The sequence below is a fragment of the Massilia litorea genome (assembly GCF_015101885.1).
Taxonomy (GTDB): domain Bacteria; phylum Pseudomonadota; class Gammaproteobacteria; order Burkholderiales; family Burkholderiaceae_D; genus Telluria; species Telluria litorea.
In genome coordinates, this window is the sequence record NZ_CP062941.1 from 1,934,890 (window position 1) to 2,395,106 (window position 460,217).

Annotated in this window: 390 protein-coding genes, 6 tRNA genes, 1 other RNA gene and 4 pseudogenes (2 of these 401 only partly in view); 223 read left to right on the forward strand and 178 right to left on the reverse strand. The window is 64.6% G+C overall.

Annotated elements, in window-relative coordinates; all coding sequences use genetic code 11:
• The 3 genes from LPB04_RS08630 to paaX all read right to left on the reverse strand — a co-directional run.
• Positions 1-92, reverse strand: the start of a protein-coding gene (locus LPB04_RS08630; RefSeq protein WP_193688284.1) for a hypothetical protein. 142 nt of this gene lie to the left of the window's left edge; 92 of the gene's 234 nt are visible here — the first part of the coding sequence; it begins with the start codon at positions 90-92; its stop codon lies off the left edge, out of view.
• A gap of 57 nt (positions 93-149) precedes the next feature.
• Positions 150-1,283, reverse strand: a complete 1,134-nt coding sequence (locus tag LPB04_RS08635) for a M14 family metallopeptidase (protein WP_193688285.1) — start codon at positions 1,281-1,283, stop codon at positions 150-152.
• A gap of 153 nt (positions 1,284-1,436) precedes the next feature.
• Positions 1,437-2,375 (reverse strand): phenylacetic acid degradation operon negative regulatory protein PaaX, encoded by a 939-nt coding sequence (gene paaX, locus LPB04_RS08640; RefSeq protein ID WP_193688286.1) that lies wholly within the window; start codon positions 2,373-2,375, stop codon positions 1,437-1,439.
• Positions 2,376-2,481: 106 nt separating this feature from the next.
• Between paaX and paaA the strand changes: the two genes are divergently transcribed.
• The 13 genes from paaA to LPB04_RS08705 all read left to right on the forward strand — a co-directional run bounded on the left by paaA (position 2,482) and on the right by LPB04_RS08705 (position 14,935).
• Positions 2,482-3,471 carry a 1,2-phenylacetyl-CoA epoxidase subunit PaaA gene (gene paaA, locus LPB04_RS08645; protein ID WP_193688287.1) on the forward strand — a complete coding sequence of 330 codons (990 nt, stop codon included), beginning with the start codon at positions 2,482-2,484 and terminating at the stop codon, positions 3,469-3,471.
• 107 nt (positions 3,472-3,578) lie between these two features.
• Entirely contained in the window at positions 3,579-3,863 is a 285-nt protein-coding gene (gene paaB / locus LPB04_RS08650) for a 1,2-phenylacetyl-CoA epoxidase subunit PaaB (protein WP_020651929.1), read from the forward strand.
• An 8-nt stretch (positions 3,864-3,871) separates the two neighbouring features.
• Positions 3,872-4,624 (forward strand): 1,2-phenylacetyl-CoA epoxidase subunit PaaC, encoded by a 753-nt coding sequence (paaC, locus tag LPB04_RS08655; protein ID WP_193688288.1) that lies wholly within the window; start codon positions 3,872-3,874, stop codon positions 4,622-4,624.
• The gene (gene paaD / locus LPB04_RS08660; RefSeq protein ID WP_193688289.1) at positions 4,624-5,142 is read left to right on the forward strand and encodes a 1,2-phenylacetyl-CoA epoxidase subunit PaaD; all 519 of its coding nucleotides are present in this window, start codon (positions 4,624-4,626) and stop codon (positions 5,140-5,142) included. The genes paaC and paaD overlap by 1 nt, the downstream gene beginning before the upstream one ends.
• Positions 5,143-5,149: 7 nt before the next feature.
• Complete coding sequence (gene paaE / locus LPB04_RS08665; RefSeq protein WP_193688290.1) at positions 5,150-6,226, forward strand: 1,2-phenylacetyl-CoA epoxidase subunit PaaE; 1,077 nt, start codon at positions 5,150-5,152, stop codon at positions 6,224-6,226.
• 22 nt (positions 6,227-6,248) lie between these two features.
• Positions 6,249-7,040, forward strand: coding sequence for a 2-(1,2-epoxy-1,2-dihydrophenyl)acetyl-CoA isomerase PaaG (gene paaG, locus LPB04_RS08670; RefSeq protein ID WP_193688291.1), 792 nt, complete (start codon positions 6,249-6,251; stop codon positions 7,038-7,040).
• A gap of 2 nt (positions 7,041-7,042) precedes the next feature.
• Positions 7,043-8,605, forward strand: a complete 1,563-nt coding sequence (gene paaH, locus LPB04_RS08675; protein ID WP_193688292.1) for a 3-hydroxyacyl-CoA dehydrogenase PaaH — start codon at positions 7,043-7,045, stop codon at positions 8,603-8,605.
• Positions 8,598-9,041, forward strand: a complete 444-nt coding sequence (gene paaI / locus LPB04_RS08680; protein WP_193688293.1) for a hydroxyphenylacetyl-CoA thioesterase PaaI — start codon at positions 8,598-8,600, stop codon at positions 9,039-9,041. The genes paaH and paaI overlap by 8 nt, the downstream gene beginning before the upstream one ends.
• Before the next feature lie 23 nt (positions 9,042-9,064).
• Positions 9,065-10,381, forward strand: a complete 1,317-nt coding sequence (gene paaK, locus LPB04_RS08685) for a phenylacetate--CoA ligase PaaK (RefSeq protein WP_193688294.1) — start codon at positions 9,065-9,067, stop codon at positions 10,379-10,381.
• Between the two features lie 19 nt (positions 10,382-10,400).
• Positions 10,401-11,606: a 3-oxoadipyl-CoA thiolase gene (pcaF, locus tag LPB04_RS08690; RefSeq protein ID WP_193688295.1), complete on the forward strand. Its 1,206-nt coding sequence runs from the start codon at positions 10,401-10,403 to the stop codon at positions 11,604-11,606.
• A gap of 2 nt (positions 11,607-11,608) precedes the next feature.
• Positions 11,609-12,208 carry a phenylacetic acid degradation protein PaaY gene (locus tag LPB04_RS08695; protein ID WP_193688296.1) on the forward strand — a complete coding sequence of 200 codons (600 nt, stop codon included), beginning with the start codon at positions 11,609-11,611 and terminating at the stop codon, positions 12,206-12,208.
• Between the two features lie 72 nt (positions 12,209-12,280).
• Positions 12,281-14,335 (forward strand): phenylacetic acid degradation bifunctional protein PaaZ, encoded by a 2,055-nt coding sequence (gene paaZ / locus LPB04_RS08700; RefSeq protein ID WP_193688297.1) that lies wholly within the window; start codon positions 12,281-12,283, stop codon positions 14,333-14,335.
• Positions 14,336-14,401: 66 nt separating this feature from the next.
• On the forward strand, positions 14,402-14,935 hold the full coding sequence (locus tag LPB04_RS08705) for a cupin domain-containing protein (RefSeq protein WP_193688298.1): 534 nt from the start codon (positions 14,402-14,404) through the stop codon (positions 14,933-14,935).
• Positions 14,936-15,095: 160 nt separating this feature from the next.
• Here LPB04_RS08705 and LPB04_RS08710 read toward each other — a convergent pair whose 3' ends face one another.
• The 6 genes from LPB04_RS08710 to argH form a co-directional block, all read right to left on the reverse strand.
• Positions 15,096-15,770 (reverse strand): HAD-IA family hydrolase, encoded by a 675-nt coding sequence (locus LPB04_RS08710; protein WP_193688299.1) that lies wholly within the window; start codon positions 15,768-15,770, stop codon positions 15,096-15,098.
• 8 nt (positions 15,771-15,778) lie between these two features.
• Positions 15,779-16,006, reverse strand: a complete 228-nt coding sequence (locus LPB04_RS08715) for a hypothetical protein (RefSeq protein WP_193688300.1) — start codon at positions 16,004-16,006, stop codon at positions 15,779-15,781.
• 144 nt (positions 16,007-16,150) lie between these two features.
• Positions 16,151-17,125, reverse strand: a complete 975-nt coding sequence (locus LPB04_RS08720; RefSeq protein ID WP_193688301.1) for a tripartite tricarboxylate transporter substrate-binding protein — start codon at positions 17,123-17,125, stop codon at positions 16,151-16,153.
• Between the two features lie 195 nt (positions 17,126-17,320).
• Positions 17,321-18,052: an ABC transporter substrate-binding protein gene (locus LPB04_RS08725; protein WP_193688302.1), complete on the reverse strand. Its 732-nt coding sequence runs from the start codon at positions 18,050-18,052 to the stop codon at positions 17,321-17,323.
• Positions 18,053-18,101: 49 nt separating this feature from the next.
• A complete protein-coding gene (locus LPB04_RS08730; protein WP_193688303.1) occupies positions 18,102-18,905 on the reverse strand; it encodes a lipid II flippase Amj family protein in 804 nt (267 codons plus the stop codon).
• Positions 18,906-19,012: 107 nt separating this feature from the next.
• Positions 19,013-20,407, reverse strand: a complete 1,395-nt coding sequence (gene argH / locus LPB04_RS08735; protein ID WP_193688304.1) for an argininosuccinate lyase — start codon at positions 20,405-20,407, stop codon at positions 19,013-19,015.
• Between the two features lie 130 nt (positions 20,408-20,537).
• Between argH and LPB04_RS08740 the strand changes: the two genes are divergently transcribed.
• The 11 genes from LPB04_RS08740 (at position 20,538) to LPB04_RS08790 (ending at position 32,763) form a co-directional block, all read left to right on the forward strand.
• The gene (locus LPB04_RS08740; protein WP_227496672.1) at positions 20,538-21,098 is read left to right on the forward strand and encodes a hypothetical protein; all 561 of its coding nucleotides are present in this window, start codon (positions 20,538-20,540) and stop codon (positions 21,096-21,098) included.
• Between the two features lie 85 nt (positions 21,099-21,183).
• Positions 21,184-21,621, forward strand: a complete 438-nt coding sequence (locus LPB04_RS08745) for a GNAT family N-acetyltransferase (protein ID WP_193688305.1) — start codon at positions 21,184-21,186, stop codon at positions 21,619-21,621.
• 69 nt (positions 21,622-21,690) lie between these two features.
• Positions 21,691-22,905 (forward strand): cyanophycinase, encoded by a 1,215-nt coding sequence (locus LPB04_RS08750; RefSeq protein ID WP_193688306.1) that lies wholly within the window; start codon positions 21,691-21,693, stop codon positions 22,903-22,905.
• Between the two features lie 276 nt (positions 22,906-23,181).
• The gene (locus LPB04_RS08755) at positions 23,182-23,847 is read left to right on the forward strand and encodes a hypothetical protein (RefSeq protein ID WP_193688307.1); all 666 of its coding nucleotides are present in this window, start codon (positions 23,182-23,184) and stop codon (positions 23,845-23,847) included.
• Positions 23,848-23,912: 65 nt separating this feature from the next.
• Positions 23,913-25,232 carry a caspase family protein gene (locus tag LPB04_RS08760; protein WP_193688308.1) on the forward strand — a complete coding sequence of 440 codons (1,320 nt, stop codon included), beginning with the start codon at positions 23,913-23,915 and terminating at the stop codon, positions 25,230-25,232.
• A 33-nt stretch (positions 25,233-25,265) separates the two neighbouring features.
• The gene (locus LPB04_RS08765) at positions 25,266-26,114 is read left to right on the forward strand and encodes a DUF4384 domain-containing protein (RefSeq protein WP_193688309.1); all 849 of its coding nucleotides are present in this window, start codon (positions 25,266-25,268) and stop codon (positions 26,112-26,114) included.
• Positions 26,115-26,159: 45 nt separating this feature from the next.
• Positions 26,160-29,165 (forward strand): tubulin-like doman-containing protein, encoded by a 3,006-nt coding sequence (locus LPB04_RS08770; RefSeq protein ID WP_193688310.1) that lies wholly within the window; start codon positions 26,160-26,162, stop codon positions 29,163-29,165.
• 72 nt (positions 29,166-29,237) lie between these two features.
• Entirely contained in the window at positions 29,238-29,945 is a 708-nt protein-coding gene (locus LPB04_RS08775) for a TPR end-of-group domain-containing protein (RefSeq protein ID WP_193688311.1), read from the forward strand.
• 1 nt (position 29,946) lies between these two features.
• Positions 29,947-30,621 carry a TPR end-of-group domain-containing protein gene (locus LPB04_RS08780; protein WP_193688312.1) on the forward strand — a complete coding sequence of 225 codons (675 nt, stop codon included), beginning with the start codon at positions 29,947-29,949 and terminating at the stop codon, positions 30,619-30,621.
• 54 nt (positions 30,622-30,675) lie between these two features.
• On the forward strand, positions 30,676-32,091 hold the full coding sequence (locus LPB04_RS08785) for an IgA Peptidase M64 (protein ID WP_193688313.1): 1,416 nt from the start codon (positions 30,676-30,678) through the stop codon (positions 32,089-32,091).
• Between the two features lie 147 nt (positions 32,092-32,238).
• Complete coding sequence (locus LPB04_RS08790; RefSeq protein ID WP_193688314.1) at positions 32,239-32,763, forward strand: hypothetical protein; 525 nt, start codon at positions 32,239-32,241, stop codon at positions 32,761-32,763.
• 147 nt (positions 32,764-32,910) lie between these two features.
• Here the strand turns inward: LPB04_RS08790 and parC are convergent, their stop codons facing one another.
• Positions 32,911-35,238: a DNA topoisomerase IV subunit A gene (gene parC / locus LPB04_RS08795; protein ID WP_193688315.1), complete on the reverse strand. Its 2,328-nt coding sequence runs from the start codon at positions 35,236-35,238 to the stop codon at positions 32,911-32,913.
• 78 nt (positions 35,239-35,316) lie between these two features.
• On the reverse strand, positions 35,317-37,314 hold the full coding sequence (locus tag LPB04_RS08800) for a DNA topoisomerase IV subunit B (RefSeq protein WP_193688316.1): 1,998 nt from the start codon (positions 37,312-37,314) through the stop codon (positions 35,317-35,319).
• 283 nt (positions 37,315-37,597) lie between these two features.
• Here LPB04_RS08800 and LPB04_RS08805 point away from each other — a divergent pair, with 283 nt between their 5' ends.
• Together LPB04_RS08805 and LPB04_RS08810 are read left to right on the forward strand one after the other, a co-directional pair.
• On the forward strand, positions 37,598-38,431 hold the full coding sequence (locus tag LPB04_RS08805; RefSeq protein ID WP_227496673.1) for a PleD family two-component system response regulator: 834 nt from the start codon (positions 37,598-37,600) through the stop codon (positions 38,429-38,431).
• Positions 38,432-38,483: 52 nt separating this feature from the next.
• A complete protein-coding gene (locus LPB04_RS08810) occupies positions 38,484-39,473 on the forward strand; it encodes a gamma-glutamyl-gamma-aminobutyrate hydrolase family protein (RefSeq protein ID WP_193688317.1) in 990 nt (329 codons plus the stop codon).
• Positions 39,474-39,579: 106 nt separating this feature from the next.
• On the opposite strand, the gene LPB04_RS08815 is transcribed toward LPB04_RS08810, so the two are convergent.
• Both LPB04_RS08815 and LPB04_RS08820 read right to left on the reverse strand, forming a co-directional pair.
• Positions 39,580-40,716, reverse strand: coding sequence for a YbdK family carboxylate-amine ligase (locus tag LPB04_RS08815; protein WP_193688318.1), 1,137 nt, complete (start codon positions 40,714-40,716; stop codon positions 39,580-39,582).
• Complete coding sequence (locus LPB04_RS08820) at positions 40,706-41,908, reverse strand: cation:proton antiporter (RefSeq protein ID WP_193688319.1); 1,203 nt, start codon at positions 41,906-41,908, stop codon at positions 40,706-40,708. The genes LPB04_RS08815 and LPB04_RS08820 overlap by 11 nt, the downstream gene beginning before the upstream one ends.
• Positions 41,909-42,083: 175 nt before the next feature.
• Between LPB04_RS08820 and LPB04_RS08825 the strand changes: the two genes are divergently transcribed.
• Complete coding sequence (locus LPB04_RS08825; RefSeq protein ID WP_193688320.1) at positions 42,084-42,689, forward strand: CPBP family intramembrane glutamic endopeptidase; 606 nt, start codon at positions 42,084-42,086, stop codon at positions 42,687-42,689.
• Positions 42,690-42,815: 126 nt separating this feature from the next.
• Here LPB04_RS08825 and LPB04_RS08830 read toward each other — a convergent pair whose 3' ends face one another.
• From LPB04_RS08830 to LPB04_RS08840, 3 genes are read right to left on the reverse strand one after another with little or no spacing between them, the layout of a single operon-like run.
• Positions 42,816-43,988 (reverse strand): vWA domain-containing protein, encoded by a 1,173-nt coding sequence (locus tag LPB04_RS08830; RefSeq protein WP_193688321.1) that lies wholly within the window; start codon positions 43,986-43,988, stop codon positions 42,816-42,818.
• Between the two features lie 3 nt (positions 43,989-43,991).
• Positions 43,992-44,582, reverse strand: a complete 591-nt coding sequence (locus tag LPB04_RS08835) for a GNAT family N-acetyltransferase (RefSeq protein WP_193688322.1) — start codon at positions 44,580-44,582, stop codon at positions 43,992-43,994.
• On the reverse strand, positions 44,579-45,433 hold the full coding sequence (locus tag LPB04_RS08840; RefSeq protein WP_193688323.1) for an AAA family ATPase: 855 nt from the start codon (positions 45,431-45,433) through the stop codon (positions 44,579-44,581). The genes LPB04_RS08835 and LPB04_RS08840 overlap by 4 nt, the downstream gene beginning before the upstream one ends.
• 179 nt (positions 45,434-45,612) lie before the next feature.
• Here LPB04_RS08840 and LPB04_RS08845 point away from each other — a divergent pair, with 179 nt between their 5' ends.
• Both LPB04_RS08845 and LPB04_RS08850 read left to right on the forward strand, forming a co-directional pair.
• A complete protein-coding gene (locus LPB04_RS08845; protein WP_193688324.1) occupies positions 45,613-45,948 on the forward strand; it encodes a c-type cytochrome in 336 nt (111 codons plus the stop codon).
• Between the two features lie 12 nt (positions 45,949-45,960).
• The gene (locus LPB04_RS08850; RefSeq protein WP_193688325.1) at positions 45,961-46,302 is read left to right on the forward strand and encodes a c-type cytochrome; all 342 of its coding nucleotides are present in this window, start codon (positions 45,961-45,963) and stop codon (positions 46,300-46,302) included.
• A 56-nt stretch (positions 46,303-46,358) separates the two neighbouring features.
• Here LPB04_RS08850 and LPB04_RS08855 read toward each other — a convergent pair whose 3' ends face one another.
• The 3 genes from LPB04_RS08855 to LPB04_RS08865 all read right to left on the reverse strand — a co-directional run bounded on the left by LPB04_RS08855 (position 46,359) and on the right by LPB04_RS08865 (position 49,156).
• A complete protein-coding gene (locus tag LPB04_RS08855; protein WP_193688326.1) occupies positions 46,359-46,787 on the reverse strand; it encodes a DUF1841 family protein in 429 nt (142 codons plus the stop codon).
• A 31-nt stretch (positions 46,788-46,818) separates the two neighbouring features.
• Entirely contained in the window at positions 46,819-48,402 is a 1,584-nt protein-coding gene (locus LPB04_RS08860) for a retroviral-like aspartic protease family protein (protein ID WP_193688327.1), read from the reverse strand.
• Between the two features lie 133 nt (positions 48,403-48,535).
• Entirely contained in the window at positions 48,536-49,156 is a 621-nt protein-coding gene (locus tag LPB04_RS08865) for an RNA pyrophosphohydrolase (RefSeq protein WP_193688328.1), read from the reverse strand.
• A 204-nt stretch (positions 49,157-49,360) separates the two neighbouring features.
• On the opposite strand from LPB04_RS08865, the gene LPB04_RS08870 reads away from it, so the two are divergent.
• The 4 genes from LPB04_RS08870 to LPB04_RS08885 all read left to right on the forward strand — a co-directional run bounded on the left by LPB04_RS08870 (position 49,361) and on the right by LPB04_RS08885 (position 54,647).
• A complete protein-coding gene (locus LPB04_RS08870) occupies positions 49,361-51,091 on the forward strand; it encodes a proline--tRNA ligase (protein ID WP_193688329.1) in 1,731 nt (576 codons plus the stop codon).
• Entirely contained in the window at positions 51,091-51,738 is a 648-nt protein-coding gene (locus tag LPB04_RS08875) for a lytic transglycosylase domain-containing protein (RefSeq protein WP_193688330.1), read from the forward strand. The genes LPB04_RS08870 and LPB04_RS08875 overlap by 1 nt, the downstream gene beginning before the upstream one ends.
• Positions 51,739-51,804: 66 nt before the next feature.
• Positions 51,805-53,235, forward strand: coding sequence for an alkaline phosphatase (locus LPB04_RS08880; protein WP_193688331.1), 1,431 nt, complete (start codon positions 51,805-51,807; stop codon positions 53,233-53,235).
• Between the two features lie 23 nt (positions 53,236-53,258).
• Positions 53,259-54,647: an alkaline phosphatase gene (locus tag LPB04_RS08885; RefSeq protein WP_193688332.1), complete on the forward strand. Its 1,389-nt coding sequence runs from the start codon at positions 53,259-53,261 to the stop codon at positions 54,645-54,647.
• 202 nt (positions 54,648-54,849) lie between these two features.
• Here LPB04_RS08885 and LPB04_RS08890 read toward each other — a convergent pair whose 3' ends face one another.
• Together LPB04_RS08890 and ffh are read right to left on the reverse strand one after the other, a co-directional pair.
• Positions 54,850-55,263: an SWIB/MDM2 domain-containing protein gene (locus LPB04_RS08890; protein ID WP_193688333.1), complete on the reverse strand. Its 414-nt coding sequence runs from the start codon at positions 55,261-55,263 to the stop codon at positions 54,850-54,852.
• A gap of 249 nt (positions 55,264-55,512) precedes the next feature.
• Positions 55,513-56,880 carry a signal recognition particle protein gene (ffh, locus tag LPB04_RS08895; protein WP_193688334.1) on the reverse strand — a complete coding sequence of 456 codons (1,368 nt, stop codon included), beginning with the start codon at positions 56,878-56,880 and terminating at the stop codon, positions 55,513-55,515.
• Positions 56,881-57,259: 379 nt separating this feature from the next.
• On the opposite strand from ffh, the gene LPB04_RS08900 reads away from it, so the two are divergent.
• The 11 genes and pseudogenes from LPB04_RS08900 to LPB04_RS08950 form a co-directional block, all read left to right on the forward strand.
• A complete protein-coding gene (locus LPB04_RS08900; RefSeq protein ID WP_227496674.1) occupies positions 57,260-58,213 on the forward strand; it encodes an ABC transporter substrate-binding protein in 954 nt (317 codons plus the stop codon).
• A gap of 9 nt (positions 58,214-58,222) precedes the next feature.
• Positions 58,223-59,041 carry an ABC transporter permease gene (locus tag LPB04_RS08905; RefSeq protein ID WP_193688336.1) on the forward strand — a complete coding sequence of 273 codons (819 nt, stop codon included), beginning with the start codon at positions 58,223-58,225 and terminating at the stop codon, positions 59,039-59,041.
• Between the two features lies 1 nt (position 59,042).
• Positions 59,043-59,855, forward strand: coding sequence for an ABC transporter ATP-binding protein (locus LPB04_RS08910; protein WP_227496675.1), 813 nt, complete (start codon positions 59,043-59,045; stop codon positions 59,853-59,855).
• Between the two features lie 65 nt (positions 59,856-59,920).
• Positions 59,921-60,730, forward strand: a complete 810-nt coding sequence (locus LPB04_RS08915) for a cytochrome C assembly family protein (RefSeq protein WP_193688337.1) — start codon at positions 59,921-59,923, stop codon at positions 60,728-60,730.
• Positions 60,727-60,981: a PP0621 family protein gene (locus LPB04_RS08920; RefSeq protein WP_193688338.1), complete on the forward strand. Its 255-nt coding sequence runs from the start codon at positions 60,727-60,729 to the stop codon at positions 60,979-60,981. The genes LPB04_RS08915 and LPB04_RS08920 overlap by 4 nt, the downstream gene beginning before the upstream one ends.
• Before the next feature lie 3 nt (positions 60,982-60,984).
• A complete protein-coding gene (locus LPB04_RS08925) occupies positions 60,985-62,709 on the forward strand; it encodes a sensor histidine kinase (RefSeq protein WP_193688339.1) in 1,725 nt (574 codons plus the stop codon).
• A gap of 11 nt (positions 62,710-62,720) precedes the next feature.
• Complete coding sequence (locus tag LPB04_RS08930; RefSeq protein ID WP_193688340.1) at positions 62,721-64,160, forward strand: sigma-54-dependent transcriptional regulator; 1,440 nt, start codon at positions 62,721-62,723, stop codon at positions 64,158-64,160.
• Between the two features lie 529 nt (positions 64,161-64,689).
• On the forward strand, positions 64,690-67,605 hold the full coding sequence (locus tag LPB04_RS08935) for a ribonucleoside-diphosphate reductase subunit alpha (RefSeq protein ID WP_193688341.1): 2,916 nt from the start codon (positions 64,690-64,692) through the stop codon (positions 67,603-67,605).
• Between the two features lie 86 nt (positions 67,606-67,691).
• On the forward strand, positions 67,692-68,798 hold the full coding sequence (locus tag LPB04_RS08940) for a ribonucleotide-diphosphate reductase subunit beta (protein WP_193688342.1): 1,107 nt from the start codon (positions 67,692-67,694) through the stop codon (positions 68,796-68,798).
• A gap of 262 nt (positions 68,799-69,060) precedes the next feature.
• Positions 69,061-69,401: pseudogene (locus tag LPB04_RS08945) on the forward strand (ribonucleotide-diphosphate reductase subunit beta); the annotation flags it as partial.
• 94 nt (positions 69,402-69,495) lie between these two features.
• A pseudogene (locus LPB04_RS08950) lies at positions 69,496-69,836 on the forward strand (ribonucleotide-diphosphate reductase subunit beta); the annotation flags it as partial.
• Positions 69,837-70,514: 678 nt separating this feature from the next.
• Here LPB04_RS08950 and LPB04_RS24030 read toward each other — a convergent pair.
• Entirely contained in the window at positions 70,515-71,582 is a 1,068-nt protein-coding gene (locus tag LPB04_RS24030; RefSeq protein WP_227496784.1) for a hypothetical protein, read from the reverse strand.
• Between the two features lie 313 nt (positions 71,583-71,895).
• Here LPB04_RS24030 and LPB04_RS24360 point away from each other — a divergent pair, with 313 nt between their 5' ends.
• Together LPB04_RS24360 and LPB04_RS08960 are read left to right on the forward strand one after the other, a co-directional pair.
• On the forward strand, positions 71,896-72,192 hold the full coding sequence (locus LPB04_RS24360; RefSeq protein WP_307727400.1) for a histone: 297 nt from the start codon (positions 71,896-71,898) through the stop codon (positions 72,190-72,192).
• An 81-nt stretch (positions 72,193-72,273) separates the two neighbouring features.
• On the forward strand, positions 72,274-72,801 hold the full coding sequence (locus LPB04_RS08960; RefSeq protein WP_227496676.1) for a YggT family protein: 528 nt from the start codon (positions 72,274-72,276) through the stop codon (positions 72,799-72,801).
• A 180-nt stretch (positions 72,802-72,981) separates the two neighbouring features.
• Here LPB04_RS08960 and LPB04_RS08965 read toward each other — a convergent pair whose 3' ends face one another.
• The 8 genes from LPB04_RS08965 to LPB04_RS09000 form a co-directional block, all read right to left on the reverse strand.
• A complete protein-coding gene (locus LPB04_RS08965; RefSeq protein WP_193688343.1) occupies positions 72,982-73,923 on the reverse strand; it encodes a carbohydrate kinase family protein in 942 nt (313 codons plus the stop codon).
• 18 nt (positions 73,924-73,941) lie between these two features.
• Entirely contained in the window at positions 73,942-75,447 is a 1,506-nt protein-coding gene (locus LPB04_RS08970; protein ID WP_193688344.1) for a zinc-ribbon and DUF3426 domain-containing protein, read from the reverse strand.
• A 10-nt stretch (positions 75,448-75,457) separates the two neighbouring features.
• Positions 75,458-76,414 (reverse strand): 50S ribosomal protein L11 methyltransferase, encoded by a 957-nt coding sequence (gene prmA, locus LPB04_RS08975; protein ID WP_193688345.1) that lies wholly within the window; start codon positions 76,412-76,414, stop codon positions 75,458-75,460.
• Positions 76,411-77,799, reverse strand: coding sequence for an acetyl-CoA carboxylase biotin carboxylase subunit (accC, locus tag LPB04_RS08980; protein ID WP_193688346.1), 1,389 nt, complete (start codon positions 77,797-77,799; stop codon positions 76,411-76,413). Before accC ends, prmA begins: the two co-directional genes overlap by 4 nt.
• A gap of 105 nt (positions 77,800-77,904) precedes the next feature.
• Positions 77,905-78,369, reverse strand: a complete 465-nt coding sequence (gene accB, locus LPB04_RS08985) for an acetyl-CoA carboxylase biotin carboxyl carrier protein (RefSeq protein ID WP_193688347.1) — start codon at positions 78,367-78,369, stop codon at positions 77,905-77,907.
• A 99-nt stretch (positions 78,370-78,468) separates the two neighbouring features.
• Positions 78,469-78,900: a type II 3-dehydroquinate dehydratase gene (aroQ, locus tag LPB04_RS08990; protein WP_193688915.1), complete on the reverse strand. Its 432-nt coding sequence runs from the start codon at positions 78,898-78,900 to the stop codon at positions 78,469-78,471.
• A gap of 129 nt (positions 78,901-79,029) precedes the next feature.
• Positions 79,030-79,602: a TlpA family protein disulfide reductase gene (locus LPB04_RS08995; protein WP_193688348.1), complete on the reverse strand. Its 573-nt coding sequence runs from the start codon at positions 79,600-79,602 to the stop codon at positions 79,030-79,032.
• Positions 79,599-80,231, reverse strand: a complete 633-nt coding sequence (locus LPB04_RS09000; protein ID WP_193688349.1) for a hypothetical protein — start codon at positions 80,229-80,231, stop codon at positions 79,599-79,601. The genes LPB04_RS08995 and LPB04_RS09000 overlap by 4 nt, the downstream gene beginning before the upstream one ends.
• A 76-nt stretch (positions 80,232-80,307) precedes the next feature.
• Here LPB04_RS09000 and mpl point away from each other — a divergent pair, with 76 nt between their 5' ends.
• From mpl to corA, 8 genes are all read left to right on the forward strand, one after another.
• Entirely contained in the window at positions 80,308-81,678 is a 1,371-nt protein-coding gene (gene mpl / locus LPB04_RS09005) for a UDP-N-acetylmuramate:L-alanyl-gamma-D-glutamyl-meso-diaminopimelate ligase (protein WP_193688350.1), read from the forward strand.
• Positions 81,675-82,280 carry a YqiA/YcfP family alpha/beta fold hydrolase gene (locus tag LPB04_RS09010; RefSeq protein ID WP_193688351.1) on the forward strand — a complete coding sequence of 202 codons (606 nt, stop codon included), beginning with the start codon at positions 81,675-81,677 and terminating at the stop codon, positions 82,278-82,280. Before mpl ends, LPB04_RS09010 begins: the two co-directional genes overlap by 4 nt.
• On the forward strand, positions 82,277-82,861 hold the full coding sequence (locus LPB04_RS09015) for a chorismate--pyruvate lyase family protein (protein WP_193688916.1): 585 nt from the start codon (positions 82,277-82,279) through the stop codon (positions 82,859-82,861). The genes LPB04_RS09010 and LPB04_RS09015 overlap by 4 nt, the downstream gene beginning before the upstream one ends.
• Position 82,862: 1 nt before the next feature.
• Positions 82,863-84,896 (forward strand): ribonuclease catalytic domain-containing protein, encoded by a 2,034-nt coding sequence (locus tag LPB04_RS09020; RefSeq protein ID WP_193688352.1) that lies wholly within the window; start codon positions 82,863-82,865, stop codon positions 84,894-84,896.
• 271 nt (positions 84,897-85,167) lie between these two features.
• Complete coding sequence (locus tag LPB04_RS09025; protein WP_193688353.1) at positions 85,168-86,019, forward strand: energy transducer TonB; 852 nt, start codon at positions 85,168-85,170, stop codon at positions 86,017-86,019.
• Positions 86,016-86,825, forward strand: a complete 810-nt coding sequence (gene aroE / locus LPB04_RS09030; RefSeq protein WP_193688354.1) for a shikimate dehydrogenase — start codon at positions 86,016-86,018, stop codon at positions 86,823-86,825. The genes LPB04_RS09025 and aroE overlap by 4 nt, the downstream gene beginning before the upstream one ends.
• Before the next feature lie 10 nt (positions 86,826-86,835).
• On the forward strand, positions 86,836-87,561 hold the full coding sequence (gene mtgA / locus LPB04_RS09035; RefSeq protein WP_193688355.1) for a monofunctional biosynthetic peptidoglycan transglycosylase: 726 nt from the start codon (positions 86,836-86,838) through the stop codon (positions 87,559-87,561).
• Positions 87,562-87,683: 122 nt separating this feature from the next.
• Positions 87,684-88,658, forward strand: coding sequence for a magnesium/cobalt transporter CorA (gene corA, locus LPB04_RS09040; protein ID WP_193688356.1), 975 nt, complete (start codon positions 87,684-87,686; stop codon positions 88,656-88,658).
• 10 nt (positions 88,659-88,668) lie between these two features.
• Here the strand turns inward: corA and LPB04_RS09045 are convergent, their stop codons facing one another.
• The 4 genes from LPB04_RS09045 to thiD all read right to left on the reverse strand — a co-directional run bounded on the left by LPB04_RS09045 (position 88,669) and on the right by thiD (position 92,075).
• Complete coding sequence (locus LPB04_RS09045; RefSeq protein ID WP_193688357.1) at positions 88,669-89,043, reverse strand: hypothetical protein; 375 nt, start codon at positions 89,041-89,043, stop codon at positions 88,669-88,671.
• 79 nt (positions 89,044-89,122) lie between these two features.
• Positions 89,123-89,923, reverse strand: coding sequence for a glycoside hydrolase family 19 protein (locus tag LPB04_RS09050; RefSeq protein WP_227496677.1), 801 nt, complete (start codon positions 89,921-89,923; stop codon positions 89,123-89,125).
• An 83-nt stretch (positions 89,924-90,006) separates the two neighbouring features.
• A complete protein-coding gene (gene hemL, locus LPB04_RS09055) occupies positions 90,007-91,305 on the reverse strand; it encodes a glutamate-1-semialdehyde 2,1-aminomutase (protein WP_193688358.1) in 1,299 nt (432 codons plus the stop codon).
• On the reverse strand, positions 91,302-92,075 hold the full coding sequence (thiD, locus tag LPB04_RS09060; RefSeq protein WP_407943887.1) for a bifunctional hydroxymethylpyrimidine kinase/phosphomethylpyrimidine kinase: 774 nt from the start codon (positions 92,073-92,075) through the stop codon (positions 91,302-91,304). Before thiD ends, hemL begins: the two co-directional genes overlap by 4 nt.
• Positions 92,076-92,235: 160 nt before the next feature.
• On the opposite strand from thiD, the gene LPB04_RS09065 reads away from it, so the two are divergent.
• From LPB04_RS09065 to LPB04_RS09090, 6 genes are all read left to right on the forward strand, one after another.
• Positions 92,236-92,388 carry a rubredoxin gene (locus LPB04_RS09065; RefSeq protein WP_091876441.1) on the forward strand — a complete coding sequence of 51 codons (153 nt, stop codon included), beginning with the start codon at positions 92,236-92,238 and terminating at the stop codon, positions 92,386-92,388.
• 241 nt (positions 92,389-92,629) lie between these two features.
• A complete protein-coding gene (locus LPB04_RS09070) occupies positions 92,630-93,034 on the forward strand; it encodes a response regulator (RefSeq protein WP_193688360.1) in 405 nt (134 codons plus the stop codon).
• 14 nt (positions 93,035-93,048) lie between these two features.
• Positions 93,049-93,417 (forward strand): response regulator transcription factor, encoded by a 369-nt coding sequence (locus LPB04_RS09075; RefSeq protein WP_307727401.1) that lies wholly within the window; start codon positions 93,049-93,051, stop codon positions 93,415-93,417.
• The gene (locus tag LPB04_RS09080) at positions 93,417-93,953 is read left to right on the forward strand and encodes a chemotaxis protein CheW (RefSeq protein WP_193688361.1); all 537 of its coding nucleotides are present in this window, start codon (positions 93,417-93,419) and stop codon (positions 93,951-93,953) included. The genes LPB04_RS09075 and LPB04_RS09080 overlap by 1 nt, the downstream gene beginning before the upstream one ends.
• A gap of 25 nt (positions 93,954-93,978) precedes the next feature.
• Positions 93,979-96,282: a methyl-accepting chemotaxis protein gene (locus LPB04_RS09085; protein WP_193688362.1), complete on the forward strand. Its 2,304-nt coding sequence runs from the start codon at positions 93,979-93,981 to the stop codon at positions 96,280-96,282.
• A gap of 22 nt (positions 96,283-96,304) precedes the next feature.
• Entirely contained in the window at positions 96,305-101,575 is a 5,271-nt protein-coding gene (locus LPB04_RS09090; protein WP_193688363.1) for an Hpt domain-containing protein, read from the forward strand.
• Positions 101,576-101,643: 68 nt separating this feature from the next.
• Here the strand turns inward: LPB04_RS09090 and LPB04_RS09095 are convergent, their stop codons facing one another.
• The gene (locus tag LPB04_RS09095; protein ID WP_193688364.1) at positions 101,644-103,101 is read right to left on the reverse strand and encodes a cryptochrome/photolyase family protein; all 1,458 of its coding nucleotides are present in this window, start codon (positions 103,099-103,101) and stop codon (positions 101,644-101,646) included.
• A 179-nt stretch (positions 103,102-103,280) separates the two neighbouring features.
• On the opposite strand from LPB04_RS09095, the gene LPB04_RS09100 reads away from it, so the two are divergent.
• Genes LPB04_RS09100 through LPB04_RS09125 form a run of 6 tightly spaced genes read left to right on the forward strand, consistent with a single transcriptional unit; the run spans position 103,281 to position 107,922 of the window.
• Positions 103,281-103,934: a YqgE/AlgH family protein gene (locus tag LPB04_RS09100; RefSeq protein WP_227496678.1), complete on the forward strand. Its 654-nt coding sequence runs from the start codon at positions 103,281-103,283 to the stop codon at positions 103,932-103,934.
• Between the two features lie 15 nt (positions 103,935-103,949).
• A complete protein-coding gene (ruvX, locus tag LPB04_RS09105; protein WP_193688365.1) occupies positions 103,950-104,342 on the forward strand; it encodes a Holliday junction resolvase RuvX in 393 nt (130 codons plus the stop codon).
• On the forward strand, positions 104,329-104,859 hold the full coding sequence (pyrR, locus tag LPB04_RS09110; RefSeq protein ID WP_193688366.1) for a bifunctional pyr operon transcriptional regulator/uracil phosphoribosyltransferase PyrR: 531 nt from the start codon (positions 104,329-104,331) through the stop codon (positions 104,857-104,859). Before ruvX ends, pyrR begins: the two co-directional genes overlap by 14 nt.
• Positions 104,840-105,817 (forward strand): aspartate carbamoyltransferase catalytic subunit, encoded by a 978-nt coding sequence (locus LPB04_RS09115; protein WP_193688367.1) that lies wholly within the window; start codon positions 104,840-104,842, stop codon positions 105,815-105,817. The genes pyrR and LPB04_RS09115 overlap by 20 nt, the downstream gene beginning before the upstream one ends.
• Positions 105,818-105,828: 11 nt before the next feature.
• Entirely contained in the window at positions 105,829-107,109 is a 1,281-nt protein-coding gene (locus LPB04_RS09120) for a dihydroorotase (RefSeq protein WP_193688368.1), read from the forward strand.
• Positions 107,110-107,151: 42 nt separating this feature from the next.
• A complete protein-coding gene (locus LPB04_RS09125; protein WP_407943899.1) occupies positions 107,152-107,922 on the forward strand; it encodes a lysophospholipid acyltransferase family protein in 771 nt (256 codons plus the stop codon).
• On the opposite strand, the gene LPB04_RS09130 is transcribed toward LPB04_RS09125, so the two are convergent.
• On the reverse strand, positions 107,919-108,770 hold the full coding sequence (locus LPB04_RS09130; RefSeq protein ID WP_193688370.1) for a symmetrical bis(5'-nucleosyl)-tetraphosphatase: 852 nt from the start codon (positions 108,768-108,770) through the stop codon (positions 107,919-107,921). The two genes, LPB04_RS09125 and LPB04_RS09130, sit on opposite strands and share 4 nt — an antisense overlap.
• A gap of 170 nt (positions 108,771-108,940) precedes the next feature.
• On the opposite strand from LPB04_RS09130, the gene rfbA (LPB04_RS09135) reads away from it, so the two are divergent.
• From rfbA (LPB04_RS09135) to LPB04_RS09165, 7 genes are all read left to right on the forward strand, one after another.
• Positions 108,941-109,831, forward strand: a complete 891-nt coding sequence (rfbA, locus tag LPB04_RS09135; RefSeq protein ID WP_407943900.1) for a glucose-1-phosphate thymidylyltransferase RfbA — start codon at positions 108,941-108,943, stop codon at positions 109,829-109,831.
• A gap of 260 nt (positions 109,832-110,091) precedes the next feature.
• Entirely contained in the window at positions 110,092-111,192 is a 1,101-nt protein-coding gene (locus LPB04_RS09140; protein ID WP_193688371.1) for a glycosyltransferase family 4 protein, read from the forward strand.
• A 76-nt stretch (positions 111,193-111,268) separates the two neighbouring features.
• Complete coding sequence (locus LPB04_RS09145; RefSeq protein ID WP_193688921.1) at positions 111,269-111,580, forward strand: H-NS histone family protein; 312 nt, start codon at positions 111,269-111,271, stop codon at positions 111,578-111,580.
• A gap of 198 nt (positions 111,581-111,778) precedes the next feature.
• Positions 111,779-113,164 (forward strand): phosphomannomutase/phosphoglucomutase, encoded by a 1,386-nt coding sequence (locus LPB04_RS09150; protein ID WP_193688372.1) that lies wholly within the window; start codon positions 111,779-111,781, stop codon positions 113,162-113,164.
• Between the two features lie 17 nt (positions 113,165-113,181).
• The gene (gene waaC / locus LPB04_RS09155) at positions 113,182-114,168 is read left to right on the forward strand and encodes a lipopolysaccharide heptosyltransferase I (protein WP_193688373.1); all 987 of its coding nucleotides are present in this window, start codon (positions 113,182-113,184) and stop codon (positions 114,166-114,168) included.
• Positions 114,165-115,445, forward strand: a complete 1,281-nt coding sequence (gene waaA / locus LPB04_RS09160) for a lipid IV(A) 3-deoxy-D-manno-octulosonic acid transferase (protein WP_193688374.1) — start codon at positions 114,165-114,167, stop codon at positions 115,443-115,445. The genes waaC and waaA overlap by 4 nt, the downstream gene beginning before the upstream one ends.
• A 47-nt stretch (positions 115,446-115,492) precedes the next feature.
• Complete coding sequence (locus LPB04_RS09165; RefSeq protein ID WP_193688375.1) at positions 115,493-116,032, forward strand: YcxB family protein; 540 nt, start codon at positions 115,493-115,495, stop codon at positions 116,030-116,032.
• A gap of 144 nt (positions 116,033-116,176) precedes the next feature.
• Here LPB04_RS09165 and LPB04_RS09170 read toward each other — a convergent pair whose 3' ends face one another.
• From LPB04_RS09170 to LPB04_RS09200, 7 genes are all read right to left on the reverse strand, one after another.
• Complete coding sequence (locus LPB04_RS09170; protein WP_193688376.1) at positions 116,177-117,103, reverse strand: M48 family metallopeptidase; 927 nt, start codon at positions 117,101-117,103, stop codon at positions 116,177-116,179.
• 44 nt (positions 117,104-117,147) lie between these two features.
• Entirely contained in the window at positions 117,148-117,840 is a 693-nt protein-coding gene (locus LPB04_RS09175) for a lysophospholipid acyltransferase family protein (protein WP_193688922.1), read from the reverse strand.
• A gap of 69 nt (positions 117,841-117,909) precedes the next feature.
• Positions 117,910-118,467 (reverse strand): D-glycero-beta-D-manno-heptose 1,7-bisphosphate 7-phosphatase, encoded by a 558-nt coding sequence (gmhB, locus tag LPB04_RS09180; RefSeq protein WP_193688377.1) that lies wholly within the window; start codon positions 118,465-118,467, stop codon positions 117,910-117,912.
• A gap of 10 nt (positions 118,468-118,477) precedes the next feature.
• Complete coding sequence (gene glyS, locus LPB04_RS09185) at positions 118,478-120,565, reverse strand: glycine--tRNA ligase subunit beta (protein WP_193688378.1); 2,088 nt, start codon at positions 120,563-120,565, stop codon at positions 118,478-118,480.
• Between the two features lie 30 nt (positions 120,566-120,595).
• Positions 120,596-121,516, reverse strand: coding sequence for a glycine--tRNA ligase subunit alpha (glyQ, locus tag LPB04_RS09190; protein WP_193688379.1), 921 nt, complete (start codon positions 121,514-121,516; stop codon positions 120,596-120,598).
• Positions 121,517-121,616: 100 nt separating this feature from the next.
• Positions 121,617-123,182 carry an apolipoprotein N-acyltransferase gene (gene lnt, locus LPB04_RS09195; RefSeq protein WP_193688380.1) on the reverse strand — a complete coding sequence of 522 codons (1,566 nt, stop codon included), beginning with the start codon at positions 123,180-123,182 and terminating at the stop codon, positions 121,617-121,619.
• Entirely contained in the window at positions 123,182-124,069 is an 888-nt protein-coding gene (locus tag LPB04_RS09200; RefSeq protein WP_193688381.1) for an HlyC/CorC family transporter, read from the reverse strand. The genes lnt and LPB04_RS09200 overlap by 1 nt, the downstream gene beginning before the upstream one ends.
• Before the next feature lie 150 nt (positions 124,070-124,219).
• On the opposite strand from LPB04_RS09200, the gene LPB04_RS09205 reads away from it, so the two are divergent.
• Positions 124,220-124,672, forward strand: coding sequence for a (2Fe-2S)-binding protein (locus LPB04_RS09205; RefSeq protein WP_193688382.1), 453 nt, complete (start codon positions 124,220-124,222; stop codon positions 124,670-124,672).
• A 57-nt stretch (positions 124,673-124,729) separates the two neighbouring features.
• Positions 124,730-126,913 (forward strand): xanthine dehydrogenase family protein molybdopterin-binding subunit, encoded by a 2,184-nt coding sequence (locus LPB04_RS09210; protein WP_193688923.1) that lies wholly within the window; start codon positions 124,730-124,732, stop codon positions 126,911-126,913.
• Positions 126,914-126,975: 62 nt separating this feature from the next.
• On the opposite strand, the gene ybeY is transcribed toward LPB04_RS09210, so the two are convergent.
• The 3 genes from ybeY to miaB are packed head-to-tail and all read right to left on the reverse strand — an operon-like array spanning position 126,976 to position 129,858.
• On the reverse strand, positions 126,976-127,443 hold the full coding sequence (ybeY, locus tag LPB04_RS09215) for an rRNA maturation RNase YbeY (protein ID WP_193688383.1): 468 nt from the start codon (positions 127,441-127,443) through the stop codon (positions 126,976-126,978).
• The gene (locus LPB04_RS09220) at positions 127,418-128,500 is read right to left on the reverse strand and encodes a PhoH family protein (protein ID WP_193688384.1); all 1,083 of its coding nucleotides are present in this window, start codon (positions 128,498-128,500) and stop codon (positions 127,418-127,420) included. The genes ybeY and LPB04_RS09220 overlap by 26 nt, the downstream gene beginning before the upstream one ends.
• Positions 128,497-129,858, reverse strand: a complete 1,362-nt coding sequence (miaB, locus tag LPB04_RS09225; protein ID WP_193688385.1) for a tRNA (N6-isopentenyl adenosine(37)-C2)-methylthiotransferase MiaB — start codon at positions 129,856-129,858, stop codon at positions 128,497-128,499. Before miaB ends, LPB04_RS09220 begins: the two co-directional genes overlap by 4 nt.
• Before the next feature lie 612 nt (positions 129,859-130,470).
• Here miaB and LPB04_RS09230 point away from each other — a divergent pair.
• The 3 genes from LPB04_RS09230 (at position 130,471) to LPB04_RS09240 (ending at position 132,420) form a co-directional block, all read left to right on the forward strand.
• The gene (locus LPB04_RS09230; RefSeq protein WP_193688386.1) at positions 130,471-130,860 is read left to right on the forward strand and encodes a hypothetical protein; all 390 of its coding nucleotides are present in this window, start codon (positions 130,471-130,473) and stop codon (positions 130,858-130,860) included.
• 324 nt (positions 130,861-131,184) lie between these two features.
• Positions 131,185-131,790 (forward strand): glutathione transferase GstA, encoded by a 606-nt coding sequence (gene gstA, locus LPB04_RS09235; RefSeq protein WP_193688387.1) that lies wholly within the window; start codon positions 131,185-131,187, stop codon positions 131,788-131,790.
• Positions 131,791-131,853: 63 nt separating this feature from the next.
• The gene (locus LPB04_RS09240; protein ID WP_193688388.1) at positions 131,854-132,420 is read left to right on the forward strand and encodes a DUF1697 domain-containing protein; all 567 of its coding nucleotides are present in this window, start codon (positions 131,854-131,856) and stop codon (positions 132,418-132,420) included.
• 40 nt (positions 132,421-132,460) lie between these two features.
• On the opposite strand, the gene LPB04_RS09245 is transcribed toward LPB04_RS09240, so the two are convergent.
• Positions 132,461-132,646 (reverse strand): hypothetical protein, encoded by a 186-nt coding sequence (locus tag LPB04_RS09245; RefSeq protein WP_193689169.1) that lies wholly within the window; start codon positions 132,644-132,646, stop codon positions 132,461-132,463.
• A gap of 406 nt (positions 132,647-133,052) precedes the next feature.
• On the opposite strand from LPB04_RS09245, the gene LPB04_RS09250 reads away from it, so the two are divergent.
• Positions 133,053-135,011, forward strand: coding sequence for an AAA family ATPase (locus LPB04_RS09250; RefSeq protein ID WP_193688389.1), 1,959 nt, complete (start codon positions 133,053-133,055; stop codon positions 135,009-135,011).
• A 205-nt stretch (positions 135,012-135,216) separates the two neighbouring features.
• Here LPB04_RS09250 and ybaL read toward each other — a convergent pair whose 3' ends face one another.
• Positions 135,217-136,929: a YbaL family putative K(+) efflux transporter gene (ybaL, locus tag LPB04_RS09255; RefSeq protein WP_193688390.1), complete on the reverse strand. Its 1,713-nt coding sequence runs from the start codon at positions 136,927-136,929 to the stop codon at positions 135,217-135,219.
• A 169-nt stretch (positions 136,930-137,098) separates the two neighbouring features.
• Here ybaL and LPB04_RS09260 point away from each other — a divergent pair, with 169 nt between their 5' ends.
• The 5 genes from LPB04_RS09260 (at position 137,099) to LPB04_RS09280 (ending at position 142,280) form a co-directional block, all read left to right on the forward strand.
• The gene (locus tag LPB04_RS09260) at positions 137,099-138,280 is read left to right on the forward strand and encodes a lipid-transfer protein (RefSeq protein WP_193688391.1); all 1,182 of its coding nucleotides are present in this window, start codon (positions 137,099-137,101) and stop codon (positions 138,278-138,280) included.
• Between the two features lie 10 nt (positions 138,281-138,290).
• Positions 138,291-139,436 (forward strand): acyl-CoA dehydrogenase family protein, encoded by a 1,146-nt coding sequence (locus LPB04_RS09265; protein ID WP_227496681.1) that lies wholly within the window; start codon positions 138,291-138,293, stop codon positions 139,434-139,436.
• A 69-nt stretch (positions 139,437-139,505) separates the two neighbouring features.
• A complete protein-coding gene (locus LPB04_RS09270) occupies positions 139,506-140,657 on the forward strand; it encodes a CaiB/BaiF CoA transferase family protein (protein ID WP_193688392.1) in 1,152 nt (383 codons plus the stop codon).
• Between the two features lie 34 nt (positions 140,658-140,691).
• Entirely contained in the window at positions 140,692-141,960 is a 1,269-nt protein-coding gene (locus LPB04_RS09275) for a DUF445 domain-containing protein (RefSeq protein WP_193688393.1), read from the forward strand.
• An 8-nt stretch (positions 141,961-141,968) separates the two neighbouring features.
• Complete coding sequence (locus tag LPB04_RS09280) at positions 141,969-142,280, forward strand: putative signal transducing protein (RefSeq protein ID WP_193688394.1); 312 nt, start codon at positions 141,969-141,971, stop codon at positions 142,278-142,280.
• 48 nt (positions 142,281-142,328) lie between these two features.
• On the opposite strand, the gene LPB04_RS09285 is transcribed toward LPB04_RS09280, so the two are convergent.
• The 5 genes from LPB04_RS09285 to LPB04_RS09305 all read right to left on the reverse strand — a co-directional run bounded on the left by LPB04_RS09285 (position 142,329) and on the right by LPB04_RS09305 (position 146,431).
• A tRNA-Met gene (locus tag LPB04_RS09285) sits at positions 142,329-142,405 on the reverse strand.
• A 61-nt stretch (positions 142,406-142,466) separates the two neighbouring features.
• Positions 142,467-142,543 (reverse strand) — tRNA-Met (locus LPB04_RS09290).
• An 82-nt stretch (positions 142,544-142,625) separates the two neighbouring features.
• Complete coding sequence (gene miaA / locus LPB04_RS09295) at positions 142,626-143,543, reverse strand: tRNA (adenosine(37)-N6)-dimethylallyltransferase MiaA (RefSeq protein WP_227496742.1); 918 nt, start codon at positions 143,541-143,543, stop codon at positions 142,626-142,628.
• A 46-nt stretch (positions 143,544-143,589) separates the two neighbouring features.
• Positions 143,590-145,473, reverse strand: a complete 1,884-nt coding sequence (gene mutL / locus LPB04_RS09300) for a DNA mismatch repair endonuclease MutL (RefSeq protein ID WP_193688396.1) — start codon at positions 145,471-145,473, stop codon at positions 143,590-143,592.
• A 43-nt stretch (positions 145,474-145,516) separates the two neighbouring features.
• The gene (locus LPB04_RS09305) at positions 145,517-146,431 is read right to left on the reverse strand and encodes a peptidylprolyl isomerase (protein ID WP_193688397.1); all 915 of its coding nucleotides are present in this window, start codon (positions 146,429-146,431) and stop codon (positions 145,517-145,519) included.
• Between the two features lie 170 nt (positions 146,432-146,601).
• Between LPB04_RS09305 and LPB04_RS09310 the strand changes: the two genes are divergently transcribed.
• Positions 146,602-147,246 carry a VTT domain-containing protein gene (locus LPB04_RS09310; RefSeq protein WP_193688398.1) on the forward strand — a complete coding sequence of 215 codons (645 nt, stop codon included), beginning with the start codon at positions 146,602-146,604 and terminating at the stop codon, positions 147,244-147,246.
• A 100-nt stretch (positions 147,247-147,346) separates the two neighbouring features.
• A complete protein-coding gene (locus LPB04_RS09315) occupies positions 147,347-148,534 on the forward strand; it encodes a carbonic anhydrase (RefSeq protein WP_227496682.1) in 1,188 nt (395 codons plus the stop codon).
• A 232-nt stretch (positions 148,535-148,766) separates the two neighbouring features.
• On the opposite strand, the gene LPB04_RS09320 is transcribed toward LPB04_RS09315, so the two are convergent.
• Genes LPB04_RS09320 through tsaE form a run of 3 tightly spaced genes read right to left on the reverse strand, consistent with a single transcriptional unit; the run spans position 148,767 to position 151,505 of the window.
• The gene (locus tag LPB04_RS09320) at positions 148,767-149,570 is read right to left on the reverse strand and encodes a D-hexose-6-phosphate mutarotase (RefSeq protein WP_193688399.1); all 804 of its coding nucleotides are present in this window, start codon (positions 149,568-149,570) and stop codon (positions 148,767-148,769) included.
• 58 nt (positions 149,571-149,628) lie between these two features.
• Complete coding sequence (locus LPB04_RS09325; protein ID WP_193688400.1) at positions 149,629-151,056, reverse strand: N-acetylmuramoyl-L-alanine amidase; 1,428 nt, start codon at positions 151,054-151,056, stop codon at positions 149,629-149,631.
• A complete protein-coding gene (gene tsaE, locus LPB04_RS09330) occupies positions 151,020-151,505 on the reverse strand; it encodes a tRNA (adenosine(37)-N6)-threonylcarbamoyltransferase complex ATPase subunit type 1 TsaE (protein WP_193688401.1) in 486 nt (161 codons plus the stop codon). The genes LPB04_RS09325 and tsaE overlap by 37 nt, the downstream gene beginning before the upstream one ends.
• A 54-nt stretch (positions 151,506-151,559) precedes the next feature.
• On the opposite strand from tsaE, the gene queG reads away from it, so the two are divergent.
• Positions 151,560-152,642: a tRNA epoxyqueuosine(34) reductase QueG gene (queG, locus tag LPB04_RS09335; protein ID WP_193688402.1), complete on the forward strand. Its 1,083-nt coding sequence runs from the start codon at positions 151,560-151,562 to the stop codon at positions 152,640-152,642.
• Here the strand turns inward: queG and LPB04_RS09340 are convergent.
• The 3 genes from LPB04_RS09340 to LPB04_RS09350 all read right to left on the reverse strand — a co-directional run bounded on the left by LPB04_RS09340 (position 152,637) and on the right by LPB04_RS09350 (position 155,781).
• The gene (locus tag LPB04_RS09340; RefSeq protein ID WP_193688403.1) at positions 152,637-153,017 is read right to left on the reverse strand and encodes a DUF3052 family protein; all 381 of its coding nucleotides are present in this window, start codon (positions 153,015-153,017) and stop codon (positions 152,637-152,639) included. The genes queG and LPB04_RS09340 overlap by 6 nt on opposite strands.
• Before the next feature lie 170 nt (positions 153,018-153,187).
• Complete coding sequence (locus LPB04_RS09345; protein WP_193688404.1) at positions 153,188-153,769, reverse strand: response regulator transcription factor; 582 nt, start codon at positions 153,767-153,769, stop codon at positions 153,188-153,190.
• Positions 153,770-153,789: 20 nt separating this feature from the next.
• Positions 153,790-155,781, reverse strand: a complete 1,992-nt coding sequence (locus tag LPB04_RS09350) for a sensor histidine kinase (RefSeq protein WP_193688405.1) — start codon at positions 155,779-155,781, stop codon at positions 153,790-153,792.
• A 109-nt stretch (positions 155,782-155,890) separates the two neighbouring features.
• On the opposite strand from LPB04_RS09350, the gene LPB04_RS09355 reads away from it, so the two are divergent.
• Positions 155,891-156,883 (forward strand): TRAP transporter substrate-binding protein, encoded by a 993-nt coding sequence (locus LPB04_RS09355; protein WP_193688406.1) that lies wholly within the window; start codon positions 155,891-155,893, stop codon positions 156,881-156,883.
• A 376-nt stretch (positions 156,884-157,259) separates the two neighbouring features.
• Here the strand turns inward: LPB04_RS09355 and LPB04_RS09360 are convergent, their stop codons facing one another.
• Entirely contained in the window at positions 157,260-160,148 is a 2,889-nt protein-coding gene (locus LPB04_RS09360; RefSeq protein WP_227496683.1) for an EAL domain-containing protein, read from the reverse strand.
• Between the two features lie 121 nt (positions 160,149-160,269).
• Between LPB04_RS09360 and LPB04_RS09365 the strand changes: the two genes are divergently transcribed.
• The 3 genes from LPB04_RS09365 (at position 160,270) to LPB04_RS09375 (ending at position 161,958) form a co-directional block, all read left to right on the forward strand.
• Positions 160,270-160,794 (forward strand): methylated-DNA--[protein]-cysteine S-methyltransferase, encoded by a 525-nt coding sequence (locus LPB04_RS09365; protein WP_193688407.1) that lies wholly within the window; start codon positions 160,270-160,272, stop codon positions 160,792-160,794.
• Positions 160,767-161,669, forward strand: coding sequence for a site-specific tyrosine recombinase XerD (xerD, locus tag LPB04_RS09370; protein WP_193688408.1), 903 nt, complete (start codon positions 160,767-160,769; stop codon positions 161,667-161,669). The genes LPB04_RS09365 and xerD overlap by 28 nt, the downstream gene beginning before the upstream one ends.
• A 94-nt stretch (positions 161,670-161,763) precedes the next feature.
• Positions 161,764-161,958: a hypothetical protein gene (locus tag LPB04_RS09375; RefSeq protein ID WP_193688409.1), complete on the forward strand. Its 195-nt coding sequence runs from the start codon at positions 161,764-161,766 to the stop codon at positions 161,956-161,958.
• Positions 161,959-162,184: 226 nt separating this feature from the next.
• Here the strand turns inward: LPB04_RS09375 and LPB04_RS09380 are convergent, their stop codons facing one another.
• On the reverse strand, positions 162,185-165,304 hold the full coding sequence (locus tag LPB04_RS09380) for an efflux RND transporter permease subunit (RefSeq protein WP_193688410.1): 3,120 nt from the start codon (positions 165,302-165,304) through the stop codon (positions 162,185-162,187).
• A gap of 4 nt (positions 165,305-165,308) precedes the next feature.
• Entirely contained in the window at positions 165,309-166,535 is a 1,227-nt protein-coding gene (locus tag LPB04_RS09385; RefSeq protein ID WP_193688411.1) for an efflux RND transporter periplasmic adaptor subunit, read from the reverse strand.
• A 337-nt stretch (positions 166,536-166,872) separates the two neighbouring features.
• Between LPB04_RS09385 and LPB04_RS09390 the strand changes: the two genes are divergently transcribed.
• Positions 166,873-168,975, forward strand: coding sequence for a putative bifunctional diguanylate cyclase/phosphodiesterase (locus tag LPB04_RS09390; protein ID WP_227496684.1), 2,103 nt, complete (start codon positions 166,873-166,875; stop codon positions 168,973-168,975).
• On the opposite strand, the gene LPB04_RS09395 is transcribed toward LPB04_RS09390, so the two are convergent.
• Positions 168,956-169,930: an endonuclease/exonuclease/phosphatase family protein gene (locus LPB04_RS09395; RefSeq protein WP_193688413.1), complete on the reverse strand. Its 975-nt coding sequence runs from the start codon at positions 169,928-169,930 to the stop codon at positions 168,956-168,958. The genes LPB04_RS09390 and LPB04_RS09395 overlap by 20 nt on opposite strands.
• A 38-nt stretch (positions 169,931-169,968) precedes the next feature.
• Here LPB04_RS09395 and ybaK point away from each other — a divergent pair, with 38 nt between their 5' ends.
• The 3 genes from ybaK (at position 169,969) to LPB04_RS09410 (ending at position 171,920) form a co-directional block, all read left to right on the forward strand.
• Positions 169,969-170,460 carry a Cys-tRNA(Pro) deacylase gene (gene ybaK, locus LPB04_RS09400; protein ID WP_193688414.1) on the forward strand — a complete coding sequence of 164 codons (492 nt, stop codon included), beginning with the start codon at positions 169,969-169,971 and terminating at the stop codon, positions 170,458-170,460.
• A 72-nt stretch (positions 170,461-170,532) separates the two neighbouring features.
• On the forward strand, positions 170,533-171,153 hold the full coding sequence (gene plsY, locus LPB04_RS09405; RefSeq protein WP_193688415.1) for a glycerol-3-phosphate 1-O-acyltransferase PlsY: 621 nt from the start codon (positions 170,533-170,535) through the stop codon (positions 171,151-171,153).
• Between the two features lie 104 nt (positions 171,154-171,257).
• Positions 171,258-171,920 carry a DsbA family oxidoreductase gene (locus tag LPB04_RS09410; protein WP_193688416.1) on the forward strand — a complete coding sequence of 221 codons (663 nt, stop codon included), beginning with the start codon at positions 171,258-171,260 and terminating at the stop codon, positions 171,918-171,920.
• Between the two features lie 120 nt (positions 171,921-172,040).
• Here LPB04_RS09410 and LPB04_RS09415 read toward each other — a convergent pair whose 3' ends face one another.
• The 3 genes from LPB04_RS09415 to LPB04_RS09425 form a co-directional block, all read right to left on the reverse strand.
• Entirely contained in the window at positions 172,041-172,895 is an 855-nt protein-coding gene (locus tag LPB04_RS09415; RefSeq protein WP_193688417.1) for an endonuclease/exonuclease/phosphatase family protein, read from the reverse strand.
• 98 nt (positions 172,896-172,993) lie between these two features.
• Complete coding sequence (gene tsaD / locus LPB04_RS09420; protein WP_193688418.1) at positions 172,994-174,034, reverse strand: tRNA (adenosine(37)-N6)-threonylcarbamoyltransferase complex transferase subunit TsaD; 1,041 nt, start codon at positions 174,032-174,034, stop codon at positions 172,994-172,996.
• 86 nt (positions 174,035-174,120) lie between these two features.
• A complete protein-coding gene (locus LPB04_RS09425) occupies positions 174,121-175,179 on the reverse strand; it encodes a 3-deoxy-7-phosphoheptulonate synthase (protein WP_330635414.1) in 1,059 nt (352 codons plus the stop codon).
• Between the two features lie 111 nt (positions 175,180-175,290).
• Here LPB04_RS09425 and ybiB point away from each other — a divergent pair, with 111 nt between their 5' ends.
• The 12 genes from ybiB to LPB04_RS09485 all read left to right on the forward strand — a co-directional run bounded on the left by ybiB (position 175,291) and on the right by LPB04_RS09485 (position 189,441).
• Complete coding sequence (gene ybiB, locus LPB04_RS09430; protein ID WP_193688420.1) at positions 175,291-176,262, forward strand: DNA-binding protein YbiB; 972 nt, start codon at positions 175,291-175,293, stop codon at positions 176,260-176,262.
• 249 nt (positions 176,263-176,511) lie between these two features.
• The gene (locus LPB04_RS09435) at positions 176,512-177,030 is read left to right on the forward strand and encodes a DUF4402 domain-containing protein (RefSeq protein ID WP_193688421.1); all 519 of its coding nucleotides are present in this window, start codon (positions 176,512-176,514) and stop codon (positions 177,028-177,030) included.
• 33 nt (positions 177,031-177,063) lie between these two features.
• Positions 177,064-177,600, forward strand: coding sequence for a DUF4402 domain-containing protein (locus LPB04_RS09440; RefSeq protein ID WP_193688422.1), 537 nt, complete (start codon positions 177,064-177,066; stop codon positions 177,598-177,600).
• Positions 177,601-177,638: 38 nt separating this feature from the next.
• Positions 177,639-178,499 (forward strand): fimbrial biogenesis chaperone, encoded by an 861-nt coding sequence (locus LPB04_RS09445; protein WP_193688423.1) that lies wholly within the window; start codon positions 177,639-177,641, stop codon positions 178,497-178,499.
• Positions 178,500-178,551: 52 nt separating this feature from the next.
• On the forward strand, positions 178,552-181,206 hold the full coding sequence (locus LPB04_RS09450; RefSeq protein ID WP_193688424.1) for an MSCRAMM family protein: 2,655 nt from the start codon (positions 178,552-178,554) through the stop codon (positions 181,204-181,206).
• A 96-nt stretch (positions 181,207-181,302) separates the two neighbouring features.
• Positions 181,303-182,523: a BaiN/RdsA family NAD(P)/FAD-dependent oxidoreductase gene (locus tag LPB04_RS09455; RefSeq protein WP_193688425.1), complete on the forward strand. Its 1,221-nt coding sequence runs from the start codon at positions 181,303-181,305 to the stop codon at positions 182,521-182,523.
• 181 nt (positions 182,524-182,704) lie between these two features.
• Entirely contained in the window at positions 182,705-182,917 is a 213-nt protein-coding gene (rpsU, locus tag LPB04_RS09460; RefSeq protein ID WP_005665410.1) for a 30S ribosomal protein S21, read from the forward strand.
• Between the two features lie 136 nt (positions 182,918-183,053).
• Positions 183,054-183,503, forward strand: coding sequence for a GatB/YqeY domain-containing protein (locus LPB04_RS09465; protein WP_193688426.1), 450 nt, complete (start codon positions 183,054-183,056; stop codon positions 183,501-183,503).
• Between the two features lie 114 nt (positions 183,504-183,617).
• Positions 183,618-185,414, forward strand: coding sequence for a DNA primase (gene dnaG / locus LPB04_RS09470; RefSeq protein WP_193688427.1), 1,797 nt, complete (start codon positions 183,618-183,620; stop codon positions 185,412-185,414).
• 256 nt (positions 185,415-185,670) lie between these two features.
• Positions 185,671-187,896: an RNA polymerase sigma factor RpoD gene (gene rpoD, locus LPB04_RS09475; RefSeq protein WP_227496685.1), complete on the forward strand. Its 2,226-nt coding sequence runs from the start codon at positions 185,671-185,673 to the stop codon at positions 187,894-187,896.
• Between the two features lie 122 nt (positions 187,897-188,018).
• Positions 188,019-188,097 (forward strand) — tRNA-Ile (locus LPB04_RS09480).
• A gap of 177 nt (positions 188,098-188,274) precedes the next feature.
• Positions 188,275-189,441: a GGDEF domain-containing protein gene (locus tag LPB04_RS09485; RefSeq protein ID WP_193688429.1), complete on the forward strand. Its 1,167-nt coding sequence runs from the start codon at positions 188,275-188,277 to the stop codon at positions 189,439-189,441.
• On the opposite strand, the gene LPB04_RS09490 is transcribed toward LPB04_RS09485, so the two are convergent.
• Positions 189,424-190,404: an MBL fold metallo-hydrolase gene (locus LPB04_RS09490; protein ID WP_193688430.1), complete on the reverse strand. Its 981-nt coding sequence runs from the start codon at positions 190,402-190,404 to the stop codon at positions 189,424-189,426. The genes LPB04_RS09485 and LPB04_RS09490 overlap by 18 nt on opposite strands.
• 277 nt (positions 190,405-190,681) lie before the next feature.
• Between LPB04_RS09490 and LPB04_RS09495 the strand changes: the two genes are divergently transcribed.
• Positions 190,682-192,595, forward strand: a complete 1,914-nt coding sequence (locus LPB04_RS09495; protein ID WP_227496686.1) for a bifunctional diguanylate cyclase/phosphodiesterase — start codon at positions 190,682-190,684, stop codon at positions 192,593-192,595.
• A gap of 34 nt (positions 192,596-192,629) precedes the next feature.
• Here LPB04_RS09495 and LPB04_RS09500 read toward each other — a convergent pair whose 3' ends face one another.
• Both LPB04_RS09500 and LPB04_RS09505 read right to left on the reverse strand, forming a co-directional pair.
• Positions 192,630-193,910 carry a cytochrome P450 gene (locus LPB04_RS09500; protein ID WP_193688432.1) on the reverse strand — a complete coding sequence of 427 codons (1,281 nt, stop codon included), beginning with the start codon at positions 193,908-193,910 and terminating at the stop codon, positions 192,630-192,632.
• Positions 193,911-194,032: 122 nt separating this feature from the next.
• Positions 194,033-196,366 (reverse strand): CHASE domain-containing protein, encoded by a 2,334-nt coding sequence (locus LPB04_RS09505; protein ID WP_193688433.1) that lies wholly within the window; start codon positions 196,364-196,366, stop codon positions 194,033-194,035.
• 224 nt (positions 196,367-196,590) lie between these two features.
• Between LPB04_RS09505 and LPB04_RS09510 the strand changes: the two genes are divergently transcribed.
• From LPB04_RS09510 to LPB04_RS09525, 4 genes are all read left to right on the forward strand, one after another.
• Entirely contained in the window at positions 196,591-197,049 is a 459-nt protein-coding gene (locus LPB04_RS09510) for a cupredoxin domain-containing protein (protein WP_193688434.1), read from the forward strand.
• Positions 197,050-197,148: 99 nt separating this feature from the next.
• A complete protein-coding gene (locus tag LPB04_RS09515; RefSeq protein ID WP_193688435.1) occupies positions 197,149-197,769 on the forward strand; it encodes an LON peptidase substrate-binding domain-containing protein in 621 nt (206 codons plus the stop codon).
• Between the two features lie 5 nt (positions 197,770-197,774).
• Positions 197,775-198,524: an anti-sigma factor family protein gene (locus tag LPB04_RS09520; protein WP_193688436.1), complete on the forward strand. Its 750-nt coding sequence runs from the start codon at positions 197,775-197,777 to the stop codon at positions 198,522-198,524.
• A 358-nt stretch (positions 198,525-198,882) separates the two neighbouring features.
• Positions 198,883-200,376 (forward strand): DEAD/DEAH box helicase, encoded by a 1,494-nt coding sequence (locus LPB04_RS09525; protein WP_193688437.1) that lies wholly within the window; start codon positions 198,883-198,885, stop codon positions 200,374-200,376.
• A gap of 60 nt (positions 200,377-200,436) precedes the next feature.
• Here LPB04_RS09525 and LPB04_RS09530 read toward each other — a convergent pair whose 3' ends face one another.
• Positions 200,437-202,110 carry a histidine kinase famiy protein gene (locus LPB04_RS09530; protein WP_193688438.1) on the reverse strand — a complete coding sequence of 558 codons (1,674 nt, stop codon included), beginning with the start codon at positions 202,108-202,110 and terminating at the stop codon, positions 200,437-200,439.
• Between the two features lie 489 nt (positions 202,111-202,599).
• Here LPB04_RS09530 and LPB04_RS09535 point away from each other — a divergent pair, with 489 nt between their 5' ends.
• The 4 genes and pseudogenes from LPB04_RS09535 to LPB04_RS09550 form a co-directional block, all read left to right on the forward strand.
• Positions 202,600-202,776: a hypothetical protein gene (locus LPB04_RS09535; RefSeq protein WP_193688439.1), complete on the forward strand. Its 177-nt coding sequence runs from the start codon at positions 202,600-202,602 to the stop codon at positions 202,774-202,776.
• Positions 202,777-202,880: 104 nt separating this feature from the next.
• Complete coding sequence (locus LPB04_RS09540; protein ID WP_193688440.1) at positions 202,881-203,609, forward strand: glycosyltransferase family 2 protein; 729 nt, start codon at positions 202,881-202,883, stop codon at positions 203,607-203,609.
• A gap of 1 nt (position 203,610) precedes the next feature.
• Positions 203,611-205,239 (forward strand): glycosyltransferase family 4 protein, encoded by a 1,629-nt coding sequence (locus tag LPB04_RS09545; protein WP_193688441.1) that lies wholly within the window; start codon positions 203,611-203,613, stop codon positions 205,237-205,239.
• Positions 205,240-205,249: 10 nt separating this feature from the next.
• Positions 205,250-205,876, forward strand: a pseudogene (locus LPB04_RS09550) (UTP--glucose-1-phosphate uridylyltransferase); the annotation flags it as partial.
• 360 nt (positions 205,877-206,236) lie between these two features.
• Here the strand turns inward: LPB04_RS09550 and LPB04_RS09555 are convergent.
• From LPB04_RS09555 to LPB04_RS09585, 7 genes are all read right to left on the reverse strand, one after another.
• Positions 206,237-207,706 carry a hypothetical protein gene (locus tag LPB04_RS09555; RefSeq protein ID WP_193688442.1) on the reverse strand — a complete coding sequence of 490 codons (1,470 nt, stop codon included), beginning with the start codon at positions 207,704-207,706 and terminating at the stop codon, positions 206,237-206,239.
• Positions 207,707-207,946: 240 nt separating this feature from the next.
• The gene (gene rfbA, locus LPB04_RS09560) at positions 207,947-208,840 is read right to left on the reverse strand and encodes a glucose-1-phosphate thymidylyltransferase RfbA (protein ID WP_193688443.1); all 894 of its coding nucleotides are present in this window, start codon (positions 208,838-208,840) and stop codon (positions 207,947-207,949) included.
• The gene (rfbB, locus tag LPB04_RS09565) at positions 208,837-209,919 is read right to left on the reverse strand and encodes a dTDP-glucose 4,6-dehydratase (protein WP_193688444.1); all 1,083 of its coding nucleotides are present in this window, start codon (positions 209,917-209,919) and stop codon (positions 208,837-208,839) included. The genes rfbA (LPB04_RS09560) and rfbB overlap by 4 nt, the downstream gene beginning before the upstream one ends.
• A 121-nt stretch (positions 209,920-210,040) precedes the next feature.
• Positions 210,041-211,168, reverse strand: a complete 1,128-nt coding sequence (gene rffA / locus LPB04_RS09570; RefSeq protein WP_193688445.1) for a dTDP-4-amino-4,6-dideoxygalactose transaminase — start codon at positions 211,166-211,168, stop codon at positions 210,041-210,043.
• Between the two features lie 2 nt (positions 211,169-211,170).
• Entirely contained in the window at positions 211,171-211,533 is a 363-nt protein-coding gene (locus LPB04_RS09575; RefSeq protein WP_193688446.1) for an EamA family transporter, read from the reverse strand.
• On the reverse strand, positions 211,530-212,192 hold the full coding sequence (locus LPB04_RS09580; RefSeq protein ID WP_227496687.1) for a GNAT family N-acetyltransferase: 663 nt from the start codon (positions 212,190-212,192) through the stop codon (positions 211,530-211,532). Before LPB04_RS09580 ends, LPB04_RS09575 begins: the two co-directional genes overlap by 4 nt.
• The gene (locus tag LPB04_RS09585) at positions 212,185-213,177 is read right to left on the reverse strand and encodes a glycosyltransferase family 2 protein (RefSeq protein WP_193688447.1); all 993 of its coding nucleotides are present in this window, start codon (positions 213,175-213,177) and stop codon (positions 212,185-212,187) included. Before LPB04_RS09585 ends, LPB04_RS09580 begins: the two co-directional genes overlap by 8 nt.
• A 1,068-nt stretch (positions 213,178-214,245) precedes the next feature.
• On the opposite strand from LPB04_RS09585, the gene LPB04_RS09590 reads away from it, so the two are divergent.
• The 9 genes and pseudogenes from LPB04_RS09590 to LPB04_RS09630 all read left to right on the forward strand — a co-directional run bounded on the left by LPB04_RS09590 (position 214,246) and on the right by LPB04_RS09630 (position 223,353).
• Entirely contained in the window at positions 214,246-215,271 is a 1,026-nt protein-coding gene (locus tag LPB04_RS09590; protein WP_193688448.1) for a glycosyltransferase, read from the forward strand.
• Positions 215,268-216,407, forward strand: a complete 1,140-nt coding sequence (locus tag LPB04_RS09595) for an NAD(P)/FAD-dependent oxidoreductase (protein WP_193688449.1) — start codon at positions 215,268-215,270, stop codon at positions 216,405-216,407. Before LPB04_RS09590 ends, LPB04_RS09595 begins: the two co-directional genes overlap by 4 nt.
• Complete coding sequence (locus LPB04_RS09600) at positions 216,404-217,195, forward strand: NAD(P)-dependent oxidoreductase (RefSeq protein WP_193688450.1); 792 nt, start codon at positions 216,404-216,406, stop codon at positions 217,193-217,195. The genes LPB04_RS09595 and LPB04_RS09600 overlap by 4 nt, the downstream gene beginning before the upstream one ends.
• Positions 217,192-218,025 carry a sugar phosphate isomerase/epimerase family protein gene (locus LPB04_RS09605; protein ID WP_193688451.1) on the forward strand — a complete coding sequence of 278 codons (834 nt, stop codon included), beginning with the start codon at positions 217,192-217,194 and terminating at the stop codon, positions 218,023-218,025. Before LPB04_RS09600 ends, LPB04_RS09605 begins: the two co-directional genes overlap by 4 nt.
• Positions 218,022-218,378, forward strand: coding sequence for a DMT family transporter (locus tag LPB04_RS09610; RefSeq protein WP_193688452.1), 357 nt, complete (start codon positions 218,022-218,024; stop codon positions 218,376-218,378). The genes LPB04_RS09605 and LPB04_RS09610 overlap by 4 nt, the downstream gene beginning before the upstream one ends.
• Positions 218,379-218,405: 27 nt before the next feature.
• Positions 218,406-219,194: a glycosyltransferase family 2 protein gene (locus LPB04_RS09615; protein ID WP_227496688.1), complete on the forward strand. Its 789-nt coding sequence runs from the start codon at positions 218,406-218,408 to the stop codon at positions 219,192-219,194.
• Between the two features lie 32 nt (positions 219,195-219,226).
• Positions 219,227-219,520, forward strand: a pseudogene (locus tag LPB04_RS24435) (helix-turn-helix domain-containing protein); the annotation flags it as partial.
• A 253-nt stretch (positions 219,521-219,773) separates the two neighbouring features.
• Positions 219,774-221,282, forward strand: a complete 1,509-nt coding sequence (locus tag LPB04_RS09625; RefSeq protein ID WP_193688455.1) for a class I SAM-dependent methyltransferase — start codon at positions 219,774-219,776, stop codon at positions 221,280-221,282.
• The gene (locus LPB04_RS09630) at positions 221,272-223,353 is read left to right on the forward strand and encodes a glycosyltransferase (protein WP_193688456.1); all 2,082 of its coding nucleotides are present in this window, start codon (positions 221,272-221,274) and stop codon (positions 223,351-223,353) included. The genes LPB04_RS09625 and LPB04_RS09630 overlap by 11 nt, the downstream gene beginning before the upstream one ends.
• A gap of 5 nt (positions 223,354-223,358) precedes the next feature.
• On the opposite strand, the gene LPB04_RS09635 is transcribed toward LPB04_RS09630, so the two are convergent.
• The 7 genes from LPB04_RS09635 to LPB04_RS09665 all read right to left on the reverse strand — a co-directional run bounded on the left by LPB04_RS09635 (position 223,359) and on the right by LPB04_RS09665 (position 233,816).
• Positions 223,359-224,744 carry a hypothetical protein gene (locus tag LPB04_RS09635; RefSeq protein ID WP_193688457.1) on the reverse strand — a complete coding sequence of 462 codons (1,386 nt, stop codon included), beginning with the start codon at positions 224,742-224,744 and terminating at the stop codon, positions 223,359-223,361.
• A 265-nt stretch (positions 224,745-225,009) separates the two neighbouring features.
• Positions 225,010-226,527: a glycosyltransferase family 2 protein gene (locus tag LPB04_RS09640; protein ID WP_193688458.1), complete on the reverse strand. Its 1,518-nt coding sequence runs from the start codon at positions 226,525-226,527 to the stop codon at positions 225,010-225,012.
• 8 nt (positions 226,528-226,535) lie between these two features.
• On the reverse strand, positions 226,536-227,393 hold the full coding sequence (locus LPB04_RS09645) for a hypothetical protein (protein WP_193688459.1): 858 nt from the start codon (positions 227,391-227,393) through the stop codon (positions 226,536-226,538).
• A gap of 55 nt (positions 227,394-227,448) precedes the next feature.
• Positions 227,449-230,391: a glycosyltransferase gene (locus LPB04_RS09650; protein ID WP_193688460.1), complete on the reverse strand. Its 2,943-nt coding sequence runs from the start codon at positions 230,389-230,391 to the stop codon at positions 227,449-227,451.
• An 8-nt stretch (positions 230,392-230,399) separates the two neighbouring features.
• Entirely contained in the window at positions 230,400-230,681 is a 282-nt protein-coding gene (locus tag LPB04_RS09655) for a hypothetical protein (protein WP_193688461.1), read from the reverse strand.
• 2 nt (positions 230,682-230,683) lie between these two features.
• A complete protein-coding gene (locus LPB04_RS09660) occupies positions 230,684-231,574 on the reverse strand; it encodes a sulfurtransferase (RefSeq protein WP_193688462.1) in 891 nt (296 codons plus the stop codon).
• 61 nt (positions 231,575-231,635) lie between these two features.
• Positions 231,636-233,816 (reverse strand): glycosyltransferase family 4 protein, encoded by a 2,181-nt coding sequence (locus tag LPB04_RS09665; RefSeq protein WP_193688463.1) that lies wholly within the window; start codon positions 233,814-233,816, stop codon positions 231,636-231,638.
• A 148-nt stretch (positions 233,817-233,964) separates the two neighbouring features.
• Here LPB04_RS09665 and dnaE point away from each other — a divergent pair, with 148 nt between their 5' ends.
• Entirely contained in the window at positions 233,965-237,462 is a 3,498-nt protein-coding gene (gene dnaE / locus LPB04_RS09670) for a DNA polymerase III subunit alpha (protein ID WP_193688464.1), read from the forward strand.
• 152 nt (positions 237,463-237,614) lie between these two features.
• Here the strand turns inward: dnaE and LPB04_RS09675 are convergent, their stop codons facing one another.
• Entirely contained in the window at positions 237,615-238,685 is a 1,071-nt protein-coding gene (locus LPB04_RS09675; protein WP_193688465.1) for a glycosyltransferase family 2 protein, read from the reverse strand.
• A gap of 182 nt (positions 238,686-238,867) precedes the next feature.
• Between LPB04_RS09675 and LPB04_RS09680 the strand changes: the two genes are divergently transcribed.
• Entirely contained in the window at positions 238,868-240,130 is a 1,263-nt protein-coding gene (locus LPB04_RS09680) for an O-antigen ligase family protein (RefSeq protein WP_193688466.1), read from the forward strand.
• Entirely contained in the window at positions 240,120-241,850 is a 1,731-nt protein-coding gene (gene msbA, locus LPB04_RS09685; RefSeq protein ID WP_193688467.1) for a lipid A export permease/ATP-binding protein MsbA, read from the forward strand. The genes LPB04_RS09680 and msbA overlap by 11 nt, the downstream gene beginning before the upstream one ends.
• Here msbA and LPB04_RS09690 read toward each other — a convergent pair.
• Positions 241,847-242,578, reverse strand: a complete 732-nt coding sequence (locus LPB04_RS09690; protein WP_193688468.1) for a glycosyltransferase family 25 protein — start codon at positions 242,576-242,578, stop codon at positions 241,847-241,849. The genes msbA and LPB04_RS09690 overlap by 4 nt on opposite strands.
• A 127-nt stretch (positions 242,579-242,705) precedes the next feature.
• Positions 242,706-244,967 (reverse strand): family 1 glycosylhydrolase, encoded by a 2,262-nt coding sequence (locus LPB04_RS09695; RefSeq protein ID WP_193688469.1) that lies wholly within the window; start codon positions 244,965-244,967, stop codon positions 242,706-242,708.
• A gap of 246 nt (positions 244,968-245,213) precedes the next feature.
• Between LPB04_RS09695 and LPB04_RS09700 the strand changes: the two genes are divergently transcribed.
• Positions 245,214-245,450, forward strand: coding sequence for a hypothetical protein (locus LPB04_RS09700; protein ID WP_193688470.1), 237 nt, complete (start codon positions 245,214-245,216; stop codon positions 245,448-245,450).
• An 88-nt stretch (positions 245,451-245,538) separates the two neighbouring features.
• Here LPB04_RS09700 and LPB04_RS09705 read toward each other — a convergent pair whose 3' ends face one another.
• The 6 genes from LPB04_RS09705 to LPB04_RS09730 form a co-directional block, all read right to left on the reverse strand.
• The gene (locus LPB04_RS09705) at positions 245,539-246,222 is read right to left on the reverse strand and encodes a hypothetical protein (RefSeq protein ID WP_193688471.1); all 684 of its coding nucleotides are present in this window, start codon (positions 246,220-246,222) and stop codon (positions 245,539-245,541) included.
• On the reverse strand, positions 246,219-246,749 hold the full coding sequence (locus LPB04_RS24440; RefSeq protein ID WP_407943888.1) for a DUF2515 family protein: 531 nt from the start codon (positions 246,747-246,749) through the stop codon (positions 246,219-246,221). Before LPB04_RS24440 ends, LPB04_RS09705 begins: the two co-directional genes overlap by 4 nt.
• Positions 246,667-247,371 carry a hypothetical protein gene (locus LPB04_RS09715; RefSeq protein WP_193688473.1) on the reverse strand — a complete coding sequence of 235 codons (705 nt, stop codon included), beginning with the start codon at positions 247,369-247,371 and terminating at the stop codon, positions 246,667-246,669. Before LPB04_RS09715 ends, LPB04_RS24440 begins: the two co-directional genes overlap by 83 nt.
• A complete protein-coding gene (locus LPB04_RS09720) occupies positions 247,368-248,438 on the reverse strand; it encodes a DUF2515 family protein (protein WP_193688474.1) in 1,071 nt (356 codons plus the stop codon). Before LPB04_RS09720 ends, LPB04_RS09715 begins: the two co-directional genes overlap by 4 nt.
• Positions 248,439-248,451: 13 nt before the next feature.
• Positions 248,452-249,003 carry a PAAR domain-containing protein gene (locus LPB04_RS09725; RefSeq protein WP_193688475.1) on the reverse strand — a complete coding sequence of 184 codons (552 nt, stop codon included), beginning with the start codon at positions 249,001-249,003 and terminating at the stop codon, positions 248,452-248,454.
• A 126-nt stretch (positions 249,004-249,129) separates the two neighbouring features.
• A complete protein-coding gene (locus LPB04_RS09730; RefSeq protein WP_193688476.1) occupies positions 249,130-250,206 on the reverse strand; it encodes a substrate-binding domain-containing protein in 1,077 nt (358 codons plus the stop codon).
• A 121-nt stretch (positions 250,207-250,327) separates the two neighbouring features.
• Between LPB04_RS09730 and LPB04_RS09735 the strand changes: the two genes are divergently transcribed.
• The 7 genes from LPB04_RS09735 (at position 250,328) to LPB04_RS09765 (ending at position 259,710) form a co-directional block, all read left to right on the forward strand.
• Positions 250,328-251,971: an OFA family MFS transporter gene (locus LPB04_RS09735; protein WP_193688477.1), complete on the forward strand. Its 1,644-nt coding sequence runs from the start codon at positions 250,328-250,330 to the stop codon at positions 251,969-251,971.
• Between the two features lie 153 nt (positions 251,972-252,124).
• Complete coding sequence (locus tag LPB04_RS09740) at positions 252,125-253,840, forward strand: NAD(P)H-dependent oxidoreductase subunit E (protein ID WP_193688478.1); 1,716 nt, start codon at positions 252,125-252,127, stop codon at positions 253,838-253,840.
• The gene (fdhF, locus tag LPB04_RS09745; RefSeq protein WP_193688479.1) at positions 253,837-256,638 is read left to right on the forward strand and encodes a formate dehydrogenase subunit alpha; all 2,802 of its coding nucleotides are present in this window, start codon (positions 253,837-253,839) and stop codon (positions 256,636-256,638) included. The genes LPB04_RS09740 and fdhF overlap by 4 nt, the downstream gene beginning before the upstream one ends.
• Positions 256,635-257,522 carry a formate dehydrogenase accessory sulfurtransferase FdhD gene (locus tag LPB04_RS09750; RefSeq protein ID WP_193688480.1) on the forward strand — a complete coding sequence of 296 codons (888 nt, stop codon included), beginning with the start codon at positions 256,635-256,637 and terminating at the stop codon, positions 257,520-257,522. The genes fdhF and LPB04_RS09750 overlap by 4 nt, the downstream gene beginning before the upstream one ends.
• A gap of 7 nt (positions 257,523-257,529) precedes the next feature.
• A complete protein-coding gene (locus tag LPB04_RS09755; RefSeq protein ID WP_193688481.1) occupies positions 257,530-258,237 on the forward strand; it encodes an ABC transporter permease in 708 nt (235 codons plus the stop codon).
• Positions 258,234-258,917 carry an ABC transporter ATP-binding protein gene (locus LPB04_RS09760; protein WP_193688482.1) on the forward strand — a complete coding sequence of 228 codons (684 nt, stop codon included), beginning with the start codon at positions 258,234-258,236 and terminating at the stop codon, positions 258,915-258,917. The genes LPB04_RS09755 and LPB04_RS09760 overlap by 4 nt, the downstream gene beginning before the upstream one ends.
• Positions 258,904-259,710, forward strand: coding sequence for an extracellular solute-binding protein (locus tag LPB04_RS09765; RefSeq protein ID WP_193688483.1), 807 nt, complete (start codon positions 258,904-258,906; stop codon positions 259,708-259,710). The genes LPB04_RS09760 and LPB04_RS09765 overlap by 14 nt, the downstream gene beginning before the upstream one ends.
• A 61-nt stretch (positions 259,711-259,771) precedes the next feature.
• Here the strand turns inward: LPB04_RS09765 and pepA are convergent, their stop codons facing one another.
• From pepA to LPB04_RS09830, 13 genes are all read right to left on the reverse strand, one after another.
• Positions 259,772-260,647 (reverse strand): flocculation-associated PEP-CTERM protein PepA, encoded by an 876-nt coding sequence (pepA, locus tag LPB04_RS09770; protein ID WP_193688484.1) that lies wholly within the window; start codon positions 260,645-260,647, stop codon positions 259,772-259,774.
• A gap of 302 nt (positions 260,648-260,949) precedes the next feature.
• Positions 260,950-262,413 carry an ATPase domain-containing protein gene (locus LPB04_RS09775; RefSeq protein WP_193688485.1) on the reverse strand — a complete coding sequence of 488 codons (1,464 nt, stop codon included), beginning with the start codon at positions 262,411-262,413 and terminating at the stop codon, positions 260,950-260,952.
• 11 nt (positions 262,414-262,424) lie between these two features.
• A complete protein-coding gene (locus LPB04_RS09780) occupies positions 262,425-262,754 on the reverse strand; it encodes a hypothetical protein (RefSeq protein WP_193688486.1) in 330 nt (109 codons plus the stop codon).
• A gap of 157 nt (positions 262,755-262,911) precedes the next feature.
• Positions 262,912-263,802, reverse strand: a complete 891-nt coding sequence (locus LPB04_RS09785; RefSeq protein ID WP_193688487.1) for a sensor histidine kinase — start codon at positions 263,800-263,802, stop codon at positions 262,912-262,914.
• A 229-nt stretch (positions 263,803-264,031) separates the two neighbouring features.
• Positions 264,032-265,495 (reverse strand): ribonuclease G, encoded by a 1,464-nt coding sequence (gene rng, locus LPB04_RS09790; RefSeq protein ID WP_193688488.1) that lies wholly within the window; start codon positions 265,493-265,495, stop codon positions 264,032-264,034.
• 203 nt (positions 265,496-265,698) lie between these two features.
• Positions 265,699-266,316, reverse strand: coding sequence for a Maf family protein (locus LPB04_RS09795; RefSeq protein WP_193688489.1), 618 nt, complete (start codon positions 266,314-266,316; stop codon positions 265,699-265,701).
• 13 nt (positions 266,317-266,329) lie between these two features.
• Entirely contained in the window at positions 266,330-266,800 is a 471-nt protein-coding gene (rlmH, locus tag LPB04_RS09800) for a 23S rRNA (pseudouridine(1915)-N(3))-methyltransferase RlmH (RefSeq protein WP_193688490.1), read from the reverse strand.
• A gap of 16 nt (positions 266,801-266,816) precedes the next feature.
• Complete coding sequence (gene rsfS, locus LPB04_RS09805) at positions 266,817-267,524, reverse strand: ribosome silencing factor (protein WP_193688491.1); 708 nt, start codon at positions 267,522-267,524, stop codon at positions 266,817-266,819.
• The gene (locus LPB04_RS09810; RefSeq protein ID WP_193688492.1) at positions 267,524-268,183 is read right to left on the reverse strand and encodes a nicotinate-nucleotide adenylyltransferase; all 660 of its coding nucleotides are present in this window, start codon (positions 268,181-268,183) and stop codon (positions 267,524-267,526) included. The genes rsfS and LPB04_RS09810 overlap by 1 nt, the downstream gene beginning before the upstream one ends.
• A complete protein-coding gene (gene hemF, locus LPB04_RS09815) occupies positions 268,180-269,091 on the reverse strand; it encodes an oxygen-dependent coproporphyrinogen oxidase (RefSeq protein WP_193688493.1) in 912 nt (303 codons plus the stop codon). The genes LPB04_RS09810 and hemF overlap by 4 nt, the downstream gene beginning before the upstream one ends.
• A gap of 187 nt (positions 269,092-269,278) precedes the next feature.
• Positions 269,279-270,544, reverse strand: a complete 1,266-nt coding sequence (gene purD / locus LPB04_RS09820) for a phosphoribosylamine--glycine ligase (RefSeq protein ID WP_193688494.1) — start codon at positions 270,542-270,544, stop codon at positions 269,279-269,281.
• A 35-nt stretch (positions 270,545-270,579) separates the two neighbouring features.
• Complete coding sequence (locus LPB04_RS09825; RefSeq protein ID WP_193688495.1) at positions 270,580-271,308, reverse strand: YebC/PmpR family DNA-binding transcriptional regulator; 729 nt, start codon at positions 271,306-271,308, stop codon at positions 270,580-270,582.
• Positions 271,309-271,511: 203 nt separating this feature from the next.
• Positions 271,512-272,399 (reverse strand): DUF2182 domain-containing protein, encoded by an 888-nt coding sequence (locus LPB04_RS09830; RefSeq protein ID WP_193688496.1) that lies wholly within the window; start codon positions 272,397-272,399, stop codon positions 271,512-271,514.
• Between the two features lie 143 nt (positions 272,400-272,542).
• Here LPB04_RS09830 and LPB04_RS09835 point away from each other — a divergent pair, with 143 nt between their 5' ends.
• Genes LPB04_RS09835 through LPB04_RS09850 form a run of 4 tightly spaced genes read left to right on the forward strand, consistent with a single transcriptional unit; the run spans position 272,543 to position 274,994 of the window.
• The gene (locus tag LPB04_RS09835; RefSeq protein WP_193688497.1) at positions 272,543-273,466 is read left to right on the forward strand and encodes a DMT family transporter; all 924 of its coding nucleotides are present in this window, start codon (positions 272,543-272,545) and stop codon (positions 273,464-273,466) included.
• An 18-nt stretch (positions 273,467-273,484) separates the two neighbouring features.
• Positions 273,485-273,880: a methylglyoxal synthase gene (locus LPB04_RS09840; RefSeq protein ID WP_193688498.1), complete on the forward strand. Its 396-nt coding sequence runs from the start codon at positions 273,485-273,487 to the stop codon at positions 273,878-273,880.
• Positions 273,880-274,854 carry a quinone oxidoreductase family protein gene (locus tag LPB04_RS09845; RefSeq protein ID WP_193688929.1) on the forward strand — a complete coding sequence of 325 codons (975 nt, stop codon included), beginning with the start codon at positions 273,880-273,882 and terminating at the stop codon, positions 274,852-274,854. The genes LPB04_RS09840 and LPB04_RS09845 overlap by 1 nt, the downstream gene beginning before the upstream one ends.
• A complete protein-coding gene (locus LPB04_RS09850) occupies positions 274,851-274,994 on the forward strand; it encodes a hypothetical protein (protein WP_193688499.1) in 144 nt (47 codons plus the stop codon). The genes LPB04_RS09845 and LPB04_RS09850 overlap by 4 nt, the downstream gene beginning before the upstream one ends.
• A 68-nt stretch (positions 274,995-275,062) precedes the next feature.
• On the opposite strand, the gene LPB04_RS09855 is transcribed toward LPB04_RS09850, so the two are convergent.
• The gene (locus LPB04_RS09855; protein WP_193688500.1) at positions 275,063-275,710 is read right to left on the reverse strand and encodes a DUF4136 domain-containing protein; all 648 of its coding nucleotides are present in this window, start codon (positions 275,708-275,710) and stop codon (positions 275,063-275,065) included.
• A 207-nt stretch (positions 275,711-275,917) separates the two neighbouring features.
• On the opposite strand from LPB04_RS09855, the gene pepN reads away from it, so the two are divergent.
• The 5 genes from pepN to LPB04_RS09880 all read left to right on the forward strand — a co-directional run bounded on the left by pepN (position 275,918) and on the right by LPB04_RS09880 (position 282,159).
• Positions 275,918-278,563 carry an aminopeptidase N gene (gene pepN, locus LPB04_RS09860; protein ID WP_193688501.1) on the forward strand — a complete coding sequence of 882 codons (2,646 nt, stop codon included), beginning with the start codon at positions 275,918-275,920 and terminating at the stop codon, positions 278,561-278,563.
• A gap of 28 nt (positions 278,564-278,591) precedes the next feature.
• Entirely contained in the window at positions 278,592-279,593 is a 1,002-nt protein-coding gene (locus tag LPB04_RS09865; protein ID WP_193688502.1) for a class 1 fructose-bisphosphatase, read from the forward strand.
• A 102-nt stretch (positions 279,594-279,695) separates the two neighbouring features.
• Positions 279,696-279,771, forward strand: a tRNA-Thr gene (locus LPB04_RS09870).
• A 500-nt stretch (positions 279,772-280,271) separates the two neighbouring features.
• Positions 280,272-281,144, forward strand: coding sequence for a DUF883 family protein (locus LPB04_RS09875; RefSeq protein WP_193688503.1), 873 nt, complete (start codon positions 280,272-280,274; stop codon positions 281,142-281,144).
• Between the two features lie 85 nt (positions 281,145-281,229).
• Positions 281,230-282,159: a hypothetical protein gene (locus LPB04_RS09880; RefSeq protein ID WP_227496689.1), complete on the forward strand. Its 930-nt coding sequence runs from the start codon at positions 281,230-281,232 to the stop codon at positions 282,157-282,159.
• Positions 282,160-282,449: 290 nt separating this feature from the next.
• Here LPB04_RS09880 and LPB04_RS09885 read toward each other — a convergent pair whose 3' ends face one another.
• Together LPB04_RS09885 and LPB04_RS09890 are read right to left on the reverse strand one after the other, a co-directional pair.
• On the reverse strand, positions 282,450-285,563 hold the full coding sequence (locus tag LPB04_RS09885; RefSeq protein WP_193688504.1) for an efflux RND transporter permease subunit: 3,114 nt from the start codon (positions 285,561-285,563) through the stop codon (positions 282,450-282,452).
• 10 nt (positions 285,564-285,573) lie between these two features.
• Positions 285,574-286,707 (reverse strand): efflux RND transporter periplasmic adaptor subunit, encoded by a 1,134-nt coding sequence (locus tag LPB04_RS09890; RefSeq protein WP_193688505.1) that lies wholly within the window; start codon positions 286,705-286,707, stop codon positions 285,574-285,576.
• 151 nt (positions 286,708-286,858) lie between these two features.
• Between LPB04_RS09890 and LPB04_RS09895 the strand changes: the two genes are divergently transcribed.
• Positions 286,859-287,230, forward strand: coding sequence for a hypothetical protein (locus tag LPB04_RS09895; RefSeq protein WP_193688506.1), 372 nt, complete (start codon positions 286,859-286,861; stop codon positions 287,228-287,230).
• 269 nt (positions 287,231-287,499) lie between these two features.
• On the opposite strand, the gene LPB04_RS09900 is transcribed toward LPB04_RS09895, so the two are convergent.
• From LPB04_RS09900 to LPB04_RS09945, 10 genes are all read right to left on the reverse strand, one after another.
• On the reverse strand, positions 287,500-288,237 hold the full coding sequence (locus LPB04_RS09900) for a 2OG-Fe dioxygenase family protein (protein ID WP_193688507.1): 738 nt from the start codon (positions 288,235-288,237) through the stop codon (positions 287,500-287,502).
• Positions 288,238-288,290: 53 nt separating this feature from the next.
• A complete protein-coding gene (locus LPB04_RS09905) occupies positions 288,291-290,324 on the reverse strand; it encodes a TonB-dependent receptor (RefSeq protein WP_193688508.1) in 2,034 nt (677 codons plus the stop codon).
• A gap of 8 nt (positions 290,325-290,332) precedes the next feature.
• The gene (locus tag LPB04_RS09910; RefSeq protein WP_193688931.1) at positions 290,333-290,821 is read right to left on the reverse strand and encodes a DUF6702 family protein; all 489 of its coding nucleotides are present in this window, start codon (positions 290,819-290,821) and stop codon (positions 290,333-290,335) included.
• Positions 290,821-293,199, reverse strand: coding sequence for a M1 family metallopeptidase (locus tag LPB04_RS09915; protein WP_193688509.1), 2,379 nt, complete (start codon positions 293,197-293,199; stop codon positions 290,821-290,823). The genes LPB04_RS09910 and LPB04_RS09915 overlap by 1 nt, the downstream gene beginning before the upstream one ends.
• A gap of 90 nt (positions 293,200-293,289) precedes the next feature.
• Positions 293,290-295,701, reverse strand: coding sequence for a M1 family metallopeptidase (locus LPB04_RS09920; protein WP_193688510.1), 2,412 nt, complete (start codon positions 295,699-295,701; stop codon positions 293,290-293,292).
• A 110-nt stretch (positions 295,702-295,811) separates the two neighbouring features.
• The gene (locus LPB04_RS09925; RefSeq protein WP_193688511.1) at positions 295,812-297,260 is read right to left on the reverse strand and encodes a serine hydrolase domain-containing protein; all 1,449 of its coding nucleotides are present in this window, start codon (positions 297,258-297,260) and stop codon (positions 295,812-295,814) included.
• 110 nt (positions 297,261-297,370) lie between these two features.
• On the reverse strand, positions 297,371-298,498 hold the full coding sequence (locus LPB04_RS09930; protein WP_193688512.1) for a HupE/UreJ family protein: 1,128 nt from the start codon (positions 298,496-298,498) through the stop codon (positions 297,371-297,373).
• Positions 298,495-299,667, reverse strand: a complete 1,173-nt coding sequence (locus LPB04_RS09935; RefSeq protein ID WP_193688513.1) for a tetratricopeptide repeat protein — start codon at positions 299,665-299,667, stop codon at positions 298,495-298,497. Before LPB04_RS09935 ends, LPB04_RS09930 begins: the two co-directional genes overlap by 4 nt.
• Before the next feature lie 58 nt (positions 299,668-299,725).
• Positions 299,726-300,007, reverse strand: coding sequence for a hypothetical protein (locus tag LPB04_RS09940; RefSeq protein WP_193688514.1), 282 nt, complete (start codon positions 300,005-300,007; stop codon positions 299,726-299,728).
• Positions 300,008-300,022: 15 nt separating this feature from the next.
• A complete protein-coding gene (locus LPB04_RS09945) occupies positions 300,023-301,588 on the reverse strand; it encodes a DUF4331 domain-containing protein (RefSeq protein ID WP_307727402.1) in 1,566 nt (521 codons plus the stop codon).
• A 183-nt stretch (positions 301,589-301,771) separates the two neighbouring features.
• Here LPB04_RS09945 and LPB04_RS09950 point away from each other — a divergent pair, with 183 nt between their 5' ends.
• A complete protein-coding gene (locus LPB04_RS09950) occupies positions 301,772-302,353 on the forward strand; it encodes a sigma-70 family RNA polymerase sigma factor (protein ID WP_227496690.1) in 582 nt (193 codons plus the stop codon).
• Complete coding sequence (locus tag LPB04_RS09955) at positions 302,350-303,078, forward strand: anti-sigma factor (protein ID WP_193688516.1); 729 nt, start codon at positions 302,350-302,352, stop codon at positions 303,076-303,078. The genes LPB04_RS09950 and LPB04_RS09955 overlap by 4 nt, the downstream gene beginning before the upstream one ends.
• A gap of 55 nt (positions 303,079-303,133) precedes the next feature.
• Here LPB04_RS09955 and LPB04_RS09960 read toward each other — a convergent pair whose 3' ends face one another.
• From LPB04_RS09960 to LPB04_RS09970, 3 genes are all read right to left on the reverse strand, one after another.
• Entirely contained in the window at positions 303,134-303,721 is a 588-nt protein-coding gene (locus tag LPB04_RS09960) for a PEP-CTERM sorting domain-containing protein (RefSeq protein ID WP_193688517.1), read from the reverse strand.
• A 22-nt stretch (positions 303,722-303,743) separates the two neighbouring features.
• Positions 303,744-305,306 (reverse strand): DUF4331 domain-containing protein, encoded by a 1,563-nt coding sequence (locus LPB04_RS09965; protein ID WP_193688518.1) that lies wholly within the window; start codon positions 305,304-305,306, stop codon positions 303,744-303,746.
• Positions 305,307-305,613: 307 nt separating this feature from the next.
• On the reverse strand, positions 305,614-306,006 hold the full coding sequence (locus LPB04_RS09970) for a response regulator (RefSeq protein WP_193688519.1): 393 nt from the start codon (positions 306,004-306,006) through the stop codon (positions 305,614-305,616).
• A gap of 168 nt (positions 306,007-306,174) precedes the next feature.
• Between LPB04_RS09970 and LPB04_RS09975 the strand changes: the two genes are divergently transcribed.
• Positions 306,175-306,564, forward strand: a complete 390-nt coding sequence (locus LPB04_RS09975) for a response regulator (protein ID WP_193688520.1) — start codon at positions 306,175-306,177, stop codon at positions 306,562-306,564.
• A gap of 74 nt (positions 306,565-306,638) precedes the next feature.
• On the opposite strand, the gene LPB04_RS09980 is transcribed toward LPB04_RS09975, so the two are convergent.
• Positions 306,639-307,703: a M29 family metallopeptidase gene (locus tag LPB04_RS09980; RefSeq protein ID WP_193688933.1), complete on the reverse strand. Its 1,065-nt coding sequence runs from the start codon at positions 307,701-307,703 to the stop codon at positions 306,639-306,641.
• Positions 307,704-307,931: 228 nt separating this feature from the next.
• On the opposite strand from LPB04_RS09980, the gene LPB04_RS09985 reads away from it, so the two are divergent.
• The 6 genes from LPB04_RS09985 to LPB04_RS10010 all read left to right on the forward strand — a co-directional run bounded on the left by LPB04_RS09985 (position 307,932) and on the right by LPB04_RS10010 (position 316,284).
• On the forward strand, positions 307,932-309,413 hold the full coding sequence (locus tag LPB04_RS09985) for a hypothetical protein (RefSeq protein WP_193688521.1): 1,482 nt from the start codon (positions 307,932-307,934) through the stop codon (positions 309,411-309,413).
• Positions 309,353-310,894 carry a hypothetical protein gene (locus LPB04_RS09990; RefSeq protein ID WP_193688522.1) on the forward strand — a complete coding sequence of 514 codons (1,542 nt, stop codon included), beginning with the start codon at positions 309,353-309,355 and terminating at the stop codon, positions 310,892-310,894. Before LPB04_RS09985 ends, LPB04_RS09990 begins: the two co-directional genes overlap by 61 nt.
• A gap of 26 nt (positions 310,895-310,920) precedes the next feature.
• Positions 310,921-311,346 carry a hypothetical protein gene (locus LPB04_RS09995; RefSeq protein WP_193688523.1) on the forward strand — a complete coding sequence of 142 codons (426 nt, stop codon included), beginning with the start codon at positions 310,921-310,923 and terminating at the stop codon, positions 311,344-311,346.
• 12 nt (positions 311,347-311,358) lie between these two features.
• Positions 311,359-315,009: a tubulin-like doman-containing protein gene (locus LPB04_RS10000; RefSeq protein WP_193688524.1), complete on the forward strand. Its 3,651-nt coding sequence runs from the start codon at positions 311,359-311,361 to the stop codon at positions 315,007-315,009.
• 138 nt (positions 315,010-315,147) lie between these two features.
• Positions 315,148-315,864, forward strand: coding sequence for a hypothetical protein (locus tag LPB04_RS10005; RefSeq protein ID WP_193688525.1), 717 nt, complete (start codon positions 315,148-315,150; stop codon positions 315,862-315,864).
• A 66-nt stretch (positions 315,865-315,930) separates the two neighbouring features.
• Positions 315,931-316,284 (forward strand): hypothetical protein, encoded by a 354-nt coding sequence (locus LPB04_RS10010; RefSeq protein ID WP_227496691.1) that lies wholly within the window; start codon positions 315,931-315,933, stop codon positions 316,282-316,284.
• 24 nt (positions 316,285-316,308) lie between these two features.
• On the opposite strand, the gene LPB04_RS10015 is transcribed toward LPB04_RS10010, so the two are convergent.
• Complete coding sequence (locus tag LPB04_RS10015) at positions 316,309-318,378, reverse strand: tetratricopeptide repeat-containing diguanylate cyclase (RefSeq protein WP_193688526.1); 2,070 nt, start codon at positions 318,376-318,378, stop codon at positions 316,309-316,311.
• A gap of 290 nt (positions 318,379-318,668) precedes the next feature.
• Here LPB04_RS10015 and LPB04_RS10020 point away from each other — a divergent pair, with 290 nt between their 5' ends.
• Positions 318,669-320,228: an ATPase domain-containing protein gene (locus LPB04_RS10020; RefSeq protein ID WP_193688527.1), complete on the forward strand. Its 1,560-nt coding sequence runs from the start codon at positions 318,669-318,671 to the stop codon at positions 320,226-320,228.
• Complete coding sequence (locus LPB04_RS10025; RefSeq protein WP_193688528.1) at positions 320,225-321,454, forward strand: sensor histidine kinase; 1,230 nt, start codon at positions 320,225-320,227, stop codon at positions 321,452-321,454. The genes LPB04_RS10020 and LPB04_RS10025 overlap by 4 nt, the downstream gene beginning before the upstream one ends.
• A 21-nt stretch (positions 321,455-321,475) precedes the next feature.
• Here LPB04_RS10025 and LPB04_RS10030 read toward each other — a convergent pair whose 3' ends face one another.
• The 3 genes from LPB04_RS10030 to LPB04_RS10040 all read right to left on the reverse strand — a co-directional run bounded on the left by LPB04_RS10030 (position 321,476) and on the right by LPB04_RS10040 (position 325,847).
• Positions 321,476-323,167 (reverse strand): ABC transporter ATP-binding protein, encoded by a 1,692-nt coding sequence (locus LPB04_RS10030; protein ID WP_227496743.1) that lies wholly within the window; start codon positions 323,165-323,167, stop codon positions 321,476-321,478.
• A gap of 85 nt (positions 323,168-323,252) precedes the next feature.
• Positions 323,253-325,004, reverse strand: coding sequence for an ABC transporter ATP-binding protein (locus LPB04_RS10035; RefSeq protein WP_193688530.1), 1,752 nt, complete (start codon positions 325,002-325,004; stop codon positions 323,253-323,255).
• Positions 325,005-325,139: 135 nt separating this feature from the next.
• Positions 325,140-325,847, reverse strand: coding sequence for a phasin family protein (locus tag LPB04_RS10040; protein ID WP_193688531.1), 708 nt, complete (start codon positions 325,845-325,847; stop codon positions 325,140-325,142).
• Between the two features lie 234 nt (positions 325,848-326,081).
• On the opposite strand from LPB04_RS10040, the gene LPB04_RS10045 reads away from it, so the two are divergent.
• The 4 genes from LPB04_RS10045 to LPB04_RS10060 all read left to right on the forward strand — a co-directional run bounded on the left by LPB04_RS10045 (position 326,082) and on the right by LPB04_RS10060 (position 329,789).
• Positions 326,082-327,356 (forward strand): amidohydrolase family protein, encoded by a 1,275-nt coding sequence (locus tag LPB04_RS10045; RefSeq protein ID WP_193688532.1) that lies wholly within the window; start codon positions 326,082-326,084, stop codon positions 327,354-327,356.
• Positions 327,357-327,417: 61 nt separating this feature from the next.
• A complete protein-coding gene (locus LPB04_RS10050; protein WP_227496692.1) occupies positions 327,418-327,942 on the forward strand; it encodes a GNAT family N-acetyltransferase in 525 nt (174 codons plus the stop codon).
• Positions 327,943-328,043: 101 nt separating this feature from the next.
• Positions 328,044-329,024, forward strand: a complete 981-nt coding sequence (locus LPB04_RS10055) for a diacylglycerol/lipid kinase family protein (protein ID WP_193688533.1) — start codon at positions 328,044-328,046, stop codon at positions 329,022-329,024.
• Positions 329,025-329,096: 72 nt separating this feature from the next.
• Positions 329,097-329,789, forward strand: coding sequence for an NnrU family protein (locus LPB04_RS10060; RefSeq protein ID WP_193688534.1), 693 nt, complete (start codon positions 329,097-329,099; stop codon positions 329,787-329,789).
• A gap of 1 nt (position 329,790) precedes the next feature.
• Here LPB04_RS10060 and LPB04_RS10065 read toward each other — a convergent pair whose 3' ends face one another.
• The 3 genes from LPB04_RS10065 to LPB04_RS10075 are packed head-to-tail and all read right to left on the reverse strand — an operon-like array spanning position 329,791 to position 336,881.
• The gene (locus tag LPB04_RS10065; RefSeq protein WP_193688535.1) at positions 329,791-332,700 is read right to left on the reverse strand and encodes an MGH1-like glycoside hydrolase domain-containing protein; all 2,910 of its coding nucleotides are present in this window, start codon (positions 332,698-332,700) and stop codon (positions 329,791-329,793) included.
• A gap of 21 nt (positions 332,701-332,721) precedes the next feature.
• Positions 332,722-335,037, reverse strand: a complete 2,316-nt coding sequence (locus LPB04_RS10070; protein WP_193688536.1) for an amylo-alpha-1,6-glucosidase — start codon at positions 335,035-335,037, stop codon at positions 332,722-332,724.
• Entirely contained in the window at positions 335,034-336,881 is a 1,848-nt protein-coding gene (locus tag LPB04_RS10075; protein ID WP_193688537.1) for a glycoside hydrolase family 13 protein, read from the reverse strand. Before LPB04_RS10075 ends, LPB04_RS10070 begins: the two co-directional genes overlap by 4 nt.
• Positions 336,882-337,307: 426 nt before the next feature.
• Between LPB04_RS10075 and LPB04_RS10080 the strand changes: the two genes are divergently transcribed.
• On the forward strand, positions 337,308-340,043 hold the full coding sequence (locus LPB04_RS10080; RefSeq protein ID WP_193688538.1) for a TonB-dependent receptor: 2,736 nt from the start codon (positions 337,308-337,310) through the stop codon (positions 340,041-340,043).
• A 168-nt stretch (positions 340,044-340,211) separates the two neighbouring features.
• On the forward strand, positions 340,212-342,053 hold the full coding sequence (locus LPB04_RS10085) for a DEAD/DEAH box helicase (RefSeq protein ID WP_193688539.1): 1,842 nt from the start codon (positions 340,212-340,214) through the stop codon (positions 342,051-342,053).
• A gap of 238 nt (positions 342,054-342,291) precedes the next feature.
• Here the strand turns inward: LPB04_RS10085 and LPB04_RS10090 are convergent, their stop codons facing one another.
• Positions 342,292-343,152: an alpha/beta hydrolase gene (locus tag LPB04_RS10090; RefSeq protein WP_193688540.1), complete on the reverse strand. Its 861-nt coding sequence runs from the start codon at positions 343,150-343,152 to the stop codon at positions 342,292-342,294.
• Between the two features lie 21 nt (positions 343,153-343,173).
• Positions 343,174-344,448, reverse strand: coding sequence for an MFS transporter (locus LPB04_RS10095; RefSeq protein WP_193688541.1), 1,275 nt, complete (start codon positions 344,446-344,448; stop codon positions 343,174-343,176).
• Between the two features lie 297 nt (positions 344,449-344,745).
• Between LPB04_RS10095 and LPB04_RS10100 the strand changes: the two genes are divergently transcribed.
• The 4 genes from LPB04_RS10100 (at position 344,746) to LPB04_RS10115 (ending at position 351,314) form a co-directional block, all read left to right on the forward strand.
• Positions 344,746-346,068 (forward strand): MFS transporter, encoded by a 1,323-nt coding sequence (locus LPB04_RS10100; RefSeq protein ID WP_193688542.1) that lies wholly within the window; start codon positions 344,746-344,748, stop codon positions 346,066-346,068.
• A 77-nt stretch (positions 346,069-346,145) separates the two neighbouring features.
• A complete protein-coding gene (locus LPB04_RS10105) occupies positions 346,146-347,777 on the forward strand; it encodes an alpha-D-glucose phosphate-specific phosphoglucomutase (protein WP_193688543.1) in 1,632 nt (543 codons plus the stop codon).
• A 23-nt stretch (positions 347,778-347,800) separates the two neighbouring features.
• A complete protein-coding gene (locus LPB04_RS10110; RefSeq protein WP_193688544.1) occupies positions 347,801-349,468 on the forward strand; it encodes an alpha-amylase family glycosyl hydrolase in 1,668 nt (555 codons plus the stop codon).
• A 214-nt stretch (positions 349,469-349,682) separates the two neighbouring features.
• Entirely contained in the window at positions 349,683-351,314 is a 1,632-nt protein-coding gene (locus tag LPB04_RS10115) for a methyl-accepting chemotaxis protein (protein WP_193688545.1), read from the forward strand.
• A gap of 32 nt (positions 351,315-351,346) precedes the next feature.
• Here the strand turns inward: LPB04_RS10115 and LPB04_RS10120 are convergent, their stop codons facing one another.
• Positions 351,347-351,643 (reverse strand): hypothetical protein, encoded by a 297-nt coding sequence (locus tag LPB04_RS10120; RefSeq protein WP_193688546.1) that lies wholly within the window; start codon positions 351,641-351,643, stop codon positions 351,347-351,349.
• A 177-nt stretch (positions 351,644-351,820) separates the two neighbouring features.
• Here LPB04_RS10120 and LPB04_RS10125 point away from each other — a divergent pair, with 177 nt between their 5' ends.
• The 5 genes from LPB04_RS10125 (at position 351,821) to LPB04_RS10145 (ending at position 359,211) form a co-directional block, all read left to right on the forward strand.
• Positions 351,821-353,686: a glucokinase gene (locus tag LPB04_RS10125; RefSeq protein ID WP_193688547.1), complete on the forward strand. Its 1,866-nt coding sequence runs from the start codon at positions 351,821-351,823 to the stop codon at positions 353,684-353,686.
• A 7-nt stretch (positions 353,687-353,693) separates the two neighbouring features.
• Complete coding sequence (locus tag LPB04_RS10130) at positions 353,694-353,990, forward strand: hypothetical protein (RefSeq protein WP_193688548.1); 297 nt, start codon at positions 353,694-353,696, stop codon at positions 353,988-353,990.
• Between the two features lie 186 nt (positions 353,991-354,176).
• Entirely contained in the window at positions 354,177-355,991 is a 1,815-nt protein-coding gene (locus LPB04_RS10135) for a sensor histidine kinase (RefSeq protein WP_193688549.1), read from the forward strand.
• 120 nt (positions 355,992-356,111) lie between these two features.
• On the forward strand, positions 356,112-357,557 hold the full coding sequence (locus tag LPB04_RS10140) for an ATPase domain-containing protein (RefSeq protein ID WP_193688550.1): 1,446 nt from the start codon (positions 356,112-356,114) through the stop codon (positions 357,555-357,557).
• Positions 357,547-359,211, forward strand: coding sequence for a response regulator (locus tag LPB04_RS10145; protein ID WP_193688551.1), 1,665 nt, complete (start codon positions 357,547-357,549; stop codon positions 359,209-359,211). Before LPB04_RS10140 ends, LPB04_RS10145 begins: the two co-directional genes overlap by 11 nt.
• A 12-nt stretch (positions 359,212-359,223) precedes the next feature.
• On the opposite strand, the gene LPB04_RS10150 is transcribed toward LPB04_RS10145, so the two are convergent.
• Both LPB04_RS10150 and LPB04_RS10155 read right to left on the reverse strand, forming a co-directional pair.
• Positions 359,224-361,950, reverse strand: a complete 2,727-nt coding sequence (locus LPB04_RS10150) for an alpha-1,6-glucosidase domain-containing protein (protein ID WP_193688552.1) — start codon at positions 361,948-361,950, stop codon at positions 359,224-359,226.
• A gap of 60 nt (positions 361,951-362,010) precedes the next feature.
• Complete coding sequence (locus LPB04_RS10155) at positions 362,011-363,621, reverse strand: POT-type proton-dependent oligopeptide transporter (RefSeq protein ID WP_407943889.1); 1,611 nt, start codon at positions 363,619-363,621, stop codon at positions 362,011-362,013.
• Positions 363,622-363,862: 241 nt separating this feature from the next.
• Here LPB04_RS10155 and LPB04_RS10160 point away from each other — a divergent pair, with 241 nt between their 5' ends.
• Both LPB04_RS10160 and LPB04_RS10165 read left to right on the forward strand, forming a co-directional pair.
• Positions 363,863-365,491, forward strand: a complete 1,629-nt coding sequence (locus tag LPB04_RS10160) for an alpha-glucosidase family protein (protein ID WP_193688553.1) — start codon at positions 363,863-363,865, stop codon at positions 365,489-365,491.
• Positions 365,491-367,341 (forward strand): glucokinase, encoded by a 1,851-nt coding sequence (locus tag LPB04_RS10165; RefSeq protein ID WP_193688554.1) that lies wholly within the window; start codon positions 365,491-365,493, stop codon positions 367,339-367,341. The genes LPB04_RS10160 and LPB04_RS10165 overlap by 1 nt, the downstream gene beginning before the upstream one ends.
• A 192-nt stretch (positions 367,342-367,533) precedes the next feature.
• Here the strand turns inward: LPB04_RS10165 and LPB04_RS10170 are convergent, their stop codons facing one another.
• The gene (locus LPB04_RS10170; RefSeq protein WP_193688555.1) at positions 367,534-367,995 is read right to left on the reverse strand and encodes a hypothetical protein; all 462 of its coding nucleotides are present in this window, start codon (positions 367,993-367,995) and stop codon (positions 367,534-367,536) included.
• Positions 367,996-368,136: 141 nt separating this feature from the next.
• Between LPB04_RS10170 and LPB04_RS10175 the strand changes: the two genes are divergently transcribed.
• Complete coding sequence (locus LPB04_RS10175; RefSeq protein ID WP_227496693.1) at positions 368,137-368,514, forward strand: YfeK family protein; 378 nt, start codon at positions 368,137-368,139, stop codon at positions 368,512-368,514.
• Positions 368,515-368,591: 77 nt separating this feature from the next.
• Here LPB04_RS10175 and LPB04_RS10180 read toward each other — a convergent pair whose 3' ends face one another.
• The 3 genes from LPB04_RS10180 to groES all read right to left on the reverse strand — a co-directional run bounded on the left by LPB04_RS10180 (position 368,592) and on the right by groES (position 371,076).
• Complete coding sequence (locus LPB04_RS10180) at positions 368,592-369,011, reverse strand: UPF0158 family protein (protein WP_193688556.1); 420 nt, start codon at positions 369,009-369,011, stop codon at positions 368,592-368,594.
• A 92-nt stretch (positions 369,012-369,103) separates the two neighbouring features.
• On the reverse strand, positions 369,104-370,750 hold the full coding sequence (groL, locus tag LPB04_RS10185) for a chaperonin GroEL (RefSeq protein WP_193688557.1): 1,647 nt from the start codon (positions 370,748-370,750) through the stop codon (positions 369,104-369,106).
• 35 nt (positions 370,751-370,785) lie between these two features.
• Positions 370,786-371,076, reverse strand: coding sequence for a co-chaperone GroES (groES, locus tag LPB04_RS10190; RefSeq protein WP_193688558.1), 291 nt, complete (start codon positions 371,074-371,076; stop codon positions 370,786-370,788).
• 497 nt (positions 371,077-371,573) lie between these two features.
• Between groES and LPB04_RS10195 the strand changes: the two genes are divergently transcribed.
• The 6 genes from LPB04_RS10195 (at position 371,574) to LPB04_RS10220 (ending at position 373,715) form a co-directional block, all read left to right on the forward strand.
• Positions 371,574-371,849 (forward strand): hypothetical protein, encoded by a 276-nt coding sequence (locus LPB04_RS10195; RefSeq protein WP_193688559.1) that lies wholly within the window; start codon positions 371,574-371,576, stop codon positions 371,847-371,849.
• Positions 371,846-372,157, forward strand: coding sequence for a cell division protein ZapA (locus tag LPB04_RS10200; RefSeq protein ID WP_193688560.1), 312 nt, complete (start codon positions 371,846-371,848; stop codon positions 372,155-372,157). Before LPB04_RS10195 ends, LPB04_RS10200 begins: the two co-directional genes overlap by 4 nt.
• Before the next feature lie 46 nt (positions 372,158-372,203).
• Positions 372,204-372,385, forward strand: a non-coding RNA gene (gene ssrS, locus LPB04_RS10205) — 6S RNA.
• Positions 372,386-372,472: 87 nt separating this feature from the next.
• Positions 372,473-372,940, forward strand: coding sequence for an EVE domain-containing protein (locus tag LPB04_RS10210; RefSeq protein ID WP_193688561.1), 468 nt, complete (start codon positions 372,473-372,475; stop codon positions 372,938-372,940).
• Between the two features lie 65 nt (positions 372,941-373,005).
• Complete coding sequence (locus LPB04_RS10215) at positions 373,006-373,320, forward strand: metalloregulator ArsR/SmtB family transcription factor (protein WP_193688562.1); 315 nt, start codon at positions 373,006-373,008, stop codon at positions 373,318-373,320.
• The gene (locus LPB04_RS10220) at positions 373,317-373,715 is read left to right on the forward strand and encodes a hypothetical protein (protein ID WP_193688563.1); all 399 of its coding nucleotides are present in this window, start codon (positions 373,317-373,319) and stop codon (positions 373,713-373,715) included. The genes LPB04_RS10215 and LPB04_RS10220 overlap by 4 nt, the downstream gene beginning before the upstream one ends.
• A gap of 22 nt (positions 373,716-373,737) precedes the next feature.
• Here LPB04_RS10220 and LPB04_RS10225 read toward each other — a convergent pair whose 3' ends face one another.
• Positions 373,738-374,559 carry an AraC family transcriptional regulator gene (locus LPB04_RS10225; protein WP_193688564.1) on the reverse strand — a complete coding sequence of 274 codons (822 nt, stop codon included), beginning with the start codon at positions 374,557-374,559 and terminating at the stop codon, positions 373,738-373,740.
• A gap of 131 nt (positions 374,560-374,690) precedes the next feature.
• Here LPB04_RS10225 and LPB04_RS24365 point away from each other — a divergent pair, with 131 nt between their 5' ends.
• The 4 genes from LPB04_RS24365 to LPB04_RS10255 all read left to right on the forward strand — a co-directional run bounded on the left by LPB04_RS24365 (position 374,691) and on the right by LPB04_RS10255 (position 382,571).
• Positions 374,691-376,349: a methyl-accepting chemotaxis protein gene (locus LPB04_RS24365; RefSeq protein WP_193688565.1), complete on the forward strand. Its 1,659-nt coding sequence runs from the start codon at positions 374,691-374,693 to the stop codon at positions 376,347-376,349.
• A 126-nt stretch (positions 376,350-376,475) separates the two neighbouring features.
• Positions 376,476-379,385 (forward strand): response regulator, encoded by a 2,910-nt coding sequence (locus LPB04_RS24040; RefSeq protein WP_227496694.1) that lies wholly within the window; start codon positions 376,476-376,478, stop codon positions 379,383-379,385.
• Positions 379,386-379,411: 26 nt separating this feature from the next.
• A complete protein-coding gene (locus tag LPB04_RS10250) occupies positions 379,412-381,637 on the forward strand; it encodes a hybrid sensor histidine kinase/response regulator (RefSeq protein ID WP_193688566.1) in 2,226 nt (741 codons plus the stop codon).
• A 133-nt stretch (positions 381,638-381,770) separates the two neighbouring features.
• Positions 381,771-382,571 carry a sulfite exporter TauE/SafE family protein gene (locus tag LPB04_RS10255; RefSeq protein ID WP_193688567.1) on the forward strand — a complete coding sequence of 267 codons (801 nt, stop codon included), beginning with the start codon at positions 381,771-381,773 and terminating at the stop codon, positions 382,569-382,571.
• Between the two features lie 91 nt (positions 382,572-382,662).
• On the opposite strand, the gene lgt is transcribed toward LPB04_RS10255, so the two are convergent.
• Positions 382,663-383,472: a prolipoprotein diacylglyceryl transferase gene (gene lgt / locus LPB04_RS10260; protein ID WP_193688568.1), complete on the reverse strand. Its 810-nt coding sequence runs from the start codon at positions 383,470-383,472 to the stop codon at positions 382,663-382,665.
• Between the two features lie 2 nt (positions 383,473-383,474).
• Entirely contained in the window at positions 383,475-384,365 is an 891-nt protein-coding gene (locus LPB04_RS10265) for a LysR family transcriptional regulator (protein ID WP_193688569.1), read from the reverse strand.
• Between the two features lie 126 nt (positions 384,366-384,491).
• Between LPB04_RS10265 and ilvD the strand changes: the two genes are divergently transcribed.
• Positions 384,492-386,177, forward strand: coding sequence for a dihydroxy-acid dehydratase (gene ilvD, locus LPB04_RS10270; RefSeq protein WP_193688570.1), 1,686 nt, complete (start codon positions 384,492-384,494; stop codon positions 386,175-386,177).
• 92 nt (positions 386,178-386,269) lie between these two features.
• On the opposite strand, the gene LPB04_RS10275 is transcribed toward ilvD, so the two are convergent.
• Both LPB04_RS10275 and LPB04_RS10280 read right to left on the reverse strand, forming a co-directional pair.
• A complete protein-coding gene (locus LPB04_RS10275; protein ID WP_193688172.1) occupies positions 386,270-387,406 on the reverse strand; it encodes an IS481 family transposase in 1,137 nt (378 codons plus the stop codon).
• Between the two features lie 251 nt (positions 387,407-387,657).
• Positions 387,658-387,882 carry a TIGR04438 family Trp-rich protein gene (locus LPB04_RS10280; protein ID WP_193688571.1) on the reverse strand — a complete coding sequence of 75 codons (225 nt, stop codon included), beginning with the start codon at positions 387,880-387,882 and terminating at the stop codon, positions 387,658-387,660.
• A gap of 173 nt (positions 387,883-388,055) precedes the next feature.
• Between LPB04_RS10280 and LPB04_RS10285 the strand changes: the two genes are divergently transcribed.
• The gene (locus LPB04_RS10285) at positions 388,056-388,364 is read left to right on the forward strand and encodes a c-type cytochrome (RefSeq protein ID WP_193688572.1); all 309 of its coding nucleotides are present in this window, start codon (positions 388,056-388,058) and stop codon (positions 388,362-388,364) included.
• 116 nt (positions 388,365-388,480) lie between these two features.
• On the opposite strand, the gene LPB04_RS10290 is transcribed toward LPB04_RS10285, so the two are convergent.
• The 5 genes from LPB04_RS10290 to folD all read right to left on the reverse strand — a co-directional run bounded on the left by LPB04_RS10290 (position 388,481) and on the right by folD (position 393,827).
• Complete coding sequence (locus tag LPB04_RS10290; RefSeq protein WP_193688573.1) at positions 388,481-389,614, reverse strand: branched-chain amino acid ABC transporter substrate-binding protein; 1,134 nt, start codon at positions 389,612-389,614, stop codon at positions 388,481-388,483.
• A gap of 290 nt (positions 389,615-389,904) precedes the next feature.
• On the reverse strand, positions 389,905-390,276 hold the full coding sequence (locus LPB04_RS10295; protein WP_193688574.1) for a hypothetical protein: 372 nt from the start codon (positions 390,274-390,276) through the stop codon (positions 389,905-389,907).
• Positions 390,273-390,698 carry a DNA polymerase III subunit chi gene (locus tag LPB04_RS10300; protein WP_193688575.1) on the reverse strand — a complete coding sequence of 142 codons (426 nt, stop codon included), beginning with the start codon at positions 390,696-390,698 and terminating at the stop codon, positions 390,273-390,275. Before LPB04_RS10300 ends, LPB04_RS10295 begins: the two co-directional genes overlap by 4 nt.
• Before the next feature lie 99 nt (positions 390,699-390,797).
• A complete protein-coding gene (locus LPB04_RS10305) occupies positions 390,798-392,888 on the reverse strand; it encodes a M3 family metallopeptidase (RefSeq protein ID WP_193688576.1) in 2,091 nt (696 codons plus the stop codon).
• Between the two features lie 30 nt (positions 392,889-392,918).
• Positions 392,919-393,827, reverse strand: coding sequence for a bifunctional methylenetetrahydrofolate dehydrogenase/methenyltetrahydrofolate cyclohydrolase FolD (gene folD / locus LPB04_RS10310; RefSeq protein WP_227496695.1), 909 nt, complete (start codon positions 393,825-393,827; stop codon positions 392,919-392,921).
• Between the two features lie 326 nt (positions 393,828-394,153).
• On the opposite strand from folD, the gene aceE reads away from it, so the two are divergent.
• The 5 genes from aceE to LPB04_RS10335 all read left to right on the forward strand — a co-directional run bounded on the left by aceE (position 394,154) and on the right by LPB04_RS10335 (position 401,903).
• Complete coding sequence (gene aceE / locus LPB04_RS10315) at positions 394,154-396,850, forward strand: pyruvate dehydrogenase (acetyl-transferring), homodimeric type (protein WP_193688577.1); 2,697 nt, start codon at positions 394,154-394,156, stop codon at positions 396,848-396,850.
• A gap of 94 nt (positions 396,851-396,944) precedes the next feature.
• Complete coding sequence (gene aceF, locus LPB04_RS10320; protein WP_193688578.1) at positions 396,945-398,600, forward strand: dihydrolipoyllysine-residue acetyltransferase; 1,656 nt, start codon at positions 396,945-396,947, stop codon at positions 398,598-398,600.
• Between the two features lie 12 nt (positions 398,601-398,612).
• Entirely contained in the window at positions 398,613-400,430 is a 1,818-nt protein-coding gene (gene lpdA / locus LPB04_RS10325; protein WP_193688579.1) for a dihydrolipoyl dehydrogenase, read from the forward strand.
• Positions 400,431-400,562: 132 nt separating this feature from the next.
• Positions 400,563-401,435 (forward strand): NAD(P)-dependent oxidoreductase, encoded by an 873-nt coding sequence (locus tag LPB04_RS10330; protein WP_229515012.1) that lies wholly within the window; start codon positions 400,563-400,565, stop codon positions 401,433-401,435.
• A gap of 144 nt (positions 401,436-401,579) precedes the next feature.
• Positions 401,580-401,903 carry a hypothetical protein gene (locus tag LPB04_RS10335; protein WP_193688581.1) on the forward strand — a complete coding sequence of 108 codons (324 nt, stop codon included), beginning with the start codon at positions 401,580-401,582 and terminating at the stop codon, positions 401,901-401,903.
• 14 nt (positions 401,904-401,917) lie between these two features.
• On the opposite strand, the gene LPB04_RS10340 is transcribed toward LPB04_RS10335, so the two are convergent.
• Positions 401,918-402,328 (reverse strand): DUF2141 domain-containing protein, encoded by a 411-nt coding sequence (locus tag LPB04_RS10340; protein WP_193688582.1) that lies wholly within the window; start codon positions 402,326-402,328, stop codon positions 401,918-401,920.
• A 114-nt stretch (positions 402,329-402,442) separates the two neighbouring features.
• On the opposite strand from LPB04_RS10340, the gene LPB04_RS10345 reads away from it, so the two are divergent.
• Complete coding sequence (locus LPB04_RS10345; protein ID WP_193688583.1) at positions 402,443-402,955, forward strand: sterol desaturase family protein; 513 nt, start codon at positions 402,443-402,445, stop codon at positions 402,953-402,955.
• Here the strand turns inward: LPB04_RS10345 and crtB are convergent.
• The 7 genes from crtB to LPB04_RS10380 form a co-directional block, all read right to left on the reverse strand.
• Positions 402,873-403,850 (reverse strand): 15-cis-phytoene synthase CrtB, encoded by a 978-nt coding sequence (crtB, locus tag LPB04_RS10350; protein WP_193688584.1) that lies wholly within the window; start codon positions 403,848-403,850, stop codon positions 402,873-402,875. The two genes, LPB04_RS10345 and crtB, sit on opposite strands and share 83 nt — an antisense overlap.
• On the reverse strand, positions 403,847-405,337 hold the full coding sequence (locus LPB04_RS10355; protein WP_193688585.1) for a phytoene desaturase: 1,491 nt from the start codon (positions 405,335-405,337) through the stop codon (positions 403,847-403,849). The genes crtB and LPB04_RS10355 overlap by 4 nt, the downstream gene beginning before the upstream one ends.
• Positions 405,334-406,509, reverse strand: a complete 1,176-nt coding sequence (gene crtY, locus LPB04_RS10360; RefSeq protein WP_193688586.1) for a lycopene beta-cyclase CrtY — start codon at positions 406,507-406,509, stop codon at positions 405,334-405,336. Before crtY ends, LPB04_RS10355 begins: the two co-directional genes overlap by 4 nt.
• On the reverse strand, positions 406,506-407,807 hold the full coding sequence (locus LPB04_RS10365; protein ID WP_193688587.1) for a glycosyltransferase: 1,302 nt from the start codon (positions 407,805-407,807) through the stop codon (positions 406,506-406,508). The genes crtY and LPB04_RS10365 overlap by 4 nt, the downstream gene beginning before the upstream one ends.
• A gap of 41 nt (positions 407,808-407,848) precedes the next feature.
• A complete protein-coding gene (locus LPB04_RS10370) occupies positions 407,849-408,835 on the reverse strand; it encodes a polyprenyl synthetase family protein (RefSeq protein WP_193688588.1) in 987 nt (328 codons plus the stop codon).
• Between the two features lie 290 nt (positions 408,836-409,125).
• On the reverse strand, positions 409,126-409,311 hold the full coding sequence (locus tag LPB04_RS10375) for a hypothetical protein (protein WP_193688589.1): 186 nt from the start codon (positions 409,309-409,311) through the stop codon (positions 409,126-409,128).
• A gap of 133 nt (positions 409,312-409,444) precedes the next feature.
• On the reverse strand, positions 409,445-410,101 hold the full coding sequence (locus LPB04_RS10380) for a TetR/AcrR family transcriptional regulator (RefSeq protein ID WP_193688590.1): 657 nt from the start codon (positions 410,099-410,101) through the stop codon (positions 409,445-409,447).
• Positions 410,102-410,213: 112 nt separating this feature from the next.
• Between LPB04_RS10380 and LPB04_RS10385 the strand changes: the two genes are divergently transcribed.
• Genes LPB04_RS10385 through LPB04_RS10395 form a run of 3 tightly spaced genes read left to right on the forward strand, consistent with a single transcriptional unit; the run spans position 410,214 to position 414,515 of the window.
• Entirely contained in the window at positions 410,214-411,398 is a 1,185-nt protein-coding gene (locus LPB04_RS10385) for an HlyD family secretion protein (protein WP_193688591.1), read from the forward strand.
• A gap of 9 nt (positions 411,399-411,407) precedes the next feature.
• On the forward strand, positions 411,408-413,012 hold the full coding sequence (locus LPB04_RS10390; protein ID WP_193688592.1) for a DHA2 family efflux MFS transporter permease subunit: 1,605 nt from the start codon (positions 411,408-411,410) through the stop codon (positions 413,010-413,012).
• A 30-nt stretch (positions 413,013-413,042) separates the two neighbouring features.
• Positions 413,043-414,515, forward strand: coding sequence for an efflux transporter outer membrane subunit (locus LPB04_RS10395; protein WP_193688593.1), 1,473 nt, complete (start codon positions 413,043-413,045; stop codon positions 414,513-414,515).
• Positions 414,516-414,564: 49 nt separating this feature from the next.
• Here LPB04_RS10395 and LPB04_RS10400 read toward each other — a convergent pair whose 3' ends face one another.
• Complete coding sequence (locus LPB04_RS10400) at positions 414,565-415,104, reverse strand: REP-associated tyrosine transposase (RefSeq protein WP_193688594.1); 540 nt, start codon at positions 415,102-415,104, stop codon at positions 414,565-414,567.
• A gap of 196 nt (positions 415,105-415,300) precedes the next feature.
• On the opposite strand from LPB04_RS10400, the gene LPB04_RS10405 reads away from it, so the two are divergent.
• The 7 genes from LPB04_RS10405 (at position 415,301) to LPB04_RS10435 (ending at position 424,265) form a co-directional block, all read left to right on the forward strand.
• On the forward strand, positions 415,301-417,034 hold the full coding sequence (locus LPB04_RS10405) for a dipeptidyl-peptidase 3 family protein (protein ID WP_193688595.1): 1,734 nt from the start codon (positions 415,301-415,303) through the stop codon (positions 417,032-417,034).
• Between the two features lie 170 nt (positions 417,035-417,204).
• Positions 417,205-418,833 (forward strand): methyl-accepting chemotaxis protein, encoded by a 1,629-nt coding sequence (locus tag LPB04_RS10410; protein ID WP_193688596.1) that lies wholly within the window; start codon positions 417,205-417,207, stop codon positions 418,831-418,833.
• Positions 418,834-418,918: 85 nt separating this feature from the next.
• Positions 418,919-419,599 (forward strand): hypothetical protein, encoded by a 681-nt coding sequence (locus LPB04_RS10415; protein ID WP_193688597.1) that lies wholly within the window; start codon positions 418,919-418,921, stop codon positions 419,597-419,599.
• Positions 419,600-419,720: 121 nt separating this feature from the next.
• The gene (locus tag LPB04_RS24290) at positions 419,721-420,839 is read left to right on the forward strand and encodes a BON domain-containing protein (RefSeq protein WP_193688598.1); all 1,119 of its coding nucleotides are present in this window, start codon (positions 419,721-419,723) and stop codon (positions 420,837-420,839) included.
• 168 nt (positions 420,840-421,007) lie between these two features.
• Positions 421,008-421,844 (forward strand): HDOD domain-containing protein, encoded by an 837-nt coding sequence (locus tag LPB04_RS10425; RefSeq protein WP_227496696.1) that lies wholly within the window; start codon positions 421,008-421,010, stop codon positions 421,842-421,844.
• A 207-nt stretch (positions 421,845-422,051) separates the two neighbouring features.
• A complete protein-coding gene (locus tag LPB04_RS10430; protein WP_193688600.1) occupies positions 422,052-423,494 on the forward strand; it encodes an NfeD family protein in 1,443 nt (480 codons plus the stop codon).
• 9 nt (positions 423,495-423,503) lie between these two features.
• The gene (locus LPB04_RS10435; RefSeq protein ID WP_193688601.1) at positions 423,504-424,265 is read left to right on the forward strand and encodes a slipin family protein; all 762 of its coding nucleotides are present in this window, start codon (positions 423,504-423,506) and stop codon (positions 424,263-424,265) included.
• Here LPB04_RS10435 and LPB04_RS10440 read toward each other — a convergent pair.
• The 6 genes from LPB04_RS10440 to LPB04_RS10465 form a co-directional block, all read right to left on the reverse strand.
• A complete protein-coding gene (locus LPB04_RS10440) occupies positions 424,262-425,470 on the reverse strand; it encodes an MFS transporter (protein WP_193688602.1) in 1,209 nt (402 codons plus the stop codon). The two genes, LPB04_RS10435 and LPB04_RS10440, sit on opposite strands and share 4 nt — an antisense overlap.
• A gap of 108 nt (positions 425,471-425,578) precedes the next feature.
• Entirely contained in the window at positions 425,579-426,181 is a 603-nt protein-coding gene (locus LPB04_RS10445; protein WP_193688603.1) for a rhomboid family intramembrane serine protease, read from the reverse strand.
• Positions 426,174-426,980, reverse strand: coding sequence for a rhombotarget lipoprotein (rhlP, locus tag LPB04_RS10450; protein ID WP_227496697.1), 807 nt, complete (start codon positions 426,978-426,980; stop codon positions 426,174-426,176). Before rhlP ends, LPB04_RS10445 begins: the two co-directional genes overlap by 8 nt.
• Before the next feature lie 135 nt (positions 426,981-427,115).
• On the reverse strand, positions 427,116-427,712 hold the full coding sequence (locus LPB04_RS10455) for an IMPACT family protein (protein WP_193688605.1): 597 nt from the start codon (positions 427,710-427,712) through the stop codon (positions 427,116-427,118).
• A gap of 65 nt (positions 427,713-427,777) precedes the next feature.
• Positions 427,778-427,853: transfer RNA gene (locus tag LPB04_RS10460), tRNA-Lys, on the reverse strand.
• Positions 427,854-427,940: 87 nt separating this feature from the next.
• Positions 427,941-428,456, reverse strand: a complete 516-nt coding sequence (locus LPB04_RS10465; RefSeq protein WP_227496698.1) for a hypothetical protein — start codon at positions 428,454-428,456, stop codon at positions 427,941-427,943.
• A gap of 216 nt (positions 428,457-428,672) precedes the next feature.
• Between LPB04_RS10465 and LPB04_RS10470 the strand changes: the two genes are divergently transcribed.
• The 4 genes from LPB04_RS10470 to LPB04_RS10485 are packed head-to-tail and all read left to right on the forward strand — an operon-like array spanning position 428,673 to position 435,141.
• Positions 428,673-431,501, forward strand: a complete 2,829-nt coding sequence (locus LPB04_RS10470) for a type VI secretion system Vgr family protein (protein WP_193688606.1) — start codon at positions 428,673-428,675, stop codon at positions 431,499-431,501.
• Position 431,502: 1 nt separating this feature from the next.
• A complete protein-coding gene (locus tag LPB04_RS10475) occupies positions 431,503-432,306 on the forward strand; it encodes a DUF4123 domain-containing protein (RefSeq protein ID WP_193688607.1) in 804 nt (267 codons plus the stop codon).
• A gap of 10 nt (positions 432,307-432,316) precedes the next feature.
• Positions 432,317-433,054 carry a DUF3304 domain-containing protein gene (locus tag LPB04_RS10480; protein WP_193688608.1) on the forward strand — a complete coding sequence of 246 codons (738 nt, stop codon included), beginning with the start codon at positions 432,317-432,319 and terminating at the stop codon, positions 433,052-433,054.
• On the forward strand, positions 433,051-435,141 hold the full coding sequence (locus LPB04_RS10485; RefSeq protein ID WP_193688609.1) for a phospholipase effector Tle1 domain-containing protein: 2,091 nt from the start codon (positions 433,051-433,053) through the stop codon (positions 435,139-435,141). Before LPB04_RS10480 ends, LPB04_RS10485 begins: the two co-directional genes overlap by 4 nt.
• 99 nt (positions 435,142-435,240) lie before the next feature.
• Here the strand turns inward: LPB04_RS10485 and LPB04_RS10490 are convergent.
• The 4 genes from LPB04_RS10490 to LPB04_RS10505 all read right to left on the reverse strand — a co-directional run bounded on the left by LPB04_RS10490 (position 435,241) and on the right by LPB04_RS10505 (position 438,629).
• Positions 435,241-435,316: transfer RNA gene (locus LPB04_RS10490), tRNA-Lys, on the reverse strand.
• A gap of 59 nt (positions 435,317-435,375) precedes the next feature.
• Positions 435,376-437,199: a GspE/PulE family protein gene (locus LPB04_RS10495; RefSeq protein ID WP_193688610.1), complete on the reverse strand. Its 1,824-nt coding sequence runs from the start codon at positions 437,197-437,199 to the stop codon at positions 435,376-435,378.
• A gap of 17 nt (positions 437,200-437,216) precedes the next feature.
• A complete protein-coding gene (locus LPB04_RS10500) occupies positions 437,217-437,999 on the reverse strand; it encodes a spermine/spermidine synthase domain-containing protein (RefSeq protein WP_193688611.1) in 783 nt (260 codons plus the stop codon).
• 117 nt (positions 438,000-438,116) lie between these two features.
• Positions 438,117-438,629: a glycine zipper 2TM domain-containing protein gene (locus tag LPB04_RS10505; RefSeq protein WP_193688612.1), complete on the reverse strand. Its 513-nt coding sequence runs from the start codon at positions 438,627-438,629 to the stop codon at positions 438,117-438,119.
• 437 nt (positions 438,630-439,066) lie between these two features.
• On the opposite strand from LPB04_RS10505, the gene LPB04_RS10510 reads away from it, so the two are divergent.
• From LPB04_RS10510 to LPB04_RS10530, 5 genes are all read left to right on the forward strand, one after another.
• Positions 439,067-439,486 (forward strand): barstar family protein, encoded by a 420-nt coding sequence (locus LPB04_RS10510; RefSeq protein ID WP_193688613.1) that lies wholly within the window; start codon positions 439,067-439,069, stop codon positions 439,484-439,486.
• Between the two features lie 58 nt (positions 439,487-439,544).
• The gene (gene purN / locus LPB04_RS10515) at positions 439,545-440,180 is read left to right on the forward strand and encodes a phosphoribosylglycinamide formyltransferase (protein WP_193688614.1); all 636 of its coding nucleotides are present in this window, start codon (positions 439,545-439,547) and stop codon (positions 440,178-440,180) included.
• A 16-nt stretch (positions 440,181-440,196) separates the two neighbouring features.
• Positions 440,197-441,513, forward strand: a complete 1,317-nt coding sequence (locus LPB04_RS10520) for an RsmB/NOP family class I SAM-dependent RNA methyltransferase (protein ID WP_193688615.1) — start codon at positions 440,197-440,199, stop codon at positions 441,511-441,513.
• Between the two features lie 18 nt (positions 441,514-441,531).
• Positions 441,532-442,893 carry a mechanosensitive ion channel family protein gene (locus tag LPB04_RS10525; RefSeq protein ID WP_193688616.1) on the forward strand — a complete coding sequence of 454 codons (1,362 nt, stop codon included), beginning with the start codon at positions 441,532-441,534 and terminating at the stop codon, positions 442,891-442,893.
• A gap of 112 nt (positions 442,894-443,005) precedes the next feature.
• Positions 443,006-444,214 carry a DesA family fatty acid desaturase gene (locus LPB04_RS10530; RefSeq protein ID WP_193688617.1) on the forward strand — a complete coding sequence of 403 codons (1,209 nt, stop codon included), beginning with the start codon at positions 443,006-443,008 and terminating at the stop codon, positions 444,212-444,214.
• A gap of 67 nt (positions 444,215-444,281) precedes the next feature.
• Here the strand turns inward: LPB04_RS10530 and LPB04_RS10535 are convergent, their stop codons facing one another.
• The 8 genes from LPB04_RS10535 to LPB04_RS10570 form a co-directional block, all read right to left on the reverse strand.
• The gene (locus LPB04_RS10535) at positions 444,282-445,322 is read right to left on the reverse strand and encodes a lysozyme inhibitor LprI family protein (protein ID WP_193688618.1); all 1,041 of its coding nucleotides are present in this window, start codon (positions 445,320-445,322) and stop codon (positions 444,282-444,284) included.
• Between the two features lie 153 nt (positions 445,323-445,475).
• Complete coding sequence (gene rpmG, locus LPB04_RS10540; protein WP_182991897.1) at positions 445,476-445,646, reverse strand: 50S ribosomal protein L33; 171 nt, start codon at positions 445,644-445,646, stop codon at positions 445,476-445,478.
• Between the two features lie 10 nt (positions 445,647-445,656).
• A complete protein-coding gene (gene rpmB, locus LPB04_RS10545; protein ID WP_193688619.1) occupies positions 445,657-445,893 on the reverse strand; it encodes a 50S ribosomal protein L28 in 237 nt (78 codons plus the stop codon).
• A 175-nt stretch (positions 445,894-446,068) separates the two neighbouring features.
• Positions 446,069-446,740, reverse strand: coding sequence for a RadC family protein (gene radC, locus LPB04_RS10550; RefSeq protein WP_193688620.1), 672 nt, complete (start codon positions 446,738-446,740; stop codon positions 446,069-446,071).
• 90 nt (positions 446,741-446,830) lie between these two features.
• Complete coding sequence (locus LPB04_RS10555) at positions 446,831-447,313, reverse strand: RDD family protein (protein ID WP_227496699.1); 483 nt, start codon at positions 447,311-447,313, stop codon at positions 446,831-446,833.
• Positions 447,314-447,407: 94 nt separating this feature from the next.
• A complete protein-coding gene (locus LPB04_RS10560) occupies positions 447,408-447,761 on the reverse strand; it encodes a hypothetical protein (RefSeq protein ID WP_193688622.1) in 354 nt (117 codons plus the stop codon).
• A 10-nt stretch (positions 447,762-447,771) separates the two neighbouring features.
• Entirely contained in the window at positions 447,772-448,131 is a 360-nt protein-coding gene (locus LPB04_RS10565) for a TetR/AcrR family transcriptional regulator (protein WP_193688623.1), read from the reverse strand.
• A gap of 214 nt (positions 448,132-448,345) precedes the next feature.
• On the reverse strand, positions 448,346-448,834 hold the full coding sequence (locus LPB04_RS10570; RefSeq protein ID WP_227496700.1) for an RDD family protein: 489 nt from the start codon (positions 448,832-448,834) through the stop codon (positions 448,346-448,348).
• 253 nt (positions 448,835-449,087) lie between these two features.
• Between LPB04_RS10570 and LPB04_RS10575 the strand changes: the two genes are divergently transcribed.
• From LPB04_RS10575 to LPB04_RS10600, 6 genes are all read left to right on the forward strand, one after another.
• Positions 449,088-449,543, forward strand: a complete 456-nt coding sequence (locus tag LPB04_RS10575; RefSeq protein WP_193688624.1) for an FKBP-type peptidyl-prolyl cis-trans isomerase — start codon at positions 449,088-449,090, stop codon at positions 449,541-449,543.
• 10 nt (positions 449,544-449,553) lie between these two features.
• On the forward strand, positions 449,554-450,510 hold the full coding sequence (gene ispH / locus LPB04_RS10580; RefSeq protein ID WP_193688625.1) for a 4-hydroxy-3-methylbut-2-enyl diphosphate reductase: 957 nt from the start codon (positions 449,554-449,556) through the stop codon (positions 450,508-450,510).
• 206 nt (positions 450,511-450,716) lie between these two features.
• Positions 450,717-451,652 (forward strand): branched-chain amino acid ABC transporter permease, encoded by a 936-nt coding sequence (locus LPB04_RS10585; protein ID WP_193688626.1) that lies wholly within the window; start codon positions 450,717-450,719, stop codon positions 451,650-451,652.
• A gap of 10 nt (positions 451,653-451,662) precedes the next feature.
• Positions 451,663-452,877: an ABC transporter permease subunit gene (locus LPB04_RS10590; RefSeq protein WP_193688627.1), complete on the forward strand. Its 1,215-nt coding sequence runs from the start codon at positions 451,663-451,665 to the stop codon at positions 452,875-452,877.
• Positions 452,878-452,891: 14 nt separating this feature from the next.
• On the forward strand, positions 452,892-453,659 hold the full coding sequence (locus LPB04_RS10595) for an ABC transporter ATP-binding protein (RefSeq protein WP_193688628.1): 768 nt from the start codon (positions 452,892-452,894) through the stop codon (positions 453,657-453,659).
• Complete coding sequence (locus tag LPB04_RS10600) at positions 453,659-454,381, forward strand: ABC transporter ATP-binding protein (protein WP_193688629.1); 723 nt, start codon at positions 453,659-453,661, stop codon at positions 454,379-454,381. Before LPB04_RS10595 ends, LPB04_RS10600 begins: the two co-directional genes overlap by 1 nt.
• A gap of 235 nt (positions 454,382-454,616) precedes the next feature.
• Here LPB04_RS10600 and phaP read toward each other — a convergent pair whose 3' ends face one another.
• On the reverse strand, positions 454,617-455,198 hold the full coding sequence (phaP, locus tag LPB04_RS10605) for a TIGR01841 family phasin (RefSeq protein WP_193688630.1): 582 nt from the start codon (positions 455,196-455,198) through the stop codon (positions 454,617-454,619).
• A 307-nt stretch (positions 455,199-455,505) separates the two neighbouring features.
• Between phaP and LPB04_RS10610 the strand changes: the two genes are divergently transcribed.
• The 3 genes from LPB04_RS10610 (at position 455,506) to pbpG (ending at position 458,477) form a co-directional block, all read left to right on the forward strand.
• Positions 455,506-456,417: a DMT family transporter gene (locus LPB04_RS10610; protein WP_193688631.1), complete on the forward strand. Its 912-nt coding sequence runs from the start codon at positions 455,506-455,508 to the stop codon at positions 456,415-456,417.
• On the forward strand, positions 456,414-457,109 hold the full coding sequence (locus LPB04_RS10615; protein ID WP_193688632.1) for a nitroreductase: 696 nt from the start codon (positions 456,414-456,416) through the stop codon (positions 457,107-457,109). Before LPB04_RS10610 ends, LPB04_RS10615 begins: the two co-directional genes overlap by 4 nt.
• Before the next feature lie 174 nt (positions 457,110-457,283).
• Entirely contained in the window at positions 457,284-458,477 is a 1,194-nt protein-coding gene (gene pbpG, locus LPB04_RS10620) for a D-alanyl-D-alanine endopeptidase (protein ID WP_193688633.1), read from the forward strand.
• Positions 458,478-458,538: 61 nt separating this feature from the next.
• On the opposite strand, the gene LPB04_RS10625 is transcribed toward pbpG, so the two are convergent.
• On the reverse strand, positions 458,539-459,324 hold the full coding sequence (locus LPB04_RS10625) for an IclR family transcriptional regulator (protein WP_193688634.1): 786 nt from the start codon (positions 459,322-459,324) through the stop codon (positions 458,539-458,541).
• 154 nt (positions 459,325-459,478) lie between these two features.
• Between LPB04_RS10625 and LPB04_RS10630 the strand changes: the two genes are divergently transcribed.
• Positions 459,479-459,865: a diacylglycerol kinase gene (locus LPB04_RS10630; protein WP_193688635.1), complete on the forward strand. Its 387-nt coding sequence runs from the start codon at positions 459,479-459,481 to the stop codon at positions 459,863-459,865.
• A 107-nt stretch (positions 459,866-459,972) separates the two neighbouring features.
• Positions 459,973-460,217, forward strand: the 5' portion of a protein-coding gene (locus LPB04_RS10635) for a peroxiredoxin (protein WP_193688636.1). 394 nt of this gene lie beyond the right edge of the window; the window shows 245 of its 639 coding nt (coding positions 1-245); the start codon lies at positions 459,973-459,975; its stop codon lies beyond the right edge, outside the window.

Genomic DNA, 460,217 nt, shown 5'->3' on the forward strand with positions numbered 1-460,217 from the left:
GCCCACATGCGGGCCGCGCCCTGGCCTTTAAAAAGCTCCTGGCCGTTGTAGGTGACGGTGGCGTCGAAGACGGAGGCGGCGAAGATGGTCATGGTGCGTGGTTCTCTCTAAAGTGAAAAACGCCCCGGCTGGCGGGGCGTCGAAGCTTGTTACTTGATCGCGCGGACCGACTGCAGCACCGGCTGCAGCACCGCCGCACCCAAACGGGCGCTGCGGGCGCCGTCCCAGCCCACTTGCGGGTCCGGGTCGTTGGCGTTGTCCTTGAACGGCAGTTCGAGGGTCAGGGACAGGCAGCCGAAGGCGTGTGTGACGTGGGGCGAACCCATGGTCAGCGTCTCTTCGGTATACGGCGATTCGCCGTAGCCGTGCACGTCCTGGAAGTCGGGGCTGGCGATTTTGAAGTCGTCGCTGAAGCGTTTTTGCGCCGCGGCCTGCTCGGGCGTGAAATTCGGGAGCGACTCGCTGCCGGCCACGAACACATACGGCAGGCCTTCGTCGCCGTGCACGTCGAGGCAGAGGTCGACGCCGGTTTCGTGCATCTTCTGCTTGACCAGGAAGACTTCCGGGCTGCGTTCCATGCTCGGGTTCAGCCACTCGCGGTTCAGGTTGGCGCCGGCGGCGTTCGTGCGCAGGTTGCCGCGCACCGAGCCGTCCGGGTTCATGTTCGGGACCACATAGAACACCGTCTCGTTCAACAGCTGCCGTCCGAACGGATGCGCCGGATCCAGTAAGGCGTCGAGCATGCCTTCGACGAACCATTCGGCCATCGTTTCGCCCGGGTGCTGGCGTGCGATGACCCAGACTTTCTTTTTGCCTTCCGCGGGTTCGCCGATGACGAGCATGTTCAGGTCGCGGCCGTCGACGGTCGAGCCGAGATCGAGCATGCGCACGTGTTCGCTCATCTGCGCGCGGTCGAGCAGTTCCAGGTGGCGTTCCCACGAATAGGGTTCGAAGTAGGCGTAGTAGACGCTGTCCATGCCCGGCGTGTGCGCGATCGTCATGACCTGGCCGTCGTAGGAAGTCGGCACGCGGAACCAGTTGATGCGGTCGTAGCTGGCCATCGCGTTGTAGTCTTCCCAGCCGGCCGGATACGCGGCCTGGCCGGCGTTGAGCAGGCGGATGGTGCAGGCTTGTCCTCCCGCGCCCTGGAGGCGGAAGTAGAACCACTGGGTGATGTCGGCGTGCGAATCCTTGCGGATGTTCAGATCGATGGCGTTCGCGCTCGTGGCGTTCACGATCTCGATGGCGCCAGCGTCGAACTGGCTGCTGATCTTGATAGACATGGTGTGTCCTGTAGATGGAAAGCGTAAAGCCGAGATCATACTCGGTTTCGGGTTGATGCTCATATGATAAAACCCCGTGGAGTCGGGACTCCACCCTACGTACGGCCGCTGATCGTAGGGTGGGCTCTCGAGCCCACGCGGTCCACCCGTTGGTCAGCCGCGCAATCCGCCAAAGCGCTGAAAAAACGCGTCATCCGCCGCCGGCGCTGCCTCATCCTCGCGCCGCAATACGGCATCGATATGCAGCTCCGCCTGCGCGTACACCAGCAAATACACGGCCCGCGCCACCTGGTAGGCATCCGACCCCGGCCACGGATCGGGCAGCAACTCGATCGGCAGCATCGGATCGTGCAGCTGCAAGCGCCGGTATGCGTGAATCAGCAGCGAGCGGATCGCAAACGCACTCGCGGGCGCCACGGGCGAGTCCTCGCGCAACAGGGCGAGCAGCGGCGTGAACTGCGCAATGAAATCGCGATAGCCCTGCGCCACGGCGGTAAGATCCCAGCCTTCCTTGACGAGTTCCCGCAGCGGCCGCGACCCGGTACCGGGCAGCTCGCCCGCGCTCAGCACGAATACCCGGTCCGCCGCGCCGGTGCGCTGCAGCGCATCGGCTAGCCCTTCGGAGTCGGCGCCCGGATGCGCCAGCACGCCCGGCCCCAGCATGGCGAACCCTTCCCACTCGAGTTCCTTGCGCACCGCCGCGCGCAGGTCGCCGTCGATGCTGCCGGGTTTTCCGGTCTGGGCCAGCACCAGTGTCCAGCGTCCGTCCCAGTGCAGGCCGGGCGGGGCGTAGATGCGGCGGTCGGCGCGCTGGAAACGCGCCAGCGATTTCGCCTCGAAGGTATAACGGCTGCGCCGCCCCTCGCGGCTCGCATTCAGCCAGCCCTCCTGTACCAGCCGGAATACGCTGGTGCGCACCAGGCGGTCGGTCACGCCCAGCGGGGCCAGCAACTCGATCAGGCTGCCCAGCCAGACCGCGCCGCCGTGCGGGGCGATGGCGTCGCCCATCACCGTCATGACGAGCGATTTTGAACGCAAGGTTTCAGCCGAAAGCGCGGCGGCGATCCACTCCATGCTGCTTATTTGTTTCATGCAATTCCGTTGTTGGGTGCTGCTCGATATGATTCAAAATTTTGGTGTACATCTCGTTTTCTGTATCGTATTATTGTTGGACGATGTTTGCAACCGGAGACTGACCATGTACGCACAGATGGTGGAAACGGGCCTCAAAAAGGTCCAGACGAACGAGGACATGAGTGCCGAAGAGCAGGCCTTCCAGGCCCGCATCGACGCAGGCGTGAAGATCGAAGCGAAGGACTGGATGCCCGATGCCTACCGTAAGACGCTGGTGCGCCAGATCTCCCAGCACGCGCACTCGGAAATCGTCGGTCAGCTGCCCGAGGGCAACTGGGTGACGCGCGCACCGACGCTGAAACGCAAATCCGTCCTGCTGGCGAAAATCCAGGACGAAGCCGGCCACGGCCTGTATTTATATAGTGCCGCCGAGACCCTGGGCGTGTCGCGCGACGAACTGCTGGCCGCGCTGCACTCGGGCAAAGCCAAGTATTCCAGCATTTTTAATTATCCGACCCTGAGCTGGGCCGACATGGGGGCGATCGGCTGGCTGGTCGACGGCTCGGCCATCATCAACCAGATCCCGCTCTGCCGCTGCTCGTACGGTCCGTATGCGCGCGCCATGATCCGCGTCTGCAAGGAAGAGTCCTTCCACGCGCGCCAGGGCTACGACATCATGATGAGCCTCGCCAAGGGAACGCCGGAACAGAAGGCGATGGCGCAGGATGCGCTGAACCGCTGGTGGTGGCCGTCGCTGATGATGTTCGGCCCGTCGGACGCCGAGTCGGTCAACAGCGCGCAGTCGAGCAAATGGCGCATCAAGCTGTTTTCGAACGACGAGCTGCGCCAGCGCATGGTCGATCAAACCGTGCCGCAAGCCGAATACCTCGGCCTGACGATCCCCGACCCCGACCTGAAGTTCAACGAAGCGACGGGCCACTACGAATTCGGCGAGATCGACTGGAGCGAATTCCACAACGTCCTCAAGGGCAACGGCCCCTGCAACCGCGACCGCCTGCGCACGCGTGTGAAAGCCTGGGACGACGGCGAATGGTTCCGCGACGCGCTGGTCGCCCACGCCGACAAGCAAGCCGCCAGAAAGGCCGCAGCATAAATGTAGGGTGGGCACTCCGTGCCCACGCGGTACGCACGTATCGGCACTTCGCGGCCGTGAGGGATCGTCCGCGAACGTCCACAAACATCGAAACACCGGAGACAACCATGAGCAAAGAATGGCCCCTGTGGGAAGTATTCATCCGCAGCCAGCACGGCCTCGCCCACAAGCACGTCGGCAGCCTGCACGCCCCTGACGCCGAAATGGCGATCAACAACGCGCGCGACGTCTACACGCGTCGCAACGAAGGCGTCTCGATCTGGGTCGTGCGCGCCGCCGACATCGTCGCTTCCAGCCCCTCCGACAAGGAAGCCCTGTTCGAGCCGGCCAACAGCAAGGTCTACCGCCACCCGACCTTCTTCCCGATGCCGGAAGAAGTCAAGAACCTGTGAGCCTGGTCATGGATGCGAAGATCGAATACCTCCTGCGCCAGGGCGACAACGCCCTGATCCTCTCGCAACAGCTCAGCCAGCTGTGCGGCAAGGGCCCGGCGCTCGAAGAAGACATGGCGCTGACCAACGTCGCGCTCGACCTGCTGGGGCAGACCCGCATGTGGCTGACCTATGCCGGCGAGCTCGAAGGACGGGGACGCGACGAGGACAAGCTCGCCTTCCACCGCGACGCCGGCGAGTACCGCAACTGCCTGCTGGTCGAGCAGCCGAACGGCAGCTATGCCGACACGATGGTGCGCCAGTTCCTGTTCGATACCTGGCACTACTTCCTGATGCGCGGCCTGCTGCAGTCCAGCGATCCGCGCATCGCCGAGATCGCGGAGAAATCGTTCAAGGAAGTCACCTACCACCTGCGCCGCAGCGGCGACCTGGTGGTGCGCTTGGGCGACGGCACCGATGTCAGCCACAGGATGATGCAGGACGCGCTCGACGACCTCTGGATGTACAGCGGCGAATGTTTTATTTACGACGAGATCGACAACGCGATGGTGGAGCAGGGCATCGCCCCGAAAGCGGAAGACCTGCGCGCCGCCTTCCTCGACCACGTGAACGACATCCTGGTCGAAGCGACACTTGTCATGCCGTCGCCGGAGGCGTACATGCAGCGCGGCGGCAAGCAGGGCCGCCACACGGAACGCCTCGGGTTTATTTTGGCCGAGATGCAGTTCCTGCAGCGCGCCTACCCCGGAGCGGAGTGGTAATGAACGCGCAGGAAGTCACCACCAGCCAGGTCTGGTCCTGGCTCGGTGAAGTGCCGGACCCGGAGATCCCGGTGATCTCGGTGGTCGACCTCGGCATCGTGCGCGACGTCGCCTTCGACGGCGACGAGTGCGTGGTGACGATCACGCCGACCTATTCCGGCTGCCCGGCGATGCAGGTCATCAGCGAGCTTGTGAGCGAAGCGCTGCACGCGCACGGCCTGGAAAAGGTGAAACTGGTGAACCGGCTGTCTCCGGCCTGGACCACCGACTGGATGAGCGAGACCGGCAAGGCGGCCCTGAAGGGCTATGGCATCGCGCCGCCGGTGCAGCAGGCGATCGACATCAGCGGCCTGCGCGGCGGCGTGAAGCGCGGCGCGTTCAAGGAGCCCGAGATCACCTGCCCGAACTGCGGTTCGACGCATACGCAACTCACCAGCCAGTTCGGTTCGACCCCGTGCAAGGCGCTCTACAAATGCCTGGACTGCCGCGAACCCTTCGATTACTTCAAGTGTCACTGAGCCGAAAATGAGCAAATTCTATCCACTCACCGTGGCCAAGGTGAAGCACGAGACGCGCGACGCGGTCGCCGTCACCTTCGCCGTGCCGCCGGAACTGAAATCCACCTTCGCCTACCAGCAGGGCCAGCACCTGACCCTGCGCGCACAGATCTCCGGCGAAGACGTGCGCCGTTCCTACTCGATCTGCTCGGCCGTGCAGGACGAACAGCTGCGCGTGGCGATCAAGAAGACGCCCGGCGGCCTGTTCTCGAACTGGGCCAACGACAGCCTGCAGGCCGGCGCCACCCTCGAAGTCATGCCGCCGATGGGCCACTTCAACGTGCCGCTCGACCCGGACAGCGAGCGCCACTACCTCGCCTTTGCCGCCGGCAGCGGCATCACGCCCATCCTGTCGATCATCAAGACGACCTTGCTGGCCGAGCCGAAGAGCCGGTTTACGCTCGTCTACGGCAACCGCGCCTCCTCGTCGGTCATCTTCCGCGACGAACTGACGGACTTGAAGGACATCTACATGGGCCGCCTGAAACTGGTCTATGTGATGAGCCGCGAGCAGCAGGACATCGAACTCTTCAACGGCCGCATCACGGGCGAGAAGTGCAGCGCTTTCCTGCGCCACTGGATCGACGTGCAGGACATCGACGTCGCCTTCATCTGCGGCCCGGAAGACATGATGCACGGCGTCTCGAAATCGCTGCAGGACGCCGGCATGGCCAAGGAAAAGATCCGCATCGAGCTGTTCGCCGCGAGCATCCCGAAGCACGAGCACAAGCCGCGCCCGATCGTCGAAGGCGCACGCCACCAGACCGAAGTCACCGTGATCATGGACGGCAGCGCGGCGAGTTTTACCATGGACAAGGACAAGGAATCGATCCTCGATGCCGGCCTGCGCGCCGGCATCGACATGCGCTACTCCTGCAAGGGCGGCGTCTGCTCGACCTGCCGCTGCAAGGTCGTCGAGGGCAATGTCGAGATGGACGTGAACTACGCACTGGAAGACTACGAAGTCGCACGCGGGTTTGTCCTGTCCTGCCAGGCCTTCCCGATCACGGACACCGTCATCGTCGATTTCGACCAGCACGAATAACTATAAAACTGGAGGAGACACCATGAGCTACAAATCGATTCAATTCACGATTGAAGACGGCGTCGCCGTCCTGACCCTGAACCGCCCGGACCGCCTGAACAGCTTCACCCAGGCCATGCACCTCGAAGTACGCGACGCGCTCGACAAGCTGCAAGCGGATAAATCCGTGCGCGTGCTGGTGCTGACCGGCGCCGGCCGCGGTTTCTGCGCCGGCCAGGACCTCGGCGACCGCGCCGTCGCACCGGGTGCGCCGGGCGTGGACCTGGGCGAATCGGTCGAAAAGTTCTATGCGCCGCTGGTGCTGACGCTGCGCTCGCTCCCGATGCCGGTCATCTGCGCCGTCAACGGCGTGGCAGCCGGCGCCGGCGCCAATCTCGCATTGGCCTGCGACATCGTCCTCGCCGCGAAATCGGCCAGTTTCATCGAAGCCTTCTGCAAACTGGGCCTGATTCCGGACACCGGCGGCACCTGGCACCTGCCGCGCCTGATCGGCCATGCGCGCGCCACGGGTCTCGCCATGCTTGGCGAGAAGCTCAGCGCCGAGAAGGCCGAGCAATGGGGCCTGATCTGGCGCGCCGTCGATGACGATGCGCTGATGAGCGAGGCGATGGCAATGGCGAAGCACTTCGCCACGGCGCCAACCAAAGGGCTCGCCTTTACCAAGAAAGCGCTGCAGGCCAGCTACGCCAATACCCTGCCGGACCAGCTGAAACTGGAAGGCGAGATGATGCGCGAACTCGGCTACAGCCACGACTACCGCGAAGGCGTTGCCGCCTTCATCGCCAAGCGCCCGGCGCAGTTCAAGGGAGAGTAAGGATGACGCCACTGGCAAAGGGCAGCATCGTTGCCGTCATCGGCAGCGGCGCCATGGGTTCCGGCATCGCGCAAGTGGCAGCGGCCAGCGGCCACGAGGTACGCCTGTTCGACACGCGTCCTGAAGCCGCAAGCAAGGCCATCGCCGACATCGGCAAGGTCTACGCCAGGCTGGTCGAGAAGGGCCGTATGGGCGCCGCCGAAGCGGATCTCGCACGCGAACGCCTGCAGACGGTCGATGCGCTGAGCGGCGTAAAAGATGCCGCGTTGGTGGTGGAGGCCATCGTCGAAAACCTCGATGTCAAGCGCGCCCTGTTCGCCGAGCTGGAAGTCATCGTCGACGCGCGCTGCATCCTTGCGACCAATACGTCTTCGATCTCGGTCACCGCGATCGCGGCAGGACTGCGCCATCCCGGGCGCCTGGTCGGCATGCACTTCTTTAATCCCGTGCCGCTGATGGCGCTGGTCGAAGTGATCAGCGGCCTGGCGACTGATAAAGACGTTGCCGACACCGTCTACGCCACCGCGCAAGCCTGGGGCAAGGATCCGGTGCACGCGAAGTCGACGCCGGGCTTCATCGTCAACCGCGTCGCCCGTCCGTATTACGCCGAGGCGCTGCGCCTGCTGCAGGAAGGCACCGCCGATGCGCCGACGCTGGACGCCGTGATGCGCGACTGCGGCGGTTTCCGCATGGGTCCCTTCGAGCTGATGGACCTGATCGGCCACGACGTGAATTTCTCGGTCACGCAGTCGGTGCACGCGGCCTATTTCGGCGATCCGCGCTTTACGCCCTCGGTGCTGCAGCAGGAACTGGTGAACGCCGGTTTCCTCGGTCGGAAGTCAGGCCGCGGCTTCTATCGCTACGGTGACGATGCGATTCAACCCGTGGTGCAAACCGAGCCGCATGCGGTGCGCCCGCACACGGTCGGCATCAGCGTTGCGCGCGAAGTCACGAGCAGCGTCCTCTCTCCGATGGAAGCCCGCCTGACGCATGCCGGTTTTACGGTTGCCCACCGCGAGCCGCTGCAGGGCGCCGAAAAGCACGAAGCGCCGGCGTTTCATACCAACGGCGTCGCGATCTTCCTCACCGACGGCCGCAGCGCCACCGAGCGCGCCGCCGCCAACAACCACCCCAACACCGTGGTCTACGACCTGCTGTTCGACCATGCGAAAGCCACGCGCATCGCGCTGGCGCGCGCCGACCAGTGCAGCGAAGAAGCCTACCAGGCCGCTGTTGGCCTGTTCCAGGCGGCCGGCTTCCAGGTCACGCGCCTGGACGACGTGCCCGGCATGGCCGTGATGCGCACCGTCGCCATGCTCGCCAACGAGGCAGCCGACGCCGTGAACCAGGGCGTATGCAGCGCCATCGCAGTCGACATCGCGATGCAGAAGGGCGTGAACTATCCGCGCGGCCCGCTGGCCTGGGCCGACAGTGTCGGCATCGCCCACATCGTCACCGTGCTCGCGAATCTCGGCGCGAGCTATGGCGAAGACCGGTATCGGGTTTCGCCACTCCTGCGCCGCAAGCTCGCCGCCAACCCATTCGGAGCACGTTTCCATGCATAGCGTTCATGTCGATCCACAGGCACTGGCCGAACTGGCCGGCAAGACCATGTACGAACGCGATCCGGCGAGCCAGGCATTGGGGATGAAGCTCGACGAGATCCGTCCCGGCTATGCGCGCATGTCGATGCCGGTACGTGGCGACATGCTCAACGGTCATGCCACCTGCCACGGCGGTTTTATTTTCATGCTGGCCGACAGCGCTTTCGCCTTCGCCTGCAATTCGCACAATTTCAACACGGTCGGCGCAGGCTGCACGATCGACTACCTGGCTCCAGGGCGCGAAGGCGACCTGTTGATCGCCGAGGCGGTCGAGCAGGCGCTGGCCGGCAAAACCGGCGTCTACGACGTCACGGTGAAAAACGGAGAAGGGCGCACGGTCGCGCTCTTTCGCGGCAAGTCCCACCGCGTGAGCGGGATGGTGGCTGAAGTCGCATAGTCGAAGCTAGAGGAGACACGAACATGGTCCAACGCATTCCCTCGCCCGGCGAGCTGGAACCGATCGAACGCGCCAGCCGCGACGAACTGCAGGCCCTGCAGCTCGAACGCCTAAAGTGGTCATTGCAGCACGCCTACGACAACGTGGCGCATTACCGCAAGGCCTTCGACGAAGCGGGCGTGCATCCCGGCGATCTGAAGACCCTCGCCGACCTGGCGAAATTCCCCTTCACCGAAAAGAAGACCCTGCGCGACAACTACCCGTTCGGCCTGTTCGCAGTGCCGCGCGAGCAGGTGGTGCGGGTGCACGCCTCGTCCGGCACGACCGGGCGCCCGACGGTGGTCGGCTATACGAAGAAGGACATCGACACCTGGGCCGACGTCGTCGCACGCTCGATCCGCGCCGCAGGCGGCCGTCCGGGCGACATGGTGCACGTCGCCTACGGCTACGGCCTGTTCACCGGCGGACTCGGTGCCCACTACGGCGCCGAGCGCCTGGGCTGCACCGTGATTCCGATGTCGGGCGGGCAGACGGAGAAGCAGGTGCAGCTGATCTGCGATTTCCAGCCGTCGATCATCATGGTCACGCCGTCCTACATGCTCAACATCGTCGAGGAATTCAAGCGCCAGGGACTCGATCCGGCGCAGTCCTCTTTAAAGGTCGGGATTTTTGGCGCCGAGCCGTGGACCAACGAGATGCGCCGCACCATCGAAACCGAGGCCGGTATCGACGCGGTCGACATCTACGGCCTCTCGGAAGTGATGGGCCCCGGCGTGGCCAGCGAGTGCATCGAGAGCAAGGATGGGCCGGTGATCTGGGAAGACCATTTTTATCCCGAGATCATCGATCCGGACACGGGTGAGGTGCTGCCCGACGGCGAAGAAGGAGAGTTGGTATTCACCTCGCTCTCGAAGGAAGCGCTGCCCATCATCCGCTACCGCACCCGCGACCTGACGCGCCTGCTGCCGCCGACCTCGCGCTCGATGCGGCGCATGGGCAAGATCACGGGCCGCTCGGACGACATGCTGATCATCCGCGGCGTGAACGTGTTCCCGAGCCAGATCGAGGAACTGGTATTAAAGATGCCGGCGCTGGCGCCGCAATACCAGCTGGTCGTGGCGCGCGACGGCCACCTCGATACGCTGGAAGTGTTCGGCGAGCTGCGCGAAAACACGCACACCCCGGACAGCGTCGCCGCACTGGCGAAGGAACTGCAGCACTGCATCAAGACCTATGTTGGCGTGACGACCAAGGTGACGCTAACGCCTCCGATGGGCATCGAGCGCACGCTGACCGGTAAAGCCCGGCGTGTGGTCGACAAGCGCCCGAAGAATACATAAGAGATCAGAGGAGAGACACATGAACGACGCATTCATCTGCGACGCCATCCGCACCCCCTTCGGCCGCTACGGTGGCGCGCTCGCTTCGGTGCGCGCCGACGACCTGGCCGCATTGCCGATCGCCGCCCTCATGGAGCGCAACAAGGACGTCGACTGGGCCATGGTCGACGACCTGTACTGGGGCTGCGCCAACCAGGCCGGCGAAGACAACCGCAACGTCGGCCACATGGCCGGGTTGCTGGCCGGGCTGCCGCCTGAAGTACCGGGCAATACGATCAACCGCCTGTGCGGCTCGAGCCTGGATGCGGTCGGCCTGGCCGGGCGCGCGATCATCTCGGGTCAGGCGCAACTCATCATCGCCGGCGGCTCCGAGAGCATGACGCGCGCGCCCTTCGTGATGGGCAAGGCAGAGACGGCCTTCTCGCGCGCCGCGAAGATTGAAGACACGACCATCGGCTGGCGTTTCGTGAACCCGCTGATGAAAGCGAAATACGGCATCGACTCGATGCCGGAGACGGCCGAAAACGTGGCGAAGGATTTCAACGTGAACCGCGCCGACCAGGACGCGTTCGCGATCCGCAGCCAGCAGCGCTGGGCGCGTGCGCATGCCGCCGGCCTGTTCAAGGACGAGATCGCGCACGTCACCCTGCACAGCAAGAAGGGCGAGTCGCGCGTGTTCGATACCGACGAGCATCCGCGTCCCGACACCACCATCGAAGCGCTGGCGAAACTGAAGGGCGTGGTGACGCCGGACGGCACCGTCACCGCCGGTAACGCCTCGGGCGTGAACGATGGCGCCTGCGCCTTGCTGATCGCCTCCGGTAGCGCCGCCGAACGCTTCGGCCTGACGCCGCGCGCCCGCATCGTCGGCATGGCGACCGCCGGCCTGCCGCCGCGGATCATGGGTTTCGGGCCGTCGCCGGCGACAAAAAAGGTGCTGGCGCAGACGGGACTGACGATTGGCCAGATGGATGTCGTCGAACTCAATGAGGCCTTTGCGGCACAGGGCCTGGCCGTGATGCGCGACCTCGGTCTGCCCGACGACGCCGAACACGTGAACCCGAATGGCGGCGCGATCGCGCTGGGCCACCCGCTGGGCGCGTCCGGCGCACGCCTGGTCACCACCGCCGTCTACCAGTTGCAGCGCACCGGCGGGCGCTACGCGCTGTGCACGATGTGCATCGGCGTCGGCCAGGGCATCGCCCTCATCATCGAACGGGTATAACAATGGTCAAGGTTTATGAAATCGACGGCGTGCGCCCGGTGGTGCACCCGACCAGCTATGTGCATCCGACGGCGGTGCTGATCGGCGACGTGATCGTCGGCCCGCGCTGCTACATCGGCCCGCTGGCTTCCCTGCGCGGCGACTTCGGCCGCCTGATCCTGGAAGAGGGCGCCAACGTGCAGGACTGCTGCGTGATGCACGGCTTCGAGGATGGCGAGACGGTCATTGAAGTCGACGGCCACATCGGCCACGGCGCCGTCCTGCACGGCTGCCGCGTGGGGCGTAACGCCATGGTCGGCATGAACGCCGTCGTGATGGACGGCGCCGTCGTCGGCGAAGAATCGATCGTCGCCGCGATGAGTTTTGTAAAAGCCGGCATGATCATCCCGCCGCGCAGCATGGTGATGGGCACCCCCGCCAAGGTGATGCGTGCGCTGAAAGACGAAGACATCAAGTGGAAGAGTTTCGGTACGAAGCAGTACCACCAGCTCACCGAACGTTCCCTTGCCACGATGCGCGAAGTCGAAGCCTATACCGAGATCGAACCAAATCGCCCGGCCTTCGACTTCAGTGCCAACGGCGGCCACACCCCTAAAGCGTAGGGTGGGCATTCATGCCCACGCGGTAGGGCATTCGCACACCACCTGCCTACATAAATCCTGAGGAGACAATACATGGCTAACGCAAGCACCCTGCAAAGCTGGATCGCCGGCCGCTGGATCGGCCAGGAGGCCGCGGCGCCCCTGCACAGCGCCCTCGACGGCCAGCTGGTCTACCACACCCACGCCGAAAAAATCGACTTCGACGAAGCCGTCACCTACGCCCGCAAGACGGGCGTCCCCGGCCTGATGAAGCTCGACTTCCAGACCCGCGCCCAGCGCCTCAAAGCCCTGGCCATGTACCTGATGGAGCGGAAAGAAGAACTCTACGAGATCTCGCACCTCACGGGCGCCACGCGCCAGGACAGCTGGGTCGACGTCGAAGGCGGCATCGGCACCCTGTTCGCCTACGCCAGCATGGGTTCGCGCGAGCTGCCGTCCTCGAACGTGCTGCACGAAGGCCCGGCCATCGCCCTGGGCAAGCGCGGCGGCTTCGCCGGCACCCACATCCTGGTGCCGAAAGGCGGCCTGGCCGTCCATATCAACGCGTTTAATTTTCCGATCTGGGGCCTGCTCGAAAAATTCGCGCCGAGTTTTCTCGCCGCCATGCCCTGCATCGGCAAGCCCGCGACGGCGACCAGCTACCTGACGCATGCCGTCGTCAAAATGATGCAGGAATCCGGCCTGCTGCCCGAGGGTTCGCTGCAGCTCGTGATCGGCTCGACCGGTGATTTGCTGGACCGCCTGACCGGCTTCGATGCCGTCACGTTCACGGGGTCGGCCGACACCGCCGCCAAGCTGCGCGCCAACCCCAACCTGATCCGCGAGTCGGTGCCGTTCACGGCCGAAGCGGACTCGCTGAACGCGGCCATCCTGGCGCCGGACGTCACACCCGACGACCCGGAGTTCGACCTGTTCGTCAAGGAAGTCGCGCGCGAGATGACCGGTAAAGCCGGCCAGAAGTGCACGGCGATCCGCCGCATCATCGTCCCCGAGCAGCATGTCGATGCGCTGGGCGAGCGCCTGCGCGATCGGCTCTCGAAGGTCGTCGTCGGCAATCCGAAGATGGAAGGCGTGCGCATGGGCGCGCTGGCCTCGATGGACCAGCACCGCGATGTGTCGGAGCGCGTCGAGATGCTCGCGCGCGGCAACGAGATCATCTTCGGCGCCCACCACGGTTTCAATCCGGTAGGTGAGAATGCGGCCAAGGGTGCCTTCATTTCTCCGACCCTGCTCCTGTGCCGCAACGCGTCCGTCAACACGGCCGTGCACGACATCGAAGCCTTCGGCCCGGTCAGCACCATGATGACCTACCGCGACATCGACGAAGGCCTGCACCTGGCCGCATTGGGCCGCGGAAGCCTGGTCACGACGCTGGCGACCAAGGACCCGCTGATCGCCGCTCATGCGGTGCCGATCGCCGCGGCCTCGCACGGCCGCGTGCACATCCTGGACCGCGAATCCGCCGTCGACTCCACCGGCCACGGCTCGCCGCTGCCGCAGCTGAAACACGGCGGCCCGGGACGCGCCGGCGGCGGAGAGGAGCTGGGCGGGATCCGCGCCGTAAAACACTTCCTGCAGCGCGCGGCGGTGCAGGGTTCGCCGACGATGCTGACCGCCGTCACAGGAGAGTATGTGCGCGGCGGCGCGGTCAAGGAAACGGAGATCCACCCGTTCCGCCGTCACTTCGAGGAGCTGGAAATCGGCCACTCGCTGCTGACGCACCGCCGTACCGTGAGCGAAGCGGACATCGTCAACTTCGGCGGCGTCTCGGGCGACTATTTTTATATGCACTTCGACGAGATCGCGGCCAGGGACACGCAGTTCGGCAAGCGCATCGCCCACGGTTATTTCGTGCTGTCGGCGGCGGCCGGCCTGTTCGTCTCGCCGGCGCCGGGTCCGGTGCTGGCCAACTACGGCCTGGATAACCTGCGCTTCGTGGCGCCGGTGGCGATCGGCGACACCATCCGCGCAAGGCTCACTTGCAAGCGCAAGGTCGACCGCAACCGCACGGATGAACAGGGTCGCGGCCAGGGCGTGGTTGCCTGGGACGTGCAGGTGACTAACCAGAACGACGAACTGGTGGCAAGTTACGATATCCTGACGTTGGTACAAAAACGCGCGAGCTGACTCTTCCCGGTCGATCGAGGGGGAGCCGGCAGCCCTTGCAGCTCCCCCTGACAGGAAGGAAAAAGTATGTCGCGGTTAGACCTGAGCAGTATCCCCGTACTGACCGGAACCGGTTATCCGGATCCCTTTGCCGAGGCCGTCAACGGACGCAGCCGGCAGGCACTGGGCGAGGCCGGCGGCCTGACCCAGTTCGGCGTCAACCTGGTCGAACTCAAACCCGGCGCGGCTTCGTCGCAGCGCCACTGGCACACTCATGAGGACGAGTTCGTCATGGTCGTGTCGGGCGAACTGACCCTGATTACCGACGAGGGCGAGACCCTGATGCGCGCCGGCGACTGCGCGGCGTTTCCGGCGGGGCGGCCGAACGGCCACCATCTGGTCAACCGCAGCTGGGGCAACGCCCTGTTCGTCGCGGTCGGGCCGAACATTCCCGCGGACAAGGCGACGTATCCGGACATCGACCTGATGTATGACGGTACGACCAACAGCTACATGCACAAGGATGGGACGCCGTATCCGAAGCGCGATGCCAACACTGCGGCAGCCCAGCCGCCGGTGGAAGAACACACGCTGGAACCGCGGGTGTACCGGCACGAGTAATCGCATGTCGCAGGCTGCAGCGCGCCGTAGGGTGGGCTCTTGAGCCCACGCGTTGCGGCGTTTGCGGCACCTCGTGCTTCACAGAGGGACGCGCACGTTTGCAATCTCCGAACACGGTGGAGCATGCGAAGGTACGAACGCGTGGGCTCGAGAGCCCACCCTACGGTGCGCTACCGCCACAGGTTATCTGCAACAGCCCATCTGCGGTGCGCATGGCCTTCAAATCCGCATAATCGAGCACTCCAAACACATCGGTCTCCATCGGATGCGTATGCGTCAGCGTCACGACAATACTCTCCATCCCCGCCGCCTTCGCCGACTGCAGCCCCGCCTGCGTATCCTCGAATACCAGGCAATCTTCCGGCGCAACCCCCAGCTTGCGCGCGCCCAGCAGGAAAGGGTCCGGCGCCGGCTTGCCGTGCTTCACATCTTCGGCCGCCACCAGCAAGTTGCTTGAGGGCAGGCCGGCTGCCGCGAGGCGCGCCTTCGCCAGCGCGCGCGGCGCCGAGGTGACGATGCCCCAGCGGTCGGGCGGCAGGCTGGCCAGGAAGTCCGCCGCGCCATGGATGGCTTCGATATCGGCGACGTCTTCGATCTCGGCCGCCGTGATCCACGCCGCTTCCGCAATCGGATCGACGCCGGGCAGGCCGAGCTGGCGGATGGTGTCGTGGGTGCGCTTGCCGTGCAGGGTCGGCAGGAAAGTGTGGACGTCGAGACCATGGCGCGCCGCCCAAGCGGTCCAGACCCGTTCGGCGGAGCGGATCGAAGTCAGGATGGTGCCGTCCATGTCGAACAGGAAGGCGGCAAAGCTGCGGTCAGTAAGGGAAGTAGCCATTGGGTACCTCAATCGAGCTTGCGCGCGTAGCGCTCCTTGACCACCTGGCTGATGAAGGTCGACAGGCCGCTGCCCAGCGTTGCCAGCCGCTGCATCTCCGCGATATTGTCCGCGCCGGCGCTCTGGTCGGTGTACAGGTAGCGGTCGCCGCCTGTAAAACGGATCGTGATCGAGCGGTCGCCGATCTCGTAGGCGAGCACGCCCGATTCGCCGCTCAGGTTTTTGTAGCGTTGCATGCCGTCCCCCCACACTGAAGTCGTGCGGGGATTTTATGCACGAAAAGGGGCGCGTTCTGTGCTGCTTTCAACAGTGCGCGCCTGCCGACAGCCGGCTGCAGTTCAGTCGGCGCAGTTCAGTCGGCGCAGTTCAGTCGGCGCAGTTCAGTCGGCGTAAGTGCCGGATTTTTTGATGATCGGCCCCCACTTGTCGATTTCCGCCTTCAAATGGGCACGCAAGGCGTCGGGCGTCGCGCGGTTCGGGGCCACCGGGTCGGTGCTGAGGTCGGCAAGGCGCTGCTTGACGGCCGGGTCCGCGACGGCGTGCTGCAATGCGCTGCTCAGCCTGTTCACCACCTCCTTCGGTGTCGCCTTCGGGGCATACAGGCCGTGCCAGACCGAGAGTTCGAAGCCGGGCAGGCCGCTGCTCGCCAGCGGAGGCAAACCGGGCAAGCTGGCGACCGCATTTTTATATGTCACGCCATAGGCCTTGACCTTGCCGCTTTTGATGTGGCTCATCGTGTTGGTGGCCTGGTCGCACATCAGGTCGACCTGGCCGCCCAGTAAATCGTTCATCGCGGGGCCGGTGCCCTTGTAGGGGACGGTGGTGAGCTCGACGCCGACGGCGCTCATGAAGAGCATGCCGCACAGGTGCGATGCGGCGCCGATTCCCGCATTGGCAAGCGTCACTTTCTCCTTGTTCGCCTTGAGATAGGCGAGCAGCTCCGGCATGTCCTTGGCCGGGAAGTCCTTGCGGGCGATGAGGGTCGAGGTCGCGTCGGTGGCGAGGCCGATCGGTTCGAAACTGTCGATGCTGTTGTAGGGGAGCTTGCGATACAGGCTCGGCGCCGTGGCATGCCCGACGTGGTGGATGAAGATGGTATAGCCGTCGGGAGTGGCCCGGGCCACGCGCGCGGCTGCCAGGGTACCGCCGGCACCGCCCACATTCTCGACAATGATCTGCTGCTTCAGGTCAGTGCCCATGGCCTGGGCCAGCAGGCGGGCGATGGTATCGGTGGGGCCGCCGGCCGCGAAGGGAACGATCATCGTGATCGTCTTGTCCGGGTAGCCCGCCGCATACGAAACGGGGCTGGCCGCCAGCGCAAGGCAGAGAAGGGAGGTCGAGAGTGCGGTCTTCATGCTGTTGTCTCCATGTTGTTGTCTCCATTACGTGGAACTGGAAGGGGCTTACCTCTACAGCCGCACCGGCCTTGCCGCCGGTTTGCGTGGAACACAAACATAGATTAATGCCGGGGAAGCATCCGATCATTCACCGGGATTCAGTTCTGAGGTGAAGAAAAGTGAAGACCGGCGTTGACCTGCCGGCAGGGCTGCTCACGCCGCCGGCGCCACCGAGGCCCCTTCGATGCCGTGCCGCGCCAATGCCGCGGCAACGAAGCCGCCCGCTTTCATGTCCTCGACAAAACGGGCGAGGAAGGCCGCCGCATCGGCGCCGCGGCTTTTTGGCGTGCCCATCGCCTGCTGGATCACCATGAAGCGTTCATTCAGCAAGCGCATTCCGCCCAGGCGGCGGGCGTCGGCTTCCAGCTGCTGCCTGACCCCGGCCGCGACCTCCGCCCCTTGTTCGAGGAAGGTGTCGACCACCGTCGGCGAGGTCGGTGAACGCACGATCTGCGCGTTCTGCAGCGTGCGGCTCAGGTAGAGGTCGTAGGCGCTGCCCTTGCCGACGACGACGCGGTGGGCGGCCTGGTCGACCTCGTCGTTGGCGCGCAGCGGCGAATCCTCTTTCACCAGGTAACACCCTTCGATCAGCACATAGGCGCCCGTGAAGGCGATGTGCTCGCCGCGCAGCGGGTCGATGGCGAAGAAGCCGATGTCGGCCCCTTCCGCCACCACGACCTCGACCGATTTACCTGCCGCGTCCACCACCACAAGCTCCAGTTCCACGCCCAGCAGCCGGGCGAACTCGCCGGCCAGGTCGACCGATACGCCGGCGGCATTCCCCTCCTCATCGCGGTAGGCCAGGATGGGGTTGCCGAGGTTGATGGAAGCGCGCAGCTTGCCGGTGGGTGCGAAGGCGGATCGGATGGAAGAGGGTGGGGTCATGGATGGCGGATCGGCAGGCGCATGCGGGTCACGTGTGCGATCAAACATATCACACCGCCCGCGCCACGAACGTAATCAACAGCGCGGCCGGCACCAGCAGCGCCTGCGCCAGCAAGGTACCGGCCAAACGGCTGCCGACCAGCCAGACGATCGCCTGGCGGAACTGCGATTCGCTGACGCGTCCCTCGACCACGTCGTCCGTCATGCCCGACATGTGCGGGTCAATAAAAACGGCCATCATGATGGTCGCGCCGCCGTTGATGATGGAAGAAAGGGTCGAAGAGGTCACGCGCACGCCTGGGTCGAGCGCGCCCGCATACAGGGAGGCGAACACGCCGACCGTCCACAGCGCCACCGCGCCGACATTGAGCAGGGTGATCGACAGCGAGACCCCACCCTTGCTGCGCAGGCCGCTGACGTTCGCGCCCGCCGGCAGCGTGGCCGCATCTTTTACGTAGGACAGCCCGCCCTTGAAAAAGCCATGCAGGATCAGTTTCGGCACCGAGCGGTGCACCTGGAAGTGATCCACGGCGCGGCAGAACACCCGTTGAAAAGTCGGAATCAGGAGGGCGCCGGCGACCGTCGCCAGCGAGCTGGCCACCAGCAGCCAGCGGAAGTCCGCCAGCAGGTTCGTCGCCACCGTCCCGGCCAGGTTCGATTCGACGCGCTTGGCGAGGAAAGGGCCGAGGAAGGAATTCGAGGTGCGCGAGACCAGCACCAGGATGGAAAACAGCGCGAACGACACCGCAATGCGGCGCGTGCGCACGCCGGCGATGCGCACCGAATAGGCGAGGGTGCCGATCAGGTGGATGACGAAGGTGAGAAAGCAAATCAGCCAGAGCTGGGTGTCCATGCGGGGGCGCCGTTGTTGTCAGGCATGCATGCTGACATCGAACGGACGCCGGGGCAAGGAAATTGCGGCAGGGTGGGCACGCAGTGCCCGTCCTGCCAGCTCAACTGTTATTTCAGCTGCCCGCGCACGCGTTCGATCGCCTTGCGCACCTGGTTCGGCGCGGTGCCGCCGACGTGGTCGCGCGCCGCAACGGAGCCTTCCAGCGTCAGCACGGCGAACACGTCGTCCTCGATCAGCGGCGAGAAGGTACGCAGGGTCTCGAGCGACATCTCGGAGAGGTCGCACTTGGCGCTGTCGCAGGCACGCACGGCATGGGCCACGGCTTCGTGCGCGTCGCGGAACGGCAAACCCTTTTTCACGAGGTAGTCGGCCAGGTCGGTCGCGGTGGCATAGCCCTGCAGGGCGGCCGCGCGCATGTTGTCCGCCTTGACGGTGATGCCGCCGGCCATGTCCGTAAAAATGCGCAGCGTGTCGAGCACGGTGTCGACGGTGTCGAACAGCGGTTCCTTGTCTTCCTGGTTGTCCTTGTTGTAGGCCAGCGGCTGGCCTTTCATCAGGGTCAACAGGGAAGCGAGGTGGCCATACACGCGGCCGGTCTTGCCTCTAGCCAGTTCCGGCACGTCCGGGTTCTTCTTTTGCGGCATGATCGAGGAGCCGGTGCAGAAGCGGTCGGCGATGTCGATGAAGCCGATGCGCGGGCTGATCCACATCACGAGTTCTTCCGACATGCGCGAGACGTGCATCATGATCAGCGCAGCAGCCGCCGTGAACTCGATCGCGAAATCGCGGTCGGAGACGGCGTCGAGCGAGTTGTGGCAGACGTCCTCGAAGCCGAGGTTTTTTGCCACGCGCAGGCGGTCGATCGGGAAGGTGGTGCCGGCCAGTGCGGCCGCGCCCAGCGGCAGGCGGTTCACGCGGCGGCGGGCATCGAGCATGCGCTCGGCATCGCGCCCGAACATTTCCACATAGGCCAGCACGTGGTGGCCAAAGGTGATCGGCTGCGCCACCTGCAAATGGGTGAAGCCCGGCATGATGGTGTCGAAGTGGCGTTCGGCCAGGTCCGTCAGGGCGCCGCGCAGGCTGTTCAGCAGGACCACCACGTCGTCGATCGCGGCGCGCACATACAGGCGGATGTCGGTGGCGACCTGGTCGTTGCGCGAGCGGCCCGTGTGCAGGCGCTTACCGGCATCGCCGACGAGTTCCGTCAGGCGCTTTTCGATGTTCAGGTGCACGTCCTCGAGGTCGAGCAGCCACTCGAAGCTGCCTGCCTCGATCTCGCTTTTGATTTGCGCCATGCCGCGCTCGATCTCCGCGCGGTCGGTATCGCTGATGATGCCTTGCGCGGCCAGCATCTCGGCATGCGCGAGCGAGCCCTGGATGTCGAACATGGCCAGCCGCTTGTCGAAGAAGACGGAAGCCGTGTAGCGTTTGACGAGGTCCGACACGGGTTCGGAGAAGCGCGCCGACCAGGCTTCGGCTTTTTTGGAGAATTGTTCGGTCATGGTGGGTTCCTTTGATTTATTCGATTATAAACCGGCATCCCGCAGTACCGCCGGAGGGGCCTGCGGATGACAAGCCGGCCGAAATCGCCGATTATTCAACTGTTAACATGGACCGACCGAAGGAATCACGATGAAACGATGGCTCAGCCTTGGCCTCGCCGCCGCAATGAGCACCGCCGCCGCAGGCGCCGCCCAGCCGGTGCATACTGCGCCCGCCCAACCCGCCACGGCGAAAGAGGCCGACGGCGCCTCGGTCGACAGCACGGTCGCCGCCCTGTACGACGTGATTTCCGGGCCGGCCGGCGCGCCGCGCAACTGGAACCGGATGCGCGCGCTGTTCGCGCCCGACGCGAAACTGATGGTTGTCACGCCCAACCGCGAAGGGGGCGGCTTCGCCCTGCGCACGATGACGGTCGAGGACTACATCAGCCGCAACATGAGCGCCTTCAACACGAACGGTTTCTACGAGCGCGAAATTGCCCGCACCACCGACGCCTTCGGCCAGCTGGTGCACGTGTTCAGCACGTATGAATTGCTGCGCTCGCCGAACGATCCGAAGCCTTTCATGCGCGGCATCAACAGCATCCAGCTCGCCTTCGACGGCAAACGCTGGTGGATTGCCAACCTCGTCTGGCGTGCCGAAGACGCCGGCCTCGCGCTGCCGGAACGCTACCTGCAGAGCCACCAGTAGGCGGGCGCGATGCGGATGCCAATCGAATCTTGTCGTTTGCATAAACAGGACTAGAATTGGCTTTTTCGCCAGACCGGCCAGGCAGATGAATACCAACGATTCCAGCTTCGAGGTCAGCACCGACCAGTCGCGGCTCGACATCCCGATGATCTACCGCTTCCTCAGCGAGCAGTCGAGCTGGGCGGTGGGGATCTCGCGGCCGATCGTCGAGCGCGCCATTGAAAATTCCCTGTGCTTCGGCGGCTACCTCGATGGCCGCCAGATCGCCTTCGCGCGCGTGATCACCGACTTCGCCACCTTCGCCAACCTGGTCGACGTCTTTGTGCTCCCCGAGTACCGCGGCCACGGCTACGGCAAGCAACTGGTGGCGGTCGTGCTGCGCCACCCGAGCCTGCAGCGCCTGCGCCGTTTCATGCTGGCGACAAGCGATGCCCAGGGCCTGTACGAACGCTTCGGTTTCACGCCGCCGCGCAATCCGGAGACACTGATGGAGCGTTACTTCCCGAACATTTATCTCTCCTGAGAAGGCTCAACACGGCGACATCTTCCAGGATTCACGCTTAGCATTTGGGCTTGATGAAGGAGTGTCGCCATGTGGCCGATCGCTGGTTCCGTTGCGCTTGCCGTTGCTTTGCTCTCCACCCCGGCCAAGGCCGCCGAGCTGCCTGCAGCGAAAGGTTCGCTTGTCATCATCGGTGGCGCGCTGCGCCCGGATAATGCCGCCGTGTGGGAGCGTATCGTCCAGCTGGCCGGCGGGCAGGGCGCCCGCATCGCCGTCTTCGCCTCCGCTTCCGCCAATCCCGAAAAATCCGGCGCCGCCCTGGTCGAACGCCTCAACAAATACGGCGCGAACGCCTTCTTCGTACCGGTCGCCGTGCGCCTGACCGGCACCGACTACCAGGCCGCGGCCGACAATCCCGAACTCGCCGCCGCCGTGCGCGGCGCCGGCGGAGCCTATTTCGCCGGCGGCGACCAGGCCCGCATCACGCGTGTCCTGCGCCGCCCCGACGGCTCCAACACCGCAGTGCTCGACGCTTTGTGGGACCTGTACCGGCGCGGCGGCGTGATCGCCGGCACCAGCGCCGGCGCCGCCATCATGAGCAGCACCATGTTCGGCCACCCGAAGCCCGTGCTCGCCACCCTGAAACAGGGGCTGACCGACGGCCAGGAAATCACGCCGGGCCTTGGCTTCATCGGCGACGACGTCTTCGTCGACCAGCACCTGCTGGTGCGCGGACGCTTTGCACGCATGCTGCCGGCGATGCTGAAGAAGGGCTACAAGCTGGGCCTGGGCATCGACGAGAACACGGCGATGGTGGTGGGCCCGAACCGCGACGTCGAGGTGGTCGGCTACAAGGGCGCGCTGGTGGTCGACCTCTCCGCCGCCGACGCCCGCCAGGGCGCGATCTTCAACGTCAGCAACGTGCGCCTCAGCTACCTCGACAATGGCGACCGTTTCAACATCGCCCGCCACAGTTTTACCCCGGCGCCGGATAAAGCCGACGGCCGCCTCGACCCGGCCCGGCCGTACTACCGCGAGCCGCTGTTCTCGGCCGACATCCTCGGCAACAGCACCGTGGTCGACCTGATGGGCAAACTCATCGACAGCGACCAGCCCGAAGCCATCGGCCTGACCCTCGACAGCGCCAACGCCGTGCAGCCGGAGCTCGGCTTCGAATTCAAGTTCTCGCGTACGGGGGAGAGCGTCGGCTACGTGTCGGCCACCACCGAGGCGTATTCGGTCTATAACGTGCGGCTCGATATCCGGCCGATCGTGGTGAAGAGGCCTTTGTACCAGTACCGGTAGGCTGGCGCGAAAGTTCATTTTGTACAGCTAACATTTTCTGTAAGCATCTAATTGTGACAATTGGATAGTTTTCGTAAGGAAATATCTGACATACTGCCCAGTCGTGCCACGGGTAGGCGCACAGGGCGGCGTACTGACGGATGTCATGTCACGTTCCCATGAGGTTGTTCGGCCCGGGCCAAAAAACCAAAACAGGGGAAAAACATGCGAGTAAATAAGAATTGGTCGCGTAGCGTACTGCTCGCGGTGATGACGTGCGTCGGATCGTCCGGCGCAATGGCCCAGGAGTCTGCCTATGCCGCACTGGATGCCTGCGCGAAGGACGAGCAGATTCGCCTGACCGCCCAGGGTGCGGCACTGGGCCTGGTGACGGGTCTGGGTGGTGCCATGTTCGCCGGTAAAAAGGACAAGGCATTGAAGGCGGCCGCCATCGGCGCCGCCGCCGGCGGTGTCGCCGGTTTTGCCACCGCCTATTACACCGGCATCGACAACTGCAAGAAAAAAAATCCACAGTGGATGACCGAATCGGCGCTGGTGCGCGACCCGAGCAAAAGCTATCAGCAGGTCAAGAAGGAGCACGGCTACCAGGCGCGTGACGGCATCAAGCTGTATCTGCAGGACATGGCCGCTCCGGCGTCGGTCCAGCCGGGCGAGCGTTTCGCCATCGATACCGTGTACGACGTGATGACGCCGACCGACGCCGAGACCGAAGTGGTCTTCCAGCGCAAACTGTTCGTCACCACCGACGGCAAGGAAACCGAGATGACCTTCCCGCTGGCCAGCAGCACCACCCGCGTGGTGGAAGCGGGCCGGTCGAAGGAAACCATCCATGTGCCGACGCCGCCGAATGCCGCCAAGGGCACGACCTACCGCGTAGAAATCAGCGCCGCCGCCGGCGGCAAGCCAGCGGCGACACAGTCGCGCACGGTCAGCGTCATCTAATCAACATCAGCGTGCCGCGCCGCCGGCGGCCGCTGGCGTCCGGCGTGCGTGTATCGAATCTTGCCATGACCAATTCCTTCCTGCGCGTGCTGGCGCTGTTGACGGTGCTGCTGCTCGGCGGCTGCGCCGCGAGCCAGATGCACGGCTACGAACCTACCTATTATTCCTATAACGTTCCGCAGCCGCTGCTCGACGCGGTCCGGCTGAAGCTGCGCCAGAATGGACTCGTCGACGCAGGCATCGTGCGCGACAGCACGGGCCGCGTCCGCCTTGCAGGCAGTTACGCCAACGAGGACGAGGTCGACCGTGCTTTCGTCATCGTCCAGTCCATCGTCGGCATCAAGTCGACCTCGCCGTTCTACCCGGAGAACGTCAAGCTGACGCGCTGGGAGAGCGAGGCGAGCCGGGCGCTCGCGGCGAACACGACGGCAAGCCGTGCCGACACGCGTCCGGGCCGCCGCATTGCGTTTGTGGTCGGCATCAATACCTTCAAGGACAGCAAGCACTTCAAGCCGGTGCCCGGCGAGGACGATGCGCGCGTCGTGATGCGTTCGGCCGAAAAGGCCGGCTACAGCGTGATTTCCCTGCTGGGGAGCCAGGCCACGAAGGCGGCGATCGAGGCGGCGCTGGCCCGCGTCGAACGCGACTTGCGGCCACAGGACAGCCTGTTCATCTACGTTTCCACGCACGGCACCCAGCCCCTGCCGACGCCGCAAGGCGGCGACAACCGCAGGATGTCGATCGTCGCGTGGGATTCGGGTGACGCCAGCATCAACAACGAGCCGGACTACTACCTCAACCTGCAGCGCACCGCCGTGTCCGATACGCTGGTCCAGCAGCTGGCGAAGAAGCCGACCAGGAACACGCGCATCCTGATCGACACCTGCTACAGCGGCGAAATGCTGCGAGGCTTGCCCGATGCCAGCGGCGGATATATTGCACGCACCAACCATGGCGCGCCGGAACGGGCGGGTATTTCGCTCGCGTCGTGGACCGGTCCCGCCTTTACCGCAAAAGGCATTCGCCAGGCGTTCGAAGGCCCGCCGGCCGACCTGGGCAAGGGCAAGGCCGCGCGCACCACCCTGGCCGACGAACTCGGCAGCGAGCGCGCCTACACCATCATCACGGCCACCAGCGAAGGCGAGCAATCGCTGGCGCCCGGCAATCCGGACAGCACGTTCACGCTCGGCGCACGCCAGCTCAAGGGCTCATTCTTCACCCAGGCTTTCTTCGCCTATCTCGACGAGGCACAAGGGCATGTCGAGCCTGCATTCGAGAAGGCCCGCGAATTTACCCGCAACAAGGCGCAGGAAGTCAGCCGCGGCGAACGGACCCAGGTACCACGCCATTTCGCCACGCAATCGGCGGACCGCAATTCGCTCTGACCGCCGCTCTTTACTCATCTATCAGGACAGCACATGAAAAAAGCAATCACCGTAGCGACTCTTCTGCTCCTGTCGGGCGCAGCCTCGGCGCAGGAGGGCTATAGCGCCAAGTCGCTGTTTTTCGGCGAAGACGGCAGCGTCGTTGCCGCCTCGACCGGCAAGAAGCCGGTACCTGCCGCCAGTGCGCCCGTGCTGGCAAAAAACGAGGCCAAGCCAAAACAAAAGAAGAGCCTGGCACCGCGCCAGATCGGGGCCAGCTACTTCATCCGCCTCAAAGGCGAAGACGGCTCGACGCGCGACGTCCTGGCCAACCGTACCTTCAGGAGCGGTGACCGCTTCCAGCTGGGCGTCAAGGTGAACCGGCCTTCGTACGTCTATGTGCTGAACCAGGACCCGGACGGCAACCTGGCGCAAATCTTCCCGGTCGCCGGGCAGGACAACTATGTCAATGCGATGGGAACGGTCTTCCTGCCGGCGCGCGGCGCGTTCGAATTCGATGCGAAGCCGGGTGCCGAGCAGCTGCTGGTCTTCCTCTCGCCGACGCCGATGAACGGCGGCGTCAACGAACTGGTCGGCAGGACACAGCCCGACCTCGACGCGGGCCTGGTGGCCGGCGCCACCTGCAACGGCGGCGCCGAGCGCATGGCATCCGCACCGGCCACGCTCGATGGCCCGGCATTCGCTTCGAAAGCCATCACCTTCAAGGAGGACAGCGGCGCGACCTGCGGCGCGGCACGGCCGGCCTATGCGTCGAAGGCCGTCGTCTTCAGCGACGACCCCGAGCCTGGCCAGGGTGGACAGGTTGCCTCCTACGTCGTCAAGAAGCCCGGCGCGAAGTCGGACAAGAACCTGTTCCTGAAAATCAAACTGGCCCACGAATAATGCCTTCGGCGCACCGCTGACGAACCCGAGAGAACCAAGTTAACCATGTCAAACAATCACCTCATCATCGGCCTGGGCGGCACCGGCGGCAAAATCATCCGCCAGATTCGCAAGACAATCGAACGCAACAAGGACACGCAGGACGCGGGCCGCTCCCAGGCCCGGTTTGCCTACCTCTACATCGACACCTCCACCGACGAGCTGGACAAGAAGGAAGAGTGGAAGGTGCTGGGCAAGGACGTCGGCCTGAACCGGAGCGAAGTGCTGATCAACACCGCCAGCAACGTGCGTCCGGTGCTCGACGATCCGGATTCGTTCCCCGGCCTGAAGAGCTGGATCGAACCGCGCAGCATCTTCGATTTCGTCAAGCCGGGCATTGCGGGTGCAGCGCAGCGCCGCAAGCTCGGGCGGGTGGTGTTCGCGCAGAACGCGCCGAACTTCGTCAAGGCGCTCGAAGGACGCATCGCCGAACTCGAAGCGAGTCCGGGCAAGGTCGGCGCGACCATCCACGTGGTATGCGGCCTTGCCGGCGGCACCGGCAGCGGTTCGGTGGTCGACGCGGTCGCGCAGATCCGCCATAAATGCCCGGATTACGACCAGTACCGCATCCTGGTATATGCGCTGCTGCCGGAAAAGAATTCGAAGCGCGTCAAGGACGTCGCCGGCTTCTCGAACTATTACGCCAACGGTTACGCCGCGCTGGCCGAGTTGAATGCGATGGCGGTCGGTAAATATCACCCGACCAACCTGCTCGACGGCGAGCCGCTCGCGCACGACACCTATTTCAACGGCTGCTACCTCGTCAACAATATCAACGAGCACAATATCCAGTTCGAAGTCGAATCGGAAGTGCCGAAAATCGTTGCCGAGTTCATCTACCAGAAGACCCTGAACAAGGAGTGGGAAGGGCTGGGCCGCGCCGAGAAGGGCGAAAACGACATCAAGAATTTCGAGAGCGACGACGACATCGGCAAGGCGCGCGCCAAGCTGTTCCTGTCGTTCGGCATCAAGCGCGTCGTGGTGCCGGAGCAGGAAATCAAGGAATACCTGGCCTACGGGTTCGCCGAACAGGCGGCGCGCCAGCTGATGTTCAATAACTTCCGCCAGGGCGAAGGCTATGCCGACGAGGCGGTCGAAAAGGACTGGGGCTTCGAGGCACGCAAGCCCGAGACGGCCCAGGCCCTGTTGCTGACCGATGCGCACCTGCTGCTGGAAACGGGCATCCTCGTCGACGATGCGCGCAACACGACGTGGAAACCGGCCGCCGAATACTGGAAACAGATCGTCAGCCGCCTCGCGCCCGAGATCAAGGCCGACACCACGCTCGAACAGACGACCTGGGTGCCGGCGCTCAATACCCGCCTGGCGAAGGTGTTCGACGACACCTACCGGACCATGGGCGGGGTGCGCAAGTTCTACGAGGTGAAGGGCAATGCCCGGGTCGAGATGGCGCGCCATATCGGCCGCCATATCGAGAAGGAGTTCTTCGGCCGCTGGAAGGCCGGCAGCGCTTCCCTGATCCAGCTGCGCCAGCTGACCGACGCCCTCATCGGCGTGCTCGACGAACGCCTGGTCGGCTACACCGACCGGATCGCCAAGATGCCGGCCGCCGAGCAGGCGGTACAGTTGCGCAGCCGCGAGTTGAACGAACAGTTCAACAAGGTCGGCTTCTTCGGCAAGCACCTCACCGACAAGCGCAGCGCGCTGTTCTCGGATATCGCGACCCAGTACCAGGAAATGTATGTCCTGCGCACGACGCTCGAAGGCCTGAAATTCGGCGCCAGCCTGATCCCGTTCGTCAAGGAGCAGCTCAACAGCTTGCGCGGCCGCATCGACGAACTGCACCAGAACCTGGCCGAGGCGACCAAGCGCTTCGGCAACGAGCGCGCCAACCGCCTGCAGCCGAACGACGCCGCTTACCAGAAGCGCGTGTTCGACCAGGACGCGATCGCCGGCATCATGAAGGCGATCACGGTCGACGAACCGGCCCAGGCCGCGCGTACCCAGCGCGTGCGCCAGGCGATCATCGACCTTGGCGGTACCGATGTCGGCTCCTTCGACCAGCTCCAGCAAAGCCTGAGCCTGGGCAGCATCATCGGCTGCCTGTCGCAGGAAGCGGCCCAGATTGTCGAGCTGGCGCATGCGGAAATCGCAGCCAACCTGCCGCCTGTGCTGCGCGTTAACATCGTCGAGCGCCTGCAGAAGAAGTACGACGCCAATCCCGACGGCCTGCGCGATTTCGTGCGCGAGCTGTACGACGAGGCCGGCAGCATGCTGACCTTTAACAAGACCGAAGTCGACCGTGCCGTGGCGAACAACGCCGGCGGCTCGCGTGGACGTACCCAGACCGTCGGCGTGTTCGTGCCGGAGTGCGCCCACCAGGCGCCGTTCCGCGCGGCGCTGGCCCAGGTATTCGAGGAGCAGAAGGACCCGGTCTCGGACACCAAAGTCGCTGTCGGCAACCTGCCCAACCAGATCGTGATCATGAAGATCGCTTCGATGATGCCGGTACGCTTCGTCGAATCGCTGGCCGAGCTGAAACGTCATTACGACGGCCTGCTGAAGGATCACAACGAATCCTATCTGCTGCACGGCACCGGCGATGGCCTCGAGCTGCCTACCCTGTATGCGCGCTCGTCGGCCGAACTGCAGGCCAAGGCGCAGGCGCGCCGCGCGCCGATGCTGACGGTGGCACGCCTGCTCGGCATGGTCAAGGAACGCCAGAACCACACGACCGGCCTGCCGGAATGGGCATTCATCTACGAGGAAGACGGTTTGCCGAGCGCGCGCGTGCTGGCCGGCCGCAGCTGGGACGATGTGCTCAAGAGCGACCTGTCATCCGACATCGAGCGCGCCATCGAACGCGATGTCGGCGCACGTATCGACGCCGAATTCCGGCACGTGGACCGGAAGAACGAACTGCTGTCGGCCTACCAGAAACTGGCGCGCGACCGCTTCGACGCCGCCGGGGCAAACGACCAGGACCCGGGCTACCAGCTCTTGCGCAGCATGAACGGTTCGGTGCGCACCATCATCGGCATTGCCGCCTGAGGTCCGGAATCGGGGCCGGTTTCATGCCGGCCCCGCAAAAAAATCAACAATATTGTTTAGAAAGTTTCAATCATGGCAAAGTATAAATGCCCGACCCTGGGCGACTGCGAGCGCGCAAATACCGGTGAAGTGTTCGAGCGGGCACCCGGAGAAGACTTGAAGTGCCCGGGCTGCACGACCTTGCTCGAGCCCCAGCTGTCTTCCGAGGCCGCGCCGAAGCGCCCGGTCGCCCTGGTCGCAGGCGTCGCCGCGGCGATCGTTCTGCTGGGGGCAGGTGGCGCCTATGCCTACCTGAAGCGCGGGCCGGCCGAACCGGTTGTCGCACAGGCCGCGGCCGACGCTGCGGTACCGGCACCCCAGCAGCAGGCGCAGGGCGGAATCGCGCCGTCCGACAGCGAGACCGCCGCGCTGCGCCGCGAGGGCGAAGCGCGCCTGGTCGACGGCAAGGCCGCGGAGGCGGAGTCCGCGGGCAGCAAGGCCGCCGCCAACGAGATGCTGAAGGTCGCCATTGCCAAGATGGCCCAGGGCAAACTCGACGATGCCGAGAAAGAGTTCGAAGCGGCACGCGCACGCGCGCCGCAGCAGCCGCTGGTCTATTACAACCTGGCGGTACTGCGCCTGAAGCAGCAACGCACCGACGACGCGCTGAAGCAGTTCGAGGCGGCTTTCATGGCGGGCTTCGAGCATTTCAAGGAAATGGACAGCGACCCGGATCTCGATGCGTTGCGCGCCGACCCCCGCTTCACCGAACTGGTCAAGAAATACCGTCCGAGCGCCTGACATGGCGCGCTGGCAACGAGCGGCGGGCGCCGCACTGGCAATGGCACTGGCCCTGGCGGTGCAGGGCTGCGCACGGGAAGACGGCAGCCGCATTCTCGGCCACTGGCGCGCCGAGCGGTTTGCGGTCATGTCGCTGAAACTGCCGGTCGGACCGGAACTGCACATTACGCGCGACCGGCTGGCCAGCGCTGACAACGCGCTGGCACTGCCGATCTCCGCCATCACGCAGGACGATGACGAGGTGACGCTCGAAACGGCGGGCGCCATCGGATTGAGCTTTCATTTCGTGGAGCCGGACCGGATGTATGTGGAGCTGCCTTTCGTGGGCAAGATCTACTATCGCCGCGTGGCCGATACGCCGCCGGAAGCGGTCGCGCAAGGTTCTGCGCCTGCGGCGCAGGCAAGCGTGCCTGCACCCGCGGCGCCGGCCGCGCCAGTCCGGCCGGTAGCCGAGACCGCACCGGCGGCGCCGGCCGCGGCACCCGGCGAGCAGTACTACCACCAGGCGCTCGCATCCGCCCGCGAGGGCGATGACGACGGCGCGCTGCGGCACCTGCATCGCGCGTTCGGCGCTGGTTTTAGTGGTGCCGGGCGCGTTGCAGCGAGCCCGGAATTCGCACACCTGCGCACCGATGTCCGGTTCCAGGTGCTGCTGTCGCGCTACGACGGGGAGTAATCGGGGGCGTGCCAGGATTACAATGCGGGGATCCGATTTTCCAAGGGACCTCCCATGTTTCGATTCTTTCCGCGCCTGCTTGCCGCCGCTTCCTTGGTGGCGGCCGGACTGGCCCAGGCGGCGCAACCGGCCACCGTGCGCGTCGACTATACCCACAGCGGCAACGCCCTGTCCGACAGCTACGCCCTGGAGCAGGTCCTGGTCGAGCCGCTGCCCTGGCCAGGCGACACTACGAGAAACCTGGACAACACGAACCGCGGCCAGAACCGGGTCGAGGTGGCCGATGCGAAGACGGGAGATTTACTGTATTCGCGCGACTTCTCCACGATTTTCGGCGAGTGGCGCACGACGGACGAGGCCACTAAAATCAGCCGCGGCTTCAGCGAATCGGTGCGCTTTCCGAAGCCCGATCGCCCGGTGCGCGTGCGCATCCTGAAGCGCGACGAGCGCAATGCCTTTTCGGTTGCCTGGAGCGTGGAGATCGATACCGATGCGCCCGACGTGGTGAGAAAACAGCCGGCGGCACCGGCGACGCCGATCCCGATCCGCGTGAGCGGCCCGTCGCCGCAGAAGGTGGACCTGCTGGTGCTGGGCGATGGCTACACGCAGGCGGACATGAAGAAGTTCGAGACCGATGCGCGGCGCCTGGCCGCGCACCTGTTCACAGTCTCGCCTTTCAAGGAGCGCGCGGACGATTTCAATGTCTGGGCGCTGGCCGTGCTGACCCTCGAATCGGGCGTGTCGCGCCCCTCGACGGGCGTGCACCACGCCTCGAAGCTCGGTACGCGCTACGACATTTTTGGAAGCGAGCGCTATGTGCTCACCCTGGACAACCGCGCGCTGCGCGAGATCGCCCAATACGCGCCCTACGAATTCATCGAGATCCTGGTGAACAACGAGACCTATGGCGGCGGCGGCATCTTCGGGCAGTTCAGTACCGCGGCAGCTTCCAACGAGTGGGCCGATTACCTGTTCGTGCACGAATTCGGCCACCACTTCGCCGGCCTGGCCGACGAGTACTACACCTCGCCGGTCGCCTATGCGGCCAGCAGCACGCGCATGGAACCGTGGGAACCGAATGCGACGGCATTGCGCGACCCGGCCAATTTGAAATGGGCGAAACATGTAAAGGCGGGCACGCCGCTGCCGACGCCGTGGCCGAAAGCCGAGTACGAGGAATACTCGCGCGCCTACCAGAAGCGGCGCGCCGCGCTGCGCGCCGCGAACCGGCCGGAGAGCGAGATGAATGCGCTGTTCAGGGAGGACCTGGCGCGTACCAAAGCCTTGTTCGCGAAGCAGCCCTACCGGCAGATGATCGGTGCCTTCGAGGGCGCGAACTACGAGGTCAAGGGATATTATCGGCCGGCGATGCAGTGCATCATGTTCGACCGCAGCGAAGCCTTCTGCCCGGTGTGCCAGGACGGGATCACGGACATCATCGACCTGTATGCGGGGGTGAAACAGCGCTGAAAGTGGATTGATGCTGCTCAGCAGTAGTGTGTGTGGTGGCGAACAGACCCCGTGTGCATGGAGGCATATTCTGGTCTCGAAGTTAATAAAAAGTTAAACGATGCGGGCATGGCCTGCACCCCATCATTGCACCGAAAGGACACCATCATGAACAAACTGCTCGCCACCCTGATCGCCGGTCTCGTCGTTACCAGCGCCTATGCGCAGACCGCCACCACGACCACCACCACGACCGCACCAGTAGCCGTCACCACCACGGCCAACACCAAGGACGTCGTGAAGGCCGAAGCCCGTGCCGAGGAAGACGTGGCCAAGGCCGAAGCGAAGGAAATGAAGGCTGCCGCCAAGGCCGACGAGAAGGCCTCGAAAGCCGTCGCCAAAGCGCAGGAAAAGAAAGCCAAGGCGCACGCCAAGGCCGTGAAGGCGCACGCCAGCGCCTCCGAGAAGATCACCAAGGCCGATCCTGAAGACCGCGCCAAGGCGATCGCCAAGGGCGAAGAGAAAGTGTCGGAAGCGAACCTGAAGGCCGAGAAGACCATGATCAAGGCCGATGAAAAGGCCCTGAAGGAGCAGGTCGACGCCGCCGCCGACAAGGCGCGTGCATCGGCCAAGACCGAGCAGGTGCGTGCCGAGGCGATGGCCGACGTGCACAAGGCAGCGGCCAAGAAGTAATCGGTTCGATGCAATAAAAAATGCCGGCGCGAGCCGGCATTTTTTTTAGGGTTGTTTGCGTGCGTTCGGGTTCGCACGGGCACGTACGCGTGGGCTCGAGAGCCCACGCGTTACGGACCGTTGCACAGCCGCGGAAACAGGGACGAATTACTCGCCCGTCGAACGCATCGCCAGATCCGTCGCCTTCAACTTCTGCGACAAGGGCTTGCCCTTCCTTGCGCGCTTGCCGAAATGCGGCTCCAGCCCCGACGCGAACAGCTCCACGGTACGCGGCTTCGAACCGGCCCAGGTGCCGATCACGTTCACGCCCTTCTGGCTGATCGGTTGCGCCGCCAGCAGCTGTTCCTTCGGATCGAGCTCCATCAGCGTCACGCCGCGCCCGCCGTTGGTCAGCACCTTCATTTCGTCGATGCCGAACACCAGCACGCGGCCATTGCCGGACAGGCAGGCGATCGCGCCGGCGGAATCGGGCACCACGCGCGGCGGCAGCGGTACGGCGCCGTCATCGAGCGTGATGAAGGATTTGCCACCCTTCAGGCGGCTGACCATGTCGCCCGCCTTCGACATGAAGCCGAAGCCGTTGGACGTCGCCAGCAGCAGTCGCGTGTCGGCCGTTCCCGCGAAATAATGCAGGATGCGCACGCCGCCCGACAGGTCGACCAGGGTCGTGATCGGCACGCCGTCGCCGCGCGCGCCCGGCAGGGCGGCCACCGGCACCGAATAGGTCTTGCCGTTGTCGCCGATGCCGACCAGCGAATCGACCGTGCGGCACTCGAAAGCGCCGTACAGCGAGTCGCCCGCTTTGAACGTGAACTGCGCCGGGTCGTGGCCGATGCCGGTGCGTGCGCGCACCCAGCCCTTCTCGGAGATGATCACGGTGACGGGTTCGTCGATGATCTTCTGCTCGGCGACCGCCTTCTGCGCTTCCTCGATCAGGGTACGCCGTGCGTCGCCGAAGGTCTTGGCGTCGGCTTCGATCTCGCGAATGATGGTGCGCTTCATGGTCGACGGATTGGCCAGGATGTCTTCCAGCTTCTCCTTCTCGCCGCGCAGCTGCGCCAGCTCCTGCTCGATCTTGATCGCCTCCAGGCGTGCCAGTTGGCGCAGGCGGATCTCGAGGATGTCCTCGGCCTGGCGGTCAGACAGACGGAACTCGTCCATCAGGGCCGCCTTCGGCTCGTCCGAGTTGCGGATGATGGCGATCACCTTGTCGATGTTGAGCAGGACGATCTCGCGGCCTTCCAGGATGTGGATGCGGTCGTTGACCTTGCCCAGCCGGTGCTCGGTACGGCGCCGGACTGTCGTGAATCGATAATCGATCCATTCCTGGATGATCTCGTTCAGGCCCTTCTGGCGCGGACGGCCGTCGCCGCCGATCATCACCAGGTTGATCGGGCTGGAGGTCTCGAGCGAGGTATGCGCCAGCAGCAGCAGCATGAATTCGTTCTGGTCCTGGTTCTTCGACTTCGGCTCGAACACGAGGCGCACGGCGGCTTCGCGGCCGGACTCGTCGCGCATCGTGTCGAGCGAATTCAGGACCGTCTGCTTCAGGGCGATCTGTTCCGGCGTGAGCGTCTTCTTGCCCAGCTTGACCTTCGGGTTGGTGATCTCTTCGATCTCCTGCTGGACCCGGGCGGCCGAGGTGCCCGGCGGGAGTTCCGTCACCACGGCTTGCCACTGGCCGCGCGCCAGTTCTTCGATCTTCCAGCGCGCGCGCACCTTCAGCGAGCCGCGGCCGCTGGCGTACATGTCGGCGATCTGCGAGGCCGGGGTGATGATCTGGCCGCCGCCCGGGAAGTCCGGGCCGGGCATCATCGTCATCAGTTCCGCATTCGAGATCTTCGGGTTGCGGATCATGGCGACAGTGGCGTCGGCCACTTCGCGCAGGTTGTGCGACGGGATCTCGGTGGCCATGCCGACCGCGATGCCGGAGGCGCCGTTGAGCAAGACCATCGGCAGGCGCGCCGGCAGGGTGCGCGGCTCGTTGGTGGAACCGTCGTAGTTCGGCTGGAAGTCGACCGTGCCCATGTCGATTTCATCGAGCAGCAGGCGCGAGATCGGGGTCAGGCGGGCTTCGGTATAGCGCATCGCTGCCGCGCCGTCGCCGTCGCGCGAGCCGAAGTTGCCCTGGCCGTCGATCAGCGGGTAGCGCAGCGAGAAGTCCTGGGCCATGCGGACCAGGGCATCGTAGACCGACTGGTCGCCGTGCGGGTGCAGTTTACCGAGCACGTCGCCGACCACGGCCGCGGACTTGCGCGGCTTTGCGGTCGGGCCGAGGCCGAGTTCATTCATCGCGTACAGGATGCGGCGCTGGACCGGCTTCTGGCCGTCGGCCACGTCGGGCAGGGCGCGGCCTTTCACGACCGAGACCGCGTAGTCGAGGTAGGCGCGTTCGGCGAAGGTCGACAGGGTCAGCGTTTCGATGTCGTCGGCCGGCTCGGCGGCTTGTTCGAAGAGGTTTGCTTGGGTAGTCATATTCAGTTTGTTTCGTTTTTTGACGGTGCAGGGTGGGCATGCCCACGCGTTGACGTGCGGTTCAACACCGCACACCCATCAAATATCCGCTTCCGTCTCGTTGCCGTGTTCCTCGATCCAGGCGCGGCGGGCGGCGGCTTCGCCTTTGCCCATCAACATGTTGAAACGCGCGCTCGATTCGCCGTGGTCGAAACCGCCCAGGGCCACCGGCAGCAGGCGCCGCGTGTCCGGGTTCATGGTCGTTTCCCAGAGCTGCTCGGCGTTCATCTCGCCCAGGCCTTTAAAACGGGAGATGTTCCAGCTGCCTTCCTTGAGACCGTCCTTTTTCAGCTTGTCCTCGATCGCCAGCAGTTCGCCGTCGTCCAGCGCGTACAGCTTCTGCAGCGGCTTCTTGCCGCGCGGCGGCACGTCGACACGGTACAGCGGCGGACGCGCCACGCAGATGTGCCCATGGCGGAACAGGGCAGGGAAGTGCTTGAAGAACAGGGTCAGCAAGAGCACCTGGATGTGGGAGCCGTCCACGTCCGCATCGGAGAGGATGCAGATCTTGCCGTAGCGCAGACCGCTCAGATCGGGCGAATCGCCCTGCGAGTGCGGGTCGACGCCGATCGCGACCGAGATGTCGTGGATCTCGTTGTTCGCGAACAGGCGGTCGCGGTCGGTTTCCCAGGTATTCAATACCTTGCCGCGCAGCGGCAGGATCGCCTGGTATTCCTTGTCGCGGCCCATCTTCGCGGAACCGCCGGCCGAATCGCCCTCGACCAGGAACAGTTCGTTGCGCGTCAGGTCGGTCGATTCGCAATCGGTCAGCTTGCCCGGCAAGACGGCGACGCCCGAGGACTTCTTCTTTTCGACCTTCTGCAGCGAACGCATGCGCGACTGCGCCTGCTTGATGACGAGGTCGGCCAGCTTCTTGCCGTATTCGACGTGCTGGTTCAGCCACAGCTCGAGCGGCGGTTTCGTGAACGTCGAGACGAGTTTGACGGCGTCGCGCGAGTTCAGGCGTTCCTTGGTCTGGCCCTGGAATTGCGGGTCCAGCACCTTCGCCGACAGCACGAAGGAGACGCGTGCGAACACGTCTTCCGGCAGCAGTTTGACGCCTTTCGGCAGCAGGCCGTGCAGTTCAACAAAACCTTTCACGGCGCCGTACAGGCCGTCGCGCAGGCCGGACTCGTGCGAGCCGCCGCTTGGCGTCGGGATCAGGTTGACGTAGGACTCGCGCACCACGGCGCCTTCCTCGTTCCAGGCCACGACCCAGGCCGCGCCTTCGCCTTCGGCAAAACTCTCGTCGCCCGCCGCCGCATAGCCGGCACCCTCGAACAGCGGGATCACGGTCTGGCCGCTGGTGCTCTGGTTCATTGCCTCGACCAGGTAGCCGCGCAGGCCCTCGTCGTAGCGCCAGGTCTGGACGTCGCCGGTTTTCGCGTTCGTCAGCGTGACGGTCACGCCCGGCAGCAGCACGGCTTTTGACCTCAGCAGACGCACCAGGTCGCCCATCGGGATGTTCGGCGAATCGAAATATTTGGCGTCCGGCCAGGCGGTGACGCGGGTGCCGTTCTTCTTGCCGCCGCGCTCGAAGGGTGCGGAGGAGAGCGGCTCGATCACGTCGCCGTCGGCGAAGACCAGGTTGTGGACGCCGTTGCCGTCCTCGGTCTTGCGCCAGACCGTGATCTCGAGGCGCTTCGACAGCGCATTGGTGACCGAGACGCCGACGCCGTGCAGGCCGCCCGAGAAGGCATAGGCGCCGCCCGAACCCTTGTCGAACTTGCCGCCGGCGTGCAGGCGCGTGAACACGATTTCGACCGTGGACACGCCTTCTTCCGGGTGGATGCCGACCGGGATGCCGCGGCCGTCGTCCTCGACGGTGACGGAACCGTCGACGTTCAGGGTAACGCCGATGTTGCTGCAGTAGCCGCCCAGCGCCTCGTCGGAGGCGTTGTCGATGACTTCCTGGATGATGTGCAGCGGGTTCTCGGTGCGGGTGTACATGCCCGGACGCTGCTTCACGGGTTCGAGTCCCTTGAGGACGCGGATGGATGATTCGCTGTAGTCGGGTGCGGGTTTCTTGGTTGCCATGCTGATCAGTGTTTTTTCGAAAGCCTGCGCATTCTATATCTTGTCGGGAGGAAAAAGCAGGAGGGGCGTAACGGATTGTTCTTGTCAACGCGTGGAAACGTGACTAGATTGGTACGCAAGGTTGCTACGCCAAGCGGCCCCGAGAAACCGTTGAGCGGAAGGCGTTCATTGAGAACAATACTGTACATGCATACAGTAATAATCGCAAGACTCGCCATCTTACCGCAGTTTTCCGTACAACAGGTCCGTGGGCTGTCCACGTCGCACGCACCGGATGATCATCATGCATGCACAAAAAATGCCGACGGCAGTACGACTGCTCGGATTTTCACCAGGCGCTGCCGTGCACCTGGCCACCTTGCTGGCAGGTGCGCCGCGCTCGGGACCGCTGTATTCCTGCCTGCATGAGGACAGCCTGCAGGAACCCGACATCGTGCTGGCCGACGGCGGCAATCCGGCGGCCCTGGCCTGGCTCGACGGCATGCGCTGTGCGCCGCCCGCGCTGGTGATCGGCGGTTCGCCCCACGCCGATTACGCCCACCTGGCGCTCCCGATCGACCCCGAGCAGTTGCATGCCTCCCTCGTCAGACTGCTGGCCGAACGGCGGCGTGCGCTGGCGCTGCTGAGCGCGCGCGGCGAGCCGCTGCTGGCCGAGCGCCGGCGTCGTCCCAGGCTCGGGGCCGACGCCGGCTGCGCCGATGGACGCCAGCCGCCGCGCGACGGCAAGGTGCTGATCGTCGACAAGGGCGGCGCCTTCCGTGACCATCTGGCCGGGCTGGTAGGTGATGGCCGGCTGGCGATCGCCTGGACCGACAGCGCGCCGATGGCAGTGCGCCTGTGCGACGAGACACCGGTCTCGCTGGCGATGATCAACACGGCCACACCCGGCATCGACCCCTATGGACTGAGCCGCAACATCAAGGCGCAGGACGGGGCAGGGCGCACGGCCGTGGTGCTGCTGGTGGGACGGACATTCAATTATGACAGTACGCTGGCGCATGGCGCCGGGGTACGCGGGCTGCTCGACAAGCCGGTGGGGGACCGCAGCCTGGTGTGCATGCTGCAACGCTTGACGAGTCTGCAGGACATGCCTGCCTCGGTCAGCTCAGCCATGTGATTTTGTTACAACTTCGAATCGTGCGCGGCAGTGGCGGGGCTATATTCGTCCCATGGCAGACGAACAACCCAAGCCCGACGCCGAGCCTTCCGGCCCGCCGCTGGAAAACCGTGCCGAGACCCCGCAGCGCATTCCGGACCGCCGCGCAAGCAGTGGCGGCGTGCCGCGTTACCAGCGTCCAGGCGACACGCCCTTCGCGCTGGCCGGGCGGGTGCTGCGTTCACGCTGGCGTGCACTGCGCGACCGCTTCAGCCGCGACTTCATGCGCCGCACCCTGCGCATCGGCGTCTCGGCGCGCATCTTTCATCCCGAACCGGGTTCGACCGGCCTGCGCAGCAAAAATCTCCAGTACCTGGAGGAGTCGATCGCCCAATGGGTGATGTCGCGCGACGTGCTGGTGTTCATGATCCCGACCGTGAACACCAACGGCCTGCTCCATCCCAGCAACATCACCCTGCGCCACTACGCGCGCCACCTGGACGGCCTGGTATTGCAGGGCGGGGCCGACGTCTCGCCGCAGACCTATTCCGAGTCGCCCACCCGCCCCGAGTGGAGCGGTGACCGCGCGCGCGACCTGTACGAACTCGAACTGCTGCACGAATTCGTGGAGGCCGGCAAGCCGGTGCTGGGCGTCTGCCGCGGCTGCCAGCTGATCAACGTGGCCTTCGGCGGTACCCTGTACCAGGACGTGGCGACGAATGTTCCCTCCGCGCTGGCCCACGTGCACACCGACTATGACGCCCACCGCCACGCGATCGAATTCCCGCCGGGCTCCTCGCTCGGGCGCATGTTCCCCAACGCCGGGCGCCCGATCGTCAATTCGATCCACCACCAGGCGGTCAAGGAACCCGGGCGCGATATCCGCATCGAGGCGGTGTCATATCCGGACGGGATCGTCGAGGCGATCCGCTACGACAAGGCGGACTTCGTGATGGGCCTGCAATGGCACCCGGAATTCCACCGGGCCGGTGGGACGGACCTGCTCGATTGCACGCCGGTGCTGGATGAGTTTTTACGGGCGGCCAGGGAGACGCGCTTGTAAGAAATGTCGCCAATATTCATGTTGCGATCCGCGTGGGCTCGAGAGCCCACCCTACGTTACACCGCTGCCGCGTGATCAATCTTGGAACGGTGGTGCAATCGAAACGCTACCTGCGCCGGAACCGCCGCTCGCCGCGAAACCAGTTGATCGCCGCATGCACCATCCCCTCGACGCTGCCCTGCTGCTCGTACTGCTGCCGCAGCAGCGTCGCGTCACTGCCATGCGCCGCCGCCAGCGCCAGGTGTTTTAATCCATCCAGGCTCCCCAGCGCCGCGGCATACGGCTCCATCTTATTCAGCGTCGCCAGGATATCCTCGCGCAGCGACACCGTTTCGTAGGTCTTCGGATGCGTGATCGCTCCCTCCAGCCCGAAGCGGCAAGCCTGGAAGCGGTTGTAGTTATAGACGAGGTAATCGTCCTCGACCGGCGGCTCATCGAAGCGTTCCAGCAGATAGCTGCACAGCGCCTGCAGATAGGCCGCCAGCGCCGCCGCGCGTTCCACCGTCAGTGGCGTGTCGCACACGCGCAGCTCGATCGTGCCGTACTCGGGTTTCGGGCGCAGGTCCCAGTAAAAATCCTTCATGCTCTTGACGATGCCGGTGCGCTCCATCTTGGCGAAATAGGCCGACTCGAATTCCGCCCAGCTGAGCATGAAGGGCGCGCGCCCGCTCATCGGGAAGGCGAACACGGAATTCAGGCGCGCCGAATCGAAATGGCTGTCGTGGCCCTGCACGAAGGGAGAAGAGCTCGACAAGGCGATGAAATGCGGGATGTAGCGGCTCAAGGCGTGCAGCAGGTACATGGCGTTGTCGCCGTCGCCGCAGCCGATGTGCACGTGCTGGCCGAACACGGTAAATTGCTTGGCCAGGTAGCCGTACAGCGAGGACAAATGTTCGAAGCGGGCTTTCGGGAAAATCTTCTGTTCCGACCAGTGCTGGAAAGGGTGGGTGCCGCCGCCGGCGATGCCGATGTTCAGCTGGTCGCCGGCTGCGACCAGGGTGTCGCGGATTTCCTGCAATTCGGCCAGCAGCGCCGGATAGGTCGATTGCACGCTCGAATTAATCTCGATCATGCTCTCGGTGATCTCGGGCGTCACGTTGCCGGGGAAGGGCTTGCGGGCCAGCAGGTGCAGCAAATCCGGGCTGGCGGCAGTGAGGTCGAAGTCGGACAGGCTGACCAGCTGCAACTCGAGTTCGACCCCGAAGGTCAGCGGCGTGGACTGGGTAAACGGTTCAAGGGGCATGCGACGCCTCCGGGCGGGGCTCTGGTATTTCGTGCGCCCACACCAGGGCGCGCTGGATGATGATCGGCCCGAACACTTCCAATAACATCGTCACCGCCGCCACCGAACGCAGTTCCTCGACGACGTGCACGCCGGCCAGCCGCGCGTGTTCCAGCAGCAGGATCACGAACACGGACAATGGCGCCAGCGCCACGCCGGCCAGCGCCCCCTTGCGCCAGGAGATGCCCGCCAGGTGGGAAAAGGCCATGACGCCTGCCGTCTTGGTAACCAGGCGCGCCAACACGAGCACGGCGGCAAGCAGGCTGCCGGCCGCGACCTTCTGCCAGTCGAGGGTCGAAGCGGCGAACACGAACAACAACACCGTCAGCAATTCGCCCAGCGCTCCAAAGCCGCGCTGGGCCTGGCTGAAGGCGACGCGCCGGTGGCGCGCGACCAGGCCAAAGGCGAGCGTCGACACCACCGGCGACAAGCCGCCCGCATACGACAGGGCGACCAGCAAAATCACCGCCAGCGCAAAGGCGGCGGTCGCATCCTGGCGCGGATTCCTGAGTCCACGCAGCAGCGCCGGCACGGCCAGGCCGAACACGGCGCCGGTCAGGATCGACATTGCCAGTAACACCAGGCTGTTCCAGATGGCGTCGCCCAGGTCCTCGAAGGTGCGGAAAATCCAGAACGCCACGATGACATTGAACGCGAACACGGCCAGCACGCAGTTCTGGGCCGTCAGGTGCAGCACGCGTTCCGTCACCTGGCCCGAACTGCGCTGTTCGTTGATGACCCGCACCACGGTGGCGGGCGAGGTCGCCATCGACAGCGAGGCCAGCATCAGCGCCGTCATCTGCGCCGAACCGAAGGCGCCTGCGATGAAGTAGACGGCAATGAAGGTGGCCAGCGATTCGGCCAGCCCGCTGACGCCGATCCAGGGATTGGTGCGCAGCCAGTGCAGGTTGATGCGGTAGCCGAGCTCGAACAGGATCAGGCCGAAGGCGACGTCGGCCAGCATCGATACGGGGCCAATGTCGGGAAGCGGCAGGATGCCGAGCTGCGGGCTGCCCAGCGCGAAGCCGACCAGGCCGTAAAAACTAATGCGCGGCAAGCCGGTCCAGCGCTGCCCGAATTCCCCCGCGATCCAGGCGATGGCGATCGCGAACGGCCACGCGAGACTGGTCAGGATCGGCAACAGGTCGAGCATGCGGGCTCCTTGAGGGGAACGGGTCTTTGTCGATTTTACAAGACTGGTATGGTGCAGGCTGCACACGATTGGACCTGTGAATAACGGAAGAGTTCGTTGTCAGGGGAGCTGGCGCTGGCTAGAATGGCGGGCCCCTATCGATTCCTCATTCGTCGCTTCGCCCCGACGTGCTTTCATGCCCCAACCGAATGCCCCGCAAACGCAGCCCCAGCCGGGCCGCGCGCCGATCCGCCTTCTCGCCCAGGTGCTGACCTGCGTCGCCTTTTCGCTGATCGCATTGTTGATCATCTTTTTTGCACAGGCGCAGCCCTTGTCCGTCTTCCGTGGCCCGATGGCCGTGGGTGAACAATTGCTGTTCGGCCTCGGCCTGTCGGCGCTGGCGGCGGTGGCTTCCTATGTCAGCTTCCGCCTGACGGCGACATCCGAGGCGACCGCGAACACGATCAAGGCCTACGGCCGGCTGGACCTGTCGGGCTTCAATCCCGTCTGGATCAGCCTGGCCGCCGCGATCGGCGAAGAGCTGCTGTTCCGCGCGGCGCTGCAGCCGCTGCTGGGGGTGTGGATCACCTCGGTGATCTTCCTGCTGACGCATACGCCGGTGTACCAGTTCCGGCGTTTGAACCGCGCGACGCTGGTGCAGGCGGCGGGGGTGTTCGGGGCCAGCGTGGCGCTCGGCTTCATTTACCAGTACGTCGGACTGCTGGCCGCGATGATGGTGCACACGGCGCTTGATGTGATCGGGTTGTATGTGGTGCGCAATGCGGTGCGGGGAGCGCGCTGAGGCGGAGTGGCTGATCACATTGTGAACGCGTGGGCATGCCCACCCTACGTCGTGCATCGGCCTGTGACTGCGATGTAGCGTAGGGTGGGCATGCCCACGCGTGACGCGTGAAAGGCCCGCAGCCCTTTATTTACTCAACAAACGCATCGCCCGCTCCAATCCTTCGAGCGTCACCGGGAACATCCGGTTGTTCATGATCTGGCGAATGACGGCAATCGACTGCCGGTATTGCCACAGATGTTCCGGCTCCGGATTGAGCCAGGCGAACTTCGGAAAGGCGCGGCAGAAGCGGGCCAGCCATTCGGCGCCGGCCTCCTCGTTGTTGTATTCGACCGAGCCGCCCGGCGCCAGCACCTCGTAGGGGCTCATGGTCGCGTCGCCGACGAAAATGATGCGGGTGTCGTTCGGGTACTTGCGCAGTACGTCCCAGGTGTCGAAGCGCTCGGCGTGGCGGCGGCGGTTGTTCTTCCACAGGTAGTCATACACGCAGTTGTGGAAGTAATAGAACTCCATGTTCTTGAATTCGCTCTTCGCCGCCGAGAACAGCTCCTCGGTGCGCTCGATGTGGTCGTCCATGGTGCCGCCCACGTCCAGTAACATCACCACCTTGATCCGGTTCTTGCGCTCGGGCTGCATGCGGATGTCGAGGTAGCCGGCATTATTCGCCGTGGCGTGCACCGTCGCGTCGAGCGCGAATTCGTCGAGGGCGCCGGTGCGCGCGAAGCGGCGCAGGCGGCGCAGGGCGACCTTGATGTTGCGGGTGCCGAGTTCACGCTCGTCGTCGTAGTCCTTGTACGAGCGCTGGTCCCACACCTTGACTGCCGTGCGGTTGCGGCCGGCGCCGCCGATGCGTACCCCTTCCGGATTGGTGCCGCCATGCCCGAACGGCGACGTCCCGCCGGTGCCGATCCACTTGCTGCCGCCTTCGTGGCGCTCCTTCTGCTCCTTCAGCAGTTCGTTCAGGCGGTCCATCAGCTTGTCGTAGCCGAATTTTTCCAGCGCCGCCTTCTGCTCGGGCGTCAGCTCGCGCTCCATGCGTTTGATCAGCCAGTCGAGCGGGATCTCGCCTTTACTGGTGTCGAACACGGCCTCGATGCCCTTGAAGTAGCTGCCGAAGGCGCGGTCGAACTTGTCGAAATGGGCTTCGTCCTTGACCAGCACCAGGCGCGCGAGATAGTAGAACTCGTCGAGGGAAGGGGCGATGACGCTCTTTTCCAGGGCCTCGAGCAGGGTCAGGAATTCCTTGATCGAGACCGGGACTTTCGCGTTACGCAGCGCGAAGAAAAAATCGATCAGCATGGTTTATGCGGTGGCGTGCCGCGTCAGTTGATAGTGCAGGTGCGTCTTGATCTCATGCCATTCGCCGCGCACGATGCTGTACATGACGGTATCGCGCACGGTGCCGTCGCGCCGCGCGCCGTGGTGGCGGATGACGCCGTCCTTCTTTGCACCCAGCCGTTCGATGGCCTTCTGCGAGGCATAGTTGAAATTATCGGTGCGAAAACCCACCACCGCGCAGCCGAGGGTGTCGAAGGCATGCGAGAGCAGGAGCAGCTTGCAGCTGGTGTTCACGTGAGTACGCTGGACGCTTTTCGCGTACCAGGTGTAGCCGATCTCGACCCGGTCGACGGCGGGCAGGATGTCGTGGTAGCTGGTGGTGCCGAGCACGGCGCCGCTCGAGGAATCGACCACGGCGAACGGGATGCGGTCCGCCATTTCCAGCGCGGTGTGCACATAGGCCTGGGTGCGGTGCGGCTCCGGCACCGAGGTCACGCGCAGGTTCCACAGCTCGCCGTCGGCGGCGGCCAGGCGCAGGCCGTCGACGTGTTCGAGGCGCAAGGGCTCCAGGCGCACGCCGTTGAATTCGAGCGCCGTCGGCTCGACGTGGATCATCGGTTCATCCTCGACATGGAGAGGAGGCGTTCGAACAGGTGCACGTCCTGCTCGTTTTTCAGCAGGGCGCCATGCAGCGGCGGGACGACGGTTTTGTTGTCCTTGCTGTGCAGGGCTTCCGCCGGGATGTCCTCGGCCATCAGGAGTTTGAGCCAGTCGAGGAATTCCGAAGTCGAAGGCTTCTTCTTGATGCCGGGGATGTCGCGCACGTCATAAAAACTCTGCAAGGCGGCAGCCAGCAGCTCCTGCTTCAGGCGCGGGTAGTGGACCTGCACGATGTCGGCCATCGTTTCCCGGTCCGGGAATTTGATGTAGTGGAAGAAGCAGCGGCGCAGGAAAGCGTCCGGCAGTTCCTTCTCGTTGTTGGAGGTGATGATCACCAGCGGACGGTGTTTGGCGACGACCATTTCGCGCGTCTCGTAGACGTAGAACTCCATGCGGTCGAGTTCGCGCAACAGATCGTTCGGGAACTCGATGTCGGCCTTGTCGATCTCGTCGATCAGCAGCACAACCGGTTCCGGGGCGGTAAACGCCTGCCACAGCACACCCTTGACGATATAGTTGTGGATGTCGCGCACGCGCTCGTCGCCCAGCTGCGAATCGCGCAGGCGCGAGACGGCGTCGTATTCGTACAGGCCCTGCTGGGCCTTGGTGGTCGATTTGACGTGCCACTGCAGCAGCGGCATGTCCAATGCGGCCGCCACTTCCTCGGCCAGCATGGTTTTACCGGTGCCGGGCTCGCCCTTGATGAGCAGAGGACGCTGCAGCGTCAGGGCGGCATTCACGGCCAGCTTCAGGTCGTCGGTGGCGACATAGCTCTCGGTGCCTTCGAAACGGGGATGGGCTTGCATACGCGTCAATGGAAAGAGGATAAATTCCGAGTATATGCCAGAATTTCGAGGCTGGTGCAGCTGCCACGGATGGGCGCACGACGTTGGTAGACTGCAATCTTTTGTTGGGCTAGAATCAACAGCTTGGTACTTGTTTTTGCGGTAGCGGTATTCGATTAAAAAATTTTGCGATTCCCACCATGAAAAAACTTTTGGCAGTACTCGCGCTGGCAGCTTGCGCCGGCTCGGCTTCGGCGGCGGACGTCGTCGGTAACCCGAAGGCAGCCCCGAACAAGATCGAAATGTGTATCGGTTGCCACGGCATCCCCGGCTATAAAGCCAGCTTCCCCGAGGTCTACCAGGTGCCGATGATCGGCGGCCAGTCGGCCAAGTACATCGAATCCGCGCTGCACGCCTACAAGAAGGGCGACCGCAAGCATCCATCGATGCGCGGCATCGCCGCCAGCCTGTCGGACCAGGACATCGCCGACGTCGCCGCCTATTATTCGCAGCAGAACGCCCAGACCCGCAAGTAAGGACCACACGCCATGAAAAAACTGATCATCGCGCTGGCCCTCGGCGCCGTCTCCTTCAGTGCCGCCGCCGCTGACGTCAAGCGCGGCGAAGAGCTGACCAAGAAATACAATTGCGCCTCCTGCCATGGCGCCGACTTCACCAAACCAATCGACCCGAGCTATCCGAAGCTTGCCGGCCAGCATGCCGACTACATCGCCCACGCCCTGATGGCCTATAAACGCGGCGGCGACCAGGCCAACGGCCGCAGCAACCCGATCATGGCCGGCTTTGCGAAACCGCTGTCGAACCAGGACATGGCCGACATCGGCGCTTACCTGCACAGCCTGCCGTCGCAGCTGGTGGTGAGCAAGTAAGCGGCTAGCAGGAAGCGTGATGCGAAAAGGCGGCCATGGCCGCCTTTGTCGTTTTATCAGCGCGTCGCGCGCCTTCTGACGCAATCGATGTACGCCTCGGTATCGGGCGGCACGCCGTTCCGCTGCGAGGTCCAGATCATCTCGCCCAGGCACTCCATGATGTCGTGGTGGGCATCGTGCTCGCCGATGCGGGCGACCAGCAGGTCGTGCGCGGCCTTGATGCCGCGCGGCTGGTCGATCGAGACCTGTTCGGCGATCGACAGGTGCATCGACAGGTGCAAGAACGGGTTCGGCTGGCCGCCTTCGACCGAATAGTCGCGCGCGACGGCCGCGTCGGCGTCCATCAGGGCGTCATGGTATTCGGGGTGCTGGACGATCCAGTCGGCGGCGATGGCGTCCATCGGCGTCAGGATCTCGCCGGCGCGTTGCTTGCGGAAGGCGTCGCAGAAAAAGCGGCGCACGTCGTGCGAGGACGGTGTAAACATGGTGGAAACGGGAAGGCGGTGGGGAAGGGCGTCATTGTAGCGCGCCGCCAGCGCCTGCGCTGACTCGACCCTGTGGCGGTGGCTGCGGTGACTGCGGCCGGGGAAGGCCGGCCGCCGCGTTCAGGCACCCGAGGCTGGTGCGCTGCTCGGCCAGGGCCGGCAAGGCGGCCTGGTCGCCATGCGCGCTGTGCCACTGCCCCATGGCCTGGACCGTCTGGCAGCTGCGGTCCCGCGACAGTTTGGCGTCCTTGGCCGCTGCCGCGAGCACCTGCGCTGCGTTCAGCTTTCCGAGATAGAAATCGGTGATCGGCGCGGGCCATTCGTTGTCGCGGTTGGCCAGGCGCGCGTCGGCCAGTTCGGTTCGTGCCAACTCGGCCTGGCCGCTACGCACGCGTGCCAGATACAGGTCCAGCGCCGCCGCGTGGTGCGTGGGCAGCTTGTCCAGTCCGGCACGCAGCCGGGTGACGGCTTCGCCGTATTTGCTCTCCAGCAGCAACTTGTGTCCGGTCAGGATGTTGGCTTCGGCATTCCCTGCGCGCGCCGCCTTTTCCGCCCATTGCGCGGCCAGCGCGGGGTCACGCGGCACCAGCTTGCCTGCCATGTAATAGGTGGCCAGCGCCATCTGGGCGTCGGCATTGCCGGCCTCGGCCTCGGCCTGGATCCACGGCTCGAGTGTGTGCCGCTGGCCGAAAGGTTCGCCGCCGATATAGGACAGGTAGATCTTTTCCTGGCTCATCGCGAACAACACGCGGTGCGCACGCAGGAAGTCGGCGCCCAGCAATACCTCGGCCGTGCCTTCGTAGTCGAGGACCCCGACCTCGGCATTGTGCACGACTTCGTCGCCGATTTCGAAGCGCTTGAAGGTCGTGCGCCAGCGGGCGACCTTGCGCGTGCCCACGCCGGTGGCCTCGCCCGCCCGCACCAGCTCCGGGGCGTCGAGTGCGAGGCCCGCGCGCCTGGCCGCGTTCAGGGTCACGAAGGAGGTGCTGGCGCCGCTGTCGATGATCGCGTCCAGTTTCACGCCGTTGACGACGACCGTGAAATGGGGATTGGCCGCGGCGTGCATGTGTTTGTCGAAGGGCAGGACCACCGCGTTCTGGTCCCAGTAACCGAGGAAATGGTCGCCGCAGTTCTTTGGCCGGAAGAATTTCAGTTCTTTCGTGGCGAGCGATATTTCCAGGTCCGACTGCAGCAGGAAGGGGGCACCGACCAGCGCCTCGTAGTGCGGGCGGGTGCCGAACTCCGTCAGCACACGCAGCCAGGTACGGCCGCTCTTTGCCGGACCGATCGAAAACTCGTCGACACGGGTCTGGTAGATCCAGGCGTTGCCGCCGATGCCGTACGCGCTCTCTCCCGTGTTGCGCAAGGCGAGCTTGCGGCGTTCGGTGGCGGTCCTGGTCAGGAGCGTCTGGAAGGAGCCGGTGTCGACGATCATCGTCGCTGCCGTACCATTGATGCTGCCCTCGGTCGTGATGTCCAGGCCGATGCCGGCATAGCGCAAGGGCAGGCGCGCCACCTCCACGTATTTGCAGCCGGGTTCGGCCGCCGTGGCGAAGGAAGAGAACAATGGAGATGCAAGGAGGACGCTGCACAGCAGGTGGCGATAAGCATTCATGCAACTAATTCTAAACGGAAACTTTCCTGTTTAGTAACTTTTTGCCATGAACGCCGCGCGAAAAAAAAGCAAGCGACACCGTCTGCACGGTGTGCCTGCTTTTCATGGCCTCGCGGCCGATGTGACGGACGCCTTACTTGTCCGGCGCCAGCATCAGTTGTTGCGTTTCGGCCCCGGCCTCGTGCAGCTTGGCCGGGGGTTTCCCGGCGCTGCTTCCCTGCCCACGCGGCTGGCGCAGGTAGCGCGCGCTGTGGCGCCGCTCGCCGTGCCCGCTGCCCGGCGGACTGGTGAGGAAACGCGACAGCTCCTGCAATGCGCGCTGGTAGACGTCGCGCTTGAACTCGATGACCACGTCCAGCGGCACCCAGTAATCGTGCCAGCGCCAGGCGTCGAACTCCGGATGGTCGGTCAGGCGCAGGTTGACGTCGTTGTCGCGCGCAACCATGCGCAACAGGAACCAGATCTGCTTCTGGCCGCGGTAATGGCCGCGAATTTCCCGCTTGATGAAATGGTCGGGCACCTCATAGCGCAGCCAGTCGCGGGTGCGGCCCACGATCTTGACATGCTCCTGGCGCAAACCGATTTCCTCCTCGAGCTCGCGGTACATCGCCTGTTCCGGCGTCTCGCCGTATTTGATACCCCCTTGCGGAAACTGCCATGAGTGCTCGCGCACCCGCTTGCCCCACCACACCTCGTTGTTGGCGTTAAGCAGGATGATGCCGACGTTGGGGCGGAACCCTTCCCGATCGAGCATAAAACACCTCGAAACTTTCTGCCAGCCTTTGTGTCTCTTACATTTTTACCTACAAATCCACACGTCAGCTTCCCTCGTGCACGACGAAAACGGCGGACGCTGCGTGTTCCGGACCCATTTGTACAAAGATTGGACGCATCAGCCAGCTAATCCTTTAAAATTAGGTCGATTATAACTCTCTCTTTTTAAAAAGAATTCATCGATATGCGCGCCTCACGATTTTTTATTTCTACGCTTAAAGAAGCGCCATCCGACGCCGAGATCGTCAGCCACCAGCTCATGATGCGCGCCGGCATGATCAAGCGCCTGGGTTCGGGCATCTATACGTACATGCCGACCGGCCTGCGCGTGATCCGCAAGGTCGAGGCCATCATCCGTGAAGAAATGAACAAGTCAGGCGCCCTCGAACTCCTGATGCCGCTGGTGCAGCCAGCCGAGCTGTGGCAGGAAACCGGCCGCTGGGACAAGATGGGTCCTGAACTCATGCGCGTCAAGGACCGCCACGGCCGCGAGTACGCCATCCAGCCGACCTCGGAAGAAGTCATCACCGACGTCGTGCGCAGCGAAATCAAATCCTATCGCCAGCTGCCGCTGAATTTTTATCACATCCAGACCAAGTTCCGCGACGAGCGCCGTCCGCGCTTCGGCCTGATGCGCGGCCGCGAATTCACGATGAAGGACGCGTATTCGTTCGACCGCGACGTCGAGGGCATGCAGAAGTCCTACGGGATCATGTTCGATGCCTATGTCCGCATTTTTAACCGTTTTGGTTTGAAATTCCGCGCGGTGGCGGCGGATAACGGGGCGATTGGCGGCACCGGCTCGCACGAATTCCACGTCATCGCCTCGACCGGCGAAGACGCGCTGGTCTACTGCCCGGACTCGGATTTCGCGGCCAACATGGAAGCGGCCGAGGCGCTGGCCATCGGCGAGCGCGGCGCGGCCTCCGAACAAATGACCAAGGTGCCGACGCCAGGTAAAACCAAGTGCGAAAGCGTGGCCGAGCTGCTGAACCTGCCGCTGTCGCGCACCGTCAAGACCATTGCGCTGACGGTCGAAAAGGAAGAAGAGGGCAAGGTTTCCAAACAATACTTCATGCTGCTGCTGCGCGGCGACCATGAACTGAACGAGGTAAAAGTCGGCAAGGTCGCGGGCCTGGCGAACCACCGCTTCTCGACCGAAGCGGAAATCCAGGAAGTCTACGGCACCGCGCCGGGCTACCTGGGTCCAGTCTCGCCAAAAATGCCGGTGACCATCGTTGCCGACCGCACGGTCGCCAACATGAGCGACTTCGTCTGCGGTGCCAACGAGCTTGATTACCACCTGACGGGTGTGAACTGGGGCCGCGACCTGCCGGAACCGATCGTTGCCGACCTGCGCAACGTGGTCGAGGGCGACGCTTCGCCGGACGGTAAAGGTGTGCTCGCCATCGAGCGCGGCATCGAAGTGGGCCACGTGTTCCAGCTCGGCACGGCGTACTCCGAAAAGATGGGCGCAACTTACCTCGACGAAAACGGCAAGCCGGCCCCGCTGCAGATGGGCTGCTACGGCATCGGCGTGACGCGCATCCTGGGCGCGGCGATCGAGCAGAATTTCGATGACAAGGGCATCGTCTGGCCGGACGCGCTGGCGCCGTTCCAGCTCGTGCTGTGCCCGATGGGCATGGACCGCAGCGAGATGGTCAAGGCGCAGGTCGAGCAGCTGTACGCCGACCTGCAAGCTGCCGGCGTGGACGTGATCGTCGACGACCGCGGCCTGCGTCCGGGCGCGATGTTCGCCGACTGGGAACTGATCGGCGTGCCGCACCGCGTCGTCATCGGCGAGCGCGGACTGAAGGAAGGCAACCTGGAATACCAGGGCCGCCGCGACACCGAGGCAACCGCCGTGCCGGTGGCGGAGATGGTCGCCTTCATCAAGGGCAAGCTGGGCCAGTGATGCGGCAGGGTTTCCACGGCCGGGCCACGGCCTGGCTGGGCGGCCTTGCGTTCGCGGCACTTCTGGCCGCGGGCGGGAGTGCGCACGCCGGCAACCAGAAGGAAGAGGAGATGGCCGATTCGGTGCGCCTGGCGCTGTCGAACGCCATCGCCGACACCCGCCCGCCGAAACCCGCCTTTCGCGACGAGGCGGCACGGGTGCGCTACCAGCAGTGGTTCACCGAGATGTCGGCGCGCCTGAAAAAACGCCTGCCCGACGAGCTCTCGCGCACCGAATTCCTGGAGTCGGCCTGGTACGAAGCGACCCGCGCCGGGCTCGATCCGGGCCTGGTGCTGGGCCTGATCCAGGTCGAATCGGCCTACCGCAAATACGCCGTCTCGATCGCCGGCGCGCGCGGCTACATGCAGGTGATGCCGTTCTGGACCAAGGTCATCGGCGACAACGACCGCCGCAAACTCTTCCACATGCAGACGAACCTGCGCTACGGCTGCTCGATCCTGCGCATGTACATCGACATGGAGCGCGGCGACCTGTACCTCGCCCTGGGCCGCTACAACGGCAGCCGCGGCAGGCCGCAGTATCCGAATGCGGTGCTGGCGGCGTGGAAGAAGTGGGAGTTCAATCCGGTGGCGGTGGCGTCGCGCTAAGCCGATTTTGCCGGGGTCTGCCGGTTGCGGTATACACTCATCGTTTTCCCGCTACGACACCTCATCATGCGAATCAACACCCTTGCCGCCGCGGTCACGCTGGCGGCGCTTGCCGGCTGCGCCGCAACCGGCCCGGCCGCGACCACGCCGCGTCCCGCGGTCGCCGGACAAGCGAAAAACGTCATCTTCTTCCTCGGCGACGGCATGGGCATCAACACCCTCACCGCCGCCCGCATCTACGCCGTCGGCGAAGCCGGCGAGCTGACGATCGACACGCTGCCCGAATCGGCTTTCATTAAAACCTTCTCGAACGACGCACAGGTCACCGACAGCGCCGCCTCGATGTCGGCCTACATGACCGGCGTAAAACAGAACAACGGCGTGATCTCGATGTCGACCGAGACCCGGGCGCTCTCGCCGACGCTCGAGGGCAAGCGCACGGTCAGCCGCTGCAACAACGGTAAGGCGGTGCCGACCCTGGCCGAACTGGCCAAGGCGCGCGGCATGGCCGCCGGCGTCGTCACGACCACCAGCGTCACCGATGCGACCCCTGCCGCGACCTATGCCCACGCCTGCCACCGCAAGCTCGAAGAAGACATTGCCGCGGCCCTGGTGCCGGGCGGCGCCGGCTACAACAAGGCTTTGGGCAGCGGCGGCCTCGATCTCGTCTTCGGCGGCGGACTGCAGCAGTTCATGCCCGTGGACGCCGGCGGCAAGCGCGCCGACGGCCGCAACCTGATCGGAGAATTGCAACATCAAGGCTGGCGCGTCGCATCGACTACGGCGCAGTTGCAGGCGCTGGCGGCGAACAGCCAGCCGGCCATCGGCCTGTTCGCCCAGAACCACTTTGCGTATGAAGCGGCGCGCGACCCGGTCAAGCAGCCTCTCTTGAGCGACATGACGGCCAAGGCGATCGACATCCTGTCCACCAACCCGAACGGTTTTTTCCTCGTCGTGGAGGGCGGCCTGATCGACCACGCGCTGCACGCGACCCTCGCCAAGCGCGCCTTGCAGGAAACGGTCGGCTACAACGCCGCCATCAAGACCGCGCTCGATAAAATGAACCGGCTCGATCCGGGTCTGAAGAACACGCTGATCGTCGCCACGGCCGACCATGACCACACCCTCTTGATCAACGGCTACTCGCCGCGCACCGGCAAGACGACGCTGGCGAATCCGGGCATTCTCGGCCTGGTGCGCAGCCTCCCGGACGGCAAGGTCCGCCTCGACAAGGACGGCGCGCCGTTCACGATTCTCGGCTTCGGCACCGGCGAACACCGGGTTGCCGGCAGCCGCAAGGACGTCAAGCTCACCGACGAGATCGCGGCCGGCGACGACTACCACCAGGAAGCCGTGGTGCGCACCAGGGCGGGCAGCGAGACGCATGGCGGCACCGACGTCTACCTCGGCGCGGCCGGCGCCAACGCCGAGCTGTTCCGCGGCACCATCGACAACACCCGTGTGTTCGACCTGATCAAGAACGCGGCGGGCCTGTGAGCCCGGCCGCCAGAAAGCATCCGATGACCAGAACTCTCCTCTCCACGCTGCTGCTGGCAGCATGCTGCACCATGAGCGCGCAGGCCGCAGCACCGGCTGCCAGGCCGCAGGCGAAAAACATCCTCTTCTTCCTCGGCGACGGCATGGGCCCGACCACCATCACGGCCGCGCGCATCTTCAAGGAAGGCGAAGACGGCCTCCTGAACTTCGAACGCCTCGACCGCACCGCGCGCATCAAGACCTACTCGGCGGACGCGCAGGTGACCGACAGCGCGCCCTCGATGGGCGCCTACATGACGGGCGTGAAGATCAACAACGACGTGATCTCGATGAAGGATGCGAAACCGGTCGCTCCCGGCAAGGACGGCAACGGCATCGCCTCCATCGACCGCTGCGGCGCCGGCAACGGCAGTTCTCCGATGACGATCCTGGAACTGGCCAAGGCCGCCGGCAAGTCGGTCGGCGCCGTCACGACGACCGAACTGACGCACGCCACGCCGGCATCGACCTTCTCCCACGTCTGCGACCGCGACATGGCCTACACGATCGCCCAGCAGCTCGTCCCGGGCGGCGCGGGCTACAACACGCGTTTGAAAGACGGCGTCGACGTGCTGATGGGAGGAGGGCGCAACCACTTCACGCCGTTCGACGCGAAGCGCAACCCGAAGGGCCGCGGCGATGGGCGCGACCTGGTGGAGGAGCTGGAAAAACAGGGGTATGCGGTCGCGAACACGCGCGCCGACATGGCCTCGAGCCGGCCCGGTAAAAAATTCCTCGGCCTGTACAGCGCCGAGAGCCATCTCGACTACGCTTCGAAGCGCTCGCCGACCCAGCCGACGCTGGCCGAGATGACGGCCAAGTCGATCGAGCTTTTATCGGGTAATCCGAACGGCTTCTTCCTGATGGTCGAAGGCGGCAAGATCGACCACGCGCTGCATGACACGAACGCGCGCAACGCGCTGATCGAAACGGTCGCTTTCGACGAGGCGATCCAGACCGCGCTGGAGCGCATGCGCGCCATCGACCCGGGCCTCGACAACACCCTGGTCGTCGTCACCGCCGACCATGACCACACGATGGTCCTGAACGGCTACCCGAAGCGCGGCAACCCGGTGCTCGACATCGTGCGCGGTTATACGGACGGCGAACCGACCCGCGACGCCGACGGCAAGACGTTTACGACGCTGGTCTTCGGCAACGGCCCGAACCGGCCCGACGTGCGCGTCGACGTCGACAGCGCCCAGGCGCTGGCGCCGGACTATCACCAGGAGACGGGCGTGAAATGGTCGAGCGAGTCGCACGGCGGCGGCGACGTCAAGCTGTACGCGGCAGGGGCGGGCTCGGCGCCGTTCAGGGGGACGATGGAGAATACCCACGTGTTCGACCTGATGAAGGCCGCGGCAGGCTTGTAATCGTCCGTAACGCTATTAGCAACCCGTAGGGTGGGCGGGTCTCCCGCCCACGCGGTGATAGTCAGCTGTAAGATCACCGAACACGATAACGGAGCCGATAACGATCACCGCGTGGGCGGGGAACCCGCCCACCCTACAAAACAAAAAGCCCCGCTCTCGCGAGCGGGGCTTTTTAATATCCGGCTGGGCAGGCCAGGTATTCTTATTTCAGGTGATTCGAAATGAGTTTGGTCATTTCGAACATCGAGACCTGGGCCTTGCCACCGAAGACGGCTTTCAGCTTGTCGTCGGCGTTGATCATCTGGCGGTTGTCTGCAGCTTGCAGGTCCGCTTTCTTGATGTATTCCCAGACTTTCTTCGTCACTTCGGTACGTGGCAGCGGCTTGTTGCCGACCACTGCAGCCAGTTCCGCCGATGGGGTCAGTTCTTTCATGAACGCGGCGTTTGGCTTGCGCGCTGCGGCCGGTTTCTTGGCTGCTGCCGCTTTCGGTGCTGCTTCCTTTGCAGGAGCTGCTGCCTTCTTCGCTGCAGGCTTGGCCGCGGCGGCCGTGGCGGACGTCTTTGCAGACGTCCCCTTCTTTGCAGGCGCTGCTGGGGATTTCTTGGCTGTTGCCATCTTCGAGCCTCCTAATATGAGAAATTGCGCAATACATCGCACGGCTTATATTGGTGGCGTTTTACTGTTCCTGCAAGTCTTTTTCACCATTTTTTCACTCTGATAAGCCCAAAAAACAGGGTTTATTCGCAACTCGTCCTCATAGAGTGAAAAACTGCAGCAAAACGCATAAAAAACGCCGCGCCGGGAGGGAGCCGGGCGCGGCGTTTGAAGAGGGCAAAAGCGTCCGGAAACGCTAAAGAAAGCCTGTTAACGCATGCCCGGCATCATGCCTTTCATCCCGCGCATCATCTTCATCAGGCCGCCGCCCTTCAGTTTTTTCATCATCGTCTGCATCTGGTCGTACTGATTCAGCATGCGATTGACTTCCTGCACCTGCACGCCGGCGCCGGCCGCGATGCGGCGCTTGCGGTTCGCCTTGATCAGCTCCGGCTTGGCGCGCTCGAGCGGCGTCATGGAATCGATGATGCCGCACATGCGTTTCACCTGCTTCTCGGCCTGGTCCATGTTGGCGCCCGCTGCCGCTTGCTGGAACTGCGCCGGCAGTTTATCGAGCAGGCCCGACATGCCGCCCATCTTCTTCATCTGCGTCAGCTGCGCCTTGAAGTCGTTCATGTCGAAGCGTCCGCCGGCTTTGATCTTGTTGGCCATGTCGGTGGCCGCCTTCTCGTCGACGCCTTTGCGGGCTTCTTCGACCAGCGCCATGATGTCGCCCATGCCCAGCACGCGGCTCGCCATGCGGGTCGGGTCGAAGGCTTCCAGGCCGTCCAGCTTTTCCGAGACGCCGGCGAACTTGATCGGTTTGCCGGTGACGTGGCGCACCGAGAGGGCCGCACCGCCGCGCGAATCGCCATCGAGCTTGGTCAGCACGATACCGGTCAGCGGCAGCGCATCATTGAAGGCTTTTGCCGTGTTGATCGCATCCTGGCCGAGCATGGCGTCGACCACGAACAGGGTCTCGATCGGTTTGACGGCGCCGTGGACGGCGGCGATTTCCTGCATCATCGCTTCGTCGATACCGAGACGGCCGGCGGTGTCGATGATCAGGACGTCGTGGTAGTGCTTCTTCGCCCAGTCCAGCGCATTGAGGGCGATGTCGACCGGCTTGTCGGTGGACGTCGACGGGAAGAAGTCGGCGCCGACCTGCTTCGTCACCGATTCGAGCTGGGCGATTGCGGCGGGACGATACACGTCGGCCGAAACGGTCAGCACCTTTTTCTTCTTCTGTTCCTTCAGGTACTTGGCGAGCTTGCCGACGGTCGTGGTTTTACCCACACCCTGCAGGCCGGCCATCAGGATGATCGCGGGCGGCTGCTGCGCGAACGAGAGCTGGGTCGCGTCGGGGCCGAGGTCGGCGCCCATCAGGGCGGCCAGCTCGCGCTGCACCACGCCGACCAGGGCCTGGCCGGGGCTGAGCGAGCCGATGACTTCTTCGCCCAGCGCTTTTTCCTTGACCTTGGCGATGAATTCGCGCACCGCCGGCAGCGCCACGTCGGCCTCGAGCAGGGCCAGGCGCACTTCGCGCAGCATCTCGGCAGTGTTCGCCTCGGTCAGACGCGCCTCGCCGCGCATCGTCTTGACGACCTTGGCAAGGCGTTGGGTAAGGTTATCTAGCATTTTCTACCTGACTATATATATGAGAGCGAACCCCGATAAACCTACTGCGCGTCGGATCGTCGGCCTGCGATGCTCGCTGTACGTCCGTACAGCTGCGCTTCTCGGCCAACGCTCCTTCCGCTCGCTACGGTTTCTCGTGGTTCTGAGAATCCGTCATTTTACCCTGCGCAACGGCGCGCCGCCCGTCCATGCGCCGTTCATATCGCGAATTTTTGGCCGCAGTTCTGCTGCTTGTCAAAAGCCGGCTCCGCTTTCTCTGACACATTCTGCAATCGCGGATTGTCGTTTCCTGATGGAATCACTTTGTAGGCAGGAAAGTCCGACCGATCGATGTGGAAGCACTGCATAACGGAGAAATGGCATGAGGAGAGTATTACGTATGACAAGCCTGGCCGTGCTCGTCCTGTGGGCGAGCGGCGCCCGGGCCGAGGAAGTGGTCAGGCTGGGGAACCTGAAACTGGCGCATTTCGGCGCCGTCTCCTATATCAAGGAGATCGCGCCCAGCTGCGGTATCCGGGTCGAGGAAAAGGTGTTCGCCAAGGGCCTGGACGTGATGCAGGCCATCATCGCCGGCGAACTCGATGTCGGCGCGACGGCCTCGGAGGCGGCCATTTCCGGCCGGGCCGGCGGCGCCCCGGTCGTGGTTGTCGCCGGTTTCGCGCGCGGCGGGGCGCGCCTGGTGGCACGGCCCGACCTGAAGCTGACCGGCATGGCCCAGCTGAAGGGCCGCAAGGTCGGCGTGACGCGCGGCGCGATCCAGGAGGTGCTGCTGATGGCGGAACTGGCGCGCCACAATCTGACTGCCGATGTCGCGCCCGGCAAGGACGTGCAGCTGGTCTACTTGCCCTTCGCCGACCTGAACGGGGCGCTGCTGAATAAACAGATCGACGCCATGATGCAGTCCGAGCCGCAATCCTCGCAGGCGATCAACCGCGGCTTCGGCGTCGAGGTCATGAAGCCGTATGGCACCCCGATCGGCGAACCGGTGCGCACGCTGGTCATGACCGAACAGTTCTACCGCACCCGCAAGCCGCTGGCCGAAAAATTCATGCGCTGCTTCGTGCAGGCGACCAAGTCCTTCGTCGACGACAAGGCCCTGGCCTCGAAATATGTGCGCGAGGTCGTCTTCAAGGGCCAGATCTCGGCGGACGATTTCGACGACGCCATCGCCAATTCTCCCTTTTCCTACGACATCAGCGTACAGCACATCCAGGCCACGACCGACATGATGGTGAAGACCGGCGTCGGCCGCATGCGTTCGCCGCCGCGTGCGCAGGACTGGGTGCATACCGAGCTGCTTGCCGCGGCCAAGAAAAACCTGCGCATCGACTGAGGAGACGCGATGAAAACATGGAACCTGCGTGAACTGGGCATCGGCATGGTGGTGCCGCTGCTGGCCATCGCGCTCTGGCAATGGGTGGCCTGGGCGGGTCTGGTCAATCCCCAGGTGCTGCCGGCGCCGCTCGACGTCGGGCGCAAATGGGTCGAATACCTGCTGCCGCTGGCGCCCGCGGCGGACGAGGGCGGCTGGTTGAAATGGGCGCTGTCGGGCGAACTGGTGGTCGATACGATCGCCAGCCTGTACCGGGTGGTGGTGGGTTTCGCCATCGGCGCGGGTCTCGCGCTGCCGCTCGGACTGGCGATGGGCGCCAGTCCCGCCGTGTATGCCTGGTTCAATCCGCTGGTGCAGATCCTGCGCCCGATCCCGCCGATCGCCTACATCCCGCTGGCGATCCTGTGGTTCGGCCTGGGCAATCCGCCGGCCGTGTTCCTGATCGCGCTGGGCGCCTTCTTCCCGGTCCTGATGAACACGATCGCCGGCGTGCGCCAGGTCGACGGCATTTATCTGCGCGCCGCGCGCAGCCTGGGCGCCGGCCGCACCACGATGTTCGTGCGCGTGATCCTGCCGGCCGCCGTGCCCTACATCCTGTCGGGCGTAAGGATCGGCATCGGCACCGCCTTCATCGTCGTCATCGTCTCCGAGATGATCGCGGTGAACAACGGGCTCGGCTACCGCATCCTGGAAGCGCGCGAATATTTTTGGTCCGACAAGATCATCGCCGGCATGATCAGCATCGGCTTGCTGGGCCTGGCGATCGACATCGGCGTGAATCGGCTCAACAACTATCTGCTGCGCTGGCACCGCGGCCTGGAGCACTGACATGAAGATGGACACGAGAAGCGCATCCCATATCCGCATCGACGGCGTCAACAAGGAGTTCGTCAGCGGCCGGCGCCAGGTGGTGGCGCTGCAGGACATCCGGCTCGACATCCCGCAAGGCCAGTTCACCTGCCTGCTCGGCCCCTCGGGCTGCGGCAAGTCGACCCTGCTCAACGCGGTGGCCGGTTTTTCGCATCCGACCAGCGGCACGATCACGGTCGACGGCGTGCCGGTGGCGGGACCGGGGCCGCAGCGCGGCATGGTATTCCAGGAATACGCGCTCTTTCCCTGGATGACGGTCGAGAAGAACATCGCCTTCGGTCTCGAGATCAGGCGGATGCCGAAGGAGCGCATCGCCGCCACCGTGGAGCAGTTATTGGGCATGCTGGCGCTGACGGAGTTCCGGGCGCGCTATCCGAAAGACCTGTCCGGCGGCATGCGCCAGCGGGTGGCGATCGCGCGCGTGCTGGCGCTCGATTCGCCGATCATGCTGATGGACGAGCCCTTCGGCGCCCTCGACGCGCTGACCCGCCGTAACCTGCAGGACGAGCTGCTGCGCATCTGGATGGAAACGAAGAAAACCATCCTGTTCGTCACCCACAGCATCGAGGAAGCGATCTACCTGGCCGACCGTATCGTCGTCATGACTTACCGGCCGGGCACGGTCAAGCGTGACCTCATCGTCGACTTGCCGCGCCTGCGCGACCCGGCTTCCGCCGCGTTCAACGACCTGAAACGCGAACTCGGGCAGCTCGTCATGGAAGAGCAGCAGCGCCATCACATCGATGAGCGGCGCATGGCGATCGTGGACTGAGCCGCAGCCTGGCAGGCCGGGCAGGGGCCTGCCACTCGCGTGCCTTGATGGTGTAGACTCGCGCTATGCACAACACCCTCTTTTTCGCCGCGGCCATCCTGTACGCGGCCTGCGCCCTGCTGGCCTCAAACCGGGGCGCCGTCATCTCCGGCGTCACCGCGCTGGCCTGGGCGGTGCACGGCGCCGCCCTGTGGAGCGACGCGTTCGCACCCGGCGGCCTGCGCATCGGTTTTGCCATCATGCTCTCGGCCGCGCTGTGGGTGTCGGTGGGCGCCTACTGGATCGAGAACCGGAATTTCGCCCTCGACGGCCTGCGCCGCCTGGTCATGCCCTGCGCCTGCGCCGCGGCTTTGCTGCCGCTGGTCTTCCCGGGCGCGATCATGCCGCTGCAGAACCAGTCGAGCGCCTTCGGCTGGCATGTGGCGGTCGCGGTGCTGGCCTACAGTACGCTGACGATTGCCGCCTTCCACGCGGTCCTGATGGCCTTGCAGGAAACCCGCCTGCATGCGCGCACGGTGACGGCCGGCGGCGGCTGGCTCGGCGGCGCGCTCGACCAGCTGCCGGCCTTGCTGACCATGGAAAAGCTGCTGTTCCGCCTGATCTGGATCGGTTTCGTGCTGCTCAGTCTCACGGTGCTGTCGGGCGTCGTGTTCTCGGAACAGCTGTTTGGCCGGGCGCTGCGCTGGGACCACAAGAATGTCTTCGCGCTGCTGTCGTGGATGCTGTTCGCAGCCTTGCTCGCCGGACGCTACCTGCGCGGCTGGCGCGGCAAGACGGCGCTGCGCTTCACGCTGGCCGGCTTCGCCACGCTGGCGCTGGCCTATGTCGGCAGCCGCTTCGTGCTCGAAGTCGTGCTGCATCGGGGGATCGCATGAGCCGCCTCGTCTTCTGGATCGCCCTGGCTGTCCTGATCTTCTTCGCCGTGCGCGCGAAGCTGCGCGCAGCCGTGCGCAACCAGCAGATGCACGTGCCGCCGCAGGGGCGTCCCGCCGCGGCGCCGCCGGCGGCGATCGAAGACATGACCAGCTGCGCGCACTGCGGCCTGCATTTCCCGGTCTCGGAAGCGGTACGGGCCGACGGCCGCGACTACTGCAGCCCGGCGCACGTGCCGCCTGTTGCGCACTAATTGATGACCGGCTGGCAGGTGCTGTCCACGCAATCGCGCGCGACCTTCTGGCGCTCGCTCGGGGCGCTGACCGTCACGCGCATCGTGATCGCGCTGGTGCTGATCCTGTACCTCGCCTTCGACGTGCGCGAGGGCAGTGTCCAGGCCTCCCCGGCATACGTGCGCATCTGCCTGTTCTACCTCGGCGCCGCCCTCGTGTTCGGTGCATTGAGCCTGTCCTGGCGGCGCCGCTTCACGATCCAGCTGGCGTCGCAGATCGCGGTCGACCTGGCCGTGATCTCGCTGTTGTATCTTGCCGCCGGCGGCCTGCGCAGCGGCCTCGGTATCCTGTACCTGTTCCCGCTGGCGGGCGCGGCGATCCTGGCGCCGCTGGTGCCGGCCCTGTTTTCGGCTGCGCTGGCGACCCTGTTCGTCCTGTTCGAGGCGGCCTGGCAGATGGTCAGGCGCGAAGGCGAACCGGCGCTGATGCAGGCGGGGATGTACGGCATCGCCTTTTTCGCCGTGGTCTGGCTGGTCAACCGGCTGGCGGCGCGCCTGATCGGGCAGGAAGAACTGGCGGCGCAGCGCGGCGTCGACCTGCAGGTGCAGCAGGCAATCAACGAGATCGTGATCGCGGACGTGGGCGATGGCGTGCTCGTGGTCGGGGCCGATGGACGCATCCACACGGCCAATCCCGCGGCGCGCCGCATGCTCGGCATGGACGCCGCGGCCGGCTTGCTGCTCGACGAATTGCCGGGACTCGAACCGGTGGCGCAGGCCTTCGCCACCTGGATGGGAACGGCAGCGACCCCCGCCCTGGCCGCGGTCGAGCCGGTGTCGGGGGAAGCGGGGCCGGATGCGGCCTGGGTGATCCTGAAACCCTACCAGGAAATGGCGGTTGGGGAGGCGGGCCTGCGGGCGCGGCGCGACCAGCCGGCGCACCTGAAACTGCGCTTTGCCAGCGTCGCGGCCGGCGGCGCGCTGCCGGGGCGCAGCGTGATCTTCCTGCAGGACGTCAGCGCCATCGAAAACCAGGCGCAGCAACTGAAACTGGCCTCGATGGGCCGCCTGACGGCCAGCATCGCGCACGAAGTGCGCAACCCCCTGTCGGCGATCGGCCACGCCACGGCCCTGCTGGCCGAAGACCTGCATGGCAAGGCCGAGCTGCGCTTGTTAAAGATCATCGGCGACAACGTGGCGCGCGTGAACCGCATGGTCGAGGACATCCTGCAGCTCTCGCGCAAGGCCCAGCCGTATGCGGAACCGGTGCAGCTGGCGCCGTTCCTGCTGGAGCTGAAAAACGAGTTCTGCGAAACCCAGGGCCTGCTCGATGAGATGGTCTGGCTGGGCGGCGCCGGTGCGATTGAGGTACGCTTCGACGCCCTGCACCTGAGGGAAGTGCTGGTCAATTTGCTGGGCAATGCGATCCGCTACGCCAGCCGCAAGCCGGCCAGCATCCGCATCTGGCCCGAGCTCGACGCCTTCGGCACGCTGGAGTTGCACGTGCAGGACGACGGTCCGGGCATCACGCCCGAGGTGCGCGCCCACCTGTTCGAACCGTTTTATACGACCTCCAGCAAGGGCACCGGCCTGGGGCTGTACCTGGCGCGCGAGCTGTGCCTGAACAATGGCGCTAAACTCGATTACGAGTCGCGGTTCGACACGGCGGCGCTGGGCCCGCGCAAGGCCAGCGGCCGTTTCGTCATCACCTTCGCCCAGCCGCAAGCGGCCGGCGCGAGCGCTGAGTAAAAGAGGAAAGCATGACATCACCCCGCATCCTGGTCGTCGACGACGAAGCGGACCTGCGCGAACTGCTGGAGATCACGCTCCTGAAAATGGGCCTGGACGTCGATTGCGCGGCCACGCTGCGCGAAGCCCGGCGCCTGGTCGAGGACAACCAGTACCAGCTGGTGCTGACCGACATGCGCCTGCCCGACGGGCTCGGACTGGAACTGGTGCGCGAAGTGTCGGCTAGCTCGAAGACGCCGATCGCCGTGATCACCGCCTTCGGCAGCGCCGAAAACGCGGTGGTGGCCCTGAAAGCCGGCGCTTTTGATTACGTGTCGAAACCGGTAGTGCTCGATGAGCTGCGCGTGATGGTGCGTTCGGCGCTGAAGCTGTCCGACGGTAGCGCCGCGGCTGGGGCGGGCGAGGGCACGGGCTCGCGCCTGATCGGCAATTCGCAGGCGATGCAGGCGCTGCGGGCCCAGATCGGGCGCCTGGCGCGCTCGATGGCGCCGATTGCGATCACCGGCGAGTCCGGCGCCGGCAAGGAACTGGCCGCGCGCGAAATCCACGCCCAGAGTTCGCGCGCTGCGAAACCGTTCGTGGCGGTGAACTGCGGCGCGATTCCCGAAAACCTGATGGAGTCCGAATTCTTCGGACACCGCAAGGGCGCGTTCACCGGGGCCGGGGAGGAGCGCGACGGCTTCTTCCAGGCGGCCAATGGCGGCACCCTGATGCTGGACGAGGTGGCCGATTTGCCGCTGGCGATGCAGGTCAAACTGCTGCGCGCGATCCAGGAGCGGCGCGTGCGCAAGATCGGCGCCACCAATGAGGAGCCGGTCGACGTGCGCATCATCAGCGCCACCCACAAGGACCTCGCCCGATGCGTCGAGACGGGCGTCTTCCGCCAGGATTTGTTCTATCGCCTGAACGTGATCGAGCTGGCGCTGCCGCCGCTGCGCGAGCGGCTCGACGATTTACCGGTGCTGGCCAACGGCATCCTGGCGCGCCTGGCCGGGCCTGGCGGGGCCTCGCTCGGGCCCGGCGTGCTCGATGCCTTGCGCGCCTACTCCTTCCCGGGCAACGTGCGCGAACTGGAGAACGTGCTGGAACGGGCGCTTGCCTTCGCCAATCATGGCGTGATCGAGGTCGGCGATTTATCCCTGAAAGCCGCGCGCCTGGCCGACGTGGCGCGGGTGGAACCATTGCCGGTCGTCGCCACGCCGCCGTCCCCGGCCGCGGCGCCGCCCATGCCGGCGGCCGCGCCGCTTGCGCAGGAAGTGCAGGGCCTCGGTCCGGCTTCGCTGCCGAGCAACCTGCCGGCTTACCTGGAACAGGTGGAACGCGACATCATCCAGCGCGCCCTCCAGCAGACCCAGTTCAACCGCACCAGGACCGCCAGCCTGCTCGGCATCAGCGTGCGCCAGCTGCGGTATCAAATGCAGAAGCTCGATATCCAGGCGCCGGAAAACTGAACTTTGTGTCATCGCACAACTCCGGCTTGTCAAAAAGCGTTGCCTTTTCGCCAGTGCAAAATGGTGCGCGCTGCACTGCGTTTGGGCACTGCCTTCACGCGCTGAACAAGCATTAAGCAGCAGGTTAGTGCTCACTTACCGGCCAGCGCGCATTCGAAGTCCAGCGCTCCGATGTCAAGAGTCCGGGACATAAAAAACACCTGAATTTGAAAATTTATTCACTTGCGGCTTGCGCCGGCCAAGTACTACAATTAGTCCAATGTCAAACCACGGCACTAGATCTAGTAGTAGCAGGCTCAAGTGTCAAAGACCTTTTGTGTAGCAGTGGCAACAATGGCATAGTGTGCGTCTTGTTGTTCGAATTTGCTCCAAGCAAGATAAATCCATCCGCAGCAACGTTGTCCAGCCTGGTTACTCAGGCTGGCCGGGGTTCGTTTTGCTTCGTATTTTTTAGTTAATTTTTGGCTGCCCGTGATGCGGGTGATCGATAAACATAGGCGGCAGCCCGACTGCCCTTCCTGGAGGCCCCATGCAGACTTCTCAAGACATTTCCATCCACCCGCAAGCGGCACCAGGAACGGCAGCCGGCGCCAATAGCGCCGCCGAACTGGCCGCCCGCGCGGACTACCGCATCCTGCGCCGCAACGGCGCCGTCGTCCCGTTCGAGCCAAATAAAATCTCGGTCGCGATGACCAAGGCCTTCCTGGCGGTCGCCGGTGGCCAGGGCGCGGTCTCGGCCCGCATCCGCGAGCTGGTGGAAGAGCTGACCAATAACGTGGTCGCTGCCCTGATGCGCCGCCAGCCGAACGGCGGCACCTTCCACATCGAAGATGTGCAGGACCAGGTCGAACTGTCCTTGATGCGCTCGGGCGAACACGATGTCGCGCGCGCCTATGTCCTGTACCGCGCCAAGCAGATGGAAGAGCGCCGCGCCGCCAAGGAAGCCGCCGGTGCCCAGCACGTGGCCGCGCCGCAGATCCACGTGGTCGATGGCGGCCAGCGCGTGCCGCTCGACGTCAACTATGTGCACGCCCTGGTGAACGCCGCCTGCGCCGGCCTGGAAAAGCACGTCGACGCCGACGCCATCGTCGCCGAGACCCTGCGCAACCTGTACGACGGCGTGCCGGTCGAAGAGCTGCACAAGTCCGCCATCCTGGCTGCGCGCGCGCTGATGGAAACCGATCCGGCCTACAGCCAGGTCACGGCCCGCATCCTGCTGCACACGATCCGCAAGGAAGTCTTCGGCAAGGAAGTCCCGCAAGCCAAGGCTGCGGCTGAATACATCACCTATTTCCCGCAGTACGTGGCGAAAGGCATCGAGAACGAACTGCTCGACGCCGAACTGGGCAACTATGACCTCGAGCGCCTGGCAAAAGCCATCGTCGCCGACCGCGACCTGCAATTCGGCTACATCGGCCTGCAGACCCTGTACGACCGTTACTTCCTGCACGTGCGCGAAACCCGCATCGAGATGCCGCAGGCCTTCTACATGCGCGTCGCCATGGGCCTGGCCCTGCGCGAAGCGGACCGCGAAGAGCGCGCCATCGAGTTCTACAACCTGCTGTCGAGCTTTGACTTCATGAGCTCGACGCCGACCCTGTTCAACTCGGGCACCCGCCGCTCGCAGCTGTCGTCCTGCTACCTGACCACCGTCGGCGACGACCTGGAAGGTATCTACGACGCCATTAAGGAAAACGCGCTGCTGTCGAAGTTTGCCGGTGGCCTCGGTAACGACTGGACCCCGGTGCGTGCGCTCGGCTCGCGCATCAAGGGCACCAACGGCAAGTCGCAAGGCGTGGTCCCGTTCCTGAAAGTGGTCAACGATACGGCCGTGGCCGTGAACCAGGGCGGCAAGCGCAAGGGCGCAGTGTGCGCCTACCTGGAAACCTGGCACATGGACATCGAGGAATTCCTCGACCTGCGCAAGAACACCGGCGACGACCGCCGCCGCACCCACGACATGAACACGGCGAACTGGATTCCCGACCTGTTCATGAAGCGCGTGATGGAAAAGGGCTACTGGACCCTGTTCACCCCGAGCGAAACGCCGGACCTGCACGACCTGGTCGGTAAAGCCTTCGAACAAGCCTACCTGGCCTATGAGGCCAAGGCAGAGCGCGGCGAAATGCTGGTGTTCAAAAAGATCGAAGCGCTCGACCTGTGGCGCAAGATGCTGTCGATGCTGTTCGAAACCGGCCACCCATGGATCACGTTCAAGGATCCGTGCAACATCCGTTCGCCGCAGCAGCACATCGGCGTCGTGCACTCGTCGAACCTGTGCACCGAGATCACCCTGAACACCAGCGCCGACGAAATCGCGGTCTGCAACCTGGGCTCGATCAACATGCCGCAGCACATGAAGGGCGATGGCCTGGATCACGTGAAACTGCAGAAGACGATCCGCACCGCGATGCGCATGCTCGACAACGTCATCGACATCAACTACTACGCGGTCGACAAGGCGCGTAACTCGAACCTGCGCCACCGCCCGGTCGGCATGGGCATCATGGGCCACCAGGACTGCCTGCACATGATGCGCGTGCCGTTCGCCTCGGACAAGGCCGTCGAGTTCGCCGACAAGTCGATGGAAGCCGTCTGCTACTACGCCTACCTGGCCTCGACCGAGCTGGCCGAAGAGCGCGGCCGCTACGAGTCGTACGCCGGTTCGCTGTGGGACCGCGGCATCCTGCCGCAGGACTCGATCAAGCTGCTGGCGGAAGAGCGCGGCGGCTACCTCGAGCAGGACACGAGCGAATCGATGGACTGGACCGTGGTGCGCGAGCGTATCAAGCAGTTCGGCATGCGTAACTCGAACTGCGTGGCGATTGCCCCGACCGCGACGATCTCGAACATCATCGGCGTCTCGGCCTGCATCGAGCCGACCTTCCAGAACCTGTATGTGAAGTCGAACCTGTCCGGCGAATTCACCGAGATCAACGGCTACCTGGTGCGCGACCTGAAGGCACGCGACCTGTGGGACGAAGTCATGATCGCCGACCTGAAGTATTTCGACGGTTCGCTCAGCAAGATCGACCGCGTGCCGCAAGACCTGCGCGACATCTACGCCACGGCCTTCGAAGTCGAGCCGAAGTGGCTGGTCGAGCAGGCATCGCGCCGCCAGAAGTGGATCGACCAGGCCCAGTCGCTGAACATCTACATGGCCGGCGCCTCGGGCAAGAAGCTGGACGAGACCTATAAACTGGCCTGGCTGCGCGGCCTGAAGACGACCTATTACCTGCGCACCATCGCGGCGACGCACATGGAGAAGTCGACGACCCGTACCGGCGCCCTGAACGCGGTGCCGGTCTCGGGCGGCCTGGCGGCCGGCCACGCGGCGCCGGCAGCGGCTCCGGCGGCGGCACCTGCCCCCGTTGAAGCAGACGGCGCGGCTTGCTACCTGCGTCCGGGCGATGCCGGTTTCGACGAGTGCGAAGCGTGCCAATAAGTTGCCAATAAGCGGTCTTTAACTAATTAATCCACGCCCGGCCGAGTGCCGGGCGCAGTTGTCACAGAATTCAAGAGGAACAAATCATGCTGTCATGGGACGATGAACCAACGAGCGCCGCGCGCGCACCGCAAGCTGCTGGCCTGCCGGAAACCGTCGACGCCGCCCTGGTCGCCACCCGCGTGAACGCCGACGACAAGCGCATCATCAACGGCAAGACCGACGTCAACCAGCTGGTGCCCTTCAAATACAAGTGGGCCTGGGACAAGTACCTGGCCGGCTGCGCGAACCACTGGATGCCGCAGGAAGTGAACATGCAGCGCGACATCGAGCTCTGGAAGAGCCCGAACGGCCTGTCGGAGGACGAGCGCCGCCTGGTCAAGCGCAACCTGGGCTTTTTCGTGACGGCCGACTCGCTGGCCGCGAACAACATCGTGCTGGGTACCTACCGCCACATCACGGCCCCGGAATGCCGCCAGTACCTGCTGCGCCAGGCCTTCGAGGAGGCGATCCACACCCACGCCTACCAGTACATCGTCGAGTCGCTGGGACTGGATGAAAAAGAGATCTTCAACGCCTACAACGAGATCGCGTCGATCCACGACAAGGACCAGTTCCTGATTCCGTATATCAACGTGCTGACCGACCCTGATTTCAAAACCGGCACGCTGGAAGCGGACCAGACGCTACTGAAGTCGATCATCGTCTTCGCCTGCATGATGGAAGGCCTGTTCTTCTACGTCGGCTTCACCCAGATCCTGGCGCTGGGCCGCCAGAACAAGATGACCGGCGCCGCCGAGCAGTACCAGTACATCCTGCGCGACGAGTCGATGCACGTGAACTTCGGCATCGACCTGATCAACACGATCAAGATGGAAAACCCGCTGCTGTGGACCCCGGCCTTCCGCGACGAGATCAAGGCCCTGTTCCTGGAAGCGGTAGAACTCGAATACCGCTACGCCGAAGACACCATGCCGCGCGGCGTGCTGGGCCTGAACGCGACCATGTTCAAGGGCTACCTGCGCTTCATCGCCAACCGCCGCGCCGTGCAGATCGGGCTCGATCCGCTGTTCCCGGCCGAAGAGAATCCATTCCCATGGATGAGCGAGATGATCGACCTGAAGAAGGAACGTAACTTCTTCGAGACCCGCGTGACGGAGTACCAGACGGGTGGGGCGCTGAACTGGGATTGATTCCAGCTGCTCTATATAGATGTCGAAAGCCCGATGAGGAATCATCGGGCTTTTTTTATGCGCTAACCTAGACCGAACCTGACTCCACGTAGCGACCTGATCAACACGATCAAGATGAAAAACTCGCTGCCATGAACTCCGGCCTCCCGGGACAAGATCAAGCCCCTGTTCCTGGCTGCTCTATATAGATGTCGAAAGCCCGATGAGGAATCATCGGGCTTTTTTTATGCGCTAACCTAGACCGAACCTGACTCCACGTAGCGACCTGATCAACACGATCAAGATGGAAAACTCGCTGCCATGAACCCCGGCCTCCCGGGACAAGATCAAGACCCTGTTCCTGGAAGCCGTCAACTTCCATACCGCTACGCCGAAGACACCATGCCGCGCGGCGTGCTGGGCCTGAACGCGACCATGTTCAAGGGCTACCTGCGCTTCATCGCCAACCGCCGCGCCGTGCAGATCGGGCTCGATCCGCTGTTCCCGGCCGAAGACAATCCATTCCCATGGATGAGCGAGATGATCGACCTGAAGAAGGAACGTAACTTCTTCGAGACCCGCGTGACGGAGTACCAGACGGGTGGGGCGCTGAACTGGGATTGATTCCAGCTGCTCTATATAGATGTCGAGAAGCCCGGTGAAAAATCATCGGGCTTTTTTTATGCGCTAACCTAGACCGAACCTGACTCCACGTAGCGACTTGATCAACACGATCAAGATGGATAACCCGCTGCTGTGGCCCCCGGCCTTCCGGGACAAGATCAAGACCCTGTTCCTGGAAGCCGTCAACTTCCATACCGCTACGCCGAAGACACCAAGCCGCGCGGCCTGCTGGGCCTGAACGCGACCATGTTCAAGGGCTACCTGCGCTTCATCGCGAATCGCCGCGCCGTGCAGATCGGGCTCGATCCGCTGTTCCCGGCCGAAGAGAATCCATTCCCATGGATGAGCGAGATGATCGACCTGAAGAAGGAACGTAGCTTCTTCGAGACGCGCGTGACGGAGTACCAGACGGGTGGGGCGCTGAACTGGGATTGATTCCAGCTGCTCTATATAGATGTCGAGAAGCCCGGTGAAAAATCACCGGGCTTTTTTTATGCGCGTGCGCCGTCGGGGCGCGTCACGATGCCGAATGTCTGGCGTCCGTGACGGTCAAAGCAGATAAATCGTCTCGACTTGGCGCGCGTCCTTCGTTGGCCGGCCGAAGCAGGTCCATTTCAAGGGAGGCCTGATGGAATCAGGCGCGCTTTGAAATGAAGCGGCGCGGCGCGCGCTGAAGTTCCCGCACGGGGTTTGTTGTAGTCGTAGCGAAGAAGTGAATTTACGCGTGCGCGGGTTGCGGAGTGACAAGGTTTTCGTGTACTTTACGTGATTGAATTTGTCAAAACGTGAACATGGCCTTTTTCGCATGCTCGCAGGCAGACAAAACCGATTGAAAAAGGGAGTCGAAACAGCCTCGGCAAGCGCAGCAAATGCGGCGCGAAATGAGCTTCGAGACTTCCGTAATGGGACGCTGATTCAAGCCAGCATGCACATAAGCGTAACGAAAAGAACAAGCCGCACTGCCTGATCCTTTTCAGGCAAGGCGGCTTTTTCTTTTCGTGCTCGTAAGGGCAGCGATGTGAAAGCGCAGCTAAGTAATGGATGGGTGTCCCGACGTCGTTGGCTGAAGCGCTGCAATTGTGAGGAGTTGCAGCAGTTCAGCTGGTGCCGGATTCATTGGCAGTAACCCAAACGGTTTATGCCGATGAATAACCCGCCCGGCCATCCGGACGGACGGGTTTCAACCTTGTAGCGTATTTTCTCATCGCAGAGAAGGAGAACTAAAATGGCAACAGCAGCGAAGAAACCAGCAGCAAAACCGGCAGCGAAATCGGCCGCCGCAGAGAAACCAGCCGCCAAGTCGGCAGCGAAGACGACGGCCAAAGCGGCCGCCAAGCCTGCTGCCAAACCGGCAGCAAAAGCTGCATCGAAGACTCCGGCAAAAGCTGCCGCAAAACCAGCGGCGAAGGCCGCTGCAAAGCCAGCAGCAAAACCAGCAGCGAAGAAAGCCGCCGCCAAGCCGGCAGCCAAGCCGGCTGCAAAGAAAGCCGCCGCTAAACCGGCAGCCAAGCCAGCTGCCAAGAAAGCCGCTGCCAAGCCGGCAGCCAAGCCGGCTGCAAAGAAAGCCGCCGCTAAACCGGCAGCCAAGCCAGCTGCCAAGAAAGCCGCTGCTAAATCCGCCGCCAAGCCAGTAGCAAAAGCAGCTGCCACCAAGTCGGCAGCCAAGCCAGCGGCCAAGAAGACCGCTACCAAAGCCGTAGCCAAGCCTGCCGCCAAGACCGCAGCCAAGTCGGCAGCCAAGCCGGCAGCGAAGAAGACCGCGACCAAAGCCGCGGCCAAGCCAGCTGCCAAGAAAACCGCGACCAAAGCAGCAGCCAAGCCTGCCGCCAAGACCGCAACCAAGTCGGCAGCCAAGCCAGCAGCGAAGAAGACCGCAACCAAAGCAGCAGCCAAGCCAGCAGCCAAAAAGACTGCAGCCGCCAAGCCGGTAGCAAAAGCAGCAGCGACCAAGTCGGCAGCCAAGGGGGCGTCTGCAAAGACGTCCGCGAAGAGCGCAGCCAAGGCACCGGCGAAGACCGCTGCCAAGGCGCCAGCCAAGTCCGCAGCGAAGACCGCTGCCAAAGCACCAGCCAAGTCGGCATCGAAGGGTCCGGCCAAGGCACCGGCGAAGACCGTCGCCAAGACCGCAGCCAAGGCACCAGCCAAGACTGCAGCCAAAGCATCAGCCAAGAGCGCTGCCAAGGGGACGGCTGCGAAGCCGTCCGCGAAAGCCGCTGCCACGAAGGCGCCGGTCAAGTCAGCCGCTAAGACTGCCACCCCAGCTCCAGCCAAGGCTGCTGCTACCAAGACCGCCGCTACCAAGACCGCAGCGCCAGCTCCGGCCAAAGCAGCAGCGACCAAGCCAGCCGCTACCAAGACCGCAGCATCCGCTCCGGCCAAAGCAGCAGCGACCAAGCCAGCCGCTACCAAGACCGCAGCATCCGCTCCGGCCAAAGCAGCAGCGACCAAGCCAGCCGCCAAGCCAGCTGCCAAAGCTGAAGCCAAGCCCGAAGCCATGAAGGCCGAAGCCAAGCCGGAAGCAGCGAAAGCCGAAGCCAAGCCGGAAGCAGCCAAGGCCGAAGCCAAGCCGGAAGCCGCCGCAGCACCTGCGGTGAAGGCGGAAGCCAAGCCGGAAGCGGCAGCCAAGCCAGCAGCCAAGAAAGCGGCAGCCAAGAAGCCGGCGGCCAAGGAAACGGAAGCCAAGCCAGCCCAGGCAGCAGGCGAAGCCAAGCCGGCCGCACCGGCACCAGCGGCGAAGACCGTGCTGGCACCGGCAGCCGCCTGGCCGTTCCCGACCAGCAGCCGTCCGTAATCCCGGGTCTGGCCCGCTTTAGGGCAAAATACCGCTGTGTGAACCGTTCACACAGCGGTTTTTTTATTTCAAGGAGTTCTCGTGCTGTCCATTCTTCAGTTGATCGTCGATACCATTGCCACTGTGCTGGGCGGGGTGCTCCTGTTGCGCTTCTGGATGCAGGCCATCCGCGTGCGTCCGCCAGCCTCGGTGGCGCAGTTCACCTTCACGCTGAGCGACTGGCTCGTGAAACCCCTGCGCCGCATCGTGCCGGGGGCAGGCGGCTACGACTGGGCAAGCCTGATCGGCGCCTTCCTGGTGGTGCTGCTGGCGACCTCGATCCTGTTCATCGTGGGGGCGTCGGCCGAGCAGGTGCTGCTGCTGGCGCTGGGGCGCTTCGTGAAGTGGATCATCTACGGGTTCATCGCGCTCCTGATCATCGAGGCGATCTTCAGCTGGGTCAATCCGCATGCGCCGCTGGCGCCGTTCGTGCATGCGCTGAACGATCCGCTGCTGCGGCCGATCCGCAAGGTGGTGCCGCCGATCGGCGGGCTGGATTTGTCGGTGCTGGTGGCGGTGCTGCTGCTGCAGATTGCGCTGTATTTGCTGAGGACTGTGGTGCCGATTTGATTGGGTAGTACGGATGTGAAAACGGGCAGCCTGGCTGCCCGTTTTTTTTGTGGCTTCGCTTGAGGTGCGTAACGCGTGGGCTCGGGGAGCCCGGTGAACCCGTCATTGAGGACATTGTCCTCAATGACCCCTACGGTGCGCATCCGCCAACAGTGTATGCCGGCGGTTGTACCCTTTTAATTATTTGAAGCGGTAGCCGAAGGCGGCTTCGAATTTATTGGCGATCTCGGCCGGAGTAAAACTGTGGTTCTGGCCGCCCTGGTGGGCGATCTTGATGGAGCCGAGCAGGCTGGCGATGCGGCCGGTGGTCGGCCAGTCGTAGCCTTGCGCGATGCCGTACAGGAGGCCGGCGCGGTATGCGTCGCCGCAGCCGGTCGGGTCGACCACGGCGGTGGCCGGCACGGCCGGGATGTCGTGGCGCTCGCCGCCGGCGTAGATCTCGGAACCCTTTTCGCCGCGGGTGACGATCAGCGCCTCCAGGCGCGCGGCGATCTGTTCGAGCGAGAGGCCGGTGCGGTCCATCACCATCTCGAATTCGTAGTCGTTCGCGGCCAGGTAGGTGGCCTGCTCGATGAAGGTCAGCAGTTCTTCGCCGCTGAACATCGGCAGCTGCTGGCCCGGGTCGAACATGAAAGGTACGCCCTGGGCGGCGCAGTCGCGCGCGTGCTTGAGCATGCCGTCGCGGCCGTCCGGGGCGATGATCGCCACGCGCAGCGGGCCCTGGTCGGCGACGTTGTTCTCGTGCGAGAACTGCATCGCGCCCGGGTGGAAGGCGTTGATCTGGTTGTTGTCCTGGTCGGCGGTGACGAAGCACTGGGCCGTGTAGGCGTCCTGGATCGTCTTGATGGCGCGCGTCTTGATGCCGAAGTTGCGCAGGCGCTCGAGGTAGTCGGCGCCGTCCTGGCCGAGGGTGGCCATGATCAGGGGCTCGCCGCCGAGCAGCTTGAGGTTATAGGCGATGTTCGCCGAGCAGCCGCCGTATTCGGTGCGCAGGGTCGGTACCAGGAAGGAGACGTTCACGCGGTGCAGCTGGTCGGCCAGCAGGGTCTCGGCGAAACGGCCGTGGTATTGCATGATCTTGTCGAATGCGAGCGATCCGCAGATCAGGGTAGCTTGGGTCATGTGAGGTCCAACGTCAATTCAGGGGTAGAAGACGGCAATGTGGTAGCCGGAAGGTTTCAGGTCCTCCACGCGGAAGTGGAGTTTGATCGCGTGTTCGGCGCGCGGCGCGATGCCGTTCGCGGCCGGGGTGTCGGCGGCAAGATAATCCCTGGGGCCGAATACGCGGCGCACCAGCGGCTTGTCGTTGGCGTCGGTCAGCGCCAGTTCCAGGCTCGGCCAGGCCTGGGCCGTGGTGCCGGCGTTGCGCAGCTCGGTGGTGAAGGAATAGACGCCGCCGCCGAGCGTGGTCAGTTCGCCCGTTTCGATGGCGAGGTTGTCGATCTGGGCCGGCAGTTCGACGCGGCAGCCGAAGACAGCGCAGCCGGAGACGAGGGCCGGTTTCGCGGCCGGGAAGCGGGCGGCGAGGGCGTTGCGGAAGTTCAGTACCCCTTGCGCGAACAGGAGGATCAACAGGGCGATGGCGCCGGCGACCAGCGCGATCTTGCGCGCGCGCCCGTTCTGCTCCTGCTGGCGGCCGCGCTTGACGAACTCCGGCTCGTCGATCTCGGCCGCGCGCAGTTTCGGTTGCGCTTCGATGCGGGTGGGCGTGAGCTTCGAGCGGCGCGCGGCGGCCTTTTCGGCACGCTTGGCGGCCGGCGTGCGCGCAATCGGCGGCACATGGGCGGCGGCGGGCGGCGTGACCACGCTGGCGGTCGATTCGCGCATCAGCAGCGGCGGCGCGTCGTCGGCGGGAACGTTGGCGCGTGGCGCGGGCGCAGCCGGTTCCAGTTCCGGTTCGTGGCCGGGCAGGGGCGCGGCGACCAGTTCTTCGTCGACCGGCAGGCCGAAGGCGGGCTCGATGCGGCCGGCGTGCTGCGGGACGAGCGGCTCAGGCTCCGCTTGCGCTTCGAGGACGGGTTCGGCCGCGTCGTCGGGCTGCGGCGCAAGGGCGGCCGGCTCCGGCGCGGCGGGCGGTGTCGCCTCCGCAACCGGCTCCGGGTTCTTCAACAGCTGCGACCAGGGCGGCATGGCCGGCTGGACGGGCTCCTCGTCGATCACGGGTTCTTCGGCTGCGGACCCGGACGCCTCGACCGCGACCGCTTCGGGCAGGGGCGTTTCCACTTCAGGCGCCGCGGGTGCATCGACTTTCGGCAGGATCCCGAACGGATCGAAGGTATGGTCGAAGTCGAGCGTGTAGACCGGCTGGTCCTCGAAACGCGGCAGCTCGACCGTCATGTCGAGCGGCGCGAGCGCTTCGTCGTCAGCCAGGGACGCCTCCTCAAGGGCAGGCGCAGGCTCGGGTTCGGGTTCGGATATGGGGGCGGGTTCGACGACGGCAGCGGGCGCCGCGTCGGGAGAGGGCAGATCAGGCTTGGCAGCCACCGGCGCCTTGGCCGGCAGCGCATCGAGGTCCACCAGGGTGGCGCTGCCGTCGAAGATCTCCTGGCAGGAGCCGCAACGCACAATGCCCCCACGCAGCTTGAGTTGGTCCGAGGCGACCCGGAACATCGTGCCGCAATGGGGGCATTGGGTGGCAAGCGCCATGCCGGGCTCCTTAACCGTTGGTAGTGGAGCGCGCGGCCGGTACCGTATCCTGGCCGAGCGTCCCGTGAAGGGCAACCCAGCCGTCCTGCTCGGCCCAGACGCCCAGCTTGATGAAAGGTGCGTAGGCGGCGGCCACTTCGTCGGCCTGGCGCGCCAGCACGCCCGAGAGCACCAGCGAACCGCCAGGCGCCACGCGGCCCGACAACATCGGCGCCATCAGCTTCAATGGGCTCGACAGGATGTTGGCCACGACGATGTCGAACTTGCCATTTGCATGGCGCTCGTTCGACGAGGCGGCAAATGCGTCCGGCACGTAGAAATCGATTTCGCAGTTGTTACGCTCGGCATTCGCACGCGCCGATTCGATCGCCTGCGGATCGATGTCGACCCCGGCCACGTCGCCGGCGGCCAGCTTCTTGGCGACCATCGCCAGGATGCCGGAACCGCAGCCGTAGTCCAGGACGCTCTTGCCCGGTGCCGGATGGGCTTCCAGCCACTCCATGCACAGGCGGGTGGTCGGATGGCTGCCGGTGCCAAACGCCAGGCCCGGATCGAGTTCGAGAATGAGCCCGTTCGGGTCCGGCGCTTCGTGCCAGCTCGGCACGACCCAGATGTTGGTGCCGATGTGGATCGGTTCGAATTGCGACTGCGTCAGGCGTACCCAGTCGGCATCGGCCACCGCGCGGGTGGAAAACGCCGGCACGGTAGTGAGCCCGATGGCGGCGGCCGCTTCCGCGACGATGGCCTGTTGGTCAGCGTCGATGTCAGTCAGGGCCACGACACGGCTGTGATCCCAGGCCGCCTCGGTCGGCTCCATGCCAGGTTCGCCGAACAGCGGCTTTTCCTGGTCGGTGCCTTCGTCGGCATCTTCCACCGAAACCGACAGCGCGCCCGCTTCCATCAAGGCGTCGGACAGGCCTTCCGCGTGCTCGCGTGCGATTTCGATGATGACTTCGGTCCAGCTCATGCGTCAGCCTTGTTTTCCGGGGCCACGACCACTTTCGTGTCAGGGCGATTCGCCAGCTTCTGCTCCAGGTAATGGATGTTGGTGCCGCCTTCGATGAAGCGGGCATCGACCATCAGTTCGCGGTGCAGCTGGATGTTGGTCAAAATACCCTCAACCACCATTTCCGACAACGCAATTTGCATGCGGCGGATTGCTTGCTCACGAGTAGCACCGTAGGAAATTACCTTGCCGATCATCGAGTCGTAATGAGGTGGCACATAGTAGCCCGCATACGAGTGCGAATCGACACGGATGCCGGGACCGCCCGGCGGGTGCCAGCCGGTGATGCGGCCAGGGGACGGCGTAAACTTGAATGGGTCTTCCGCATTGATGCGGCATTCGATCGCGTGGCCGGCCAGCATGATGTCGCGCTGGCGGAAGCGCAGCTTCTCGCCGCAGGCGATGCGGATCTGTTCCTGCACGATGTCGATGCCGGTGATCATTTCCGTGACCGGGTGTTCGACCTGGACGCGTGTGTTCATTTCGATGAAATAGAACTCGCCGTTTTCATACAGGAATTCGAAGGTACCGGCGCCGCGGTAGCCGATCTTGCGGCAGGCTTCGGCGCAGCGGTCGCCGATCTTCTCGATCAGCTTGCGCGGGATGCCCGGTGCCGGCGCTTCCTCGATCACCTTCTGGTGGCGGCGCTGCATCGAGCAGTCGCGTTCGCCCAGCCAGACGGCGTTTTTGTGTTCGTCGGCGAGGATCTGGATTTCCACGTGGCGCGGATTCTCCAGGTACTTCTCCATATAGACTTCCGGATTGCCGAAGGCGGTACCGGCTTCGGTCTTGGTCATCGCCACGGCGTTGAGCAGGGCCGCTTCGGTGTGGACCACGCGCATGCCGCGCCCGCCGCCGCCGCCGGCAGCCTTGATGATGACCGGATAGCCAACCTTGCGGGCGGTCTGGATGATTTCCTTCGGATCGTCAGGCAGGGCGCCATCCGAACCCGGCACGCAAGGCACGCCGGCGCGGATCATCGCCTGCTTGGCCGAGACCTTGTCGCCCATCAGGCGGATCGAATCGGAACGCGGGCCGATGAAGACGAAGCCCGATTTTTCCACGCGCTCGGCGAAGTCGGCGTTTTCCGACAGGAAGCCGTAGCCCGGGTGGATCGCTTCGGCGTCCGTCACTTCGGCGGCGCTGATAATCGCCGGCATGTTCAGGTAGCTCAGCGCGGACTGGGCCGGGCCGATGCAGACGGACTCGTCGGCCAGCTTCACATACTTGGCGTCCTTGTCGGCTTCGGAGTGGACGACCACCGTCTTGATGCCCATTTCGCGGCATGCGCGCTGGATACGCAGCGCGATTTCACCACGATTGGCGATAAGAATTTTTTCAAACATGGTTAGCTTCGGAGTGTGAGAGAGCCGGCGTCGTGCGCCGGCCTGGGTTCGGGATCATGCGGCCGGAACGATGTCACGGCCGGGCGGCGCAGCGAAAGCCGAAACTTAGCCGATCACGAACAGTGGCTGGCCGAATTCGACCGGCTGGCCATTTTCCACCAGGATCTTGGTCACCACGCCGGAGACATCGGCGTCGATTTCGTTCAGGAGTTTCATTGCCTCGATGATGCAGAGGGTGTCGCCTTCCTTGATGTTGGTGCCGACTTCGACGAACGCAGCGGCGCCCGGAGCGGACGAACGGTAGAAGGTGCCGACCATCGGCGACTTGACGACGTGACCAGTTTCAACGGCAACGGCCGGTGCTGCAGGCGCGGCCGGGGCAGCAGGAGCGGCGGCTGGGGCGGGCGCCGAATATTGCTGCATGCCGGACGGCATCATGACCATCTGGCCTTGGGGCGCGGCGGACGACTTGACGATGCGAACCTTGCTTTCGCCTTCGGTCACTTCGAGTTCAGCGATGTCCGATTCGGCGACGAGGTCGATCAAAGTCTTGAGTTTACGTAGATCCATGTGAAACCCCTTGGAATTATTGTGGTATTAAGAGAGTAAAACAGCGCGCCAAAAGAGGGCGCAGCCGAAGATGATGCATGAAGTTACTTGAGATTAACGCTATTTGAGCGCGAAGTCGATGGCATACCGGTATCCGTCGATGCCGAGCCCGCAGATGGTGCCGCGGGCCAGCGCCGACAGGTAGGAATGGTGGCGGAATTCTTCGCGCTGATAAATATTTGAGATATGGACCTCAATGAACGGGATCGCCACCGCAGCAAACGCATCGCGCAAGGCCACGCTCGTGTGGGTCAGCCCGCCAGGATTGATGACGATCGCGTCCACGCCTTCGCTACGGGCGGCGTGGATGCGGTCGATCAGCGCACCTTCGTGGTTGCTCTGAAAGCAGGAAAGCGACCCGCCCGCTGCGATGGCCTGGGCCGTCGCAGCGCTTTCGATGTCGGCCAGCGTTGCCGCGCCATACACCGCAGGCTCGCGGGTTCCCAATAAATTCAGGTTGGGACCGTTGAGCAGCAGTAGCTTTTTCGCCATTATTTTGTAGAGTCTATGCTCGAAAGTGACGCATTTTGCCGCCAACGTCAGCTATTGGCAAGCGATAAAATTCTCCGTGGATAACAACCACTTGCGCGGAGATCGGAAAAGAACGACCGTTCGCGAGCTCTACAGTGCCGCGAGGTCGGCCTTCAACTCGTCGAATTTCAGCTTGCCGAGGTAGGTCTTCCTTACCTGGCCGTCCGCGCCGATGAGTACCGTGAAGGGCAGGCCGCCATTCGTATTGCCGAAGGCGCGCGACAGTTCCGTGCCGCCCATGCCGCCTACATACAGCGGGTACTTGATGTTGTGCTTGGCCGCAAATTCGCTCATGGCCGAGGGCGAATCGATGCCGAGGCCGATGACATTGAAGCGCTTGCCGGCCTCTTCGTTGGCGAGGGCCGACAGCTCGGGCATTTCCTGGACGCAGGGTCCGCACCAGGTGGCCCAGAAGTTGACGAGCAGGGGTTTGCCTTTCCACTGCGACAGGGACTGCGGCTTGCCCGACAGGTCGTTCAGGGTTTGCGCATATAAGTGAGTGGAGGCGGTGTGCGCTGGGCCGCCGCCGTCCGGCGTACCGGCCGGGGCGATGCTGGTCGTCAGCGGAGCTGGCACCGGCTTCGTTTTGCTGCCGAACACAACGCCAAGGGCGCAAAAAATCGCTGCCACGGCCGCCACGGCGGCCATCTTTTTATTCTTCATTCGTCCTGTTCCAGGGATTCGTCGGTAGACATCAGGGCGCGCAGGCCGGCCGCGTCGACACGCTGCAGGCGGCCATCGCCCCGGGGTTTCAGTGCGCCGCGCAGATCGTGAAAATCGTAGAGCTCGGCATGCACCGCTTCCTTATGCCACAGGAAGCTCACCGTTTCAACGGGATCGTGTCTGGCGCCCTTGAAGTGGGGCGTTTCCGAGATATCTATATTGACGTTGCGGTTCAACAGATAAATCTCGACCTCTTTCGCGCTGTCGGCGAACAGTTGCAGGTGGATGTCGTCGTGCTCGCCGGCCGTGCCGTTCAGCACGGCCCCCGTCAGGTAAGGGCGGAATTCGGCCAGCGCATCCATCACTTGCAAGGCCGTTTCGCGCAGCGCCTGCAGGCGTTCGGCGTGGGCCGCGCCGCCGAACAGGGTCAAATAGCGCCGTACTTCCTCTTCGATCTCGCCGTTGTCCGGCATCAGGTTCGGCTGGGGCTGGTCCACACCCAGCACTTGCCGGGCGGCCTTTTTGCGTGCCGTGGGGTAGTCGGCGCCGTCTTGCGCGATCATGCGCGCAGCCGTCGCGGCGATCTGCGCACGCAGCTGCTGAAGGTCATTATTCTGGGTTGGCATCATGACCTCGATCATACTCTTGAACGGAAAATGGCATCGCGTCGGGTAGAATCGCGTATTCGCTTTATTCCTTACCATCATGCACATTCACATCCTCGGCATTTGCGGCACCTTCATGGGCGGCCTGGCGGTCCTGGCGAAAGAGGCCGGCCACCGCGTTACCGGTTGCGACGCCAACGTCTATCCCCCGATGAGTACCCAGCTCGAGGCCCAGGGTATCGAACTGATCCAGGGCTATGGCCCGGAACAGGTGTCGCTCAATCCCGACCTGTATGTGGTGGGTAATGTGATGACGCGCGGTAATCCGCTGATCGAGGAAATCCTGAACCGCGGCCTGCCGTATGTGTCGGGTCCGCAGTGGATCGGCGAACATATTCTGCGCGAAAAATGGGTGCTGGCCGTGGCCGGCACCCACGGCAAGACGACGACCTCGTCGATGCTGGCCTGGATCCTGGAAGACGCGGGCTATGCGCCGGGCTTCCTGATCGGCGGCGTGCCGATGAATTTCGGTATTTCGGCGCGCCTGCAGGGCGCCACCGAATCGGACTTCTTCGTCATCGAAGCGGACGAATACGACACCGCCTTTTTCGACAAGCGCAGCAAGTTCGTGCACTACCACGCGAAGACGGCCGTGCTGAACAACCTCGAATTCGACCACGCCGACATCTTCCCGGACATCGGCGCCATCGAGACCCAGTTCCACCACCTGGTGCGTACCGTGCCGGGCGTCGGACGCCTGGTCGTGAACGGCGACGAAGCCTCGCTGGCGCGCGTGATCAAGCGCGGCTGCTGGAGCGAGAAGGAAACGTTTGGTTCGTCCGACGGCGTGAACTGGGCAATGGTCGAGCATCCGGGCGGCGCCAGCTTCGACGTCATGTTCAATGGCGAGAACCAGGGCACTGTGCACTGGGAACTGACCGGCAAGCACAACCGCTCGAACGCGCTGGCCGCGATTGCCGCTGCCCGCCACGTCGGCGTGCCGGTGGCGCAGGCCGTCGATTCGCTGTCTCGCTTCCAGAGCGTCAAGCGCCGCATGGAAGTACGCGGCGTGGTGAACAACGTCACCGTCTACGACGATTTCGCGCACCATCCAACCGCGATCGCGACCACGGTCGGCGGCCTGCGCCAGCGCATCGGCAGCGCGGGGCGCATCCTGGCCGTGCTGGAGCCCCGCTCGAACACGATGAAGCTGGGCGCCATGAAGGATGCGCTGCCGGGCAGTCTCAAGGATGCGGACCTCGTGTTCGGCTTCGGCAGCCAGCAGGCGCTGGGCTGGTCGCTGGCCGATGCCTTGAAGCCGCTGGGCACGATCGCGCACAGCTTCGACCAGATCGACTACATGGTGCAGGCCATCGTGCAGGCGGCCCAGCCGGGCGACCACATCCTCGTGATGAGCAATGGCGGCTTCGGCGGCGTGCACCAGAAGCTGCTCGAGGCGCTGGCGACATGATTTTGTACTTGCACGGCTTCCGCTCGTCGCCGCGTTCCTTTAAAGCGCGGGTGATGCAGGAACGCATGGCGGCGGCCGGCCGCGCGGGCGACCTGATCTGTCCGCAGCTGCCGGCGTCGCCGAAAGCGGCGATGGAACTGGCGCTGCTGCTGGCGGAACGCCATGCGCCGCACAACCTGTCCATCGTCGGTTCCTCGCTGGGCGGCTTTTATGCCACCTGGCTCGCCGAGCGGCTGGACGTACCGGCCGTGGTATTGAATCCCTCGGTCGATCCCCTGAAAAACCTGGAGCACCACGTCGGCGTGACGACGAACTGGCACTCAAGCGAACCTTTCGAATTCCGGCGCGAATACATCGATGAACTGGCCGCGCTGAAAGTGGCGCGCATCACCAGGCCGGAACGCTATTTCCTGATTGCCGCGACCGGCGACGAAGTGCTGGATTACCGCGACATGGTGAATCACTATGCCGGTGCGCGCCAGCACGTGATCGAGGGCAGCGACCACGCGATTTCCGAATTCCCGCAGTATGTGGATGAGGTGCTGGGCTTTTGCCAACCGCACGCGGACTGGTCGCCAGGGCGGGAGGGCGCGCCCCGGTGAGGGGACAATCGCTGCGCCTGGCGAAGTGGCATCGCAGGGCCGCCGCCGTCGGCGCCGAGGGGTCCATGCGCGGCTGGCTTGAAACGAAGGGTTCGCTGACGGCGCGCCTGGTGGCGCACAGCGCGGCGTTTCGCGTGCGGCGCCTGCACCAGGAGGTGGCGCTCTGTTCGCTGGAGGAGGCGGTGCCGATCGGCCTGCCGCGCCGCGAGCGCGTCTGGGAGCGCGAGGTTGTATTGTGCTGCGATGGCGTGCCGGTGGTCTTCGGCCACACCGTCGTACCGATGTCGGCCACGGCGAACGACTGGCCGCTGTTTTCGGCGCTGGGCGAGCAGTCGCTCGGCTCCACCCTGTTTTACGACCCCAAGGTCGTGCGCGGGTCGCTCAAATTTGCCCGGCTGCGCGCTGGCCACCCGCTGCTGGCGCGCGTGCGCGCAGCGCTTGGAGCTGACCTGGGTAGCAAGGATTTCCATGCGCGGCGCTGTGTTTACCGCCGTCATCAAGGCCTGTTGATGGTCACCGAAGTATTCTTGCCGGCTGTATTGGAGCTGACGGCAGCTGCAACAATAAAGATAGCGAAATAACATGAACGTATTTTTTGAAGAATCGGGCGACTTCAAGGTCGGCACGGTGTTGTCGACGGCTGGCGAAGCCTATCAGGTCGAACTGTCGAGCGGCAAACGGTCCAAGGTCAAGACCAAGGACGTCTTGCTCCAGTTCGAGAAACCGGCGCCCGAAGTGCTGCTGGACGAAGCCAGGGGGATCGCCGCCGAGGTCGACCTCGACTTCCTGTGGGAGGTGGCGGGGCAGGAAGAATTCGGCTTTGCCGAGCTGGGCGCCGAGTACTTCGGCCACGCCCCGTTGCCCGCGGAGGCCGCGGGCCTGGTGCTGGCCCTGCACAACGCCCCGATCTATTTCTATAAAAAGGGCCGTGGACGCTACAAGGCTGCGCCCGAGCAGTCGCTGCGCGCGGCCCAGGCCGGCATCGAAAAGAAAAAGCAGCAGGCACTGATCCAGGCCGGCTATGTCGAGGAACTCAAGGCGGGCACGCTGCCGGCCACGATGCAGCCGATCGTCGCCCAGTTGCTGTTCAAGCCGGACAAGAACACGATCGAATACAAGGCGCTGGAAGCCGCGGCCGACGAGCTGCAGACCACCGCGCCACGGCTGATGCTGGCCACCAAAGGCTTCGCCTCGCCCAAAGACCTGCACATGGGACGTTTCCTGTTCGAGAACTTCCCGCGTGGCGCCGGCTTCCCATCGGTCGCCGTGCCGAGCGCGCCGACTGCGCTGCCTGTCGCCAGGGTCGCCGCCTTCTCGATCGACGACGTCACCACCACCGAGATCGATGACGCCTTCTCGGTCGAGCACCTGGACGACGGCACCGTGCGCGTCGGCGTCCACATCGCCGCGCCGGGCCTGGCCATCAAGCCGGACGACGAGATCGACAAGATCGCCCGTGCGCGCATGTCGACCGTCTATATGCCGGGCGACAAGATCACGATGCTGCCGGACGAAGTCGTCAACGCCTTCACCCTGGCCGAGGGCACGACCTGCCCGGCACTGTCGCTGTACGCGGTCCTCGATCCGGCCGACTGGTCGACGATCTCGACCACGACGCGCGCCGAACTGGTGCCGATCCAGAGCAACCTGCGCCACAACGACCTCGACGAGCTGGTCAACGAAGAGACGCTGGAAAACGGGGCGGGCGAGTATCCGCACAAAATGGAATTGGCCCTGCTGTGGAAATGGGCGCTGAAACTCGAAGCGGGCCGTATGCAGAAGCGCGAAGCCTTCGGTTTGAAGCCGGAGCAGGCGAACCGGGTCGACTTCAATTTCTATGTCGAGGACGACGTGGTCTCGATCGTGCGCCGCAAGCGCGGCGCGCCGCTGGATAAAATCGTCGCCGAACTGATGATTTTCGCGAACAGCACCTGGGGCAAGCTGCTGCACGACTCCGGCGTGCCGGGCATCTACCGTTCGCAGGGCGCCGGCAGCGGCGCCGGCTGGGCGGCGAAGATGCAGGTGCGCATGGTCACCCATGCGGCCCCGCACCAGGGCCTGGGCGTCGATCAATACGCCTGGAGCACGTCGCCGCTGCGCCGCTACACGGACCTGGTGAACCAGTGGCAGATCATCGCCTGCGCCGAGCACGGCGTGACCGCGCCGCTGGTCGCCCCCTTCAAGCCACGCGATGCGACGCTGTTCTCGATCGTCTCCGCTTTCGATGCGGCGTATGCGTCCTACAACGACTTCCAGCAGACGATGGAACGCTACTGGTGCCTGCGCTGGCTGGGCCAGGAGGGCGTCAAGCAGGCCGAGGCCGTCGTGCTGAAGGACGACGTGCTGCGCCTGACGGACGTGCCGCTGGTGATCCGCCTGGCCGGCATGCCGCAGGTGGCGCGCGGCGCGCAAGTCAAACTCGATATCGTGCGCTGGGACGAGGTCGACCTGTCGCTCGAGGCGAGATTGCTCGAAGTGGCGGCGGCACCGGGCGAGGAGATCGCGTTCGAGGAAGAAGAGGGCGATAGCGGAGAAGCGGCGGTCGAAGAGGCAGTCGAAGCCGAAGGTGCGGTGGCAGTGGTCAGCACCGATGACCCTGCGCCAGCAGAATCGTAAGCCGTTAGCAGTCGTGTAACGTAGGGTGGGCTCCTGAGCCCACGCGGTGATACCTAGCTCCGAGATCAACGCGCACGAACGCGCAGCCGGTGCATATCACCGCGTGGGCACAAGTGCCCACCCTACGGTAGTGGTAACGATGTTGCCGTGCTGCCACCCAGCCCGCATCGGCAACCCACACGGCCGCTGCGCACGGTAGAATGCCTGCATTCCCAGATTCAACAGCCGTCCGGCTCCCCGCGTGAAGTATTCCCGAGAAAACCGTCCCCTCATGATTGCCCTGGCCGCTTCGGTGGCGGCGCATGCGGTCCTGCTCGCCATCCGTTTCGTGGCGCCCGATGCCTTGCGCTTCGAGCCGGCCGATCCGGGCCTGGAAGTCATCCTCGTCAACGCGAAACATGCCAAGGCCCCGAGTAAAGCCGAGGCGCTGGCCCAGGCCAACCTCGAAGGCGGCGGCACGGCCGATGCCGGGCGTTCGAAATCGCCGCTGCCCGACCTGCGCAAGAACGAAAACGGCGACAGCATCAAGGCCCTGCAGAAGCGCATCGTCGAACTCGAGCAGCTGCAGCAGAACGTGCTCACGCGCGCGCAACAGTCGCCGTTCACCGCCGCGCCCGTCACCGACAAGGACAAGCCCGATCCGACCCGTACCGGCGCCGACGAGGTCGACACGACAAAACAGATCGCGCGCATGACGGCGGAAATCACGCAGACCATCGAGGACCAGAATAAACGTCCGAAGCGCACCCATATTTCGCCGAGCACGCGCCAGGTCGGCTATGCGCTGTATTACAAGGCCATGCAAAAGCAGGTGGAAGAGGTCGGCACGCTGAACTTCCCCCAGCAGAACGGCAAGAAACTCTACGGCGAGCTGGTGGTGTCGATTCCCGTGTTCCAGGACGGCAGCCTGTACCAGAAGGAAGGCGGACCGCGCATCGAGCGTTCGTCCGGCAATCCGGCGCTCGACAAGGCGGCCCTGGAAATCGTGCGCCGCGCGGCTCCCTTCGGCGCCTTCCCGCAGAACATGCGCACCGCCGGCAAGGATGACCTGTGGATCGTGATCACGCGTTTTACTTTTACACGCGAAGAAAAAGTGAAAGCCGAACTCCAGGAGCAGGTATGACCGACCAATACTGCGTGATCGGCAATCCGATCGCCCACAGCAAGTCGCCCGAGATCCACCCCGTGTTCGCCGCCCAGACCGGACAGGACATCGCTTACGGACGCTGCCTGGCGCCGCTCGACGGTTTTACGGAGACGGTGCGCCAGCTGGTCGCCCAGGGCTATCGCGGCGCGAACGTCACCGTGCCCTTCAAGATCGAGGCGGTGGCGGTGGCCACCCGGCTGACCGGGCGCGCGCGCGCCGCCGGCGCCGTGAATACCCTCAGCTTCGAGGACGGAGAGATCGTCGGCGACAACACCGACGGCCCCGGCCTGGTGGCCGACATCGTGCGGAATGCCGGCGTCGCGCTGGCTGGTCAACGCATCCTGCTGCTCGGCGCGGGCGGCGCGGCGCGCGGGGTCATGCTGCCGTTTATCGAGCAACAACCGGCATCGATCCTGGTGGCCAACCGCACCCGCGCCACGGCCGACAGCCTGGTCGCCAACTTTGCCGGGCACGGCGTTCCACTGGCCGCCTGCGGCTTCGACGAGATCGAAGGATCCTTCGACATCGTCGTCAACGCCACCTCGAGCAGCCTGGGCGGAACGATGCCGCCAGTGCCGGCCTCGGCTTTTGCCGAAGGCAGCCTGGCCTTGGATATGATGTACGGCAGCGCGCCGTCGCCGTTCATGGACTTCGCGCGCGCGCAGGGCGCCGTCACGCGCGACGGCCTCGGCATGCTGGTCGAACAGGCCGCCGAAGCGTTTATGGTCTGGCGCGGCGTGCGGCCCGACACGAGCGCTGTCTTCAAACAATTACGCACCTAAAAAAACGATAATGGCAAAACGAGGCAATGCGGCGGGGACAGGCAAGGGCGGACGGCGCTGGATCAAGTGGATTTTTCTCGGGCCGATCCTGGCCGTCTTTTTACTCCAGCTGTATTTCTTCGTGCAGGTCTGCTGGTTCGCCCGGTTCAATCCCGGTTCGACCAGTTTCATGCGTGAGCAACTGTCGGCGCTGCGCGAAACGAATCCGAATGCCCAGCTGAAGTACCAGTGGGTTCCTTACGAGCGCATTTCGGATAATCTGAAACGCGCCGTGGTCGCCTCGGAAGACGCGAATTTCGCCGACCACCCGGGCGTCGACTTCGACGCCCTCGAACGCGCCTACAACCGCAACAACCGCAAGCACAAGGTCGTCGGCGGCGGCTCGACCATCACGCAGCAGCTGGCCAAGAATTTATTCCTGTCGGGCTCGCGCAACTACCTGCGCAAGGGCCAAGAGATGATCATCGCCTTCATGCTGGAAACGGTGATGAGCAAGCGCCGCATCCTGGAGATCTATCTCAACGTCGTCGAGTTCGGGCGCGGCGTGTTCGGCGCCGAAGCGGCCGCGCGCTATTACTTCAAGACGCCGGCAGCCAACCTGGCGCCGTTCCAGGCGGCGCGCCTGGCCGTGATGCTGCCCAATCCGCGCTACTACGATGTTCATCGCAGCACGAATTATCTGGTCAAGCGCACCGGACTGATCCAGCGCCGCATGGCCTCCGCCGAAGTCCCATAACACTCGCTTCTTGATTTCGCTGAAAAACAGCCTAATGCGGGGCAAAAGTGTTGTTTCGGGGTGGCCGGGCTCGGGGCTAACGGGTACACTTGCGTCAGTTTTGATTCCGGCCGAGAAAGCGCATGATCAACGTATTTGTCCTACAAAATGGCCGACTGAACCAGGTGCCCATCGCGTCGCGCGCGGACCTGGAGAATGCCACGCCTGTCTGGGTCGACCTCACCGATCCGGATGACGACGAACGCGCGTGGGTCAAGGCGATTTATGGCGTCACCCTGCCGGGCGAAGACGAAGTCTCGGACATCGAAGCCTCGGCCCGCTATTACGAAGCGGAAAATGGCGACCTGCACCTGCGCACCGACTTCCTGCTCGAGGAAGAAGACGGCCCGTCGCGGGTGGTGACGGTTGCCTTCATCCTGTCGGGCAAGCGCCTGTTCTCGGTCCACTCGGACGATTTGCCCGTGTTTCGCCTGGTGCGCATGCGCGCCCGTTCGCGTCCCGGTTCGATCGCCGACTACATGGACGTGCTGCTCGACTTGTACGCAACCGATGCCGAGTATTCGGCGGACGCGCTCGAGGGCATTTACGAGAGCCTGGAAGAAGTCAGCCAGCGCGTGCTGCAGAAGGAATTCACCGACCAGGATGCGGCCGCGGCGCTGAACGCGATCGCCCACGAGGAAGATTTGAATGGCCGCATCCGCCGCAACATGATGGATACCCGGCGCGCCGTCAGTTTCCTGATGCGCGGGCGATTACTGAACTCGGAACAGTTCGACGAAGCGCGCCAGATTTTGCGCGACATTGAATCGCTGGACGGCCACACCTCTTTCCTTTTCGACAAGGTCAACTTCCTGATGGATGCGACCGTCGGCTTCATTAACATTAACCAGAACAAGATCATCAAGATCTTCTCGGTAGCCTCGGTCGCCTTCATGCCGCCGACGCTGATCGCCAGCATCTACGGCATGAACTTCCAGAAGTGGTTCCCGGAGTTGAGCTGGACCTTCGGCTATCCATTCGCGCTCAGCCTGATGGTGGCGAGCGCGATTGCGCCGTTATGGTATTTCAGAAGGCGTGGCTGGCTGAAGCTGGCATAACGAACGACGTTTATTTCGCGGCCACTGCGCTCACAGGCTCGCGAAACCCTTCGCCGCCATCCTCGCAGCGCATCCTGCTGAGCACCTTCCCACGCCGCGCGACGATCACCCCGTCCTCGAACTCCGGACTCGATCCGTCCGCGCCGCGCGCCACCTTGCTGTAGACGGTATACGTATAGGCGCCGCGCTGGAACGCGACCGTCGTCTCGCCGCCGCCGACCAGCGGCGTGGATTTGACGGTGAAGGCGGCACTCGCCTGGCGGCCGGGATCGGGGTAGGACAACTCGACACCGTCCGGCCGCCCGAAGCGGTAGCTCAGCATGCCGCGGTCGCCGCTCGGGCGGCACAGCGAGACCAGCTTGGTGCCCACGTGGCAGGCGAACACGACTGGCTCGTCGGCAGCGCACAGCGACGCGGCCGATGCGCACGGCGCAACGCAGCAGCAGGCCGCTGCGACGATGAGCTCAGATACCGAGTACTTTCTTGATGCTCGCAAGGCGTGCTCCGCGATCTTCCAGTCCGTTCAGGCCGCCATTAACGGCGCGGGTGACTTGCTCGAGGTCGTCCAGGTCGGCAAGCGGATTCACTGTACGCGCATCCCAGTAATAGAAAGCCGATTCGATGGCGTATTTGAGCTCGCTCATGATGAGGTCGGGTTGCGCCACGAAATCGCGCGGATCGGCCGCATTGCGGGCGTTATGCGCCGTCGTAAAAGCGGCGTAATTGTCCTTGCCTGTCAGCTGGATCAGGCCGCGTCCGCGGTAGCGGTAGCCGTCGCCGGAGGCTTCGTCGCCGTTGCCGAGGCGGTTCGCGTATACATAGGACAGCAGGCGCTGCGGGTTGCCGGCATAGCTGTCCGCTTCCAGCCACAGCTTCGGGCGCAGGCGGTCGGGCTGGCCCTCGGCATTCAGGCGGCAGTCGTCGAGTGCGCGGTCGTAGCGGGCCGGGCCGCCACGGCATCCAAAAATCTCGTGCATGCGCGGCACCGAATAACGGCCGCTTTCCTCCGTCGCCCGAAACCCGCTTTCATGCCCGATCTGGGCCAGGAAGTGGGACAGGCGCAGCGGCGTATTCACTTCGTAGCGGCGCGCGTAGTCGTTCAGGATGTCGACCAGGCCGGCGGAATAACTGTCGGGATTGGTCGCATCGGCCGCGCGCAGCAGGGCGAGCGTGACCGTGGCCTGCGCGGCCTGGGGCAGGGCCTGCTGCGAGCGCGGCACCCGTGAACGGGGCGCGCCGGGAGGAGAACGTCGGAGTCGTGCCATGATCAACCCAACCGGAATTGGATCCATGATGGCACAAGCGTTGGCGGGCGCCGCGCGCGCGACAGCGCCCCGTTTGCTCTGCCTTAAGCGATGCGGGCGAAGACTTTCCGGGCGGCTGAAATCGTTTCCGCGATGACCGCATCGTCGTGCGCAGCGGACACGAAGCCCGCTTCGAACATGGCCGGGGCGAAATACACGCCTTCCTCCAGCATGCCGTGGAAGAAGGCATTGAAGCGCGCCTTGTCGCCCGCCATCATCTGGCCGTAGGTCGACGGTACCGACTCGCTGAAATAGAAGCCGAACATGCCGCCCACCGAGTCGCCGCAGAAGGCGATGCCCGCTTCCCTGGCCGCCGCGGTGAGGCCTTGCACCAGCTTCTCGCCGGCGGCAGTCAGTTTCTCGTAGAAGCCCGGCTCCTGCACGATTTTCAGGGTCGTCATGCCGGCGGCGACCGCGACCGGATTGCCCGACAGCGTGCCGGCCTGGTACACGGGGCCGATCGGCGCCATCTTCTGCATCAGTTCGCGCTTGCCGCCAAAGGCCGCCACCGGCAGGCCGCCGCCGATGACTTTACCCAGGGCGGTGAGGTCCGGGGTGATGCCGTACATTTCCTGGGCGCCGCCGAGGCCGACGCGGAAGCCGCACATGACTTCGTCGAAAATCAGCACGGCGCCGTGCTCGGTGCACAGTTCGCGCATGCGTCCCAGGAATTCGGGCGTGGCGCGGATCAGGTTCATGTTGCCGGCAACCGGCTCGACGATCACGCAGGCAATCGTGTCGCCCATCGTTTTAAACGCGTCTTCCAGCTGGGCGACGTTGTTGTAGTCGAGGACCAGGGTGTGCTTGACGAAGTCTTCCGGCACGCCGGCCGAGGTCGGGTTGCCGAAGGTCAGCAGGCCGGAGCCGGCTTTCACCAGCAGCGAATCGGCGTGGCCGTGGTAGCAGCCTTCGAACTTCACGATCTTGTCGCGGCCGGTGGCGCCGCGCGCCAGGCGCAGGGCGCTCATGGTCGCCTCGGTGCCCGAGGAGACCAGGCGCACCTGCTCGATCGACGGCACCAGCTTGCAAATCTCTTCCGCGATCTCGATCTCGCCTTCGGTCGGCGCGCCGAACGACAGCCCATTCGCCGCCGCATCCTGCACCGCCTTGATCACTTTCGGGTGGGCGTGGCCGACGATGGCCGGGCCCCAGGAGCCGATGTAGTCGATATAGCGCTTGCCGTCGGCGTCCCAGAAATACGGTCCCTCGGCGCGGGTGATGAAGCGCGGGGTGCCGCCGACCGAGCGGAAGGCGCGCACCGGCGAATTCACGCCGCCGGGGGTGGTTTCCTGGGCGCGGGCGAACAGGGTGTCGTTGCGGGATGCGGATTGGTCAGTCGTCATGTCTTGGATGCTTTCGTGCTGCCGGCCTGCGGCAGGATGCGGTAGAAACGGTTGGGAACGAGCTTGCCCATGCCGAAGCGCTGGGCGTGCAGGAGGGCGCCATAGGTGTAGTCCTGGGCGGCGCGCAGGGCCTCGATGGCGTCCATCCCGCGCGCCATCAATGCGGCGATCGCGCCCGAGAGAGTGGTGCCGGCGCCCACGAAATGGCCGGGCAGGTGCTGCCAGTCGATGATGGTGACGCCGTCGTCGCGGTCGAACAGGGTGTTGGCGCGTTTATGCCCCTCGCTCGAGGTGCCGGTGACGAGCACGTACTGGCAGCCGCGCGCGGTCAGCTCGGCGACGTCCGTCTCCAGGGACCCCTCTACTCCGGCTTCGCGCCAGAGTTCGGCCATGCGTCCGAGTTCCGATTGCGACAGTTGTAATACCGTCGCCTGCGGTGCCAGGATCTGGCGGATCGAGGCGACGATGTCCTCGTCCGACATGCCGGAGTCGGGCAGGGCGGAGAGAAACGGGTCGACGATCAGCGGCACCTCGGCGTAATCGGAAACGATTTCGGCGATCGCCGCGGCCTGCTCGATGCTGGCAATCGCCCCGATTTTCACTGCGGCGATCGGCATGTCCTCGAGCACCTGGCGCGCCTGGTCGGCCATGACGCCGGTGTCGACTTCATGCCATTCTTCGACGCGCGCGCTGTCGGACACCAGCAGCGCGGTGGTGATGGAGAGGGCGTGGCAGCCATGGGCGGCGAAGGTGGCGACATCTGCCTGCACGCCAAGTGCCCCGACCGGGTCGGACACCCCAAATGTGAGAATCAGCGGAGACGGTTGGTTTTGCACGACGGGTAGATTAAGATACCTGATTCCCCATTTTACTAGATCGAAGGAACTACACGTGAGTAACGAGACGACCGCAACCGCCTACCAGACCTGGATGTGCCTGATCTGCGGATGGGTCTACGACGAAGAAGCGGGCGCCCCGGAAGACGGGATTGCTCCCGGTACCCGCTGGGCCGATGTGCCGATGAACTGGACCTGCCCGGAATGCGGCGCCCGGAAAGACGATTTTGAGATGACCGCGATCTAAGTTTTTGCAGTTGTAGGGGCATTGACAGGCCACTGGCCTCGATTACCCCTACAACATCGGCGTTTCCGATGCCAATTTTGCAATCAAGTTATCAATCCCACCCCACCCGATAACGTAATTTCTAGCCCTTCCAACAAGCTTTTCCCCCTTCCGTTTGCTCCTAGTTGACGCTGTGCAACACTTCACGCACAAGCCCATCGCCCTATGCTATCTTGGCGGTCCATGCTGAAGTGAAACGAAAATGACGACATCGCAGCAAGCAAGCAGCCTCACCGTGATGGTGGTCGACGACAGCAACACGATCCGCCGTTCGGCCGAGATTTTCCTCACCCAGGCCGGCTACCGCGTGGTGCTGGCCGAGGACGGTTTCGATGCGCTCGCCAAGATCAACGACCACCATCCGGCGCTCGTCTTCTGCGACATCCTGATGCCGCGCCTGGACGGTTACCAGACCTGTGCGCTGATCAAGAAGAGCGCGCGTTTTCACGCGACGCCGGTGGTCATGCTCTCGTCGAAGGATGGCCTGTTCGACCGCGCGCGCGGCGCGATGGTCGGCTCGAGCGCCTATCTCACCAAGCCGTTTTCCAAAGATACCCTGCTCGCGGCCGTCCGCGAGCACACGGCCCCACAGGCCGGAACCCCTTGATTTGCGGAGCCCCCGTGGCCATACACAAGATCCTGATCGTCGACGACTCACCGACGGAACGCTACTACCTGACCGACATCCTGGTCAAAAACGGCTTTGCCGTCTCCACTGCCGACAACGGCGAGGAAGCGCTGGTCAAAATGCGTGCCGACCGGCCCGAGCTGATCCTGATGGACGTCGTCATGCCTGGCGCGAACGGCTTCCAGGTGACGCGTTCGATCGCGCGCGACCCCGAGCTGGCCGCCGTGCCGGTCATCATCTGCAGCAGCAAGAACCAGGAAACCGACCGCATCTGGGGCATGCGCCAGGGCGCCAGGGATTATTTCGTCAAGCCGGTCGATCCGACCCAGCTGCTGGCGCGCATCGCCGCCCTGGGCGCCTGATGAACGCCGGCGTGAACGGCAGCGCGCTCGCCCCGGCGGCGGCCCGCCGCACCCGCCTGCGCGACTACCAGGCGCAGTTGCTGGCCCGGATGCAGGCCGCGCAAAGCGGCGCCGCAGAGGCGCAGCACCAGCTGGGCGTGGACATCGGCGGCGCGCGTTATTTATTGGAGCTGACCGAAGCCGGAGAAATCGTGGCGCCGCCGCCCCTGGCCGGCGTGCCGCTGACCCAGCCCTGGTACCTGGGGCTGGCCAACGTGCGCGGCAGCCTGCTGGGCGTGATCGACCTGGCGCGCTATCTCGACCCCAAGGCCGCGGCCAGCGGGCCGGAGGCGCGCCTGGTCTCGCTGGCGCCGCGCCTCGGCTTCAATTGCGCGCTGCTCGTCACGCGCGTGTACGGCCTGCGTCGCCGCAGTGCGATGCAGGCCGAGGGCGCCGTGCTGCGCGACGCCGACGGCCATGCATGGACGCCCTTGTCGCTGGCGGCACTGGTGCGGGAAGAACGCTTCCTGCACGTCGCCCTCCAGCCCCGCCAATAAAAACACCGCAGCACCAGGAGCCGCAATGGGAATCGCTTCAAAGATGGGCCTGAATTTCCTCCCGAAGGGGAAGGGCGAGAACGACACCGTGCTGGCGTCGCCGGACACGCGCTTCGGCGCCGAGCTGATGCCGGAGACGCCGCCCGCCGCTGTGGCGGCAGGCGGCTCGGCCGAGGAAGCCATGCTGCGGCTCGGGAACGTGATGCGCCGCCGCGCACCGGGTGCCGCCGAAGAGAGCGAGGAAGAGGATAACCTCAGCCTGCCGCTGATCGGCCACCTGTCGCTGCCGCGCCAGCTGCGCCTGCTGCTGGTCGCCTTCGCCGCCGGCATTTTGCTGACCATCCTCGGGATGTGGCAGAACGCCGCCGTCAACGCCAAAGTCGCCGCCCAGATCCAGGTCGCCGGCGACATCCTGATGCATACCCAGCGTGCCGGCAAGGCGGCGCCGAACGCGCTCGCCGGGCGCCCCGATTCCTTCGCCCAGCTCGACGAGAGCCGCGCCGAAGTCGAGCGCAATATGCGCCTGCTGGCCAAGGGCGGCGATCTCGGCGCCGTCAGCATCCCGGGCGCCAGCGGCCGCCAGGGCGCCCAGCTGGCGCGCGTGCGCAATACCTGGAGCGCCTCCGAGCAGGGCGCGGCCAACATCATCAAGATGAAGCCGGCGCTGATCGCCTTCGATAAAAGCGTGCGCCAGCTCGACGCCCTCGCGTCCGAAATGCTGACCCTGACCGAAGACCTGATGGCGCAGAACGTCGAACGCGGCGCCAGCGCGCGCGAGCTGGCCGCGATCGGCCGCATGATGATGCTGACCCAGCGCCTGGCGCGCGGCGCCAACCAGTTCTTCGCCATCGGCGTGCCCGGCGACGACGCCGCGGTGCGCATTGGCGCCGACAGTGCCGCCTTCGAACAGGCGCTCGGCGTGCTGCTCGATGGCGGCGCGGCCCAGCGCAACCCGGATTTACGCGAGAAGCTGATCCAGGTGCAGACCCGTTTCAATGCCTTCCGCAAGGACTTCGCGCCCTTCCTCGACAACCCGGCGGCGTATTCGAAAGCGCGCGCCGCCGCACGCACCATCCACCGCGACAACGAAGAAATCAAGAAGGAAGTCAGCGCGCTGCAGGCCGGCTACCGCGAACAGCAATCCACGCAGAACGGCTGGTTCTGGCTGCTGGTCGTGGCCTCGATCTTCACGCTCGCCACCGCCGGCTCGATCAGCCGCGTTATGCTGCAGGACTCGCGCAACCGCACCCGCGGCGCCGACGCGCGCCGCCGCGAAGCGGAAAGCCTGCGCCAGCTGGCGCAAGCCCAGGAAGAAGAAGCCAAGGCCACCAACAACCAGAACCAGGCCGCGATTCTGCGCCTGATGAACGAACTGCAGGAAGTGGCCGACGGAGATTTGACCGTGCACGCCACTGTCTCGGAAGACATCACCGGCGCGATCGCCGACTCGGTCAACTACACGGTCGAGGAGCTGCGCACCCTGGTGCAGCGCGTGACCACCACCGCCGAGCAGGTGACGCTGGCCTCGAACGAGGCGCAGACGATTTCCACGGGCCTGCTGGGCGCGACCGAGCAGCAGTCGCGCGAGATCGAAGAAGCCTCGTCCACGGTCCTGCGCATGGCCGGCGAGATCACCGAGGTGTCGAAGTCGGCCAACGAATCGGCCGACGTGGCACGGCAGTCGGTAGCGGCGGCGGAGCAGGGCTCGGCGGCAGTGCAGAACGCGATTCTCGGCATGCACGAGATCCGCGAGCAGATCCAGGAAACCTCGAAGCGCATCAAGCGCCTGGGCGAATCCTCGCAGGAGATCGGAGAAATCACCGAACTGATTTCCGACATTACCGAGCAGACCAACGTGCTGGCGCTGAACGCGGCGATCCAGGCGGCGTCGGCCGGCGAAGCGGGACGCGGCTTCTCGGTCGTGGCCGAAGAGGTGCAGCGCCTGGCCGAACGCTCGGGCGACGCCGCCAAGCAGATCGGCGCCCTGGTGCGGACGATTCAGACGGACACCCACGACGCGGCGGCGGCGATGGAAAAATCGACCCAGGGCGTGGTCGAGGGCGCGCGCCTGTCGGATGCGGCCGGTGCGGCGCTGGCGGACATCTCGCGCGTCTCGAACCGCCTCGCGGAACTGATCCAGGGGATCTCGTTTGCGACCGGGTTGCAGGCGACATCGGCCAACGGCGTGGCGCACAATATGCAGCACATCCTCTCCGTGACCGAGCATACCCAGGCCGGCACCGAGCAGACCGCTCAATCGATCCGCCAGCTGGCCGTGCTGGCGCAGGAACTGAAAAACTCGGTGTCGCGCTTCCGCGTCGCCGCCTGAGGCCCCAACCCTGACAACGACGATGACTTCATCCCAGCCCGCGCCCCTTTTTGACACCGGCCCTTTGTCCTGGGTGATCGGCGAGATCCGCGGCGCGCTCGAGCGCTCCAGCAGCGCCCTGAACGATGCGGCGACGCGTTCGAGCGAAGCCCAGCCGACCCTGCTGCTGCATGCGAAGACGCATTTGCACCAGGCGCATGGCGCGCTGCAGATGGTCGATGTGGAAGGAGTGGGCCTGGTCACCAGCGCCGCCGAACGCGCGCTCGACCGTTTCAAGGAGCGCACGCTCGACTGCACGCCGGAGAGTGTCAAGGCCGTGCGCGAGGCCTTCGGCGCGATCGGCGAATACCTCGACGAATTGATCGCAGGCGCCGCGCCCCAGCCGGTACGCCTGTTCCCGTATTACCGCGCGCTGCACGAATTGCTGGGCACGGAGCGCATCCATCCGTCGGACCTGCTCGCTATCGACACGACGCATGCCCTGGCGTCCGACGATGCCGCACCCGACTACGCGGCCTGCCGCGCCCAGTTCGAGAAGGCGTTGCTGCCCTACCTGAAAAGTCTTGATGCCGCCGCCCAGCGCACGCATGCGGGCGCGCTGGCCGCGGCGATTGCGCCTTTGACACCTGCAGGCACCGCCTGGCAGGCGCTGCATGCGGTCGCCATGCTGGTGGCCGAGGGCAGCCTGGCGGGCGGCCTGTTGATCAAGCAGCTGTTCGGCCAGATCAACCTGCAGCTGCGCCGCCTGGCCCAGGGCCAGGCCGGCCTGCCCGACACGATGCTGCGCGACGCGCTGTTCTTCATCGCGGCCGCAGGCGAGGCCGGGGGCGAGGCGGCGGTCCTGCGGCGCGCCTTCCGCCTCGACGGCGCGGTGCCGGCCGATTATGCCGAGCGCCGCTACGGCAAGGTCGATCCGCACGCGCTGAAGGAAGCCAAGGAAGCGCTGGCACGCTCGAAGTCGGACTGGGACCAGCTCGCCGTGCATCCCGACGCCGCGCGCGAAGCCGATTTCAACGGCGCGCTGGCGACGCTCGCCGGCGCCAGCGAGAAGCTCGGCGCGCCGGCCCTGGCGCAACTGCTGCGCGAACTCGGCCAGGCCGCCAACGACTCGATCGCTTCGGGCCGCAACGATCAGTTCGGCCTCGAGATGGCCACGGCCATGCTGTTCGTCGAACACGGCCTGGACCAGGTGCGCCAGCTGCCGGAGGATTTCGGGCAGCATGCGGAAGTGGTGGGCCAGCGCTTGCTGGCCCTCGCTGCCGGTGAAACGCCGCCCGCGGCACCCGACTGGCAGAACGAACTGGCGCAGTCGATCCAGCAGGGCCAGACGGTGGCCGTGCTGGCGGGAGAAATCAAGTCCGGCCTGCGCCAGGTCGAAAAACTGCTCGACGAGTATTACGACGACCCGCGCCACAAGCGCGGCGCGCTGGTGGCGGCCGCTCCGCTGCTGCACCAGATCCAGGGCGCACTCTCCATCCTCGACCACGAGGCGGCGGCGCGCACCGCGCACCATGTGCGCGAGGCGGTCTCGAACCTGGCCGAGGGCGACGGCGACGTCCAGGCCCAGGCCGGCACGCTGCATAACATCGCCCGGAATATCGGCGCGTTGGGCTTTTTCACCGACATGCTGGCGCAGAACAGCAACAGCGCGAAGGACCGCTTCGTGTTCGACGAGGAAGCGGAGCTGCTGTGCGAGTTGAGTGTCGAGCAGGCGAGCGCCGCGCAGGAAGCAGCGATGCCGGTGTCCGCGGTGCCTGACGAAGCTGCTGCTGCTGCTGCGGCCCTTGCACCGGAAGCCGGCATCGACGCCGAACTGCTCGAGATCTTCGTTGCCGAAGCGGGCGAAGTGCTGGACACGATCGCCGCCACACTGCCCGAGCTGCGCCGCGACCCGCAGGCGCAGGACGCATTGACCATCGTGCGGCGTGCCTTCCACACGCTCAAGGGCAGCGCGCGCATGGTCAGCCTCGACGAATTCGCGGCCGGCGCGGCGGCACTGGAGCGCGTGCTGAACGTCTGGCTCGCGGACGCCCGCGCCGCCACGTCCGATCTGCTCGATCTCGTCGGACACGCGCACGCCGAACTTTCGCCCTGGGTCGCCGAACTGGCGGCAAGCGGCAGCTCGGCACGCAGCAACGCCGGGCTGATCGCGGCAGCCGAAGGCGTGCAGGGCGGCGCCGCCTTTGCCGTGGAGCCCGTGACGGCCGAGGAGACGCCGCCGGCGCAACGGGAAGCGGCCAGCAATGTGATTTCCCTGCCGACGGCCACCCGTCCAGCGCCGGCCGCCGACGAGAACATGCACCGCGTCGGCACGCTTGAGATTCCGCTGGCCCTGTACAACATCTATGTCGCCGAGACCGACGAACTCCTGCGCCTGCTCGAGCGCGATTTCGGCGAGTGGCGCCATGAAACGGGACGCCTGGCCAGCGCCGAGGCATTGAAGGCGGTGCACACGCTGGGCGGCACGTCGGGCACGGTCGGTTTCCTCCCCTTGCGCGACCTGGCGCAGGCGCTGGAGACGACGCTCGAGATGCTGGCGGCGCCAGGCTTGAGCCTGAGCCCGGCCCAGCACGACGTGCTCGACGCCGCGCTGGCGCGCGTGCGCCAGATGCTGCAGGCCTTCGGACGCGACGAACTGGCGCCCGCCCAGCCGGACATGCTGGCCGAGCTCGACGCCCTGCGCACAGCCCTGGCGCAGCAGCAGGCCGCAGCCGCGTACGGCGACGCCGGCACGGATCTCGCGCGCCAGCTCGACACGCTGTTCGCGCAGGCCTACGACAGCCTGCGGGCCGAGCCGCCGGTGGCGGTGCCGGCTGCGCAGCCCGTCGAGGAAAAACCGGCCGCGGACGCAGCCGTCGACGACCTGTTCGGCCTCGATTTCGACGCCTTGTTCGATGCGCCGGAGGCCCAGGCCGAAGCGCAGGTGGAACCGGAAGCGCAAGCGGAACCTGTGCCCGAGCCCGAGCCCGAGCCCGAGCCCGAGCCCGAGCCCGAGCCCGAGCCGCACGAGGCGGCCCAGCCGGAAGCGACCGCGCGTCCCGTGGCCCTGGCGACGGACGGCGCGCCGGCGCCCGAACCGGTGCTGCACGACGAGCTCGATCCAGACTTGCTGCCGGTGTTCCTGGAAGAGGCGGCCGACCTGCTGCCGCAGATCGGCAACGGCCTGCGCCAGTGGCAGAACAACCCGCAGGACCCGGCGCCGGCGCAAGGCCTGCTGCGCACCCTGCACACCGTCAAAGGCAGCGCGCGCATGGCCGGCGCGATGCGCATCGGCCAGCATACCCACGAGCTGGAAACGCAAGTCGAGAACATGGTGCATGCGGGGACCAGCGCGCCCGCCGCGTTCGACGAGCTGATGGCCAACTACGACACGGCGCTGGCGCTGTTCGAGCAGCTGGTGCAGCCGGCGCAGGCGCCGGCAAGCGATGCGCCCGATGCGTCCGAAGCGCCGGCGGAGCCTGCCGCGGATGCGCTGACCCCGAGCGAGGCGCGCACGCCGCTGGTGCGGGTACGCGCCGACATCCTCGACCGTCTCGTGACCCAGGCCGGCGAGGTCTCGATCACGCGCTCGAAACTGGAAAACCAGATGGGCGTATTAAAAGCTGCGCTGGGTGAGTTTTCCGACAACCTCGGCCGCCTGCGGCGCCAGCTGCGCGAAGTCGAGATGCAGGCCGAATCGCAGATCGCCTCGCGAATGTCGATCGCTGGCGAGCGCGAGTTCGACCCGCTCGAATTCGACCGTTTTACCCGGCTGCAGGAACTGACCCGCATGATGGCCGAGAGCGTCAACGACGTCGCCTCCTTCCACGAGTCGCTCTCGCGCACGGTCGACGGCGCCGGCGAAGAACTGGCGGCGCAATCGCGCATGACGCGCGACCTCCAGCGCGACCTGATGCGGGTGCGGATGGTGCCCTTTGCCAGCTTGTCCGAACGCCTGTTTCGCGTCGCGCGCCAGACGGCCAAGGAAACGGATAAACGCGTAAACCTGGACATCCGCGGCGGCGCCGTCGAGATCGACCGCAGCGTGCTGGAACAGATGGCCGCGCCCTTCGAACACCTGCTGCGCAACGCCATCGTGCACGGCATCGAGCCGCGTACCGAGCGCGCAGCCGGCGGCAAATCCGATACCGGCGAGCTGCTGGTGCAGGTGAGCCAGCAGGGCAACGAGGTCGTGCTGCAGTTCGGCGACGACGGCGCCGGCCTGGATTTGGGGCGCATCCGCGCCAAGGCGATTGCGCTCGGCCTGATTGCCGGGGATGCGGAACTGAGCGACGCGCAGGCGGCCGAACTGATTTTCGCGCCCGGCTTCTCGACCGCCGATACGCTGACCGAACTGGCGGGACGCGGCGTCGGCATGGACGTGGTGCGCTCGGAAGCGCAGGCCCTGGGCGGGCGCGTGACGATCGACACCGAGGCCGGGCAGGGCACGCGTTTTACCATCCGCCTGCCGCTGACCCTCGCCGTCACGCAGGTCGTGCTGGTCGCCAGCGCCGGCAAGACCTATGCGCTGCCCTCGACCCTGGTCGAGCAGGTGGTACAGGTGCGCGAGCCGGACCTGGCCGCCGCCGCGGAGACCGGCACGCTCGACGCCGGCGGACAGGTACTGCCCTTCCACTACCTGCCGGCGCTGCTGGGGGAAGGAGACCGTTTCGAACCCGGCCTGCGTTCGCGTCCGGTGCTGCTGCTGCACAGCGCCGGCGAGCGCATCGCACTGCAGGTCGACGAGGTACTGGGCAACCGCGAGGTGGTCATCAAAAACCTCGGACCGCAACTGGCGCGGGTGCCGGGGATTGCCGGCGCCACGGTGCTCGGCAGCGGCGACATCGTGTTGATCCTGAACCCGCTGGCCCTGGGCCGGAATGCCGGGAGCGTGGGCATGGTTCCCGCCGCGGCCCAGCCGGCGCCCGTCCACCGCCCGACGGTGATGGTGGTCGACGACTCGCTGACCGTGCGCCGCGTGACCCAGCGCCTGCTCGAGCGCGAGGGCTACCGGGTGGCGCTCGCCAAGGATGGGGTCGACGCGCTGGCGCAGCTGCCGGAAGTGCGTCCCGACCTGATGCTGGTCGATATCGAGATGCCGCGCATGGACGGTTTTGATCTCGTGCGCCACGTGCGCGGCGATCCTGCCACGGCCGCGCTGCCGGTGATCATGATCACCTCGCGCACGGCCGACAAGCACCGCAATGTCGCGCTGGGATTGGGCGTAAATGCGTATTTCGGCAAGCCGTTCCAGGAGCCGGTGTTGTTGGGGGCGATTGCCGGGTTGTTGAATGGCGAGATGCCGGAGGCGTAATCGATTTGCCTATGCCGTAGGGTGGGCTCTCGAGCCCACGCGTTCGTGCCCCTGAACACCCGACGGCATCACCCGCCTTTGACGACGGTAAATCGCTCCAGCGTCCGCTGCCGCGCCTGCGCATGATCGATGATCGGCTCCGGATAATCCCTCCCCAACACGATCCCGCACGCCGCCAATTCATCCGCCGGCACCAGCCACGGCGCATGAATATCCCGCGCCTCCAGCTTCGCCAGCTGCGGCAGGTACTGTTTTATAAACTCCCCCTGCCGGTCGAACTTCTGCGACTGCGTCACCGGATTGAAGATGCGGAACCACGGCTGCGCATCGCATCCGGTCGATGCCGCCCACTGCCAGCCGCCGACGTTCGAGGCCAGGTCGTAGTCGTTCAATTGGCGCGCAAAATAGCGCTCGCCCCAGCGCCAGTCGATCCCGAGGTCTTTTACTAAAAAGCTGGCCGTTACCATGCGCAGCCGGTTGTGCATGAAGCCGGTCGTGTTCAGCTGGACCATCGCCGCGTCCACCAGCGGATAGCCGGTGCGGCCTTCGCACCAGGCGGCAAATAAAGCCTGCGCCGGCTCGCCGGCTTCCCATGCGACCGCATCGAAGGCCGGCTTGAACGACTGCTGCGCGATATGCGGATGGTGGAACAGGATCATCGCGTAGAACTCGCGCCAGATCAGTTCCGACAGCCACACCGGCGCGCCCGCGCCACCGGCGCCATTGGCCATCATCTGGCGCAGCGTGCGCACCAGGTGGCGTACCGAGGTAGTGCCGAAGCGCAGGTGAATCGACAGGCGAGACGTTGCGTCCAGCGCCGGGAAGTCGCGCGCCGTGCCGTAATCAGCCAGGCGTGGCAGGAAGTGTTCGAACAGTTCACTTGCCCCCGCCATTCCGGGCGGAGCGGGCAGGGGACCGTCATCGAACCCGAGCTGCGCCAGGCGGGGCAGCGCCACCTCGGGCACGGGCGCCAGGGCCCCCGCATGCGGTTCGATCATCCACGGCGCGGCCGCTTCCGGCTGGGCGGCCAGGCGCTTGAGCCATGCGTTCTTATACGGGGTGAACACGCCGTAGATGCCGCCGGCCAGGGTCAGCACCTCGTTTTTCTCGAAAATCACCTGGTCCTTGAAGCGCAGCAGACTACGGCCCCCGGCTTCAAGTAGCGCGGCCACGGCCGCGTCGCGGGCGATCGCGTCCGGTTCGTAATCCTCGTTGACGTACACGCTGCGGGCATCGAGTTCGGCGGCCAGGCGCGGGATCTCGTCCACCGCGGCGCCGTGGCGCACCATCAGCCCGCCGCCGAGTTTGCGCAGCTCGGCGTCGAGTTCGCGCAGGCTGGCGTGGATGAAGCGCACGCGCCGTTCGTCGCGCGGCAAGCCCTCCAGGATACCGGTGTCGAACACGAAGACGCAGACCACGCTGCCGCCGTATTGGGTGGCATCGCGCAACGCATGGTGCAGGGCGGCGTGGTCGAAGGCGCGCAAGTCGCGCCGGAACCAGACAACAGACTTGCTTTTCGGAATCATCGTGTTTTCAGTCAACAGGGCGAGCCATTTTACGGGCTAGGATCGAACGGTTGCATCACGTTATCGAGTGGTGCTTCGCGCGCGCAACGGCGCTCCGGATGGCTGGTCGCGCGTTTCAGTGTAAACTATCGAAAAGCCTAATGTTGTAGTCGGGATACTAGCCAACAGAGAGTCAGCGTATGAAGAAGAGCAAAATCGGCACAACTCTGCCCATGGCCGGCCTGCCGCAGGGAGGCGAAACACTCGGCAATATCGGTCCGGCACCGTCAGGGTTGAATTTGGCCAATCATTTCCTCATCGCCATGCCTTCCATGGAAGACCCGATCTTCGGCGGCGCGGTGGTGTACATCTGCGAGCATAACGAAAAAGGCGTGCTCGGCGTCGTCATCAACAAGCCGACCGACATGACGATGGAGGTGCTGTTCGACCGCATCGACCTGAAAGTGGCCGAAGGCCTGCGCGCGCAGGTAGTCGACGAGCCGATCATGTTCGGCGGTCCGGTCCAGGACGACCGCGGCTTCGTGCTGCACAGCCCGAGCGGGCGCTATTCTTCCTCGCTGAACGTGACCGACGACGTCGCCTTCACCACCTCGATCGACGTGCTGGAAGCCGTCGCCAGCGGTGCCGGACCCGCCCGCATGCTGGTCTCGATCGGCTACGCCGGCTGGAGTCCGGGCCAGCTCGAGGAAGAATTGTCGCGCAACGGCTGGCTCACCGTGGGCGCCGACGCCCACGTGCTGTTCGACCTGCCTATCGAGGAGCGCTACAACGCCGCCATCAAATTGCTGGGTATCGATCCGATGATGCTCACCACCGAGGCCGGCCATGCGTGAGCTTGGTCGAGATTGATGGTTGAGATTGTTTTTGGATTCGACTTCGGCATCAAGCGGATCGGTATCGCGATGGGCAATACGCTGACCGGGCAGGCCCAGCCTCTCACGGTCGTGAACGCCATCGACAACGCCACCCGCTTCAAGACCATCGGCGCGCTGATCGACGAGTGGCGCCCGACGCGCCTGGTCGTCGGCGAGCCGCGCCATCCGGACGGCGCCGAGCACGACATGACCTTGCGCGCGCGCCGCTTCGCCAACCAGCTGCACGGCCGCTTCGACCTGCCCGTCGAGCTGGTCGACGAGCGCTACTCCTCCGTCGTGATCCCCGCCAAGCGCGGCGAGATTATCGACGCCAAGGCTGCCTCCATCATTTTGCAACAGTACTTTGACGATCATGCCAACAACTAATCAAGACTTCGATGCCGAGGCGCTGTACCGCGCCCTGCTCGAACAGGTGCGCGCGGGCCTCGCGAACGTGCCGGACGCCGCCATCGTCGGCATCCATTCGGGCGGCGCCTGGCTGGCCGAGCGCCTCGCCGCCGACCTCGACCTGAAAGGCCGCCTCGGCTTCATCGACGTCTCGTTCTACCGCGACGACTATGCCAGGAAGGGCCTGCATCCGGACGTGAAGCCGACCCATATCGGCTTCAACGTCGACGGCGCCACCATCGTGCTGGTCGACGACGTACTCTACACGGGGCGCACGACGCGCGCCGCGATCAACGTGCTGTTCGACTACGGCCGCCCGGCCTGCATCAAGCTGGCGGCGCTGGCCGACCGCGGCGGGCGCGAGCTGCCCGTGGCGCCCGATTTCGTCGGCGTGACCACCACGCTGGCAGGCCGCCAGTCGCTGTCGCTGGCACGCGACGCATCCGGCCAACTCTCGCTCACGATCGAAGAAGACAATGCCGACTCTGAACAATAACCCGCAACTGAACAAGAACGGCGAGCTGCAGCACCTGCTCACCATCGAAGGCCTGCCCAAGGCGATCATCAACCATATCCTCGACACCGCGCAGAGTTTCGTCGGCATCTCCGACCGCGAAGTGAAAAAGGTGCCGCTGATGCGCGGTAAAAGCGTGTTCAACCTGTTCTTCGAAAACAGCACCCGCACCCGCACCACCTTCGAGATCGCCTCGAAGCGCCTGTCGGCCGACGTCATCAACCTGAACATCCAGGCCTCTTCGACCACCAAGGGCGAGTCGCTGTTGGATACCATCGACAACCTGGCGGCCATGCACGCCGACATGTTCGTGGTGCGCCACGCGCAGTCGGGCGCGCCTTACCTGATCGCCAAGCACCTGAACGACAGCGGCCGCAAGGAAATCCACGTCGTCAACGCCGGCGACGGTCGCCATGCGCACCCGACCCAGGGCCTGCTCGACATGTACACGATCCGCCACTACAAGCAGGATTTTACGAACCTGCGCGTGGCCATCGTCGGCGACATCCTGCACAGCCGGGTGGCGCGTTCGGACATTCACGCACTGACCACCCTCGGCGTGCCGGAAGTGCGCGCCATCGGCCCGCAGACCCTGCTGCCGAGCGGCCTGGAACACATGGGCGTGCGCGTGTTCAACAACATGGATGAAGGTCTGAAAGACGTCGACGTCATCATCATGCTGCGCCTGCAGAACGAGCGCATGTCGGGCGCGCTGCTGCCCTCGGCCCAGGAGTATTTCAAGAGCTACGGCCTGACGCCCGAGCGCCTGGCGCTGGCCAGGCCGGACGCGATCGTGATGCACCCGGGGCCGATGAACCGTGGCGTCGAGATCGACTCGGCGGTGGCCGACGGCAAGCAGGCCGTCATTCTGCCGCAGGTGACCTTCGGGATCGCGGTACGGATGGCGGTGATGAGTATTTTGGCGGGAGGCAGAGCTTGAACTTCGCACGGATGAAATTACATATCAAGAACGGGCGTGTCATCGACCCGGCGAATAACATTGACCGCGTGACGGACCTGTTCATCGTGGATGGCAAGGTAGCCGCTGTAGGGGACGCGCCCGCCGGCTTCGTGGCCGACGACACCATCGACGCTTCCAATCTCGTGGTCGCTCCTGGCCTCGTGGATCTGTCGGCACGCCTGCGCGAGCCGGGCTACGAATACAAGGCGACGCTGGAGTCGGAAATGCGCGCTGCGGTGCAGGGCGGCGTGACGACGCTGGTCTGCCCGCCCGACACTGATCCGGTGCTGGACGAGCCGGGCCTGGTCGAAATGCTGAAACACCGCGCCCGCAACCTGGACCTGGCCCAGGTGCACCCGCTGGGTGCGCTGACCATGGGCCTGAAGGGAGAAGCGCTGACCGAAATGGCCGAGCTGACCGAGGCCGGCTGCATCGGCTTCGCCCAGGCCGAAGTGCCGATCCTGGACACCAACGTCCTGCTGCGCGCCCTGCAGTATGCGAAAACCTTCGGCTATACCGTCTGGCTGCGCCCGCAGGATCCGCACATCGGCCGCGGCGGCGTCGCCCACAGCGGGCCGCTGGCCTCGCGCCTGGGCCTGTCGGGCGTGCCCGTCATGGCCGAGACGATCGCCCTGCACACCATTTTCGATCTGGTGCGCTCGACCGGCGCCCGCGTCCACCTGTGCCGCATGTCGTCCGCGGCCGGCCTCGACCTGGTGCGCGCGGCGAAGAAGGAAGGCTTGCCGGTCACCTGCGACGTCGGCGTGCACCACCTGCACATGACCGACGCCGACATCGGCTTCTTCGATTCCAACGCGCGCCTGACCCCGCCGGTCCGGAGCGGCCGCGACCGCGACGCCATCACGGCCGCCCTGCTGGACGGCACCATCGACGCCGTCTGTTCGGACCACACCCCGGTCGACGACGACGAGAAGCTGCTGCCTTTCGCCGAAGCCTCGCCGGGCGCCACCGGCCTGGAATTGCTGCTGTCGCTGATGCTGAAGTGGGTGGAAGACCAGCGCGGACAGGATGCCCTGCCGCGTGCGCTGGCCAAGATCACCGCCGACGCCGCACGCACGGCGGGCCTGGCAGCCGGCGACCTGAAAGTGGGCGCGGCCGCCGACATCGTCGTGTTCGACCCGAACGTCCGCTGGCTGGTCGAAGGCGCGGCGCTGGCCAGCCAGGGCAAGCACACGCCTTTCCTGGGCTATGAACTGACCGGCCAGGTGCAAGTCACGGTCGTCGGCGGGCGCATCGCCTACCAGCGTTAAGCATTGCGCGGGGCTGCGGCCCCGCTTCTCTTTTCTACGATGATTCGACTTCGCCTCGCCTGGCGCCTCGCGCGCGTGATCGTCCACCTGCTGGCAGGCCTGGCGACCTGCGCGCTCGTCTTCCCCTGGGCCGGCCGCCGGCTGCGCGACGCGGCCACGCGGCGCTGGTCGCGCCGCCTGCTGGCGATCTGCAACGTCCGGGTGGAAGAAGCCCCGGGCGCGCCGGCGCTCGAGCACGCGCTGTTCGTCGCGAACCACGTCTCCTGGCTCGACATCTTCGTCCTCAATTCGCTGCACCCCTGCCGCTTCGTCGCCAAGGCCGAGATCCGGTCCTGGCCGGTGCTCGGCTGGCTGGCCGCCGCCGCCGGCACGGTGTTTATCGCGCGCGGCAACCGGCGCGAGCTGCGCCACATTTTCAAAGGGATCGTGTCGGTGCTGAGACAGGGCGAGCGGGTCGCCTTCTTCCCCGAGGGGACCGTCGGCCAGCAGGGTAGCGTGCTGCCCTTCCACGCCAACCTGTTCGAGGCCGCGATCGACGCCAAAGTCGCGCTGCAGCCCTGCGCGCTGGCCTATCTCGACGAGGCCGGCGCCTGGCACCGCGGCGTCGACTATGCGGGCGACGTGAGTTTCGTCGACAGCATCGTCACCATCCTCGGCGGCGCGCCGGTGCGGGCACGCGTGGCCTGCCTGGCCCCGATCGCGGGAGAGGGTGCGCACCGGCGCGAACTGGCGCAGGCGGCGCACGACGCGATCCAGGCGGCGCTGAGGCCCGTGGACGCATCGCCGCTCCTGGCGCAATCGGGCAGCGTCTAGCCTTTTCCGCTGTGCGGCCGGTATTCCGGGCAGTCGACCTGCAGCAGGCCTCGGTCGTCCAGGCAGACGGCGGTCAGCTTGCCGCCCCAGACGCAGCCGCTGTCGAGTCCCACCAGGTTCGGGCGCAGGATCAGGCCCAGCGCCGACCAGTGGCCGAACACCACCGTCACGTCCATCGTGCGCCGGCCCGGCAGGTCGAACCAGGGCAGCAGGCCCGATCCGATCGGTCCGCTCTCGCTTTCCTTGTGCGCGAAATCCATCGTCCCGTCGGGCAGGCACAGGCGCATGCGGGTGAGGGCGTTGACGATGCAGCGCAGGCGGTCCATGCCGGTCAAGTTGTCGTCCCAGCGGTCGGGCTGGTTGCCGTACATCTGCGCCAGGAAATCGATCCAGCCGTCGCCGCGCAGGACCTCCTCGACCTCATTGGCGAGCGCCATCGTCTGCGCCGCGTCCCACTGCGGCGCCACCCCGGCATGCACCAGCAGGTGGGCGTCGACGAAGATCGCCAGCGGACGCCCGCGCAGCCAGGCCAGCAGTTCGTCGCGGTCGGGGGCGGCGAGGATCTCGTCCAGGGTGTCGGACTTGCTGGCGCGCTGGGCGCCGGCGGCCACCGCCAGCAGGTGCAGGTCGTGGTTGCCGAGCAGGGCTTCCACGCGGCCGCCGCTCGTTTCGGCCAGCGCCTTCATGCGCCGCAGGGCCAGCAGCGACTCCGGGCCGCGGTTGATCAGGTCGCCGACAAAGAGGATGCGCGCATGGGTGCCGGCGCCGGCGTCCTGCGCGATTTTTTCCAGCAGGGCCTCTGCCTCATGGGCGCAACCCTGCAGGTCGCCGATGACATAGGTTTTCATAATCTGACTTCCTGGCCGCCGCGGCGGATATTCTTGTTGGATAATGCCGCCAACGCAGCGATGCGGACGGATGAATGGCTGTGGAGGGCATACTAAATGATTTTGCCGGGGTGCGCAGTCTTGCGGACCGGGCGGTTCGAATACTCAGGACAGGGGACGGCATGAGCAGCATGCACAGGGCGCGCAAGGGAATCATCCTGGCGGGCGGATCGGGTTCGCGCCTGTATCCGATGACGACGGCTATCTCGAAGCAAATGCTGCCGGTGTACGACAAGCCGATGATTTATTATCCGCTAACGACGCTGATGCAGGCGGGAATACGCGAAATCCTGATTATCTCGACCGAACAGGATTTGCCGCGCTTCCAGCAATTGCTGGGCGATGGAGGGCAATGGGGATTGGCCCTGCATTATGCCGTCCAGCCCGCGCCCGAGGGAATCGCGCAAGCCTACCTGATCGGCCGCGCATTTCTGGCCGGTGGTCCCGCGGCATTGGTCCTGGGCGATAATATCTTTTATGGCCATGGCCTGGAGCAGACACTGCAGGCGGCCAGCGCGCGCAACGAGGGCGCGACCGTATTTGCCTACCATGTGAACGATCCGCAGCGTTACGGCGTGATCGAATTCGACCGCGGCGGCAAGGCCTTGTCGATCGAGGAAAAACCGCAGGTGCTGAAATCGAATTATGCGGTGACCGGACTGTATTTCCACGATGGCGGAGTCTGCGATATCGCGGCCGGCCTGCGTCCCTCGGCACGGGGCGAACTGGAAATCACCGATATTAACCAGGCTTATCTGTCGGCAGGGCGATTGCGGGTCGAGCTGATGGGGCGTGGGATGGCCTGGCTCGATACCGGCACCCATGAATCCCTGCTCGATGCCTCGCAATTCATCGCCACCATCGAAAAACGCCAGGGCCTGAAAGTGGCGGTGCCCGAAGAAACGGCATTTCGGATGGGCTATATCGATGCCGCGCAACTGCACGCCCTGGCCGCGCCCATATCCGGTACCGGATATGGGCAGTACCTGCTGCAATTGCTCAGGGAAGGCGTGCTGAAATAAGCGCCTGGCGCGCGCTGCTGTCTTCCGGCAAGCTCGATCGCCGCCACCGAATTGCGTTTTCGATACATCCTCGCACCCGGTCTGGCGCAATTCCAACACTACTCACGCGGTACACGGGCCTGCCCGCGTTGAGGGCGCTTATCCGGTTAGAATAGATTTGACTCCTTTGCAAGCACGCGAGGTGGACGTTTCTCGTGCGCCTTTCGCCGCCCCGGCGTCCAGAGCGGCTGCCCGTTGCGCTTTAAAACCGCGGAAACGCCATGTTTTCATTCTTCGTCAGCTTCGTCTGCTCGGCCCTGCTGACCCTGCTTGTGATCAAGCACGCGAGACTGCGCAGGCTGGCGCTCGACACCGACTTCAAGGGGGTGCAGCGCGCGCATACGCACCTGGTGGCCCGGATTGGCGGGCTGCCGATCTACCTGTCGGTGGTGCTGGCCGCCGCGATCTCGATCGCGCGCCAGCCGACGTCCTTGCAAGCGCTGCCGCCGCTGCTGCTGTGCGCCTTCGTCGCCTTCCTCGGCGGCGTGCTCGAAGACTATACCGGGGCGGTGCGGCCTTCGCGCCGGCTGCTGTTGACGATGACCGGCGCCATGCTGGCCTATCTGCTGCTCGACGCGGCCATCGGACGCATCGACCTGCCGTTCGGAATGGTGATTTTTGTCGCGGGCTGGGTGGCGCTGCCGCTGACGGTATTGGCGGTGGCGGGGATTGCGAACGCGGTGAATATCATCGACGGCTTCAATGGCCTGGCAAGCATGGTCACGATCTGCATGCTGCTGTCGCTGGCCTATGTAGCCTTGCAAGTGAACGACATGTTCATCCTGATTACCGCCCTGATGGTCGCCGGTGCGACCGCCGGGTTCCTGATCTGGAATTATCCGGTGGGCCTGATATTCCTCGGCGATGGCGGCGCCTATTTCATTGGATTCATGCTTGGCGAACTGGCCCTGTTGCTGGTAATGCGCAACCCGCAAGTGTCGACCTGGTACGCGGCATTGCTGCTCATTTATCCCGCATTCGAAACCCTTTTCTCCGCTTACCGCCGTATGTTTGTGCGCGGAAAATCGCCTGGGGTACCCGACGGTATTCACTTGCACAGCCTTATTTTCAGGCGTATTGTCAGGTGGACTGTCGGTAATAAAGAGGCCAGGGCGCTGCTCCAGCGTAATGCTCGTACCTCGCCTTATTTGTGGTTATTTTCACTCATGGCCGTCATCCCTGCCACATTGTTCTGGCAAAATACAATCGTCTTGATAGTATTCTGTTTATTGTTCGTTATCAGCTACCTGTGGCTGTATGCGCGTATTGTTCGATTCAAATCGCCGAGATGGCTGATTTCGCGCAAGAAGGACTGGCAATAAATTGCCAATGTAGTATATTGCGACATTTGGTGAGATTTCACCTGAATTGGATTAACCCAACTTTCGAGGAACGATGATGGATCTGTCAAATATGTCGGTTGGCGATTTGCGCAACCTGCAGGAGCAAATCAAGCAGGAAATGAAACAGCGCGAGCACCAGGAAGTGCAGCAGGCACGCGAGCAGATCCTGGCTATCGCTCAAAAGGTAGGCGTACCGCTGAAAGACCTGATGACCACGCCTGCACGTGGAACCAAAACTGGTACGGTCGCTGTGCGTTATCGCCACCCGGACAATTCGTCGCAGCAGTGGACCGGCCGCGGCCGCCAGCCTAAATGGGTCAAGGAATGGGTCGAAGGCGGTAAGTCGCTCGATAAACTGCGCGTTTAAATCCTTCCCCCGTTACCGGCGCTCGCCGCTAACGTACTTCTGCACCTCAGCCGGCCATCCGTTTCCACGGTGGCCGCGCTTGCCGCTACAATACCCCCTGTTTTGTCATCCTCTCATCATTGGCGCTGGCCGCTTTCCGTGCTGTTCATATGCACCCACCGGGCAGGCATCGCGGCGCCCGACTCTTCAAGGTAGAACATGGTTGCTCTCTCAAAAACGATTTTCAAGGCGTATGACATTCGCGGCGTGATCGACAGCACGCTCGACGCGGGCGTGGCACGCAGCATTGGCCAGGCCTTTGGCCAGGCGGCGCTTGCCAAGGGGGAGCGCAGCGTCGTGATCGGCCGCGACGGCCGTTTGTCGGGCCCGGCGCTGTCCGCAGCCCTGGCCGAAGGCCTGCAGGCCGCCGGCGTCGACGTCATCGACCTCGGCATGGTCGCCACGCCCATGGTCTATTTCGCCACCAATGTGCTCGAGGGTACGCGCTCGGGCATCATGGTCACGGGCAGCCACAATCCGCCCGACTACAACGGTTTCAAAATGGTGCTCGCGGGCGAGGCGATCTACGGCGACGCGATCACGGCCTTGTACGACAGCATTCAGGCGCACGACGGCAGCAGCGCCGCCGACAAGGGCAGCTACCGCACCCACGACATCCGCGCCGCCTACCTCGAGCGCATCATCGGCGACGTCAAGATTGCGCGTCCGATCAAGATCGCGGTCGACTGCGGCAACGGCGTGGCCGGCGCCTTCGCGGGCGACCTGTACCGCGGCATGGGCTGCGAAGTCATCGAGCTGTTCTGCGAAGTCGACGGCCACTTCCCGAACCACCACCCGGACCCGGCGCACCCGGAAAACCTGCAGGACCTGATCCGCGCGCTGCAAACGAGCGACGCCGAGATCGGCCTGGCCTTCGACGGCGACGGCGACCGCCTGGGCATCGTCACCAAGGACGGCCACATCATCTATCCGGACCGCCAGATGATGCTGTTTGCGGCCGATGTCCTGTCGCGCAATCCGGGTGCCGAAATCCTGTACGACGTCAAATGCACGCGCCACCTGGCACCGTACATCGAGCAGCACGGCGGCCGTCCGCTGATGTACAAGACCGGCCACTCGCTGGTGAAGGCCAAGCTGAAGGAAACCGGGTCCCCGCTGGGCGGCGAGATGAGCGGCCACGTCTTCTTCAAGGACCGTTGGTACGGCTTCGACGACGGCCTGTATGCGGGCGCGCGCATGCTCGAATTGCTGACCAAAGTCGACGATCCGTCGGCGCTGCTGAACGCGCTGCCGATGGCGATCAGCACGCCCGAGCTGCACCTGCACCTGGACGAGGGCGAGAACGTTGCGCTGATCGACAAGCTGCGTACCGACGCCACCTTCCCGACTTCGGAAAAAATCAACGACATCGACGGCCTGCGCGTCGAGTACCCGGACGGTTTTGGCCTGGCCCGTTCGTCGAACACGACCCCGGTCGTGGTGCTGCGCTTCGAGGGCGAGAACCCGGAAGCGCTGGCGCGCATCCAGGACGAATTCCGCAGCGTGATCCTGGCTGCCAAGCCGGATGCCAAGCTGCCGTTCTGAAGCAATCCTGAAGAGAGATGCATGTGAAGATCCTGCTGGTGCGGGTGTCGTCCCTGGGCGACGTCCTGCACAACCTGCCGATGGTGGCCGACCTCCTGCGCCGCCATCCGCAGGCGACAATCGACTGGGTCGTGGAAGAGGGCTATGTCAGCCTCGTGCGCCTGAACCCGCACGTGCGCAAGATTATCCCGTTCGCGCTGCGGCGCTGGCGCAAGGGCCTGCGCAGTCCCGCGGTGCGCGCCGAGATCAAGGCCTTCTTCTCTACCTTGCGCGAAGAAGAATACGATCTCGTCTTCGACACCCAGGGTTTATTAAAAACCGGGATCATCATGGGCGCCGCGCGCATCAAGCGCGGCGGGCGCAAGGTGGGCCTTGCCAACGGCAGCGAGGGCTCCGGCTACGAGGGCATCTCGCGACTCTTCCACACCGAGAGCGTCCCGCTCGACCCGCGCACCCATGCGGTCGCGCGCGGGCGCCTGGTGGCCGGCACGGCGCTCGGCTACCCGGTCGACACCGCACCCGACTTCGGCCTGCCGCCGCCCGAGTCCACCCAGCGTCCCCACTGGCTGCCGCATGAGCCATTTGCCGTCTTCTTCCACGGCACCGCGCGCGACGCCAAGAAGTGGGCGCCCGCGAACTGGATCGCCACCGGCCTGGCCTTGTCGCCGATGCCGGTGCTGCTGCCCTGGGGCTCGGAAGGAGAGAAGCGCGAAGCCGAGGCGCTGGCCGCCCGGCTGCCGAATGCGCGCGTGCTGCCGAAGCTGTCGATGATGGATGCCGTGACGCTGGCGCAGCAGGCGGCGCTGGCGATCGGGGTCGACACCGGACTGACCCACATCGCGGCCGCCTTCTACCGGCCGACGGTCGAGATCTATGCCGATTCGCCGAAATGGAAGACCGAGGGCAACTGGTCGCCGCGCATCGTCAACCTCGGCGACCAGGGCGCGCCGCCCTCCAGCGCCGAGGTGATCGCCGCCGCGCGCGGCCTGCTGGGCGTGCAATGAACCGCACACTGTATTCCTTCCTGTGGTGGCTGGCGCTGCCGATCGTGCTGGCGCGCCTGTGGTGGCGCGGACGCAAGGAGCCCGGTTACCGCGGCCACGTAGGCGAGCGCCTGGGCTTCTACGACGACGTGGCGCCTGCGCGCATGACCTTCATGGTGCACGCCGTGTCGGTCGGCGAGACGCGCGCCGCCGAGCCGCTGGTCGAAGCGCTGCTGGCAGGGTGGCCCGGGAGCCGCGTGCTGCTGACCCACATGACGCCGACCGGCCGCGCCACCGGCCGCGCGCTGTTTGCGAAACACGGCGCGCGCGTCATTCAATCCTATCTTCCTTACGACACCGGCTTCATGGTGCGGCGCTTCCTGCGCCACTATGCGCCGCGCATCTGCATCCTGATGGAGACCGAAGTCTGGCCGAACCTGATCGCCGGCTGCGCCGCACGGCAGGTGCCGGTGGCGCTGGTGAACGCGCGCCTGTCCGAGCGCTCGCTGCGCCGCGGCCAGCGTTTCGGTACCTTGATGTCGGAGGCAGCACGGGCGATCACCGTCGTGGCGGCGCAGACCGAAGCGGACGCGCAGCGCATCCGTTCGCTTGGCGCGCCGAAGGTGGCGATTACCGGCAGCATCAAGTTCGACGTCGTGCCGCCGCAGGCGGCGCTGGCCACCGGCACCCGGCTGCGCGCACGCCTCAATGGCCGTCCGGTCTTCCTGTGCGCCAGCACGCGTGAAGGCGAAGAAGTCCTGATCCTCGACGCCTATACGCGTTTGAAAGACCGGCCCGCCGGCATGCTGCTGGCCATCGTGCCGCGCCACCCGCAGCGCTTCGACGAAGTTGCGCAACTGGTGCGTGCACGCGGCCTGTCGCTGCAGCGCCGTTCGGACATGAACGAGGCCGCGGTCGACGCCGCGGTGGAAGCCGATGTACTGCTGGGCGACTCGATGGGCGAGATGTTCGCCTATTACGCGGCCTGCGACTGTGCCTACATCGGCGGCAGCCTGCTGCCGCTCGGCGGACAGAACCTGATCGAGGCCTGCGCGCTGGGTAAACCGGTGCTGGTGGGCGAACACACCTTCAATTTCCTCGACGCGACCGAGGAAGCGGTCACGGCCGGTGCGGCGCTGCGCGTGCCCGACGCGGACAGCCTGCTGGCGCAGGCCGTGCGCCTGTTATGCGATGCGCATGCGCGCACCGAAATGGGCACCCATGCGGCGGATTTTGCAAGCCGCCACCGTGGCGCGACCCTGCGCACTGTTGAACTCTTGCAACAGGAATTTGAGTAGTTTTTGATACCATTGCTTTTTGAGTTCGGCAGAAAAAGGGGATGCGCATGTCGTCGTTAAATCGCCCGGAACCAGGCGGCAGCAGCAAGCCGATGGCCATGGTGGCGCATGGAGCAACCGATGGCGCCGGTGACGCTTACTTTGGATCCTCGGGCGCGCCCGCCTTGCCGACGGTCGCCACCGCCCTGGGCGACCTGCATTTCTTCGTACGCTATTCGCTGCGCGAATACATCGGCTTCATGTGGCAGCACGGCGGCTTCCTGATCCGCCGCCGCCGCATCCGCTGGCCGGCCAGCTTCTACTGGCGCATCAGGAGCACGGCCAGCGCGGCCCTGAATTTCGTGCTGCTCGGACGCGGACGCCGCACCTACGAATTCACCATCGACGAACACGGCATCGTGCGCACCAGCGGCGGCGTGACCCTGATCGGCTGGTCCGACGTGACGGCGGTGCGCACCTATTCGCGCGGCTTCATGATGGTCCTGAAACGCGGGACGCTGCCGATTCCGTTTCGCTGCCTGAACGAGGCGCAGCGCGGGGCGATGCGCGGGCTGGCAGAGGCGCGGCGCGATCACGTGCTGAGGTAATCGACGTTTCCTGGATTGCTGACGTGCGTCGAACGCGTGGGCGGAGACCGCCCACCCTACGTCCCTGCGATAAGGCATGACATTGACCGTAGTGTGGGCGGTCTCCGCCCACGCAACCGGCTCACGTGTAGCCGCACAAAACGATCAATCCGTAAACAACACCGGCATCTCATGCGAGCGCCTGCGTAGCTCCAGCCGCGCCCCGTCGTAATCCGCATACACCGACCCGACGACCGCCCAGAAGCGCGGGCTGTGGTTCATCTCGCGCAAGTGCGCCAGTTCGTGCACCACCACGTAATCGAGCAGCGCCAGCGCATAGTGCACCAGGCGCCAGTTCAGGCGGATGCTGCCGCCCACCGTGCATGATCCCCAGCGCGTGCCGGCCGAGGACAGCGTCAGCGCGCTGTAGCGCACGCCGAGCTGCGGCGCATAGAAGTCGAGGCGCTCGACGAACAGGCGCTTGGCTTCGGCCTGGAACCACAGCTTGATGCGTTCCTTCAGCTGCCACTCCGACAGTCCCGGCGTCACGCCGACATTCAGTTCACGGGTCTGCGCATCGAATACGCAGTGGCTGCGCGCGGCCGGCTGCAGGCGCAGCACGATTTCGCCACCCAGGTAGGGCAGGCGTGCGCCGTCTTCCCAGACCAGCGGCACGCGCTCGGCGCGCTTGGCGCGGCGCTCGCCGCGTTCGTGCAGCTTGGTCAGGATCCAGCGCTGCTTGGCGCGGATCGCGTTGTCGATGTCGGGCAGGATGGCGCGCCGCGGCGCCGTCACGTGCAGGCCGTCGTCGTCGATCATGAAGCCGATCGAGCGGCGCGCCGAGCGTTTCAGTTCGTAGTCGACCGCGTAGTGGCCCAGCACGATGCGCCGCAGGGGCGGATCCTCGGGCGTGCGCGGCGGAGAGGGCAGATTGATGCGGGGCGGCGCAGGAGGCGCCTTGAACAGGGGCTGCGGAGGCGGCGGCACCGGCGCCGGCCTTGCGGCCGGCACCAGCGCTGCGAACGGGTCCTGGGCGGTCCGTTCCTGGCTAAAAAGGTCGAGCTGGGGCCCGTCGGTCTTGGGGGAATTCATGGCGTGCAGAGGTGGAGGTGCTGTGATCTGCGCGCCGACTTCGTTCAGCCACCGGTGTAGACGTGGGGCGAAATGACGCGCATTTCTGATTCTATCCAATTTTCGACCTCTTGCATCAGACTGTCGGGAGTGTGGTGTTGCGGCGATATCGGTTTGCCAATCGAGACCGTCACGAGTCCTGGCCGCTTGATGAAGGAATTCTTCGGCCAGCACTCACCTGAATTATGCGCGATCGGCACGACCACGGCTTGGGTTTCTACAGCCAGGCGCGCACCGCCGCTCTTGTACTTTCCCTTTTTTCCAACAGGGATGCGCGTCCCCTCCGGGAACATGATGATCCACTGGCCGTCGGCCAGGCGCCGCTTGCCGTGGCGGACCACGTGGGCAAAGGCGTTCTTGCCTTCGCTGCGGTCGATCGGGATCATGCGCAGCAGCGCCATCGCCCAGCCGAAGAAGGGGATGTAGAGGATTTCCTTCTTGAAGACGAAGACCAGCGGGCGGATCAGGTTCGGCAGCAGGAAGATCGTCTCCCAGGCCGACTGGTGTTTCGACAGCACGATGGCCGGCGCGTCCGGCAGGTTCTCGTAGCCCTTGAACTGGTAGCGGATGCCGCAAATGACTTTCGCGCACCAGATGATGAAGACGTTCCAGCGCGAGGTCACCCAGAAGCGCTTGTTGTAGGGAAGCGGGGCGACCAGGAAGCAGACGCAGGCCCAGACCACGGTGGCGACCACCATCACGATGGCAAACAGCAGGGAACGCAGGAAGGGGACGACGTTACGCAAGAAGGACTCTCTTTGGATATATTAGTTGGGCTGAGGGCGGGCGCTGCTTTTCAGCAGGCTTGTCACCATCGCGGCCAGGTCGGGGAAGACCTGGGTGCCGGGCGGCAGGCCCCCGGTCTCGTGGGTTTTTTCGCCCTTGCCGGTCAGGACCAGGTTGGGCAGGCAGCCGCTGATGAAGCCGGCCTGCAGGTCGCGCAGCGAATCGCCGACCGTCGGCACGCCCTTCAGGCTGACTTTAAAACGCTTGCTGATCTCCTCGAACATGCCGGCCTTCGGTTTCCTGCAGTCGCAGTTGTCGATCGCCGCGTGCGGGCAGAAGAACACCGCGTCGATGTCGGCGCCGACCTGCTGGGCGGCGTTGTGCATCTTCTGGTGGATCGCGTTCAGCGTCTGCATGTCGAACAGTTCGCGCGCGATGCCGGACTGGTTCGAGGCGATGATGACCCGGTAGCCGGCCTGGTTGAGGCGCGCGATCGCCTCGAGCGAGCCGGGAATCGGAATCCACTCCGCCGGGCTTTTAATAAAATCCGGGGAGTCATGGTTGATGACCCCGTCGCGGTCGAGGATGATCAGCTTCATGGTAATGCCCTTACGCGGCCAGCTTCGAGATGTCGGCCACGCGGTTCATCATGCCGTGCAGCGACGACAGCAGCGCCAGGCGGTTGTTGCGCAGCGCCTGGTCCTCGGCCATCACCATCACGTCGTTGAAGAAGGCGTCGACGTCGTCGCGCAGCTGGGCCAGGGTTTTCAGCGTGCCGGCGAAGTCGCCGCTTGCGAAGGCCGCGTCGACCTGCGGACGCACCCGTTCGATCGCACCCGCCAGCTTGCGCTCGGCTTCTTCCTGCAGCAGTTCCTGCGAGACGGTCCCGATGGCGGCATCGGTCTTTTTCAGGATGTTGGTGATGCGCTTGTTGGCCGCGGCCAGCGAGGCACTTTCCGGCAGGGCGGCGAAGGCCTGCACCGCTTCCAGGCGCTGCACCACGTCGTCGACGCGGTCCGGGTTCTGGGCCAGCACCGCTTCCACTTCGTTCGGCGTAAAGCCGCGCTCGCGCAGCATGCCGCGCAGGCGATCGAGCATGAAGGCGCCGACTTCCTCGCGCGGATCTTTAAATGCAGCTTGCCCGGCGAAGACGTTGGCGGCGTCCGCCAGCAGCTCCGAGATCGCGAGAGGCAGGCGTTTTTCCACCAGCATGCGCATCACGCCCAGTGCGTGGCGGCGCAGCGCGAACGGATCCTTCTCTCCAGTCGGCTGCAGGCCGATGGCCCAGATGCCGACCAGGGTTTCCAGTTTATCGGCCAGCGCGACCACCAGGCCGGTATTGGTGGAGGGCAGCTTGTCGCCGGCGAAGCGCGGCTGATAGTGTTCGGATGCGGCCAGCGCCACTTCATCCGGCTCGCCGTCGTGGCGCGCGTAATAGGTCCCCATGATGCCTTGCAGCTCGGGGAATTCGCCGACCATGTCGGTCAGCAGGTCGGCCTTGGCCAGGCGCGCGCCGCGTTCGGCCAGGGCCACGTCGTAGCCGAGGCGTTTGGCGATGGCGCCGGCGAGTCTGGTCACGCGCTCGGTGCGCTCGGCCTGGGTGCCCAGCTTGTTGTGGTAGACCACGTTCGCCAGCTGCGGCAGGCGCGATTCGAGGCTCTTCTTCTTGTCCTGCTCGAAGAAGAACTTGGCGTCCGACAAGCGCGGGCGCACGACGCGCTCGTTGCCGCCGACGATGTGCTGCGGGTCGTCGGTCGCAATATTCGAGACGATCAGGAAGCGCGAACGCAGCTTGCCTTCGCTGTCGGTCAGCGCGAAGTATTTCTGGTTCGTCTGCATGGTGAGGATCAGGCATTCCTGGGGCACGGAGAGGAAGGCGTCCTCGAAGCGGCATTCGTAAACCACCGGCCACTCGACCAGGGCCGCGACTTCGTCGAGCAGCGATTCCGGCATCAACACCTGGTCGGCGCCCGCTTTTTCAAGCAGCTGGGCGCGGATGCTTTCCTTGCGTGCGTCGGCGCCGGCCATGACCTTGCCCTCGTTCTCGAGGATGGTCGCGTACTTGTCGGCATGCGTGATCGCGATCGACTGGCCGTGCGACAGGAAGCGGTGGCCCATGGTCAGGCGGCCGGCATCGAGACCGAGCAGGGTCAGTGGCAGCACCTGTTCGCCAAACAGGGCGAGCAGCAGGTGTACCGGACGCACGAACTGCACGGTGGCGCCGTCGGGGCGCTGGTAGCTCATGACTTTCGGGATCGGCAGCTTGGCGACGGTGTCGGCCAGCACCTCCTGCAGGCCGCCGGCAAGCGCGCTGCCCGGTGCGGTATAGGTGTAGAAGAAGCTTTCCGCTTTACCGTCCTGGGCGCGTTCGAGGTCGGCGATGCGCAGCTCGGGGAAGCCCAGGGCCGCCAGCTTCTTGGCCAGCGGCGCGCTCGGGTTGCCTTCCTTGTCGAGGGCGACCGAGACCGGCAGCACTTTTTCACGGATCGATTTGTCGGGCGAGGTCGCGCGCACCCTGGTGATCGAGACGGCCAGGCGGCGCGGTGTGGCGTAAGGGGTGACGACGCTGTCGGCGTCCAGGAAGTCGCGGGCCTTGAGGCCATTGGCGATACCGGCGGCAAAGGCCGCGCCCAGTTTGACGAGTGCTTTCGGCGGCAGTTCTTCGGTCTGCAGTTCGACGAGGAGTGTTTGATTCATGGGTTCTGTTCTTGTCTGGTGCGTCGGTGTTCAGGCAGCGGCTGGGGCGGCAGCGGCGTTCGGTGCCATCGGGAAGCCGAGCTTCTCGCGCGAATCGTAATAGGCCTGGGCGACCAGGCGCGACAGCGTGCGCACGCGGCCGATGTAGGCGGCGCGCTCGGTCACGGAGATAGCACCGCGTGCATCGAGCATGTTGAAGCTGTGCGAAGCCTTCATGATCTGCTCGTAGGCCGGCAGCGTCAGCTCCAGTTCGATCAGGCGCTTGGCTTCCGACTCGTGGTTGGCGAAAGCCTGGAACAGCAGATCGGTGTTGGCGTGCTCGAAGTTATAGGTCGACTGCTCGACTTCGTTCTGGTGGAAGACGTCGCCGTACGACAGCTTCTTCTTCTGGCCATTCTCTTCCCACTCGGTCCAGACCAGGTCGTAGACGTTTTCCACGCCCTGCAGGTACATGGCAAGACGCTCGATGCCATAGGTGATTTCGCCCAGCACCGGCTTGCAATCGAGGCCGCCCACTTGCTGGAAATAGGTGAACTGCGTCACTTCCATGCCGTTCAGCCAGACTTCCCAGCCCAGGCCCCAGGCGCCCAGGGTCGGGCTTTCCCAGTCGTCTTCGACGAAACGCACGTCATTCTTTTTCAGGTCCAGGCCCAGCGCCTCGAGCGAACCGAGGTAGAGATCGAGGATGTTTTCCGGGGCCGGCTTCAGGACCACCTGGTACTGGTAATAGTGTTGCAGACGGTTCGGGTTCTCGCCGTAACGGCCATCCTTCGGGCGGCGCGAAGGCTGCACATAGGCCGCGCGCCATGGCTCCGGTCCAATTGCGCGCAAGAAGGTGCCAGTGTGGAAGGTGCCGGCGCCCACTTCCATGTCGTAAGGCTGGAGCAGGGCGCAACCTTGCTTGTCCCAATAGGTCTGCAAGGTCAGAATGATTTGTTGGAATGTGAGCATCTTGAAATGGCGTCGCGAGGAAAAGCGCGAACACGGTGAGTTTGCTAAATGACCAATTCTAGCGGGTTTTGAGCGGCCTCTGGGACCGGATTCACCTCAACTATTCAGCATTGGCCTTTTTCTTGAGGTAATTGCGCCCGGAAAACCAGGCGCCCAACAGGGCCAGCGCGCCCAGCAGCAGGAAGGCATAGTTGCCGAAGCGAATGTAGGGCGTCATGCCGGCCATGCCTTGTACCTTCGCCGCGAGCACGCCCTGGCGGAAGTAAGGGATCGTTTGCGCGACATTGCCCTTGCCGTCGATGATCGCCGTGGCGCCGTTGTTCGTCGCACGCAGCATCGGCCGCCCCGTTTCGAGCGAGCGCATCCGCGAAATCTGCAGGTGCTGCGGAATCGCCACCGATTCGCCGTACCAGGCCAGGTTCGACACGTTCAGCAGCAAAGTCGCCGGTTGCGCCGCGCCGCGCAGCTGGGCGGCGATTTCCTCGCCGAACACGTCCTCATAACAGACATTCGGCAGCACCAGCTGGTCCTTCACCTTGAACGGCTGCTGGACTGCGGCACCGCGCGTAAAATCGCCCAACGGAATGTGCATCAGGTCGGTGAACCAGCGGAAGCCGGTCGGGATGAACTCGCCGAAGGGCACGAGATGATGCTTGTCGTAGCGGAAGGATTCGCCTTGCGGCCCCAGGCTGGCGACGCTGTTGGCGTAGTCGGTGGCGCTGTCCATCAGCGGGATGCCGAACACCAGGTGGCTGCCGCTTTGTTTCGCGTAGTCGCCCAGGTGCGCCAGGTAGCCGCTCGGCAGCTGGTGCGGGAACACGGGAATGGCCGTTTCCGGGGCGGCGACCAGGTCGGCCGGCTGCGCCGTCAGCAGTTGCTGGTAACGGTCCAGGATCTTTTGCAGGTGTTCGTTGCTGAACTTCTCGTCCTGCGGGATGTCGCCTTGCAGCAGGCGCACCGAGATCGGGGCGCCGGACGGATGGGTCCAGTCGATCTGGCGCAAGCCATAGCCGCAAGCGAGCAGGGCGCAGAACAGGCCGATCGCCAGCGGTCGCGCGCGCTGGGTCAGCATCACGAGGCAGCCGGCGCAGACCGCGACCAGCACGCCGATGCCGTACACGCCGATCAGCGGCGCAAAGCCACCCAGCGGCGCGACGTTGTGCGCATAGCCCGAGGAAGCCCAGGGAAAACCGGTAAACACCCAGCCGCGCATCCATTCGGACACGCCCCAGGTGACCGGCAGGACCAGCAGCACGAAGCTGACCAATGGCAGCGACCAGCGCCGGCGCAGCCAGGTGGCGCTGCCGGCGGCAAAGGCCCCGAACAGGCCCATGTACAGACCGAGCAGGCAGATGGCGATGGCGGAGAGGATCGCCGGCAAGCCGCCGAAACGGTTCAGGGCGATATACAGCCAGTGCATGCCCGCCACCGACCAGCCGAAGCCGAAGGCCCAGCCGAGCAGGGTCGCGCGTTTCACATGATTGCCGAGCCCGACCCGGTAGAAGAAGTAAGCCAGCAGCAGGAACTGCAGCGGCCACCAGCCGAAGGGCTCGAAGGAAAACAGGGAAGCGCCGCCGGCGAGGCCGGCAACGACTAACTCACGCAGGGAAGGATGCGCGCCCCGCACCACTGGCACGGGCGTGCTGGCGGGACGGCGGCGCAGCATCAATCGTCGTCGTCGCGGGCGTGCTGCGTGTGCGGCAGCTTTTCGACCAGCAGGACGTGGATCTGGCGCGCGTCGGCGCGCAGCACCTCGAAGCGCAGATTACGCAGGGTGAATTCCTCCCCCTTGTGCGGCATCCGGCCCAGGTGGCCGGCCACGAAGCCACCGATGGTGTCGGCTTCGTCTTCCGGCAGGTCGACGCCGATTTCTTCGTTGAACTGGTCGATCTCGGTCAGCGCTTTTACGCGCCAGCGCGGGCCCAATTGGCCTTCCTTGACGGAAAGAACGTTATCTTCTTCCTCATCGAAGTCGTATTCGTCCTCGATGTCGCCGACGATCTGTTCCAGCACGTCTTCGATCGTGATCAGGCCGGCCACGCCGCTGTACTCGTCGACGACGATGGCCATGTGGTTGTGGTTGGCGCGGAAATCGCGCAACAGCACGTTCAGGCGCTTCGACTCGGGAATGAAAATCGCCGGACGCAGCATGGCGCGCACGTCGAACGATTTCTCCGTGTAATAGCGCAGCAAATCCTTGGCCAGCAGGATGCCGACGACCTTGTCGCGCTCGCCTTCGATGGCGGGGAAGCGCGAGTGCTGGGTTTCCAGCACGATCGGCAGCCATTCCTCGATCGGATCGGTGATGTCGATCACGTCCATCTGGGAACGGGGCACCATGATGTCGCGCGCGGACAGGTCGGAGACCTGGAACACACCCTCGATCATCGACAAGGCATCGGCGTCGATGAGGTTGCGCTCGTGTGCTTCGTGCAGCACTTCGAGCAGCTCAGTGCGATTTTCTGGCTCAGGGGAGATGAGTGCGGTCAGTCGTTCGAAGAGCGACCGGTGGGGTTTGGCGTCCGATCGGACGTCACTGGGATACTCGGGCATAGTTGGCGTGAAGCCGTTGTTACGATGGGCGTAGCATACACCAAAAGCGGACCCGCCAGAGCGCGGGAGCCGGGACGCGGCACTGTCGAGCGAAGTCGGCAGGCTTGCTTTATCATGGATAAATTGGCCAAAAAGCAAAGGAATCGCCCCATGCCCGCCCTCACCATCAACGGCACCACCACCACCCTCGACGTCCCCGACGACATGCCCCTGCTGTGGGTGCTGCGCGACGTGGCCGGCCTGACCGGCACCAAGTTCGGCTGCGGCCAGGCCCTGTGCGGCGCCTGCACCGTTCACCTCGACGGCCAGCCGATCCGCTCCTGCGTGACCCCGGTCTCGGCGGCGGCCGGCAAGAAAATCGTCACGATCGAGGCCATCGGCCAGGACCCGGTCGGCGCCAAGGTGCAGGACGCCTGGCGCCAGATCGACGTGGTGCAGTGCGGTTATTGCCAGTCGGGCCAGATCATGTCGGCCACCGCCTTGTTGCAGGCGACGCCGAAGCCGAGCGACGCCGACATCGACAATGCGATGTCCGGCAACATCTGCCGCTGCGGCACCTATGGACGTATCCGCCAGGCGATCAAGATCGCCGCCGCCAAATAAGGAGATTTTGTGAGCCAAAACAAGACCACGCACGTCTCCCCGGCGCGCCGCCGTTTCATGCAACTCGGGGCCACCGCCGGCGGCGGCCTGCTGTTCGGTTTCTCGCTGTTCGGCTGCCAGAAGGACGGCGACCGCAAGGAAGCGCCGCCCGAAAAAGCCGTGGGCACAGCCAGCACCGAACACTCCGACACCCCGGCCGGCCTGGCGCGCGACGCGTTTATCCGGATCGACCGCAGCGGCATCGTCACCCTGATTATCCACAAGGTCGAGATGGGGCAAGGCACCTTCACGGCGATGCCGATGCTGCTGGCCGAGGAACTCGGCGCCGATCTGTCGAAAGTCAAACTCGAGCAGGCACCGGCGAACAACGAGCTGTATGCCGATCCCTTGCTCGGCGGCCAGGTCACGGGCGGTTCGACCTCGGTGCGCGGCGCCTGGAAGCCGCTGCGCGAAGCCGGTGCCATGGTACGCAGCGTGCTGGTCTCGGCTGCCGCGAAAAACTGGAATGTCGACACCAATGAATTGCAGGTCGTGGCCGGCAGCGTGCGCCACCAGGCCTCGAACCGCTCCGCCCACTTCGGCGAGCTGGTCGACGCCGCCTCGAAAATGGACTTGCCGAAGAACGTCAAGCTGAAGGCCCCGGAAGATTTCGTGCTGATCGGCAAAACCATGAAGCGCCTCGATTCGCCGGCCAAGACGGATGGTTCAGCCCTGTTCGGCATCGATGCGCGCCTGCCGAACATGGGCATTGCCGCCGTTGCCGCCTCGCCGGTCACGGGTGGCAAGCTCGCCGCCGTCGACGAGGCCAAGGCAATGGCCGTGAAAGGCGTGCGCCAGGTGCTGCGCCTGGAGGGTGCGGTCGCCGTCGTGGCCGACCATTTCTGGGCTGCAAAGCAGGGCCTGCTGGCTGCCGCGCCGCGCTGGGACGATGGCGCCAACGGCAATGTCTCGCTGGCCGGCATCGTCGCCGACATGATGAAGGTATCGGAAGGCGGCGGCGCCGTGGCGAAGAATGCCGGCGATGCCGTCAAGGCGCTGGCCAGGGAAGGCGGACGCAAGGTCGAGGCCGTGTACGAAATGCCTTTCCTCGCCCACGCGACCATGGAGCCGATGAATTGCACGGTCGACCTGCGCGCCGACGGCTGCGACCTCTGGGTCGGCACACAGGTGCCGGCGCTGGCGCAGGGGGCGGCCGCCAAGGTGGCCGGCATTCCGGTCGAAAAAGTCAAAGTCCACAACTATTATTTAGGTGGCGGCTTCGGCCGGCGCCTGGAAGTCGACTACGTGATCCAGGCGGTCGCGTTCGCGAAACTGACCAAGGGGCCCGTCAAATTCATCTGGACCCGGGAAGAGGATATCCAGCACGACATGTTCCGCCCATATTACGTGGACCGGCTGTCGGCGCGCCTGGACGACAAGGGTCATATCGCGGCCTGGTTCCATCGGGTGACGGGCTCGTCCATCATGTCGCGCTTCGCGCCGCCGGCCATGAAAAATGGCGTCGATCCGGATGCGGTCGAAGGTGCGGCCGATTTGCAGTACACGATTCCCGACATGCGGGTCGAGTATGTGCGCCACGAACCGCAGGGCGTGCCGACCGCCTTCTGGCGCGGCGTCGGCCCGACCCACAACGTCTTTGTCGTGGAAAGTTTCATCGACGAACTGGCACAGGCGGCCAGGCAGGACCCGCTTGCCTTCCGCCGCGCTTTACTCGATAAATCGCCGCGTACCCTGGCCGTGCTGAACCTGGCGGCGCAGAAGGCCGGCTGGGGCAAGCCGCTGGCGCCGGTGGCGGGACGCAAGGTCGGGCGCGGCATCTCGACCCAGTTCGCTTTCGGCAGCTATATGGCGCAGGTGGCGGAAGTCTCGGTCGGCCCGGACGGCGACGTGCGCGTGCACCGCGTCGTGTGCGCGGTCGACTGCGGCCAGACGGTCAATCCGGACACCATCGTTGCACAGATGGAAGGCGGCATCATCTTCGGCGCCACGGCGGCGCTGTGGAACGAGATCACGATCGACAAAGGCCGGGTGCAGCAGACCAATTTCGGCGACTACCGCATGATGCGCATCAATGAAGCACCGAAGGTCGAAGTGCACATCGTGAATAGCAAGGATGAGCCGGGCGGCATCGGCGAGCCGGGCACGGCGGGCATTGCGCCGGCGCTGGCGAATGCCGTGTTCGCGGCGACCGGCAAGCGGATTCGCAAGCTGCCGATCGGCGAGCAGTTGAAAAAGGCGTAAAAAAAGCCGGCGCGGGTGGCAATCCACCGGCGCCGGCGTTTCGTCTCGAACGCGCCGTAAACTTATTCCGCGTATGGGTCCGGATACCCGAGCACTTCCATGATGTCGCGCTCGAACTGTTCCATCTCCTCGGCTTCCTCGTCATGTTCGTGGTCGTAGCCCTGCGCATGCAGCACGCCATGCACCACCAGGTGCGCCGCATGTTCCTCGACCGTCTTCTTCTGTTCGTCCGCCTCGCGCTGCAGCACGTCCGTGCACAGGATGATGTCGGCCTGGGTCGGCTCGTCGTCCGCCAGTTCCTCGCCTTCGTTGTAAGCGAAGGTCAGCACGTTGGTGGCGTAATCCTTGCCGCGGTAGTCGCGGTTCAGCGTTTGCCCCTCGGCACTGTCGACGAAGCGGATCGTCAGCTCGGCCGGGCCAAGCAGGGTGGCGCGCACCCAGCGTTCGACCAGTTCAGGCGTGATGGTCGATTCGAGGCGGGCGTCCGGGTACTGGACGTCCAGGTCAAGCGGGTGATTTTTTTCTTGCATTGCGGACTGGAGTTGGTTTTGGCAAGGCGCCCATTTCCTGGACGGCGGTGGCTTTTTCGTAGGCATCGACAATACGGCCCACCAGCGGGTGGCGCACCACGTCGGCGCTCGAGAATTGGGTAAAGGCGATGCCCCGCACGTCTTTCAGGACGTGCATCGCGTCGACCAGGCCGCTGCGCTGGGTTTTATGCAGGTCGACCTGGGTGACGTCGCCCGTCACCACGGCCTTGCTGCCGAAACCGATGCGCGTGAGGAACATCTTCATTTGCTCGACGGTCGTGTTCTGCGCCTCGTCGAGAATCACGAAGGCGTGGTTCAGCGTGCGGCCGCGCATGTAGGCGAGGGGAGCAATCTCGATGACCTGCTTCTCGAACAGCTTTTGGGTGCGGTCAAAGCCGAGCAGGTCGTACAGCGCGTCGTACAGCGGACGCAGGTAGGGATCGACCTTCTGGCTCATGTCGCCCGGCAGGAAGCCCAGGCGTTCGCCCGCTTCGACCGCTGGACGGGTCAGGATGATGCGTTTCACGGCGTCGCGTTCCAGTGCGTCGACTGCGCAGGCGACGGCCAGGTAGGTTTTACCGGTACCGGCCGGGCCGATGCCGAAGCTGATGTCGTGCTCGAGCACGGCTTTTAAATACTGGATCTGGTGCGGGGTACGGCCGCGCAGGTCGCTGCGGCGCGTTTTCAGCATCGGGCTGACGAGTTCCGACTCGTCGACATCCGCCTCGGCCTGCTCGGCTTCCTTGACCTGGCTCGGCTCGTCGGCGCCTTCGGCTTTCGGTTTCAGCCCGGCACGCTGCTCGACCAGGGCCAACTGCACTTCCTCGATCGGCACGACCTTGTTGGCGACCGCATAGAAGCGTTCGAGCAGTTCGACCGCGCGTTCGGCATTGGCGCCGTTGACGATGAATTTCTCGCCGCGGCGGAAGATGGTCACGTCGAGCGCCGCCGAGATCTGGCGCAGGTTCTCGTCGAGCGGACCGCACAGGTGGGCAAGCCGCGAATTATCGAGCGGCTCGGGAATGAAGTAGGACGGCTGGGTCGGTTGTGTTTTCAACTGGCTATGGCAATCGTATCGAGATTGGCGACGAGTTCGCCGCGCAATGAATAATCCAGGCTTTCGGTGACGCGCACATCGACCAGCTGGCCGATCAGCGCATGTCCCGAGCTGCCCGGCGCGAAAATGACCACCCGGTTGCTCTCGGTGCGGCCTTGCAGTTCGGACGGATCTTTCTTCGACGGTCCCTCGACGAGCACGCGCTGGACCGTGCCGACCATCGCCGCACTGTACTTGCGCGTGTTGGCGTCGATCAGGGCCTGCAGGCGTTGCAGGCGCGCCAACTTGACCTCGTGCGGGGTATCGTCTTCCAGGTTCGCGGCCGGCGTGCCGGGGCGCTTGCTGAAGATAAAACTGAAACTGTTATCGAAGCCGACATCCTGCACCAGCTTCATCATGGCCTCGAAATCGGCATCGGTTTCGCCGGGGAATCCCACGATGAAATCCGAGGAGATCGCGATGTCGGGGCGCACCGCACGGATGCGGCGAATGATCGATTTGTATTCCAGCCCCGTATAGCCGCGCTTCATGGCGCCGAGGATGCGGTCGGAACCGTGCTGCACGGGCAGGTACAGGTGGTTCACCAGCTGCGGGATCTTCGCGTAGGCGTCGATCAGGCGCTGCGTAAATTCCTTCGGGTGGCTGGTGACGAAACGCAGGCGCTCGATGCCGGGAATGTCGGCCACGTATTCGAGCAGCAAGGCAAAATCGGCAGTCTCGCCACTTTCCATCGTGCCGCGATAGGCATTCACGTTCTGGCCCAGCAGCATGATTTCCTTGACGCCCTGGGCAGCCAGTCCCGCTACTTCCGTCAGCACGTCCTCGAAGCGGCGCGACACTTCCTCGCCGCGGGTGTACGGCACCACGCAGTAACTGCAATATTTACTGCAGCCTTCCATGATCGACACATAGGCCACCGGGCCGTCGATCTTGGCCGGGGGCAGGTGATCGAACTTCTCGATTTCCGGGAAGCTGATGTCGACCTGGGCCGTGCCGGTGCTGCGGCGCTCGCGGATCATCTGCGGCAGGCGATGCAGGGTCTGCGGCCCGAACACCATGTCCACATGCGGCGCGCGCTTGACGATCGCTTCGCCTTCCTGTGAGGCCACGCATCCGCCTACACCAATGATGAGGTCGGGACGCTCGCGTTTCAAGGCGCGCAGCCGACCGAGGTCGGAAAATACTTTTTCCTGAGCCTTTTCTCGTACAGAACAAGTATTAAAGAGAATGACGTCGGCATCCTCGGGCGTCTCGGTACGCACGAGCCCGTCGGACGCGCCGAGGACGTCCGCCATCTTGTCCGAGTCGTACTCGTTCATCTGGCAACCAAAGGTCTTGATAAATACTTTTTTCTGCATGTGTTTGGTGAGAAAGGAAGGCGGGAGCCGTGGCAAGGCGACAAGCCAGTTTACCGTAATTTGGTCTTGCTCACCAAAAAACGGCTTATGCATGGGCGATATTCGATGCGTTTTGGAATGATGTGTTGCCCGGTCTGAAACGATTGCCATTCTAGCCAGATTGTTAAATTGCGCGCAGGAATTAAATCGCTGGGACTAAGGCAGAGTCAGCGTTTGCTCAATATATTTCCTGTTGTAAATCAAGACCTTCGATCCAAATTCTTTTACACAAATTACCAAAAAAAATCTCTTGCGTGCGCCACAAATTATCCCCATGTGTTGAAATGCCTATGTGACAAGCTTTCCACACGATAGCTTGATTTCCAACAATGACTCATGTGCTCGGGACGGACACGAAGGGTTCGTAAGGGTCTGATAATTTGTTTGAAAGACAAGTGCGTTCGGGGGAGTATCAAGCAGGACGGATGTATGTCGGCATTGTTTTTAAGCTAGGACTCAGACTCGTTCTGTTTAATGGCCCAAGAGCGTGTCCGGGAACTTATGTTGACGGAAGCACAGTCATTAACAAAGTTCGTAGCGGAACTATTTTATTCACTTTACGAGGTAAAAATCATGGCACACCATGCTTTGTCATCGCAGGAAAGCTACAACCCCAACCACCTGCTCGACATCTTGCTCGGCAAGATGCAGCTGAAGAACGACGCGGCCCTGTCGCGCATGCTCGAGGTGGCTCCACCGGTTATCAGCAAAATCCGCCACCACCGCCTGCCGGTCGGCGCCTCGCTGCTGATCCGCATGCACGAAGTGACCGGCATGAGCATTCGCGACCTGCGCGACTTGATGGGCGACCGCCGTACCAAGTATCGCCTGTCCGACGCCCAGGGCCGTCCGAAGCCAGAAGAGAAGGCAGCGCAAGCGGCAGCCGCCCAACAGCAGCAGCAACAGCAGCAATCGCAGAACAACGAGGCTACGCCTTCGTCGTCCGGCAACTATGCGCACTAATATCGACGGCATGGCAAGTCTCATTGCCATGCCTTCGGTAAAGCCAGGCAGCGGCCCGGCGTCCTGAGCGACGCCGCGCGCGCTGCCTGTTCTTTTTCGTGTCCCGCTGGCGCTTGCCTGCCGGATGCGTTGTCGTTTCCGTTTTCCCTTTCATTTGCCCAGCTTGCCGTGCGCTCGCGCGTCCGCCACGGCCTTGCCGCGTCCCTGGCCTTTTCTGCGCCGTCCCAAGCGCTGGTGCGCCGATTATTGTATTCTCGCCATGCTTCGCCGGACCTGCCTTTCATGCAGCCCGGCGTGTCTATCACCACCAGATCAAGGACACCAATGAAACTGTACTTCAGCCCCGGCGCCTGCTCGCTGTCTCCTCACATCGTCCTGCTCGAGGCCGGCCTGGCATTCACGTCCGAACGCGTCGACCTGCGCGAAAAGAAGACCGCCGGCGGCGACAACTACCGCGCCATCAATCCGAAAGGCTATGTGCCGGCCCTGGCGCTGGACGACGGCACGCTGCTGACCGAAGGCCCGGCCATCGTCCAGTACCTGGCCGATCTGGCGCCGGGCGCGGCCCTGCTGCCGCCCGTCGGCGATGTCGCGCGTTATAAAGTCATCGGCTGGCTGAACTTCGTCTCCGCCGAATTGCACAAGAACTTCGGCCCGCTGTTCAACCCGGCCGCGACCGAGGACATGAAGGCCCACGCACACAAGATGCTCGCGCTGCGCCTCGACTACGTCGCCTCGCAACTGAACGGCCGCGACTACCTGGAAACGAATTTCAGTGTGGCCGATGCCTACCTGTTCACGGTGCTCGGCTGGACCGATTTCCTGAAAGTGAGCCTGGACGCCTGGCCGGTGCTGGGCGAGTACCGCGCCCGCGTTGCCGCGCGTCCGGCCGTGCAGCAGGCGCTGCGCGAAGAAGGCCTGGTCAAGTAAACGATAAAGTAAGAGAACGTAAGCGGGTACCGTCCCACTCCCTGTGGGCGGTACCATGAGCCCATGACGAGTCAACGCTACATTGCCCTGATCCGCGGGATCAACGTCGGCCGCGCCAAGCGCGTGGCCATGGCCGATTTGCGCAAGCTGCTCGAGGAGCTTGGCTATACCGACGTGCGCAGCGTCCTCAACAGCGGCAACCTCGTGTTCGCCGCCGATGGGGTCGAAGCAGTTGCGGCCGCGGCCGCGATCGAAGAACAGATGGTGCTGAAACTCGGCGTTGCCGCCAAGGTGATGGTGCTCAGCCGCGAGGAACTGGCCACCGTGCTGGCCGAGAATACGGTGCTGGAGCAGGCGAGCGACCATGCGCGCCTGCTCGTGTTCATCCTTGGCGACGCCGCCCTGCGCGCAGCGGTCGCGCCCCTGTGCGAACAGGCCTGGGGCAGCGAGGCGCTGGCGCTCGGCCAGCGTGCGGCGTATGTCTGGTGTCCGGAAGGCGTGCTGGCCAGTGCCGCAGCCACCGCGCTCGGCAAGCAGCTGGGCGACAACACGACCTCGCGCAACTGGAATACCTTGTGCAAGCTCTATGCGCTGTGCAATGAGCCGGCGATGGCGCCGCCAGGAGCGTAACGAGTTCGCCTCGTGCCGACTCCTGTACCTGCTTGACGCTTTACTTGAATTTTTCGCTGCTGTGCCGACGCGCCCGATAGCCGAGCAGGATCAGGCCGACCAGCATCATGGCGGAAACCTCGGGTTCCTGCAGCTCGGAAATGCTGGTCGGCAGCGCAAAACGCCGTGACGCACCGACGTTCGATTCGTGCCGAAAACAGCTCGGCGGCAAGTCGCCGCGCATCATCGTGGAAGTCCGCAAACCTGTGAAAGAAATGCGACAGGGAGTCAATCCGACAATGCCAAGCAGTCAAGCTTTTCGTCGCCTCTCATTGAAACTGTATTAACTGTTTTCCATAATGACCACGCGTGATACTGCATTTTTTGCCAGGCCGACAACGAATTGCGTTGTCAAGGTTTCCAGCTATGAGCCCGATCAAGAAATTTTAAGCGTGGCGTATACATCTGCGTTTTCTTTACGGGTATAGTCTCTCTATCCCTATTGCCCCAAGGCATCAAAATGATGTCGAACTCATATGTTCGGCATATCTACGGCCTCCAAGAGCCGCCGCCTTTCCGACAGTTTCATTTGGAACGGCAACCGCTGTTTGCACTGTCGCAGCCGCGCACCAACCATTTGTAAAGTCACGAACATGCCCAATTTTGCCCGACTTCAGATTGCCCTCAAGAACATTTATGTACGCATCGCTGCCGCTGTCCTGCTGGGCGCGGTCACTGGCATTGCGATCTATACGGCTGACGCGCCGCAGGATCCAAGCCCGGTCGTGCATTCGCAGGACATTTCTGAAATCACGCGCCTGGCCGGCCAGAAAGACAAGCTCGACTACCTGATGGTGGCCAAGCCGCTGTCGGAGTCGCCGCGCTATGTCTTCAAGTTCAAGGATGCGCCCGCGCTGCACGTGGTCAAGGTGCCGAGCACCTCGCACCTGTCGCTCGAGCGCGAAGTGCTGCTCAAGAATGCGATTCCGTATTCGATCGCCAAGGACGAGTTCCTGGCCTCGCACAAGAGCGTGCTCGACGAAGGCGGCTCGGTGGGCGCCGACGCGGCCGACTTCCTGAAGCGCCACGCTTTCGAGATCGTGCTGTTGCTGTTGATCGTCTACAGCCTGAAGTTCGGTATCCCGGGCATGGGTGCCAGCGCCACGATGATCATGCCGGACAAGCTCAAGGGCAGCATGGACGACCTGATCGGCATGGAAGACATCAAGCAGGAAGTGCTGCACCTGGAAGACATGATCCGCAACCGCGACGAGTACGCGTCGCACAACATCGACAAGCCGTTCAACGTGATGCTGACCGGGCCTGCCGGTACCGGCAAGACGAAGCTGGTCGGCTACCTGGCCAAGCGCCTGAACCTGCCGCTGATCTCGGCGTCGGGCTCGGCCCTGGAATCGGGTTACGTCGGCGGCGGCTCGAAAGCCCTGAACGCCCTGTACCGCAAGGCTTGCGCCAAGGGCAAATGCATCATCTTCCTCGATGAAGGCCAGAGCCTGTTCATGCCGCGCGGCCGCAGCGAAAAGAAATGGGAAGACGATACCGCCAACACCCTGCTCGGCCTGCTGGACGGCGTGAAAAGCGACAAGGGCCAGGGCGTCATCTGGGTCATTGCTTCGAATTTCGACGACGCCTCGACCGAGATGGACGAAGCGATGCTGCGCCGCTTCTCGGTCAAGATCAACTTCCGCCTGCCGAACAAGGGCGAGCGCCGCGAACTGATCAAGAGCTTCCTGTCGCGTAAAAAAGAGGGCCTGGTCGACTACAACGACCTCGACCTGGACCAGGTGGCGGAAATCACGCAGAACCTGAGTCCGGCCCTGCTGGAAACCGTGGTCGAACGTGCTTCGATGCTGTCGATCCAGGAAAAGACGATCATCAATACCGATCTGCTGTTCCGTGCCTACGAGCGCGCCACGATCGGCCTGACCGACCGCGCCACCACGGCCGAGAAGCACAAGCAGCGCGAGCGCATCGCCCTGCACGAACTGGGCCACTTCTTCATGCAGATCGACCCGCACCTGCGTGCCGGCCTCTCCCTGGCCGAAGTGAAGGAAAAGTCGCACCTGCTGAAGATTTCGACGGAAGCGGTGTCGAAGATCGGCGCCCTCGGTTACGTGCTGCAGTCGGGTGACGACATGTCGCTGCGCACGCTGGAAGAGCTCGAGCGCGACGTGGTCGGGCTGTACGGCGGCATGGCGGCCGAAGAGCTGTTCTACGGCGCCCGCGGCATCTCGGTCGGCGCCCAGAACGACATCGAGAAGGTCACCAAGATGCTCAACCTGATGGTCAACCGCCTGTCGATGTACTCGCGCTCGAAGATCGACTACAGCCAGTTGAAAAACGACGCCAGCGGCGAGCACACGCTGCGCCAGATGGAAGAAAAGGCCGACGAACTGTATAGCTACACGCTGGGCGCGATGCGCGACTACCGCGCGCTGATCGAGTCGCTGAAGGACACGCTGCTCGAGCAATACGTACTGTCGAAGGACGCCGTGTTCGCGCTGCTGGAAGAGCACAAGGACTTGCTGCACTTCGCACCGAAGCACGCGAACCTGAAACTGTGCTCGGAGACCGGGGAGATGGTCGCAGCCTGAGATCTGGCGTCAACAAAAAATGCCCGCTGTGCGTGATGCGCCAGCGGGCATTTTTTATTGTTGGCCGATGCGCACGGAATGGTGGGCACGGGGTGCCCGATGAAACTGTGGGCGAGGCCATTGGTCCCGCCCACCCCTACACCTGCCTCGGCCTGTTGTTTTTCGTAGGGTGGGCGCCCCGCGCCCACCGATACGCGCAGCCCTCTCAGTGCTGGTGTTCCTTCTCTTTCAGCGTCTGCATCACATACCGCGTCATGCTCCCCGCCAGCTCATGCTCGCCGAGGAAGACCTTGCCGCCCGTATCCCTGCGCAGCAGCTCTGCCTCTTCCTCGTTATGCGTACGCACCACGCAGCGGATCGCCGGATTGAGCATGGTTGCCGTCTCGACCATCTTGCGGACGTGGAAGGTGTCGGGCGTGGCGATCACCAGCACCGCCGCACGCGCGATATGGGCCTGGATCAGCACCGCCGGTTCGGCCGCATTGCCGACCACCGCCGGCTGGTCGCGCCGGCGCAGCGCTTCGACCAGTTCGCGGTTCTGTTCGGCGACGACGAAGTGCACGCCCTGCGCAGTCAGTTCGTCGGCGATGCGCCGTCCCACGCGGCCGAAACCGACCAGCACCACCTGCCCGGTCAGGCGTTCGTGCGGCACCGTCATCGGCAGTTCGGCCAGCGGATCGGGCGAAGCTTCGAGCTTGCGCACGGCCTCTGAATTCGCGCGCAGCCAGCGCTGCAGCGGCTCGATCGCCTTGAACAGCAGCGGATTGACGGCGATCGAGATGATGGCGCCGGCCAGGATCAGGCTTTGCCCCTCTTTCGGCATCAGTTCCAGCGAAATGCCGAGCGCCGCCAGGATGAAGGAGAATTCGCCGATCTGCGCCAGGCTGGCCGAAACCGTGATCGCCGTATTCAACGGATAGCGCAGGGCCAGCACCAGCACCATGGCCGCGATCGACTTGCCGAAAATGATGACGGCGACCACTGCCAGCACCTTCACCGGGCTGTCGACCAGCACCGCCGGATCGAACAGCATGCCGACCGAGACGAAGAACAGCACCGAGAACGCGTCGCGCAAGGGCAGCGACTCTTCGGCGGCGCGGTGGGAGAGGTCCGACTCGCGCAGCACCATGCCGGCAAAGAAGGCGCCCAGCGCGAACGAGACCCCGAACAGCTCCGAGGAGCCATAGGCGATGCCGACCGCGGCGGCAATCACCGCCAGCGTAAACAGTTCGCGCGAGGCCGTCTTGGCAACCCGCCACAGGAACCAGGGAAACAGTTTGCGGCCGACGATCAGCATGAAGGCGACAAAGGCGCCCACCTGCAGCAGCGTTTTACCGAGCGCATATAGAAGCGATGCATCTGCCCCCCCGGCGCCGTCGGCACCCTTGCCGCCGAGCGGACCGGCGAGCGCCGGCAGCAGCACCAGCACCAGCACCGTGACCAGGTCTTCGACCACCAGCCAGCCGACCGCGATGCGGCCGTTCATCGAGTCGAGGATGCCGCGCCCTTCGAGCGCGCGCAGCAGCACCACGGTACTGGCCACCGACAGCGCCAGGCCGAATACCAGGCCCGCACCGAGGCTCCAGCCCCACATGTACGCCATGCCCATGCCCATCGCGGTCGCGACCGCGATCTGCAGCACCGCGCCGGGCAGGGCGATCTTGCGTACGTCGAGCAGGTCGCGCAATGAAAAGTGCAGGCCGACCCCGAACATCAGCAGCATCACACCGATCTCGGCCAGTTGCGAGGCCAGCCCGACGTCGGCAACGAAGCCCGGCGTGGCCGGCCCGATGACGATGCCGGCGGCGAGATACCCCACCAGGGCCGGCAGTTTCAGGCGCACGGCGAGCATGCCGAAGATGAGGCCGAAGCCGAGGGCGGCGGCGATGGTGGTGATCAGGCTGAGTTCATGATGCATGCAGGACGGCTCCTTATCAAGGTGGAATCGCACCAGTATAAGCGACGATGCCGACATGGCCGGAAAATAGAGGATTGCCTCGGGAGGCTGGCGGGTCCAGCCCGGCTCTGGCTGGCTATAATCGATTCGATAAAGGCGGTTACAGCCACGAACACAAACAGGAGACAGCATGAACAAGGTATTCGTCACGGGCGTGGGCATGATCCCCTTCGCCAAGCCGGGCGCGAGCGCGCCGTACCACGTCATGGCGGCGGAAGCAGCGCGCGCCGCCCTGCAGGACGCCGGCGTCGACTACAGTGACATCGAGCAGGCCTATGCCGGCTACGTGTACGGCGACTCGACCTGCGGCCAGAAGGCGCTGTATGGCGTCGGCATGACCGGCATCCCGATCGTCAACGTCAACAACAACTGCTCGACCGGCTCGACGGCCCTGTTCCTGGCGCGCCAGGCGATCGCCAGCGGCGCCGCCGACTGCGTGCTGGTGCTCGGCTTCGAGCAGATGAGCCCCGGCGCCCTCGGCTCGGTCTTCACCGACCGCCCGGCGCCCTTCGACGATTTCGACGCCGTCACCGACCGCCTGGTGGGCAAACCGGAAATCCCGCTGGCGCTGCGCTACTTCGGCGGCGCGGGCCTGGCGCACATGGAAAAATACGGTACGCCCCTGGAAGCCTTTGCCCGGATCCGCGCCAAGGCCAGCCGCCACGCCGCGAACAACCCGCTGGCGCTGTTCAGGAAGGAAGTCACTGCGCAGGACGTGCTCGACGCGCCGATGATCTGGCCCGGCGTGATGACGCGCCTGATGGCCTGCCCGCCGACCTGCGGCGCCGCCGCGGCCGTGCTGGTCTCGGAAGAATTCGCGAAGAAGCGCGGCCTGCGCGCCGACGTGTTCATCGCCGCCCAGGCAATGACGACCGACCGTGCCAGCACCTTCGAAGCGAACGACATGATGCGCCTGGTCGGCTACGAGATGAGCCGCGAAGCCGCCGCCAAAGTCTACGCGCAGAGCGGCATCGGCCCGGACGACCTCGATGTGGTCGAGCTGCACGACTGCTTCGCGCACAACGAACTGATTACCTATGAAGCCCTCGGCCTGTGCCCGGAAGGCGGCGCGGACAAATTCATCCGCGACGGCGACAACACCTATGGCGGCAAGGTCGTCACCAATCCCTCGGGCGGCCTGCTCTCAAAAGGACACCCGCTCGGCGCCACGGGCCTGGCCCAGTGTTTTGAACTGACCCACCAGCTGCGCGGCAGCGCCGGCGCCCGCCAGGTGGCGAATGCACGCACGGCTCTTCAGCACAACCTGGGCCTGGGCGGCGCCTGCGTGGTCACCCTGTACCAGGCGGCGTAAGGAGAGGCGCATGGAACTGATGACGCCCTCCTGGATGAACCCGGAACTGGACAGCTTCCGCGACGCGGTGCGCCGCTTCGTGGCGACTGAAGTCGCCCCGCACGGCGAGCGCTGGCGCCACCAGCAGCACGTCGACCGCGCGCTCTGGCACAAGGCCGGAGAGATGGGCCTGCTGGCGGCCGACATCCCCGAAGAATACGGTGGCTCGGGCGGCAACTTCGCCCACATGGCCATCGTGTTCGAAGAGCTGGGTTATGCCGGCGACATGGCGTTTGGTCTGCACGTACACGCCATCGTTGCGCACTACCTGCTCAATCAGGGCACCGAAGAACAGAAACAACGCTACCTGCCGCGGCTCGCCAGCGGCGAGATGATCACGGCGATCGCGATGTCGGAACCGGGCGCCGGCTCCGACCTGAAAGGCATCCGCACTACGGCCGTCAAAGGCAGCAATGGCTACCGCCTGAACGGCTCGAAGACCTTCATTTCGAACGGTTATCTGGCCGACCTGATTCTGGTCGTCGTCAAAACCGATCCGGCCGCCGGCGCCAAGGGCATCTCGCTGATGCTGCTCGAGACGAAGGACAATCCGGGCTTCCGGGTCGGACGCATCCTGGAAAAGGTCGGGCAGAAGGGCCAGGACACCTGCGAGCTGTTCTTCGATGACGCGCGCGTGGCGCCCGACGGCGTGCTCGGTGGCGAAGAGGGCAGGGGTTTTATCCAGCTGATGACGGAGCTGCCGTATGAACGCACCATCATCGGGGTGGCCGGTGTCGCCGCGATCGAACGCGCGCTGCAGCTCACGGTCGACCATGCAAAGGAGCGCAAGGCCTTCGGCCAGGCCCTGATCGAGATGCAGAACACGCGTTTCGTGCTCGCCGAAATCAAGACCGAAGCGACGGTGGCGCGCATCTTCATCGATCGCTGCGTGGAAGACATGCTGGCTGGGCGCATGGACACCGTGCGCGCCTCGATGGCGAAGTACTGGATCTCGGATTTGCAGTGCAAGGTCGTCGATCAGTGCGTCCAGCTGTTCGGCGGCTACGGCTACATGCTCGAATACCCGATCGCCCAGATGTACGTCGACGCGCGCGTGCAGCGCATCTACGGCGGCGCCAACGAGATCATGAAAGAGATCATCGCCCGTTCGCTGTAATCTGCCCCTGGTTTTCGTAGGGTGGGCTCCGCCCACGCGGTACAACGCATCCGAGTCGAGGAGTCATTCATGCCAGGTCCACTAGCAGGCATCAAAGTCATCGAAATGGTCGGCCTCGGCCCCTGTCCCTTCGCCGCCATGATGCTGGCCGACATGGGCGCCGAGGTGATCCGTATCGACCGCAAAACCAAACCCGGCGCCGACAACCCGTTCCCGATGCTGGGCACGAAATTCGACGTCATGGCCCGCGGCCGCCGCTCGCTCGCGCTCGACCTGAAAAAGCCGGAAGCACGCGCAGTCGTGCTGCAACTGGCCGAACAGGCCGACATCCTGATCGAGGGTTTCCGCCCCGGCGTGATGGAACGCCTCGGCCTCGGCCCCGACGCCTGCCTGGCGCGCAACCCGAAGCTGGTGTTCGGGCGCATCACCGGCTGGGGCCAGACCGGCCCGCTGGCGCAAGCCGCCGGCCACGACCTGAACTACATCGCCCTGTCCGGCATGCTGCACGCGATGGGGCGCGCCGACACGCCGCCAAGCCCGCCCCTGAACCTGGTCGGCGACTTCGGCGGCGGCGCCATGATGCTGGCCTTCGGCGTCGTCTGCGCGGCGCTGGAAGCGAAGACCTCGGGCAAGGGCCAGGTGGTCGACGCCGCCATGACCGACGGCTCGGCCCTGCTGGGCGCCATGATGTACGGTCTGCGCGCCTTTGGCTCATGGACTGACGCGCGCGAAGCCAACATGCTCGACGGCGGCGCGCCGTTCTACGATACCTATGCCTGCCGCGACGGCAAATTCCTGTCGGTGGGCGCGATCGAGCCGCAATTCTATGCGCAGCTGCTGGAGATCACCGGGGCCGCTGACCCGGATTTCGCAAAACAGTGGAGCCAGAAGCGCTGGCCGGAACTGAAAACGAAATTCGCGGCGCTGTTCGCCACCCGCACACGCGACGAGTGGTGCCAGATATTGGAAGGGACCGACGCCTGCGTCGCGCCGGTGCTCGACATGGCGGAAGCGCCGGGCCACCCGCACAATGCGGCGCGCGCCACGTTCGTCGAGATCGACGGCGTGATCCAGCCGGCGCCGGCGCCGCGTTTCAGCCGCACCCAGGCCGAAGCAGGGCAGGCCGCCGCCGCACCCGGGCAGCACAGCGCCGCCGTGCTCGCGGACTGGGGTTTTAGTCAGGAATCAATCGAAACGCTGAAAGGCGCCGGGGTCATATAGGATTGCTACGGTAGAGACAAGCTGCCGTGCACATATGACCAAGGAACGTGAACTCGACAAATCGAAACGGCTGGCGCTGGGCTTTTTCATCGGCGCCGCGCTGCTCTTCGTCCTGAGCTTTTTCCTGCCCCAGAACTGGTGGACGGGATTACTCAAAGCCTTTGCCGAAGCGGCGATGGTCGGCGCCCTGGCCGACTGGTTCGCCGTGGTCGCGCTGTTCAGGCGGGTGCCGATTCCGATCGTCTCGCGCCATACCAACATCATCCCCAACAACAAGGCCAAGATCGCCGACAACCTTGCGCTCTTCGTGCACGAAAAATTCCTCGATACCGAATCGATCGTGCGCCTGATCCAGAAACACGACCCGGCGCAGAAAGTGGCCGACTGGCTGACCAAACCGGCCAATACCCGGCACATGGGCAGCTACCTGGTCAAAACCGCGGGCTGGATGCTCGACTTCACCGAAGACGCGGCGATCCAGAATTTCATGCGCAAAGCCGTGCACACGATGGTCGGCAGCGTCGATTTATCCAGATCGGCCGGCACCATCCTGGAAAGTCTCACCAAAGGCGGACGCCACCAGGAGTTGCTGAACGAGGGCATTTACCAGCTCGCCAAGCTGCTGGATAACGAAGAAACCCAGGCGACGATCGCGCAGGGTATCGTCGACTGGCTGAAGGAGGAATATGCGCTGGTCGAAAAAATGCTGCCGTCCGAACTCATTGGCCGCAAGGGCGCCGATATCGCGGTCAAACTGGCCTTCGGCATCCTCAGTAAGGTGTCGCGCGACCCGGATCACCCGCTGCGCCAGCGTTTCGACGAGTTCACCGCCGAATTCATCGAGCGCCTGAAAGCGGACCCGCAATTCTCGGAAAAGAGCGAGGAGATCAAGCACTACTTGCTGAACGATGACACGCTCAACAATTATCTGGCATCGCTGTGGGGCGACCTGAAGGCATGGCTCAAGAAAGACCTGGAGAGCGACACCTCGACTTTGCGTGCGCGCCTGGAAGCGACCGGCGCCTGGCTGGGTAAAACCCTGGCCGAGGATCCGCAATTGCGCCAATCGCTCAACGAGAACCTGGAACTGGCGGCGCGCGCGGCGGCGCCGGAATTTGCCGTTTATCTCACGCGGCACATTGCCGATACCGTGAAAAACTGGGACAGCGCCGAGATGTCGGAACAGATCGAACTGAATATCGGCAAGGATCTGCAGTTCATTCGTATTAATGGCACCATCGTCGGCGGCCTGATCGGGGTTATCCTCTACCTGCTGTCTTCGCTGCCAGGAATCGTCCACTAGGAGAAGTCATGGAACAGGCATTGGATGCATGGCTTGCCGCCCATCCCGATATCGAAGCAATTCCCGGCCGCGACCTGTTCATCGTCGCGCGCTACCTGATTCCGATGGAAGCGAGCCTGATGCAAGGCTGCATGGAAGCGTCCGGCATCCCGGCGGTGCTGGCCGATGCGCACCTGATGCAGGCCGATTTGCTGCTGGCGCCGGCCCTGGGCGGGGTACGCATCCTGGTCCCGGCGTCCTTCGTGCAGCAGGCGCAGTCGGTGATCGAAGCCTTCAAGCGGGGCGACTTCGCACTCGACGACAATAGCGACGTCGAATAAAAAAGCCACCGGTTCTCGCGAAGCGGTGGCTTTTTGAACGACTGCGTTTGGTGGTGATAGGTGGACTTGAACCACCGACCCCAGCATTATGAGTGCTGTGCTCTAACCAACTGAGCTATATCACCGAAACTCTGTATAGCAAAATGGCCCGACTCGCATGAGCCAAGCCATTTGCCTGGAATTCTGTGGTGGTGATAGGTGGACTTGAACCACCGACCCCAGCATTATGAGTGCTGTGCTCTAACCAACTGAGCTATATCACCAAAAGAGAACGCTATTATCCAAGGCCCGGCGCCTTGTGTCAAGGCTGTGTACACCGAGCAAGCACGGTTGTGCGCAGTGCTGCTAACTTGGCAAGCCCTTCAGCTGCGTCAGGATTTCTCCCGTCGGGTCGCGCCCGAGGCAGTCGACGACGATCCGGTCCGGCATCGCGCGCAGCCAGGTCAACTGGCGCTTGGCGAGCTGGCGGGTGGCGATGATGCCGGTCTCGCGCAGGCCCGCGCGGTCGATCTTGCCGTCCAGGTAGTCCCAGCTCTGGCGGTAGCCGACGCAGCGCATCGACGGTAAATTCGGCGACAGGTTGCCCCGTGCGCGCAGGCGCGCCACCTCCGCCACGATGCCGTCGTCGTCGGAGTCGCCCAGCATCTGGTCGAAACGCAGCGCGATCCGCTTGTGCAGCACCGCGCGATCGGACGGCTCCAAAGCGAACGAGACGAGATCGAAAGGCAGTTCCGGTTTCTCGCGCCGCGCCAGCAGGGACGACATCGGCTGGCCCGTCAATTCGATGATTTCCAGCGCGCGGTTGATGCGCTGGGCGTCGTTCGGCGCCAGGCGCTCGGCCGTGACCGGGTCGAGTGCGCGCAGTTTGTCGTGCATGCCCGGCCAGCCGATGCGTGCGGCTTCGGCATCGAGCGCAGCACGCACGCCGGCATCGGCGGTGGGTAAATCGTCCAGGCCGTCGGCCAGCCCCTTAAAGTACATCATCGTGCCGCCGACCAGCAGCGGCAGCTTGCCGCGCGCGCTGATCTCGGCCACCAGGCGCAGGGTGTCGGTCCTGAACTGCATCACCGAATAGGCGTCGAGCGGGTCGATGATGTCGATCAGGTGGTGCGGCGCGCTCGCCAATTCTTCCGCCGTCGGTTTCGCCGTACCGATGTCCATCTCGCGGTACACGAGGGCGGAGTCGACCGAGATGATCTCGACCGGCTGTTCACGTGCGATGGCGAGGGCGGCTGCGGTCTTGCCCGACGCGGTCGGGCCCATGATCGCCACCGCCAGAGGCTTGGCGTCGCTTGCTTTCACGATCATCTTATTGGCCGCGCAGGAAAAGTTTGTCGAGCGCGGAGATGTCGAGCTGGACCCAGGTCGGGCGGCCGTGGTTGCACTGGTCGGCGCGCTCGGTGTGTTCCATCTGGCGCAGCAGCGCGTTCATTTCCTGTGTCGCCAGGATGCGGTTGGCGCGCACGGCCGTGTGGCAGGCGAGGGTGCCGAGCAACTCGTTCCTGCGCTCGATCAGCACCCGCGAGCCGCCGAATTCGCGCACGTCGCGCAGCACGTCGCGCGCCAGGGTCTGGGCGTCGGCATTTTTCAGCAGCGTCGGCACCGCGCGCACGGCCAGCGTCGTCGGCGACAGCGCGGCGATGTCGAAGCCCAGCGCCTTTAATGTCTCCTGGTGGTCGGTGGCGGTGGCGACCTCGATCGCGTCGGCAAAGAAGGTCACCGGAATCAGGAGCGACTGCACCTGCATGTCCTGGCCGTCGACCTGGGCGTCGAGCGCGTTCTTCAGCTGCTCGTACAGGATGCGTTCGTGCGCGGCGTGCATGTCGACCAGCACCAGGCCCTTCGTGTTCTGGGCCAGGATGTAGATGCCGTGCAGCTGGGCCAGCGCGAAGCCGAGCGGGAAGTCGTCGTTGCTGGGCGCGGTCGAGGTGGCCGGCATCGGCATCGCCGCCGCTGAGGCAGGGCGCTGTGCGGAATCGGCGAACAGGGCGCCGTAATTGGCCGTGCTCTGCGCGACGCCCTGCGTGGCCGGCGCATCCCAGCGGCTGCCCGGCGGGAAGGGAGAGGGCGAGAAGCTCGGCGCCAGCTGGGCGCCGAAGCCGGTCTGCTCGTGCGGACGGCGCCAGTCGGTGCCGCTCGGCGTGATCTCGGCGGCCGTGATCGGCGCCGGCACGCTGCCGTGGGCGGTGGCGGAGGTCGCCGCCAGCGCGCGCTGCACCGCGTGGAACACGAACTGGTGCACCGCGCGGCTGTCGCGGAAGCGCACTTCGATTTTGGACGGGTGGACGTTGACGTCGACCAGCGCCGGATCGAGATCGAGCGCCAGCACGTACGAGGGGAAGCGGTCGCCGTGCAGTACGTCCTGGTAGGCGGCGCGCACCGCATGTACCAGCAACTTGTCGCGCACGTAGCGCCCGTTCACGTAGAAGAACTGGCCGTCGGCGCGCGCCTTCGAGGCCGTCGGCAGGCCGGCATAGCCGTGCAGGCGCAGGGGGCCGGCCGCTTCGTCGATGTTCAGGCGCGCCTCGGCGAAATCGCTGCCGAGGATCTGGGCGCTCCTTCTCGCCATCTCGCACACATTCCAGTGGTCGATCGTGCGTCCGTTGTGGGTCAGGCTGAACGACACGTCCGGCCGCGCCAGCGCGATGCGGCGCACGACTTCGGCGCAGTGGCCGTATTCGGTCTGTTCGGATTTCAAAAACTTGCGGCGCGCCGGCGTATTGAAGTACAGGTCCTGCACGTCGATCGTGGTGCCGCAGGGGCCCGACGAAGGTGCGACCGTGCCCAGGTGCGAGCCGACGATTTCCCAGGCGTGCGGCGCGTCGGCCGTGCGCGAGGTGATCGACACCGCCGCCACCGACGCGATCGAGGCGAGCGCCTCGCCGCGGAAGCCGAGCGTGGCCACGTTTTCCAGGTCGGTCAGCGAGGCGATCTTCGAGGTGGCGTGGCGGGACAGGGCCAGCGGCAGCTGCTCGGGCGCGATGCCGCGGCCGTTGTCGGTGATGGCGATGCGCTTGACGCCGCCTTCTTCGAGCCGGATCGTGATCTGGGTCGCGCCCGCGTCGAGCGCATTTTCCAGCAGCTCCTTGACCACGGCCGAGGGCCGTTCGACCACCTCGCCGGCGGCGATCTGCGAGATCAGCTGGTCGTTCAGCTGCTGGATGGGACGGTGGGTGGGGACGGGCGCGTTCATGCAGCGATTATATCCCGGCGCCCACCGGCAAATCCTCTCTGTCTTATTTCTGCTCCCTTACCGGAATCGGCGCATTGCACAGGTCGACGTGACCGGCCGCGACCTTGGTCCACGGCCCGCCGCGGTTGCGCTGGGCCTCGACCACTTTCTGGAAGGTGGCGCTGTCGGTGCGCATGACTTCGAACTTCGAACGCTCCGCTTCCGGAACGTCGGCCGCGACGCGGAATGCCTTGATCGGCACCTGCATCTCCGGCTTGTCGAAAAAGCCCATCGGCGCCGGGCCGCGCGGGACTGTCGACAGCAGCGGCATGCCGGACACGACGCGGCCGACCACGGTGATGTTGCGGTCGAGCTGGCGCGGCGCCTGGCCGGTAACGACGTACAGCGCGGTGCCGCCGCCGCTGTCGGCATCGGCGTCGCGCCCCACGCCGACCATCGCGTAGCAGTGGGCGAGCCAGGTTTCGCCGGTTTTCGGATCGCGCCCGACCGGGAAGCCGTTCGAGTGGCCCACCTGCGGCGCGTAGCCGTCGACGTCCTTCAGGCGCGTAAACTGCGTGTCATTCTTGAGCGGCACCGTGAACTCGCCCTTCAGGGTCATCTTCGCTTTTTTCGGTTGTTTCGGGTTCTTCTCGTCCGGGTCGCCCCACTGGACGACGAAATTGTCCTGCGAGCGCAGGATGACGAGACCGTCGAAATAGTTTTCGCGGGCCAGCGCCTTGATGTTGGCCGCGTGGTTCGGGGCGAAGGTCGGGGCCAGTTCGATCACGACGCGCCCAAGGGGCAAGTCCATGTACAGGGTGTTCTCGGGATCGAGCGCGCGCCAGTCGGCCGGCTTCGATTCCTTGACGATATCGCCGACGCTCGGCTTCGGCGGCAGGGGTTTCATCGTGGCCGCCTGCGCGCCCGCCACCACCGCCAGTGTGACAGCTGCCTGTACTGCAATCCGGACTGCCTTCATCTCCACTCCTCGTCTTATTAATGGTTATTAATGTTGAGTAATTGTAATCGCGATTTTTATGCTGTCTGCAAAACTTAACACTTCCTTAAAAACTGGCGCGGGGCTTGCCCGCCCGGCGGTTCGGCACACCGGTCTGATGGTATGATTCGTTGTTACCGTTTAGGAAAATTATGGATCTGATGCAATTTTTCAGCATGATTCTTCATGTTGATAAGACGTTGGGAGTGCTGCTCGCCGAGTACGGCATCTATGTCTATATGGTCCTGTTCGCGATTGTGTTTTGCGAAACAGGTCTGGTGGTCCTGTTTTTCTTCCCGGGCGATACCCTGCTGTTCATTGCCGGCGCCTTCTGCGCTACCGGCCAGATGAGTTATCCATTACTGATGCTGCTGCTGATTGTCGCGGCGGTCACCGGTAACACCCTGAATTACTATATCGGCGAAGCCGTCGGCCAGCGCATGTTTACCCAGAACTACCGCTGGATCAACAAGGACGCGCTGCACCGCACCCACGATTTCTTCGAAAAGCACGGCGGCAAGACCATTATCCTGGCCCGTTTCGTGCCGGTGGTGCGCACCTTCGCACCCTTCGTCGCCGGCGTGTCGGACATGACCCACTGGCGTTTCCAGCTTTACAACATCACCGGCGCCGTGCTGTGGGTGGCCAGCCTGGTGACGGCCGGCTACTTCTTCGGCAATATCCCGATCGTGCGCGACCACCTGACGGAAATCGTGCTCGTGGGCGTCAGCGCCGCGATCGTGCCGCTTGCCATCGGCGGCCTGTACAAGTTCGGCCGCAAGGTGCTCAGCCGCTAAGCGCATGCGCAGCTTGCACGAATGACCAGCGCGCCGGATTTATCCGGCGCGTTTGCGTTTACCCTCTCAAGTTTCTTCATGGAAGCGTCGTTAAGGAGGGGTGAACTCACTTCTCTCCACCCCCATGCGTAACCTGATCGCCCTGTTTGCCACCAGCATCCTGATGCTGAGCGCAAGCGCCAACGAACCGCCGCACGCCGCCAAGCCGGCGCCGGAGGCCGACAAGAAATCGCAGGACGCCGCCAGACTGGCTGCCGCGCTGGCCAGGCCGGCCGTGGCCGCCGACAAGCCGGCCGCCGGGAAAGTGGAGAAGGACGAGAAGGGCGGCAAGGCGTCCGCGCCGCTCACCAAACCCTTGATCGACAAGCCGCTGATCGACAAGTCCCTGGTCGAAAAGCCGCCCAAGGCCAGCGCGGCCACGGCCGACAAGGTCGCCGCCGCCGTCTCCGCTCCCGACGACGATGCGCAAGTCGACCTGTCCGTGAAAATCGCCGAGCGCCTGGCCGAGATGCGTGCCAGGCAGGCTGCGCGCGCGGCCGCGGCCGCCAAGGCGAAAAAGGCGGCCGAGGCCAAACGCAAGAAGGAAGCGGCGATCGCGGCCGCGCCGAAGATCAGCAACCATTGGGATTACGACGGCGAATTCGGCCCGGAAAACTGGGGCAAGATCAACCCGGCCTGGGCCCAGTGCGGCAAGGGCAGCCGCCAGTCGCCGATCGACATCCGCGACGGCATGAAGGTCAACCTCGACGAGATCGATTTCGACTACCGTCCCGCGAGCTTCACTGAGATCGACAACGGCCACACGGTGCAGGTGAATGTCGCCGGCGGCAGTTTCATCCAGGTCGGCGTCGAGCGCTACGAGCTGGTGCAGTTCCACTTCCACCGCCCCTCGGAAGAACGCATCAACGGCAAGGGCACCGAGATGGTGGTGCACCTCGTGCACCGCGGCCGTGGCGGCCAGCTGGCGGTCGTCGCCGTGCTGCTCGAGCGCGGCAAGCCGAACGAGGCGATCCAGACCGTGTGGAACAACATCCCCCTGGAGAAGGGGCAGCTCGGTTCGCCGGGCGTGGACCTCGACCCGCTCGAGCTGCTGCCGAACCGGCGCGAGTACTACACCTACATGGGTTCGCTGACCACGCCGCCCTGCACCGAGAACGTACAGTGGCTGGTGATGAAGCAGCCGATGACCGCGTCGCCGGCGCAGATGGCGCTGTTCTCGCGCCTGTATCCGCTGAATGCGCGGCCGCTGCAGGAAAGTGGCGGGCGGATGGTCAAGGAATCGAATTAAAGGAAAAGCCGGCGATGCCGTAATGCCGGTCAGTTGAGCCGAAGCAGCCGCGTAACCTAGGGTGGGCACTTGTGCCCACGCGTAATACCTGCCATCAAGATCGTCGAGCACGACATCGGAGCCGGTCCGTATCACGCGTGGGCTCGGGGAGCCCACCCTACGGTGCACGCAATGCGCGGCCGGTGCAGTTGAACGCGTGGGCGGGAGACCCGCCCACCCTACGGGTCAGAGTTCAGCTGACCTGGTATTCACCTACCCAGGCTTCACCCGGCTGCAAGGCCAGCCCCTCCAGCCGCGCCGGCTCGATGCACACGAAGCGCCGGTATTCTTCGTCCGCCATATCCGCCAGCGCCGCCGCATCCTCAAGCCCCGGATTCCACACCACCGCATCCGCAAACCCATCCTGCCGCAGCGTCAGCACGACCCCGCCATCGACCAGGGCGAGGCGCGGCTCGACGCCCTGGTACACGCGGTCGAACTTGTCGCTGATCGCCAGCTCCTCGCGCTCGACGCCGAGGATGCGCACGCTGCCCACATCGTCGACGAGGAAATAGGTATGCAGCGCCGCCGCGAACGGGAAGGGTGTGGCGCCCGTATTGCGCACTTCAAAAGCCATCGTCAGCTCGTTGGCGCGGATCGCGATGCGCAGCCTCAATTCAAACGCGTGCGGCCAGGCTTGCGCATGCTGCGGCGCCAGGTCCGACGGCGCCAGCGCGAACACGGCAAAGGCCCAGCCCTCATCGAGACCCTGGTCGAGCACGCGCCAGTTGCTGACCCGCGCAAAACCGTGGCGCATGCCGCTGCCGCGTTCCGCGAATTGCGGGAAGATCACCGGCACCCCGCCGCGGATCGCCTTGCTGCCGTCCAGCGCCGACTTCGCGCTGCAGAACAGGCGCTCGCGCCCGTCGGCGCCGCGCCAGGAAATCAGGTGGGCGCCGTACAGCGTGACGTTCGCCTGCGCGCCGTCGGGAGAAGTGAGCAGCAGGGCCGGCAATTGGCCGAAGGTGGTGGAGACGGCGGCATCGAGATGGTTCATGTCTAAAACCTGACGGATCTGGGCCGCGTAGTATGCCATGGCGGCCCGGAATGCGGCCTTACGTCATGCGGCTCTTCGCCATCGGCGGATTCGCCGAGAAATAACGCTTGATGCCCTTGGTGATGGCGTTCGCCAGCTGCTCCTGGTAGTCGTCGTCCTTCAGCTTCGCTTCCTCTTCCGGATTCGAAATGAAGGCCGTCTCGACCAGGATCGACGGAATGTCCGGGGCTTTCAGCACCGCGAATCCGGCCTGCTCGACGGCCGCCTTGTGCAGCCGGTTGATGCCGCCGATCTCGCCCAGCACCGCCTTGCCGAGTTTTAAACTGTCGTTGATCTGGGCCGTCGTCGACAGGTCGAACAGCACGCTGGCCAGCTGGCGGTCATGCTTGGCGAGGTTCACGCCGCCGATCATGTCGGCCTTGTTCTGGTCGGTCGCGAGCCAGCGTGCGGCGGTCGAGCTGGCGCCTTTTTCGGAGAGCACGAAAACGGACGAGCCGCGTGCGCGCTGCTCGATGAAGGCGTCGGCGTGGATCGAGACGAACAGGTCGGCCTGCACCTTTCTTGCCTTTTCCACGCGCGTGCCGAGCGGGACGAAATAGTCGCCGTCGCGGGTCAGCATCACGCGCGTGTTCGGCAGCGCTTCCAGGCGCGTTTTCAGTTTTTTCGCCACCGCCAGCACGATGTCCTTTTCGCGCGTGCCGGTGGCGCCGATCGCGCCCGGGTCCTCGCCGCCGTGGCCGGGGTCGAGCGCGATCGTCACCATCCGCACCACGTTGTTCGCAGGGAGCGGCGGTTTATTCGCAGGCTTGCCGGGCGCCGGCGCCGGCGCCGGCGTCGGCTGCATTGGCTGAGTAGCGCGCGGTGCCGCGTTGCCGCTCATGGCGGCGATTTCCGCTTCCAGGCGCGCCACCGGATCGGGCGCTACCGGCTGCGCGGGCGGCACCGGTACGGCCGGCACCGCGGTGGCCGTGCCGTCGCCGGGCGACCATTCTCCCTTGTCGATCAGGGCCGCGATCGGATCGGCTTCGCGTACCGGATACAGGTCGAAGATCAGGCGGTGTTTATACTCCGCGACCGGGGCCAGCGTGAACACCTGCGGCTTGACTTCTTCCTTCAGGTCGAACACCAGGCGCACCACGTTCGGGCGGTTCTGGCCGACGCGTACCTGCTTGATGTACGGGTCGTTCGACTCGATTTTCGCCACCAGGCTTTTCAGGGTGTCGTTCAGTTGCAGGCCGTCGATGTCGACTACCAGGCGCGGCGGATCGGGCACCAGGAAGTGCTCGGCCTTCAGGTTGGTGTCGTTTTCCAGCGTGACGCGCGTGTAGTCGTCGGCCGGCCAGACGCGCACGGCGAGAATCTGCGCCGCATATGCGGGCAGCGGGGCGATCACCGACAGCAGCAGCGTGCCGCCGGCTTTGAGCACGGTACGGCGGCGCGCAGGGGAGGTCACGGAGGCGGGGCGAAGGAGAGGCGGTCGAGACATAGCAGGCCCTGTGGAGACAACGCCTGCAATTCTACAGCACGTCCGACCCCGTGGACCTCGAGCGACACCCGGACGTCGGGTGGCGGCAACACCGGCTCGCCCTTTTCCGGCCACTCGACGATGCAGATGTTCTTGCCGTCGAAGTCTTCGCGAAAGCCCGCATCCAGGAATTCCTCCGGACTGGACATGCGGTACAGGTCGTAGTGGATGATGTTGGCGGGCTGGCCGTCCAGCTGCACCCGATACGGTTCCGACAAGGTATAGGTCGGGCTTTTGACGGTGCCCTGGTGCCCGGCCGCCTGGATCAGCGCGCGCGTGAGCGCCGTCTTGCCGGCGCCGAGGTCGCCGTGCAGGTAGATGACGAGGCCCGGAACGACGGCCCGGGCCAGGGCGGCGCCAAGGAGAAGGGTCGCCGATTCGTCCGGCAGGTAGGCTGTGAAGTGCTGCATCAATTAAAATGGTAGGTTTGGTGGCGCGCTGGTGCCGTGATTGTCCTTGACCGAATGTCCATTCAACTCCCCGATCTGCAGGAACTGACCCGTGCCATCAAGGCCTGGGGACGCGAACTCGGCTTTGCCGACGTCCGCATCGCCGACGTCGACCTCGCGCACGCCGAAGAAGGGCTGACTGCCTGGCTGGCGGCGGGTCATCACGGCGAGATGGATTATATGGCAAGCCACGGCATGAAGCGCGCCCGGCCGGCCGAACTGGTGCCGGGAACGGTGCGCGCGATCGTGGCGCGCATGGATTATCTGCCGCTGCAGGAGGGCTGGCGCGAGCGCGAGCTGGCGCGCCAGCTGGAGCCGGGCGCCGCCGTGGTGTCGATGTATGCGCGCGGCCGCGATTACCACAAGGTGCTGCGCAACCGCCTGGCCCAGCTGGCCGAGCGCGTGAAGGGCGAGATCGGCGAATATGGCTACCGGGTGTTTACGGATTCGGCACCGGTGATGGAATTGCCGCTGGCAGAAAAGGCGGGCCTGGGCTGGCGCGGCAAGCACACGCTGCTGCTCTCGCGCGATGCCGGCTCGACCTTTTTTATCGGCGAGATCCTGGTCGATTTACCACTGCCGGTCGATGCGCCGACGAGCAGTCACTGCGGCGCCTGCAGCAACTGTATCGACCTCTGTCCTACCCAGGCCATCCTCGGCCCTGGCCGGCTCGACGCGCGGCGCTGCATCTCTTACCTGACGATCGAACTGAAGGGGAGCATTCCGGTCGAGCTGCGCGGCCTGATCGGGAATCGCATCTACGGCTGCGACGATTGCCAGCTGGCCTGCCCCTGGAACAAGTTCGCGCAACGGGCGACGGTGCCGGATTTCGACGAACGAAATGGTCTCGGCGACGCCAGCATGCTGGAACTGTTCGCGTGGGAAGAAGAGGAATTCAACCGCCGTATGGAAGGCAGTCCGATCCGGCGCATCGGCCACGAGCGCTGGCTGCGCAACCTGGCGGTGGGGCTGGGCAATGCCGCGCAGGGGCGCCGCGGCGATCCGCTCATCGTGGCGGCACTGCAGGCGCGCGCAACGCACCCGTCCGCGCTGGTGCGCGAACACGTCGAATGGGCGCTGCTGCAACACGCATCATAGTTCGATGCGCTTGGCGCGCATGGCCGACCAGTCGCCATCGATCGAGATCATCGCCACGGCGGTGATCCCGTTTTCCTTCAGATAAGCGTTGATCGAGTCGCGATTGATATCGGTGGCTTTCGAGGCCGTCTGCTTCAGGTAAGCGATCCAGAGCGAACCCTTGTCGCTCAGCCGTTCTTTGGCCTGCGGCAGGAATTGCTCGAGGTCCTTGCGGTTCATGCAGAACATCATGATCACGTCGAAGGGGCCATCGCCTTCCTTGACCAGCTCTTGCGGAAACTGCGCCACGACCGTCGGGTGGACGCTGCCGTTCATGATCAGCATCGATTTCGCGTTGCGCAGGAACATGCGATCTGCAACTGTCTTTTCGTTCATCTGCTTTCCCTAAAGAAGTTGGCGTCACGGGCGCAAGCAGCGACGCGTTCAATGTGGATTTTACAAGCGATCGACAAAACGGGACGGCGTTCGGCACGTCCTGTGCGCGCTCATTTGTGACCGGAAGTCGTGGCTGAGTTGTGGTGTGGGAGAAGGGAACCAAAAGGGAACTACTTCAGCAAGCCCGCCAGCTCCACCGCCGTCTTGACCTGCATCTTGTCGAAGATGTGCGCCCGGTGCACCTCGACCGTCCGCATGCTGATGCCGAGTTCGTCGGCCACGACCTTGTTCATCTTGCCGGCCAAAATCAGGTCGAGCACTTCGCGTTCGCGGGCCGACAGGGTCGCCAGGCGCGCCTGCACGCGGGCGGCGCTGGCGGCGTTGCGGGCCGCGGCCAGGGCCTGGTCGACGCGGTCCATCAGGTCGTTGTCGTTGAAGGGCTTTTCGAAGAAATCGAAGGCGCCGCGCTTGAGCGAATCGACCGCCATCGGCACGTCGCCGTGGCCGGTGAGGAAGATGACGGGCATCCGCGCCAGCCAGCCGCGGCTGATGATCTGGTCGAACACGGCGATGCCGTTCATGTCGGGCATGCGCACATCGAGCAGCACGCAGTCGCCCTCCGGGTCGGGCTCCCCGACACTGTCGAGGAAGGCCTGGCCGCCGGCATAGCCGCGCACCGCGAGTCCGCGCGACTGCGCCAGCCAGGCGAGGGCATCGCGGATCACGTCTTCGTCGTCGACAATATGCAGCATCGGGGGTCTCCTGGTTGCCGTCATTGTAGCTCGGCCGGCGGGGCGGCGGAGGGCCGCGGCAGGCTGAAGGTGAAGACGGTACCGCCGCCCGGGTTCGGCGCATGGGTCAGCGTGCCGCCGTGGAACTCGATCGCCGTACGGCAGATCGACAGTCCCATGCCCATGCCCTCGGCCTTGGTCGAGAAGAAGGGAGAGAACAGGCGCTCGGCCACGTCGGGTGCGATGCCATGGCCCTTGTCGATCACGGAAACGGATACCTGAGCCGCGTCGGCGCTGGCCGTGATGCGCAGGATGCGCTGCTCGGGTGCCACGTCCGCCATCGCCTCGACGCCGTTGCGCGTCAGGTTCAGCAGCACCTGCTCGAGCATCACGCGGTCGGCCGAGACCGGCGGCAGCCGCGCCGGCAGCTCGATCTGGAGGGCGACATACCACTTGCGCGCCTGCAGTTCGATCAAGGCGCGCACGCCGTCGACCACGCTGTAGATATCGACCGTCTCGCGCTGCGGCTCGCTCTTCTTGACGAATTCGTGCACGCTTTTGATGATCTGTCCCGCGCGCTGGGCCTGCTGGCGCGCCTGCTCCAGCGCGCGCCGCAGCAGGGTCGGCTCGATCGCCACGCCCTTGTCGGCGCGCTCGAGCACATTCAGGGCGCCGGCCGTGTAGCTGGAAATGGCGGCCAGCGGCTGGTTCAGCTCGTGCGCCAGCATCGACGAGATCTCGCCCATGGTTGCCAGGCGCGCGCTCGTTTCCAGCTTTTCCTGCTGCTGGCGATTGAGTTCCTCGGCCTTCTTGCGGTCGGTGATGTCGAGGATAGAACTCATCCAGCCGGTCTGGTTGCCGCGGCTGTCGACCAATGGCGCCTCGAACACGAGCACCGGCACCCGGACGCCATCCGAGCGCTGGAACACGGTCTCGAACTGCGGCGTGATCGTGCCGGCCAATACGCCGGCGAAGCGTTCCTCGTATTCGCCGCGCGCTTCCGGCGCCCAGTAGGGCATCGGCGGCTTCCTGCCTACCAGCTCTTCCGGCGGCAGGCCGACCATCTCGCAGAAGGCCTTGTTGACATAGGTGACGCGCCCCTCGAGGTCGCGCGCGCGCAGGCCCGTCATCAGCGAATTTTCCATCGCGGTGCGGAAGGCCATCTGCTGGCGCAGCGCGGACTCGGCCGCCAGCGTGCGCGAGATGTGGCGCCACAGGGTGAGCAGGCTCCACAGCAAGCCGAGCGCCAGCACGATCACCGAGCCGACGAGTAAATTCGGCAGCAGGCGCGGCGCGCCCTTGACGCTGTCGGTGGCGAGCACGATCGAGGCGCCGGGCAGGTCGAGCGCGCGGCGGTGGGTGTAGACCCCGCGCCCCGGGCCGCCGTCGGCGCGCGCCGCCACCGCGACGTCGTTGCGGTCGAGCAGGGACAGGGCATTGTCCTGGGCGAACCACCAGGGCACGGTTTCGTTCAGCAGGGTTTTCAGGCTGTAGGTCGCCATCAGGCTGCCGGCGTAGGCGCCGTCGTGGTACAGCGGCAGGTAATAGTCCAGTAAACCCTGCATGTGCGAGGTGGCGCCGTAGGGCTCGGTGTAGCGTCCGGCCCGTGTCAGGCGCGCCATCTCCTGGGTCTCGCTCAGGCCCGGCGCGCCGCCGGCCGGGTCGGCCCCATGGCGCGCCAGCACCTCGCCGTTCGGCCCCAGCCACAACACGCGGCGCAGTTCCGGACCGTTCTTGAACAGTTGCGCCAGGCGCGCCTGCAGCACGGCGGGCGCGGGCGGCTTGTCGGCCAGGTCGGTGCCGAGCGTGGCCAGCGCTTCCTCGCTGCGCGCGAGTTCGAAGCGCAGGGTCTGCTCGACCCACAGCGTGTCGGCGATCAGTTGTTCCTGGCGCTCGTTGCTTTCCATCTGGCGCGCCTGCCAGGGCAGCCAGAACAGGACGGCGAGAAACAGCAGCACCAGCAGGACCGGCACCAGCCAGCGCCAGGGACGGGCCAGGTTGGCGCGGCGGCGCAGGGAAAACGGGTTATTCATGGGATAGTGGAAGGTTTTCTTGTGCGATGCTATTGTGGACTTCTGTCGTGGCAACGCAACCGCGGTCCGCGCCAGGCGCCTTGCTTATTTCATCTTTTTCGATCGACGCATGACCATCAAATTCCTGGCCGCGGTCCTGGCCTTTGTCGCCTCTCTCAATGTCGCCTGGGCCCAGGCCCCGATCGTCATCAGGTTCAGCCACGTGGTCGCGCCCGACACCCCGAAAGGGCAGGCCGCCGAACGTTTCAAACTGCTGGCCGAACAGTTCACGCGCGGCCGGGTCAAGGTGGAAGTGTATCCGAACAGCCAGCTCTACAAGGACAAGGAGGAGCTCGAAGCCCTGCAGCTGGGTGCTGTCCAGATGCTGGCGCCCTCGCTGGCCAAGTTCGGCCCGCTCGGCGTGAAGGAGTTCGAAGCGTTCGACCTGCCGTATATCTTCCCCTCGAAGGCGGCGCTGTACGCCGTCACCGAGGGCCCGATCGGGCGCGACCTGCTCGGTAAGCTGCAGTCGAAAGGCATCACCGGCCTGGCCTATTGGGACAATGGCTTCAAGCTGATGTCGGCCAACCGGCCGCTGCACGTGCCGCTCGACTTCCGCGGCCTGCGCATGCGCATCCAGTCCTCGACCGTGCTCGACGCCCAGATGCGCGCCCTCGGTGCCCGGCCCCAGGTGATGGCCTTCTCGGAAGCCTACCAGGCGCTCGAGACGGGTGTGGTCGACGGTACCGAGAATCCGCCCTCGAACATGTACACCCAGCGCATGCACCTGGTGCAGAAGCACCTGACGGTGTCGAACCACGGTTATCTCGGCTACGCGGTGATCGTCAACCGCAAGTTCTGGGACGGATTGCCGACCGACGTGCGCGCCGCGCTCGAACGCGCGATGCGCGACGCGACCGCGTTCGAAAAAACGATCGCCCAGCGCGACAACGACCGCGCTCTGGAGGCGATCCGCAAGGCGGGCAAGACCACGATCTACTACCTGACGCCCCAGGAACAGGAGAAATGGCGCGCCGCGCTGCTGCCGGTGCACCGCCAGATGGAGCGTCGCATCGGCAAGGATTTAATTGATGCAATTGCCCGACAAACAGCGGAGAAATAATGACGCTTCGGTCAGTAAGAATGGTGTCGCGAGGGCTGTCGTGACACGGGCGCCTCGACTGTGGTGCATTTGCGAAAACCGTATATAAAAAACTATTCTTCGTTGGCACAGTTGCGTTATGATTGGGCGCTGCGGCACCAAAGCGGTGCAGGCAACCCGGACACAGTCTTTGGAGGGGCAGAAAAAGCACGGTAGTCCATACCGGAGATCATGAGAGGAGACACACGTTCGACAGAAGTCGTTGGCACTGCCAAACGACCGGGACGTGCCTGATGATTGGAGCGCACCCAAGGGTGCGCTTTTTTTTCGCCTGGGGTTTCGTGAACACCCGTCAGTTTGCTATAACACCTGGCAGTGGCGTAACGTAGGTATATTTTCAGGCTGCCAGCTCCTCCAGCGTTCTGGCATCCACCGGCCTGCTGAATAAATACCCCTGCCAGTGATCGCACCCGATCCCCGCCAGAAAGTTGCGCTGGGCTTCGGTCTCGACCCCTTCGGCGATGATTTTCAAGCCTAAGGATTTGCCCAGCGCAACCACGCTGCGCGCGATCGAGGCGTCGTTCGGGTCGTCCAGCACATCGCGCACGAAACTCTGGTCGATCTTCAATTGGTCGAGCGGCAGCCGCTTCAGGTAGCTCAGCGACGAATACCCCGTACCGAAATCGTCGAGCGAGAAGCAGATGCCGTGTTCGCGCAGGGCATGCATCTTGCCGATCGTTTCCTCGACGCCTTCGATCATCAGGGTCTCGGTCAATTCCAGTTTCAGGCAGGCCGGATCGATGCCGCTTTCGCGCACGATGGCGAGCGTCTCTTCCACGAAATCCCGCTGCAGGAACTGGCGCACGCTGACGTTCACGGCGATCGTGAAGTGGGCCGTGGCCGCCGAGGCCGACCAGAGCGCCAGCTGCTCGCAGGCGGTGCGCAGCACCCAGCGGCCCAGGGGCAGGATCAGGCCCGAGGTCTCGGCGATGGCGATGAAGCCGGCGGGGCCCACCAGGCCGCGCGTCGGATGCTGCCAGCGCACCAGCGCTTCGGCGCCGGTGAGCAGGCCGTCGCCGTCGACCTGGCCCTGGTAGTGCAGCACGAACTGCGAATCGAGCAGCGCCGCGCGCAGCTCCGTCTCGATCTCGGTGCGGTAGGTCACCTCGTGTTCCATCGACGGATGGAACAAGCGCAGCGTGTTGCGGCCCTGGCGCTTGGCCTCGTACATCGCCAGGTCGCCGCGCCGCATCAGGTCGTCCAGCCTGTCTTCGTGGCCGGTGCTAAAGGTGACGCCGATGCTGCAGCTGGCGTGGTGCACGGCGCCCCCGACCTCGAACGGTTCGCGCAGGGCCACGAGGATTTTTTCGCCCACGGCCTCGGCATGCTGCCGCGCTTGCGGCTCGTCCGGACCGAGCGCGTCGAGCAGGATCACGAATTCGTCGCCGCCCAGGCGCGCCACGGTGTCGCTCGCGCCCACGCAGGCCAGCAGGCGCGCGGCGACCTGCTGCAGCAGCTGGTCGCCGACGACATGGCCGCGGCTGTCGTTGAGGTCCTTGAAATTGTCCATGTCGAGGAACAGCAGGGCGCCCACGTGGTCCTGGCGCCCGTGCCGGCCGAGGCAACCCGTGACCCGGTCGTAGAGCAGGCGCCGGTTCGGCAGGCCGGTCAGCGAATCGTAATAGGCCAGCTGGACGATTTTCTCGTCAGCCTGCTTGCGCGCGCTGATGTCGGACTGGGTGCAGACGAAATTGGTCAGTACGCCGTTTGCATCGCGCACGGCGCTGACCGTCAGCCAGGCCGGATAGCGCTCGCCGTCGCGGCGCCGGGTCCAGACTTCGCCCTGCCACGACTGCTCGTAGCGCACGCTGTCCCACATCCGTTCGCGGTAGTCGTCGCCGTCGCTCTCCAGCGAGAACGGCGGGAAGGGCGCGCCGGCCAGTTCCGACGCCGGGCAGCCGTTGAGCGTGCCGAAGGCCTGGTTGGCTTCGACAATGATCGCATCGGGCGTGAGCACGCACATGCCTTCGGCCGACTGGAACACGGTGGCGGCGATGCGCAGCGATTCCTCGGCCTGCTTGCGCGGTGTGATGTCGGTAGTGATGCCGCACAGCGCGTGGACTTCCTCGTCGTGCACCAGCGGGATTTTGGTGGTCAGGTAAAGCTTGCCGTTGAGGCACTCCTCCGCCACGTAACGCTCGTGCCCCTCGATGACGGCGAGGTCGCCGGCGCGCGTCATCCTGGCCTGCTCGGGACCGAACAGGTCGGCATCGGTCTTGCCCAGGATGGCGGCCGCCGGCCGGTTCAGCAGGCGGCACAGGGCGCCGTTCACGTACTGGAAGCGCGACTGGGCATCCTTGATGTAGATGAGGCTATCGACGCTGTCGAGGATGGTCGAGAGTTTGCGCTCGTTGTCGCGCAGCGCGCGCGTGCGCGCCGCGACCTCGGTGCGCAGCCAGCTCGCCACGGCCAGCGCGGAGAGCAGCAGGCCGATGGTCGCGGCCAGGGTCCACAGCAAAGCCGGCGGTACCGCGGGCGCCGGCCCGGCCGCCTGCCAGCGGCGCAGCGAGGCGAAATACACCGAGTCCGGGTCGGCGCGCCAGGCGCCCAGGTGGCGGTCGATGGCGTCCAGCACCGCCGGCTGGCGCCCGGGCATGGCAGCGTAATACAGGCGCGCCGGATTGAACACGACCGGCGTGGCCTCGAGCCCGTGCGCCTTCGCGCTGGCCTCGCCATAATAGTGGTTCGCGGCCACGACATCGGCCTGGTCATTGCCGACCATCGCGAAGCCCTGCTCGAGCGAGACGACCGGCACCAGCACCGCGCCATACCCGGCCAGCACGCCAGGGAGCACTTGCGCCTGCACCGAGCCGGCCAGCACGGCCACGCGGCGGCCTTTCAAATCGAGCAGGGAACGGATCGCGCTGCCGGGACGCGCATAGATCTGCGACCAGCTGTGCAGCACCGGCACCTGGTGAAAGGCATAGCGGTGGGCGCGTTCGTCGGACCAGGCCATGTCGGGCAGCAGGTCGATCCGGCCCGCGTCCAGCGCGTCCAGGCAGGCCTGCCATTCGCAGGCGACGAATTCGAGCGGCCAGTGTTCGGCGCTGGCCATTTCGCGCAACAGGTCGACCAGGATGCCGGAGGCGCCGCCGTCCTCGTTCATGAACACTTTCGGCGCATTCTGATAAATTCCGACCCGCAGCGGCGCCTGCGGCGCGGCGCCCGCCTGGGCCAGGCAGGCAAGCAGGAACAGAAGGGCCAGAATGCGTTTCGCGGGCGGCATGGGGATCCTGTCACGTATGAGGCCAGCATAGCCTTTTTCGGCTCAGCCGGCCGCCACGGACAGGCAATTTCCCCAGCGAAAAAGTTTGGTAAGCGCGGCGCGCGAGGAGTAAACTGTGGCGATGACTACACAACAAGGCAGCGAGCTGTTTTCCGCCATCGTGGCGGCCCCGTTCGGCGCGATCGGCATCCGCACCGAGGATCAACGGGTGCGCGAGCTCGTCTATTTGCAGCCGCGTTTCCACGAGAAAGACGCCCAGGATGCCGTGGCCGAGCAGGCCGCGCTGCAGGTCGAGCGTTACCTGGCGGACCCCGATTTCCGCTTCGATCTGCCGCTGTTCGAGGCCGGCAGCGCCTTCCAGAAACGCGTGTGGGACGCGATCAGCGCCATCCCGCGCGGCTCGGTGCTGACCTACGGCAGGATCGCCAAGAATATCGGCTCGGCCCCGCGCGCGGTCGGCCAGGCCTGCGGCGCCAACTGGTTCCCGCTCGTCATTCCCTGCCACCGCGTGACCGCCGCCGGCGGCCTTGGCGGCTTTTCGAACAACGACGACGAAAACGGCTTTCACCTGTCGGTGAAACGCTGGCTGCTGCGCCACGAAGGCGCGACCGCATCTCCATGGCAGCAGCAGGCGATCTGGGACTGATCGACGAGTTCTGCGACACGCTCTGGCTCGAGCAGGGCCTGGCGAAGAACTCGCTCGACGCTTACCGGCGCGACATGCGCATGTTCTCGACCTGGCTCGGCGTCAAACGCCCCGGCCGCGGCCTGCTCGGCGCCGGCCCCGAAGACCTGGCCAGTTATTTCGCAGAGCGCCATCCCGACACCAAGCCGAGCACGGCGAACCGGCGGCTGTCGGTCTTAAAACGTTTCTATGCGCTGGCGCTGCGGCGTAACCAGGTAGCCGAGGACCCCTGCCTGAAGATGGCCACCGCGCGCCAGCCGACGCGCTTCGTGCATACGCTCTCCGAAGCGCAAGTCGAGGCATTATTGGCCGCGCCCGACGTCGCCACGCCGCTCGGCCTGCGCGAGCGCACGATGCTCGAACTCATGTATGCGAGCGGACTGCGGGTGTCGGAACTGGTGGCCCTGAAAATTGTCGAACTCAGCTTGAACGATGGCGTGTTGCGGGTCACGGGTAAAGGCGCGAAGACACGGCTGGTGCCGTTCGGCGGCGAAGCGCGTGCCTGGCTCGAGCGTTATTTGAAGGATGCGCGCGGCATCATTCTGAACGGGCAGGTCGACGACGCCCTGTTCGTGACCAGCCGCGGCGGGCCAATGACGCGCCAGATGTTCTGGGTCGTGATCAAGAAGCATGCTGTCAAAGCCGGCATCCGCGCGCCGCTGTCGCCGCACACGCTGCGCCATGCCTTTGCCACCCATTTGCTCAACCACGGCGCCGACTTGCGCGTGGTGCAACTGCTTCTGGGACACTCCGACATTTCCACCACACAGATCTACACCCATGTTGCGCGCGAACGCCTGAAGCATCTGCATGCACAGCACCATCCACGTGGTTAATTCAAAACTTGAAAGCTTATCTGGCGCATAATAGTCGCGCACCGGGAGCGTTCCGCGCTCTACATCCATTCAAGTCAGAGCATAAGAGGTGATCATGGCCAAAACCAACTTCAGTTATGAGAAGCGGCAACGGGAACTGGAAAAGAAACGCAAGGCGGAAGAAAAAGCCAAGCGGAAAGCAGAAGCGAAGAACCATCCGCAGGGGGAAGGGATGACGGAGGAGGCGTCGAACGATGCCGAGGGCGATACTGAGGTGAATGCGGATGCGCAGGAGACGCAGACGCCGTAGTCGATTTTGTACATGTTGATACGATAACGCGCCGCAGTATTGGCTTCGAATGAAGCTGACACTGCGGCGCGTTCACGCGTGGGCTCGGAGAGCCCACCCTACGTTACTGCGGCGCGTTCACGCGTGGGATCGGGGAGCCCGATGAAACCGTAGGCGAGGCCATTGGCCTCGCCCACCCCTACGTTACGCGGCGGCCCGGGGGTGACTCAAGCATCCCGGGCATTCCCTACGCGCTTTCCTTCGCGATGACAGGTGCGGCCTCGGCCACATGTTCGTGCCCCTTGGCAAACCAGCGGCGTGCCCGCTTGCCGATATTGTCCAGATAACTGTAGGCCACCGGCACCACCACCAGGGTGAGCAGCGTCGAGGTAATCACCCCGCCGATCACCGCCCGTCCCATCGGCGCCTGCGTTTCGCCACCGTCGCCGGCGCCGATCGCCATCGGCAGCATGCCGAAGATCATTGCCAGCGTCGTCATCAGGATCGGGCGCAGGCGCACCTGTCCCGCTTCCAGGATCGCCGCGAACTGCGCCTTGCCTTCGCGCTGGCCGTGGTTCGCGAAGTCGACCAGCAGGATCGCATTCTTGGTGACTAAACCCATCAGCATCACGACACCGATCACCGAGAACACGTTCAGGGTGCTGCCCGTGGCCAGCAGCGCCAGCAGCACGCCGATGAGCGACATCGGCAGCGACATCATGATGGCGATCGGCTGCAGGAAGGAGCCGAACTGCGAAGCGAGCACCAGGTAGATGAAGATGATCGCGATCACGATCGCCGAACCGAAGTTGGCCATCGTTTCCGCCATCTGCTGGGCGTCGCCGCCGACGTCGAAGCGCACGCCTTCCGGCAGTTCGATGGACTCCATCGCCTTCTTGATGTCGGCATTCACGTCGCCCGAAGGGCGGCCTTCGATACCGGCATAGATCGCGACCCGGCGTTCCAGCGCCTGGCGTTTTAACACCTGCGGGCTGAACGAAGGCACGAACTCGACCACCTGGCGCAGCGGCACCATGATCGGGTTGCCGGCCGCGTCGACGCGCGAGGAGGCCAGCGACAGGTCGGCCAGGTCCGCCACCTTCTGGCGGCTGCTGCGCGGCAGCTGCACGTTGACTTCGTAGTTCTGGCCGTCCGGCGCCAGCCAGTTGCTGATCTGGTCGCCGCCCACGAAGGGACGCAGCGCCGCGCCGACCTGCGCCACGGACAGGCCCAGGTCGCTCGCCAGCTCGTTGTTGATCTTGATGACGGTGGCGGGATTGGCGCCTTCCTGGCTGTACTCGATGTCGGCCACGCCTTTGATGGCGCGCATCTTGTCCATCAGCTTGTGGGCGGCGGCGTCGAGCTTGGCTTCGTCGCGGCCGAGAATCGCGATGAAGATCGGCTTGTTACCGACCGACATCGTGATGCCGGCGATCGGCTGCAGGCGCGCGCGAATCACCGACTCCATCGTTTCCTGCGAGCGGCGGTGCGTCTTCTTCACGTCGGTCAGTTTCAGGATCACCTGGGCACTGTTATGTCCCTCGTAGACGCCGATGGCGCTGCTGATCGCCTCGATTTCCGGATAGGCGCGCAGCGCCTCTTCCACCTGTTTCACCTTGCCGTCGGTGTAGGCCAGGCTCGAGCCAACCGGGGTCTTGAACTTCATCTGGATGAAGCCGTCGTCGGTTTTAGGAGCGAACTCGCCGCCGATCATCGGGATCAGGAACAGGCTGCCGACGAAAATGCCCAGGGCCAGCGCCAGCGTCGATTTCCTCCAGCGCAGGGCCAGCGCCAGCACGCGGCCATAAATACCGTGCACGTGCTCGATGCCGACTTCGATCCTCGCCATGATCCGGCCCAGCCACGGCACATATTTGAAGCGGTCTTTTACAGGATCCGGCCACACCGAAGACAGCATCGGATCGAGCGTGAACGAGACGAACAGCGACACCAGCACCGCCACCGCCACCGTCACGCCGAACTGTAAAAAGAAGCGCCCGATGATGCCGTCCATGAAGGCGATCGGCACGAACACGGCGACGATCGCGAAGGTCGTCGCCATCACCGCCAGGCCGATCTCGTTGGTGCCGTCTTCGGCCGCGCGCAGATGGCTCTTGCCCATGCCGAGGTGGCGCACGATGTTCTCGCGCACCACGATCGCATCGTCGATCAGCAGGCCGATGCACAGCGAGAGCGCCATCAGGGTCAGGAAGTTCAGGGTAAAGCCGAAGTAGCGCATCGCGATGAAGGAGGCCAGCACCGAGATCGGCAAGGTGAGGCCCGTGATCACCGTGCTGCGCCAGGAGTGCAGGAACAGGAACACGATCACCATCGTCAGCAGCGCGCCTTCGATGATGGTGCGCTTCACGTTGTCGAGCTGGTGCTGGACGGTGGTGGACTGGTCGTCCATCACGCGGAACTTGACGTCTTTCGGCATCGTCTTGCGCAGCTCTTCCACCATCTTCAGGATGCCGGTGCCGACCAGCACCGTGTTAGCATCCTGGACCTTGGTGATGTCGAGCGAAATGGCGCGCACGCCGTTGACGCGCGAGATCGAGGTCTCTTCACGCTCGCCGTCGACCACTTCCGCCACCTGCGACAGATAGACCGGCCCGCTGGCGCGGCGCGCCACGATGATGTTGTTGAACTCGCGCGCTTCGCGCATCTTGCCCTCGACCCGCACCAGGCGCTCGGCCGCGCCGTACTGCAGGTTGCCGGCCGGGAGATTGGTATTCGTCGCCTGGATCGCGCGCAGCACTTCGTCGATGCCGATGTTCTGGCTGCGCAGCTGCTCGGGCTTCACGTGCACCAGTATCTGGCGCCGCGCCACGCCGCCGGTGCGCACTTCGCCCACGCCCGCCACGCTCTGCAGGCGTTTCACGATCACCTGTTCCGCCAGCGTCGACAGCGCGCGCATGTCGCGTTCGTTCGAGGTGACCGACAGGCGCACCACCGGCTGCTGGTTCTCGCCGTCGGCGCGGATCAGGAAGGGTTCCTTGACCTCTTTCGGGAAGGTGGGGCGCACGCGCGCCACCTTGTCGCGCAGGTCCTGCATCGCCTTGTCCATGTTGGTGGCGATGTGGAATTCGATCGAGACGCCGCTGCGGCCCTCCCAGGAATTGCTGCGGATGTTCTTGATGCCGCTGACGGTATTGATGACTTCTTCCATCGGCCGCGTGACGTCGTTCTCGACCTGTTCCGGCGAGGCGCCCGGATACTGGGTCTCGACCCAGGCGAACGGAATCTCCACGTTCGGCATGCTTTCCACGCCGAGCGAGCGGTACGAGAACAGGCCGAGCACCATCAGGCCGACCATGACCATGGTCGCGAAGACGGGGTGGCGAATACTGACTTTGGTGACCCACATGATGTCAGCCTTTCTTCGCCGCGACGACCGGAGCCGGCGCTGCGCTGTTGGCCGCTTTCGCCAGCTTGACCTCGCTGCCCGGCTTCACGCCGTCGAGCGGCACGGCCAGCAGCACGGCGCCGGCTTCGACGCCGCCCGTGACCTCGGCCATGCCCTCGGCTTCGCTGCGCATGCCCAGCTGGACCGGCTGCGCCACCACCTTGCCGCCGTCGACCCGGTAGACGACGTCGCGCGCGCCGTCCTTGCGCAGGGCGGCCAGCGGCACGATCGGGCGTGGGGCGGATTTTTCGGTCGTGATCTCTCCCTTCGCGAACATGCCCGCGCGCAGGCTGCCGTCGTCGTTGGCCACGCTGATATACACCAGCATCGAGCGCGATCCGGGCTCGGTGGCCGGATTGATGCGCGCCACCTTGCCTTCGAAACTGCGCTTTTCGAAGCCGTCGACCTTGAAGCGCACGTCCTGCCCGACCTGTACGCGCGGAATGTCGGAGGCCGGCACTTGCGCGTCGAGCGTCAGGTGCTGCAGGTCGACGATCGCCATCACCGGGCTGTCCGGCGAGAGTTTTTCGCCGGCCTGCACATAACGCTTGCTGACCACGCCCGCGAGCGGCGCGCGGATGGTCGTGTCGTTGAGGGCGATGCGCGCGAGATCCAGCTGGGCCCGCGCCGCGTCGACCGCCGCCTGCGCCAGCTCGACGCTGTTGCGGGTGGTGTCGAAGGAGTTTTGCGAGATGTAGTTCTGCTTGAGCAGGGCCTGGCTGTTGGCTTCGTTCTTGGTCGCCATCGCCAGCCGCGCCGTCGCTTCCTTGAGCAGCGCCGATTGCTGGGCGACGCGGGCGCGCGCATCGGCGTCGTCCAGGCGCGCGATGACCTGGCCGGCCGCGACCTTCATCCCTTCGCGCACGCTGGTATCGAGCACCACGCCCGAGACCTTCGATTTGACGGTCGCCTGGGCCAGCGGCGCGAGCGAACCGGACAAGGGCAAGCGCAGCGCCAGTTCGCGCGACTCGACCGTGACGACGTCGTTCTGCGCCAGTTCGAACACGGTGGGCTTGTCGGCCTTTTTGGCGGCAGCGGCCGCCGCTGCGGGCGGCGTGCCCTTGCCCTGCAGCGCGAACCAGCCGCCGCCCGCGAGTGCAATGACTGCCAGCGCGATCGCCGGCTTGCGCCAGCGGAGACGCCGGGTAGATAGGGGGTGGGCGGAAGTGAGCGGCAGGGTTTCGATTTTCATGGCGGCCGTTGTTCGAATTGTTGAGAGCGCGAGGAGAGACGGGAAGCGAATAGGGAGCGCGCGTGCTCCACCTGGTCCGAGGCGAAGCTCCGTGCGCATGGTGGTGACTATAGAAATTGACAACTCGCGGCGCCATCGGAATGCGATAAGCAGCGGTTTCTGGACGCTGAAGTGCAGAAAAGGAGGACAAAGCGTGGCAAGCCGCGGACGCGCCTGCGGCGCTTCATGCAGGCGCGATTATTTGTGTGTGCGCAAACGAATCCGGGCCGGCGAGGTCAAAAATGGGTCGGTTGAGGGCGCTGCATCGCCTTCATTTCATTCGAGAAAAGGATTTTCCGTGAGCAGCGATTTGCCCGAGCCGCCCCTGTCCGCCTTCCCCGGCGGGCCGGCGCGGGAAGTGCTGGACTGGCTGTACCGTTTCGTCGCCGCGATCGAACTGAGCCCGTCGGTGGCGGTGCACAGCCAGGACCGCAAGGGCGTCGTGCGCTTCTGGAACCACGCCTGCGCCGAGCTCACCGGCATCCCGGCCGCCGAGGCGCTCGGCCAGCCCTTCGTCAAGCTGGTCAAGCACCTCGGCGCGCAGGAGGAGTTCGACGACACCATCGCCGCGGTCTGGCGTACCGGCGAGGCGGTCAAGTCGCGCGAGTGGCATGTCGAGCTGCGCGACGGGCGCCGCCTGTGGCTGCACTCGAGCCATTTCCCGGTGCCGGGCGATGGCAAGGGCGAGGACGCGGTGCGCCAGGTCTTCTGCATGGAAGTCGACGTCACCGCGCGCAAGGCGCTCGAGGAATCCTTGCGCCAGGCCGGCCAGGTGTTCGACCACGCGCGCGACGCCATCCTGGTGGTCGACCGCGAGCACCGGGTGCTGGCCGCCAACCGCGCCTATACCGAGCTGACCGGCTATACGTCCGGCGAGGCCGTCGGCGTCGAACTGCCGAGCCTGCGGCTGGGGGTGCAGGAGCGCGCCTTCTACGACCGCCTGCGCGACCACCTCGACGGCCACCAGCACTGGGAGGGTGAACTGTGGGGCATGCGCCGCGACGGCACCACGATCCCGATCCGCGCGGCCCTGTCGCCGATCACCGACAAGAACGGCGCCGTCACCAGTTATATGGTGATGCTGACCGACATCAGCGAGCGCCGGCGCGCGGTCGAGCAGGCGCGCCACCAGGCCGAGCACGACCCGCTGACCGGCTTGCCGAACCGCATCCTGTTCATGGACCGGCTCGAGCAGGCGCTGGCGACGGTGGCGCGCAAGCAGCGCCAGTTCGCGCTGATGTTCATCGACCTCGACCATTTCAAGGCGATCAACGATACCCATGGCCATGAGGTCGGCGACGCCGTGCTGCTGGAAGTGGCGCACCGGCTGCGGCGCTGCGTGCGCCGGGTCGACACGGTCAGCCGGCTCGGCGGCGACGAATTCGTCGTGCTGCTGGCCGACATCGGCGGCGTCGACCAGGCGGCCCACGTCGCGGACACCATCATGCAGTCGGTGGCGCGTCCGGTGCAGGCGACGGTCGGCTCACTGACCCTGTCGGTGTCGATCGGCATCGCCATTTGCCCGAGCGACGGCGACGACCCGAAAACCCTGCTGCGCCACGCCGACGTGGCCATGTACCACGCCAAGGAAGCGGGGCGCAGCGCCTTCCAGTTCTTCAGCCAGGAAATGAATTCGCGCGTGCTCGAGCGCGTGCAGGTGGAGCAGCGGCTGCGCCGGGCGCTGGACAAGGGCGAGTTCGAGCTCGAATACCAGCCCGAAATCGACATCGGCAGCGGGCGCACGGTCGGCTTCGAAGCCCTGATCCGCTGGCGCGACCCCGAACGCGGCCTCCTGATGCCCAGCGCCTTCATCAGCGCCGCCGAAGAATCCGGACTGATCGTGCCGATCGGCAAGTGGGTGCTGTTCGAGGCCTGCCAGCAGGCACGCCGCTGGCGCGACGCCGGCTTTACGGTGGCGGTGGCGGTCAACCTGTCGCATGTCCAGTTCATCCACGACGACCTGCTCGGGGATGTCGACGAGGCATTGGCGGCGTCCGGCCTGGCGCCCGAATTCCTCGACCTGGAGATCACCGAAAAAACCATCATGGGCGGCGACGCCGCGACGCTTGCCCTCGTCAGCACCCTGCGCGCGCGCGGCGTGCAGCTGACCATCGACAACTTCGGCACGGGCTTTTCCAGCCTGTCGAGCCTGCGCCGCTTCCCGCTGTCGAAACTCAAGATCGACCGCAGCTTCATCGACGACATCGTCAGCGAGCCGGACGGGGCGGCCATGATCCCGGCCATCATCGCGCTGGCGCGCAGCCTGAAATTGAAGGTGATCGCCGAAGGGGTGGAGACGGCCGAGCAGCTGCAGTACCTGCGGCAGCATGGCTGCGACGAATACCAGGGGTTTTATGCGGGGACGGGGCGCGGGGCGGTACCTACACCCCCGCCTCCATGAGGCCGTGGCCTTCGTCGTAGAGGCGGATGCGCGCCAGCACCTGGCCGTGGTCGGACGCCGCCGGCAGCGCGAGGTCGAGGTGGTCGTTCAGGTAGATCACGTCGACCACTTCGCCGACCGCGCTCGGCAGCGCGCCGTTGAACTCTTCCGACACCAGGATGTGGTCGATGGTCGAGTAATGGCCCTCGTGCACGCTCGAGAAGCCGAGGTGGCGCGCATGGTCGGCGCGGCGCTGCACCTGGCTGGCGTCGTACAGGCGGTCGCCCAGCGGCGTGCCGGCGCCGAGCACGATGCTGGTGGTGACGGAATCGGCGACGTCGTTGAAGTCGCCCAGCAGCACGCGTGGACGGCGGTTGGCGCGGCCCATTTCCGTCATCAGGACGCGCAAGGCCGCCGCCTCGGTGCCGCGCCGGATCAGCGAACGCAGGCAGGCCAGCGCATACAGGGCGGGGTCTTCGCCTGTGTCGCCGGTGCGGTAGTCGGGGCGGCGCGATTTCAGATGCACGACCACCACGTCGACCAGCACGTCGGGCGAGACGGTGATCACCGCATGCAGCGGCGCGCGGGTGAAGCGGGCGGCGTCGCGGCTGCCTGCCGGCAGCTCTATGCCGCGTGGAAACTCAATCATTTGCCGGGCGGGCGCGGCCAGCGGCAGGCGCGACACCAGGGCCACGCTCGGCGTCAGGCGCATCGCTGCCGGGTCCGGGTCGAAACCGAGGTGGAAGGCTTCGCGGTAACGGGTGGTGCGCGCCAGCACTTCCTTCAGCGTTGCCTGCGAGAAGATTTCCTGGAAGCCGATCACGTCGGCGTCCAGCAGGTCGAGCTGGTGCGCCGTCCAGTTCAGCTTGGCCTCGTATTCCGCTAGCGTGGTCGGCAGCAAGTTGTCGTACAGCTTTACGCCCGGTGGCGCCAGGTTGCATACGTTGAAGGTGGCAAAGCGTATTTCTTGCTGCATAATAGAAACCCTTTATTCCAGTGTTTAGCGTATCACGCATGGCCAAGAAAGAGCACGTGTCCGAGACACCCGCCACAAGCTTCCTGCGCAAGCATGCGGTCGCATTTTCCGAACATCCCTATGCCTACGAGGAGCACGGCGGCACCGCGGTGTCCGCGCGCGCGCTCGGCGTACCGGAGCACGACGTGGTGAAAACCCTCGTGATGCAGGACGAGGCGGCCCGCCCGCTCATCGTGCTGATGCACGGCGACTGCAAGGTGTCGACCAAAAACCTGGCGCGTGCCATCGGCTGCAAGTCGGTCGAACCCTGCAAGCCCGAGGTGGCCCAGCGCCACTCCGGCTACCTGGTCGGCGGCACTTCTCCCTTCGGCATCCGCAAGGCGATGCCGGTGTATGTCGAGGAAAGCATCCTCGCCCTGGAGAAGATCTACATCAACGGCGGCCGCCGCGGCTACCTGGTCGGCATCGCGCCGCGCGTGCTGGTCGAGGTGCTGGGCGCCAAACCGGTGCAGTGCGCGCTGGCCGACTGACTACCGTCCAGCGCGGCGCTGGTGTATATTCACGAGCCCGCCAGAGGGTCATCACAGAGAGACAACAAGTAAATGAACACCCTGATTGCCACCATCGCCGCCTATTTGCTCGGCTCGATTTCGTTTGCCGTCGTGATGAGCCGCGTGTTCGGCCTGTCCGACCCGCGCACCTATGGCTCGAAGAACCCGGGCGCGACCAATGTGCTGCGCAGCGGCAGCAAGAAAGCGGCGATCGCGACCCTGGTCGGCGACGGCGCCAAAGGCTGGCTGGCCGTCTGGCTGGCGGTCCAGTTCGGGCCCGACCATGGCATCGACGACACCGGCATCGCGCTGGTGGCGATCGCCGTCTTCCTGGGCCACCTGTGGCCGGTCTTCTTCCGTTTTGTCGGCGGCAAGGGCGTCGCCACGGCGCTGGGCGTGCTGCTCGGCCTGAACCCCTGGCTCGGCCTGGCCACCCTCGTGACCTGGCTGGTCGTGGCCTACGCCTTCCGCTACTCGTCGCTGGCCGCCCTGATCGCCGCCGTGTTCGCCCCGTTTTATTATGGCCTGCTGTTCGGCGTGAACGAGATCCTGTTCGCCGTGATCGCCATGAGCGCGCTGCTGCTGTGGCGCCACAGCACCAACATCGGCAACCTCATCGCAGGCAAGGAATCGCGCATCGGCAGCAAGGCTGTCGGCGCAAAAAAGAAGTAAGCACGGGGCGAACAATGCCCTGTTGATTCCCTCACAAGCATCCCCACATACCGCTTTTAGCCGGCGCACAGTGCGCCGGCATCCATTCAGGAAGGCGGTGTAGCGTGAGCAAGCAATTGAGGATTGATTTCGTGTCGGACGTGTCGTGCCCCTGGTGCGCGATCGGCCTCAAGTCCCTGGAACAGGCCCTGGAGCGCGTTGCGCCCGAGGTCACGGCCGAGCTGCATTTCCAGCCCTTCGAACTCAATCCCGACATGGGTCCCGAAGGCCAGGACATCGTTGAACACATCAGCGAAAAATACGGCGCCCCGCTCGAGCAGCAGATCCAGTCGCGCGAACAGATCCGCCAGCGCGGCGAAGCGGTCGGTTTTACCTTCGACATGGCGCGCCGCGGCCGTATCTACAACACCTTCGATGCCCACCGCCTGCTGCACTGGGCCGAGTCGCAGGGCCGCCAGCACGCACTCAAGCTCGCCCTGTTCGAAGCCTATTTCACCCATTGCGAAGACCCGAGCTCGCGCGAGCTGCTGGTGCGCGTGGCCGGCCAGGTCGGTCTCGACACGACCGAAGCGCAGCGCATCCTGGAAACGGGCGAGTATGCCGACGAAGTGCGCGAGACCGAACTGTTCTTCCAGCGCGCCGGCATCCGCTCGGTACCTGCGATCGTCATCAACCAGCGCCACCTGATCTCGGGCGGGCAGCCGCCGGAAGTGTTCGAGCGCGCGCTGCGCGAGATTGCGGCGCAAGCGGACGCGCCGTTGATTTGATTGGGTGATGCCCGTAGGGTGGGCGCCCCGGACCCACCAATGCATGCGTCACGTTTGCTCATGTTACGGTGGGCACGGGGCGCCCACCCTACGTCCCGGTGGGTGCACGTCGCCGGATAATCAGGCCCCCGGAACCAGCTCCAGCACCACTGGCTGATGATCCGACGCCGCCGTCTCCGACTGCACCTCCACGCTGGCCACGCGCCGCGCGAGATCTTCGGTGACAAAAAAATAATCGTAGCAATCCGGCTTCTCCGGCCACGGATAACCGTGCAGGCCGGCGGTCGGCGCGCGCGCATGGCCGGGATGGCGGGCGGCCCAGGCGTCGAGCAGCAGCGGCGCGCCCTCCGCATGCGGCGCGAGCAGGGCCTGGTAGGCGGCGTCGCCCGGCGCCATGTTGAAGTCGCCGCAGTAGATGGCCGAGGCCGGGCGCTCGCCCAGCTGGTACGGCGCGTCCATCTCCGGATGCGCGGCGAAGATGCGGGCGCGTGCGCTCGCTTCCGCATGCAGTTCGCGCAGGCGCCGTATCTGCGCCATCCTTTGGAGCGGCGAATGGTATTCGAGGTGGGTAGTCACCAGGCGCAGCCTGGCGCCGGGCGTATCGAGCACGACCTCGATCGCGCCGCGCGGCATGCCGGGTGCGCCTTCCGGGTCGACCGGCCAGGGCAGCATGTGGCGCTGGGCCTGGGTGATGCGGTATTTCGAGAGGATCAGGTTGCCGAACAGGCGGGGGACGTTGTTGCGGTAGATTTCACTGGGAGCGTGCTCGATCGCGTGGAAGCCACCGAAGGCGCCCGCCAGCTGCTTGAACTGGTTGGCGGTGGCGCTGCCCTCGAGTTCAGGGTGGTTGGCGGCGACTTCCTGGAGGCAGATGATGTCCGGATTGAGCTTGCGCAGCACATCGATGATCGCGTGGATACGGATGCGCCCGTCTTTCCCACAACCCCAGTGAATGTTCCAACTTACAACGCGCATGTAGGACCTCCCAAAACTGGACCGCCCGAGTTTGCCATCGTTCGGGGCAGGGCGGTCACACGGTAGGATCGTTGTCAGCGTTGCAAGTTCACGAAATCCTAAGCGGCTTCCAGCTCGTCCAAAGGCCAGCGCGGACGCACATTGAAGGCGTAATCGCGGGTCGCCAGCGCGGGATTTCTCTCCAGGCGCAGGGCCCCGGCAAAGGCGATCATCGCGCCGTTATCGGTGCAGAACTCGAGCTCCGGATAGAACACGCGGAACTTGCGTTTGTCGGCCGCGGCGTTCAACGAAGCGCGCAGCTGGGCATTGGCGCCGACGCCGCCGGCGATCACGAGGCGCTTCAAACCCGTGTGGCGCAGCGCGTTCACGCATTTTGCGGTGAGCACGTCGACGATCGCATCGACAAAACCGCGCGCGATGTTCGCCTTGTCCTGCTCGCAGATATTCGCGATCACCTTCTCGTCGTGGTTCTTCACCACGGTCAGCACGGCCGTTTTGAGGCCCGAGAAGCTGAAATTGAAATCCTTCGAATGCAGCATCGGGCGCGGCAGCGTGTAGGCAGCCGGATCGCCGAATTCGGCCAGGCGCGAAATCGCGGGGCCGCCCGGATAGCCGAGGCCGAGCAGCTTGGCCGATTTGTCGAAGGCTTCGCCGGCGGCGTCGTCCAGGGTTTCGCCGAGCAGGGTGTAGCGGCCCACGCCGTCGACCCGCATCAGCTGCGTGTGGCCGCCCGAGACCAGCAAAGCGATGAAGGGGAAGTCGGGGCGCTCGGTGGCCAGCAGCGGCGAGAGCAGGTGGCCCTCGAGGTGGTGCACGCCGAGCACCGGCTTGTCCAGCGCCAGCGCCAGGCTGCAGGCGACCGAGGAACCCACCAGCAGCGCGCCGGCCAGGCCTGGGCCCTGGGTGTAGGCGATGGCGTCGATGTCGCCTTTCGCGATGCCGGCGCCTTTCAAGGTCTGTTCGAGCAGGGGCAGGGCGCGCCGGATGTGGTCGCGCGAGGCCAGTTCCGGCACCACGCCGCCGTACTCCTCGTGCATGGCGACCTGCGAATGCAGGGCATGGGACAGCAGCCCGCGCTCGGTATCGTACAGAGCCAGGCCGGTTTCATCGCAGGAGGATTCGACGCCGAGAACAATCATGGGAAAAGCCGGAAGGGAAGAGCGGAAGACGGCATTGTAAAGCAGACGGCCGGGCAGTGCCCGGCCGCAGGATCACAGCACACGCATCAAGGACGCGCCAGCAGCTCCTTGTGTGCATTTTTCAGCATCGTCACCGTATCGTCCCAACCGATGCAGCCGTCGGTCACCGAGCAGCCATATTTCAGCTGGGTCAGGTCCGAAGGAATCGGCTGGTTGCCGGCCACGATATTCGATTCGATCATCACGCCCACCAGCGACTGGTTGCCGTGCTTGATCTGCTGGATCACGTCCGACATCACCAAGGGCTGCAGCTCCGGCTTTTTATAACTGTTCGCGTGCGAGCAGTCGACCACCAGGTTGGCCGGCAGGCCCGCTTTTTTCAGGGCCTGTTCGGCGATCGTGACCGAGACCGAATCATAGTTCGGACGGTCGCCGCCGCCGCGCAGCACGACGTGGCCGTAGGCGTTGCCGCGGGTACGCACGATCGAGACCGCGCCCTTGTCGTTGATACCGAGGAAGGCGTGCGGATTGGCCGAGGACAGCACCGCATTGATCGCGATGCTCACATCGCCGTCGGTGCCGTTTTTAAAGCCGACCGGCGTCGACAGGCCCGAGGACATCTCGCGGTGGGTCTGCGATTCGGTGGTGCGCGCGCCAATGGCGGTCCAGGCGATCAGGTCGCCCAGGTATTGCGGCGAAATCGGATCGAGCGCTTCGGTGGCGGTGGGCAGGCCCAGTTCGCACACGTCGATCAGGAATTGCCGCGCGCGCTCCATGCCGACGTCGACCTGGAAAGAGTCGTCCATGAACGGATCGTTGATATAGCCCTTCCAGCCGGTGGTGGTACGCGGCTTCTCGAAGTACACGCGCATCACCAGCAGCATCGTCTCCTTGACTTCTTCCTGCAGCGCTTTCAGGCGGCGCGCATAGTCGAGGCCCGCTTCCGGATCGTGGATCGAGCAGGGGCCGACGACGACGAACAGGCGCTCGTCCTTGCGGTCGAGGATGTCGCGCAGCGCGGCGCGGCCGTTCATGACGGTGGCGAAGGCGCTTTCCGAGAGGGGCAGCTTGGCGTGCAGCTCGACCGGGGTCGGCATGCGCCCGAACGAGGTAACGTTGGTATTTTCGATATCTGGTGTGATCAGCATGGTGCAGTCCGTGGACAGGGTCGGACCAACGAGTGTAGCGCCAAAAATGCTTATTTGCAGCAGACAGGTCAAAAGCAGGTCAAATGCCTGAGGGTGTAAGCTAACGATATGGACAACAATACTACCCGCCCCACCGAATCCTTTCCGGCCGCCCGCTTCATCAAGGAGATCGGCCGCGGCGTGAAAGGCGCGCGCAGCATGACGCGCGAAGACGCCGCCGCCCTGTACGGCGCCATGCTCGAAGGCCGTGTCTCCGACCTCGAACTCGGTGCGATCCTGATGGCGATGCGCATCAAGGGCGAGTCGGTCGAGGAACTGGCCGGCTTCATGGACGCCGCCGAAGCCGCGTTCGCGCCGTTACCAAGCCCGCCCGGCGAGTTCGCGCCGGTGCTCATCCCGAGCTATAACGGCGCGCGCAAGCTGGCCAACCTGACACCGCTGCTGGCGCTGCTGCTCGCGCGCGAAGGCGTGCCGACGCTGGTGCATGGGGTGCGCAACGATCCGGGCCGCGTGACGACGGCCGAGATCCTGGCTGAACTCGGGCTGGCCGAAGCGGCCACCAGCGCCGCCGTGCACGACGCCTTTGCCGCGCGCCGCCCGGCCTTCATGCCGATCGAAACGCTGGCGCCCAGCCTTGCGCACATGCTCTCGCTGCGCCGCATCCTCGGTGTGCGCAGCTCCACCCACACGATCGTCAAGATCCTGCAACCTTTCGAGGGCGCCGCGCTGCGCCTGGTGTCGTACACCCATCCGGAGTATCTGCAGGCCCTGGGCGAGTACTTCACGAGCGCTGCACCGCACGCGCGTGGCGACGCCTTCCTGATGCGCGGCACCGAGGGCGAAACCGTGGCGAACCCGCACCGCGCCCAGCAGATCGACTGGTTCCATGGCGGGCAACGCACGCTGCTGGTCGAGCGCGACATGCCTGCCGACACCCTCGCCGAGGTGCCCGAGGCGCGCGATGCCGCCGCCACCGCCGCCTGGATCGCGCGGGCGCTGCGCGGCGAAGTCCCCGTGCCGCCTTCGATCAGCGCACAGGTGGCCGCCTGCGCGCGGACTGCGCGGGCACTGCGCACCTGAGTCCGCAGCGATTCCTCGTTCCGATGCAAACACGCCTGCGCCGGGCGGACGTGTGGATCGCGCGAACAAATTATTTCTTTCAGGAATTAATCGATAGATGATCTAGGGCAAAAACGGCTGGGCGATTTTCTTTCACTATGGAAAAACGATACCGCAAAGCAATTCATTTGAGTTGCAACCGACATGACGCGTTCGGTCTCGTTATCGATCCGGCTCCGGCCGGTCCTCCCAATTTGAAGGATGCCCAGAATGAACAAGACCTTCCGCTCTACTTCGAACGTTTTCAGCTGCGCAGTGCTGGCCCTGGCCATCGCCGGCGCCGGCAGCGCCATCGCGGCAGAGGACACTGCCGTGGCAACCGGTACCGTCATCGCGCCGATCCAGATCACCAAAGTTGCCGACCTGGTCTTCGGCAGTTTCGCTGCCGGCGCAGCGGGCGGTACGGTCACCATTTCCACCGCCGGCGCGCGTGGCCAGAGCGGTGACGTGTTCCTGGCCGGTGCCGCGGGTAGTGCGGCGCAGTTCAACGTGACCGGCGAGGGCGGCCTGACGTATTCGATCGCCCTCGCGCCGACTCCCCTGACCAGGAGCGGCGGCACGGAAACGATGACCTTCACCGCACAAAGCGACATCGCCAGCGGCACCCTGTCCGGCACCGGTGGCGCCGGGGCCCAGAGCTTCTTCGTTGGCGGCGTGCTGACCGTTGGCGCCGGGCAGGTGCCCGGCAACTACGTGGGTTCGGTAAAAGCAACGGTCGCGTACAACTAAGGGAGCGGGTAGCGGGGTCACCCGCTCCTGACCATGCCGGTACGCAGCAAGCGCTTCATCCTGCTCGCGAGCACCGCCGTCCAGGCGCTGCTCGCGTTCGCGCTTGTGCTCACCCCGTGCCCCGCGTCCGCGCAGCAGGTTGCACTCAGCAACACCCGCGGCCTCGACTTCGGACGCTTCGTCGCCGGCAGTGGCGGCACGATCACCCTGAGCCCTTCCGGCCTGCGTTCGCGTACCGGTGGCGTGATCCTGCTCAACTCGCCGAACGCGAGCCAGGCCGCATTCAGCGCCAGCCAGACCACGCTCGACGCCGGCCGCGGCAGCCTGCGTACAACGGCCACGACTGCCGCTACCACGGCGGTCATCGTCTCGGTGCCGGCCAACGGCGCTACTTACCTCACCAGCGGTGCCAACAGCATGGCGGTCGGCGATTTCGTCACGCCGGACGCACTGCTCGCGGTCGGGAGCAGCGGCGCCTCGCTGGCGGTCGGCGCGACGCTGGTCGTGGCGCCGAATCAGCCGCCCGGCAATTACTCCGGAACCTTTTCCGTCATCGTCAACCACCAGTAATCCTGTGCGTCAGCGCCGCACAGTGAAAGGACATCGTCATGCTTTATTCCGCGTTTGCAACCATCCCTGCTACACGATTTCCCCCATGCCTTGTGCTCGCCTGCCTGCTGCTGGCGCCCTTCCTGCCTGCCCGTGCCGAGCTGATGCTGCACCCCACCCGCATCGTGTTCGACAAGAATACGCGCGCCACCCAGATCGAGCTGATCAACAACGGCAGCAAGCCGGCCAGCTATCGCATCTCGCTGGTGAACCGGCGGATGACCGAGGCCGGCCAGTTCGAGGCGGCCGAAAGCGAGCAGGACGGCGAACGCTTTGCCGACGCGATGCTGCGCTATTCGCCGCGCCAGGTCACCTTGCAGCCTGGCACTGCCCAGACCGTACGCGTCATGCTGCGCAAGCCCGCGGACCTGGCCGAGGGGGAATACCGCTCGCACCTGCAGTTCGACAAGCTGCCTGAAGCCGAGGGCAGCGCCAGCATCGAGAACCAGGGCACGAGCGGCACCCAGATCGGCGTGGTGCTGAACGCACTGGTCGGCGCCGCCGTTCCGGTCATCGTGCGGCACGGCGCCTCCAGCGCCAGCGTCAAACTGGCCGGGCTGACCCTGGGCAAGGACGAGGCCAGGCATGCGCAGCTCGCCCTGCAATTCGAACGCGAGGGCAACAGCTCGGTGTATGGCGACGTCAGCGTCACTTTCACGCCAAAGAACGGCAAGCCGCAGAGCCTGGCCCAGGTCAAGGGCATTGCCGTTTACACGCCGAACCGCATCCGCAAGACGATGCTGCCGCTGCAGGTGCCGGATGGCGTGGCGCTGGCCGGCGGCACGCTCGACGTCAGCTACCGTGACCGGCCCGAAGCCGGAGGCAAGCTGCTGGCGCAGGCCAGCCTGAACCTGCCATGAGCATGCGGGGCAGGGCGTCCGGCGCCATGCCTGTTTACTAGGCAGCGGTCCGGTGGGCGCGGCGCATTGGCAAGGTGGGCACGCAGGGCGCACGGGCCTGGTGCTCGCGGCGCTGGCCGTGTCCACCGCGCTGCCGGCATTCCAGCCTGCCGCCGCAGCGGTGCCCGTGCAGGCGAAGGAGAGCGAGGCGAACGAGGTCCTGCTCGAGGTGCGCCTCGGCAGCATGGTGCTGTCCGACGCGGTCACGGCCTACGAGCTCGGGCGCGACGTCTACCTGCCGCTGGGCGAAATGGCACGCCTGCTGACCCTGGCCATCCGCGTCATGCCCGGCGCAGGCCGCGCCAGCGGCTACATCCTGTCCGAGCAACGCAATTTCAGCCTCGACGCAGGAGGACGGGCGGTCGACATCGCAGGCAAGCGCGAAGCGGTCGATCCCGCGCAGCTCAAGCTGGAAGGGGATGAGATCTATGTGGCCAGCCGCCTGCTGGCGCGCTGGCTGCCGGTTGACCTCGACCTCGATATGCCGAGCCTGGCGCTGAAGGTGCGCCCGCGTGAGCAATTGCCGCTGCAGGCGCGCCTGCAGCGGCGCGAGCGCGGCCGGCTGCCGGGCAGGCCAGGCGGCTACATCGATCCCGGCTATCCGCGCCTGGCCACGCCCTATCGCCTGGCCGACGTCCCCTTCATCGACCAGACGCTGGGGTTCGGGCTCGACGGGCGCGGCGGGGCGCGCAGCACGGCGGCATCCTGGAGCGCCTATGCCGCCACCGATTTGCTGGGCATGGAAGCGGCCCTGTATGTCAGCCGCAACCTGCATGCGCCCATGTCCGCGCCGCGCCTGACGCTCGGGCGCCACGACCCGGACGGCGGCCTGCTCGGGCCGCTGGGAGCGCGCAGCGTGCTGTTCGGCAGTGTGCCGGTGCCGGGCGTGGCCAACATCTCGGGCAGCAGCGCCACCGGCGACGGGATCGCGCTCAGCAACCGCCGGCTGGACCAGCCGACCAGTTTCGACCGCCACACACTGCAGGGCGACCTGCCGCCGGGATGGGATGTCGAGCTGTACTACAACGAGGCGCTGGTCGGCGTCCAGCAGCCGGGACCCGGCGGCAAATACAGCTTCGATGACCAGCCGCTGGCCTATGGCCCGAACGAGTTCCGCCTGGTGTTTCATGGTCCGCTAGGGCAGCTGCGCATCGAGCGCCAGTCCTTCCTGCTGGAGCAGTCGGCGCTGCCGCGCGGCGCGCTGTTCTACGACCTGGCCGCGCACCGCGACCGGGAAGGGCGCCAGCGTGCCCTGGCGCAGTTCGAATGGGGCGTGGGCGAACACCTGAACGCCACCGCCGGCTGGCAGCGCCTGCCGCTGTTCGGTGCCACCCGCAGCTATGCCAACCTCGGCCTGCGCAGCTACTGGAACAGCGTCATCCTGACCGCCGATACGGTGCAGGCCGACGACCGCGGCAGGCTGGCCCAACTGGGGCTGAAGACGCGGCTCGGCAATGTGGCAATCTCGGCCAGCCATGCCCGCCTCGACAAGTTCACCAGCGAATTTTTTACCTCTACCAATGACCCGGTGCGCACCCGCGACGAGCTGCGCGCCGAAGGCGTGCTGGCGCTGGGGAGCGCCAGTTTCTTTCCGCTGTCCCTGCAGTTCAGGCGCGACCTGCTCACATCAAGCCTTGAGCGCCGCGAGATCCAGGGGCGCCTGTCGGCCTACCGCAATGGCACCGCGCTCAGCAATGCGCTACGCTGGCAGTCGCTGGGCGCTGCCAGGCATGCCGATGGTGCGCTGCAGGTCAGCCGCAGGATGGCGGGCATCGGCATCACAAGCCAGCTGCAATACACGCTGGCGCCCGCAGCCCGGCTGGACAGTGCGGCCGTGTCGGCCGATTGGGTCCTGCGTGACGGCTACATGCTGAACCTGGGGCTGACGCGCCTGTTCCAGCAGCGCGAGCTGCGCGCGGCCGGCTCGCTCAACAAGAGCCTGGGCAGTTTCGGCCTTGGCCTGAGCGGCTTTTACTCGAGCCGCCGCGAGCTCGGCATCGGGGTGCGCCTGTTCATGGCCATGGGCCTGGAGCCGCGCAGGGGGCGCGTGTTGCTGGAGGCGCAGCCGATGGCGAACATGGGCGCGGGATCGGTCCGCGTGTTCCTCGACAAGAACCTGAACGGCACGAAAGACGAAGGCGAGGAGGGCATTGCCGGTGCCGGCTTCACCATCAACGGCGCCAATGTCGCGGTGCGCACGGATGCCGGCGGCGTCGCCTGGCTGCCGCGCCTGCCGGCCAGCCGGCATGCGGACATCGGGCTCGACCCGGACACCCTGGAGGACCCGCAGTGGCAGCCGCAAATAAAGGGCGTGCGCATCGTGCCACGTCCGGGCAAGGTCAGCCGGGTGGACTTTGCGGTCAGCATGACCGGCGAGGTGGACGGTACGACCTGGCTGCTCGGGCAGGGCGGCCGCCGTCCGGTCGGCGACTTGCGGCTCGAACTGGTCGATGCGTCGGGCAAGGTGGCCGCCACCATCAACAGCGCCGCCGACGGCTATTACGTCATGACCGGCATCTTCCCTGGAGAATATGTGCTGCGCGTCGCACCGGAGCAGCTCGAACGCCTCGGCTTGCAGCAGGCCGGCACACACACCATCACGATCGGGCCCGAGGGTAGCGTGCTCAACGGGCGCGACCTTGATGTGCGCCCGCTCGGTGGTGCCTGAAGCCTGTGGCGTGCCCGCGGCCGATTTGGCTGCGGGCGGCCGCAGCCAGCCTGCAAGCGTTTACAATGGCGGGTTTGAATCTGGCGGCAGCAGCTCATGGCAAAACAATTCGATGTAGCGGTAATCGGCGCAGGCGCGGCCGGAATGATGTGCGCGGCGATTGCCGGCGCACGCGGCAAGCGCGTGGTACTGATCGACCATGCCGAAAAACTGGCCGAGAAAATCCGCATCTCCGGCGGCGGGCGCTGCAACTTCACCAACATCAACGCCGGGCCGGCCAACTTCCTGTCCGAGAACCCGCATTTTTGTAAAAGCGCGCTGTCGCGCTACACGGCCCAGGATTTCCTGGCCCTGGTGAAAAAACACCGCATCGCATACCACGAAAAGCACCGCGGCCAGCTGTTCTGCAACGACTCAAGCGAGCAGATCATCGCCATGCTGAAGGCCGAGTGCAGCGCGGCCGAGGTCAACTGGCGCATGCCGTGCAAGGTGCATGGCATCACGAAAGAGGCGGACGGCTACCTCATCGATACCGACCACGGCGATATCGCGGCGGAGAGCGTCGTGATCGCCACCGGCGGCCTGTCGATCCCGAAAATCGGCGCCACCGACCTCGGTTACCGCATCGCCACCCAGTTCGGCCTGCCGCTGGTCGAGCCGCGTCCGGGCCTGGTGCCGCTGACCTTCGATGGCCCGGGCTGGGCTGCTTTTGCGCCGCTGGCGGGTATTGCGCTGGAGGTCGAGGTCTCCACTAGTTCCGGCAAGGGTAAACATGCAAGGAATGGAAAAGGCGGTGGCCTGTTCCGCGAAGATTTATTGTTCACCCACCGCGGCCTGTCGGGCCCGGCGATCCTGCAAATTTCCAGCTACTGGGAACCGGGCACCCCGATCGTGGTGAACCTGTTGCCGGAGATGGATGTCGCCGAGGAACTGATCGGCTCCAAGACGACGGTCAAGAAGCAGCTCGGCAACGTGCTGACCCAATGGCTGCCCGCGCGCCTGGTCGAGGGCCTGCTGCTGGCCAACGGCCTCGCCCCGGACGCGCGCCTGGCCGACATGCCCGACGCCAAGCTGCGCAAGCTCGGCGACGCCATCAACCGCTGGGCCATCGTCCCGACCGGCTCGGAGGGGTATCGGAAGGCCGAAGTCACCCTCGGCGGCGTCGACACCCGCGCGCTGTCCCAGCAAACGATGATGGCCAAGGATGTCCCCGGCCTGTATTTCATCGGCGAAGCGGTCGACGTCACCGGCTGGCTCGGCGGCTACAACTTCCAGTGGGCCTGGGCTTCCGGCTACGTCGCCGGCCAGAGCGTTTAAGTTTTTGTGGGGTGGGCATGCATGCCCACGCGGATCATGCCGACCACGAACGGCCCAGCCGCAGCTCCACAACGCATCAACACCCCTGTATCAAATCCATCACACCGACGTAATCTCTTCCACTGCTTGCCAAAAGCTGCTAGAATTTCGTTCTTCCTAAATCCAACGGTTTCATTTTTACATGACCACTATCCGCCTTAAAGAAAACGAGCCGTTCGAAGTCGCAATGCGTCGCTTCAAGCGCACCATCGAAAAAACCGGTCTGCTGACCGAACTGCGCGCACGCGAGTTCTACGAGAAGCCAACTGCAGAGCGCAAGCGCAAGCTCGCCGCTGCCGTGAAGCGCCACTACAAGCGCATCCGCAGCCAGCAACTGCCTAAGAAACTGTACTAAGACTGCCTGCCGGCTAGTCCGGCGACGAAGCGCTGCGCTCGTCCCGGTAGCTGCGAGAAGTCCTGCGAACCCGCCCTGGTTGTGACCCCGGCGGGTTTTGTTGTTTGTAGTCCGTACTAATCGATTCGGAGAAGCCATGAGCCTGAAAGAACAAATCACCAACGACATGAAAGCGGCGATGCGCGCCAAGGAAGCCGGCAAGCTCAACACGATCCGCCTGCTGCTGGCCGAAATCAAGCGCAAGGAAGTCGACGAACAGATCGAAGTGAACGACCAGCAAACCGTGGCCATCGTCGAAAAGATGATCAAGCAGCGCAAGGACTCGATCACCCAGTTCGAAGCCGGCAACCGCCAGGACCTGGCCGACATCGAGAAGGCCGAGCTGGAAGTGCTGGTCGCCTACATGCCGGCCGGCCTGTCGGATGACGAGATCGCCGCCGAAGTTGCCGCCGCCGTGGCCGCCTCCGGCGCCGCCGGTCCGCAGGACATGGGTAAAGTCATGGCCATCGTCAAGCCGAAGCTGGCGGGCCGTGCCGACATGACCGTCGTCTCGACCCTGGTCAAGAAAGCGCTGACCGGCGCCTGATGTAGCATAACTGAGCACAAACGGGCCGGACGGCCCCGGGCTTGTTGTAAATCAATTTGCAGCGAGCCCTGCGGTATAGTCTGAGCTTAGACAAACACGGTGTAGACCTCCTACGTGATTCCGCAATCCTTCATTACCGATTTGCTCAACCGCGTCGACATCGTCGACGTGGTCGGGCGCTATGTTCAGCTCAAAAAGGGCGGCGCCAATTACATGGGGCTGTGTCCTTTCCACAGCGAAAAGTCCCCCAGCTTCACCGTCAGCCCCACCAAGCAGTTCTATCACTGCTTCGGTTGCGGCGCCCATGGCACCTCGATCGGTTTCCTGATCGAGTACTCGGGCATGGGTTTCGTCGATGCCGTCAAGGACCTGGCCCAGAACGTGGGCATGGTCGTGCCCGAGGCCGACGACAAGATTCCGCCGCTGCAGCGCGCCGCCCAGCAGGCGCAATCGCAGTCGATGACGGAAGCGCTCAGCCAGGCCTGCGACTACTACCGGGCCCAGCTGAAAACCGCGCCGAACGCGATCACCTACCTGAAGAACCGCGGCCTGACCGGCGAAGTCGCCGCCCGCTTCGGCATGGGCTATGCCCCGTCCGGCTGGGACAACCTGCGTAGCGTGTTCCCGGATTACGAGATGCTGGCGCTGGTCGAATCCGGCCTCGTGATCGACAAGGTCGACGAGGACGGCGGCAACAAGAAGCGCTACGACCGTTTCCGCGAACGCATCATGTTCCCGATCCGCAACACCAAAGGGCAGGTGATCGGATTCGGCGGGCGCGTGCTCGACAACGGCGAACCGAAATACCTGAACTCGCCTGAAACGCCGCTGTTCCAGAAGGGTCTCGAACTGTACGGCCTGTTCGAAGCGCGCCAGCCGATCCGCGACGCCGGCTATGTGCTGGTGACGGAAGGCTATATGGACGTCGTCGCGCTGGCCCAGCTCGGCTTCCCGCAAGCGGTGGCCACCCTCGGCACGGCGTGCACCAGTACCCACGTGCAAAAGCTGCTGCGCCAGACCGACAACGTCATCTTCAGTTTCGACGGCGATAAAGCAGGCCGCCGCGCCGCACGGCGTGCGCTCGAGGCGTGCTTGCCGCAGGTGTCGGACAACAAGACCATCCAGTTCCTGTTCTTGCCCGAAAAGCACGACCCGGACAGCTTCGTGCGCGAGTTCGGCGCCGATGCTTTTGCTCAGGAAATCAACGACGCGATGCCTTTGTCCCAGTTTTTGCTGCGCGAAGTGACGGGCGAACACGATTTATCGACGCCGGAAGGGCGCGCCGCCACCCAGTACGATGCCAAGCCGCTGCTGCAGGCGATGACGCCATCCTCGCTGCGCCTGCAGATCGTGCGCGGTTTGGCCAGCCTCACGGAATCGTCGCCGGCCGAGATCGAAAGTCTGTTCGAGTTGTCCAAGCCGGTATCGGTTGCCAAGAAGGCGCCGCCGCGTCAGGGGCGGCCGGAACCGGTCGGCCTGGAGTTGCAGATCGTGCGCATCCTGGTTGCGCATCCGGCGCTGTCGCTGACCCTCGACGAGGAAGCGCTGCAGGCGTTTGATCATTTCGGCCAGGAATCGAGCGATGCCTTGCGTTATCTCGTCGGCACCGCCCAGGCCCTGGGCGAATACGGCAACTTCGCGGCCCTGTCCGAACAGTTGAAAGAGGGCGGCGGGCACTACGACCGCATCATTGCCGAAATCGCCTCGGAGCCGGAATCGGATCCTGAAGCCGACCGTGTCTGGCTGGGTAGCGCCGTGAGGCAAATCAAAAAGGATGCGCTGAAACAGGAGTTGAACCAGTTGTTTTCCAAGGGCCTGACCCCAGATCAGGTGAGCGCTCGCTATCGCGAAATCATGGCCCAGCAGCAGGTCCTGGAACGCGAAGATGCGGCGAACATGTCGCCCCGCTAAGGGTGTGTTGCAAAGCCGGCAGTTAAGCTTTGTGCAACTTGGAAAAAGAGGGGTGCGTGCTATAATAAAACGCTAACTATTGCAACCTTTGAAACGACTTTCGTGTCAAAAGGGGCGTGGAGTTTCAGTTAGCGCAGCAGTGTTGTACGCTGTTTGAAGCGTGATGTAAGGTAACAAAACTTTATCTTTAACCATCGTAAAGTTAGTCGTTGTGACATCGAAAGCGCCTGTGCCAACCAAGAAACCCGAACCCAAAGTGGCTGCCAAAACCACCAGAGCGTCCGCCAAGGCGGACAATGCGCAAGACAAGGCGGAAGCTCGCACTGCGGGCGCCGCACCTGTCGTCAGCCAGACCACCGATGCCGCCGCATTGGCCGCCATCGACACGTCGGGCTACGTGCTGCCATCCGTGAAAGTCCCGGGGCGCCGCGGTCGCAAGCCGAAAGAATTCACCCCCGAGAACGACGAAGTCGCCGCCCTGAACGCGGTCGAACGCGCCGAACTGAAAGCCGTCGACAAGGCCAAGGCCAAGGACCGCAAGGCCAAAGAAAAAGCCTTGCTGAAAGACGCGTTCGCGTCGGATACCGAAGCGAGCGAAGAAGAGATCGAGCTGCGGCGCCAGAAGCTCAAGACGCTGATCAAGAACGGCAAGGAACGCGGTTTCCTGACTTACGCGGAAATCAACGACCACCTGCCCGACAACATCGTCGATCCGGAAGCGATCGAAGGCATCATCGGCACCTTCAACGACATGGGCATTGCCGTGTACGAACACGCGCCCGATGCCGAAACGCTGCTGCTGTCCGACAACGTTGCGACCGTCACGAGCGACGATGAAGCCGAGGCCGCGGCCGAGGCGGCGCTGTCGACCGTCGACTCCGACTTCGGCCGTACCACCGACCCGGTGCGCATGTACATGCGCGAAATGGGTTCGGTCGAGCTGCTGACCCGCGAAGGCGAAATCGAAATCGCCAAACGCATCGAAGACGGCCTGCGCGACATGATCCAGGCGATCTCCGCCTGCCCGGTGACGATCGCCGAAATCATCTCCGCTTCCCAGCGCATCGAAGCCGACGAGATCAAGATCGACGAAATCGTCGACGGCCTGGTCGAAGAAGAAGGCGCGGTAGAAACCTCGCCATCGGCGGTCGGCCCAAGTTCCGACGACGACGACGAAGACGAGGAAGAAGAAGCCGAGGAAGAGGGCGAGGAAGAAGAAGCCGCCGCCACGCCTGGCGCCGCCGGCTATTCCGCCGAGCAGCTCGAAGCACTGAAAATGGCCGCCCTGGAAAAGTTCGGCACCATCGAGTCGCAGTTCGACAAGATGCGCAAGGCCTACGAGAAGGACGGCTACAACTCGAAAGCCTACGTCAAGGCGCAGGAAGCCATCTCCGACGAACTGCTGGGCATCCGCTTCACGGCCAAGGTCGTCGAAAAGCTGTGCGACACCCTGCGCGGCCAGGTCGACGAGGTGCGCCACATCGAAAAGCAGATCCTGGATGTTGCCGTGAACCGCTGCGGCATGCCGCGCGCCCACTTCATCAAAGTCTTCCCGGGCAACGAGACGAACCTGGAATGGGTCGATGGCGAAGTCAACGCCGGCCACGCCTATAGCGCCATCCTCGGACGCAATATCCCGACGATCAAGGAACTGCAGCAACGCCTGATCGACCTGCAGGCGCGCGTCGTGCTGCCGCTGCCGGACCTGCGCAACATCAACCGCCAGATGGCGGCCGGCGAGATGAAGGCGCGCAAGGCGAAGCGCGAGATGACCGAGGCCAACCTGCGTCTCGTGATCTCGATCGCCAAGAAATACACGAACCGCGGCCTGCAATTCCTCGACCTGATCCAGGAAGGCAATATCGGCCTGATGAAGGCGGTCGATAAATTCGAATACCGCCGCGGCTACAAGTTTTCGACCTATGCGACGTGGTGGATCCGGCAGGCCATCACCCGCTCGATCGCCGACCAGGCGCGCACCATCCGTATCCCGGTGCACATGATCGAAACCATCAACAAGATGAACCGCATCTCGCGCCAGATCCTGCAAGAGACGGGCGCCGAGCCGGATCCGGCCACCCTCGCGGTCAAGATGGAAATGCCGGAAGACAAAATCCGGAAGATCATGAAGATCGCGAAAGAGCCGATCTCGATGGAAACGCCGATCGGCGACGACGACGATTCGCACCTGGGCGATTTTATCGAGGACAACAACACGCTGGCGCCGTCCGATGCGGCCCTGCACGCCTCGATGCGTGGTGTGGTGAAGGACGTGCTGGACTCGCTGACCCCGCGTGAAGCGAAGGTGCTGCGCATGCGTTTCGGCATCGAGATGTCGACCGACCACACGCTGGAAGAGGTCGGCAAGCAATTCGACGTCACCCGCGAGCGCATCCGCCAGATCGAAGCGAAGGCGCTGCGCAAGCTGCGGCACCCGTCGCGTTCGGACAAGCTGAAGAGCTTCCTGGAAGGCAGCAGCTGATTGTTGTTGCTGTGCTCAGCTAAAGCTTGACGGCTCTGTACTAAAAGCAATATCCTCTCGCCACTTCGTTCGGGACACCGCAGCGCGGTGGCGAGATTTTTCTTCCCATCTGTAACGAGTTTGGGCCTCTAGCTCATGCCTGGTTAGAGCAGCGGACTCATAATCCGTTGGTGCCCGGTTCGACTCCGGGGAGGCCTACCAGTCAAATCGATACCTCAGCCCAGTCCGCCGGACTGGGCTTTGTTGTTTCCAGCCGAGTCAACGCGGCACGTCCGTCGCGCGCGCCATCTACCGATAGTGACAATGCGTGATTCTCTAAGGTGCTAATTGCTGGCACAATGGCATCCTGATCAGCAGGCGCAGGGCGTTGGGGTAACAATGGAAATCAATTCGCTGACCGGCGAGTTCGTGCACGCGCCGACCGAACGCGCCTTTTTGCAGCACAAGCAGGACCAGACCCAGTCCTTGCTGGGCTTTACGCTGACCTTCTGCACCGTCTTTTATCTCGGATTTTTCGCCACCGACCTCGCCGCGCTCGGCTGGGGCCATGACACGATGGCGCTGCTGGGCGCGCGCATCGCCGTTGCGCTGACGGCCGGCAGCTGCGCCTGGCTGGCTTACCGGCGGGTCCTGTCGGTGCCTGCCGCGCGCCTTGCCGCTTCGCTGGCGGAGGGGGTGGCGCTGGCCTGCTTCATGTTCATCGCGGTGTTGCGTCCGGCCGAATTCCACTGGCACGCGATGTCGCTGGCGATCATGCTGGTGGTGGTCTACCTGTATATCCCGAACCGGCTGCGCTATGCGTCGACCATTGCGGTGGTGGCGACGATCGTGTTTGTCGTGCTCGCGGCCGAGTACAGCCGCATGTCGTCCGCCGACAAATTCACGATGGGCATGCTGCTGGTGCTCGTGAATACCTTCGGCTTCCTGGCCGCACGCCGTTTCCAGTACGTGTCGCGCGAGGAGTTCCGCTCGTGGTCGGTACTCAAACATGCGGCCGAGCGCGATCACCTGACCGGGTGTTTCAACCGCCGTTACCTGCACGATCAGTTGATGGGCGGGCGGTGGCGAGAACGTGCGCCGGATGCGGACAGCCTGAGCGTGGTGCTGTGCGACATCGACCGCTTCAAGCAGATCAACGACACCCATGGACACGGCGACGGCGACATGGTGTTGCGCGGCTTTGCCCGGATCCTGCAGGTCGCGGTTCGGGACGGGGTCGACAGCGTGGTGCGCTATGGCGGCGAAGAATTCCTGGTCGTCCTGCCGGGCACCGACCTGGCCGGCGCGCTGCGCCTTGCCGAGCGTCTGCGCGTTACCTTCGCCGCGACAGAGGTCGTGTCGACCGACGGCGCGACGCGGCTGCGGGCCACGGCCAGCTTCGGCGTCGCCAGCGTCGATCTGGCCCAGTTCACCTTCGAGCATCCGCTGCGCCACCTGATCTCCGCCGCGGACGAGCTGATGTACCGGGCCAAGCACAACGGGCGCGACCGGATCGAGTCGCTTCAGCTGGCGGGGCCGGCGCGCAAGTCAGGCGCCGTTCGGTAAGGGCAGGGCTGCCAGCTTGCCCTGCCGGTCCAGCGTATAACGTTGTAAATCGCTCGCCAGGAACAGATTGCCGCTGTAGGCGAAACGCGCCTCGGCTTCGATATCCGCCATCGTCGCCCCGCCATTGCCCTGCTGCTGGTAGCGCGGACTGAAATGCGTCAGGATCAGGTTCGGAATCCCGGCCTCTTCAGCGAAGGCGGCGGTCGCCCGTGCCGAGCTGTGCTGCGGCCCGGGCCCGACCTTCTGCAGCACCTCCTCGGTATAGGTCGCCTCGTGCACGAGAACGTGGGCGTCGCGCGCCTGCGCGGCGAGCAGGGATGGCGTGTCGTTGTCGCCGGCAACGATGACCTTGCGCTGGCGCCGGCCGGGCAACAGGTAGTCGGCGCTGCGCGCCACCCGGCAATCGGGTAATGCGATGTCTTCGCCGCGCTGCAGTTGGCCCCAGCCGGGGCCGGAGGCGATGCCGTCGCGTTCGAGCCTGGCGATGTCGAGACGGCGTTCGACGCTTTTTTCGACGAAGCTGAAGGCGAACGAGGGCACGCGGTGCGACAGTTCCGCCGCCTCGATGCGAAAGTCGGGCAAGGTGGCGAGCGACCAGCCGGGCTCGACGGCCGAGAATTCCACTTGGTAGGGCAGGCGCAATTCCGTGCTGTCCATCACGCCGCGCACGAAGCGCTCCACTGCCGGCGGGCCGGCGATCAGCAGCGGCTCCGCGCGGTTGAGCAGGCCGGCGCTGGCGAGCAGGCCCGGCAGCCCATAACAGTGGTCGCCGTGGATGTGGGTGATGAAGATCGCGCGCAGGCTGATCGGCGAGAAATTCGTGCGCAGGATGCGGTGCTGCGTGCCTTCGCCGCAGTCGACCAGGTACCAGTGTTTCGACCCCGTTGCGCGCAGGGCCAGGCCCGACACGTTGCGCGCGCGGCTGGGCGTGCCGGACGAGGTGCCCAGGAATTGCAGTTCCATGTATTGTCCTTGTTCGTTCCTCGATTATGCGTGAAACGGGCGAATGCGGCGGACAATTGCCGAGTGCGGGTCATGAAAGAATATTTCAAGATCTATCTTGGAATGACATAATCTTGCATTATTCTGTAGGACGGTGCCTACAAACAACACTTCGTCTTTATTGCTTGAGGGGCCATCAGCGCATCTGTAAAATTAATTGCGTAACTTCTCGTCTACACTTCAAGCCCGCCTACCGTGCCGGGTTATCCGGCCGATGCCCCACCGAACGATACTGTCCATGCGCCCCTTGCGTGACGCCGGCGCCTACTTTCGTAGCACGGTCTTGCGCCGACTCGCCCTGTTCCTGGCCGTCGCGTTGCCGCTGGTGTGGCTGTTCGTGGCGCATGAACGTGGGCAACTGGTTCAGATTGCGCGCGATGAAAGCAATCGCAATGTGCGTAACCTGGCGCATGCCTTCGCCGAAGAAGTGCGCTCGAGCATCGTCACCATCGACTTGTCGCTCAGCCAGTTGCGCTTGAGCTGGCAGCGCAATCCCGAGCAGTTCGGCGCCATCGTTAGCGAACTCAACGCTCATCTTCAGGGACGGCTCCACCTCAATGTCGTGGTCACGGACGCGGACGGACAATTGGTGTTTTCGAGTATCGCCGGGGCGGCTGAGCACATCGACCTGAAGGACCGCGAGCCCGTGCATACCCATTTGACGGGCGTGCCCGGAGACCGGCTGTTTATCGGCAAGCCACGCACCGGGCGGGTGTCGGGAGAATGGGAGGTCCAGTTTTCCCGGCCCATCCTCGATGGTGACGGCAAGCTGGTCGGCGTGATCGTGGCCGGCGTGGCGCCAACCTATTTTTCGCGCTTCTACCACAGCATCGACCTCGGTGGCTCCGCCTCGATTGCCCTGGTACGCAACGACGGGATCGTTGTCGCCCGCACCACGCGTGACCTCACCATGCGCGACAGCGGCAAGTTGTTGACGGGTTACCCGTACTCGCCGGACAGCGGGCCTGGAGGCAATTTTCAGCGCGCCAGCCGCATGGACGGTGTCGAACGCTATTACGGCTGGAGCGCGCTGGCCGACTATGGCCTGCTGGTCACCGTCGGCCAGTCGATCGCGGATGCGAATGCGCGCTACGTGCAGCAGAGCGAGTTACTGGTCTACACCGGCGCTGCCGTCTCGCTGCTGCTGGCACTGACCGGCTGGGCCGCGCTGGCCGCCGCCGACCACCGCCGCCGTGGGGTGGTCTCGCTGGCGGCGGCCGAAGCGCGCTGGAAACTGGCGCTGAATGCCACCGGCGAAGGCGTCTGGGACTACAGTTTCGACAGCGGCCTGGTCACCCTGTCGCCGAGCGCGCAGGGCATCGTCGATGCCGAAAGCACCTTGTTGCCGTTCGACCGCACCGTTTTCACCGGGATGTCTCATGCGGAAGACGTGCCGGCGGTGCTGCATGCGCTCGACGCCCATCTGAATGGCACCGCCCCGGACTACACGGCGCAATACCGCACGCGCCTGCGCAACGGCAACTGGCGCTGGATCCTGGCGCGCGGCCAGGTCGCCGAGCGCGATGCTGCCGGACGCCCCTTGCGCATCGTCGGCACCGTCGCCGATATCGATGCGCGCAAGATGCAGGAAGAGCAAATCCGCCACCTGGCGCACCACGACATCCTGACCGGCCTGCCGAACCGCCTGCTGTTCGGCGACCGCCTGCGCCAGGCCTTGCTGGCGGCCCAGCGCGAAGAGCACAAGCTGGCCCTGATCTTCTTCGACCTCGATAAATTCAAGCCCGTGAACGACAGCTATGGCCATGCCGTCGGCGACGTGTTGCTGCAGCAGGTGGCGACGCGCCTGCGCACCACCCTGCGCGCCTCCGACACGCTGGCCCGCCTGGGCGGCGACGAATTCGTCGTGCTGCTCCCGCGGGTTAGCGGCGCCGGTGACGCGAAAAAGGTCGCCGAAGATATTTTGCGCGAACTGAACCGGCCCTTCATGACCGAAGGTTTTACTGTTCACATCTCGGCCAGCCTGGGCGTGGCTGTGTATCCGGATGGCGCGCTTGATGCCGACAGCCTGCTGCGCTGCGCCGACACCGCCATGTACGAGGCGAAATTGCTTGGCCGCGGACGGGTGGGCGTGCATGCCGTGGCTGAGCGCAGCCCGCTCGAACTGCTGCCGACCGAGCGCGACGCGGCCTGAGGCAAGGCCGGGCAGCCGTGCTACTCAAACCGCACTAAGCCGGCCTCACATCCTCGATCACGAAGCCGCTGGCCGGCAGCGCCGGCATGCGCGACAGGCTCACTTCCAGGTCTTGCTGCGGCACCGTGTAGCTCACCTCGGCCGCCAGCAGGCACAGCGCCGATTTGGTCAGCTCGACGGTCAGCGTTTCGCCCGGACAGCGGTGGCCATGTTCTACATCGCCGCCGCCTTGCGGGATCGAATCGAAGCCGCTGCCTTGCCGGCCTTCGAAGCGTTCCGGACGGAACACCTCTCCATCGGGCCAGGTCGAGGGATGGCGATTCGTGCCGTAGACGTCCAGCAGCACCCACTCTCCCTTTTCGAAGCGTAATCCGTCCCACTCGAAGGCGAGGTTGGCGCGCCCGCCGATGGCCGGAAAGAAGGGGTAAAAGCGGCGCACTTCCTCGACAAACATCTCCAGGGCCGCCTCGTCGCCGCTTGCCAGGCGCGCTCGCCACTCGGGGTAAGTGTGCAGCGCCAGCGCGCCGAACACGATGTAGCGCGCCACCGCCACCACCGGCCGCAGCACATTGATGAGTTCGGTGGCCGCATCGTCCATGGACAACACTTCGCCGTCGGCATCGGTGTGGAAGGCGATCACGGCCAGCGGGCTGTCCGGCTCGGTCGGGCGGCCGGCGCGTACCGCCGCAATATGGTCGTGCGCCCACTGCCGGGTATGCCGGCGCAGCGACAATCCCAGCCAGTTGCGCGGACCGACTGCGCCGGCGCCATCGATCATGGCCGAGAATTCGGCCGTGCGCAGCACCTCTTCCTCGACGTTGGCGAGCGGCACGCCGGCCCAGGCGCAGGCGGCGCGGCACAGTACCGCCTGCGCTTCCTGAATCAGGACCTGGCGCCGCAAGCGCGGCCAGCGTTTCATGCGCTCGCGCCATTCGCGCTCGGCCAGCGCCACCAGGCGCGCGCGCGATTCCGGCGCTTGCAGCGACAGCATCATCGCCTTGCGCACCCGGTGCATCTCGCCGTCGAGGGTTTGCGTGCTGCCGTGGTCCTGCAGCAGGGCCAGCGTGGTCGGCGGAATCGCGCGCCGCCGGGTAAAGCGACCGGGCTGGTAGAACATGCGCGCGGCCGCTTCGCCGCGCACGCACACCACGCGCCGCAGCATCAGGCGGGTGCCGAAGATGTCGGTGCCGAGTTCGTCGCAGCGGTTGCCGATGAAGCGGTAGCCTTCCTCGAGCAGGGCGATGGTGTTGTCGAAGCCGGGCGCCTGCAGGATGGCGCGGTGCACGGGCAGGGCGGCGGAATGGGGCGCGTTCATGGGCGATCTCCTTTGCACCAGAGTGTGCCAGAGCCGATGCATTCCCAATGTGCGCTGGCGCCCGCACGGAAGCGTTGTCGCGCTTTGTACAACACTGGCCTGCTGTGTGATGCACCAGGTGCTCAGTGCGCGGCCGGCGCTTGCGGCAGGGCTGCGTCGGGCTGCGTCTCGGCACGCGGCAGGTAGATGCTGACGGTCGTGCCCTGGCCGGGCACGCTCGCGATCCGGATATGGCCGCCGCTCTGGCGCACGAAGCCATGCGCCATCGACAGGCCGAGGCCGGTGCCCTTGCCTTCGGGCTTGGTCGTGAAAAAGGGTTCGAAGGCGCGTTCCATGACTTCCGGCGGCATGCCCTCGCCGGTGTCGGAGACGGCGATGCGCACGTAGTCGCCGGCGGTCAGCTCGGGGTCGGCCGCTGCGGTGGCGTTGTCGATCGCCAGGTTCTCGAGGGCGATGTTGACCTTGCCCTTGCCTTTCAACGCGTCGCGCGCATTGATGACGAGGTTCAACAGGACGTTTTCGAGCTGGTTCGGGTCGACCAGCGTGTTCCACAGGTCGGCGCCGTGCGCCAGGGCGATCTCGACCGATTCGCCGGCGGCGCGCTGCAGCAGGCTGTCCATGCGTTCGAGCAGGAGCCCGACGTTGACCAGGTTCGGATGCAGCGGCTGGCGCCGCGCGAAGGCCAGCAGCTGGGACGACAGTTTCGAGCCGCGCTCGACGGCGTCGAGGATGCTGCGCAGGCGCTTTTCGCTGTTGTTGGAGGATTTCATCATCAGCTGTACGTTGGCGCTGATGATGTGCAGGATGTTATTGAAATCGTGGGCGACGCCGCCGGTCAGTTTGCCGACCGCTTCGAGTTTTTGCGAGCGCGCCAGCGCCGTGCGCGCCTCGTCCAGGCGTTGCTGGCGCAGCCGTTCGCGCGCCTCGGCTTCGCGCCGCGGCGTGATGTCGCGCAGGAAGGCGCTGGCGCCATGGCCGACTTCGGCGGGCAGGGCGGCGACGACGATTTCGACCGGCACCAGGTGGCCGTCGCGGTGGCGCGCCATGACTTCGGCCGGCTCGCCGTTCAAGAGCGGCCTGGCCTGGCGCACCAGGGGAACGCCGCGTTCGTCGGTCCCGGCGGCCGGGTCGTCCAGGGCGGCGAACTGGGCAAAGCCGCGTTCGTGCGCCACGCGCTGGTCAAGCGGCACCAGCAGCTCGCCGATCTCGCGCCCCAGGGCCTCGGCGCGGGTCCAGCCGAACTGTTGCACAGCGCGCGGATTCCAGTCGGTGACGCGTCCTTCGGCGTCGATGGCGATGAAGGCGTCGTAGGTGTTTTGCAGGATCAGGTCCATGCGCATGCGCTCGGCGTCGATGCGTTCGTAGGACTGGCGCAGTTCGAGCGTCATCGCGCGCGCCAGCTGCACGGCGCGGCCCCGTTCGCTCGCCAGCAGCCAGACGACCACGCTCAGCAGGAAGCCGAGGCCGATGCCGGTGATGCCGATTACTTGCGGGCGGCGCGTGTCGAGGCGCGCCTCGAAGCCGGGCGAGGAAGCGATGTCGATCAGCCAGGGGCGGCCGGAAATGTTCGCCGGCAGGGTCTGGCGGAACAGCGGCTGGCGCCAGGCGGCGGCGTCCTGCGAGCGGAACAGCAGGGACTCCGGATCCGGACGCATGCCGTCGTAAATCGTCACCTGCAAATCGGCCGCGTGCGCGCCGCCGAGGCCGCGCATCAGGTCCGCCATCCGGAACGGCGCATACACCCAGCCGACGATGGCGGCGCGGCGCTCGGCGACGCTGGCGATGGGGGCGCCGCGGCGGTAGACCGGCACGTACATCAGGAAGCCGGGCTGGACGTCGCGTCCTTCCTGCACCAGCACCACCTTGCCCGAGACGGCGGCGCCGCCCGTGTCGCGCGCGGCCGCCATCGCGGCGCGGCGCACCGGTTCGCTGTACATGTCGAAGCCGAAGGCGCGCAGGTTGCGTCCGGTGAAGGGCTCGATGTGGGTAACCGAGGTGGCGAACTCGCCCGTGGGCTGCGGGTGCACTTCGTAGCTGGCAAAACCCTGGGCGCGCAGCGCCGACTGGTGCGCCGCAAGCCGGCTGCGTTCGATGATGCTGGCGATGCCGAGCGCCTCGATGCCGGGGAAATGTTCCTGCAGGTTCTGGGTCTGGAAATACTCGGCGAATTCGCGGCGGTCGATGTCGACGCTGCCGCGCATGAAGCCGCGCGTGCCGCGCAGTACTTGCTCGTAGACGGCCATGCGGCGCACCGTCGTGTTGACGAGGTCGCGCGCGCGGTAGTCGAACTGGGCGGCGAGGTCGGCAGCGGCATCGCGCCGCGCGCTGCTCCAGGCGCCATAGGTGAGGAGCAGGGAGACCAGGAAAACGAAGCCGGCGAGGATCAGGGGCCCCCACCCCTGGCGGACAGGTGCGCCGCGGGTGGGGATGGTCTCGTCGGGTTCCGGATGCGGCATGTAGTCGGGGGTAGGCAGCCGCAGGGCGGCGGGATAATCAGAGCCAAGGCGTCGGGGCAGGCGTCGAGGTCTGCAGGATACGCGGCAATGCCCCGCGCAGGCGCACGGGATGCCTACTTATTTACCTGCCACTCACCTGCGGCCCCGCGCTTTTGTTTGCATAATACAATATCTGCAGTGCTACAATTCGGCGCCGTATCCGCCCCCGTCTACCAGACTTCCCGATGATTCCCCTGCATCCGATCCTGCGCCGCCGCTGGCTGCCGTGCGCACTTGTCGGCGCCTTCCTGCTGGCCTTCCTGTGGGGTGCGCTGGCGCCGCTGCGCACGCCCAGCCAGGAACGCGGTTTTACCTTCCCCGGGCCAGCGGCGGCCGGGGAGCGCGGCGCGATGCTGCCGCGTAGCATCCGCCTGACCCTCGGCGTGCAGGACGTCCTGCTGCTGCGCAACCACGACCGCCGCCCGCATGTGTTCGGTCCGCTGCAGCTGCTGCCGGGCCAGGAGTTCCGGCTGCCCTTTGAACAGGCGGGCATCTATCCGGTGGCCTGCCCGGACGTGCCCGGCGGCACCCTCACGGTGCAGGTGGTCGCCTTGCCCGATCCCGGCTGGGACCGCCTGCGCTGGCGCCTCGAGGCGCTTGGCCAGGCGCTGCGCACGCTGCCGCTGGTGGCGCCGCAGGGTTGAATCCGCTGCGGCGGGCACAGCGCGGCCAGGCGGAATCGGACCTGTCAGGGCGCCCGCAATCGTGCTGCGGTCTGTCGTTCGATTCTGTCATTATTGGGCATGGCCACGATTTCCCTTCCATTGTTCCCACTGAGCACGGTGCTGTTCCCGGACGGGGTATTGCCCTTGCAGGTGTTCGAGGCGCGCTACCTCGACATGGTCAGTCGTTGCCTGACCGAGGACACGCCCTTCGGCGTCGTTCTGCTGACCCAGGGACATGAAGTGCGCGCACGGGGCGGCGCGCCCGAGCGTTTCGTCGAAAGCGGTACCCTGGCCACCGTCTGCGACACCACCGCCACCACACCCGGCCTGTTGCAGGTAGTCTGCCGGGGCGGCGCGCGCTTCGAGGTGAAATCTTCGCAGCAACGCCTGAACGGATTGTGGATGGCCGAGGTCGAGCTGGTCGAAGACGACCATCCGGTGCGCATTCCGGCCGAGCTGCAGGGCGCTTCCGACGCGCTCGACCGCGTGCTGGCCTCGCTGCACGACGTGCCGCAGGAGCGCTGGCCGGTGCAGCCGCCGTTCCGGCTGGAGGATTGCGGCTGGGTTGCCAACCGCTGGTGCGAACTGCTGCCGCTGCCGAACACCCAGAAACACAACATGCTCATGCTCGACAACCCGGTCATCCGCCTCGAGCTGCTGCACGATGTGCTGGACGAACATGGCTTGATCACTTCCTAGCTGCCATGAAATTTTCCGACGAACTCTTGATTGCATTCGTCAACGGCGAGCTGGCCGAGCCGGCCCGTGCGGCCGTCGAACGCGCGCTCCGGGCCGACCCGGCGATCGCCGCGCGCGTGGCCCAGCACCGTGCCCGCCGCAGCCGCGTGTACGGCGTGGTGGCGGGCGGGTGCGACGGCGGCGCCCATTCTCACGCCCCGCATTCGCCCTCGGGCGCCAAGGTGGTGCAGCTCGATATGGTGCGCGCGGCGCGCAATGGCCCGCTGCCGGTCCCGCCACCGCCCCAACCGGCCTGGACGATCCGCCATTGGGGCGCCGTCGCCGCGGCGCTGGCGGCCGGGGTGCTGGCCGGCGCCTTCGGCTGGCATGCCTGGCAGGGCGAAGCGGAACTGGCCTCGCTCAGCGGCGCCGACGGCGCGCTGGTGGCGCAAGGCCACCTGGCTTCGGCCCTGAGCGGGCAGCTGGCCAGCCCCGGGCCCTCGGGACGGGTGCGCATCGGCATCAGTTTCCTTGCCAGGGACGGCAAGTATTGCCGCAGTTTTGTCATGGACACGACCGCCGGCCTGGCCTGCCGCGACGGCGGCCAATGGAAAATCCCGGTGCTGGCCCAGGGCGCGGCGGGGGCGGCCTGGATGGACGGCAGCGGCTTGCCGCCGGCCGTGCTCGAGGCGATCGACGGGCGCATCGCCGGGGCCCCGCTGGGACCGGCCGCGGAACGTGCCGCGCAGTCCCGCGGCTGGAAGCGCGAGGGTTAACACGCCATTCCTGCGCACAGCCGGGTCAAGCCGGGCTTGCCGAAACGGCAATGCCGCGGCTGGGTTCGCACACGATTCCATATACACTGCCGTGGATTTGAGGTAACCTTGAGGGCGATATATTGCGTCTCTACGTATGCGCTGTCGGTTTACCGGCGCGACGTGCCCACCGAGCCGGCCTGTTGGCCGTGCCCCAGCCGGCGGCCAGCCCGCCTCTCCAGGAGTTGTCAGTGCCGGCCGCGCCTGCCGGGCGCGCGTGGTCATCGCCCGTAGAGCAAATTGAATTTTCAGGAGCTTCGGGAATCCGCCGCACGCCGTGCAGCAGGTTGATCGAGACATCCTCAATGCGGAAAGTATAATGTCTGAAACACCGAACAACGAAGCCGCGGCTGTCGAACCGAGCGTGACCTTTGCCGATTTCGGCCTGGCGCCGGAAATCCAGCGTGCGCTGTCCGACCAGGGTTATGTCCATCCGACCCCGATCCAGGCCCAGGCGATCCCGATCGTCCTGCAGGGCCGCGACGTCATGGGCGCCGCCCAGACCGGTACGGGTAAAACCGCCGGCTTTTCGCTGCCGATCATCCAGTTGCTGCTGGCCCACGCCAACAGCAGCATGTCGCCGGCGCGCCACCCGGTGCGCGCCCTGGTGCTGACCCCGACGCGCGAACTGGCCGTGCAGGTCGCCGACAACGTGAAAGCCTATTCGCGCCACACGCCGCTGCGTTCGACCGTCGTTTTCGGCGGCATGGACATGAAGGGCCAGACCGCCATCCTCAAAAGCGGCGTCGAGATCGTCATCGCCACCCCGGGCCGCCTGCTCGACCACATCGAACAGAAGAACGTCAGCCTGGCGCAGGTGCAGATGCTGGTGATGGACGAAGCCGACCGCATGCTCGACATGGGCTTCCTGCCCGACCTGCAGCGCATCATCAACCTGTTGCCGAAGAAGCGCCAGAACCTGATGTTCTCGGCTACCTTCTCGCCAGAAATCAAGAAGCTGGCCAACAGTTTCCTGGACAAGCCGGTGCTGATCGAAGTAGCGCGCAGCAATGCGACCGCGGAGAAAGTCACGCAGGTCGTCTATAAAGTCGAGGAAGAGCAGAAGCGCGACGTCGTCGAATTCCTGATCCGCCAGCGCGAGCTGAAGCAGGTGATCGTGTTCTCGAACACGAAAATCGGCGCTTCCCGCCTGTCGCGCCACCTCGAGCAGACCGGCATCAAGGCCTCGGCCATCCACGGCGACAAGACCCAGCAGGAACGCATGGCCGCCCTCGAGGCGTTCAAACAGGGCGAGATCGAAGTACTGGTGGCGACCGACGTCGCGGCCCGCGGCCTCGACATTTCCGACCTGCCGTGCGTGATCAATTTCGATTTGCCCTACAACGCGGAAGACTACGTGCACCGCATCGGCCGTACCGGCCGTGCCGGCGCCTCGGGCGACGCCCTGTCGGTGTTCACCGAAAAGGACGAGCGCCTGCTGGCCGATATCGAAAAGCTGATCAAGCAGACGATCACCCGCGGCGAACTGACTGGTTTCGCGGTGCGTCCGCGCGGTCGCGATGCGGAACGCGGCGAACGTCCACAGCGGGGCGAGCGCGTCGAACGTGGCGAACGCAGCGAGCGCCCGCCGCGCCGCAGCGAATCCGAGCGCGGCGAGCGCCCTCCGCGCAGCTACGGCGCCGGCCCGCTGCCGCGCCGCGAGAAGGTTGATCCGTGGTTCCTGAAGCCCTACGAGCCGGCCAGCGCGCCGCGCCCGGACGCCGGCGCCGCGGTGTCGAACACGAATTCGGCCAAGCCGAAGCAGAAGATCGCGGCCTTGCTGGGCGGATTGCCGAAGCCGCAGCCGCAGTAAGCGGGTTCGCCTTGACATAAGAAACCTGTGCGCCGAAAGGCCCGCAGGTTTTTTTACGCTCTATCCATGCGATGCCGGCAAGATCGCCCGCACGCGCGCCAATAAATCTTCCTGGCGATACGGTTTGCCGAGCACATCGAGCCGCTGGCCGCGCGCCGCCGGCAGCTCATCCATGTAGCCGGTGGTGACGAGGATCGGCGTGCCGGGACGGCGCGCGCGCACCTGGTCCGCCAGTTGCAGCCCGTTCATCCCGCCCGGCATCATCACATCCGTAAACACCAGGTCGATCGCGGCGCCCTCGTCGAGCACGGTCAAGGCCTGTTCGCCGCTCGGCGCCGAGACGACGGCATAGCCCGCGGACTCGAGCATCGTTTCCGCCAGTTCGCGCACGTCTTCGTTGTCCTCGACCACCAGGATGCGCGCCCTGGCGCTTTCTCGCGCCGCCTCGTCCTGTTCCTGTGCCGAGGCATCGCCCGCGCCATCGACTGGGAACACCATGCGCACCGTCGTTCCCCGCCCGGGCGTGCTGTCGATTTCGAGTCGGCCGCGCGACTGCTGCACGAAGCCGTGCACCATCGCCAGCCCGAGGCCGGTGCCCGGTCCCTTGGTCGTGAAGAAGGGTTCGGTGGCCCGCTGCATGACCTCGGGCGCCATGCCTTCGCCCTCGTCGGCGATGCAGACGGCGACCTGGGCGGCGCCGGGGTCATTGGCTGCGGGGCCGCTGCCGGCCAGCACGGCGGTGCTCACGCGGACCCGGCCGCCGTTCGGCATGGCGTCGCGCGCGTTGATCAGGACGTTCAGCAGGGCCATCTCGAAATGCGTCGGGTCAAGCTTGCAGGAGGGCAGGCCCGGTTTCAGGTCGAGCTGCAGGTCGACCCGGTCGCCCAGGGTACGCACCAGCAGCTCCGAAAATTCGACCAGCAGGGCATTCAGGTTGACGCGCTTCGGTTCCAGGCGCTGCTTGCGGGCAAAGGTCAGCAGTTGCTGGGTCAGCTTGCCGGCTTTCATGGCGGCCCGCTGGGCACGCCGGATCGGCTCGGCCGCGCCGCCGGTGTTGTTCAGCGCGAGCAGGGCGAGTTCCAGGTTGCCGTTGATCACCTGCAGCAGGTTGTTGAAATCGTGGGCCATGCCGGCCGTCAGCTGGCCGATCGCTTCCATCTTCTGCGCCTGCAGCGAGGACTGCTCGCTGGCGCGGCGCTCGGTGATGTCCATCTGCGAAGCGAAGAAATACAGCAGCTCGCCGTCCTTGTCGAAAATCGGGCCGATATACAGCGCGTTCCAGAACGGCGTGCCGTCGGCCTTGTAGTTCAGGATGTCGACGGCGACGGCGCGCCGTTCGGCCAGCGCCGCACGCAGCTCGGCCACGGTATCGGGATTGGTCTGCGGCCCCTGCAGCAGGCGGCAGTTGCGGCCGATCAGATCTGTTTCTTCGTACTGCGTGAGGTCGAGGAAGGCGCGGTTGGTGAAGACGATCGGATTATCCGCCTGGCGCGGGTCGGTGACGACCATCGGCATGCGCGTCATCTCGACGGCGGCGAAGAAAATATTGCCGCGCTCTTCCAGGCCCGGCTCCTCGATGTAGCCAGCCTGCCAGTGCTTTTCGCCGGGATTGCCGAGCGGATTGAAGGCGCTGCCCTCGACTTCGCCGGAAGCGGGCACGCCGACGCTCTGCCCGTCACCCTGGATGTCGAGCGGCTTGCCTGCGTTTTCTTCGGGAGTCGAGCCGGTTGCCATTGGGTCCTTTCCGCACGATCGGTTTTGCACTGCCCATGCATAAGGCAAGCACATGGCCGATGCTACTGTGGCCGGACACGCCCGACTGTGCGTCGCTTCACGCAAGCACGCCATCGGCTCAGCGCCCGGCACACATTTGAGAGGGCACAAACCCGGCAAGCCGGCTACCGCGAACATCACAGTCGGCTGTGCGCAAAGAGGACGGCGCCGCAGGATCGGAGACGTGCAGTGATGCCAGGAATGAAACCTCTACGTTACAATCTGCTACCTTAAGGTGACGGGGCTGCCGCAATTACCTTGTATAATTGCTCGGTTGCCATGCTGCTGTAGAGCGTTTGCATCTCTCCTTTCAGCGATCGAAACGCTTGCCGCGGTCGATGGCTGCAAATTAAGTCGCGGCCTGTTTTACGGTCTCCGTCGCGTCCTTTCCAAATGTGCAATGCAATGCAATTGAGCCAAACCATTCCCAAGCCGCTGGATCCGTTGCGCTTGCTTTGGGTACACCGCTTTCTTATCCACCAGCTCGTCGAGCGCGAACTGACCGCCTTCGAAGCGCAGCATGCCACCGCCGAGGCGCAGAACGATGCCTTGCTCGAAGAACTCAACCGCACCCAGCGCGAGCGCATCGAAGCACTCGAGCGCGCTGCGAGCCCGTTTTCGCTTTAGTGCCTACAACAACACACACACACTGTCCAACAATGCGCTCCCATGTCAGCGGTTCCGTCGGAGAACCCGGCAGGCTGGCGAGCGAGCCAAGAGAAAAGCAGAACATGAAGACCGATCCCGTCGTTAGTGCCGTCATCACGATGCACGGCGAGGGCATTCTTGCCCACCGTACCTTGTTGTCGATTCAGCGCTGCCGCGAGTATGCCGAAGCGCGCGGCTTGCGTACCGAATTCGTCATCACGCTCGACAATGCCACCGCGGAAACCCGCCGCGTGATCACGTCGCATCCAGCGTTGCGCGACGACGACCAAGTCCACGAGATCAATTTCCGCGACCTCTCCTTGTCGCGTAATTTCGCCATCGAAAAGGCACGCGGGGAATATGTCGGCACCTTCGACGGCGACGATTATTTTTCGAAAAACTGGATCGAGCGCTGCGTCCGCGGCATCGAGGAAAACGGACCGACCACGATCTATCACCCTGAACTGATGGTGGCGTTCGGCGAACTCAATGCCTACTGGTGGCAACCCGACCAGTTGAGCAAGTACTACACGCCCGAATGCCTGTTGACCATGAACCTGTGGAACGCGTGCGCCTTCGCCAAGCGCTCGGTTTTCCTAGAGTATCCCTACCAAGTGTCGCGCCCGGGAGAATCGGGCTTTGGCTACGAGGACTGGCTGTGGAACTGCGACACGATCGCTGCCGGCTACGTGCATCGCACGGCACCCGAGACAATTCGCTTCGAACGCCGCAAATCGAACGGCTCGCTCAACGTCGCGCACCAGCGCACGGGCGCCGTGATCCGGCCTTCCGCTTTCTTCGACCAGGTTTAACATGATGTATCGACACGTTACCCGCATTTACCGTTTGATCGATCGCGTCGTACTGCGCCGTGGTCCTATTGCACTCGAGCGTACCGTCAAGGGAACGGCATTCCGGATTGCGAAGTTCGCTTTTCCCAACCGCATCCCTAGCGCGACGGCCGAGCTCTATCTAGCGCGTGCCCTGGCGCATCGTCTCGAACGGCGCAATGCGAATGGCAGCGTCAGCGGCCAGGTACCGCAGCCGCTGAGCGGCGTGCGTTCCGTGGCCGGCTTGAGCGCCAAAGAGCGGATCGAACTGGAAAAGGCCGGTGTCGTTGTGCCGCCCGCGTTGCCGTCCTGGGCCGCGAGCGAAATGGAGGAAATCGCAGCCACACTCGATCCGGCCTTCCATCCGGCGGGCCCGATCACCCCGCACCTCCAGTACTACGCGATGCCGCTCGAGCACCACTATCCCGGCATTGTTTATGCACGCCTGCGGCGCCAGGTGACCAGCAGGATCGACGTGGTCATCCTGGTGCCCTGGCTGAAGCAGGGTGGCGCCGACTTGGGCGCCATCCACTTCGCCACAGCCCTGCATGATACGTTCGGCAAGAAAGTACTGGTGATTGGTACCGAAGCTGCCGATTCGCCATGGGCCAGCCGTCTTCCCGAAGGCGTGCAGTTCCTGGATGCCGGCACCGAAATGGCGCAGCTGTCGGCTGACGAGCGCCGCCTGGTCATGGTACGCCTGATGCTGCAGCTGGCCCCCGAGACGATTCACCTGATGAATTCTTACCTCGGCTGGCAAATGGTGGCCTTGCATGCGAAAGCCTTGCGTCACACCACCAGGATCTACGCCTCGCTGTATTGCGACGACGTATCCGAAGGTGGCCAGCTCGTGGGCTATGCGCAGACTTTCCTGATGGATTGCTACGAATCGCTCGATGGCGTCATTTCCGATAACGGCGTCGTGGGTGCCGAGTGGTCGCGTTCCATGGGCATGGCTCCGTCGCTGTTCCACGTCGTGCCGTTCCCGGTACGCGAGCCGGCACAGCCGCTTCTGCCGCAGTTGCCGGCTGCCCGTACCTTGCTGTGGGCCGGACGCCTGGACCGACAGAAACGCCCGGACGTGTTGCTCGCCATCGCACAGGCGATGCCGGACTGGACCTTCGACGTGTACGGTCAGACAGTCGTGGATCAGGCGAGCCCTGCCTTGGCCGGTTTGCGCAAGGCGCCGAACGTGCGCCTGCGCGGCGCGTTCAACGATTTCTATACCGTCGTGCGTCCCGATCACCTGGCGCTGGTCTACACGACGCAGTGGGATGGCATGCCGAATATCCTGCTGGAAGCGGCCAGGGCCGGGTTGCCGATCGTGGCGCCGGCGGTGGGCGGTATTGGGGAGTTCATTCCCGGCGAGTGGCTTGTGCCCGAATGCGCCGATGTCCAAGCCTATGTCGCCCAGATCCGGCGCCTCGCGGACGACGCCTCGCATCGCGAGGAACGCGTGCGTACGCTGACCCAGCGGGTCGGGGACGGACATTCGTGGGGCGAGTTTGCCGCAGCGATCGGACGCGTGCCTGGTTACCTGACCACAGCAGCAGCCCAGCTTGCGGGCGATGTCCAGCCGGGCACTGACGCACGCGTCGACGCTGCAGCCTGAGTGCACCCGAGAGGTGCTGCGCAGTATCAAGCCCAGCCATGTCGATTGCTTCTATGTGCGTCAGCCGGAAGCCCTCGGCCTCGGTCATGCTGTCCTGTGCGCTGAAAAGCTGGTCGGCAATAATCCGTTTGCGGTGATCCTCGCCGACGACCTCCTGCATGGGAAGCGCCCGGTGCTGTCGCAAATGGTGGACGTGTTCAAACACTATCACAGCTCGGTCATCGGTGTCGAAGAGATCGCCCGGGAAGACTCGAAGTCGTACGGCGTGATTGCGGGGCGCGAGTGGGAAGACCACTTAGTCAAGCTGTCCGGCATCGTCGAGAAGCCGGAGCCGGCGAATGCCCCGTCGAACCTGGGCGTGGTGGGCCGTTACCTGCTCAAGCCGAGCATCTTCAAGCATATTCGTGCGCTCAAGCCCGGTGCGGGCGGCGAGCTGCAGCTGACCGATGCCATCCAGTCGCTGCTCACCGACGAGCAAGTGTTGGCATATAAATTCGACGGCAAACGCTTTGACTGCGGCAGCAAGCTCGGCTACCTGCGAGCGACTGTTGAATTCGCGTTGCGTCACCCTGAAGTCGCATGCGAGTTCCGTGCCTACCTGCGTGAGTTCATGGCCGGACAAGGCGTTGGCGCCTGAACGCCCGTTTCCCAAGCCGCGTCCGCGGCCGCTCGCTTGATACGCGAGGGCGGCGCTGATTGTCCAGGTCTGCAGCATCGCCACCACGACCAGTAGCCCATCCTGGTTGCAACCCGGCGCATATTCGAAGCCAGGCCGAGTTCGTCAGGTACCTGTCGAACAGCTGTGGTGACGATACGAAATCGAATGGCGTCGCGCCCTACCGGGCGCAGCCACTGGAGGATAGGTTTCCAGTGGCCTGAAGTGAGAAAAACGGGACAGCGCCGGGTAGCGGCCGATCGCTGGCGGATGTGGCTTGAATTACCCGGTGATTCGGCTGGTCGACGCTGTTGTCGTCGGTTTTCCAGTTCGCAGTGTTACTTAAAGGCAGACGTGTACTGTTCCCTCTACTTCACGTATCGATCCGGAATTCGGAAACGAGGGTGCGTTTTCACAACGTGTATCTCCTTGAACGCCTGACTTTACGTTCAATCGTCGTCCAGCGGCTTCTTCAAATAGCGGGTCGACAGCCCAACCAGAAGCGAACGCAGAAATATTGGCGTCACCGAGTCCCATACCCTGGTCGATTTCATAAGCCCACGTGGCACGGTGAATCAAAATAGGGGTTGACGCATCAAGTTGCCTGATTTCTGAAATTTTCGTCACGATTTCACGAGCACGCGCGATATCCCAGCGATTCAGACGTTGCTGATTCTCCAGGAGCCACCCGCTCTTACCGGAGAAAATGGCAGCCGCGATTAATAGCGCGACGCTTGCCACGCGTACCTGGACTCGCGATGCTCCGAAAGAGAAGATGGCAATGCCGAGTGCGACTGCCACTGGCATTGCAATTAACGTACGAGGCACTGGCCACCACACCCCCGAGATGGAGGTCGGTAACAGTGCGAGAGCGATTCCCAGCGCGATGACAATCCCACCGGATAACACTTGCATCCATTGCCCACATGCTGTCGAGGCACGAACACAAAGTACGAGGATGGCAGCAGCGGTGCAAATGGCAGCGACTGGTCCGACAAGGGGGTGGCTCCCGCCGAAAATGCCCATCAAGAGCACCGCGATATCGACAAAACGACCACTGATATCGTTTACACCAAGTATGGACGTTCTGGCGTCAGAACTGACCGCAACCATACGAACGGTGAGAGCAAAAAGAGCCACGTAGAAAGCACTCGCGATAGCCCCTGCAAGGACGGTGCTCCTGACAGCCAAAAGCGCTGCGCGCAATGGTGGAAGGTGGATGTTTTTTTGAAGGAAAATACCTAAGGCTGCAATACAGAAAAATGCCATCGCAATCTGATTGAGCCCCGACGCAATCGCAGCCACGGCGGAGGCGGCGCACAGACGACCGATTGTCACCGGTCCATCTTGTGCGAGCAACGTAATTGCACCTACGATTAGCAAGGCCCAAACCCCCACGCCAAAAAGGGCTTGTCGAAAACTTACATACTCAGCAAAGAAAGGGTGGGCGCCAAGCAGGGCACCCAGGGCAATCGCCAGCAATATGTCTTTTTCGAGCCACTTGGCCAAGGTCACCCAGGAAATAAGAAGGAAACCGCCGGCACTGAGGAAAAACCCGATGCTTGCTAGCTGCGGTTGTTTTAAGTCGGAAAAATCCAGCACACTCTGCAGGAGTGCAAAAGTAAAGCGGCCTTGAGAAATGAAAAAGTCCTGCATCTGACCTTTTTCACTAAGCATAGTAGCGTAATCGTCAAGGGCATAACCAACCGTCAGGCCAAGCGACTTCGAAGCCAGGAACAAGAGGAAAAATGATGCGGCAAACCACCAGAAATTTTGCCCACAAAGATACGACTGATTACTTTTTGATGTCACTGTCACTGCTCCATAAGTCGAAAGGCACCTTCCGCTGCCGGGATCGCGCGATTGATGTGCGGCTCCACGCGAATCCATAACGGAAGTCGTCGTGGCCGGTTGGTATTAAGCCATTTGTCATAGCGAAGATCAGTCGCAGACTCTGGCAGATTAAAAACACGATGAAAGCGATCATGTGCGGAAGCGCCATGGCAAATTGTCAAGGCATGTTCACCATCAATGATGACGCGCGCAGTACGCTCAATCGTGTCGGTCGTGGTCGATCCTCAGCAGGTATTGGCCGTAGCCGCTCTTGGCGAGTGGTTCGGCAAGACGTCGCAGTTGAGCCAGATCGATGTACCCCTTGCGGTAGGCAATCTCTTCCGGACATGAGATCTTCAGGCCCTGCCGCTTCTCGATAGTGGCAATGAACTGCCCGGCATCCTGCAGTGAATCGTGTGTCCCGGTATCGAGCCATGCTGTGCCACGTCCGATCAGTTCGACGTTAAGCGCGCCATGTTCGAGGTAGCAGCGATTGATGTCGGTGATTTCCAGTTCGCCGCGCGGCGATGGCTGCACGCTGGCCGCGATCTCGCACACCTTGCTGTCGTAAAAGTACAGCCCGGTAATTGCATAGTTCGACTTCGGCTGGGCCGGCTTTTCTTCGACGCTCACCACGCGCCGCGACTTGTCGAACTCGACGACGCCATAGCGCTCGGGATCCGTCACGTGATAGGCGAAGACCGTCGCGCCCTTGGTGCGCTCCGTCGCCGCGCGCAGCTTGGTCTCGAGGTCGGTGCCGTAGTAAATGTTATCGCCGAGGATCAACGCGGACGGCGAATCGCCGAGGAAATCGCGGCCGAGGATAAACGCCTGCGCCAGGCCGTCCGGCGAAGGCTGGACGACGTAGGAGAGTCGGATGCCCCACTGGCTGCCATCGCCAAGCAGCTGCTCGAAGAGCGGCAGATCACGCGGCGTCGAGATGATCAGGATATCGCGCAAGCCGGCCAGCATCAGCGTACAGAGCGGATAATAGATCATCGGTTTGTCGTACACCGGAAGCAGTTGCTTCGAGATCGTCGTCGTGATCGGATGGAGACGCGTGCCGGAACCACCGGCCAGGATGATCCCCTTGCGTTGTACTGGCGCGCTCATTGGCCGGGCTCCGGTTGGCTGTCGCGGTTTGAATAGTTCGTGTCGAGCCAGCGCAGGTAATCGCCGGACTGCACGTCGCGCACCCAGGCGTCGTGCTCGAGGTACCACTCGACGGTCTTGCGGATTCCGGTTTCGAAGGTTTCCACCGGCTTCCAGCCCAGTTCGCGTTCGATCTTGCGGGCGTCGATTGCATAGCGACGGTCGTGCCCCGGGCGGTCGGCAACGTGGACGATCTGATCGACATAGCTGCCCGCTGCTTTCGGCGCCAGTTCGTCGAGGATCCCGCACAAGATACGCACGACGTCGAGGTTTGCCATCTCGTTCCAACCGCCAACGTTGTAGGTCTCGCCCGGCCGGCCCGCTTCGAGCACGCGTCGGATTGCCGCGCAATGGTCGCTGACGTACAGCCAGTCCCGCACTTGCTGGCCATCGCCGTAAATCGGCAGGGGCTTGCCCTGGCGTGCGTTGGCGATAATCAGCGGAATCAGCTTCTCTGGAAAGTGATAGGGGCCGTAGTTATTCGAGCAGTTGGTTGTCAGCGTCGGCAGGCCATACGTGTGGTAGTACGCACGTACGAGGTGGTCGGAGGCGGCTTTCGAGGCCGAATAAGGGCTGTTCGGTGCATAGGCCGTCGTTTCGGTGAACGGCGCATCCTCGGCGCCCAGGGTCCCGTAGACTTCGTCGGTCGACACGTGCAGGAAACGGAAGGCTGCCTTGTCCGCGTCCGCAAGGTCCGCCCAGTAGGCGCGGGTTGCTTCCAGCAGAGCAAAGGTGCCGTTGACGTTGGTGATGACGAAGTCGCGCGGCCCATGGATCGAGCGGTCGACATGGCTTTCGGCTGCGAAATTCAGGATCGCACGCGGCTTGTACTGCGCCAGGAGGCCTGCGACGAGTTTTTCATCGCAAATGTCGCCTTTGACGAAAACGTGACGCGGGTCGTCCGCCAGTGCTTGCAAGTTGCCGAGGTTGCCGGCATACGTCAGTTTATCGAGGTTGATCACCGGCTCGTCGGACTGGGCCAGCCAGCCGAGGACGAAATTGGAACCGATAAACCCCGCACCACCTGTAACTAAAATCATTGGAATAACTCAATGGTAGCCGAACCGGGAATGCATGCCCGATTCGGCGAGTGAGGAAATGCGACGCGGGTCGGCGGGTGCAGTGACTGCGGGCCGTGGACACCTGCCGCCGCGGCGTTGCTCAGAACGATTCGGCCAATGCAGCGACGACGGTGTCGAGCTCGTCTTCGAGGCCGACCCACAGCGGCAGGCGCAGCAGGCGTTCGGACAGGCCGTCGGTGTTCTCCATGCCGCCGTGGGTACGGCTGTGCGTAAGGCCGGCCGGAGCACTGTGGAGCGGCACGTAGTGGAACACTGTGTTGACGCCACGTTCCTTCATATTGGCCATCACGCGCGTGCGCTGGTCGAGCGAGTCCAGCAGGACATAGTACATGTGCGCGTTATGCACGCACTGCTCCGGCACGACCGGGCGGCGCAGCTTGCCGGCCGCCTCGAGCGGGGCCAGCGCTGCGTGATAGCGGTCCCACAGCGCCAGCCGGCGCGCCGTGATGGCCTGGGCCTCTTCCATTTGCGCCCACAGGAAAGCGGCGATCACTTCGCCTGGGAGGTAGGACGAGCCGACATCGACCCAGGTGTACTTGTCGACCTGGCCGCGGAAGAACTGCGAACGGTTGGTACCCTTTTCGCGGATGATTTCCGCACGTTGGGCAAACTCGGGCGTGTTGACCAGCAGTGCGCCCCCTTCGCCCGAGATGATGTTCTTCGTTTCGTGGAACGAAAACGCGCCCAGGTGGCCAATGCTGCCCAGCGCGCGACCTTTGTAGGTGGACATGATGCCCTGGGCCGCATCTTCGATCACGATCAGCTTGTGGCGCTGCGCGATATCCATGATGGTGTCCATTTCGCAGGCGACGCCCGCGTAGTGCACCGGCACAATCGCACGCGTGCGCGGCGTGATCGCCGCCTCGATTTTGGTTTCGTCGATGTTCAGGGTATCGGGACGGATGTCCACGAACACCGGCACCGCGCCGCGCAGGACGAAGGCGTTCGCGGTTGACACGAAGGTGTACGACGGCATGATGACTTCGTCGCCGGGGCCAAGGCCGGCCAGTAGCGCAGCCATTTCGAGCGCGGCGGTGCAGGAATGCGTGAGCAGGGCGCGTTGGCAGCCCGTGTTCGATTCCATCCAGCCGTGGCATTTTTTGGTGAACGCGCCATCGCCAGACAGGTGGCCATTGACATGGGCCTGAGCGATGTGCGACAGCTCGCGGCCGGTCATGAAAGGTTTATTGAATGGAATAGTTCGCATGTTCAACCTTGGGAAGCAATGATGGTGCCGACGCAGATGAGCGCGACGCCGGCAATTTTGGTGATCGAGAGCGGTTCCTGGAACAGCCAGCCGCTCAGCATGAGGACGATGACGAAGTTCAGGCTCATGAACGGGTAAGCATGGCTGAGTGGGAATTTCGTCATCGCGCCCATCCACGACACTGAAGCCAGGAAAGCGGCCGCGAAGGCGCTGATGATCCACGGATTGAGCATCAGGCGGATCAGGAACAGGAGCTTGTCGTGGCCGCTTGCGGGCAAAGGGCCAGCCTGCAGCACCTGCATCTTGATGGCGATTTGACCGAAGACGGTAAGGGCGATGGTAACGGCAATGTAGAGATAGTTCATGTGACCTTCGTGTGGTAAATGTCCAGTGGGTCCAGGAAGGAAAAACCAAGCGAGGCGTACAGGTTGACGACCGCCACGTTCGACGCCGAAATCGAACTCGTTACGGTTGGATGGCCTGCCGCGAACAGCTCGCGGATAACCGCATGCCACCAGTATTTCGCCAGGCCCTGGCCGCGCATGGATGGCGCGACGGCGTGCAGCACGAGGCTTGCTCCGTTGATGCCGATAAACCCCCCCAGCTCGTCATCACGGAACAGGCCGTAGACATTGTGGGCATCGAGCAGTTGGGCCAGCCAGTTGTCGTAACGTAGATCCGCCCGCTCGCGCGGCAGCAGGAAGTCGCGGTGGAAGCGGCCGTGACTGAAGGCCCCGTTGCAGATCGCCAGCACGGCCGCCGGATCGACCTGCTTCGACACATGCAGGCCGGGCGGCGGGACCAGGTCCGGCAGGCGCGCCGCGACGCCGGAAGTGGTCAGCAGGGTGTCGCAATAATAGAACCCGTGTGCATGCAAGGGCGCCTTGTCCGCCAGCGGATCGACCTTCACAGTGTAATGTCCGGGCGTATGCGATGCTGCCTCGAGAGCGGCCTCGGAGTACTCGGTCAGCTCGAAGGTCGGCATGCCGAATGCCGCGCTGTCCCAGGGAGTAGGCTTAATCAAGCTCGACTCCGGCACTGTCGGTAGCGCGGCGCACGATGTACAGCGGCCGCTTCTTTGACTCGTCGAAGGTTTTGCCCAGATAGACGCCAATCATGCCGAGGATGCCGATGATCAGGCCTCCGAGGAAATACACGGAGACGATCAGGCTGCTCCAGCCCGGGATGGACGAGCCGTGCCACAGCGAGCGCGCGAGAATGTAGCTGCCGAAGCAGATCGACATCGCTGTCATTGCGAAGCCGGCGCGCACTGCGAGGCGAAGTGGCTTGTCCGAATAAGCAATGATGGTATCGGTCGCGAGCTTGAGCAGCTTTTTGAATGTATAGGTGGACGAGCCGTCGAAGCGCTCGCTGTGCTGTACCTGGATGGCCGATGTTGGAAATCCCATCCACTGCACTTGTCCGCCGAAGAAGCGCAACTGCTCGCGCATGCGCGTGAAGTTTTTAACGACACGGCGCGACATGATGCGGTAGTTGCCGCTGTCGCCATCCACGTCGATGTCGGCGAGGTAGCTGAACAGCCGGTAGAACAGCCAGGAGTTAAACCGCTTCAGGAGCGGATCCTTGCGCGGGCCGCGCAAGGCCAGCACCACGTCGAAACCTTCCTGGGCCTTGGCGTAAAGGCGCGGTATCTCCTCGGGCTGGTCCTGCAGGTCGCAATCCATCACCACGACCCACTCGCCCCGGCAATGGTCGAGGCCAGCCGTGATGCCGTAGTGCTGCCCAAAATTGCGGCTGAACTGCAGGCCGTGCACGCGCGGATCGGCCGCTGCAAGGCGCTCGATCACGCCCCAGGAATTGTCGCCGCCGCAGTCTTCTACCAAGACGATTTCAAACGACGTCGACACGGTCTCGAGTGCCAGCCTCAGGCGCCGGTACAGCTCATCGAGCATCGTTTCAGCCTTGTAGACCGGGATGACCACCGAGATAAGCGGGCGGGAATCAAGCCTGTCCGTGGTCGGGCGCAGATCATTAAAGGCGTTCTTCATTCACTAGCTCAAAATTTTAAAAACTGATTTTTCCAGCGCGCCGAGGTAAAAACACGGCGTTCAAGTTCCCACTGGCCTTGTCCAATCATAGCGGCAAGGTAGTGCGCTGACTTCCGGGAGTATCGGTCAAGTGCGTGGGCTTCGACGCGGCGACGAGTTATTTATCGATATTTGACGCCAAATCCGCGCGACAGGACGGTGTTCGGCAAAATAATAAATCCTCAGGCCGAAACATTGCAACTTCTGTTTGGGAGCTGTTTTCTTTCGCACCGCAATACTCGAGTTGCGAAGTCACGCAGATAATGATCGGCATCGGGCGGAATATTCATTTCATGCCGGACGATCGCGGTGCTAACGGCCGGCAAATCCCTGCATTATACCGTGATAAGGTACAGCAGTCGAAGAGCAATTGGCATAAATAACCGCCATCGTGGCGTTGCAGCGCCACGTTCGGCGGCCGTCACGCTCGGGTGTGCCGTACAGTGTTTGCCGCAGGTCTCGTAAGCTCGCCCCCAGGTATCAGGGCAGTGTTTCGATTGTGGCAGCAAGCACGGAATTGCGGGCGGGCAGGGCGGCGTGACGCGCGGCCGCGTTGTCTGGTCCGCAGGCCATCCTTCGGCCTGCCGGTTTGGCTCTCATGAACATTGAAAAGGGCCAGGCGCTGTTTGAATAGAACAAACCACGCGTTGTTCGCAATATGTATGGAATCTTCCTGAAGGGTTGAGGTCCAAACCAGACTCGACTCAGCCGGGGGGCTCCATGCAAGCACGCACGTCCGAGCTCTTCCGGCAGGATCTGTCCGTACTTACCCGGTCTGAGCGGGGGCGCTTGCCCGGCCTGCTGCTGCCGGCAGTCAAACTTGACCAGGCGGTCGGCCTCATCGAGTACAACACCGCCAGCCCCTCTACTGGGCGCCCGACGGCGCTCGTCAAGTCCCGAGAGGCCTTGCTGCGAGCGATGCCGGCATGCGCCGTGCAGCGATGTGCCGCACTTAACGCAAGCAGCGCCATAGGATATGGCACCCGGTGCCAGCGTTGACCACTCTCTTGGGCGAAAAGGAACGCTGAAATGGATTTCTTTCCCGTATTCCTCTCGGTCGTTTTTGTGGTGCGCAACCAGGAGGCCAGGCTCGAAAGGTTCTTGAGAAATGCGGGCACGCAGCTTTCAGGACTCGTTTCCGACTACGAGATCGTGGTGGTCGACAATTCTTCGGAGGACGGCAGCGTTGCGCTGCTCCAGGGCCTGACCGGCGAGGACGGACTGCCCAACCTCCAGGTCTACGCGCTGACAAAGGAAGTCGATTCCGATACGGCGTCGTGGGTGGGCCTGGAAAATGCGCTTGGTGATTTTGTCGCGGTCGTCGACCCGCTCGAGGACGACATCGCGTTCCTGCCGCAGATGCTCGACAAGGCAGTGAGCGGAGCGGACGTGGTCTTCGCACGCAACCGGCAAAAACCAAAGCGCAGCATTTCTTATCGTATCGCAAACGCGATCTTCAATCGCCTGTATCAATTCATTAATGGCGTTCACCTGACCAAGGAGGCGCCCCATTTCCGGCTGCTGAGCAAGCGTGTCGTCAATTTCATTCTCCAGCACGCACGTCCGGCGGTGACCTACCGCCACCTGCCGGCCACCGGCGGCTTCGCTCGCGTCACCATGGAATACAGTGCCAGACCCGTCGCCGCCACCAGCAAGAAGCTCGGTGCCAGCATCGACCAGGGCATGCGCCTGCTCGTATCGACGACCCAGGCGCCGATGCGCATCGTGACGACCCTTTCCCTGTTCGGCGCGGCCGCGAATGTCGGCTACTCGATCTATGTCGTGGCGGTCGGCGTCTTCAAGGAAGATGTCGCACCCGGATGGGTGAGCTTGTCGCTGCAGCAGTCGGGGATGTTTTTCCTGATTTCGCTGGTGCTACTGATGCTGGGCGAATACATCCTGCAAATGGCCAGCCTGTCGAACGAGGGCCCGCTCTATCACGTCGGCCAGGAATTCACCAGCGCGCGCCTGACCCCGCGCGAGAAACTGAACATCGAAGACGTTGCACCGCCGGTCGACGCGTGCCGCGAGAGAGCGGCGGGCCACGGTTCATGAATTCCCATGCCACGTCCGACGCGGTCATCATTGGCGGCGGCTTTTACGGGGCGGCCATTGCGGCCTACCTGGCAAAGCAGCGCCGCTTACCGCGCGTCCAGCTGGTGGAGAACGAAGCCGGCTTGTTGCAGCGGGCCTCGTATCACAACCAGGCCCGGGTGCACAACGGTTATCACTATCCGCGCAGTTTCACGACCGCGCTCAGAAGCCGCGTCAATCTGCCCAGGTTTGTCCAGGACTGGCCGCGCGCCGTGAAGCAGGATTTCACGATGCTGTACGCCATCGCACACCGGAATTCGAAAGTGACGGCGAGGCAGTTCGTCCGCTTCTGTCACGAGATCGGTGCAAAGATCGGCCCGGCGAATGCATCGCTGCGCAAGCTGTTCAACGAACGCCTGATCGAGGACGTCTTTCTGGTCGAGGAATATGCTTTCGATAGCACCCGCCTGGCGGAATGGGCAGCGCGCGAGCTCGAAGAAAGCGGCGTCATCGTTCGCCTGCGCACGCGGGCGACGGCGATTTCAAATGGGCCCGATGGCGGGCTGGCAGTCATCCTTGCCAGGGACGGATCATACGAGACGGTATCGTGCCGCTATGTCATCAACACCTGCTACAGCGGCATCAACCAGTTCGGTGGGGAATTCCCGGGCACCCATACGTCGATCAAGCACGAGATTTCGGAAATGGGACTGGTGCAGATGCCGCCAGCCTTGGTCGAGATCGGTATGACGGTCATGGATGGTCCCTTTTTTTCGGCCATGCCGTTCCCGGCACGCGGCCTGCATACGCTCTCGCACGTCCGCTATACCCCGCATCTGAGCTGGGAAGACAAGCCTGGCATCGACCCATACGCCCGCCTTGCCGAATACGAACGCGCCTCGCGCGTGGACCGCATGATGCGCGACGTGGGGCGCTATGTCCCGGCCATTCGCAACGCCCGTCATGCCGACTCGCTCTTCGAGATCAAGACCGTGCTGGTGAAGAACGAGGCGGACGATGGCCGCCCGATCTTGTTCGAACGATACCCCACCTTGCCGGGCTGCTACGCGGTCCTCGGCGCCAAGATCGATAACATTTATGACGTGTTCGAGAAGCTCGATGAGGAACAGTTTCAACCATCACTGGAGAAAACGTGAAAAACGCTCTGATTGGATTTTCGGGCTTTGTCGGCGCCACGCTGCTGAAACAGGCAAATTTCGACGCACTGTACCGATCGACGAATATCACGGATATCGAAGGCGAGGAATTCGACCTGGTCGTGTGTGCCGGCGCGCCGGCGCAGAAATGGATCGCCAACCGCGAGCCCGAGGCCGACCTGGCCAATATCAATCGCCTGATCGCCTTGCTGGGCACGATCAGGTGCAAGCGCTTCGTCCTGATCAGCACCGTCGACGTGTTCAGCAGCCCGGTCGGGATCAACGAGGACACGCCGGTGCTTGAGGAGGGCCTGCATGCCTACGGTCTGCATCGGCGTTACCTCGAGCGCTTCGTGCAAGCGACATTCCCGGAGCACCTGGTCGTCAGGCTTCCCGGCCTGGTCGGGCCGGGCCTGCGCAAGAATGTCATCTATGACTTCCTGAACCACAACAACCTGGGTGCCATCGACAGCCGGGGCGTTTTCCAGTTCTACCCGATGGTCAACCTGTGGTTCGACATCCAGACGGCCCTGCATGCCGGCCTGAAGCTGGTCCATCTCACCGCGGAACCGGTCAGCGTGGCCGATGTGTCGTCCCAGGGCTTCGGCAAGGTATTTAAACAGCAGGTCGGGACCTCGGCGGCCCGTTACGACATGCAGACCCGTCATGCAGCCTTGTTCGGCGGGACCGGAAACCACCAATACAGTGCGCGCGAAACGATCCAGGCGGTGCGCGCGTATGCGCAGTCGGAGCCGGTTACTGCCGCAAAAGCGGGAGGCGGGGCATGAGACTGGCCATTTCCAACATTGCCTGGGAAGTCGCGGACGATGAAGACTTGCTGAGTTTGCTGAAGCAACACGGGGTCGATGCCATCGATGTCGCACCGGGCAAGTATTTTCCAGTACCAGCGAAAACGACAAGTGAGCAGATTGCGCACGTGCGCGACTGGTGGGCTGGCCACGGTATCGAACTGACCGGCATGCAGGCGCTGCTCTTCGGTACAACGGGACTGAACCTGTTCGGCGATGCGCCGTCGCGCGTGGCCATGCTCGCCCATCTGGCGGAGGTGTGCCGGATTGCCGGCGGCTTGGGCGCCACACGCCTGGTGTTCGGCTCGCCCAGGAACCGTGATCGATCCGGACTCGACGACGAACAGACGATGCGCATCGCAACGGATTTCTTCCGCCAACTCGGCGACGCCGCGCGCGCGGCGGGCGTGATCGTATGCCTGGAGCCGAATCCGACCTGCTATGGCGCCAACTTCATGACGACGGCTTCCGAGACGGCGGCGGTGGTGCGCGCGGTCGGCCATTCTGCGATCAAGATGCAGTTCGACACGGGCGCATTGGCGATCAATGGCGAGGACCCGGAACAGGTACTGCGCGAATGCGCCGACCTGATCGGTCACGTGCATGCCAGCGAGCCAAACCTGGTGCCGCTGGGCGACGGCGGCACCGACCACTGCGCCATGCGCGCCGCGCTGGAAAAGTACCTGCCGAATCACGTGGTGTCGATCGAGATGGTCGCCGCGAAAGAGGAACCCCGTCTCGACGCGGTCGGGCGCGCCCTCGGCAAGGCCGTCGCCTATTATCAGCAACCGGTCGCGGCGTGCCAATGAAGTGGCTCATTCTCCTCGTCGGCATCATCACCAACGCCTCGGCAAGTGTGCTGATCAAATACGCCACGATGCCGCCCCGGCGCTTCCCGAGCCTGGCGGATCCGGCTGCGGCCCTCGGTAACTGGGCATTCTGGCTCGGCCTCGGATTGTATGGCGCGGCCTTCCTGCTGTATGCGGCGGCCCTCGCACGCCTGCCCTTGAACGTCGCCCATCCGATCCTGACCTCAGGCGCGATCGTCGTCGTCTTCCTGTCTTCCATCCTGTTGTTTCGTGAATCCTTTCACTGGACCGTCGCGCTCGGCATCCTGTTTGTCGTGACCGGCGTCGTGCTCATCACCGCTCGCATCTCCTGAATAATGAATACAACTAATTTAAGGTCTGTGCCTGCCGCCCAGGGGTGGCAGGTACCGCGTTTCGAGTCGCCGCTGTGGCTGGGGAGGCAGCACCCATACTGCGTCGTCATCCCCGTCATTAACGAAGGCGAACGTATCCGCAATCTGCTCAAGCGCATGGCAGCGGCGAACATTGCGTCGCAGGCCGACATCATCATCATCGATGGCGGCAGCAAGGACGGTTCGCTCGAACTGGGGGCCCTGCAGGCTTTCGGCGTACGCGGCCTGCTGGTGAAGACCGACCCCGGCAAGCTCAGCGCCCAGTTGCGTTGCGCGTATGCCTTCGCGCTCGAGCAGGGTTACGAGGGCATCATCACGATCGACGGCAACGACAAGGACGATCCTGAGGCGATTCCGCGTTTCATCGCGGCGCTGGAGGACGGCATCGACTTTGTCCAGGCCTCGCGCTTCCTCCCTGGCGGGGTTGCCGAAAACACGCCGAGGTCGCGCGACCTCGCGATTCGCTTCATCCACGCTCCCTTGTTGAGCCTGGCGTCGGGATTCAAGTGGACCGATACCACGCAAGGTTTTCGTGCCTACAGCCGCAAGATGCTGCTCGATCCGAGGCTGGCGCCGTTTCGCAACGTGTTCATGACCTACGAACTGTTGGCTTATCTGTCCTACCGCGCGCCATTGCTGGGTTATCGCTGCGTCGAGTTGCCGACCATCCGGAGCTACCCGAAGGGCGAAGTGCCGACCAAGATCAGCGCATTCCGCGGCAATCTCGACGTGTTCAAGGTGTTGTTGAAGGCCTGCAGGGGTGCTTATAACAACTAGGTACTCACCCAAAATGTACAGTGAATTCGCTCGAAACAGGCGGAATATGTCCAGCACCACGATGTCGAGCTCGACTAGCGCCAACACTGGCTGAGCGTGAAGAAATATCGCGTGCAGTCGTAGCCGGGACATCGATCCGAGCCATCGCGTTTTCCCTTGGACCAGCACCGTCGACAGTCAGCCGGGAGATCAAGCATAATGATGGATTGGAACGCTACCGGGCAGCCCTGGCTGACCAACATACTTGGGCTCGGGGGCGCCGTCCCAAGCCGTGTAAGCTCGTAGTCAATCAGAAGCTGGCCGACATCGTGGCCGGCACGCTCAAGCTCGAGAATCTGGACGAGGTAGCGAGGCTGTTAAACGAGCGGCCGAGGAAGACACGTAATTGCGAGAGACCCGCGCCACGATTTCATGCATGTGTTGCGTCAACCGATTAAATGCGCAGTCTCAAACGGATCGTCACTGGCCAACGCAATCAGAGTCCGACGAAATGAGACGACTGGCCGGTCAAGAAGCCGCTGTAGAGATTGCCCGATAAGGCAGTTCAGCGCATTTCTTCAACTAATACCAAAGAGAATCATGGAGCGTTTAGAGTTTGGGGGGGCGTCCCGCTATGTCGCGATCGAGGCAGCAATTCACATCGCTCGCTATCTTACTGCGAAAGAACATTGCGCAGACCGCAAGGTCTTGGATATTGCTTGCGGCGAAGGATATGGATCCTGGCTCATGGCTGAATGGGGCGCGCAGTCTGTCTTGGGCGTCGATGTATCTTCGAAAGCGATAGCCTCGGCTGACAAGCGCTTTTCGAACGAGCGCGTACGTTTTGCTGTAAGTCCGGGGGAGCAACTGACGCGAATAATTTCCGATCAGAAATTTAATCTGATTGTTTCATTGGAAACGATTGAACATGTCGACGACCCGCAACTGTTCCTGGAAAACATTCGTGATGCTGCAGCTCCGAATGCAACAATTATCATTTCTGCCCCGAACGACTACTGGTACTACGATCTCGGTGGCCAGAATGAATTCCACAAGCGCCGATTCACATTTGAAGAGTTCCAGGTTCTCGCCGAGAGTGTGCTTGGCAAGGCTGATTCCTGGAATTTGGGCACCTTAGGCATTGGCTTTTCTGTCGCGGAGCAAGGGGGTAAATTGCCGAGCGGCGACGCTACGACGCCACTCGATGCAATGCTTGAATTCCAGCCTATCGATTCAGCCGTTTATGTTCCATCACAGATCGAGAGTGATGTCACCCCTGCAGAGGCGGCGTTTTATGTCGGCGTCTGGGGCGCAGAAGCGAAATATAAGACAATCTTCGCAGGATATCCGGTATCAATGAATCTGGGGCGCCAAATACTCTTCCCCCGAGATGGGATGTGGGCCACCAAACCTGATCCATTAAGCCACGCGAGTGATGTTTCGACCCAGCGATCCGTTGCCAAGGAAGGGGAGGCTCAGAAGCCCCAGAATGCGCACAGCCGGGAACGGGCGTTGATCGATGAAATCGACTCCCTCACTGCAGCTCTGCTCGCGAGTAAGGAACAACTCGAGCAAGCGAAATCACGAGAAGTGGCGATAAATAATAAATTGTCTGTTCTGACGGATTCTGTCGCCAATTACAGCGAGAAACTGCATTTCACAGAAATGGAAGTCGAGCGCCTGGGAATGTCCCGCCGTGCCGCGCAAGCCGAGGTGGCGGTGGCCTGGAGGGCGATCTATCGACACGAGCACGCGGCTTCGGAAATGCAAGCGAGGCTCGATGCTGTACGAGGCGAACTTGAGTTGGCACGGAACGAACGTGAGTTGGCACGGAACGAACTTGAGTCAAAACGGAACGAACTCGAGTTGGCACGGAACGAACTTGAGTCAAAACGGAGCGAACTTGAGTTGGAACGGAACGAACTTGAGTCAAAACGGAGCGAACTTGAGTTGGCACGGAGCGAACTTGAGTTGGCACGTCAGCAGCTCAGCCAAATGCCTTGGAAAGTCATTAGAACTTGGTGGTTAATTCGCAAGGCCATTCCCACCCCGCTCCTTCACCGTGTCGGTACTGTACTTAGTTCTATACTTCGACGCAATGCAAGATAATATCGAAAACCTGGAAAGCGGTCTCGATACGAGACCCTATGTCACCCATCGGTATCACGAGTTCTTGAATGCAGACTCTGGACGGCGAGAAGGGGCAAACATTGGACTAAATGGTGAGCATCTCACCATTACGTTCTTGTCGCTGAATCGCAGCAGGCTGTCCATCAAGCTCTGTCGTTCCATCGCTGATCAGATTCCAAACTTCAAGGGCGAAGTCCTCGTCATCGATAACGGATCGAGCGAAGAGGAACTCGAAGCGCTTCGTCGCTGCTTGGAGGGAATGCCATTCCGCTGGCGTATCGAGATGCTTGGACAGAACTACGGCGTAGCCGGCGGACGGAACAGGACGATGCCCCACGTTCGCACCGATTGGGTGATGAGCCTGGATAACGACGTCTATTTCATCAAGAATCCGCTTCCGGACATCCAGAGCGATCTAGCCATACTCGGCTGTCATTTTATGACAATGGCCGTGCTCAATGAAGATGCCACCACCAATTTCATTCGAGGCGGGCATCTGTACCTTACGTTTGACATGAATGAGTTCATCATCGGTGGCGGTACAGCCCATCGTCAGAACTACACCGGCCAGGACGGTCCAGGTTATCTAGGCACTTTCATGTCGGGATGCGCATCAGTGTTCCGAAAGGACACATTTTTGGCGCAAGGAGGTTTCGATGAGGGGATGTTTATTGGATTCGAAGACTTTGAATTTTCAGTACGCTTATTCCGCGCTGGGTTAAAGGTCGGAGCCAGCGATGTCCGAGCTTTAGTGCACGATCGCCCGAAACCGGACAGCACCGACGACAAAGATGATGAGCGAGCTCGATTTGCTCGTGCTCGGCTCGAAGCTGCTGCTCACTTTGAGAAGAAACACGGGTATAAGGTGTGGACGGAAGATATAGACACCTGGGTGCGTCAACCAGAGCGACAGCGTGGATTGGACGTTCACAAAGCTCGCCAGCATGACGTCGATTCCGCTGGATCAGGTCCGCGTCGACCACGTGTCGCTCTGATCGTAGATGTCAATACCTGGGCTCTGGCGAACATCGCGCGACAGATCATCAAGTACGTTTCGGATGAATTCGAGTTTGACCTCTTGGCATCTCATGATGTAGAGCAGCCGACGATGCTGCTTGAAATGACCAAGGACTACGACTTGGTGCACTATCTTTGGCGCGGGCCTCTGGCGTCCATTTGCGAACCGTGGGAGCGCCATAAAATAGATCAGCTCTATGGCAGCTGGAACGATTTTGTGTCTCAGGTCATTTCGCCACGTCCGATCACATTCAGTGTATTCGACCATTTGTTCTTGACCGAATCCGAGATTGCCGATCGCCTCCCGCTCTTTACGCAACTGTCGAATGGATACACCGTCAGTTCGCGCATATTGCAGCGCATCTATCAAGACATCCAGGGGTATCCTGATCCAGATATGGTAACGCCCGATGGAGTTGATCTGACGAAATTCAAGCCGGCTACTACGGCGCGCTTCATTGGCGACGAGCATCGGCCCTTGCGCGTTGGCTGGGCTGGTAACAGTGCTTGGAATGCGCATACTGAAGAAGGCCGTCTTCGAGACCCAAAGGGTTTCCACACTATCCTGCGGCCAGCACTGAATCTGCTGAAATCGCGAGGCGTCGTCGTCGAAGAATACTTTGCAGATCGCGAAATCCGTCAGATATCGCACGATAGGATGCCCGACTACTACAACTCACTCGATGTTCTCATCTGCTGTTCTGAGAGCGAGGGCACGCCCAATCCAGTGCTCGAAGCGATGGCCTGCGGTGTGCCAGTCATTAGTACCAACGTCGGCATTGTGTCCGAGGCATTCGGTCCGCAACAAAAGCACTTCATTCTCAAGGAGCGCAATCCCGTCCTTCTGGCTGACGCCATTGAGGAACTGGTGAAAAAGCGGCACTTGTTACATTTGCTTTCACAAGAGAACCAGCAATGCATTAAATGTTGGGACTGGAGCATTCGTACCGATGCTTACCGGCGTCTATTCCGTCATCACATCAAGGCCGGTCGACCTGTCGGCATACCTTCCGAGCACGGTCAAGCTCCGTAAATTACTCAGGAGGGAGGGGGCTTCCGTGGGTGACCGTCGCTGCGCCGCAATTTATTTATCAGGAAACCGGATAGCCAGCCTATGAACCTTATTTGATAGGCCGTATAAATGGCAAAGACTGGCAACATATATCTGAAAGAAGCAGCCTGATTCAGGATGCAGAAGGACAACAGGTAGATGCCCGCTCCATAGATGAGTAGCCGGTCGAATGCGCTATAAAGACGCCATTGCGACAGAAAAACAAGAATGCTGACGGGCAGCCAGAACAGAGGAAGAAAAAGAAGCTCGGCACGATGCGCGAGCACTGCATTCATGTCAAGGATGATTCTGCCGAGTCCGTCATTGCCGACGTAGCCTAGAACGCGTCCTTCGAGAAATGGCTCAGGTACCAATGGGATTACCTGAGTCTGAAGATATTGATCACACAGGCCGAGCATACACTTGTAAGTACGTAGTTTCATTAAAAAATACAAGCGAGGATATGCGCGCACAGCCTTGAACCACCTGGATTTGAGCTCATCAGAGTGAGATAGAATAAGGCCAGTGGATACGGCCGCACCTTCTCCCCAGAGCAGTGAATCTATTGTGGTAAACGAGTGGGAATTGATGGCAGAGTTGGTGTCGGCAATGCCTTCCAGGGTGACTTTCGGGTCCACTGGAACGTGCAGCTCGTTTGCAATCCGAAGCATGCCGACCAGTTCCCAGGTTGGCGCTGCCGCCGAGCTTGTTTGTGCCATAAAGCCAATATGTTTGGGAACGATGGCAATCAGGGAAATTGCAAGCGCCATCAGCGCCAAGAGAATATGCCGTTCCCAACGGCATTCCGACACCTTTTTAATAACCAGAAAAGTAACAAAAGGAAGTAGGAATAAGGAATTCTGGCGGAAGCCAAACAGGATGATGTTCGATAAGAAGAAAAGTAATAGTGAAAGAATTCCGAGACGTTGTGTATCCAAGGATAGTATGGCGATGACGACGATCATGGCGGCAAGCGTCCACACATCTGGCACGATAAAGGCCGCATACAAACTCATGATCGGCAGGGCAAACAACAGTGGCACCCAAAACGGACGCTCGCTCGAAGTAAGCGAGATCCACATGAGCCCGGCCAAGGCAAGGTAGGCAAGCTGCGCTGCCGTAAAGAGCGTAATAGAGTTGGCGCTGGCGCCAAACGGCAGCATAAAGATCGTCATCGTTGGTGCCAGCCATTGGTTCAATGACCAGCGAATGTCGAGGACGCCTTTGAGAGTCAGGACCGCAGCCCACCTGGACGAGGTATCGCTCATCAGAATGCCTGGCCAGAAGGTCAGCAGCGCCGCACCGAGAACCAGCAGTATCGCGATACTTGAAGCGCGGCGCTTCTGGAAGCATTCGAGCAGTAACGTTTTCATGGCTTTTATCCGCTTGCAGCAAGGCCGGTGTCTTGCCCCGGCCGCTGTCGAGCGCCCAGCGTCAGCCGAGTTAGCTGTTCAGGTAAGGTGTGGGGACGCCGCAAAGTGGCCGAGCAAGCGCTCGCGCTGGCGCTGGGTCAGCGCGGAATGATCCTTCTGGAAGAGCTCGAACTTGCGTGCTTGCATGGAGGACTCCGGCTGAGTTGAGTCTGGTTTGGACCTCAGCTACGCCGGAAGATTCAACGTAATGCAAACAGCCCGATTCCTATGATGCTGTCGATACCGGATCGATGACGATGGCCGGGTTGGCGGCGCTATGGACAGCGTGTTCGCGCGCAAGGCGTTCGCGCAGCGTCTGGCTGGCGCCGCGCAGGCCTTGTGACTGGCGCAGCAAGGCCAACTGCAACGGGGGCGGCGGCAAGGACAGGTCGGCATCGACGCACGAGACCAAGGGCCAGTCCTGGTCCAGCAGGGCGGCCGCTTCGCAGGTCGCCAGCGGCGCCTCGACGGCGTCGAGACGGCGGTGCGTCGCAATGCGACGCAGTTCGTCGCGCGCTGCCACAGCCCAGTTCCAGGCTTCCTGCGTCATCCCCGGCGCGAGGCCGGAATCCGGAAGAGCGGCGCGCGCTGCCGCGATCCGGTGCACCCATACCCCGTCCTCGAAATCGACGCGATTGAAATCCGGGCTGGCCGTGATGACGCACACGATATGGCCCTGCGCCGCCAGGTCGCGCGCCAGCTTTGCCTGCGGATCATGCAACTCGCGGGCAATGAACACCAGCGCCTTCGGCGTACCCGCCGCGATCACCCGGTCGAAAGCAAGAAAATCGCCCGACCGGGCGCGCTGCTTTTCCGGCGTGATGTATTCAACCATGCCGGAAAGCCCGCGTGCCATCCCGCGTTCCCACGCGCTGCGCACCTGTCCCGCCAGCGCCTCGCGCTCGCTCGCCGGCAAACGTCCCGCGGCGATATGGCTCTCGACTTCCTGTCTCTGCTCGTCGACGAAGCGCCGGTTGTCCTCGAGAATATCGGCCAGCGCCAAGTACTCGCGCCCATGCTTGAGCGCGAAATACAGCTTGTTCTTGATGACCGGATAGCGGTAACGCGTGATCTTGTGCTCGTTGCGAATATTGCTCGGTGCGAACTTATGGTGCACATATGCGTTGGGCAGCTGCCGGATCAGGTAGCCGGCATCGACCAGTCGGCAGCACAGCTCGGTCTCGTCCAGGTAGTACTCGATTTCCTCGTCGAAGCCGCCCACTTCGAGCAGGGCGCTGCGCCGGAACGAGGTATTCGTGCCCTGCAGGTAGGGGAATTCGAAAGCGCCCGGATAGGCCAGATGGTCGGCCGGACGGGTCAGGCGCCAGTTGGCGTTCGCCAGCCGGGTCGCACTCGAGTATTCGTACTGGTAGCTGTAGCCGGTCTGGTCGAACACCAGGCCGCCTGCGGCGCCCACTGCGGGATCGGCGTAGGCGCGGGCCAGCTGCTCGAGCCATTCCGGCTCGGGAATCGCGTCGTCGTCGATGAACGCGACGATGTCGCCGCGCGCCATGCAAATGCCGATGTTGCGCGAGACCGACAGGTTGGCGACCTCGCAGCGCGCCGCGCGGATCGCGGGCAGCCAGGCGTCGATCACCTGCTGCGAGTGGTCGGTGGAAGGACCGTTGACGACGATGACTTCGAAGCGGCCGCGGTATTTCAGCCAGCGTAGGCTGTCGAGCGTTTTCGCCAGCAGCGTTGCGCGGTTGAGGGTGTTGATGACGATCGAAAAGCTCGGTGGCATGGCAGGTCTCAGTGCGCGCTCGGGGAAGGTGACGGCTTGTCGGCGACAGTCTCGAAGGCAGGGCGCCCATCGCGCATGCCGGTTTCCACGAGATGCGTCACCGTGAAGCCGGCTTCGCCCAGCAGGGAGCGCAGGCTGGCCGGGCTGAGCATGTTCAGCTGCAGGCGGCCGTCGCGATCCGCCGCGCCGTACAGGATGTCGCGCAGCGCGTCGTAGTCGCATTCGCCTTGTGCATAGGCGGCAAGGGCGGCGCCGGCGTCGGTGGCCTGCACGCGCAGGCGTCCACCCGTTTGCAGGCAGGCGTACAGGTGCGGCAGCACGTGATTGCGCAGCTCGGCCTGCGCAAAGGTCTCGAACAGGCAGGCGACCTGGATTTCCTCGGCAGCGCCCGGCGCGAGCGGCACGGCGCCAGCCGTGTCGTCGAAGCTGGCGCTGACGTAGCCGGCTGGTGCGGGCTCGCCCTGGCCCAGGTACAGACGCAGCGGCGCGGCGGCCGCGTGTTCGGGCGCGACGCAGAGACGCGGCGCCTGGCCGCCGGGCGGGGCCGCGTCCGTCTCCTCGCCCAGGCCGGCCGCATCGAGCCGCTGGCGCAGCGCATGCACTTCGCGGGTCAGCCGGCGCAAGGCGACCGGCACCGAACGGGTCAGGTTGGCGTCGCCGGCGGTGTTTTCGCGCAGCTCGTTGACGGCGCGCCAGAGGGCCGGCTGAGCTGTCTTTGGCCCCTGCTCGTAGCTGCCGGATGCGAGCCCGATGACTTCGGCGCGCAGCTCCGGCAGTCGGACGATGGCGGCCGCAATGCGCATCAGTCGGCCAAGCACGGGCACGGTCTTGGCGCGGCGGGCGGTCTTCTTGAGGAATGTTTTCATTCTGTGGCCGGTGGATGCAGGATCGCAAGGAGTTGACGGACGTTGTCTTGCCAGGTCATCCAGCGCAGGGCCGAGCGTCGGCTAGCGCGGCCAAGCGCTGCGCCAGACCGTCCTCGCCTGCCGCATCGCTCGGATCGAGGCAGCAGGCGAGGACGCCGCGCGCCAGCCATTTCGCGGGCACGGTCCCAAGCTTGCTCTCTCCCAACGTGAGCCACACGTCGCCGGGGCCCGCCTCGGCAACCGCATCCTCGATCCGCAGGTCAGGACGGCCGATCAGGTCGAGCGTGAAGCGCCGCGCGTAGCGGTGACGCGCGCCGTCGTGCCGCACCGGTTCAATGCGCCAGCCGTGCGGCGCCTGCGTGAGGAGCGTCCGCAGGACCGCAGGTTCCATTCCCGCCGTGTCGATATCGACCAGCACCTGACGTGCACCGCTGCGCGGCCGGTTGGCCGCGATCGCCGCTGCCGCCTGCATGAGATCGGAAGCCGCTACCTCGGCGCTGGAAGCGGCGATCGACGCGATCAGGTCCTGTTCCGCCTGGCCACGGCTGTCACGCGCAAATTGCGTGATCGCGTCGCGATAAAGTGCTGCGATCCGGGCCGGCGTGTGGGTCTGTTCCATGTAGGCTGCGGCGGCATTGCCCAGGCGTGCGCGTAGCCCGATATCGCCGTGCATGCGCTCGAGCGCGGCGCGCAGCGCTTCCTGCGTGAAGGCGTCCTCCAGGCGCAGGCAGGCCTGCTCCGGCACTTCCGCGGCCGAGCCATGGGCGTTGACGATTGTCGGCAATCCGTACGAGAGGCAGTCGAAGACGGCGCCCGAGGTCTCGCCGCGCGAGCTGCCGCGCAGCTGGACCGCGGCATCGGCGGCGGCGAGGTAGCGGCGGTAGAACGGGGTGTCGGCGTAGCCGGTGACCTTGATGCGCGGGTGGGCGGCGATGCGGTCGCGCAGCGCGATGCCGAAACGCCCCTGGGCAATCTCGCCGACGAATACCAGATGGCAGCGCGGATCGTGTTCGAGCGTGCTGTCGATCCAGGCCTCGACCAGGCGGTCGTTGCACTTGGTCGCCGACAGGATGCCGAACGAGCAGACGACGTAATCGCCGGGGCCGAAGCCGAGGTCCGCGCGGACCTGGGTCCGATCGGCCGTGTCGGGGCCGGGACGCAGGCACACCAGCGGCAGTACGCGCCACTGGTCGCCGTAACCTGCGCCATACCAGCGGTCCGCCAGCGCCACCGCGTGGCGGGAATGCACGATCACGCCGGTTGCGCGGTCGAGCACCTGCTTGTTCGACGGGTAGCGCACGACCGACTCGGTGCGTCCGGCGTGCTTCTCCTCGATCAGCGCCCCGTAGCCGTGCGCCAGGTAGAGCGAGCGGCAGTAATGGTTGGGTAATTCGTGCTCGGCCTCGGCGTAGTGAATGACGCCGCTGAGGAAGAAATCATGCAGCACGACTACGCCGGGATGGCGCTCGAGCAGCCCGAACATGTGGGAATGGAATGCCGAATTGCCGAACTGGTAGACGATGTGGTCGAAGGTCTGCGCATTGGCGTCGAACCATGCGGCCGTGTGCTGGGGGAAGTGCGTGGCAGGGCCCATGTCCTCGACGCGGTCCTGCGCCAGCACCAGCTCGATGTCGAAGTGCCGCGCCAGTTCCGGCAACAGGTCGGCGCTGTAGGCCGCGATGCCCGAACGCGTTGGCGGCAACGGCGAAACGTAGGCCAGGCGCGGCTTGCGCGCCGGCTCGGCCAGCAGCGGCGCCGCGTCAGCGCCGCGCGCGGTGCGGCGTCGATGCGTCTCTTCGAAAGCCTCGATCGCGCGCCGGGCGCTCGTATCCCACGAGAAGAGCCGCGCCTGCGCCAGGCCGTGCTCGCGCAAGGACGCCTGGCGCGCCGGATCGAGCAGCACCTGCGTCATGGCGGCGACGATGGCTTCGACGCTGGCCGGATCGAACAAGGCATCGGGCCGCCCGATCACTTCCGGGATGCTGCTGGTGTTCGAGCCAATCACCGGGGCGCCACAGGCCATCGCCTCGAGCGCCGGCAGGCCGAAGCCTTCGTGCAGCGAAGGGAAGACGAAGAGTGCGGTGCAGTTATATAGCGAAACCAGGTCGTCGTCGGGAACAAAGCCGGTCAGCACGAGGTCGTCTTTGGCAAGACCGAATTTCGCGGCCAGGCGCTCAAGGCGGAAACGGTCGGGATTCTGGATGCTGCACACGATCGCCAGCTGGTATTGCTTGCGTAGCGTCGCTGGCAGCCGGGCGTAAGCCTCGACCAGGCCCTCGATATTCTTGCGATAGTCGATGCCGCCGGTGTACATGATGAACGGCCTCGAAAGGCCGTAGCGCGCCAGCAGCGCAGCGCGCGCGTCGGTTGTGAGTGCGCGCGCCTGGAACATGCTGTCCACCGCCGACGAGATGTTGACCACGCGCTCGGCAGGCATGCCCAGCAGCGCAATGCCTTCCTCGCGCGCCGAGGCGGAAATGGCCAGCAGCAGGTCGGCCCGCTGCATGCCTTCGAGCTTGCGGTGATACCAGGCCGCGACGTTCGGGTCGCCAAGGTAGCGCTCCTTGCGCATCAGGGGAATCAGGTCGTAAAGCGTGACGGCGGTATCGAAGCGACCGCCCGGGCGCGGTACCGAGCTGACGGCATTGTCGCCCAGTCCCTCGAACAGGCTCGCCACGTGCACGACGTCGGGCCGCAGGCTGGCCAGGTAGTGTTCGCGGATGCGTTCGGCTGTGCGCACGCGCCAGGCATTGCGCGGATCGACTTCGCCCGCGGGCACCGGCACGCTGAAGGTCGAGATGTGCGACTGCGGCAGCAGCCCGTCGAAGGCCCGCCTCAGCGCCGCGACGGTATCGGGATAGTCGTCATTGAGGACGATGCGCAGCTCATGCCCGCCGCTATTGCGCGCCATGGCCAGCGCCAGGGCCATCGAATAGCGGCCAATGCCGCGGTGCATGCTGGAGGCCTGGCAGGCCTGCAGGTCGAGGATGATACGCATCTGGACTCTTATTCTGGACGGGGGTGGTCGATCGCGCGGCGCAGGTCGCGCAGCACCTGGCGTGCGCTGTCGGTCAGCTCGGCTTCATCGGACAGCAGCACGGGCAGCGCCTGCCAGTCGGCACGCCGCGAGTGGGCGACGGCCGCGCGCACCCGCCCGGCGAGCCCGGGGAAGCGGTAGATCTGGCGACGCAGGAAGTCATCCAGGCGTGGACGCGCCACGACGAACGCGACCGCGCGCAGCGCGATTTTCTTGACGAGCTGGCGTGCGCCGGAGGGGCCACCTGCCATTCTCAGGCCACCGTCGTGTCCGCGCAATGCGGACACGACACTCCATACACATACTGCGGCGACAGCTGCTCGCGCGGCGTCACCACGGCGCGGCAGGCGAAGCACTGGGTCGTGACGGTCGGCTCGAGCTTCGGATTGAGCGCGGTACGGTAGTCGAACACGAAGCAGTCGCCCGTATAGTGGGCGCCGCCGACGTCCTCGAAATACTTCAGGATGCCGCCCTCGAGCTGGTAGACGTTGTCGTAGCCGATGTTCTGCATGTGGATCGCCGCCTTTTCGCAGCGGATGCCGCCGGTGCAGAAGGTGACCACGGTCTTGCCGGCGAAATCATCCTTGTGGGCGGCGATCACTTCCGGGAACTCGGTGAACTTGGCGATCCGGTAGTCGACGGTGTTGTCGAAGGTGCCGACGTCGACCTCGAAATCGTTGCGCGTGTCGACCATCACGACCGGCTTGCCGTTGTCGTCATGGCCCTGGTCGAGCCAGCGTTTCAGGGTGGTCGCTTCCACCGACGGCGCGCGGCCCAGTTCCGGTTTGATCAGCGGCATGCGCATGGTGATGATTTCCTTCTTGATCTTCACCAGCATGCGCTTGTGCGACTGCTCTTCCGAGTGGCTGTACTTGACTTCGATGTCGGCGAAGCGTGGATCCGCACGCAGCCAGGCGAGATAGGCGTCGATGTCGGCCGGCAGGCCCGACAGGAACATGTTGATGCCTTCCGGCGTCAGCAGGATCGTGCCGCGCAGGTTCAGTTCGGCGCAGATCGCCTGGAACTGCGGACGCTTTTCCTCGGTATCGTCGAAGCTGACGAATTTGTAGGCGGCGATGTTGACGTAGCGGCCGGCGCCGGCGCTTGCGTTGGCGGTGGCCGTTTGATGGGTGGTGGTTTGCATGATTGCCAAGTAGCTCAATTCTGGTCAACCGCTATTATAAGCCGTCGCGCCCGGGCGGAAATCATGCCGGCCCGGTTGCCTGCCTGGAAGCGCGCGAATCCGCCGCCAACTGTTGTGCAATCGCCTCCGTGGCGCACAGCAGGCGGTCGGCGGCCGCCGCGGCGGGCGGCAGCGTGCCGCCGTCCAGGCTGCGCACCAGCAGGTTGACGATGACGCCGCGCGCGCGCCAGGCTGCCAGCAGGCCGGCGTCGAAGGCCGCCGCCACGGCGGCGGCGGCGGTATCCGGTGCATAAAACACGTCGCCGGCGTGGACGTCGACGACCGGCTCGTCCTGTTCCGGCCAGCCCAGGCCCAGCAGGCGCCCGATGGCGTTGCGCGCCTGGCGCCAGCGCGGCGCGTCCCCGGCGGTGTCGAGCCAGACCGGTTCCACGCGCAGGTCCCCCCGCGTCCGGGCGAGCAGTTCGGCCAGCTGGCTTGCCGCCAGCGGGTCGGGACGGGTGCCCGGGCGCGACCAGGCGCTGACGTCGACCAGCACCTGGCGGCCTGCGGTCGATTCCTGTGCAGCCAGCGTGGCGGCGAGCAACTGCATCTGTCGCTCGTCCGCGGGGGCGGCCGCGGCCAGCGCCGTGCGCCAGGCCGCGTGCCGCGCATGCGTGGCGGCGCGTGCGGCGGCCAGCGTGGCGAGGTACAGCGCGGCGCAGCGGGCCGGCCGGAACTGCGCGTCGAGCAGCGCGACCGCGCCCTGGCCGAGTGCCGCCCGCCGTGCCGGATCGCGGCGTAGCGTTTCCAGCGCCGCTACAAGCTCCCCGGCCTCGAACGCGTCGGGCAGGCGCCAGACGGCGTCCGGCGGGAATTCGGCCATCGAGCCATTCGCATTGACGATCGTCGGCAGCGCGTAATTCATGCAATCGAGCACCGCCCCCGAGCTTTCACCGCGCGCATTCGTGCGCAGCTGGACGCCGACGTCGGCCGCCTGCAGGTAGTGCCGGTAGGCCGCGTCGTCGAGCCAGCCGGCGATGCGGATGTTGGCATCGGGTCCGGCGCTGCGGATGAGGGCTTCGACTTCGACACCATAGGGGCTGTCGTGATTCGCGCCGGCCAGCACCAGCGCGCAGCGGGGATCCGTGTGCAGGCTGGAAGCGATCCAGGCGCGCAACAACTCATGGGTCAGCTTGTTCGGGGCGACGAAGCCGAAGCTGCAGACGAGGAAGGTATCGGCATCGATGCCGAGCGCGGCGCGTGCGGCGGCGCGGTCCTTGACCTCCGGCGGAGTGCGCGGGTGGGGGATGATGTCGATCCGGCGCGCGGCGTCCGCGCCGAACCAGTCGATGGCGAGCTGGCGCGCGTGGTGGGAGTGGACGATGGTGCGGGTCGCGCTCTCCAGCACCGGCAGGCTGCAGGGCCAGTCCTTGTGCGCCTGGACTCGCCCGTCCGCCGTCCGGCTCGCGCGGACGGCTGCATAGCCGTGCGAATACAGCAGGGCTTCGCTCCAGGCGCGCGGATCGGCGCCGCTCATCTGGGCGTGCGTCAGGGCGCCGCCAATGAAGAAGTCATGCAGCACGACGACGCCGGGATGGCGCGCCAGCAGCGCGAACATGTGGCTGTGAAAAGGGCTGTTGCCGATCTGGTAGAGCACCTGGTCGTATTCGTCGCCGTGCTCGGCGAACCAGGCCGCCTGGCGCACGGGCAGGTGCGCGAGCGCCGGCGGCAGCCTGACGTCGAGCTGCGCGACGACCAGTTCGATCTCGAAATGCGCGCTCAGTTCTGCCAGCAGCTCGGTCGCGTACACGGCGACGCCGGTGCGCTCGGGCGGCAACGGCGAGACGAAGGCCAGGCGCGGGCGCGCGCCCGGCTGGCGCGGCGCCGCGGCCTGAAGGCTCTGCAGGCGGCGCAGGATCGCGTTCGCGCGCGGCGACAGCGTATCGACCCGGCCGGGCTGGACATCCGCACCCGCCGCCGCCGCGCTGGCGCCGGAGGCCATCATCATCCGGTAGGCCCGCGCATACAGGGCCGGGGAGCGCTTCAGGATGCGCAGCGCCAGCTGGCGCACTTGCGGCCGGCGCAGCACCACGCGCGCCGCCAGCAGCAGGGGTGCGGCCAGGCGGCGCAGGCCGGCGCCGGCGGCTGGGGCGGCGACGGCCGGCGCCAGGCCGGGTGCGGGCGGCGGCAGGACGGCGATACTGCCGGCGGCGGCATCGTCCGTCAGCAGCTCGAACAGGGTGGGGGACGCGGGTGCGCGCATGGGCGGCGGCGTCATCGGAGCAGGAAGCAGGGTTCGAATGGCATGGACACTATTATAAGAGGCGACGCACCAGAAAGCGTCTTGTTGTCTAGTTGCAACTACGTCCGCGGCCGGCGCCGATGAGCCGCCGGCGGGTTAAAATACGGGTATGACTTCCCCGACTTTCACCCACCTGCGCGTCCACTCCGAATACTCGATCGTGGACGGCCTCGTGCGCATCGACGACCTGGTCGGCGCCGCCGCCAAGGACAAGCAACCGGCGCTCGCCGTCACCGACCTCGCCAACATGTTCTGCATGGTGCGCTTCTACAAGGCGGCGCGCGGCAAGGGGATCAAGCCGATCGTCGGGGTCGACGCCTGGATCACCAACGACGACAACCGGGATAAACCCTCGCGCCTGCTGATCCTGGCGAAAAACCATACCGGCTACCTGCAGCTGTGCGAGCTGCTCTCGAAAGCCTGGCTCACCAACCAGTACAAGGGCCGCGCCGAGTTCCGCACCGAATGGCTCGAAGCACTGGCCACGTCCACCTCGACGCTGCACCCGGAGGCCGACCAGAGCAATGCCCTGATCGTGCTCTCGGGCGCCTGCTTCGGCGACGTCGGCCAGGCGATCGACAACGGCGATATCGAGCGCGCGGAACGCAATGCCGAGCGCTGGGCGCGCATCTTCCCCGGCCACTTCTATATCGAGATCCAGCGCGCGGGCGCGGCCAACCAGGAGCAGGCCGTGCGCCATTCGGTGGCGCTGGCCGGCCGCCTCGGGCTGCCGGTGGTGGCAACCCACCCGGTGCAGTTCATCAGCAAGGGCGAATTCATCGCCCACGAGGCGCGCACCTGTATCGCCGAGGGCGAGATGCTGGCCAACGCCAAGCGCGTGCGCCGCTTCAACGAGGAGATGTGCTTCAAAACGCAGGCCGAGATGGCGCAACTGTTCGCCGACCTGCCGGGCGCGCTCGCCAATTCGGTGGAAATCGCCAAGCGCTGCAACGTCGTGCTCACGCTCGGCAAACCGCAGCTGCCGGACTTCCCGACGCCGCCGGGCATGACGATCGACGAGTTCCTGGTCGCCGAAACGAAGAAGGGCCTGGAGGAGCGCCTCGAGCAGCTGTTCCCGGACCCGGCCAAGCGCGAAGCGGAGCGTCCGCGCTACGAGGCGCGCCTGGAGTTCGAGAACAACACCATCATCAAGATGAAGTTCCCGGGCTACTTCCTGATCGTTGCGGAGTTCATCCAGTGGGGCAAGAATAACGGCGTGCCGATCGGCCCGGGCCGTGGTTCGGGCGCGGGCTCGCTGGTGGCCTACGCGCTGAAGATCACGGACCTGGACCCGCTGAAATACAACCTGCTGTTCGAGCGCTTCCTGAATCCGGAACGCGTCTCGATGCCCGACTTCGACATCGACTTCTGCCAGGAAAAGCGCGAGCTGGTGATCCAGCACGTGAAGGACCTGTACGGCCGCGATGCCGTGTCGCAGATCGCCACCTTCGGTACCATGGCGGCGAAAGGCGCGATCCGCGACGTCGGCCGCGTGCTCGACTACGGCTACAACTTCTGCGACGGCATCTCCAAGCTGATCCCGTTCAAGCCGGGCAAACCGGTCTCGATCGCCGAAGCGATCGAAGAGGAGCCGCTGCTGAAGGAACGCCTCGAGAACGAGGAAGAGGTCAAACAGGTGCTGGAGCTGGCGCAGCAGGTCGAGGGCATCACCCGTAACATCGGCATGCACGCCGGCGGCGTGCTGATCGCCCCCGGCAAGCTGACCGACTTCTGCCCCCTGTACACCCAGGGCGGCGACGCCGGCGTCGTCTCGCAGTACGACAAGGACGACGTCGAGGCGGTCGGCCTCGTCAAATTCGACTTTTTGGGCCTGACCACGCTGACCATTCTCGACCGCGCCGTGAACTACATCCGCGCGCTCGATCCGGTGGACGCCGAATTCAACCTCGAGTCGCTGCCGCTGAACGACCGGCCGTCCTATAAACTGCTGTCGGATGCGAAAACCGTCGCAATCTTCCAGCTGGAGTCGCGCGGCATGCAGGGCATGTTGAAAGATGCGCGTCCCGACCGCTTCGAGGACATCATTGCGCTGGTCGCCTTGTACCGTCCGGGCCCGATGGACCTGATTCCGGACTTCTGCAAGCGCAAGCACGGCGAAAAATTCGACTATCCCGATCCGCGCACCGAGTCCATCCTGTCCGAGACCTACGGCATCATGGTCTACCAGGAGCAGGTCATGCAGATGGCGCAGATCGTCGGCGGCTATTCGCTGGGCGGCGCCGACATGCTGCGCCGCGCGATGGGTAAAAAGAAGGCCGAAGAGATGGCCGAGCACCGCGAGATCTTCCGCGCCGGCGCCGCCAAGGACGGCCTGTCGACGGAGAAGGCGGACGAGATCTTCGACTTGATGGAGAAGTTCGCGGGCTACGGTTTCAATAAATCGCACGCCGCCGCCTATGCGCTGCTGTCCTACCATACCGCCTATCTGAAAGTGCACCATACGGCCGCCTTCATGGCAGCCAACATGTCGCTGGCGATGGAAGACACGGACAAGATCAAGATCCTGGTCGAGGACGCGATCGACGTCTGCAAACTGACGCTGCTGCCGCCGGACGTGAACGAATCGCAGTTCCGTTTTACGCCGGAAGGCCAGCCGAAATCCGTCACCGGCAAGCAGGTCAGCAATATCCGCTATGGCCTGGGCGGCGTGAAGGGCGCCGGCCAGGGCGCGATCGAGGCGATCGTCGCCGCGCGCAAGGAAGGCGGCAAGTTCAAGGATTTATTTGACTTCTGCAAGCGCGTCGACCGCAAGCAGATCAACCGCCGCACCATCGAGTCGCTGATCCGCGCCGGCGCCATGGACTGCTTCGGCGTCGACCGCGCGATCCTGCTGGCCTCGGTGACGTTTGCGATGGAAGTGGCCGGCCAGGAAGCGGCCGCTGCGAACCAGGTCAGCCTGTTCGGCGGCGATGATTCCGACCTGGTCGCGCCGCCGGAATACGTCAAGGCGCTGCCCTGGACCGACCGCCAGAAGCTGTCCGAGGAAAAGACCGCGCTCGGCTTCTACCTGTCGGGCCACATGTTCGACATCTACGCCCAGGAAGTGCGGCGCTTCGCCCGCACCCGCCTGCAGGACCTGGAGCCCTCGCGCGAGCCGCGCATGCTGTGCGGCGTGATCACCGGCGTGCGCACGCAGATGACCCAGCGCGGCAAGATCCTGATCGTCGCGCTCGACGACAAGACCGGCGTGGTCGAGGTCACGGTCTACAATGAGGTGTTCGAGGCGAACAAGAACGCCTTCCGCGAAGACGAATTCCTGCTGGTGGTGGGTAAAGTGTCGGAAGACCGCTTCAACGGCGGCCTGCGCATCACGGCGGAGAAGGTATTCGACCTGGCCAGCTCGCGCATCCAGTACGGCCACAAGCTGGAGATGGACCTCGAATGCACGGTCAGCCCGGCGAAGATCGCCGAGGTGATCGCGCCCTATAAACACCCGGACGGGCTGCCGGTCAGCCTGCGCATCAAGCCGAACAACGTCGACTGCATCCTGCAGCTGGGCGACGAGTGGAGAGTGGCGCCGTCGGACGCCCTGAAGCAGGCGCTCGAGCTGACGCTGGGGGCGAAGGCGGTGGCGGTCGAGTACTGATCGTCGCGTAGGGTGGGCTCCGCCCACGCGGTGATTCGCACGGGCTCCGTGTTCGTGCCCGATGATCTTGCGGTTACGTATCACCGCGTGGGCTCAAGAGCCCACCCTACGGTACATGACGGCCAACGAAACGTTACCGGCTTGCGCTTAAATCACGCCGCGGCCTTGCGCTGCCAGACCTTGATCTTGCGCGCCACCAGCTTGCCGAGCACGAAGCCGGGATTGCCGGCCAATAGCTTGCGCATCTGCGAGGCGGCGCGGCGGTCGGCACGGCGGTCGTGGCTGTCCAGCACTTCGCCCGCCATCGCGTCGAGTACCGTTTCCAGCGGATTGAACAGGTTCTGCAGCAGCAGGGCCCTGACGTCGGCGCGCGCGGCGCGTCCCTCGCGCCACGGCATTTCGTAGGTGCGCTTCAGGATCACGATGTAATAATGGACGGTGGCGGCATCGATGTGCAGGCGCAGCGCAGCGCTCACCGGCAGCGTCTCGAAGTGGCGGCGGGTATGCAGCACGGCCTGGGCGAAGTCGGTGCACCATTTGTGCGACAGGCCGCGCTTCATGCTGCCCGGATGCTGGCGGTAGTCGAAGCAGGGGCGCGCCAGGCGGACCAGGCTGGCGCAGTCGGCGATCAGCTGCGGCGTCACCGTGATGTCCTCGAAGGTGCGGCCCGGCGGATACAGCGGCGCCGGCTGGCGCGCATAGATCTCGCGCCGCATCACGTTGGCCCAGGCATAGCACTGGCGGTCCATGAAGAAGGTGCGCAGGATCGCTTCGCGGTCGGTAAGCAGCGTGGCGGCCGGGTAGCCGCGCTCCATGCGGCGCGTGCGGCGCATGTTGTGCGGATGCCAGTCGTTGAAGTCGCAGGCGATCACGTCGGGCCGGTGCGCCGCGATGATGGCGTCGAGTTCGGCCAGGGTGCCGGGCAGGACCAGGTCGTCGGCATCGAGGAAGAGGATGTATTCGCCCGCGGCCGCGTCGAGGAGGCGGTTGCGGGTCGTCGCCAGGCCCGCGTTGTCCTGCCGGATCAGCCTTGTTGCCAGCGCCGGATACGCCGCCTGCAGGCGCCGGGCGACCTCGGACGTGGCGTCGGTCGAGCCGTCGTCGATGACGACCAGTTCGTGGTCCGGGCCCATTTGTTCCAGCACCGAGCGCAGGGTCGCGTCGAGATGCTGCTGCGCGTTGTACGCGGGGACGAGGATGGAAAGCCTTGGTGCCGTGTTCATTCGTGATTCTCTTTCTCCGCTGCGCCGGCCCGGGCCGTGTGTTGGCAGTTGTGGCGGCATCAGCGATAATGCGGTGAAAATTCTTGTTGGCGCGGCGCAAACACGCCGCCGGCGCGCCACGCCGCCGCCCGGTCCCCCTGCGGCCTTCGCCGGGCCCGACAGAATATCTTATATGCAGAACAATGGACAATATGCTGACGAAGACGATGGCCCCGTTGCGGGTATGGACCGGCGCCCTGGTTTTCGCAGTTCCTTCCCTGATCCTGACGACCGGATTCGGCATCGGCCTGGCCAGCTTCCTGTTCATCCTGACCCTGCCGTTCGTGTGGACCGATGCCCGGGCCGCGCTGGCGCGCCACTGGCCGGACCTGCGCTGGGTGGTGCTGGCTTTCCTGTTCAATTTCGCGGTCGTGCTGCTGTACTTCCTGGTGCGTCCGGAAGAGCCGCTCCACAGCCTGGAAAAACCCCTGCGCATGTTCTGCGCGGTGAGCGCGCTGATGGTGGTGCTGGCGGCGCGCCCTTCGCGCCGGATGCTGTGGTGGGGCGCCGTGGCCGGCGGCGTCGGCGCCATGCTGCTGGTGGGCTACCAGCGCATCGTGCTGGGCATCGAACGGCCGGGAGGGCTGACTAACGCCATCACCTTCGGCGACATTTCCCTGTGCCTGGGCCTGGTCGCGCTGACGGCGACACTCGATGTTGTCAATAAGGTGCAGCCGGGCTCGCGGCAGCGCGTCCTGTGGCTGTCGCTCGGCGCCCTGGCCGGCCTGCTCGGTTCGGTGCTGACCGGCACCCGCGGCGGCTGGCTGGCGCTCGTGCTCGCCCTGCTGCTGCTCCTGCGCCAGAGCCACCTGGGGCATGGGCAGCTGAAAGTCCTGCTGGGCGGCGGCGTGGCGCTGGTGGCCTTGCTGTATTTCGTGCCGGCCAGCGGCATCCAGACGCGCATCAACGAAGGCATCAGCGACGTGCGCAGCTGGAACGCGGGCGGCAACAAGTTCACCAATCTCGGCATCCGGCTCGAACTCTGGAAGGGCGCCGGCATGCTGATCGGCGAGCACCCGCTGTTCGGGACCAGCGTCAAGGCCGGCCATGCGCGCTTCGAGCAGTGGGTGAAGGAGGGCCGCCTTGCCGATGTGGTACTGACACCGCTGCACATGCATAACGATGCCCTGCAGGCCCTGAGCACCGGCGGCGTGCCCGGCCTCCTTGGCTGGCTGGGCATCCTGGGCGCGCCCTTCGCCTTTTTCGCGCGCGCCGCGCACCGCGGCGCCGCTGCCGGACACCCGAACGCCGCCGCGCTGGCGGGCATGCTCATCCCGCTCAGCTACTTCGCCTTCGGCCTGACCGAAATGATGTTCTGGTCGGGCAGGGCCTGCATGTTTTACGCACTCATGGTCTTCGTGCTCATGGGGCTCACCCTGAATTCGGAAGAAGAACATGGAAACTAGGACCATCGTCAAACGCCTGCTGGCCATCGTCAAACCCTACCAGGGACGCGCCTTCTTCTCGCTGCTGGCGATGGCCGGCACCGCCGCCACCCAGCCGGCGCTGGCCAAGGCCCTCGAACTCCTGCTCGACAAGGGCTTCGGCCCGAACAAGGTCGCGTTCAGCCTGTGGCTGGTGCCGGGCATCCTGATTTCGATCTTCGCGCTGCGCGGCGTGTTCACCTTTTCCACCGCCTACCTGAACAACTGGGTGATGAGCCGCGTGCTCAACGATTTGCGGCGCATGGTGTTCGAGCGCGTGCTGCGCCTGCCGGTGGCGCGCTTCCATGAAGAGTCGACCGGCAAGATCATCAACACCGTGATCGGCGACGTGCGGCAAGTGGTCGACATGATCAATTCGGTCTTCGTCGCTTTCGTGCGCGACGTGCTGGTCGTGCTCGGCCTGCTGGCCGGCCTGCTCTACCTGAACTGGGCGCTGACCCTGATCGCCATCGTCGTCGTGCCCCTGACCGCCGTCATCGTGCGCACCACGACCGGACGCCTGCGCCGCCTGAACCGCGAGAACCAGCGCGTGACGGCGGAGATGACGCAGGTGGTCGAGGAAGCCACGCGCGGCCACCAGGTGATCCGCGTGTTCGCCGGCGAACGCTACGAGCGCAAGCGCTTCGAGCAGCGCAGCGAAGCCCTGCGCGGCTTCTCGCAGCGCATGACGGTCGCCTTTGCCGCCACCACCCCGATCACGCAGGTCGCCACTGCGGTGGCGGTCTCGGTGGTGATCGTGATGGCGATCCGTTCCGACATGACGGTGGGCGAGTTCACCAACTTCACGACCATGATGCTGATGCTGCTCACGCCCCTGAAATCGCTGGCCGAAGTCAACGGCCCGATGCAGCGCGGGATCGCGGCGGCGGAAACCGTGTTCTCGATGGTCGATGCGCCGGTCGAACAGGACTCCGGCACCCGCGTGCTCGGGCGCGCCGCCGGGCGCCTGCAGTTCGAGGGCGTGACCTTTACCTATCCGGGCGCGCACGCGCCGGCGCTGTCGAACGTCTCGCTCGAGGTGGAGCCGGGCCAGACCGTCGCCCTGGTCGGCGTCTCGGGCGGCGGCAAGTCGACCTTCGTGAACCTGGTCACGCGTTTCTACGATCCGCAGGCTGGGCGCATCCTGCTCGACGGCGTGCCCTATGAGGAGCTGGCGCTGGCCAGCCTGCGCGCGCAGCTGGCGATGGTCAGCCAGAACGTGGTCCTGTTCGACGACACCCTGGCCGCCAACATCGCCTACGGCGCCGAGCGCATCGACTACGAGCGGCTGGCGGCGGCAGTCAAAGCTGCGCACCTGACCGACGTGGTAGCCAGGCTGCCCGAAGGCGTCGATTCGATGATCGGCGAGAACGGCATGCGCCTCTCCGGCGGCCAGCGCCAGCGCGTGGCGATCGCGCGCGCGATCTACAAGGATGCGCCGCTGCTGATCCTGGACGAGGCGACGTCCGCGCTCGACAACGAGTCCGAACGCGCCGTCCAGGCGGCGCTCGACACGCTGATGGCGGGCCGTACCACGCTGGTGATCGCGCACCGCCTGTCGACCATCGAGCGTGCCGACCGCATCGTCGTGCTGGAAGGTGGACGGATCGCCGAGCAGGGCACGCACGACGAGCTGCTGGCGGCCAACGGCATGTATGCGAGTCTCTATCGCCTGCAGTTCGCCGCGACCGTCAGCGCTTAAAACCGGCGCAGCCCGTTTGCAAGATTGGTAAACAGGTTGGCGAAGCGGTAGAAGGTTTTATAGGCGAAGCGCTTCAGACCCAGCAGCGTGCCCTTTTCGCGCTGGTTGCGCACGTCGATCCCGATCACGGAGTCCTCGTGCGTCGGGTACACCCCGTGCGGCACGATGGCGTGAATCAGCTCGCCATGGTCGAAGGTGTATTTCAGGAACAGGTCGATCGGCGCCCGGATCGTGGCCGCATGCTCCAGCAGCCGCTGCGCGCCACGCGGGGTGATCACATAGCCGGTCATGCACATGCCGACGTCGAGCTGTTTCACGAGGCTGAAACGCTCGCCCTTGTCCGAGGTGAGAACCGTGTGCTTTTCCAGCGGCTCGAGGCGCACGAACGAGACCCGGTCGGCGAAGCGCTCGAGATAGGCCAGGCCCGCTTCGAAATCCGGCGTCAGCTGGAAATCGTCTTCCAGCACCACGATCGGCTCGCCCAGCGCCACGCATTTTTCCCACGCCAGCAGGTGGCTCACGTAGCAACCCAGTTCGCCGGGAGCGGCCTTGCGCCGCCGGTGCACCAGGAAGCTTTTTTCGTCGTAGCGTTGCAGATAGGGGTGGTGGTCGACGCGGCCGTCGACGGCGTCGATGAAGGCGAAAGGCAGCTTGCGCTCGCCGAGCTTCTGCGCCACGAGGGCGCGCCGCTCGAGGCTGGACGGAAGACTGATAACGAATATTTTCAAGATAAGCCTGTAGGGATGCGACATGGAAGGGTCCGGAGCGCGCACGCGATCCGGACCAACCCGAATGTTACATCATCGGCCGCGCAGGGCGTTCGGCAGAACCGCCCTGTACCAGCCGGGGAGGGCCTCAGCGCGCGTAATGCGCCGCTTCCCCCACCATCGCGCCGTCGTCGACCGCGTGCTCCTCGAGCGCATGCAGGTAGCGTCCCAGCGCGTCGTCGAGCGAAGGCAGCAGCATGCCGCGTTCGCTGCCCAGGGCCGAGTAGTGCGGACGCACCGCCACGTAGCCCAGCTCCGTCGCTGGACGTTCCTGCAGGGTGCGCGGATCGACGCCGGCCACCGCGCAGGCCTTGCGCGCCAGCTCGGCCCAGGTCACGGCTTCGCCATTGGAGAGGTGCCAGACGCCGCGCTCGCGGTCGATCAGCAGGTCGAGGCTGACGTTCACCAGGTCCGGCACATAGGTCGGGGTCACCACCAGGTCGTTCGAGGCCGTGAACGGCTGGCCGGCCTTCAGCGCCGCCAGGGCCTGGGTGACGAAGTTGTGCTTGTCCCAGGGACCGAAGAAGGAACTGGTGCGGATCACGAGTGCCTGCGGATCGGCTTCCAGCACGCGGCGCTCGGACTCGGCCTTGCTGCGGCCGTAGACGCCCAGCGGCGCCACCGGATCGGATTCGACATAGGGCGTGTCCTTGGCGCCGTCGAATACCAGGTCGCTCGAGAAGGTCATGAAGCGCAGCGCGTGGCGGATGCAGGCCAGGGCCAGCACCGTCGGGCCGTGCGTGTTCCCGTCCATGCAGCCCTCGACATCGAGTTCGGCTTCGTCGACGCGCACATAGCCGCCGGCGTTGATGATCGCCCAGGGTTTGAAGCGCTGGATCGCCGCTTCGACCGAGGCCGGGTCGGTGATGTCCATCTCCTGGCGCGTCAGCACGTGGTGCGCCAGGTTGCGCCGCTCGCAGATGCGGGCAAAGGCCGAACCGAGGGTGCCGGTGGCGCCCGTGATCAGGATCGGCTGCACGTGGTTCGATTTGAACTGGCTGCGCACCGCGATGTCGGCCACCGCCGTGCGCGTGGCGACCGGCTTGCAGAAGAAGCGGCCCGGCCGGCGCCACCAGCCCTGGCCCTGCAGCACCGGGTTCGACAGCGGACGGCCGCTGGCCAGTTCGCGCATCATGTTGGCGAGCGCCGTCGGCCGCGGTTGCGGACCGCGCACGTCGAACGGACCCGGCTCATAATAGCCGCGCCATTCGGTGACCAGGCAGTTCCAGTCGTAGGAGCCGAGCAGCGCCCAGACCGTGACGGCGCGGATGTCGGCGCCGGCCGCCTTGGCCTTGCCGGCGGCGTTCCAGATCTCGAGCAGCCAGCGCAGCTGGTCTTCGCGGTTGGCGTCGATGTGGGCTTCGGTGACCGCGATTGGCAGGCCGTAGCGCTCCCAGGTTTCCATCAGCAGCGGGCCGATGCCGGGCGTCGGCGTGGCCAGCGCGCGCGGGGTCTCGATGTCGGCATGCAGGTGGCCGTCGTAAGTGTGGACGCGGTCCTGCGGATAGCGTTCGGTGCGGTGGTCGAGCCAGCGCTCGCTGGTGGCATAGTAGTTGGCGCCGATGATGTCGGGCGGGCAGGGATTCTCGCGGAACCAGAGCAGTTCTTCCGCCGTGGCCTCGGCCCCCATCAGGTAGTCCCACAGCTTGTGTTCGGGATCGACCTTCCCGCACAGGATGTCCCAGGCCAGCCAGCGCCGTTCGTTGAAGAAGTTCGCCAGCCAGGCCATCTCGGGCGTGCCGTAGGTTTTCGAGAGGTCGTCGGTCTGCACCAGTTTGGCGTCCGGGTTGACGGCGCGGATCGCGCGCATCGACAACACGGTGGCCTTGCATTGATGGAGAAGGGCGCGCACGAAAGTCGCGTGGCTCTTTCCGTGCGGGTACCAGACGCCGGCCAGACCGGAAAAGCGCGCCGTCGTCAGGATTTCGTTGACGGGGGTGTAGTACTCGACCCAGGGGTAGCGCTGGGCTACCGCGCCGGCGTACTCGGCGAGCTTTTCGGGGAAGGCCGGATCGACCAGACTCGTATGTTCGGGACCGCTGCCATGGTGGATCAGTCCGACGATGGGGGTGACGCCCAGGCGCTGCAGCGCGGGCAGGCGGGCGTCGGACCAGGACCAGTCGGCGCTGTCGATGCCGTCCGGAGCGGTGCGCTCCCACAGGACTGGATAACGGATCGCCTTGATGCCGAGCGAGGCGAAGCGTTCGATGTCTTCCACGCGGTCTGCGTGGCCATTGCGTTCCATTTGACTGAAGTAATTGTCGCGTACACGATTGACCGTGCATTCAAGGCCGCCCCAAAGCGCCAGCTCGGTTGCGGTCTCAGGCTGGATCTGCTTGTCGATGTTCATGAGAAATACCTACTATTTATGAAACAGGCCCTAGACTAACGGTCCTGCGCAGCCTGTTATGTGAAACGGCGAACATATAAGAGACATTTCGGACTAGTCCTACTTTTTGGCTTCGTATCCATTTCCTCTGCTAAATATCTGCTAACTGCTGCGAAACCGTGCGCTTCTGTTTCCACGAGGCGCGCAAAATTGTTGGCAAGATTGTTTGTTCAGCAATTCCGTCAAAACGCTTTCTGGAGCGCTTGTATGTACATGGTGTACTGGACCATTATTGAGGAAACCGACTGCCGTCCACACGCCCAGGGTTTCGGCACCGAGGAGATGGTCAAGGCGATGGGCTTCATGGAAGACTTGCGGCGGCGCCAGCGCGAAGGCGAGGGCGTGCGCTTCATCACGATGTGTTCGGAACATCCGGATGTGGTGGGGCATCCGGGGGTGGATGTGACGGGGCCGGATTACGACTGGAAGAAGCGGCGGCGGTGAGGCGGGGTGAACCCATGTTCGGAATCGTTGGGTCGGATGATGACGGCTGGCTCCGTGATCCAGGTCGCCCCCGGCCGCTTGCGGAGTCTCATTTCACACTGCCGCTCATGGCGGCAGCTTGAGGCCCCTCCGCGTTGCCCGGCATCCAGCCAAACACGTCGTCGCTGAGACCGATATCGATGAGGAAGAGGTAGGGCGGTTCCCGCGTCCAGCAGCCTTCATTGCACTTCAGCCGGAAAGTCATGCCATACAGCTTGGGGATGCGCAGGGTTGCCTCCTGTGCGTAGCCCGGTTCGAACATCCTTGCATACAGCCGCTTCCTGCCCTCCGGGGACAAGTCGAACCAAACGCTGTCGTTTTTCTCCCAGGGTTCCCAGCCGCCTGCCTTGAACTGGTTCTGCAGGTTGTCGAGCACGGCCACGGCCTCGAAAGGTAGCGCATCGAGCATCGGCGACGTTGCAAGCGTAGCGACAACATTCCGCTGGTAGCTCAGCGCAGCAAACTTAGTCGGGGGCAGGGTGAACCCATGTTTGGAATCGTTGAGGCGGATGATGACCGCCGGCTCGGTGACCCAGGTCGCACCCCAGCCGCTGTCGGCATCCGGGATATTGGATCGCGCCAGGACTGGGAAGGTGGAGTCTTTCACCACCCCTTCGAAGGATTGCCCGGGTCTGAAAGAGAGGAGGGTCGGTTCAGATGTGCCAGAACGCCACCAGAAGGCGGTGAGGATGAGGCACGATGACATGACGAGGAATCGATACCAGCCTTTCATGCGACGCCTCCGCCAGCGGCGATCGCCCGGATCGACGCCTCGACATAGGGACGCTCGGGACTGTTCAGGAGCTGGCCGAATCGCTTTGCTGCCTGCTTCACGAACTGCATGCGCTCCTCAGCGACCCACAGCTTTGCGTCTTTGTTCTGTGGAAACCAAGCAGTAAAGCCTGTCCTGGCCCGGCACTCGGCCGACAAAGTCAGCTTTATCTCCTCATGGTCGCCAGTCGGAAATCCGGTTGCCCAGGCATACTGGTTCGTGGCAAGCAATTTCTGCAGCACGAGATCGTTGTACATGATCTTTTGTGGGATGTTCACCTGCTCATGTCGCGCGATATGCTCGACGCTCTCGCGGATGCTTCCCGCTCCGGGGAAAAGCTGGCGGACATCGAGCGCTCGTTGGCAATGTCCGGTGCCGGCATGCTGACTCGGCGATAGCGCGACTTCATTGCACGCTGCTGCCCGTGAGTGCCTTTTCGGGCAGCGTCCAACGCAGCGGTTGACCTGGCTTCCAGCCATATACGTCATCGCCGAGGCCGATATCGATGAGAAAAAGGTACGGCGGTTCTCGCGTCCAGCAACCTTCAGTACATTTCAGCCGGAAAATCATTCCGTAAAGATTAGGAACACGCAAATCGGTCGATTCCATGTATCCCGGCCTGAACATCCGCGCATAAAGCCTCTTCTTTCCTTCCGGAGTCAGGTCGAACCAGGTGCTGTCGTTCCGCGCCCAGGGTTCCCAGCCCCCTGCCTTGAACTGATTCTGCAGATTTTCCAGGATGGCAACGGCCTCGTCGAAAGGCAGTGGGTCGAGCATCGGCGAGGTGGCAAGGGTGATCGCCTGGTTTTCCGAAAAGCTGAGGGCGGCGAATTTAGTAGGCGGGAGCGTGAACCCATGTTTCGGATCGGTGAACCGGACAATCACGGATGGTTCCGTGACCCAGATCGCACCGAACTTGTTTCCGTCCCAGTCGTCTCTGGGGCGGTTTGAGCGCTTCAGCGCTGGATAGCTGGAATCTCTGACGACCTGCTCGAAAGTCTGGCCAAGGCGAAAGGCCAGGACGGTCGGCTCAGGAGGGCGAGCATGCCAGCAGATGGCCGTAGCGATAAGGCCGGCGAGTATGGCAATGCGTTGATAGCTGCGCCTCATGCGACACCTCCGCCAGCGGAGATCGCACGGATAGATGCTTCGACGTAAGGGCGTTCGGCGCCGTGCAAGAGAGCATGAAATTGTCTGGCGGCGGTCAGCACGAACTGCATGCGCTGCTCGACCACCCACAGCTCCGCATTCTTGTTTCGGGAAAACCAGGAAGTGAAGCCCTGCTTGGCCCGGCACTCGGCCGACAGGGTCAGCTTGATCTCCTCGTAGTCACCAGTTGGAAATTCAATCGCCCAGGCATATTGGTTCATTGCGAGTAATCGCTGTAAGACGGGATCGTTGTACATAATCCTCTGCAAAATATTGACTTGCTCATGCTGGGCAAGCTGATCAACGCTTCGCTTCAGGTCGCCTGAATTGATGAGTCGGAATCCTTCCTTAATCTCGGCAAATGGCGTCCCAAACCGAAGCGTGTTCCTGTTGACCGCCCAATGCACCGGATACTTATCGTTCTGCCGCTTGGCAAGATAGGTATTGAACTCCTCCCATCCCCGCTCCATGAAAAACCTGTGCAGCGGATAAATATCCAAAAACAGGTGCGCATTCCCGAAGCCCAGCTTGCGGTACATGTACTGTGCCGCTGCCTCCGTGGTGGACTGCACCATGGTCGATGCCCCGGCGCCGGGATACGCGGCGAAGGCCCGCCCCACCTGCTCGCGCACGCGGCGGTTCTTTTCGCTGAGCTCGGCAGAATGCAGCAGCCCGCAACCGACCTGCTTCGAGGCGAACGCCGCCAGTCCCGCCCACTGGAAGCGATGATCGGCCAGCCATAATTTGGCGTAGGCCGCATTGATGCGCCGATTCCTCTCGCGGTCGTTGCCCTCGAAACTGCCGTTCACTTTCAGGATTTCCTCGGCCTCGGCCTGGAAGGTGCTCCATAGATGCTCGGGCGTGAGGATGGGCACGGCGATGGCCCGCTCCACGGTGGCCCCGGGCCCGACACAGTGATGCAGCTTGCATTCCCGGATCGGCTTGATGTTCCGGTAGACGGGAATGCCGTGGTAGGTGTGCCTGGCGAACCAGGGATTCGGCGCTCCGGGGACATAGCTGGCGGACACGGACGGTCCCGTCTCAGTCGGTGGCTGCATGCGGCTGCACGATGACGCCTGCATCCCGTTCGGTCTCGCTCAAGGGCTCGGTCCAGCCCTTGTGATCGAGCATGCCCTGCGCGCCTGGCAGGTCAAGCCGGTAAGGGAGCCCGGTGATGGCTTCCATGGTCCCCGGATCGATCAGGGCCAGCGGCAGGTCCTCCAGTTCGGGAACATCGAGATCTGCCGCGTTGGCTTGCGCCGCCGCCTGCGCGGCCGCGGCCTCCTGGCCGGCATACCAGTCGCTGTCGATCGATTGGCACATGAAGGCTTGCGAAGCGACCAGGCGCGGCGGCGGCTTGCACTTGCAGATGCACAGGTCGTCGTGCAGGGCGACCTGGCGGCCGTCGATCGATTCGGACAGGCGTGGCCCGTCGGGACGGATCACGCCTTCGGACAGACAGGCGGGGCACCAGCAGCTGTCACCTTCGACGGCCAGCGGCGCGCCGTTGATGGTCTCGAAGCGGCTGCTTGAAGTCACCTTGCCGCCGGCCGTGGTGGGCGCGCCGAGCGTGATGAAATATCTGTTGAGCATGGCGTCCCTGTCCGCACGGCGTGCGCGCAAAGACTCCAATCTATCGATGGACGAGACCGCTTAATTGAGGAAACTCAGGAGTGGTTTGTCGACCTTCGCAGAAGCGACGCCAGCACCTGTTTTGTCCTATGCCTGAAGCGAAAAAGCCTCGGCGATCGACACCAGTTCACCCGTGCCGCCGGCATCGTAGCCGGGCAGGGCGGCCACCAACTTGTGGTAGGAGGGATCGCGCATCAGCTCGAGCAGCTGGCGCATGATCGGTTCGTCGACGGCGTCGCGGCGCAGCGCAAAGTAATAATGCTCGCGCACCAGCGGCAGGAAATCGAGCTTGAACTGGGCGGCCGCGGCACGCATGCCGATGCCGGCGTCGGCCATGCCGCTGGCGATGTAGGCGGCCACCGCCGAATGCGTGAACTCGGCGCTGTTGTAGCCGTTGATGGATTCGAGCGGCGGGCCGTCGGCGGCCAGCATCATCTCCAGCAGCATGCGCGTGCCGGAGCCGGCCTGGCGGTTCACGAAGCGCACCTCGGGGCGCGCCAGGTCGGCCAGGCCGCGCAGGCCGAGCGGATTGCCGCGCGCCGTGATCAGGCCCTGCTCGCGGTCCGCCACGCGCACCAGGCAGTGCTGGTTCGGATCGAGCCAGCGCAGGTACCAGGCGATCGTCTGCGCCTCGAAGCGTCCGAGCGGGATGTGAAAGCCGGCCAGGTCGCATTCGCGCCGGGCCAGCGCGGCGACCGCGTCAGTGCTGGTGCGGTAGCGCAGGTCGAGCGGCAGGGCGTCGCGGTCGATGCAGCCGGTCAGCGCGGCCACCGCGAAGCCGTGACTGGCGTCCATGCGCAGGGTGCGCAGCTTGTTGGCGGTGATGCGCCCCAGTTCCGCTTCCAGCTCCGAGGCCAGGCTGTGCAGGGTCGGCGACAGGCGCGCCGCAATGCGGCGGTCGGCCCAGACCAGCTTCTGCGCCAGCGGCGTCAGGCTCGTGCCGCGTCCGCGCCCCGTCTGCAGCAATTGTTCGCCGAACAGGCTTTCGGCCGAGCGCAGCAAACCCCAGGCATAGCGGTAGGACAGGCCGACACTCTTTGCCGCCTGCGCGATCGACCCGGTGTCCTGGATCGACAGGAGCAAGCCCAGCAGGTCCTTGGTATCGAGCGGGCTCTCGCCCTTGACGCTGATTTCCCAATGTGGACGGATATGAACTTTGAGCATATGCTGAAAATAACCTATTTCGCTGCGAAAAACATCATGTTACCCTCCGCAGGCAATAAAAGATGCCTGATAGATATGCTTAAAAAAGCATATTCAGGAATGATAAAAACCGGAGGGGACAATGGGTTTATTCGATTTTCTAAGTAAAGAGCGCACCATCGCGGGACCGGGCTTCAACCGCTGGCTGGTGCCGCCGGCGGCGCTCGCGATCCACCTGTGCATCGGCATGGCCTACGGCTTCTCGGTGTTCTGGCTGCCGCTGTCGAAAGCGATCGGCATCACCGAGTCGCGCGCCTGCGCGGCCGACATGGGCTTCATGGCCGAGATCTTCTCGACCACCTGCGACTGGAAGATCTCGATGCTCGGCTGGATGTTCACGCTGTTCTTCGTCTTCCTGGGCCTGGCTGCCTGGCTGTTCGGCGGCTGGCTCGAGCACGCCGGCCCGCGCAAGGCCGGTATCGTGTCGGCCGTGTGCTGGTGCGGCGGCCTGGTGATTTCAAGCCTGGGCATCTACACCCACCAGATCTGGCTGATGTGGATCGGTTCCGGCGTGATCGGCGGGATCGGCCTCGGCCTCGGCTACATCTCGCCCGTGTCGACGCTCATCAAATGGTTCCCGGACCGCCGCGGCATGGCGACCGGCATGGCCATCATGGGCTTCGGCGGCGGCGCCATGATCGGCGCCCCGCTGGCCGACAAGCTGATGAAGCATTTTGCTACCGCCACCTCGGTCGGCGTCTGGGAAACCTTCCTGGCCCTGGCCGCGATTTATTTCGTCTTCATGGTAGCGGGCGCACTGACCTACCGCGTGCCTGCCTCGGGCTGGAAGCCTGCGGGCTGGACCCCGCCGGCGCAGACTGCCAACACGATGATCACCGCGCGCCACGTGCACGCCAGCCGCGTCTGGGGCATCCCGCAGTTCTGGCTGATCTGGGGCGTGCTGTTCCTGAACGTCTCGGCCGGCATCGGCATCCTGGGCATGGCCTCGCCGCTGCTGCAGGAAGTCTTCGGCGGCAAGCTGATCGGCGTCGACCTCGGCTTCAACGACCTCGACGCGGCGCAAAAGAGCCAGATCGCGGCGATCGCCGCCGGCTTCACCGGCCTGCTGTCGTTGTTCAACATCGGCGGCCGCTTCGCCTGGGCCTCGTGCTCGGACTACATCGGCCGCAAGGCGACCTATTTCGTGTTCCTGATCCTCGGTTTCTTCCTGTACGTGTCGATTCCGTCGATGGCGCACGCCGGCCAGCTGGCCTTGTTCGTCGGCTTCATTTGTATCATCCTGTCGATGTACGGCGGCGGTTTTTCGACCGTGCCTGCCTACCTGGCCGACCTGTTCGGCACGCAGATGGTGGGCGCGATCCACGGCCGCCTGCTGACGGCCTGGGCCGCGGCCGGTGTGCTGGGTCCGATCCTGATCAACTACATCCGCGAGTACCAGATCGCCCATGGCGTACCGAAGGCGCAAGCCTATGACATCACGATGTACGTGCTGGCCGGCCTGATCGTCGTCGGCATCGTGCTCAACACGATGATCCGCCCGCTGGCCGACAAGCACTTCATGACGGACGCCGAACTGGCGGCCGAGAAGAAGCTGGCGCATGAGCGCGACGTTTCCGCCGCGAGCGGCACCCGCGTCGGCGGCGGCAGCGGCAGCAGTGCCGCCAGCAGCCCGCTGGTCACGGCCTTTGCCTGGCTGGCGGTCGGCATTCCGCTGATGTTCGGCGTGTGGGTGACGCTGCAGAAGGCGGCGGTGCTGTTCAAGTAATCGCTGTTCTGGCGGTGAACGCGTGGGCTCGGGAGCCCACCCTACGGTGCACAACAGTTCGTAGGGTGGAGTCCTGACTCCACGCGGTGCACCGTTCGCAACACCGCGGCATCAACGACCAACCAACGTAATATCGAACAACTGGGACGAATCATGAACCACCCCATCATCCCGATCGCCGTCGCCAACGCCGGCGCCAGCCGCCAGCGCAAACGCGAAGCCCCGAAAGGCCGCCGCGTCGACCCGCAGGCCCTCGCCGAAGTCCAGGCCCTGCTCGGCGGCGCGTCAACCCAGCGCGACCTCCTGATCGAGCACCTGCACAAGATCCAGGACCATTTCGGCTGCCTGTCGAGCGCCCACATGGCCGCGCTCGCGCAAGAAATGCGCCTGGCGCAGACCGAGGTCTACGAGGTCGCCACCTTCTACCACCACTTCGACGTGGTCAAGGAAGGCGAAGCCGCCCCGGCGGCACTGACGGTGCGCGTCTGCGCCGGCCTCTCGTGCGAGATGGCGGGCGCCCGCGAACTGCTGGACAAACTCCCGGCGCTGCTCGGCCGCGAGGTGCGCCTGCTCGAAGCGCCCTGCATCGGCCGCTGCGAACAGGCGCCGGCGGCGGTGGTGGGGCAGCATGCGGTCCCGCATGCGACGGCCGAGAAGGTGGCCGCGAAAGCAGCCGCCGGAGTGACGCCTGACGAGATCCCGGGCCATGCCGACTATGCGACTTACCGCCGCGCCGGCGGCTACCAGCTGCTGCGCGACTGCGTCGCAGGCCTGCGCGACGTCGAACAGGTGATCGGCACGCTGGAAGCCTCCGGCCTGCGCGGCCTGGGCGGCGCCGGTTTCCCACTGGGCCGCAAATGGCGCATCGTGCGTGCCGAGGCCGGCCCGCGCCTGATGGCGATTAACATCGACGAAGGCGAGCCGGGCACCTTCAAAGACCGCGTCTACCTCGAGCGTGACCCGCACCGCTTCCTGGAAGGCGCCCTGATCGCCGCCTGGGCGGTCGGCATCGAGGCCATCTACATTTATTTGCGCGACGAATACCACGGCTGCCGCGCCATGCTGGAAGCCGAGCTCGAAAAACTGCGTCTTGATCCGCCGGTGCAGGGCATGCCGCCGATTCACCTGCGGCGCGGCGCGGGAGCGTACATCTGCGGCGAAGAGTCGGCCATGATCGAATCGATCGAGGGCAAGCGCGGCATGCCGAGATTGCGTCCGCCCTATGTGGCGCAGGTCGGCCTGTTCGGCCGTCCTACGCTGGAACACAATTTCGAGTCCCTGCACTGGGTGCGCGAGATCCTGGAACGCGGCGGCGACTGGTTCGCCAGTTTCGGCCGCAACGGCCGGCGCGGGCTGCGTTCGTTCTCGGTCTCGGGCCGCGTCAAGGAGCCGGGCGTCAAACTCGCCCCGGCCGGCATCACGATCACGGAACTGATCAATGAATACTGCGGCGGCATGCAGGACGGGCACAGTTTCTATGCCTACCTGCCGGGTGGCGCCTCGGGCGGCATCCTGCCGGCCAGCATGGGCGACATCCCGCTCGACTTCGATACGCTGCAGCCCTACGGCTGCTTCATCGGCTCGGCCGCCGTCGTGGTGCTGTCGGATCGCGACAGCGCCAGCGCCGCCGCCCGCAACACGCTCGCCTTCTTCAAGGACGAGTCCTGCGGCCAGTGCACGCCCTGCCGCAACGGCACCGCCAAGGCGCTCGACATCATCAACAAGCCGGTCTGGGACGTGCCGCTGCTGGGCGAACTGTCGCAGGTGATGCGCGACGCGTCGATCTGCGGCCTCGGCCAGGCCGCGCCGAATCCCTTCGACTGCGTCATCAAGTACTTCCCGCACGAGCTGGAGGCAGTGAAATCATGAATGCGATTATCCGTACCGTTTCGTTCGAACTCAATGGCCGTGTCGTCGAGGCGCTGCCGCACGAGACCCTGATCGAGGTCGCAGGCCGCGAGGGCATCGAGATCCCGCGCCTGTGCTACAAGGAAGGCCTGGAGGCCGTCGGCAACTGCCGCTCCTGCATGGTCGAGATCGACGGCGAGCGCGTTCTCGCGCCATCCTGCTGCCGCCACCCGAGCCAGGGCATGAAGGTCAGCACCGACAGCACGCGTGCCGTGTCCGCGCAAAAGATGGTGCTCGAGCTGCTGCTGGCCGACATGCCGGAAGCCGAGTACACGCGCAAGAACGAAGTCGACCTCTGGGCCGAAAAACTCGGCGTCGGCAAGCCGCGCTTCGTTTCCACCCGCCGCCAGCCCCAGATCGATGCGACCCACGCCGCGATCACGGTCAACCTCGATGCCTGCATCCAGTGCACCCGCTGCGTGCGCGCCTGCCGCGACGAGCAGGTCAATGACGTCATCGGCCTGGCATTCCGCGGCGAGAACGCGAAGATCGTGTTCGACCAGGACGACCCGATGGGCGCCTCCACCTGCGTGGCCTGCGGCGAATGCGTGCAGGCCTGCCCGACCGGCGCCCTGATGCCGGCGCGCGAGGTGGCGCTGAACATCCCGGACAAACAGGTCGACTCGGTCTGCCCGTATTGCGGCGTCGGCTGCCAGCTGACCTATAACATCAAGGACAACAAGATCCTGTACGTGGAAGGCCGCAACGGCCCGGCCAACCTGGGACGCCTGTGCGTCAAGGGCCGCTACGGCTTCGACTACGCGCACCATCCGCACCGCCTGACGAAACCGCTGATCCGCCGTGAAGGCATGCCGAAGAACGGCGAGTTCACGATGGACCCGGACCGCGTACTGGACGTCTTCCGCGAAGCGACCTGGGAAGAAGCGCTGGCGCTGGCCGGCGGCAAGCTGGCCGCCATCCGCGACACGCATGGCGGCAATGCGCTGGCCGGCTTCGGCTCGGCCAAGGGCAGCAACGAAGAGGCCTACCTGTTCCAGAAGCTGGTGCGCACCGGCTTCGGCACCAACAACGTCGACCACTGCACGCGCCTGTGCCACGCTTCCTCGGTCTCGGCCCTGCTGGAAGGGATCGGCTCGGGCGCCGTCTCGAACCCGGTGATGGACGTGACACGCGCCGAGGTCATCCTCATCATCGGCGCCAACCCGACCGTGAATCACCCGGTGGCCGCCACCTGGATCAAGAATGCCGTGCGTACGGGCGCGAAACTCATCGTGCTCGATCCGCGCCGCTCGGAACTGGCGCGCCACGCGCACCGCTACCTGCAGTTCAAGCCCGACATGGATGTGGCGCTGCTGAACGCCATGATGCACGTGATCGTGACCGAAAAACTGGTCGACGCCGACTTCATCGCCAGCCGCACGGTCGGCTACGCCGACCTCGAAGCGAACGTTGCCGACTACAGCCCGGAAGCGATGGCCCCGATCTGCGGCATCGACGCCGAGACCATCCGCTACGTGGCGCGCCTGTACGCCACCTCGAAGGGATCGATGATCCTGTGGGGCATGGGCGTCTCGCAGCACGTGCACGGCACGGACAATGCGCGCTGCCTGATTGCCCTTGCCCTGATGACCGGCCAGATCGGCCGTCCCGGCACCGGCCTGCACCCATTGCGCGGCCAGAACAACGTGCAGGGTGCGTCGGATGCCGGCCTGATCCCGATGATGCTGCCGGACTACCAGCGCGTCGACAACCCGGCCGCGCGCGAGAAGTTCGAGAAGGCCTGGGGCGCAACCCTCGATCCGAAGCCCGGTCTCACCGTGGTCGAGATCATGGATGCGATCGACCATGGCCAGATCCGCGGCATGTACATCATGGGCGAAAATCCGGCGATGTCCGACCCGGACGCGAACCACGCGCGCGCCGCGCTGGCCGCCCTGGAACACCTGGTGGTGCAGGACATCTTCCTGACCGAGACCGCCTACCTCGCCGACGTGATCCTGCCGGCCTCCGCCTTCCCGGAAAAAACCGGCACGTTCACCAATACCGACCGCCTGGTCCAGCTGGGCCGGCAGGCGATCGACCCGCCCGGTGACGCGAAGCAGGACCTGTGGATCATCCAGCAGATCGCGAACCGCCTCGGCCTGCCGTGGAACTACGGCCATGTGTCGGAAGTCTTCGACGAGATGCGCCACACGATGGCCAGCATCGGCGGCATCACCTGGGAGCGCCTGGAGAAGAATGGCGCCGTCGTCTACCCGTGCATGAACGAGGGCGACGTCGGTCAGCCGGTGGTGTTCACCGACCAGTTCCCGCGCGAGGGAGGCAAGGCGCGCTTCGTGCCGGCCGATATCATCCCGGCCGACGAGCGTCCCGATCTTGAATACCCGATGGTGCTGATCACGGGCCGCCAGCTCGAGCACTGGCATACCGGCAGCATGACCCGCCGTGCCACCGTGCTCGACGCGATCGAGCCCGATCCGGTGGCCCTGGTGCACCCGCTCGACCTGGAACGCCTTGGCATCGCACCGGGCGCGCCGATCACGATCGCCTCGCGCCGTGGCGAAGTGGTGCTGTATGCGCGCGCCGACGACAGCTCGCCGGTAGGGGCGATCTTCGTCCCGTTCTGCTACTACGAGGCGGCGATCAACCGGCTGACGAATGCCGCGCTCGACCCCTACGGGAAGATCCCGGAGTTCAAGTATTGCGCAATTAAAGTCACGCCGGGCGGGGAGGTCGCACACCAGAGCAGCTACGGTGGCGGCCAAATCCTGGCCGGCATGGCACAATTGGCAACATGAACTGTCCCGACCTGCCACCGTCTTTACCAAATGCGCGCCCGATCCTCTCCGATGCACGCGCCCACCTTACCCACGAGGTGAGCGTGCTCGACGAGCGAGGCCGCGCATCGACGATCTCGATTCCGGCCGAGCGCCCGCTGACGGTGTACGTCGACAAGCGCGAGCTGGTTACCCTGATGACTCTCGGGGGCGCGCCCGAAGCCCTGACCCTGGGCTACCTGCGCAACCAGCGCCTGGTGCGCTCGATCGAGGACGTGGTGTCGGTGCAGGTCGACTGGTCGGTCGATGCGGTGGCGGTCGTTACCCGCAACGGCATCGCCGACGTCGAAGAGCGCACGGCGAAGAAGGTCGTCACCACCGGCTGCGGCCAGGGGTCGGTCTTCGGCGGGCTGATGGATGAAGTCGACAAGATCGCGCTGCCTGTTGAGGCGAGATTGAAACAGTCGGTGGTCTACCGCATCGTCGAGACCATCCGCACCCAGCAATCGATCTATAAACAGGCGGGCTCGGTGCACGGCTGCGCGCTGTTCTCGAACACGGGCGAGCTGCTGTATTTCGTCGAGGATGTGGGCCGCCACAACGCCGTCGATGCGATCGCGGGACTGATGTGGCTGGAGGGAATGCGCGGCGAAGATAAAGTGTTTTATACGACGGGCCGCCTGACCTCGGAAATGGTGATCAAGGGTGCCCAGATGGGCATTCCCTTCCTGCTGTCGCGCTCGGGCACCACGCAGATGGGGCATATGGTGGCGGAGAAGGTCGGCATGTCGCTGCTGGCGCGCTGCACCGGCAAGCATTTCCTGCTGCTGGCCGGGCAGGAGCGGCTCGTCTTTGAGCCCGAACTGCTCGAGCTTCCCCCCGCCGCACGGCCGGCCGCAGTGTAGCCCATCCATGCCGTTGTTCGACGCCACGGCGCACGCCTTCGCGCTGCTGTTTTCCGGCGACGCGGCCCTGTGGCGCATCATCTGGGTCTCCCTCAAAACCAGCGTCATCGGCCTGCTGCTGGCCACGCCGCCCGCGGTGCTGCTCGGTTACGCGATCGCGATGCACCGCTTCCCGGGCCGCCGCATCGCGATCTGGCTGGCGCAATGCGCCTTGTCCCTGCCGACGGTCCTGATTGGCCTGCTGCTGTATTTGCTGCTGTCGCGCCGCGGTCCGCTCGGGCCGCTGGAATGGCTGTTCTCGCAGTCGGGCATCATTCTCGGCCAGTTCGTGGTCGGCCTGCCGGTGCTGCTGGCCTTTACGCTGGCGGCGGTGCAGGCGCTCGACGCCCGCTATGCCGAGACCGCACGGGCGCTGGGCGCCTCGCGCTGGCGGGTCATGGCCACCGTGCTGCACGAAGCGCGCTACGGCGTGATGGCGGCCGTGATCAGCGGCTTCGGACGCGTCATCTCGGAAGTCGGCTGCGCCCTGATGGTGGGCGGGAACATCGAAGGCGAGACGCGCACCATCACGACCGCGATCGCGCTCGAGACCAGCAAGGGTGACTTCGCGCAGGGGATCGCGCTGGGCATCGTGCTGGTGGCGCTGGCGCTGCTGATGAACGGGGCCCTGATGCTGCTGCAGGGCGAAGCGCATACGGCGGGAGGAAGAACATGAGTGCGCTCATGACCGTGCGCGGCCTGAAAAAGCGCCATGGCGAACGCCTGCTGTTCGACATCGACGAGCTGACCCTGGAGACGGCCAGCGCCTATGTACTGACCGGCGCCAACGGCGTCGGCAAAAGCACGCTGCTGCGCGTGCTGGCCGGGCTCGACACCGCGCAGGTCGCGAGTGCCGCCTTCGAGGGCACACCCGTCGCGCTGCACCCGTACCCGGCGGCGCTGCGCCGGGCCATCGTCTACGTGCACCAGCATCCGATCATGTTCTCGACCAGCGTCGCCGACAACATCGGCTACGGCCTGGCGGCGCGCGGCGAACCGAAGGCGCGCATTGCGCAGCGCGTGGAAGATGCGATGGCCTGGGCGGGCGTAAGCTACCTGCAGGGCACCGACCCGGCGCGCCTGTCCGGCGGCGAGAAGCAGCGCGTGGCGCTGGCGCGGGCGCGCGTGCTGCAACCGCGCCTGCTGCTGCTCGACGAGCCCACCGCGAACCTCGACGGCGCGGCGCGCGAACAGGTGATCGCGCTGATCCCGACCCTGATGGAACAGGGCACGACCGTGGTCATGGCCTGCCATGACCGCGACCTGATCGGACTGCCCGGCGTACGCCGCCTGAAACTGCGCGACGGGCATCTCGAATACCGCACCAACAAAGGAGAAACCGATGAAACGCCGTAACCTGCTCGCCGTCCTGCTGTGCGCCGGCCTTGCTTCGCCCTTCGCCATGGCGCAGAACGTGCTGCGCCTGTCGACCACCACCAGCACCGAGAACTCGGGCCTGCTGGCGTATTTGCTGCCGGCCTTCGAAGCGAAGACCGGCATCAAGGTCAACGTGATCTCGGTCGGCACCGGCAAGGCGCTCGAGCTGGGCAAGAACGGCGACGTCGACGTGACCCTGGTGCACGCGCGGGCGCTGGAAGACAAGTTCGTGCTCGATGGCTGGGGCGTCGACCGCCGCGACGTGATGTACAACGATTTTATCGTCGTCGGTCCCGAGTCCGATCCGGCCGGGGTGAAGGGCAACAAGGACGTGATCGCCGCCTTCAACAAGATCGCGGCCAGCGGGGTGAAGTTCATCTCGCGCGGCGACAATTCCGGCACCGACGTGATGGAGAAGGGCTACTGGCAGGCGGCCGGCACCAGGCCGGCGGGCGCGCGCTATGTGTCGGCCGGCCTGGGCATGGGCGAGGTGCTCAACATGGCCGCCGAAATGCGCGCCTACACGCTGACCGACCGCGCCACTTATGGCGCCTACAAAGCCAGGACCGGCCTCGCCATCCTGGTCGAAGGCGACAAGCGCATGTTCAATCCCTACGGCATCATCGCCGTCAATCCGGCGAAGCACCCGGGGGTGAACTACAAGGGCGCGAAGCAGCTGATCGAGTGGATCACCTCGAACGAAGGGCAGGCGCGCATCGCCGCGTTCAAGCCGGCCGGCGAGCAGCTGTTTTTTCCGACCGCGATCCGCTGAGCGGTAGCTGCGGGAACGAAAAAAGCGGCCGAGGCCGCTTTTTTTATGTGCGCTTCGCCGCTTACTTCTGCAGGGTCTTGCGCTTGCGTGCCGTCGCGCCGGCGGCCAGCAGGGCGATGCCGAACAGGGCGATGGAGCCCGGTTCCGGCACTTCGTTCAGCTCGGCCAGCTTGAACTGGCCATTCGAGCTGATGAAGAAATACTCGCCCGGACGGTTGCGGTAGGTGGTACCGGTCGTGCAGCCCGGGCCGGTGAAGCCGGCGAACTGGCAGCCCACTTCGCTCACCAGGCGGCGGGTCGGCGAGCCGACCGTATTCGCATTGGTGAAGGCGAACGACAGGATCGACTCGGTCGACAGGTCGCGGCCGTTCTTGTTGAAGAAGTAGCCGGCGTCGAGCATGCCCGGTGCCGCCTGCGCGAACACGCTGACCTGGCCGTTCGTCGTCGGGCTGCCATTGGAATCAACCAGGCCGCCGCCGCCGGCCAGCACGTTGAACTCGGCGATCATCTCGCCCAGGTTCGCGCCATAGTAACCGCTGGTGCCGGCGTACTGGTTGTTGACGGGGTTCTGGTACATGCGGATGGTGCCGCCGCCGAAGCTGAAGGCGCCGCCGAACACGCCGTTGCCGGTCGCTTCGAAGGTGGCCGTGATATTGCCGCCGGGGTAATTCAGCGGGAACAGCCGGCCGTTGCTGTCCGCCTGAATGCTGTTGAAGACGGCCGTTTCCTTGAACGAGAAGGAATTGCCGCCAGTACGGGTCAACTGGATGAAAGCGTTGCCGTTGATGTCCAGGTATTCATTGATTACCTGGCCACCAGCAAAGCCGCCACCTGTCGGATTGAAGACCCAATTGTTCAGGACCGGACTCGCGATTGCGGCACCGGTCGTACCGAGCGCGAAGGCTGCGGCACAAATAAATGTTTTAACAAAGGGCATGTTACTCTTTCGACAAAATGTCATGAGACGGATGGACTTGAAGTAAAGCAATCCTCATGCCTAAAAAAATTTTTCTTTAGAATCAATTTACTAGCGGTATGAAATTTCACTTTCGTACATACGTGTAAAGTATTCCGACAAAGCGCATTTCTATTGGGAATTCATTATTATCAATATGCCTTGCCGGACCATCATTGCCTCGTTACGAGATGAAACTTTCGGTTGTGATTTAACAAAAAAACGCCAGCACAAGGCTGGCGTCGTCGTTTGTCGGGCGGCCTGTGCAGGCACGCGCTTGTTGCCTATGAATGCCTGGCGTGCGGACTACCCAGCAATACCCCGTCGAACGGTGCCGGTCCCTGGCCGATCCGGACTTCTCCGTCGTCGGTGATCTCGAAGGTACGGATCTGCCGGCTGTGCTTGCGACCGCGTACCTTGATGACCGAAATCACTGTGGACAGTTCGGACTGCGATTCGACATAGCGTTGCATGATCACCGCGTCGACCAGCACCGCGTTACCGTAAGGGCTGAAGCGCAGTTCCTGGTAGCGGTCTTCCATTTCGCTCGTCATCAGGACGGTGACGCCTTTCGCGCCCAGCACGGTGGCCATGCGGTACAGCGATTCGCGGAAGTCCTCGCGGTATTCCGGTGCCATCGCCAGCTCGAAGCCGGAGAGGGAATCGAGCACTACGCGGGTGGCGCCCGTGGCATCGATCATGCCGCTGAGTTCGTGCAGCATCTCGTCGACCGACAGGTCGAGCGCGCGCACGCTCATCATGGCTACCTGGCCGGAACGCACGATGGCGTCGAGCTTCTCGTTCATGATCTGGCTCGGACTGCGCTCGAACAGGGCGATCACGCCCTTTTCGCCCGCGGCTGCGCCGGCGGCCAGGAATTCGGTGGACAGCAGGGTCTTGCCCGAACCGGTAGGGCCGACGAGCAGGACCGAATAGCCGGCCGGGATGCCGCCGCCGAACATCTCGTCAAGCGCCGGCACACCGCTCGAGAGCAGGCCCACCGGTTCCTTCAGGGGCGGGACGGCGCCGATCGGCTCCGGTGCCGGCAGGATCCGCGGGAAGATCTCGATGCCGGCGTCCCCGATGCGAAACGCGTGCAGGCCGGGGCGCTGCTGTTGCCCGCGCATCTTGATGACCTGAAGCTTGCGCGACATGGCGTTGCGGTGCACGTACTGGTTCAGCCAGATCAGGCCGTCGGCCACCGTGAAGATCGGGTTCTGGTCGGCCTCGTTGGTCGTGTATTCGCCGATCAGGAAGCTGGTCGCGTTCCAGGTCGTCATGTGGGCGACGAGGCGCTGCACGAAGGTCTGCAGCGCGGCCACTTCCTGCTGGTCGCCGCGCGCGCCCTGCATGAAGGAGCGGAAGGAATCGATGAATACCAGGCTGGGGGAGTGCATCCGCACTTCCTCCAGGATCTGCGCCAGCACGGCATCGTAATTGCCTTCCTCGACCTGGGCCGCGAGGCTGATGAAGTTGACCGCGTCGCCGACCTTGTCGAAGTCGAAGAAGGAAAACTGCTGCTGGTAGCGCAGCATTTTGACGGGCGGCTCGCCCATGGCGGTGAAGAACAGGGCCCGACGCTGGGGTGTGGCCAGGCCGAACATGATTTGCTGGGCAAAGGTGGTCTTGCCGCTGCCGGGGGCGCCGCCGATGATATTGAACGACAATTCGGGCAGGCCACCGCCGAGGATGGTATCGAGTCCGGGAACGCCCGTCGCCAGCGGGCGCAGGTCAAGTTTGTCGGTCATGCCGCATACTCCTAAGTATTCTTGTTGGATTCATCATGTGGGAATGTCGCCTGCAGGAAGCGTGTGACCAGCCCCGCGCCGATCAGCTCGTTCAAGCCGGTCGTATAGGTCGCCAGCAAGGCAGTGTTCGCAGCGACGATCTCTTCAGGCGTGCGGTTGTCGAGGCAGCGTTCGAACTCTTCGAACAGCGGCCGCAGTGCGCCCGAGACGGCTTGGGGCAGCCATGGGAAAGTGTTTTCGTGCGCGGCCAGGCTGCGCGCGAACAGCAGCTCCGTGCTGAGTGGCCCGATCAAGGGGCCGAACTTCTTGAACAACGCACGCCATACCACGATTGCATCCATGGCCGTACCCGGACCGCCCCCTGGCGCCAGGCGGCCTGTCATTGTTGCGAACAGCTCGGTCGGTATGGGCATGACGTTCAGTCAACAGCAACATGGCCCGTCGACGATGAATTCGCCACGTCCCGGCCGGGTGAATGGATGTGTTTAGGACATCATTCTATCCGATTGCAGGAGGGCCGGAAGAATCTGCGGAGGCGGTCGCGATCGGAATGTCCAGCACCACCTCGGTACCGTGCGCGCGCGCTCCCTTCACGATGAGTTTGCCACCATGGCGGGCCACGCGCTCATGCAGGTCGAGCAGGCCGAAGCTGTTTGCCTTGCGCGGCGCGGCGGGATCGAAGCCGATGCCGTTGTCGACGATGCTCATCTCCAGCCTGTCGTCGTGCGCCTCCAGGCGCACATTCACCCGGCTCGCCAGCGAATGGCGAAACACGTTGTTCAGGCACTCCTGCAGCGCCCGGTAAAGGGTCACGATTTCTTCTTCGCCGATGGAGAGGTCGTCGATGCCGGGATTGCCGCTCAGCTCGCAGGCAATACCGCTGGCGCGGGTAAACTTGCGCAATTCCATCTCGACCGTGGCCAGCAGCCCCAGTTCCAGGCCCGAGGGACGCAGTTCGCCCAGCAACTGCTTGACCGAGCGCAGCGTGACGTCGACGTTGTCGAGTGCGGCGCCGATGCGGTCGCGCAGGCGGTAGTGCCGGCTGGTGGTTTCCTGGTGCATCATGACGATGTCCATGCGTAGCGCCAGCAGGTTCTGGCCCAGCGTATCGTGCAGCTCGCGCGAAATGCGTTTGCGTTCGTCTTCGCGCGTGGCGAGCTGGTGTGCAAGCAGGTCGTGCAGTTTCTTTTCGGACGCGCGCAAGGCTGCTTCGGCCCGTTCGCAGGCGAAGATTTTTTCCACCAGCGCCTGATTGACCAGCATCTGGTCCTGCGTCAGGCGCAGCATCGCGGCCTCGTGTTCGGCGCCGATGTCCTCGCCTTCTTCACGCTGGTTTGTCTGAGGCTGGCCACGCGCCTCGCTCCTGCGGCCGGATGGTTGTGTAAGCATATTACGCCAGTCAATTTGCCACGAAGAACGCTGTGACCACACAGCTACCTCTTTCAACGCTAGGGAATTTCAGGCGGCGAGTCAAGTTAACAAGATGTAAAGCTAACAAAAAAAGCAGAACAAACACGGGACGCCAGTGACACCGCAACTGTGACAGACATTTTGAGCCCTCGGCCGCCGAATGGTTCGCCATCGATCGCATCGAAGAGGCGCATGCCGTGGCGACCGCTTACATCAGGATAACGTCGTACTGTTCCTGGTGATAGCCCTTCTCGACCTGCAGCGAAATCTTCTTGCCGATGAAGTCGCCCAGCATGGCCAGGTGCTGCGATTCCTCCTCGAGGAACAAATCGACCACTTCCTGGGAAGCGAGGATACGGAATTCGCGCGGGTTGAACTGCTTGGCTTCGCGCAGCAGTTCACGCAGGATCTCATAGCAGATCGTGCGCGAGGTCTTGACCTGACCCTTGCCGGCGCAGGCGGGGCAAGGCTCGCACAGGATGTGGGCCAGCGACTCGCGGGTACGTTTCCTCGTCATCTCGACCAGGCCGAGCGCCGAGAAGCCGCTCACCGAGACCTTGGTCCGGTCGCGCGCCAGCGTTTTCTTCAGCTCGGCGAGCACCTGGTTGCGGTGCTCGGTGTTCTCCATGTCGATGAAGTCGAGGATGATGATGCCGCCCAGGTTGCGCAGGCGCAGCTGGCGCGCAATGGCATGCGCCGCTTCCAGGTTGGTTTTGAAAATGGTATCCGCGAAATTGCGGCCGCCGACATAGCCGCCGGTGTTGACGTCGATCGTCGTCATCGCCTCGGTCTGGTCGACGATCAGGTAGCCGCCGGACTTCAGGTCGACACGGCGCCCCAGCGCGCGCAGGATCTCTTCCTCGACCCCGTACAGGTCGAACAGCGGGCGCTCGCCCGTGTAGTGCTGCAGTCTCGCCAGCACGCTCGGCGTATACACCTTGGCGAACTCGACCAGCATGGCGTGGTTCTCGCGCGAATCGACCTGGATCGTCGCCGTCTCGTCGTGCACGAAGTCGCGCAGCACGCGCTGGGCCAGGTTCAAATCCTGGTACAGCAGGCTCGTCGCGGGACGGGTACGGGCGCCGTTCTGGATCGCGGCCCAGGTTTTGCGCAGGTAGTCGATGTCGGCGGCCAAGTCCGTATCGGACGCTTCCTCGGCCTGGGTGCGCACGATGTAGCCGCCTTTTTCCTCGGCCGGCAGCAGGCCCGCCATGCGCGTGCGCAGCAGTTCGCGGTCCGCTTCCTTCTCGATCTTCTGCGAGATGCCGATGTGGTTGTCCTGCGGCAGGTAGACCAGCATGCGCCCGGCGATCGAGATCTGGGTCGACAGGCGCGCGCCCTTGGTGCCGATCGGGTCCTTGATCACCTGCACGGTCAGCACCTGGCCGTCGAACAGCAGCTTTTCGATGGGGGTGGGAGGCGTGCTCGAATTATCGTGCGGGCGCGCTTCCCAGATGTCGGCGACGTGCAGGAAAGCGGCGCGTTCCAGGCCGATGTCGATGAAGGCGGATTGCATCCCCGGCAGCACGCGCACCACCTTGCCCGAATAGACGTTGCCGGCCAGGCCGCGCGTGAGCGTGCGTTCGATGTGCAACTCCTGCACCGCGCCCTGCAGGACCAGCGCCACGCGCGTTTCCTGCGGAGTGATATTGATGAGGATGTCTTCGTTCATGGCACGCTGCGCACAGGGATATTGTTCAGAGTGTCATGATACACGCTGGGCAAGGGCGGCGGCGGGGAACTGGGGGACGTTAACGCCGGCTTAAGCCGGTGTATGCGTTTGCAGGGTGGGCTCTCCGGGCCCACGCGCTACGGAGCGTGATCATGCGCATCGTGTCCACCCTTGACACGTCTGCAAACAATTTAGTTGAACGCTTAAATCAGCACGCCGGCCTTGCGCAGCAGTGCCGCCGTCTCGAACAGGGGCAGGCCCATGATGCCCGAATGGCTGCCCTCGATATGCTCGACGAACAGCGCGGCCAGCCCCTGGATGCCGTAGGCGCCGGCCTTGTCGTAGGGCTCCGGCGTGGCGCAGTAGGCGCGGATGGCCTGGGGCGTCAGTCTGGCGAAGCGCACGTTCGATACCTGCGTCACATGCTCGGCCATGTCGGTGAAGTGCACGGCGACCGTCGTCAATACCTGGTGCGTGCGGCCCGACAGGCGCTCGAGCATGGCCGTCGCTTCCGCCGGATCGGCAGGCTTGCCGAGGATCTCGTCGTCCAGCGTCACCGTCGTGTCGGCCGTGAGCACCGGACGCAGCGGCTGGCGGCGCTGCTGCAGCACGCGCCAGGCAAAGGCGCCTTTCTCGAGAGCGACCCGCACCACGTACTCGTGCGCCGGCTCGCCAGGACGCACGTCTTCGGTGACGTCGGCGCCGCGTGCAGGATCGCTGCGCAGCATCAGCAGGTCGAAGTCCACGCCGACCTGGCGCAGCAATTCGCGCCGCCGCGGGCTTTTCGAGGCGAGGTAGATTTTCTTGTCTAGCACTTTCATGGGATGGATGCCGTCAGACGCGGTGGTACGGATGGTTTTGCGTGATGGACCACGCGCGGTAGAGCTGTTCGGCCAGCATCACCCGCACCACACCGTGCGGCAAGGTCATGCTGGAAATGCGGATCAAACCTTCGGCGCGCGCCTTGAGTTCGGGATCGAGCCCGTCGGCACCGCCGATCAGGAAGGCGGTATCGCGGCCGTCCTGCTGCCAGCCCATCAACTGCTGGGACAGGCCGACACTGGTCAAATCCTTGCCGCGCTCGTCGAGCGCAATGATGCGCACGCCTTTCGGCAATGCCGCTTCGATGCGTTCGCGTTCGAGCGCCATCGCGGTGGCGGCCGTCTTGCTGCCGGACCGTTCGACCGGCTTGATTTCCTTGAGCACGATGCGCAGCTCGGGCGGCATGCGCTTCGTGTACTCGGCGAAACCGGTTTCAATCCAGGCCGGCATTTTATGGCCGACCGCGGCGATGATCAGTTGCATGAAGCTGACTGGTTAATTACTCGGCGGCCTTCTTGACGACGCGCTTGATGACTTTCTTCACCGGTTCGCCGCTTTCGCTTGCCGGGGCTGCGACCTTGCGTTTCGGCGGTTTGGCCTTGGTCGCTTCGACGGCGGCGATTTCGCTCTTGCTCGGCGCGACCTTGATGGTCTTGCCGATGGCTTTCGACGCAGGCTTGGCGGCAGGCTTCTTCGCCGCCGGTTTCGCAGCGGTGGCGCTGGCCTTGGCGGCCGTTGCGCGCTTGGCCGCAGGCTTACGCTCGTTGACAGGCTTGACTTCCGGTGCGTCCTGGTTCGCGGCCAGGTGCTTCGATTTTACTTTCGGCTCGGCGGCGTCAAGCGCTTCGGCGGTCGACTTGCGCTTGGCGGCGCCCAGCTTGACCGGCTTTTCGCCCCAGATTTCCTCGAGGCGGTAGTACTGGCGAATCGCCGGCTGCATGATGTGGACGATCATGTCGCCCAGGTCGACCAGCACCCATTCACCGGTGTCCTCGCCTTCCATGCCGACCACGTCGCCACCTGCCGACTTGACCTTGTCGCGCACCGAAGCGGCCAGCGCCTTCGTCTGGCGGTTCGACGTACCCGAGACGACCGCAATCCGGTCGAACAGGCTGGTCAGCCCGGTCGTATCGAACAGCATGATCTCCTGGCCCTTGACGTCTTCGAGGGCGTCGACGACGACCGTTTGCAGTTTTTTGATATCCATTAGTTCTTGTATAAATGATGTTGTTGAATATAGTCTAGCACTACCGGCGGGACGAGCGAGTTTGCGTCAGTACACGAATCGCCCTCCGCGCGCAGCAGGGCGCGCACCTGGGTGGCCGAGATATCGACCGCCAGGGTATGCGCCAGGCACACCAGGCCGGCTGGCGTGGTGCGCACTTGTTCCGGTGACGCCAAACGCGGCGCCATTTCTTTCGCTACCGCGGGCGGCAGCGCTTCCTGTTCCAGGGTATAGCCGGGCCGCGCGGCCACCCCGATGTTCGCCAGTGCGAACAGCTGTTGCCAGTCGCGCCAGCTGTCCAGGTTTTGCAACTGGTCGGCGCCCATCAGGAACACGATCGATGCATCCGGCCCGAGTTCGTCGCGCAGGCCGCGCAGCGTCTCGACCGTGTAGGTCGGGGTGCCGCGCATGATTTCGCGTTGATCGATGACGACCGGCAGGCCGCTATCGCGAAAGGCCAGTTCCAGCATCGCCACGCGCGCTTCGTCGCTCGCCCGCAGGGACGATTTCTGCCACGGTTTCGCCGGCAGCACGTGCAGCGCATCGGGATGCAGCAACGCGCAGAACAGCCGCGCCAGCGCAACATGGCCGTGGTGGACCGGGTCGAAACTGCCCCCGAGCAGGGCGATGCAGGCGGTCACTGAGATAGCCAGTCGCGATGCGGCAGGAAGTCGGTGTACAGCGCGGCTTCAGGGCTGCCCGGTTCCGGGTGCCAGTCGTAGCGCCATTTCACGATCGGCGGCAGCGACATCAGGATCGCCTCGGTGCGTCCGCCCGACTGCAAACCAAAATGGGTGCCGCGGTCCCACACCAGGTTGAACTCGACATAGCGCCCGCGCCGGTAAGCCTGGAAGTCGCGCTCGCGTTCCCCATACGGCGTGTCCTTGCGGCGTTGCAGGATCGGCAGGTAGGCGTCGATGAAACCGTCGCCGACGCTGCGCACCATGGCGAAGGCTTCGTCGAAGGGCAGTTCATTGAAATCGTCGAAAAAGATGCCGCCGACGCCGCGTGCTTCCTTGCGGTGCTTGATATAAAAATACTCGTCGCACCACTTTTTGAAACGGCCGTGCAGCGCTGCGCCGTACGGCGTCAGCGCGTCGTGGCAGACCTGGTGGAAGTGGCGCGCGTCGTCGACGTTGCCGTAATACGGCGTCAGGTCCATACCGCCGCCGAACCACCAGACCGGCTCCTTGCCCTCGGCCGTCGCTTCGAAAAAGCGCACGTTCATGTGGACCGTCGGCGCGTACGGGTTACGCGGGTGCAGCACCAGCGAGACACCCATCGCTTCCCAGGCGCGCCCGGCCAGTTCCGGACGGGCCGCCGCCGCCGACGGCGGTAAATTCGTGCCGGTCACGTGCGAGAAATTCACCCCGCCGCGCTCCAGCACATTGCCTTCCTCGATCAGCCGAGACAGGCCGCCGCCGCCTTCCGGACGTTCCCAGCTGTCGCTCAAAAACGGCTTGCCGTCCACTTCTTCCAGGCCCGCGACGATGCGTTGCTGCAGGTCGAGCAGCCAGGCTTTGATGGCGGAAGGGGAGGGCGTGGACATGTCGGACGAGATCGGCGGCGGAAAAATAAGAGGGGGATTGTACACTGCGGCGGGGGGCAGTGGCGAAAGCCGGTGGCTGTTCACATGGGCGACCGCGTGGGCACAAGTGCCCACCCTACGGTGCACTGCCGTCGTAGGGTGGGCTCTTGAGCCCACGCGGTACACCGGTTCCGAAATCGAGATGCGCTTATTTAATCCCGCGCCACCCGATATCGCGCCGGAACTGGGCGCCATCGAAGTGGATCTTTTCGACGCCCTCATACGCCTGCTTCTGCGCCATCTTGACGCTGTCGCCCAGGCCGACGACGCACAGCACGCGCCCGCCATTGGTCTGCAGGGTGCCGCCGACGATCTGGGTGCCGGCGTGGAAGGTCACGCATTCCGGCGTCTCCGCAGGGATGCCCTCGATGACGTCGCCCTTGCGCGGGCTGTCCGGATAGCCCGCGGCGGCCATCACCACGCCGACTGCCGTGCGGCGGTCCCATTCGAGTTCGACGGCGTCGAGGGTGCCGTTGCAGGCGTGTTCCAGCACCGTCAGGTAGTCGCTTTTCAGGCGCGCCATGATCGGCTGGGTTTCCGGGTCGCCCATGCGGCAGTTGAATTCCAGCGTACGCGGATTGCCCTCGGCATCGATCATCAGGCCGGCGTACAGGAAGCCGGTGAACACGATGCCGTCCTTGGCCATGCCCTGGATGGTCGGGTTGATGATCTCGCGCATCACGCGCGCATGCATCGCCGGAGTCACGATCGGTGCCGGGGAATAGGCGCCCATGCCGCCCGTGTTCGGGCCTTCGTCGTGGTCCTTGAGGCGCTTGTGGTCTTGCGAGGTCGCCATCGGCAGGATGTGCTTGCCGTCGCACATGACGATGAAGCTCGCCTCCTCGCCGGCCAGGAATTCCTCGATCACGATGCGCGCGCCGGCGTCGCCGAAGGCGTTATCGGACAGCATGTGGTCGACCGCAGCGTGTGCTTCCTCGAGCGACATCGCGACCACCACACCCTTGCCGGCCGCCAGGCCGTCGGCCTTGATGACGATCGGCGCGCCGTTGGCGTCGATGTAGGCATGGGCCTGCGCCGCATCCGTAAAAGTCTGGTACTTCGCGGTCGGGATGCCGTGGCGCTGCATGAAGGCCTTGGCGAAGTCCTTCGAGCTTTCCAGTTGCGCCGCTTCGCGCGTCGGCCCGAAAATCTTCAGGCCGCGGGCGCGGAACAGGTTGACGATGCCGGCCGCCAGCGGCCCTTCCGGACCGACCAGGGTGAAGGCAATGTGTTCGGCGACGACGAAATCGGCCAGCGCGGCCGGGTCCGTGATCTCGACGTTCACCAGGCGTGGATCGACCGCGGTGCCGCCATTGCCCGGTGCGACATACACCATCTGGACGCGTTCGGATTGGGCCAGTTTCCAGGCCAGGGCATGTTCACGGCCACCAGAGCCGACTACCAGGATCTTCATAGGGTGCTCGCGCTTAATATTACTGATTCGTCAGCTTATTGCTCGTCGATGACGGCATTGGTATAGATTTCCTGCACGTCGTCCAGGTTTTCCAGCGCGTCGAGCAGCTTTTGCATCTTGATCGCGTCCTCGCCGGTGAACTCCGTTTCGGTGGCGGGCTTCATGATGACTTCGGCCACTTCGGCCTTGAAACCGGCCTTTTCCAGCGCATCCTTGACGTTCGAGAAGGCGAACGGATCGCACAGCACTTCGAAGCCGCCTTCCTCGTCCTGCACCACGTCTTCGGCGCCGGCTTCCAGCGCCGCTTCCATCAGCTTGTCCTCGTCCACGCCCGGCGCGAACAGGAACTGGCCGGTGTGCTTGAACATGAAGGCCACCGAACCCTCGGTGCCCATATTGCCGCCAAATTTGCTGAAGGCATGGCGCACTTCGGCCACGGTCCGCACGCGGTTGTCGGTCATGCAGTCGACGATGATCGCCGCGCCGCCGATGCCGTAGCCCTCGTAGCGGATTTCTTCGTAGTTCACGCCTTCCAGGCTGCCCGAGCCGCGCTGGATCGCGCGCGTGACGTTATCCTTCGGCATGTTGGCGTCGGCCGCCTTGTCGACCGCCAGGCGCAGGCGCGGGTTGGCGTCGATGTCGCCGCCGCCCATGCGTGCGGCGACCGTGATTTCCTTGATCAGTCGGGTCCAGATCTTGCCGCGCTTGGCGTCAGTCGCGGCTTTCTTGTGCTTGATATTGGCCCATTTGCTGTGTCCAGCCATGTCGAGAATTCCTTAGACGGTATGCAAGAATGGCCGACATTCTAGCATGCGCCCCGTCCGCCAAAGCCCCTGGAGCGCCTGACAAAATGCCCATGGCTGCGTTGCACCGTCTTGCCGGACAGTTGTACTGTCTTCGATGGTGCGACTTGCCCTGAGCACGCTCGCCTAGCGGGCGTCGGTTTGGTTTGTCAGGCGCTCTCGCATTATGGAAACAACAACAGCGTTCCCCACGCAACAAGCGCCAGGCCGCTGACACAGGCAGCCACCGGACCTCCCGGCAACAGCTTTTCGCTCAGGACCAGCCCGGCGAGGGCGAGCAGGGCTCCGAGGTGGGTGACGCCGGCCGCGAACAGCAGCAGCACCAGCAGCCAGCAGCAGCCGACGCAGTGCAGGCCGTGGATGGCGCCCATGCGCAGGGCGCCGGGCCAGCCCGGCCGCCAGCCCGTCACCACAAAGGAGAGCGGCGCCCGGCAGTGCTGCAGGCAGGCGTGCTTGGCGGGCGTCCACTGATAGACCCCGGCCGCGACCAGGACCAGGCCGCCGGCGCTCGGGTTGGCGAAGGCCATGCCGGTATCGAGGGCGCCGGCGTCGTGCAGCACCCATTGCGCGAGCGTGGCAAGGGCGCCGAAGCAGCTCCACACGGCCAGGTAGCCAAGGACGAAGAAGAAGGTCCCGACATGCGGGAAGCGAGCCAACTGCGGCACCGGCTGTGCCACCGAGTGCGCCACCCGGGTGATGTGGGCGAACAGCAGGATGACCGGGGTGGCCGCCGGCAAGGTGATCGCCGAGAGCATCGCGCCCCAGGTCGCCAGCACCAGTACCAGTTCGGGCGCACGGTAGGGCGGCGGCAGGGCGCTCAGTGCCCTGCCCGGCAGGGACGGGTTGAGCAGGGTGTCCGCCAGCGCTGCATCGAAGGCCGCGATGCGCAGGGCACGAAACACCAGGCAGGCCCAGCAGATAGCCACCAGCATCGCCAGGCAGGCGATGACGAGCGGCCGCTCGCGGCCGGGCTGGGAATCGATGCGGATCAGGGCGCTCATCGGGATGCTCCCGGGCCGGCCTGCCCGCTCGGTGGCCGCGTTGGCGGCCATGGATGGCCTGGCGGCCCTTGCCTGCTCCGGTACGGCATTGTCCCTCCTCATCGATCATGACTGTCGAGGTTGGACTACGAACGAGCCCTTGCGTTCCGGGGTGCTGCCGAGCTCGATTCTGTGCTTGGTCGTACAATCGTCGGATGACCCAGCCTGAACCCGTCACGACTGCAACCTCCATACCACGACCTGCCTTTGTCGCAGGCCTGGCGATCGCCATCGGTGGCGCTGTTTTGTTTTCCACGAAAGCCGTGGTCGCCAAACTGCTGTACCGATACCACATCGATGCGGTGACATTGATCGCCTTCAGAATGCTGTTCTCGCTTCCGGTGTTTGCCGGCGTCGCGCTGTGGAAGATGCGCACCGAAGCGCCGCTCAGCCCGGCGGACCGCTGGCGCCTCGTCGGGCTCGGCCTGGTCGGCTACTACCTGTCGAGCTACCTCGATTTCCTCGGCCTGCAATTCATTTCGGTCGGACTCGAACGGCTGATCCTGTTCCTGACGCCGACCTTCGTGCTGGTGATCACCGCCACCTTTTTCAAACGCCGGATCGGCGCGGCCGAGTGGGGCGCGCTCGGGCTCTCGTATTGCGGCATCGTGCTGGTCTTCCTGCACGATCTCTCCGGCGGGCAGGCCGGGAATACGGCCCTGGGTGCGCTGTTCGTGCTCGGCTCGGCCGTGTGCTACGCGCTCTACCTGCTGGGAACGGGCGAGATGGTGCGCCGCATCGGTTCGCTGCGCCTGGTGGCGTATGCGATGTGCGTCTCGAGCGTCGCCTGCCTGGCGCAATTTTTTATCCTGCGCCCGGTCGAACTGCTGGTGCAGCCGCTGCCGGTGTATGGCCTCTCGCTCGTGAACGGGGTTTTCTGTACTATCCTCCCGGTGTTCATGACCATGGCCGCGGTCGGGCGCATCGGTGCCGCCACCGCTTCCCAGGCCGGCATGATCGGCCCGGTGTCGACCCTGTTCCTGGGCTTTCTCGTGCTGGGCGAGCCCGTCACCACGGTGCAGCTGGCCGGCACCGGGCTGGTGCTTGCAGGCATCGCGCTGCTTTCGCTGAAAAAATAGGAAAGAGACGGACAACAAATGAAACCACGCATCGCGCTCATCGCCCACGACAAGAAGAAGGACGACATGATCACGCTCGCCGGGCAATACCGGGACTTCCTGTCCGGCTGCACGCTGACCGCCACCGGCACCACCGGCTCGCGCCTGATCAACGAACTCGGCCTCGTGGTCGACTGCAAGCATTCCGGTCCGTTCGGGGGCGACCTGCAGATCGGCGCCCAGCTCGTCACCGGCGACATCGATTGCGTGATTTTCCTGCGCGACCCGATGACCCCGCAACCGCACGAACCCGATATCAACGCCCTGGTGCGCGCCTGCGACGTCCACAACATCGCCTGCGCGACCAACGTATCCACGGCCCATCTGGTGCTGGACGGGCTGATCCTCACTACCAACAAGGAGAAACAGGCATGATGGCCAAGGCAATCCGCATGACCCGCACCGGCGGGCCGGAAGTACTGGAATACGTCGACGTCGAGGTAGGGGAGCCCGGACCGGGCGAGGCGCGCGTGCGCCAGCATGCGATCGGCCTGAATTTTATCGACGTCTATTTCCGCACCGGCCTGTACCCGATGCCGCTGCCCTCGGGGCTGGGCCAGGAAGGCGCCGGCGTAGTCGAGGCCGTCGGGGAGGGCGTCACCCACGTGCAGCCGGGCGACCGCGTCGCCTATGCCGGCCGGCCGAACGGCGCCTACAGCGAGCTGCGCATCATGCAGGCCGACATCCTCGTCAAACTGCCGGACGCGATCGATTTCGAGACCGGGGCGGCCATGATGCTGCAGGGCCTGACGGTCCAGTACCTGTTCAACGGCACCTATGAAGTGAAACCCGGCCAGACCATCCTGTTCCATGCGGCGGCCGGCGGCGTCGGCCTGATCGCCTGCCAGTGGGCGCGTGCGCTCGGCGTGAACCTGATCGGCACGGTCGGGTCCAGGGAAAAGGCGGAGCTGGCGAAGGCGGCGGGCGCGGCCCACGTCATCAATTACAACGATGAGGACATCGTGGCGCGCGTGCTGGACATCACGAACGGGGAGAAAGTGCCGGTCGTCTACGATTCCGTCGGCAAGGACACGTTTACCCGTTCGCTCGACTGCCTGCAGCCGCGCGGGCTGATGGTCAGCTTCGGTAATTCGTCGGGCGCGGTGCCGCCGTTCTCGCTGGGCGAGTTGGCCTCGCGTGGTTCGCTCTACATCACGCGGCCTTCGCTGGCGGCCTATGTGGCCACCCGTCCCGAGCTCGAGGCACGCGCGGCCGACCTGTTCGGCATGGTCCAAAGCGGCAAAGTGAAAATCGACATCCGCCAGCGCTTTCCGCTGGCCGACGCCGCCCAGGCCCACATCGCGCTCGAAGCACGCCGCACGACCGGCTCGACCATCCTGCTGCCATGAGGGAGTTCAGCGACGATAACGAGCCGCAGGAGCCGGACACGGTCGGCGCGCCGAAGTTCGGGCGCTTGCTGATCGTGCTGGTGCTGGCAGTCCTGCTGATCGTGGCGATCACGTTCGCTTCCGAGGCGTATTTTTCGTAAGGACCATAAAAAAACCGGGGCGCTGGCCCCGGGTTTTTATTGATGCCGGCTTCACTGCCGGCTGCGCATCACCCCTCCTTGCGCTGCAGCTCCACCAGCCGCGACGCGCCGTTCGGCCCCGGGAAACCCGTGAACGCGCTTTGCACCAGGGCCGGCATCACGACCGGGGTCGACAGCTCGCGGCTCACGTTGTGCACGGTGACGTCGAACAGGCGCTTGTCGCCCTTGTCCTTGATCGACACCTGCAGTTCGCGCCGGTACTGGTGCTCGATCGACACCTCATAGGCCGGGAATGGGCTCCAGAACGGATCGTAGAACGGGTGGTACCAGCCGGCAAAGCGGCCGCGCGGGCCGAAGCGCGGGCTATAGCGCGGACCGAAGCGGTAGTACGGGTAGTCGTAAAACATCGGCATCGCCGGCTGGACCACGCGCACCGGTACGTCAGTGGTCGTAAACCGCATCGTCACTTTCAGCGCTGCCGCGCCGCCATTCGCCTCGCGGAAACCAAGCTGGGCCAATTGCCCGCGCACCAGGTTCTGGTAGCTCTGGTATTCGAGCGTATTGTCGAAGCTCGGCGGTGCGTCGAAGACATAGCTCTTGTCCTCGATCTGGGCCGGCCACTGGTGGAAGGTCGTGACGTCGGAGCGGATGGTGGTGGCACACCCGCCAAGCAGCAGCGCCGTGAGCGCAACTGTGACTGCGAACAAGCGTTTCATGCAATTCATCTCCAAATATTTGTACGGACTTTGCCCAGCGTCAGATTGCGCCTTTTCCGTAATTCTCTCAGATAAATTTACACACGGTTACGAACGCCACATGAGGACACATTTGAAGACACATTTCGCTCCCGGGAAATCGCGCGAACCCGGTGGACCCTTGTTGGTAAAATAAGAGCTTCTTCGACTGTATTTTTCGGACATCCCATGCGCACCGACACGCCCCAGACGATTTACCGGAAAGACTACACCCCGCCCAGCTACCTCGTGGACACCGTCGAACTCGGCTTCGACCTCGATCCCGCGCGCACCATCGTCGCCAACCGGATGACGATGCGGCGCAACCCCGACAGTGCCCAGCGCGAAATCGAGCTCTACGGCGAGAACCTGGAGCTGGTGGCGCTGCGCATGAACGGCAACACCCTGAGCGAAAAGGATTACCGCATCGAAGGCAGCCTGCTGACGATTCCGGATACCCCGGAGGAAGTCACGCTTGAGATCGAGACGATCTGCGTGCCGGAACAGAACACGACCCTGAGCGGCCTGTACACCTCGAACGGCAGTTTCTATACGCAATGCGAGGCCGAGGGCTTCCGCGCGATCACTTATTTCCCGGACCGCCCGGACGTGATGGCCGTGTTCACCGTGATGCTGCGCGCCGACAAGGAAAAATACCCGGTGCTGCTGTCGAACGGTAACCTGGTCGAAGAAGGAGAACTGGGCGACGGCCGCCACTATGCCAAGTGGGAAGACCCCTTCAGGAAACCGTCTTACCTGTTCGCGCTCGTTGCCGCGCGCCTAGTCTGCCAGGAAGAAACCTTCCGCCTGAAAGACGGCCGCGACGCCCTGCTGCAGGTCTGGGTGGAGGAGGGCAACCTCGACAAGACCGATTACGCGATGCAGTCGCTCAAGAACAGCATCCGCTGGGACGAGGAACGCTGGAACCTGGAACTCGACCTGGACCGCTTCATGATCGTTGCCGTCGGCGACTTCAACATGGGCGCGATGGAAAACAAGGGTTTAAATATCTTCAACACGAAATTCGTGCTGGCCAATCCGCGCGTTGCCACCGATATCGATTTTCAGGGCATCGAAGCGGTCGTCGGTCACGAATACTTCCACAACTGGACCGGCAACCGCGTCACCTGCCGCGACTGGTTCCAGCTGTCGCTGAAGGAAGGCCTGACGGTGTTCCGCGACCAGGAATTCTCGGCCGACATGATCGGCACCGAGAGCGGCCGGGCGGTGGGGCGCATCGACCAGGTTCGCACCTTGCGCCAGGCCCAGTTCCCGGAAGATGCCGGCCCGATGGCCCACCCGGTGCGTCCCGACTCCTTCGTGGAGATCAACAATTTCTATACGGTGACCGTGTACGAGAAGGGCGCCGAAGTCGTGCGCATGTACCAGACCCTGCTGGGCCGCGAAGGTTTCAGGAAGGGCATGGACCTGTATTTCGAGCGCCATGACGGCCAGGCCGTCACCTGCGACGATTTCCGCCGCGCCATGGCCGATGCGAGCGGCCGCGATTTGAGCCTGTTCGAGCGCTGGTACAGCCAGGCCGGCACGCCCGTCGTGCGTGCCGAAACCCGCTACGACGAGGTCGACAAGACCTACACGATCACCCTGTTCCAGTCCTGCCCGCCAACCCCGGGCCAGACCAGCAAATTCCCCTTCCACATCCCGATCGCCGTCGGCTTGCTGGGTGCGGACGGGCGCGACATGCCTTTGATCATCGGCGGCAAGGATGCCGGCCCCACGACGGTCCTGGAATTGACCGAACCCGAGCAGAGCTTCGTCTTCGAAAACGTGCAGGAGCAGCCGACGCCATCGATCCTGCGCGATTTTTCGGCGCCGATCATTCTCGACTTTAATTATGGCGACGCCGACTTGCTGCACCTGTTCAGCCACGACAGCGATGCCGTGAACCGCTGGGAAGCCGGCCAGCGCCTGGCGATGGGCCGTCTGTTGAAACTGACGGGCGAAGCCGGCGTCGGCGCGCCCCTGATGCTGGACGACACCTTCCTGCTGGCGCTGGGCAAGATGCTGAGCGACGAGGCGCTCGATCCCGCCTTCCGCGAACAGGCCTTGCTGCTGCCGTCGGAGGGCATGGTGGCCGAGCAGATCGAGGTCGTCAATCCGATGTCGATCCACCTGGCGCGCCAGTTCATGCGCGCGAATATCGGCGCCCGCCTGCGCACGGAGTTGCTGGCGCAATACCAGGCCAACCAGACGCCGGGCGAATACAGCCCGGATGCGCTGTCCGCCGGCAAACGCGCCCTGAAAAACCTGTGCCTGGCGTATTTGACCGCGGCCCAGGACGAGGAGGGTCTGCAACTGGCCCAGCAGCAATTCGACGAGGCCGGCAACATGACCGACCGCGTCGCCGCCCTGAGCGCGCTGATCCATGCACGGGCACCAGGCGCGGAAGCGGCCTTGCAGCGTTTCTACGACGAATTCGAGGACGAAGCACTCGTCATCGACAAATGGTTCATGCTGCAAGCGTCGGCGGCGACCACCGACGTGGGCGCTGTCCGCAGCCTGATGCGCCACCCGGCCTTCAACCTGCGCAACCCGAACCGCGCGCGCAGCCTGATTTCCAGCTTCTGCGCCGGCAACCCGGTCCAGTTCCACGCACCGGACGGCAGCGGCTACGCCTTCTGGGCCGAGCAGGTGATCACGCTCGACGCACTGAACCCGCAAGTGGCGAGCCGCCTGGCGCGCGCCATGGACCGCTGGCGCCGCTACACGCCGGAGTTGCAGGAACACATGAAGAAGGCGCTGCAGCAGGTCGCCGGACAGCAGCGTCTTTCCAATGACGTGCGCGAAGTCGTCGGCAAAGCGCTCGCCAACTAAAACGATTCAATCCAAGCAAAGGAAGTTCATGAAACGCGTCAGTCTCACGCAACACCTGGTGGAGCAGCAACGCCTCCACAATTCCATCCCGGCCGAGCTGCGCCTCCTGATCGAGGTCGTGGCCCGCGCCTGCAAGCGCATCAGCTATGAAGTCAGCAAGGGCGCGCTGGGCGACATCCTCGGCAGCGCCGACACCGAGAACATCCAGGGCGAAGTGCAGAAAAAACTCGACGTGATCTCGAACGAGATCCTGCTCGAGGCCAACGAGTGGGGCGGCCACCTGGCGGCGATGGCATCGGAAGAGATGGAAAGCATCCACCCGATCCCGAACCGCTACCCGAAGGGCGAGTACATGCTGCTCTTCGATCCGCTCGACGGCTCGTCGAACATCGACGTCAACGTCTCGATCGGCACCATCTTCTCGGTGCTGAAAGCCCCGGAAGGCATGGGCGAACCGACCGAAGAAGCCTTCCTGCAGCCCGGCTCGGCACAGGTTGCCGCCGGCTACGCGGTCTACGGTCCGCAAACGATGCTGGTGTTGACCACGGGGCAGGGCGTGCACTGCTTCACGCTCGACCGCGAACAAGGCTCCTGGGTGCTCACCCAGAGCAACATCCAGATCCCCGCGGCGACCAAGGAATTTGCCATCAACATGTCGAACAAACGCCACTGGCAGCCGCCGGTCCAGCGCTACATCGACGAAATGCTGGCGGGTAAAACCGGTCCACGCGGCAAGGATTTCAACATGCGCTGGATCGCTTCGATGGTGGCCGACGTGCACCGCATCCTGAACCGCGGCGGCGTCTTCATGTATCCGGCCGATATGCGCGATCCGTCCCAGCCGGGCAAGCTGCGCCTGATGTACGAAGCCAACCCGATGGCGATGATCGTCGAGCAGGCCGGCGGCGCCGCCACGAACGGCAGCGGGCGCATCATGGACATCCAGCCGCACAAGCTGCACCAGCGCGTGCCGGTCTTCCTGGGTTCGAAGGAAGAAGTCGAGCTGGTGACCCGCTACCACGCCGAGTAAGTGAATTATTGGCAAATCCGGCGAGAAATTGCAGAGTCGGACTAGCAAGTTTGACGTGTTGTTTGCTAGAATACGGCTCTTCGTCGGGTTTGCCCGCGTAGAGCCGCTGTAGCTCAGTCGGTAGAGCAGCGCATTCGTAATGCGAAGGTCACCAGTTCGATTCCGGTCAGCGGCACCAAGGATACAAAGAAAAAGCCCAGCTTCTGCTGGGCTTTTTCTTTTTCTGCCGGGTAGTTCAGTCCAGGCTTTCCAGTAATACCCATTAATTTCCCCTACTCATCGAAACGCCGGCGAACACGCCGGCTTTCGCTTCTATTTCCCTCCGGACCTCACCGATCCGGTAGCTCTGTTAGTCAACGCACGGTCCTGCTACCCCATTCGTTATATTTTTTGTATCGCACGTGGTAACCCGACAGCTGCAATCGTGCGGTATGCCGCTTGGGCGTACTCTTGCAAAACGGGATGCGAAAGTGACGTGGCTTGTTGACGGAACTTTTCATGTTGTTTGAGGTCATCGATGCAAATCCTTGACCGAAGGCATGATCCGAATGATCCATTGATATAGCGCAGTTCATTTTCGCGCCTCCGTTTTGTTTCGAGCGGAATCGAGGAAGAATGTGGTGATGGTCGGGTACCGGTCTACTCCGCGTTGGTCTACATTTTACAAGGACAAAAGTCATGGATAATCAGAAGTCGAGCGAGGGAAAAGGCGTTGACGCGAGCAAGCAAAACAGCGGCAACAGCATGGGTAAAGACCAGTCGAGCCAGAGCAAGGACAGCTCGAGCAGCCTGAACAAGAGCAGCACCGGTTCGTCGGCCAGCGCCGGTTCGTCGGGCAGCATGAGCGGCGGCTCGTCGTCGAGCACCAGCCCGTCCACGGGTTCGGGCGCCATGGGCGGCGCAAGCAGCTCGGGCAACGCCGGCGCCACCGGCGGTTCGAGCGCAGCAGGCAGCAGCGGCGGCCTGGGCGGTTCGTCGGGTTCGTCGCTGTCGGGTACCTCGGGATCGTCGAGCACCGGTTCGTCGAGCACCGGCTCGAGCACCACGTCCTCGGGCGCCATGGGCAGCTCGTCGTCGGGCACCGGCACCATGGGCGGCTCCTCGTCGGGCACCGGCGCACTGGGCAGCTCGTCCGTGACCGGCGGTTCGGGTTCGACGGGCGGTTCGTCGTCCTCGGGGGCACAGGGCGGCTCGACCGGCGCCAGCTCGGGCACCGGCAGCGATTCGTCCTCGAAAGAGGGCATGATGGCCGCAATGAAGCCGGAAGAGATGCACAAGACGATCGACAAGGCCGCCGAGGCAGCCCAGCCGATGGTCGACCGTGTCGTTTCCTCGGCCCACGCCGGCGTCGACAAGCTGAGCGGCCTGCTCAGCGGCGCATCGGAGCAGTTGAGCAACCGTTCCGCACAAATGAACGACACCTACCAGCAACTGGCTGATTCGGGCCGCGAATACGTGCGCAACAAGCCGGGTACCGCCGTGGCAATCGCCCTCGGCGCCGGTTACATCCTGGCCAAGCTGCTGGGCGGCAGCCGCCGCCGCGACTACTAATCAGTAGCGCTTCACCGGACGCATCCCGGCCGACACGACGTTCGGCCGGGGTCCGGTTCCACGAATAAAAACAACGAGGGAACTTATGCAAGCTCAATCATCGAGTTCGACGACGCACGTCCCTACCCAAGGGATCGAGGCGGTCGAAACTGCGCGCTCAGGCGTTTCCTGGGGCGCGATCCTGGCCGGCGCGGCCGCCGCCACGGCGCTGTCGCTCGTGCTGTACCTGCTGGGCTCCGGCCTCGGCCTCTCCGCCGCGTCGCCCTGGTCCGACAACAGCGGCGTTGCCTTCGGCATCGGTGCCATCCTCTGGCTCACGCTGACCCAGCTGGCGGCCTCGGCCATCGGCGGCTATATGGCTGGCCGCCTGCGTACCAAGTGGGCCAGCATCCATACCGATGAAGTGTATTTCCGCGATACCGCGCACGGCCTGCTGACCTGGGCGGTGTCGACCATGCTGGCCGCGGCCCTGTTTTCTAGCGTGATCAGCAAGATGACCGGCACGGCAGTCGACGCCGGCGCCGGCGTGGCGAAGGCGACGCTGGCCAGCGGCGCGGCGGCAACGGCTGCCGCGGCGAAAGACGGCGGCGACAGCGCCGGCGCCAACCCGCTCGACTACTTCTCGGACATGATGCTGCGTACCGACAAGCCTGATGCGGCCGGCGGCAGCGGCGAGCTGCGCCAGGAAACCATGCGCATCCTCGCCAACAGCATCAAGAACGGCAGCCTGGCCGCCGACGACCGCGCCTATCTCGCCAGGCGCATCGCTGCCCGTACCGGCCTCGACCAGGCCGCGGCCGAGAAGCGTGTCGATGACGTCTATGCCCGTGGCGCCGCCGCCGCTGCCAAAGCCAAGGCCACCGCCAGGGAAGCCGCCGACACCGCGCGCAAGGCAGCAGCCGGCACGGCACTCTGGCTGACGGTCGCCCTGCTGATCGGCGCCTTCGTCGCCAGCTGGTGCGCCACCCTCGGCGGCAAACTGCGCGACGGCCTTGCCGGCGTGTCCCATCGTTAAATCAAGGAGCACGGTATGCGTTCGATTCTTTTGTGGCTCGTGGGGATTCCGATTCCGATCATTATCCTGATCGCGATTTTGACCTGAGCATTCAGGCAGTAAGGACAACGCCGGCATCCGTGCCGGCGTTTTTGTTTGGCGCACGTAACGCGTGGGCACGAGTGCCCACCCTACGGTGCACTACCGTTTCAGGCAAGCATTGCGGCCGTCGCATAACGTAGGGTGGGCATGCCCACGCGTGCACCATCAATGATGTGGCACGCCGGACGACGGCCGATAACGCCGGCGATTCACTTCATCGCCGACGGCTCGCTCACCCGCACCGGCTCCTTCGGATGCTTCCTCAACCTGCGCACCCCGCGATCGAGCCAGCCCTTGAAATCGTCGACATAGGTAAACACCGCCGGCACCACCAGCAGGCTCAATAAGGTGGACGTGATCAGCCCCCCGATCACGGCAATCGCCATCGGCGACCTGAAGCTCGGGTCGCCCGAGAAGCCCAGGGCCAGCGGCATCATGCCGGCGCCCATGGCGATGGTCGTCATGATGATCGGCCGGCTGCGCTTGTGGCAGGCGTCGACCAGGGCCTCGAAGCGGCGCATGCCCGCCTCGCGCGCAAGGATCGCATAATCGACCAGCAGGATCGAATTCTTCGTCACGATCCCCATCAGCATGATCAGGCCAATCATGCTCGGCATCGAGAGCGCGCTCCTGGTGAGCAGCAGGGCGATGAAGGCCCCGCCGATCGACAGCGGCAGGGCCGCGAGAATCGTGATCGGCTGCATGAAGTCGTGGAACAGCAGCACCAGCACGCCATAGATGCACAGCACGCCGATCGCCATCGCGACACCGAAGCTGGCGAACAGGGCCTGCATCTCCTGAGCATCGCCCAGTTCCGCGATCTGGACCGAGGCCGGCAGCGTCTTGAAAGCGGGCAGGGCGCGCGCTTCGGCGTTGACCTCGCCCAGCGTGCGTCCGCCCAGTTCGACGTTGAGCGTGACATTCCGGCTGCGGTTCAGGCGGCTGATCTCGGCCGGACCGCTTTCCATCGTGATGTCGGCCACGGTCGACAGCAGCACCGGACCGTTCTTGCCCGGCACCGTCAGGCGTCCGATCGCATCGAGGTCGGCGCGCACGGCGTCGGGCAGTTTTACCCGGATCGGCACCTGGCGCTCCGGCAAATTCATCTTCGCCAGCACCTGCTCATAGTCTCCGGCCGTGGCCACGCGCACCGTTTCGCCGATCGCGGCGGCGGTGACGCCGAGATCGGCCGCGCGCGCGAAGTCCGGGCGCACGATGATTTCGGGACGCACCAGCGAGGCGCTCGAGCTGACGTTGCCGATGCCTTGCAGTCCGCGCAGTTCGCGCTCGGCGCGCTGGGCGGCGGTGGCCAGGGCAAGCGGGTCTTCGCTGCGCAGGACCAGCTGCAGCTTGCCGCCGGTGTCGGCCTGGCCGACCGAGAAACGCGCACCCGGAATGGCGGACAAGCGTGTCCGGATCTGGCGCTCGAGTTCCGGCAGCGATTCGTCGCGCTCGCGGCGGTGCGATGTCGTCACCGTCAGCACCGCGCGCCGCGCTTCGGCAGCTGCGCCGGGCGCAAACGCGTCGCCGCTCGACCCGCCGCCGATCGAACTGAAGACACTCTTCACACCGGGCACCTGCATCGCCACCAGGCGCGCCTGTTCGGCCACGCCATGGGTTTGCGCCAGCGTCGAACCGGGCGGCAGCTCGACGTTGACGATGGTCTGGCCGCGGTCGGCCGGCGGCACGAAGCCCGTCGGCAGCAGCCCCACCAGCGAGATCGAGCCGGCGAAGAACAGCAGCGAGGCGATGACCGTGATGCCGCGGTGGCGCAGGCACCACTGCATGGTCGCCATGTAGCGCCGCATGATGGCGCCATCCTGTTCGGCGTGCGCCTTGGCCGGCTTCATGATGTAGGCCGCCATCATCGGTGTCAGCAGGCGCGCCACCAGCAGCGAGGCCAGGATCGCCAGCACCGCGGTCCAGCCGAACTGCTTGAAGAAGCGCCCCGGGATGCCGCCCATGAAGGCGGTCGGCAGGAACACCGCCACCAGCGAGAAGGTGGTCGCAATCACCGCCATGCCGATTTCCTCGGCCGCTTCCAATGCCGCCTGCATCGGCGTTTTCCCCAGCTGCAGGTGGCGCGCGATGTTCTCGATCTCGACGATGGCATCGTCGACCAGCACCCCGACCACCAGGGCCAGCGACAACAAGGTCACCATGTTCAGCGTGTAGCCGAACAGGTACTGGCCAAGGAAGGCCGGAATCACCGACAGCGGCAGCGCGGCCGCGGCGACCAGCGTCGCGCGCCAGTCGCGCAGGAACCACCACACCACCAGCACGGCCAGCGCCGCGCCTTCGTAGAGCATCTCCATCGACGCGTCGAAGTTTTCCTGCACCGGCTCGGCGTTGTCGACGACTTCCTTGAGCACCACGTTCGGATGCGCCTTCTGCAGCTCGGCGACGGCGGCGCGCGCGCCCGCGGCGACTTCGGTCTCGCTGGCGCCGCGCGTGCGGAAGACTTCGAAGCCGACGACTTTCCTGCCGTCCTGCTCGGCCAGTGCGCGCTGCTCGGAGACCGTGTCGCTGACGGTGGCGATTTCGTCGAGGCGCACGCGGCGCCCGTCCGGCAGCGGAATGTTCATGCGCCCCAGCTCCTGCGCGCTGGCCACCGTCGCCAGGGTACGCACCGACTGCTCGGCGCCGCTGACGTCGCCGCGTCCGCCCGGGGCCTCGCGCTGCACGTTGCGCAGCTGGCGCGACACGTCCAGCGCCGACACCCGCAGCGCGGCCATGCGCGCGTCGTTGAGTTCGACCCGCACTTCGCGGTCGACGCCGCCGACCCGTTTCACGGCGCCCAGGCCCGGTACGCTGAGCAGGCGCTTGGCAGCCGTGTTGTCGACGAACCAGGACAGTTCCTGGTCATCGAGGCCGTTGGTGCCCGGTCTGGCGGAGGCGGTGAAGGTGAGGATCGAGCGGCCGGCGGTGGCGGCCTTGGTCACGCTCGGCTCGCGCATCTCGCCCGGCAAGTCGGCGCGCACCTGCGAGACGGCGCCGCGCACGTCGTTCTCCGCGTCCGACAGGTTCTTGTCGAGGATGAATTCGACGGTGACCGTGGCCACGCCGTCGAGCACCTTGGTATGGATATTCTTGACGCCCTGCAGGGTGGCGACCGAATCCTCGATCTTGCGCGCGACCTCGGTTTCCAGCTGGGCCGGGGCGGCGCCGTCGAGCGTGGCGGTGACGGTCACGATCGGCAGTTCGATATCGGGGAAGAACTGGACCTTGTTGGCCTTGAAGGCGAGCAGGCCGGCCAGCGTCAGCAGGGCGAACAGCAGGATGGCGGGAACCGGATTGCGGATCGAGAGGGCGGAAAAATTCATGATCCTGTCCTCAGCGGGTCGCGACCTTGGCGGGGGCGGCGGCCGGCGCGGGTACATTCCGTACCAGGTCGCCGTCGTTCAGGAAGCCGGCGCCCTGGATCACGATCGGCGTATCGGCCGCCAGCCCGGAGACGACCTCGATCCGCTCGCCCAGCCGGCGGCCGGTGTCGATCTTGACCCGGCTGACGCGGCTGTCGGGATTCAGGCGGAAGACATAACTGAACCCGTCGCGCACGGCGATCGCCTGCTGCGGCACGGTCAGCGCGTTCGAGGCGCCGAGTTCGAATTCGCCGCCGGCGAACATCCCGGCCTTCAACGGCGCGTTCGAAGACAGCGCAGGCGGCAGGTCGACATAAACCAGCGTCGTGCGCGTCTGCGCATCGACCGTCGGCGCCACGGTCCGCACCTTGCCCAGCACTTCGCTGCCGTTCGCCCCTTTGACGCGCACGCGTGCGCCCGGTTGCACGCGGCCGATATCGGATGCCGGCAGTTCGGCACGCCACTCGAGGCGGCCCTGGCGGATCAGGCGAAACAGCTCGGTACCGACGCCGACCACGGCGCCGACGGTGGCGTTGCGCGCCGAGATGATGCCGCTGTCGGGCGCAAGCACCTGCGTGTGCTGCAGGCGCAGCTGCTGCTGGGTGAGTGTGGCCTTTGCCGCCGCGACGCGCGCCGCGGCCGTGCGCTCCGCGGTGAGGTATTGCGTGACTTGCTGCTCGCTGAGCGCGCCGGAACTCTTCAGCGCCAGGCCGCGCCTGGCGTTGGCGGCCGCCTCGGCGGCATTCGCCTGCGCTTCCTGTAGCGCCGCCTTCGCCTGGCCGACGTCGGCGTTGACCGTATCGGCCGAGAACACGGCCAGGGTCTCGCCCTTCCTGACGACGTCGCCCACGTTGACGCGCACTTCCAGCAGGCGCAGCCCGCCCGACTCGCTGCCGACGATCGCTTCCTGCCAGGCCGCGACGTTGCCGTTGGCGCCGAGTTTGACGGGCAGGCTCGCCGTGGATGGGCGCGCGGTGGTGACGGTCAACGCCGGCGTCGCCGGTGCGTTCTTCTTCTTGTCGTCGTCCTTGCCGCAAGCGCCGAGCAGAAGGGAGAGGAGGGCGGCCGAGCCGATGAAAACGATGCGTGATGTCGATGAGGGCATGTGCGTGGTTCCGGTTCCGTAAGCAAGCGGGACGCCGTGACGTGGACGGCAATGGAGCAGTTTATCAAACCGCATCATGCGTTGACGCGAATTCAATAGTGGCATTGTTCTACCCGGGCATGGGTGGAATCGACTTGTGAAGGAGACCGCGATGAACAAACCTGTACTGCTGGCGGCCATGGCGACCGTGACTGCCGGGCTGCCGCTCGGCGCATTCGCGCAGGAGGGCGGGCCGGCCCCCACCACGCCGCAGCCCGGCTGCGCCGCCCGCGCCGAAGCGCCCCGTGCCGACAGCTCCCTGCCTGCCCGCGCCAGCGACAAACCCGAACCGCAACTGGGCACTGTGGCGCCAACTACACGGGTGCCCTCGCACACCGACACGCCGTCGAGCCGCGCAATGGCGGCGGCGTCGGCACGCGCGGAAAAAACAACAGACGCGGGAAAAAACGCACAAGGCCATTGCGCCGGCGACACCGTGCCCCCTGCACCCGGAAACAGCAGGGCGAAGCCGGAGGGCGCCTGAACGTTGACATTCAGGGCAACATGGCTTGGATTCGCACTGCGATGGTGCACTGCGTCATAAATCGCCGTAGCCAAGACAAAGCGTCAGAAAACGCCTACGAATTGAGGAGGAGTTGTCCCAGGAGGCCGGTAGTTTTACCGTATTGCGGCGCACAATAAATCGCGCTATATTGGAACTGTCTCCTCCAGTTTTTCTCCGAAATTCTGGATTGCCGCCCGCTACCGCAAGGTACGCGGGCGTTTTTTTTGCCGCTGTTACGAGTAGGGTATTCAGGCGTCCTCGCCCTGGAAGGCCCCCGCGCGCCAGGTCAGCACCAGGGTATCGCGGTAGCCGTGCTCGCCCAGCGGCTGGATCGGGGTCGACTCGTGGATCACGGCGGCGTCGTCGAGCAGCAGCAGGGTCCATGGTTCGGTCATCGTGAAACGCTGGCCGCGCGGGCCGTCCGCTTCGAACACGCGCGTCTCGCCGCCCTTGATGCCGGCACGCTTGACCAGGATCACGGCGACGAAATCGACTCCGTCGCGGTGCGCGCCTTCCGGCGTCGGGCGGCCGATGCCGTCGGCGGTATCGATGCGGAACTGGTGCGCTTCCACATACCAGGGCTGCGCCGCCTTCGCCTGCGAGCACACCGCGCCGAGCGAACGCAGCAGCTGGCGCCAGGCCGGCTGGGCGACGGTGCCTGGCGCGATCGGCGCGAACAGGCGGTGCATGCCGCCGTGCAGGGCGTTGTACTCGACCGGCTGCCAGTGCGCGCGGTGCGGCACCTGGGTCAGGTCGCGGCCGTCGTCGACGAAGCAGGAATGGCGCCGGCGCCGGTAGCGGCCGCCGTCCTTCAGGTAGTTGTCGAGTTCCAGGTGCTCCCAGCTCGGCGCCAGTGCATCGAGGTCGGCCAGGGTGCAGCCGGCAAGGCGCGCGACGTCCTGGGGACGCAGCAGGGCATAGCCGTCGCCGAGCAGGGCTTCGGCAAGGCGGGAAGGATCGCTGTAGGGCAGTTCGGATGGTGTCATGCCCGGTAGCGTAGCATTTTTCGCAGGGGCCGGTGGAGGAAGGCCCGCATCGCTCACCAGGTCTTGGTGAGGGTCAGACGCAGCGAGCGCGGTTCGATCGGGTGGAAGTGGATATCGTTGCGCGGCGCCGCTTCTGCTGCCAGCTGCGAGGCATAGTAGTAATCGATGGCCGAGGCGCGGCGGTTGGCGAGGTTGAAGGCTTCGAGCTCGAGCTGCAGGCCCTTGTTCACTTTGTATCCGATGCGGCCGTTGAGCGTGGTGCTGGCCTGCGAGCGCACGCTGTCGTCCTCGATGAGCGGACGCGGACCGAAGTAGCGCAGGCGCAGCGCGCCGGACCAGGGGCCGAGCTTGTCGACCGTGAGCGCCAGCTGGCCCACGCCTTCGACGGCGCCGGGGATCCGATCGCCATTGCGCGCGCGCGCCCGCGCAAACGCGGCGTCGAAGTCGACCGACAGCCATTTCAGGGGCCGCCAGTAGTTCGAGAACTCGATCCCGACGCGGCGGCTGGCCTCGCCCGCTTCCGTCATGCCGGCGTCGCCGACATAGGTCAGTTCGGAATCGAAGTCGAGCCGGTAGAGCGAGACCGCCGTCTGCATTTGGGGAAGCGCTTCGGTCCGCAGGCCCAGCTCCATCCCGCGCGAACGCACCAGGCCCGGCGCGCGTTCCAGGGCTTCCATGGTTTTCGGATCGAAGGCCGCCACCGTGCCGCGCGCATCGTTGCTGTGGAAGCCGTGGCCATAGTTCAGGTAAAACTCGGTCGATGCCAGCGGCGCGTAGACCAGGCTGAACGACGGGCTCAGTTGCGTATCGTTCGCCCGTCCCGAATTGGCTGCCAGGTCGCTCGCTACATCGAAGCGGTAGCGGTCGGCGCGTACGCCGGCCTTGGTGCGCAGCGACTCGCTCCAGCGCGTCGTGCCTTCGACGAACACGCCGCCGCTGGTCTCGATGATGTGGTCTTCGCGCGTGGTTGCCAGGCGCCGGCGTGCCCGCGTGTCGTATAAACCGTTGAAGATATTGTCGTTCTGGAGGCGCGCGCCGACAGTCAGGTCGGACGCCATTGCCTCGCCGCGGTGCAGGTGCCAGGTGTGGGTCGCATCCAGGCCGCTGGTCACGCGCCGGTCAGGCTGGGCGAACTGGTCGCCGTTGACCGGGTCGTTCATGAAATACGTAAAATTCGAGTACAGGTCGAGCTGGTTGCGGATCACGTAGGCACTGAGCTTCGAGCTCGCGTCGGTGCCGGTCTGGCGCCAGATACCCGATACGCTGTAACGGCGCGCATTGCCGCCATCGGTATCGTCGATGCCGTCGAAACGGCCGAGGGAGCCGTCTTCGACTGCGCGCAGCGGTATCTGGTCGGTCGCGTTCCAGCTGCCGCGGTAGGCCATGGCGGTGACGCTCCAGCCGTTGTTGGCGTAGCCGCGGCTGTAGCGCAGCATGCCGTTGCGCTTGCGGTAGTCGTCGGGGCGCGTCCACGGCCCGGCGTTGTTCAAGGATTCAATCGCATACAGCAGGGTACCGCCGAGCAGCTCGGGCGAACCCGCCAGCAGCGCGCGCCGGAAACCGTCCTCGCCCAGCGTGACGCTGGCGATCTCCTTTGCCAGCCGGTTGGCGTAGCTGATCTCGGCGCTGCCGGCCGAGGCGAAGTCGGCGTCGCGCGCCGAATACGGCCCCTTGCGGTAGTCGAGACGGCCGACCAGTTCCGGGATCAGGAAGTTCACGTCGGTCCAGCCCTGGCCGTGCGCATGGCTGCGCTGGTTGACCGGCATGCCGTCGACCCAGGTGGCGAGATCGGTGCCGTGGTCCAGGTTAAAACCGCGCAGGTAGAACTGGTTGGCCTTGCCTTCGCCGCTGTGCTGGCTGGCGATCAGGCCCGGCATGGCTTCCAGCATCTCGCCCGGCCGGTAGGTGGTGCGCGCCGCCAGTTCCTTCTGCCCCACCGTGCCGGCATTCGCCGAGTCGGCGATGCCGAGCTGGGAGAGGCGCGAGCCTTCGACCAGCACGCGCTGCAGCACGAGGTCGTCGGCCAGGACCGGGGAGGCGGCAAACAGGGCGACGAGGGCGCAGGGCAGGGGACGAAGGAAGGGCATGGTATGGGTCAGCGCGTCGGCTGCTCGTTATGATTGCGATCGAAGGTCAAGGTGCGTACCGCATTGCCTTCGTTCAGATTGACGGTGTTGACCTGCTCGGGAATGAAATCGACCAGCACGCTGTCGCGGATGGCCGCGGTCTTCCACAGCGGGGTCTGTTCGATTTCCTGGAACACGGTGACGCGCTCGGCGTCGGCATTCACGCCGACCCAGCGCAGGGGCAGGCGCGCCTGGTCCTGTCCCAGGATGGAAAAGCGGCCCTCGACATACTTGCGCAGCACGTCCTGGTCGTCCGGATCGGTGAGATCGAACTGGCGTCCGTACAGGTTCGCCAGCAAGGCCTCGACATCGTGCGCCATATAGGTGTGCACGACCTCGGTGTTGCCGGTGCGGGCGTTGAAGGCGATGTCCGTGATCCCCGCGTGGAAGCGGTGGGCAGACACCGCCGCGCTGCACAGCAGCAGCGCGGCGGCGATGGCGGTTCTCACGCCCCGCATCATTGCGCCGCCTTCGTTTCGGCTTCGGGCTTCTTCAGCGTCGCATTGAAGTCCTTCATCATGTCGCCTTGTTCGCGCTGCGACTTGAACAGCTCCAGGCGCGACGGCGTCAGCTTGCGCGGCCAGGCGTTGTTGTCGACGTTGATATCGGCCGTCTCCCAGTACGGGTCTTGGGTGAGGCCGACCATCGGCTCGTCGGTGACGATCAGTTTCGTGATCTTCGATGGCGAATGGCGCCAGACTTCGGCCGGAATACGCTCGATGGTTTTTTTACCGCTGGCGAGCTGGATCTCCAGGACCAGTGGCGTCACCAGGCCGCCGACATTCGTGAAATCGACCAGGTACAGGTGCTTGTTCGAGGCGAGCAGCGCCTTTTCCCAGTCTTCCAGCTTGTCCTGCGACTCGTTGTACTTGTTGCGGTCGGCGTTGGTGACGGTGAAGTCGTCGTGCTCGTTGTAGAAATCCTTCAGTTCAGGATGCGCGTCGACGCGGCGCGGCGTGCCCTTGTTGCGCTGGTCGGTCAGCGACATCGGCTCCGCTTCCTTGAGCTTCTTGCGCCAGGCCTTCTCAAGCTCCGGATTCTGCGAGCTGATCGTGTATTCGCTGATGCCGTCCACGCTCACGTCCACGGCGTCCGTCGTGTAGAACCAGCCGCGCCAGAACCAGTCGAGGTCCGTGCCCGAGGCGTCTTCCATCGTGCGGAACAGGTCGGCCGGCGTCGGCCGCCTGAACTTCCAGCGGCGGCCGTATTCCTTGAAGGCGAAGTCGAACAGCTCGCGCCCGAGCACGGTCTCGCGCAGGATGTTCAGGGCCGTGGCCGGCTTGCCGTAGGCGTTCGGGCCGCGCTGCAGGACCGATTCCGAATTCGTCATGATCGGCGTCTGGTTTTTACTCCGCATGTAGTCGGTGATGTCGCGTGGCTCGCCGCGGCGCGCCGGGTAGTTCTCTTCCCATGCCTCTTCGGCGAGGAATTGCAGGAAGGAGTTCAGGCCTTCGTCCATCCAGGTCCACTGGCGCTCGTCGGAGTTGACGATCATCGGATAGTAGTTGTGGCCGACCTCGTGGATGATCACGCTGATCAGGCCATATTTGGTCGCCTTCGAATACGTGCGCTCGCCGGTCTTTTTATCCCTGGTCGGACGCCCGCCGTTGAACGAGATCATCGGGTACTCCATGCCGCCGACCGGGCCGTTCACGGAAATCGCGGTCGGGTAGGGATAGTCGAAGGAGTACTTGCTGTACTGTTCAATGGTGTGGACCACCGCCTGCGTGGAATACTTCTCCCACAGCGGATTGCCTTCCTTTGGATAGTAGGACATCGCCATCACGGGATTGGCGCCGCTCCTGATGCCCTGCGCGTCCCAGATGAACTTGCGGCTCGAGGCAAAGGCGAAATCGCGCACGTTGTTCGCCTTGAAGCGCCAGGTTTTAGTGGCGCCGTTGCTGATGCCTGCGCGTGCCTTTTCGGCCGCTTCGGCCTCAAGCTGGGTGACGATGATCACCGGCGTCTTCGCCGTGCGGGCTTTCGCCAGGCGCTCGCGCTGGGCGGCCGTCAGGACCTCGCCCGGGTTCTGCAGTTCGCCGGTCGCGGCGACGATGTGGTCGGCCGGGACCGTGAGCGCGACATCGTAGTCGCCGAATTCGAGCGTGAATTCGCCGTCGCCCAGGTACTGCTTGTTTTGCCAGCCGGCGGCGTCGTAATAGGCGGCCATGCGCGGGAACCACTGGGCGAGTTCGAACAAGTCGTTCTTGTCCTCCTTGTCGAAACGCTCGTAGCCGGTGCGGCGGCCGACGATGTTCGCCTCGGGAATGTTGAAGCGCCAGTCGAGCGCGAACGAGAAACGCTGGCCGGGCCGCAATGGCTGCGGGAGGTCGATGCGCATCATCGTCTTGTTGACGACGTGGCGCAGGGGAGCGCCGCCCGCCGTCCTCACGTTTCCGACCTGGATGCCGCCATCGAAGGCGCGGCTGTCGAAAGTGGCGCGCAGCGCATCGAACTTCACGCCGTCCGCGCCCGTCTTCTGCCAGGCCTCGCGCGAGGGAATGGTCGCGATGTTGCGGTTGTCGGAATCCGCGCGGAACATGTTCTGGTCCAGCTGCAGCCACAGGTATGTCAGGGTGTCGGGCGAATTGTTGTGGTAGGTGATGGTGCCGGAGCCGGTAATCGAACGCTTGTTCTCGTCGAGCGCCGCGCGCAGGGTGTAGTCGGCGCGCTGCTGCCAGTAGGCGTGGCCCGGCGCGCCGGAGGCGGTGCGGGTGCTCGATGGCGTCGGCAGCAGCTCGTCGAGCTGGCGGAACTTGTCGTCGAATTTGTCGGCGGCGTGGGCGCCGGCGGACAGGGCCAGGCTCAACGCGGCGAGGCGGGCAAGATGCTTCATGCTTGTCTTATCGTGTACTAAAAAATGTAAACCGGCGGCTGCGCTTCGCACGCAGCCACCGGCTCGAACCCTACAGAGTACAAAGGCCGATCACTGCACCTTCGGCACCGTGTCCTTTTCCTTCTTGGCGTCCTCGGCCGCTTTTTCTTCCCTGGTCTTCAGCTTGGTATTGAAGTCCTTCATCATGTCGTTGCCCTGGCCACGTTCCGACTTGAACAGCTCCAGGCGCGACGGCGTCAGTTTGCGCGGCCAGGCGTTGTTGTTCTGGTCGATGTCGGCCGTTTCCCAGAACGGATCCTGGGTCAGGCTCGTCATCGGCTCGTCGGTGACGATCAGCTTCGTGATCTTCTTCGGCGAGTAGCGCCAGACTTCGGCCGGAATGCGCTCGATGTATTTCTTGCCGCTGGCGAGCTGGATCTCGAGGACCAGCGGCGTGACCAGCCCGCCAAGGTTCGAGAAGTCGACCAGGTACAGGTGCTTGCCCGAGGAGAGCAGGGCCTTTTCCCAGTCCTCCAGCTTTTCCTGCGCCTCATTGTACTTGTTACGGTCGGCATTCGTGACCGTAAAATCGTCGTGCTCGTTGTAGAAGTCCTTCAGTTCAGGGTGCGCATCGACGCGGCGCGGCGTGCCCTTGTTGCGCTGGTCGGTCAGCGACATCGGCTCGGCGTCCTTGAGCTTCTTGCGCCAGGCCTTCTCGATTTCCGGATTCTGGCTGCTGACGGTGTACTCGCTGATGCCGTCCACGCTCACGTCCACCGCGTCGGTCGTGTAGAACCAGCCGCGCCAGAACCAGTCGAGGTCCGTACCCGACGCGTCTTCCATGGTGCGGAAGAAGTCCGACGGGGTCGGGCGCTTGAATTTCCAGCGCTGTGCGTATTCTTTAAAAGCGAAATCGAACAGGTCGCGGCCCAGCACCGTTTCGCGCAGCACGGTCAGTGCGGCGGCTGGCTTGGCGTAGGCGTTATTGCCGAACTGGAGGAGCGACTCCGAGTTGGTCATGATCGGCACCTGGTTGCGGCTCTTCATGTAGTCGGTAATCAGGCGCGGCTCGCCGCGCATTTCCGGCCAGTTCTCTTCCCAGGCTTCCTGGGCCAGGGTCTGGACGAAGGAGTTGATGCCCTCGTCCATCCAGGTCCACTGGCGCTCGTCCGAATTCACGATCATCGGGAAGTAGTTGTGGCCGACTTCGTGGATGATCACGCCGATCAGGCCATATTTCGTGCGCTTCCCGTAGGTCAGCTCGCCCGTCTTCTTGTCCTTGGTCGGACGCGGACCGTTGAACGAGATCATCGGGTATTCCATGCCGCCCACCGGACCGTTCACGGAAATCGCGGTCGGATACGGATAGTCGAAGGAGTACTTGCTGTACTGTTCGATGGTGTGGACCACCGCCTGCGTGGAATACTTCTCCCACAGCGGATTGCCTTCCTTCGGATAGTAGGACATCGCCATGACGTCGTTGTCGCCGCTCCTGATGCCCTGCGCGTCCCAGATGAACTTGCGGCTCGAGGCGAACGCGAAGTCGCGCACGTTCTTCGCCTTGAAGTGCCAGGTCTTGGTGGCGCCGTTGCTGATGCCTGCGCGCGCCTTTTCGGCCGCTTCCGCCTCGGCCTGGGTGACGATGATCACCGGGGTCTTCGAGGTGCGTGCCCTGGCCAGGCGGTCGCGCTGGGCAGCCGTCAGGACCGAACCCGGATTCTGCAGCACGCCGGTCGAGGCGACGACGTGGTCCGAAGGGACCGTGATCTCGACATCGTAGTCGCCGAATTCGAGCGTGAATTCACCGGCACCCAAGAACTGCTTGTGCTGCCAGCCGTAGACGTCGTAGTAGGCCGCCATGCGCGGGAACCACTGGGCGATCTCGAACAGGTCGTTCTTGTCTTCGTCGAACTTCTCGTAGCCCGAACGGCCGCCGAGCACCTTCTGCTCGTTGATCCTGTAGTTCCACTCGACCTCGAAACTGAAGCGCTGGCCCGGTTTCAGCGGTTGCGGCAGGTCGATGCGCATCATGGTGCGGTTGATGACGTAGGCCAGCTTGCGGCTCCCCGCCTTCACGCCCGTGATGTTGAAGCCGCCGTCGAAAGTGAGGCCTTCGAGCGTGCTGCGCATCGAGTCGAACTTCATCCCTTCTTCCGGGCTGCGCGGCTTGGCCCAGGCTTCGCGCGAGACCGCGGTGGCCGACATGCGCGCGTCCGAGTTCGGCTTGTAGATGTTCTGGTCGAGCTGCACCCACAGATAATTGAGCGTATCGGGGGAGTTGTTGTGATACGTGATCGTCTCGGCAGCGCGGATCGAACGGTTCGCTTCGTCGAGCGTCGCGCGGATCGCATAGTCCGCGCGCTGCTGCCAGTAGGCGTGGCCGGGCGCACCCGAGGCGGTGCGGATTGTCGACGGCGTCGGCAGCAATTCGTCGAGCTGACGGAATTTGTCGTCGAATGGATCGGCCGCAAAAGCGGACACGCTGAAGCACAGCGCGACCACGGCGATTGGCAAACGGATCATGTTTCCCCTGTTGTTATGGATAATTGGAGAAAGTATTCTAAGGGTATCTTTCAGGCAAGCCTTCGCCGGATTTGTAAAAAAGCTGATACATAATGCATATGCAACACGCATCACTCCGCCCGCCTGAAGGGCAGGTCGAAGGATCCCGACACGAGGCGCCCACCATCGCCCGCCATCTGCAGTTCGAGCTTGCGCGACAGGACGAACAGCACGTCCGGCGCGGCCGCGTACAGCGGCTCCCAGGCAGCGCCACGCAAGGCGACCATCAGCTGGCCGTCGCGGCGCGCGATGGTGAAGTCGCCCTGGCCGGGCACGAGGTAGCGGCCCGCGAGCTTCTCCTGCGCGGCCAGCTCCAGCGCCACCGCCTTGCGCTCTGTCGGCTGCTGGCTCGGCCACTTGTATTCCGCGGCCAGCGCGCGCAGTACGCTGTTGGCCAGTTCCCCGCCGTTGGCGCCATTCGTCATCACCACCGCGCCGTCTCCGTGCCTGGCATACGCGAACAGGGTGTTCTGGTAGCCCATGTTGCTGCCGCCGTGGGCAAAGCTCAGGGCCTGTCCCTCACCCTCGATTTGCAGGCCAAGGCCGTAGCGGTTGTCCACCGGTGCGATCATGGTGCGCGCCATCCGGGGCGACAGCACGCCTTTGCCGCCTTGTAGACTGCGCTGCAGGTCGAGCGCGAAGCGCGCCAGGTCGGCCGGCGTGGTCCACAGGCCGGCCGCGGCCAGTTCCGGATAGGTATGAGGTCCACCGGCGTAGGGCTGGCCCGCCTCGTCGTGAGGCAGCGCGGCGCGCCCCAGCAGGCTGGCCGGCAGCGGCTGGGCAAAGCGGCTGTCGGCCATGCCTGCCGGCTTGAGGACGGTCTCGAGCAGCAGGGCGTCGAAAGGCTTGCCGCTGCGGTCGATCAGCGCCTGCTGGACGATGGTGTAGCCGCCGCCCGAATAGCGCCAGGCGCTGCCCGGCACCGTGACGATCCGCACCGGTTTCGTGTTCGCCGGCGGCGCCCCGTCGAGTACTTGCACCAGGGTCGGCACCGGCTTGTCGGCCGCATAGCCGGGAAAGCCCGAGACGCTCGTCCCCGCCGTGTGCGACAGCAGCTGGCGTACCGTGGCGCTTGTGTTGCCGGCGCCGGGGCCGGGCGGCAGATGCCAGGTGGTGAGCACCGTATTGATGTCGGCATCGAGATCGAGCTCGCCGCGTTCGGCCAGGCGCAGCGCCGCCATCGCCGTCACCGGCTTGCTGATCGAGGCTGCCTGGAACAGGGTGTCGGGCGTGACCGCCGGTCCGCCCTCATAAACGACGCCGTAGCCGCGTGTCCAGGCGATTTTTCCGTTGCGGATCAGGGCGATGCTCACGCCGGGCACGTGCAGGCGCCGCATTTCTTCAAGCAGCGCGCGCGGCGCCGCCGGCTCTCCGGCAACGACCACCGGCGTGCGCAGCCCACGCTCGACGCGGGCGATCTCGTCATCGTGAGCGCTGGTGGAGGCGGCGAAGACGGGCAGGGCGGCAAATGCAAGGACAGGCAAGGCGTATGCGGCGGCGCGGATGGTTGCGATGGACATGGTCGGCAGGCTGTAGTTGAAAGAACCCATCCTGGCACGATCGCGTCCCCATTTTCCCGGACTTGCGACGAACTGCAGGATGGCGCGACAGGCGGCTGCCTGCTTCTCCCTCACGCCAGCAGCTTCAGGTCGAGCGCCCGCTCGGCCAGCCACACCATGGCAATCAGCGCAATCAGCGCCGAGCCGCCGGCCAGCACCACGCGCCGGTAGAACAGCCCGCGCCGCAATGCATAGGCCAGCGGCAGGAACAGGCCGACGATCGCCAGCTGCCCCAGCTCCACCCCGACGTTGAATCCCACCAGCGACAGCACGAGCGCTCCTTGCGGCAGCCCGAGGTCGGCCAGCACGCTGGCAAAGCCGAAGCCGTGGATCAGGCCGAAAACGAAAGCGACAAGCGCGCGCCAGCGGTGCACCAGCGGCCACAGGTTGTTCAGGGCGGCCAGGACCACCGAGGCGGCGATCGCCGATTCGACCAGCCGGGACGGCAGGCTGAGCGCGCCCAGCGCGGCCAGGGTCAAGGTCAGCGAATGCGCCAGCGTGAATGCCGTCACGATTTTCAGGACGTCGATGACCGACGCCTTCAAGGTCTCGCGTCCCTGCCAGCGGCCTTCATGGCGCACCAGTACCGCCGGCAGCAGCAACGAGACGAGGAACAGGATGTGGTCGAAGCCGATCCAGATATGCCAGACGCCGTGGCGCACGTATTCGGAAAACTGGCGCCAGCGCGAGGGCGCGGCCACCTGCAGCGTCTGGCTGCGCGCATCGGGCGCGAAGATCGCGGTGCCGGTCTTGGCGCCATGGGTCAGCCGCAATAAACCCTTGTGCTGCGGGTCGATGTCGAACAACAGGTTATAGCCGACCGTCAAAGCGGTTACCGGCGACGCGCAGGCCGCCTGCAGGCGCAGCACGGCATAGGCGCCGTCGGTATGGCTGTCGACCAGGTGCTCCGTCACGCGCAAGGGGCAGGCCGCGCCGCCGCTGGACAGCTTCAGGCGAGAGAGCGAATACGCGGCGATCGCCTCGTGGCGCGCGCGCACCTCGTCCCAGGTGATGGCGGCGTCGCCGTTCGCGTCGAGCCCGACGGCCATCTCGAGGTCGCGCAGGGCGATGTCCCACTGCCCGTCGATGCGGTCGCCCTGCACGTTCAAACTCAGGTAACTGTCGCTCGCCTTGTGCGCCTGCGCGGGCAGGGCGCAGCCAAGCAGCAGCGCCATCAAGATCAGGCAGCGCGCGATCATGCCTTGTTCCCCAGGAGCGCCGTGGTCGCGGCAAGGGTGGCGTCTTCGATGGCGCTGGTGTTGAGCCAGTTGCGGACGATGGCGCGCGCCTCCGGGTCGCCGCTGGCGGCGGCGGCCTGGGCGAGGATGCGCAGGTCCGCCGGCTCCTTCTGCACCGCCCAGTTCAGCTTCGCCAGGCGCACGGCGGCGGCCGTGTCGCCGCGCAGGACCAGCTCGAAGCGCGCCTGCTCGCGCTGGTGCACGCTGTCGCGGCGGCGCATGGCGGCGTCGAAGCGCGCCGCCAGTTCGGCGCTCGCACGGGAAGCGTCCGGCCGCCGCGCATCTTTCAGGGCGATCGCGTAGCGCAGCAGCAGCGCGTCGGCCGCGGTCTTGTCCTTCAGGAGCGTGACGACTTCCGCCGGGCGGCCGCGGTCGAGCAGGAAATCGGCGTAGGCGCCGAGCAGGTAGCTGTCGGCCGGGTCGAGGGCAAGCGCCTCGCGAAAATGCGATTCCGCCGCGTCGAGCCGGCCAAGGCGCGCGGCCATCTCGCCGAGCAGGGTGGCGACCCAGGCGCGCAGCATCGGGGAACTGTCGGCGCGCGCCGCATAGGTCTGGCGCAGGCGTTCGTAGCTGGGCGCCGCCTGGCCGCTGATGCTGCCCACGCTGGACAGGCAGGCCTGCACCACCAGTTCCGGCGCGCGCGAATACAGGCGCATGCAGCTGCTGCGCGCGCCCGCAAAATCGCCGGTGATCAGCTGCACCGTGGCGCGCGTCAGCCAGGCCTGGCTGTTGCCGCTGTCGCGTTTTAATACGGTTTCAAGGTCCGTCAGGGCAGGGGCGAACTGGTGGGTGCTCTGGCGCAGCGTCGCGCGCAGCACCAGGACCGGGGAGGGCGGCTGCGGCTGGGTCCACCAGGGGGCAAGGGCCGCCTGGGCATAGCCGAGATAGCGTGGATCGCCGTCGCGCCGGCTTTGTTCGATATAGCGCTGGGCCAGCCTGGTGGCGAGGTCCAGGTTGTGCGGATCGGCACCGAGCGCCGTGCGCAGGGTCTGCAGCTCGCGGCGCGCGGGATCGAGGCCGCCGGGCAGCCGTTCGAGCACCTGGGCGCCGCTCGCCGGAACATGGGGAGCCGCAGGCGCCGTCGCGATGACGCAGGCGCAGGCGGAGAAAAGCACAATCTTGCCGAGCATGGATACTCCGGAAGAAGAGCACGCGGGGCGCCTGGGCACCCCGCGCGGGAACATCAGATCAACCGACCGGTTTCGGTTCGGTGTCTTCGGGTGTCGTCGCGGTCACGCCGTCGGTCGCTTCCGGTTCACCGTCGTCGATCAGGGAGTAGACGCGTGCGGCGACGTAGTCGAAGAACGAGTCGCTCCCGAACGCCGGCGTGGTCGGCGTGCCGGCCGTCGGCGGCGGGTCGTGGCGCGGCGCGTCGCTGCCGCTGCCGCAGGCAGTCAGGACGAGTGCCGTGCACAGGGCCGCCACGCGCAGGGCGCCACGCGGCGGGCGGGGAAGAAGTTGCATGGACATGATCGTTCTCCTCGCTTACTGGTTGCCCGGCAGCGGCGTGTTCAGGTAAGGGAAGGCCGCCTTGAAGCTGTTGGCATCCTTGCGCACGCCGTCGGTCAGCGGCAGGCCGCCGGCCGGTGCGTCCGACGGCTTGCAGCCGACGCCGAGCGCATCGTTCGCGCCGGTCAGCACGCACAGTGCGCCCATCGCCACGCGCAGCGAGACATCGACGATATCGTCGGCCGGACGGCGTCCGTTCGGGAAGCCCGCATTGTCGCCGGCGGCGACGCCGAGCACATTCTGCGAGGCCTGCGCGGTCGGTTCGATGCTCGTATTCAGGCGCAGCATTTCGGACGCGACGACGTTCTTCGGCTGGTTCACGCCGGGAAGGCCCTTCAGGAAGGCAGTGACCAGGTCGGTGCGCGGGAAGTTGGTCGGCGCCTTGGCCGATGGGAACAGGGTCTCGACGACCGCCGGCAGCACCGGATTGGTCACGTAGTTGGCCCACTGGGCATCATCCCGCGGCTTGGAGGCGTTGAAGCGGTCCTTGTCGTCCATGCCGATGATGACTTCGTTCACGAGCGGCATGCCGACGCGCGAGACCTGCGTCCAGGCGCCGCCTTCCTTGACGGCGTTATTGATGCCCGATGCAGGGATCGGGTTGATCAGGCGTGCCTGGCGCATGCTGGCCGTGGCATAGGCGCCGATCACCGGATCGGCGGCGGTCGCCAGGCAGCCGACCGGCAGCTCGAGCGCGATCGAGCTGACGTTCTTGTTTTCCAGGTCGTTCTTGTTGCCGCCCGATTCCGCGCCGAGCGGGTTCAGGTTGAACAGATCGAAGATCTTGCCGACCGCGATGTAGAAGGGCTCCTTGCGCTGGCCGACGAACACGCGGCCGGTGCCGCAGCCGGGAACGTTGATGTCGTAGATATGCTGGTTGGCATAGGTTTCGTAGCCGCCCGTGCCGCCGAAGACCTTGTCGCCGATGTTGTCCACGGGCTTGTCGAATTCGGTGGCGCCGTTCGCTGCCGCCAGGCGCGTGCGGGTGCCGCTGCGGCGGTCGCCCTTGACCATGTCGATGGTATAGGTTTCGCGCACGTTCAGCGAAGCCGGATTGACGCCGCTGATGGTCGACGAATTGATCAGGGGGATCAGGACCTGCTTGCCGCCGATGGTCAGCGCGGTGCGTTTCGAGGTGTTCTTGAAGCGGATCTGGAAGGTGATGTCTTCCTTGGCGTCGCCGTTGTTGTCGACGTGAATTTCGTACAGGGCGTTCTGGTCGAACTGGTAGAAGTTCGGGCCGCCCTGCGGATCCTGGAACGGAATGAAGTTCGCAATCATGGTCACGAAGCCGCTGCGGCCGGGAGCATAGCTGCGGAACATGTAGAAGTCGGTACCGTCGACTTTTGGTGAATTCGTCAAAAATGGGGCTTCACGGTGACTTGAGGCAACCGCCGGGCCGGACAGCGCAGCAAGCGCCGCACCTGCCAAAACGGCTAATGTCCATAGGGATTTCTTCTGCACTTGTCTCATCTCGCTCTCCGGTAAATAGGGTGGTTTAATTTTTAGTCGGCTTACTAATTTGATGATATTGATTATCATGCAAGTCGGTCGCACGATTGTGTGGACAGGAACATGTCCTCTCGCACAGCCGGCCGTATCGACATATACGCAGCCCCGGGCTTATTGGATTCAAAATATTTTCTTGCAATGTCTCAGCCGTAAATATGGTATTTTTCTTTTCATCATCACGAGCGCCATGACCATGATTTCCAGGGAAGCACATTGAGCACCGTCGCAGCACAATCCGATCCGGCGCAGTTGCGCGCCTGGCTGCACGGGGCGGCGCACCGCGACCGCACGGCCTTCCGCTCGCTCTACGACGCCAGCTCGCCCAAACTGTATGGCCTGGCCCTGCGCATACTCGGACGGCGCGAGCTGGCCGAAGAGGTGCTGCAAGAAAGTTTTGTAGCGATCTGGCACCACGCGGTCGATTACGAAAGCGCGCTGTCCGCGCCGATGACCTGGATGACGACGATCGTGCGCAACCGCGCCTTCGACGTACTGCGGCGTACCCGCAACGACGACACCGACACGATCGACGGCGCGGCCCTCGAGTCCATCGCCGACCTGGCAGCCACGCCGGCCGAGCGCCTGCAGATGAGCAGGGAAGCGCAGGCACTGGCCGACTGCATGGCAACCCTTGAAGAAAGACACCGCGAAGTCATCGGCATGGCCTTCTTCCACGACCTGTCGCATAGCGACGTCGCCGACAAGCTGACGCTGCCGCTCGGTACTGTGAAAACCTGGATCCGGCGCAGCCTCGCGCGCCTGCATAGCTGCCTGAGCGCGCGGGGGGCGGCATGAACCTGCGTGGCAACGAAGCCTTGCGCGAACGCCTGGCGGCGGAATATGTGCTCGGTACCCTGCGCGGACGCGCGCGCCGCCGTTTCGAGAGCCTGATGTACAACGATGCGGCCCTGCGCCGCACCACTCGCGAATGGAACGAGCGCCTTGGCGCGATGGCCGAATTTGCGCCGGCGGTGGCGCCGGACAAGCAGGTCTGGCGCGCCATCGAGGACCGGCTGAACCTGCGCCCGGCCGCCCCGCGCTGGCAGTTCTGGCGCCATGGCTCGCTGGCGCTGTGGCGCGGCTTCGGCCTGGCCTCGTCCGCCGTCGCCGCACTGCTGCTGGTCGCGGTGCTGGCCGTGCGGCCCGATACCGGGTACCTGAGCGGGCACCTGGGCGCGCGGGTGAGCGACATCGCCAGCCTGACGGATGAAGGCGCGCGTCCCGCCGTGGTGGTCACGGCCGACCGCCAACGCAATCTGATGACGGTAAAAGTTGTCGCGAGCGTCGCCTTGACGCCGCAGCAGGCCTTGCAACTCTGGGCCGTGCCGCGCGACGGCAAGCCGCGTTCGCTCGGCGTGCTGGGCGCGCGACGCGAGCTGACCCTGCCGCTGCCGGCGAATGCCATCGGCGACGACGTCGCGCTGCTGGCGGTCAGCCTGGAACCGAAAGGCGGCTCCCCCGATCCGAACGGGCCAAGCGGCCCGATCCTGTACAAGGGCAGCTGGGCGCGCCTGCTGTAAGCGCTCGCTGCGCCGTACCGGCAGCGCTGCCGCAAGCCTGCGGCAGCGCTGTCCATCACGCTGCCAGGCCTGCCTTGCCTGCCGGGGCGGTCCTGCGCACCCCAACCAGTACGCCTATCCCAAGCAGGAGCAGCGCGACCGGGGCCGGTTCCGGCACCTCCCCGGCGTCGAGACGGATGTCGTCGATCACCAGGTCGCCGTCGGCCATGAAACGCAGCTCGGTCAGTCCGGTCCACATGGGCGCGGTGAGCGGGCCCAGCTGCGACAGCGCCAGCAAAGTGCTGAGCTCGCTGTTGTCGCCGAAGATGCCCGTGATGCGCAGCGCGGCACTGCCCTGGGTGTCGAGCGATCCGGCGGCCAGTCCTGCAAAGCTGAACAGGCCACCATCGTTCGCCATCAGGCTGACCGTACTGCCGTCGAGCAGTACGAGCGCGCCGGTCATGGCACTGCCCAGGCCATCGATCGTGAGGAAGCCGGCGGCCTCGCCGCTCAGGGCAAAGCCGGCTTCGCGATACACGGCGCGGCCGCTGGCGTTGTCGATATCGATGAGTGCCGGGCTGTCGAAGTTGACGACGGCGGCCCCGGCAAGCTGGCTTGCGCCCAGGGCGCAGGCGGTGGCCAGTGCACCAAGTAGTTTTTTCATGTCGGTCTCCTGTGATGGATGCTTACTGCGCGCCGGGTAGCGGCGTGTTCAGGTACGGGAAGCCGGACAGGAAGGGCTGGACTGCCTGGTCGACCGCATCGTGCAGCCGGAAGGCGGTCGCACCCAGCGGCACGGCGGACGGGTTGCAGGCCGCGCCGAAGCCGAACGCGTTGTTGTTCCCGTTGGCCATGCACAGGCCGCCCATCGCCACCACCAGCGAGATGTCGACCACATCATCCTTCGGACGGCGGCCGTTCGGATAGCCGGCGTTGTCGGATCCGCCGGCGAGCACATTGCCCACGATGCCGAGCCGGTTCTGCTGGGCAAACGGCACCGCCGGGATCGACGTGTTCAGGCGCAGCATTTCGGATGGCGTCGGATTGAGCGGACGGTTGACGTTCGCGATGCCGGTCAGGAAAGCGGTCACCAGGTCCTGGCGCGGCAGGTTGCGCGGCGCGGCGCTGCCCGGCGCCAGTCCCATCGCAATCTCCACCAGTCGCGGCAGCGTCGGGTTGGTGACATAGGTGGCGAACTGGCCGTCATTTTGCGGCAGTGAGCTGTTGAAGCGGTCCTTGTCCGGCAGGCCGATGATCACTTCGTTCACGAGCGGCATGCCGAGACGCGAGACCTGGACGAAAGCGCCGCCATAGCTGACCGTGGTCTGGTGGCCGGAGGGCGGGTTCGCATTGACCAGCTGGCTTTGACGGATGCTGGCCGTGGTCCAGGTGCCGATCACCGGATCGGCCGTCGTCTTCGACAGCAGGCAGCTCTTGTGGACTTCCACCGCCAGCGAGGTCACGTTCTTGTTGGCCAGCGGGTTGGGCGCGGCATTGATCAGCGACGGATTGGTGATCACCGACAGCGGCGCGTTGATCAGGTCGAACACCGTGCCGAGGTTGACGGCAAAGCCTTCGCGCCGCTGTCCGGCAAACACGCGGCCCGGCACCGAGCAGCCGGGAATGGTCACCTCATAGACGTGCTGGGCTGCATACGCGGCATACTGCGGGATGGTCTTGGTGCCGATATTGTCGACCGGCTTGTCGAAACTGGTGGCGCCGCTGCCCACCCGCGCCAGCGCCGCTGCCTGGCCGCTGCGCCGGTCGCCACGGATCAGGGTGACGGTGAACTTTTCGTTGACGTTCAGCGCCGGCGAATTCGGTCCCTGCACCTGGCCTGCCTGGGTCAGCGGAATGGGTACGCTCTGGGTGCCGATCGGCAGCGAGATACGGTTGAAGACATTCTGGAAGCGGAACTGGAAGGTCAGGTCTTCCTTCGCATCGCCGTTATTGTCGATGTGAATCTCGTAGAGGGCGTTCGGATCCATTTTGAAATAATTCGGCCCGCCGAACGGATCCTGCAAGGGCTGGTAGTTCGCGATCAGGGTCACATATCCGGAACGCCCCTGTTCATAGCTGTTGAAGGCATAGAGATCGGTGCCGTCGACTTTCGGCTGGGTGGTGATGAACGGGGCTTCGCGGTGGCTCGATGCCTGGGCGGGCAGTGCCGCCACGATGGCCAGGAGAGGACAGCTTGCGGCGATGAGTAATTCACGGAACGATGGACGGCGTACGGCGTGGTCAACCATGATGCGTCTCCTTGATGAATTTAAATTACCAAAATAATCAAATTTTTGCTTGTTTTGCAGTCTCCGGCTGAGAACCTGGCCCTCGATTTGCCAAAAATGCGGCTTTTGAAGCCGTAGGCATAAAATGTGCCACGATCCGAATTGCCTATGACACGTTCAGGCCGCCCAGCCGGCAAGGGTGGTCGCCTGTAAAGGATTCCGACAAATTGCAGTGCGAAAATTTCTAGGAACGGGGGGAAGGTGCTGCAGACAATGCAGGTGCGCTGACGGATTGCGGTCGGACCAGGAACCGGTTTCCGGCAGGGTTTTATTTGGCTGGCAAGGGGGGCAGGGTCGCGAGGATGGCCTCGAGCTTGACGGGCTTGACCAGGTAATGGTCGAAGCCCGCCTCGTGCGCCAGCCGGGCGCAGTCGGGCGACAGATGGCCGGTGATGGCGACGATCAGCACGTCCGCCATCTGCGGCATGCGGCGCAGCGCCGCGCACAGGTCGAAACCGCTTTGGTCGGGCAGGTGAATCGCGGTGAAGACGGCTTGCGGGCGGAACAGGGGAGCCCAGGCGAGGGCTTCGGTGCCCGTGGTGACGGTCTTGACTTCATACCCCATGCTCAGGAACAGGGCCGCGAACAGGTCGCGCGTTTCCTCGCTGCGGTCGGCCAGGAGAATCCGGAAAGGCTGCTCTCCACATGTCGTTGGAAGCATCTCATTGCCTTTCGTAAACATCGAAGCCCAGTATGGGCGTCGCGTCGCGGTAAACGCAAGGCATTTGTACTGCCGTGCACCGAAAAAGGGCGGGTCCTACGACAGTGCAATATGTAAAACATTCACATTGTCACGTCACGACACAATGCAGGTGCTGTAGGATGGGGCATGGTCAAAAAAGCCCTGATTGTTGATGACTTCCCCTTCGACGCCGAATTGACGCGCCGCGTCCTGCAGAGCTGCACCGCGGAGCATGAAATCGTCGTGGTATCGGATGGGGAAGAAGCACTGCGCGAACTGAACAAGGAGCAGGACTTCGACGTCGTCCTGCTCGACCTGAAGCTGCCCAAGGTGGACGGTTTCGAAGTCCTCAAGGAAATCTCCTCGAAACCCTTCCTGTCCGACATCCCCGTCATCGTGCTGTCGAGCTCGCGCAACGAGGCGGACCGCATGCGCACGCGCGTGCTCGGCGCCGGGGACTTTGTCGAGAAGGCGATCGATTATGCGGTGTTCAAGGCGGAGTTGACGCGGGCGCTGGCGCAGTTCGGGTTCGCGTAAGCGGCGGGCGCCCGTCCTGCGCCTTTTCAAAGCTCATGCAGCGGTCCCGGTTCACCAGCCGACTGGTCAGCTGATCAGGCCGGCAGCGCCGCCGGCACGGTCCAGGCGCCGTCCGCATACACCCGTTCCTCGCCCAGGTAGACGGCATCGGTCACCACGAACACGTCGATGTGGTAGCGCGCATCCTTCCTTTTGAAACCCGGCTTCGGATACACGCCGTGCTTCGCGCCGAGCGAGAGGTGGATGCCGCACATGCGCTCGTAAGTACCGATGTCGTCGACGCGGCGCTCGCGGGTAAAGGCGCGGTTCATGCCGAAGCCCAGTTCGCGCACCCAGACTTCGCCCTCGTCGGCGCGGATGTTGTCGAGGACCTGCCGGAAGGCGGGCGTCGCGTTTTCGGCCCCGACCACGCGTCCGCGCTCGACGACGATCGTCACCGGCACGGCGGGCCGGTTCGACAGGTAGGAGGTGTCGCCGAACACGTGGATCTGCGCGCGCCCGTTGACCGCTTCCAGGTCGAGCGCCTCGGTAAACACTTCGCCGATCGGGAACTGGCCGCCGACGTTGTTCATCTCGCCGTAGTCGCCCACGTTCAGCTTGGCCGGCTCCAGCGGCGAGGCAAAGCGCAGCTCTTCTCCGCCGCCGCAGACGCGCGCATGGGGCGCCGCGTCGATGCGGCTTTTCAGCGCGCGGCCGACGCCGCGGAAGTAGGCGGGATCGTAGGCCAGCGCTTCGATGTAGTGCTCGCCTTGCACCCCGGGCATGCGCGACAGGTGCATGTGCTCGACCACTTTCAGCCCGAGCTTGAACAGCTCGACGCGAATCCGGAAGGCCTCGAGGCGGAAATTGGTCGACTGGACCAGCACCACCAGGTCCTTCGGCGCCAGCTCGCGGAAGCGTTTTAAAACCTCGGCGTGTTCGACGCTGTCGAAGTCGAGGAAATCGGCCTGCAGCAGCTTGCGCCGGTAGGCTTCCACCAGTGCGCGCGCCAGGCCCGTCCGCGTGTCGTAGACGACCAGCGCCCGCTGGTGCGGGCCGTGTTCGATGGCGATGGCGAGGACGTTTTCCAGGTGGCTGGCGGCGGCGTCGACGGCGTGCGGGGGCAGGTCAGGCGTGGGGGCGAGGGCGGGAGCGGTCATGGAGGAAGAGGGCACGGATGGACCCGGCATTATAAGGTTTCGGGCGCGGTTTTCACGATCGGGATTTTCCCAGGGGCGCATGAGTCGCCCCTTGCGGTGCCGCCAGGCGCTACCGGGCGAACGGCGCGCCGCGAAGGAGCCGGGGCAGTTATGATTTAGACAGCAATGACCGCCCGTCGCACCTGGGCGGTATGCATATCTCCAATCACTCGGGAACGGCGCAGCACGATGGCAACACGATGGGACACGCCAACCAGCACCTGGCTGGAAGACGAGACGAGCGGGCAGTTCGCGCTCCAGGCCACGACCGGCCTGGGGCCGATCGACTGGCAGGCGCATGCACGCGGCCGGCTGCCGGACGTCGCCCATCTGCTCGGCGCTTCGCTGCCCGCCAGCTGCGCACACGCCGGCATCTACCCTGAAGGTTTCAGTTTTTGCCCCACCTGCGGCGCGCCGCTCGAACGGCTCGATGGCCAGGTCCAGCACCAGCCCGACTGGTGGGGCGCCGCCAGCGACCAGGCCCTGCCGCGCCACGTGCCGCACGGTTTGCCGGTGACCTCGCTGGCGCTGGGCGACCGCCTCGAAGGACGGCCCGCCGCCCCGGCAGTCAATCGCGCGGAACTGGCCATGCCGGCGCCGCCGAACGCGCATTGCGTCTTCATCGCCGGCACCTACGGCTTTCCCGAGCAGAGGTTGCTGGCCCTCGCGCCGGCACGCGGCGTGCTGCAGTACTGGGATCCGCTGGCCCAGCTGTGGCACGTGATGGGCGCCGAAGAAGCGGGCGCCGAGCTGCGCTTCAACGCCGGGGGCTACGGCTGGCTGCCCGCACTCAATCCCGCGCGCGGGGAGGTCGGCATCGTGCCGCTCGATACGGGTCTGTCTCGCCTGTGGATCAATCCGGTCAACGAAAGCTACCGCCTTGAGCTGCTGTTCGCCGGGCGCCTGGCCTCGAGCCCTGGCGTCATGCGGCGCCAGGTCGGCTGCCTGTACGTGGAAGACGGCGTACTGAACCTGCTCGATGCGCAGCTCGACTTCGTCAACGGCACGACCTGGGAATGCCCGGATGCGCCGACCTCGGGCTGGATGCGCCCGATCGGCTACGACAACCGCCTGTTCTGGCTGCATCCGCAAGGGCAGCTGGTCTGGCGGCCGGGCGAAGAGCCGCGCTGGACGCCGTGGCCGCGCGGCTGGACGCCGAAGCTCGATTTCGGCGGCCCGACCCAAAGCCGCGACGGCCGCCTGTGGCACATCGGGCACGACGGCCAGGCCTATTCCTTCCTCGAACTCGGCGCCGACAATCCCCAGGTGGAACCGATCGACGGCGCCCGTCTCGGCTTTGCCAACTTCCTGTTCCGGCGCGGCCATCCCGTGCTCGATCAACCCTGGTCGGCCGAGCACATCGAAGACGCGGCCCAGGACGATTCGCTGGTGCTGCCGCTGCTGCGCAGCTTTAATAACAACCGCAGCCAGCCGAGCGGCCTGGTGCTGCGCTTTCATGCCTACACCGGCCGCGCCGAGGAGGCGCTGGCGGGCCGCACGATCGCGCGCACGACGATCGAATGGATCGGCAAGCGCAACCTGATCCTCGACGAGGTCGCGCGCCTGGCGCGGCCCCTCGACTGCGTGCCTTTCGTGTATGCCGGCGCGCTATGGCTGCACCATCCGGACTGGAACACGGTGCGCGGCTGGCGCCTGGAAGCCCTGACGTGATGGCGGCGCTGGCACGTATCCTCATGGTCGCCGCACTGCTGTGCGGCGCGGGTTCAAGCTGGGCCACGCCGCATGTCTTCCTGGTCCAGAACTCGGGCTGGATGGAGCCCTTCTACAGCGATCCCGCCTCGCCCTTCAAGCCGCTGGTGACGGAACTGGCGCTCGCCGTGGCCCAGCCGGGCGACGCGCTGGTAGTGGCCGCCTTCAACCAGTCGCAGCCGAATGCGCCGTCGCCGCGTGCGCTCGTCTCCACCACGGTCGACAAGGGCACGCGCACGGCCGTCACGCGCGCGCTGGCCGGCCTCGATACGGCCCATAAAGCGGGTGGCGCGCTGGCCGACACCGACCTCGGCGAAGCGGTGGGGGCCGCCCTGGGCCAGGCGCTGGGCGGCAAGGACGGCATCGTCTGGCTCGTCACGAACAACCGCAACAGCCCGAACAACGACCAGGCCACCGCCCAGCGCAACCGCGAGTTCTACCAGTTGATCCACCAGGGAGGCAAGATCCGCACCGCGCTCGCTTTCCCGCTGCGCATGCCGGTGAAGGGCGCGCACTACAGCGCGAACGGCCTGATGGTGTATGCCTTCGCCATCGGAGAGGGCGGCGCGCGCGCCCTCGACGGCTTGCTGGCCTCGGGCTCTGTACGCAAGATCATCACCGAGCCGCCGGCGCGCCTGAAACCGCTCGACCGCGATACCGTGCGCCTGGTGCCGCGCAAGGTCGAGAACGCGCCGGGCGTCAGCTTCGCAATGAGCCAGAACGGCGTGCTGCGCGCCGACGTGGCGCCGAACGCGCGCTCGCCCAACGCGAAGATCGCCTGGCACCTCGAGAACACGATGTACCCGTACACCATCGTCAGTGCGAGCTTGAGCGCGCGCTCGAAGCTGGGCGGCGAAGACCGCGCCGTCACGCTGGGCAGCAGCCACGTGACGGCGCTGGCGCCAGGCAAGCCGCAGCCGCTGGGTTCTACCCTGCAGCTGCCGGTGGCGCAGCTGCCCGGGAAATGGTCGGTAGAAGCCCTGAAATCGGCCGGCTCGGCCTATGTGCTGCCGGGGACCATCGAGCTGCACCTGGCGGAGCAGAAGCTGGCGCTGTCCCAGGGGTTCAGGGAACGCATGACGGAACTGTTCCCGGGCGACCCCTTGCCCGACATTTTTACGCCGCCGGCCCAGGTGCAGGCCTCGACCGCCGTGCTGCCGATCGAAGTGCGGGTGCATTACGGTTCGGGCCCCTTGCTGGCCGCCGGCGGCGCCTTGCTTGCGCTGCTCGCTGCTGGTCTGGCAGCCGCCTACGGCTGGATGCGTCCACGCCGCGCACTGGTGACGGTCGAGGACGAGCAGCGCACCATGCATGCGCGTACCGGCACCGTGCAACCGATTTACGACAAGGCGGGCAATGAAGTGGCGCGCCTGAAGACCACCCTGTTCGGCCACCAGTTGATTGACCTGCGCGAAGGCGCGCAAGTCCGTCTTGGCCGCTGATCAATAAAGAAAAAAAGGAAAACACGATGCAAGCCCAGACCGATCCCGGATTCAAGCTCCCCGCCGATAAATCGACGCCGGACGACCCGCAACCAAAAACCACGCCCGAAACGGCGACCGGCCCGGTCGAGGTGGTGCCGGGCAAACTGGCGCCCGCCACCGACACCTCGACCCGCGACGTCGCCATCGGCGGCGCCATCTTCATCGTGCTGCTGGTCGTCTACTTCTTTGTTCGCAACGCCTACGTGCACCACATGGTCGTGCGCCGCGTGGCGCCGTCCACCGCCGGCAGCGCCGGCTGGATGCTGTTCGTCGGCCTCGCCTTCCTGTCGGCTGCCGTGGTGCTGGCGATCGTCAATGCGAGCAAATACCTCACCTTCGGCGTCACCGCGCCGCTGGTGGCAGTCGGCGTGGTGGCCTTGATTGCGGCGCTCGTCATCGGCCGCCGCTAAAGAAAGAACGACATGGCAGACATCCCCACCCTCGATCAAATCAACCGCAAGTCCGAGCTGAAGGTCGACCTGCGCCCGACGCTGTTCATCGGCGCCGGCGGCACCGGCATGGAAGTCATGATGCGCATCCGGCGGCGCATCCTGTCCGCGGTCTGGAACCGCCATCACCCGACGCGCGTCGAATCGATTGCCGACTTTCCGGTGGCGCGTTTCCTTCACTTCGACCTCGATTCGAACGCCGTCATCGACGAGGGTAAATCGCAGCGCACCGATCCCTGGTACGAGCTGGTCAAGCTCACCGATGAAGAGCGCCTGGTCGAACCGCTCGACCTGCCGCAATACCACGAGTCCGACGACAGCCTGGCGCGCTTCCCCTTGATCGAGAAATGGATGCCGCTGCGCCCGAAAAAACTGCGCTCGCTCGGCATCGACCCCTCGAAAGGGGCAGGCCAGATCCGCGCCGTGGCGCGGCTGTACTTGTTTGATAAATACCCGAAGCTGCGCGGCCGCATCAAGGGCGCATTGAACTACCTGGGCAGCAATGCCGGCATCGAACGCAAGGAGAATTACCAGAGACTGGGCCTGCAGGTCGATACCTCGAAATTCCGCATCGTCGTCATCGCCTCGAACGCGGGCGGCACCGGCGCCGGCAGCGCCATCGACCTGGGCTGGATGGCAAAAGCCATCGCGCGCCAGGAAGTGGCGGACAGCCAGGTCGACCTGGTCATGTTCATGCCTTCCGGTTTCGCCAAGGCCAATAAGGAGCGCACCGAGGCGAATGCCTACGCGACCATGATGGAGCTGGAGACCACCATGCGCGACATGAACGCGCAGGTGAAATGGATGGACCCGGACAGCATCACGGGCCGCGGCGCGCCCTTCGACGACGTGTATTTCGTCGATACCGCCAATCTCGCCAACAAGGCGACCCAGGACGTGAAGGACGTCTACCAGATGGTGGCCGATACCCTGTTCGAGGATTTCGCCTCGGCGGACTTTGCCAACCGCAAGCGCTCGGTCGCGGTCAACCAGCAGCAGCATAAACTCGGCCCCTACAATCCGCGCGTGCCGGAGGGACGTTTCGGCGACATGCGCCTGTCCTACTCGAAGGTGTATTCGGCCTTCGGCCAGTCGGTGCTCGACACCCAGCAAAGCCTGCGCGAGGATATCCGCGCCTACGAGCTGGCGGCGCTGATGGTCAAGGAATTCTTCGGCCTGGTGGGGCGCGACGGCGCGCTGGCGCGGCGCGCGGGAGACCAGGAACGCGACGGCTTCATGCGCGAGCAGATGGACATGCGCGAGCTGCCCTTCGACGAATTCCCCGATTTTAAAAAGGGAACCGTCGACGTCACGCCGTTCCAGGAATACGCATTGACCGGCCTGCTCCTGCGCGACAAGGAAGGGCGCTCGCTGCTGGAACGCGTCGAGAGCAAGGTGAACCTCGAGATGGACCGCATCATGGCCGCCTTCGACGTGCCCCAGTGGCGCGAGCGCGTGGCGGAACTGCTGCCGAACCTCGAGCGCGACGCCATCCGCGAGGCCGGCGCCAGCGCCGAGACCAGCGAAGACCGCATCAAGCGCCACACGATCGAACTTACCGGAGGCCTCAAGGCGCGTGTGCGCGAGCGCCTGTACGCGCTGCTCGACGATCGCAAGCAGGGCGGGCTCGAATTCGTGCTGTCGCTGCTGGAGCAGGTCAAAGCGCGCCTGCAGCAGCGCGACCTCGCCAACGCCGAGCGCAACGGCCGCCGCTACCGCGACATCCGCGACGCGCTGCGCACGCGGCAAGTCGAGGAATCGCTGAACAACCTGTCGCAGGCCTCCGGCCGCCTGTTCGGCAAGGACGCGCAGGCGCGCGAGGTCATGGCGCATTTGAAACGCGACATCGCCGACTACCTGCGTTTTCATTTGCTGGCCGTGGCCGCCGGCCAGGCGATCGAGGTCATGCGCGGCATGTCGACCTGGCTGGGCGAACCGCAGTCGACCGACGAGCAGGGCAACGCCCAGTGGAGCGGCATCGCCGGCGAATTCCAGGAGGGACGCAGGCATGTGCAGGAGATCCTGCGCGCGGTCGACGGCCGCATCAGCCAGCTGCGTGCGGATGCGCGCCAGGAGCACGCCACCTACATCAAGCTGGCCGGCGACGTGATGCCGGCGCCGGTGCGCCTGACCGGGGATGTGAGCGCCTGGAGCGAAGAAGTGCTGCTCGAATTCGGCGGTTCCGGAAAACTGTTCCCACAGCTGGGCGACGAGCGTACGCGCGCGGATCTGTTATTAAAACTGTTCCGGCGGGCCCAGACCCAGCTCTCGAATACGGAGCTGGAAGGCGAGCCGACCGATCCGCTGCTCGACCGTCTGAATGCGATGACGCCGCAGGAACGCCAGCGCGTCTTCGCGGAATGGATCCGCAGCGCCATGCCTTGGGTGAACGCGCGCTTCTCGGCCGAGTTCACGCCGAATGCCGACCAGTTCAAGTGTTTTATCGGCGTCGGCGACGTGTCGGCCTGGCGCAGGATGGAAGGCGAGATCCGCGCCGCCGTGCCGACCGGGTATTTTCATGGCGACCTGGTCTCGGTCGTGAACACCGGCATTCCGGGCCGCGCGGTCTGCTATATCGAGCTGTCCGGTTTCCCGATGACGATCCTGCGCGGCCTGCCGACCTGGCGCGCCTCGTACCAGATCGAGAACCCGAAGATCCCGACCCACCTGCACTTCGATTCGACCCGCTTCCGCCACCCGATCTCGCCCTCGATGGACGAACTCAATCGCCTGGCCGACGATTACGAGTGGTTTTTACAGGCGATCGCGCTCGGCGTGATTCGCCGGAAAGTCGACGCGGGCGACCGCGAGGCGGCCTTCCAGCCGCGCGGACAATACCTGTTCGAAGTCGAGCCGGGTTCCGGCGAATGGCTGCAGATCGGGAACGAGTACGCGATCCGCTCGAACGGCCTGCCGCCGTATTACCGCGAGCAGGTGATCGCGGCCGTGCGCAACCGCCAGGCCGGGCTCGGACCGCACCAGTTGCTGCTGCTCGCCGCCCTGATGCGTCATTACCAGCTGCGCGTGTACGAGCCGCGCCTCGAGATGGACGAAACCGGCGCCCAGCTGCCGTCGCCGTCCCTGCCGAACATCACGGCGCGCCGCCTGTACGAGGCCTGGCTGCGGCGCGCGCAGGCGGCTGCCCCCACCTTGTCGAACGTGGCGGTCGATGCGGCCCTGGCCGCAATCGCGGCCTGGAGCGACACCGTGCCGGATTCCGCCATGGATGCCTACAGCTGGGAAGTCGAGCGCCCGATCGACAAGCGCATCGTCAAGCCCGAGATCCTGGCCAGCGAGGCGCGCGCCGCCGCGGCGCTGGAAGTGCGCGGCCTGGGCTCGCCCGTGAGCGTGGTGGCCACGATTCCCGATCCGGCGCCCGCACCGCAGGGCGCCCGCTACAAACTGTTCGTGGCCGGCGCGCAGCGCGGGCCGTTCGCGGTGGACGAGGTGGCGCAACAGCTGGCGCGCGGCGAGATCGACCTCGGCACGCGCGCCTGGGATATGGCGCAGGACCCGAAGTCCGGCAAGTGGGGACTGGTGTCCGACATTCCTGGCATTGCCGCCATGGCCGGCCATGCGCCATCGATTCCCGATCCGGACGACGGCGTCCCGGATCCGCAGTAACGGGGGAGGGCTGTGCAAGAAGATTCGATGGTCCGCTGTATCCAGGCCGCGTGCGGGCATGTCCTGCCGCGGCGCGTGAATTTCTGTCCGTATTGCGGGACCGCGCAAGGGGCGGCGGGAAGCACGCGGCTGCATCCGGTGGACAGGTCCGACGCCGTGCCGGACAAGCCGCTACCGGTCGCGGTCCCCGTGGCGGCGCCTGCGCCCGCAACACGTTCCGAACCCGCGGCGCCGGCATCGAGCGCGCCGGCGCCGGCCGCAGCGCAGAGTGCAACGCCGGCGCCGGCGCCGATGCCAACGCCGGCGCCTGTTGCGGCCGGCCCGGGCGTGCCGCCGCCACCGGCCGCCACGCCTTCACCCCAGCCGCCCCGTGCCGTGCCCGCCGGCGGCGCGGCGCCGCCGCGGCGCGAACCGGTGCGCCTGCGCTGGTGGCTGCTGGCGCTGGCGGCGCTATGGGCGATCTGGCTGATTGCCAAGCCGTCGAACCGGCGCATCGAGGCGCAAATGGACAAGGCGATCGCGCTGGCGGCCGAGTGCAAGGCGCGCGAAGCCCAGAGCGAACTGATCGCCCTGCGCGGCACCAGGGCCACAGCCGAGCAACTGCAGAAGGTGCAGGCGGCGCTCAACGAGGCGAGCGCCGCCTGCACCCGCAAGCGCCAGCGCGACAAGGCCTGGCGCGAGACGAAGCCGGCGATCGAATCGGCGCTGTCGGCTTCCTCGTTCGAACGTGCCCGTGCGCGCCTGCGCGCCTTTACCAGGCGCTGGGGCGAGGACGACGAGACGCGCGCGCTGAAGGAGCAGATCGACGCCCGCGCGCCCGAACATCGGCGCGCCGACGAGGTCGAAGGAGGATGACGCGCAGGGTGATGCAAAGCGCACGCAAGGTGTATGCTTCAGGAAACACGACTACAGGAGCAAAGCATGAAGAAGACGACCATGTTCGGTGCATTGCTGGTGCTGGCCCTGGCCGCCGGCTGTTCGCGCCAGGACCACGGCATGGGCCCGGCGCAACAGGCCGGCAAGGCGGTCGACGAAGCCGGCGACAAGGTGGCCGAAGGACTACGCGCACCATTGGAAAAGGCGGACGCGGCGGCGAAAAAGCTGGCCGAGCGCGCCGACCAGGAACGCCGCCAGCTGGCCGAGCGGACCGAGGACGCGCGCGAGAAGATCAAGGACGCGACCCAGGAAGCCGGCCGCGGGCTGCAGAAGGCGACCGGCAAGGTCGGCGAGAAGGTCGAGCAGGCCGGCGAGAAGTTGCAGGACGCGGCGCGCTGATAGCGTCGGCTGATCGAGGGAGGGCTACGCGCTGGCCCGCAACTCCGGATACCCACCTGTCACGATCGACAGATCGACAAACCCCGCGCGCCAGGCCTGTTCCAGGTTCTGTTCGACTTCTTCCATCGAGGTGCGCCCGAAATTGGCGAACCCGCGCACGCCGTAGGCGCGGTTGCGGCCGTGGCCCTTGGCCATGTACAGCGCCATGTCGACCAGGTTGACGGCGCGTTCCCAGGGCAGCGGCTTGCCGGCCGGCGCCAGCGGGTAGGGTGCAAAGCCGATCGACACGTTCACGGACAGCGTCGTGCCCTGGAACTCGATGCTGGTCTCGCTGATGCCGTTCAGCAGGCGGCGCGCCACCTCGTCCAGGCCGCTCGCCGGGATCGCGGGTAAAAAGGCGAGGAATTCCTCCCCGCCCCAGCGCACGATCATGTCGGTCTCGCGCAGGATCTCGCGCAGGCTCTCGGCAATCCTGATCAGGACCGCGTCGCCGGCGCCATGGCCCCAGGTGTCGTTGATGTGCTTGAAGTGGTCGACGTCCATCAGGAACAGCGCGCTGACCATCGCCTCGCCCGAGGTGCCGGCGCCGCGTTTTTCGTCCACGCGGTGGCCGCGCATGAAGTCCTGGAAGTGGCGGCGGTTGTACAGCCCCGTGAGCGGATCGCGCACGCTCTGCTGCTTCAGTTCCTGGTTCTTCAGGTAGAGCTGCGCGTTCGCGTGGCGCACCTTGCGGTACAGGAGGCCGACCACGAGCGAGGCCAGCGCGAACACCACGACCAGCAGCCACCAGACGCGCTGCTGCAGCCGGCGGTTGTCGATCTCGACCGACTTGACCTGGTTCTCGCGTTCCAGCAGGACGATCTGGCGCTGCTTCTTGTCGGCGTCGTATTTTTCCCGGAGTTCGAGCATCGCCTTCTGGCGGCGCTTCTCGAACAATTCGTTCGACAGGCTGCGTTCGCGGTGATACGCCTGGACTGCGCCGGCATAATCTCCCGCGCGCTCGAGCGCCGAGCCGTATTCGGCCAGCACGGTCTGCAGCTCGGGCTTGTCGCCGTTTTTTTCGTAGGCGGCCAGGCCCGCTTCGAAGCTGCGCTTGCCCTCGGCCAGGCGGCCGGTGGCAAGATAGGCCTGGCCCAGGTTGACGCGGGCGGTGGCCAGGCCATTTTCGTCGTTGATCGCGCTTGCCGCGGCGATCGCCTGGTTCGCGTAGGACGCCGCATGGGCGTAGTCGCGCATGCGCAGGTAGCAGTCCGACAGGTTCACCAGCGAGCGCGCGGCCAGCGCGTGCGCGCCGATCTGGCGTTCGAGCGCAAGGGCGGCCGTCTGTGCCTTCAGCGCGCGCTCGAGTTGTCCGGATTCGACCGCAAGGCCGTATTCGGTGCTCTTCAGGGTCGCCAGGCGGCCCGGCGAATCGGTTTTTTCCGCAGCGACCAGCGCCTCGGCCAGCGCCTCGAAGCCCTTGTCGTACTCGCGCATCTGGCGGTACAGCCGCGCCAGCGAATTGAGCACGATCACCAGGTGGACCGGACCGCCATGCTGGCGCGTATAGGCCAGCGTCGCCTGCATTTTTTCGAGGGCGCGCGGGAAGTTGCCCTCCTCGGCGAAAGACTCGGCAGCCGACACGCCGACGCGCACGCGCAGTTCGACGTCATCGGTCGTGTTCGCGAGGCGCTCCGCTTCCCAGATCAGTTCATGCGAAGCGGACAGCTCGTTCCGGTCGTACTTGATGTAGCCCTTGCGTACCAGGCCCTTGGCCAGGGCGGCATTGTTCTGGTGCGCGCGCCCGAAAGCGATCAGCTCGTCGCAGGTGGCCAGCGCCAGTTCCTGCTTGCCCACCTTCTGGTAGGCGACGCACAGCTGCGCCAGCATTTCGCCGGCGTCCTCGACCGAACCCGCGCGCGCCTCGGTCTCGATCCTGAGCAGCATCGGCAGGGCGCGTTCGGGCGTAAAACGGTTGATTTCGCGGATCTCGGCCAGGCGCTCGCCAAGCGGCGCGGCAGCCTGGGCCCAGGCGCAGGAGCTCGCCAGCAATAACGAAGCCAGCAGCGTCGCGGTGCGACGGCGTGGCTGTCTGGACGTGCGTGCTGCCGGCATAGGTGATCTCTCGATGGGGTGGTCGGTATCGCGTCTTCACGCGCGCCCATCTGTCATTATATTCTTGTTGCAGATCAGAAACTTCGCTTTTTTTCGCGCTATTCGCAAAAATGCGACGTTGAAAGGACAACGTTGGCGTTAGATTATGCCTCCTGCTTGCGGCCAGGCGGCGCCGTTGGCTCCCATCCCCCGATGCCACGAAGATGACGCAGGGTCCCTGGACCTGGCCGTCCCCTGAAGGTCACCCCGCCGCATGGTAAGCTGCGCGAACATACAAAAAGGGCAAGCGAATGAATGGATTGGTGAAGACCGGCATTGTCGGTCTCGACGAAGTACTGCACGGCGGCATTCCGCGTAACAACAACCTGATCGTCGAAGGGCCGCCCGGCTCGGGCAAGACCACGCTGGGCCTGGGTTTCATCTACCACGGCGCGCTTGACCACGACGAGGCGGGCGCCATCGTCTCGTTCGAGCTCGACCCTGCCAAGCTGCTGCGCGACGCCGCCGGTTTCAACTGGGACCTGCAGGGCATGATCGACCAGGGCAAGATCAAGATCATCCAGACCAGCCCGGCCGTGCTGCTGAGCGAGTTCCGCAGCGCCGACGGCGCCTTTGCCGCCTCGCTGGCCGCGATGGGCGCCAAGCGCCTGCTGATCGACGGCCTGACGCCGCTGCGGCTGTATGCCGAGGTGAACGACATGAATTTCCGCGAGGACGTACACCTGCTGATCGAAGGACTGACGCGCCTGGGCGTGACGACCATGGTCACGGCCGAGAAGGACGAGTCCCTGACCGGCGTGCTGGCGCACGAGCGCTTCGTCTTCGACACCATCATTTCGCTCACGCGTGAAGAAACCCGGCGCCGCGTGCACCGGCGCCTGACGATCATGAAGTCGCGCGGCCAGGATTTTATTGGCGGCAGCCACACGATGCGCATCGAGCCGGGCATGGGCGTGCACGTCTACCGCCGCGCCCAGTCGCGTCCGATCGCCCATGCCGACCAGCCGACCTCGGAAGAGCGCATGTCGACCGGTTCGCCGGCGATCGACAAGATGATGGACGGCGGTATCTATAAAGGTTCCGTCACGCTGGTGAGCGGCATCTCCGGTACCGGCAAGACGGTGCTGAGCGTGCAATTCCTGACCAATGCCATCAAGGAGGGCCACAAGACCCTGCTGGTGAGCCTGGACGAACACCCGGCCCAGCTGATCAGGAACGCCAAGTCGCTCGGCTTCGACCTGGCGGGCCTGGTCGAGTCGGGCGATCTGTTCATCCATTACGAGTCGCCGCTGGAACTGGAACTCGATGTCCACTTCGACCGCATCGTCAAGCTGGTCGAAGAGCAGGGGATCGATTGCGTGGTCTTCGATTCGATCGCCGTCTACGAGATGACCAGCCGCAGCGAAGTGGCCGACTACCTGTACGCGCTGGCCACCTTCTTCAAGGACCGCCTGGCGACGATCCTGTTCAACTACGAAAGCCCGGAGCTGCTGGGCGTGTCGCAGATCAGCGAAGAGCTCAAGGGCTCGCACCTGGTCGACAACATCATCCTGCTGAACTACGTCGAGGTCTCCACCGTCCTGCGCCGCGCGATCGCCGTGCCGAAGGTGCGCGGCAGCCGCAACCAGCAGATCACGCGCGAGTACACCATCGGCGTCGGTGGCCTGCTGCTGATCGACGAGAGCGACAACGACACCCAGTCCAGCGCCGTTCCGCAACTGCCGTTCTCCTCGTACTACGGCCTGCTGTCGCGCTCGCCGTCGCGCCAGAGCCCCCTGATCGAGGAAGCCGTCGTCAAGGGCAAACCCCTGCCCGAATCGCCGGACCTGCCGACCGAAAAGCCGCAGTGATCAGGGTCGAACTGCCTGGTAATACGCCGGTCGACTGGGAGGACTGGGACACGCCGCTGACGCAGTTTACGGAAGCGACGGGCCTGGTCACGTCCGCCTGGGACACGGCCGGCGTGCGCCGTATCGGGCCGAAGACGGGCTCGCGCCTGGCGAGCCTGCTGGCCCGCTCGCGGCTGTGGGACGAGGATGGGCCCGGCACGGCGCTCGAACGCACACTGGTCGAAGCGGCCTGCGCCAGCGGCGAATGCGGCTCGGCGCAGTTCGGCGGGCTGCGCGTCTGCGCCCAGCCGCTGCTGCTGCGCGGCGAGGTGTATGGCGTGCTGGTGTTCGGCTGGCGCTTCGCCGACTTCAGTTCGCCGCTCGAGTGCGAACGCATCGCCAAGCAGATCGGCCTGGCGGGCCACCTGCTGTGGAACGAGGTGCGCCTGGACGCGCCCGTGTCCGAGGGGCGCATGGCCACCTATGCGGCGCTGCTGGGTACCTTGTCGAACACGCTCGACCGCCAGCGCGAAACCATCGATGACCTGACGCGCGTGAACCGCACGCGTGAACTGTTCCTGGCCACGGTGTCGCACGAAATGCGCACGCCGCTGTCGGCGCTGTCGATGCGCATCGAACTGCTGCTGCGGACCATCCCCGACCTGCCGCCGAAAGTCGTCAGCGGCCTCGAATCGATGCGCGTGCACGTGCGCCAGGAAGCCGGCATGGTCGACGACCTGATCGACGCCGCGCGCACGCTGACCGGGCAGATGTCGATCACCCGTTCCCCGATCGCGCTGGGCCAGGTCCTGCGCGACGCGATTTCGACCGTGGAAACCTTCGCGCATACCAAGCACATCCGGATGCTGGTCACCCCCAGCGATTACGGCGACGCCATCCGGCTCGAGGCGGACGGGCGCCGCCTGCAGCAGGTGATCTGGAACCTGCTGTTCAACGCCACCAAATTCACGCCCGAAGGCGGCCTGATCCGGATCACGATCGGGCGCACCGCGGATACGGTGGCGATCGACATCGCCGACTCCGGGCAGGGCATCGAGCCGGACGACCTGCCGCACGTGTTCGGCGCGTTCAATCTCCAGCAGCAGGACAATGCGACCGGGCTGGGTCTGGGCCTGTACATCGCGCGCCGCATCGTCGAGCTGCACGAGGGCACCCTGAGCGTCAGCAGCGCCGGGCGCGGGCAGGGCGCGACCTTTGCGATCCGGCTGCCGGTCGCGCCAGGGTAAGCGCGCGCCCCGGCGGCGCCGTCACACCGCCAGCTGCTGCAGCAAATACAATCTCTGGTACAAGCCGCCTTCGATGCGCATCAGCTCCTCGTGTGCGCCCGATTCCGTAATCCGCCCGTGGTTCAGCACCACGATCCGGTCCGCATCCCGGATGGTCGACAGCCGGTGCGCAATCGCGATGATCGTCACGTGCCCGCGCAATTCGTCCAGCGCTTCCTGCACGATCTGTTCGGTCGCGCTGTCGATGCGCGAGGTCGCCTCGTCCAGCAGCAGGATGCGCGGCTCGCCGGCCAGGGCGCGGGCGATCGCGATCAGCTGCTTCTGGCCGGAGGACAAACGCGAACCGCCTTCCCCGAGCGAGGTCTCGTAACCCTGTTCCAGCGCTTCGATGAAGTCGTGCGCATGGGCGGCACGTGCGGCCGCCTCGATGCGGTCCAGCGACAAGCCGCGCCCCATGTCGATGTTCTCGCGCGCCGATGCCGCCAGGATGAACGGGTCCTGCGGTACCAGGCCGACCTCGTTGCGGAAGCGTTCGTTGTCGATGCCGGCGATCGGTTCGCCGCAGATCTCGATGCGGCCATGCTCGGCCGGGTAGTAGCGCAGCAGCAGGGATAATAAAGTCGACTTGCCGCTGCCGGTGTGGCCGACGATGCCGAAGAAGGCCCCTTGCGGGATGTCGAGCGTGATGTCGTGCAGGACGTTCTGGCCCGGCACATAGGCGAAACTCAGGTCGCGCACGCGCACGGCCGGTGCGTCGGGACGCGCTTCCAGACGCGATCCGGCGGCGCGGCCAGCCAGGTGTTCGGCGGCGCCGGCTTCGTCGAGCAGGCCGGCGACGCGCGCGGTGGCGACGACCGCCTGCTGCAGGCCGCTGAACTGCATCGTGATCTGGATGAGCGGCTCGACCACGCGTGCGATATAGCTGATGAAGGCGTACAGCACGCCGACTTCGACCGCGCCGATTTGCCGCTGGCCGAAGCTGAAGATGACCACCGCCAGCAGGATCACGTTGAGCAGGTCCAGCGCCGGGCGCAACAGGAACGCGTTGGCCTTCAGTTCGGCCAGGCGCGCATGGTAATGCCGGTCGTTGGTGGCGGCGAAGCGCTCGCCGAAGCGGCCCGCCGCATTGCTGGCCTGGAGCACCGTCATGCCGCCGATCGACTCGGCCATCTGGCCGTTGATGTCGCTGCGCAAAGCGCGTGCGCGCGTCACCGCCGGCGCCGACAGGCGCTGGTAGAGCCAGACGATCACCAGCACCGCCGGCAGCAGGGCCAGCACGATCAGCATCAGGCGCCAGTCGAGCCAGGCCATGGCGATCATGGTGCCGACCAGGACGATGCTCGAGTCGAGCAGCACGAACAGCACCTGGATGTACAGGGTTTTCACGGCCTCGGTGTCGTTCGTCACGCGGCTGACCAGCTGACCCGTGATGGCGCGGTCGAAAAAGGCCATCGGCAGGCGCATCACGTGGCCATACACCCATTCGCGCAGGCGCCGCACCGAGCGCATCGCCATGCCCGACAGGCGGATCAGCTGCAGGTAGCGCAGCCAGGAGGCGGCCCAGCCTGTGACGAGCACGCCGCCCAGCAGCAAGCCCATGCGGGTCCAGTCGGCGTGGCGCGGGACCAGGTGCTCGTCGATCAGGGCTTTGCCGAGGATCGGGCCGATCACTTCCAGGAAGGCCGACAGCATCAGCCACAGGGTCGCCAGCATCAGCTGGCGGCGGTCCGGCCAGGCGGCGCGGCGCAGCAGCGAGGCCGCCTGGGTGAGCTGGGCGCGGCCCGCTTTCACGATGGTCTCAGGCTGCGTCAAGGCTGGCCTCCAGTTGTTGGTAGCGCCACTGGCTGGCATACCAGCCATTCAGTAGCAGCAGGGTGTCGTGGTCGCCCGATTCGACAATGCGGCCATCTTTCAGCACGACGATCAGGTCGGCGTTCACCACGGCCGACAGGCGGTGGCTGGCGATGATCGCCGTCAGCTCCGGCCGTGCAGCGCGCAGTTCGGCCAGGTGTTCGAGGATGCGGGTTTCGGTGCCGGTGTCGACGGCCGACAGGGCGTCGTCGAGCAGCAGCAGCGAGCTTTGCGCCAGCAGCGAACGGGCGATCGCCACCCGCTGGCGCTGGCCGCCCGAGAGCGTGATGCCTTTTTCGCCGACCGGGGTGTCGTAGCCCTGCGGGAAGCGCAGGATGTCGTCGTGGATCGCGGCCATGTCCGCCGCCTGTTCGATCTCGGCGCGGCTGGCGCCGGGACGGGCGAGCGCGATATTCTCGGCGATGCTGGCCGAGAACAGGAAGGATTCCTGCGGCACCCAGCTGGTGGCCGCGCGCAGCGCAGCGAGTCGATAAAGCTCCAGCGGATGGCCGCCCCAGGTGACGGAGCCCGCCTGCGGCGTCGCCTGGCGCAGCAGCACGCGCAGCAGGGTCGACTTGCCGGCGCCGGTCGGGCCGACCAGGCCGAGCGTCATCCCGGGCCGCAGCGCCACCGAGACGCCGTCGAGCGCAGGCCGCTCCGCGCCGCCGTAGGCGAAGCGCAGGTCGCGCAGCACCAGCGGGCCGTCTTCGATGCGATCGAGTTTTCCCTCGTCGACCACGCTCAAGGGCGCGTCCAGCATCGGCTGCAGGCGCGCCAGGCCGGCGCGTCCGCGCTCGATCAGCGACAGCACCCAGCCGGCCGCGAACATCGGCCAGATCAGCTGCCCGAGGTACATGCTGAAACTGGTCAGTGCGCCGATGGTCAGCTGGTTGTTCCAGACCAGGTAGCCGCCCAGGCCCAGGGTCAGGGTGCTGGCCGCGGTCAGGGTCAGGCCGACCGCCGGCTCGTAGGCCGCTTCCCATTTCTGGGCGGTGAGGCTGGCGTCGGCCGCCTGGCCGGCCAGTTCCGAGAACTGCTTGCTGCTTCTCGCTTCCAGGCCCAGGGCGCGCACCGTGCGCACGCCGGACAGGGATTCCTGCACATGGTCGTTCAGGCTTGAGAAACGTTTTAATGAATCCGTTTCCGCCGTGTGGATGTGGCGCGAGATGTACCAGAAGGCCAGGCCCATGAGCGGGAAGGGCAGCAGCGCGATCAGGGCCAGGCGGTAGTCGACCCCGAGCAGCATCACGCCCAGCACCATGATCAGGGTCAGCGTGCCGTCGAAGCCGGCCAGCATCGCCTCGCCGGCGGCCATCTCGATGGCGTCGATGTCGTTGGTGGCCAGCGCCATCAGGTCGCCGGTGCGCTGCTTCTGATAGAAGGCCGGGCCTTGCGCGGACAGGCGCGCATATAAACGCGTGCGCAGTTCGACGCCGAGCCGGTAGGCGGCCGAATACAGGCGGATGCGCCAGCTCACGCGCAGCACGTAGATCGTCAGACCCAGCGCCAGCAATTGCAGGATCTGCACGGTGAGCTCATGGTCGGATAAGCGGTGCGCGGCCAGGCCGTCGATCATGGCGCCGACCTTGCGCGGGATCCAGACGGTGCAGATGGCGACGCCGGCCAGCATCACCGCCGACGAAGCGTAGGCTTTCCAGTGGCGCAGCACGAAATTGCCGACCAGGCTTGCGAGACTCATGAGTTTCCTTGCGTTGCTGCCCGCGCAAAGAAGGCCGCGCCCGAAAGCACAGGGCGCGGCGCGAAAAAAAAGCGGGCCGAAGCCCGCTAGTTTACTGTCTTTGATCGTCAGGCGCAGCGCGCCTCAGGAAGCCGGTCAGTTGTGCTTGCGGCGGCCCTTGGTGCCACGCAGTTCCGTGACCTTGGTCGTCGCCGGCGCCGCCACCGGCGGCGTCGCGTCGACCGGTTCGACCTTCGGCAGCTCGATCTCGACCGAGACCTCGACCGGGACGCTGGCGGCCACCGGGTGCGGCGGCGCGACCGGCAGGTCGAGCACTTCGCTGGCGGCCTTGGCGATCGCCGTCGGCTCGGCGTCCGGTTCGACGTCGGAGGTGACGATCGCGATGGCGGCAGCCTTCTCCGCTTCGGGTTCCGGAGCAGGCGCCGCTTGCTGGGCGGGAGCGGCCGGGGTCACGCTGGACACGGCGGCGTCGACGGTTTGCTGCGCCGCAGCGGCAGTCGCCGTGCTGATGGCATTCAGGGCGTCGACGCTGTAGCTGCGCAGCGGGGCGAAGCCGGTGCCGGCGGCGATGGAAAACAGCTCGCTGCCGAAGTTGAACATGGTGCGCAGGTTCTGCTGCGATTGGGCGCCCAGCGCGAGCAGGTCGCGCGGGTCGCGCACGGCCAGCAGCTGGCGCAGGGCATCGGACGATTGTGCGATGGCGGCGCGCGAAGCCTCGAACTGGAGCGCGACGACGCGGCTGGTGCGGTCGAGCGCTTGCTCGCTGAAGCTTTGCAACAGGTTGAAACCATTGTCGAGCTGGGTAATGCGGGCTGCGGAGAACTGTTCTTGAAGTGAAGTCATCGTGATTCCCTTATCGGTCGGCTTATCGTTTGGCAGTTGATTCGACGGCTAATGATTCGTTATGGCGCACTGCAACATAAACAGTGTAGCCTCGTTGCGCAACGCCGCAAAGCGAAATTTGCCAATGTGGCATCGGTGCAATATTGCACTGCAGCACCCCGGCACGTCCTCATCGGTAAATCGTCGAAAACGATGGGAAATCGCTACAATCAATGTATCTGAACAGGAGCGTCCATGGACCTTGTCATCCGCAATGCCACCCTGGCCGACGGCCGCCGCGGTATCGATATCGGCGTGGTCGGCTCACGCATCGCCGCCGTCGAGCCCGCCCTGCCGGCACGGGGCGTACGCGAAATCGACGCCGGTGGCGACCTCGTCTCGCCGCCCTTCGTCGATGCCCATTTCCACATGGACGCGACGCTCAGCTACGGCCTGCCGCGCGTCAACGAATCCGGAACCTTGCTCGAAGGCATTGCGCTTTGGGGCGAGCTGAAACCACAACTCGCGCAGGAAGCGCTGATCGAACGGGCGTTGCATTATTGCGACTGGGCCGTGGCGCGCGGCCTGCTGGCGATCCGCACCCACGTCGATATCTGCGATGACCGCCTGCTCGCCGTGGAGGCCTTGCTCGAGGTCAAGCGCCGGGTGGCGCCGTATATCGACCTGCAGCTGGTTGCCTTTCCGCAGGACGGGCTGCTGCGCAGTCCCTCCGCGTTCGAGAACCTGAAACGCTCGATTGCGATGGGCGTGGACGTGGTCGGCGGCATCCCGCATTTCGAGAGAACAATGGCGCAGGGGGCGGAATCGGTGCGGCTGCTGTGCGAGTTCGCGGCCGGCAAGGGGCTGCGCGTGGACATGCATTGCGACGAGACCGACGACCCGCTCTCGCGCCACGTCGAGACCCTGGCCTACGAGACCTGGCGCCTCGGGCTGCAGGGGAGGGTCGCCGGTTCCCACCTGACCTCGATGCACTCGATGGACAATTACTATGTCAGCAAACTGCTGCCGCTGATGAAGGAATCGGGCGTGGCGGCGATTGCGAATCCCCTCATCAACATCACGCTGCAGGGCCGCCACGATACCTATCCGAAGCGGCGCGGCATGACCCGCGTGCCCGAGCTGCTGGCGGCGGGCATCGACGTTGCCTTCGGCCACGACTGCGTGATGGACCCGTGGTACGGACTCGGTTCGGGCGACATGCTGGAAGTGGCGCACATGGGCCTGCACGTGGCCCAGATGACGGGGCAGGCGGCGATGCGCGAATGTTTTCTTGCCGTCACCGAGACGCCGGCGCGCATCCTCGGACTCGAGGGCTACGGTATCGAACCGGGCTGCCATGCCGACTTCGTGCTGCTGGGCGCATCGAGCCCGGTGGAGGCGATCCGCCTGCGCGCCGCGCGGCGCGCCGTCGTGCGCCGCGGAGCGGTCGTGGCCGAAGCGCCGCCTGCGGCCTCGACCCTGCACCTGGACGGGCGCCCGGCCGCGGTCGATTTCCGAATCAAGCGCTGACCTCGCTTGCCCGGTGCTAGAATCGCCAGCTTGTTTATTGATTCATGAGTTTCTACCAGCCGTGAAAGACATCCAGATCCGCCCCGCCACCAGCGCCGATTTCGAGGCCATGTGGACCATTTTCTGCGCCCACGTGAGTGCCGGCGAGACCTATCCGTTCGGTCCGGAGGTCACCCGTGAAGCGGCGCAGATGTACTGGTTCGGGCAGGGCGTGACCAGCCGCGTGGCCACGCTCGGCGAGCGCGTGCTGGGCATGTACCGCGTGGTGCCGAACCAGCTCGGACGCGGGCGCCACGTCGCCAACGCCTCCTACATGGTCAGCCCGGCGGCGCAGGGCGTGGGCGTGGGCCGCCTGCTGGGCGAACACAGCCTTGGCGAGGCGCGCAGCCAGGGCTACCTGGCGATGCAGTTCAATTATGTCGTCAGCACGAACGTCGCCGCCGTCATGCTCTGGAAGAAGCTCGGGTTTTCGATCGTCGGCACCCTGCCGAAAGCGTTCCGGCACAAGCGGCTGGGCTATGTCGATGCCTACGTGATGTACCAGTTGCTGCAGGATCCGGACCACTGGCCGACCGCTGACGAGTAAGCGCGTCCGGTATTTCCGCCCGGATGCAGTGCAGCGTGGCGTTCTGTGCGATGGTAGGATGAGATTGTCAATTCATCATCCCTGAAAGCAGCCAGAATCCCATGCCATCCGCCGCCCCCGGTCCGAACGCAGCCTTCTATGTCGTGATGAACGCCGGCTCCGGTCACTCCGAAACCGAGCTGCGCGAGTCGACCATCCGCGACGTATTGCAAGCTGCCGGACGCAGCTGCCACCTCGAAGTCGTCGACGATCCCGAAAAACTGGGCGAGATCGCACGCCGCATGGCGCAGAAGGCGAAGGAGGACGACGGCGTCGTGGTCGCGGCCGGCGGCGACGGCACCATCAACACGGTGGCGCACGAGGCGGTGCGGCAGGGCTGCCTGTTCGGCGTACTGCCGCAGGGGACCTTCAACTATTTCGGCCGCACCCACGGCATCCCCGAAGACCTGGCCGAGGCTGTGCACGCGCTGCTCGACGCGCGCGTGACGCCGGTCCAGATCGGGATGGTCAACGACCGCATCTTCCTCGTCAACGCCAGCGTCGGCCTGTATCCGCAGCTGCTCGAAGCGCGCGAGCTCGATAAACGCCACTACGGTCGCAGCCGCGTGGTGGCGATCATCTCGGCCCTCAAAACGGCGCTCGGCCGCTACCGCCCGCTGCGCATCACCCTCGACACCGAAGGGCAGACGCGCAAGCTGCGCACACCGACCCTGTTTGTCGGGAACAACCGGCTGCAGATGGAGCAGGTCGGCATGGAACCCTTGAAAATTGCGCTCGAAGAGGGAGAGCTGGCGGCCATTGCGCCGCGCTCGGTCGGCAAGATCGGCATGCTCGGCCTGATGCTGCGCGGGGCGCTCGGGCGGCTGGGCGAGGCCGAGAACGTGGTCGCGTTTTCCTTCAAACGCCTGATCGTCAAGCACGCGCGGCTGTCGCCGCGGCGGCGCATCAAGGTCGCCACCGATGGCGAAGTGACGCATATGAACATGCCGCTCGAGTTCCGGGTGGTGGAGGGGAGGTTGAAGCTGCTCAAGCCGGCGGCCGAAGCCGCCGCGAGCGCGCCCGTATCGGCCGAGCGGGCCTGAATTGCGGCCAGCCTTCTGCTAGAGTAGGGTGTCCGCGCCCGGAGGCGCGCTCCCAACCGATACGAGGTGCGCATGTCTGGTTCGATGCTGGTGCTGGCAGCCGCCGGCGCATTCGTGGCAACCCATTTCATCCTGTCCCATCCGCTGCGCGGGCCGCTGGTGCGCGCCGTCGGCGAGAAGGGGTTTCTCGCCCTCTACTCCCTCGTTGCCTTCGTCACGCTCGGCGCCACCGTCTGGGCCTATCGCAGGGCGCCGGCGACAAGGCCGCTGTGGGAAGTCGGCGACGGCCTGTGGGCCTTCGTCACCGTTGCCATGCTGATCGCCTCCATCCTGCTGCTCGGATCGCTGATCCGCAATCCGGCCCTGCCCGGCGCCGCCAGGAGCGCTGCGACGGCCGAGGCGCGCGGGGTCTACGGCATCACGCGCCATCCCATGATGTGGGCCTTCGCGATCTGGGGCGCCTGCCACATCCTGGTCTATCCGGTCGAAAAGAACATCATCGTGGCCGGCGCCATCATCGTGCTCGCCCTGGTCGGCGCCGCGCTCCAGGACCGCAAGAAGGCCGCGCAGGACCCGCAGGGCTGGAGCGCCTGGCAGGCGCGCACCAGCTACCTGCCGTTCGCGGCGATCGCGGCGGGCAGGGCGCGCTTCGGCGGCTTCGGCGGGCATGCGCTCGGCGGCGGCATCGCCGTCTGGCTGCTGGCCACCTGGCTGCACATTCCGGCTTCCGGCTGGGCGGCAGGGATCTGGCGCTGGCTGACCTGAATCATTCCACCCGCTGCACACGCACCCCATACAGGTCGACCCGATTAGACGGCCCGCCCGTGCCGCCGGCGCCGCTGAAGCTGGCGTTGCTCTCCAGGTAGCTCATGTTATAGAAATCGGCGAGCCGTACGCGGTAGGCGCCCGGCTGCAGGTGAGCCGGGAGTGGTGTCGACAGCGGCGCCGGCGTGTTTGCGCGCGCCGGTTTCGTGTGTGGCAGCTGGACCACGCCCTGCGCGATCGGGCGGCCGGCCGCGTCCTCGATCGTCATCCACTTCACGCCGCCGCTGATGCCGAGGTTGATCTGGTTCGCCTCGTTGCGGTAGCGCAGCTGGATGCGGTAGTCGCCGGCGCGCTCGATGCGCAGGTCGCGCAATTCGAAGCGGTCTTGCGGTGCGCCCCAGCCGGCGATGCGCGGTGCGGCATCCGTCGTCATCTTCAGGTTCGACGATACGCGCGCGTCCGTGATCGCGATTTCGGTTGCGGCATCAAGGCAGCGCGGCACGCTGTGGTGGCTGCGGTTGCCGGCGTTTGAAAATTCCGCCTCGACGGCATAGCAGGCATAGGGATGCGCTTCGGGATCGAGCCAGGCGCCGCGTGCCAGCTTTGCCGCCACCAGCTTGCCGTCGCGGTAGACGTGATAGACGGTTTTCGCCTTGGCGCCGGCCCCGTTGCCACCCGCATTGAAGCGCAGGCGGGCATGGCCCGATGCATCGCGGTCGAGGGCCTCGATGACGGGTTCACGCGGACCGAACACCGCGGGCGATTCGAGGTAGGGATCCGCGTTCACACGGCGGATGCCATTGTCTCCCTTGATGACCGCGCCGAGCGCGACCTCGATGACGTCGCCGTCGCGCAGCCGGGCCCACGGGATCGTGGCACCGGTCGGCGCGCCGTTGAGCAGCACCTGCTCGACCTTGTGATAACCCTCGCCCGTGTCCGCGGGCGGAAGCAGCAGGCGCACGGTGACACTCGCACCGCGCAGGCGCAGGCTGTGCAGCGTGGCCTGGTTCGTGCCGGCGAAGGTCTCGCGCCGCAGTTTCGCCGTCACGAAGGGCTGCAGCCGGATGCCTTCATCGAGCGGCGTCACGCCGAACACGTTCTCGATCACCATGCCGAGATAGGCGCCGACCGACCATAGCTGGCGCCGAGAATTGATCACGGGGCCGATCAGGGAAGGGTTTTTCTCGTCGAGCAGCAGCGGCTGGCCGCTCAGCCACTCGAGGTTTTCCATGTTCGACATGTTCAGCGCCGCGCCGCGTACCAGCGAATCGTAGGCGGCATCGGCCACGGCGGCATTGCCGCTCATGGCCGCGGCCTTGAGGCCGTAGGCCGTCACGAAGGGCCAGATCGCGCGGTTATGGTAGACCGGCGTACCTTGCTGCTGCGGCCAGATCACGGGCGGTCCCATCGGACCGTGCGGATAGCGCGCGAGGATGCTGTGCGCCTGTTCGCTGCTCGCGATGCCGGTGACGATGGCCAGCGATTGCCCGAGCCAGTCGAATTTATGCAGCGGCGCGCCGTCGAAATGGGCGGCGGTGAGACTGCTGTACATGCCGGCGTCGGGCAGCCACAAGCGCGCGTTGATGGCCTGTTTCAGCGCGCCGGCCCAGGCGCCGTACCGGGATGCGCGCGCGCTGTCGCCCATATCCTGCGCGAGGCGCGCCGCCAGCGTCAGCGCCTTGTAGTGCGCCGCATTGGTCGAGACCGATTTCGAACCCGCCATCGCCGCCAGGTCGTCCGTGATCCAGGCCGCGTAGCTCTGGTCGCGCCAGTCGAGGAAGGATTGCTCGCCCGTGTACAGGCCATCCTGCGCATCGAAGGCGGCGATGCGGTCGTTCTCGATCGTGTTCGACAGGGCCGTCAGGGCGCGCGCGGCAAAGGCGGCGCGCTCGTCCGGCGGCAGCATGCGCAGGGTTTCCTCGGCCGCGAAGGCCCAGGCGACGCGGTCGGTGCTGACCGGCCAGCTGCCGCCGCTGCCCGTGTCCTGCACGATTTGTAGGCCGTCCTGCGTGCCCGCCAGGTGCGGCGCTTTTGGCACCCCGGCACGGTAGCCGGCCAGCTTGAATTCGAGCGAATTGCGCACCCGCTGCGGATCGAGCAGGGCGAGGCCCAGGTCGGCCGCATACGACAGGTCGCGGGTCCACACGTAATGCCACTTTTCACCGGTCTCGAAGCAGTCGCAGGCAATCGCAGCGCCGCCCTTGTAATTGCCGTCGCGGATTTCGCTCACCGCATCCTGGCGCATCTCGTTCGCCGCCAGCGCGAACAGGGCGTCGAAGGCAAGGTTCCCGCTGCGGAGAATGGGCAGCTCGGCGCGCTCGGCATAGTTCGTGTGCTGCGGCACCGGGTCGCGCAGTGTCATCGTCGTCGAATGGGTGTAGCTGCGCAGCTGGGCTTCGGGGTCAAGCAGCGAGAAGCGCGCCGTTTCCTGCCTGCCGTCCCAGGTGGCGAAGGCGAGCGTGGCGACGCGTGCGCGGCCCGCATGCGGATCGGCGGCCGGGCCGCTCTTGCGCTCGGCCAGGCGCGTCACGCGCAGGATCGGCGCCCCTGCCTGCTTCGCGTCCAGCGTGAAGCGGTAAGTGGCGGTGCTGCGTACGAACAGCGTGGCCTCGGGGCCAGCGTGGGTGGCGAGCCGCACCGGCTGGCCTGGCTTGACGGCGACGCTGGTGTCAACGCTCGGCACCCATTCGCGGCTCCAGTCGCGGGTGCCCAGTTTAAAACCGTGGTTGCCGGGGCTGACCTGGATGTCTGCCTCGTAGACGCCATGGCCCTTGTGCTGCAAGGCGTTGTCGAGGCCCCAGGCATTGAAGCCGCCGCGGACAAAGAAGGCTTCGCGCAGCGGGCCGGGATCGGCGGCGACGGTGCTGCAGGCAAGCAGGAGGGTGGGCAGCAGCCAGCGGGGCGAAATCATGGAAGCCTTTCAATCTAAAACTTAGCGGTATTCGTGCCGTTCGATGATGCCGCGCAGCGCATCCTGCGAGCGCAGCACGGGGAAGTCCTCGCTGCGATAGGTCTTCGGCGTGACGAAGCGCAGCGTGCCGATCTTGGCGGCATACGAAGGCCGGGCTTGCGTCACCGCCAACCTGCGGCCGTCGAGCGCCGCACGGCGCGTGCCCAGCGCCAGCGTCACTGCCTTGCCGGGCCCCAGCCTGAAGCTGGTCAGCGAGCGGCTCTTGTCCTTGTTCAGCCAGGCCATGCGCAGGGTGCGCGGTGTGCTGCCGCGCAGGGTGAAGGTCCAGCGCTCGCCATGTTGCGCGCGCACGAAATCGACGCCGACTTCTTCGCCCGCGCCGAAAGGGAGCAGGGCTTTGAATCGCGTCCAGGCGGCGGGAATCGCCGGCTCGAAGGCGAGCGTGTCCTGCGGCAGGTCGGGTTTGAAACCGACGTAATCCTGGTAGCCGTTGCGCGCATATTCGGCCACGCTCCAGGACTGGGCGAAGGTGCCGCTCGGCTTCAGGCGGCCATTCTCATGGGGCAGGGCATCGAGGTTCTCGCTCATGCTGCCCAGGGTGCCCAGGCCGAGGATCTGCCGGCCGAGGTTTTGCGTGAGTTGCCAGCTCAGGTCCTGGTAGCCGAAGCGGTTCAGTGCAGTTACCGTAAAGCCCGCGTTCCAGCCCCAGATGGTGCCGTTGTGGTAAGCCGCATCCTTGTGGTGGAAGGCCGGGTTCTCGTGGCGTGGGTGGAAGTACGGGTCGTCCTGGCTCAGCGAGGCGATGCCGTAGGGGTAGAGCAGCGCCGACACCGCATTCTTCGTCACGCGCGCCTGCACGACGGGCGGGACGAAATCGTCGAAGGGGATGGTCGCCAGCATCAGCTGGTTGGGCCGCACTTTGATGTCGCGGCTGCCGTCTTCGCGCAGGCGGTCGGCCATGGTGGAGCCATCCCAGAACAGGCGCAGGAAGCTGGCGCGGGCTTTGGCCGCCAGCGCGCGCCATTCGCCTGCGCGCTGATGGTCGCCGGCCTGCTCGGCCAGCCAGGCGCCGGTGTCCAGGGCCGTGTACCAGAGCGCCTGGATGTCGTTGGCACGCGCTCCCCGGTCGGACCAGGGCTGGTGCGTCGGGTTCTCGACGCGCGCATCCATCCAGGTGTCGGACGCTGCATGTTTCAGCAGGCCGTCGGCGTCGACATAATTGGCGATGGCGCCCTCGAAATAGGGCACGGCCAGCTTGTACATCTCGGCGGCGAACGCCTTGTCGCCCGTGTAGCGGATGTATTCATGGGCTTCGCGCAGCATCCAGGGTGTGCCGTCGACCGTGTTGTAGATGATCTCGTCCGGGGATACCCGGTTCGGGATGCGGCCATAGTCCTTGTCGCGCGGGGTGCGCAGGTTCTGGAAGCGGGCGAAGTTCGCCAGCACGGCGCGCGCGTCGGCGAACTGGCCGGTGACCAGCAGGGTGCCGGGCAGGGCGATAAAGGTATCGCGGCCCCAGTTCTCGCGGAACCAGGGCAGGCCGGCCCAGATGCCGGCGCCGTATTCGTCGACGACGAATAAACGCGCGGCGGCCTTGGCCCAGTTCAGCGCCTTGTTGTATTCGAGGTCGCTGGTGGCGAGGTAGCTGCTCGTCAGCGCCGCGTGGGTGGCGCGGCGTTCGTCGCCGATCGGGTCGCCGGCGGCCAGCCTGCGCGCGCGGCCCGCTGCCTCCTCGGCCGTCGCACCGAAAGCCGCGACCACGGTGAAGGAAGCCGTCGGCGCGCCGGCGCGCAGCAGCAGGCCGTCTTCCAGCACGAAGGGGAGCTGGCTTGCCAGCGCCATGAACTGCGTCGCGCCCTTGCCTGGGGCCACGGTGACGATGCCATTGTCGAACGTGACCGCGCCCTGGGTCTTCAACAAAGGCCGGATCGCCAGCCGCGCCGGCTGCGCACCCGTCACGCGCAGCGCCAGCGCATGCTTTTTCGAGAGCAGGGCCAGTTCCTCGGTACTGCCGTTGGCATACGCAACGCGGTGACCGAAGGGCAGCACCTGTTCGCGCCCGGACGCGCGTTCGTTGCGCACGCCGTCCAGGTAGCTCATGTAGTTATGGAAGACGGTCCCGCTCTTGAACACGTAGCCGGCGCCGAGCTCGTGGCTGTGCGTAAAACCTTCGAAATAGCCGGCCAGGTTGTCGCCCGCGACGAAGCGCGCTTGCTGTCCCGGCGCGGCCTCGATCGCCATGGAATTGAATAAGGCGTCGACGCCGGGCCTGTCGACGGCAGCGGCGGGTGCCAGCGCAAGCGAGAGGGACAGCGCGAGGAGCGTGCGGCGCATCATGCCCCCGGCAGTTCGATGAGCAGCGTCGCCTTCGGCGCCAGGCGCAATTCGCGTGTCAGGTCGACCGTCTTGCCGCTCAGGAGATCGACGCCGTTTGCCGTCCCCTTCAGCATCTCCTCGAAGCGTGCGGTCGGCAGGACCATCTCTTTGTCGTTGTTGTTCATTGCGACCATGATGCGTTTTTTATCGTTGTATCGGAAGTAGACCCAGGTATTGTTCTCGGGGCCGAAGTGCATGAGCTTACCGGTGTGGATCACCGGCTCGCCTTTGCGCCAGTTGGCGAGCTGGCGCACCAGCGCCAGGGCCGCGCGCTGCTGGGCGGAGAGGCCGGCGCCTGTGAATGCGTTGCGCTTGTCGCCTGCCCAGCCGCCGGGGAAGTCGATGCGGTAGCTGGCATCGTCGCGCCCCTTGACGGTGCTCGTCATGAGGATCTCGTCACCCGTATAAAACTGCGGGATGCGCGGCATCGTCATCAGGAACACCAGGTTCATGCGGTAGCGGTCGAAGTCTTCGCCCACGACGCTGAACATGCGCGCCATGTCGTGGTTGCCGCCGAACAGAACGAGTTTATCTGGCTCCGGATACAGATGGTCCAGCGACAGCGTCTCGTAGACGTCGTTCAGGCTGTTTTCCTCGGGCTTGGCCAGGGCGCTGCGCATGCTGTCGACCAGCGGGAAGTCCATCAGGCCGGGCAGCGAGGAGACGTAGCCGTCGGCGTTGACCTTGCCGCGCTGCCAGTGCGCGACCACCGGCACACGCGTGCTCCATTCCTCGCCCACCATGTTCAGGTTCGGGTATTCGTCCATCAGGCGCTGCGTGTAGCGGGTGAGGAAGGCGCCGTCGGAATAGCCGTAGGTATCGATGCGCAGGCCGGACAGGCCCGCGTACTCGATCCACCAGATATTGTTCTGGATGAGGTAATTCGCCACCAGCGGGTTGGTCTGGTTCAGGTCGGGCATCGCCGGGCCGAACCAGCCGGCCGTGAAATTGCGGCGATCCGCCTGTGCGGCATATGGGTCCTGCACGGCGACGCGGTGGTGCGCCGTGGGCACGAACCGGCCGCCGAAATTGATCCAGTCCGGCGTCGGCAGGTCCTTCATCCACCAGTGGTGCTTGCCGATGTGCGAGAGCACCACGTCCTGGATCAGGCCGATGCCGCGTTGTTTCGCTTCCCGCGACAGCCGCACGAAGTCCTCGTTGCTGCCGTAGCGCGGATCGATCCGGTAGTGATTGGTGGCCGCATAGCCATGGTAGGAATACGCCGGCATGTCGTTTTCGACCAGGGGCGTGGGCCACAGCTGGGTGAAGCCGAGGCCGGCGATGTAGTCGAGGCGGTCGATCGCGCCCTGGATGTCGCCGCCGTGGCGCCCGCCCGGCTTCTTGCGGTCGGCCTGTTCCAGCATGCCGGGGACGCTGTCGTTGGATGGATCGCCGTTGGCGAAGCGGTCCGGCATGATCTGGTAGATGGCGTCACGGTTGCCGAACCCCTGGCGCATGGCGGAACCCGCCTCGCGTGCGCGCAGCTGGTAAGGGTAGCGCAGGGGTGCGCCGTCGCCCGCGAACACGATGTCGAAGCTGCCGGGTTTCGCATCCGGCGCGATCTCGAGATCGATGAACAGGTAATTGGCGTTCGCGACCCGGGTGGTGGAGGCGATGCGCACGCCCGGGTAGTCGATGGCCGGCTGCAGCTTGCCGATGCCGGCCCCATGCACCATCAGTTGCAGGCCAGTGTGGCGCATGCCGGTCCACCAGAAGGGCGGTTCCAGGTGTTGGACGGCAGGCGCGGCGCCGGCAGGCGCCAGGCAAGCGGCGGCGAGGAAAAGTGTTGCAAAAGAGCGTCGCATGGCGGGACTCGGTTAAACAAAATCGGGATAAAAATTACCGGGCTCGGCGCATCGGTGCCCAGGCCAGCGGCTGTGTAGACACCGGCCGGCTCCGGCCGGTTTTCCAATGACATCGATACCATTGCGTGAATTGCACCAAGTTAGTGCAATTACGCACTAACTTGGTGAAATGCAAGCAGGATGTAGTACGACTACACGTATGCACAGGTGCCTTTGTAGCTGCGATACAACGATAGAGCATGTCATTCTATATAAGAGCGTAGGAAAATGACCAGAACCGTAGTGTGGATGAACTCCCGTTGACAGTGCATCTAGTTTTAGTACAGAATTCTTGCCAGAACGTCTAAAAAAGACGTTGATTGAGGATCCCGTGCCGTGGCTGTCGCTGTTTTTCGGGAAATTACACAGTTTGATCTGAGGGGACACATGACTATTTTCGCCAACAAGCGCGCCGCTGGTACGGGCCTTGTATTCCAGCTGAGCCCAGTTGCGGCCGGCTGCGCCATTTTCGTGTCGGCCATGGCCGGCAATGCTTACGCACAGACCACCACCGAACAGGCCGAGCCGGTCGTCGCGACCGTCAAGGTCAGCGGCATCCGCCGCGGTATCGAAGACGCGATCTCGGTCAAAAAGGATTCGAGCTCGATCGTCGAAGCCATCTCCGCCGAAGACATCGGCAAGCTGCCGGACGTCAGCATCGCCGAATCGATCGCGCGCCTGCCAGGCCTGGCGGCCCAGCGCGTCGGCGGCCGTGCCCAGGTCATCAGCGTGCGCGGCCTGTCCCCGGACTTCTCGACCACGCTGCTGAACGGCCGCGAACAGGTCAGCACCGGCGACAACCGCAGCGTCGAATTCGACCAGTACCCATCCGAGCTGCTGAGCGGCGTCACCATCTATAAAACCCCTGACGCGGCACTCGTCGGCCAGGGCCTGTCGGGCACGATCGACATGCAGACCGTGCGTCCGCTGTCCTTCGCCGGCCGCACCGTCGCCATGAACGCGCGCCTGGAGAAGAATTCGCTCGGTTCGATCTCGAACGCGAATTCGCTCGGCAACCGCTTCAGCATCAGCTACATCGACCAGTTCCTGAACCGCACCCTGGGCGTGGCGATCGGCTATGCCCACCTCGATTCGCCGGTGCTGTCCCAGGAAACCGGCCTGTACGAGCCATGGAAGATCCAGTCCCTGTCGGGCGTACCTGCGAATACCTATATCACCGAAGGCATCAAGGCAGTCGGCCGCAGCGGCGACAACAAGCGCGACGGCATCATGGGTGTGGTGCAGTACCGTCCATCGAAAGAGTGGACCAGCACCCTGGACGTCTACGCCTCGAAATTCCAGCGCGAAGAGACCGCTAACCAGATCGAAATCAACCTCGGCGGCTACAACGGCGGCTACAAGCCTGACGTGCTGTTCAACCCGGTCACCACCGCCAACGGCGTCCTGACCGGCGGCACCGCCAACAACGTGTACCCGCTCGTGCGCGGCATGTACAACAACCGCGAAGACAAGATCCGCGCGGCTGGCTGGAACAACCTGGTCAAGCTGGGCGATATCACCGTCAACGCCGACCTGAGCATCTCGAAGGCCAAGCGCAACGAGCTGAACCTGGAAAACAACACCCAGTTCACCAACGCCGCCGGCGATCCGTTCCTGGACAACGTCGGACTGGCATTTGCCGGCGGCGCTTTCCCGAGCATTCGCCCGACTCGCGACTACAGCAACCCGTCCAACCTGTTCGTGCGCGGCACGATCTACGGTTCGGGCTACGGCAAGGTGCCGAGCGTCGAGGACGAGCTGAAGTCGGCCAAGCTGGCCGCCAACTTCCCGCTGCCGGAATCGATGGCCACCTTCTTCTCGAGCGTGGACGTGGGCGTCAACTACTCCGACCGCAGCAAGAAGAAGCGCCAGCCGGAAGGCGACATCACCCTCAAGGGCAATGCCTTCACGGTGCCGGGCGAGCTGCAGTATGCACCGGTCAACCTGGGCTTCGCCGGCGCCGGCGTCATCCCGTCGTGGAACGTGCCGGCCGTCGTGGCCTACGGCATGGTGTTCCAGCCGAGCGATACCAAGGACTACCTGATCGCCAAGGCATGGGACGTCAACGAAAAGATCACGACCTCCTTCGTCAAGGCGAATATCGAGCATGAATTCGGCTCGGTCAGCCTGCGCGGTAACGTCGGCGTGCAAGTCCAGCGCACCGACCAGTCGTCGACGGCCAACTACTTCGACGGCACCGCCCCGGCCGGCAGCCAGGTCAAGCCTGTCACCGATGGCAAGACCTACACCGATGTCCTGCCAAGCATGAACCTGGCCTTCGGCTTCGAGGGTGACCAGACCCTGCGCTTCGCCGCAGCCAAGCAGGTGGCGCGTCCGCGCGTCGACCAGCTGCGTTCGGCCCTGGACTTCGGCGTCGACAAGACCAACTTCAAGCCGGGCGGCAGCGGCGGTAATGCGCAGCTCGATCCATGGCGCGCAAATGCCTTCGACGTCTCGTACGAGAAGTATTTCGGCAAGAAGGCTTACCTGGCCGCTGCGCTCTTCCACAAGAAGCTGACCAGCTACATCTACACCCAGACCAACGACGCCTACGATTTCAGCAAGTTCGTCCCGGGTACGATCGCCAAGACCCCGATCGGTAACTACACTGCGCCATACAATGGCCAGGGTGGCACCCTGAAGGGCCTGGAACTGTCGGGCTCCATGCCGCTGAACCTGGTCACCCCTGTGCTCGACGGCTTCGGCGTCACCGCCAGCGCGACCTTCAGCAAGAGTGGCATCTCGATCAAGGATCCGGGCGGCAGCATCGGCGAAGACATCCCGCTGCCGGGCCTCTCGAAGCGCGTGACCAACCTGACCGTGTACTACGAGAAGAATGGTTTCGAGACCCGCGTCAGCCAGCGTCGCCGTTCCGACTTCGTCGGCGAGATCGGCAACTTCAACGGCAACCGCAGCCTGCGTTACGTGGTCGGCGAGAACGTGGTCGACTTCCAGGTCGGCTACAACTTCGAGACCGGCACGCTGAAAGGCCTGGGTCTGCTGCTGCAGGTGAACAACATCACCAACGCGGCCTACGAGACCTATGCGGCCCGCCGCGACCAGCCGCTCGAGTACCAGAAATACGGCCGTACCGTCCTGCTGGGCGCGAACTACAAGTTCTAAGCCACACCGCGTTTTTACCCTGGAAACCCCGTCGCGCCAGCGGCGGGGTTTTTTTTCTTTGGCGCCGTCCACGCGCCGCCCTGTCCCGTTTGTCTCCAAATTTGCACGTTGCCCGCCCTGAGCGAGTAAACTAGCGCTTTATTCAGTATCGTTTTTCGAAAGTCATCCATGTCCGACACCCCCATCCCATCGTTTGCCGACCTCAACCTCCCTGCGCCCATCGTCAAGGCGCTCAAGGACGTCGGCTACGAAGCACCGTCACCAATCCAGGCCGCCACCATCCCCCTGTTGATGGAAGGCCGCGACGTGCTGGGACAGGCGCAGACGGGCACCGGCAAGACCGCAGCCTTCGCGCTGCCGGTGCTGGCGCGCATCGACACCAAACAAACCACGCCCCAGGCGCTGGTGCTGGCACCGACGCGCGAACTGGCGATCCAGGTGGCCGAAGCCTTCCAGAGCTACGCCGCGCACATGAAGAACTTCGCCGTGCTGCCGATCTACGGCGGCCAGAGCTACGGCCCGCAGCTGCAGGCGCTGCGCCGCGGCGTGCAGGTCATCGTCGGCACCCCGGGCCGCGTGATCGACCACATCCAGAAGGGCTCGCTCGACCTCTCCCAGCTGAAAACGCTGGTGCTGGACGAAGCCGACGAAATGCTGCGCATGGGCTTCATCGACGACGTCGAGCAGATCCTGCAGCAGATCCCGGAAGAGCGGCAGATCGCGCTGTTCTCGGCCACCATGCCGCCGGCGATCAAGCGCATCGCCAAGACCTACCTGCGCGATCCGCAGGAAGTCACCGTCGCCGCCAAGACTGGCACCGCCGACAACATCACCCAGCGTTACTGGCTGGTGTCGGGCATGCAGAAGCTCGACGCGCTGACGCGCATCCTGGAAGCCGAGCCTTTCGACGGCATGATCATCTTCGCCCGCACCAAGCTCGGTACCGAAGAACTGGCGACCAAGCTGCAGGCGCGCGGTTTCGCCGCCGTCGCCATCAACGGCGACATGGCCCAGCAGGCACGCGAGCGCACCATCGAGCAGCTCAAGAACGGCAAGATCGACATCCTGGTCGCCACCGACGTCGCCGCGCGCGGCCTGGACGTCGAGCGCATCAGCCACGTCATCAACTACGACGTGCCGTCGGACCCGGAAAGCTACACCCACCGCATCGGCCGTACCGGCCGCGCTGGCCGCAGCGGCGACGCGATCCTGTTCATCACGCCGCGCGAGCGCGGCCTGCTCAAGGCGATCGAGCGCGCCACGCGCCAGACGGTCTCGCAACTGACGCTGCCGACGATCAAGGCCGTCAACGACGTGCGTATCGCCAAGTTCAAGGAACAGATTGCGGCGACCCTGGCCGCCGGCGGCCTCGAGCAGTTCCGTTCGCTGATCGAGGAATTCGAGCAGGAACAGAACGTGCCGGCAGTCGACATCGCCGCCGCCCTGGCAAAGCTGGGCCGCGGCGACGTGCCGCTGCTGCTGGAAAAGCAGGACCGCGAGCCGAAGGCATCGACCTGGGAAGAGCGCCCTGCGCGTACCGACTTTGTCGAGCGCCTGCCGCGCGCGCCGCGTGACGACGGTCCCGCCCGCGCACCGCGCGAATCGGGCTTTGGTAGCGGCTTCAAGAAGGAACGCATTGCGCGCGCACCGGACGAAGGCATGGCGACCTTCCGCATCGAAGTGGGCCACGCGAACGGCGTCAAGCCCGGCAACATCGTCGGCGCCATCGCCAACGAAGCCAACATCGATTCCAAGATGATCGGCCGCATCGAGATCTACGACGATTTCAGCACGCTCGACCTGCCGGCCGATATGCCGCCGGACCTGATCGATCACCTCAAGACGGTGTGGGTGGCCGGCCAGCAGTTGCAGATCACGCGCGACGGCGAAACGCCGCCGCCGAAGAAGGCGCCTGCCAAGAAGTCCTTCGGGGCGGAGCGCCGGTATGGCGAGAAACCGGGATTCAAGGCGGACAAGCCGCCGTTCAAGAAGGCGCGGCCGAAGGCGTAATGTCGATGCGGCCTCGGCCGCATGGATGAGATGAGCGGCGAATCAGTCTTCTGGCTGATTCGCCGTTTGCGTTTCGGAGTACCGTAGGGTGGGCTCTCGAGCCCACGCGGATGCGGCCCGTGCAGATCGAAACATCACTGGGCCGCAAAGGTGTGCGCATTGAAGTGCTGCACCGCTGTGCGAACGGTGCGAACGCGTGGGCTCGAGAGCCCACCCTACGCTGCACCGCTGCTACGGACTATCGGACAGCCTTCTCGTCCGCAAACATCCACAGCAGCGCCTCGCGCAGCTCGCTGCTCCAGAAGCCCTCATTGTGCTTCTGCTCCGGCACGATTTTCAATACCGTGTTCGCCGCCGGATGCCCGCTGGCCTGTACCACCTGCGCCATGTGCTGCACGTCCGGCACCATCGAATCGCCTTCCTTCTCTCCCATCAGCAGGTAGACCCGCGCATCCTTCGGTAGCGGATGTTGCGCCATGAAGTCGAAGGAGGGCGCCGCCGTCCAGTAGGCGGGCGAGAACACGCCGGCCTTGCTGAACACCTGCGGGTACTGCGCGATCGCGTAGTGCGAAGCCAGTCCGCCCATCGAGCTGCCCATGATCGCCGTATGCGCGCGGTCGGGCAGGGTGCGGTATCTGGCGTCGATATACGGCTTCAGCGTCCTGACGATGAAGTCCGTGTACTGCTTGCCCTCGGCTGCGCCGAAACGCGGGTTGTCCCAGGCGTTCAGTTCCGTGATGCGCTTGTCGCCGCCGTTGTCGATGCCGACCACGATCAGTTCCAGCTTGCCTTCTTTCGACAGCGCGTCCAGCGTCTCGTCGACTTTCCACTCACCGACGAACGAGGTCGCGTCGTCGAACAGGTTCTGGGCGTCGTGCATGTACAGCACCGGATAGCGCTTGTTCGACGTCGCGTAACCCGGCGGCACGTACATGCGGATCTGGCGCTTGCGGTTCAGGCCAGGGATCTCGAGCAGCTCGGGCAGCAGGCTGACGCCGGGCAGGGCGGTCGAGGTTTTGGCGGGCGCCGGCATGTCGGCGGCGCAAGCGAGCGAAGCGGCGAGCAGGAAGGGGGCGAGGCAGAGTCGGATCGATGGCATGAAGGAGGTCTCTCTTGTTATTCAGTGTGAAGCGGCGAATGCGGGCGTGGCGGCCGGCGCCGCCTTGCTGTCGCGCACCAGCAGCCACAGTGCGCTCGACACCGCCAGGCAGCCGCCGCAGATCAGGAACAGCAGGCTTTTGTCGGCTGCCGTGTTGAGCGCGAAGCCGACCACGGTCGTGGCCAGTTGCGGCAGCACCACCGACAGGTTGAACAGGCCCATGAAATAACCCATGCGGCTCTTGTCGACCTTCTCGCTCATGATCGCGAAGGGCAGGCTGACCACCGCCGCCCAGCCGATGCCGACCACCGCCATCAGCACGTACAGCACGCCGGGCGAGCGCGCGAACAGGGCGATTGCGAAGTAGGCCAGCGCCATGATGCCGATGCAGGCCGCCTGCGTGCGCACGCGTCCGAAGCGCGTGACCAGGGGCGCCAGCACCAGCGCCGGCAAGAGGAAGCCGACCACGTTCATGACGGCGAAGGAGATCGCGATCACGTGGCCCGATTGCGCCGCCGCCTGTTCGGCGCCGGCACCGGGCGTGACCACGTGCTGCTGGATGAACGAGATGATGTAGACGAACATCGCCTGCACGCCGAACCAGGTAAAGGCGTGCGCGGCCCACAGGCGCCACAGTTGCGGCCAGTCGGTGGCGGAGGCGGCTTCTTTGCTGACCGGTGCAATCTCGCGCGGCTCTTCGATCAGCAGCACGGGCAGGATCGAGAACACCAATATCAGCAGCACGCCCACCGAAATGAGGGTGTAGTTGTCGATGAAGGCGCCGATCAGATACGCCATCACGCCCCAGAAGCCGGAAATCGTCTGCATCCAGGTATAGCCGCGTGTGCGGGCGTCGCCGTCCGGCGTCACGTCCGCGATCAGGGAGCGGGTCGGATTGAAGCCGACGTTGATCGACAGGTCGAGCGTCAGCGCGATGATCACGGCCACCACAAGTAGGTTGCCGATGCCGAGCAGGTCCGCGACGACCTCGATCCGCGGCAGCAGGAACACGGACAGCGCCGCCAGCACGCCGCCGATCAAAATAAACGGCCGGCGCCGCCCGCCCCAGAACCAGGTTTTGTCGCTGATAAAACCGATGATCACCTGGCCCAGGATGCCGGCCAGCGGGCCGGCGGCCCAGACGATGCCGATCTCGTGGATGTCGAGGTGGTATTTGGTGCTGAGCAGCCAGCTGAGCGCCGAAATCTGGATGCACAGGGCAAAGCCCATGGCCGTGGCCGGCAAGCTGCTCAGGGCATAAAAGGCATTGCTCAGCCGGCGCTGCATGTCGAGCATGGGTGTCTCCCGCTTTTTAGTTAAATTCTCTGTTATTTGACTACAAATCCGCCCCCTGGAATGGCGAGCGTGATGATTCTACTACCACTTAGCCTGATTGACACCCGGAAAACGCCATGTTATTTTGCTACAAATATAGTTAGGTAACTTAGTCTGCAACAGCCCGTCCTCATGGCCTACGGACGGGGACGCTCCCCAGCCTCTTCCTCGACTTCCGCATTGGCGCGGTATCGATAGCGAGCACGTGGCGCGTTCGCCACACATATCGAGCCCGGACCCGGGCCATTGGGGACACAGATGGACATGCATACCAAGGCGCTCAAACCACGCCTGTCGTTCTGGCAGTTGTGGAACATGAGCTTCGGCTTCTTCGGCATCCAGTTCGGCTGGGCGCTGCAAAACGCCAACGCCAGCCGCATCTTTTCCACGCTTGGCGCGGATGCCGACAATCTCTCGCTGTTCTGGCTGGCCGCGCCGGTGACGGGCCTGCTGGTGCAGCCGGTGATCGGCTATGCGAGCGACCATACCTGGCACCCGAAATGGGGCCGCCGCCGTCCGTTCTTCTTCGGCGGCGCGCTGCTGGCCGCGATTGCGATGTTCCTGATGCCCAATTCCTCGATGTTGTGGATGGCGGTCGCCGTCCTGTGGATGATGGACGCCGCGATCAACATCTCGATGGAGCCGTTCCGCGCCTTCGTCGGCGACAAGCTCGACGCCTCGCAGCAGACCGCCGGCTTTGCGATGCAGACCTTCTTCATCGGCTGCGGCGGCGTGATCGCCTCGCTGCTGCCGCAGATCCTGGCCTGGCTGGGCGTGTCGAACGTGCCGGTCGACGGCGCCATTCCCGACACCGTGCGCTATTCCTTCTATGCCGGCGCCCTCGTATTCTTCCTGGCCGTCAGCTGGACCGTGTTCAGCGCCGACGAACTGCCGCCGCCCGACCTCGAATCCTTCCATAAGGAGCGCAAGCACGCGCGCAACCTGAACGTCGCCTTCGTCGAAATCCTGAGCGGTTTTACGAAGATGCCGAAAACGATGGTGCAGCTGGCCTTCGTGCAGTTCTTCACCTGGATCGGCCTGTTCGCGATGTGGATCTACACCGGCAGCGCGATCGCCGACACCATCTACGGCACCCGCGACGCCCAGTCGGCCGCCTTCCAGGAAGCCGGCAACTGGGTCGGCGTCATGTTCGGCGTCTACGGCGGCGTCTCCGCCCTGGCCGCCTTCATCCTGCCGGTGTTCGCGCGCGCCACCAGCCGCAAGATCGTGCACGCGACCTGCCTCGCCATCGGCGGCATCAGCCTGGCGGGCATCGTCGCCATCGGCAGCAAGGAAATGCTGATGCTGCCGATGGTCGGCGTCGGCATCGCCTGGGCCAGCATCCTGACGATGCCGTATGCGATCCTGGCGGGCGCCTTGCCGGCCAGCCGCATGGGTTATTTCATGGGCCTGTTTAACTTCTTCGTCGTGATCCCGCAGATCGTCAGCGGTTTGCTGCTCGGTTTCGTCACCCGCGAATTTTTCAACGGCCATACCGTGCAAACGCTGGCGCTGGGGGGCGGCTGCATGCTGCTGGCAGGCGTATTGACGCTGTTCGTGACCGACAAGGCAGGGTCCTAGACCTGCGCGCCATCCTTTTCGCTCCTGTCGTATCGTAACGTTTTACTAACAAACACACGCGATCACAGGAGCGAAGCATGACGATTCAGACCGTGGCAACGACGCCATTTGCCGGCCAGCGTCCGGGTACCTCGGGCCTGCGCAAGAAGGTGACCGAGTTCCAGCAGCCGGGCTACCTCGAGAATTTTGTCGAAGCGATTTTCCTGACCCTGGGCGACTGCAGCGGACGCACCCTGGTGCTCGGCGGCGACGGCCGCTATTTCAACCGCGACGCGATCCAGACCATCCTCCACATGGCCGCCGCCCACGGCGTGGCGCGCATGCTGGTCGGGCGCGGCGGCATCCTGTCCACGCCGGCGGTGAGCTGCGTGATCCGCAAGCACGGCGCCTTCGGCGGCATCGTGCTGTCGGCCAGCCACAACCCCGGCGGCCCGGACGGCGACTTCGGCATCAAGTACAACATCGAGAACGGCGGCCCGGCCCCGGAAAAGGTCACCGAGGCGATCTTCGCCCATACCCAGACCCTGAGCGCTTACCGCATCAGCGATGCACCGCCGGTCAACCTCGATGAAATCGGCACCACCTCGCTCGAAGGCATGCAAGTGGAGGTCATCGACCCGGTCGCCGACTACGCGGAGCTGATGGGACGCCTGTTCGACTTCGACGCCATCCGCGCGCTGTTCAAGCGCGGCTTCACCATGAAATTCGACGGCATGAGCGCCGTTTCCGGACCCTACGCAAGGGCGATCATCGAAGGAGTGCTCGGCGCGCCTGCGGGCACCGTCATCAACGGCGAGCCGCTGGAAGATTTCGGCGGCCACCATCCGGACCCGAATCCCGTCAACGCCGCCGAACTGGTCGCCTTGATGAACGGCCCCGACGCGCCCGACTTCGGCGCGGCGTCGGACGGCGACGGCGACCGCAACATGATCGTCGGCCGCGGCATCGCGGTGACGCCTTCCGACAGCCTGGCCATCATCGCCGCGAATGCGACGCTGGCGCCGGGCTACGCCGCCGGCATCAAGGGCATCGCCCGTTCGATGCCGACCTCCACCGCCGCCGACCGCGTGGCCGAGGCGCTCGGCATTTCCTGCTTCGAGACCCCGACCGGCTGGAAGTACTTCGGCAACCTGATGGATGCCGGCATGGTCACGCTCTGCGGCGAAGAGAGCTACGGCACCGGATCAAGCCACGTGCGCGAGAAGGATGGCCTGTGGGCGGTGCTGTTCTGGCTGAACCTGCTGGCCGTGACGGGCAAACCAGTCGAGCAGTTCGTTGCCGAACACTGGGCGCGCTTCGGCCGCAATTATTATTCGCGCCACGACTACGAAGCCGTCGACGCCACGGCAGCGGATGCCATGATGGCCGCGCTGTGTGCGAAGCTGCCGAAGCTGGCCGGCCAGACCCTGGGCGGCTATCGCGTGGCGCTGGCCGACGATTTCGTCTACACCGACCCGGTCGACGGCTCCGTCGCCTCGAAGCAGGGCGTGCGCATCGTCATGAGCGACGGCTCGCGCATCGTGTTCCGCCTGTCCGGTACCGGCACCGAAGGCGCCACCATCCGTGTCTACCTCGAACGCTACGAGGCCGACCCGGCACGCCACCATCTCGAGACCCAGCAAGCCTTGTCCGGCCTGGTCGCGATTGCCGACGGCGTGTCCGAACTGCGCCAGCGCACCGGCCGCCAGCGGCCGAGCGTGATTACCTGACCACTTTTTACCAGGAACCCTGCATGAAATTATCCGCACTTGCCGTCTCCCTGCTGTTCGCCACGCAAACGGCGAATGCGGCCCCCGCACCCTGGGCCGCGCCGTCGAAACCTTTCGTGTGGGAGAACGCGACCGTCTACTTCCTGCTGACGGACCGCTTCAACAACGGCAATCCGGATAACGACCATGCCTATGGCCGCAAGGACGATGCCGCGAAGCTGCGCGGTTTCATGGGGGGCGACTTCGCCGGCATCACGGCGAAGATCAAGGAGGGTTATTTCAACGAGCTGGGCGTGACCGCCCTGTGGATCACGCCGCCGGTCGAGCAGATCCACGCCGGCACCGACGAAGGGACCGGCAAGAGCTACGGCTTCCACGGCTACTGGGCGCGCGATTTCACCGCCATCGACGCCAACCTCGGCACCGAGGACGAGCTGCGCACCCTGGTCGACACCGCCCATGCGCACGGCCTGCGCGTGCTGTTCGACGTGGTCATGAACCACACCGGCCCGGTCACCGGGAGCGATCCGGTGTGGCCGGCGGACTGGGTGCGTACCGGTCCCACCTGCACCTACAAGGATGCGCGCACGACGATCGACTGCACGCTCGTCAAAAACCTGCCGGACATTCGCACCGACAGCAACAAGCCGGTCGCGCTGCCGCCTGCGCTGGTCGAGAAATGGAAACGCGAAGGGCGCTACGAGCGCGAAGTCAGGGAGCTCGACGCCTTCTTCAAGCGCACCGGCTATCCGCGTGCGCCGCGCTACTACCTGGTGAAATGGCATGCCGACTGGGTGCGCAAATATGGCGTCGACGGCTTCCGGGCCGACACGGTAAAACACACCGAGCCGGGCGTGTGGAAGGATCTCAAAAAAGTCGCGAGCGCCGCCTTCGAGGACTGGAAGAAGGCGAATCCGGCGAAGAAGCTGGGCGACACTCCGTTCTACATGACGGCCGAGGTCTACAACTACGCCATCAAGCATGGCCGCGCTTTCGACCTGGGCGGCATGACGGTGGACTATCCGGCGCAAGGCTTCGACAGCATGATCAACTTCGCGATGAAGGCGGACGCCGTCGAGTCGTACGAGAAGCTGTTCAGCGAGTATTCACAGGCGCTGCAAGGGCCGATGAAAGGCTATTCGGTGCTGAACTACCTCAGCTCGCACGACGACGGCGAACCGTATGACGCGTTGCGCCAGCGTCCTTACGAGTCGGCCAACAAACTGCTGCTGGCGCCGGGCGCAGCGCAGATCTACTACGGCGACGAGACGGCACGCCTGTTGAAAGTGGAGGGCGCCGAGGGCGACGCCACGCTGCGCTCCTTCATGAACTGGGACGAACTGGCGGCGAACGCCCAGCGCGGCCTGAACCGCGTGATGGATGTACGCGAGCACTGGGCGAAACTGGGGCGCTTCCGCCAGGCCCATCCCGCCGTCGGTGCCGGCGTGCACCGCATGATCCAGCACTATCCGTACACCTTCAAACGCACGTATGAAAAGAACGGTGTGGTCGACCGCGTTGTCATCGCGCTGGGGCTGCCGGTCGACAAACCGGCGGCAGTGCCGGTGACGGGCGTCTTCCTCGATGGCCAGACCGTGCGCGACGGCTATTCGGGCAAGACGGCGGTCGTCAAAAACGGCAAGGTGCAGTTCGATGCGCGTTATCCGGTGGTGCTGATCGGGCAGGAGTAGGACCCGGCCGGCACAGGTAGTTGCCGACGTGTTCATACCTGTTATGCATGCGATATTAGCTGTGAAAACTTTGTTACTGGAGCGTTGTATGGCGCCCACCTGATTGTGGTGAAAGTTTCACACAAGCTACATTTTTTGCATTGAGTGATTGTTTGTTGTTTCGTAGGAGTTATCCTACCTGGGCATCTCGTCCATACAAACAACAGGCTTACTCATGAACATGTCGAACTTCAAGATTGGCACACGTCTCAGCGGTGCTTTTGCAATTCTCCTCCTGTTGCTGGGCGTCGTGCTCGCCAGCGCCCTGTGGCAGCTCTCGCGCATCGATGAAGCCAAGGCCATCATGGTCGGCACGAACTACAAGGCCAAGCTGGCGGCCGCCTGGCGCGAGGGCGTGGCCACCAACAGCGTACGCACGCTCGCGAAAGCCAATACCATCGATGCGGCCGAGGAAAAACACCTGGATGCCGAAATGAAGGCAGTCAGCGCCCAGGTCAGCAAGGTGCAGGACGAACTGGCCGCCCTGGTGACGAGCGAGAAGGGCAAGGAGAACCTGCGCCTCGTCGCCGAGCAGCGCAAGGTCTACACCACGGTCCGCAACGACCTGTTCAAGCGCAAGGCCGATTGGGGCGTGGACGACGTGTTCAGGAAAAACGTGGACCAGACCCTGGTGCCGGAGATGAAAAAATACCTGGCCGCCGTCGACAATGTCGTCGCCTACCAGGATTCGCTGTTCCAGGCCGCGAACACCCGCATCGACGAGGTGTATGCCGATTCGCGCAAGATCCTGATCGCGCTGGGCGTGTTTGCCCTGGCCTGCGGCGTCGCGCTCGGCACCACGCTGACGCGCAGCATCACGCGTCCCCTCGCGCGCGCAGTGGCGCTGGCGCAGCAGGTCGCGTCCGGCGACCTGACCGCCGATATCCGCGTGTCGTCGAAAGACGAAGTAGGGGCATTGCTGTCGGCCCTGAAAGACATGAACGAAAGCTTGCTGAAGACCGTCGCCGAGGTGCGCACCGGCACGGACACGATTGTCACGGCTTCCCAGCAGATCGCCGCCGGCAACCTGGACCTGTCGTCCCGGACAGAACAGCAGGCAAGTTCGCTGGAAGAGACGGCGTCCTCGATGGAGGAGCTGACCAGTACCGTCAGGCAGAACGCCGACAACGCACGCGAAGCGAACGCGCTGGCGCAGGACGCATCGAGCATCGCCACCCGTGGCGGCCAGGTCGTCTCCCAGGTGGTCGACACGATGGCTTCGATCAACGAATCGTCGAAGAAGATCGCGGACATCATCGCGGTCATCGACGGCATCGCCTTCCAGACCAACATCCTGGCCCTGAATGCCGCGGTCGAGGCGGCGCGCGCGGGCGAGCAGGGCCGCGGTTTCGCCGTGGTCGCGTCCGAAGTGCGCAACCTGGCGCAGCGCTCGGCGGCGGCGGCCAAGGAAATCCGCGGGCTGATCACCGATTCCGTGAGCAAGGTCGAAACCGGCGGCCACCTGGTCGAAGAGGCGGGCGCCACCATGCAGGAGATCGTGCAGGGTATTTCGCGCGTGACCGCCATCATGTCCGGCATCGCCAGCGCGAGTGCCGAGCAGACGCTGGGCATCGAGCAGGTCAATGCGGCGATTACGCAGATGGACGACGTCACGCAGCAGAATGCGGCCCTGGTCGAAGAGGCCGCAGCCGCGGCCACGTCGCTCGAGGAGCAGGCCGCCTCCCTGGCGCAGCTGGTCAGCACCTTCAAGCTCGACGGCAGCGCCGGCGGCCAGGGGGCCATGCACGCTGCGGGCGAGCGTGCAGGCGCATCGGGTCAAGCGTCGCGGCGCCTGGCCCTGGCCTGAGCCGCCAGACAGGGGCGATCGTGCGTGAACTGCTACCGCAAAAGGATTGAAGCACGCTGCCGGTAGCGGTACGTGAACGACGATGCCTGGCTTTGGCGCACTGCGTAGCGTGCGGACGGTCCGGGGTATTCCTCCAGCGACCAGGTGTGGATGACGCAGTTGTCATGCAGCCGGCGCTGGCCGGGTTGCCGCAATACGCGGCAAGCCGTCTCCATGGCCACGCCAGCTTCGCACAGCATGCGGGTTGCGGCGTACATTCCCTGCGCGCGCAAGATATTGATCGACGCATCGATCAGCTCGGCGGATACATGGTTTTCACGAGGGTTCATCAGGGGACTATAGTCCCGGATCGACCGGGTGTGTGAATTCGTTCAATGGCGCACCGCAACTGTATGCGGGCGCCATCCGGCCACGCATGGGGCGGCCGGCAATCGATAGCCGGCTGGTAGCAATCAAACAATGCTATCCTGTGCGCCTCCCAGGTATCCCAGCCGTACAGCACTGCCATGATCACCGAACCAGACACCGAACAAAAATCCAGCCGTGCCTCCTACGCCGACGGCCCGCGCCTGCTGGCCGACATCGGCGCCACCCACGCCCGCTTCACGCTCGAGACGGCGCCCGGCGTGTTCCGCCAGACGGCGGTGCTGCGCTGCGACGACTACAGCGGCATCGTCCCGCTGCTGAACGCGTATCTCAGCCCATCCATCGCCGAGCAGAAGGGCGAGCGCATCACGCATGCGGCCTTCGCCATGGCCAATCCGGTCAGCGGAGACATGGTGCGCATGACCAACCGCGACTGGCAGTTTTCGACCGACGAAGTGCGGCGCACGATGGGATGGTCGACCCTGGTCATCGTCAACGACTTCACGGCCCTCGCCATGGCGCTGCCGGGCCTGCAGGCGAACGACGTGCTGCAGGTCGGCGGCGGCAAGGCCCAGCCGCACGCGGTGGCGGGCGTGCTCGGCGCCGGCACGGGTCTCGGCGTGTCGGGCGTGATCCCGACGGCCGACGGCTTCGTCACCCTGGGCAGCGAAGGCGGCCACGTCAACTTCGCCCCGAGCGACGAGCGCGAGTTCGCGATCCTGCAATACGCCTGGCGCGAGTGGCCGCACGTGTCGAACGAACGCATCCTGTCCGGTCCCGGCATGGAACTGGTCTACCGCGCGCTGGCCGAACGCAAGGGCGTGCAGGCGCCCGCGCGCACGGCCGCCGAGATCGTCGCCTGCGCGCTGGACGAACGCGATGCGCTGTGCCTCGAGGTGCTCGAATGCTTCGCCGGCATGCTCGGCGGCGCGGCGGCCAACCTGGCGCTGACCCTCGGCGCCTTCGGCGGCATTTTTATTGGCGGCGGCATCGTGCCGCGCATCGCGCAGTGGTTTGCGACCTCTCCGTTTCGCGCGCGCTTCGAGGCGAAAGGGCGTTTTACGGACTACCTCGCCGCGATCCCGACCTATGTGATCATGACCCCCAATCCCGCCCTGCGCGGCGTGTCGACGATCCTGTCCGAACACCTGCGCGGGCGCAGCGGCGCGAATACCCTGATGGAGCGCGTCCAGCACCTGCAGCACGAACTGTCGCCTGCCGAGCAGCGTGTGGCCGCCCTGGTGCTCGAGCATCCCCGTAAAGTGCTGTCGGAGCCGATCGCCGAGATCGCGCGCCTGGCCGACGTCAGCCAGCCGACCGTGATCCGCTTCTGCCGCTCGCTCGGCTTCCAGGGCCTGGCCGAATTCAAATTGAAATTCGCCGGCAGCCTGACCGGTTCGATCCCGGTGCGCCACAGCCAGGTGCGCATGAGCGACAGCACCCATGACCTGTCGGCCAAGGTGATCGACAACACCGTCTCCGCGATCCTGAAATTCCGCGACGGCCTCGACGTGCACGCGATCGACCGCGCGATCGCGATGTTGAAAAATGCCGGCAAGGTCGAGTTCTATGCGATGGGCAACGCGCGCGTGGTCGCGCTCGACGGCCAGCATAAATTCTTCCGCTTCCGCATCCCGACCACGGCCCACGGCGACGCCCACCTGTTCCAGCTCGCTGCCGAACTGCTCAAACCGAACGATGTGGTCATCGCGATTTCGACGGCGGGGCAGGCGCCCGAACTGCTGTCGGCCGTGGACGCCGCGCGCCGCGCCGGCGCCGGCGTGATCGCCATCACCAGCAGCAAATCGGCGCTGGCGAAGAAGGCGGACGTCTGCCTGGCGGTCGACCACGCCGAGGACAGCACGGTCTTCCTGTCGATGATTTCGCGCATCCTGCAGCTGCTCCTGATCGACATCATGGCGGTCGGGATTTCACTCGGTGCCCAGGCGGGGCAGGATGGGGACATCGAGGCGAGGAAGCTGCTCATTTCGCACCTGGACGTGTAGCGCCGGCATGGACGACAGCAAACGCAACGAACTCCTACGAATGGGCTGGGAGATACACGCTGCCGTCGAAGAGGCTTACCTGCTTCATCCGGCGACAAGGAACGACCCCGGCGCATGGCAGGCCAGGCAGCGCCTGCTGCTGGCTGACATGGCCATCCATTTGCTGCAGACGGCGATCGGGCCCGGGGACATCGAGCTCGAGAAGCTGCGAAACAACCTGCACGCGATTCTCACCATTTCAGACCAGTTCCTGCCTCAGGCCGGGTTGAAGCGGGCGACTGAAACCTTGTATGCCGGGCGCTGACATCAGGGGCGCCGCCAGCGGTATTGGTCAACAAAGGCCTGCCTGGACAAAATAGCAAGCTGGCCACTCCAGGGTGCCAGGGACAGGCTTTATGATGAAGGCCGGGCATGCTAAAGTGCAAGTTGGGCGGTTTTACAATATCCGGCAGATTTCCCGCCGCGATGCCGTCGACGTGGCTGGGAATTGATGAAAACACGCAGTTACCTCCTCTTGATGCTGGTTGCGATCATCGTGCCGGTGGCTTGCCTGGCAATCCTCGGCTTATCGATGTTGCTGCGCTTCGAGCAGGAGTCGCGTTTTCGCAGCATCGAGGAAATCGCGAAATCGACCTCCCTGATGATCGACGGCGAAATCGCCGCCGCTGAAGCATCCGTCACCACGATCGCCCATTCGCACGATCTCAGGACGGACAACTTCGAGCGCCTGTACACCCTCCTGTCCGCGACGCGGACCTCCCCCCTGAGCTGGACCCTGATCGCCGACTACGAAGGGAACGGGCTGCTCAACACGCTGATGCCCTACGGTACGCCCCTGGCCAGGCGTTCAGGGAAATGGGCGGCGATCGCCTACGATAAGCAAAAGTCGTCTGTCGGCGGTTACTTCATCGGCGCGCGTTCGCAGCGCGGCGTGGTGTCGGTCAACGTTCCGGTGCCTGCGTCGGCCGGCAAGAAATACGTCGTCACCCAGATTTTCGATCCAAGCTATTTCAATAAAGTCTTCCGCAAGAACACGCTGCCCGCGAGCTGGATCGTCGGCGTGTTCGACGCGAACGGCGTCTCGATCGCGCGCAACCGCAATCCGGAGAAAATGATAGGAGGGCGGGTGCGCCCCGAACTGTTCGACGCCTCCCGCCGCCGGCAAAGCGGGCTGGTACGCCACATGACCCGGGACGGCATCGAGGTCTACGACACCTTCGTGCGCTCGGAATTGACCGGCTGGACCGTTGCCGTCGGGGTGCCGGTCGGGGAAATCGAATCGGCTGCGCGCATGACCACCTGGTTCGCCGCGATGGCCTTGTTGGGCGTGCTGGGAGGCGCGGTGGGGATTGCCGTCTTCTTCGGCCACCGGATCGACAAGTCGCTGCGCAACGCCACCCTGGCGGCCCATGCACTGGCGCTGGGACGCGTGACCCCGGCCACCCGCTCGCAGCTGAACGAAGTGAACGTGCTGCTGGAAGAACTGCACCGAAGCAGCCTGGCCCTGTCGCAGGAAAGCGCGGCGCGCGAGGCACTCGAGCGCGAGCGGGCACGCCTGTTGACGAGCGAACGCGCCGCCAGGAAGCAGGCCGAAGCCCAGAGCGACGCCAAGGACCATTTCATCTCGATGCTGAGCCATGAACTGCGCAACCCGCTTGCGGCCATCAGCGGGGCGATGTCGGTGATCCGCCTGCCGTCCATGCCGGCGGCAAAAACCGAAAAGGCCTGGGAGATCGCGACGCGCCAGTTGCGGCAGCTGACCCGGATGGTGGAAGACCTGCTCGACGTGCGCCGGGTCTTGTCCGGCAAGGTGATGATCGAGAAAGCGCGCGTGAATATCGGCAGCGTCGTGAAATTCTGCTGCGATTCCAGGATCATGGCGACAGCCTCGAAGCACGAATGGCAGATCCATACCGAGGACGCCTGGGTCATGGGCGACAAGACCCGCCTCGAGCAGGTCGTCGACAACCTGCTGGTCAACGCCATGAAATATTCGCCGGAGGGCAGCACGATCAGCGTCCGCAACTACGCGGCCGACGGCATGGCGGTGATCGAGGTGATCGATAAAGGTGTCGGCATGGAGGCCGATGTTTTGCCGACCATCTTCGACTCCCTGGTGCAGGGGCCGACGACCATCGACCGTTCCCTTGGTGGATTGGGACTGGGCCTCTCGATCGCGAAAGGGCTGGTCGAACTCCACGATGGAACGATCACTGCGCACAGCGAAGGCGTGGGCAGGGGCAGCACCTTCGTCGTACGCTTGCCGCTGGCCGAACCGGATGCGGAGGCTGTTCCTCAAGCATAGAAAGGAATGCGCGCCACTGTTAGGCAAGGCACATTTGATGCGATTTGTATATTTTATAATTCGCCGACATATGCCCACTTGCCAGCGGCAGCGCCATCCAATCTTATGTAAGGGGCATTCATGCATGCCGATATTGAACGAATCCAGACGGGCATCCCGGAGCTCGACGCGGTCCTGCGCGGCGGCCTGATCCGCCGCCGTGTCCACCTGATCGAAGGCCGGCCGGGAACCGGCAAGACCACCCTCGGGCTGCGCTACCTGATCCACGGCGCCTCGCTCGGCGAAGGCTGCCTGTACCTGACGCTGTCGGAAAGCCGGGAAGAGCTGCTCGCGAACGCGCACAGCCACGGCTGGAACCTGGACGGCATCGAGATCGAGGAAATCATGCCGATCGCGCCGGACACCAGGGCCTCGCAGACGATCCTGCTGCCGACCGACAGCGAGCTGTCGGCCCTGGTGGCACGCATCGCCGAACGCATTGCGCACAGCGGCGCCAGGCGGGTCGTCATCGATTCGATGGTCGAAGTGCGCCTGCTGGCGCGTGACAGCGCCCATTACCGGCGCCAGATCATCGACCTGCGCCAGCGCCTGGCCGAGTTCCAGGCGACCGTCATCCTGCTCGACGACCTGACCTCCGACGGCCGCGAGTTCGAGCTGCAAAGCGCGGTGCACGGCGTGGTCACGCTCGAACAGCTCGAGCGCAGCTTCGGTGCCACGCGGCGCCGGCTGCGCGTGGTCAAGCTGCGCGGCGGCGACTTCCAGAGCGGCTGGCACGACTACGCCATCAAGAAAAGCGAAATCCTGGTCTTCCCCAGCTTGATCGCCCAGGAGCACCATCGCGACGACGACGTGCTCGACATCCTCAGCAAGGTCGATAGCCTCGACCGCCTGGTCGGCGGCGCGCTCATCGCCGGCAGCTCGACGATGGTGGTTGGTCCGTCGGGCTCCGGCAAGTCCACGCTGGCCCTGCAATACGCGCTGTCGGTCGTCGAAAGCGGCCGCCAGGTCGGCTACTTCACCTTCGACGAGTCGGAGGTCACGCTGCGCTCGCGCATGGTCGAACACATGCATCAGGACGACGCGACCGACGAACAGCGCCTGTTCCACCTGCAGCGGGTCAATCCCTCGCGCATCTCGCCCGGCGAATTCATCTGGAACGTGCGGCGCCTGGTCGAGGACCGCGGCGCGCGCCTGATCATCATCGACTGCATCAATTCCTATCTCGACGTGATTCGCGAGGAAAAGTCGCTGCTGCTGCAGATGAACGAACTGTTCTCCTACCTGAGCAACATGAACGTGACCTCGATCATCGTCGGCGCCCATTCGGCCCGCCTCGATACCTCGAAGGAACCGGACGCGCTCAGCATCATCACGGACAACATCATTTCGCTGCGCTACTACGAGCACGACAACGTCGTGCGCAAGGCCATCTGCATGCTCAAGCGCCGCCACGGCCGCCATGAGCACGACGTGCGCGAATTCCACCTGACCGATGCGGGTATCGAGATCGGCGCGCGGGTCGCGGTACCGGTCGTCGAGTCGGGAGGCATGCCCCTTGAGTTCTGACGCGCTCGGCGCCGTCGCGGCCATCTTCGCGCCGATCGAAGGCGACGCCCACACGCTGCGCCTGATGCTGGAAGAAGAGGGCGTGCAGGTGCAGGCGTGCGCCGACGAGCAAGCCTTCTATGCCGCCCTCGGCGACTGCACCTGGTGCGCGGTCGTCACCGAGGAAGGCCTGGACCGCTGTTCGCTCGAAGGCCTGGACGCGAGCCTGCGGCGCCAGCCGCCCTGGTCTGACCTGCCGGTGCTGACGCTGGCCGGCCCGGACGGCGGCAAGGTCGACAGCAACCGCTTCGCGCGCCTGGCGCGCATCGGCAATATCACCCTGATCGAACGGCCCACCTCGCGCGAGGTGCTCCTGATGTCGATCCGCGCGGCCCTGCGCACGCGCCGCCTGCAGTTTGCCCTGCGCGATCAATGGCAGGCCTTGCAGGAGCATGCCGGCTCGCTCGAGGAAGCGGTGCGCGAACGCACGCTGTCGCTGGAGCGCGAAGTGGGCGAGCGGCGCCGCGTCGAACGGGCGCTGGCCGAGGCGCGCCGGCTCGAATCGCTGGGCCGGCTGACAGGGGGCGTGGCGCACGACTTCAACAACATCCTGCAGGTGATCTCGGGTTCGGAGACACTGCTGCGCATGCTGCTGGCAAAGGACGCCAATCCGCGCAGCGAGCGAGCGCTCGACAGCATCCGGCGCGCCGCCGGCCACGGCGCCGCCCTGACGCAGCAACTGCTGGCCTATGCACGCAGGCAGCCGCTGAACAACGTCGCCCTCGACCTGCCCCTGTACCTGAACGCCGCCGCCGAACTGCTGCTCGGATCGCTGGGACCGGGGATCGACTTGCGGCTGCAGATCGCACCCGCGCTGTGGCCGGTGTCGGTCGATCCGGCCCAGCTCGACGCAGCCTTGCTGAACGTGGCCGTCAACGCGCGCGACGCCATGCCCGGCGGCGGCAAGCTGGTGCTGGACGCGCGCAACCTGCACCTGCCCGATGCGGCCCTGCCGGAGGCGGGCGAGCTGGCCGGCGAATTCGTCTGCCTGGCCATGACCGACGAGGGCGAGGGCATGTCAGACAAGACGGCGCGCCAGGCCTTCGAACCCTTTTTCACGACCAAGGCCGTAGGCAAGGGCACCGGCCTGGGCCTGTCGCAGGTGTACGGCTTCGCCAGCCAGAGCGACGGCCTGGCCTTCATCCGGCGTGAAGCAGTGGGCACCACGGTCGGCATCCTGCTGCCGCGCAGCAGCCGCAAGGCCGAGGCGGTGCAGGGCGGCACGGCCGAGGTGGCGCCGCACTCCCTGTCCGGGGTGCGTGTCCTGTGCGTCGAGGACGATCCGGTCGTGGCCGAGACCATGTCCTCGCTGCTGGCGGTGCTCGACGCCGAGATCACGATCGTCGACAGCGCCGACGCCGCCATCGAGGCGGACTTCGACGAAGTCGACCTGGTGCTGTCGGACGTCATGATGCCCGGCCGGCTGGACGGCATCGGCCTGGTGAACTGGCTCGCCAGTCACCATCCGCAGATCCCTGTGGTGCTTACCAGCGGCTACATGGTCGATCCGGGCCGGCTGCAGACCTTGCGCATCCAGTTCCTGCGCAAGCCCTATACGCTGGGGGCGCTGACCAACGCCATCTCGCTGGCGCTGGACAAGGCGGCCAGTTCCTAGGCGCCGCCCGGCTCACTCCTCGACGAACACCACGGCCGTGCGCGGCGGAATGTCGAAGCTGCCGGCGGTGCTGTCGAAGCGCGCTTCGGCGGCGCGCTTGTCGCCGGCCGTGGCGGCGGCCTGCACCGGATGCAGGCGCAGCCGCATGCCGCGCGCCGCCTCGTCGGTGACGGTGTGCGCCAGCTTGTCGACATTGATGAAGTAACGGATGCCCGCAAAGCCCGCGCCTGGGTAGCCGCGCCCGTCCAGGTGCGCGGCGATCACGGTCGCCTCCTGCTGCGGCCCGACGTTGAAGAAGCGCAGGCGCTGCGCCACCTCGTCGGCCGTGCGCAGGCGGAACAGCGTCGAACTGGCGCGGATCGCCAGCAGGTCGCGGAAGGCGTCGCGCGTAAAAGCGATGTCTTGCGGCTGCGGACGCAAGGCCGGGTTGGCCAGCAGCGGCTTGAACAGCGGCCAGTCCTGCGCGTTGTCCGGCGCGGGCGGCAGGCCGGTGCCGAAATGATTGGTGCGGTAGGTCCAGTCGAGGCGGTTGAACCAGTCGCCGGAATTGAAGCTGTTGCGGTCCAGCGATTTGGAACGCAGGATGTCGGAACCGGCGTGAAAATAGGCCACGCCCTGGCTGAAGGCGTTGATGGCCAGGCCGAGTACCTGCACGCGGGCGCGCTCGGGCGTGGAGGTGGCGAGCGGCAGCTTGAGGGCGTTGGCGTCGTACAGGGTCTGGTTGTCGTGGTTCTCGACATAGTTGACGGTCTCGCCGGGCTGGCTCGCATAGCCGGCCGGCTGGCCGCCGTAGTCCATCTCCGCCAGCTTGCGCGTGACGCCATCCGCATTCACCAGCGGATAGCTGCGCAGGGTGCCGGCCAGGCCCACGCGGATCATGTCGGCGGCCTGCAGCAAGTCCGAGCGCGGGCGTTTGTCCGCCCTGGCGTTGGCGTCGTAGACGAGGCCGTTGATATAACCCTGACGCTTGATCACGGCCTCGCCCGCGTCTCCGGCACCGCCGCCGCGCGCGGCGTCGCGGGCGCGGTCGCTGAAGGTGCCGATGCCGCTGCCGTTCAGCGACAGCTGCGAGGCCTGCACGAAGCGCGCGCCGTTTTCCACCTCGCCGAAATTCCAGCCCTCGCCGATCAGCTGCACGCTACGGCCGGCGGCCTTGTCCACCGCTGCCTGCAGGCGCTCCATCGCCGCACGCGGCTGGTGCCCCATCAGGTCGAAGCGGAAGGAATCCATGCGGTAGTGCCTGGCCCACAGCACCGCCGAATCGATCATGAGTTTAGCCATCATGCGGTTCTCGGTCGCGGTGTTGTCGCAGCAGGTCGACTGGGCCACGGCGCCGGCCGCGTCGAGCCGGTGGTAGTAGCCGGGCACGATGCGGTCGAGGACCGATTTCTCCTTCTGGCCGGCGGCAAAGGTGTGGTTGTAGACCACGTCCATGCCGACGCGCAGGCCGGCGCGGTGCAGATTCATCACCATCTCGCGCAGCTCGATGATGCGGCGTGCACCGTCGCGCGGGTCGCTGGCGTAGCTGCCTTCGGGCGCGTTGTAGTGGTACGGGTCGTAGCCCCAGTTGTAGCAGTCGGTGCGGGCGGTTTTCATGACCAGCGCCTGCTGGCGCTCGCTGCTTGCCGCACCTGCCGGTTTCGGCAGCGCGCACCCGGTCTCGGGGACGCTGGCGATGTCGTAGACAGGCAGCAGGTGGATGTCGGTGAGACCTGCTTTTGCCAGCGCCTGCAAATGGCGCATGCCGTTCGAATGCGTTTCGCCGAAGGCCGTGTACTTGCCGCGCTTGTTCACGGGCACGCTGGTGTCGTCGCGCGAGAAGTCGCGCACGTGCAGTTCGTAGACGCTCATGTCGGCCGACGCCCTGACGGTATCGGGGGCGCGGTGCATGTCCCAGCCCTGCGGCTTGAGCCTGGCCGCGTCGAGGTCGGCGATGTAGCTGCGCTTCGAGTCGGTGGTGAGGCTGACCGAATACGGATCGGTGACCAGGTTGCGCACCAGGCCGCTGCCGTCGGCAACCACGTCGACGGCATACTTGTAGTAGCGGCCGGACAGGTCGCCGGCGGCCTGCGCGCTCCAGGCGCCGGTCGTTGCGTCGAAGGCCAGCGGGTGGATCGCGCGGGCGCGGCCCGTGCCCTTGTCGTAGATGCACACCGCTGCCTGCTGCGCGGTCGGCGCCCACAGTGTGAAGGTCGTGGCGCTTGCGCGCGGGGTGGCGCCGAGGTCGGGGATGGCTTCGGCGGCCGCGTACAGGTCGTCGAGGGCACCGGCCGCCTGCAGGCGCGTGGCGGCGAGGACGGTACCGCTCGCGTCTTCGCGCACCAGCACCAGCTGTTCGCGCTGCAGCTGCGCGATGCGGGAGAGGTCGGCGTCGTTCAGGGCCAGCACCGGGCCGGGCGCGACGTACTTGAAGCGCTGCGCCGCCGCGGGCGGAATGGCGCCGGCCTGCACTGCAAGTTCCAGCACGCCCGCCGCGCCTTGTACCTTCGCGCCGGCAGCGGCGACGATCGATCCGCCCGAGGAGTGGTAGAGGCGGAAGCGGCCCTCGCTTGCCATGCCGGGCCATTGGGCGAGGCGGCGATCGAGCCAGACGGCGCGCGCTTCGAGTCTGGCCGGGGCCGCGTGCAGGACCGTGGCGAAAGCGGGGCTGTCACAGGCCTGCAGCGGAATGGCGGCGTGGGCCTTGCCGGCAAGGCCGAGGAAAGAGAGGAGGAGGGCGCGGCGGATGGATGAGCTCATGCGCCGCATTTTAAAGGATGCCGGATATCGTACTCACGATATCCGGTATTCGAGCCTGCATCAGGCCTTGACGGCCGCCGGTGCCTGCGCAGTCTCGTTGCTGCGATAGTGGTCGACCATCCTGTAGCGCTTCGCGTACAAGCCGAACGCGATCGCGGCCAGCAAGGCAAAGGCCGCGAAGAAGTACATCTGGAAGGCGATCAGGCCCAGGCCCGAGTCGCGGATCCTGCCCAGCACGGCGTCGTTCTTGACGGCCGCGTTGACGACCAGCACCCACAGGTTGCCGACCGTGACGGCCAGGCTCCACAGGGCCATGATCGCGCCCTTCATCGAGGCCGGGGCCTGGCTGTAGGCGAATTCGAGGCCGGTGGCCGAAACCAGCACTTCGCCCATCGTCAACAGCGCATACGGCAGGATCTGCCAGGCCATCGAGGTCGGGGTGCCGGCGTCCATCGAGACCTGGATGGTGCCGATCACCAGCCAGGACAGGGCCGAGAAGGCGATACCGGCCGTCATGCGGCGCAGCGGCGTCGGCGTGAAGCCGATCTTCTGCAGCATCGGGAACAGCACCAGGTTGTTGAAGGGGATGAGCAGCATGACCAGCAGGGGATTCAGGGCCTGCATCTGCGCCGGCAGCAGCGTGAACTCGTTGCCGAAGATGGAGAAGGTCGTGATCATCGAATTGGCCTGCACCACCCAGGTCGAGGCCTTCTGGTCGAACAGCGACCAGAAGGGCGTGACCAGCGAAAACACGATCAGGATGCGCAGCACCGCGCGCACGCCGTCGACCGCCTCGTCCGGATGCAGGCCGCGCGCACGCTCGAGCTGCATCGAAGTGCCGATGCCGCCGAAAGCGAGCAGCAGCACCAGGGCCGTGCAGGCCGCGATCACGAAGCCCCATTGCGGCGTCATCGCCAGCGACAGCACGGCACCCGCCACGCCGGCCATGGCGACGGTGAGGCCGGGACGCCCTGCGCCCGGCGCATGCGCGAGCAGGGCGCTCTTCGCCACGCGCGTGAACGAATGCGGCGAGGCCGCGGCGGGCGGCACGTGCACGTACTTGCGGCGGCCGCTCCACAGCACCATGGTGGCGATGAACATCATCACGCCGGGGATGCCGAAGGCCACCGCAGGCCCGTAGTTTTTCAGGAACAGCGGCATCAGCAGCGAAGCGAAGAAGGAACCGAAATTGATGATCCAGTAGAAGGCGTCGAAAACGAGCTTCGCTTTTCCCTTGTTGGTCTGGTCGAACTGGTCGCCCACAAACGATGCGACCAGCGGCTTGATGCCGCCCGAGCCGAGCGCGATCAGGCCCAGGCCGAGGTAGAAGCCCTTGACGTTGTCCTCGAAAATGGCAAGGCAGGCGTGGCCCGCGACGTAGACGAGGCTGAGCCAGAACACGGTGTTGTACTTGCCGAAGAAGCGGTCGGCCAGCCAGCCGCCCAGCAGCGGGAAGAAGTAGACGCCGATGACGAAGGTGTGGAACACGTGCTTGGCTTCGCCCGTGCGCTCGGACTCCGGCAAGAAGAGCAGCAGGGTCGAAATCAGGAAGGGCGTGAGGATGTTGCGCATCCCGTAGAACGAGAAACGCTCGCAACCTTCGTTGGCGATGATGTAGGGGATCTGGCGGGGCATGCGTCCGCTGGTGGCGGTCGTCGTCGGCTGGCTCATGGCGCATCCTGAAATGGACAAGACGCGATCCTATGACGCCGTTGGGGTCTTTGCAACTAAAAAAATCAGCTCATCCAGAGGCTTCGTAGTTTTGCTACTTCATCCTGAGGAAGTACAACTGTTAATTTTATTTAAGTCTTTGAATGTAAAGGAAATATGCATGAAAAATGCAGCTGGGTGCAGATTGTAAAATTGAAAAAGCTGCTGTATATTGCGTAAAAACCACCAACCGGACCTCGTCATGACCCAGACCTCCACGCACAACAATGACTGGTGGCGCGAAGCCATCATCTACCAGGTGTACCCGCGCAGCTACCTCGACACGAACGGCGACGGCGTGGGCGACATCCCCGGCATCACCGCGAAGCTCGACTACATCGCGAGCCTGGGCGTGAACATCGTCTGGCTGTCCCCTTACTTCAAGTCGCCGATGAAGGACTTCGGTTACGACATCTCCGACTACTGCGACGTCGATCCGCTGTTCGGCACCCTGGCCGACTTCGACGCGATGGTCGCCAAGGCGCATTCGCTCGGCCTGAAAATCATGATCGACCAGGTGATGGCGCACACGGCCGATGCGCACCCGTGGTTCGCCGAGAGCCGCTCCAGCCGCGACAACCCGAAGGCCGACTGGTATGTCTGGGCCGACGCTGCCCCGGACGGCAACCCGCCGAACAACTGGATGTCGGTCTTCGGCGGCTCCGCCTGGCAGTGGGACACGCGCCGCAAGCAGTACTACATGCACAACTTCCTGGTCAGCCAGCCGCAACTGAACTTCCATAACCCGGACGTGCAGAAGGCCCACCTGGACGCGCTGCGTTTCTGGCTCGAGCGCGGCGTCGACGGCGTGCGCATGGACGCGTGTAACTACCACTTCCACGACACCCAGCTGCGCAGCAATCCGCCGGCGACCACCCGCGACACGGCCTCGGTCACCGACGTCAACCCCTACGGCATGCAGTCCCACATCTACGACAAGACGCGTCCGGAAAACATCGCCTTCCTGCAGCAGATCCGCGCGCTGCTGAACGAATACAGCGCCGTCTCGATCGGCGAAGTCGGTGCCGACGACGCCCTGGCCTGCATGGCCGAGTACACGGCCGACGGCGACAAGCTGCACATGGCCTACAGTTTCAACCTGCTCACGCCGCAGTTCACGGCCGCGCACATCCGCACCCAGGTCGAGGAATTCGAAGCGCGCGTCAAAGGCGGCTGGGCGTCCTGGTCGGTCGGTAACCACGATGCGATCCGCGTCGTCACGCGCTGGCGCGGCGAGGATGCGCCAGTGGCGTTCGCGGCGATGGTGCTGGCGATGCAGCTGTCCCTGAAAGGCACGCCTTGCCTGTACCAGGGCGACGAACTGGCGCTGCCGGAAGCGGATGTGCCGTATGAACTGCTGCAGGACCCGTACGGCATCACCTTCTGGCCGGAATTCAAGGGCCGCGACGGCTGCCGCACCCCGATGCCGTGGACGAATGCCGCGCCCAACGCCGGCTTCACCACCGGCACGCCCTGGCTGCCGGTCGCGGTGCCGCATCTTGCCGCGTCCGTGTCGCAGCAGGAGTTCGACTCCGCATCGGCCTTGAACGCGGCGCGCCGCATCATCCACTGGCGCCAGAAGCTGCCGCAGCTGACCCGTGGCGACATCTCCTTCTTCGATGCGCCGGAGCCGGTGCTGGCGCTGCGCCGCACGCTCGATGGAGAGCCGACCGTGCTGGCCGCCTTCAACCTGTCGAACGCGCCGGTAACGATAGCCTGGCCGGAGACGGCGGGCGCGCACGACCTGGAAGGCCACGGCCTGCCGGGCGAAGCGGCAAACGGCCGCGTCACGCTGCCGGCTTACGGCGCCTGGTTCGGTACGCTCGCCTGATGGGCAACGCGCCCGACGCCGAGAAATTCGAGCGCACCGCGTTCGCCGACGGCCCGCGCCTGCTGGCCGATATCGGCGCCACGCACGCGCGCTTCGCACTGCAGACGGCGCCCGGCACCTTCCGCCATGTGGCCGTGTTGAAGTGCGAGGAGTTCGACGGTGTCGATTCGCTGGTGCGCTTCTACCTGCGCGACCACCTCGACCTGAACCTGCAGCACGCCGCCTTTGCGGTGGCCAATCCCGTCAACGGCGACCAGGTACGCATGACGAACCGCGCCTGGGAATTCTCGACCGAGGCGGTGCGGCGCGAGCTGGGCCTGTCGACGCTGCTGGTGGTGAACGATTTCACGGCGCTGGCGATGGCCATTCCCGTGCTGCTGCCTGCCGACCTGCTGCAGGTCGGCGGCGGCAAGCCGGCGGCGAATGCCGTCATCGGCGTGCTGGGGCCGGGAACGGGCCTCGGCGTCTCGGGCCTGATTCCCACGAGCGACGGCTTCGTCACCCTGGGCAGCGAAGGCGGCCACGTGAACTTCGCGCCCGGCGACGAGCGCGAGTTCGCGATCCTGCGGCACGCCTGGCGCGCCTGGCAGCACGTGTCGAACGAACGCCTGATTTCCGGGCCCGGCATGGAATTGATCCATGAGGCGCTGGCCTTGCGCAATGGCGTGCAGGCCCCAGGCCGTACGGCCGCCGACATCCTGGCCGCGGGCCTGGATGAAAACGATGCCCTGTGCATCGAGGTGCTGGAAGTCTTCTGCGGCATGCTGGGCGCCGCGGCGGCGAATCTCGCCGTGACCCTGGGCGCCTTCGGCGGCATTTTTATTGGCGGCGGCATCGTGCCGCGCATGGGGGAGTGGTTCGCACGCTCTCCCTTCCGCGCGCGCTTCGAGGCCAAGGGACGCTTCTCGCACTACCTGGCCGACATTCCGACCTATGTCATCACGACGCCGAACCCCGCCTTCCACGGGGTCGCGACCATCCTCTCCGAACACCTGCGTGGCCGTAGCGGCGCCAACACGCTGATGGACCGCATCAAGGGGCTGCGCCACGAGCTCACGCCCGCCGAGCAGCGCGTGGCGACGCTCGTGCTCGAGCAGCCGCGCCTGGTGCTGAACGAACCGATCGCGGATATCGCGCGCGGCGCGGAAGTCTCGCAGCCGACCGTGATCCGCTTCTGCCGCTCGCTCGGCTTCCTCGGCCTGGCCGATTTCAAACTGAAGTTCGCGAGCAGCCTGACCGGTGCGATCCCGGTGCGCCACAGCCAGGTGAGGAACAGCGACAGCACGCATGACCTGTCGGCGAAGGTGATCGACAACACCGTGTCGGCGATTTTGAAATTCCGCGACGGGCTCGACGTGCACACGCTGGACCGTGCGATCGAGCTGGTGAGCCGCGCACGCCGGGTCGAGTTTTACGCGCTGGGCAATGCGCGCGTGGTGGCGCTCGACGGCCAGCATAAATTCTTCCGCTTCCGGATTCCGACCGCGCTGTACGGCGACTCGCACCTGTTCGCGCTGGCGGCGGATCTGCTCGGGCCGGGCGACGTGGTGATCGCGATCTCGAATTCGGGGCGCTTGCCGGAGCTGCTGCAGGCGGTCGACATCGCCCGTTCGCGCGGCGCCGACGTCATCGCCATCGGCAACAGCCAGTCGCCGCTCGCACGCAAGGCCAGCGTGTGCCTGGCGGTCGATCACGCCGAGGACAGCACTGTGTTCCTGTCGATGATTTCGCGGATCCTGCAGCTGCTGTTCATCGACATCATGGCGGTGGGCTTGTCGGTCGATGCGCATAATGGGCGAGAAGGCGACGTCGAGCAGCGCAGGCTCTTGATTTCACACCTGGACAGTTGAGAAACGTAGGGTGGGCACTTGTGCCCACGCGGTCTGACATGTGCGTCGATGCGGCTTCAACACCATCGCTCACGCGCGCGAAAAAATGTCGGTACTCGTTTCGACTGCTTCATGGTTCGACCGCGTGGGCTCAAGAGCCCACCCTGCGTCATGCGTCCGTTAACGATGTTGTCGATTTCGCGTCGCGCAACATCAATCCGCCGATTTGGTCTCCACCCGCCGAATCCCGCGCCGCCACTCGTCGAGCGATACCACCGTATCGTTCGCCGTGTCGTCCACCAGAATCTGCTCGCCCGTTTTCGCCACCAGAAAACTCTCGCGCCGCTGCACCTTGTCCGCACGGTTCTCGACAAAACTCAGCTGCCAGTACGACATGCCGTTGATGACGCGCGGTGTCGGGTCGTCTTCGATCACGGCCCCGTGCGCCTTGCCGCGCGAGCGCTTTTCGATGTCCTGCGACCAGGCCTTCACTTCCGGCAACGCCAGCAGTGCGGCCATCGCCTGTTCGCGCGTGACGGCCGGTTCGGCCTTCTGCTGCACGATGGGCTTGGCCGGCTGCGGCGGCGCGGCCGGCGGCTGCCTGTCCTTGCAGCCGGCAAGCAGGGCCGCGGCCAGCAGGGAGAAACTCAGCAACTGTGCGCCGCGTGAAATCATGATGGAACCTCGTGGAAAACGTGCGGCCATACTAGCCGATGTGTAGATGCCGGGCAATCTCGGCATGCCGGCCTGACGGACGCTTCCCGGTGTGGGTGCTAGACTCGTCGCATGTTCGTTTGCCACCCCGGAGGAAACACGATGACCGTATTTCGATTTGCGGGCGCCATGCTGCTGGTCGCCACCCTGCACGGCGCGGCGCTTGCGGCGCCGGAACCGAAGGCGCAGGCCGAGATTGCGCACCTGCTCGACTACGTGGCGACGCCGGGCTGCCAGTTCAACCGCAACGGCAGCTGGCACGACGGGTCGGAGGCGCGTGCGCATCTGCAGAAGAAGTACGACTACCTCGTCAAGCGCGACCTGGTCACGAACGCGGAGTCGTTCATCGAGCGTGGAGCGACGCAGAGCAGCATGAGCGGCAAGCCGTATCTCGTGAAGTGCGGGGGAGGGAAGGCGGTGGCCAGCGCGGTGTATATGAAGGAGGAGTTGAAGCGGTTTCGGGGGAAGGCGAGCCAGTAAATCGTGCGCCGGTCCCGGGCAGTGTTTTCACGCGAACGGTTTGCAGCCGCACATGCGTGGGCATGCCCACGCGGATGCTAGCCCAACTGCAAACCGTTCTCCTCGCACCACCCCGCCAGCACCGCCCGCGTCTGCGCCTCGCGGAAGTCATGCCAGCGCTCCGTCAGGCCACGCTCCTCGACCAGTTCGCTGAAATGGCGATACGCATCCGAACGCTTGAACATCTGGCGTACGCGATCGGCATCGTCAGCCATCGCTGCGTCGGCGAAATCGAACACCAGTTCCAGCCCGAGATCGAGCTCGCTCATGTGTGGCACGGAAATGTAGCGCTCCGAGGTATCGATATCGTCCGGCAGGGACGCCAGTTCCCCATCGACCATCTCCGAGCGGATGTGCACCTGGCCCGTATCGAGGGATACCCAGGCTTTGTCCGGGGTTCCCGGCTCCGACACAATCAATACCGCATCCTCGAGGTCTTCCGCATTCACGACAGGCATCGCAATCTCCCAAAAGTAAAAGCCCGCAAGGCGCGAACCGTGCGGGCTTTTCAAACTGCAGCAGGGCGCCGGCGAACCGGCGCCCAAGGACATTACATCATGCCGTCCATACCGCCCATGCCGCCCATACCACCCATGCCGCCCATGCCGCCGGCTGGCTTGTCTTCAGCCAGTTCCGACACCATGCAGTCGGTGGTCAGCATCAGGCCGGCGATCGACGCTGCGTTTTGCAGTGCCGAGCGGGTGACCTTGGCTGGGTCCAGCACGCCCATTTCGACCATGTCGCCGTAGGTGCCGTTGGCGGCGTTGTAGCCGTAGTTGCCGGTGCCGCCCAGCACTGCCGAGACGACGACCGATGCTTCTTCGCCTGCGTTCTGGACGATCATGCGCAGCGGCTCTTCCATTGCGCGCAGGACGATCTTGATGCCGGCTTCCTGGTCAGGGTTGTCGCCCTTGACTTGCAGGTTGGCGCGGGCACGCAGCAGGGCGACGCCGCCGCCTGGCACGATGCCTTCTTCAACGGCTGCGCGGGTGGCGTGCAGCGCGTCTTCCACGCGTGCTTTCTTTTCCTTCATTTCGACTTCGGTGGCAGCGCCAACCTTGATCACGGCAACGCCGCCGGCCAGCTTGGCCACGCGCTCTTGCAGCTTTTCGCGATCGTAGTCCGAGGTCGCTTCTTCGATCTGGACGCGCACCATCTTGACGCGCGCTTCGATGTTTTCAGCCGAACCTGCACCGTCGATGATGATGGTGTTTTCCTTGCCGACTTCGATACGCTTGGCCTGGCCGAGTTCAGCCAGCGTGACCTTTTCCAGGGTCAGGCCGACTTCTTCCGCGATCACCTGGCCGCCGGTCAGGACAGCGATGTCTTCCAGCATGGCCTTGCGACGGTCGCCGAAGCCAGGCGCCTTGACGGCAACGGTCTTCAGGATGCCGCGGATGTTGTTGACGACCAGGGTCGCCAGCGCTTCGCCTTCGATGTCTTCGGCGACGATCACCAGCGGACGGCCGGCCTTTGCAACTTGCTCCAGTACCGGCAGCAGGTCACGGATGTTCGAGATCTTCTTGTCGCACAGCAGAACGAACGGATTGTCGTGGATGGCGACTTGCTTGTCCGGGTTGTTAATGAAGTAAGGCGACAGGTAGCCGCGGTCGAACTGCATGCCTTCGACGATGTCGAGTTCGTCGTTCAGCGACTTGCCGTCTTCGACGGTGATGACGCCTTCCTTGCCGACTTTTTCCATCGCTTCAGCGATGCGCTCGCCGATCGAGTAGTCCGAGTTGGCCGAGATCGCGCCGACCTGGGCGATTTCTTTCGAGGTGGTGCATGGCTTGGAGATCTTGGCCAGCTCTTCGACGGTGGCAGCAACTGCCTTGTCGATGCCGCGCTTCAGGTCCATCGGGTTCATGCCGGCGGCAACGAACTTCATGCCTTCGCGCACGATGGCTTGTGCCAGCACGGTCGCGGTGGTGGTGCCGTCGCCGGCGTTGTCGCTGGTCTTCGAAGCGACTTCCTTGACCATCTGCGCGCCCATGTTCATGAGCTTGTCTTTGAGTTCGATCTCTTTCGCGACCGAGACGCCGTCCTTGGTGACGGTCGGGGCGCCGAACGAGCGGTCCAGCACGACGTTGCGGCCTTTAGGACCCAGGGTGACCTTGACTGCATTGGCGAGGATGTTGACGCCTTCAACCATCTTGGCGCGCGCTGCGTCGCCGAAAATTACTTCTTTAGCTGCCATTTTTTATTTCTCCGAGAGATATTCTGAGGGGAGGATTACTTGACCAGCACGGCCATGATGTCTTCTTCGCGCATCACCAGCAGTTCCTGGCCGTCGACCTTGACGGTCTGGCCCGAGTACTTGCCGAACAGGACGCGGTCGCCAACCTGGACTTCCAGTGCACGCAGCGTGCCGTTGTCCTGGACTTTGCCATTGCCGACGGCGAGGATCTCGCCCTGGTCCGGCTTCTCGGCGGCTGCATCAGGGATGATCAGGCCGGAGGCAGTCTTGGTTTCCTGGTCGAGACGCTTCACGATAACGCGATCGTGCAGAGGGCGAAGGTTCATGCAAAACTCCTTTATTCAGTGGTTTGGACTAGCTTTGTTTGCGTTGATTGCCGCGTCGCATACTGCGCCGCAGCTTTGAAAGAGGTTGTTAGCACTCTCATCTAACGAGTGCTAATTATAGGGACGACATCAGGGTATTTCAAGCGGCGATGTTGCAAAATAAATTGCAAGAGCTTGTTTTGCCTCAACTGCCGGGATGACGCGGCAGCTTGCTGGGCCGTGGCCGGCGCAGGTACGGAGCGGAGAGACTAGCACCGATGCCAAGACGGCTGACGCACTGTTGGTGGGGAATTGATCGGTGTCAAACGAGGGGATGGAAGGCGATAAGGACTGCGCTTCCGGATATGCAGGCGCAGCGCTGCTACCGAAATGCAGCCAGATAAGCCTTGCCGCGCGCGGCTACCCGCCGCGACGCTATACACTGTGGTCCCCGCCGGGCAGGGCGCAGGCTGTGCTCTCCTGTTGACTGTCTAACCAGAACAGACCTATAGTTACGAATGATTTCCGAATTCCAAGACCTATCCGACAAAATCGAGCGGCTCGCCGAGCTGGTCGTGTCGCTGCGCAGCGAGAATGCGCAACTGCGCCAGACCAACCTGTTACTGAACGAAGTGAACATGGCGCTCGTCGAACGCCTTGTCGAGGTCCAGCACAAGGTCGAAGCCGTGATCGAGCAATTGCCTGCGCCGGAAGAAGCGGAAGACGCGGAAGGTAGCGCGGAAGAGAGCGCGGCAGACGCCGCCGAACCCCTGGATGCCGAGGCTGCCCGATGATTTACCTGGATGTGACGATCATGGGCCAGCCTTACCGCCTGGCCTGCAAGGAAGGCGAACAGGCGACGCTGCGCGATGCCGTGCGCTATCTCGACGGCAAGATGACCGCGCTGCGCGATTCGGGCAAGGTCAAGGGCAACGACCGCATCGCGGTCATGGCCGCGCTCAGCGTGGCCGCGGAATTCCTCTCGGTGAAGTCGCCGCAGGGACCGCTGTCGGACATGACGATGCTCGAAGTGAAACAAAAACTCGAAGCGATGCACAAGGTCCTCGACCACACCCTGGCGCCGCAGGAAAATTTGTCCTGACCGGGCAAATTCGTTTGACATGACGGTTCAAGCGAGTAAACTGCGAGGCACCCTGCGGTGTTCGAGATTGCCATATATTCCTTGAACCATTTACATGCATAGGTTGCGGGATAGTGTTTGATGGGCGTGAGCGTCGCTAGTTCGACGAACCCGAAATTGAACTGACTGTGACCACCTTGAGCCATCAGGTTCGGGATGCCGGCAAAAAACGGCACAGGCGGGGCTACATTCCATGAAGCGGTTGCGAGCAAAAGCACGCAGCCGCTTTTTTACGCGCGCAGGTTTTATCGGCCTGCTTTTTTTTCAGGAGATCCGATGCGCTACTGGTTGATGAAATCCGAGCCCGATGAAGTCAGTTTCGACGACGTTCTCGCCGCACCGGGCCAGACCGTCGCCTGGTTCGGCGTAAGAAACTATCAGGCCCGCAATTTCATGCGCGACGCCATGCAAATCGGCGACGGCATCCTGTTTTATCACTCCAGTTGCGCCGTTCCCGGTGTCGCGGGAATAGCGGAAGTGGCGAGCGGCCCTTATCCCGACGCTACCCAATTCGACAGTGCCGGCAAATACTTCGACCCGAAAGCGACACAGGCGCAGCCGCGCTGGATATCGGTCGACGTCCAGGCGAAAGAAAAGGGGCGCTATTTGACGCTGGCCGAGATGCGCGCCATGCCCGTATTGGAAGACATGGTCCTGCTGCAGAAAGGCAGCCGCCTTTCCATTTCGCCGGTGACGAGCGGGCAGTGGAATGCGATCCTGGAATTCGTGCGCACGAAAGATTGAGGAGCTTGCGGTTCGGTGCGCGAAAGCGCTTGCAATAGTTCGATGGTTAGCTAATAATCGATTCCATGAGCACCGTATTCAAAGCCCTCTCCGATCCGACCCGCCGCAAGGTGTTGCAGCTGCTGCAGGCCGGACCCATCGGTGCGGGAGAATTGGCGGCGATGTTCGACGTTTCCAAGCCGACCATGTCGGCGCACTTCGCCGTGCTCGTCAACGCCGGCCTGATCGAGGCCGACAAGCAGGGGCGCACGGTTACGTACCGCTTGAAGCTGTCGGTGCTGGAAGAGGCCTTGCTTGCCTTTGCCCAGACGTTTGGATTGCAGGTCACGCGGCCGCAACCCGGCCATCTCGATGTCGGATCGAACGAGGAGAAGTCATGAAAAGCACTTTCCCGCTGGGCCGTGCCTTGCTTGGTGCGGTAATGATCGTCGGCGCGTGCGCAGCCCTGAAATGGGCCGCGCCGGAACACTTGTCGCTCGAGTGGTCGCAACGCCTGACCGGTGCCTTGCTCGGCTTTGTCGTGGTGTTCTACGCGAACGCGATTCCGAAATCGCTGACGGCGCTGGCGCGCTTGCGCTGCTCGCCCCAGGCCGAGCAGGCGGCGCGCCGCTTCGCTGGCTGGAGCCTGGTGCTGGGCGGACTCGGCTACATGCTGGCCATGCTGTTCGCGCCGCTGGCCTCCGCGCACCTGCTCGGCGGTGGCGTGCTGATCGTGGCGCTGGCCGCGGCCCTGTGGCGCTGCTTCGGCGCCGGTTCGGCGGCCGCCCGCGGTTGAGGAGGGCGCCGCCTCAGGCAACTCAGGCGGCCCGCTTCAGCCATTCGCGCGGCGAAGCACCCATCTGCGCAGTAAAGGCGCGCGTAAACGTGGACGGACTCGTATAGCCCGTGCGGCTGCTGACGAGTTTGACCGGCATGCCCTGGCGCAGCAGCCTGCCGCCGAGGGCGATGCGCCAGCGGCTGAGATATTCGCCGGGCGGAATCCCCATCACCTCGCGGAAATGTTCCACGAAGCTGGCGCGCGACATGCCGGCGAGCCTGGCCAGTGCGGCAAGGGTCCACAGCTCGTGCGGGCGCTCGTGGATCGCCGTCAGCGCCGCCGACACCTGGCGGTCCGCCAGGCCGGCCAATAAGCCCAGCGACAATTTTCCGTTGTCGAATTCGCGACGCACTACCTGGACCAGCAACACATCGCACAGCCGGTCCAGGATCAATTCGCGGCCGGGCGCCGTGCCTGCCGCCTCGCCGAACAGCAGATCGAGTGTCGGCCCCAGCCCAGCGATCTCGGCCAGCGGCATATGCAGGCAGCCGGGCAGCACCCGGACCAGCGGATTGGCCTTGCCCCCTTCGAAGACGATGTCGGCGCACAGCAGCAGGGCAGTGTGCCCGGCGGGAACCTGCAAGCGATGGTTGGTGCCGTGCGGATAAAGAACCAGCGAAGGCAGGTCGATGCGCAGGAGCGCGCCATCGTCGTGCACGAACTCGACCGGCCCCTGGCGCACCAGATGCAGGTGGCCGGCACTGCCATTCTCATGGAACTGGTTGGCGTCGCAAAACGGACCGTTGTAGAAGATGCGGGCGCTGAATGCCTGGCGCCCCAGCAAGGATGACAGTTTGTCCATTTCAATAAAGTTCGACGCAGAGCCGCGTATTCTGGACGATTCGCGTAGTTTCCGTGTGGAAATTATCGTCAAATTCGTCGAAAATGCAACGCTTTGCCGGCAGCCCGCCGCTTTCTGTCCACTCTACTGTCATGAAAAACCTCCGGATCAAATACCTCATCGCAACGGTGACCAGCGCACTGATTGCCGTGACCCTCGCCGTTGGCGGCCTCGGTTATTTCTCGACCCAGCGTGCGGTCGAATTGCTCGAGAACTCGACCTTGCGCACTGCCAACCAGCAGCTTGCCCTGGCAAGCATGGTGCACCGCATGGAAACCAATCGCAGCCAGCTGCTGCAGGCGCTCCAGCACAATCCCGACAGCAAATATGCCGTCATGCATGACCACCCCCTGGCAAACCACTTCAACAATATCAACAGCAACACGGCCGCGCTGCTGGCGGAGCGCGACAAGCTGCTCGATTCCTTGCGCAGGCCCGAAACGCGAGCAGCCGTCGCCCGCTGGCGCCAGGACAGCCAGGAATTTGGCGTCGAGCTGATCGGCAACGCCGCGCGCGCGCTCGAGGGCGGCGATTGGGACAAGGCGCAGGAGATCCTGATCCGCCAGGTCAACCCGAGCTACCTGAAGGGCCAGCAAGCCTACAAGGCCCTGCAGGATTACATGAGCACGCGCAACGTTCACGAGAGCGAGGCACTCCATGCCGAACTGCGCAGCCTGAACCGCCTGATTGTCGGTGCCATCGCGTTCGCCGTCCTGCTCGCCGTTGCGGCTACGCTGTACCTGGTCGCGGCCATTACCCGTCCGCTCGGCACCGCGGTCGACCTGGCGCGGCGCGTCGCCGGCGGCGACCTGAGCGCGCAGATCGTGGTCGATACACGCAACGAATTCGGCCAGCTGCTCGGCGCCTTGCGCGACATGAACACCAGCCTGGCCGGCATCGTGGGCGAGGTGCGCAGCGGCAGCGACGTCATCGCCACGGCCTCAAGCCAGATCGCCGCCGGCAACATGGACCTGTCTTCGCGTACCGAACAGCAGGCCAGCTCGATCGAGGAAACGGCCGCGTCGGTGGAGGAGCTCACCACGACGGTGCGCCAGAATGCGGACAATGCGCGCCAGGCCAACGGCCTGGCGGCCTCGGCCTCGGATGTGGCCACGCGCGGCGGCGCCGTGGTGCGCGAGGTCGTCGGTACGATGGGCGCCATCAACGATTCGGCGCGCAAGATCGTCGACATCATTGCCGTCATCGACGGCATTGCGTTCCAGACGAACATCCTGGCGCTGAACGCCGCCGTCGAGGCCGCCCGTGCCGGCGAACAGGGCCGCGGCTTTGCCGTCGTCGCCTCCGAAGTGCGCAGTCTCGCCCAGCGCTCGGCCGGCGCGGCAAAGGAAATCAAGGCCTTGATCACCGACTCGGTCGAGAAAGTCGACAGCGGCAGCCGCCTGGTCAACCAGGCAGGCACGACAATGGAAGAAATCGTCCATAGCGTACGTCGCGTGGCCGCCATCATGGAGGAGATCACGGCGGCGACGAGCGAGCAGAGCGCAGGAATCGAACAGATCCACGAGGCCGTCAGCCAGATGGATCAGGTCACCCAGCAGAATGCCGCCCTGGTCGAAGAAGCCGCCGGCGCCGCACAGTCGCTGCAGGACAGCGCGGCCGGGCTGGTGCAGCGGGTCAGCGTTTTCAAGCTCGGCCACGCTGTGCATGAGCGGCGTCCCGGCGTGCGTCCGGCTGCCGCGTATCCGAAGCTGGAAAGGGCCGCCACCCGGGCGGAGTGGGCCGCGTTCTGAAGCGCGTCGCTACGCTGGCGGACGGTGGGGGAGGGCCCGCCGTCCTGCGCAAATAGTTGCACGTGAAGAACGGCAACAATTCACGGGTTGACATAGAATCCACGCTTTCTCTCGTCGGATTCCTCAATGTCCACGGCATCGCCCTCGCTCGCCACACTGGAAGCCAACCTGACTTCCACCCTCGTCGCCAAAATACGGGATTTCGCTATCTTCATGCTGTCCCCGGATGGACGCGTGGCGACGTGGAATGCCGGCGCCCAGCGCGCCAAGGGCTATACGGCCGACGAGATCATCGGCCACGCCTTCGAATGCTTCTATACGGAGGAAGACCGCCTGGCCGGGGTCCCGCGCCAGGCGCTGGCCACCGCGCAGGCGGCCGGCGTCTTCGAAGCCACCGGCTGGCGCGTGCGCAAGGACGGCACCCGGTTCTGGGCGCACGTGGTGATCGATCCGCTCTACGACGACGATGGTTCCCTGATCGGTTTCGGCAAGGTGACGCGCGACGTCACCAAGGCGCGCGACGCACGCGAGCGCGAACAGCGGGCCCAGGATGCGTTGCTGCAGGCGCGTACCGAACAAAGCAAGCACCTGCTGCGCCTGGTCGAGCAGGCGCCGGGCTTCGTTTGCTTCTTCCGCGGCCCGACGCATGTCTACGAATTGCAGAACGAAGCGCACCACCGGCTGGCTGGCCACCGCGACATCATCGGCAAACCCGTGCGCGAGGCCTTGCCGGAGCTCGCGGGCCAGGGCTTCTTCGAGCTGCTCGACGACGTGTACCAGTCGGGCCAGCCGCACGTGGGCCGCGGCGTGCCGCTCACCGTGCACCGCCCGGACGGCGCGGCAGTCGCCAGCTATATCGACTTCGTCTACCAGCCCATCTTCGACGAGAACGGCAGCGTGCTGGGGATTTTCTCCCAGGGCAGCGACGTGACCGAGCAGGTCATCAATGCGCGTTCCCTGGTACAAAAGCAGAGCGAGCTCGAGCAGACCATCCTGGACCGCACCAGCGCCCTCGAGGATGCGCGCCGGGCGCTTGCCCGTGCCGATGCGCTGCAGCTGAGTAATACCTTTTTCCAGAGCCTGTTCGAGCAGGCGCCCGGTTTCATCTGCGTGCTGAAAGGGCCGGCGCATGTCTTCGAACTGGCCAACGGCGCCTACCGCAAGCTCACCGGCGAGCGCGACCTGATCGGGAAAGACGTCCGCGATGCCTTGCCGGAGGTGGAAGGCCAGGGCTTTTTCGAGCTGCTCGACAAGGTGTATCAAACCGCAACGCCCGTGGTTGGCCAGAGCGTGCAGCTCGAACTGCAGGACGTGCCCGGCAAGATCGTCACGCATTTCGTCGACTTTATCTACCAGCCGATCCTGGATGCGCAGGGCCAGTCGACCGGGATCTTCGTGCAGGGCAGCGACGTCACGAAGCAGAAGCAGGCCATGGACGAGGTGCAGAAATACCAGAAGGAACTGGAGAGCCTGGTCGAGGAACGCACCACCGAACTGCAGTCGGCGCAGGCGGCGCTGCAGCACTCGCAAAAACTCGAGGCCATCGGCAAATTGACGGGCGGGGTAGCCCATGACTTCAATAATATTCTCCAGGTCATCGGCGGCAACCTGCAGCTGCTGCGCGACAGCAGCGTGCGCGAACAGCTCCCGCTCAAGCACGTCGATACCGCGCTCGGCGCGGTCGAGCGCGGCGCGAAGCTCGCCGCGCAGCTGCTTGCGTTTGCCCGTCGCCAGCCCCTGCAGCCGGTCGTGATCAGTCCGGCGCGGGTAGTGCAGCAGATGGACGAGCTGCTGCGCAGGGCGCTGGGCGAGACGATTGCCGTGGAAACGATCCGCGGCGGCGGCCTGTGGAACACCTGCGTCGACCCTTACCAGCTCGAGAACGTGATCCTGAACCTGGCGATCAATGCGCGCGACGCCATGCCGTCGGGCGGCAAGCTGACGATCGAACTGGGCAACGCCATGCTCGACGACGACTATGTGGCCAGCCAGCACGATCTCGCGCCGGGCCAGTATGTCCTGATCGCGATTTCCGACAACGGTTCCGGCATGACGCGCGAGGTGCTCGAACGGGCCTGCGAACCCTTCTTCACGACCAAGCCCGAAGGCCACGGCACCGGGCTGGGCCTGTCGATGGCCTATGGCTTTGTCAAGCAGACCGGCGGCCACTTCCAGATCTATACCGAGGTCGGGCACGGCACGACCATCAAGATGTATTTCCCGCGCTCGTATAAAGCGGAGGCCAGCGAGCCGGTCGTCAAGAGCGGCCCGGTCATGGGCGGCAACGAAACCATCCTCGTGGTCGAGGATGACCTGGCGGTCCAGGCAACCGTCGTCGAGATGCTGCGCAGCCTGGGCTACAAGGTGATGAAGGCCGATCATGCCGCCGCCGCGCTGGCGATCCTCAGCAGCGGCGTGCCGATCGACCTGCTGTTCACCGACGTGGTCATGCCGGGCCAGCTGCGCAGTCCGGAGCTGGCGCGCCAGGCACGCCTGATCCACCCGGACATCGCGGTCCTGTTCACCTCGGGCTACACCCAGAACGCCATCGTCCACGACGGCAAGCTCGATGCCGGCGTGCAGCTGCTCTCGAAACCGTATGCGCGCGACCAGCTGGCACGCAAGCTGCGCCAGCTGCTGTCCAGCGAGCAGGCCCAGGCAGGCCGGGCGGCGCAGGAGGCGCCCCTGGAAAGCGTGGGCGCGACCAGGCGTGTCCTGTTCATCGACGACGACCCGGATTTGCTGGCCACGACCTGTGCGCTGCTCGAAATGCTCAACCAGCGCGTCGACGGCACGAGCAATGCGGCCGACGCGCTCGCCATGCTCGGCCGCAACCATTACGACGTGCTCATCACCGATTACGACCTGCCCGGCATGGACGGGATCGAACTGGCCCGCCGTGCGAAATCGTGTCAGCCGGAACTGAAGATTGTGATCGCGAGCGGCTATGGACACCTGGACGAAGCGAAGGCCCTGGGCGCCATCACCTTGCCCAAGCCCTTCTCTCCGTCCGACCTCAAGCGTATCCTCGCATGACCCACACCTATGATTGATCGGACACCATGAAGGTCAGGTCGCATATCGCTTTGCTGGTGTCGGCCATCCTCGTGCCGACCGTCCTGTTTTCGCTCGTCGTGCTCAACGTGCTGCTCACCGCCGAGCGCAAGGCGGCGCTGCGCAGCATGCAGGAACTGGCGCGCGCCTCGGTCAACATCATGGACCGCGAAATGACTTTCGCGATGGCGACGGCGCAGGCCCTGAGTACTTCGCGTAACCTGAACGAGGGCAATTTCGAAGCTTTCTACGAGCAGGCCCGCGCCTCCAACCGCGGCCGCGACATCAACGCGGCGCTGCTCGACGAACACGGGCAGCAAATATTCAACACGGTCCGTCCCTACGGCACCCGCATTGGCGCGCCCGACGCCGCCGCCGTCGCCCGTGTGAAGCAAGTCGTGGAGAGCGGCAAGCCCGTCTACAGCGGCCTCATCAAGGGACGCGCGACCGGAAAGTTCGTGGTCAGTGTCGAGTATCCCGTCACGATCGCGGACGGGCGCCGTTTCGTCGTGGACGAATGGATGTTTTCCGAGCACCTGGACCGCTTGCTGCTTGCCAAGGACATTCCGCGCTCCTGGCTGATCTCCGTGTTCGACAGGCAAGGCATCACGATCGCCCGCAATATCAACCCGGAAAAGTTCGTCGGCCAGCCGCCGCGCAACGAACGGCTCAAAACGATCCTGTCCGGCTTCGAAGGGATTTCGCGCGCCTATACGCGCGACGGCGTGGAAATGTACGGCGCCTGGGAACGTTCGGCCATGACCGGCTGGTCGGTCGGCGTCGGCGTGCCGGTCGACGAGATCGAGCAGACCGCGGTGCATACCGTGGCGCTGACCGCGGCCGGGTTCCTGACCGCGCTCCTGTGCGCCATCGGCGGCGCGGTGCTGTTCGGGCGGCGCCTGATCGGCGCCATCGACCAGGCGTCGGCGGCCGCCGAAATGCTGCCCGCCTACCAGGTGCCCCCTGTCGCCGATCTTCGCGTCGAGGAAATGAACCGGCTGCAGATGGCGCTCCACCGCGCCGGCCACCTGCTTGTCGCCGGCGAAACGACCAGGCAGCAGAGCCTGGAAGAGGCGAAGCATGCCCGCGTGCAGGCCGAGCAGGCGCAAAAGGTGGCGGAAGACCAGAACCGGGCGAAGGACGAGTTCCTGGCCATGCTCGGTCACGAATTGCGCAACCCGTTGGCGGCGATCGCTTCCGGCGTCGCGATGCTGAACCTGCCGAACCTCGATGCCGGCCGCAGCGCCAACGTCAAGGCGATCATCGGGCGCCAGACCCGGCACCTGACCCACCTCGTCGACGAGCTCCTCGACGCCCACCGCATCCTCAACGGCAAGATCACGCTGGCGCGCACGCCGCTCGACCTGAAAGCGGCGGTCGAGGCCTGCCTGGCCTCGTTCGAGGCGCGCGGCGCAGCCAGCTCGCACCGCTTGAGCGCGCAGCTGGCGCCGGCGATGATCGAGTCCGACCCGACCCGGCTGGAACAGATGATCGCCAACCTGGTCGACAATGCGCTGAAGTACACCCCGGAAGGCGGGCAGGTCGAGGTCAGGCTGCGCACCGAAGACGGCAACGCGGTACTGGAGGTGGCCGACAGCGGCATCGGCCTGTCGCCGGAGCTGCTCGCCAAGGCCTTCGATGTCTTCGTCCAGGGCCAGGTCGTCAACCGCTCCAAGGGCGGGCTGGGCATCGGCCTGGCCGTCGTCAGCGCGCTGGCCCGCCAGCAGGGCGCCACGCTGGAGGCGCACAGCCCTGGACTGAACCAGGGCAGCGTCTTCACCCTGCGCTTTCCCCTGGCCGCTGCGCTGCCGGCCGTGGAAGCACCGCCGGCGGCAGGCGCGAGGACCGGCAGCGCGCGGGTCCTCGTCATCGAAGACAACCGCGATGTGCGCGAGGCGATGTTCCTGATGCTGTCCCAGCACGGGTTCACCGTCCAGGTGGCGGAGAACGGCCAGGCAGGTATCGCGGCCGCATCAACGCATCTGCCCCAGGTTGCCCTCGTCGACATCGACCTTCCCGACATCTCGGGATTCGAGGTGGCCCGCACCCTGAGAAGCCTGCCCGCGACGGCTGGCATCCAGCTGTTCGCGGTCACCGGTTACGGCCAGGCGGCGGACCGCGACAAGGCCCTCGCGGCCGGGTTCGACGGCCACTTCACCAAACCGGTCCCGGTCGAAGCGCTGGTTGCGGCGATCAATCGCTCGAGCGCAGCGGCCGCGCCGACATTCGGCTAGTATGCCTGTCTCATCCGTTCGATAAGCAAGGCTGGCCGATGGCACCCACGTTCACGTTTTACACTGCCGCAGGCGCCTCCTGCGCGGCGCACGATCATCCGCGAGCGTCCGCTCGCCCGCGCGCGGAGGGCACATGGACCCGATGATGATCCTGGCCCTGCTGGCCATGGGCTGCTTCGGCGGTTTCGCGGCCGGCCTGCTCGGCATCGGCGGCGGCATGATCCTGGTGCCCTTCATCAGCGCCGTGCTTGCGGCGCGCGGCGTTCCCGAGTCGCTCGTCGTCCACATGGCAATTGCCACCTCGCTCGCCACCATCGTCTTCACCTCCCTGTCCTCGGTGCGCGCGCACCACAAGCACGGCGCGGTGGTCTGGCGCATCGTCGCCTTGCTGGCGCCGGGGATCCTGGTCGGCTCGACCATCGGGCCCTGGATCGGCAAGCAGATGAATACGGCGACGCTGTCCTGGTTCTTTGGCGCCTTCGTCGCGTTTTCGGCCACGCAAATGCTGGTCAACAGGAAGCCGGCCGCAGCGCGCGATTTACCCGGCACAACCGGCATGTTCGCCGCGGGCGGCGTGATCGGGATCCTGGCGGGCCTGGTGGGAGCGGGGGGCGGCTTTGTCTCGGTGCCCTTCATGACCTGGTGTAACGTCCGCATTCACAATGCGGTGGCCACCAGCGCCGCGCTCGGGTTTCCGATCGCGTTCGCGGGCACGCTGGCGAATGTATTTTATGGCTGGGGCGAGCCGGGGCTGCCCCAATATTCGCTCGGCTTCATCTATGTGCCGGCTTTGCTGATCATCGTCGCGGCGAGCGTGACGATGGCGCCGCTGGGAGCGAGAACGGCGCACCGGATGCCGGTGCGCCAGCTGCAGAAGGTGTTTGCGGTGATCCTGTATGCGCTTGCCGCGTACATGTTCTGGAAGGCTTTGTAGGGTGGGCGGCTAGACTCCGAAGCGTGAAGGGCGCGCAGCGTGAACGCCGCCCACGCGTTCAACGCACGCGCGTATGGTGCCCACCCTGCATTTACACCCGCACCGCCTGCTTGCCTTCGCGCGAATAGGCCCAGGCCAGCATGATCAGCGCCGCGACGATCATCGGCAGCGACAGCACCTGGCCCGAGGTGATCGGCAGGCCGGCAACCGTCGTTTCCCAGTCCGGCACGCGGAACCATTCGGTGAAGAAGCGCGCGCAGCCGTACAGCAGGGTGAACATCGCGCCCACCGCCAGCCGTGGACGCGCCTTGCGTGCGAACGGCCACAGGATCAGGAACACGAGGATGCCGTCGACCAGCAACTGGTAAATCGGCGACGGGTGGCGCGGACCTTCGACGCCTGGCCAGATCATCGCCCACGGCAGGCTCGGGTCGGCCAGGCGGCCCGGCAGTTCGTGGTTGATGAAATTGCCCAGGCGGCCGGCGGCGTAGCCGAGCGGGACCATCGGGGCGATGAAGTCATACACGTCGAGCAGGTTGCGCTTTGCTTTCCGCGCCCACAGGGCCATCGCGATCAGCACGCCGATAAAACCGCCGTGGAAGGACATGCCGCCTTTCCAGACCTGGAAAATCTCGAGCGGGTGGGCCAGGAAATGGGCCGGTTGGTAGAACAGCACCTCGCCCAGGCGCCCGCCGATCACGACCCCGAGCATGCCGTAGAACAGCATGTCGTCCAGGTCCTCGGCCTTCCAGCCCTGCGCGGCAATGTGGGGCTGCCTGATGCGCACGCGACCGAGCAGCAGGAACAGGCCGAACGCGACCACATACATCAGGCCATACCAGTGGATGTCCACCGGGCCGATCGAAAAGGCGATCGGGTCCGGATTCGGGTGTACCAGCATAATTAAGTTTTCCTCGCTAATTCTAAAAATCCCCTCAGCACCGGCGATGTATTGTCGCGGCGCCAGGCCAGGCCGAGTTCGACCTGCGGCGTGGCGCCGGCCAGGGCACGGTATTCTACGCCGGGGCGCATCAGGTTCGACACGGATTGTGGCACAAGTGCCAAGCCCATGCCCGCCGAGACGAGGCTGACGATGGTCTGCATCTGGATCGCTTCCTGCTTGACCTCGGGAGAGAGGCCCGCTTCGCGGAAGCAGCTGAGGATGGCATCGTGCAGGGCAGGGGCGCTCTTGCGCGGGAAAATGATCAAAGGCAGGTGGCGCAGCGTTTTCAGGTCGACGTTTTTTTTGCTTGCGGGGAGGGTGCCCGCAGGTGCGCACACCACCAGCGGCTCTTCCAGCACCTTCATGTAGTCGAGCTGGGCTTGCGCCTTGTCCGACAGCGGCGGAATGACGAGGCCGGCGTCTATGCGCTCGTGCAATAAATCGTCGATCTGCAGGTCGGTGGTCGCCTCCTGCAGCACCAGCTGGACGTTCGGATAGGCCGTGCTGTAGTCGCGCAGCAAGCCCGGCAGGACGCTGTAGTCGGCCGGGGTGACGAAGGAGAGCGCCAGGCGCCCCGACTCGCCGGCGGCGGCGCGGCGCACGAGTTCCGGCAATCCGGCCGCGCCTTCCAGCAAGCGGCGCGCTTCGGGCAGCAGGGCGCTGCCGGCGCTCGTCAGGGCGACCTGCCTGCGGTTGCGCAGGAACAGCGGTGCGCCCAGGCTTTCCTCGAGCGCAGCGATCGCCTGCGACAAGGGCGGCTGGGTCATGTGCAGGCGGGCGGCGGCGCGGCCGAAGTGGAGTTCTTCGGCGACCGTCAGGAAATAGCGCAGCTGGCGCAGTTCAAGGTTCATCGATATGCATTTCCATGGGGTGCGGGTCGCCTGATATGTTCGGCGTATCACAGGCACGCGAAGCTTACAATTGACGGCCCCCGGCGCGCAAGGCATTCTGACAAGACTGCTTTCGAGGAGTCCATCATGCTTGAGAAGCCGCGCTACAACCGCCGATCCCGTAACGTCACCGAAGGCGTCGCCCGCAGTCCGAACCGCTCGATGTATTACGCGATGGGGTATCAGGCGGAAGACTTCGACAAGCCGATGATCGGCATCGCGAACGGCCATTCCACGATTACGCCTTGTAACTCCGGCCTGCAGAAGCTGGCCGACATCGCGATTGCGACCGTCAGGGAGAACGGCGCCAATCCGCAGGTGTTCGGCACGCCGACCATTTCCGACGGCATGTCGATGGGAACGGAGGGCATGAAGTTCTCGCTGATCTCGCGCGAGGTTATTGCGGACTGCATCGAAACCTGCGTCAACGGGCAATGGATGGACGGCGTCGTCGTCATCGGCGGCTGCGACAAGAACATGCCGGGCGGGATGATCGCACTGGCCCGTGCCAACGTTCCCGGCATCTATGTCTACGGCGGCACGATCAAGCCGGGCCACTGGAAGGGGAAGGATCTGACCATCGTATCGAGCTTCGAGGCGGTCGGCGAATTCACGGCCGGGCGCATGAGCCAGGAAGATTTCGAGGGGATCGAGAAAAACGCCTGCCCCTCGTCCGGGTCCTGCGGCGGCATGTACACGGCCAATACGATGTCCTCGTCCTTCGAGGCGCTCGGGATGTCGCTGCTGTATTCGTCGACCATGGCGAATCCGGACGACGAAAAGGTGGATTCCTGCGCCGAATCCGCGCGCGTGCTGGTCGACGCGGTGAAGCGCGACTTGAAGCCGCGCGACATCATCACCCGCAAGTCGATCGAGAACGCGGTGTCGCTGATCATGGCAACGGGCGGCTCGACCAATGCCGTGCTGCACTACCTGGCGATCGCTCACGCGGCCGAGGTCGAATGGACGCTCGACGATTTCGAGACCGTGCGCCGTAAAGTGCCGGTGATCTGCAATCTCAAGCCCTCGGGCCAGTACGTCGCGACCGACCTGCACAAGGCCGGCGGCGTGCCGCAGGTGATGAAGCTGCTGCTGGACGCGGGCCTGCTGCATGGCGACTGCATCACGATTACCGGGCGCACGCTGGCCGAGGAACTGGCGGACGTGCCATCCACGCCGGCCGCCGGGCAGGACGTGATTCGTCCGATCGACCAGGCGCTGTACGCCCAGGGGCACCTGGCGGTCCTGAAGGGAAACCTGTCGCCGGAAGGCTGCGTGGCCAAGATCACCGGCTTGAAAAACCCAGCCATCACCGGCCCGGCGCGCGTGTTCGACGACGAGTATTCGGCCATGGACGCCATCATGGCCAAGCGCATCCAGCCCGGCGACGTGCTGGTCCTGCGTTATCTCGGGCCGAAGGGCGGCCCCGGCATGCCGGAAATGCTGGCGCCGACGGGCGCGCTGATCGGCCAGGGACTGGGCGAATCGGTGGGTTTGATCACGGACGGGCGCTTCTCGGGCGGCACCTGGGGCATGGTGGTGGGACACGTGGCGCCCGAAGCCTACGAGGGCGGAACGATCGCGCTGGTAGAGGAGGGCGACTCGGTGACGATCGACGCGAACCAGTTGCTGATCCAGCTGAATGTGCCGGACGAGGAAATCGCCCGCCGCCGCGCCGCGTGGACGCGGCCGGCGCCGCGCTATACGCGTGGGGTGCTGGCGAAGTTCGCGGCGCTGGCGTCGAGTGCAAGCAAGGGCGCGGTGACGGGATAATAAGGTCGCGTACCGTAGGGTGGGCACTTTGTTTAGCACAGGGACATAGGTAACACCTGGCTAGGGACATGGGTAACACATGTGGTGTCATTCTAGCCGGGGTTTCGTAGGTCGATCATTCGTAGTTCCCGCTCGCAGAAAAACACCCTGTAGACGCCTTCCTCAGCCGTTGGACGCACGGCGACGAGTTCATCGAGCAGCCCCTCGCCGACAAAATAGTCGCGTCCGCGGAAGTGCAGCTGGCCATGCCGGCGCACTTTGCGCACGTCGTCTCCCTCGTCGTATTCGATAGGTGGCAGGCTCGATGGAAACGGTCTGGCGCTGGGTGTGTAGCGCGTCACTGGTGGGCGCTGTCCAAGCGCTTCGTGAGGACGGATGAGGTTGTACTGGTCACGCCAGCCGTTGAAGGCGCTCTGACATGAGTCGATGGTGTTGAAGCCTGAACGGTCGAGCAATTCGCGTTTAAGCGTGCGGTGAAAGCGCTCGTCCTTGCCCTGCGTCTGAGGATGGTAAGGACGGCTATGGCTGACGCGGATGCCCAGGCGCGTCAGCCAGATTTCCAGCTTGGAGAGTGTGCCATGCCCCGACGTTCCCCAGGGCGGACCGTTGTCGCATGTGATCCGTTGCGGCAAGCCGTAGATCAGAAACGCCTGGGTCAAGGCTGTTCGCACCTGCATGCCATCTTCGCCCGAGCAAGCAGCCAGACAGATTGCAAAGCGGGAGTGGTCGTCCAGGACGGTCAGCGGATGACAGCGCCCAGCGCGCTTGTCGGTCAACGCAATATGGCCTTTGAAATCCATCTGCCACAGTAAATTGGGCGCTTCGTGTTCGAAACGGGTGTGCGTTCGCTCGGTAACGTCGGCGTGGGGCACTAAACGACGGCCATTACGCCGCAAGATTGCGGCGATGGTGTTGTGATGCGGCTTGGCCATCCCGTCCGGTAGCAAGGCGGCCAGCTTGCGCCCACCCCAGCACGGATACTGGTCATGCAGCGCCAACACCTGAGCCTCGAGCTGAGCATCGCTCCGATTCGGCGACGTCAGGGGCTGGCGTGACCGGTCACTCAAGCCGGCCGGCCCTTCCTGGCGGTAGCGGTCCATCCACAAGTATGCGCTCTTGGGACTGACGCTGAATGCACGGCACAGCGCCCGTATGTTGGCTCCCGGCGCCGACGCCAACATCACGAATTCAAGGCGAGAAGACATTTTGGAACTCTCCTTCCAAGGCATCGCACGCTCCCAAAGTCAGCAGTGCAATGATCATAAAAGGTGTTACCTATGTCCCTAGCCAGGTGTTTAGGATGTCCCTGTGCTAAACACACTTGTGCCCACGCGGTCCGGCGCTCGATCCATCGAAACGAATGGTTTGAAAACGGCCGTTTGATCACCCGACGTTTATATCGGATTATTTTCGATACGCATGCCTGGTACCGCGTGGGCTCGAGAGCCCACCCTACGTTACGCGACCGTTCCGGGCGAGCTCATTTGCGCTTGTCGAACGAATTCTTCACGCGCGCCTTGCGCCGCTTGTCGTCCTCGTCATGCGCCTTCTTCTTGTCCCACCCAAGCAGCTTTTCCACGTACTCGAACCAGATAAACGCGAACACCATCAGCCCGACGATCCACCACCAGGACAGCTCGGCAAACTTCCAGACTTCAAAAAAGCGCAGCACCAGCAGCGCGGCAATCAACAGGATCAGGGGCATGACATTCTCCAGAATCCGGCCATCTTACAAACAAATTAGTGCTCTGTGGCAAAATATGACCGGAGCGTGGAAACCGTGCAACCTCAAAACGTAAGCGAGGTTACAGAGTGTGACGGCGGGCATTCATTGAATGGAAACACGGTAGAATGCAGGCATTACAAATGGAGAGTTACATGAAACGGTCCCTGATCTTGTGCGGTGTGTTGTCGGTGCTGGCATCGTCGAGCGCGTTTGCGCAAGCCGACCTGGCCAAAGCGAAGAATTGCATGGCTTGCCATGCAATCGGTACCAAGCTGGTCGGTCCTGCCTACAAGGACGTGGCGGCGAAATACGCCGGTCAAAAAGGCGCGGAAGACAAACTGGTCGCCAAAGTCATGAAAGGCGGCTCCGGTTCCTGGGGCCCGGTCCCGATGCCGGCCAACCCGCAGGTGAGCGAAGCGGAAGCGCGCAGCCTGGTGAAGTGGGTGCTGTCGACCAAGTAATCGCCCAGGCAAGCGATCCAGCAAGCGACAACGCGGCCTGCTTCGCGGCAGGCAAAAATAAAGCGCGCCGGCGTCAGCCAGGCGCGCTTTTTGTTTGTGCGAGGTGATGGACCGGATCAGCGAATCACATCCATCTTGCTGCGCTTGCCGCCTTTAAACGTGTACAGGGTCAGGGCGCCATTGTTGATGTCGCCGGAGGCATCGAAGGCGATGTCGCCGGTCACGCCCTTGTACTTGATCTTCTTGAGTTCCGGCAGGTACTTGGCGGGCTCGGCCGAATTGGCCTTCTGCATCGCCGCCGCCATCACCATCACCGCGTCGTAGACGTAGGGCGCGTACAGCTGCACCTCGATGCCGGTTTTCTGTTTGAAGCGGGCGCGGAAGTCGCTCATGACTTTTTCCTGCTCGGCGCCGGTGACGCCGCCGGCTTCGGCGCAGATCACTTTACCTTCGCCGACGGCATCGCCCGCCAGGCGTCCGAGTGCCTCGGTGCAGATGCCGTCGCCGCCCATGAAGCGCGCGTCGATGCCGAGCGCCTTCATTTGTTTCAGCATCGGGCCGCCGACCGAATCCATGCCGCCGAAGAAGACCAGGTCCGGCTTCTTCGCGCGGATCGAGGTCAGGATCGCCGTGTAGTCGGTGGCCGTGGCGCTGGTGAATTCCTTGCCGACGATTTTCACGCCCGGCCCCTTGGCGCCCTTCACGAATTCGGTGGCGACGCCCTGGCCGTAGGTGGTGCGGTCGTCGATGACGGCGATGTTCTTCGCTTTCAGGGTATCGACCGCATACTTGCCCAGCGTGCCGCCGAGCTTGGCATCATTCGCCACGACGCGGAAGGCGCCCGGGAAGCGCTGTTTGGTGTACTGGGTGGCGGTGGTGGCCGGCGAAATCTGCGGGATGCCGGCGTCGTTGTAGATTTTTGACGCGGGCACGCTGGTGCCAGAGTTCAGGTGGCCGATGACGCCCTTGACCTTGGCGTCGACCAGCTTCTGCGCAACGGCCGTGCCTTGCTTCGGATCCGAGCCGTCGTCCTCGGCCACCAGCTGCAGCGTGACCTTCTGGCCGTTGATGGTGAAGCCCTTTGCGTTGAGCTCGTCGATCGCCATGCGCGCGGCGTTCTCGTTGTCCTTGCCGAGGTGCGAATTCGGGCCCGAGACCGGGCCGACGTGGCCGATCTTGACGACCTGCTGGGCGCTGGCGCTCCCGGCAATCAGCATCGCGATGGCAAGGGGAATGAGCTTGGTGGTCATACGTTCTCCAAAATGGTGGGATGACGGGCGCCCGGTTCACTGCCGGCGTACGCCAGTTGAAGCAGAGCAAAGGTACAACAAATCAGAAGGGAGGGAAAGCGGTATTGCGCGGGGTGGGCATGCGTAGTGCGCAGGAGGGAGACGACGCACGCTTTGAGGGGGGATGAAGGCAGCGGCGCACCGATTCAAGGCGTTGTAGGGTGGGCACTCTGTGCCCACGCGGTACAACACGTGCGAGCAAAAGGACAGGTACGTAACGCGTGGGCTCGGAGAGCCCACCCTACGGTGCGCTAGGCTTTTTGGCCGAACTGAAGGCCGGCGACCTGCTGCGCCACCACCTGTTCGACTGCCTGGCGCAGGCCGATGTGGATCTGGTCGCCGGCGGAGGCGAGGGCATTGCGTACGACGGCATCGATTTGTGGCTGCAGCTGCGCCACGACCCGTTCGACGATGCGGCTTTCGAGTTCGTCCCAGTCCGGTTCCGGCTGCGTCTGGAGGGCGGCAGGCGCCTCCGCTTCCGCCAGTTCCTCGGCGACCGCAATCGCCGCCTCCGCCTCGGCCTGGCCGGCGTCCGTGGCCGGTGTCGGCTCCGGACCCATCGGCTCCAGCACCACTTCAGTCAACACGGGAATGCTGCTATCGAAGGCGGGGTTCTGGCTCATGATTGTCCTGCGACGAAGTGGGTCAGCGGATAGGACTGCTTTTTATAGGCGACATAGCGCTGGCGCCCGGCGGCGGCATCAAGCTCGTCGTTCGAGATGATCTCGAAGACACGCGCGAATTCGGCGACATTGCTCGGCGTGCGGCGCGTGAGGTTGACCAGCATCTCATGATGCGGCAGCGCCGCTTCTTCGCTGTCGGTGATGATGATCGGCGTTTCGGACGCCAGCGGATCGCCCGCCATCACGTGCGGCAGGAAATCGATATTCGACAGCGTCCACAGCGCCTCGTTCAGGGCCGCGGCCTGGGCGGCGTCCTCGGCCAGCAGGACGATTTTTGCTTTCGCCGAATACGCCTTGCGTGCCAGGCGGCAGGCGTAGGCGAGTTTGTCGGGAATATTGGTGTGGAAGTCGATCCGTGTCATGGACCAGATTGTAAACCGGTCCGCCGGGCGGTGGTTGGTTTGCATCGCTGGGCCGCAGCGAACTTTTCGCCGCGGCCCAGGTCACTCGACTTTAGGCGTTCATGCCGCGCTGTTCATTCCATTATGGCGCAGCAGCGCGTCGATCGACGGCTCGCGGCCGCGGAACGCCTTGAACGATTCCAGCGCCGGGCGCGACCCGCCGACGGCCAGGATCTCGCGCTGGAAGCGCCGTCCGGTCTCGGCCGACAGCTCTCCGCCGCCGGCCTCGATCGCTTCCTCGAAGGCCGCATAGGCGTCCGCCGACAGCACCTCGGCCCATTTATAACTGTAGTAGCCGGCCGCATAGCCGCCCGCGAAGATGTGGCCGAACGAGTGCTGGAAGCGGTTGAAGGAGGGCGGAATCATCACCGAGAACTTGCTGCGCACATCGTCGATCAGCTGCTGCACCGATTGCTGGCTGTTCGGGTCGAAGTCGTAGTGCAGGTGCATGTCGATCAGCGAGAACTCGACCTGGCGCAGGGTCTGCATGCCCGACTGGAAGTTCTTAGCCGCCAGCATCTTGTCGTACAGCGCGCGCGGCAGCGGCTCGCCCGTCTTGAAGTGGGCGGTCATGCCTTGCAGCACGTCCCACTCCCAGCAGAAGTTCTCCATGAACTGCGACGGCAGCTCGACCGCATCCCATTCGACGCCCGAGATACCCGATACCGACAGCTCCTCGACTTCGGTCAGCATGTGGTGCAGGCCGTGGCCGAATTCGTGGAACAGGGTCGTCACTTCGTCGTGCGTGAACAGCGAGGGCTGCAGCTCGCCGTCGACAGTTGCCGGCGGCGTGAAGTTGCAGGTCAGGTAGGCCACCGGCGTCTGCACGATGCCGCCCGTCGTCATGCGGCGTCCGCGCGCGTCGTCCATCCACGCACCCTGGCCCTTGCCGGCGCGCGCGTACAGGTCGAAATAGAACTGGCCGATCAGCTGGCCGTCGCGTTCGATGCGGTAGAAACGCACGTCCGGATGCCAGACGGGCGCCGTGTCCGGCTTGATCGCGACCGAGAACAGGGTCTGCACGACCTTGAACAGGCCTTCGATGACCTTCGGCTCAGGAAAGTACTCCTTGACTTCCTGCGCCGAGAAGGCATAGCGCTTTTCGCGCAGCTTTTCCGACGCGTAGGACAGGTCCCAGGCCTGCATATCCTCGATTCCCAGCTCGTCCTTGGCAAAGGCGCGCAGCTCGGCCAGGTCTTTTTCGGCGAACGGACGCGCGCGGCGCGCCAGGTCCTCCAGGAAGGAAATCACATGTTCCGGGCTCTCGGCCATCTTCGGCACCAGCGACACTTCGGCAAAGTTGCGGTAGTCGAGCAGCTTCGCTTCCTCGTCGCGCAGTTTGAGCAGCTGGGCGATGTTGGAACTGTTGTCCCATTTCTCCAGTTCGCTGAACACGGCGCCCATGTCCGACGCCTTGGTCGCGCTGGCGCGATAGATCGTTTCGCGCAGCTGGCGATTGTCCGCGAATTGCAGGACCGGGAAGTAGGATGGGAAGTGCAGGGTGAACTGGTAGCCGGTCTTGCCCGCCGCAACAGCCGCGGCTTGCGCGGCGGCCTTGGCGTCCTCGGGAATGCCCGCCAGCTCGGCTTCGTTTTCGACGATGAGCTTGTAGTCGTTGGTTGCGTCGAGCACGTTTTCCGAGAAGCGCGTCGAGATCGCGGCGTGCTGCTCCTGGATGGCGGCGAAGCGTTCCTTTTTGTCGCTTGGGAGTTCGGCGCCGCCCAGACGGAAGTCGCGCAGGGCGTTTTCGACGATGCGTTTACGGGCCGGGCTCAGGTTGACGTAGTCCGGGTTGGCGCGTATCGCCTTGTACTTGGCGAAGAGCAGCTCGTTCTGGCCCAGGGTGGTCCAGAACTCGGTGAGTTTCGGCTGGTTTTCGTTGTAGGTGGCGCGCAGTTCCGGCGTGTCGGCCACATGGTTCAGGTGGTTGACGATGCCCCAGGCGCGGCCCAGGCGTTCGGTCGCTTCCTCCAGGGGCACCACGAAATTGTCCCAGCTTACGTTGTCGCTCGGTGCTTCGAGCCTGGCGACGACCTCGGTGGCCTCCTGGATCAGCTGCTCGATGGCCGGCGTGACGTGTTCCGGGCGGAACGCATCGAAACGCGGCAGGCCCGAGAAGTCAAGAAGGGGATTACTGGTATCAATGCTCATGGTGTTCCTTCCTAAAGTTTATGCGACAGCTTATGCAACACCAGGTTTCGGATCCATTCCCGTGGCCTGGCTGAGCACTTCCTGGCGCTTGCCGAGCACGCGTTCCGCGGACTCGACCGTATTCATCAACAACATGGTGATCGTCATCGGCCCGACGCCGCCCGGCACCGGGGTGATGTGCGAGGCCACTTCGCGTACGCCGGCGAAATCGACGTCGCCGCACAGCTTGCCGGCGTCGTCGCGGTTCATGCCGACGTCGATCACGATCGCGCCCGGTTTCACCATGTCGGCGGTGACGGTGTTGCGGCGGCCGACGGCGGCCACGACGATGTCGGCCTGGCGCGTGTAGACGCCCAGGTCCGGCGTCGCGCTATGGCATATGGTCACGGTGGCGTTGGCTTGCAAGAGCAGCAGTGCCATTGGTTTGCCGACTGTGTTCGAACGGCCGATCACGACCGCGTGCTTGCCGCGCAGATCAGTGCCCGTGGACTCGATCAGCTTCATGCAGCCGTAGGGCGTGCAGGGGCGGAAACCCGGCAGGTTGGCAACCAGTTCGCCGGCCGACAGGACCGAATAACCGTCGACGTCCTTGCTGGTCGAAATCGCTTCGATCACCTTGCTCGGATTGATGTGGCGCGGCAGGGGCATCTGGACCAGGATGCCGTGGATGGCCGGGTCCTCGTTGAGGGCGGCGATGCGGGCGAGCAGGGCGGCCTCCGTCAGGTCGGCCTCGTATTTTTCCAGCACCGAGTGAAAGCCCACGTCGCCGCAGGCCTTGACCTTGTTGCGCACGTAGACCTGGCTGGCCGGGTCTTCGCCGACCAGGATCACGGCAAGGCCGGGCTGCTGGCCGGCGGCCGTGAGTTTGGCTGCACGCTCGGCGATTTCGGCGCGCAGTTGCTGGGAAAGTTGGACTCCGTCGATCAGTTGGGCTGGCATGGTGGGGCTCATCACTGGACAAAGATGAAATTATACGGCGCGCACGGCGAATCCACGGAATCGCGCGCCGCGCTCCGTGGTTCATTGTCATATTTACAGAGTTGGTAGTGATGAGGGATGGCGGGCATGTGCATTGCATACCGGATCCCCGTCGGCCAGCGCATTTGCACAGGCGATTCCATATTATGAAATGATATATCGTAATTTGAAAAAGACCACTTCCACTGGTAGAATCTCGTGGCTTGATTCATATTGATTGTTCATCAAATACGCCGGCGGGCGATCTGGAGATCGACGTGGGCCACCAAAACCAAGGAGACGCACCAATGTCAGCTCAGCTCGATCAGTTGACGGCCCAGGCCGCCAATGACCCGGATTCGCTCGAAACCAAGGAATGGCTCGACGCGCTCGAAGCGGTCATCGAAAACGAAGGTACCGAACGCGCGCACTACCTGATGGAGCGCCTGGTCGACCTGGCGCGCCGCCGCGGCGCCCACGTCCCGTTCTCCAGCAATACCGCCTACGTCAACACCATTCCTGCCCACCTGGAGGCGCACTGCCCGGGTAACCTCGAATACGAAGAGCGCCTGCGCTCGTGGATGCGCTGGAACGCGATGGCGATGGTGGTGAAAGCCAACCGCGCCGACGGCGACCTCGGCGGCCACATCTCGTCCTTCGCCTCGCTGGCGAACATGCTCGGCATCGGCTTCAACCACTTCTGGAAAGCCCCGAGCGACAACCACGGCGGCGACCTGCTCTACATCCAGGGCCACAGCTCGCCCGGCATCTACGCGCGCGCCTACCTCGAAGGCCGCATCACCGAAGAGCAGATGCTGAACTTCCGCCGCGAAGTCGACGGCAAGGGCCTGTCTTCGTACCCGCACCCGAAGCTGATGCCGGACTTCTGGCAGTTCCCGACCGTCTCGATGGGCCTGGGCCCGCTGATGGCGATCTACCAGGCGCGCTTCCTGAAATACCTGCACGCCCGCGGCATTGCCGACACCGAAGCCCGTAAAGTCTGGGTCTTCTGCGGCGACGGCGAGATGGACGAGCCGGAATCGATGGGCGCGATCGGCATGGCCGCACGCGAACGCCTCGACAACCTGGTCATGGTCGTCAACTGCAACCTGCAGCGCCTGGACGGTCCGGTGCGCGGCAACGGCAAGATCATCCAGGAACTGGAAGCGGACTTCCGCGGCGCCGGCTGGAACGTCGTCAAGGTCGTCTGGGGCCCGGGCTGGGACGCCCTGCTGTCGAAGGACAAGGACGGCATCCTGCAGCGCGTGATGATGGAAACCGTCGACGGCGAATACCAGAACTACAAGGCGAAAGACGGCGCCTACGTGCGCAAGCACTTCTTCGGCAAGCACCCCGAGCTGCTGAAGATGGTCGCCAACATGAGCGACGACGACATCTGGCGCCTGACCCGCGGCGGCCACGATCCGCACAAGATCTACGCCGCCTTCAAGAACGCGCAAGAAAACAAGGGCACGCCGACCGTCCTGCTGGTCAAGACCGTCAAGGGCTTCGGCATGGGCAAGTCGGGCGAGGCGCGCAACACCGCGCACCAGACCAAGAAGCTCGATGATGAGGCGATCCGCGAAATGCGCGACCGTTTCGCCATCCCGATCCCGGACGACAAGCTGGCCGAGATCCCGTTCTTCAAGCCGTCCGACGACGCGCCTGAAATGAAATACCTGCACGAGCGCCGCGCGGCCCTCGGCGGCTACCTGCCGCAGCGCCGCCAGAAGGCCGACGAAACCCTGATCGTGCCGCCGCTGGAGTCGTTCAAGTCGGTGCTGGACGCAACCGCGCCGGGCCGCGAAATCTCGACCACGCAGTCCTATGTCCGCGTGATCACGAGCCTGCTGAAGGACCAGAGCCTGGGCCAGCGCATCGTGCCGATCCTGGTCGACGAATCGCGTACCTTCGGCATGGAAGGCCTGTTCCGCCAGATCGGCATCTTCAACCAGCAGGGCCAGTTGTACGAGCCGGTCGATAAAGACCAGGTCATGTACTACCGCGAAGACAAGGCCGGCCAGATCCTGCAAGAGGGTATCAACGAAGCAGGCGGCATGAGCTCGTGGATCGCGGCTGCAACGTCCTACTCGTCGAACAACCGCCAGATGGTGCCGTTCTACACCTTCTACTCGATGTTCGGCATGCAGCGCGTGGGCGACCTGGTCTGGCTGGCGGGCGACATCCGCGCCCGCGGCTTCCTGATGGGCGGCACTGCCGGCCGCACGACGCTCAACGGCGAAGGCCTGCAGCACGAAGACGGCCATAGCCACATCATCGCCGCGACGGTGCCGAACTGCCTGCCGTACGACCCGACCTTCGGGCACGAAGTGGCGGTGATCATTCATGACGGCCTGCGCCGCATGGTGACGGAACAGGAAGACGTGTTCTATTACATCACCATCATGAACGAGAACTACGAGCAGCCGGGCCTCAAACCTGGCACGGAAGAGGGCATCCTGAAAGGCATGTACCTGCTCCAGGAAGGCGACGCCAGCCTGCAGAACCGCGTCCAGCTGATCGGCTGCGGCACCATCCTGCGCGAGTCGATTTTTGCCGCCGAACTGCTGAAGAACGACTGGGGCGTCGCCGCCGACGTCTGGTCCGCCCCGTCGCTGACGCTGCTGGCGCGCGATGGCCAGGACTGCGAGCGCTGGAACATGGTCAACCCGGAAGCCGAACAGCGCGTACCGTACGTGACGCAGCTGATGCAGAACTCGACCGGCCCGATCGTCGCGACGACCGACTACATGCGCCTGTTCGCCGAGCAGATCCGCGCCTACATGCCGAAGGACCGCACCTATAAAGTGCTGGGCACCGACGGCTTCGGACGCTCGGACAGCCGCGTGAAGCTGCGCGAGTTCTTCGAAGTGAACCGTTACTACGTGACCGTTGCCGCCCTGCGCTCGCTGGCCGATGAAGGCAAGATCGAGATGTCGGTCGTGGCCCAGGCGATCGCCAAGTACGGCATCGATGCGAACAAGCCGAATCCTGTGACCCAGTAATGTAAATGAGTGGTAGTTCGCCGTTGCTCCACCCCGCGGGGGGGAGCAACGGCCATACATTCGCACCCATACAAAAAATAACGGAGCTAACACTATGAGCATTGTGGAAGTCAAAGTCCCGGACATCGGCGACTTCAAGGAAGTCGAAGTCATCGAACTGATGGTCAAAGTCGGCGACACGATCAAGGTCGACCAGTCGCTCGTGACCGTCGAATCGGACAAGGCCAGCATGGAAATCCCGTCCAGCCATGCGGGCGTGGTCAAGGAAATCAAGGTCAAGGTCGGCGACAAGGTCGCCGAGGGCTCGCTCGTACTGATGCTCGAAGAAGCTGGCGGCGCTGCCGCCGCACCAGCGGCCGCACCGGCGCCTGCTGCCGCGGCACCGGCCGCTGCTGAAGCTGCGCCTGCCGTTGCCCCGGCCGCCGCCGCACCGGCCGGCGCCGGCGCACTCGTCGAAGTCACCGTGCCGGACATCGGCGACTTCAAGGAAGTCGAAGTCATCGAACTGATGGTCAAGCCGGGCGACCAGATCAAGGTCGACCAGTCCCTGATCACCGTCGAATCGGACAAGGCGAGCATGGAAATCCCGTCCAGCCACGCCGGCACCGTCAAGGAAGTGAAGGTCAAGGTGGGCGACAAGGTCGCCGAGGGTTCGCTCGTGCTGGTGCTCGAAGCGGCCGGCGGTGCGTCCGCAGCTGCGTCGTCTTCCGCACCGGCTGCCGCCGCGCCGGCCCCCGCCGCCGCTGCGCCATCCGCACCGGCAGCCGCCGCGCCGGCTCCGGCTCCGGCCGCAGCCGCGCCAAGCCAGGGCGTCACCGGCTCGAAAGCCCACGCCTCGCCGTCGATCCGCAAGTTCGCCCGCGAACTGGGCGTCGACCTGGCACGCGTGCCGGGCACAGGTCCGAAGAACCGCATCACCCAGCAGGACGTGCAGAACTTCGTCAAGGGCGTGATGGCCGCTCCGGCCGCTGCCGCTGCGCCAGCGAAGGGCGGCACCGGCGTCGGTCTCGACCTGCTGCCATGGCCGTCGCTCGACTTCTCGAAGTTCGGCCCGACCGAACTGCTGCCGCTGTCGCGCATCAAGAAGATCTCCGGCCCGAACCTGCACCGCAACTGGGTCATGATCCCGCACGTGACGACCTTCGACGAAGCGGACGTGACGGACCTGGAACAGTTCCGCGTCGATTCGAACGCGGCATTGGCGAAGCAGAAGTCGGCGGTGAAACTGACCATGCTGGCATTCGTGATCAAGGCCTCGGTCGCCGCGCTGAAGAAATTCCCGCAATTTAATGCCTCGCTGAGCGGAGACGGCGCCAGCCTGATCCTCAAGCAGTACTACAACATCGGCTTCGCGGCCGACACCCCGAACGGCCTGGTGGTTCCGGTCGTGAAGGATGCCGACAAGAAGACCGTGTCGCAGATCGCCACCGAAATGGGCGAGCTTTCGGCACAGGCACGCGACGGCAAGCTGTCGCCTGCGAACATGCAGGGCGCGACCTTCACCATTTCGTCGCTCGGCGGCATTGGCGGCACCGCCTTCACGCCGATCATCAATGCGCCTGAACTGGCGATCCTCGGCCTGTCGAAGTCGGCCATGAAGCCGGTCTGGGATGGTTCCACTTTCCAGCCGCGCCTGATGCTGCCGCTGTCGCTGTCCTACGACCACCGCGTGATCGATGGCGCCGGCGCCGCGCGCTTCGCCGCCTACCTGGCCGAAGTGCTGGCCGACCTGCGCAAGACCCTTCTGTAAGGAGCGCCGAGAATGAGCACTGTTGAAGTAAAAGTCCCGAACATCGGCGATTTCAAGGACGTCGAAATCATCGAACTGATGGTCAAGCCCGGCGACACGATCAAGGTCGACCAGTCGCTGGTCACCGTGGAATCCGACAAGGCCTCGATGGAAATCCCGTCGACCCACGCCGGCGTGGTCAAGGAACTGTCGGTCAAGGTGGGCGACAAGGTGAACGAAGGTTCGCTGCTGCTGATGCTCGAAGAGGGGGCCGGGGCTGCTGCACCTGCTGCTCCGGCCGCTGCGCCTGCAGCTGCGCCGACCGCCGCTGCCGCACCGACCGATTCGTATGCGCCAGCGCACAAGGCTGACGCCGCCGCTCCCGCGAGCGCGCCCGTTCCGGGCGCCGCCAGCTACAGCGGCCAGGTCGACATCGAATGCGAAATGATGGTGCTGGGCGCCGGTCCCGGCGGCTATTCGGCCGCTTTCCGTTCCGCCGACCTCGGCATGAACACGGTGCTGGTCGAGAAGTACGCGACCTTGGGCGGCGTCTGCCTGAACGTGGGCTGCATTCCGTCCAAGGCACTGCTGCACGTGGCGCACATCATGGACGAGACCGCGCACATGGCCGACCTGGGCGTGAGCTTTGCCGCACCAAGCGTCGACATCGACAAGCTGCGCGGCTACAAGGACGGCGTCATCAAGAAGATGACCGGCGGCCTCTCCTTCATGGCCAAGGCGCGCAAGGTGAATGTGGTGCAGGGCGTGGGCCAGTTCCTGAGCCCGAACCACATCGAAGTCACCGCTGCCGACGGCGCGAAGAAGGTGGTGAAGTTCGCGAAAGCGATCATCGCCGCCGGATCGAGCGTGGTAAAACTGCCTTTCGTGCCGGAAGACCCGCGCATCGTCGACTCGACCGGCGCGCTGGAACTGCGCCAGGTACCGAAGAAGATGCTGGTCATCGGCGGCGGCATCATCGGCCTGGAAATGGCAACCGTCTACTCGACCCTCGGTGCACGCATCGACGTCGTCGAGATGATGGATGGCCTGATGCAGGGCGCGGACCGCGAGGCGGTGAAAGTCTGGCAGAAGTACAACGCGCACCGCTTCGACAACATCATGCTCAAGACGAAGACCGTCGGCGTGGAGGCCCTCCCTGAAGGCATCAAGGTCAGCTTCGAAGCGGCGGAAGCCGGCGCCACCGCGCCGGAACCGCAGCTGTACGACCTGGTGCTGGTGGCCGTCGGCCGCAGCCCGAACGGTAAAAAAATCGCCGCCGAGAAGGCCGGCGTGGCGGTGACCGACCGCGGCTTCATCGGCGTGGACGGCCAGATGCGCACCAACGTGCCGCATATCTTCGCCATTGGCGACCTGGTGGGCCAGCCGATGCTGGCGCACAAGGCGGTGCACGAAGCGCACGTCGCGGCGGAAGCGGCGCACGGCGAGAAGGCATACTTCGATGCGAAAGTCATTCCGTCGGTCGCCTACACCGATCCGGAAGTGGCATGGGCCGGCCTCACGGAAGACGAAGCCAAGCAGAAGGGCATCAAGGTCGAGAAGGGCCACTTCCCGTGGAACGCGAGCGGCCGCGCGGTCGCCAACGGCCGCGACGAAGGCTTCACCAAGCTGCTGTTCGACACCGAGACCGGTCGCATCATCGGCGGCACCATCGTCGGCACGAATGCCGGCGACATGATCGGCGAAATCGCGCTGGCGATCGAGATGGGCGCCGACGGCGTCGACATCGGCAAGACCATCCACCCGCACCCGACGCTGGGCGAGTCGATCGGCATGGCCGCCGAAGTCTACAAGGGCGTCTGCACCGACCTGCCGCCGGCACGCAAGCGCTGAGCTGCCGAACGGCTGTGAGCCAGACCGAAGCCGGGACCGCGAGGTCCCGGTTTTTTTTCGCGCCGCATTTTCCGGATTGCTGTTTCAATGACCGGATCAGCCACAGGGCGGCACACTCGACAAGGAGCAGGCATGAATATCGGATTTATCGGACTCGGCGCAATGGGACGCGGGATGGCAGCCAACCTGTTGCGCTCGGGGCAGCCGCTGCGCGTATGGAACCGCGGCGCTGGACCTGTGCAGGAACTGGCCGCCCAGGGTGCGCAGGTAGCCGCCAGCCCGGCCGAGGCGGCGGCCGTGGACGTGCTGTTCACGATGCTGGCGGACGACGCATCGACCCGCGCCGTGCTGCTGGACGACGGCGCCCTGGACGCGCTGGCGCCGGGCAGCATTCACGTGAACATGGCGACGGTGTCGGTGGCCTTCGCGCGCGAGATGGCAGCGCTGCATGCCGCGCGCGGCGTCGGCTATATCGGGGCGCCTGTGCTCGGCCGGGTCGACGTGGCGGCCGCCGGCAAGCTCAATATCGTGGCGGCCGGTCCGGACGAGGCGATCGCGCGCGTGCAGCCGCTGTTCGACCTGATGGGGCAGAAGACCTGGCGTTTCGGCACGGCGCCCGAACAGGCGAATGCGGTCAAACTCGGCGCCAACCTGACCCTGGCCTGCGCGATCGAGGCGATGGGCGAATCGGCGGCGCTCGTCGGCGCGCACGGCATCGAGGCGGCCGGCTTCCTCGACCTCCTGAGCAACACGTTGTTCGCCGGTTCGCCCGTCTATAAAGGCTATGGCGCGATGATCGCGCAGGAGCGCTACAGCCCGGCCGGATTCAAGCTCTCGCTCGGCCTGAAGGATGTCGGCCTGGCCAACGATGCGGCTGCTGAACAGGGCCTGCGGCTGCGCTTCGGCGCGGTGCTGCGCGAGACGCTGCAGCAGGCGGTGGCGCGCGGCGACGGTGAGCTCGACCTTGCGGCACTGGCGCGCATGTCGGCGCCAAAATCGGCCTGAACGGCGCCGTTCCTGCGCACTGTGGTGCAGTCGCGCAGGAGAGTATTTTCCTGTTGTGCCCTGGCGCAGCCGCGCTATGATGGACGTGCAACCGGCGAGCCGATACTGCGCCGGCGCAGCGAATGCGTGTCACAGGAGATTGACATGGAAGAGCACGGTACTGAATATGTCGGGACCTTATTTGTCCTGCCCGCATCGCGGGCTTTCGAACTCAGCACGACGCTGCACGGGGTGCCGGTCACGCTGACCGGGACCATTGCGCAGCACCTGGCGGCGCAATTTGCCGGCAACGATGCGGCAGGCGAGCACATCGACGTGCGGCAGCTGAGCGTGCAGCCGCGCCGGGTCGAAGTCCTGACGCGCGAGATCCACGAGCGGCACCGCGCGCCGCGCAAGGCGCATTTCCTGATGCGGGTGCTCGACGGCGGGGTGCCGGCGGCGCGCCAGGACGCTTCCGTCACTGCCTGAGGCAGCCGGGCAGCTCAGCGCAGGCGCACGGTCGCCGTCGCCTGCGTTTCTCCGACCTCGATGGCCGCATCTTCAAAGCTCGGCGGACCGAACTTGCCGCGCGCATCGCGGCTGAAACCGTAGGGCTCCTTCGGCATGCCGACGAAGTTGCGGTCGAGTTCATTGTTGCCGTTTTCGTCCTGGTAAGCCAGCACGGCCCAGGTGCCGGCGGGCACGCCCTTGACCACGACCGTCGTTTCGCCAGGCTGCGCCGGCGCCGAGGCGCTCCAGGCGCACTGCTTCAGGAAGCGCTCCCTGTCGCAGACGGCGACCTTCACGTTTCCCTTGGCGGTCACGCCCGACACGCGTACCTCGACCGTGGCGGCCGAGGCGTTCAGTGCGCACATCAAGGCGGCGCAGGCTACAAAGCGGGACAACTGATTCATCGGTGTTTTCCTTGTTCTGGTTTCGTTGCGGCGAGAGGCGGTTTGGTAGCCGTGCGCGCAAGCCCCTTATGGTAGGCTGGGATCATCGCCTTTTCTCTCCTGGTCCCTGCATTCATGCTGCTCAATACGCTCATCGTCGTGGCCACCGTCGTCTTCATGGAAGTGTTTTCCATCGTCGCGCACAAGTACATCATGCACGGCTTCGGCTGGGGCTGGCACCGCTCGCACCATGAAGCTCGGACCGGCTGGTTCGAGAAGAACGATTTATACGCCGTCGTCTTCGCCGGCGTGGCCATCGCCCTGATCTGGTTCGGCACCGAGGGCATCTGGCCGCTGCAATGGATCGGCGCCGGCATGACGGCCTACGGCTTCCTCTATTTCGTCGCCCACGACGGCCTGGTGCACCGGCGCTGGCCTTTCCAGTACACCCCGCGCAGCGGCTACGCCAAGCGGCTCTACCAGGCGCACCGCATGCACCATGCGGTCGAGGGCAGGGAAGGCGCGGTCTCGTTCGGCTTCCTGTACGCGCCCCCGGTCGCGAAGCTCAAACGCCAGTTGCAGGCACTGCATGGCGGGGCACCGAGGCGTCCGCGGGACGCCGCCACAGGCCATCAGGACGCGGCCTGACCGGGCGCAGGCGCGACAACAAGGCGTCCACGCCGCCCATGGCCAGCAGTTTCAGTTTCGTCGCGCGCGAGGTGCCGACCCGTTCGTCCCAGGCGCGCGGTCCGCGTGCCTTGACCTCGATCCCGATCTGGCGATACACCCTGCGTGCCGTGGCGATCGCCCAGGCCGAGCGCAGCGGCAGCGCCGACACGCCGCCGAGCGCGCAATCGTAATACGGCTCGGCATGGTCGACCAGGCGCGCCGCAATCTTCGCCAGCGCCATGCGATGCCGCGGCAGGGCCAGCTCTTCCGGCGGAATCCCGGCTTCGCGCAGCCACTGCGTCGGCAGGTAGCAGCGCCCGAGCCGCGCGTCGTCGACGATGTCGCGCGCGATGTTCGTCAGCTGGAAGGCCAGGCCGAGGTCGCAGGCGCGGTCGAGCACCTGTGGCGCTTGCGCGCCCATGATCTGGGCCATCATCAGGCCGACCACGCCCGCCACGTGGTAGCAGTAGCGCAGCGTGTCCTCGAAGGTGTCGTAGTGCACGGCATCGACGTCCATGCCGAAGCCGGCCAGGTGGTCAAAAGCATGGCGCGGCGCGATGGCGTGGCGCAGCGCGACTTCCTGGAAGGCGGCGAAGGCCGGATCAGGCATCGTTTCGCCCGCGTAGGCGCGGCGCGTCTGCTCGACCAGCCGCGCCAGTTCGCCATGCGGGTCGTGGCTGGGCGCCGCCATGCCGAAGCCCAGTTCCTGGCCGTCGACCACGTCGTCGCAGTGGCGGCACCAGGCATACAGCATCAGCACGCTGCGCCGGGTAGGGGCGTCGAACAGCCTGGCCGCGGCCGCGAAACTCTTCGAGCCGACCTTGATCGTTTCGGTCGCGTGGTCCAGCAGCGATGCGTTCGCTCCAGCGTTCATGCGCGCGCCTCCGCAAGCATCAGGCCTGCAGTCGCCTTGGCCGAGCCGATCACGCCCGGTACGCCCGCGCCTGGATGGGTACCCGCGCCGACCAGGTAGAGGTTGGCCAGCTCCCTGTCGCGGTTGTGCGGACGGAACCAGGCGCTTTGGGTCAGCACGGGCTCCAGCGAAAACGCCGAGCCGACGTGGGCATTCAGCTGGTCGCGGAAATCGAAGGGCGTAAAAATGCGGCTGGTGACGAGCTGGCTGCGCAGGCCCGGCATGTAGCGCTCTTCGAGGTATTCGAAAATCTTGTCGCGGTAGCGCGGCCCTTCGACCTCCCAGTCGATGTCCGCATTGCCCAGGTGCGGTACCGGCGCCAGTACGTAATGGCTGCCGCAGCCGGGCGGCGCCAGCGACGGGTCGGTGACGCAGGGCGCGTGCAGGTAGAGCGAAAAATCGTCGGCCAGCGCATTGCCCTTGAAAATTTCGTCGATCAGGCCGCGGTAGCGCGGGCCGAAGCAGACCGTATGGTGCTGCAGCTGGCTGTGGTGGTGGTCCAGTCCGAAATAGATGACGAACAGCGAATTACTGAAGCGCTTCTTGCGCAGGCTGGCTGCTTCCTGCGCGCCGCGCGGGTGCTGGTTCAAGAGCGAGGCATAGGTATGCACCACGTCGGCGTTCGAGGCCACCGCATCGGCCGGGAAGAAGCGGCCGTCTTCCAGGCGCACGCCGCTGGCGCGCCCGTTCTTCGTTTCGATTTGCGCGACCGATGCATTCAGTTCGATCCGTCCGCCGATGTCCTGGAACAGGCGTACCAGGCCGTTCACCAGCGCGCCGGTGCCGCCGCGCGGGAACCAGACGCCCCAGCGCCGCTCGAGCGCGTGGATCAGCGTGTAGATCGACGAGGTCGCGAACGGATTGCCGCCGACCAGCAGCGAGTGAAAGGAAAAGGCCTGGCGCAGGTGCTCGTCCTGCACGAAGCGCGAGACCATGCTGTAGACGCTGCGCCAGGCCTGCAGCTTGGCCAGCTGCGGGCCGGCCGCGATCATGTCGCGGAAGGTCAGGAAGGGCACGGTGCCCAGTTTGATATAGCCCTCTTCGAACACCGCCTTCGAATACGCGAGGAAGCGCTGGTAACCGGCGACGTCGACAGGGTTGATCGCGTGGATCTGGCGGTCGAGCGCTTCCTGGTCGTTGACGTAGTCGAAATGGCTGCCGTCTTCCCAGCACAGGCGATAGAAGGGAGAGACGGGCAGCATCTCGACATAATCCTCGATGCGTTTGCCGGCAGCGGTAAATAACTCCTCGATGCAGGACGGGTCGGTGATGACGGTGGGGCCGGCGTCGAAGACAAAACCCTGGTCTTCGTAGACATAGGCGCGGCCGCCCGGCTTGTCGCGCTTTTCCAGCAGCGTCGTCTGCGTGCCGCCGGCCTGCAGGCGGATGGCCAGGGCCAGGCCGCCGAAGCCGGCGCCGACGACGACCGCGTTGTTTACTGCGTTCATTCTGGTTTCCTGATCTGGCTGGGATGGACCATGCGCGCGGCGTTCATGGCCGCGCGCACGGGTACGGGAGGCTTACCGCTGAGGATGCGCGCCTTGTCGAACAGGCGCAGGCGGGCAGCATAAAAGCGTTCGATGAGCGGTGCCGGCAGCCGGTAGAAGCGCGCCATGACGCGCCAGCGGCTGTCCGGACTGCCGGCCAAAAACAGCATGCGGTTGAGCAGCCGGAAAAAGCGCTGCGCGCGCCAGGCCTGCTGCGCCTCGATGCGGATGGCCTCGAACAGCTTCGGGGCGCTCAGGTCGGCAAGACTGGCGATGCGTTCGGCCAGGCGCACCGCGTGCGGCAGCGAATAGCCGGTCGTCGAGTGGAACAATCCCGCGCGCAGGCCGGAGGTCGGCTGACCCCTGAAATCCGCCCAGAAGCCGTCGACGTCTCCCGTCAGCACGATCGGCAGCGAGCCCTGTTCTTCGCGCAGCACGTCAAGGATCCGCCAGCCGCGCCCCTGCGCATAGGCCGCGATGTTGGCGCGCAGGCGCTCGGGCTCCCAGGCAAGCGTATCGACGTAATGGGTGTCTTCGATCAGTATGCGGTCCGGCCCGAAGGGCAGCAGGTAGACGAAGCGGTAGCCGCCTTGCTGCTCGACGCCGGCGTCCATGATGACCGGGGCGCGCAGGCCATGTGGCGCAGCCAGTCGCACTTCCTGGCCGAGGAAGGTCTGATAGCCGAGCGCCAGGCGGGAACTCGGCTGCGGGCCGCGGCCGTCGATCACGGCGCCGGCCTGCAGCGTTTCGCCGCCGGCCAGGCGGACACTGGTCGGGCTCAGGCCCGCGACCCGGACGCCCGTACGCAGGGACGGTCCCAGCGCGGCCGAGACGACGCGCGCGAAATCGCTTGATGCGATGCTGGCATAGCCGCTCTCGAGCGTGCGCGCGTAACCGGGAAAGACGACCTCATAGCGCGGCCAGCGGTGCGCGACCAGGGGCGCCACCCAGGCCTGCTGATGCAGGTCGAGATCGCCGTCGTGGAAAGACCAGGTGTGGTTGCCGCCGATCGCCTCGCCCGCTTCCAGCAGCAGGATGTCCAGCTCCGGACGCTCGGTGCGCAGGCGCCAGGCGATCAGGCCGTTGGCCAGCCCGCCGCCGACCAGGATCAGGTCGTAGAAGCGCTTGTTCACGCTGCCCCCTCACGCCGCACCCGGCTATGCGAATCGATGCCCAGCGCGGCTTCGACGATGTCGGCCGCCCGCGCCGTGCCGCCGGCGCTTTTGACGCCCTCGGCCAGCGGCGCGCAGCGCTCCTTGAAACCCGGCTCGTCGAGCAGGCGGCGCAAGCGGCTTGCGATCCCGGACGCGCCTGTAAAACGCGGCGAGGCGGAGAGGCCGACGCCGGCATGGCGGATGCGTGCCGCCACGCCCGGCTGGTCGAAGGCGATCGGCAGCGCCAGGATCGGCGTGTGGTTTGCCACCGCGTCCAGGACCGTGTTCAGGCCCGCATGCGAGACGACGGCATCGGCCCGCGCCAGTGCCGCTTCCTGCGGCGCGAATGCGCAGACCCAGGTGGCGCCAAGGCCTTCCAGCTGCGCGCACTGGCGCGCATCGAGGCCGCCGCAGTGGGCGGCCAGGAGCTGGACGTCGAGCTGGCGGCAGGCCTTGGCGATGCGCTTGAACAGGTCGAAGCGGTGTCCCTGCAAGGTGCCGAGCGAGGCGAAGACGAAGGGCCGGTCCGGGCTGATGACGGGCAGGGCGTCGATCCGCGCCGGTGCCTTGTGGGAGGCCGCGCGCAGCGGACCGACGTGATGAAAGGTATCCGGCAGCGCCTGGCGCGGGAAATCGAAGGCGGCCACCGTCTGGCTGATCTGCGCCAGCGGCGACAGGCATTCGTGCAGGGCGCCGCGCACGGGGATGCCGAGCTTGCGCGCTGCGGTTTCAAGGGCCCGCCGGTGCGGCGCCATCATCCAGTCGTAGACCCGGGTGCTGCCCTCGAACATGTGCAGCGCGCGCTCGCCGGCGCCCCAGTCGAAGGGCATGACCGGCAAGGGCACGCCCGGTTCGCGGTTCACCGGCAGCGCGCAGGCGATCGAGACGAAGGGCAGGCCAAGCGCTTCGGCCACCAGGCCGCCTGCGGCTTCCATCTGGTCGCCGAGCACGGCGTCGATCCGCAAGGCTTCGCATGCGGCGGGCAGTTCGCGGCACAGCATGGCGGTCGACTCCGCCATGTCGACGATCACGTGGCGCAGGCCGAGCGGGCTGCCCGGATTGGCCGCGCGCCGCAGCGACTGCGCCAGCGAACCCGGTGGGTGGGTGGCGGCGCCGACGGCGTGGAAACCGAGCCGATCGTCCTTGATGTAGGCGGCGGCGTCGGGCCGCTGCAGGAAGGTCACGCGGTGGCCGCGTTCGTGCAGGGCCAGTGCGAGCGCCGACAGGGCGCCCACATGGCTGTAGAACGCGGGGGCGACCACGCCGAAATGCGCCATGCGCCGTTTCTCCTAGCCGCGCCGGAGCGTCGAAGGCGTGCTCAATGGCGCACCAGGTGCCGGTCCGGCGTCGCAGCAAGCGGGCGGCCGGCGAAGCGAAAGCCGCCACCCTGGCCGAACAGCGTGTCGACGAAGCGGCGCGTGCGCTGCTTGCTGCCGATGGCATCGGTCAGGCAGCGGTCGGCCTCGTCGAGGTGCCGCGCCAGGCGCTTCCTCGCTTCCTCGAAGCCGAGCGCGTTGATGAGCGTGGCCTTGCCGAGGTCCTTGCCGGTATCTTTACCGGTCACGCTCGTGTCGTTGGCCGGATCGTCCTGGAAATCGTCGCGGATCTGGAAGGCGTGGCCGGCGGCAAGCGCAAAGGCGCGCAGCGATTCGGCGACGCAGTCGTCGGTCTCGGCCAGGATCGCGGCCATGTCGACCGAGACGCCGAGCAGCACGCCCGTCTTCAACTCATTGGTGCTGGCGATTTCCGCTTCCGAGCGCTGGCCGCCTCCGCGCAGGTCCTCGAACTGGCCGCGCACCAGGCCCTGGCTGCCGACTGTCTCGGCCAGTTTCGCCACCAGCCGTGCGCGCACCTCGGGCCGGATGCCGGGCGCGGTCGCGAGCACGCCGAAAGCGCGGCTGAGCAGGGCGACGGAGGCGAGGATGGCGACGTCTTCGCCGTATTGCACATGGATCGTCGGCTGGCCGCGGCGCAGCATGGCGTCGTCCATGCAGGGCATGTCGTCGAGGATCAGCGAGGCCGCATGCACCATCTCGACGGCGCAGGCGATATCGACCAGGGCCGGGGAGGCGCAGCCGAGGTCGCGCGCGACCAGCATCAGCAGCAGCGGACGCATGCGCTTGCCGGCGCCGAGGGTGCCGGCGCGCATTGCTGCCGCCAGGGTATCGCTGCCGTTGCCGCTGTCGGGCAACAGCTGCGCCATGCGTTCTTCGAACGCGTGCCGGATCGCGGCCAGTTCCGCCAGCCAGGGATCGCCCGCCATCTCCATGTCGCGCCCGCTGAATCGTCCAGTCATCGTCGTCATGCGCCGATCCTTGTGCTGAATGGTTGGGAAAATTGCTTGATTTGCCATGGATGATACCGGAATCGATCCGGCGGAATCGTCAATGTTTCAATGGTGTGCCTGGGTTGTACGGCTTATTCTCGTCAAATTTGACGCTTTGTGGGCGAACTGGAGACCCGCGTCCCGATATTGTCCCGGTGATATGGCGTGCAATGTCGCGGGTATTTCCGTAGCAGGGCCAATAAAAAATGCCGCCAAGCGCGAGCAGGGCGGCATTCTTATGGTGGCGCCGCGTGGCGCCGGATCGGCGATCAGCCGTAGCTGGTCCAGCTTTGCGGGATCTCGATATGACCCGACTTGGCGGCATCGGCGTAGGCGCGCATTTCGGCGACCACCGCTTCGAGCTGCTCGTTGCCCGGATTTTGCAGGAAGCCCTTCATGCGCTCATGCAGGGACGCCTGCTGGTCGCGCCATTCGTAACGAGAAGTCTTGCTCATATTGCCCCCTTGTGCTGAACCGTCGTGATGTTCTTGTTGATATCCATGACATCCTCCTTGAGATAGGGAGTCAGTTTCTCACAGGGGGTGCACCGGATCGGTGCGATGACGCACATTTCGCTCAGCCGTACAGCTACCTCAGCACCGCGCGATAGAACATCTCCAGGCGCTGCGCCAGCAGGCGATGCGCCTCGGCATGCGATGGTTGATCGTGCGGAAAAACGAAGCGCTGCATGGCGTCCCCGGAAATCCAGCTGGTCAGGAAAGCGGGCAGCTGTTCGAAGGGCAGGTCCTCGCGCAACTGGGCGCGGATGTCGGCGCGCGCAAAAAAGCGTTCGAGCATCTCGCGCGTCATGCGCGGGCCGGTGTCGAAGAAGGTATGCGCCAGTTCCGGGTTGTCGGCCGCCTCCGCGATCACCACGCGCTGCATCGCGATCAACTGGTCCTGGCAGAGCAGGTCGAAGAACTGGCGTGCGAAATCGTCGACGACCGCGCGGAACGGGCGCATGTCGTGTTCCATGTCGGCGATGCGGAAGAATTGTTCGCGGCGCGACACCAGCACGGCTTCGAGCAGCCCGGCCTTGCCGCCGAATTTCACATAGATGGTGCGCACGGCCACGCGCGCGGCGCGGGCGATCGATTCCAGGCTGGTGCGGGTATAGCCGTTGGTCAGGAACAGCCGTGCGGCGGCGTCGATCAGGTCGTGCATGCGGGCTTCGACGTCGCTTGCCTTCGGCCGGCCGGCGCCGCGCAGGCAGGGAACGCGGCTTGCTAACGATGATTTGCTCATGGCATCACTGTAAATCACCAACAAATGAAATGCAACCGTTTCATTTCTTGACGAACTGAGGCGCTTGTCGAATAATGTAAGAAGTTACCTATTCCCTTTTCGGAGTTGCTCCATGTCCCAAACGCAGCCTACGGTCGAGCAGAAGCCGCTTGCCAATCCTCCATCAGCCCCGGCCCCGGCCGCCGCCGGCAAGACTCCGCCCAACAAGCGCGTGCTCGTCGTGGTCGGGCTGATCGCGATCGCGGCGCTGGCTGCCGGTGGACGCATGTGGTACCGCAGCCATAACTTCGTCGATACCGAGAACGCCTATGTCGCCGGCCACGTGCACCCGGTTTCGGCGCGCATCGCCGGCGTCGTCACGCGCGTGCTGGTGGAAGACAACCAGCATGTGAAGGCGGGCGACGTCATCGCCGAACTCGACCCGGCCGACCAGCACGTGCGCGTCGAGCAGATCGAGGCGCAGATCGCCAGCGCGAAGCAGCAGGTGATCCAGGCCGACGCGCAAGTCGAACAGGTGCGCGCCCAGGCTCAGGCGGCTCAGGCGCAGGTCGGCCAGTCGCAGGCCCTCGCGCTGCGCGCGCGCCAGGACGCCGAGCGCTTCGGCCAGCTGTACACGAAGCAGATGAAGGCCGTTTCGAAAGCCGAAGTCGATGCCGCGAACGCTGCGCGCACGGCCGCCGCCGCCGACGTCAATGCGCGCCGCGACACCGCCAGCGCCGCCAAGGCGCAGATCAATGCCGCATCTTCCGCGCGCGACGTGCTGAAGGCCCAGATCAAGGTGCTGCAGGCGCAGCTGAAGGACGCGAAGCAGCAGGTCAGCTACGGCCGCATCCTGGCGCCGGTCGATGGCCGCATCGGCCGCCGCAGCGTGGAAGTGGGCGCGCGCGTGCAGCCGGGCCAGCAGCTGGTGGCCGTGGTCGAAGACAAGGTCTGGGTCAACGCCAACTTCAAGGAAACCCAGCTGGCCGGCCTGAAGCCGGGCCAGGCGGTCGAATTGCAGATCGACGCGCTGCCGGACGAACACCTGGTCGGCCGCGTGGACAGCTTCTCGCCGGCCTCGGGCAACCAGTTCGCGCTGCTGCCGGCCGATAACGCGACCGGCAACTTCACCAAGATCGTGCAGCGCGTGCCGGTCAAGATCACGCTGGCCCCGGCCGACGTGCAGCGCCTGACGGGCCGCCTGGTGCCGGGCATGTCGGTGGTTGCCGAGATCGACCTGCGCCAGAAGGCGGAATCGAAGCCGGCCGGGCCGGCGCAAACCGCATCGGCCCAGCCGGCGGCACAGCCAGCTAAATAAGGCGGCTTCATGACGAGTACGACCAAGCCCGCGCCCGCGGTCTTCCCGGGCGCACCCGCCGCCGGCGCGCGCGTCGATGCGCGCACCTGGATCGCGGTCGCCGCCGGCATGCTGGGCGCCTTCATGGCGGTGCTCGACATCCAGATCACCAACTCCTCGCTGCGCGACATCCTGGGCACGCTCTCGGCGACCCAGGAAGAGGGCTCCTGGATCTCGACCGCCTACCTGTGCGCCGAGATCGTCGTGATCCCGATGACGGCGCTGTTCGGGCGCGCCTTCGGCGTGCGCCGCTACATGATCGGCACTACCTCCCTCTTCCTCGTGTTCTCGACCCTGTGCGGCGCGGCCTGGAACTTGGAGAGCATGATCGTCTTCCGCATGCTGCAGGGTTTCACCGGCGGCGCCCTGATCCCGATGGCGATGACCCTCGTGATGACGCGCCTGCCCAGTTCCAAGCGCGCGGTCGGCATGGCGATCTTCGGCCTCACGGCGACCCTGGCCCCGGCCATGGGCCCGACCTTGGGCGGCTACCTGTCCGAGATCTACGGCTGGCCGTCGATCTTCTACATCAACTGGGTGCCGGGCGTGCTGCTGATCGCCGGCATGATCTATGGCCTGGACCGCGAACCGTCGCAGATCAGGACCCTGGTCAACGCCGACTGGCTCGGCATCGGCCTGATGGCGCTCGGTCTCGGCTGCCTGACCATCTTCCTGGAAGAGGGCAATTCGAAGGATTGGTTCGATTCCGAATTCATCATCACCTTCGCGGCGCTGGCGCTGGTCGGCATCCTCGGCTGGGTGGCGACGAGTTTTACGCGCCAGCAGTCCTTCGTGAACCTGCGCCTGTACGGCCAGCGTAACTTCCTGATCGCGACCGTGCTGTCGGCCGTCACCGGCATGGGCCTGTATGGCTCCTCTTATCTGCTGCCGCTGTACCTGGGACAGATCGCCGGCTACACGCCGATGCAGATCGGCGAAGTGATCGCCTGGGTCGGCCTGCCGCAGCTGATCGTGATGCCGTTTGCGGCGGCCTTGTCGTCAAAGGTCGACAACCGCATCATGTGCAGCTTCGGTTTGCTGCTGTTCGGCGGCTCCTGCCTGATGAATGCCTACATGGACGCCACCACCGGCTACGACCAGCTGATGATCACCCAGATCGTGCGCGCGATCGGCCAGCCCTTCGTGATGCTGACGCTGTCGAATTTCGCGATGAACGGCATCGCGCCGAAGGACATGCCCTCGGCCTCGAGCCTGTTCAACATGACGCGCAACCTGGGCGGCTCGGTCGGTATCGCAATGCTGGCGACCTCGCTCACCAACCGCGAGCATTTTCATTCCGCGCGCCTCGGCGAGTCGGTGTCGACCTATGCGGCGCCGACCCAGGAACGTATCGACCAGATGACGCAAGCGTTTGTCGCCAGCGGTATCGATCCGGCTACCGCGGCCAACCAGGCACTGGCCGCGCTCGACCGCATCGTGCGGCGCGAAGCCTATGTGATGGCCTATAACGACGGCTTCTTTATCGTCGGCGCGATCCTGATCGGCTGCATCGCCATGGTCTGGCTCGCCGACAAGGTCAAATCCCCCGGCGGTGCCGGCGGTGGCGGTCACTGATTTCATTGAATTGAAGAGATGAGAAAAACGATGTTCGATTCCTTTGCCAAGCTGTTTCCGCAACGTGCGCTGGCGGTCGGCGTGAGCGCCGCGCTGGCCCTGATGGTCAGCGGCTGTTCCACCATCGGGCCCAATTTCGTGGCCCCGAAAGCGGTCGAGGCGCCGGCTTACCGCCATGCCGAACCGGCTGTCGTTTCCGATGCAGCGCGCCTGCCGGCCCACTGGTGGACCGTGTTCAACGACGCCACCCTGAGCGGCCTGGAAGAGCGCGCCCTGCGCGACAATCCGGGCGCGAAAGCCGCGGCGCAGCGCCTGCTGCAGGCGCAGGCCCAGCTCGGCGTGCTGCGCGCAGGCCAGGCGCCGAACGTGTCGGTGAATGCCGGCGTGTCGAATTCGCGCACCTCGGCCGAGACTTCGCAGGCGCTGGCCCTGGGCGGGCGTTCGATCGAAGGCAACAACTTCTCGGTGGGCGCGGCGCTGTCGTACGAGCTCGATATCTGGGGCCGCGTGCGCCGTGTGATCGAAGCGGCCGACGCCCAGGCCCTCGCCGCCCAGGACGACCGCGACGGCGTGCTGCTGATGCTCTCGAGCCAGGTGGCGCAGAGCTACTGGCAGCTGCGTGGCCTGGATGCCGAACAGGCGATCCTGGCGAACGCGCTGGGCGCCCGGCGCGAAGCGCAGGAACTGGTCGAGGCGCGTTTCGACGCGGGCCTCACCAACGAACTCGATGTCTCGCGCGCCCGCGTCGAGCGCGCGAACGCCGAAGCCGACCTGCACGAGGTGCAGCGCCAGCGCAACGCGGTCGAGCACGCGCTGGCGGTGCTGGTCGGCACCTCGCCGAGCACGCCGCTGCTGCCGGTCGCGGCGAAACCGGCACTGCCGCTGCCGCCATCGATCCCGGTCGGCCTGCCGGCCAGCCTGCTGGCGCAGCGCCCGGACCTGGCGGCCAGCGTCGCCAACCTGCGCGCGGCGAATGCGCAAGTCGGCGTGGCCGAGGGCATGTTCTATCCGTCGGTGAGCCTGACCAGCAATTTCGGCTATGCCTCGCAATCGCTGCGCGACCTGGCCGGCGGCAGCGCGCGCCAGTTCTCGATCGGGCCGCTGGCCCTGTCGCTGCCGGTCTTCGACGGCGGCCGCAATCGAGCCAACCTGGACCTGTACAAGGCGCGCTACGAGGAAGCGGTGGCGAACCACGAGAACCGTTTATTGACCGCACTGCGCGAAGTCGAAGACGCCTTGTCGGATGCGCAGCAACGCCAGAAGCAGGGCGACGTGCAGGCCCAGGCCCAGAAAGCGGCCGCGCGTGCGCTGCTGGTGGCGCAGGCGCGTTACGAGCGCGGCATCTCGACCTACCTGGATGTCACCGACGCCCAGCGCAGCGCCCTGGCCGCGGACCGCGCCGCCGCGCAGATCCGTACCCAGCGTCTGCTGGCTTCCGTGGCGGTGGCGCGTGCGCTTGGCGGCGGCTGGACGCAGGCGCCCGCGCTGGCGACGGTGCGCTGACGTAGCGTGGGCATGCCCACGCGTTACGTGTGCATGCCCACCCGACCGCTCAATCCAACTGCAACGTGCGCGCCTCCGCCGTCCCGCCCCAATCCTGGGCATACACCCCATTCCGCACATACCGGTGAAACGTCGAATGCTCCCACTCGGCGACGTTCAACACGAACCCATGCTTCACCGGATTGAAATGCACGTAATCCATATGCCGTTCGAAATCGACATCATTGCGAATCTGGTGCTCCCAGAAGCGCCGCTGCCAGATCGTCGATTCATTACGTTTTTTCGTTGATCGTTTCAAGAGAGCCGGATCGTGCAGCGTCTCGCGGCACACATTCGAGACGTAACGCTTGATCTCGCCCCATCGCCGCCCATAATCAAAGTCCCGCTCGGGCAGCGTCCAGATGCAGTGCATATGGTTCGGCATCAGAACCCAGGCGTCGATGGTAAAGGGACGCGCGACGCGGACGGTGGTGATCGATTGCCGAAGGGCGGCGCGAAACCCGGGGTCGCAGAAGATCGGCCGGCGCTGGAAAGCGACGACAGTGAAGAAATAGGTGGGGCCTGCCTGGAGACGACGGTAGCGTGTCATGGTTCGGCATCGTAATTGGACAGTACGTTTCCCTGATGCGTCAGCGCAAACGTGCACGCGTATGGCCGCGAAATTCGAACGGTGTCCGCGTGGGCATGCCCACCCTACGGTGCACCACCATGTCGTCCAAAACGCCAATTCGGTTCCTTCACCGTATTACAATCGCTTGCTTGTATTCAAAATATAAAGGGGACACATGAAACACCTTCTCGCACCACTCGTGCTGGCCATCGCTGCCGGCGCCGTCACGGCAGCCGAGGCGCCTGCCGCCAAGCCACATGCGGCGACTGTCGCCGAACTGAACGCCATGGCGAAACGCTTCGCCCCGGTCGACCTGCGCGCCGAGACGGCCGGGCTGTCGAAAGGCGACCGCGCGGCGATCGGCAAATTGATCGAGGCGGCGAAGATCGTCGACACCCTGCAGTTGCGCCAGCGCTGGGCCGGCAACGAGGCGCTGTGGGCGGCGCTGCAGAAGGACAGTTCTCCGCTGGGCAAGGCGCGCCAGCGTTACTTCTGGCTGAACAAGGGCCCGTGGTCCATCATCGACGGCAACGCCTCCTTCATGCCGCCCGAGTACGCCGGCATCAAGATCCCGGCGCGCAAACCCGACGGCGCCAATTTCTATCCGGCCGGCGCCAGCAAGGAAGCCCTGGAGACCTGGATGAACGGCCTGTCCGCGAAGGACAAGGAAGCAGCGCAGTGGTTCTTCACCGTGATCCGCAGCGACGGCGCGGGGAAATTCCGCAGCGTGCCGTATTCCGAGGAATACAAGACCGAACTCACCCAGCTGGCCAAGCTGCTGCGCGATGCCGCCGCCAGCACGGACAACGCCTCGCTGAAAAAATTCCTGCTGCTGCGCGCCGACGCCTTCCTGTCGAACGATTACCTGGCCTCCGATTTCGCCTGGATGGACCTCGACTCGCCGGTCGACATCACCATCGGACCGTATGAGACCTATAACGACGAACTGTTCGGCTACAAGGCGGCCTTCGAAGCCTATGTCAACGTGCGCGATCCGAAAGAGACGCAGAAGCTGAACTTCTTCGGCAAGCACATGCAGGAGCTGGAAGACAACCTGCCGGTGGATAAACAGTACCGCAATCCGAAGGTCGGGGCGATGGCGCCGATGGTGGTCGTCAACCAGGTCTACGGCGCGGGCGACGGCAACATGGGCGTGCAGACGGCCGCCTACAACCTGCCGAACGACGAGCGCATCATCCGCGAACGCGGCTCGAAGCGCGTGATGCTCAAAAATATCCAGGAAGCGAAGTTCGAATCGACCCTGAAGCCGATCACGAAACTGGTCCTGCGCCCGCAAGACCAGAAAGACCTCGATTTCGATTCCTTCTTCACCCACATCCTGGCGCATGAAATCACGCACGGCCTGGGTCCGCACCACACGCAGCAGGGCGGCAAGGAATCGACGCCGCGCCAGGACCTGAAGGAAGCCTATTCGACGATCGAGGAAGCGAAAGCGGACGTCACCGGACTGTGGGCCCTGAGCTACATGATGGACAAGGGCCAGCTGAAGGACACGCTGGGGCAGGGAGAGCAGGCCGAACGCAAGCTCTACAACACCTTCCTCGCCTCGTGCTTCCGCACGCTGCACTTCGGCCTGACGGATTCGCACGCGCGCGGCATGGCGATCCAGGTGAACTACCTGCTCGACAAGGGCGCCTTCGTCTCGCACGGCGACGGCACGTTCTCGGTCGACTTTAAAAAAATCAGGCAGGGCGTGATCGATCTCGACCGCGAATTCCTCACCATCGAGGCGCTCGGGGACTACGCGCGCGCCAAGGCGCTGATGGAGAAGTATGTCGTCATCCGCCCGGACGTGCAGAAGGCGCTCGACAAGATGAAAGCGGTGCCGAACGACATTCGCCCGGCCTTTGTGACGGCCACTGCATTGACGGCGCAAGGGCAGCGATAAGCAACATGTCGGATAAATCCATCATTTTGACCAGGTTTTGACCCGGAGCTTAAGGTAAATTTGACGAAATCGCATGGAACTCTGCTATAGTTTCGCTAAATTTCCGCCTGGCAATAAATAGCCTGCGGCGCGACCGGAGCGTCCTTCCGGCTGACCTTGAGCGAGCTTCCATGTTTTCTTCGAAAATGACGATCGGCGTCCGTCTGGCGCTGGGCTTCGGCGCCGTCCTGGCGCTGATGATGGTGCTGACGGCGCTGGCGGTAAGCCGCGTCGGCAACATCGATGCCACCCTGAACCGTATCAATGACGTCAACAACGTCAAGCAGCGTCACGCCATCAATTTCCGCGGCAGCGTGCACGACCGCGCGATCGCGCTGCGCGACGTGGTACTGGCCGGCGACAATGCCGCCGCCCAGCCGGCGATCGAACAGATCCGCGTGCTGGCCGCCAATTACGAGCGTGCCGGCACGGCCCTCGACGCCCTGTTCGCCACCCGCACCGACATCCTCGCCGACGAAAAGACCGCGCTGGCCGCGATCAAGGAAGACGAGCGCAAGACCCAGCCGCTGATCGCGAAAGTCACCGAGCTGCGCCTGGCGGGCGACCTCGACGGTGCACGCACCCTGCTGGCGCACAGCGCGGCCCCGGCCTTCGTGTCCTGGCTGGCCAGCGTGAACCGCCTGATCGACCTCGAAGAGCAACTGAACAAGGATGCGGCCGGGGAAGCACGCGCCTTGTCCGGCAGTTTCTTCGCCTGGATGATGGGGCTGTGCGCGATTGCCGTGGCCGCAGGCAGCCTGGGCGCCTGGTTCATCAGCCGCGGCCTGCTGCGCCAGCTCGGCGGCCAGCCGGGCTACGCCGCCGACATCGTGCGCAGCATCGCCGCCGGCAAGCTCGACGTGCAGATCGCCACCGCGCCGGGCGACCGCTCGAGCCTGCTGTTCGCGATGGCCGGCATGCGCGACAGCCTGGTCGACATCGTTTCCCAGGTGCGCAGCGGCACCCTGACGATTGCCGAGGCCTCGACCGGGATCGCGGCCGGCAACCAGGACTTGTCGAACCGTACCGACAACCAGACCCGCACGCTGCAGGACACCGCCGCCTCGATGGGCGAACTGACCGGCACCGTGCGCCAGAACGCCGACAATGCACGCCAGGCGAATGCCCTGGCCGAGTCGGCGTCGAGCGTGGCCCTGAAAGGCGGTGCGGTGGTCGCGCAGGTGGTCGAGACCATGGCCTCGATCAACGCCTCGTCCAAACAGATCGTCGACATCATCGGCGTGATCGACGGCATCGCCTTCCAGACCAACATCCTGGCGCTGAACGCCGCGGTGGAGGCGGCGCGTGCCGGCGAGCAGGGACGCGGGTTTGCCGTCGTCGCCACCGAGGTGCGCAACCTGGCCCAGCGTTCGGCTGCGGCAGCGAAAGAAATCAAGACCCTGATCGGCAGCTCGGTCGAGCGCGTCGACGCCGGCGCCCGCCTGGTCGACGAGGCCGGCAGCACGATGGACGAGATCGTCACCAGCGTGAAACGCGTGACCGACATCATGGCCGAGATCAGCGCGGCCAGCGCCGAACAGAGCGCCGGCATCGAGCAGGTCAACAGCGCCATTGGCCGGATGGACGAGGCGACCCGCCAGAACGCCGCCCTGGTCGAGCAGGCCAGCGCGGCCGCCGCTTCGCTGCAGGATGAGGCGGCGACGCTGGCGGACGTGGTCAGTGTCTTCAAAATGGCACAGCAGGGCAGCGAGACTGTGGCGTCCATGCCGCAACGAGCGCGCCTGGCGTTGTCGGTTTGAACAGGGACAAAAATATTTCTGCGCGGGAAGATATTCTGGGTTCTAGAATTGCCTTGAAGCATTTCGTCGAACCCGGATGTGTCCCATGTTTAAATCCTTGTTGTCCCTCGCGCTGCTCGCCGGCGCAAGCGCCCAGGCTGCCGAACTGACGGCGCTCGAAACGCGCTGGTTACAGGCGGCCTCTCCCGTCCTCGTGTATTCCCAAACTTTAAAACTGCCGATCGACATCATCGTCCAGCCGCAGGCACGCGCCACCGACGTGCCGCTGGCGATGGGTTACGACGGCGGCCGCTGCAAACTGGTCTTGTCGCTGCGCGGCAATCCGCAGGCCGAGGCCGTTTTCGCGGGCGTCGCCGAGGAGAGCCAGGGCGAGCTGATCGAGGCGATGGCGGCGCACGAGATCGCCCATTGCTGGCGTCATGCACAGGGCGCCTGGAATGCGCTGCCGGCGGGCTTCGTGGAAGTCGGCGAAGAAATGGCCAGCGACGGCTCCCTGCTGGCGATCGCGCGCGCCCTGCGCGAATCGCGCCGCGAGGAAGCCTATGCCGACCTGGCGGCGCTGGCCTGGATCCGCCACAGCCATCCCGGCGCCTATGGCCGCGTGCACGGCTGGCTGGCGCAAGTGCGCGCCGGGCAGACGCCGCGCGGCGGACACGATACCCGGGCCTGGGTCGCGCTGGCGCAGGATGGCAGCCGCTTCGGCAAGGCCGACGCCCCGTTCGAAGACGCGGCACCCCTGTGGCGCGAGGGCTTGCTGAAAGACTGATCCGCTTGGCTGCGTACCCGCGTTTTATGGTTTTTTCGACAAGTGTTCGTTGTCGCACAGATGTCATGGGGTAGGGCGCGTTTAATGACGCTTTCACAACAACCTACCCAGGGACACCGCCATGAAAACCTTGCTCGCCACTCTGCTGGCCACCGCAGCCGGCGCTACTTTCGCCGCTGCCCCGACTGCCGCCCTGAACCACGATCCTGCGACCTATCGCAACGTGAGCCAGAAGGCCGCCACCGAGTACAAAGCCGCTACCGCCAAGTGCGATACCCGGAGCGGCAACGACAAGGATGTCTGCATGGCCGAGGCGAAAGCCGCACGCGCGCGCACCGAATCGGATGCCATCGCCAAGTACAACAATTCCGAAAAAGGCCGCGCCAGCGCCCGCAACAAGGTCGCCGAGGCCGACTATGAAGTAGCGAAAGCCAAATGCGACGCCAAGAGCGGCGCCGACAAGGACAGCTGCATGGATAACGCCAAGTCGGTGCGCACCGCTGCGCTGGCCGACGCCAAGGCCGGCCGCGAGGGCTCGGGCGCCGTCGGCGCCAGCGGCAGCGCCGGCCTGGTCGCCAGCACCGACACCAAGGATCCAGCGAAAGCCGCCGCGGTCGCCAAGTGCGAACAGGTTGCCGGCAATGCGAACACCGGTTGCCTGGTCGACAGCAAGGGCAATGTGACGACGATGGCCGGCCGTGCCGAGAACGCCACCGAGCGCGCCGCCGACAACACCCGTGCCGCCACCGCGACCGCGGTCGACAAGACCAAAGCCGTCGCCTCGACCGTTGCCGAGAAGACCAAGGAAGTCGCCTCGACCGTGGTCGACAAGACCAAGGCCGTTGCCTCGACCGTGGCACAGAAGACCGAAAACGCGGCCGAGAACGTCGGCGACAAGTCCCGCCAGGCTGCCGCCAACGCGAAGGAAAACACGAAGGATGCAGCAGCGACCGCTGCCGTGAAGACCGATAACGCGACCGACCGCGCCGCCGACAAGACCCGCGACGCCGGCCGCACCACCGCCGTTGCCGCATCCGACACGGCATTGACCACCAAGGTGAAGGCGAACCTGCTGGCGCAGCCGGAACTGAAATCGCTGGGCATCCACGTCGAAACCGAGAAGGGCGTCGTCATGCTGAGCGGCTTCGTCGAATCGAAGGCCGAAGCGGACAAGGCAGTCAAGGCCGCCAAGGAAACCGAAGGCGTGCACAGCGTGAAGAGCGCGATCAAGGTCAAGTAAGCAGGGCGCCGGTCCTGCACCGGTTTCCCCTGTGCCGCTTCAGCAGCGCGCGCAGCCGTCGACGATGGCTGCGCGCGTTTGTCGTATGCAAGCCGCATTCCCGGCACCTGCGGCTGCCGGGCGCCGTGTAAACACATGGCCCGGCAGAGGGGCGGTTATAATTTTCAAGTGAACAAACTCGAAGCCTTCGGATACATCGTGGCGCAAGCCTCGCGCGGTGATATCACTTTCCCTACCAGCGTCAATGCCGTGCTGCGCCTGCAGCAGGCGCTCGACGATCCCGATTGTCCGCTCGACGAGGCGATCCGGCTCGTGCTGGCAGAACCGCAACTGGCCGCGCGCACCGTCGCGCTGGCCAATTCCGCCGCCTTCAGCGGCGGCGGCGCCTCCGTGACGAACGTGCGCGCCGCCGTCACCCGCATGGGCTACCGGCGCCTGCAGGCGCTCGTCGCCAGCCTGGTGGTGCGCCAGTTCGGCAGCCGCATCAAGGACCCCGGCCTGCGCGCCAAGGCCGAGCAGCTCTGGGAACACACGACCCACGTGGCCGCGCTGGCCTGGTCGCTGGCGCGCCACGTCACCGGCGTCAATCCCGATACGGCCCTGTTCGCGGGCATCATCCACGAGGTCGGCGGCTTTTACCTGCTCTCGCGCGCCGACGAATTCCCCGGCCTGCTGGACGACGATCCGGAAAAATGGGGAGAACTGTGCGAGGACGTGGTCAGCCTCGAAGTCCTGAAAAAGCTCGCGGTCCCAGCTACGGTGGCCGACGCCATCGGTGCCTTGCGCCGCGCCTGGATCAACATGCCGCCCTCGACCCTGCTCGACACGCTGCTGCTGGCGAACGGCTATGCCCCGGTCGTGTCGCCGCTCGGCGCGGCGCTGCCGGCCATGGCGGAACATGCCGACAGCGCCCTCGATTTCGTTATCGACGAAGACTTGCTGGACATGATCCGTGCCGAGGCGCTGGAAACCTGCAAGGCGATGGGCGGGCCGCTGCTGGTCTAGCGTGCCTTGCTTGCGGCCCTCGTCGAATCGCGCGAAAATCAAGCTGAAGAATCGGCCTGAAGCGGCAATGCCGAGGCCTGCACGCGAACTGAGCTGTCGCGTCATGCGCCTGTCGTAGCGCGCCGTCAAACCCGGGCACGAGGGCGGGAACCTGGGCCGAAGCCAGCCGTTCTAACCGCAAGGAGATGTTCTCCACGCGGAGGAAGCGTGAATCGTCAGCCGGCAGATGTGTCGTCAAGAATCGGTCAGCATCCGCTGTGGGCGACGCTATGCCTGCTGTTCTTGCTGTTCTTGCTGGCGGTGCCGGCTGCACCGGGCGCCAATGCCGCTCCTTCCGCCAGCCTGCTGACTGTCGACGGGCCGATCGGTCCCGCCTATGCCGACTACATCGAACGCGGCATCGCCGGCGCCGCGGCGCGCGGCGACCGCCTCGTCATCCTCCAACTCGACACGCCGGGCGGCCTCGACACCTCGATGCGCATCATCGTGCGCGCCATTCTGGCCGCGCCGCTGCCGGTCGCCTGTTTCGTCGCCCCGAGCGGCGCCCGCGCCGCCAGCGCCGGCACCTATATCCTGTACGCCTGCCATATCGCGGCGATGGCGCCCGGCACCAACCTCGGCGCGGCCACGCCGGTGCAGGTCGGCGCCGGTCCGGGGCCGCCGGGCGGCGCGCCATCCGATGCCGGCAAGCCTGCCGAGCCCTCGGCCATGGAGCACAAGGCGGTCAACGATGCCGCCGCTTACCTGCGCGGGCTGGCGCAGCTGCGCGGACGCAATGCGGTCTGGGCCGAGGCGGCGGTGCGCCAGTCGGTCAGCCTGTCCGCGGAGGATGCGCTGGCGGCCAAGGTGGTCGACATCGTCGCACGAGACGTGCCTGGCCTGCTGGCGCAGGCGAACGGACGCGTTGTCGGCGTGGGCGGCCGGCCCTGGCGCGTGGACGTGGCCGGCGCGGCGGTCGTCGAGCTGCCGCCCGACTGGCGCACGCGCCTGCTGGCGACCATCACCCATCCGAGCGTGGCCCTGATCCTGCTGTCGGTCGGCGTGTATGGCCTGCTGTTCGAGTTCATGAGCCCAGGGGCCGTGCTGCCGGGCGTGGCCGGAGCCATCTGCCTGCTGCTCGGCCTGTACGGCTTGCAGCTATTGCCGATCAATTATTCAGGGCTGGCGCTGATCTTCTTCGGCCTCGCCTGCATGCTGGCCGAAGCCTTCCTGCCGAGCTTTGGCGTGATCGGCTTCGGCGGCGTGATCGCCTTCGTGATCGGTGCCTTGCTGCTGTTCGACACCGAGGCGCCGGGTTTTGGACTACCGCTGGGCCTGGTGGCCAGCATCGGCATCGTGGCGGCCTTGCTGGTCGGCGCCACCGCCCAGGTCGCGCTGCGCACGCGGCGCCGGCCGCGGCCCGGGGCGCTGGGCGCGCTCGAAGGCAGCTTCGGCGAAATGCTGGGCGACGCCGCGCGCGAAGGCTGGGCGAATGTGGGCGGCGAGACCTGGCAGGTGGTGGCCGACACGCCCTTGCGGCAGGGCGAACGGGTGCGGGTGCTCGGCCGGCGCGGACGCGTGCTGCTGGTGGCCCCGCTCGATCTTTCTGCACATCCTGCGGCCCCGGGGCGCGGTCCGCCCGCCAAGGACGCGCCCGCCAATGGTCACTAGGAGAACCTCATGCTGTTCGAATTCAGTTTCGGCTTGTCCCTGCTGGTCGTCGTGGTGCTGGTCCTGTTCGCCATGTCGGTGCGCGTGCTGCGCGAGTATGAACGCGGCGTCGTGTTCCAGCTGGGGCGCTTCTGGGCAGTGAAGGGACCGGGCCTGATCCTCTTGATCCCGGTGCTGCAGCAGATGGTGCGGGTCGACCTGCGCACCGTCGTGCTCGACGTGCCGAAGCAGGACGTGATCTCGCGCGACAACGTGTCGGTGAAAGTGAATGCGGTGCTGTATTTTCGCGTCGTCGATCCGGAACGCGCCATCATCCAGGTGGCCAATTTCATGGAAGCGACCAGCCAGCTGGCCCAGACGACGCTGCGTTCGGTGCTCGGCAAGCACGAGCTCGACGACATGCTGGCCGAACGCGAACGCCTCAACATCGATATCCAGAAAGTGCTCGACGCCCAGACCGATGCCTGGGGCATCAAGGTCGCCAATGTCGAGATCAAGCACGTCGACCTCGACGAATCGATGATCCGCGCGATCGCCCGCCAGGCCGAGGCCGAACGCGAGCGGCGCGCGAAAGTCATTCACGCCGAAGGGGAACTGCAGGCCTCGGAAAAGCTGATGCAGGCGGCCGAAGTGCTGGCCCGGCAGCAGGGCGCGATGCAGCTGCGCTACCTGCAGACCCTGTCCACGCTGGCCAGCGACAAGACGGCAACCATCGTCTTTCCGCTGCCGATGGACTTGCTGTCGAACCTGATGAGGAGAGGGGAGGGCTAGACGGCTTCGCGGGCGCGTTCCACCCTGGCCTGGCGTGCCTGCGGCGGCTGGGACGCTTGCGCACGGCGCATTGCCAGCATTGCCAGCGACAGCAGGACACCGGTGAAGGCCAGGCCTGCAGCCACCCATTGGGGCGCGGCATAGGAGTAGCCAAGCGTCAGGGGAATACCGCCGAGGAAGGCGCCGGTGGCATTCCCGATATTAAAACCCGACTGGCCGAGCGAGGAGCCGAGCATCTCCGCTTCGCGCGAATGGTCGATCAGGAGCATCTGGATCGGCGGCCCCATCGCCAGCGCATTCGCGCCGGTGGCAAAGGCCAGCACCAGCATGGCCGTTTGCGAAGTGGCGAACAGGCCGTTCATCAACAGCAAGGCGGTCATCGTCGTGAGCAGGATGACGATGGCGCGGATCGGTGCGAAGCGGTCGGCCAGCTTGCCGCCCGCGGTCACGCCGACCGTCATGCCGACGCCGACGACGGTCATGATCATCGGGATCTGGCCCGGCGCGAAGCGCGACAGCTCGGTCAGCAGCGGGGCGATATAGCTGAACCAGGCGAAGAAACCGCCGGTGCCGATCGAAGTGATGGCCAGCGCCATCCACAGGCCGGGCTTGCGGAAAATCCTGAGGTCCTTGCGCAAGCCCGCGCTCGGGCGTGCTTCGATGAAGGGCACCAGCTGGCGCAGGGCGAGAGCCGTCAGCAGGCCGATCGCGGCCACGACCAGGAACACCAGGCGCCAGCTCATGTTGTGGCCAAGCCAGGTGCCCAGCGGGACGCCGGCGACATTCGCCAGCGTCAGGCCGGTGAACATGGTCGCCATCGCAGCGGCCACTTTGCCCTCGTCGGCCAGGCGGCTGGCGACGACGGCGCCCACGCCGAAGAAAGCGCCATGCGGCAAGCCGGCCAGGAAGCGCGACACCAGCATCAGGCCATAATTCGGCGCCAGCGCGGAGAGGGCATTGAACACGGCGAACATCAGCATGAACCAGATCAGTACGGTACGCGGCGGCCGTTTGGCCAGCAGGCTGACCAGGGTCGGCGCACCGACCACGACGCCGAGCGCATAGGCGGTAATCAGGTAGCCGGCTTGCGGGATCGTGACCTGCAGGCCGCCGGCGATATCGGGGAGGATGCCCATCATGACGAATTCGGTCATGCCAATGCCGAAGCCGCCAAGGGCCAGCGGGAGCAAGCTTTTCTTGATCAAAATAAAGTGTCTTTACAGTAGTGACACCGGCCGGGCGCCATGCCGGGCCGAGTGGAACCGGCCACTATAGACCGCCAGGCTTTCCGAGTCTGCTTTCCGCTTGTGATGTCAGGTATTCGATGCCCTGATAGCGCTAGCTGCACGCCAGCCGGGCAGCAGCGCGCACGCCGCGCCAAGCAGATGCCCCTGCCAGGCGACGGCGACGGTCGGCGGCAGGCCGGCCGCGCTCCATCCCGCACCGATGGCTTGCGCGGCCGTCGACGCGGCGCAGGCCAGGCCGCCTGCCAGCAGGGCGGGACGCCAGCGTCCGGCCAGCGGCCAGAGGGCGATGCCCGCGGCCAGCGCGACGGTGGCGGCAAGCGCCGAAGCACCGCGGTATTCCACCAGGCCGGGCACGGCGAACAGCGCCAGCGAGATCAGGGGAGCAACCAGCAGCAATTGGCGCAGCAGGCGCCGCATGCCCAGGCCGCGTTCGAGGAGGGAGCTGCCGGCGAACAGCACGACCGCGTCGAACAGGGCGTGCTGCCATCCGAAATGCACCAGGTGGCCGGTCCACAGGCGCCACCACTGGCCGGCGAGGATCGCATCGCGCTCCCAGGCCAGCGCCGCGATGGCCGATTCCGGCAGGCAAGCCAGCAACAGGCAGGCGAGCGCCAGGCCGGCCGCCGCGCGCTCGCGTCCAGGCCCGCGCTCCGGTCCGTCCTCAGGCACGCCGCCTCGCATGGCCCAGCCACAACAGGCCCAGCGCGCCCAGCGCAGCCAGCCAGCCGGCGCTGCCGCCGCCCTTGTAGCCCGCCTTGTTCGCGACTTTAAATTGCGGATCGGACTTGACGCGTTCGCGGAAGCGGCCCAGCTCGCCCTGCAATTGCGGAATCAATTGTTCGACCGCCTGGGCATAGCCCTGCGACTGGGCGGCGCGCGCCTGTTCGGTGAACCCGGCCCAGGTCGCGGAACCCTTGACCTGGCTGGTGCCCGGCGCCCGGAACAGCAGCTTGCGGCTTTTGACGTCGAACACGGCGGCGTCGAGCAGGGTCTGGACGTCGTAGCGGTCGCCCTGGATCAGATAGGCGCCGACGACGGTCCAGTACAGGACAGCGGCCGCATTCGTGTCGTTGAAGCGGACCTGGTCGTAGGACAGCAGCGCGACGACTTCGACGTCGAACATGCGCGCGACCTGGTCCAGGTTGTCGAAGGCGCCGCCCGGGCGCAGGTAGGAGGTCGGGATGAGTTCGATCTTGCCGATGTAGGCGTGCGCGGAGAAGGCCGCCTTGACGCGCTCGAGCAGCTGCATTCTTTCCGCTTCCGACACAGCCGTGTTGCGGCCACTTCCCGGCACAAAGGCGATGCCGACCCGCACCGGCGGACGCAGTTCGGTGACGGTCGGCGTCATCTCCGGCGCCGCCGTCGCTTTCGGATACAGGAAGTCGACCAGGCTGCCGGCCTGGCGCGTACTGCGCAGCGAAGTCGAGGCGCAGCCGCCGATGGCTGCAGCCAGGAAAATGAGAAGCAAAGTCCGAAAGAGTCGCATGGGCCACCTGTGTCGTTAACAAAGTGGAACGCATGGTGGCACGGAGCGGGATGCACTTGAAGCGCCGGCGCCCGAGTAGCGTTGAACGCGCCGCGCGGTATTGCCGGACGACCTTTTTCAAGCCTCGTCGTCGCCGAGCCAGACGACACGGCCGTGTCCCGCCTCGTTCAGGCGCGCAACCAGCGCCGGCGCATCGGCCTCGGCCAGGCTGAAGGCAAACACGACGGCATCGCCATGGCTGACCTCGAGCAGGGTAGCCTTGGCGGCATCGAGTTCGCGCCGGATCATGCCCTCGAAGGCGTAAGGCGCCGTGCAGCGCAGCTGGGTGTGGCGCACGATGGCGACCTTGTCGGCCTGCAGCAGGGCCTGGGCCACGCTGTCGGTGTAGGCCCGCACCAGGCCGCCGGCGCCAAGCTTGATGCCGCCGAAATAGCGCACGACGGTGGCAAGTACCCCTTCCAGGTCCTGGTGGCGCAGCACGTCGAGCATCGGCCGTCCGGCCGTACCGCTGGGCTCGCCATCGTCGACGGCGGCCGACTGGCCCCCGGCCAGCAGCGCCCAGCACACGTGCGCCGCTTGCGGATGCTGGGCGCGCAGGCCGGCCACCACCGCCTGGGCACTGGCGCGGTCCGTCATCGGCTGCACGCAGGCGATGAAACGGCTCTTCTTGATGATCAGTTCGTGGTGGACGGGAGAGGTCAGGGTCTGGCGCATGGGCGCTGCTCCGAACGCGGAAACAAAAACGCCAACCGTGAAGGTTGGCGTTTTCGCTGAATCTTTGGTAGGCCGTGCGGGATTCGAACCTGCGACCAACGGATTAAAAGTCCGCTGCTCTACCAGCTGAGCTAACGACCCGAAGAAGGCAAGATTATAGCCGGACTCTTGCGAATGTCCAAGAATTTCCTGCGACACCGTGCATAAAGACCCGTTACGACCTGAAAATCAGGTTTCCACGTGCTCGTCTTCCTTCTGCGCTTCGTGCATGGCTGCCGGTTCGAGCTTTTCGGCTTCGACGTTCGCCCGTACAAACACACCCCAGCACGCCAGCAGGATCGCTGCGGCAACCCCAATCGACGCAACGTGCGGCAGCAGCTCGGGCTTGGTGTGCAGGAACTGGAACACGCCGACCAGGCATTCGACCCCGAGCGACACCACCACCACGATCAGGAAGCGCGACAGGAAGCGGCGCAGGCGAGTCGGCGAGCTCACGTGTACCGCACGCTGTACTTCTTCCTCCAGCACCGTCTGGCCCAGTTCGAGGGCGGCCACCGCAATCGTCAGCAAGCCGATGCATTCCAGGATCAGCCGGAAGCGGTCCTGTACCGACTGCTCGTCGCCCGGACGCAGGGCCGACCAGATCTCCATGGCGCCGAGGACGATGAGCGACAAGCCGCAGACGAAGAAGAGCAGGGCGATCAATATGAATCCGCCGGTGGCGATCTTTTGCAAATATTTCACGGTGAACCTTCTGTCTGAATATGTGGAAACTTTAGCATCATTCGGCGCCACGCTTCCGTTCGGCAGGAGCTGGAGGACAGCACCGGGTGTTGCCAAATCAACGCGTCCATCGAGCGCCATGACGCGCCGCAAACGTCCTCATCAGTGACGCTTGTATCGTGGCAACGACCGCGATTTTCCTTGTTATCGCTCATGCATGAGGAGGTTCAACATCCAATGACTACTGCGCTGGTACGACAGGTCACCGCTGCCTTGGCGGAGTTTGCAAGTGGCAGCCGCTTGTACGCCTTATCGATTGGCGACGGCGAGGCCGGATCGGGCCTGGACAGCCTGCTGGTCGAAGCCTTCTGCGCCAGCGAGGCCGTGCAGGAAATCGGCTGGCGCGACGTGATCGTCCTGTCGACCAGCGCCCATCTCGACCCGGCTGCGCTGCTGGGACAGCCGGCGGCGCTCGACATCAGCCTGGCAGACGGCACCCGCAGCCGTTTCGGCGGCGAGCTCAACGAGGTCGTCATGCTCGGCAGCGACGGCGGCCTGGCGCGCTACCGGCTGCGGATTGTGCCCTGGCTCTGGCGCCTGGGACAGGTGAGGAACAGCCGGGTATGGCAAGACCGCAGCGTCGTCGAGATCGTCGATGCGGTCCTGAAAGACTATCTGCCGCTCGCGCGCTGGCGCTGGAGCGAGGAAACCAGTCCCTACATGGCGCAGGCCGTGCCGCGCAGCTATTGTTGCCAGTACCGGGAGACCGATCTCGCCTTCGTCGAGCGGCTGCTGGCGGAGGAGGGGCTGGGCTGGCGCTACGAACAGGGTGAACAAGGTGCCGGCATCGTCCTGTTCGCCGACAGCACCGATCCGGCCGCCGTGCCGCCCGACGCCAGCAGCGAAGCCGGCGGCGCCGTGCGCTTCCATGGCGTGCGTTCCGTCGAAGCGAGCGATACGGTGCAAGCGCTGGCGGCGCAGCGCCGCCTGCACGCTTCCCTGACGACCGTGCTCAGCTACGACTACAAGGCCAGGCAGCTCGTCACCGGCAGCTCGCCGGGGCGCAGCCGCCAGGGCAGGGAGCTCCCCGCTCTGGAATCGTATGACGTGCCGGGCCAGTACGCCTACGCCAACCGCGAACAGGCGCGGCGCCATGCCGACCTGCAGATGGAGAGGCAGGAAGCGCGTGCGGCCCTGTGGCAGGGCCGCTCCACGGTGCGCACCCTGCGGGCGGGTACGCGCCTGGCGATCAGCGGCATGCCGCTCGGCCGCTTCGGGGACACGGCCGCGTTGACGGTGCTGCGGGTGACCAGCGTCGGCGTCAACAATATGCCCCCGCCCGCGCAGCACGCGTTGGCCGAACTGTTCGGGCCGATTCCCGACCTGCTGGAAGAGATGGCAGCGCGCGACCTTCCTCCCGACTTCGCGCTCGCCCTCGCCCAGGCACGCGCCACCGGCTACGCCAACTGCTTCGAGGCCATTCCTGCCGATGTGCCCTGGCGCCCGGTCCAGGAAAACAGCGACGGCCGCCAGCGTGCCCGTCCGACCGCACACGGCGCACAAAGCGCCATTGTCATCGGCGCCGACGGCAGCGACCAGCCGAACGGCGCCGACGAGCTGTACTGCGACCGCCTGGGACGGATTCGGATCCGCTACCACTGGCAGGACAGTGACCGGGCGAGCTGCTGGGTGCGCGTCGCGCAACGCTCGGCCGGCGGCGGCATGGGCTGCCAGTTCCTGCCGCGCATCGGGCAGGAAGTGATGGTGCAATTCCTCGAGAACGACATCGACCGCCCGATCGTCGTCGGCGCCCTCTATAACGGGCAAGGGGAAGGCGGGATCGCACCGACGCCGGGCGGCATCGGGGTTGCTGAGCCGAAGGCGCCTTTTGATCGCGCACACGACCACGCGTCTTCCGCCCAAGGCAACCTTGCGGGCGGCAACAGCCCGGTCTGGCACGGCGCCTCGGGCGACAGCGGCGGCCACCGCAACGGCGCCGCCCAGTGGGGCATCCGCAGCAAGGAATTCGGCGGCGCCGGCTACAACCAGCTGCTGTTCGACGATACGGACGGGCAGGGGCGGGTCCAGCTTCGCAGCACCCATGCTGCAAGCGAATTAAACCTCGGCCATCTGATCCACGCTGCCGACAACTACCGCGGCAGCTTTCGCGGCACGGGCGCCGAACTGCGCACCGATGCCTACGGCGCGGTACGGGCGGGCGCGGGCCTGCTGATCACGAGCTACAAGATCGCGCACAGCGCCGCCGCGCGCGACCCGGCCGGCGAGGCTGCCGGCGCAATCGCCATGTTGTCCCAGGCAACAAAACTGGCCGAGTCCTTCAGCTCGGCGGCGCAGACGCACCAGACGGTGGCACTGGCCGGCCACGTCGGCGCCGCTAAAGCCAACACCAGTGTGCTCGACGACAAGGCCGCCCCGCTCAAGGCCATGCTGAGGAGTGCTTCGGGCATGTCGGGCAAGGACAGCTTCGGTGCCGGCGATGCCAGGCTCCCGCACTTCAGCGATCCGCTGATCGCCATCGCCGCGAAGGATGGCTTAGGCGCGAGCGCCGGGCAAAGCCTGCAACTGGCGAACGGCGAAACCGTGACCGTCATGAGCGGCCAGGACACGCAATTCGTCACCGGCGGCCAGATGCGGGTTCACTCCGGACAGGCAATCGGCGTACTTGGCGGGGCGGTGAAAGCGGGCGAGGGCGGCGTCGGGCTGCAGCTGATCACGGCGAAAGACGCCATCGACATCCAGGCGCAGGCCGATGCGCTGAAAGTGCAGGCACGCGACGAGATCAACGTGATCAGCGCGAATGCGCATATCGACTGGGCCGCGGCGAAGCGGATCAGTTTATCGACGGCCGGCGGCGCAAATATCACGATCGAGAGCGGGAATATTACGGTGCAGTGTCCGGGGAAGATCAAGGTGCATGCGGGGAAGAAGAGTTTCACAGGGCCGGCAAAGCTCGGCTACGACCTTCCCGCAATGCCGAGCAGTATCTGCATCGCCTGCCTGAAGAAATCGCTCGAAGCAGGTCCAGCGTTCACGATGGTGGAATGACATGCTGATTGATCCGTTTAATGAAAAATTCCTCGACGAGCTCGATATGCGCGCAGCAGAGATGGCCGCTCCAAACAAGCTCTATCTGCTGATCGACGGCGCATTCGTTCCCGGCCTGCACAAGACACTTGCTTCCGAGGTGAAATCCCTTTTGTTTGCTTATCTGCCGGGCTTTAACGACGAGACCGCGGATGCGTCACCGTTCTTGACGCCATACGTCACGCAGGACAAACCGATGCGCAGACTACTTCGGCGCTGCAGCGGATGGCCCATGCTGAGCCTGATTGAAACACCCGAATCGCTTGTCGAACTCTCAGCGCGTTTGTCGGCATGGTGCGTGGTCGAAGCAGACGGTCAGCGCTTCAATTTCCGGTTTCCGGACACTCGTCGCTTGCCAACAATTTATCAAACGCTCGATGCTACACAGCGCGCGAAATTCGCAGGACCAGCCAGACGCTGGTCTTACGTAGGTCGAGAAGGCGCCTGGGCTGAATTCGATGTGACCGCTGCCAATGCAGAACCCGCTGACAATCCGGCCTTAAGTGAGCGGCAGTTTGCCGCGCTTGTCGACGATAGCCGCGCTGACGAATTGCTGGCGCTGTTCAGCGACTGGGGATATGAGCTCGGCAAACGTCCTTCGGTAAGTCATGCATGCGTAGCGGCCGCCCTTCATGTTGCTGTCTCAGTCAAGCTGCCTGAGGACGACGTGTTGCCATGGTGTACGTGGTTCTGGAAACACGCCAAGTCACACCACGACTCCGCCGCCACCGTTGCATTTCAGACATGGCAAACACTTCTTTACTGAAGGAATAAAAATGATCCGATCGCTTCTGGTGCCGGCATGCTTGCTCGGCGCGCTTCTACTTTCCGCCTGTGAAAAGCCAACGGTGAGCGTCAACTTGCACGGGGTGAACTACACCGGCGAGACGTTCAGTTATGTAGTGATGGACCCGGTGATCCCAGATCAAGGCAGCGGTGGTGAGCTGATTGATCCCTTCGGAGCAGGTGGAACGATGTGCTGCGCTACGCTCCCGCGCGAATGGCGACCTGGAATCAAGCTCACGGTCCGTACAACGCATTGGCTGAAGGCGCGCCCCGACGGGAGCCTGCCTGAGATCAAACAATCCCATATTGTCGAGGTGCCGAAGTATGTTGACGGCAAGCCAGGCGAACTCTGGGTTTTACGCAACGCGGACGGAAGTGTCAGCGTCGTGTCCAGCGATTTGCAACCGGATCATGCGCAATGGCCCGGAAAGATAAAAGGGTGGCCGGTGCCCTCGATTGAATACCAACGTGAGAGGTGGGAACTATTTCGTAAGCATGAGGCAGACGGAGTTAAATCGTATTTATCTGCGCTGGAACAGATGAAAGAGAATCCTGACAAGCAGGCTCGCGAAGCTTGGGAAGTTACAAAACAATATTACCCATCCGATCTCGTAGGATTTTCTGGGCCTGACGATCCAAAGTATCGCGATTCGCTAAGAAAAGAATACGAAGAAGGACTCGCGCGCAGCCGAGTATGGTTAAAAAATATTATGGACGAAAAGCCATGAGCGCCCTTCTGGCACCCCAGCTTGGTCCTGAACTAAGTGCTGCTACCGAGGTTGAAAAATTCTTCGGTACTGAAGTGCTTAATAAAATTCGAAAAAAATTCGAGCTGAGAGAGCATCCAATACTTGGCGCTCCGGGAAAATCCTGCGAAACTAATTTATTCTTCGGATTCTTTTTCGACGGAACAAAGAATAATTACATTCAAGCTGACACGGCAAGAAATCACTCGAACGTCGCTCGCTTGTATGATTGCTACCCGGGCTTGAGCGTCCCTGGTGTACTACCGAAATCAACTGACTGGCAGCACAAGCCCGAAAAGTACACGCACTTTTTCAAAGTATATGTGCCTGGCGTTGCCTCGCCATTTAGCCAAGTGGGCGATACGGGTGACGGCGCTCAACTTACGGCAGGCAGTGCATCCGGGGCCTTTGGAGAGCGGCGGATCATCTGGGCTCTGATACAAGCCATCAATAACGTTCACCGATACTTCCTGAGAACTCCACTCGTCACACCAGAAGAGACAGATCTCCTGGTTCGACGCATTGTGCTCAACAAGTTCGCCCGCGCGATGATGACAAATCCTGGAGCTGCTTACAACGCCACCGCCAATAATCAGGTGAATATGCGCGCGCGACAAGCATTTAGGAATATCCTTCTGCGACTCAAGACTGCCATTGCACAACATCGCCCAGATCCAAAAACCAGGAAGCCGCTTAAAGTTGATCCAGCCATCGTAAAGACGATTTACGTATCGACGTTTGGCTTCTCGAGAGGAGCAACAGAGTCTCGCGCCTTCGTCAATTGGTTGCAATCACTGTGCAGACTGGATGCCGAGGTCCACGGCAACAATGCACAGATGTCGTTAGGCGGTTTTAATGTTGAGTTCGATTTCCTTGGTGTATTCGACACCGTCGCGTCGGTAGGTGCAGGTAACACGCTCGGAAACACGTTCGCGGGGAAATTTTTGGATGGTCATGGCGCATGGGCCGATACAGAGGACAGCTTGCGTATTCCCCCGGGTCTAAAATGTCTGCACTTGGTCGCAGCACACGATTTACGACGCAGTTTTCCAGTCGACTCAATTTCCGTGGGCGGAAATTTGCCGGCAGGTTGCGAGGAGATCGTTGTCCCAGGCGTGCACTCGGATATTGGGTGCGGCTACAGTCCCGGCGAACAGGGGAAAGGGATCCATCCGAATGGCGACGACATGCTGTCACGTATTCCGTTACTAATGATGTACAAAGCAGCGCGCATCAATGGCGTGCCGCTCAAACTCGAGACTGCGAATCCAACCGCGAAATTGCGGTTCGGCCTCAAGCCCGCGACGATTCAAGCGTTCAATGCCTACATCGAAACTTGCAAAGAGATTCAGGGCCCAATCCACCGGATCATGCGTGAACAGGCACGTAAGCAAATCGAGTGGCGCCTGATGCGGCGCATAACGTCCCAGACGCCACTGCAGAAAACGTCGAGTTTCCTGCGCGCGTCCACGTTTGACCAAAACGATCTCCTAAGCGCCGGGCAGGAATTCGAGCAGGAAATCGAAGCCTTCAAGGTGTGGCGAAGGGAGAAAGGTGCTGCCTTCCGTCCAGCCCAACAAAAAGCTGGATTTGATAATGAGCACTTGGCCGAATGGGAAGAAATTGCAACGTGGTGGCAGGAAGCGCCTCGACCAGTAGAGGCGGTCGTAACCTTCTTCGATCACTATGTCCATGACTCCCGCGCTGCGTTCAAGCTCATCCCTGGTAATCCTGATAACGCAAAGGATATGCAAAAAATGCTTGCCGAATGGGTGAAAGAACGGAAGGGAAGCAGGCTGTGGGAAGGGCTGGACGAGAACGAAAAGCGTGCAGCGGATGCGTATGCGAAAACCGGGAAAATTCCACCTATGCGGACTAGCGGAAGGGAGCCCTTCGATTCCTCATGGAAGAGCTACGGTATATCTGGAAAGGCTGGCTACCTGAGATTCCGTAAAATCTACGGCGGTGAGGATTCTGTACTGCTCTCATCTCTTTCTGCCGATGACCCCGCCTTGCGTCCGCCAAGTGTGACTGCCCAGAACGGAGAAAACGACCAGGCGACCGCATAGCTTGCCAGACGGTTCGGCAAGTTTAATCAGTACGAAACAAGCTAAAACAAAAAAGGCGCCATGATCACTCATGACGCCTTCATTGTTACAGCAAATTCGTGGTAGGCCGTGCGGGATTCGAACCTGCGACCAACGGATTAAAAGTCCGCTGCTCTACCAGCTGAGCTAACGACCCGAAAGAGGCAGCATTATAGCCGGCGATTTGCGTTTGCGCTAGTGCCAACTGGCGAAGCCCTAGGAAACCGACAACGCCGCCGTCACCTTCAGCACTTCCTCGGCCGTCGTCGCGCCCTCGATGATCTTCATCGCGCCGGCGATGCGCAGCGGCTTCATGCCGTCAAGGATGCTCTGCTGGCGCAACCCAGCCAGGTCGGCCGCGTCCCCGATGCGGCGCGTGAATTCATCGGAGACCGTCAGCAATTCATACAGCCCGGTCCTGCCGCGATAGCCCGTCTGGCGGCATTCGGGACAGCCGATGGGACGATAGACCGTCGCCGGCTTCGGCAAGTTCCACGCACCGCCCAGGCTTTGCCAGACGTCGTCGCTCAGCTCGCCATTCGGGGCCTTGCAGTCCGGGCACAGGGTGCGCACCAGGCGCTGGGCCATGACGCCGATCAGCGTCGCTTCCAGCAGGTAATCGGGCACGCCCAGTTCCAGCAGGCGCATCACGGCCGATGGGGCGTCGTTGGTGTGCAGCGTCGAGAGCACGAGGTGGCCGGTCAGCGCCGCCTGGATCGCCATCTCGGCGGTGGCCAGGTCCCGGATCTCGCCGACCATGATGATGTCCGGGTCCTGGCGCATCAGGGCGCGCACGCCGTCCGCGAAGGAGAGGTCGATGCCGGGTTGCACCTGCATCTGGTTGAACGAGGCTTCGACCATCTCGATCGGATCCTCCACTGTGCAGACATTGACTTCGTTCGTCGCCAGCGCTTTCAGGGTCGTGTACAGCGTCGTCGTCTTGCCGGAACCCGTCGGTCCGGTGACGAGGATGATGCCGTGCGGACGGTTCGTCAGCGCATCCCAGCGTGCGGCGTCGTCCGGCGGAAAGCCGAGTTCGGGCAGGGTCTTGACGACCACTTCCGGATCGAAAACACGCATCACCAGTTTTTCGCCGAAAGCGGTCGGCATGGTCGACAGGCGCAGCTCGACTTCCTGGCCGGCGGCGGTACGGGTCTTGATGCGGCCGTCCTGGGGGCGGCGCTTTTCGATGACGTCCATCCGGCCCAGCAGCTTGATGCGCGCCGTCATCGCCAGCATCACGGCGGCGGGTACCTGGTAGACCTGGTGCAGCACGCCGTCGATGCGGAAACGGATGACCGCGATGTCGCGCTTCGGCTCGAGGTGGATGTCCGACGCGCGTTGCTCGAAGGCGTAGCTCCATAGCCAGTCGACGATGTTGACGATGTGCTGGTCGTTCGCGTCGAACTGTTTGTTGGCCTTGCCCAGTTCGACCAGTTGCTCGAAGTTGCTGCGCAGTGCGAGATCCTGGGCGCTGGTCTTGCTGGCGTCGCGGATGGATTTCGCCAGGCTGAAGAACTGGGAAATGTATTGCGCGATATCGAGTGGGTTCGCCAGCACCAGTTCGATGCGGCGGCGCGCCACCTTGGCGATCTCGGCTTCCCATTCGGTGGCGAACGGGTCGGCGGTGGCCACCGTCAGCGTCGTCGCGCTGATGTCGAGCGGCAGGATGTTAAAGCGTGCCGCATAGCTGGCCGACATCACGTCGGCCACCTTGGTGAAATCGATTTTTAATGGATCGATGCGGATGAAGGGCAGGCCGACCTTCGCCGCGCACCATTCGCTCAAGACGTCGAGCGTCAGCAGGCGGTGCGGCGGCTGATGCGAGAGCAGCTTGCACTGGGCGACGGCGGTCAGCGGGTGCATCGAACCGACCGCGTTCTTCAGGATGGCCTGGGCTTGGGCGAACTGCGCCTTCACCTTGTCTTTCTCGATAATGCCATCAGCCAGCAGCCACGAGAAAATGGCTTGCAGGTCGAGCCGGCGTGGCCGTGCGGGACTGCGGGGGAGGGAAGCGGATTGCGGTGCGTTGGCGTTCATGTTCCCTCGTTTCGCTGTTACCGGGATGCCTCGATACCCTTGACCCACGACTTGGCCGGCAACTTGGTGGCGGCGACAATCTGCGCCGCGCGTGCAGCCAGCGCCGCGTTGTCGAGTGCCGGCCGGGTCTTGAAGCACAGTGCGACGACGTTCCCGTCATGCACTTCCGGCAGGCAGATCACGTGGTCGAACGCGAACTTCATCGCCTTGATGTTCTTGTTGTAGCTCGGGTGGTCGCCGAACAGGTTGACCGTCATGATGCCCTGGTCCGTCAGGCAGTCGTTGCAGGCGGCGTAGAACTCGGGCGTGTCGAGCACGGGGCCGCGCGCGGTGGCGTCGTACAAGTCGCACTGCAGCACGTCGAAACGGCCGTGATGCTCCGGATCCTCGACGAAATCGAGCGCGTCCATTTCCAGGATCTGCAGGCGCTCGTCCTGCGGCGGCAGCTTGAACATCGTGTTGCAGATCGCGATGACCGACGGATTGAGTTCGACGGCCGTGACCTGCGCTTCAGGGAACTGGCGGTAGCAGTATTTGGTGAGCGTGGCCGAGCCCAGGCCGAGCTGGACGATGTGACGGGGAGAATCGAGGAACAGCATCCAGGCCATCATCTGCTGGGCGTACTCGAGTTCCGGCCAGTCGGGCTTGCGGATGCGCATGGCGCCTTGCACCCATTCGGTGCCGAAGTGGAGATAGCGAACGCCGTCCTGTTCGGACAGCGTCACGGGTGCGAATTTGGGTTTGCGCGCGGGGCGGCGCGAGGATTCGGCTTGTTCGATGGACTTGCGTTTGATGAGCATAGGGCGACCTGGTTGAATCGTCCTATTATCGGGGGAGGGGTTCCCGCTGCGCAAGCGCAACGGGAAGAGGGCGAAACGGAGAAGGAGGGGGCGTCCTCCGTTCCGATAACAAACAGATCAGTACTGGGCCGGCTCGACCGACACATTCAGGCGGATACGGTTGCCCGGATCGCGCTGCATGAAGCTGGTGTAGTTCTGGCCACGGTATTCGTAGGTCACGTCGTAGCCGGTGGTGCGCTGTTCGAAGGCGTCGACGGTACGGCACTGGCGCACGGCCTGTTCCTGGACGCCGTTGTAATCCTGGCGGCCGTTGTTTTCGACGCGGTCGCCCACCATGGCGCCGGCGATCGCACCGGCGGCTGCCGCCGCGACCTTACCGTTGCCGCCGCCGACCTGGCTGCCGAGCAGGGCGCCGGCGATGCCGCCGACCACCGAGCCGCCGCTGCCGCGCTGCTGCTGGACCGGCACCTGCTGGTACTCGGTACGGCATTCCTGGCGTGGCTGGCGGATCTGTTCGACGCGCGGCTGTACGCGCACCACGCGGCCGAAGTCTTCGAATTGCGCAGCCTGGGCGAGCGGTAGCGCGCACAGTCCCAGGGCGGAAATCATCAGTTTGGTTTGCATATTCATATAGAACCTCGTCGTAGGTGCTTCAATTAGAGTCGAGCACCTAACAAAACCTCCATGTCTGCGTTGCAGCGTCTTGCCCTGAAGGTTTTGTCAGGCGCTCTAAATCACTTCCACCCATGTATGTTAAACGCGCCAGGGCCATCTAAACGATCTGTGTGGCAACAAAATGTAACAGGGATGCATCTACCAGTCCAAGAGCGACAGAATGGCAAAACACGTAAAAGAGCCCTGATTCGGCCCGAAAAGCGGCAGTTTCTTTCGAATTTGCGCCGCTTGAGCACATTCGGGTTGCTTCGGGTACTACAAAACGTTACCCTTACACACTCAGGGTTATTGGCGCGTGGAAACGATTTAGGAGAGCGGCGTTACCAACCGGGCGCGCATTGGTGAATGGCCCGGCGATTCGAACCACACACCAAGGTCGACTTGAGGGAAAAATGAGTATGTTGATGAGAGTGCCGTCCAATCTTGTGCAGTCCATTCGCGCCTACCGTGTGCCGGAACTGCAGGAGGAAGCGGCGCGACTGGGCCACCATTTCTTGTACGCGCATTGCGCGAACACGCTGACCAAGCAACAGGTGTGCGCCCGCATCGGCGAGAACTTCTATTTCCCCAAGCCCTGCAGCAAGAACTTCGATGCCCTGCGCAACTGCCTGACGAATACGGTAGCCGAGGCCGGTCCCCAGCCGGGCTTCCTGGTCGTACTCGAGCAATTGCCGAGTACCCAGAAATTCGACAAGGAGGCACGCGAGACCCTGCTCGACGTGTTCCGCGACGCCGCCGAATTCTGGGCCGAAAAGAAAGTCCCGTTCCGCGTTTTCTATTCCTTCGAAGTCGACCTGACGGCGCCGCGGTAGTCGCTGCCGGCATACCCAGGCTCTCGTCGGCATGGGGGCTTGCGGTACAATGCGCGCTATGAAAAACATCGTCATCCTCATCTCCGGCCGCGGCAGCAACATGGAAGCAGTCGTCCGCGCCGCGCAGTCGGAAGGGTGGCCGGCCAGGATCGCGGCAGTGATCAGCAACCGGCCCGATGCTGCGGGACTGGGCTTTGCGCAAGCCCGGGGCATCCCGACCGCTGTGGTTCCAAGCAAGGAATTTGCGAGCCGCGCCGAGTTCGACGCCGCCCTGCAGCAGGAAATCGACCGTTTTGCGCCCGACCTCGTGGTGCTGGCCGGTTTCATGCGGATTTTGACCAGCCCCTTCGTCGAACATTACGCCGGGCGCATGCTGAACATCCACCCGTCACTGCTGCCGGCATTCCCGGGACTGGCGACGCACCGCCAGGCGCTCGAGGCCGGAGTGGCGGAACATGGCGCGACGGTGCATTTCGTCACCGCCGAGCTGGACCACGGTCCGGTCATCGCCCAGGCGCGCGTTCCCGTGCTGCCGGGCGATACCGAAGACCTGCTCGCCGCGCGCGTGCTGGTCGAGGAACACAAGCTCTACCCGTATGCCGTGCGCCTGTTCGTCGAGGACAGGCTGCGTATCGAACATGGCGAAGTGCGCGTCCTGGACGCGTGTCTCGCCGACCCATCAGTCATTCAGTAGTTAATCAAGGATTTTCATGAGATTGCCACCAGCAATTCTCGGCAGTACCGAAGAGGTATTGCGCGAGATCTTGCGTTTTACGGCCCCGGCCGACGTCACCCTGTCGCGTTATTTCAAGGACCATCAGCGTCTCGGTTCGCGCGAGCGCGGCGTCGTCGCCGAAGCGGTGTATGCCGTCCTGCGCAACAAAACCTTCTTCACCGATTTCGGCGGCACCGGCGGCACGCCCTCGATGCGCCGCCTGGCCTTGATGGGCCTGGCGGAAACGGCCGGGATCGAGTCGCTCAGCGGCCTGCACGAGGATGAGACCGAGTTCCTCACCCGCATCAAGGAAATCGACCGCTCCCTGTTGCCGCCGCTGGCCCAGGCCAACATGCCGCAGTGGCTGTACGACAAGCTCGTCGCCCAGTATGGCGAGTCCGAGGCGAAGGAATTGGCGGCCGTGCTGAACACGCCGGCGCCGCTGGACCTGCGCGTCAATTCGATCAAGGCCAATCGGGACGAGGTCATCGCGAAATTGGCCGAAGCGCCGATCGTTGCCGAGCCGACGCCGTTCTCGCCGCTCGGCCTGCGCATCAAGAAAAAGCCGACGCTGCAGAACCTGCCGCTGTTCAAGGAAGGCGCCATCGAGGTGCAGGACGAGGGCAGCCAGGTGCTGGCCCAGATCCTGGCCGCGCGCCGCGGCGAGATGGTGGTCGACTTTTGCGCCGGCGCCGGCGGCAAGACGCTGGCCCTGGGCGCGACGATGCGCAACACCGGCCGCCTGTATGCCTTCGATGTCTCGGAAAAGCGTCTGTCGAAGCTGAAGCCACGCCTGGCGCGCAGCGGCCTGTCGAACGTGCACCCGGTCCTGATCGCGCACGAGCGGGATGCCAAGATCAAGCGCCTGGCCGGCAAGATCGACCGCGTGCTGGTCGACGCCCCGTGCTCGGGCCTCGGCACCCTGCGCCGCAACCCGGACGTCAAGTGGCGCCAGCCGCAAAGCGCCGTGGCGGAAATGCAGGAAAAGCAGGCCTCGATCCTGGACGGCGCCGCGCGCCTGCTCAAGGGCGGCGGCCGCCTGGTGTACGCCACCTGCTCGCTGCTGAACGAAGAGAACGATTTTATCGTTGAGCAATTCCTTGCCTCGCATCCGGACTTCGAATTGGTGCCGATGAGCAAGGTGCTGGCCGAGCAGAAGATCGATCTCGAGATGGACCAGTACCTGAAACTCCTGCCGCACAAGCATGGCACCGACGGCTTCTTTGCCGCCGTGCTCGAGCGTAAGCCGATGGCGCCGAAAAAGCCGAAAGCCGAGACCGCCGTTGCCGAAGATACGGCCGCTGAAGAGTAAACAAGGAGCCGCGCCCCGATGCCGTTAACCGACCTGCTACAGGACCTGCTGGAAGACATCAGCAACCCGCGCATCCTGTGGCAGGCGCTGGCCCTCGTGGGCGCAATCCTGCTCGGCCTGTTGCTCGCCCACTTCATCCGGCGCAGCTGGCTGCACGAATACGATACGCAGAACGCCTTCCGCCGCCTCGGCGTCGAAGGCTTCGGCCGGGTGGTGGCGCCGCTCCTGATCGCGGCCCTGATCTGGGGCGCGAAAATCGCCCTGCAGCGGCATCAAAGCGTGCACCTGCTGCGCGTGGCGCTGCCGCTGTTTACCTCGATGGCGCTGATCCGCATCGTGTTTTACCTGCTGCGCCGGGTGTTTGCGCGGCATGGTCCCCTAGGCAATGCACTCAAGACCTTTGAAAAAATCCTGGCGCTGCTGGTGTGGGTGGGCGTTGCGCTCTACCTGACCGGCATGTGGCCGGACATCATCCAATTCCTTGACAGCAAAGTCCTGCCGATCGGTGTCGGCAAACACAGGGCAACCCTGCTCGATATCCTGCAGGGCCTCGTCTCGATCGTCGTGCTGATGATGCTGGCCCTGTGGGCCGGCGCCGCGCTCGAAGAGCGGCTGATGGGCCTGGAAGGCTTGCACACCTCATCGCGCGTCGTGCTGGCGCGCATGGGCCGGGCGCTGCTGATCCTGGTCTCGGTACTGGTCAGCCTGAACCTGGTCGGCCTCGATCTGACCGTGCTGTCGGTCTTCGGCGGCGCCCTCGGCGTCGGTCTCGGTCTCGGCATGCAGAGGATTGCCAGTAACTATGTGTCGGGTTTTATTATCCTGCTCGAACGCAGCCTGTCGATCGGCGACCCGATCACGGTCGACAAGTATGCCGGCCGTGTGGCGCGCATCAATACGCGCACGACGGTCCTGCAAGCGCTCGACGGCACGCAAACCCTGCTGCCGAACGAAATGCTGATCACCGGCGTCGTGCTCAACCAGGCCGGCACCAACAAGGCCGTGCGCCTGACGACCCGCGTCATCGTCGCCTACGACAGCGACCTGAACGAGGTCATGGACCTGCTGGTGCGCCAGGCCGACCATGTCGAACGCGTGATCGAGGACCCGGCGCCGGCGGTGCAGCTGAATGCCTTCGGGCCTACGGGCTACGAACTGGAACTGGGCTTTTCGATTGTCGATCCGGAGAAGGGCACCGGCAGTGTGATCTCTGCAGTCAACAAAAATATTTACTCCCTAGTGCATTCCGGCGCCATCCGTTTGGGTTTACCGCCACAAATCCCTCGCTTTAATACACATCTGGCAAGGATGTGGCGCACATTTCGCGCTCATACACGTTTTAATGCGTTCGTCGTGCCGTGCGTCACTGGAAGTGCGTAGAATGCGTGCTTGACGAGCCCGCGGCCGGCGAACCGGTCCGTGCGGCCGTCCTTCGCGACCTTCTCCCAGAAAAGACGGCGTGCTTTAGACAAGCAATCACTTTGGAGCCTTAATGAGCTTTAGCAACATCCTGCATTCCGTACTGGAATTCCTGAATACCGGCCTCGTCGGCCTGAGCGGCTGGGAAGTCGTTCTATACACGCTCATCGTGACGCACATCACGATCGCCAGCGTGACGATTTACCTGCACCGCCACCAGGCACACCGCGCGCTGGAACTGCACGCGATCCCGAGCCACTTCTTCCGCTTCTGGCTGTGGCTGACCACGGGCCAGGTGACGAAGGAATGGGCGGCCATCCACCGCAAGCACCACGCGAAATGCGATACCGAGGAAGATCCGCACAGCCCGGTGACCCGCGGCATCAAGAAAGTGCTGCTGGAAGGCGCGGAACTGTACCGTGCCGAGAGCAAGAACCTGGAAACGATGGCGAAATATGGCCACGGCACCCCGGACGACTGGATCGAGCGCAACTTGTACACCAAGTACAGCTGGTTCGGTGTCGCCGCGCTGCTGGTGATTAACTTTGTCCTGTTCGGCGTCATCGGCATCACCATCTGGGCCATCCAGATGCTGTGGATTCCAATCACGGCAGCCGGCATCATCAATGGCCTGGGTCACTGGTGGGGTTACCGCAACTACGATTGCAGCGATGCGGCCACCAACGTTTTCCCATGGGGCATCCTGATCGGCGGCGAAGAACTGCACAACAACCACCACACCCATGCCACCTCGGCCAAGCTGTCGAGCAAATGGTATGAAATCGACCTCGGCTGGGGCTATATCCGTGCCCTGGAAATGCTGGGCCTGGCCAAAGTGAAGAAAGTCGCTCCCGAGCCGAAGTTCACGAAGAGCAAAACGGTGGCCGACCTCGACACGCTGCAGTCGGTGATCACCAACCGTTACGACGTGATGGCGAAGTATGCCAAGTCCGTGAAGCACGCTTTCCACGAAGAGCTGGCACACCTGAAGGACAAGGCCGAGCTGGAAAAGCGTTTCCTGAAGTCTTCTCGCAAACTGTTGCAGCGCGAGCCGGCCAAGCTGGAACTGTCGCAAAAAGAACAGCTGATCGAGCTCTTCAAGCACAGCAAGGCGCTGGAGACGATGCACCAGATGCGCGTGGAACTGGGCGCGATCTGGGAACGTTCGCACTCGACCCGCGACCAGCTGCTGCACCAGCTGCAGGACTGGTGCGCACGCGCCGAGGCCTCGGGCATCAAGTCGCTGCAGGAATTCTCGCTGCGCCTGCGCAGCTACGCATAAGCGTCGAAATTCCAAGTAGAAAAGGCTCCCTCGGGAGCCTTTTTTTGTTTTCAATTCTCTTTGTACGCTAGATTCTCTTCAATTGCGCGATGCGCTGGCGCGTCAGCGCGGCCTGGACCGAGATCAGGTCGACCGGCAGGCGCGCGGCGGCAAGAAAGGGCTTCCAGGCATCGCGGTAGGCCAGCCAGACGCGTTCGGTGCTGCGGACATCCTCGCGCGCCACCGTGGAGTCGCCGAGACGCTCCGGATGACCCTTGTCTTCGGAAGGTTTGCCCAGCAGCTCCCGGTAGATGGCATTCAGCTGGAGGTCGAGTTGCGCGAGTTGGGCCGCGCTTGCGCGCGGGAGCGCGCCGCTGGCTGCTTTCAGCAGCGTCTCCATGAATTCCTCATCGCGGCGCCCCATGTCCTGCAGCGCGAATCCCGCGGCGCCTGTGCCGTTCATGTCTGCTTCGTCGGCCGTCTTGCGCGTAAAAGCCTTGGCCGCTGCGCGCAGGCGCGCGAACGGCGCGCGTGCCTGCGCCGGCAAGCCGGTGGCGAAACGCTCGAGCCGTGCGTGACGGATCCGGTCGGCGCGCCCTGCGTCGATGCCGGCGCACACCGCTCCCATACGCCCGCTCGTAATGTGGTCGCACAGGTCGAAGGGGTGGCTGTCGTCTGCTGTCGCTCCGGACGCCAGGTAGGAGATGCGTGCTTCCATTTCCGCTTTCGCCGCGTCGAGCCGGCAGGCGTGGTGGATGGCGCGGCCGGCGTCGCGTGCCACGCCGTAGCCGTTCGCGTACAGCATCATCAATACGGCGTCGTCGCCGCTGGCTTCGGCACATGCGCGGACCTGCTGCCATTCGCCGTTCGAGGTGCTTGCCTGGTCGCGTTTCAGGTAGTACAGGTCGGTGGCCTTGCAGCGCTGGTTGCCGGCAAGCGGCGCCGGGGGCAGGGCCAGCCGAGCGACGCGCATGCATTGCTGGTACCAGTCTTCGCTCTTCGAGAATTCCACCCCGAAGCCCTCGGTATTCGGGTAGGGCGCGACAACCGGTTCCACCGCGTTCACGCCGCAGGCCGGTAGCAGCAGGGCGGCCAGGGCAAGGGGGCGGAGAGCGTGGAGGCAACGCATGGCAAAGGTATTGTCGGGTTTGGACCCGATCAGTATATGCTTTGCTATTTGCTAAAAATGCACCAATTGTCACGCGTGGTGCATAAACGGGCACATAAGCAAAAAAGCCGCACACTTGCGTGGGCGGCTTTTCTTGTACAGCTCCAGGACCAATTACTTGATCTTGGTTTCCTTGTACGGAACGTGCTTGCGTGCTTTCGGGTCGAACTTGATGATTTCCATCTTCGCCGGCATCGTGCGCTTGTTCTTGGTGGTGGTGTAGAAGTGACCGGTACCTGCGGTCGATTCCAGCTTGATTTTGTCGCGGCCAGTTTTTGCCATGATAGCTCCCTAATTAGACTTTTTCGCCACGAGCGCGCATGTCGGCCAGAACGGCGTCGATGCCCAGCTTGTCGATGACGCGCAGGCCGGCGTTCGACAAACGCAGCGAGACCCAACGGTTTTCGGATTCGACGTAGATGCGACGGTTCTGCAGGTTAGGCAGGAAACGGCGTTTCGTTTTGTTGTTTGCGTGGGAGACGTTGTTGCCAACCATCGGTCCCTTGCCAGTAACTTGGCAGACACGTGCCATAGCGCACTCCTTAAAGATAAACTTCCGAATTCGGAAAAACGAGAGTATAGCGTGAAAACCGTCGCGGAATCAATCACTTGCGAAAAACAATTGTGTCTTACTCATGTGCTTCAATTTAACAATTGTAAGATCGTCGCCAGGGCCTTGTTTTGGCGCAGGTAATTGAACGATGAACTCAAAGCTGGCCGTGCTCGGCGAAGGAATGCACCTGTGTCCCCGCCACCACAAAATGGTCGAGCACGCGCACGTCGACCAGGGCCAGCGCCCCAGTCAACGCGCGCGTGAGCGCCAGGTCGGCTTCGCTCGGTTCCGGCATGCCGGAAGGGTGGTTATGCGCCAGCATCACGCCTGACGCATTCCGGCGTAATGCCGCCATCACGACTTCCCTCGGGTACACGCTGGTGTGGGTGAGGGTCCCCTTGAACATTTCCTGGGCGTCGATCAGGCGGTTCTTGACGTCGACGAACAGGACGACGAAGGATTCATAGGGCTGCAAGCCGAACTTGCCGCGCAAATAGGCTTTCACCACGTCAGGCGAACACAGCGCTTGTCTGAAAAACTGTTCCGAGATCGCGCGGCGCGACAATTCCATCACCGCCTGCAGTTGCGCGTACTTGGCCAGCCCGAGGCCGTGTACCTGCGAGAATTCCTGGGGCGTCGCGTGCAGCAGGCGCTGCAGCGAGCCGAAGTGTTCCAGCATGTGGCTGCCGAGTTCGACCGCGCTGCGCCCGCGTACGCCGACGCGCAGAAAAATTGCCAGCAATTCGGCGTTCGACAAGGCGGCCGATCCTTCGCGCGCCAGCCGTTCGCGCGGCCGGTCCTGTTCTGGCCAGTCATTGATGCCCATAGCGCTCCTCAGTAGTCAAGGGAAGGGCCGATTATGGGCATCGGAAAAGATGCGGTTCTGATCTGCCGCTGAGGTGCGGCAGGCCGGCGGCTAGACGGCCTTGTCCTTCGTGGCGCGCTCGAAACTGACCGGCTGGACCGCTCCGCCCTTGCGCCGGATCACGACCGTGCCGGCCAGCTTGTCGTGCCAGCCCTGTTTCTTCGGATCGAAGGCGACCCAGATCAGGCCCAGGCCAAAGGGGATGGTCGAGACGTAGTAGCCGAGATAGCGACCGATCGCCTGGCCTGTACTGGGTTTGTTGCCGGTGCGGGCGTCGACGACCTGGGCGGAGATAGCCATCTTGCCCGGCGTCGCGCCGCGTGCAACCCAGAAGACAACGACCGCAAGGGCCGGCAGCACGAAGGAAATGAGGATGTCGGCCGGTCCCCGAAACGGCAGCGCGCTCGTGTCGTCGCCGCCATATATGATGCGCACCAGCGGTATCGTGAGAAACGACACCAGGATCGTATCGATCAGTGCGGCTCCGACCCGGGCCCAGAAGCCGGCGTATTCATATTGGGTGTCATCGACCACTATCATGCTCCAGGAAACGCGGCCGGAAGTGGCCGCGGCGCCAACGGTAGCATCAATGCAGGGCGGGGCGCAATGAATGCGCGGCTCAGGCGGGTTACCGCTGAACGGCGCTGCTCACCTCGGCCGCCGTGCGGCGCGCATCCTCGACGCCGAGCACGATGCGGTTCCACTTTTCGTTGGCCAGTTCGATGACGACTGGATGGGTGTTGGGGCCGATGAAGACGAACTGCCGGTCGCCATCCTTGTAAAAGGTGCCGGCGTGCAGGACGCCGGGCAAACCCGTCCCGGGCGCGCGCAGGCCGAGCTCACGGCCGCGAAAGCCCTCGTCGGCGGTAGCGCCGCGCACGTTCGCGAGCGGAATGCGGATGCTCCGGTGGACCGAAGCCACCGCCTCCCATGCGCTCAGGCGCACCACCAGTTCGTCCTTCGTCAGTTCGAGTACGGGCATGACCTTCCTTTCAGTTCAGGTGTTCCAGTAGCCGCGCCCCGAGCAGGTGCGCGGTCTCGGGCCCCGATTCCGCGATCGCCTGCCGGCACAGCCCGGCAATCGGCGCGTCATCCGGGACCAGCTCTTTCAATGCGACGATCAGGAGGTCGACCGCGGCGGGCCTGGCGGTCCAGCCCGGGGCGAGCGCGCCCGCCAGCACCTTCTCGAACAGGTTGCGTTTCGAGCCGAAGGCTTTATACAGGCTGCCGCGCTGCAGGCCGGTTGCCGCCAGCAAGTCGTCGATCGATGCCGCGTTGTAGCCGAGGCGGGCAAACAGGTCGGCGGCCTGGGCCAGGACGGCGTCTTCCGTAAAATTCCGCGGTCGTGCCATGTGATCGATCCAGTTGGTTGCATTGACAGCCTATTCTGCCAATTCTGGAACGGTCGGTCAACAATTATTCTGGAACGATCGGTAAATAATGGCGGCGTGAACGGAACGGCGGAGCATCCACGGCTATCGATGCCATGGATGCTCCGCTGTCGCAAAGGAGGATGCGGGGATTATTGCGAAAAGACAGGAGCTGGTCCGTCTGGAACAGGGGGCCTCAGGCCGTCGTTTCGGGCGCCGCTCCTTCGAAGCGTACCGGGTCCGACGCGCCTGCCTTGCGCCGCACGACCACGGTGCCGGCAAGCTTGTCGTGCCAGCCTTGCTTGCGTCCATCAAACACGACCCAGAGAAAGCCAAGGAAGAGCGGCAACGTGGACAGCAAGTAACCGAAGTAGCGAAGCAGGAATTGTTTCGTACTCGGTTTTGCGCCCGTTCGCGCGTCGACGATGGTGGCGGCAATGGCCATTTTTCCCGGCGTGCGCGACTTGTGCATCCAGAACAGCAGGATCAGGACAGGTGCGACACCGTAGGAAATCAGCGGTTGCATGGGGCCCCAGTAGGCATTCGGGTCCTCCAGGTAGCTCATGCCATACACCATCAGCAGTAAAGGATAGATGATGAGGTAGATAAGAAGACCGTCAAGGAAATAAGCGCCAGCGCGTTGCCAAAAGCCTGCATACACCAGTTCGGATTCCATCGATACCATGATTTGCTCCTGGGTAGTTAAGGGATTGCTTGTGGGAAACACGATCGACCTTAGCACTATTGACGCAGCGTGCCCCCGCGTGAACGCAGGCGCATGCAATTGTTTGCTCATCATCATCATGTCGATGTGCGGACGCGACAGTCCGGGCAAAAACGATTTTTCCAGTCGCAACGAGTGCCGAAAACAGCAGCGCCTGGAGGCGGGAAAAGGCCTAAGGCCTTACAATAGCGGTTTGCCCGCCACAACAAATAACATGTCCAACGCTTCCCCTGCTGTCGTCACCGAATCGGCCTACCTGACCCTGCACTACCGCCTTGCCGGCGCGGACGGTACCGACATCGTCACGACCTTCGGTACCAACCCGGCCACGCTGATGCTGGGCCAGGGTCAGCTCGCTCCCTTCCTCGAAGAACGCCTGCTCGGCATGGCCGAGGGTGAGCATAAAACCTTCACCCTGACTGCCGCCGAAGGTTTCGGCGACCGCAATCCCGAGCTGATCCAGTGGGTCTCGAAAGCGACGCTCGACGAGAATTCGGTGCCCGACGCCGACTACAAGGCGGGCGACCTGGTCGACTTCGCCGCACCGGGCGGCGGCCGCTTTGCCGGCATGCTGCACGAGATGCGCGACGATGCCGCCCTGTTCGACTTCAACCATCCGTTGGCCGGCCAGGATCTGCATTTCGAAGTGAAACTGATTTCGGTCCTGTAACAGGAATACTATGGAAAACGTGGAAAACGAGATTCTGCTTGCCCAGCCGCGCGGCTTTTGCGCCGGTGTCGACCGTGCCATCGAGATCGTCGAACGCGCCCTGCAGCAGTTCGGCGCGCCGATCTACGTACGCCATGAGATCGTCCACAACAAATTCGTGGTGGAAGACCTGCGCAACAAGGGCGCGATCTTCATCGAAGACCTCGACGACGTCCCGGCCGGCAACACCCTGGTGTTCTCGGCCCACGGCGTCTCGAAAGCCGTGCGCCAGGAAGCCGAATCGCGCGGCCTCAAGATCTTCGACGCCACCTGTCCACTCGTGACCAAGGTCCACGTCGAGGTCTCGAAGATGCGCAAGCAGGGCGCCGAAATCGTCATGATCGGCCACGACGGCCATCCGGAAGTCGAAGGCACGATGGGCCAGGCGGAAGAGGGCATGCACCTCGTCGAAACCGTCGAGGACGTAGCGAAGCTGCAGGTCGCCAATCCCGACCTGCTGGCCTATGTCTCGCAGACCACGCTGTCGGTCGACGACACCGCCGAGATCATCGCGGCCCTGAAAGCACGCTTCCCGAACATCATGGAGCCGAAAAAGGGCGATATCTGCTACGCCACCACCAATCGCCAGGAAGCCGTGAAGTTCATGGCGCCGCAGGTGGAAGTGGTGATCGTGGTCGGCAGCCCGAACAGCTCGAACTCGAACCGCCTGCGCGAGCTGGCCGACAAGCTGGGCACGCCTGCCTACATGATCGACCAGGCCGACATGATCGACCCACAGTGGATCGCCGGCAAAAAGCGCATCGGCCTCACCGCCGGCGCCTCAGCCCCGGAAGTGCTGGTGCAGGCCGTCATCGACCGCCTGAAGGAACTGGGCGCGGCCAGCGTGCGCGCGCTCGAGGGCGTGGAGGAGCACGTCACTTTCCCGCTGCCGAAGGGGTTGGACGGCGCCCGCAGCGAGGTGGCATAAGTCTTGCTGATAATCCGATAACACAGGAGCTGCTACAACTTTCCGTTGTTAGTTTTTCAAAAAGCTCGCTATGATGGCGACGCTCGGAATGTTTATAGCGGCAACTGTTTTTCCCTTGCCGATGGAAACGGCGGCAGGCCAATGAGCGGCACTTCGGGATTCTCGGGGTGCCGTTTTTGTTATCGAAATATAGAGGTGCGGAAAAGATGGAGACTTTTGTCCAGCAGATACTCAACGGGCTGGTGCTAGGCAGCATGTATGCACTGGTCGCGCTTGGGTACACGATGGTCTACGGGGTGTTGAACCTCATCAATTTTGCCCATGGCGACGTCCTGATGATCGGAGCGATGGTCGGCCTGTCGATCCTGCAACTGCTTGAACACCATTTCCCGGGCCTGCCGGGCTTCATCCAGCTCACCATCGCCATCCTCGGCGCGATTCCCGTCGCCATGCTGGTGAATGTCCTCATCGAACGCATCGCCTACCGCCGCCTGCGCAACGCGCCGCGCCTGGCGCCGCTGATCACCGCGATCGGCGTCTCGATCCTGCTGCAGACCTTCGTCATGGCCATGCCGTGGTGGGGCCGCAGCCCGCTGCCTTTCCCGCAACTGTTGTCCTCGGATCCGATCATGCTGGGCGGTGCCATGATTTCGCAGACCCAGGTATTGCTGCTGGTGCTCGCCGCGCTGGCCATGGTGGGGCTCGTGCTGCTGGTCGAGCGCACCAAGATGGGGAGAGCCATGCGCGCGGTGGCCGAGAACCCGCGCGTGGCCGGCCTGATGGGCGTCGATTCGAACAGCGTGATCGTCGCCACCTTTGCCATCGGCGCCGCGCTGGCGGCCGTCGCCGGCGTGATGTGGGGCGCGAACTACGCCTCGATCACCTTTACGATGGGCGTGCTGCCAGGCTTGAAAGCTTTCTGCGCCGCGGTGCTGGGCGGGATCGGGAATATCTACGGCGCCATGATCGGCGGCCTCCTGCTCGGCATCATCGAGGCGCTCGGCGCCGGCTATATCGGCGACCTGACCGGGGGCTTCCTCGGCAGCCATTACCAGGACATCTTCGCCTTCGTGGTGCTGATCCTGGTCCTGACCCTGCGTCCGTCCGGCATCATGGGCGAGCGCGTGGCCGACCGCGCCTGAGGAGTTCGTCATGGCCTTCCTTACTTTCGACGTCCACCACAACAAGCGCCAGGCCTATGTCACCATGGGCCTGCTGCTGGCCCTGATGCTGGCTTTCCCATTCTTTGCCGCCCAGTACGGCAATTCCTGGGTGCGCATCATCGACATCGCGCTCCTGTACATCATGCTGGCGCTCGGCCTGAACATCGTGGTCGGCTTCGCCGGCCTGCTCGACCTCGGCTACATCGCCTTCTTCGCCGTCGGCGCTTATCTCACCGGCCTGTTCTCGTCGCCGCAGTTTGCAGCCTTGCTCGAGTCCGTCGTGAATTACCATCCGGCGATCGGGGAATCCCTGATTGCCTTATTTGGCCCGGACATCCAGCAAAACGGCATCCACCTGTCGGTGTGGGCAATCGTGCCGCTGGCCGGCCTGGTGGCGGGATTCTTCGGCGCGCTGCTGGGTGCGCCGACGCTGAAACTGCGCGGCGATTATCTTGCCATCGTCACCCTCGGCTTCGGCGAGATCATCCGCATCTTCATGAACAACCTGAACGACCCGATCAATTTCACGAACGGGCCGCAGGGCATCAACATGATCGATCCGATCCGCATCTTCGGCGTGTCGCTCGCCGGCGAAGCGGGCTCACAGTCGACGGTGTATATCGGCGGCTACGGCATGCCTTCGGTGAACGCCTATTACTTCCTGTTCCTGGCGCTGTGCATCGCAACCATCTTCATTACCAGCCGCCTGCAGCATTCGCGCCTGGGCCGCGCCTGGGTCGCGATCCGCGAAGACGAAATCGCGGCCAAGGCGATGGGCATCAATACCCGCAACGTCAAGCTGCTCGCCTTTTCGATGGGCGCTTCCTTCGGCGGCGTGGCCGGCGCGATGTTCGGCGCCTTCCAGGGCTTTGTTTCTCCTGAATCGTTCTCGCTGACCGAATCGATCGCCGTGCTGGCGATGGTGGTGCTCGGCGGAATCGGTCATATCCCGGGCGTGGTGCTGGGAGGCGTGCTGCTGGCGGCCCTGCCGGAAGTGCTGCGCCACGTGGTCGAACCGGCGCAGATGGCGATGTTCGGCAAGGTGATCATCGAAGCCGAGGTGCTGCGCCAGCTGCTGTACGGCCTGGCGCTGGTCGCCATCATGCTGGTGCGCCCGGCAGGCCTGTGGCCGTCGCCGAACCGGGAACAGCGCCCGAATGCGGCGCTGGCGCGCGACGACGAAAAGGAGGCGGCGGCCGTCTGAGGCGCCCTACATCGATGAGCAACTATCTCCTGAATATTTCCGGCGTCAACAAACGCTTCGGCGGCCTGCAGGCGCTGACCGACGTCGGCATCCAGATCCAGCCTGGCCAGATCGTCGGCCTGATCGGCCCGAACGGTGCCGGCAAGACGACCTTCTTCAACGTCATCACCGGCCTGTACCAGCCCGACAGCGGCAGTTTCGAGCTGGCCGGCAAACCGTATTCGCCCTCGGCACCGCATGCGGTAGCCAAGGCCGGCATCGCCCGCACCTTCCAGAACATCCGTTTATTCGGCGAGATGACGGCGCTGGAAAACGTCATGGTCGGGCGCCACGTGCGCTCGAAGCAGGGCGTGTTCGGCGCCATCTTCCGCCACAAGGCGGCGCGCGACGAGGAAGCGTCGATCCGTGCACGCGCCCAGGAGTTGCTGGACTTCGTCGGCATCGGCCAGTTCGCCGGCCGCACGGCGAAATTCCTGTCCTACGGCGACCAGCGCCGCCTGGAAATCGCGCGCGCCCTGGCCACCGATCCGCAGTTGCTGGCGCTGGACGAACCGGCGGCCGGCATGAACGCCACCGAAAAGCTGGCCCTGCGCGAGCTGCTGGTCAAAATCAAGGCGGAAGGCAAGACCGTGCTCCTGATCGAACACGATGTGAAACTGATGATGGGCCTGTGCGACCGGATTACCGTGCTCGAGTACGGCAAGCGCATCGCCGAAGGCGCGCCAAGCGAGATCCAGAAGGATCCGGCGGTGATCGCGGCCTACCTGGGAGGTGCTCACTGATGAGCGACAATATTCTGAAGATCGCTGGATTGAAGGTGGCCTACGGCGGCATCAAGGCGGTGAAGGGCATCGACCTCGAGGTCAACAAGGGCGAACTGGTTACGCTGATCGGCGCGAACGGCGCCGGCAAGACGACGACGCTGAAAGCGATTACCGGCACGCTGCCGGCCTGCAAGGTCGAAGGGACGATGTCCTATCTGGGCAAGCCCCTGGCGGGTACGCAATCCTTCCGCCTGGTGCAGCAGAAGCTGGCCATGGTGCCGGAAGGGCGGGGCGTGTTCACCCGCATGACGATCCACGAAAACCTGTTGATGGGCGCCTACACGCGGGACGACAAGGCGGCGATCGCGGCCGATATCGAGAGATGGTTCGGCGTGTTCCCGCGTTTGAAGGAACGTTCCGGCCAGCTCGCGGGCACCCTGTCCGGCGGCGAGCAGCAGATGCTGGCCATGGCGCGCGCGCTGATGTGCCACCCGACCTTGCTGCTGCTGGACGAACCGTCGATGGGGCTGGCGCCGATCATGGTCGAGAAAATTTTCGAAGTCATTCGCGACGTGTCTGCCCAGGGCATCACCATTTTGCTGGTCGAGCAGAATGCCAAATTGGCGCTGCAGGCGGCGCACCGGGGGTATGTGATGGACTCGGGCCTGGTGACGATGACGGGGAATGCGCAGGCGATGCTGAACGATCCGCGGGTGCAGGCGGCGTATCTCGGCGAATGATCCATCGTATTGCGCAGGGGCATGCGGCGCCGCGATGCATGTGTTGAAACGCGTGGGCACGAGTGCCCACCCTACGTTACACAACCGCTAACTACTGACCGTTGTGCACCGTAGGGTGGGCTCTCGAGCCCACGCGTACACCGTATGAATTGTGTTGACGCAGCAAAGAAAAGGGCCGCCCGAGTAATCGGGCGGCCCTTCTTTTTACACCCCGCGCGCAGCGGGCCAGTAAAATTTAAGCAGCGGCAGCAGCAGCGGCGTTGGCAGCAGCCGGCGCTTTGGCGGCAGCTTGCGAGAACTGCGACACGGCGGCGTTGACGTTGCTTTCGATGGCTTCGACAGCCTGCTTGGTGGTCTTGCTGAACTGCTCGTAGCCGGCGTTGGCGTTGCTGATCGCGGTCTTGACGGCGGCGACGAAGGTCTCCGAACCGGCAGGGGCGTTCTTGCTCACTTCGTCGACCAGGGCGATGACCTTGCGGTTCGCTTCGACGATCTGTCCTTCGGCGGCCTTCGAGAACTCGGCGCCGTTGGCGGTGGCGATGGCGGCCAGCTGGCGGTTGTAGGCGACGGCTTTCTCGGCGGCAGGCTGGGCCTGGGCGGCGGACAGCTGGAAGAACTCTTGCGGGTCCTTGGCCGACAGCAGCTGGCGAGCGGTCGCCGAATTGTCAGCCAGGGTGGCGCGGGCGGTATTGAGGTTCAGCTCGACCAGCTTTTCGACGCTTTCGAAGGTTTTCGCGGTCAGCGACGAAAACAGGGCGAATTGGGTTTCGAAATTGGCTTTGGTGGCATTCGAGAACTGCTCTGGGATTGCAAACATGAGGATCTCCAAACAAGACGTTATAGGAAGGTATGCTGCTAACAACCGGTGCGAATCTGAATGGTGCACCGCAACAGAATCAAGTTTTGCCCATTTTTGAAGCCGCGTCAAGCTATTTTGGTGCGTCGCACCATGCGATTTTCGATTGTTGTTCTCTTGCATCGGAAGAAATACTTCGAGACAACTTTATATGCGTTTTTCATAGGAAAGAGCAACATGGCGGCGAGCGGAAGGGTTTTGCCGCCCATGGTAGACTTGTCAACGCGCACTACGCCATCCGGTGTCCCGGCGCCCGACTGATCAGACCATGGCCGACACCACCGCAACCGCAGGCGCAACCACCACGCAGCACCGCTGGCTGGTGCCCGCCTTCTTCGTCTTCCTCTGGAGTACCGGCTTCATCGTGGCCAAGTTCGGCCTGCCGTATGCGCCGCCGCTGACCTTTCTCCTGTTGCGCTGCCTCGGCGTGCTGCTGGTGCTGGTGCCTATCGTCCTGGTCTCGGGCGCGCCCTGGCCGCGTGGACGCATCAAGCATGTTGCGGTCGCGGGCTTGCTGCTGCAGGCCGGCTACCTGGGCGGCGTTTGGTGCGCCATCAAGATCGGCATGCCGGCCGGGCTGTCGGCCTTGATCGTCGGGATGCAGCCAATTTTGACCGCAGTTGCCGCGCCGCTGATCGGCGAGCGGGTGCGTCCGCGCCAGTGGCTCGGCCTGCTGCTGGGCCTGGGCGGCGTCGCCCTGGTGGTGGCGGCCAAGATCAACCTGGCGGGATTGTCGACGCGCGCCATCCTGTATTGCCTGTTCGCGCTGCTGTCGATCACGGCCGGCACCATGTACCAGCGCCGCTACTGCCCGCAATTCGACCTGCGCACCGGCACCGTGATCCAGTTCGCCGCCACCGTCGCCGCACTGCTGCCATGCGCGATTGTTTTCGAACAGTTGGACCCGGCATTGTCTAAAATAGTGTGGAACACCAACTTCGTCGTCGCGCTGCTGTGGTCGGTGTTCGCGCTGTCGATCGGCGCGATCTTCCTTCTCTTCAAACTCATCCGCCGCAGCAATGCCACCGAGGTGACCAGCCTCCTGTACCTGACTCCGCCCACCACCGCCGTCATGGCCTGGCTGCTGTTCGGCGAGTCGCTCAGTCCGCTTGGACTGCTGGGCATGGTGGTGGCCGTCACCGGCGTCGCATTCGTCGTCAAGAAAAAGGAGCTTCCATGATCTCAAGCCAGCAACAAGAGGCGGTCGATGCCGCCATCACCTCGCGCCGCTCGATCCGCGCCTTCCTCGACAAGCCGGTGGAGCAGGCCGACATCGCGCGCATCCTGGAAGTGGCGGCGCGCGCCCCCTCCGGCACAAACACCCAGCCCTGGAAAGTGTATGTGCTGACCGGCCAGGCCCGGACGGCGCTGTCGGATGCCATCCTCGCCGTGCACACGCGTCCGGAATTGTCGCGCCAGCACACCGAGGAATACGCCTACTATCCGCGCGAATGGGTATCGCCCTTCATCGACCGCCGCCGCAAAGTCGGCTGGGATTTATACAGCCTGCTCGGCCTCACGCGCGAGGACAAGGCCGGCATGGCGGCCCAGCACGCGCGCAACTTCCGCTTCTTCGATGCGCCCGTCGGCCTGATTTTTACCATCGACCGCATCATGGAGCAGGGCTCCTGGCTCGACTACGGCATGTTCCTGCAGAACATCATGGTGGCGGCGCGCGGACGTGGACTGGACACCTGTCCGCAGGCGGCCTTCACCCAGTACCACCGCATCATTGCCGAGCAGCTGAGCCTGCCGGCTAACGAACGGGTCGTGTGCGGCATGGCGCTGGGCTGGGCCGATCCCTCAAAAATCGAGAACTCGCTCGTGACCGAACGCGAGCCGCTGTCGACCTTTGTTCATTTTGTAAATTAAGGTGTTGCGCCCGTCACACAATTGAGAAAGATCGCCGCACAAGCACGCATGCATCGTGCATCAGTCCGTTGTTGTGCGGCAAAATAGACGCGAGGGTGTTAAATTCGCTTGCAGTTGAGTTGGAGGCGAATACACTCATTCATGCCTCATCGGTCGCGTAAAAAGGAAGTAGAAATGTTGAAGCTCCTGTTGTCTGTCCTGGTTTCGCTGTTCCTCGTCGTCGAGCCCGTGTCGGCCGCCGGCGCCGGTGCCGGCGCGCAGGTCGCTTCAAGCAAACAGAAGCGCCAGGCGGTCAAGAAGAGGGCCGCCAGACAACCCGTGGCCAAGGCCGGCCGCAAGGGCAAGCGCGAGGAAGCGGCAAACGTTGCCGCCGCCGAGGACCGCCCGCGCCTGATCCGCCGGGTCGTGAAAGTCAACGGCAAGCGCCGCGTCGTCTACCAGACGATCCGCCGTGCCGCGCCGGCCCTGCTGGCGATCCCCGCGGCGCGCACCGTCGGCGACCTGGCCGGCCTGAACCAGACGCGCGATCCGCTGTCGCTGGCCTCGAATGTGGCTTTCGTGATGGACCAGAACAGTTCGGAAGTACTGTTCGAAAAGAACGCCAACGTCGCGCTGCCGATCGCCTCGATCACCAAGCTGATGACCGGCCTGGTCGTGGTCGAAGCGAACCTGGACATGAACCAGGTCCTCACGATTTCCGAGGACGACGTCGACCGCCACAAATTCAGCAGCTCGCGCCTGCCCGTCGGCGCGCGTATGACACGGGGCAATATGCTGCATATCGCGCTGATGAGTTCGGAGAACCGCGCGGCGGCGGCCCTGGGACGAAACTACCCCGGCGGAATCAGCGCCTTCGTGGCGGCGATGAATGCCAAGGCACGCGAACTGGGCATGCACGACACCCGTTACGTCGACGCCAATGGCCTGTCGAGCCAGAACGTCTCGAGCGCCCGCGACCTGGCGAAACTGGTGGCGTATGCGCACCAGAAGCCGCTGCTGCGCCAGTATTCGACCGATCCGGACTGGGTGGTGGAGGCCAGCGGCCGCCCGATGCGCTACAACAATACGAACTACCTGGTGCGCATGCCGGACTGGAACATCGGCCTGCAGAAGACCGGTTTCATCAACGAAGCAGGGCGGTGCCTGGTGATGCAGGCGATGATCCAGGGCCGCAACGTGATCATGGTCTTCCTCGATTCCAAGGGCAAGATGTCGCGTACGGCCGACGCCGGGCGCATGCGCCGCTGGCTGGAAGCGCTGGCGCCGGACAGCATCACCCAGCCGACGGCGAGCCCGGTCGCTACCAGCGATGCCGTCCCGGCCTCGTTTTCTGCGGTGTCGGCGGCAGCCGTGCTGCAAAAGCGCTGACCTGTACGGAGAAAAAACAACGGCGCCCGCGGGCGCCGTTGTCGTTTATGGCGTTGGTTTCTCAGGCCACCGACGCGGCCCGGAAACCGAGCGTCGCCGAAATCTGCCCGGCCGTCTGCACCAGGTCGTCCAGCCACTCGTCCTGCAGGCGGTCGGCCGGCGCCGAGATCGACAGGCCGGCGACCAGCTTGCCGCTGTCGTCATGGATGCCGGCGGCCATGCAGCGCACGCCCAGTTCCAGCTCTTCGTTGTCGCGTGCATAGCCGCGCGCCCGTACCAGGCTCAGCTCGCGCTCGAGCTTGGTGAGATCCGTGATCGAATTCTTGTTGTGGCCGGCAAGGCCCGTGCGCGTGGCATAGGCGCGGATGGCCTTGGCCTCGTCCACCGATAAAAACAGCTTGCCGGTCGAGGTGAGGTGCAGCGGGCCGCGTCCGCCGATCGCGCGTACCACCTGCATGCCCGAGCGCTCCGAGAAGGCGCGGTCGATGTAGACGATCTCGTCGCCCTGGCGTACCGACAGGTTCACGGTCTGCTGGGTTTTCTTGTGCAGGGCGCGCATGAAGTCGAGCGCCGCTTCGCGCACCGACAGCCGGCTTTTGACGACATTGCCCAGTTCCAGCAGCCGCATGCCGAGCCGGTAGGTGCCGGGCTCGACGCGGTCGACGAAGCGGGTGACGACCATGTCGTTGAGGATGCGGTGGGCGGTGGAGGGATGCAGGCCCGACACTTTCGACAATTCCTTCAGGCTCACCGGATCGGGATAGGTCGCCAGTGCGTCGAGCAGGGCGACCATGCGCTCAATCACCTGGATCGATGTCTTGGGCGCTTCAAGGGTTTCGATTTTCATGATGTGGTTGGTGCAGTGCGGTATCGTCCTTACTTTATACCATAATGCGGAAAGCGGGGACCATTTTGCTAGTACGGTTCATCTAACGTACGCCGCGTTCCCGGCCCGGCGCAGAACGGGCATAATGGGATCTTCGTGTCTTCTTAGAAATATAATGGAACATCAGACCAGCGAATTCAAGAGCAAGAGCGGCTTTAAACGCATTCTGGCCGCGTCGAGCTATACCGTGCAGGGCCTGGTCATGGCCTGGCGTATCGAGCACGCCTTCCGCCAGGAGCTGCTGGTCTTCGTGCTGGGCCTGATCTTCGCGTTCGTGCTGCCGGTGTCCGCCTTCGAGCGACTGACGCTGATCGGCGTGCTGTTGCTGGTGCTGATCGTCGAACTCATCAACTCGGCGATCGAGGCGGTGGTCGACCGGATCTCGCTCGAGCGCCATCCTCTGTCGAAGAACGCCAAGGACTTCGGCAGCGCCGCGGTCGGGCTGACGGTGCTGCTGGCCGCGATTACCTGGGGCACGGTGCTGTACAACCGCTTCATGTAAAACAAGGTAGTGACGGCCGAGCAAACTTGTCAAAAATGCCGCAGAATAGCTGAACGGCTGCGGCGTCATCAGAACGTCGTGCCTTTTCCCAACTCCTGGAGATGACCATGACCTTACGCCTCGGCGACACCGCACCCGATTTCGAGCAGGATTCCACGATCGGCCGCATCCGCTTTCACGAGTGGGCAGGCGATTCGTGGGTAGTGCTGTTTTCGCACCCGGCCGACTTCACGCCGGTCTGCACGACCGAACTGGGCCTGACGGCCAAGCTCAAGCCCGAATTCGACAAGCGCAACGTCAAGGCGATCGCGCTGTCCGTCGACCCGGCCGAGCAGCACAAGAACTGGATCAA

What these genes read in the sequence shown, in the direction of transcription:
- rpsU (WP_005665410.1), top strand. Translation starts at nt 182,705, where the DNA reads ATGACCACTATCCGCCTTAAAGAAAACGAGCCGTTCGAAGTCGCAATG.
- LPB04_RS10575 (WP_193688624.1), top strand. Translation starts at nt 449,088, where the DNA reads ATGTCCAACGCTTCCCCTGCTGTCGTCACCGAATCGGCCTACCTGACC.
- corA (WP_193688356.1), top strand. Translation starts at nt 87,684, where the DNA reads ATGATCAACGTATTTGTCCTACAAAATGGCCGACTGAACCAGGTGCCC.
- LPB04_RS10035 (WP_193688530.1), bottom strand. Translation starts at nt 325,004, where the DNA reads ATGAGTCTCGCAAGCCTGGTCGGCAATTTCGTGCTGCGCCACTGGAAA.
- LPB04_RS10250 (WP_193688566.1), top strand. Translation starts at nt 379,412, where the DNA reads ATGAAGGTCAGGTCGCATATCGCTTTGCTGGTGTCGGCCATCCTCGTG.
- LPB04_RS09095 (WP_193688364.1), bottom strand. Translation starts at nt 103,101, where the DNA reads ATGATTCCGAAAAGCAAGTCTGTTGTCTGGTTCCGGCGCGACTTGCGC.
- LPB04_RS08820 (WP_193688319.1), bottom strand. Translation starts at nt 41,908, where the DNA reads ATGCTCGACCTGTTGCCGATCCTGACCAGTCTCGCGTGGCCGTTCGCG.
- LPB04_RS10015 (WP_193688526.1), bottom strand. Translation starts at nt 318,378, where the DNA reads ATGCCGGCAGCACGCACGTCCAGACAGCCACGCCGTCGCACCGCGACG.
- aceF (WP_193688578.1), top strand. Translation starts at nt 396,945, where the DNA reads ATGAGCATTGTGGAAGTCAAAGTCCCGGACATCGGCGACTTCAAGGAA.
- LPB04_RS09775 (WP_193688485.1), bottom strand. Translation starts at nt 262,413, where the DNA reads ATGACCGACAAACTTGACCTGCGCCCGCTGGCGACGGGCGTTCCCGGA.
- LPB04_RS09680 (WP_193688466.1), top strand. Translation starts at nt 238,868, where the DNA reads ATGGACAATATGCTGACGAAGACGATGGCCCCGTTGCGGGTATGGACC.
- paaG (WP_193688291.1), top strand. Translation starts at nt 6,249, where the DNA reads ATGAGCTACAAATCGATTCAATTCACGATTGAAGACGGCGTCGCCGTC.
- groL (WP_193688557.1), bottom strand. Translation starts at nt 370,750, where the DNA reads ATGGCAGCTAAAGAAGTAATTTTCGGCGACGCAGCGCGCGCCAAGATG.
- LPB04_RS10305 (WP_193688576.1), bottom strand. Translation starts at nt 392,888, where the DNA reads ATGAGCATTGATACCAGTAATCCCCTTCTTGACTTCTCGGGCCTGCCG.
- LPB04_RS08830 (WP_193688321.1), bottom strand. Translation starts at nt 43,988, where the DNA reads ATGCTGATCGATTTTTTCTTCGCGCTGCGTAACGCGAAAGTCCCGGTC.
- waaA (WP_193688374.1), top strand. Translation starts at nt 114,165, where the DNA reads ATGAACCGCACACTGTATTCCTTCCTGTGGTGGCTGGCGCTGCCGATC.
- purN (WP_193688614.1), top strand. Translation starts at nt 439,545, where the DNA reads ATGAAAAACATCGTCATCCTCATCTCCGGCCGCGGCAGCAACATGGAA.
- LPB04_RS09765 (WP_193688483.1), top strand. Translation starts at nt 258,904, where the DNA reads ATGAAACGCCGTAACCTGCTCGCCGTCCTGCTGTGCGCCGGCCTTGCT.
- paaD (WP_193688289.1), top strand. Translation starts at nt 4,624, where the DNA reads ATGAACGCGCAGGAAGTCACCACCAGCCAGGTCTGGTCCTGGCTCGGT.
- LPB04_RS10175 (WP_227496693.1), top strand. Translation starts at nt 368,137, where the DNA reads ATGACCGTATTTCGATTTGCGGGCGCCATGCTGCTGGTCGCCACCCTG.
- mutL (WP_193688396.1), bottom strand. Translation starts at nt 145,473, where the DNA reads ATGAACGCGCCCGTCCCCACCCACCGTCCCATCCAGCAGCTGAACGAC.
- LPB04_RS10255 (WP_193688567.1), top strand. Translation starts at nt 381,771, where the DNA reads ATGGACCCGATGATGATCCTGGCCCTGCTGGCCATGGGCTGCTTCGGC.
- LPB04_RS10160 (WP_193688553.1), top strand. Translation starts at nt 363,863, where the DNA reads ATGACCCAGACCTCCACGCACAACAATGACTGGTGGCGCGAAGCCATC.
- waaC (WP_193688373.1), top strand. Translation starts at nt 113,182, where the DNA reads ATGCATGTGAAGATCCTGCTGGTGCGGGTGTCGTCCCTGGGCGACGTC.
- LPB04_RS08995 (WP_193688348.1), bottom strand. Translation starts at nt 79,602, where the DNA reads ATGAAGAATAAAAAGATGGCCGCCGTGGCGGCCGTGGCAGCGATTTTT.
- LPB04_RS09575 (WP_193688446.1), bottom strand. Translation starts at nt 211,533, where the DNA reads ATGAACTATCTCTACATTGCCGTTACCATCGCCCTTACCGTCTTCGGT.
- rlmH (WP_193688490.1), bottom strand. Translation starts at nt 266,800, where the DNA reads ATGCAACTGATCATCGCCGCGGTCGGCCATAAAATGCCGGCCTGGATT.
- paaZ (WP_193688297.1), top strand. Translation starts at nt 12,281, where the DNA reads ATGGCTAACGCAAGCACCCTGCAAAGCTGGATCGCCGGCCGCTGGATC.
- tsaD (WP_193688418.1), bottom strand. Translation starts at nt 174,034, where the DNA reads ATGATTGTTCTCGGCGTCGAATCCTCCTGCGATGAAACCGGCCTGGCT.
- LPB04_RS24365 (WP_193688565.1), top strand. Translation starts at nt 374,691, where the DNA reads ATGAAAAACCTCCGGATCAAATACCTCATCGCAACGGTGACCAGCGCA.
- LPB04_RS09785 (WP_193688487.1), bottom strand. Translation starts at nt 263,802, where the DNA reads ATGCTTACACAACCATCCGGCCGCAGGAGCGAGGCGCGTGGCCAGCCT.
- LPB04_RS08705 (WP_193688298.1), top strand. Translation starts at nt 14,402, where the DNA reads ATGTCGCGGTTAGACCTGAGCAGTATCCCCGTACTGACCGGAACCGGT.
- pepA (WP_193688484.1), bottom strand. Translation starts at nt 260,647, where the DNA reads ATGCCCTTTGTTAAAACATTTATTTGTGCCGCAGCCTTCGCGCTCGGT.
- LPB04_RS09695 (WP_193688469.1), bottom strand. Translation starts at nt 244,967, where the DNA reads ATGAACATCGACAAGCAGATCCAGCCTGAGACCGCAACCGAGCTGGCG.
- LPB04_RS09590 (WP_193688448.1), top strand. Translation starts at nt 214,246, where the DNA reads ATGGATTTCTTTCCCGTATTCCTCTCGGTCGTTTTTGTGGTGCGCAAC.
- LPB04_RS24290 (WP_193688598.1), top strand. Translation starts at nt 419,721, where the DNA reads ATGAAAACCTTGCTCGCCACTCTGCTGGCCACCGCAGCCGGCGCTACT.
- LPB04_RS10070 (WP_193688536.1), bottom strand. Translation starts at nt 335,037, where the DNA reads ATGATGCGCCGCACGCTCCTCGCGCTGTCCCTCTCGCTTGCGCTGGCA.
- LPB04_RS09025 (WP_193688353.1), top strand. Translation starts at nt 85,168, where the DNA reads ATGATTGCCCTGGCCGCTTCGGTGGCGGCGCATGCGGTCCTGCTCGCC.
- parC (WP_193688315.1), bottom strand. Translation starts at nt 35,238, where the DNA reads ATGACTACCCAAGCAAACCTCTTCGAACAAGCCGCCGAGCCGGCCGAC.
- LPB04_RS09445 (WP_193688423.1), top strand. Translation starts at nt 177,639, where the DNA reads ATGCTTTATTCCGCGTTTGCAACCATCCCTGCTACACGATTTCCCCCA.
- LPB04_RS09175 (WP_193688922.1), bottom strand. Translation starts at nt 117,840, where the DNA reads ATGGTGGTCGCCACCGTGGTCTGGGCCTGCGTCTGCTTCCTGGTCGCC.
- LPB04_RS10595 (WP_193688628.1), top strand. Translation starts at nt 452,892, where the DNA reads ATGAGCAACTATCTCCTGAATATTTCCGGCGTCAACAAACGCTTCGGC.
- LPB04_RS24440 (WP_407943888.1), bottom strand. Translation starts at nt 246,749, where the DNA reads ATGACGTATATGGCTGGAAGCCAGGTCAACCGCTGCGTTGGACGCTGC.
- LPB04_RS09375 (WP_193688409.1), top strand. Translation starts at nt 161,764, where the DNA reads ATGGCCAAAACCAACTTCAGTTATGAGAAGCGGCAACGGGAACTGGAA.
- LPB04_RS09230 (WP_193688386.1), top strand. Translation starts at nt 130,471, where the DNA reads ATGGCACACCATGCTTTGTCATCGCAGGAAAGCTACAACCCCAACCAC.
- LPB04_RS09725 (WP_193688475.1), bottom strand. Translation starts at nt 249,003, where the DNA reads ATGCTCAACAGATATTTCATCACGCTCGGCGCGCCCACCACGGCCGGC.
- LPB04_RS09085 (WP_193688362.1), top strand. Translation starts at nt 93,979, where the DNA reads ATGGGAATCGCTTCAAAGATGGGCCTGAATTTCCTCCCGAAGGGGAAG.
- LPB04_RS09640 (WP_193688458.1), bottom strand. Translation starts at nt 226,527, where the DNA reads ATGCCACCGAGCTTTTCGATCGTCATCAACACCCTCAACCGCGCAACG.
- LPB04_RS08930 (WP_193688340.1), top strand. Translation starts at nt 62,721, where the DNA reads ATGACATCACCCCGCATCCTGGTCGTCGACGACGAAGCGGACCTGCGC.
- tsaE (WP_193688401.1), bottom strand. Translation starts at nt 151,505, where the DNA reads ATGCAGCACTTCACAGCCTACCTGCCGGACGAATCGGCGACCCTTCTC.
- LPB04_RS10030 (WP_227496743.1), bottom strand. Translation starts at nt 323,167, where the DNA reads ATGCTGGCGACCCTGTGGCTGATGCTGTCGGCCTTCCTGGAAGTGATC.
- paaI (WP_193688293.1), top strand. Translation starts at nt 8,598, where the DNA reads ATGCATAGCGTTCATGTCGATCCACAGGCACTGGCCGAACTGGCCGGC.
- LPB04_RS09305 (WP_193688397.1), bottom strand. Translation starts at nt 146,431, where the DNA reads ATGAAGGCAGTCCGGATTGCAGTACAGGCAGCTGTCACACTGGCGGTG.
- LPB04_RS08715 (WP_193688300.1), bottom strand. Translation starts at nt 16,006, where the DNA reads ATGCAACGCTACAAAAACCTGAGCGGCGAATCGGGCGTGCTCGCCTAC.
- LPB04_RS09310 (WP_193688398.1), top strand. Translation starts at nt 146,602, where the DNA reads ATGGATCTGATGCAATTTTTCAGCATGATTCTTCATGTTGATAAGACG.
- LPB04_RS10485 (WP_193688609.1), top strand. Translation starts at nt 433,051, where the DNA reads ATGAGCGCCCTTCTGGCACCCCAGCTTGGTCCTGAACTAAGTGCTGCT.
- LPB04_RS10395 (WP_193688593.1), top strand. Translation starts at nt 413,043, where the DNA reads ATGTTCGATTCCTTTGCCAAGCTGTTTCCGCAACGTGCGCTGGCGGTC.
- rfbB (WP_193688444.1), bottom strand. Translation starts at nt 209,919, where the DNA reads ATGATTTTAGTTACAGGTGGTGCGGGGTTTATCGGTTCCAATTTCGTC.
- LPB04_RS10470 (WP_193688606.1), top strand. Translation starts at nt 428,673, where the DNA reads ATGACTACTGCGCTGGTACGACAGGTCACCGCTGCCTTGGCGGAGTTT.
- LPB04_RS09250 (WP_193688389.1), top strand. Translation starts at nt 133,053, where the DNA reads ATGCCCAATTTTGCCCGACTTCAGATTGCCCTCAAGAACATTTATGTA.
- LPB04_RS09750 (WP_193688480.1), top strand. Translation starts at nt 256,635, where the DNA reads ATGAACTGTCCCGACCTGCCACCGTCTTTACCAAATGCGCGCCCGATC.
- LPB04_RS08710 (WP_193688299.1), bottom strand. Translation starts at nt 15,770, where the DNA reads ATGGCTACTTCCCTTACTGACCGCAGCTTTGCCGCCTTCCTGTTCGAC.
- LPB04_RS09515 (WP_193688435.1), top strand. Translation starts at nt 197,149, where the DNA reads ATGGCCACGATTTCCCTTCCATTGTTCCCACTGAGCACGGTGCTGTTC.
- LPB04_RS10510 (WP_193688613.1), top strand. Translation starts at nt 439,067, where the DNA reads ATGAGTATGTTGATGAGAGTGCCGTCCAATCTTGTGCAGTCCATTCGC.
- LPB04_RS09165 (WP_193688375.1), top strand. Translation starts at nt 115,493, where the DNA reads ATGTCGTCGTTAAATCGCCCGGAACCAGGCGGCAGCAGCAAGCCGATG.
- LPB04_RS08825 (WP_193688320.1), top strand. Translation starts at nt 42,084, where the DNA reads ATGCCCCAACCGAATGCCCCGCAAACGCAGCCCCAGCCGGGCCGCGCG.
- rfbA (WP_407943900.1), top strand. Translation starts at nt 108,941, where the DNA reads ATGCACAGGGCGCGCAAGGGAATCATCCTGGCGGGCGGATCGGGTTCG.
- aroE (WP_193688354.1), top strand. Translation starts at nt 86,016, where the DNA reads ATGACCGACCAATACTGCGTGATCGGCAATCCGATCGCCCACAGCAAG.
- LPB04_RS10065 (WP_193688535.1), bottom strand. Translation starts at nt 332,700, where the DNA reads ATGATTTCGCCCCGCTGGCTGCTGCCCACCCTCCTGCTTGCCTGCAGC.
- LPB04_RS09865 (WP_193688502.1), top strand. Translation starts at nt 278,592, where the DNA reads ATGAAACGCGTCAGTCTCACGCAACACCTGGTGGAGCAGCAACGCCTC.
- LPB04_RS09895 (WP_193688506.1), top strand. Translation starts at nt 286,859, where the DNA reads ATGAACAAACCTGTACTGCTGGCGGCCATGGCGACCGTGACTGCCGGG.
- LPB04_RS10340 (WP_193688582.1), bottom strand. Translation starts at nt 402,328, where the DNA reads ATGAATCAGTTGTCCCGCTTTGTAGCCTGCGCCGCCTTGATGTGCGCA.
- LPB04_RS09880 (WP_227496689.1), top strand. Translation starts at nt 281,230, where the DNA reads ATGCAAGCTCAATCATCGAGTTCGACGACGCACGTCCCTACCCAAGGG.
- LPB04_RS10280 (WP_193688571.1), bottom strand. Translation starts at nt 387,882, where the DNA reads ATGCCCCTGATCCTGTTGATTGCCGCGCTGCTGGTGCTGCGCTTTTTT.
- LPB04_RS09780 (WP_193688486.1), bottom strand. Translation starts at nt 262,754, where the DNA reads ATGGATGCAATCGTGGTATGGCGTGCGTTGTTCAAGAAGTTCGGCCCC.
- LPB04_RS09080 (WP_193688361.1), top strand. Translation starts at nt 93,417, where the DNA reads ATGAACGCCGGCGTGAACGGCAGCGCGCTCGCCCCGGCGGCGGCCCGC.
- LPB04_RS09355 (WP_193688406.1), top strand. Translation starts at nt 155,891, where the DNA reads ATGACCATCAAATTCCTGGCCGCGGTCCTGGCCTTTGTCGCCTCTCTC.
- LPB04_RS08865 (WP_193688328.1), bottom strand. Translation starts at nt 49,156, where the DNA reads ATGCTCGATCGGGAAGGGTTCCGCCCCAACGTCGGCATCATCCTGCTT.
- LPB04_RS10290 (WP_193688573.1), bottom strand. Translation starts at nt 389,614, where the DNA reads ATGACCACCAAGCTCATTCCCCTTGCCATCGCGATGCTGATTGCCGGG.
- LPB04_RS09855 (WP_193688500.1), bottom strand. Translation starts at nt 275,710, where the DNA reads ATGAAACGCTTGTTCGCAGTCACAGTTGCGCTCACGGCGCTGCTGCTT.
- LPB04_RS09995 (WP_193688523.1), top strand. Translation starts at nt 310,921, where the DNA reads ATGCAAGCCCAGACCGATCCCGGATTCAAGCTCCCCGCCGATAAATCG.
- LPB04_RS09260 (WP_193688391.1), top strand. Translation starts at nt 137,099, where the DNA reads ATGAACAAGGTATTCGTCACGGGCGTGGGCATGATCCCCTTCGCCAAG.
- LPB04_RS08875 (WP_193688330.1), top strand. Translation starts at nt 51,091, where the DNA reads ATGCGGCAGGGTTTCCACGGCCGGGCCACGGCCTGGCTGGGCGGCCTT.
- LPB04_RS09490 (WP_193688430.1), bottom strand. Translation starts at nt 190,404, where the DNA reads ATGGAACTGCAATTCCTGGGCACCTCGTCCGGCACGCCCAGCCGCGCG.
- LPB04_RS10275 (WP_193688172.1), bottom strand. Translation starts at nt 387,406, where the DNA reads ATGCCTTGGAAGGAGAGTTCCAAAATGTCTTCTCGCCTTGAATTCGTG.
- LPB04_RS09545 (WP_193688441.1), top strand. Translation starts at nt 203,611, where the DNA reads ATGATGTATCGACACGTTACCCGCATTTACCGTTTGATCGATCGCGTC.
- phaP (WP_193688630.1), bottom strand. Translation starts at nt 455,198, where the DNA reads ATGTTTGCAATCCCAGAGCAGTTCTCGAATGCCACCAAAGCCAATTTC.
- LPB04_RS08750 (WP_193688306.1), top strand. Translation starts at nt 21,691, where the DNA reads ATGTGGCCGATCGCTGGTTCCGTTGCGCTTGCCGTTGCTTTGCTCTCC.
- hemL (WP_193688358.1), bottom strand. Translation starts at nt 91,305, where the DNA reads ATGACGACTGACCAATCCGCATCCCGCAACGACACCCTGTTCGCCCGC.
- crtB (WP_193688584.1), bottom strand. Translation starts at nt 403,850, where the DNA reads ATGAACGCTGGAGCGAACGCATCGCTGCTGGACCACGCGACCGAAACG.
- LPB04_RS08845 (WP_193688324.1), top strand. Translation starts at nt 45,613, where the DNA reads ATGAAAAAACTTTTGGCAGTACTCGCGCTGGCAGCTTGCGCCGGCTCG.
- LPB04_RS08880 (WP_193688331.1), top strand. Translation starts at nt 51,805, where the DNA reads ATGCGAATCAACACCCTTGCCGCCGCGGTCACGCTGGCGGCGCTTGCC.
- LPB04_RS09700 (WP_193688470.1), top strand. Translation starts at nt 245,214, where the DNA reads ATGTACATGGTGTACTGGACCATTATTGAGGAAACCGACTGCCGTCCA.
- LPB04_RS09845 (WP_193688929.1), top strand. Translation starts at nt 273,880, where the DNA reads ATGGCCAAGGCAATCCGCATGACCCGCACCGGCGGGCCGGAAGTACTG.
- LPB04_RS09510 (WP_193688434.1), top strand. Translation starts at nt 196,591, where the DNA reads ATGATTCCCCTGCATCCGATCCTGCGCCGCCGCTGGCTGCCGTGCGCA.
- LPB04_RS10220 (WP_193688563.1), top strand. Translation starts at nt 373,317, where the DNA reads ATGAAAAGCACTTTCCCGCTGGGCCGTGCCTTGCTTGGTGCGGTAATG.
- LPB04_RS09905 (WP_193688508.1), bottom strand. Translation starts at nt 290,324, where the DNA reads ATGCCCTTCCTTCGTCCCCTGCCCTGCGCCCTCGTCGCCCTGTTTGCC.
- LPB04_RS08935 (WP_193688341.1), top strand. Translation starts at nt 64,690, where the DNA reads ATGCAGACTTCTCAAGACATTTCCATCCACCCGCAAGCGGCACCAGGA.
- pbpG (WP_193688633.1), top strand. Translation starts at nt 457,284, where the DNA reads ATGTTGAAGCTCCTGTTGTCTGTCCTGGTTTCGCTGTTCCTCGTCGTC.
- LPB04_RS09585 (WP_193688447.1), bottom strand. Translation starts at nt 213,177, where the DNA reads ATGAAGAACGCCTTTAATGATCTGCGCCCGACCACGGACAGGCTTGAT.
- LPB04_RS09115 (WP_193688367.1), top strand. Translation starts at nt 104,840, where the DNA reads ATGCCGACTCTGAACAATAACCCGCAACTGAACAAGAACGGCGAGCTG.
- LPB04_RS10105 (WP_193688543.1), top strand. Translation starts at nt 346,146, where the DNA reads ATGACGATTCAGACCGTGGCAACGACGCCATTTGCCGGCCAGCGTCCG.
- LPB04_RS10285 (WP_193688572.1), top strand. Translation starts at nt 388,056, where the DNA reads ATGAAACGGTCCCTGATCTTGTGCGGTGTGTTGTCGGTGCTGGCATCG.
- rffA (WP_193688445.1), bottom strand. Translation starts at nt 211,168, where the DNA reads ATGCGAACTATTCCATTCAATAAACCTTTCATGACCGGCCGCGAGCTG.
- LPB04_RS10120 (WP_193688546.1), bottom strand. Translation starts at nt 351,643, where the DNA reads ATGAACCCTCGTGAAAACCATGTATCCGCCGAGCTGATCGATGCGTCG.
- hemF (WP_193688493.1), bottom strand. Translation starts at nt 269,091, where the DNA reads ATGTCCACGCCCTCCCCTTCCGCCATCAAAGCCTGGCTGCTCGACCTG.
- LPB04_RS09360 (WP_227496683.1), bottom strand. Translation starts at nt 160,148, where the DNA reads ATGCCGCCCGCGAAACGCATTCTGGCCCTTCTGTTCCTGCTTGCCTGC.
- LPB04_RS10095 (WP_193688541.1), bottom strand. Translation starts at nt 344,448, where the DNA reads ATGCTCGACATGCAGCGCCGGCTGAGCAATGCCTTTTATGCCCTGAGC.
- LPB04_RS10295 (WP_193688574.1), bottom strand. Translation starts at nt 390,276, where the DNA reads ATGAGCCAGAACCCCGCCTTCGATAGCAGCATTCCCGTGTTGACTGAA.
- ybeY (WP_193688383.1), bottom strand. Translation starts at nt 127,443, where the DNA reads ATGCAAGAAAAAAATCACCCGCTTGACCTGGACGTCCAGTACCCGGAC.
- LPB04_RS10135 (WP_193688549.1), top strand. Translation starts at nt 354,177, where the DNA reads ATGAAAACACGCAGTTACCTCCTCTTGATGCTGGTTGCGATCATCGTG.
- LPB04_RS09530 (WP_193688438.1), bottom strand. Translation starts at nt 202,110, where the DNA reads ATGGCAACCGGCTCGACTCCCGAAGAAAACGCAGGCAAGCCGCTCGAC.
- LPB04_RS09010 (WP_193688351.1), top strand. Translation starts at nt 81,675, where the DNA reads ATGATTTTGTACTTGCACGGCTTCCGCTCGTCGCCGCGTTCCTTTAAA.
- LPB04_RS10355 (WP_193688585.1), bottom strand. Translation starts at nt 405,337, where the DNA reads ATGAACGCAGTAAACAACGCGGTCGTCGTCGGCGCCGGCTTCGGCGGC.
- LPB04_RS09715 (WP_193688473.1), bottom strand. Translation starts at nt 247,371, where the DNA reads ATGAGGCGCAGCTATCAACGCATTGCCATACTCGCCGGCCTTATCGCT.
- LPB04_RS09065 (WP_091876441.1), top strand. Translation starts at nt 92,236, where the DNA reads ATGTGCCTGATCTGCGGATGGGTCTACGACGAAGAAGCGGGCGCCCCG.
- LPB04_RS10130 (WP_193688548.1), top strand. Translation starts at nt 353,694, where the DNA reads ATGGACGACAGCAAACGCAACGAACTCCTACGAATGGGCTGGGAGATA.
- LPB04_RS09495 (WP_227496686.1), top strand. Translation starts at nt 190,682, where the DNA reads ATGCGCCCCTTGCGTGACGCCGGCGCCTACTTTCGTAGCACGGTCTTG.
- LPB04_RS09795 (WP_193688489.1), bottom strand. Translation starts at nt 266,316, where the DNA reads ATGAAAGTGCTAGACAAGAAAATCTACCTCGCCTCGAAAAGCCCGCGG.
- LPB04_RS08900 (WP_227496674.1), top strand. Translation starts at nt 57,260, where the DNA reads ATGACAAGCCTGGCCGTGCTCGTCCTGTGGGCGAGCGGCGCCCGGGCC.
- LPB04_RS24040 (WP_227496694.1), top strand. Translation starts at nt 376,476, where the DNA reads ATGTCCACGGCATCGCCCTCGCTCGCCACACTGGAAGCCAACCTGACT.
- lgt (WP_193688568.1), bottom strand. Translation starts at nt 383,472, where the DNA reads ATGCTGGTACACCCGAATCCGGACCCGATCGCCTTTTCGATCGGCCCG.
- LPB04_RS09455 (WP_193688425.1), top strand. Translation starts at nt 181,303, where the DNA reads ATGGCAAAACAATTCGATGTAGCGGTAATCGGCGCAGGCGCGGCCGGA.
- LPB04_RS10610 (WP_193688631.1), top strand. Translation starts at nt 455,506, where the DNA reads ATGGCCGACACCACCGCAACCGCAGGCGCAACCACCACGCAGCACCGC.
- LPB04_RS09635 (WP_193688457.1), bottom strand. Translation starts at nt 224,744, where the DNA reads ATGAAAACGTTACTGCTCGAATGCTTCCAGAAGCGCCGCGCTTCAAGT.
- LPB04_RS09740 (WP_193688478.1), top strand. Translation starts at nt 252,125, where the DNA reads ATGAACCACCCCATCATCCCGATCGCCGTCGCCAACGCCGGCGCCAGC.
- fdhF (WP_193688479.1), top strand. Translation starts at nt 253,837, where the DNA reads ATGAATGCGATTATCCGTACCGTTTCGTTCGAACTCAATGGCCGTGTC.
- LPB04_RS10215 (WP_193688562.1), top strand. Translation starts at nt 373,006, where the DNA reads ATGAGCACCGTATTCAAAGCCCTCTCCGATCCGACCCGCCGCAAGGTG.
- LPB04_RS10110 (WP_193688544.1), top strand. Translation starts at nt 347,801, where the DNA reads ATGAAATTATCCGCACTTGCCGTCTCCCTGCTGTTCGCCACGCAAACG.
- LPB04_RS08885 (WP_193688332.1), top strand. Translation starts at nt 53,259, where the DNA reads ATGACCAGAACTCTCCTCTCCACGCTGCTGCTGGCAGCATGCTGCACC.
- LPB04_RS09955 (WP_193688516.1), top strand. Translation starts at nt 302,350, where the DNA reads ATGAACCTGCGTGGCAACGAAGCCTTGCGCGAACGCCTGGCGGCGGAA.
- LPB04_RS09145 (WP_193688921.1), top strand. Translation starts at nt 111,269, where the DNA reads ATGGATCTGTCAAATATGTCGGTTGGCGATTTGCGCAACCTGCAGGAG.
- accC (WP_193688346.1), bottom strand. Translation starts at nt 77,799, where the DNA reads ATGTTTGAAAAAATTCTTATCGCCAATCGTGGTGAAATCGCGCTGCGT.
- LPB04_RS08840 (WP_193688323.1), bottom strand. Translation starts at nt 45,433, where the DNA reads ATGCAAGCCCATCCCCGTTTCGAAGGCACCGAGAGCTATGTCGCCACC.
- LPB04_RS08775 (WP_193688311.1), top strand. Translation starts at nt 29,238, where the DNA reads ATGGCAAAGTATAAATGCCCGACCCTGGGCGACTGCGAGCGCGCAAAT.
- LPB04_RS09665 (WP_193688463.1), bottom strand. Translation starts at nt 233,816, where the DNA reads ATGCGCGCACCCGCGTCCCCCACCCTGTTCGAGCTGCTGACGGACGAT.
- LPB04_RS09140 (WP_193688371.1), top strand. Translation starts at nt 110,092, where the DNA reads ATGTTTTCATTCTTCGTCAGCTTCGTCTGCTCGGCCCTGCTGACCCTG.
- paaB (WP_020651929.1), top strand. Translation starts at nt 3,579, where the DNA reads ATGAGCAAAGAATGGCCCCTGTGGGAAGTATTCATCCGCAGCCAGCAC.
- LPB04_RS10155 (WP_407943889.1), bottom strand. Translation starts at nt 363,621, where the DNA reads ATGAGCCAGCCGACGACGACCGCCACCAGCGGACGCATGCCCCGCCAG.
- ffh (WP_193688334.1), bottom strand. Translation starts at nt 56,880, where the DNA reads ATGCTAGATAACCTTACCCAACGCCTTGCCAAGGTCGTCAAGACGATG.
- LPB04_RS09505 (WP_193688433.1), bottom strand. Translation starts at nt 196,366, where the DNA reads ATGCCGCATCCGGAACCCGACGAGACCATCCCCACCCGCGGCGCACCT.
- LPB04_RS10210 (WP_193688561.1), top strand. Translation starts at nt 372,473, where the DNA reads ATGCGCTACTGGTTGATGAAATCCGAGCCCGATGAAGTCAGTTTCGAC.
- LPB04_RS09485 (WP_193688429.1), top strand. Translation starts at nt 188,275, where the DNA reads ATGGAAATCAATTCGCTGACCGGCGAGTTCGTGCACGCGCCGACCGAA.
- LPB04_RS08800 (WP_193688316.1), bottom strand. Translation starts at nt 37,314, where the DNA reads ATGGCAACCAAGAAACCCGCACCCGACTACAGCGAATCATCCATCCGC.
- LPB04_RS09915 (WP_193688509.1), bottom strand. Translation starts at nt 293,199, where the DNA reads ATGAAGCATCTTGCCCGCCTCGCCGCGTTGAGCCTGGCCCTGTCCGCC.
- LPB04_RS10090 (WP_193688540.1), bottom strand. Translation starts at nt 343,152, where the DNA reads ATGCCATCGATCCGACTCTGCCTCGCCCCCTTCCTGCTCGCCGCTTCG.
- LPB04_RS10195 (WP_193688559.1), top strand. Translation starts at nt 371,574, where the DNA reads ATGATTTCCGAATTCCAAGACCTATCCGACAAAATCGAGCGGCTCGCC.
- LPB04_RS10590 (WP_193688627.1), top strand. Translation starts at nt 451,663, where the DNA reads ATGGCCTTCCTTACTTTCGACGTCCACCACAACAAGCGCCAGGCCTAT.
- LPB04_RS09435 (WP_193688421.1), top strand. Translation starts at nt 176,512, where the DNA reads ATGAACAAGACCTTCCGCTCTACTTCGAACGTTTTCAGCTGCGCAGTG.
- LPB04_RS09705 (WP_193688471.1), bottom strand. Translation starts at nt 246,222, where the DNA reads ATGAAAGGCTGGTATCGATTCCTCGTCATGTCATCGTGCCTCATCCTC.
- LPB04_RS08815 (WP_193688318.1), bottom strand. Translation starts at nt 40,716, where the DNA reads ATGCCCCTTGAACCGTTTACCCAGTCCACGCCGCTGACCTTCGGGGTC.
- LPB04_RS10520 (WP_193688615.1), top strand. Translation starts at nt 440,197, where the DNA reads ATGAGATTGCCACCAGCAATTCTCGGCAGTACCGAAGAGGTATTGCGC.
- LPB04_RS09210 (WP_193688923.1), top strand. Translation starts at nt 124,730, where the DNA reads ATGCAACTCGGGGCCACCGCCGGCGGCGGCCTGCTGTTCGGTTTCTCG.
- LPB04_RS09500 (WP_193688432.1), bottom strand. Translation starts at nt 193,910, where the DNA reads ATGAACGCGCCCCATTCCGCCGCCCTGCCCGTGCACCGCGCCATCCTG.
- LPB04_RS08760 (WP_193688308.1), top strand. Translation starts at nt 23,913, where the DNA reads ATGACCAATTCCTTCCTGCGCGTGCTGGCGCTGTTGACGGTGCTGCTG.
- LPB04_RS09385 (WP_193688411.1), bottom strand. Translation starts at nt 166,535, where the DNA reads ATGAAAATCGAAACCCTGCCGCTCACTTCCGCCCACCCCCTATCTACC.
- LPB04_RS08810 (WP_193688317.1), top strand. Translation starts at nt 38,484, where the DNA reads ATGGCAGACGAACAACCCAAGCCCGACGCCGAGCCTTCCGGCCCGCCG.
- lnt (WP_193688380.1), bottom strand. Translation starts at nt 123,182, where the DNA reads ATGCTGCGCCGCCGTCCCGCCAGCACGCCCGTGCCAGTGGTGCGGGGC.
- LPB04_RS08635 (WP_193688285.1), bottom strand. Translation starts at nt 1,283, where the DNA reads ATGTCTATCAAGATCAGCAGCCAGTTCGACGCTGGCGCCATCGAGATC.
- rpmB (WP_193688619.1), bottom strand. Translation starts at nt 445,893, where the DNA reads ATGGCACGTGTCTGCCAAGTTACTGGCAAGGGACCGATGGTTGGCAAC.
- LPB04_RS09465 (WP_193688426.1), top strand. Translation starts at nt 183,054, where the DNA reads ATGAGCCTGAAAGAACAAATCACCAACGACATGAAAGCGGCGATGCGC.
- LPB04_RS08890 (WP_193688333.1), bottom strand. Translation starts at nt 55,263, where the DNA reads ATGGCAACAGCCAAGAAATCCCCAGCAGCGCCTGCAAAGAAGGGGACG.
- ruvX (WP_193688365.1), top strand. Translation starts at nt 103,950, where the DNA reads ATGGTTGAGATTGTTTTTGGATTCGACTTCGGCATCAAGCGGATCGGT.
- LPB04_RS09605 (WP_193688451.1), top strand. Translation starts at nt 217,192, where the DNA reads ATGAGACTGGCCATTTCCAACATTGCCTGGGAAGTCGCGGACGATGAA.
- LPB04_RS10495 (WP_193688610.1), bottom strand. Translation starts at nt 437,199, where the DNA reads ATGAACGCCAACGCACCGCAATCCGCTTCCCTCCCCCGCAGTCCCGCA.
- LPB04_RS10335 (WP_193688581.1), top strand. Translation starts at nt 401,580, where the DNA reads ATGGAAGAGCACGGTACTGAATATGTCGGGACCTTATTTGTCCTGCCC.
- LPB04_RS09000 (WP_193688349.1), bottom strand. Translation starts at nt 80,231, where the DNA reads ATGATGCCAACCCAGAATAATGACCTTCAGCAGCTGCGTGCGCAGATC.
- LPB04_RS10150 (WP_193688552.1), bottom strand. Translation starts at nt 361,950, where the DNA reads ATGAGCTCATCCATCCGCCGCGCCCTCCTCCTCTCTTTCCTCGGCCTT.
- rng (WP_193688488.1), bottom strand. Translation starts at nt 265,495, where the DNA reads ATGAACGAAGACATCCTCATCAATATCACTCCGCAGGAAACGCGCGTG.
- LPB04_RS08910 (WP_227496675.1), top strand. Translation starts at nt 59,043, where the DNA reads ATGAAGATGGACACGAGAAGCGCATCCCATATCCGCATCGACGGCGTC.
- LPB04_RS08780 (WP_193688312.1), top strand. Translation starts at nt 29,947, where the DNA reads ATGGCGCGCTGGCAACGAGCGGCGGGCGCCGCACTGGCAATGGCACTG.
- LPB04_RS10530 (WP_193688617.1), top strand. Translation starts at nt 443,006, where the DNA reads ATGAGCTTTAGCAACATCCTGCATTCCGTACTGGAATTCCTGAATACC.
- LPB04_RS09415 (WP_193688417.1), bottom strand. Translation starts at nt 172,895, where the DNA reads ATGCGCGTTGTAAGTTGGAACATTCACTGGGGTTGTGGGAAAGACGGG.
- LPB04_RS10040 (WP_193688531.1), bottom strand. Translation starts at nt 325,847, where the DNA reads ATGACTTCACTTCAAGAACAGTTCTCCGCAGCCCGCATTACCCAGCTC.
- purD (WP_193688494.1), bottom strand. Translation starts at nt 270,544, where the DNA reads ATGAAGATCCTGGTAGTCGGCTCTGGTGGCCGTGAACATGCCCTGGCC.
- LPB04_RS08805 (WP_227496673.1), top strand. Translation starts at nt 37,598, where the DNA reads ATGCATGCACAAAAAATGCCGACGGCAGTACGACTGCTCGGATTTTCA.
- LPB04_RS10475 (WP_193688607.1), top strand. Translation starts at nt 431,503, where the DNA reads ATGCTGATTGATCCGTTTAATGAAAAATTCCTCGACGAGCTCGATATG.
- LPB04_RS09320 (WP_193688399.1), bottom strand. Translation starts at nt 149,570, where the DNA reads ATGAACCATCTCGATGCCGCCGTCTCCACCACCTTCGGCCAATTGCCG.
- LPB04_RS09275 (WP_193688393.1), top strand. Translation starts at nt 140,692, where the DNA reads ATGACCAAGGAACGTGAACTCGACAAATCGAAACGGCTGGCGCTGGGC.
- paaX (WP_193688286.1), bottom strand. Translation starts at nt 2,375, where the DNA reads ATGAAACAAATAAGCAGCATGGAGTGGATCGCCGCCGCGCTTTCGGCT.
- LPB04_RS08740 (WP_227496672.1), top strand. Translation starts at nt 20,538, where the DNA reads ATGAAACGATGGCTCAGCCTTGGCCTCGCCGCCGCAATGAGCACCGCC.
- LPB04_RS10020 (WP_193688527.1), top strand. Translation starts at nt 318,669, where the DNA reads ATGAATGGATTGGTGAAGACCGGCATTGTCGGTCTCGACGAAGTACTG.
- LPB04_RS08860 (WP_193688327.1), bottom strand. Translation starts at nt 48,402, where the DNA reads ATGAATGCTTATCGCCACCTGCTGTGCAGCGTCCTCCTTGCATCTCCA.
- LPB04_RS10100 (WP_193688542.1), top strand. Translation starts at nt 344,746, where the DNA reads ATGGACATGCATACCAAGGCGCTCAAACCACGCCTGTCGTTCTGGCAG.
- ybaK (WP_193688414.1), top strand. Translation starts at nt 169,969, where the DNA reads ATGGCCAAGAAAGAGCACGTGTCCGAGACACCCGCCACAAGCTTCCTG.
- LPB04_RS10085 (WP_193688539.1), top strand. Translation starts at nt 340,212, where the DNA reads ATGTCCGACACCCCCATCCCATCGTTTGCCGACCTCAACCTCCCTGCG.
- LPB04_RS10560 (WP_193688622.1), bottom strand. Translation starts at nt 447,761, where the DNA reads ATGCCCGTACTCGAACTGACGAAGGACGAACTGGTGGTGCGCCTGAGC.
- LPB04_RS09960 (WP_193688517.1), bottom strand. Translation starts at nt 303,721, where the DNA reads ATGAAAAAACTACTTGGTGCACTGGCCACCGCCTGCGCCCTGGGCGCA.
- LPB04_RS09170 (WP_193688376.1), bottom strand. Translation starts at nt 117,103, where the DNA reads ATGAATTCCCCCAAGACCGACGGGCCCCAGCTCGACCTTTTTAGCCAG.
- msbA (WP_193688467.1), top strand. Translation starts at nt 240,120, where the DNA reads ATGGAAACTAGGACCATCGTCAAACGCCTGCTGGCCATCGTCAAACCC.
- LPB04_RS08755 (WP_193688307.1), top strand. Translation starts at nt 23,182, where the DNA reads ATGGCCCAGGAGTCTGCCTATGCCGCACTGGATGCCTGCGCGAAGGAC.
- LPB04_RS10455 (WP_193688605.1), bottom strand. Translation starts at nt 427,712, where the DNA reads ATGCGCCAGACCCTGACCTCTCCCGTCCACCACGAACTGATCATCAAG.
- LPB04_RS09365 (WP_193688407.1), top strand. Translation starts at nt 160,270, where the DNA reads ATGACTACACAACAAGGCAGCGAGCTGTTTTCCGCCATCGTGGCGGCC.
- LPB04_RS10125 (WP_193688547.1), top strand. Translation starts at nt 351,821, where the DNA reads ATGATCACCGAACCAGACACCGAACAAAAATCCAGCCGTGCCTCCTAC.
- ispH (WP_193688625.1), top strand. Translation starts at nt 449,554, where the DNA reads ATGGAAAACGTGGAAAACGAGATTCTGCTTGCCCAGCCGCGCGGCTTT.
- LPB04_RS10345 (WP_193688583.1), top strand. Translation starts at nt 402,443, where the DNA reads ATGCTGCTCAATACGCTCATCGTCGTGGCCACCGTCGTCTTCATGGAA.
- LPB04_RS08905 (WP_193688336.1), top strand. Translation starts at nt 58,223, where the DNA reads ATGAAAACATGGAACCTGCGTGAACTGGGCATCGGCATGGTGGTGCCG.
- LPB04_RS08850 (WP_193688325.1), top strand. Translation starts at nt 45,961, where the DNA reads ATGAAAAAACTGATCATCGCGCTGGCCCTCGGCGCCGTCTCCTTCAGT.
- LPB04_RS09920 (WP_193688510.1), bottom strand. Translation starts at nt 295,701, where the DNA reads ATGATCCGTTTGCCAATCGCCGTGGTCGCGCTGTGCTTCAGCGTGTCC.
- LPB04_RS08970 (WP_193688344.1), bottom strand. Translation starts at nt 75,447, where the DNA reads ATGGCGCTTGCCACCCAATGCCCCCATTGCGGCACGATGTTCCGGGTC.
- glyQ (WP_193688379.1), bottom strand. Translation starts at nt 121,516, where the DNA reads ATGCTCACATTCCAACAAATCATTCTGACCTTGCAGACCTATTGGGAC.
- ybiB (WP_193688420.1), top strand. Translation starts at nt 175,291, where the DNA reads ATGGACAACAATACTACCCGCCCCACCGAATCCTTTCCGGCCGCCCGC.
- LPB04_RS09935 (WP_193688513.1), bottom strand. Translation starts at nt 299,667, where the DNA reads ATGCTCGGCAAGATTGTGCTTTTCTCCGCCTGCGCCTGCGTCATCGCG.
- paaE (WP_193688290.1), top strand. Translation starts at nt 5,150, where the DNA reads ATGAGCAAATTCTATCCACTCACCGTGGCCAAGGTGAAGCACGAGACG.
- LPB04_RS09835 (WP_193688497.1), top strand. Translation starts at nt 272,543, where the DNA reads ATGACCCAGCCTGAACCCGTCACGACTGCAACCTCCATACCACGACCT.
- LPB04_RS10400 (WP_193688594.1), bottom strand. Translation starts at nt 415,104, where the DNA reads ATGACACGCTACCGTCGTCTCCAGGCAGGCCCCACCTATTTCTTCACT.
- LPB04_RS08855 (WP_193688326.1), bottom strand. Translation starts at nt 46,787, where the DNA reads ATGTTTACACCGTCCTCGCACGACGTGCGCCGCTTTTTCTGCGACGCC.
- LPB04_RS09940 (WP_193688514.1), bottom strand. Translation starts at nt 300,007, where the DNA reads ATGTCCATGCAACTTCTTCCCCGCCCGCCGCGTGGCGCCCTGCGCGTG.
- LPB04_RS10505 (WP_193688612.1), bottom strand. Translation starts at nt 438,629, where the DNA reads ATGAATATGCAAACCAAACTGATGATTTCCGCCCTGGGACTGTGCGCG.
- LPB04_RS08745 (WP_193688305.1), top strand. Translation starts at nt 21,184, where the DNA reads ATGAATACCAACGATTCCAGCTTCGAGGTCAGCACCGACCAGTCGCGG.
- LPB04_RS09150 (WP_193688372.1), top strand. Translation starts at nt 111,779, where the DNA reads ATGGTTGCTCTCTCAAAAACGATTTTCAAGGCGTATGACATTCGCGGC.
- LPB04_RS09440 (WP_193688422.1), top strand. Translation starts at nt 177,064, where the DNA reads ATGCCGGTACGCAGCAAGCGCTTCATCCTGCTCGCGAGCACCGCCGTC.
- LPB04_RS09655 (WP_193688461.1), bottom strand. Translation starts at nt 230,681, where the DNA reads ATGGCAGGTGGCCCCTCCGGCGCACGCCAGCTCGTCAAGAAAATCGCG.
- LPB04_RS09610 (WP_193688452.1), top strand. Translation starts at nt 218,022, where the DNA reads ATGAAGTGGCTCATTCTCCTCGTCGGCATCATCACCAACGCCTCGGCA.
- LPB04_RS10570 (WP_227496700.1), bottom strand. Translation starts at nt 448,834, where the DNA reads ATGGTATCGATGGAATCCGAACTGGTGTATGCAGGCTTTTGGCAACGC.
- LPB04_RS09875 (WP_193688503.1), top strand. Translation starts at nt 280,272, where the DNA reads ATGGATAATCAGAAGTCGAGCGAGGGAAAAGGCGTTGACGCGAGCAAG.
- groES (WP_193688558.1), bottom strand. Translation starts at nt 371,076, where the DNA reads ATGAACCTTCGCCCTCTGCACGATCGCGTTATCGTGAAGCGTCTCGAC.
- LPB04_RS09755 (WP_193688481.1), top strand. Translation starts at nt 257,530, where the DNA reads ATGCCGTTGTTCGACGCCACGGCGCACGCCTTCGCGCTGCTGTTTTCC.
- LPB04_RS10225 (WP_193688564.1), bottom strand. Translation starts at nt 374,559, where the DNA reads ATGGACAAACTGTCATCCTTGCTGGGGCGCCAGGCATTCAGCGCCCGC.
- LPB04_RS09525 (WP_193688437.1), top strand. Translation starts at nt 198,883, where the DNA reads ATGTCTGAAACACCGAACAACGAAGCCGCGGCTGTCGAACCGAGCGTG.
- lpdA (WP_193688579.1), top strand. Translation starts at nt 398,613, where the DNA reads ATGAGCACTGTTGAAGTAAAAGTCCCGAACATCGGCGATTTCAAGGAC.
- LPB04_RS09850 (WP_193688499.1), top strand. Translation starts at nt 274,851, where the DNA reads ATGAGGGAGTTCAGCGACGATAACGAGCCGCAGGAGCCGGACACGGTC.
- LPB04_RS10585 (WP_193688626.1), top strand. Translation starts at nt 450,717, where the DNA reads ATGGAGACTTTTGTCCAGCAGATACTCAACGGGCTGGTGCTAGGCAGC.
- LPB04_RS09900 (WP_193688507.1), bottom strand. Translation starts at nt 288,237, where the DNA reads ATGACACCATCCGAACTGCCCTACAGCGATCCTTCCCGCCTTGCCGAA.
- LPB04_RS09980 (WP_193688933.1), bottom strand. Translation starts at nt 307,703, where the DNA reads ATGACCGCTCCCGCCCTCGCCCCCACGCCTGACCTGCCCCCGCACGCC.
- radC (WP_193688620.1), bottom strand. Translation starts at nt 446,740, where the DNA reads ATGGGCATCAATGACTGGCCAGAACAGGACCGGCCGCGCGAACGGCTG.
- mtgA (WP_193688355.1), top strand. Translation starts at nt 86,836, where the DNA reads ATGGCAAAACGAGGCAATGCGGCGGGGACAGGCAAGGGCGGACGGCGC.
- LPB04_RS10410 (WP_193688596.1), top strand. Translation starts at nt 417,205, where the DNA reads ATGTTTTCTTCGAAAATGACGATCGGCGTCCGTCTGGCGCTGGGCTTC.
- ilvD (WP_193688570.1), top strand. Translation starts at nt 384,492, where the DNA reads ATGCTTGAGAAGCCGCGCTACAACCGCCGATCCCGTAACGTCACCGAA.
- LPB04_RS08835 (WP_193688322.1), bottom strand. Translation starts at nt 44,582, where the DNA reads ATGATCCACGTCGAGCCGACGGCGCTCGAATTCAACGGCGTGCGCCTG.
- LPB04_RS09675 (WP_193688465.1), bottom strand. Translation starts at nt 238,685, where the DNA reads ATGAACACGGCACCAAGGCTTTCCATCCTCGTCCCCGCGTACAACGCG.
- LPB04_RS10060 (WP_193688534.1), top strand. Translation starts at nt 329,097, where the DNA reads ATGTCTGGTTCGATGCTGGTGCTGGCAGCCGCCGGCGCATTCGTGGCA.
- LPB04_RS09990 (WP_193688522.1), top strand. Translation starts at nt 309,353, where the DNA reads ATGGCTGCACCATCCGGACTGGAACACGGTGCGCGGCTGGCGCCTGGA.
- LPB04_RS09735 (WP_193688477.1), top strand. Translation starts at nt 250,328, where the DNA reads ATGGGTTTATTCGATTTTCTAAGTAAAGAGCGCACCATCGCGGGACCG.
- LPB04_RS09280 (WP_193688394.1), top strand. Translation starts at nt 141,969, where the DNA reads ATGGAACAGGCATTGGATGCATGGCTTGCCGCCCATCCCGATATCGAA.
- plsY (WP_193688415.1), top strand. Translation starts at nt 170,533, where the DNA reads ATGAACACCCTGATTGCCACCATCGCCGCCTATTTGCTCGGCTCGATT.
- LPB04_RS24360 (WP_307727400.1), top strand. Translation starts at nt 71,896, where the DNA reads ATGAAGGCCGAAGCCAAGCCGGAAGCAGCGAAAGCCGAAGCCAAGCCG.
- LPB04_RS08765 (WP_193688309.1), top strand. Translation starts at nt 25,266, where the DNA reads ATGAAAAAAGCAATCACCGTAGCGACTCTTCTGCTCCTGTCGGGCGCA.
- LPB04_RS10080 (WP_193688538.1), top strand. Translation starts at nt 337,308, where the DNA reads ATGACTATTTTCGCCAACAAGCGCGCCGCTGGTACGGGCCTTGTATTC.
- LPB04_RS08870 (WP_193688329.1), top strand. Translation starts at nt 49,361, where the DNA reads ATGCGCGCCTCACGATTTTTTATTTCTACGCTTAAAGAAGCGCCATCC.
- LPB04_RS09985 (WP_193688521.1), top strand. Translation starts at nt 307,932, where the DNA reads ATGGCAACACGATGGGACACGCCAACCAGCACCTGGCTGGAAGACGAG.
- paaC (WP_193688288.1), top strand. Translation starts at nt 3,872, where the DNA reads ATGGATGCGAAGATCGAATACCTCCTGCGCCAGGGCGACAACGCCCTG.
- LPB04_RS10500 (WP_193688611.1), bottom strand. Translation starts at nt 437,999, where the DNA reads ATGCTCATCAAACGCAAGTCCATCGAACAAGCCGAATCCTCGCGCCGC.
- glyS (WP_193688378.1), bottom strand. Translation starts at nt 120,565, where the DNA reads ATGAATCAAACACTCCTCGTCGAACTGCAGACCGAAGAACTGCCGCCG.
- pyrR (WP_193688366.1), top strand. Translation starts at nt 104,329, where the DNA reads ATGCCAACAACTAATCAAGACTTCGATGCCGAGGCGCTGTACCGCGCC.
- LPB04_RS10600 (WP_193688629.1), top strand. Translation starts at nt 453,659, where the DNA reads ATGAGCGACAATATTCTGAAGATCGCTGGATTGAAGGTGGCCTACGGC.
- LPB04_RS08790 (WP_193688314.1), top strand. Translation starts at nt 32,239, where the DNA reads ATGAACAAACTGCTCGCCACCCTGATCGCCGGTCTCGTCGTTACCAGC.
- LPB04_RS08920 (WP_193688338.1), top strand. Translation starts at nt 60,727, where the DNA reads ATGAGCCGCCTCGTCTTCTGGATCGCCCTGGCTGTCCTGATCTTCTTC.
- LPB04_RS10000 (WP_193688524.1), top strand. Translation starts at nt 311,359, where the DNA reads ATGGCAGACATCCCCACCCTCGATCAAATCAACCGCAAGTCCGAGCTG.
- LPB04_RS10300 (WP_193688575.1), bottom strand. Translation starts at nt 390,698, where the DNA reads ATGACACGGATCGACTTCCACACCAATATTCCCGACAAACTCGCCTAC.
- LPB04_RS09965 (WP_193688518.1), bottom strand. Translation starts at nt 305,306, where the DNA reads ATGGTTGACCACGCCGTACGCCGTCCATCGTTCCGTGAATTACTCATC.
- LPB04_RS09070 (WP_193688360.1), top strand. Translation starts at nt 92,630, where the DNA reads ATGACGACATCGCAGCAAGCAAGCAGCCTCACCGTGATGGTGGTCGAC.
- gstA (WP_193688387.1), top strand. Translation starts at nt 131,185, where the DNA reads ATGAAACTGTACTTCAGCCCCGGCGCCTGCTCGCTGTCTCCTCACATC.
- gmhB (WP_193688377.1), bottom strand. Translation starts at nt 118,467, where the DNA reads ATGAAGCTGATCATCCTCGACCGCGACGGGGTCATCAACCATGACTCC.
- LPB04_RS09090 (WP_193688363.1), top strand. Translation starts at nt 96,305, where the DNA reads ATGACTTCATCCCAGCCCGCGCCCCTTTTTGACACCGGCCCTTTGTCC.
- LPB04_RS09245 (WP_193689169.1), bottom strand. Translation starts at nt 132,646, where the DNA reads ATGATGCGCGGCGACTTGCCGCCGAGCTGTTTTCGGCACGAATCGAAC.
- aceE (WP_193688577.1), top strand. Translation starts at nt 394,154, where the DNA reads ATGTCAGCTCAGCTCGATCAGTTGACGGCCCAGGCCGCCAATGACCCG.
- folD (WP_227496695.1), bottom strand. Translation starts at nt 393,827, where the DNA reads ATGCCAGCCCAACTGATCGACGGAGTCCAACTTTCCCAGCAACTGCGC.
- LPB04_RS09100 (WP_227496678.1), top strand. Translation starts at nt 103,281, where the DNA reads ATGAAGAAGAGCAAAATCGGCACAACTCTGCCCATGGCCGGCCTGCCG.
- LPB04_RS08785 (WP_193688313.1), top strand. Translation starts at nt 30,676, where the DNA reads ATGTTTCGATTCTTTCCGCGCCTGCTTGCCGCCGCTTCCTTGGTGGCG.
- LPB04_RS08770 (WP_193688310.1), top strand. Translation starts at nt 26,160, where the DNA reads ATGTCAAACAATCACCTCATCATCGGCCTGGGCGGCACCGGCGGCAAA.
- LPB04_RS10615 (WP_193688632.1), top strand. Translation starts at nt 456,414, where the DNA reads ATGATCTCAAGCCAGCAACAAGAGGCGGTCGATGCCGCCATCACCTCG.
- LPB04_RS09825 (WP_193688495.1), bottom strand. Translation starts at nt 271,308, where the DNA reads ATGGCTGGACACAGCAAATGGGCCAATATCAAGCACAAGAAAGCCGCG.
- LPB04_RS08720 (WP_193688301.1), bottom strand. Translation starts at nt 17,125, where the DNA reads ATGAAGACCGCACTCTCGACCTCCCTTCTCTGCCTTGCGCTGGCGGCC.
- LPB04_RS09890 (WP_193688505.1), bottom strand. Translation starts at nt 286,707, where the DNA reads ATGCCCTCATCGACATCACGCATCGTTTTCATCGGCTCGGCCGCCCTC.
- LPB04_RS10435 (WP_193688601.1), top strand. Translation starts at nt 423,504, where the DNA reads ATGCTGTTCGAATTCAGTTTCGGCTTGTCCCTGCTGGTCGTCGTGGTG.
- LPB04_RS09885 (WP_193688504.1), bottom strand. Translation starts at nt 285,563, where the DNA reads ATGAATTTTTCCGCCCTCTCGATCCGCAATCCGGTTCCCGCCATCCTG.
- LPB04_RS09520 (WP_193688436.1), top strand. Translation starts at nt 197,775, where the DNA reads ATGAAATTTTCCGACGAACTCTTGATTGCATTCGTCAACGGCGAGCTG.
- LPB04_RS09130 (WP_193688370.1), bottom strand. Translation starts at nt 108,770, where the DNA reads ATGAAAACCTATGTCATCGGCGACCTGCAGGGTTGCGCCCATGAGGCA.
- LPB04_RS09265 (WP_227496681.1), top strand. Translation starts at nt 138,291, where the DNA reads ATGGAACTGATGACGCCCTCCTGGATGAACCCGGAACTGGACAGCTTC.
- LPB04_RS10200 (WP_193688560.1), top strand. Translation starts at nt 371,846, where the DNA reads ATGATTTACCTGGATGTGACGATCATGGGCCAGCCTTACCGCCTGGCC.
- LPB04_RS09200 (WP_193688381.1), bottom strand. Translation starts at nt 124,069, where the DNA reads ATGCCCGAGTATCCCAGTGACGTCCGATCGGACGCCAAACCCCACCGG.
- pcaF (WP_193688295.1), top strand. Translation starts at nt 10,401, where the DNA reads ATGAACGACGCATTCATCTGCGACGCCATCCGCACCCCCTTCGGCCGC.
- LPB04_RS08925 (WP_193688339.1), top strand. Translation starts at nt 60,985, where the DNA reads ATGACCGGCTGGCAGGTGCTGTCCACGCAATCGCGCGCGACCTTCTGG.
- LPB04_RS10330 (WP_229515012.1), top strand. Translation starts at nt 400,563, where the DNA reads ATGAATATCGGATTTATCGGACTCGGCGCAATGGGACGCGGGATGGCA.
- LPB04_RS09730 (WP_193688476.1), bottom strand. Translation starts at nt 250,206, where the DNA reads ATGCTCAAAGTTCATATCCGTCCACATTGGGAAATCAGCGTCAAGGGC.
- LPB04_RS10390 (WP_193688592.1), top strand. Translation starts at nt 411,408, where the DNA reads ATGACGAGTACGACCAAGCCCGCGCCCGCGGTCTTCCCGGGCGCACCC.
- LPB04_RS10525 (WP_193688616.1), top strand. Translation starts at nt 441,532, where the DNA reads ATGCCGTTAACCGACCTGCTACAGGACCTGCTGGAAGACATCAGCAAC.
- xerD (WP_193688408.1), top strand. Translation starts at nt 160,767, where the DNA reads ATGGCAGCAGCAGGCGATCTGGGACTGATCGACGAGTTCTGCGACACG.
- LPB04_RS10415 (WP_193688597.1), top strand. Translation starts at nt 418,919, where the DNA reads ATGTTTAAATCCTTGTTGTCCCTCGCGCTGCTCGCCGGCGCAAGCGCC.
- LPB04_RS10380 (WP_193688590.1), bottom strand. Translation starts at nt 410,101, where the DNA reads ATGAGCAAATCATCGTTAGCAAGCCGCGTTCCCTGCCTGCGCGGCGCC.
- paaA (WP_193688287.1), top strand. Translation starts at nt 2,482, where the DNA reads ATGTACGCACAGATGGTGGAAACGGGCCTCAAAAAGGTCCAGACGAAC.
- LPB04_RS09975 (WP_193688520.1), top strand. Translation starts at nt 306,175, where the DNA reads ATGGTCAAAAAAGCCCTGATTGTTGATGACTTCCCCTTCGACGCCGAA.
- miaB (WP_193688385.1), bottom strand. Translation starts at nt 129,858, where the DNA reads ATGCAGAAAAAAGTATTTATCAAGACCTTTGGTTGCCAGATGAACGAG.
- LPB04_RS08940 (WP_193688342.1), top strand. Translation starts at nt 67,692, where the DNA reads ATGCTGTCATGGGACGATGAACCAACGAGCGCCGCGCGCGCACCGCAA.
- LPB04_RS09325 (WP_193688400.1), bottom strand. Translation starts at nt 151,056, where the DNA reads ATGTCTCGACCGCCTCTCCTTCGCCCCGCCTCCGTGACCTCCCCTGCG.
- LPB04_RS08730 (WP_193688303.1), bottom strand. Translation starts at nt 18,905, where the DNA reads ATGGACACCCAGCTCTGGCTGATTTGCTTTCTCACCTTCGTCATCCAC.
- LPB04_RS09020 (WP_193688352.1), top strand. Translation starts at nt 82,863, where the DNA reads ATGAACGTATTTTTTGAAGAATCGGGCGACTTCAAGGTCGGCACGGTG.
- LPB04_RS10565 (WP_193688623.1), bottom strand. Translation starts at nt 448,131, where the DNA reads ATGGCACGACCGCGGAATTTTACGGAAGACGCCGTCCTGGCCCAGGCC.
- LPB04_RS09660 (WP_193688462.1), bottom strand. Translation starts at nt 231,574, where the DNA reads ATGCAAACCACCACCCATCAAACGGCCACCGCCAACGCAAGCGCCGGC.
- LPB04_RS09345 (WP_193688404.1), bottom strand. Translation starts at nt 153,769, where the DNA reads ATGCTGCATATTGTCGACGACGAAGACGTGATCCGCGATGCCCTCGCC.
- paaH (WP_193688292.1), top strand. Translation starts at nt 7,043, where the DNA reads ATGACGCCACTGGCAAAGGGCAGCATCGTTGCCGTCATCGGCAGCGGC.
- LPB04_RS09350 (WP_193688405.1), bottom strand. Translation starts at nt 155,781, where the DNA reads ATGAATAACCCGTTTTCCCTGCGCCGCCGCGCCAACCTGGCCCGTCCC.
- LPB04_RS09120 (WP_193688368.1), top strand. Translation starts at nt 105,829, where the DNA reads ATGAAATTACATATCAAGAACGGGCGTGTCATCGACCCGGCGAATAAC.
- LPB04_RS09840 (WP_193688498.1), top strand. Translation starts at nt 273,485, where the DNA reads ATGAAACCACGCATCGCGCTCATCGCCCACGACAAGAAGAAGGACGAC.
- LPB04_RS10370 (WP_193688588.1), bottom strand. Translation starts at nt 408,835, where the DNA reads ATGACGACGATGACTGGACGATTCAGCGGGCGCGACATGGAGATGGCG.
- queG (WP_193688402.1), top strand. Translation starts at nt 151,560, where the DNA reads ATGTCCATTCAACTCCCCGATCTGCAGGAACTGACCCGTGCCATCAAG.
- LPB04_RS09830 (WP_193688496.1), bottom strand. Translation starts at nt 272,399, where the DNA reads ATGGCCGCCAACGCGGCCACCGAGCGGGCAGGCCGGCCCGGGAGCATC.
- LPB04_RS08915 (WP_193688337.1), top strand. Translation starts at nt 59,921, where the DNA reads ATGCACAACACCCTCTTTTTCGCCGCGGCCATCCTGTACGCGGCCTGC.
- LPB04_RS08965 (WP_193688343.1), bottom strand. Translation starts at nt 73,923, where the DNA reads ATGACCCAAGCTACCCTGATCTGCGGATCGCTCGCATTCGACAAGATC.
- LPB04_RS10405 (WP_193688595.1), top strand. Translation starts at nt 415,301, where the DNA reads ATGAAACACCTTCTCGCACCACTCGTGCTGGCCATCGCTGCCGGCGCC.
- LPB04_RS09645 (WP_193688459.1), bottom strand. Translation starts at nt 227,393, where the DNA reads ATGAAAACATTCCTCAAGAAGACCGCCCGCCGCGCCAAGACCGTGCCC.
- LPB04_RS09760 (WP_193688482.1), top strand. Translation starts at nt 258,234, where the DNA reads ATGAGTGCGCTCATGACCGTGCGCGGCCTGAAAAAGCGCCATGGCGAA.
- LPB04_RS10055 (WP_193688533.1), top strand. Translation starts at nt 328,044, where the DNA reads ATGCCATCCGCCGCCCCCGGTCCGAACGCAGCCTTCTATGTCGTGATG.
- LPB04_RS09395 (WP_193688413.1), bottom strand. Translation starts at nt 169,930, where the DNA reads ATGCAGCAAGAAATACGCTTTGCCACCTTCAACGTATGCAACCTGGCG.
- rsfS (WP_193688491.1), bottom strand. Translation starts at nt 267,524, where the DNA reads ATGGATATCAAAAAACTGCAAACGGTCGTCGTCGACGCCCTCGAAGAC.
- LPB04_RS10265 (WP_193688569.1), bottom strand. Translation starts at nt 384,365, where the DNA reads ATGAACCTTGAACTGCGCCAGCTGCGCTATTTCCTGACGGTCGCCGAA.
- LPB04_RS08725 (WP_193688302.1), bottom strand. Translation starts at nt 18,052, where the DNA reads ATGACCCCACCCTCTTCCATCCGATCCGCCTTCGCACCCACCGGCAAG.
- prmA (WP_193688345.1), bottom strand. Translation starts at nt 76,414, where the DNA reads ATGAGCTGGACCGAAGTCATCATCGAAATCGCACGCGAGCACGCGGAA.
- LPB04_RS09630 (WP_193688456.1), top strand. Translation starts at nt 221,272, where the DNA reads ATGCAAGATAATATCGAAAACCTGGAAAGCGGTCTCGATACGAGACCC.
- LPB04_RS10140 (WP_193688550.1), top strand. Translation starts at nt 356,112, where the DNA reads ATGCATGCCGATATTGAACGAATCCAGACGGGCATCCCGGAGCTCGAC.
- miaA (WP_227496742.1), bottom strand. Translation starts at nt 143,543, where the DNA reads ATGGGCCCGACCGCGTCGGGCAAGACCGCAGCCGCCCTCGCCATCGCA.
- LPB04_RS09205 (WP_193688382.1), top strand. Translation starts at nt 124,220, where the DNA reads ATGCCCGCCCTCACCATCAACGGCACCACCACCACCCTCGACGTCCCC.
- LPB04_RS10170 (WP_193688555.1), bottom strand. Translation starts at nt 367,995, where the DNA reads ATGATTTCACGCGGCGCACAGTTGCTGAGTTTCTCCCTGCTGGCCGCG.
- LPB04_RS09050 (WP_227496677.1), bottom strand. Translation starts at nt 89,923, where the DNA reads ATGGCACGACTCCGACGTTCTCCTCCCGGCGCGCCCCGTTCACGGGTG.
- LPB04_RS10180 (WP_193688556.1), bottom strand. Translation starts at nt 369,011, where the DNA reads ATGCCTGTCGTGAATGCGGAAGACCTCGAGGATGCGGTATTGATTGTG.
- LPB04_RS10365 (WP_193688587.1), bottom strand. Translation starts at nt 407,807, where the DNA reads ATGGCGCATTTCGGCGTGGTCGCCCCCGCGTTCTACAGCCATGTGGGC.
- ybaL (WP_193688390.1), bottom strand. Translation starts at nt 136,929, where the DNA reads ATGCATCATGAACTCAGCCTGATCACCACCATCGCCGCCGCCCTCGGC.
- LPB04_RS10535 (WP_193688618.1), bottom strand. Translation starts at nt 445,322, where the DNA reads ATGCGTTGCCTCCACGCTCTCCGCCCCCTTGCCCTGGCCGCCCTGCTG.
- LPB04_RS09595 (WP_193688449.1), top strand. Translation starts at nt 215,268, where the DNA reads ATGAATTCCCATGCCACGTCCGACGCGGTCATCATTGGCGGCGGCTTT.
- dnaE (WP_193688464.1), top strand. Translation starts at nt 233,965, where the DNA reads ATGACTTCCCCGACTTTCACCCACCTGCGCGTCCACTCCGAATACTCG.
- paaK (WP_193688294.1), top strand. Translation starts at nt 9,065, where the DNA reads ATGGTCCAACGCATTCCCTCGCCCGGCGAGCTGGAACCGATCGAACGC.
- LPB04_RS10630 (WP_193688635.1), top strand. Translation starts at nt 459,479, where the DNA reads ATGGAACATCAGACCAGCGAATTCAAGAGCAAGAGCGGCTTTAAACGC.
- LPB04_RS09910 (WP_193688931.1), bottom strand. Translation starts at nt 290,821, where the DNA reads ATGCGGGGCGTGAGAACCGCCATCGCCGCCGCGCTGCTGCTGTGCAGC.
- LPB04_RS09340 (WP_193688403.1), bottom strand. Translation starts at nt 153,017, where the DNA reads ATGAACGAAAAGACAGTTGCAGATCGCATGTTCCTGCGCAACGCGAAA.
- LPB04_RS09625 (WP_193688455.1), top strand. Translation starts at nt 219,774, where the DNA reads ATGGAGCGTTTAGAGTTTGGGGGGGCGTCCCGCTATGTCGCGATCGAG.
- LPB04_RS09970 (WP_193688519.1), bottom strand. Translation starts at nt 306,006, where the DNA reads ATGCTTCCAACGACATGTGGAGAGCAGCCTTTCCGGATTCTCCTGGCC.
- LPB04_RS09925 (WP_193688511.1), bottom strand. Translation starts at nt 297,260, where the DNA reads ATGTCCATCGCAACCATCCGCGCCGCCGCATACGCCTTGCCTGTCCTT.
- aroQ (WP_193688915.1), bottom strand. Translation starts at nt 78,900, where the DNA reads ATGGCGAAAAAGCTACTGCTGCTCAACGGTCCCAACCTGAATTTATTG.
- LPB04_RS10075 (WP_193688537.1), bottom strand. Translation starts at nt 336,881, where the DNA reads ATGCGACGCTCTTTTGCAACACTTTTCCTCGCCGCCGCTTGCCTGGCG.
- mpl (WP_193688350.1), top strand. Translation starts at nt 80,308, where the DNA reads ATGCACATTCACATCCTCGGCATTTGCGGCACCTTCATGGGCGGCCTG.
- LPB04_RS09945 (WP_307727402.1), bottom strand. Translation starts at nt 301,588, where the DNA reads ATGATAATCAATATCATCAAATTAGTAAGCCGACTAAAAATTAAACCA.
- LPB04_RS10045 (WP_193688532.1), top strand. Translation starts at nt 326,082, where the DNA reads ATGGACCTTGTCATCCGCAATGCCACCCTGGCCGACGGCCGCCGCGGT.
- LPB04_RS08695 (WP_193688296.1), top strand. Translation starts at nt 11,609, where the DNA reads ATGGTCAAGGTTTATGAAATCGACGGCGTGCGCCCGGTGGTGCACCCG.
- LPB04_RS10480 (WP_193688608.1), top strand. Translation starts at nt 432,317, where the DNA reads ATGATCCGATCGCTTCTGGTGCCGGCATGCTTGCTCGGCGCGCTTCTA.
- LPB04_RS09380 (WP_193688410.1), bottom strand. Translation starts at nt 165,304, where the DNA reads ATGTGGGTCACCAAAGTCAGTATTCGCCACCCCGTCTTCGCGACCATG.
- LPB04_RS10385 (WP_193688591.1), top strand. Translation starts at nt 410,214, where the DNA reads ATGTCCCAAACGCAGCCTACGGTCGAGCAGAAGCCGCTTGCCAATCCT.
- LPB04_RS10010 (WP_227496691.1), top strand. Translation starts at nt 315,931, where the DNA reads ATGAAGAAGACGACCATGTTCGGTGCATTGCTGGTGCTGGCCCTGGCC.
- LPB04_RS09240 (WP_193688388.1), top strand. Translation starts at nt 131,854, where the DNA reads ATGACGAGTCAACGCTACATTGCCCTGATCCGCGGGATCAACGTCGGC.
- LPB04_RS10115 (WP_193688545.1), top strand. Translation starts at nt 349,683, where the DNA reads ATGAACATGTCGAACTTCAAGATTGGCACACGTCTCAGCGGTGCTTTT.
- LPB04_RS09930 (WP_193688512.1), bottom strand. Translation starts at nt 298,498, where the DNA reads ATGATCGCGCGCTGCCTGATCTTGATGGCGCTGCTGCTTGGCTGCGCC.
- LPB04_RS09650 (WP_193688460.1), bottom strand. Translation starts at nt 230,391, where the DNA reads ATGCGTATCATCCTCGACCTGCAGGCCTGCCAGGCCTCCAGCATGCAC.
- LPB04_RS10375 (WP_193688589.1), bottom strand. Translation starts at nt 409,311, where the DNA reads ATGAGCAAGACTTCTCGTTACGAATGGCGCGACCAGCAGGCGTCCCTG.
- argH (WP_193688304.1), bottom strand. Translation starts at nt 20,407, where the DNA reads ATGACCGAACAATTCTCCAAAAAAGCCGAAGCCTGGTCGGCGCGCTTC.
- LPB04_RS10165 (WP_193688554.1), top strand. Translation starts at nt 365,491, where the DNA reads ATGGGCAACGCGCCCGACGCCGAGAAATTCGAGCGCACCGCGTTCGCC.
- LPB04_RS09540 (WP_193688440.1), top strand. Translation starts at nt 202,881, where the DNA reads ATGAAGACCGATCCCGTCGTTAGTGCCGTCATCACGATGCACGGCGAG.
- LPB04_RS10625 (WP_193688634.1), bottom strand. Translation starts at nt 459,324, where the DNA reads ATGAAAATCGAAACCCTTGAAGCGCCCAAGACATCGATCCAGGTGATT.
- pepN (WP_193688501.1), top strand. Translation starts at nt 275,918, where the DNA reads ATGCGCACCGACACGCCCCAGACGATTTACCGGAAAGACTACACCCCG.
- LPB04_RS09270 (WP_193688392.1), top strand. Translation starts at nt 139,506, where the DNA reads ATGCCAGGTCCACTAGCAGGCATCAAAGTCATCGAAATGGTCGGCCTC.
- rfbA (WP_193688443.1), bottom strand. Translation starts at nt 208,840, where the DNA reads ATGAGCGCGCCAGTACAACGCAAGGGGATCATCCTGGCCGGTGGTTCC.
- accB (WP_193688347.1), bottom strand. Translation starts at nt 78,369, where the DNA reads ATGGATCTACGTAAACTCAAGACTTTGATCGACCTCGTCGCCGAATCG.